This window comes from Pandoraea norimbergensis (assembly GCF_001465545.3).
Classification (GTDB): domain Bacteria; phylum Pseudomonadota; class Gammaproteobacteria; order Burkholderiales; family Burkholderiaceae; genus Pandoraea; species Pandoraea norimbergensis.
In genome coordinates, this window is sequence record NZ_CP013480.3 from 3,621,634 (window position 1) to 4,083,006 (window position 461,373).

Annotated in this window: 406 protein-coding genes, 3 tRNA genes and 2 other RNA genes (2 of these 411 cut by a window edge); 141 read left to right on the forward strand and 270 right to left on the reverse strand. The window is 63.1% G+C overall.

The features are described from left to right. The 8 genes from der to ndk all read right to left on the reverse strand — a co-directional run. Positions 1-611, reverse strand: the 5' portion of a protein-coding gene (gene der, locus AT302_RS15855) for a ribosome biogenesis GTPase Der (RefSeq protein WP_058379252.1). It extends 727 nt beyond the left edge of the window; only the first 611 of its 1,338 coding nucleotides appear in the window; the start codon lies at positions 609-611; its stop codon lies off the left edge, out of view. A gap of 78 nt (positions 612-689) precedes the next feature. Continuing rightward, positions 690-1,877 carry an outer membrane protein assembly factor BamB gene (gene bamB / locus AT302_RS15860; RefSeq protein ID WP_058380361.1) on the reverse strand — a complete coding sequence of 396 codons (1,188 nt, stop codon included), beginning with the start codon at positions 1,875-1,877 and terminating at the stop codon, positions 690-692. Positions 1,878-1,961: 84 nt separating this feature from the next. Next, a complete protein-coding gene (locus tag AT302_RS15865; protein WP_058379253.1) occupies positions 1,962-2,591 on the reverse strand; it encodes a tetratricopeptide repeat protein in 630 nt (209 codons plus the stop codon). 32 nt (positions 2,592-2,623) lie between these two features. Further along, complete coding sequence (hisS, locus tag AT302_RS15870; RefSeq protein WP_058379254.1) at positions 2,624-4,000, reverse strand: histidine--tRNA ligase; 1,377 nt, start codon at positions 3,998-4,000, stop codon at positions 2,624-2,626. Between the two features lie 62 nt (positions 4,001-4,062). Next, entirely contained in the window at positions 4,063-5,343 is a 1,281-nt protein-coding gene (gene ispG / locus AT302_RS15875; RefSeq protein WP_058379255.1) for a flavodoxin-dependent (E)-4-hydroxy-3-methylbut-2-enyl-diphosphate synthase, read from the reverse strand. 18 nt (positions 5,344-5,361) lie between these two features. Then, a complete protein-coding gene (locus AT302_RS15880; protein WP_058379256.1) occupies positions 5,362-6,441 on the reverse strand; it encodes a helix-turn-helix domain-containing protein in 1,080 nt (359 codons plus the stop codon). A gap of 261 nt (positions 6,442-6,702) precedes the next feature. Beyond that, entirely contained in the window at positions 6,703-7,824 is a 1,122-nt protein-coding gene (rlmN, locus tag AT302_RS15885; RefSeq protein ID WP_058380362.1) for a 23S rRNA (adenine(2503)-C(2))-methyltransferase RlmN, read from the reverse strand. Positions 7,825-7,882: 58 nt separating this feature from the next. Next, positions 7,883-8,308 (reverse strand): nucleoside-diphosphate kinase, encoded by a 426-nt coding sequence (ndk, locus tag AT302_RS15890; protein WP_058379257.1) that lies wholly within the window; start codon positions 8,306-8,308, stop codon positions 7,883-7,885. 408 nt (positions 8,309-8,716) lie between these two features. On the opposite strand from ndk, the gene AT302_RS15895 reads away from it, so the two are divergent. After that, the gene (locus AT302_RS15895; RefSeq protein WP_058379258.1) at positions 8,717-9,415 is read left to right on the forward strand and encodes a Bax inhibitor-1/YccA family protein; all 699 of its coding nucleotides are present in this window, start codon (positions 8,717-8,719) and stop codon (positions 9,413-9,415) included. A gap of 196 nt (positions 9,416-9,611) precedes the next feature. On the opposite strand, the gene rlmD is transcribed toward AT302_RS15895, so the two are convergent. The 12 genes from rlmD to AT302_RS28145 all read right to left on the reverse strand — a co-directional run bounded on the left by rlmD (position 9,612) and on the right by AT302_RS28145 (position 21,322). Further along, the gene (gene rlmD, locus AT302_RS15900) at positions 9,612-11,069 is read right to left on the reverse strand and encodes a 23S rRNA (uracil(1939)-C(5))-methyltransferase RlmD (protein ID WP_058380363.1); all 1,458 of its coding nucleotides are present in this window, start codon (positions 11,067-11,069) and stop codon (positions 9,612-9,614) included. 148 nt (positions 11,070-11,217) lie between these two features. Beyond that, the gene (locus AT302_RS15905; RefSeq protein ID WP_058380364.1) at positions 11,218-11,994 is read right to left on the reverse strand and encodes a 3'-5' exonuclease; all 777 of its coding nucleotides are present in this window, start codon (positions 11,992-11,994) and stop codon (positions 11,218-11,220) included. A gap of 76 nt (positions 11,995-12,070) precedes the next feature. Beyond that, positions 12,071-13,177, reverse strand: a complete 1,107-nt coding sequence (gene rpoS, locus AT302_RS15910; RefSeq protein WP_058379259.1) for an RNA polymerase sigma factor RpoS — start codon at positions 13,175-13,177, stop codon at positions 12,071-12,073. A gap of 15 nt (positions 13,178-13,192) precedes the next feature. Next, complete coding sequence (locus tag AT302_RS15915; protein WP_237172194.1) at positions 13,193-13,978, reverse strand: peptidoglycan DD-metalloendopeptidase family protein; 786 nt, start codon at positions 13,976-13,978, stop codon at positions 13,193-13,195. Between the two features lie 85 nt (positions 13,979-14,063). Beyond that, positions 14,064-15,215, reverse strand: coding sequence for a protein-L-isoaspartate(D-aspartate) O-methyltransferase (locus AT302_RS15920; RefSeq protein ID WP_058379261.1), 1,152 nt, complete (start codon positions 15,213-15,215; stop codon positions 14,064-14,066). Next, complete coding sequence (gene surE / locus AT302_RS15925; protein ID WP_058379262.1) at positions 15,212-15,973, reverse strand: 5'/3'-nucleotidase SurE; 762 nt, start codon at positions 15,971-15,973, stop codon at positions 15,212-15,214. The genes AT302_RS15920 and surE overlap by 4 nt, the downstream gene beginning before the upstream one ends. Positions 15,974-16,032: 59 nt before the next feature. Continuing rightward, positions 16,033-16,851, reverse strand: a complete 819-nt coding sequence (locus AT302_RS15930; RefSeq protein WP_058379263.1) for an ABC transporter permease — start codon at positions 16,849-16,851, stop codon at positions 16,033-16,035. Positions 16,852-16,872: 21 nt separating this feature from the next. After that, a complete protein-coding gene (locus AT302_RS27635; RefSeq protein ID WP_157125806.1) occupies positions 16,873-17,010 on the reverse strand; it encodes a hypothetical protein in 138 nt (45 codons plus the stop codon). 17 nt (positions 17,011-17,027) lie between these two features. Continuing rightward, positions 17,028-17,840, reverse strand: coding sequence for an ABC transporter ATP-binding protein (locus tag AT302_RS15935; RefSeq protein WP_058380365.1), 813 nt, complete (start codon positions 17,838-17,840; stop codon positions 17,028-17,030). After that, positions 17,840-18,871, reverse strand: a complete 1,032-nt coding sequence (locus AT302_RS15940; RefSeq protein WP_058379264.1) for an ABC transporter substrate-binding protein — start codon at positions 18,869-18,871, stop codon at positions 17,840-17,842. Before AT302_RS15940 ends, AT302_RS15935 begins: the two co-directional genes overlap by 1 nt. Before the next feature lie 151 nt (positions 18,872-19,022). Next, the gene (locus AT302_RS15945) at positions 19,023-20,225 is read right to left on the reverse strand and encodes a CaiB/BaiF CoA transferase family protein (protein ID WP_058380366.1); all 1,203 of its coding nucleotides are present in this window, start codon (positions 20,223-20,225) and stop codon (positions 19,023-19,025) included. A gap of 371 nt (positions 20,226-20,596) precedes the next feature. Beyond that, positions 20,597-21,322, reverse strand: a complete 726-nt coding sequence (locus AT302_RS28145; protein WP_058379265.1) for a helix-turn-helix transcriptional regulator — start codon at positions 21,320-21,322, stop codon at positions 20,597-20,599. A 414-nt stretch (positions 21,323-21,736) separates the two neighbouring features. On the opposite strand from AT302_RS28145, the gene AT302_RS15955 reads away from it, so the two are divergent. Further along, positions 21,737-22,138 (forward strand): hypothetical protein, encoded by a 402-nt coding sequence (locus AT302_RS15955; protein WP_058379266.1) that lies wholly within the window; start codon positions 21,737-21,739, stop codon positions 22,136-22,138. A 101-nt stretch (positions 22,139-22,239) separates the two neighbouring features. Here AT302_RS15955 and AT302_RS15960 read toward each other — a convergent pair whose 3' ends face one another. The 12 genes from AT302_RS15960 to ffs all read right to left on the reverse strand — a co-directional run bounded on the left by AT302_RS15960 (position 22,240) and on the right by ffs (position 34,453). After that, on the reverse strand, positions 22,240-23,571 hold the full coding sequence (locus AT302_RS15960) for a hypothetical protein (RefSeq protein ID WP_058379267.1): 1,332 nt from the start codon (positions 23,569-23,571) through the stop codon (positions 22,240-22,242). Between the two features lie 381 nt (positions 23,572-23,952). Further along, positions 23,953-24,720 (reverse strand): hypothetical protein, encoded by a 768-nt coding sequence (locus AT302_RS15965; protein ID WP_058379268.1) that lies wholly within the window; start codon positions 24,718-24,720, stop codon positions 23,953-23,955. A gap of 12 nt (positions 24,721-24,732) precedes the next feature. After that, entirely contained in the window at positions 24,733-25,443 is a 711-nt protein-coding gene (locus tag AT302_RS15970) for a C39 family peptidase (protein WP_058379269.1), read from the reverse strand. A 53-nt stretch (positions 25,444-25,496) separates the two neighbouring features. Further along, on the reverse strand, positions 25,497-26,876 hold the full coding sequence (locus tag AT302_RS15975; protein ID WP_058379270.1) for a hypothetical protein: 1,380 nt from the start codon (positions 26,874-26,876) through the stop codon (positions 25,497-25,499). Positions 26,877-26,906: 30 nt separating this feature from the next. Then, positions 26,907-27,557 carry a hypothetical protein gene (locus AT302_RS15980; protein WP_064675094.1) on the reverse strand — a complete coding sequence of 217 codons (651 nt, stop codon included), beginning with the start codon at positions 27,555-27,557 and terminating at the stop codon, positions 26,907-26,909. Further along, the gene (locus tag AT302_RS15985; RefSeq protein WP_157125807.1) at positions 27,554-28,066 is read right to left on the reverse strand and encodes a hypothetical protein; all 513 of its coding nucleotides are present in this window, start codon (positions 28,064-28,066) and stop codon (positions 27,554-27,556) included. The genes AT302_RS15980 and AT302_RS15985 overlap by 4 nt, the downstream gene beginning before the upstream one ends. 5 nt (positions 28,067-28,071) lie before the next feature. Then, positions 28,072-28,662 carry a hypothetical protein gene (locus AT302_RS15990; RefSeq protein WP_058379272.1) on the reverse strand — a complete coding sequence of 197 codons (591 nt, stop codon included), beginning with the start codon at positions 28,660-28,662 and terminating at the stop codon, positions 28,072-28,074. A gap of 744 nt (positions 28,663-29,406) precedes the next feature. Beyond that, positions 29,407-30,768 (reverse strand): sigma-54 dependent transcriptional regulator, encoded by a 1,362-nt coding sequence (locus tag AT302_RS15995; protein WP_058379273.1) that lies wholly within the window; start codon positions 30,766-30,768, stop codon positions 29,407-29,409. A gap of 249 nt (positions 30,769-31,017) precedes the next feature. Further along, on the reverse strand, positions 31,018-31,614 hold the full coding sequence (recR, locus tag AT302_RS16000) for a recombination mediator RecR (RefSeq protein WP_058379274.1): 597 nt from the start codon (positions 31,612-31,614) through the stop codon (positions 31,018-31,020). A 26-nt stretch (positions 31,615-31,640) separates the two neighbouring features. Further along, the gene (locus AT302_RS16005) at positions 31,641-31,967 is read right to left on the reverse strand and encodes a YbaB/EbfC family nucleoid-associated protein (RefSeq protein ID WP_058379275.1); all 327 of its coding nucleotides are present in this window, start codon (positions 31,965-31,967) and stop codon (positions 31,641-31,643) included. 97 nt (positions 31,968-32,064) lie between these two features. Further along, the gene (dnaX, locus tag AT302_RS16010) at positions 32,065-34,017 is read right to left on the reverse strand and encodes a DNA polymerase III subunit gamma/tau (protein WP_058380368.1); all 1,953 of its coding nucleotides are present in this window, start codon (positions 34,015-34,017) and stop codon (positions 32,065-32,067) included. 337 nt (positions 34,018-34,354) lie between these two features. After that, positions 34,355-34,453: signal recognition particle sRNA small type (gene ffs / locus AT302_RS16015), an RNA gene on the reverse strand. Between the two features lie 305 nt (positions 34,454-34,758). Here ffs and trxA point away from each other — a divergent pair. The 3 genes from trxA (at position 34,759) to AT302_RS16030 (ending at position 37,727) form a co-directional block, all read left to right on the forward strand. Continuing rightward, on the forward strand, positions 34,759-35,085 hold the full coding sequence (trxA, locus tag AT302_RS16020) for a thioredoxin TrxA (RefSeq protein ID WP_058379276.1): 327 nt from the start codon (positions 34,759-34,761) through the stop codon (positions 35,083-35,085). Between the two features lie 193 nt (positions 35,086-35,278). After that, complete coding sequence (rho, locus tag AT302_RS16025; RefSeq protein ID WP_042115527.1) at positions 35,279-36,541, forward strand: transcription termination factor Rho; 1,263 nt, start codon at positions 35,279-35,281, stop codon at positions 36,539-36,541. 151 nt (positions 36,542-36,692) lie between these two features. Then, positions 36,693-37,727 (forward strand): tetratricopeptide repeat protein, encoded by a 1,035-nt coding sequence (locus tag AT302_RS16030; protein ID WP_058379277.1) that lies wholly within the window; start codon positions 36,693-36,695, stop codon positions 37,725-37,727. A gap of 159 nt (positions 37,728-37,886) precedes the next feature. On the opposite strand, the gene AT302_RS16035 is transcribed toward AT302_RS16030, so the two are convergent. Further along, complete coding sequence (locus AT302_RS16035; RefSeq protein ID WP_058379278.1) at positions 37,887-38,942, reverse strand: Fe(3+) ABC transporter substrate-binding protein; 1,056 nt, start codon at positions 38,940-38,942, stop codon at positions 37,887-37,889. A 427-nt stretch (positions 38,943-39,369) separates the two neighbouring features. Between AT302_RS16035 and AT302_RS16040 the strand changes: the two genes are divergently transcribed. Further along, positions 39,370-40,398 (forward strand): patatin-like phospholipase family protein, encoded by a 1,029-nt coding sequence (locus tag AT302_RS16040; protein WP_058379279.1) that lies wholly within the window; start codon positions 39,370-39,372, stop codon positions 40,396-40,398. A 102-nt stretch (positions 40,399-40,500) separates the two neighbouring features. Here AT302_RS16040 and AT302_RS16045 read toward each other — a convergent pair whose 3' ends face one another. From AT302_RS16045 to AT302_RS16065, 5 genes are all read right to left on the reverse strand, one after another. After that, positions 40,501-41,226 (reverse strand): C40 family peptidase, encoded by a 726-nt coding sequence (locus AT302_RS16045; RefSeq protein ID WP_084656266.1) that lies wholly within the window; start codon positions 41,224-41,226, stop codon positions 40,501-40,503. Between the two features lie 295 nt (positions 41,227-41,521). Beyond that, the gene (locus tag AT302_RS16050; RefSeq protein WP_058379280.1) at positions 41,522-43,117 is read right to left on the reverse strand and encodes an ABC transporter ATP-binding protein; all 1,596 of its coding nucleotides are present in this window, start codon (positions 43,115-43,117) and stop codon (positions 41,522-41,524) included. After that, entirely contained in the window at positions 43,114-44,199 is a 1,086-nt protein-coding gene (locus tag AT302_RS16055; protein ID WP_157125941.1) for an ABC transporter permease, read from the reverse strand. Before AT302_RS16055 ends, AT302_RS16050 begins: the two co-directional genes overlap by 4 nt. A 46-nt stretch (positions 44,200-44,245) precedes the next feature. Then, complete coding sequence (locus AT302_RS16060) at positions 44,246-45,301, reverse strand: microcin C ABC transporter permease YejB (RefSeq protein WP_058379282.1); 1,056 nt, start codon at positions 45,299-45,301, stop codon at positions 44,246-44,248. A gap of 32 nt (positions 45,302-45,333) precedes the next feature. Beyond that, positions 45,334-47,250 (reverse strand): extracellular solute-binding protein, encoded by a 1,917-nt coding sequence (locus AT302_RS16065; protein ID WP_058379283.1) that lies wholly within the window; start codon positions 47,248-47,250, stop codon positions 45,334-45,336. Positions 47,251-47,548: 298 nt separating this feature from the next. Here AT302_RS16065 and AT302_RS16070 point away from each other — a divergent pair, with 298 nt between their 5' ends. Beyond that, positions 47,549-48,529, forward strand: coding sequence for an aspartyl/asparaginyl beta-hydroxylase domain-containing protein (locus AT302_RS16070; RefSeq protein ID WP_237171942.1), 981 nt, complete (start codon positions 47,549-47,551; stop codon positions 48,527-48,529). Positions 48,530-48,647: 118 nt separating this feature from the next. Here AT302_RS16070 and AT302_RS16075 read toward each other — a convergent pair whose 3' ends face one another. The 8 genes from AT302_RS16075 to cysS all read right to left on the reverse strand — a co-directional run bounded on the left by AT302_RS16075 (position 48,648) and on the right by cysS (position 57,792). Beyond that, positions 48,648-49,889, reverse strand: a complete 1,242-nt coding sequence (locus tag AT302_RS16075) for an MFS transporter (protein WP_064675095.1) — start codon at positions 49,887-49,889, stop codon at positions 48,648-48,650. A 138-nt stretch (positions 49,890-50,027) separates the two neighbouring features. Next, the gene (locus tag AT302_RS16080; protein ID WP_058379285.1) at positions 50,028-50,369 is read right to left on the reverse strand and encodes an FKBP-type peptidyl-prolyl cis-trans isomerase; all 342 of its coding nucleotides are present in this window, start codon (positions 50,367-50,369) and stop codon (positions 50,028-50,030) included. 123 nt (positions 50,370-50,492) lie between these two features. Then, positions 50,493-50,586, reverse strand: a tRNA-Ser gene (locus AT302_RS16085). Between the two features lie 305 nt (positions 50,587-50,891). Continuing rightward, a complete protein-coding gene (locus AT302_RS16090; RefSeq protein ID WP_058379286.1) occupies positions 50,892-52,142 on the reverse strand; it encodes an aspartate kinase in 1,251 nt (416 codons plus the stop codon). 298 nt (positions 52,143-52,440) lie between these two features. After that, positions 52,441-53,907: a tRNA lysidine(34) synthetase TilS gene (gene tilS, locus AT302_RS16095; RefSeq protein ID WP_058379287.1), complete on the reverse strand. Its 1,467-nt coding sequence runs from the start codon at positions 53,905-53,907 to the stop codon at positions 52,441-52,443. 124 nt (positions 53,908-54,031) lie between these two features. Beyond that, on the reverse strand, positions 54,032-55,000 hold the full coding sequence (locus AT302_RS16100) for an acetyl-CoA carboxylase carboxyltransferase subunit alpha (protein WP_058379288.1): 969 nt from the start codon (positions 54,998-55,000) through the stop codon (positions 54,032-54,034). A gap of 155 nt (positions 55,001-55,155) precedes the next feature. Then, entirely contained in the window at positions 55,156-56,364 is a 1,209-nt protein-coding gene (locus AT302_RS16105; protein WP_084656270.1) for a DNA-3-methyladenine glycosylase family protein, read from the reverse strand. A gap of 24 nt (positions 56,365-56,388) precedes the next feature. Then, positions 56,389-57,792: a cysteine--tRNA ligase gene (gene cysS, locus AT302_RS16110; RefSeq protein ID WP_058379289.1), complete on the reverse strand. Its 1,404-nt coding sequence runs from the start codon at positions 57,790-57,792 to the stop codon at positions 56,389-56,391. 322 nt (positions 57,793-58,114) lie between these two features. Between cysS and AT302_RS16115 the strand changes: the two genes are divergently transcribed. The 4 genes from AT302_RS16115 to AT302_RS16130 all read left to right on the forward strand — a co-directional run bounded on the left by AT302_RS16115 (position 58,115) and on the right by AT302_RS16130 (position 60,895). Beyond that, a complete protein-coding gene (locus AT302_RS16115) occupies positions 58,115-58,780 on the forward strand; it encodes a tetratricopeptide repeat protein (protein ID WP_058379290.1) in 666 nt (221 codons plus the stop codon). 72 nt (positions 58,781-58,852) lie between these two features. Next, positions 58,853-59,455 carry a peptidylprolyl isomerase gene (locus AT302_RS16120; RefSeq protein WP_084656271.1) on the forward strand — a complete coding sequence of 201 codons (603 nt, stop codon included), beginning with the start codon at positions 58,853-58,855 and terminating at the stop codon, positions 59,453-59,455. A 56-nt stretch (positions 59,456-59,511) separates the two neighbouring features. Further along, the gene (locus tag AT302_RS16125; RefSeq protein WP_058379291.1) at positions 59,512-60,006 is read left to right on the forward strand and encodes a peptidylprolyl isomerase; all 495 of its coding nucleotides are present in this window, start codon (positions 59,512-59,514) and stop codon (positions 60,004-60,006) included. Between the two features lie 28 nt (positions 60,007-60,034). Further along, positions 60,035-60,895: a UDP-2,3-diacylglucosamine diphosphatase gene (locus AT302_RS16130; RefSeq protein WP_064675096.1), complete on the forward strand. Its 861-nt coding sequence runs from the start codon at positions 60,035-60,037 to the stop codon at positions 60,893-60,895. On the opposite strand, the gene cysE is transcribed toward AT302_RS16130, so the two are convergent. After that, a complete protein-coding gene (cysE, locus tag AT302_RS16135) occupies positions 60,883-61,662 on the reverse strand; it encodes a serine O-acetyltransferase (RefSeq protein WP_058379293.1) in 780 nt (259 codons plus the stop codon). The two genes, AT302_RS16130 and cysE, sit on opposite strands and share 13 nt — an antisense overlap. Before the next feature lie 367 nt (positions 61,663-62,029). Continuing rightward, positions 62,030-62,860 carry an RNA methyltransferase gene (locus tag AT302_RS16140; RefSeq protein WP_058379294.1) on the reverse strand — a complete coding sequence of 277 codons (831 nt, stop codon included), beginning with the start codon at positions 62,858-62,860 and terminating at the stop codon, positions 62,030-62,032. A 311-nt stretch (positions 62,861-63,171) separates the two neighbouring features. On the opposite strand from AT302_RS16140, the gene AT302_RS16145 reads away from it, so the two are divergent. After that, on the forward strand, positions 63,172-64,029 hold the full coding sequence (locus AT302_RS16145; RefSeq protein WP_058379295.1) for an inositol monophosphatase family protein: 858 nt from the start codon (positions 63,172-63,174) through the stop codon (positions 64,027-64,029). A gap of 131 nt (positions 64,030-64,160) precedes the next feature. Here AT302_RS16145 and gltX read toward each other — a convergent pair whose 3' ends face one another. From gltX to ssuE, 6 genes are all read right to left on the reverse strand, one after another. Continuing rightward, complete coding sequence (gene gltX / locus AT302_RS16150) at positions 64,161-65,552, reverse strand: glutamate--tRNA ligase (protein WP_058379296.1); 1,392 nt, start codon at positions 65,550-65,552, stop codon at positions 64,161-64,163. 218 nt (positions 65,553-65,770) lie between these two features. Further along, complete coding sequence (locus tag AT302_RS16155) at positions 65,771-65,986, reverse strand: TOBE domain-containing protein (protein WP_010807342.1); 216 nt, start codon at positions 65,984-65,986, stop codon at positions 65,771-65,773. Positions 65,987-66,075: 89 nt separating this feature from the next. Then, positions 66,076-67,020 (reverse strand): ATP-binding cassette domain-containing protein, encoded by a 945-nt coding sequence (locus tag AT302_RS16160; RefSeq protein WP_084656272.1) that lies wholly within the window; start codon positions 67,018-67,020, stop codon positions 66,076-66,078. Beyond that, positions 67,017-67,880, reverse strand: coding sequence for an aliphatic sulfonate ABC transporter permease SsuC (ssuC, locus tag AT302_RS16165; RefSeq protein ID WP_058379297.1), 864 nt, complete (start codon positions 67,878-67,880; stop codon positions 67,017-67,019). The genes AT302_RS16160 and ssuC overlap by 4 nt, the downstream gene beginning before the upstream one ends. Before the next feature lie 244 nt (positions 67,881-68,124). Beyond that, positions 68,125-69,276 carry an FMNH2-dependent alkanesulfonate monooxygenase gene (gene ssuD / locus AT302_RS16170; protein WP_058379298.1) on the reverse strand — a complete coding sequence of 384 codons (1,152 nt, stop codon included), beginning with the start codon at positions 69,274-69,276 and terminating at the stop codon, positions 68,125-68,127. 13 nt (positions 69,277-69,289) lie between these two features. Beyond that, the gene (gene ssuE / locus AT302_RS16175) at positions 69,290-69,883 is read right to left on the reverse strand and encodes an NADPH-dependent FMN reductase (protein WP_058379299.1); all 594 of its coding nucleotides are present in this window, start codon (positions 69,881-69,883) and stop codon (positions 69,290-69,292) included. Between the two features lie 212 nt (positions 69,884-70,095). Here ssuE and AT302_RS16180 point away from each other — a divergent pair, with 212 nt between their 5' ends. Continuing rightward, on the forward strand, positions 70,096-70,872 hold the full coding sequence (locus AT302_RS16180) for a helix-turn-helix transcriptional regulator (protein ID WP_058379300.1): 777 nt from the start codon (positions 70,096-70,098) through the stop codon (positions 70,870-70,872). 180 nt (positions 70,873-71,052) lie between these two features. Beyond that, on the forward strand, positions 71,053-71,391 hold the full coding sequence (locus AT302_RS16185; protein WP_058379301.1) for a tRNA-binding protein: 339 nt from the start codon (positions 71,053-71,055) through the stop codon (positions 71,389-71,391). 7 nt (positions 71,392-71,398) lie between these two features. On the opposite strand, the gene AT302_RS16190 is transcribed toward AT302_RS16185, so the two are convergent. Further along, on the reverse strand, positions 71,399-71,941 hold the full coding sequence (locus AT302_RS16190; protein WP_058379302.1) for a peptide deformylase: 543 nt from the start codon (positions 71,939-71,941) through the stop codon (positions 71,399-71,401). A gap of 498 nt (positions 71,942-72,439) precedes the next feature. Between AT302_RS16190 and AT302_RS16195 the strand changes: the two genes are divergently transcribed. Together AT302_RS16195 and AT302_RS16200 are read left to right on the forward strand one after the other, a co-directional pair. Continuing rightward, on the forward strand, positions 72,440-74,089 hold the full coding sequence (locus AT302_RS16195) for a phosphoethanolamine transferase (protein WP_058379303.1): 1,650 nt from the start codon (positions 72,440-72,442) through the stop codon (positions 74,087-74,089). 119 nt (positions 74,090-74,208) lie between these two features. Continuing rightward, the gene (locus tag AT302_RS16200; RefSeq protein ID WP_058379304.1) at positions 74,209-75,486 is read left to right on the forward strand and encodes an MFS transporter; all 1,278 of its coding nucleotides are present in this window, start codon (positions 74,209-74,211) and stop codon (positions 75,484-75,486) included. Between the two features lie 75 nt (positions 75,487-75,561). Here AT302_RS16200 and AT302_RS16205 read toward each other — a convergent pair whose 3' ends face one another. The 28 genes from AT302_RS16205 to AT302_RS16340 all read right to left on the reverse strand — a co-directional run bounded on the left by AT302_RS16205 (position 75,562) and on the right by AT302_RS16340 (position 106,493). Beyond that, a complete protein-coding gene (locus AT302_RS16205) occupies positions 75,562-76,521 on the reverse strand; it encodes a hypothetical protein (protein ID WP_058379305.1) in 960 nt (319 codons plus the stop codon). A 238-nt stretch (positions 76,522-76,759) separates the two neighbouring features. Then, entirely contained in the window at positions 76,760-78,193 is a 1,434-nt protein-coding gene (locus tag AT302_RS16210) for an NAD-dependent succinate-semialdehyde dehydrogenase (protein ID WP_058379306.1), read from the reverse strand. Between the two features lie 107 nt (positions 78,194-78,300). Next, positions 78,301-78,702 (reverse strand): hypothetical protein, encoded by a 402-nt coding sequence (locus AT302_RS16215; protein ID WP_058379307.1) that lies wholly within the window; start codon positions 78,700-78,702, stop codon positions 78,301-78,303. 156 nt (positions 78,703-78,858) lie between these two features. Next, entirely contained in the window at positions 78,859-79,929 is a 1,071-nt protein-coding gene (hisC, locus tag AT302_RS16220; protein WP_058379308.1) for a histidinol-phosphate transaminase, read from the reverse strand. A 14-nt stretch (positions 79,930-79,943) separates the two neighbouring features. Next, positions 79,944-81,140, reverse strand: coding sequence for an O-succinylhomoserine sulfhydrylase (locus AT302_RS16225; RefSeq protein WP_058379309.1), 1,197 nt, complete (start codon positions 81,138-81,140; stop codon positions 79,944-79,946). A gap of 254 nt (positions 81,141-81,394) precedes the next feature. Beyond that, a complete protein-coding gene (gene purF / locus AT302_RS16230) occupies positions 81,395-82,936 on the reverse strand; it encodes an amidophosphoribosyltransferase (RefSeq protein WP_058379310.1) in 1,542 nt (513 codons plus the stop codon). Between the two features lie 59 nt (positions 82,937-82,995). Further along, positions 82,996-83,898: a CvpA family protein gene (locus AT302_RS27990; protein WP_058379311.1), complete on the reverse strand. Its 903-nt coding sequence runs from the start codon at positions 83,896-83,898 to the stop codon at positions 82,996-82,998. A 1-nt stretch (position 83,899) separates the two neighbouring features. Next, entirely contained in the window at positions 83,900-84,901 is a 1,002-nt protein-coding gene (locus AT302_RS16240; RefSeq protein WP_064675232.1) for an SPOR domain-containing protein, read from the reverse strand. 124 nt (positions 84,902-85,025) lie between these two features. Further along, on the reverse strand, positions 85,026-86,324 hold the full coding sequence (gene folC / locus AT302_RS16245; protein ID WP_058379313.1) for a bifunctional tetrahydrofolate synthase/dihydrofolate synthase: 1,299 nt from the start codon (positions 86,322-86,324) through the stop codon (positions 85,026-85,028). A 222-nt stretch (positions 86,325-86,546) separates the two neighbouring features. Beyond that, on the reverse strand, positions 86,547-87,422 hold the full coding sequence (gene accD / locus AT302_RS16250) for an acetyl-CoA carboxylase, carboxyltransferase subunit beta (protein WP_058379314.1): 876 nt from the start codon (positions 87,420-87,422) through the stop codon (positions 86,547-86,549). A gap of 114 nt (positions 87,423-87,536) precedes the next feature. Then, on the reverse strand, positions 87,537-88,361 hold the full coding sequence (gene trpA / locus AT302_RS16255) for a tryptophan synthase subunit alpha (protein WP_058379315.1): 825 nt from the start codon (positions 88,359-88,361) through the stop codon (positions 87,537-87,539). Beyond that, complete coding sequence (locus tag AT302_RS16260) at positions 88,315-89,148, reverse strand: DNA-methyltransferase (protein WP_058380373.1); 834 nt, start codon at positions 89,146-89,148, stop codon at positions 88,315-88,317. Before AT302_RS16260 ends, trpA begins: the two co-directional genes overlap by 47 nt. Positions 89,149-89,323: 175 nt before the next feature. Next, the gene (trpB, locus tag AT302_RS16265; RefSeq protein ID WP_058379316.1) at positions 89,324-90,523 is read right to left on the reverse strand and encodes a tryptophan synthase subunit beta; all 1,200 of its coding nucleotides are present in this window, start codon (positions 90,521-90,523) and stop codon (positions 89,324-89,326) included. A gap of 59 nt (positions 90,524-90,582) precedes the next feature. Further along, a complete protein-coding gene (locus AT302_RS16270) occupies positions 90,583-91,239 on the reverse strand; it encodes a phosphoribosylanthranilate isomerase (RefSeq protein ID WP_058379317.1) in 657 nt (218 codons plus the stop codon). Next, positions 91,236-92,048 carry a tRNA pseudouridine(38-40) synthase TruA gene (truA, locus tag AT302_RS16275; protein WP_058379318.1) on the reverse strand — a complete coding sequence of 271 codons (813 nt, stop codon included), beginning with the start codon at positions 92,046-92,048 and terminating at the stop codon, positions 91,236-91,238. Before truA ends, AT302_RS16270 begins: the two co-directional genes overlap by 4 nt. Before the next feature lie 198 nt (positions 92,049-92,246). Then, positions 92,247-95,402, reverse strand: a complete 3,156-nt coding sequence (locus AT302_RS16280) for a FimV/HubP family polar landmark protein (RefSeq protein WP_167365809.1) — start codon at positions 95,400-95,402, stop codon at positions 92,247-92,249. Positions 95,403-95,620: 218 nt separating this feature from the next. Continuing rightward, positions 95,621-96,751, reverse strand: coding sequence for an aspartate-semialdehyde dehydrogenase (asd, locus tag AT302_RS16285; RefSeq protein ID WP_084656274.1), 1,131 nt, complete (start codon positions 96,749-96,751; stop codon positions 95,621-95,623). A 60-nt stretch (positions 96,752-96,811) separates the two neighbouring features. Continuing rightward, the gene (gene leuB, locus AT302_RS16290) at positions 96,812-97,879 is read right to left on the reverse strand and encodes a 3-isopropylmalate dehydrogenase (protein WP_058379321.1); all 1,068 of its coding nucleotides are present in this window, start codon (positions 97,877-97,879) and stop codon (positions 96,812-96,814) included. A gap of 25 nt (positions 97,880-97,904) precedes the next feature. Continuing rightward, the gene (leuD, locus tag AT302_RS16295) at positions 97,905-98,555 is read right to left on the reverse strand and encodes a 3-isopropylmalate dehydratase small subunit (protein ID WP_058379322.1); all 651 of its coding nucleotides are present in this window, start codon (positions 98,553-98,555) and stop codon (positions 97,905-97,907) included. Between the two features lie 137 nt (positions 98,556-98,692). Further along, positions 98,693-98,821 (reverse strand): entericidin A/B family lipoprotein, encoded by a 129-nt coding sequence (locus AT302_RS16300; RefSeq protein ID WP_058379323.1) that lies wholly within the window; start codon positions 98,819-98,821, stop codon positions 98,693-98,695. Between the two features lie 55 nt (positions 98,822-98,876). After that, the gene (leuC, locus tag AT302_RS16305; RefSeq protein ID WP_058379324.1) at positions 98,877-100,286 is read right to left on the reverse strand and encodes a 3-isopropylmalate dehydratase large subunit; all 1,410 of its coding nucleotides are present in this window, start codon (positions 100,284-100,286) and stop codon (positions 98,877-98,879) included. 280 nt (positions 100,287-100,566) lie between these two features. Continuing rightward, on the reverse strand, positions 100,567-101,868 hold the full coding sequence (gene gltA, locus AT302_RS16310; RefSeq protein ID WP_058379325.1) for a citrate synthase: 1,302 nt from the start codon (positions 101,866-101,868) through the stop codon (positions 100,567-100,569). A 29-nt stretch (positions 101,869-101,897) separates the two neighbouring features. Continuing rightward, positions 101,898-102,170, reverse strand: coding sequence for an FAD assembly factor SdhE (locus AT302_RS16315; RefSeq protein WP_058379326.1), 273 nt, complete (start codon positions 102,168-102,170; stop codon positions 101,898-101,900). Positions 102,171-102,179: 9 nt separating this feature from the next. Beyond that, complete coding sequence (locus AT302_RS16320; RefSeq protein ID WP_064675097.1) at positions 102,180-102,884, reverse strand: succinate dehydrogenase iron-sulfur subunit; 705 nt, start codon at positions 102,882-102,884, stop codon at positions 102,180-102,182. A 12-nt stretch (positions 102,885-102,896) separates the two neighbouring features. Beyond that, positions 102,897-104,672 carry a succinate dehydrogenase flavoprotein subunit gene (gene sdhA / locus AT302_RS16325; RefSeq protein ID WP_058379328.1) on the reverse strand — a complete coding sequence of 592 codons (1,776 nt, stop codon included), beginning with the start codon at positions 104,670-104,672 and terminating at the stop codon, positions 102,897-102,899. Between the two features lie 3 nt (positions 104,673-104,675). Continuing rightward, positions 104,676-105,041 carry a succinate dehydrogenase, hydrophobic membrane anchor protein gene (gene sdhD / locus AT302_RS16330; protein WP_058379329.1) on the reverse strand — a complete coding sequence of 122 codons (366 nt, stop codon included), beginning with the start codon at positions 105,039-105,041 and terminating at the stop codon, positions 104,676-104,678. 1 nt (position 105,042) lies between these two features. Further along, a complete protein-coding gene (sdhC, locus tag AT302_RS16335; protein ID WP_058379330.1) occupies positions 105,043-105,456 on the reverse strand; it encodes a succinate dehydrogenase, cytochrome b556 subunit in 414 nt (137 codons plus the stop codon). Between the two features lie 185 nt (positions 105,457-105,641). Beyond that, a complete protein-coding gene (locus AT302_RS16340) occupies positions 105,642-106,493 on the reverse strand; it encodes a GntR family transcriptional regulator (protein WP_407668851.1) in 852 nt (283 codons plus the stop codon). Positions 106,494-106,825: 332 nt separating this feature from the next. On the opposite strand from AT302_RS16340, the gene AT302_RS16345 reads away from it, so the two are divergent. The 6 genes from AT302_RS16345 to AT302_RS16370 all read left to right on the forward strand — a co-directional run bounded on the left by AT302_RS16345 (position 106,826) and on the right by AT302_RS16370 (position 115,369). Next, positions 106,826-107,809, forward strand: a complete 984-nt coding sequence (locus AT302_RS16345) for a malate dehydrogenase (protein WP_058379332.1) — start codon at positions 106,826-106,828, stop codon at positions 107,807-107,809. A 560-nt stretch (positions 107,810-108,369) separates the two neighbouring features. Next, complete coding sequence (locus AT302_RS16350) at positions 108,370-108,846, forward strand: hypothetical protein (RefSeq protein WP_058379333.1); 477 nt, start codon at positions 108,370-108,372, stop codon at positions 108,844-108,846. A gap of 169 nt (positions 108,847-109,015) precedes the next feature. Beyond that, positions 109,016-111,724 (forward strand): aconitate hydratase AcnA, encoded by a 2,709-nt coding sequence (gene acnA / locus AT302_RS16355; RefSeq protein ID WP_058379334.1) that lies wholly within the window; start codon positions 109,016-109,018, stop codon positions 111,722-111,724. Between the two features lie 217 nt (positions 111,725-111,941). Beyond that, positions 111,942-113,429 (forward strand): DNA-3-methyladenine glycosylase 2 family protein, encoded by a 1,488-nt coding sequence (locus AT302_RS16360; protein WP_058379335.1) that lies wholly within the window; start codon positions 111,942-111,944, stop codon positions 113,427-113,429. Next, positions 113,426-114,013: a methylated-DNA--[protein]-cysteine S-methyltransferase gene (locus AT302_RS16365; RefSeq protein ID WP_058379336.1), complete on the forward strand. Its 588-nt coding sequence runs from the start codon at positions 113,426-113,428 to the stop codon at positions 114,011-114,013. The genes AT302_RS16360 and AT302_RS16365 overlap by 4 nt, the downstream gene beginning before the upstream one ends. Positions 114,014-114,190: 177 nt before the next feature. Next, entirely contained in the window at positions 114,191-115,369 is a 1,179-nt protein-coding gene (locus tag AT302_RS16370; RefSeq protein ID WP_058379337.1) for a DUF2863 family protein, read from the forward strand. A gap of 117 nt (positions 115,370-115,486) precedes the next feature. On the opposite strand, the gene trmB is transcribed toward AT302_RS16370, so the two are convergent. Continuing rightward, entirely contained in the window at positions 115,487-116,179 is a 693-nt protein-coding gene (gene trmB, locus AT302_RS16375) for a tRNA (guanine(46)-N(7))-methyltransferase TrmB (RefSeq protein ID WP_058379338.1), read from the reverse strand. Next, entirely contained in the window at positions 116,169-116,714 is a 546-nt protein-coding gene (locus AT302_RS27650; RefSeq protein ID WP_157125808.1) for a hypothetical protein, read from the reverse strand. Before AT302_RS27650 ends, trmB begins: the two co-directional genes overlap by 11 nt. 43 nt (positions 116,715-116,757) lie before the next feature. On the opposite strand from AT302_RS27650, the gene AT302_RS16380 reads away from it, so the two are divergent. Continuing rightward, complete coding sequence (locus AT302_RS16380) at positions 116,758-117,423, forward strand: BspC domain-containing protein (protein ID WP_058379339.1); 666 nt, start codon at positions 116,758-116,760, stop codon at positions 117,421-117,423. Between the two features lie 50 nt (positions 117,424-117,473). On the opposite strand, the gene AT302_RS16385 is transcribed toward AT302_RS16380, so the two are convergent. Continuing rightward, positions 117,474-118,631 carry a M14 family metallopeptidase gene (locus tag AT302_RS16385; protein WP_058379340.1) on the reverse strand — a complete coding sequence of 386 codons (1,158 nt, stop codon included), beginning with the start codon at positions 118,629-118,631 and terminating at the stop codon, positions 117,474-117,476. 65 nt (positions 118,632-118,696) lie between these two features. Next, positions 118,697-119,476 carry a peroxide stress protein YaaA gene (yaaA, locus tag AT302_RS16390; RefSeq protein WP_058379341.1) on the reverse strand — a complete coding sequence of 260 codons (780 nt, stop codon included), beginning with the start codon at positions 119,474-119,476 and terminating at the stop codon, positions 118,697-118,699. Between the two features lie 46 nt (positions 119,477-119,522). On the opposite strand from yaaA, the gene AT302_RS16395 reads away from it, so the two are divergent. Together AT302_RS16395 and AT302_RS16400 are read left to right on the forward strand one after the other, a co-directional pair. Further along, positions 119,523-120,035 carry a putative toxin-antitoxin system toxin component, PIN family gene (locus tag AT302_RS16395; RefSeq protein ID WP_058379342.1) on the forward strand — a complete coding sequence of 171 codons (513 nt, stop codon included), beginning with the start codon at positions 119,523-119,525 and terminating at the stop codon, positions 120,033-120,035. A 108-nt stretch (positions 120,036-120,143) separates the two neighbouring features. Continuing rightward, complete coding sequence (locus AT302_RS16400) at positions 120,144-121,334, forward strand: pyridoxal phosphate-dependent aminotransferase (RefSeq protein ID WP_058379343.1); 1,191 nt, start codon at positions 120,144-120,146, stop codon at positions 121,332-121,334. 167 nt (positions 121,335-121,501) lie between these two features. On the opposite strand, the gene AT302_RS16405 is transcribed toward AT302_RS16400, so the two are convergent. Both AT302_RS16405 and AT302_RS16410 read right to left on the reverse strand, forming a co-directional pair. Beyond that, the gene (locus AT302_RS16405; protein WP_058380374.1) at positions 121,502-122,161 is read right to left on the reverse strand and encodes a glutathione S-transferase family protein; all 660 of its coding nucleotides are present in this window, start codon (positions 122,159-122,161) and stop codon (positions 121,502-121,504) included. A 114-nt stretch (positions 122,162-122,275) separates the two neighbouring features. After that, complete coding sequence (locus AT302_RS16410; protein ID WP_058379344.1) at positions 122,276-123,196, reverse strand: LysR family transcriptional regulator; 921 nt, start codon at positions 123,194-123,196, stop codon at positions 122,276-122,278. 154 nt (positions 123,197-123,350) lie between these two features. On the opposite strand from AT302_RS16410, the gene AT302_RS16415 reads away from it, so the two are divergent. Continuing rightward, positions 123,351-124,376: a zinc-dependent alcohol dehydrogenase family protein gene (locus tag AT302_RS16415; RefSeq protein ID WP_058379345.1), complete on the forward strand. Its 1,026-nt coding sequence runs from the start codon at positions 123,351-123,353 to the stop codon at positions 124,374-124,376. 55 nt (positions 124,377-124,431) lie between these two features. Beyond that, positions 124,432-125,628 carry an MFS transporter gene (locus AT302_RS16420; RefSeq protein WP_218918966.1) on the forward strand — a complete coding sequence of 399 codons (1,197 nt, stop codon included), beginning with the start codon at positions 124,432-124,434 and terminating at the stop codon, positions 125,626-125,628. A gap of 168 nt (positions 125,629-125,796) precedes the next feature. Here AT302_RS16420 and AT302_RS16425 read toward each other — a convergent pair whose 3' ends face one another. Beyond that, positions 125,797-126,600, reverse strand: coding sequence for a hypothetical protein (locus tag AT302_RS16425; RefSeq protein ID WP_058379346.1), 804 nt, complete (start codon positions 126,598-126,600; stop codon positions 125,797-125,799). 533 nt (positions 126,601-127,133) lie between these two features. Here AT302_RS16425 and AT302_RS16430 point away from each other — a divergent pair. The 7 genes from AT302_RS16430 (at position 127,134) to AT302_RS16460 (ending at position 134,250) form a co-directional block, all read left to right on the forward strand. Beyond that, entirely contained in the window at positions 127,134-128,690 is a 1,557-nt protein-coding gene (locus AT302_RS16430; RefSeq protein ID WP_174554613.1) for a 3-hydroxyacyl-CoA dehydrogenase, read from the forward strand. Between the two features lie 16 nt (positions 128,691-128,706). After that, positions 128,707-129,486, forward strand: coding sequence for an oxepin-CoA hydrolase, alternative type (locus AT302_RS16435; RefSeq protein ID WP_058379347.1), 780 nt, complete (start codon positions 128,707-128,709; stop codon positions 129,484-129,486). An 82-nt stretch (positions 129,487-129,568) separates the two neighbouring features. Continuing rightward, on the forward strand, positions 129,569-130,285 hold the full coding sequence (locus tag AT302_RS16440) for a histidine phosphatase family protein (protein WP_170935996.1): 717 nt from the start codon (positions 129,569-129,571) through the stop codon (positions 130,283-130,285). Between the two features lie 106 nt (positions 130,286-130,391). Then, a complete protein-coding gene (locus tag AT302_RS16445; RefSeq protein ID WP_058379349.1) occupies positions 130,392-131,477 on the forward strand; it encodes a phosphotransferase in 1,086 nt (361 codons plus the stop codon). Positions 131,478-131,504: 27 nt separating this feature from the next. Then, positions 131,505-132,728: an acyl-CoA dehydrogenase family protein gene (locus AT302_RS16450; RefSeq protein WP_058379350.1), complete on the forward strand. Its 1,224-nt coding sequence runs from the start codon at positions 131,505-131,507 to the stop codon at positions 132,726-132,728. Positions 132,729-132,949: 221 nt separating this feature from the next. Continuing rightward, the gene (locus AT302_RS16455) at positions 132,950-133,642 is read left to right on the forward strand and encodes a glutathione binding-like protein (protein ID WP_058380377.1); all 693 of its coding nucleotides are present in this window, start codon (positions 132,950-132,952) and stop codon (positions 133,640-133,642) included. 272 nt (positions 133,643-133,914) lie between these two features. Beyond that, positions 133,915-134,250: a YegP family protein gene (locus AT302_RS16460; RefSeq protein WP_058379351.1), complete on the forward strand. Its 336-nt coding sequence runs from the start codon at positions 133,915-133,917 to the stop codon at positions 134,248-134,250. 56 nt (positions 134,251-134,306) lie between these two features. Here AT302_RS16460 and AT302_RS16465 read toward each other — a convergent pair whose 3' ends face one another. The 7 genes from AT302_RS16465 to AT302_RS27655 form a co-directional block, all read right to left on the reverse strand. Further along, positions 134,307-135,113: a hypothetical protein gene (locus tag AT302_RS16465; RefSeq protein WP_157125809.1), complete on the reverse strand. Its 807-nt coding sequence runs from the start codon at positions 135,111-135,113 to the stop codon at positions 134,307-134,309. A 131-nt stretch (positions 135,114-135,244) separates the two neighbouring features. Continuing rightward, the gene (locus AT302_RS16470; RefSeq protein WP_058379353.1) at positions 135,245-136,336 is read right to left on the reverse strand and encodes a hypothetical protein; all 1,092 of its coding nucleotides are present in this window, start codon (positions 136,334-136,336) and stop codon (positions 135,245-135,247) included. After that, a complete protein-coding gene (locus tag AT302_RS16475) occupies positions 136,333-141,246 on the reverse strand; it encodes an RHS repeat domain-containing protein (protein WP_058379354.1) in 4,914 nt (1,637 codons plus the stop codon). The genes AT302_RS16470 and AT302_RS16475 overlap by 4 nt, the downstream gene beginning before the upstream one ends. Positions 141,247-141,309: 63 nt before the next feature. After that, positions 141,310-146,217, reverse strand: a complete 4,908-nt coding sequence (locus AT302_RS16480) for an RHS repeat domain-containing protein (protein ID WP_058379355.1) — start codon at positions 146,215-146,217, stop codon at positions 141,310-141,312. Between the two features lie 36 nt (positions 146,218-146,253). After that, a complete protein-coding gene (locus AT302_RS16485) occupies positions 146,254-147,195 on the reverse strand; it encodes a hypothetical protein (RefSeq protein WP_157125810.1) in 942 nt (313 codons plus the stop codon). Positions 147,196-147,318: 123 nt separating this feature from the next. Then, positions 147,319-147,774, reverse strand: a complete 456-nt coding sequence (locus AT302_RS16490; RefSeq protein WP_058379357.1) for a MaoC family dehydratase — start codon at positions 147,772-147,774, stop codon at positions 147,319-147,321. A gap of 192 nt (positions 147,775-147,966) precedes the next feature. Further along, positions 147,967-148,485: a hypothetical protein gene (locus AT302_RS27655; protein ID WP_157125811.1), complete on the reverse strand. Its 519-nt coding sequence runs from the start codon at positions 148,483-148,485 to the stop codon at positions 147,967-147,969. A gap of 9 nt (positions 148,486-148,494) precedes the next feature. Between AT302_RS27655 and AT302_RS16495 the strand changes: the two genes are divergently transcribed. Beyond that, a complete protein-coding gene (locus AT302_RS16495; protein WP_157125812.1) occupies positions 148,495-152,712 on the forward strand; it encodes a dermonecrotic toxin domain-containing protein in 4,218 nt (1,405 codons plus the stop codon). A 99-nt stretch (positions 152,713-152,811) separates the two neighbouring features. On the opposite strand, the gene AT302_RS16500 is transcribed toward AT302_RS16495, so the two are convergent. The 23 genes from AT302_RS16500 to AT302_RS16610 form a co-directional block, all read right to left on the reverse strand. Next, positions 152,812-153,330, reverse strand: coding sequence for a DUF1178 family protein (locus AT302_RS16500; protein WP_058379359.1), 519 nt, complete (start codon positions 153,328-153,330; stop codon positions 152,812-152,814). A gap of 83 nt (positions 153,331-153,413) precedes the next feature. Beyond that, positions 153,414-154,007, reverse strand: a complete 594-nt coding sequence (locus AT302_RS16505; RefSeq protein WP_058379360.1) for an NUDIX domain-containing protein — start codon at positions 154,005-154,007, stop codon at positions 153,414-153,416. Between the two features lie 120 nt (positions 154,008-154,127). After that, entirely contained in the window at positions 154,128-154,439 is a 312-nt protein-coding gene (locus AT302_RS16510; protein ID WP_058380378.1) for a DUF2818 family protein, read from the reverse strand. Positions 154,440-154,510: 71 nt separating this feature from the next. Then, positions 154,511-155,980: an NADH-quinone oxidoreductase subunit NuoN gene (nuoN, locus tag AT302_RS16515; protein WP_058379361.1), complete on the reverse strand. Its 1,470-nt coding sequence runs from the start codon at positions 155,978-155,980 to the stop codon at positions 154,511-154,513. Positions 155,981-156,000: 20 nt separating this feature from the next. Continuing rightward, a complete protein-coding gene (locus tag AT302_RS16520; RefSeq protein WP_058379362.1) occupies positions 156,001-157,482 on the reverse strand; it encodes an NADH-quinone oxidoreductase subunit M in 1,482 nt (493 codons plus the stop codon). 19 nt (positions 157,483-157,501) lie between these two features. Then, complete coding sequence (gene nuoL / locus AT302_RS16525) at positions 157,502-159,550, reverse strand: NADH-quinone oxidoreductase subunit L (RefSeq protein ID WP_058379363.1); 2,049 nt, start codon at positions 159,548-159,550, stop codon at positions 157,502-157,504. Between the two features lie 16 nt (positions 159,551-159,566). Continuing rightward, entirely contained in the window at positions 159,567-159,878 is a 312-nt protein-coding gene (gene nuoK, locus AT302_RS16530; protein WP_023596640.1) for an NADH-quinone oxidoreductase subunit NuoK, read from the reverse strand. Between the two features lie 9 nt (positions 159,879-159,887). Beyond that, the gene (locus tag AT302_RS16535) at positions 159,888-160,523 is read right to left on the reverse strand and encodes an NADH-quinone oxidoreductase subunit J (RefSeq protein WP_058379364.1); all 636 of its coding nucleotides are present in this window, start codon (positions 160,521-160,523) and stop codon (positions 159,888-159,890) included. A 77-nt stretch (positions 160,524-160,600) separates the two neighbouring features. Then, positions 160,601-161,092 (reverse strand): NADH-quinone oxidoreductase subunit NuoI, encoded by a 492-nt coding sequence (gene nuoI, locus AT302_RS16540; RefSeq protein WP_047907638.1) that lies wholly within the window; start codon positions 161,090-161,092, stop codon positions 160,601-160,603. Between the two features lie 23 nt (positions 161,093-161,115). Beyond that, a complete protein-coding gene (gene nuoH, locus AT302_RS16545; protein WP_058379365.1) occupies positions 161,116-162,180 on the reverse strand; it encodes an NADH-quinone oxidoreductase subunit NuoH in 1,065 nt (354 codons plus the stop codon). Next, positions 162,181-164,493 carry an NADH-quinone oxidoreductase subunit NuoG gene (gene nuoG, locus AT302_RS16550; RefSeq protein ID WP_058379366.1) on the reverse strand — a complete coding sequence of 771 codons (2,313 nt, stop codon included), beginning with the start codon at positions 164,491-164,493 and terminating at the stop codon, positions 162,181-162,183. 29 nt (positions 164,494-164,522) lie between these two features. Next, entirely contained in the window at positions 164,523-165,815 is a 1,293-nt protein-coding gene (nuoF, locus tag AT302_RS16555; RefSeq protein WP_058379367.1) for an NADH-quinone oxidoreductase subunit NuoF, read from the reverse strand. Next, a complete protein-coding gene (gene nuoE, locus AT302_RS16560; RefSeq protein WP_058379368.1) occupies positions 165,812-166,312 on the reverse strand; it encodes an NADH-quinone oxidoreductase subunit NuoE in 501 nt (166 codons plus the stop codon). Before nuoE ends, nuoF begins: the two co-directional genes overlap by 4 nt. Before the next feature lie 172 nt (positions 166,313-166,484). Further along, entirely contained in the window at positions 166,485-167,738 is a 1,254-nt protein-coding gene (locus AT302_RS16565; RefSeq protein ID WP_058379369.1) for an NADH-quinone oxidoreductase subunit D, read from the reverse strand. 9 nt (positions 167,739-167,747) lie between these two features. After that, positions 167,748-168,347: an NADH-quinone oxidoreductase subunit C gene (locus AT302_RS16570; protein ID WP_058379370.1), complete on the reverse strand. Its 600-nt coding sequence runs from the start codon at positions 168,345-168,347 to the stop codon at positions 167,748-167,750. Positions 168,348-168,358: 11 nt separating this feature from the next. Further along, positions 168,359-168,838, reverse strand: a complete 480-nt coding sequence (locus tag AT302_RS16575; protein ID WP_010807413.1) for a NuoB/complex I 20 kDa subunit family protein — start codon at positions 168,836-168,838, stop codon at positions 168,359-168,361. Positions 168,839-168,884: 46 nt separating this feature from the next. Continuing rightward, on the reverse strand, positions 168,885-169,244 hold the full coding sequence (locus tag AT302_RS16580) for an NADH-quinone oxidoreductase subunit A (protein WP_058379371.1): 360 nt from the start codon (positions 169,242-169,244) through the stop codon (positions 168,885-168,887). Positions 169,245-169,374: 130 nt separating this feature from the next. Continuing rightward, positions 169,375-169,459, reverse strand: a tRNA-Leu gene (locus tag AT302_RS16585). Positions 169,460-169,601: 142 nt separating this feature from the next. Further along, positions 169,602-169,970, reverse strand: coding sequence for a preprotein translocase subunit SecG (secG, locus tag AT302_RS16590; protein WP_058379372.1), 369 nt, complete (start codon positions 169,968-169,970; stop codon positions 169,602-169,604). 90 nt (positions 169,971-170,060) lie between these two features. Continuing rightward, positions 170,061-170,828, reverse strand: coding sequence for a triose-phosphate isomerase (tpiA, locus tag AT302_RS16595; RefSeq protein WP_058380379.1), 768 nt, complete (start codon positions 170,826-170,828; stop codon positions 170,061-170,063). A 176-nt stretch (positions 170,829-171,004) separates the two neighbouring features. Continuing rightward, positions 171,005-172,009, reverse strand: a complete 1,005-nt coding sequence (locus AT302_RS16600; RefSeq protein WP_058379373.1) for an NAD(P)H-quinone oxidoreductase — start codon at positions 172,007-172,009, stop codon at positions 171,005-171,007. Positions 172,010-172,446: 437 nt separating this feature from the next. Continuing rightward, positions 172,447-172,818, reverse strand: a complete 372-nt coding sequence (locus AT302_RS27325; protein ID WP_084656276.1) for a LuxR C-terminal-related transcriptional regulator — start codon at positions 172,816-172,818, stop codon at positions 172,447-172,449. Between the two features lie 284 nt (positions 172,819-173,102). Beyond that, on the reverse strand, positions 173,103-175,076 hold the full coding sequence (locus AT302_RS16610) for a sensor domain-containing diguanylate cyclase (protein WP_058379375.1): 1,974 nt from the start codon (positions 175,074-175,076) through the stop codon (positions 173,103-173,105). Between the two features lie 335 nt (positions 175,077-175,411). Here AT302_RS16610 and mutS point away from each other — a divergent pair, with 335 nt between their 5' ends. Both mutS and AT302_RS16620 read left to right on the forward strand, forming a co-directional pair. Beyond that, a complete protein-coding gene (mutS, locus tag AT302_RS16615) occupies positions 175,412-178,156 on the forward strand; it encodes a DNA mismatch repair protein MutS (RefSeq protein WP_058379376.1) in 2,745 nt (914 codons plus the stop codon). 17 nt (positions 178,157-178,173) lie between these two features. Next, positions 178,174-179,565 carry a hypothetical protein gene (locus AT302_RS16620; protein WP_157125813.1) on the forward strand — a complete coding sequence of 464 codons (1,392 nt, stop codon included), beginning with the start codon at positions 178,174-178,176 and terminating at the stop codon, positions 179,563-179,565. 158 nt (positions 179,566-179,723) lie between these two features. Here AT302_RS16620 and AT302_RS16625 read toward each other — a convergent pair whose 3' ends face one another. Beyond that, positions 179,724-180,251 (reverse strand): FKBP-type peptidyl-prolyl cis-trans isomerase, encoded by a 528-nt coding sequence (locus AT302_RS16625; protein WP_058379378.1) that lies wholly within the window; start codon positions 180,249-180,251, stop codon positions 179,724-179,726. Between the two features lie 161 nt (positions 180,252-180,412). Here AT302_RS16625 and AT302_RS16630 point away from each other — a divergent pair, with 161 nt between their 5' ends. Continuing rightward, entirely contained in the window at positions 180,413-181,633 is a 1,221-nt protein-coding gene (locus AT302_RS16630; protein WP_058379379.1) for a cupin domain-containing protein, read from the forward strand. Between the two features lie 179 nt (positions 181,634-181,812). After that, on the forward strand, positions 181,813-182,073 hold the full coding sequence (locus AT302_RS27330; RefSeq protein WP_084656278.1) for a hypothetical protein: 261 nt from the start codon (positions 181,813-181,815) through the stop codon (positions 182,071-182,073). A gap of 128 nt (positions 182,074-182,201) precedes the next feature. Here the strand turns inward: AT302_RS27330 and AT302_RS16635 are convergent, their stop codons facing one another. The 10 genes from AT302_RS16635 to AT302_RS16680 all read right to left on the reverse strand — a co-directional run bounded on the left by AT302_RS16635 (position 182,202) and on the right by AT302_RS16680 (position 191,400). Beyond that, complete coding sequence (locus AT302_RS16635; protein WP_058379380.1) at positions 182,202-182,999, reverse strand: MBL fold metallo-hydrolase; 798 nt, start codon at positions 182,997-182,999, stop codon at positions 182,202-182,204. Between the two features lie 8 nt (positions 183,000-183,007). Then, the gene (bamC, locus tag AT302_RS16640) at positions 183,008-184,156 is read right to left on the reverse strand and encodes an outer membrane protein assembly factor BamC (RefSeq protein ID WP_058379381.1); all 1,149 of its coding nucleotides are present in this window, start codon (positions 184,154-184,156) and stop codon (positions 183,008-183,010) included. 52 nt (positions 184,157-184,208) lie between these two features. Continuing rightward, the gene (gene dapA, locus AT302_RS16645) at positions 184,209-185,126 is read right to left on the reverse strand and encodes a 4-hydroxy-tetrahydrodipicolinate synthase (RefSeq protein ID WP_058379382.1); all 918 of its coding nucleotides are present in this window, start codon (positions 185,124-185,126) and stop codon (positions 184,209-184,211) included. A gap of 42 nt (positions 185,127-185,168) precedes the next feature. Next, complete coding sequence (locus AT302_RS16650; RefSeq protein ID WP_058379383.1) at positions 185,169-185,792, reverse strand: class I SAM-dependent methyltransferase; 624 nt, start codon at positions 185,790-185,792, stop codon at positions 185,169-185,171. Continuing rightward, the gene (locus AT302_RS16655) at positions 185,789-186,991 is read right to left on the reverse strand and encodes a tryptophan--tRNA ligase (protein ID WP_058379384.1); all 1,203 of its coding nucleotides are present in this window, start codon (positions 186,989-186,991) and stop codon (positions 185,789-185,791) included. Before AT302_RS16655 ends, AT302_RS16650 begins: the two co-directional genes overlap by 4 nt. A gap of 58 nt (positions 186,992-187,049) precedes the next feature. After that, positions 187,050-187,715 (reverse strand): site-2 protease family protein, encoded by a 666-nt coding sequence (locus AT302_RS16660; RefSeq protein WP_058379385.1) that lies wholly within the window; start codon positions 187,713-187,715, stop codon positions 187,050-187,052. An 85-nt stretch (positions 187,716-187,800) separates the two neighbouring features. Continuing rightward, entirely contained in the window at positions 187,801-188,427 is a 627-nt protein-coding gene (locus AT302_RS16665) for an L-threonylcarbamoyladenylate synthase (RefSeq protein ID WP_058379386.1), read from the reverse strand. Positions 188,428-188,439: 12 nt separating this feature from the next. Next, on the reverse strand, positions 188,440-189,273 hold the full coding sequence (locus tag AT302_RS16670; protein WP_058379387.1) for a 3',5'-nucleoside bisphosphate phosphatase: 834 nt from the start codon (positions 189,271-189,273) through the stop codon (positions 188,440-188,442). A 193-nt stretch (positions 189,274-189,466) separates the two neighbouring features. Continuing rightward, positions 189,467-190,357, reverse strand: coding sequence for an alpha/beta fold hydrolase (locus AT302_RS16675; RefSeq protein ID WP_058379388.1), 891 nt, complete (start codon positions 190,355-190,357; stop codon positions 189,467-189,469). A gap of 74 nt (positions 190,358-190,431) precedes the next feature. Continuing rightward, the gene (locus tag AT302_RS16680) at positions 190,432-191,400 is read right to left on the reverse strand and encodes a ferritin-like domain-containing protein (protein WP_084656279.1); all 969 of its coding nucleotides are present in this window, start codon (positions 191,398-191,400) and stop codon (positions 190,432-190,434) included. A 49-nt stretch (positions 191,401-191,449) separates the two neighbouring features. On the opposite strand from AT302_RS16680, the gene AT302_RS16685 reads away from it, so the two are divergent. The 3 genes from AT302_RS16685 to AT302_RS27660 all read left to right on the forward strand — a co-directional run bounded on the left by AT302_RS16685 (position 191,450) and on the right by AT302_RS27660 (position 193,612). After that, positions 191,450-191,974 (forward strand): gamma carbonic anhydrase family protein, encoded by a 525-nt coding sequence (locus AT302_RS16685; RefSeq protein WP_058379389.1) that lies wholly within the window; start codon positions 191,450-191,452, stop codon positions 191,972-191,974. Between the two features lie 242 nt (positions 191,975-192,216). Next, positions 192,217-193,152, forward strand: coding sequence for an Hsp33 family molecular chaperone HslO (hslO, locus tag AT302_RS16690; RefSeq protein ID WP_058380381.1), 936 nt, complete (start codon positions 192,217-192,219; stop codon positions 193,150-193,152). A gap of 7 nt (positions 193,153-193,159) precedes the next feature. Then, entirely contained in the window at positions 193,160-193,612 is a 453-nt protein-coding gene (locus AT302_RS27660; protein WP_157125814.1) for a hypothetical protein, read from the forward strand. 95 nt (positions 193,613-193,707) lie between these two features. On the opposite strand, the gene ftsB is transcribed toward AT302_RS27660, so the two are convergent. From ftsB to AT302_RS16740, 9 genes are all read right to left on the reverse strand, one after another. Continuing rightward, on the reverse strand, positions 193,708-194,121 hold the full coding sequence (gene ftsB, locus AT302_RS16700; protein ID WP_084656281.1) for a cell division protein FtsB: 414 nt from the start codon (positions 194,119-194,121) through the stop codon (positions 193,708-193,710). A 71-nt stretch (positions 194,122-194,192) separates the two neighbouring features. Beyond that, entirely contained in the window at positions 194,193-195,476 is a 1,284-nt protein-coding gene (gene eno / locus AT302_RS16705; protein ID WP_058379392.1) for a phosphopyruvate hydratase, read from the reverse strand. 391 nt (positions 195,477-195,867) lie between these two features. Beyond that, on the reverse strand, positions 195,868-196,722 hold the full coding sequence (gene kdsA, locus AT302_RS16710; protein WP_058379393.1) for a 3-deoxy-8-phosphooctulonate synthase: 855 nt from the start codon (positions 196,720-196,722) through the stop codon (positions 195,868-195,870). Positions 196,723-196,758: 36 nt separating this feature from the next. After that, positions 196,759-198,417, reverse strand: coding sequence for a CTP synthase (locus AT302_RS16715; RefSeq protein WP_058379394.1), 1,659 nt, complete (start codon positions 198,415-198,417; stop codon positions 196,759-196,761). Between the two features lie 123 nt (positions 198,418-198,540). Then, positions 198,541-199,371: an alpha/beta fold hydrolase gene (locus AT302_RS16720; RefSeq protein WP_058379395.1), complete on the reverse strand. Its 831-nt coding sequence runs from the start codon at positions 199,369-199,371 to the stop codon at positions 198,541-198,543. Positions 199,372-199,482: 111 nt separating this feature from the next. Next, on the reverse strand, positions 199,483-202,350 hold the full coding sequence (locus AT302_RS16725; RefSeq protein WP_084656282.1) for a DNA internalization-related competence protein ComEC/Rec2: 2,868 nt from the start codon (positions 202,348-202,350) through the stop codon (positions 199,483-199,485). Between the two features lie 53 nt (positions 202,351-202,403). Next, positions 202,404-203,270: a TatD family hydrolase gene (locus AT302_RS16730; protein ID WP_084656283.1), complete on the reverse strand. Its 867-nt coding sequence runs from the start codon at positions 203,268-203,270 to the stop codon at positions 202,404-202,406. A 279-nt stretch (positions 203,271-203,549) separates the two neighbouring features. Further along, on the reverse strand, positions 203,550-204,281 hold the full coding sequence (lolD, locus tag AT302_RS16735; RefSeq protein WP_084656284.1) for a lipoprotein-releasing ABC transporter ATP-binding protein LolD: 732 nt from the start codon (positions 204,279-204,281) through the stop codon (positions 203,550-203,552). Then, positions 204,274-205,527, reverse strand: coding sequence for a lipoprotein-releasing ABC transporter permease subunit (locus AT302_RS16740; protein WP_058379397.1), 1,254 nt, complete (start codon positions 205,525-205,527; stop codon positions 204,274-204,276). The genes lolD and AT302_RS16740 overlap by 8 nt, the downstream gene beginning before the upstream one ends. A 228-nt stretch (positions 205,528-205,755) precedes the next feature. Between AT302_RS16740 and AT302_RS16745 the strand changes: the two genes are divergently transcribed. Together AT302_RS16745 and recJ are read left to right on the forward strand one after the other, a co-directional pair. Beyond that, positions 205,756-206,835, forward strand: a complete 1,080-nt coding sequence (locus AT302_RS16745; RefSeq protein WP_058379398.1) for a hypothetical protein — start codon at positions 205,756-205,758, stop codon at positions 206,833-206,835. Then, positions 206,832-208,529 (forward strand): single-stranded-DNA-specific exonuclease RecJ, encoded by a 1,698-nt coding sequence (recJ, locus tag AT302_RS16750; protein ID WP_058379399.1) that lies wholly within the window; start codon positions 206,832-206,834, stop codon positions 208,527-208,529. Before AT302_RS16745 ends, recJ begins: the two co-directional genes overlap by 4 nt. Before the next feature lie 51 nt (positions 208,530-208,580). Here recJ and AT302_RS16755 read toward each other — a convergent pair whose 3' ends face one another. The 5 genes from AT302_RS16755 to AT302_RS16775 form a co-directional block, all read right to left on the reverse strand. Continuing rightward, positions 208,581-209,066, reverse strand: a complete 486-nt coding sequence (locus AT302_RS16755; RefSeq protein WP_058379400.1) for a cupin domain-containing protein — start codon at positions 209,064-209,066, stop codon at positions 208,581-208,583. Beyond that, a complete protein-coding gene (locus tag AT302_RS27665) occupies positions 209,056-209,766 on the reverse strand; it encodes a hypothetical protein (protein WP_058379401.1) in 711 nt (236 codons plus the stop codon). The genes AT302_RS16755 and AT302_RS27665 overlap by 11 nt, the downstream gene beginning before the upstream one ends. A 20-nt stretch (positions 209,767-209,786) precedes the next feature. Beyond that, positions 209,787-212,063, reverse strand: a complete 2,277-nt coding sequence (locus AT302_RS16765; RefSeq protein ID WP_157125815.1) for a TonB-dependent siderophore receptor — start codon at positions 212,061-212,063, stop codon at positions 209,787-209,789. A 176-nt stretch (positions 212,064-212,239) separates the two neighbouring features. Next, positions 212,240-213,220, reverse strand: a complete 981-nt coding sequence (locus tag AT302_RS28150; RefSeq protein ID WP_058379402.1) for a helix-turn-helix transcriptional regulator — start codon at positions 213,218-213,220, stop codon at positions 212,240-212,242. A gap of 204 nt (positions 213,221-213,424) precedes the next feature. Beyond that, the gene (locus AT302_RS16775) at positions 213,425-214,330 is read right to left on the reverse strand and encodes a LysR family transcriptional regulator (protein ID WP_058379403.1); all 906 of its coding nucleotides are present in this window, start codon (positions 214,328-214,330) and stop codon (positions 213,425-213,427) included. 227 nt (positions 214,331-214,557) lie between these two features. Here AT302_RS16775 and AT302_RS16780 point away from each other — a divergent pair, with 227 nt between their 5' ends. From AT302_RS16780 to lysS, 4 genes are all read left to right on the forward strand, one after another. Then, entirely contained in the window at positions 214,558-214,794 is a 237-nt protein-coding gene (locus AT302_RS16780; protein ID WP_058379404.1) for a DUF1127 domain-containing protein, read from the forward strand. Between the two features lie 113 nt (positions 214,795-214,907). Beyond that, a protein-coding gene (gene prfB / locus AT302_RS16785; protein WP_174554614.1) for a peptide chain release factor 2 occupies positions 214,908-216,012 on the forward strand; the annotation gives its coding sequence in 2 pieces (ribosomal slippage) (positions 214,908-214,979 and positions 214,981-216,012; 1,104 coding nt in all). Between the two features lie 3 nt (positions 216,013-216,015). Beyond that, positions 216,016-216,495, forward strand: coding sequence for an Ivy family c-type lysozyme inhibitor (locus AT302_RS16790; protein ID WP_058379405.1), 480 nt, complete (start codon positions 216,016-216,018; stop codon positions 216,493-216,495). Between the two features lie 16 nt (positions 216,496-216,511). Beyond that, the gene (lysS, locus tag AT302_RS16795) at positions 216,512-218,050 is read left to right on the forward strand and encodes a lysine--tRNA ligase (protein WP_058379406.1); all 1,539 of its coding nucleotides are present in this window, start codon (positions 216,512-216,514) and stop codon (positions 218,048-218,050) included. 99 nt (positions 218,051-218,149) lie between these two features. On the opposite strand, the gene AT302_RS16800 is transcribed toward lysS, so the two are convergent. Further along, the gene (locus AT302_RS16800) at positions 218,150-219,157 is read right to left on the reverse strand and encodes a hypothetical protein (protein ID WP_157125816.1); all 1,008 of its coding nucleotides are present in this window, start codon (positions 219,155-219,157) and stop codon (positions 218,150-218,152) included. Positions 219,158-219,276: 119 nt separating this feature from the next. Next, positions 219,277-219,903 (reverse strand): hypothetical protein, encoded by a 627-nt coding sequence (locus tag AT302_RS16805; RefSeq protein ID WP_058379408.1) that lies wholly within the window; start codon positions 219,901-219,903, stop codon positions 219,277-219,279. 324 nt (positions 219,904-220,227) lie between these two features. Here AT302_RS16805 and AT302_RS16810 point away from each other — a divergent pair, with 324 nt between their 5' ends. Beyond that, positions 220,228-220,938 carry a glycine zipper 2TM domain-containing protein gene (locus AT302_RS16810; protein WP_058379409.1) on the forward strand — a complete coding sequence of 237 codons (711 nt, stop codon included), beginning with the start codon at positions 220,228-220,230 and terminating at the stop codon, positions 220,936-220,938. Positions 220,939-221,097: 159 nt separating this feature from the next. Here the strand turns inward: AT302_RS16810 and iscX are convergent, their stop codons facing one another. The 13 genes from iscX to uvrB form a co-directional block, all read right to left on the reverse strand. After that, positions 221,098-221,292 carry a Fe-S cluster assembly protein IscX gene (gene iscX / locus AT302_RS16815; protein ID WP_058379410.1) on the reverse strand — a complete coding sequence of 65 codons (195 nt, stop codon included), beginning with the start codon at positions 221,290-221,292 and terminating at the stop codon, positions 221,098-221,100. Positions 221,293-221,349: 57 nt separating this feature from the next. Then, positions 221,350-221,691, reverse strand: coding sequence for an ISC system 2Fe-2S type ferredoxin (fdx, locus tag AT302_RS16820; protein ID WP_058379411.1), 342 nt, complete (start codon positions 221,689-221,691; stop codon positions 221,350-221,352). Between the two features lie 23 nt (positions 221,692-221,714). Next, positions 221,715-223,592 (reverse strand): Fe-S protein assembly chaperone HscA, encoded by a 1,878-nt coding sequence (gene hscA / locus AT302_RS16825; protein ID WP_058379412.1) that lies wholly within the window; start codon positions 223,590-223,592, stop codon positions 221,715-221,717. Between the two features lie 87 nt (positions 223,593-223,679). Beyond that, a complete protein-coding gene (hscB, locus tag AT302_RS16830) occupies positions 223,680-224,210 on the reverse strand; it encodes a Fe-S protein assembly co-chaperone HscB (RefSeq protein WP_058379413.1) in 531 nt (176 codons plus the stop codon). 100 nt (positions 224,211-224,310) lie between these two features. Beyond that, positions 224,311-224,595: a DUF3565 domain-containing protein gene (locus AT302_RS16835; protein WP_058379414.1), complete on the reverse strand. Its 285-nt coding sequence runs from the start codon at positions 224,593-224,595 to the stop codon at positions 224,311-224,313. Further along, positions 224,561-224,884: an iron-sulfur cluster assembly protein IscA gene (iscA, locus tag AT302_RS16840; protein ID WP_058379415.1), complete on the reverse strand. Its 324-nt coding sequence runs from the start codon at positions 224,882-224,884 to the stop codon at positions 224,561-224,563. The genes AT302_RS16835 and iscA overlap by 35 nt, the downstream gene beginning before the upstream one ends. A gap of 37 nt (positions 224,885-224,921) precedes the next feature. Beyond that, positions 224,922-225,329 (reverse strand): Fe-S cluster assembly scaffold IscU, encoded by a 408-nt coding sequence (gene iscU, locus AT302_RS16845; protein WP_058379416.1) that lies wholly within the window; start codon positions 225,327-225,329, stop codon positions 224,922-224,924. A gap of 18 nt (positions 225,330-225,347) precedes the next feature. Next, the gene (locus tag AT302_RS16850) at positions 225,348-226,571 is read right to left on the reverse strand and encodes an IscS subfamily cysteine desulfurase (RefSeq protein WP_058379417.1); all 1,224 of its coding nucleotides are present in this window, start codon (positions 226,569-226,571) and stop codon (positions 225,348-225,350) included. 31 nt (positions 226,572-226,602) lie between these two features. Beyond that, positions 226,603-227,127, reverse strand: coding sequence for a Fe-S cluster assembly transcriptional regulator IscR (iscR, locus tag AT302_RS16855; RefSeq protein WP_058379418.1), 525 nt, complete (start codon positions 227,125-227,127; stop codon positions 226,603-226,605). A 116-nt stretch (positions 227,128-227,243) separates the two neighbouring features. Next, positions 227,244-229,343 carry a site-specific recombinase gene (locus tag AT302_RS16860; protein WP_058379419.1) on the reverse strand — a complete coding sequence of 700 codons (2,100 nt, stop codon included), beginning with the start codon at positions 229,341-229,343 and terminating at the stop codon, positions 227,244-227,246. Positions 229,344-229,450: 107 nt separating this feature from the next. Then, positions 229,451-229,927, reverse strand: a complete 477-nt coding sequence (locus AT302_RS16865) for a low molecular weight protein-tyrosine-phosphatase (protein ID WP_058379420.1) — start codon at positions 229,925-229,927, stop codon at positions 229,451-229,453. 95 nt (positions 229,928-230,022) lie between these two features. After that, on the reverse strand, positions 230,023-230,694 hold the full coding sequence (locus tag AT302_RS27935; protein ID WP_058379421.1) for a hypothetical protein: 672 nt from the start codon (positions 230,692-230,694) through the stop codon (positions 230,023-230,025). Positions 230,695-231,002: 308 nt separating this feature from the next. Further along, the gene (gene uvrB / locus AT302_RS16875) at positions 231,003-233,162 is read right to left on the reverse strand and encodes an excinuclease ABC subunit UvrB (protein WP_237171944.1); all 2,160 of its coding nucleotides are present in this window, start codon (positions 233,160-233,162) and stop codon (positions 231,003-231,005) included. A 284-nt stretch (positions 233,163-233,446) separates the two neighbouring features. Here uvrB and AT302_RS16880 point away from each other — a divergent pair, with 284 nt between their 5' ends. Both AT302_RS16880 and AT302_RS16885 read left to right on the forward strand, forming a co-directional pair. After that, positions 233,447-234,646 (forward strand): amino acid aminotransferase, encoded by a 1,200-nt coding sequence (locus tag AT302_RS16880; RefSeq protein WP_058379422.1) that lies wholly within the window; start codon positions 233,447-233,449, stop codon positions 234,644-234,646. 295 nt (positions 234,647-234,941) lie between these two features. Next, positions 234,942-236,183, forward strand: a complete 1,242-nt coding sequence (locus AT302_RS16885; protein ID WP_058379423.1) for a polyhydroxyalkanoate depolymerase — start codon at positions 234,942-234,944, stop codon at positions 236,181-236,183. Positions 236,184-236,271: 88 nt separating this feature from the next. Here AT302_RS16885 and AT302_RS16890 read toward each other — a convergent pair whose 3' ends face one another. Then, on the reverse strand, positions 236,272-236,910 hold the full coding sequence (locus AT302_RS16890) for a TetR/AcrR family transcriptional regulator (protein WP_058379424.1): 639 nt from the start codon (positions 236,908-236,910) through the stop codon (positions 236,272-236,274). A 102-nt stretch (positions 236,911-237,012) separates the two neighbouring features. Between AT302_RS16890 and rsxB the strand changes: the two genes are divergently transcribed. Further along, positions 237,013-237,909 (forward strand): electron transport complex subunit RsxB, encoded by an 897-nt coding sequence (gene rsxB, locus AT302_RS16895; protein ID WP_058379425.1) that lies wholly within the window; start codon positions 237,013-237,015, stop codon positions 237,907-237,909. A 68-nt stretch (positions 237,910-237,977) separates the two neighbouring features. Continuing rightward, positions 237,978-238,622, forward strand: coding sequence for an endonuclease III (nth, locus tag AT302_RS16900; protein ID WP_058379426.1), 645 nt, complete (start codon positions 237,978-237,980; stop codon positions 238,620-238,622). Between the two features lie 121 nt (positions 238,623-238,743). Here the strand turns inward: nth and AT302_RS16905 are convergent, their stop codons facing one another. Beyond that, positions 238,744-239,337: a malonic semialdehyde reductase gene (locus AT302_RS16905; RefSeq protein WP_058379427.1), complete on the reverse strand. Its 594-nt coding sequence runs from the start codon at positions 239,335-239,337 to the stop codon at positions 238,744-238,746. 133 nt (positions 239,338-239,470) lie between these two features. After that, positions 239,471-240,379 (reverse strand): DMT family transporter, encoded by a 909-nt coding sequence (locus tag AT302_RS16910; protein ID WP_084656285.1) that lies wholly within the window; start codon positions 240,377-240,379, stop codon positions 239,471-239,473. Between the two features lie 89 nt (positions 240,380-240,468). On the opposite strand from AT302_RS16910, the gene AT302_RS16915 reads away from it, so the two are divergent. Continuing rightward, positions 240,469-240,900 carry a DUF1841 family protein gene (locus AT302_RS16915; RefSeq protein ID WP_058379429.1) on the forward strand — a complete coding sequence of 144 codons (432 nt, stop codon included), beginning with the start codon at positions 240,469-240,471 and terminating at the stop codon, positions 240,898-240,900. A gap of 150 nt (positions 240,901-241,050) precedes the next feature. Here AT302_RS16915 and AT302_RS16920 read toward each other — a convergent pair whose 3' ends face one another. Together AT302_RS16920 and AT302_RS16925 are read right to left on the reverse strand one after the other, a co-directional pair. Next, positions 241,051-241,452: a c-type cytochrome gene (locus AT302_RS16920; RefSeq protein WP_058380385.1), complete on the reverse strand. Its 402-nt coding sequence runs from the start codon at positions 241,450-241,452 to the stop codon at positions 241,051-241,053. A gap of 37 nt (positions 241,453-241,489) precedes the next feature. Next, positions 241,490-241,846, reverse strand: a complete 357-nt coding sequence (locus tag AT302_RS16925; protein WP_058379430.1) for a c-type cytochrome — start codon at positions 241,844-241,846, stop codon at positions 241,490-241,492. A 281-nt stretch (positions 241,847-242,127) separates the two neighbouring features. On the opposite strand from AT302_RS16925, the gene AT302_RS16930 reads away from it, so the two are divergent. The 4 genes from AT302_RS16930 to AT302_RS16945 all read left to right on the forward strand — a co-directional run bounded on the left by AT302_RS16930 (position 242,128) and on the right by AT302_RS16945 (position 245,887). Continuing rightward, positions 242,128-242,970 carry an AAA family ATPase gene (locus tag AT302_RS16930; RefSeq protein ID WP_058379431.1) on the forward strand — a complete coding sequence of 281 codons (843 nt, stop codon included), beginning with the start codon at positions 242,128-242,130 and terminating at the stop codon, positions 242,968-242,970. A gap of 13 nt (positions 242,971-242,983) precedes the next feature. Further along, a complete protein-coding gene (locus AT302_RS16935; RefSeq protein WP_058379432.1) occupies positions 242,984-244,159 on the forward strand; it encodes a vWA domain-containing protein in 1,176 nt (391 codons plus the stop codon). A 51-nt stretch (positions 244,160-244,210) separates the two neighbouring features. Then, complete coding sequence (locus AT302_RS16940; RefSeq protein WP_058379433.1) at positions 244,211-245,425, forward strand: benzoate/H(+) symporter BenE family transporter; 1,215 nt, start codon at positions 244,211-244,213, stop codon at positions 245,423-245,425. A 123-nt stretch (positions 245,426-245,548) separates the two neighbouring features. Continuing rightward, on the forward strand, positions 245,549-245,887 hold the full coding sequence (locus AT302_RS16945; protein WP_058380386.1) for a DUF2322 family protein: 339 nt from the start codon (positions 245,549-245,551) through the stop codon (positions 245,885-245,887). A gap of 110 nt (positions 245,888-245,997) precedes the next feature. On the opposite strand, the gene AT302_RS16950 is transcribed toward AT302_RS16945, so the two are convergent. From AT302_RS16950 to AT302_RS16970, 5 genes are all read right to left on the reverse strand, one after another. Then, a complete protein-coding gene (locus AT302_RS16950; RefSeq protein WP_058379434.1) occupies positions 245,998-246,828 on the reverse strand; it encodes a class I SAM-dependent methyltransferase in 831 nt (276 codons plus the stop codon). Between the two features lie 123 nt (positions 246,829-246,951). After that, positions 246,952-247,485 carry a DNA-deoxyinosine glycosylase gene (locus tag AT302_RS16955; RefSeq protein WP_058379435.1) on the reverse strand — a complete coding sequence of 178 codons (534 nt, stop codon included), beginning with the start codon at positions 247,483-247,485 and terminating at the stop codon, positions 246,952-246,954. Positions 247,486-247,492: 7 nt separating this feature from the next. Further along, positions 247,493-248,098 carry a chorismate--pyruvate lyase family protein gene (locus tag AT302_RS16960; protein WP_058379436.1) on the reverse strand — a complete coding sequence of 202 codons (606 nt, stop codon included), beginning with the start codon at positions 248,096-248,098 and terminating at the stop codon, positions 247,493-247,495. A gap of 163 nt (positions 248,099-248,261) precedes the next feature. Beyond that, on the reverse strand, positions 248,262-250,148 hold the full coding sequence (gene htpG / locus AT302_RS16965) for a molecular chaperone HtpG (protein WP_058379437.1): 1,887 nt from the start codon (positions 250,146-250,148) through the stop codon (positions 248,262-248,264). A 204-nt stretch (positions 250,149-250,352) separates the two neighbouring features. Then, entirely contained in the window at positions 250,353-251,780 is a 1,428-nt protein-coding gene (locus AT302_RS16970; RefSeq protein ID WP_058380387.1) for an aminotransferase-like domain-containing protein, read from the reverse strand. Positions 251,781-252,056: 276 nt separating this feature from the next. Here AT302_RS16970 and AT302_RS16975 point away from each other — a divergent pair, with 276 nt between their 5' ends. The 5 genes from AT302_RS16975 to AT302_RS16995 all read left to right on the forward strand — a co-directional run bounded on the left by AT302_RS16975 (position 252,057) and on the right by AT302_RS16995 (position 256,084). Beyond that, the gene (locus AT302_RS16975) at positions 252,057-252,395 is read left to right on the forward strand and encodes a DUF2917 domain-containing protein (RefSeq protein ID WP_058379438.1); all 339 of its coding nucleotides are present in this window, start codon (positions 252,057-252,059) and stop codon (positions 252,393-252,395) included. 107 nt (positions 252,396-252,502) lie between these two features. Beyond that, positions 252,503-253,204 carry a VOC family protein gene (locus tag AT302_RS16980; protein ID WP_058379439.1) on the forward strand — a complete coding sequence of 234 codons (702 nt, stop codon included), beginning with the start codon at positions 252,503-252,505 and terminating at the stop codon, positions 253,202-253,204. 120 nt (positions 253,205-253,324) lie between these two features. Beyond that, on the forward strand, positions 253,325-254,221 hold the full coding sequence (locus tag AT302_RS16985; RefSeq protein ID WP_058379440.1) for a DMT family transporter: 897 nt from the start codon (positions 253,325-253,327) through the stop codon (positions 254,219-254,221). Positions 254,222-254,378: 157 nt separating this feature from the next. Next, a complete protein-coding gene (locus tag AT302_RS16990) occupies positions 254,379-255,569 on the forward strand; it encodes an aminotransferase-like domain-containing protein (protein WP_058379441.1) in 1,191 nt (396 codons plus the stop codon). 59 nt (positions 255,570-255,628) lie between these two features. Beyond that, on the forward strand, positions 255,629-256,084 hold the full coding sequence (locus AT302_RS16995) for a RidA family protein (RefSeq protein WP_058379442.1): 456 nt from the start codon (positions 255,629-255,631) through the stop codon (positions 256,082-256,084). A 103-nt stretch (positions 256,085-256,187) separates the two neighbouring features. Here AT302_RS16995 and AT302_RS17000 read toward each other — a convergent pair whose 3' ends face one another. Then, complete coding sequence (locus tag AT302_RS17000) at positions 256,188-257,453, reverse strand: MFS transporter (RefSeq protein WP_058379443.1); 1,266 nt, start codon at positions 257,451-257,453, stop codon at positions 256,188-256,190. 122 nt (positions 257,454-257,575) lie between these two features. On the opposite strand from AT302_RS17000, the gene AT302_RS17005 reads away from it, so the two are divergent. Next, on the forward strand, positions 257,576-258,550 hold the full coding sequence (locus tag AT302_RS17005; RefSeq protein ID WP_064675098.1) for a LysR substrate-binding domain-containing protein: 975 nt from the start codon (positions 257,576-257,578) through the stop codon (positions 258,548-258,550). Here AT302_RS17005 and AT302_RS17010 read toward each other — a convergent pair. The 9 genes from AT302_RS17010 to AT302_RS17050 all read right to left on the reverse strand — a co-directional run bounded on the left by AT302_RS17010 (position 258,519) and on the right by AT302_RS17050 (position 269,420). Then, entirely contained in the window at positions 258,519-258,971 is a 453-nt protein-coding gene (locus AT302_RS17010; protein ID WP_058379444.1) for a CopD family protein, read from the reverse strand. The genes AT302_RS17005 and AT302_RS17010 overlap by 32 nt on opposite strands. Positions 258,972-258,983: 12 nt before the next feature. Further along, positions 258,984-261,320, reverse strand: coding sequence for a DNA topoisomerase IV subunit A (gene parC / locus AT302_RS17015; RefSeq protein ID WP_058379445.1), 2,337 nt, complete (start codon positions 261,318-261,320; stop codon positions 258,984-258,986). A gap of 302 nt (positions 261,321-261,622) precedes the next feature. Then, complete coding sequence (locus tag AT302_RS17020) at positions 261,623-262,465, reverse strand: lytic transglycosylase domain-containing protein (protein ID WP_237171947.1); 843 nt, start codon at positions 262,463-262,465, stop codon at positions 261,623-261,625. A gap of 94 nt (positions 262,466-262,559) precedes the next feature. After that, positions 262,560-263,012, reverse strand: coding sequence for a DUF4399 domain-containing protein (locus AT302_RS17025; RefSeq protein ID WP_174554615.1), 453 nt, complete (start codon positions 263,010-263,012; stop codon positions 262,560-262,562). A gap of 123 nt (positions 263,013-263,135) precedes the next feature. Next, on the reverse strand, positions 263,136-265,115 hold the full coding sequence (locus tag AT302_RS17030; RefSeq protein ID WP_058379446.1) for a DNA topoisomerase IV subunit B: 1,980 nt from the start codon (positions 265,113-265,115) through the stop codon (positions 263,136-263,138). 294 nt (positions 265,116-265,409) lie between these two features. Continuing rightward, positions 265,410-267,347 (reverse strand): ATP-binding cassette domain-containing protein, encoded by a 1,938-nt coding sequence (locus tag AT302_RS17035; RefSeq protein ID WP_058379447.1) that lies wholly within the window; start codon positions 267,345-267,347, stop codon positions 265,410-265,412. A gap of 108 nt (positions 267,348-267,455) precedes the next feature. Continuing rightward, complete coding sequence (locus tag AT302_RS17040) at positions 267,456-267,950, reverse strand: GNAT family N-acetyltransferase (RefSeq protein ID WP_058379448.1); 495 nt, start codon at positions 267,948-267,950, stop codon at positions 267,456-267,458. A 90-nt stretch (positions 267,951-268,040) separates the two neighbouring features. After that, positions 268,041-268,274: a hypothetical protein gene (locus AT302_RS17045; RefSeq protein WP_058379449.1), complete on the reverse strand. Its 234-nt coding sequence runs from the start codon at positions 268,272-268,274 to the stop codon at positions 268,041-268,043. Between the two features lie 630 nt (positions 268,275-268,904). Further along, complete coding sequence (locus AT302_RS17050; protein ID WP_058379450.1) at positions 268,905-269,420, reverse strand: hypothetical protein; 516 nt, start codon at positions 269,418-269,420, stop codon at positions 268,905-268,907. Between the two features lie 136 nt (positions 269,421-269,556). Between AT302_RS17050 and AT302_RS17055 the strand changes: the two genes are divergently transcribed. The 3 genes from AT302_RS17055 (at position 269,557) to AT302_RS17065 (ending at position 272,832) form a co-directional block, all read left to right on the forward strand. Next, a complete protein-coding gene (locus AT302_RS17055; protein WP_058379451.1) occupies positions 269,557-269,736 on the forward strand; it encodes a hypothetical protein in 180 nt (59 codons plus the stop codon). A 231-nt stretch (positions 269,737-269,967) separates the two neighbouring features. Then, a complete protein-coding gene (locus AT302_RS17060) occupies positions 269,968-271,686 on the forward strand; it encodes a glutamine--tRNA ligase/YqeY domain fusion protein (RefSeq protein WP_058379452.1) in 1,719 nt (572 codons plus the stop codon). Between the two features lie 234 nt (positions 271,687-271,920). Next, positions 271,921-272,832, forward strand: coding sequence for an urea transporter (locus tag AT302_RS17065; RefSeq protein WP_058379453.1), 912 nt, complete (start codon positions 271,921-271,923; stop codon positions 272,830-272,832). Between the two features lie 419 nt (positions 272,833-273,251). Here AT302_RS17065 and AT302_RS17070 read toward each other — a convergent pair whose 3' ends face one another. Continuing rightward, on the reverse strand, positions 273,252-274,772 hold the full coding sequence (locus AT302_RS17070) for a cryptochrome/photolyase family protein (RefSeq protein ID WP_058379454.1): 1,521 nt from the start codon (positions 274,770-274,772) through the stop codon (positions 273,252-273,254). 101 nt (positions 274,773-274,873) lie between these two features. Between AT302_RS17070 and AT302_RS27675 the strand changes: the two genes are divergently transcribed. Further along, positions 274,874-275,341 carry a hypothetical protein gene (locus AT302_RS27675; RefSeq protein WP_157125818.1) on the forward strand — a complete coding sequence of 156 codons (468 nt, stop codon included), beginning with the start codon at positions 274,874-274,876 and terminating at the stop codon, positions 275,339-275,341. A 386-nt stretch (positions 275,342-275,727) separates the two neighbouring features. Here the strand turns inward: AT302_RS27675 and AT302_RS17080 are convergent, their stop codons facing one another. From AT302_RS17080 to AT302_RS17120, 9 genes are all read right to left on the reverse strand, one after another. Next, positions 275,728-276,237, reverse strand: coding sequence for an MgtC/SapB family protein (locus AT302_RS17080; RefSeq protein WP_058379456.1), 510 nt, complete (start codon positions 276,235-276,237; stop codon positions 275,728-275,730). A 51-nt stretch (positions 276,238-276,288) separates the two neighbouring features. Next, positions 276,289-277,407, reverse strand: a complete 1,119-nt coding sequence (gene dinB, locus AT302_RS17085) for a DNA polymerase IV (protein ID WP_058379457.1) — start codon at positions 277,405-277,407, stop codon at positions 276,289-276,291. 94 nt (positions 277,408-277,501) lie between these two features. Beyond that, on the reverse strand, positions 277,502-278,263 hold the full coding sequence (locus tag AT302_RS17090) for a hypothetical protein (protein ID WP_322788711.1): 762 nt from the start codon (positions 278,261-278,263) through the stop codon (positions 277,502-277,504). A gap of 99 nt (positions 278,264-278,362) precedes the next feature. Then, positions 278,363-279,400, reverse strand: coding sequence for a CaiB/BaiF CoA transferase family protein (locus AT302_RS17095; RefSeq protein WP_058379458.1), 1,038 nt, complete (start codon positions 279,398-279,400; stop codon positions 278,363-278,365). Positions 279,401-279,479: 79 nt separating this feature from the next. Continuing rightward, positions 279,480-280,826: a CaiB/BaiF CoA transferase family protein gene (locus AT302_RS17100; protein WP_058379459.1), complete on the reverse strand. Its 1,347-nt coding sequence runs from the start codon at positions 280,824-280,826 to the stop codon at positions 279,480-279,482. Positions 280,827-280,887: 61 nt separating this feature from the next. Further along, complete coding sequence (locus tag AT302_RS17105) at positions 280,888-282,915, reverse strand: aconitase family protein (protein ID WP_058379460.1); 2,028 nt, start codon at positions 282,913-282,915, stop codon at positions 280,888-280,890. Positions 282,916-283,041: 126 nt separating this feature from the next. After that, complete coding sequence (locus AT302_RS17110; RefSeq protein ID WP_084656288.1) at positions 283,042-284,118, reverse strand: ABC transporter substrate-binding protein; 1,077 nt, start codon at positions 284,116-284,118, stop codon at positions 283,042-283,044. A gap of 133 nt (positions 284,119-284,251) precedes the next feature. Beyond that, complete coding sequence (locus AT302_RS17115) at positions 284,252-285,172, reverse strand: LysR substrate-binding domain-containing protein (RefSeq protein ID WP_058379461.1); 921 nt, start codon at positions 285,170-285,172, stop codon at positions 284,252-284,254. Positions 285,173-285,662: 490 nt separating this feature from the next. After that, a complete protein-coding gene (locus tag AT302_RS17120; protein ID WP_084656289.1) occupies positions 285,663-287,450 on the reverse strand; it encodes an ABC transporter permease in 1,788 nt (595 codons plus the stop codon). A 328-nt stretch (positions 287,451-287,778) separates the two neighbouring features. Between AT302_RS17120 and AT302_RS17125 the strand changes: the two genes are divergently transcribed. From AT302_RS17125 to AT302_RS17135, 3 genes are read left to right on the forward strand one after another with little or no spacing between them, the layout of a single operon-like run. Beyond that, positions 287,779-288,921, forward strand: coding sequence for an ABC transporter ATP-binding protein (locus tag AT302_RS17125; RefSeq protein WP_058379462.1), 1,143 nt, complete (start codon positions 287,779-287,781; stop codon positions 288,919-288,921). 23 nt (positions 288,922-288,944) lie between these two features. After that, positions 288,945-289,739 (forward strand): thymidylate synthase, encoded by a 795-nt coding sequence (locus tag AT302_RS17130; RefSeq protein ID WP_058379463.1) that lies wholly within the window; start codon positions 288,945-288,947, stop codon positions 289,737-289,739. Continuing rightward, positions 289,736-290,224, forward strand: coding sequence for a dihydrofolate reductase (locus AT302_RS17135; RefSeq protein WP_058379464.1), 489 nt, complete (start codon positions 289,736-289,738; stop codon positions 290,222-290,224). Before AT302_RS17130 ends, AT302_RS17135 begins: the two co-directional genes overlap by 4 nt. 72 nt (positions 290,225-290,296) lie before the next feature. On the opposite strand, the gene AT302_RS17140 is transcribed toward AT302_RS17135, so the two are convergent. The 7 genes from AT302_RS17140 to pmbA form a co-directional block, all read right to left on the reverse strand. Next, positions 290,297-291,772 carry a sensor domain-containing diguanylate cyclase gene (locus AT302_RS17140; RefSeq protein WP_084656290.1) on the reverse strand — a complete coding sequence of 492 codons (1,476 nt, stop codon included), beginning with the start codon at positions 291,770-291,772 and terminating at the stop codon, positions 290,297-290,299. Positions 291,773-292,070: 298 nt separating this feature from the next. Then, positions 292,071-292,784, reverse strand: coding sequence for an ABC transporter ATP-binding protein (locus AT302_RS17145; RefSeq protein ID WP_058379465.1), 714 nt, complete (start codon positions 292,782-292,784; stop codon positions 292,071-292,073). Next, positions 292,781-293,581 carry an ABC transporter ATP-binding protein gene (locus tag AT302_RS17150; RefSeq protein ID WP_058379466.1) on the reverse strand — a complete coding sequence of 267 codons (801 nt, stop codon included), beginning with the start codon at positions 293,579-293,581 and terminating at the stop codon, positions 292,781-292,783. Before AT302_RS17150 ends, AT302_RS17145 begins: the two co-directional genes overlap by 4 nt. Before the next feature lie 18 nt (positions 293,582-293,599). Further along, on the reverse strand, positions 293,600-294,475 hold the full coding sequence (locus tag AT302_RS17155) for a branched-chain amino acid ABC transporter permease (protein WP_058379467.1): 876 nt from the start codon (positions 294,473-294,475) through the stop codon (positions 293,600-293,602). Positions 294,476-294,488: 13 nt separating this feature from the next. After that, positions 294,489-295,370, reverse strand: a complete 882-nt coding sequence (locus tag AT302_RS17160) for a branched-chain amino acid ABC transporter permease (protein WP_058379468.1) — start codon at positions 295,368-295,370, stop codon at positions 294,489-294,491. 130 nt (positions 295,371-295,500) lie between these two features. After that, positions 295,501-296,652 carry an ABC transporter substrate-binding protein gene (locus tag AT302_RS17165; RefSeq protein WP_058379469.1) on the reverse strand — a complete coding sequence of 384 codons (1,152 nt, stop codon included), beginning with the start codon at positions 296,650-296,652 and terminating at the stop codon, positions 295,501-295,503. A gap of 228 nt (positions 296,653-296,880) precedes the next feature. Further along, positions 296,881-298,239 (reverse strand): metalloprotease PmbA, encoded by a 1,359-nt coding sequence (gene pmbA / locus AT302_RS17170; RefSeq protein WP_084656291.1) that lies wholly within the window; start codon positions 298,237-298,239, stop codon positions 296,881-296,883. 115 nt (positions 298,240-298,354) lie between these two features. Between pmbA and yjgA the strand changes: the two genes are divergently transcribed. Beyond that, the gene (gene yjgA, locus AT302_RS17175; protein ID WP_058379471.1) at positions 298,355-298,963 is read left to right on the forward strand and encodes a ribosome biogenesis factor YjgA; all 609 of its coding nucleotides are present in this window, start codon (positions 298,355-298,357) and stop codon (positions 298,961-298,963) included. Then, positions 298,960-299,580: a molybdopterin adenylyltransferase gene (gene mog / locus AT302_RS17180; RefSeq protein WP_058379472.1), complete on the forward strand. Its 621-nt coding sequence runs from the start codon at positions 298,960-298,962 to the stop codon at positions 299,578-299,580. Before yjgA ends, mog begins: the two co-directional genes overlap by 4 nt. A gap of 163 nt (positions 299,581-299,743) precedes the next feature. Here mog and orn read toward each other — a convergent pair whose 3' ends face one another. Beyond that, complete coding sequence (orn, locus tag AT302_RS17185; protein ID WP_058379473.1) at positions 299,744-300,367, reverse strand: oligoribonuclease; 624 nt, start codon at positions 300,365-300,367, stop codon at positions 299,744-299,746. A 102-nt stretch (positions 300,368-300,469) separates the two neighbouring features. Between orn and AT302_RS17190 the strand changes: the two genes are divergently transcribed. Both AT302_RS17190 and rsgA read left to right on the forward strand, forming a co-directional pair. Next, a complete protein-coding gene (locus AT302_RS17190; RefSeq protein ID WP_058379474.1) occupies positions 300,470-301,717 on the forward strand; it encodes a M48 family metallopeptidase in 1,248 nt (415 codons plus the stop codon). Further along, complete coding sequence (rsgA, locus tag AT302_RS17195; RefSeq protein WP_058379475.1) at positions 301,714-302,655, forward strand: ribosome small subunit-dependent GTPase A; 942 nt, start codon at positions 301,714-301,716, stop codon at positions 302,653-302,655. The genes AT302_RS17190 and rsgA overlap by 4 nt, the downstream gene beginning before the upstream one ends. Before the next feature lie 76 nt (positions 302,656-302,731). Here the strand turns inward: rsgA and AT302_RS17200 are convergent, their stop codons facing one another. From AT302_RS17200 to rpsP, 6 genes are all read right to left on the reverse strand, one after another. Continuing rightward, entirely contained in the window at positions 302,732-303,670 is a 939-nt protein-coding gene (locus AT302_RS17200) for a CobD/CbiB family protein (protein WP_058379476.1), read from the reverse strand. A 134-nt stretch (positions 303,671-303,804) separates the two neighbouring features. Further along, positions 303,805-304,422, reverse strand: a complete 618-nt coding sequence (locus AT302_RS17205) for a CoA pyrophosphatase (RefSeq protein ID WP_084656292.1) — start codon at positions 304,420-304,422, stop codon at positions 303,805-303,807. A gap of 280 nt (positions 304,423-304,702) precedes the next feature. Beyond that, positions 304,703-305,089, reverse strand: a complete 387-nt coding sequence (gene rplS / locus AT302_RS17210; protein WP_058379478.1) for a 50S ribosomal protein L19 — start codon at positions 305,087-305,089, stop codon at positions 304,703-304,705. Between the two features lie 101 nt (positions 305,090-305,190). Then, complete coding sequence (gene trmD / locus AT302_RS17215; protein WP_058379479.1) at positions 305,191-305,961, reverse strand: tRNA (guanosine(37)-N1)-methyltransferase TrmD; 771 nt, start codon at positions 305,959-305,961, stop codon at positions 305,191-305,193. Positions 305,962-306,022: 61 nt separating this feature from the next. Continuing rightward, the gene (gene rimM, locus AT302_RS17220; protein WP_064675101.1) at positions 306,023-306,673 is read right to left on the reverse strand and encodes a ribosome maturation factor RimM; all 651 of its coding nucleotides are present in this window, start codon (positions 306,671-306,673) and stop codon (positions 306,023-306,025) included. A gap of 127 nt (positions 306,674-306,800) precedes the next feature. Then, on the reverse strand, positions 306,801-307,052 hold the full coding sequence (gene rpsP / locus AT302_RS17225; protein WP_058379480.1) for a 30S ribosomal protein S16: 252 nt from the start codon (positions 307,050-307,052) through the stop codon (positions 306,801-306,803). A gap of 390 nt (positions 307,053-307,442) precedes the next feature. Between rpsP and AT302_RS17230 the strand changes: the two genes are divergently transcribed. From AT302_RS17230 to AT302_RS17250, 5 genes are all read left to right on the forward strand, one after another. Then, positions 307,443-308,519, forward strand: a complete 1,077-nt coding sequence (locus tag AT302_RS17230; protein WP_058380393.1) for a PQQ-dependent sugar dehydrogenase — start codon at positions 307,443-307,445, stop codon at positions 308,517-308,519. 195 nt (positions 308,520-308,714) lie between these two features. Further along, the gene (locus AT302_RS17235) at positions 308,715-309,518 is read left to right on the forward strand and encodes an META and DUF4377 domain-containing protein (protein WP_167365810.1); all 804 of its coding nucleotides are present in this window, start codon (positions 308,715-308,717) and stop codon (positions 309,516-309,518) included. A gap of 9 nt (positions 309,519-309,527) precedes the next feature. Beyond that, the gene (locus AT302_RS17240) at positions 309,528-309,977 is read left to right on the forward strand and encodes a TM2 domain-containing protein (protein ID WP_058379482.1); all 450 of its coding nucleotides are present in this window, start codon (positions 309,528-309,530) and stop codon (positions 309,975-309,977) included. A gap of 27 nt (positions 309,978-310,004) precedes the next feature. After that, positions 310,005-310,946, forward strand: coding sequence for a Rossmann-like and DUF2520 domain-containing protein (locus AT302_RS17245; protein ID WP_084656294.1), 942 nt, complete (start codon positions 310,005-310,007; stop codon positions 310,944-310,946). Between the two features lie 173 nt (positions 310,947-311,119). Further along, positions 311,120-312,241, forward strand: coding sequence for a PA0069 family radical SAM protein (locus tag AT302_RS17250; RefSeq protein ID WP_058379483.1), 1,122 nt, complete (start codon positions 311,120-311,122; stop codon positions 312,239-312,241). Positions 312,242-312,262: 21 nt separating this feature from the next. On the opposite strand, the gene AT302_RS17255 is transcribed toward AT302_RS17250, so the two are convergent. Beyond that, positions 312,263-312,751 carry an Lrp/AsnC ligand binding domain-containing protein gene (locus AT302_RS17255; RefSeq protein WP_058379484.1) on the reverse strand — a complete coding sequence of 163 codons (489 nt, stop codon included), beginning with the start codon at positions 312,749-312,751 and terminating at the stop codon, positions 312,263-312,265. Positions 312,752-312,855: 104 nt separating this feature from the next. On the opposite strand from AT302_RS17255, the gene AT302_RS17260 reads away from it, so the two are divergent. Further along, positions 312,856-314,142: a D-amino acid dehydrogenase gene (locus AT302_RS17260; RefSeq protein WP_058379485.1), complete on the forward strand. Its 1,287-nt coding sequence runs from the start codon at positions 312,856-312,858 to the stop codon at positions 314,140-314,142. A gap of 174 nt (positions 314,143-314,316) precedes the next feature. After that, a complete protein-coding gene (gene ald, locus AT302_RS17265; protein ID WP_058379486.1) occupies positions 314,317-315,450 on the forward strand; it encodes an alanine dehydrogenase in 1,134 nt (377 codons plus the stop codon). Between the two features lie 122 nt (positions 315,451-315,572). Here the strand turns inward: ald and AT302_RS17270 are convergent, their stop codons facing one another. Both AT302_RS17270 and AT302_RS17275 read right to left on the reverse strand, forming a co-directional pair. After that, complete coding sequence (locus AT302_RS17270) at positions 315,573-318,707, reverse strand: efflux RND transporter permease subunit (protein ID WP_058379487.1); 3,135 nt, start codon at positions 318,705-318,707, stop codon at positions 315,573-315,575. A 3-nt stretch (positions 318,708-318,710) separates the two neighbouring features. Continuing rightward, positions 318,711-319,958, reverse strand: coding sequence for an efflux RND transporter periplasmic adaptor subunit (locus tag AT302_RS17275; protein ID WP_084656295.1), 1,248 nt, complete (start codon positions 319,956-319,958; stop codon positions 318,711-318,713). Between the two features lie 535 nt (positions 319,959-320,493). On the opposite strand from AT302_RS17275, the gene ubiG reads away from it, so the two are divergent. From ubiG to ssrA, 4 genes are all read left to right on the forward strand, one after another. Then, a complete protein-coding gene (gene ubiG / locus AT302_RS17280) occupies positions 320,494-321,189 on the forward strand; it encodes a bifunctional 2-polyprenyl-6-hydroxyphenol methylase/3-demethylubiquinol 3-O-methyltransferase UbiG (RefSeq protein ID WP_058379489.1) in 696 nt (231 codons plus the stop codon). Between the two features lies 1 nt (position 321,190). Beyond that, a complete protein-coding gene (locus AT302_RS17285) occupies positions 321,191-321,937 on the forward strand; it encodes an HAD-IA family hydrolase (RefSeq protein ID WP_084656296.1) in 747 nt (248 codons plus the stop codon). A 123-nt stretch (positions 321,938-322,060) separates the two neighbouring features. Then, entirely contained in the window at positions 322,061-326,080 is a 4,020-nt protein-coding gene (locus AT302_RS17290; RefSeq protein WP_058379490.1) for a DUF748 domain-containing protein, read from the forward strand. Positions 326,081-326,110: 30 nt separating this feature from the next. Continuing rightward, positions 326,111-326,469, forward strand: a transfer-messenger RNA (tmRNA) gene (ssrA, locus tag AT302_RS17295). 83 nt (positions 326,470-326,552) lie between these two features. Here ssrA and AT302_RS17300 read toward each other — a convergent pair. Together AT302_RS17300 and AT302_RS17310 are read right to left on the reverse strand one after the other, a co-directional pair. Beyond that, positions 326,553-327,011: a hypothetical protein gene (locus AT302_RS17300; RefSeq protein ID WP_157125819.1), complete on the reverse strand. Its 459-nt coding sequence runs from the start codon at positions 327,009-327,011 to the stop codon at positions 326,553-326,555. 440 nt (positions 327,012-327,451) lie between these two features. Then, positions 327,452-328,051: a LysE family translocator gene (locus AT302_RS17310; protein WP_058379493.1), complete on the reverse strand. Its 600-nt coding sequence runs from the start codon at positions 328,049-328,051 to the stop codon at positions 327,452-327,454. Positions 328,052-328,402: 351 nt separating this feature from the next. Here AT302_RS17310 and AT302_RS17315 point away from each other — a divergent pair, with 351 nt between their 5' ends. From AT302_RS17315 to AT302_RS17325, 3 genes are all read left to right on the forward strand, one after another. After that, positions 328,403-329,317 carry a LysR substrate-binding domain-containing protein gene (locus tag AT302_RS17315; protein ID WP_058379494.1) on the forward strand — a complete coding sequence of 305 codons (915 nt, stop codon included), beginning with the start codon at positions 328,403-328,405 and terminating at the stop codon, positions 329,315-329,317. A gap of 87 nt (positions 329,318-329,404) precedes the next feature. Beyond that, positions 329,405-330,721, forward strand: a complete 1,317-nt coding sequence (locus AT302_RS17320) for an MFS transporter (protein ID WP_058379495.1) — start codon at positions 329,405-329,407, stop codon at positions 330,719-330,721. Positions 330,722-330,846: 125 nt separating this feature from the next. Continuing rightward, positions 330,847-331,764 (forward strand): alpha/beta fold hydrolase, encoded by a 918-nt coding sequence (locus AT302_RS17325; protein ID WP_084656297.1) that lies wholly within the window; start codon positions 330,847-330,849, stop codon positions 331,762-331,764. A 70-nt stretch (positions 331,765-331,834) separates the two neighbouring features. Here the strand turns inward: AT302_RS17325 and AT302_RS17330 are convergent, their stop codons facing one another. From AT302_RS17330 to AT302_RS17360, 7 genes are all read right to left on the reverse strand, one after another. Further along, positions 331,835-332,302 carry a hypothetical protein gene (locus AT302_RS17330; RefSeq protein WP_064675235.1) on the reverse strand — a complete coding sequence of 156 codons (468 nt, stop codon included), beginning with the start codon at positions 332,300-332,302 and terminating at the stop codon, positions 331,835-331,837. A 190-nt stretch (positions 332,303-332,492) separates the two neighbouring features. Continuing rightward, positions 332,493-333,881 (reverse strand): c-type cytochrome, encoded by a 1,389-nt coding sequence (locus AT302_RS17335; RefSeq protein WP_237171948.1) that lies wholly within the window; start codon positions 333,879-333,881, stop codon positions 332,493-332,495. Between the two features lie 11 nt (positions 333,882-333,892). Then, positions 333,893-335,668 (reverse strand): GMC family oxidoreductase, encoded by a 1,776-nt coding sequence (locus tag AT302_RS17340; RefSeq protein WP_058379497.1) that lies wholly within the window; start codon positions 335,666-335,668, stop codon positions 333,893-333,895. 3 nt (positions 335,669-335,671) lie between these two features. Beyond that, positions 335,672-336,394 (reverse strand): gluconate 2-dehydrogenase subunit 3 family protein, encoded by a 723-nt coding sequence (locus AT302_RS17345; RefSeq protein WP_058379498.1) that lies wholly within the window; start codon positions 336,392-336,394, stop codon positions 335,672-335,674. A 381-nt stretch (positions 336,395-336,775) separates the two neighbouring features. Next, positions 336,776-337,552 (reverse strand): hypothetical protein, encoded by a 777-nt coding sequence (locus tag AT302_RS17350; protein WP_058379499.1) that lies wholly within the window; start codon positions 337,550-337,552, stop codon positions 336,776-336,778. A gap of 582 nt (positions 337,553-338,134) precedes the next feature. After that, positions 338,135-340,303 (reverse strand): hypothetical protein, encoded by a 2,169-nt coding sequence (locus tag AT302_RS17355; RefSeq protein WP_058379500.1) that lies wholly within the window; start codon positions 340,301-340,303, stop codon positions 338,135-338,137. 184 nt (positions 340,304-340,487) lie between these two features. Further along, complete coding sequence (locus AT302_RS17360; protein ID WP_058379501.1) at positions 340,488-341,402, reverse strand: helix-turn-helix domain-containing protein; 915 nt, start codon at positions 341,400-341,402, stop codon at positions 340,488-340,490. A gap of 385 nt (positions 341,403-341,787) precedes the next feature. On the opposite strand from AT302_RS17360, the gene AT302_RS17365 reads away from it, so the two are divergent. From AT302_RS17365 to AT302_RS17390, 6 genes are all read left to right on the forward strand, one after another. Beyond that, positions 341,788-342,852, forward strand: a complete 1,065-nt coding sequence (locus tag AT302_RS17365; RefSeq protein ID WP_058379502.1) for a porin — start codon at positions 341,788-341,790, stop codon at positions 342,850-342,852. Positions 342,853-343,012: 160 nt separating this feature from the next. Continuing rightward, the gene (locus tag AT302_RS17370) at positions 343,013-343,336 is read left to right on the forward strand and encodes a hypothetical protein (protein ID WP_058379503.1); all 324 of its coding nucleotides are present in this window, start codon (positions 343,013-343,015) and stop codon (positions 343,334-343,336) included. A gap of 228 nt (positions 343,337-343,564) precedes the next feature. After that, positions 343,565-344,821 (forward strand): MFS transporter, encoded by a 1,257-nt coding sequence (locus tag AT302_RS17375; RefSeq protein ID WP_058379504.1) that lies wholly within the window; start codon positions 343,565-343,567, stop codon positions 344,819-344,821. Next, positions 344,818-345,672 (forward strand): dihydroorotate dehydrogenase electron transfer subunit, encoded by an 855-nt coding sequence (locus tag AT302_RS17380; RefSeq protein WP_058379505.1) that lies wholly within the window; start codon positions 344,818-344,820, stop codon positions 345,670-345,672. Before AT302_RS17375 ends, AT302_RS17380 begins: the two co-directional genes overlap by 4 nt. A gap of 103 nt (positions 345,673-345,775) precedes the next feature. Further along, on the forward strand, positions 345,776-346,675 hold the full coding sequence (locus AT302_RS17385) for a dihydroorotate dehydrogenase (protein ID WP_058380398.1): 900 nt from the start codon (positions 345,776-345,778) through the stop codon (positions 346,673-346,675). Between the two features lie 124 nt (positions 346,676-346,799). Continuing rightward, positions 346,800-348,062 carry a hydantoinase/carbamoylase family amidase gene (locus AT302_RS17390; RefSeq protein ID WP_058379506.1) on the forward strand — a complete coding sequence of 421 codons (1,263 nt, stop codon included), beginning with the start codon at positions 346,800-346,802 and terminating at the stop codon, positions 348,060-348,062. A 22-nt stretch (positions 348,063-348,084) separates the two neighbouring features. Here the strand turns inward: AT302_RS17390 and AT302_RS17395 are convergent, their stop codons facing one another. The 9 genes from AT302_RS17395 to AT302_RS17430 form a co-directional block, all read right to left on the reverse strand. Further along, positions 348,085-349,545: a M20 family metallopeptidase gene (locus tag AT302_RS17395; protein WP_058379507.1), complete on the reverse strand. Its 1,461-nt coding sequence runs from the start codon at positions 349,543-349,545 to the stop codon at positions 348,085-348,087. A gap of 196 nt (positions 349,546-349,741) precedes the next feature. After that, complete coding sequence (locus tag AT302_RS17400; RefSeq protein WP_058379508.1) at positions 349,742-350,095, reverse strand: hypothetical protein; 354 nt, start codon at positions 350,093-350,095, stop codon at positions 349,742-349,744. Positions 350,096-350,133: 38 nt separating this feature from the next. After that, complete coding sequence (locus AT302_RS27680) at positions 350,134-350,301, reverse strand: hypothetical protein (protein WP_157125820.1); 168 nt, start codon at positions 350,299-350,301, stop codon at positions 350,134-350,136. A gap of 1,139 nt (positions 350,302-351,440) precedes the next feature. Next, positions 351,441-351,722, reverse strand: coding sequence for a hypothetical protein (locus AT302_RS17405; protein ID WP_058379509.1), 282 nt, complete (start codon positions 351,720-351,722; stop codon positions 351,441-351,443). Positions 351,723-351,752: 30 nt separating this feature from the next. Further along, the gene (locus tag AT302_RS17410; protein WP_237171949.1) at positions 351,753-352,664 is read right to left on the reverse strand and encodes a DNA/RNA non-specific endonuclease; all 912 of its coding nucleotides are present in this window, start codon (positions 352,662-352,664) and stop codon (positions 351,753-351,755) included. Positions 352,665-352,712: 48 nt separating this feature from the next. Then, positions 352,713-352,871: a hypothetical protein gene (locus AT302_RS17415; protein WP_157125821.1), complete on the reverse strand. Its 159-nt coding sequence runs from the start codon at positions 352,869-352,871 to the stop codon at positions 352,713-352,715. 128 nt (positions 352,872-352,999) lie between these two features. Further along, positions 353,000-353,644 (reverse strand): FMN-binding negative transcriptional regulator, encoded by a 645-nt coding sequence (locus AT302_RS17420; protein WP_058379512.1) that lies wholly within the window; start codon positions 353,642-353,644, stop codon positions 353,000-353,002. 231 nt (positions 353,645-353,875) lie between these two features. Further along, a complete protein-coding gene (locus AT302_RS17425) occupies positions 353,876-354,331 on the reverse strand; it encodes a DUF2501 domain-containing protein (RefSeq protein WP_058379513.1) in 456 nt (151 codons plus the stop codon). Positions 354,332-354,502: 171 nt separating this feature from the next. After that, complete coding sequence (locus AT302_RS17430) at positions 354,503-356,122, reverse strand: restriction endonuclease (protein WP_058379514.1); 1,620 nt, start codon at positions 356,120-356,122, stop codon at positions 354,503-354,505. A gap of 283 nt (positions 356,123-356,405) precedes the next feature. Between AT302_RS17430 and AT302_RS17435 the strand changes: the two genes are divergently transcribed. The 5 genes from AT302_RS17435 (at position 356,406) to AT302_RS17455 (ending at position 359,918) form a co-directional block, all read left to right on the forward strand. After that, a complete protein-coding gene (locus AT302_RS17435) occupies positions 356,406-357,116 on the forward strand; it encodes a phosphatase PAP2 family protein (protein ID WP_058379515.1) in 711 nt (236 codons plus the stop codon). Between the two features lie 106 nt (positions 357,117-357,222). Continuing rightward, positions 357,223-357,975, forward strand: a complete 753-nt coding sequence (locus tag AT302_RS17440; RefSeq protein ID WP_058379516.1) for a sulfite exporter TauE/SafE family protein — start codon at positions 357,223-357,225, stop codon at positions 357,973-357,975. 73 nt (positions 357,976-358,048) lie between these two features. Continuing rightward, positions 358,049-358,699: a phosphoribosyltransferase gene (locus AT302_RS17445; protein WP_064675102.1), complete on the forward strand. Its 651-nt coding sequence runs from the start codon at positions 358,049-358,051 to the stop codon at positions 358,697-358,699. A gap of 99 nt (positions 358,700-358,798) precedes the next feature. Then, positions 358,799-359,329: a glycine cleavage system protein R gene (locus AT302_RS17450; protein ID WP_058379517.1), complete on the forward strand. Its 531-nt coding sequence runs from the start codon at positions 358,799-358,801 to the stop codon at positions 359,327-359,329. 10 nt (positions 359,330-359,339) lie between these two features. After that, entirely contained in the window at positions 359,340-359,918 is a 579-nt protein-coding gene (locus AT302_RS17455) for an SRPBCC family protein (RefSeq protein WP_058379518.1), read from the forward strand. Here the strand turns inward: AT302_RS17455 and AT302_RS17460 are convergent. Both AT302_RS17460 and AT302_RS17465 read right to left on the reverse strand, forming a co-directional pair. Next, positions 359,908-360,666 (reverse strand): IclR family transcriptional regulator, encoded by a 759-nt coding sequence (locus tag AT302_RS17460; RefSeq protein WP_058379519.1) that lies wholly within the window; start codon positions 360,664-360,666, stop codon positions 359,908-359,910. The genes AT302_RS17455 and AT302_RS17460 overlap by 11 nt on opposite strands. Before the next feature lie 227 nt (positions 360,667-360,893). After that, positions 360,894-361,742: an NAD(P)-dependent oxidoreductase gene (locus tag AT302_RS17465; protein WP_237171950.1), complete on the reverse strand. Its 849-nt coding sequence runs from the start codon at positions 361,740-361,742 to the stop codon at positions 360,894-360,896. Positions 361,743-362,114: 372 nt separating this feature from the next. On the opposite strand from AT302_RS17465, the gene ybgC reads away from it, so the two are divergent. The 15 genes from ybgC to AT302_RS17540 all read left to right on the forward strand — a co-directional run bounded on the left by ybgC (position 362,115) and on the right by AT302_RS17540 (position 375,968). Then, positions 362,115-362,606: a tol-pal system-associated acyl-CoA thioesterase gene (gene ybgC / locus AT302_RS17470; protein ID WP_058379521.1), complete on the forward strand. Its 492-nt coding sequence runs from the start codon at positions 362,115-362,117 to the stop codon at positions 362,604-362,606. A 39-nt stretch (positions 362,607-362,645) separates the two neighbouring features. Then, on the forward strand, positions 362,646-363,320 hold the full coding sequence (gene tolQ, locus AT302_RS17475) for a protein TolQ (RefSeq protein ID WP_058379522.1): 675 nt from the start codon (positions 362,646-362,648) through the stop codon (positions 363,318-363,320). A gap of 21 nt (positions 363,321-363,341) precedes the next feature. Beyond that, complete coding sequence (tolR, locus tag AT302_RS17480; RefSeq protein ID WP_058379523.1) at positions 363,342-363,776, forward strand: protein TolR; 435 nt, start codon at positions 363,342-363,344, stop codon at positions 363,774-363,776. After that, complete coding sequence (gene tolA, locus AT302_RS17485; protein ID WP_058379524.1) at positions 363,773-364,813, forward strand: cell envelope integrity protein TolA; 1,041 nt, start codon at positions 363,773-363,775, stop codon at positions 364,811-364,813. The genes tolR and tolA overlap by 4 nt, the downstream gene beginning before the upstream one ends. A gap of 101 nt (positions 364,814-364,914) precedes the next feature. Further along, positions 364,915-366,207 carry a Tol-Pal system beta propeller repeat protein TolB gene (gene tolB / locus AT302_RS17490; protein WP_058379525.1) on the forward strand — a complete coding sequence of 431 codons (1,293 nt, stop codon included), beginning with the start codon at positions 364,915-364,917 and terminating at the stop codon, positions 366,205-366,207. Positions 366,208-366,236: 29 nt separating this feature from the next. Further along, positions 366,237-366,737, forward strand: coding sequence for an OmpA family protein (locus tag AT302_RS17495; RefSeq protein ID WP_058379526.1), 501 nt, complete (start codon positions 366,237-366,239; stop codon positions 366,735-366,737). Between the two features lie 10 nt (positions 366,738-366,747). Continuing rightward, complete coding sequence (gene ybgF, locus AT302_RS17500) at positions 366,748-367,491, forward strand: tol-pal system protein YbgF (RefSeq protein WP_058379527.1); 744 nt, start codon at positions 366,748-366,750, stop codon at positions 367,489-367,491. Between the two features lie 313 nt (positions 367,492-367,804). Then, on the forward strand, positions 367,805-368,920 hold the full coding sequence (locus AT302_RS17505) for a YeeE/YedE family protein (protein ID WP_058379528.1): 1,116 nt from the start codon (positions 367,805-367,807) through the stop codon (positions 368,918-368,920). A gap of 105 nt (positions 368,921-369,025) precedes the next feature. Further along, a tRNA-Lys gene (locus AT302_RS17510) sits at positions 369,026-369,101 on the forward strand. Between the two features lie 219 nt (positions 369,102-369,320). Continuing rightward, positions 369,321-370,040: a hypothetical protein gene (locus tag AT302_RS17515; protein WP_058379529.1), complete on the forward strand. Its 720-nt coding sequence runs from the start codon at positions 369,321-369,323 to the stop codon at positions 370,038-370,040. Positions 370,041-370,257: 217 nt separating this feature from the next. Then, complete coding sequence (locus AT302_RS17520; protein WP_058379530.1) at positions 370,258-371,457, forward strand: acyl-CoA dehydrogenase family protein; 1,200 nt, start codon at positions 370,258-370,260, stop codon at positions 371,455-371,457. Positions 371,458-371,552: 95 nt separating this feature from the next. After that, the gene (locus AT302_RS28155; RefSeq protein WP_064675103.1) at positions 371,553-372,566 is read left to right on the forward strand and encodes an ABC transporter substrate-binding protein; all 1,014 of its coding nucleotides are present in this window, start codon (positions 371,553-371,555) and stop codon (positions 372,564-372,566) included. Beyond that, positions 372,563-373,372, forward strand: a complete 810-nt coding sequence (locus AT302_RS17530; protein ID WP_058379532.1) for an ABC transporter ATP-binding protein — start codon at positions 372,563-372,565, stop codon at positions 373,370-373,372. Before AT302_RS28155 ends, AT302_RS17530 begins: the two co-directional genes overlap by 4 nt. Further along, positions 373,369-374,295 (forward strand): ABC transporter permease, encoded by a 927-nt coding sequence (locus tag AT302_RS17535; protein WP_058379533.1) that lies wholly within the window; start codon positions 373,369-373,371, stop codon positions 374,293-374,295. Before AT302_RS17530 ends, AT302_RS17535 begins: the two co-directional genes overlap by 4 nt. After that, positions 374,292-375,968 carry an amidohydrolase gene (locus AT302_RS17540; RefSeq protein WP_157125822.1) on the forward strand — a complete coding sequence of 559 codons (1,677 nt, stop codon included), beginning with the start codon at positions 374,292-374,294 and terminating at the stop codon, positions 375,966-375,968. The genes AT302_RS17535 and AT302_RS17540 overlap by 4 nt, the downstream gene beginning before the upstream one ends. 51 nt (positions 375,969-376,019) lie before the next feature. Here the strand turns inward: AT302_RS17540 and AT302_RS17545 are convergent, their stop codons facing one another. The 5 genes from AT302_RS17545 to AT302_RS17565 form a co-directional block, all read right to left on the reverse strand. Next, the gene (locus tag AT302_RS17545) at positions 376,020-377,585 is read right to left on the reverse strand and encodes a complex I subunit 4 family protein (RefSeq protein ID WP_058379534.1); all 1,566 of its coding nucleotides are present in this window, start codon (positions 377,583-377,585) and stop codon (positions 376,020-376,022) included. A 448-nt stretch (positions 377,586-378,033) separates the two neighbouring features. Further along, positions 378,034-378,654, reverse strand: a complete 621-nt coding sequence (locus tag AT302_RS17550) for a flavin reductase family protein (RefSeq protein WP_058379535.1) — start codon at positions 378,652-378,654, stop codon at positions 378,034-378,036. A 93-nt stretch (positions 378,655-378,747) separates the two neighbouring features. Continuing rightward, positions 378,748-379,698 carry a glycerophosphodiester phosphodiesterase gene (locus AT302_RS17555; protein WP_237171951.1) on the reverse strand — a complete coding sequence of 317 codons (951 nt, stop codon included), beginning with the start codon at positions 379,696-379,698 and terminating at the stop codon, positions 378,748-378,750. 13 nt (positions 379,699-379,711) lie between these two features. Then, positions 379,712-381,286 (reverse strand): hypothetical protein, encoded by a 1,575-nt coding sequence (locus AT302_RS17560; protein ID WP_058379537.1) that lies wholly within the window; start codon positions 381,284-381,286, stop codon positions 379,712-379,714. A gap of 2 nt (positions 381,287-381,288) precedes the next feature. Beyond that, positions 381,289-382,170, reverse strand: coding sequence for a hypothetical protein (locus AT302_RS17565; protein ID WP_157125823.1), 882 nt, complete (start codon positions 382,168-382,170; stop codon positions 381,289-381,291). 374 nt (positions 382,171-382,544) lie between these two features. Between AT302_RS17565 and AT302_RS17570 the strand changes: the two genes are divergently transcribed. From AT302_RS17570 to AT302_RS17580, 3 genes are all read left to right on the forward strand, one after another. Continuing rightward, positions 382,545-383,987: a caspase family protein gene (locus AT302_RS17570; protein ID WP_167365811.1), complete on the forward strand. Its 1,443-nt coding sequence runs from the start codon at positions 382,545-382,547 to the stop codon at positions 383,985-383,987. 189 nt (positions 383,988-384,176) lie between these two features. After that, entirely contained in the window at positions 384,177-384,830 is a 654-nt protein-coding gene (locus AT302_RS17575; protein WP_058380401.1) for a DsbA family oxidoreductase, read from the forward strand. A 6-nt stretch (positions 384,831-384,836) separates the two neighbouring features. Further along, positions 384,837-386,261: an MFS transporter gene (locus AT302_RS17580; RefSeq protein ID WP_058379540.1), complete on the forward strand. Its 1,425-nt coding sequence runs from the start codon at positions 384,837-384,839 to the stop codon at positions 386,259-386,261. Positions 386,262-386,301: 40 nt separating this feature from the next. On the opposite strand, the gene AT302_RS17585 is transcribed toward AT302_RS17580, so the two are convergent. Continuing rightward, a complete protein-coding gene (locus AT302_RS17585; RefSeq protein ID WP_058379541.1) occupies positions 386,302-386,940 on the reverse strand; it encodes a DJ-1/PfpI family protein in 639 nt (212 codons plus the stop codon). A gap of 102 nt (positions 386,941-387,042) precedes the next feature. On the opposite strand from AT302_RS17585, the gene AT302_RS17590 reads away from it, so the two are divergent. The 3 genes from AT302_RS17590 to AT302_RS17600 all read left to right on the forward strand — a co-directional run bounded on the left by AT302_RS17590 (position 387,043) and on the right by AT302_RS17600 (position 389,344). Beyond that, entirely contained in the window at positions 387,043-388,374 is a 1,332-nt protein-coding gene (locus AT302_RS17590; RefSeq protein WP_058379542.1) for an aminotransferase-like domain-containing protein, read from the forward strand. Between the two features lie 161 nt (positions 388,375-388,535). Then, positions 388,536-388,937, forward strand: coding sequence for a DUF3224 domain-containing protein (locus AT302_RS17595; RefSeq protein WP_058379543.1), 402 nt, complete (start codon positions 388,536-388,538; stop codon positions 388,935-388,937). A 50-nt stretch (positions 388,938-388,987) separates the two neighbouring features. Next, a complete protein-coding gene (locus tag AT302_RS17600) occupies positions 388,988-389,344 on the forward strand; it encodes a VOC family protein (protein ID WP_058380402.1) in 357 nt (118 codons plus the stop codon). On the opposite strand, the gene AT302_RS17605 is transcribed toward AT302_RS17600, so the two are convergent. Continuing rightward, positions 389,295-389,864, reverse strand: a complete 570-nt coding sequence (locus AT302_RS17605; RefSeq protein ID WP_058379544.1) for a lipocalin-like domain-containing protein — start codon at positions 389,862-389,864, stop codon at positions 389,295-389,297. The two genes, AT302_RS17600 and AT302_RS17605, sit on opposite strands and share 50 nt — an antisense overlap. 130 nt (positions 389,865-389,994) lie before the next feature. Between AT302_RS17605 and AT302_RS17610 the strand changes: the two genes are divergently transcribed. Continuing rightward, positions 389,995-390,876 (forward strand): LysR substrate-binding domain-containing protein, encoded by an 882-nt coding sequence (locus AT302_RS17610; protein ID WP_058379545.1) that lies wholly within the window; start codon positions 389,995-389,997, stop codon positions 390,874-390,876. A 15-nt stretch (positions 390,877-390,891) separates the two neighbouring features. Here the strand turns inward: AT302_RS17610 and glmS are convergent, their stop codons facing one another. Then, positions 390,892-392,721: a glutamine--fructose-6-phosphate transaminase (isomerizing) gene (gene glmS, locus AT302_RS17615; protein WP_058379546.1), complete on the reverse strand. Its 1,830-nt coding sequence runs from the start codon at positions 392,719-392,721 to the stop codon at positions 390,892-390,894. A 155-nt stretch (positions 392,722-392,876) separates the two neighbouring features. On the opposite strand from glmS, the gene AT302_RS17620 reads away from it, so the two are divergent. The 4 genes from AT302_RS17620 to AT302_RS17635 all read left to right on the forward strand — a co-directional run bounded on the left by AT302_RS17620 (position 392,877) and on the right by AT302_RS17635 (position 396,756). Then, a complete protein-coding gene (locus tag AT302_RS17620; RefSeq protein ID WP_058379547.1) occupies positions 392,877-393,365 on the forward strand; it encodes an Lrp/AsnC family transcriptional regulator in 489 nt (162 codons plus the stop codon). 117 nt (positions 393,366-393,482) lie between these two features. Next, positions 393,483-394,238, forward strand: a complete 756-nt coding sequence (locus AT302_RS17625) for a DeoR/GlpR family DNA-binding transcription regulator (RefSeq protein ID WP_058379548.1) — start codon at positions 393,483-393,485, stop codon at positions 394,236-394,238. 55 nt (positions 394,239-394,293) lie between these two features. Then, on the forward strand, positions 394,294-395,283 hold the full coding sequence (locus tag AT302_RS17630) for a glycerophosphodiester phosphodiesterase family protein (protein WP_237171952.1): 990 nt from the start codon (positions 394,294-394,296) through the stop codon (positions 395,281-395,283). A gap of 225 nt (positions 395,284-395,508) precedes the next feature. Then, on the forward strand, positions 395,509-396,756 hold the full coding sequence (locus AT302_RS17635) for a porin (protein ID WP_058379549.1): 1,248 nt from the start codon (positions 395,509-395,511) through the stop codon (positions 396,754-396,756). A gap of 85 nt (positions 396,757-396,841) precedes the next feature. Here AT302_RS17635 and AT302_RS17640 read toward each other — a convergent pair whose 3' ends face one another. The 6 genes from AT302_RS17640 to leuC (AT302_RS17665) form a co-directional block, all read right to left on the reverse strand. Further along, a complete protein-coding gene (locus tag AT302_RS17640; protein WP_064675104.1) occupies positions 396,842-397,732 on the reverse strand; it encodes an AraC family transcriptional regulator in 891 nt (296 codons plus the stop codon). A gap of 251 nt (positions 397,733-397,983) precedes the next feature. Further along, positions 397,984-398,292 carry a DUF4148 domain-containing protein gene (locus AT302_RS27870; protein WP_058379550.1) on the reverse strand — a complete coding sequence of 103 codons (309 nt, stop codon included), beginning with the start codon at positions 398,290-398,292 and terminating at the stop codon, positions 397,984-397,986. A 253-nt stretch (positions 398,293-398,545) separates the two neighbouring features. Then, positions 398,546-399,043 carry an Rrf2 family transcriptional regulator gene (locus AT302_RS17650; protein ID WP_058379551.1) on the reverse strand — a complete coding sequence of 166 codons (498 nt, stop codon included), beginning with the start codon at positions 399,041-399,043 and terminating at the stop codon, positions 398,546-398,548. Positions 399,044-399,174: 131 nt separating this feature from the next. Next, entirely contained in the window at positions 399,175-400,515 is a 1,341-nt protein-coding gene (locus AT302_RS17655; protein ID WP_084656305.1) for a 2-hydroxycarboxylate transporter family protein, read from the reverse strand. A 110-nt stretch (positions 400,516-400,625) separates the two neighbouring features. After that, a complete protein-coding gene (gene leuD, locus AT302_RS17660; RefSeq protein WP_058379552.1) occupies positions 400,626-401,273 on the reverse strand; it encodes a 3-isopropylmalate dehydratase small subunit in 648 nt (215 codons plus the stop codon). Then, positions 401,260-402,678: a 3-isopropylmalate dehydratase large subunit gene (gene leuC, locus AT302_RS17665; RefSeq protein ID WP_058379553.1), complete on the reverse strand. Its 1,419-nt coding sequence runs from the start codon at positions 402,676-402,678 to the stop codon at positions 401,260-401,262. Before leuC (AT302_RS17665) ends, leuD (AT302_RS17660) begins: the two co-directional genes overlap by 14 nt. A 126-nt stretch (positions 402,679-402,804) precedes the next feature. Here leuC (AT302_RS17665) and AT302_RS17670 point away from each other — a divergent pair, with 126 nt between their 5' ends. Continuing rightward, positions 402,805-403,725 carry a LysR family transcriptional regulator gene (locus AT302_RS17670; RefSeq protein ID WP_058379554.1) on the forward strand — a complete coding sequence of 307 codons (921 nt, stop codon included), beginning with the start codon at positions 402,805-402,807 and terminating at the stop codon, positions 403,723-403,725. 50 nt (positions 403,726-403,775) lie between these two features. On the opposite strand, the gene AT302_RS17675 is transcribed toward AT302_RS17670, so the two are convergent. The 8 genes from AT302_RS17675 to AT302_RS17710 all read right to left on the reverse strand — a co-directional run bounded on the left by AT302_RS17675 (position 403,776) and on the right by AT302_RS17710 (position 413,399). Next, the gene (locus AT302_RS17675; RefSeq protein ID WP_058379555.1) at positions 403,776-405,428 is read right to left on the reverse strand and encodes a sulfite reductase subunit alpha; all 1,653 of its coding nucleotides are present in this window, start codon (positions 405,426-405,428) and stop codon (positions 403,776-403,778) included. After that, complete coding sequence (locus tag AT302_RS17680) at positions 405,425-406,525, reverse strand: FAD:protein FMN transferase (RefSeq protein WP_058379556.1); 1,101 nt, start codon at positions 406,523-406,525, stop codon at positions 405,425-405,427. Before AT302_RS17680 ends, AT302_RS17675 begins: the two co-directional genes overlap by 4 nt. A 39-nt stretch (positions 406,526-406,564) precedes the next feature. Further along, complete coding sequence (locus AT302_RS17685; RefSeq protein WP_058379557.1) at positions 406,565-407,386, reverse strand: DUF4198 domain-containing protein; 822 nt, start codon at positions 407,384-407,386, stop codon at positions 406,565-406,567. A gap of 61 nt (positions 407,387-407,447) precedes the next feature. Then, positions 407,448-407,972, reverse strand: a complete 525-nt coding sequence (locus tag AT302_RS17690) for a DUF2271 domain-containing protein (protein ID WP_058379558.1) — start codon at positions 407,970-407,972, stop codon at positions 407,448-407,450. 139 nt (positions 407,973-408,111) lie between these two features. After that, positions 408,112-408,747 carry a PepSY-associated TM helix domain-containing protein gene (locus AT302_RS17695; protein WP_058379559.1) on the reverse strand — a complete coding sequence of 212 codons (636 nt, stop codon included), beginning with the start codon at positions 408,745-408,747 and terminating at the stop codon, positions 408,112-408,114. Positions 408,748-409,033: 286 nt separating this feature from the next. Then, complete coding sequence (locus AT302_RS17700) at positions 409,034-409,768, reverse strand: transporter (protein WP_058379560.1); 735 nt, start codon at positions 409,766-409,768, stop codon at positions 409,034-409,036. 154 nt (positions 409,769-409,922) lie between these two features. Continuing rightward, positions 409,923-412,688, reverse strand: a complete 2,766-nt coding sequence (gene mgtA, locus AT302_RS17705) for a magnesium-translocating P-type ATPase (protein ID WP_058379561.1) — start codon at positions 412,686-412,688, stop codon at positions 409,923-409,925. A 315-nt stretch (positions 412,689-413,003) separates the two neighbouring features. After that, positions 413,004-413,399: a hypothetical protein gene (locus AT302_RS17710; RefSeq protein WP_058379562.1), complete on the reverse strand. Its 396-nt coding sequence runs from the start codon at positions 413,397-413,399 to the stop codon at positions 413,004-413,006. Positions 413,400-414,012: 613 nt separating this feature from the next. On the opposite strand from AT302_RS17710, the gene AT302_RS17715 reads away from it, so the two are divergent. From AT302_RS17715 to AT302_RS17745, 7 genes are all read left to right on the forward strand, one after another. Further along, entirely contained in the window at positions 414,013-414,534 is a 522-nt protein-coding gene (locus AT302_RS17715; RefSeq protein ID WP_058379563.1) for a sigma-70 family RNA polymerase sigma factor, read from the forward strand. A 7-nt stretch (positions 414,535-414,541) separates the two neighbouring features. Further along, positions 414,542-415,561: a FecR domain-containing protein gene (locus AT302_RS17720; RefSeq protein WP_058379564.1), complete on the forward strand. Its 1,020-nt coding sequence runs from the start codon at positions 414,542-414,544 to the stop codon at positions 415,559-415,561. 157 nt (positions 415,562-415,718) lie between these two features. Then, complete coding sequence (locus AT302_RS17725) at positions 415,719-418,172, forward strand: TonB-dependent receptor (protein ID WP_084656306.1); 2,454 nt, start codon at positions 415,719-415,721, stop codon at positions 418,170-418,172. Between the two features lie 44 nt (positions 418,173-418,216). Beyond that, positions 418,217-418,963, forward strand: a complete 747-nt coding sequence (locus AT302_RS17730) for a DUF4198 domain-containing protein (protein ID WP_058379565.1) — start codon at positions 418,217-418,219, stop codon at positions 418,961-418,963. Between the two features lie 12 nt (positions 418,964-418,975). Then, the gene (locus AT302_RS17735) at positions 418,976-419,287 is read left to right on the forward strand and encodes a DUF3649 domain-containing protein (RefSeq protein WP_058379566.1); all 312 of its coding nucleotides are present in this window, start codon (positions 418,976-418,978) and stop codon (positions 419,285-419,287) included. Beyond that, positions 419,284-420,987 (forward strand): PepSY-associated TM helix domain-containing protein, encoded by a 1,704-nt coding sequence (locus tag AT302_RS17740; RefSeq protein ID WP_058379567.1) that lies wholly within the window; start codon positions 419,284-419,286, stop codon positions 420,985-420,987. The genes AT302_RS17735 and AT302_RS17740 overlap by 4 nt, the downstream gene beginning before the upstream one ends. Further along, positions 420,987-421,259: a DUF3325 family protein gene (locus AT302_RS17745; protein WP_237171953.1), complete on the forward strand. Its 273-nt coding sequence runs from the start codon at positions 420,987-420,989 to the stop codon at positions 421,257-421,259. Before AT302_RS17740 ends, AT302_RS17745 begins: the two co-directional genes overlap by 1 nt. 1 nt (position 421,260) lies before the next feature. Here AT302_RS17745 and ribA read toward each other — a convergent pair whose 3' ends face one another. Next, positions 421,261-421,923, reverse strand: a complete 663-nt coding sequence (gene ribA / locus AT302_RS17750) for a GTP cyclohydrolase II (RefSeq protein ID WP_058379569.1) — start codon at positions 421,921-421,923, stop codon at positions 421,261-421,263. A 179-nt stretch (positions 421,924-422,102) separates the two neighbouring features. Further along, a complete protein-coding gene (locus AT302_RS17755; protein ID WP_058379570.1) occupies positions 422,103-424,187 on the reverse strand; it encodes a TonB-dependent siderophore receptor in 2,085 nt (694 codons plus the stop codon). Between the two features lie 404 nt (positions 424,188-424,591). Here AT302_RS17755 and AT302_RS17760 point away from each other — a divergent pair, with 404 nt between their 5' ends. Then, positions 424,592-425,377, forward strand: a complete 786-nt coding sequence (locus AT302_RS17760) for an AraC family transcriptional regulator (RefSeq protein WP_058379571.1) — start codon at positions 424,592-424,594, stop codon at positions 425,375-425,377. A gap of 24 nt (positions 425,378-425,401) precedes the next feature. Here AT302_RS17760 and AT302_RS17765 read toward each other — a convergent pair whose 3' ends face one another. The 5 genes from AT302_RS17765 to AT302_RS17785 are packed head-to-tail and all read right to left on the reverse strand — an operon-like array spanning position 425,402 to position 433,147. Continuing rightward, a complete protein-coding gene (locus AT302_RS17765) occupies positions 425,402-426,184 on the reverse strand; it encodes an ATP-binding cassette domain-containing protein (RefSeq protein ID WP_058379572.1) in 783 nt (260 codons plus the stop codon). Next, on the reverse strand, positions 426,181-427,857 hold the full coding sequence (locus AT302_RS17770; RefSeq protein ID WP_084656307.1) for a cyclic peptide export ABC transporter: 1,677 nt from the start codon (positions 427,855-427,857) through the stop codon (positions 426,181-426,183). Before AT302_RS17770 ends, AT302_RS17765 begins: the two co-directional genes overlap by 4 nt. A gap of 42 nt (positions 427,858-427,899) precedes the next feature. Next, positions 427,900-429,990, reverse strand: a complete 2,091-nt coding sequence (gene fhuB, locus AT302_RS17775; RefSeq protein WP_058379573.1) for a Fe(3+)-hydroxamate ABC transporter permease FhuB — start codon at positions 429,988-429,990, stop codon at positions 427,900-427,902. Next, on the reverse strand, positions 429,987-430,916 hold the full coding sequence (locus tag AT302_RS17780; protein WP_058379574.1) for an ABC transporter substrate-binding protein: 930 nt from the start codon (positions 430,914-430,916) through the stop codon (positions 429,987-429,989). Before AT302_RS17780 ends, fhuB begins: the two co-directional genes overlap by 4 nt. Then, positions 430,910-433,147, reverse strand: coding sequence for a TonB-dependent siderophore receptor (locus tag AT302_RS17785; RefSeq protein ID WP_237171954.1), 2,238 nt, complete (start codon positions 433,145-433,147; stop codon positions 430,910-430,912). Before AT302_RS17785 ends, AT302_RS17780 begins: the two co-directional genes overlap by 7 nt. A 260-nt stretch (positions 433,148-433,407) precedes the next feature. Here AT302_RS17785 and AT302_RS17790 point away from each other — a divergent pair, with 260 nt between their 5' ends. After that, positions 433,408-434,199 (forward strand): AraC family transcriptional regulator, encoded by a 792-nt coding sequence (locus AT302_RS17790; protein ID WP_058379575.1) that lies wholly within the window; start codon positions 433,408-433,410, stop codon positions 434,197-434,199. A gap of 26 nt (positions 434,200-434,225) precedes the next feature. Here AT302_RS17790 and AT302_RS17795 read toward each other — a convergent pair whose 3' ends face one another. The 3 genes from AT302_RS17795 to AT302_RS17805 are packed head-to-tail and all read right to left on the reverse strand — an operon-like array spanning position 434,226 to position 437,366. After that, positions 434,226-435,320, reverse strand: a complete 1,095-nt coding sequence (locus AT302_RS17795) for a GntG family PLP-dependent aldolase (protein ID WP_058379576.1) — start codon at positions 435,318-435,320, stop codon at positions 434,226-434,228. Beyond that, positions 435,317-436,627: a dicarboxylate/amino acid:cation symporter gene (locus tag AT302_RS17800; RefSeq protein ID WP_212677108.1), complete on the reverse strand. Its 1,311-nt coding sequence runs from the start codon at positions 436,625-436,627 to the stop codon at positions 435,317-435,319. The genes AT302_RS17795 and AT302_RS17800 overlap by 4 nt, the downstream gene beginning before the upstream one ends. 52 nt (positions 436,628-436,679) lie before the next feature. Then, complete coding sequence (locus tag AT302_RS17805) at positions 436,680-437,366, reverse strand: GntR family transcriptional regulator (RefSeq protein ID WP_058379577.1); 687 nt, start codon at positions 437,364-437,366, stop codon at positions 436,680-436,682. Between the two features lie 951 nt (positions 437,367-438,317). Between AT302_RS17805 and AT302_RS17810 the strand changes: the two genes are divergently transcribed. The 5 genes from AT302_RS17810 to acnA (AT302_RS17830) all read left to right on the forward strand — a co-directional run bounded on the left by AT302_RS17810 (position 438,318) and on the right by acnA (AT302_RS17830) (position 447,692). Then, positions 438,318-439,481: an efflux RND transporter periplasmic adaptor subunit gene (locus tag AT302_RS17810; protein ID WP_058379578.1), complete on the forward strand. Its 1,164-nt coding sequence runs from the start codon at positions 438,318-438,320 to the stop codon at positions 439,479-439,481. Continuing rightward, a complete protein-coding gene (locus AT302_RS17815; RefSeq protein WP_058379579.1) occupies positions 439,474-442,581 on the forward strand; it encodes an efflux RND transporter permease subunit in 3,108 nt (1,035 codons plus the stop codon). Before AT302_RS17810 ends, AT302_RS17815 begins: the two co-directional genes overlap by 8 nt. Before the next feature lie 4 nt (positions 442,582-442,585). Beyond that, the gene (locus tag AT302_RS17820; protein WP_058379580.1) at positions 442,586-444,076 is read left to right on the forward strand and encodes an efflux transporter outer membrane subunit; all 1,491 of its coding nucleotides are present in this window, start codon (positions 442,586-442,588) and stop codon (positions 444,074-444,076) included. 107 nt (positions 444,077-444,183) lie between these two features. Next, positions 444,184-444,828, forward strand: coding sequence for a LysE family translocator (locus AT302_RS17825; RefSeq protein WP_058379581.1), 645 nt, complete (start codon positions 444,184-444,186; stop codon positions 444,826-444,828). A gap of 266 nt (positions 444,829-445,094) precedes the next feature. Continuing rightward, positions 445,095-447,692: an aconitate hydratase AcnA gene (gene acnA, locus AT302_RS17830; RefSeq protein WP_058379582.1), complete on the forward strand. Its 2,598-nt coding sequence runs from the start codon at positions 445,095-445,097 to the stop codon at positions 447,690-447,692. A 47-nt stretch (positions 447,693-447,739) separates the two neighbouring features. Here the strand turns inward: acnA (AT302_RS17830) and AT302_RS17835 are convergent, their stop codons facing one another. The 11 genes from AT302_RS17835 to AT302_RS17885 all read right to left on the reverse strand — a co-directional run. Further along, positions 447,740-448,669, reverse strand: a complete 930-nt coding sequence (locus AT302_RS17835) for a LysR substrate-binding domain-containing protein (RefSeq protein ID WP_058380407.1) — start codon at positions 448,667-448,669, stop codon at positions 447,740-447,742. Positions 448,670-448,732: 63 nt separating this feature from the next. Next, on the reverse strand, positions 448,733-449,803 hold the full coding sequence (locus AT302_RS17840; RefSeq protein ID WP_058379583.1) for an ornithine cyclodeaminase: 1,071 nt from the start codon (positions 449,801-449,803) through the stop codon (positions 448,733-448,735). Between the two features lie 93 nt (positions 449,804-449,896). Then, a complete protein-coding gene (locus AT302_RS17845; protein WP_058379584.1) occupies positions 449,897-451,015 on the reverse strand; it encodes a succinylglutamate desuccinylase/aspartoacylase family protein in 1,119 nt (372 codons plus the stop codon). Between the two features lie 131 nt (positions 451,016-451,146). Continuing rightward, positions 451,147-452,958 carry a dipeptide ABC transporter ATP-binding protein gene (locus AT302_RS17850; RefSeq protein ID WP_058379585.1) on the reverse strand — a complete coding sequence of 604 codons (1,812 nt, stop codon included), beginning with the start codon at positions 452,956-452,958 and terminating at the stop codon, positions 451,147-451,149. Positions 452,959-453,011: 53 nt separating this feature from the next. Then, positions 453,012-453,851 carry an ABC transporter permease gene (locus AT302_RS17855; protein ID WP_058379586.1) on the reverse strand — a complete coding sequence of 280 codons (840 nt, stop codon included), beginning with the start codon at positions 453,849-453,851 and terminating at the stop codon, positions 453,012-453,014. Between the two features lie 18 nt (positions 453,852-453,869). Beyond that, positions 453,870-454,811, reverse strand: a complete 942-nt coding sequence (locus tag AT302_RS17860; RefSeq protein ID WP_058379587.1) for an ABC transporter permease — start codon at positions 454,809-454,811, stop codon at positions 453,870-453,872. Positions 454,812-454,815: 4 nt separating this feature from the next. Continuing rightward, positions 454,816-456,459 (reverse strand): ABC transporter substrate-binding protein, encoded by a 1,644-nt coding sequence (locus AT302_RS17865; RefSeq protein WP_058379588.1) that lies wholly within the window; start codon positions 456,457-456,459, stop codon positions 454,816-454,818. Positions 456,460-456,541: 82 nt separating this feature from the next. After that, on the reverse strand, positions 456,542-457,663 hold the full coding sequence (locus AT302_RS17870; protein WP_058379589.1) for a C45 family autoproteolytic acyltransferase/hydolase: 1,122 nt from the start codon (positions 457,661-457,663) through the stop codon (positions 456,542-456,544). Positions 457,664-457,977: 314 nt separating this feature from the next. Further along, entirely contained in the window at positions 457,978-459,126 is a 1,149-nt protein-coding gene (locus tag AT302_RS17875; protein WP_058379590.1) for a porin, read from the reverse strand. Positions 459,127-459,277: 151 nt separating this feature from the next. Beyond that, positions 459,278-460,435, reverse strand: coding sequence for a hypothetical protein (locus AT302_RS17880; protein ID WP_058379591.1), 1,158 nt, complete (start codon positions 460,433-460,435; stop codon positions 459,278-459,280). Next, a protein-coding gene (locus AT302_RS17885) for an MFS transporter (RefSeq protein ID WP_058379592.1) crosses the window boundary here: on the reverse strand, positions 460,425-461,373 show its 3' portion. 389 nt of this gene lie beyond the right edge of the window; 949 of the gene's 1,338 nt are visible here — the last part of the coding sequence; the start codon falls outside the window, past its right edge; its stop codon occupies positions 460,425-460,427. The genes AT302_RS17880 and AT302_RS17885 overlap by 11 nt, the downstream gene beginning before the upstream one ends.

Here is a 461,373-nt window from a genome sequence, read left to right on the forward strand (position 1 = left end):
CGCTCTTCGCCGAGCAGCGTGTTCACAAGTGTCGACTTACCGACGTTCGGACGGCCGACGATGGCGATTCGCACGCGGCCATCGCCCTTCTCTTCCGTCTCGTTCTCGTCCTGATTGGCGTAGAACGGTGCCAGTGCCTCGTCGATGACTTCGCGAACGCCGTCGCCGTGGGCGGCCGAAATCGCCAGCGGATCGCCCAGACCGAGTTCGTAGAAATCGTTGGCGACGGTCGTGTACTTCATGCCCTCGGCCTTGTTGACCACGAGCATGATCTTGCGACCGGTCTTGCGCAGATACTCGGCAATGATCTGGTCTTGCGGCGTCAGGCCCTGACGGCCGTCGACGATGTAGATCACCACGTCGGCTTCGACCACGGCCTGGCGCGTCTGCTTGGCCATCTCGTGGTAAATGCCGTCTTTGGCGACCGGTTCGAAACCGCCGGTATCGATGACCAGATACGGATGCTCGCCAACACGCCCCTCGCCATAGTGACGGTCGCGCGTGAGCCCGGGCATATCGGCGACGAGGGCGTCGCGCGAGCGGGTCAAACGGTTGAATAGCGTCGATTTGCCGACGTTGGGGCGCCCTACGAGCGCGATCACGGGTTTCATGAATAAGCCCTAAAAACGAATACGGCCGGCGCGCTGCCGGCCGTTCCCGGAAAATGCCCGGGTGCTGCCGATAACCGGTTAATCCGGTCGGAAGCCGTAGATGTTGCCGTCGCGCGTTTGCACAACCAGCGTCTGGCCGGCGATGACCGGCTGTACGCTGATCGCACCGCTCAACTTCACGCGGGCGAGGATATCGCCGTTGTCACGCGACAGGAAATGCAGATAGCCCTGCTTGTCGCCTACCACCACCACACGGCCGAGGGCCAGCGGTGCCGACAGATCACGGTACTTGAGTTTGTCGTTCTGCCACAGTGTACTGCCATCGGCAGCGTTGAACGCGTAGACGGCACCGTCGGTATTGACCGCTGCCACCACACGCTCGTCTTGCGTCACGCCGTTCGGCGACGAGAAGTCACGCGCCCACAGGCCGTTACCCGTCTGCACGTCCGCACAGCCCACACGGCCCTGGAACGTTGCACCGCACACCTGACGCCCGAACACGACCGGCGAACCGGTCACGTCGTTCACACGCTCGACTTCGGTCACGCCCTTCGGATACGACAGCGGCGTCACCCACAGCGGGTTGCCGGTGTTTGCATCGAGCGCCACCATCTTGCCGCCCGGGAAACCCGTCACGACCGCACGGTCACCCAGGAAGGTCATGCCCGTGCCGGTGCGCAGCGTCAGCGTCGTCGAAGGTTGCGAGTACGACCAGCGTACCGAACCCGTGCCCGAATCGAACGCCGTCACACGGTTGTTGATCGCTCGCACGACCACCAGACCACGCCCCACCAGCGGTGCGGTCAGCACTTCGCTGCCTGCATTCGCTTTCCACGACTGCTTGCCGTCGTGATCGAACGCGATCACGTCGCCCTTCTGCGTGGCGACAACCGTCGTCTCGCCGTCGCTGCCCGGGCCGGCCGTGATGCTGCTGTCAGCCTTGGCCGTCCAGTTCGAGGCGCCGGTATCGGCGTCCAAACGCACGATGCTGCCATTGGCGCCTGCCGCAAACACGGCATTCCCTACCGCCACCGGTGCAAAGCTGTAGTCGCCCGCCTTGCCCACGCTTGCCGTCCAGATTTGCTTGACGGTCAGCGCCTGCTTGATCTCCGTCAGCGGCGTCGGCTCATGCGGCGGCTTGCTGCTGAAGATGCCACAACCACCCAGCGTGCCGAGCACCGCAAGCGTCAGCACCGCGCTGCCTGCGCGCTGGGAAAGACCACGGCGCGAGCCACGGCGCGCCGCGTCGGACTGCGTGTTCGACATCGATCGACGGAAGTCGTTAAGGATCATCATGTACCCGGTTATGCGTTATGAGAGGGTCAACTGCCAATGAAATTCCGGCGCGCTTCAGGCGCCCAGCGCGTCGAGCTTGAACTGCACGAACTGGCGCATGCCCGAATCCTGCTTGTCGAGCTTGTCGAGTGCCAGCTTGTAAGCGGTACGTGCGTCGGCCACCTTGCTCTGCGCAACGAGCACGTCGCCACGACGATCGGCAAACAGCCCCTCATACGGTGCCGGCGGACTGTCGAGCATCTTGAGCGCTTCGTCGTACGCCTTCTCGTCGAGCAGCACACCGGCCAGACGCAGCTTGGCCAGTTGCTTGTACTCGTCGTCCTTGGCGTTCGACACCGCCCACTGCAACTGCGCCTTCGCGCCCGCCGCATCACCCGCGTCGGAGAGCGACTTGGCGGCCAGCAGCGCGGTCATTTGCGCGTACGGCGTGCCACTGAACTTGCTCTCCATGTCCGACGCGATACGCGACACCTTCGCCTTGTCTTTCGCGTCGATGGCCGTAGCCAGCTCGCCGTACAGCACACCTGCCTCGACCGTCTGCTTGCGCTCGTAATAGCGCCACAGATTCCAGCCGCCATAGGCCAGCATGATGACGACCAGCGTCCAGATAACGTAATTGCCGTACTGCTTCCACCAGGCCTTTACGTTCTCGATCTGTTCCTGTTCCTCGTGATAGCTGCTCATTCGCCGGGGCTCTCCGTGTCTGGCGTCTTGGATTAGTGAATCGTTTCGTTGCCCGCGCCATTGCTGGTCAGGCTTTCATTCACGCTTTCGTCGGCACTCGCGACGATGGCATCGATCAGGTGTTCGGCGAGGCCTTCAAACGGCACGCTCGTCTGATTGTTCGACGGATCGGCCGCACGCAGGTGCTTGACCACCGCCGTGCCCGCGGCCACTTCGTTCTCACCGACGATGATCGCGAAGCTTGCACCGCTCGCGTCCGCACGCTTCATCTGCGACTTGAAGCTGCTGCCCTTGCCATCCGGGCTGCAATGGAACACGACGTTCAGGCCAGCATCGCGCATGCGTTCTGCGGCGATCAGTGCCGGCGCCACGGCAGCTTCGCCCTGGTGCACCACATACACGTCGGCGCCTTCCGCCTGCGGCACGAGATCGTCTTCGCGCAGCAGCTCGAGAATGCGCTCCACCCCCATCGCCCAACCGCACGCCGGCGTGGCATCGCCACCGAGTTGTTCGACCAGCGGGTCGTAACGACCGCCACCCGCCACCGTCCCCTGGGCGCCGAGCTTGTCGGTCACCCACTCGAACACGGTCAGATTGTAGTAGTCGAGACCACGCACCAGTCGGGGGTTGATAGTAAAGGGAATGTTGTTCGCCTTGAGCAGCGATTGCACACCTTCGAAATGCTTGATCGAGTCTTCGCCGAGGTAGTCGATCAACTTCGGTGCAGCTTCGACCATCGCCTGCATCGCCGGGTTCTTCGTGTCGAGCACGCGCAGCGGGTTGGTGTAAAGACGGCGCTTGCCATCTTCATCGAGCAGGTCGACGTGCTTCTCGAGGTAGGCGATCAGATCGGCACGGTGACGTGCGCGCTCTTCGCCCTGCCCCAGCGAATTCAGTTGCAGATGGATGCCCGTCAGGCCGAGGTCGTCCCACAGGCGCTGGCACATCAGAATAATTTCGACGTCCGCATCGGGGCCCGCCAGACCAAGCGCTTCCACGCCGACCTGATGGAACTGACGATAACGGCCGCGTTGCGGCTTTTCATGACGGAACATCGGGCCGAAGTACCACAGGCGCTTCGGGCCGCTGTACAGCAGATTGTGCTCAAGCGTGGCGCGCACCGCTGCGGCCGTACCTTCCGGACGCATCGTGAGCTGCTCGCCGTTGAGCGAATCCGTAAAGCTGTACATCTCTTTCTCGACGATATCGGTCACTTCGCCGATGCCGCGCGTGAACAGCTGCGTGTGTTCGAGAATCGGCGTACGGATCTGTTGATAGCCGTAAGCGCGCAACATGGCACGCACCGATTCTTCGAAAAACTCCCACAGGGCTTCGTCCTGCGGAAGGATGTCATTCATGCCCTTGACCCCAGCCAGCTTGGCGGGGCGCTTCTTCTTTTCTTCAGTCATATTCTCTTTGTCCTGCCCGCTTGATCCCGCGTCCATCTTCACTTGAATCGATCTCGATCGACTCAGGCGGCGACGGCACCTTCGGTCTGTGCGTAGCGGGTCTTCACATAGTCGTCGACGATCTGCTGGAACTCTTCCGCGATATGGTCGCCGCGCAGGGTACGCACTTTCTCACCATCGACGAACACTGGCGCCGCCGGCGATTCGCCCGAACCCGGCAAGCTGATGCCGATGTTCGCGTGCTTCGATTCGCCCGGGCCATTCACGATGCAGCCCATGACCGCCACGTTCATGTTCTCGACGCCCGGATATTGCGCCTTCCACACCGGCATTTGTTCACGCAGGTACGACTGAATCTTCGAGGCCAGTTCCTGGAACACCGTGCTCGTGGTGCGGCCGCAACCCGGGCAAGCGATGACCATCGGCGCAAACGCGCGCAGGCCCATCGTTTGCAGGATTTCCTGCGCCACCACCACTTCGCCCGTGCGTGCACCGCCCGGTTCCGGCGTCAGCGAAATACGGATCGTGTCGCCAATGCCTTCCTGCAACAGCACGGCCAGTGCAGCCGTCGAGGCCACGATGCCCTTCGATCCCATACCCGCTTCGGTCAGCCCCAGATGCAACGCATAGTCGCAACGCTTGGCCAGTTCGCGGTACACCGCGATCAGGTCCTGCACGGCGCTCACCTTGCACGACAGCAGAATCTTGTCGGCCGACAGACCGACACGCTGCGCCAGCTCAGCCGACTCGAGTGCCGACGTGATCAGCGCTTCGTACATCACGCTCTGCGCTTCCCACGGCGTGGCGCGCGAGGCGTTCTCGTCCATGATGCGGGCGAGCAGCGACTGGTCGAGACTGCCCCAGTTCACGCCGATACGCACTGGCTTGTCGTACTTGCAGGCCGCTTCGATCATCTGCGCGAATTGCGTGTCGCGCTTGGCGCCCTGACCGACGTTACCCGGGTTGATACGGTACTTCGACAGCGCTTCGGCGCATGCCGGATAGTCGTTGAGCAGCTTGTGACCGTTGTAGTGGAAGTCGCCCACCAGCGGCACCATCACGCCCATACGATCGAGCTGATCGCGAATCGCCGGTACCGCCGCCGCCGCTTCCGGCGTGTTGACGGTGATGCGCACCAGTTCGGACCCGGCTTGCGCCAGTTCCTTCACCTGAATGGCCGTGCCGATCGCGTCTGCGGTGTCGGTGTTGGTCATCGATTGCACGCGAATCGGCGAATCGCCGCCGACCGTCACGAGCTGGCCACCCCAACGAATCGCGACTTTACGCGACTGACGGCGCGGTGCCGGACCGCCAATGATCGGCATGCATTCTACAGAAGCCATGATTACCCTCTTTCGGTCTTACTGGAGCGTCAGACGCGCCACGTTGCCCGCGTTACGGGACTTGATCTCGACCGGTTGACCGTTGAACTCCAGCGACTCGACGCCCGCGACGTTACCCACAACGATCTTGAACGGCGCTTCGCCCGTAATTTCCTGTTCGGCACCTGCACGCATCAACTGGGAGTACAGCACCTTGCCGTCCTTCGCACGCACTTCGACCCAGCTATCTGCTTTCAGATGCAACGCAATCTTGCCATTACCTGCTGCGCCCGGCGCACCAGCTGCCGAGGCGGTGACTGCCGGTGCCGGTACTGCGGCCTTGGCAGCCGAGGCTGCCGCGTTCGCGATGCCCGCCACGACATGCGTCGGATCGACCGCGGCGATCAGGCCGGCACCGGCCGTAGCCGAGCTCGCCGTCGCGGTGTTGACGGTGCTTTCCGTGTTGCCGTTGTTGGCAGCGGTGTTCACATTGTTGGTGCCATCGGCACCCGGCGGCGTGCCGTTCGCATCGGCCACGACCGGCTGACTGGCCGGCTCGGCGGCTTCCGCCCCCGGCGCCGACGCGGCACTCGCCAGATCGGCGGGCTCGGTCGACCCACGGGTCGGCTTGTGGACATTGCCGAAGTACCACGCGGCACCCGCAATCACCACGAGTGCAGCCAGCGCCCAAGGCCATTTGGCCTGCGACGCGGCGACCGGCGAGCGGAAACGCACAGGGCTCTTCGGAATACTGGGCTGCCCCGTCGGCGCCTGCGGAACATCGATCGGTGCGGTGCGGCCAAAACGGCGCAGCGGCTCGATCATCGGTTCCGGGTCACCTCCGAGCATGCGCGCGTAACTGCGCACGACCCCTTGAATAAACGGCATTTCCGGCAAGGCATCCCACTGGCCGGATTCCAGACGTTGCAGCTTCTGCACCGAGACTTTCAGACGCGCCGACACATCTTCGATCGACATGCCGCGCTTCTCGCGCAATGCGGCCAGTTGCGCACCCACCTGCGCGCCCAGCTCAGCCAATCCGGCGGCCGATCCCGACGGCGTTCCCTGGCCCTGAGCCCCGGTTTGCCCGCCTGCGTCCGCCTGATTCTGGTTATCCATCGATACGCCCCCGTTCGTAAGCAGCCGCACGCAGCGGCTGAGGATATGCTGGCGACAGCGCCATCACGTCACCGTCCTTGCGCGCGGCGTGAAGATCTGCGCGACGCTTCGGACGATTCGATGAGGGACTGACGAAATCGCGCGAAGCATCGACGATGCTCCGCGCGAGGAATGCTGTAGTGCGTGACTGATCCGCCGGGCAGCATGGCGCGCGCCGGGCCGACGGCCCTCGCCACGGTCCACGCCCGCCCATGCGCAACCTCATACGGTACGCACCTCGACCGCGATTTTCCCGAACTTGCCGCGCTGTGCGAGCCGCGTGCGATCCTGCACTTCGCCGGCGAGCTGACCACACGCCGCGTCGATGTCATCGCCGCGCGTCTTGCGCACGGTCGTGACGAGGCCTGCGTCGAGCAGAATCTGCGCAAACCGCTTGATTTGCGGATCCTTCGAGCGCAGCAGGCCCGATTCGGGAAACGGATTGAACGGAATCAGATTGAACTTGCACGGCACGTCGCGGGTTAGGGCGACAAGCTCGCGCGCATGCGCTTCGGTGTCATTCACACCGTCGAGCATGCAGTACTCGAACGTGATGAAATCGCGCGGGGCCACTTCGAGGTAGCGCTCGCACGCGCCCATCAGTTCGCGTAACGGATATTTCTTATTGAGCGGCACGAGCACATCGCGCAGCGCATCGTTCGGTGCGTGCAGCGAGACGGCCAACGCCACGGGCAGCTCCTGGCCCAGGCGATCCATCATCGGCACCACGCCGGACGTCGACAACGTCACGCGGCGACGCGACAGCCCGTAGGCGTTGTCGTCGAGCATGAGGCGCATGGCGCCCACCACGTTCTCGAAATTGAGCAGCGGCTCGCCCATGCCCATCATCACCACATTGCTGATGACGCGCTCGTTCTTGCCTTCGCGCCCGAGATCGCGGCGCAACGCAAATTCGGCCATCCACAACTGGCCGATGATCTCGCCGAGCGAGAGATTGCGTGAAAAACCCTGCTTGCCGGTCGAACAGAACCGGCAGTTGACAGCGCAGCCCGCCTGCGATGAAACGCACAGCGTGCCACGCGTCTCCTCAGGGATGTAGACGGTTTCCACGGCATTGCCGTTACCCACATCCAGCAGCCATTTGCGCGTGCCATCGGTCGACACATGGTCGGTGATAGCCGTCGGCGCAGCGATCATTGCACGTGTCTGCAATTTTTCGCGCAACGACTTGGCCAGATCGGTCATGCAGCCAAAATCGGCAGCACCCATCTGGTGGATCCAACGCTGGAGCTGGCGCGCACGGAACGGTTTTTCACCGAGCGTGCCGCAATAGGCGGCCAGACCGTCCGGATCGTAATCAAGCAGATTCGTGAGGTTGGTCATGGCCTGGTCCATCAACATCCCTTCGGTAACTTCTTGCGACTGATCGACTAAACGCGCATTAGCGCGCGTAGACGTTCAGGCCAGCGAAGAAGAACGACACTTCAACGGCAGCCGTTTCAACGGCGTCCGAACCGTGCACGGCGTTCGCGTCGATGCTGTCGGCGAAATCGGCGCGAATCGTGCCCTTCTCGGCCTTCTTCGGATCGGTAGCGCCCATCAGGTCGCGGTTCTTCAGAACAGCGCCTTCACCTTCGAGCACTTGAATCATGACCGGACCCGAGATCATGAAATCGACCAGGTCCTTGAAGAACGGGCGTTCCTTGTGAACACCGTAGAACTGTTCGGCTTCGGCGCGCGACAGTTGCACGAGCTTGGCAGCAACGATCTTCAGGCCCGCGCCTTCGAAACGGCTGTAAATCTGGCCGATCACGTTCTTGGCAACGGCATCGGGCTTGATAATCGAAAGAGTGCGTTCGACTGCCATGAAAAACTCCAAAAAATTAAGCAGTTATATAACCAACATGAACCCGTAATTGTAGCACGAAGGCTGTTATTATGGTGATGGAACCTACAGTGCGCGCACCGCTCAAACGCAGGACGGCCGGGACTGTCCGGCTTGTTGGCGAGATTCGCGCAGCAGCAGGATTCCTCACCTTCCCGCCATGGAAAGGTTGACGGCATCCCGCCGACTTGAATTTTCGGGCATTTGCCCAAACATTCTCGGCATCTTCTGAGCGCATTCCGGGACATCTTTCGATATCCTGTGACATCGACGACAAGCCAGACCAACGGCTGCGGGGGATAAACCGGCGCACGCCGGTCATCGTAAAAAGCGTCACACGACGCCTGCCGGCCCCGCTGGCGGGCACAATGACCACGGAGAACACCATATATGAACCAGGATTTCCAACGTTTCGGCTACGGCGGGCAAGGCGCGACGACCGTACAGGTGCGCAACAAGGTGCTGCGCAATACGTATTGGCTGCTCGCGCTGTCGATGCTGCCGACGATTGCGGGAGCCTGGCTGGGCGTGACCTACGGCTTCGCGCTCTTCGCGGGCAGCCCGATGGTCAGCGTCATTGCCTTCCTTGCGATCGCTTTCGGCTTCATGTTCGCCATCCAGCGCTATAAGGACAGCGGCGTGGGGGTGGCCTTGCTGCTCGGCTTCACGTTCTTCATGGGCCTGATGCTCACGCGCATGCTGAGCTTTGTGCTGGGCTTCTCGAACGGCGCGTCGCTCATCATGCTGGCGTTCGGTGGCACCGCGGTGATCTTCGGCGTGATGGCCACGGTTGCTACGGTCAGCAAGCGTGACTTCAGCGGTCTGGGCAAGTGGCTGTTCATGGGCGTGCTGGTGATCATCGTCGCCTCGATCGCCAACATCTGGCTGCAACTGCCGGCCCTGATGCTGACGGTCTCGGTGCTCGCCATCGCGATCTTCTCGGCCTACATCCTGTTCGACGTGCAGCGCGTGGTGAACGGCGGCGAAACGAACTATGTGACCGCCACGCTCGCGATCTACCTCGACCTGTACAACATCTTCACCAACCTGCTCGCCATCCTCGGCGTGCTGGGCGGCAACCGCAACTGATCGCGGTGGATGATTGAAGAGCCCCGACGGGCGTCACGCCCGTCCCGGCCTTAGGTTGCCAAGCGGTACAAAAAAGCCAGTCCCTCGGGACTGGCTTTTTCTTTGGCTGGACGCGGATAACACCTCAGCGACAATCAGCCCCGTGTCTTGGCAGACGACGGCTTGTGCGTGCCGCCCGCCAATTCACACGATCGGATCAGACGTCTTCGTGAATCACGCCGTCACCGTCTACCGCACCGGCGATGGCTTCCACACCCACGTCAGCCTCGCCCGCCTGGGCGTCCGCATCTGCCTCGGACACGCGCACAAGCGGCACCCACGGCTGACCGATGCTCTCATGCTCGAACACGGCCATCGACTCAACGTGCGACGTGTGCGGGAACATGTTCACCACCCCTGCCTGCGTCAGGCGATAGCCCGCTTCGTGCACCAGCAGGCCCGCGTCGCGCGCCAGCGTTGCCGGGCTGCACGACACATAGACGATACGCTTAGGCAGCCCTTCATAGCCTTGCTGGGCCAACTCGGCGAGCGCCTTCGATACGGCGAGTGCACCTTCGCGCGGCGGATCGATCAGATAGCGGTCGAAAGCGCCCAGCGCGCGGATGTCCTCCGCCGTGATGTCGAACAGGTTGCGGCAGGCGAATTCCGTGTGTGCCGCGACACCGTTGCGCTCGGCATTGGCGAGCGCGCGCTCGGTCAGCGCCGTGCTGCCTTCGATACCCATCACCGTGCCGGCACGACGTGCGAGCGGCAGCGTGAAGTTGCCCAGACCGCAGAACAGATCAAGCACGCGCTCGGTCGACTCAGGCGCGAGCAGTCGCAGCGCACGGTGCACGAGCACCCGATTGATCTGGTGATTGACCTGTGTGAAGTCCGTCGGCTTGAACGGCATCCGGATCTGGTATTCCGGCAGCGTGTAGTGCAGTTCCGGCGCCAGCGGATAGAACGGCACCGCGGTGTCCGGCCCCTTGGTCTGCAACCAGAACTGGACCGCGTTCGCATCGGCAAACGTGCGCAGAATATCCTCGTCCGCCGGCGTGAGCGGCTCGAGAATACGCAGCACGAGGGCCGTCACGTCGGCACCGATGGCCAGCTCGATCTGCGGCAGGCGCTCCCGAATCGACAGCGACTCGACCAACCGGCGCAGCGGCACCAGCATGTCGGAAATACGTCGCGGCAGCACTTCGCACGAATCCATATCGGCGACGTAGCTGCTCTTGCGTTCGTGGAAGCCAATCAGCACACCACCCTTCTTGGGCACGTAGCGCACCGTCAGGCGGGCACGGAAACGATATCCCCAGTCCGGCCCCTGAATCGGGCGCAGCATCGTCTCGGCCTTGACCTTGCCCAGACGGGCCAGATTGTCTTCGAGCACACGTTGCTTGATGGCGATCTGGGCGCGCGGCTCCAGATGCTGCATCGAGCAGCCGCCGCATTTGCCGAAATGCGGACATTGCGGCTTGGCACGGATCGAGCTGGAACGCAGCACTTCCAGCGTGTCAGCCTGTTCGAACTTGGGTTTGCGGCGATAGCTCAGGTATTTGACACGCTCCCCGGGCAGCGCACCTTCGACGAAGATGACTTTGCCGGGTTTGTATTCCGGCGTGCCAGGTTCACCTTCGGGAGCGGTGCGGCCAACGCCGCGCGCTTCCATGTCGAGCGAGTCGATATCGATAATGCCGGGCTCGGCACTCGGCCGGCCGCGCGAGGAGTTTCGGGAGGAGCGGGTCACGTCTTTGTTCTCATAGCGACAGCAAACCCAGCATTTTAATCGATTCGCGCGCGCCTTCCCACTTGTCGCATCAAACCCACGCGTCGAGATATTCCTTCCAGTGCGGTGCCGCCTCGTCGCCCAGCGAGCGCTTCACGAACTCGATTTCCTGCTCGTATTCCGCCTGACGCAGACCACCGCGCATCAATTGAAAGCGGCAGTACACCAGATACGTGTTCACGACGTCGGTCTCGCAGTAATTGCGGATCTCTTCGAGCTTGCCGTCGCGATACGCTTCCCACACCTTGCTGCCATCCATGCCCAGCTTGCCGGGAAAGCCGCACAGTTTCGCCAGATCGTCGAGCGGTGCGTTGGCACGTGCCTGATACATCGCCAGCAGATCCATCAGGTCGAGATGACGTTGGTGATAGCGGCTGATGTAGTTGTTCCACTTGAACTCGCGGTCGTCTTCGCCCATGTCCCAATACCGCGGGGCGGCGACACCGTGAATCATCGCGCGGTAATGCAGTACGGGCAGATCGAAGCCGCCGCCGTTCCACGATACCAACTGCGGCGCGTACTTTTCGATGGTGCGATAGAAACCCGACACCAGCGCCGCCTCACCGTCTTCCAGTGTGCCGAGCGACTTCACCCGAAAGCCGTCGCGGTCCCGAAAGACGCACGAAATCGCAGCGATCCGGTGCAGATGCAAGGGCAGAAAATCGTGTCCGACCTTGGCGCGCCGGGCGGCGAACGCGGCTTCGGCCACCTCGTCGTCGGTCATGCCGGCATACGCCGGTTCGAGTCGGCGCAAACCGTCGACGTCGGGAATCGTTTCAATATCGAAGACGAGTACGGGAGATGCCATGATGAGAATCGGGAAAGGAATGGAAAAGGCGGCCGCACATGACGCGGCGACCGGCAGCGCCGCCCGCACCAACGACTCAGAGCACCGCGTCCTTGCGCACGCCGTTCGACGCGAAATAGCGCTTGAGCTTGACGAGCGCCTCCTGCTGAATCTGGCGCACGCGCTCGCGAGTCAGCCCCATTTCGTCGGCGAGCTCTTCGAGCGTGGCGGGCTCAACGCGATTGAGGCCGAAGCGGCGCTCGATCACATAGCGATGTTTGGTCGACAGCCGTGACAGCCAAAGGCGCATGAGGTCTTCCAGCTCGCGATGCTGGACTTCCTGCTCAGGCGCCACGCCATGATCGTCAGACAGCAAATCCAGCAGGCTGCTGCCGGGATCGATCTCAAGCGGTGCGTCGAGCGAAGCCACGTGCTCGTTAAGCGCCAGAATGTCGGTAATTTCGTCGGGGGTCTTGCCGGTCAGATCGGCAATGTCTTCGATACTCGCATCACGCTGCTCGCCGCCGTCGACGTATGCCGCGCTCTTTTCCAGATGGCGCTTGGCGCGCAGCACCTGATTGAGCTCGCGGATCACGTGCACCGGCAAACGCACCGTGCGTGCCTGATTCATGATGGCGCGCTCGATGCTCTGGCGAATCCACCACGTGGCGTAAGTTGAGAAGCGGAAGCCGCGGCCCGGGTCGAATTTCTCGATCGCATGCATGAGGCCGAGATTGCCCTCTTCGATGAGATCGAGCAGCGGCACACCGCGGTTGAGATATCCCTTGGCGATGCTGACGACCAAGCGCAGATTGCGCTCGATCATCACCTGCCGCGCGGCAAACTCGCCGGCTTGCGCGCGCGTCGAGTAATCGAGTTCCTCGGCGGGCGTAAGCAGCGGCTTGACGCTGATGCGATTGAGATAGTGCTGGACGGTATCGGCAGTGAGTTCGGCCTGAAGCACCGTGCCGAAATCGTCGCCATCGGCAGCTTTGCGCTTGCGTCCGCCAGACGATGTCTCACTAGTACCTTCGCCGCTGCCCTCTTCGTCGGATGACGGGGCGTCATCCTCCTCCGCCTCGCGCTCGTCGAAAGCGTCGTCCACGTCCTCTTCCTGCCGGGATTGCCGATCGTCGACTTCCTGATCGGGCTCCGGGGCAGCGAGGTCTTCCTCTTGCGAAGTACGACGCTTTCTCTTGAGCATTCGACCCTGCCTTGTTTATTGAGGCGGCAAATACTTCATCGGATCCACAGGTTTGCCATCACGGCGCACCTCGAAATGCAACATGACACGATCGGCATCGGAGTTGCCCATTTCGGCAATTTTCTGACCGCGCGTGACGCTGTCGCCTTCCTTGACCAACAGTGTGCGGTTGTGCGCATACGCCGTCAAGAAGGTCGAGTCGTGCTTGATGATCACCAGGTTGCCGTAACCACGCAGACCGGCACCCGAGTACACCACCTTGCCCGCGCCCGCGGCATACACCGGGTCACCGACATTGCCCGCGATGTTCAACCCCTTGTTCTTCGAATCGTCGAAGCGGCCGACCACACTGCCCTTGGCCGGCCACGACAGGGCCAGATCACCGCTCGACACTGCGCTCGGTGCGGCCGATGCTGCCGAACTGCTCGGCGGCGGCACCACCGCAGGTGGCACCGAAGCCGGATTGGGGCTCGTGGTTGCCGTCGATGGTGTGGTGCCAATCGGTGCCGGCAGCGGCGTGCCGGTATCGCCCGCAGGCGGCTTCACACGCAGCACCTGACCGACTTCGATCTGGTCCGGATTCTGAATGTTGTTCCAGCGCGCGATATCGCGATAATTCTGACCGTTTTCCAGCGCGATCCGATAGAGACGATCGCCCGGCTTGACGCGGTAGAAGCCCGGTGGCACCGGCGTATTGTCGATGACGGGAGCCCCCGTCACGCTGCTGTCGGTCGTTGTACCGCCTACGGTACGGTCAACGACCGGTGCGCCGACCTGTCGCGATGCGCATGCTGCCAGCATGCTAAGCAACAGAACACTGGCGACGCGTTGTTGAATACCCGCTCGCAAATTCACTCAATTCCTCCGCAGAATAGGCCCGACGGGCTTAGATGATGCCCGATTTTAAGGGGACGAATAACACCCTATCAAGCTGCGTCTCGCGCCACTGGCGCGTACCGACACGCTCGATGAGGGTCAAAATCTGTTGCTCGCCGCCCACCGGGGCAACGAGACGTGCGCCGACGGCGAGCTGATCGAGCAGCGCATCCGGAATCTCAAGTCCGGCGGCAGCGATCACAATGCCGTCGAACGGCGCCACGGCCGGCAGACCGAGCCGGCCATCGCCGTAGTGCAACCGGATGTTCGGCACACGCAACGGCCGCAGGTTGGCTTTCGCCCGTTCATGCAGCGGACGCACCCGTTCGATTGAGTAGACGTCGCGTGCCACACAAGACAGCACCGCCGCCTGATAGCCGCAACCGGTGCCGATTTCCAGCACCTTCTCCAGCGGACGGCCACTCGCGAGCAGCAACTCGATCATGCGACCGACCACCGACGGCTTCGAAATCGTCTGGCCATGTCCAATGGGCAACGCCGCATCTTCATAGGCCTGATTGGCCAGCCCCGCATCGACAAAGCCGTGGCGCGGCACCGTCGCGAGCGCTGCCAGCACACCCGCGTGTTTGACGCCCGATGCGGCAACGCGTTCAGCCATCCGGCCCCGCACGCGCTCCGAGGTAAGACCAATACCGTCCGGCGAAGGGAGCGGCGCCGACTTCGCGTGACGCGTGGTGTTGCCTGTCGAAACTTTCACCGGTGCCGCGGGCCCTTTGCCTTGCACCAGACGCGGCGCCGTTTTCACCGCTTGCCCGGCCCCATGAGGCGCAGGCTGCGCGTGCGGCGCACTGGCCGGCCGTGCCAGCCCCTTCGGGGTGACAGGGCGCGGTGCCGCCGAGCCCGCCGGACGCGCCGATGCCCCTGCCATCGTTGTCGCCGCCGGGCGCAGCCCGTGATGTTGAGTCGGCGTGTGACTGGCCGAAGCGGTTTTCCCTGTCGCTGGCTTGCCCGATGCCGCCGGCTTCACCTGTGTCGTCGGCGTTGTCGACTTTGCCGGTGTCGCCGCCGCACGCGTCATCGCGGCAGGCGGTGCACCAGCGGGGCTTGCCCGAGTTGCCTTGTCGAGCGCCGGCGCCTGGCGTTGGCGACGGGTCATGACTTCGGACAGCGGCAGGGGAAAACGCTTCGGCGGTGTCGTCATTGTCCGGCCACCCCTGCGCTGGCCAGCCAGTCATGCACGACACCGAGTCGTGCGTTATGCGTGAGATCCAGTTGCAAGGGGGTGACCGAGACGTAATCGTGCGCCACGGCGTGAAAATCGGTGCCTTCGCTGCTATCGCGCGCGTCGCCGGCCGGACCGATCCAGTAGATGGTGTCGCCGCGCGGGCTTTCCTGACGGATCACCGGCTGCGACTGATGCCGCTTGCCCAGACGCGTCGCTTGCGCGCCCTTGAGCTGGTCGTACGGCAAATTCGGAATATTGACGTTGAGGAGAATCGGCGCGCCAAGCGGCCGCTCCATATAGCGCTCGATCACGTCGCGCGCCACACGTGCGGCGCTGTCGAGGTGATCCCAGCCCTTATGTACCTGAGAGAAGGCGAACGACGGAATACCGAAGAGAAAGCCTTCGGTGGCCGCCGCGACGGTGCCGGAATACAGCGTGTCTTCGCCCATGTTCTGGCCGTTGTTGATGCCGGAGACCACAATGTCGGGCCGCTCGTCGAGCAGCCCGGTCAGCGCAACGTGAACACAATCGGTCGGCGTGCCGTTGATGAAAGTGAACCCGTTGCTGCCTTTGAAGACCGACAGCGGCCGTTGGAGGGTCAGAGAATTGGACGCACCGCTACAGTTCTGTTCGGGCGCCACCACGGTAATGTCACCAAGCGGGGCCAGCGCTTCGTAGAGCGCGGCCAGGCCTGGCGCCTGATACCCATCGTCGTTGCTGAGCAGGATTCGCATGTGGGCAATTGTAACCGAGGAAAGGTCCCCGGATATGACGCTCACGAGGCGTCGGATGCCTACATCTTCTCCGTTTCACCCGCCTGCGGCTGCCAGACCAGCAGTCGCTTCTCCACCACACCGACGAGCCCGTCGAGCACCAGCGCGAACGCCGTCAGAATCAGCACCCCGGCAATCACGGCGTTGATGTCGAACGTGCCTTCCGCTTGCAGAATCAGGTAGCCCACGCCACGCGCCGACCCCAGATACTCGCCCACGACGGCACCGACGAACGCGAGCCCCACCGAGTTGTGCAAACTGGAGAACACCCAGCTCGTCGCGCTCGGCAGATAGACCCGGCGCAGCAACTGGCGTTGATTCGCTCCCAGCATGCGTGCATTGGCGAGCACCACCGGGCTGACTTCCTTCACGCCCTGATAGACGTTGAAGAACACGATGAAGAACACCAGCGTGACGCCGAGTGCCACCTTCGACCAGATACCGAGCCCGAACCACACCCCGAAGATCGGCGCGAGAATCACGCGCGGCATCGAGTTGGCGGCCTTGATATACGGGTCAAGCAACGCACCGGCGGCGGGCGAAAGCGCAAGCCACAGCCCGACAGCCAGCCCGGCCACCGTGCCAATGGCAAATGCGAGCACAGTCTCGAGCAACGTCACCCCGAGGTGAAGATAGATCTCCCCGCTGGCGAACCACTGCCAGATCTGCCACAGCACCTTCTGCGGTTCTCCGAAGAAGAAGGCGGCCTTGTCGGGACTATCGAAGTAGAACGCCGGCAGCAGTGTGGGGCTGGTCAGGACATACCAGACCAGAAAACTCACTACCAGCAGCAGCCATTGCCACAACCGCAAATGGCGCATGATCGAACGATTACGCATGACGAACGAATTCCGGGAATATCAGACAAGCCAATCGAACCAGCCGAAGATGTCGGGCAAATCGAAGCAATCCATCCAGTCGAACCACTGAACCCAGCCGCACCCGATGTTCAGGGGGGCCAACGTGATCTGGTGGCTCACGAAGCTCAGGAAAGTCACGATTTGTCCCATGACGCTCAGACGGCCTTGAGCTGTTGGGCGTAACCCTTCAACACTTCTTCGCGCAACACATCCCATATCTGGGCATGCAGCTCGGTGAAGCGCGGCAGGTTCCGAATCTCGGCCACATCGCGCGGACGCGGCAGGTCGATGCGGAACTCGCCGATCGGATGGGTGCCCGGCCCGGCGGCCAGCACCACCACCCGGTCGGACAGCGCAATCGCCTCGTCCAGATCGTGCGTGATGAAGAGCACGGCGCGACGCTTGGCGGCCCACAGTTCGAGCAGTTCGTTCTCCATCAACTGACGCGTCTGGATGTCGAGCGCCGAGAACGGTTCGTCCATCAGAATGATGTCCGGATCGAGAATCAGCGTCTGCGCCATGGCCACACGCTTGCGCATGCCGCCCGAGAGCTGATGCGGATACCGGTCGCCAAACCCGCCCAACCCAACGCGCTTGAGCCATTCGTCCCCGCGCGCCCTCGCCTCTTCCGGCGCGACACCCCGGAACTCCAGCCCGGCGGTCACGTTGTCGATCGCGTTGCGCCAAGGCATCAGCGCTTCGGCCTGAAACATATAGCCCGCGCGCGAGTTGATCCCCGTGAGCGGTTCGCCGAACACTTTCACCGTGCCCGACGACGGCATCAGCAGCCCCGCCGCGACGTTGAGCAGCGTCGACTTGCCGCAACCGGTCGGGCCAACGACCGACACGAACTCGCCCGGCGCAATGTCGAGCGAGGTGTCGGCCACGGCCGTGTAGCGCTGACGACGATCGTCGCGCGCGACGAACGTGCAGGTAATGCTGTCAAAACTCAGAGCCGGCGCAGTCATCATTTGTACTTGGCGTCGGCCTTCTTGGTGAACTCGTTCGTGAACGTCTTCGCCAGATCGATCGGGCGGCCCTTCACGGTCTCATCGAATGCCTGCAACGTGCGCAGCGCCGTCGCGGGGCCATCGGCGGGAATGATGCCGTCCGGCGAGATGGCTTCCTTCACGCGGCTCCATGCATCGAGGTACAACGCGCGGTCGCCGAGCAGATACGCTTCGGGCACCGTCTTGATCAGATCCGAGGGGCCTGCCGTCTGCAACCAGCGCAGCGCACGCACCATCGCATTGGCGAGGGCCTGCGTGGTGTTCGGATTTTTCTGGATGAACGACTCGTTCGTGTAAAGACAGCCGGCCGGCATATTGCCGCCGAACACCGACACCGTTTCCTTGAGCGTGCGCGTATCCGAGATCACGCGGATCTCCTTGTCGCGCTCGAGCATCGTGATGACCGGGTCGAGGTTGACGATCGCGTCGATGTTGCCCGAGCGAATTGCCGCGAGCGCACCCGACGAGGCACCGACACCGACGAACGCCACTTCATTGGGTTTCACGCCGCCCTTGGCGAGCACGAAGTTCGCCATGATGTTCGTCGACGAGCCCGGTGCCGTCACACCGATCTTCTTGCCGCGCAGGTCGGCGAGCGACTTGTAATTCGGCATCGTCTTGTTCGACACGCCGAACACGATCTGCGGCGCGCGGCCTTGCAATACGAAGGCGCGGATGAACTGATTCTTGGCCTGCAACAGAATGGTGTGCTCGTAAGCCCCCGAGACCACATCGGCGCTGCCGCCGACGAGTGCCTGAAGCGCTTTCGAGCCGCCCGCGAAGTCGGAGATTTCGACGTCGAGGCCTTCGTCCTTGAAGTAGTTCAGGCGCTCGGCAATCGTGAGCGGCAGGTAATAGAACAGGTTCTTGCCGCCAACGGCGATAGCGATCTTGGTCTTTTCAAGTTTGGCTTGTGCGAAGCCCTGGCGAATGCCTGCGCTCAGCAGACCGGTGGCGGCAAGAGCCGTCACGAACTGACGTCGTTGCATGGTGATTGTCTCCGTGGTTGCAGCGTTCTTTCTTTATTCGACGTGCTTTATTCACGAGACGCCTGCGCGAGCCGTCCGACCTTGCCCCGGTCACACCGGGCGAAGTCGGCACCGTCGGCACGGCACCCCGTGATCCTGCGCCAGCGATCACTCAAATGATCTTGTTCTCGCGCAGGGTCTTGATTTGCCCGGCATCATAACCCAGTTGCCCAAGCACCTCATCCGTGTGTTCGCCCAGCGCCGGGCCGAGCCACTGGGTCTCGCCCGGGGTATCGGATAGCTTGGGCGTAATGTTCGGCAGGTCGATCGGCGTGCCATCCGGAAAACGGTAACGCTGGATCATCTGGCGCGCAGCAAACTGCGGGTCCTGGAACATGTCGGCCACCGTGTAGATTCGGCTCGCGGGCACGTCGGCGCCCTGCAAGACGGTGAGCGCTTCATCGATAGGACGCGCGCGAGTCCACCCGCCAATCGCGTCGTCGATTTCCTGCGTGCGCGGCACACGGCCATCGTTGTGCGCGAGGCCCGGGTCTTCCGCAAGATCGGCGCGGCCGATGGCATGCATCAGCCGTTTAAAAATCGGATCGCTGTTGCCGCCGACGACGATCATGCCGTCTGCGCACGGGTAGGTGTTCGACGGCACGATGCCCGGCAGCGAGGCACCGGTGCGCTCACGCACCATGCCCGCCACGCTGTATTCGGGCACCACGCTCTCCATCAGGTTGAACACGGCTTCATACAGCGCGACGTCGACCACCTGCCCTCGCCCGCCGTTCACGTTGCGGTGATGCAGCGCCATCATCGCGCCGATCACACCGTGCAACGCCGCAATCGAATCGCCAATCGAGATGCCGATGCGCGGCGGCGGCAGGTCGGGATAGCCGGTGATATGACGCAAGCCGCCCATCGATTCGGCAATCGCACCGAAGCCGGGCCGGTCGCGATAGGGGCCGGTCTGGCCGTAGCCCGAGAGGCGCACCATCACCAGCCCCGGATTGTCGGCCGAGAGTTGTTCGTAACCGAGCCCGAAACGCTCAAGCAAACCGGGGCGGAAGTTCTCGACCACGATATCGGCTTGCGCCGCGAGCTTGCGCACGATGGCCTGCCCTTCCGGTGCCTTGAGATTGACCGTCACCGACTTTTTGTTGCGAGCCTGCACGGCCCACCAGAGCGATGTGCCGCCCGCATCGGGATGCATCTTGCGCCACTTGCGCAACGGGTCGCCGTGCTCCGGATCTTCGATCTTGATGACTTCGGCACCAAACTCGCCGAGCATGCGTGCGGCGAACGGCCCGGCGATGAGCGTGCCCAGTTCAAGCACCTTCACACCGGCGAGCGCGCCCTTGCCCGGCAAGCCGGAAGCACCGGCAGCACCGGCAGCACCTGCGGAAGCCGTGGAATCGGGAGGCACTTGGGAGGAAGACGTACCGGCAGCGGTGTTGGCCTGAGCGGCCTGCGGTGAGCGCGAAGCTTCGAACGACTTGGACAACGTGGACTCCTGTGCTTCATCGACGGGCGTTGCCGTCAACTCCGGCGCCCTGCCCGCAAGCAGGACACCTCAAAAATGGGCTGCCAAACTTTACAAACGCGTCTACGAATGCGTTCGCAAACGAACGCCTATGGTAATGCGAGTGCGTGCACTCGGCCATCCGCATGAGTACTATCCGGTGGGGGCGTTGTTTTGCGGTACGAAATAGAGGCGACAGATAAGGACGGGCGCGTCGGTCACGTCTCGAAGAGATGCCGCGCGCCGCGCTGTGCCGCGATGTAGATGGCCTCGCCGCGGTTGCGCGCCCCGAGCCGCCGGTACAAGGCCGAGACATGCGTCTTGGCGGTGCCCTCGGAGATCACCAGTTGCTGGCAGATGGTCTTGATCGACAACCCGCGCGAGAGCAGCGCGAGAATTTCGTACTGGCGCTGTGAGATGCCCAATAACGCCGACTCGGCGAGTTGCGTGGCCTTGTCGCCGCCGAGCGGAAACACCGGCATGCGAGACAGCGGCAATGCTTCGCCCAGTGCCTCCTGACGCCAGAGCACGAGCAACGCGGAGAGCGCCTCTTCGGGCACGTAACGGCCGCCCGAAAACGCCATATCGAAGACCGAACGAATGCGTGCAAGCGAGTTCGGCCACGGCAGGCATGCGGTGACGCCCGCCTGAAGCCAGCGAATGATTTCGTCGGGAAAACCCGCATCGCCGACGACGATCACCGGCACCGGCGGGGTGCATTCACTCGCTACCGCGCACAAGGTGTCGACGGCCGGTGTGCGCGCAATCGTCTCGTCGAGCACGAGCGCACGCCGCGACGGCAGCTCGCGCAGCCAAAGCCAGTCTTGTCCCGTGACATCGTCCACGTGACGCAGGACTGGTGGCGTCGCGTTCGCCTCGGTTTGCAACGCGACTTGCAGGCCGCTCAGCCAGGTGGCAGCCTCACCCACGACCAGCACACGCATGGTTTCCCCTGTCGATCCGGTCGGCCTCTGCGCCGCCGTTCCCCACTTCCCGTTTCCCGCTAATTTTGTGACGCCTGTCGTTTTGTCATGTTTTCTACGGACTGCGGCCCATCTTGCGGGCCGCGCCGCCAGCAAAAAACCGAAGAAGTCTTCAGTCTTTTGTCATCCGGTTTTACGTATCAGGCATCACCTCGTTGTTCGAGCAGTTTATGCGTGAAGCCCGCGTAACGGCGCGCCGGCGGACCTGTGACGCCCATCGATGTTGCCTTTGCGCGACAAAACGCAGTTTGCGTAAATTAATTACTCAAACAAGCGAAAGCAAGCTATTACTTTTTTCCCCTTTCCTTTCTGTAAACGCGCAATAAAATACAGCCAGTATCGCGAGAACAGCATGCGGAGGCCGGGGGGCACGCCATGTCACACATCTTCGACAGCAAGACGCGCACTGCCATGTTTTGCGTGGCCGTTGCGTGCATCACCTCACCGGCTTATGCCGACTCGCTGGACGTTGGCGCCGTGCCGGTCGCTGTGAGCGATGCGCTGCTCAACAGCACTCGCGCGACCAACGCTCAACGCACCCTTGTCGTGACCAACGTACCCGGCGGCGCCGCTTCGGCGATTGCCCCGGTCAACGCGACCATGACAACGGCGAACAACGTGCGCCTGTGGGATGAAGTGATCCCGCCCGTCCCGTCGCCGAAACCCACACAAGTCTCGACGTCGAACCTGCCGCGCACCGTGGTGGCCAGTGCGCAAAACAATCTGCAAAGAACCAGCCTGAACATCAACGCCACATCGTCGCGGTTGCCGCGCTGAAAATGCGCTGAGTCAGCACCCGCCCGCCGACGTCGAACTTACCGCTTCACCCCATCACCATCAAAACAGCCCGGCCAACATCGGCCGGGCTTTTTCCGTCATCAGAACGTGTACGGGAAACGCACCCCGATCACGTAGTTCGGGGCATCCGGCGACATGCCGGCGTTGACGTAGCCGTTGATCGTCCAGTGCTTGTCGATCGCGTAGTTGATGCCGAAGTTGAGCGACGCCGCGTTGGTCGTGCTGCCCGCGACCGTGGTGTAGCTCCCGCCCGGCGACGCGGTCTTCGTGGCACGCGAGATGGCCGTCGAGTACGAAATCGACAGTGCAGTTTTGTCGTTGAGCGCCAACGCCATCCCGGCCCCCACCTGCACGATGTCGCCAAGCTTGACCTTCGCCGGCGTGGTCGTGCCTTCGATCGTCGAGATGTCGTCGAACGTACGAGCCATGTTGTACGTGTAAGCCACGTTGGCGAACAACACGATCGGATCGTAGGTGCGCAGGAACGACAACCCGGCGGTGAACGCCCAGATGCCGTTACCCGTGGGCAAACGCGACGGCGTGGTCAGGTTGTTGTTCGTGGGGTCGGGCGTGCCGAGTTTGATGCCGAACGGCGAGGTGCCGGTCGGTGCCGTCACCCGGAACGACCCGACAATGTCGGGCCAGTTCTGCGATTCCTTGACGAACTGGTAATACAGCGACGCGTTCACGTCGCCGATGTTCGCCGAGTTCTTGCTGATATCGCTGATCGCCGATGACGCGCCGCCCACCCCGCCCGAAATGAAGTCGGAGTTGCGATACAGATACGGCACGTCGAACGCCACGCTCAATCGGTCGTTGATCCCGTAGCGCGTGTTGACGTCGAACGTCCACACGTTGGCTTTGGTTTCGCCGAGATTCAACTGACCGAGAAAGATGGCATCGAGCGCGAGAAAGCCGCTCAGCACGAGTTGCCGGCGATCGTAGTAGCTGTAGCTGATACCGGCGTCGATGGTGAGCTTGCGATCGAAGAGCGGCGCGTGCTGCGCCTGCACCACCGCCTCTTCAGCCGGCGTGCGTTGCGAGTCGCTCGTGCTCTTTTGCATCTGCTGCGTTTCGCCGATCGGCGTGGCGGACGTCGGGCCAGCCGCCCCCGCCGCGCCACCGCCCGGCGTACCTGCCGAGCCGGCGGCGGAGCCGTCACCGGGTGAGACTTGCGCGATCTGCGCGGTGTCCCAGGCAGTGAGCCCGCGACCGCGTTGCGCCATCTCGATGTCGGTCAGGCGTTGCTTCAGAGAAGAAATTTCCCGCTGCTGCCGGTCAACCATGTCCATCAACATCTGGAGACGGTTATCCGGCGATGGGTCCGTATGCTCCTGAGCCTGGGCCGATAGCGTGAAAAGCAGTACACCCCAAGTAATGGCGGCAACGGGAAAAAAACGGTGAGTCTTCATGATCCCCCCCGGGTAAAAGTGCGGCGAGCGCCTCGCGACGTCGTGCCGCGCGCAATCCAACAAACACGTGTTTCCAAACGACGGTTGTCCTTGCTGCTCGACTGCGGAGCGACGCGTGCAGGGGGTTGCTTTACCGTTGTTGCCACCCTGCCGACGTCACCCTTTTGTGCGCCACGTGCCTGCCGACCGATGCCACCGATGCCACCAATCAACCCCGCTGGGATCGCGGGTCAGCATCGCTTGCCGGCTTCAACTGCTACGCGGCGTTGCCCCTTGGTTGTCATGGCGCCCGCGACCTGCTTCCGGGCGCTGCCGGCTTCTCGTTGCCGTTACTGTTACCGTTTCGTAACGTTACGGCGGCAACGAGAGCCACCTGCTTATTCAGCGACGCACAGCGACCATGTTCGCCATTGCGTTCTGAACACCGACCTGTCGAAGGGCGTTCGACGTGAGCGGATTCGTTTGCAGATTCAATTGCAGCGTGTTCATCACCTGCTGCGCGTTGCCTGCGACCTGTACGACCTGCATGATCTGATTCATCGCACCACCGGCACCGCCGGCGACGCTCTGCCCGAGGTTGCCGTTAGGCGTATTCAAAGCAATTTGCATGCCCGCCGAGGTGATCGCCACACTGGCGCTCAGGTTGCCCACGGTGGTTTGAGAGTTGCTCTGCCCTTGGGCGCTGGTTGGCACCAGCATCGACAGCGAGACGCCCGGGGCGTACTGAATGGTGGCTTTGTTGAGCGCGTTGTTCGCGTCACCCGCCACCTGCGTGACCTGTGCCACACCATTGACCAGCACGCTCGCGGCACCCGCGACAGCCTGCGTGATCGGGGTTGTCGCGTTCACCAGACCGGGGATAATGCCGGTCGCGGCAGCGGTCTGGACCTGATAACCCGTGTTATTGGCGTTCTGGCTCACACCGAGCACGCCGGTCGCCGCAAGACTGGCGCCGGTCGGCATTTGCCATTGCGACTGCATCACGAGCTGAAAGCCCGTGATCATGTTTTGCTGCGCGTATTTGCCGGTGGCTTGTGCGAGCACGTCGTCACCGACGGCCTGCCAGCTATCGGGCACCACGCTCGACGCAACTGCCGGCACGGCACTCACGAGGAACGGGATGGCCAGCATCGGGACGTAACGGTTCATGATGTTCTGGTCTCAAAACAGGTTCGACCGGATGATGCCGAAGTCCACCATCGGGGTCGCTGTCGTCCCGGTCGTCAAGGCGCTGTCGCGCAACTTGACCGCCAGGGACTCGTTTCCTTTGAGTAGCGGAGAATCCTCCAGGAACGGCTTGCCGATGACCGCCAGGACCAAGCCATTCCACTGCTTGGCAAAATCGGCTTGCTCGATAATTCGGTTGCCCAGCGCGGGGTCGGACACGAAGATGCGCCCGTCTCTAGCCGCCTTGATGAGCACGAAATGCTGGTACCCGTTGACATCGATGAGCGCAATGACCGGGATCTTCAGGTCATACAGCGCGTTGATGTCCACCTTGAAGCCACGCCCCTCGAGTCCGAGCGTCTCGACGAATTTCTTCATGTCGAGCATCGAGAACCCGTTCTTGATGACGGTCTCCGGATTGGAGAAGACCATCATCTTCTTGATCATTTCCGGCTCGGGGATGTCGATCCCGTAGCCGTATCGCAGCAGTGTCGCCAGTGCTGCGGAACCACAACTGAAGTCGTATTCCTGCTGGACCAGATTCACGTAGTGCATCGACTTGAACGAACGCATCGTCTTGACCGCCGGTACGCCAGTCGAAGACTCCAGGTTCACCGATGCATACTGCGCGTGCCCGGCCCCGCTTGCGCACGCCAGAGCGCAAACAGTAGCGATCCTCACTGCGGCACGACGCGCATCATTCATGACACACCTCATGAAAAAACCGGTCCGGGGAGACCCCGGACCGGTTGCACACCTTACTTGATTGCCGAGATGGCAAGGCTGTTGCTCTGGACGTTGCCGATGCCCGAAGCCACGTTCACGCCGATGTTGCCGCTAGCCCAGGCGAGTGCACCTGCGCCCAGCGAAGCATTGGCGATGAAGTCGCCCGAGGCCTTCATGCCAGCCGTTTGGTCGGTTTGGGCCGTCGAATTGGCCGCGCCGCCCTTGTACCAGCCGGTCGCCCCTTGCGAGACTGCCGCAGCCAGACCGTTTTGCTGCACGTTGCCGACACCCGAAGCCACGTTCACGCCGACGTTCCCGGTCGCACCGGCGAGGGCACCATCACCCACGCTCGAGTTGACATAGAACTGCGACAGGCTGGCCGAACCCTTCGACGACTGGTTCGCAAACACTTGTGCCGAGGCATACACCGGCTGAGCGTTGAGCGAAGCGATCGCGACGTTGTTCGCCTGCGCGTTGTCGGCACCTGCGGCCACGTTCACGCCGATGTTGCCGTTGGCGTTAGCCAGCGCACCACCACCCAGCGTCGCACCCATCGTTTGATAGACCGCGGTGTTGGTATGGAACGTGATAGCGCCCTTTTCCCACGTGGTTGCCATCGTGTAGGTGTTCGAGAAGCCCCACAGAGCACCGGCGGCGATCGAAGCCGAGTTCGTCGTCGCGCTGCCGTAGTCCACATTCGAGTGGAACGCGGCGTCGAAGCTCTTCTGGGTATTCAGGAAGCCACCTGCGAGGAAGCCACCGGCCGACTGCGATTGCTGACCGTAGGCGTATCCACCCCAGATCGAACCTTGACCGGCACCGGCATTGCCGACGATGTAGCCACCGTACAGAGCGAGACCACCCGGCAGCGGGATAACGCCGCCACCGATGATGCCGCCAGCGGCTGCAATGTTGGAATACTGATACCCGCCACCGGCGATGAAGCCGCCCGAGCCGGAGTTGGACTGACCGGCAACATAACCGGCGCCTGCCTGGAAGGACTGATTCGTGTTGAGGTGGCCGCTCGCCGTTGCGTTGACCCACGAGTCCGTATTGCTATACGTCTTCGTCGTCACGCCGCCGATGAGGTAGGCACCACCGGTGTCAGACACCGTCGTGGTCTTCGCGTCGACGCCATACGTCACGTGACCCGTCGTGTAGTTGCCGAGCAGCGGCCCCTTCAGGTTCACGTGGTGGACGTCTACGCTCTGGTTGCTTTGCACGACGGCGTTGCCGGTGTTATCCACCGTGACGCAGCCGCGAATGCCGACCAGACCGAAAATGCCGACCAGGTTGAGCACGTTGGTTTCATTGCCGATGAACGAGAAGCTATATTGCTGGTGATTGGGTGACGCCATAGCGGTACCCGTAGCTACCAGCAGTGCAGCCGCTGCAATTGCTTTCGTTTTCATGACCATCTCCTTGACGAGAGAGTTACCCAGTTAAAAAGCTGTGCCCGCCGGGGGACGGAGCACAAAAACATTTGCGGTTACATTGCCTATCCCAGCCGACTGGTTCACTTGCACCACCCCGCTCGCGCCCCGGAATGCGTCACCGGAAATCGACGCCGTACGGAACTGATCGTTGAGGTTGTCGTGCCCAGCCGGGCCACCCTTGGAGATCGCAGCGGATAGTGCCGTATCCGATACGCTCGCCACTCCAGCCGCATCGCCCATCACAATGACCGTAGCGTTGCGTTGAAGATTGCCGGCACCGCTCGCCTGGTTCACCTGCACCAGTCCGGACGTGCCTGAAAATGCGTTGCCTTGAATTGCCGCGCTCGCGGCGCCTGTCGTGCTCGTGACGACGGCTGCCTGATTGGTACTCGACGTGCCGACCGTGACGCTGCCACCGTTGGCAATCAGCGCGCTGTTGGCTTGGGCGTTGTTCAGCCCGGCCGCCTGATTCACGGTCAGCGCGCCGGTCGCGCCCACCGCGACGCCGCTCTCGACAGTTGCGCTCGTGCCGGCGAGCTGGCCGTTCACGATGTAGATGTCTTCCGCAGAAGCCGTCCCGGCAAAGCCGGCGGCGAGGGCCATGGCCACCACCAGCGGTGCGCCGTGCAGGCGTCGAATGTCGCGATACGCGCTCATTTGGCGACTCCCGCAGCACCCATGCTAGTGAGCGGCGCCAAGGCCGAGTTGATGACCGACGGCACCAGCGTGCCGATACTGCCGATACCGCCGCCACCGCCCGAGCCGCCGGCAAAACCGCCGCCGACGCCGTTCGAGGAATTCAACGCGTTGCCGCCACGGGCATTGCCCACCAGCACACCCATCACCGGATTGATGCCCGACTGTACGGCGCCGGTGATCAAGCCCACCGAAGCGCGCCCCGTCAACTCACCATCCGTGACTTGATTGACGGCGCCCATCGCGGTATTGAACGGGCCGGTCGGGAAAGCGGGGACCGAGATGCCAATCGGGTTCTCGACGCGCGGCAGTTGCCGTCCGACGTACTCCGGCCCGATGTTGCGCTCGATGACGATGTCTCCCGGCGGGGCCGGTTCGGCCCGGGCGGTGGCGGGAAGCAGCGCCGGGGCGACTGCCACGAGCATCGTGGCGATCGCGCTGGCAGCCTGCATCACTGAAGTGTTCATCATGTCGTTCACCGGGTGGTGTAGGTCACACGCATGACCTGGACGTTGTTCACACCGTTCGACAGTTGCTGCGGACGCGGCGTCGGCGTTACGGCGCCGGGCAGTTCGTCCCACAGCGTCACGCCATTCGCGAGTGTCATGCCGGGTGACTTGACCATCGTGCCGCCCTGCAAATTGCGGCCGCGCTGGTTGCCGAGTTGTTCGTCGTCGATGCGTGCGGCGGCAAGCGGTACCTTGCTCAGGCCAGCATCGTTGCTGCTGTTCGTATTGCTGTCGTCGCTGCTGGCAACGGCGGCCGATTCATCGACCGGGGTTTGCACGGCGGTTTGTTCAGTGGCCGGGCCGGCCGACACCGCCACGTCAGCATCGCTGATCGGCGTTGTCGTCATCATGGCCGTCACAGGCGTCATGGAGGCCGACGGCGGCACCATGGAACCCGTGAGCATTGCAATCTGCATGAGCGGGGCGCGCAGTGCGGGGGCCGCATCCTGCGCCTGTGCCGGCGCAGCGCACAGACCGAGCGTCACGACGATGGCGGCGCCTATGGCGCCTGCGCCTTGTCGTACTCGGTATTGCATTTCGGTGGTGAGAATTCGCATCGCTGTGCCCTCCTTGCCCGAGTCTATAAAGCGACTTCCGTGCCACAACGCTCAAGTGCTTGAAAACATGAAGACTTTTATTTTTCACCCCCGTGCCCGACGGGTGCCGCGTTCGAAAACGTTTCAGCATTGATACGTGATGCGGTTCCTGCCACTTTTGTCACGCTTGCCGCGTCGCCGGCAGACATTCCGAACCGCGAGGGATGTCGGCGTGGTCAGCGACGTCTTTCGGAAATGCCCTATACACAAGGGTCTTGCGTGACAGATTTGCGGCAGAATCCACCGCTCCCCCGCAAACGACATCGCAACGTCACACCCGGTGCTTTGCAACGCGAGGCCCGCCGATGCCCCGGATGTTTCATCTTTGATGTGTTCGCGGGACAACCCGTAGTGCCCGGACCGCCGAAACTTCGTACCCCTCGACATGACGGCAAGGTGGCAGCGCCGTGACACCCCTTTCGCCACGACGCGCCGACACTGCACCGCACAATCTCTCGCGCTTCGAGACAACGCATTGCGTACGACGGCGCGCATCGCCGGAATCGCTCGAAAGCCCCGTCGTTATTGACGATGGCAAGGCTCGCGAACGACGAGTACGCGTCGAAAACCACAGTAAATTTGGGGGGGAGAGATCGTGCAAAAGACGGGCCGATCATCAGGAAGAATCGGGAATAATCAGGAGCCCAAAAAGAAACGACCGCCCTGCTCAACGCAGGACGGCCGCCCTCTCTTCGCCAGAAGATATCAGGCCGGCACGCCCGATTCATCACCACGCAATCCATATCGGCACATCAGTCGATACAGCGTAATACGCGAAATTCCCAACTCTGCCGCCACGTCGGTCAGACGATGGCAGTGACGCAACAAGGCCTGCTCGATGGCAATTCGTTCGGCTTCCGTACGAATTTCTTCGAGCGTGCGTACCAGCGTCGGCACCCACGGCAACAGGTCCAGATCCTTCGCCGAAATCATGCGGCTGTCAGCCATCACGATGGCGCGGCGAACCCGGTTGATGAGCTCACGGACATTGCCGGGCCAGTGATACTCATACATGGCTTGCACCGCACACTGCGTGAAGCCACGAATCTTGCGATGGTTATCGCCTTTGAAACGTTGCAGCACGTGATGGGCCAGAATTTCGATGTCCTGACCACGCGCACGCAGCGGTGGTTCGTCGACACGCAACACGCACAGGCGGTGATACAGGTCGACGCGGAAGCGTCCTTCTTTCACGGCCTCTTCGAGATCGACGTGCGTTGCGGACATCACCCGCACGTTCACCGGAATGACATCGTGGCCGCCGAGGCGCTCGATGGCCCCCTGTTGCAGAAAGCGCAGCAGGCTCGCCTGACTCTCGATCGGCAAGTCGCCGATTTCATCGAGGAACAGCGTGCCGCCGTTAGCCGCCTCTACCCGGCCGATCTTGCGGGCGTTGGCGCCTGTGAAAGCACCACGCTCATAGCCGAACAGTTCGGATTGCATCAAGTGCGGGGGAATGGCGCCGCAATTGATCGCCACGAACGGCCCCTTGGCACGCAAAGAGCGCTCATGAATCGCCACCGCGCTCAGTTCCTTGCCGGTGCCCGACTCGCCCGAGATGAACACCGGCGCGTCGGTATTGGCCACTTTGCGGATGGTGCGGAATAGCAGTTGCATCGCCTCACAGGTGCCGACCATTTCCTGATCGCCACCGACTTGCGGCGTGAAGATGACGGGCACCTCGCACAGCGAGGCCATGCCCCAGGCGTGACCGATCGAGTGCGCGAGCTGATCGTTCGTGCACGGCACGTTCACGTAGTCGAAGCAATAGTCGCGAATCAGCCGGCGCACCGACGTCGTCGTGAGCTGTTGTGGATTCGTGGCAGCAACCCAGCCGACGGTCGCCGGCTGCATGCAGGACTCGAACGCGCCGAGCTCGCGATCGGTATAACCGCTCGCCAAGTCGATGAGTGCTGCGCTGGTAACCCCGGGATTGAGAATGCGACCGACGTCGCTGGCGCTCTTGGCCGGCACAACTTGCCAGCCTTGCTCGCCCAAAAACGACAACAAACCGTCGTTGTGCTTTCGGGAAGCGTAAATCAGGGTGCGCCCGGTATCGTTAGCCATACCTTAACTCCCTGCCTAAGCAGTGCCTGTACGGGTGACCGGGTTTTTCGACCGGCTTGACGCAACAGGTATACGGCCCCACGCCGCTTGGGAGTTATGGTCTTCCCCGTGTTCTTTGGGTCCCCGAGTCGGCAGGTTCAGTCTAGAAGACGGGGGTATGCCCAGAAATAGCGAGAAACAGCTAATCCGATTGGATGAGAGGAGCAGTACCTACGCGCAAACACCCGTGGCGTCACGCGCTCGTCATGCTCAGAGCGTATGCCTGTCGAGGACGGCGCGGGCGATCGTGCCGGCGTCCACGTACTCGAGTTCGCCGCCCACGGGCACGCCGCGAGCCAGCCGGCTCACGCGCAAACCACGGGCCTTGAGCATCTGCCCGAGGTAGTGGGCCGTGGCCTCGCCTTCGTTGGTGAAGTTAGTGGCCAGCACCACTTCCTTGACCACGCCGTCGGTGGCGCGGCGGATCAACTGTTCGAAATGAATCTCGCCCGGGCCCACGCCGTCGAGCGGCGAGAGATGGCCCATGAGCACGAAGTACAGACCCTTGAAGGTCATCGTCTGCTCGAGCATGTTCTGGTCGGCGGGGGTTTCCACCACACACAACAGGCTCGTGTCGCGCTCGGGATCGAGGCACGTCTCGCAGACTTCCACTTCGGTGAAGGTATTGCAGCGCGCGCAATGGCGAATCTGCTCCGACGCCTGCACCAGCGCCTCACCCAGGCGCACGGCGCCCTGACGGTCGCGTTGCAGCAGGTGATAGGCCATGCGTTGGGCGGACTTCGGCCCGACACCCGGCAACGCGCGCAGGGCGTCGACGAGTTCCTGCAGGCTCGAAAGCTGGCGCATGCGTCGTCTTTCCTTCGCTTAGAACGTTAGAACGGCAGCTTGAAGCCCGGCGGCAGCGGCAGACCGGAGGTCATGCCCCCCATCTTCTCTTGCGCGGTCGCTTCGGCTTTGCGCACGGCATCGTTGAATGCGGCAGCCACGAGGTCTTCGAGCATGTCCTTGTCGTCCGCGAGCAGGCTCGGGTCGATGGTCACGCGACGCACGTCGTTCTTGCAGGTCATCACAACCTTCACCAGACCGGCGCCCGACTGACCCTCGACTTCAATCAGGGCCAGCTGCTCCTGCATCTTCTTCATGTTTTCCTGCATTTGCTGAGCTTGTTTCATCAAGCCCGCGATATTTCCTTTCAGCATCTTGACTCCTGAGTCATGCGCACCGGGGCGCGTAGGGGCAATAGAGAGATTATTGGATGTATAGCGAATCGCGTCGACCTTGCGAATGCGAACCCGCTTATTGTACCGGCCGAATGCTATTTGGCAGGATTTGAGCGTCGAATTCGTCGATGAGTTCACGCACCAGCGGATCGTCGGCAATGGCCTGTTCGGCCGCCCGTTGCCGGGCCGCCGCCGCTTCGGCGGCGAGCGATGCGGCGGTGGTGCCCACCTGCCCCAGTTCGACATTCACCTGGACGTCGCCGCCGAAGTGTTCGGACAACACCTGCCGCAACTTGTCTGCGGTGGCCGAATCGGCCAACTGACGCAGCGGCACGCGCAAATGCAGCGCACGGCCCGCCACTTCGGTCAGTTCGCTCTGGAACGCCAGCTCCCGGGCCAGACCGCGCGCCGGCAATTCCGCCGCGAGCGCAGGCCACTCGCCGGTAAAGACGGGGGCGTTGCCGTCCGCTTCACGGTAGACAACGGCGCGGGGTGCGGCCGGCGCCGCCGGGGCAGCAGCCGAGGCTGGGGTTATGCCGGCGGCAGCAGGCTCGGGCTCCGGATCAGCGCCCGCCGGGGCATCGTCTGCCGGGCGGAACTCATTGGCATTGACACTGCGACCGGCCGAGGCCGACGAGGCGCCGCTCGTGCCGCCCGACGTTCGCCCGCCAGTGCCCTTGCGCCCTGCATTGAGCGCCGCCAGTGCGGCACGGGCCGGCGACATCGGCGCGCCAGCGCCATCGGTCGGTGCCGTCGCACGCGCTGCCGGTGCTCGACGCACCTCCGGCTGCGCGGCGGGTGCCTGAGATGCTTGGGGTGCCGCTGAACGCGGCGATTCCGGCGCAGAAGCCTGCGGCGCGCGCACCGCGGCAGGCGCAGCGGCGGGGGCTGCTGCACGGGGTGCCGCGTGGGGCGTCGGCGACTCGGCCAGCGTCCCGCCCGCGAGCAGCGGCGTAAACGCCGCCATGCGCAACAGCGCCATCGAGAAACCGGTGTATTCGTCGGGCGCGAGGCCCAACTCGCCGCGCGCGCGCGTTGCGATCTGGTAATAGAGCTGGACGGCTTCCGGCGAAATCGCTTCGGCGAGCCGGCGCACGTCGGCCGCTTCGGGCCAGTCGTCCGAGACGGCGTCCGGCGCGAACTGCGCGAGCGCGATCTTGTGGAGCAGACTGCCCAGATCCTGCAAACCGGCGGCAAACGAGAAGCTGCGTTCGGCCATCTCGTCGGCCACGGCAATCAGGTCGGTACGCGAGCCGTCTTTCAATGCATCGAGCAGACGCACGAGCACACTCTGATCGATCGCGCCGAGCATGCCGCGCACCGCAACTTCGGTGAGCGGGCCCGCCGCATAGGCGATCGCCTGATCGGTCAGCGAAAGCGCATCGCGCATGCTGCCGCTGGCGGCTTTCGCGAGCAGACGCAGGGCCTGGGGCTCGTTGTCGATACCCTCTTCACCGAGAATGGTTGTGAGATGCGAGACGATGTGCCCGGCCGGCATCTGCTTCAAGTTGAATTGCAGGCAGCGCGAAAGCACGGTGACCGGAATCTTTTGCGGATCGGTCGTCGCGAGAATGAATTTGACGTGCGCAGGCGGCTCTTCGAGCGTCTTGAGCATCGCGTTGAACGCGTGACCGGTGAGCATGTGCACTTCGTCGATCATGTAGACCTTGAAGCGCGCGTCTGCCGGCGCGTAGACCGCTTTTTCGAGCAGCGACGTCATCTCGTCGACGCCGCGATTCGAGGCCGCGTCCATCTCGACGTAGTCGACAAAGCGGCCTTCGTCGATGGCACGGCAGGCGCGGCATACGCCGCACGGCTGCGCCGTGATCCCCGTCTCGCAATTGAGCGCCTTGGCCAGAATGCGCGAGAGCGTTGTCTTGCCCACGCCGCGCGTGCCGGTAAACAGATAGGCGTGATGCAGGCGCTGTTGCTCGAGCGCGTGCGTCAACGCACGCACGACATGCTCCTGGCCCACCAGGGTCGAGAAGCCTTTGGGGCGCCATTTGCGCGCGAGTACTTGATAGGTCATGCCAAATTGTAACAGTTCGGCGGTGAGCTTCCGCACCGTTGGACGCCGCCCGATCAGGCGTCGATCCGGCTCGGAACGTCACCTCGTCGTGCGGTGAATGACGCCGGCGAATTGAGGAGACTATCGGTGCGATAGAAAAAAATGTTGCGCGATTCTACCGCGCCCGTCCGCCCTGCGCGAGGCGCATGAGAATGCATCGCATCGATAGCGGGAAAGCATGATCGACAGCGTGACGGCAAGCGAGCGCAAAACCGTATTGCGGGCTTGAAACACATGACTTCGAGGGAGAGTACGATGCGCAGAACGCGCTGAGAACTTCGATAAAACAAGGAGGTAAGGTGACGAGCCTGACCCTCGGCACTGGTAGAAAACGGCTGTGGCTGCTTCGTTCCCGACCTGACCAGATTGGCCGCGCCACCATGCGAGGAGGCCCGTCAGGAAAAGATTCTACCAGAGTCGACGCGCCAACAGAAGCGCTATTCTTGCCGAACCGTCAGCGATACCCCTCTGGCGAGGGCGTTTTCCATATGGGGCGGCGCGCGCAAGCGTTGGCGATTTCCGTTAATATGACCGCAAACTGCAATGACGCGTCCTATTGAATCACGCTGTTGCAGCCTCCATATGGAGAATGAACGCCCGGACACAAGGCCGAGCGACATCTCCGGCGCAGGCGAAAACGAGGCACGAAGGTACCGTTTTCCCGAAGCGTTTCCGAATAGATAGACGAGGCGTAAAACACTCATGAGCCAAAACATCAAACACATTTCCGACAACTCGTTCGAAGCGGACGTCATGCAATCGGACAAGCCGGTGCTGCTCGACTTCTGGGCAGAATGGTGCGGTCCGTGCAAGATGATTGCCCCGATCCTGGAAGAAGTGGCCAAGGAATACGGCGACAAGGTGCAGATCGCCAAGATCGACGTCGACGCCAACCAGGCCACCCCGGGCAAGTTCGGCATCCGCGGTATCCCGACGCTGATCCTGTTCAAGAACGGCGCTGTGGCTGGCCAGAAGGTCGGCGCACTGTCGAAATCGCAACTGACGGCGTTCCTCGACAACAACCTGTAATCACGGGTTGATGGCAGCAGGTGCCGGGGCCTTTGTCGCCGCAGCGCGACAGCCCGGCACCCCGCCGACGGCGCAACGCTTGCGCCTCGCGCTGCTTGCTATATAATCCGCCACAAAGCATCCCAAAGTTCTTCGAGCGTTCGCTCACTTTTCCCTGATCCTTCACTTGTCGTCCAACGGACGGCACCTCCGTATGCATTTATCCGAACTAAAGTCCCAGCACGTCTCCGAGCTGCTAGAAATGGCGAACGGTCTCGAAATCGAGAACGCCAACCGCCTTCGCAAGCAGGAGCTGATGTTCGCCATTCTGAAGAAGCGCGCAAAGACCGGCGAAACCATCTATGGCGACGGGACGCTCGAAGTGCTGCCGGATGGCTTCGGTTTCCTCCGCTCGCCTGAGACGTCGTATCTGGCCAGCACGGACGATATCTATATCAGCCCGTCGCAGATCCGCCGCTTCAACCTGCATACCGGCGACACGATCGAAGGGGAAGTGCGCACGCCGAAGGACGGCGAACGCTATTTCGCGCTCGTGAAGGTGGACAAGGTCAACGACCACCCGCCCGAGGCCTCGAAACATAAGATCATGTTCGAGAACCTCACGCCGCTGCACCCGAACAAGCCGCTGCTGCTCGAGCGCGACATTCGCGGTGAAGAGAACGTGACGGGCCGCATCATCGACATGATTGCCCCGATCGGTAAGGGCCAGCGCGGCCTGCTCGTGGCCTCGCCGAAGTCCGGCAAGACCGTGATGCTGCAACACATCGCGCACGCCATCGCCACCAACCACCCGGAAGCCAAGCTTTTCGTGCTGCTCATCGACGAGCGCCCGGAAGAAGTGACCGAAATGCAGCGTTCGGTGAAGGGCGAAGTGATCGCCTCGACGTTCGACGAACCGGCCACGCGTCACGTGCAGGTCGCCGAAATGGTGATCGAGAAGGCCAAGCGCCTGATCGAAATGAAGCAGGACGTGATCATTCTGCTCGACTCGATCACGCGTCTGGCACGCGCCTACAACACCGTGATCCCGGCGTCGGGCAAGGTGCTGACCGGCGGTGTCGATGCCAACGCGCTGCAACGCCCGAAGCGTTTCTTCGGCGCAGCCCGTAACGTCGAAGAAGGTGGCTCGCTCACGATCATCGCCACCGCGCTGATCGAAACCGGCAGCCGCATGGACGACGTGATCTACGAAGAATTCAAGGGCACGGGCAATATGGAAGTGCACCTCGAGCGCCGTCTCGCGGAAAAGCGCGTCTACCCGTCGATCAACCTGAACAAGTCCGGCACGCGTCGCGAAGAGCTGCTGATCAAGCCCGAGATCCTGCAAAAGATCTGGGTGCTTCGCAAGCTGATCTACGACATGGACGAGGCCGAAGCGATGGAATTCCTGCTTGGCAAGATCAAGCAGACGAAGAACAACGCCGAGTTCTTCGATCTGATGCGCCGCGGCGGCTGATAGCCCGACGCGCATCACGTCAAAAAGCCGCGACACCCGTCGCGGCTTTTTTATTTCGCACCGTCCTCCACGACCGCCCGGCATGCTTCGGGCTGTCACGAACCCTGTTATATGATGGGCGCAATCCCCACGCCCCCATGGAGAATCTGCCATGTCTGAACAAGACGATCTGTCGAACGACCTGATAGCCGAAGCGGCCAACCACCTTGAGGCCGGGGACCCCGAGTCTGCGCTGGAAATCGGCAAGCAGCTCGAATCGATGAAGCACCTGAGCGGCTATGAGATTCAGGCAGCCGCCTATGCCGAAATGGACGAGATGGAACAGGCAGTGTCCGTGCTCGAGTCAGGCGTCGCCCAAGCAGAAGTCGGCGCATCGGGCCTTTGGCGTCTGTGGCAATTGCTCGGTAACTTTCGGGCCGACCTCGACCGCTTCCCCGCCGCCGTCGACGCGTACGAAGCCGCCGGCAATGCCGCCCCCGACGAAGATGTCGTCATCATCGACTTCAACCACGCCAACGCCCTCTCGCGTCACGGGGACCGCGAGGCCGCGCATCTTCGTCTAGACCGCGTCTTCGAGAGCCCCTATCTGGCGCAGAACGGCCATGCGTTCATCGAAGCCGCTATCGCGCTGCGCATGCATCTGTTCAATGCGCAGGGTGACGCCCAAGCCGCCATCGACACCTTCAACGCGCTGCACAATCACGAAGGCGATGAAGAGGGCAGCAACGAATCCATGGCCGGCGTCTACGCCGAACTGTCGCTCGCCTACAAGCAGTCGGGCGACGACGCGAAGGCGCTTGCCGCCGCCCAGGACGCCGTGCAGCTTTACAAGTGGAGCGAGCTCGTCCTCTGGTCGCTGCGTGCGGCGCGTGGCGAGCAATCGGACACGGCCAAGGCCATGCATCTGATCGTCGAAGGCCAGTGGTACGAGCCACTCGAAGATGAAGACCCCGACGGCCCTGCCCCTGAATTCGTCACCACGTACGACGTGGTCGCCGAGAACGAGGAAGAAGCCCTGCGCCTGATCGCCGAGTGCGAGCCGCCGCAAGTCCGCGCGTCGCTGCGCATCGCCGAGACGCATCCGGTCGATCACGACGACGAATCGCCGACGCCGTACAAGGGCGTGTACGCGACCGGCGACTATCACATGTACCAACCGGGCGACGAAGACGAAGAAGTCGACTGAGCTTCGCGATCGGTATCAGTATCGGTATCGGTATCGGTATCGGCGTCGAGGACGGCAATGCCTCACGCCGATGCACGATAAACAAAGGGCGCCGGAGATCCTCCGGCGCCCTTTGCATTTTGCAGGCCGTCAACGCGTCAACCGCGACGCGCCACCGTATTACTTGTAGCCCGCGCGATCGAGAATACGCTGCGCTTCCGGCAGGTTCTTCGCGATGGTGCCAATGGGCACCGTCTCGGCCTTGAAGTCGCCCAGCGAGGCGAGTGCCGGGTTATCGACCTTCGTCGTCGGCACGGCCGGCCATTCGTTGTTGCCGTTGGCAAAGTATTGCTGCGCTTCGTCGCTGGCAAGGTATTCGAGGAATTTCACGGCGTTGTCGCGGTTCGGTGCGTGCTTGGCTACACCAGCACCCGCAACGTTCACGTGCGTGCCCGCCCCTGCCTGATCCGGCCACAGGAAGCCCACCTTCGACATCAGCGCCTTGTCTTCCGGCTTGTCTGAGCGCGCCATGCGCACGTAGTAATACGAGTTGGCGAGCGCCACCCCGCATTCGCCCGTCGCGACCGCCTTGATCTGATCGGTATCGCCACCGCGCGGTGCACGCGCGAAATTCGCGACCATGCCTTCCGCCCACTTCGTGGTCGCCGCCGCGCCGTCACGTGCGATCAGCGCACCGACCAGCGACAGCATGTACGGGTGCGAACCCGAGCGCGTGCAGACCTGCCCCTTGTGCTTCGGATCGGCCAGCGACTCATACGACGCCACCGTCTTCGGGTCGACCTTGTCCTTGTTGTAGACGATCACGCGAGCGCGCGTCGAGAAGCCATACCAGTCGGTGCCCTTGTTGGTGCTGGCGGCATGCAGCTTGGCGGGAATACGCGCGTCGAGCGTGGCGGACTTCACCGGTTGAAAAAGCCCGGCCTCGTCGGCCTTGGCCAGACGTGCGGCATCGACCATCAGAATCACGTCGGCCGGGCTCTTCGCGCCCTCGCCTTTCAAACGCTCCAGCAACGCGGCGTCGTCCGCTTCGATGCGATTGATCTTGATGCCGGTCTGCTTGGTGAACGTGCCGTAAAGCTGCTCGTCGGTCTGGTAATGACGTGCCGAGTAAAGATTCAGCACCTTATCGGTATCGGCTTGGGCACCGAATGCTGCGGCCATCGTGGCCCCCAGCACCGTCAGTCGCGTCAGTTTGCCAATCGTCGTCGCCTTCATGGGCAGTTCCCCGGAGAAATAGTGAGAGTGAGTGAGTGCGAGTGAATCTGAATGCGCCCGGAAAGCCGCTGAAAATCCCGACAATCGGCGGCAAACGGTTTTGCACAAAGGAACAGCATAATGAAATATTCATATCAAAGCAAATGATTCTTATTCTCATTTGTTTCGATATTCACCATTTCCCGAGTGAATCGTTGCGGGCGCATGGAGGAAGAAGATGGGGGATGGGGCACAGCAGATGGTTGCGGCAGATAAGACGAGTGCTGCCGGAGAAGGTTCCGCAAGGGCGCCGACGAGTCGACGCCCCTCGACTTCCCCCTCCAAAAGTGAACTGATGGGTATTCGCGACGCTCCAATCGCCGTAAAATTGCGCGTCGGTGCCCCCTGCTGCCGTACTCGCCCGTCCCGCCCTGTTGGAGTTCTCCCCTTGTTGCCGTTGTTCCCCACTTTGCGCCGTGTGCGCCCCACGCTTGCGGCACTGACCGTGGCCGCCGTCTTGGCTGGTTGCGCCAGCGCCCCCTCCGTCGATGTCAGCGCCAACGGCGGCAATGCCCCGGCAACCCAGACCTCCCCCGCTACGCCGCTCGCCCAGACCCCGGCAACACCCGCCACGCCGCTCACACCACCCAAGGTTGTCCGCCCCCTGAAGATCGGGCTGGCACTCGGTGGCGGTGCCGCACGCGGCTTTGCGCACGTGGGCGTGATCAAGGCACTGGAAGCGCGTGGCATTCACGCCGACATCGTTGTGGGCACCAGTGCCGGCAGTGTCGTGGGCGCCATGTACGCCTCGGGCCTGAACGGCTTCCAGCTCAACCGTCTGGCCTCGACGATGGACGAGGCCTCGATCAGCGACTGGACGATGCCGTTCCGGTCGCGCGGCATGCTGCGCGGCGAAGCGCTTCAGTCGTACGTCAACAAGGTCCTCAAGGACCGTCCGATCGAACAGATGCCGCGTCAGCTCGGCATTGTGGCGACCGACCTGCAAAGCGGCGCGCCGATCCTGTTCCGCCGTGGCAACACGGGTCAGGCCGTGCGGGCGTCCAGCAGCGTGCCGGGCGTGTTCGAACCCGTGCATATCGGCAACCGCGATTACGTGGATGGCGGCCTCGTGGCGCCGGTGCCGGCCGAGTACGCGCGTCAGATGGGCGCCGACTTCGTGATTGCGGTCGACATCTCGGCCAACCCGACCGCACAGGCAACGCAGGGGCAGTTCGACATCCTGATGCAGACGTTCACGATCATGGGCCAGTCGATCAAGCAGTACGAACTGGAGAAGAACGCGGACGTGGTCATCCGCCCGTCGCTGGCCAAGATGGGGGCCTCGGACTTTCAGGGGCGCAATCGCGCCATTCTGGCGGGAGAGGAAGCCGTGTCGCAACAATGGCCGCAGATTCAGCGCAAGCTCGCCGAAGCTCAGGCACAGGCAGCCAACGGCACCCAGCAAGCCGCCCGCTGAGAACCCATTGGCCTTAGCCATAAAAAATGCCGCCCGAGGGCGGCATTTCTTTTGTTCGTCTGGCTGAGGCGTCCCGGCGTTTGCCCCGGGCACACCTGCCACTTACATCGGGTGATCGTTCTTGAAGATCTGTTCGACGCGCGACAGCTCGGCGCTGGCCTTGAGCGTCTCGACGCGGCGCGCGCCGTTGTAGCGGGCCGACCAGTACGACTCGCTCAGCGTTTCCACGCGAATCTTGCCGCCCGTGGCCGGGGCGTGCACGAACTTGTCGCCACCAATATAGATACCGACGTGCGAGAAGCTGCGGCGCATGGTGTTGAAGAACACCAGATCGCCCGGCTTCAGATCGGTCTTGGCAATGCGCTCACCCACCTGACTCATCTCTTCCGAGCGGCGCGGCAGCATGAAGTTGAGTGTGTCCTGGAACACATAGCGCACGAAGCCGCTGCAATCCAGACCGCTGTCCGGCGTGTTGCCACCGTACTTGTAGCGCACGCCAATGTAGTTCAGCGCGCCCAGTACGACGTCCGACGCCTTGTCCGTCACATTCGAGAGCAGCTTCTGCGCACGTTGCACGCGCGACTCTTCCACGGCGGCAACCGGCGTATCGCCCGTTGCAATACCCGTCGCGCCCGAGGAGGCGTTGCTGGTCGAAGTCGAGGAGGAAGTTTGCGAAGCGGCCTGAATAGCAGCCGCCGCAGCGCGGGCGGCGGCCGAGGGGCCGTTGTTGTAGTCGTCAGCTTTTGCCGTCAACGAGGCGGTGACGAGCCCAGCGGCAGTGAACGCGAGAAGGAGAGTCTTGCGGGTGCGCTTAGGTTTCGTCTGCATTGGTCGCCGGGTTGAGGGTGTCGGATGGCCGATGAGTAGCTCGTCAGGTGCAACTACGGTGGTGCTATGTCGGATATCTCGGGGTTACCCTCGCTTTCGCTTCGGTTAACTCGTTGAATATTCAACTTAATTGGTACGCGATAGTAATGTGAACGTCACACGATGTCAAAAGGTAATAGAAAAAAACAATCATTACAACCAGAAAATTTTCATTAACAATCAAGCCCTTGTGATTTAGCCGACGTTTCGTGACGTTGCCCGATGTTTCGCCGCCGCGTCACGCAACTTGAGGTGACTACAACATGGCAGCCGCGACCAGTTCCCGGGTGTAATCGTTTTGCGGGTCAAAAAATACTGATTCCGTATCGCCCTGCTCCACCAGATGCCCATCTTTGAACACCAGCACGCGGTGCGCCATGGCACGCATAACGGCCAGATCGTGACTGATGAAGAGGTAGCTCAGGTTGTATTTCACCTGTAGCTGCGCCAGCAGATGGAGCACCTGCTGCTGAATCGACACGTCGAGCGCACTGGTCGGCTCATCGAGCACGAGAATTTGTGGATCGACAACCAGCGCCCGGGCAATGGCAATGCGTTGCCGTTGCCCACCCGAGAACTCATGCGGATAACGCGACATCGCGCGGGCGTCGATACCCACTTCGCGGAGCACGTCTGCAACCCTTGCGCGGCGGTCCGCCTCCGATTGCTGCGGGCGATGCAACGCCAGCCCTTCGCCGACAATCTCCTCGATGGTCATGCGTGGCGACAGCGAGCCGTAGGGGTCTTGAAACACGATCTGCATATGTGAGCGCAACGTGCGCTGCGCCATCCCCCGGTAGCTGGCCAGCGGCTCGCCGAGAAACTCGATCTGGCCGGCACTTGCCCGCTGCAACCCGAGCAGTGTCATCGCCAGCGTCGACTTGCCGGACCCCGACTCCCCCACCACGCCCAGCGTCTCGCCCTGACGCAGCGACAAATCGACGGGATGCACCGCGCGGAACAGGCCTCGCTTGAACCAGCCACGCATGCCCGGTTGCGCAATCGAGTAGTCGACCGTCACACCTTTCGCTTCGAGCAACACTGGCGCAATCGGCAACACCGGGTGAATCTCGCGCTGCGGGCGGCTGTTGATGAGCTTCTGCGTGTACGGATGCTGCGGCTGCGTGAACAGCGTTTCCGTGTCGGCACACTCCACCAGCACGCCCTTCTCCATCACCGCCACGCGCTCGGCAAAGCGACGCACCAAATTCAGATCGTGCGTGATGAGCAACACCGCCATCCCGCGCGTCGCGGCGGCGTCACGCTGCAACTCCAGCAGCAGCTCCATGATCTGGGCACGAATGGTGACATCGAGCGCCGTCGTCGGCTCATCGGCCAGCAGCAGCTTCGGGTGACACGCCAGCGCCATCGCGATCATCGCGCGCTGGCGCTGACCGCCGGACAACTCATGCGGAAAGTGCGAAACGCGGCGCTCCGGCTCCGGAATCCCGGTGCGGCGCAGCAAGGCAATCGCACGCGCCTTGGCATCTTTCGGCGACAAGCCCTCATGCAGCTCCAGCGCCTCGGCAATCTGCTCGCCGATCGGATAGAGCGGATTGAGCGCGGTCATCGGCTCCTGAAAGATCATCGCGATATCGTTGCCGCGCAGCGCCCGCATATCGCGCTCGCGCAGCGAGGCGAGATCGACGCCGTCGAGCACAACCTTGCCCTGCACCTGCGCATCTTGCAGCAGCCGAAGAATGGCCAGCGCCGTTACGCTCTTGCCCGAGCCCGACTCGCCCACGAGGGCCACGCGTTCGCCGCGTCCGATGGCAAGACTCAGATCCTTCACGACCTCGGTGTCGCCAAAGCGCACCGACAGGTTTTCGATACTCAGCAGCGGCGCGCTCACATTACCCCCCCGGCGGCAGCCTGCTTGTCGGCCACGCGCGTATCGAGCGCATTGCGCAGCGCATCGCCCATGAACGTGAGCAACAACAGCGTGAGCACGAGCACCACGAACGTCGCCAGCGAGATCCACCACGCGTCGAGATTTGCCTTGCCCTGACTCAACAGTTCACCGAGGCTCGGCGTCGGCGGCGGCACCCCGAGTCCGAGAAAGTCCAGACTCGTGAGCGCAAGAATCGCCCCGCTCATGCGGAACGGCAGAAACGTAATGACCGGCGTCATGCTGTTGGGCAGCACGTGCCGCCGGATGATCTGCCAGTTCGACAACCCCATCGCCCGCGCCGCCCGCACGTAATCAAGCTGGCGATTGCGCAGGAACTCGGCGCGCACGTAATCGGACAACCCGATCCAGCCGAACAGCGAGAGCAGCACGAAGAGCAGCCACAACTGCGGCTCGAAGATCGACGCGAAGATGATCAGCAGATACAGCTCCGGCAGCGAGCCCCAGATTTCGATCAGCCGTTGCAGCGTCAGGTCGATGCGTCCGCCGTAGAAGCCCTGCACGGCGCCCGCCAGAATGCCCAGCAGCGTGCCCGAGATCGTGAGCGCCAGCGCGAAGATCACCGATAACCGGAAGCCGTACAGCAGCCGCGAGAACACGTCACGCCCACGATCATCGGTACCGAGCCAGTTCTCGGACGACGGCGGCGCCGGATTGGGCACCTTCGCGAAGTAGTTGATGGTGTCGTAGCTGTAGCGCACCGGCGGATAGATCGCGAAATTGTCACCCGAGCGAATGCGCTTCTCGATGAACGGATCGAGGTAATCGGTTGGCGTGGGGAAGTCGCCGCCGAAGGTGAGTTCGGGATACGTCTTGACGAGTGGGAAGTACCACTGGCCTTCGTAGCGCACCACCCACGGCTTGTCGTTGCAGAGCACTTCGGCAAACAGGCTGATGCCGAACAGCACGACGAACGCGATGAGGCTCCAGTAGCCGAGCCGCTCGCTGCGAAAGCGCCGCCAGACGCGCCAGCGTGGCGAGCGCGCCGAGTGTGACGGGCGGGCAGGTGCCGCGACGGGCGGCAATGACGAACGAGGCGGACGCGGCGATGGCGTGTCGGATCGGTTCACGTCAATGCTCCAGTCGGTCGAATTGAATGCGCGGGTCGACCAGCACGTAGCACAGGTCGGAGATGAGTTTGGTCACGAGTCCGATCAGCGTGAACAGGTAGAGCGAGCCGAGCACGACCGGATAGTCGCGCCGCTGCACCGATTCGAACGACAGACGGCCGAGCCCGTCGAGCGAGAACAGCGTTTCGATCAGCAGGCTGCCCGCGAAGAACGCACCGATAAACGCCGCCGGAAAGCCGGTGATGAGCGGAATCAGCGCATTGCGGAAGACATGCTTGAACAGCACCTTGCGCTCCGAGAGCCCTTTCGCGCGCGCGGTCAGCACGTACTGCTTGCGGATTTCGTCGAGAAACGCGTTCTTGGTGAGCATGGTCACCACGGCAAAACTGCCCACGACCGATGCCGTCACCGGCAGCGTGATGTGCCAAAGATAGTCGGTAATTTTCGCGGGCCACGACAGCTCGGCCCAGTTATCCGAGACAAGTTCGCGCAACGGAAACACTTGCCAGAACGTGCCGCCACCGAAGAGCACGAGCAGCAACACGCCCAGCACGAAGCCCGGGATGGCGTAGCCGACGAGCACGACCAGACTGGTGAGTGTGTCGAAGCGCGAACCGTTGCGCACCGCTTTGGCGATGCCCAACGGCACCGATATCAGATACGTCAGGAAGAAGGTCCATAGCCCGAGCGAGATCGACACCGGCAGCTTTGAGACGATCAGCGACCACACGCTCTGATGGTGAAAATAACTCTGGCCGAGATCGAACTGCGCGAAGCGCTTGAGCATCAGCCAATAGCGCTCCGCCGGCGTCTTGTCGAAGCCGTAAAGCGCCTTGATCTGCGCGAGTTGCTGGGCATCGACGCCGTTGCGTCCGCGATAGTTGTTGCCGCTGCCCCCGCCGCTCGCTTCACCGCCGCCACCGCGATGCTTGAGCTCGAGAATCACCTGTTCGACCGGACCACCCGGCACGAACTGGATGACGACGAAAGTCAGGGTGATCACGCCGAGCAGCGTCGGGATCATGATCAACAGACGCTTGAGTATGTAGGACCACATGGTGGAAGACAGCTCCTGTAGGTGCCCGGCGGTCAGTGGCGGTCGGCGCTGGCCGCGCCCTTGCCGACACGCGAATCCCACCACATCGCGATGAGCCAGCCATCGGCGGTGTAGTACAACGGCAGCGTGTCGGGAAAGCGCAGATAGCTTTTGTATGCCATGCGGTGTGTCGACGAGAACCAGTGCGGCACGATGTAGTAACCGTGCGAGAGCACGCGGTCGAGCGAGCGTGCTGATGCGACCAGATCTTCATACGTATGGGAACGCACCAGCGCCGCCACGAGCGCGTCGACGGCCGGGTCCTTGAGGCCGATGACGTTATCCGAGCCGTCGACATTGGCCGACTGACTGCCGAAGCGGTCGATCAACTCGGTGCCCGGAATCTGCGAATCGGGGAAGCGCAGCGAGATCATGTCGAAGTCGAAGGTCTCGATGCGTTTCTGATACAGCGCGAAGTCGCTCGTGCGGAAGTTCAGCGTGATGCCGAGCTTGGCCAGATTGCGCGCGTAGGCGGACGCCACCGGCCCCATCGAACCGCCGTCGTCGATGAACTCGAACACGAACGGCTCACCCTTCGCGTTACGCAGTGCGCCGTCGCGATACGTCCATCCGGCTTGGGCGAGCAGTTCGCGCGCCTGACGCAGATTTTCGCGCAGGCTCGCCGGGGGCGTCGTCGTGGGTTGCACGACCATCGGCCCGAACACGGCCGGGTCGAGCTTCGCGCGCAACGGTTCGAGCAGCTTCAGTTCATCCGGCGTGGGCAGGCCGCGCGCCGCAAGATCGCTGTTGGTGAAGTAACTGTAGATGCGCTGGTACTGGTCGTAGAACAGCTGGCGGTTGAGCCATTCGAAGTCCAGCGCGAGATCGAGCGCGCGGCGCACGCGCACGTCCTGAAACATCGGCCGGCGCGTGTTGAAAATAAAGCCCTGCATGCCAGCGGCGTTGTGATGCCCGAACTCGCGCTTGACCAGCTCACCACTATTGAAGCGCTTGCCGACGTAGCTGCGCACCCAACTGCGCGCGCGATACTCGGTCGTTGCGTCGAACTCACCCGCCTTGAAACCTTCGAGCCGCACGATGTCGTCGGTGTACAGCTTGTACGCGATGCGCTCAAAGTTGAACGTGCCGCGCCGCACCGGCAGGTTGTCGCCCCAGTAGTTCGGATCGCGTTTGAAGGTGATGCGCCGGCCGCCGTCGTACGACTCGATCAAGTACGGGCCGCTGCCGATGGGCTTCTCGAAGGTCAGTGCATCGAACGGCTTGCGCTTGCCATCCGGACCCATGCCCCACTTCGGCGAGAATACCGGCACCCCCGCCACCAACAGCGGCAGGTCGGGGCTCACGCGGCGAAAATCGAAGCGCACGCGGCTTTTATCGAGCACAGTCACGCCCTTCACGTCGGAGAGCATCACCTTGAAACCGGGCGCGGCCTGCGGACTGATGAGCGTGTCGAAGGAGTATTTGACGTCCTGTGCGGTCACCGGATCGCCGTTGCTGAAACGCGCGGCCGGGTTCAGGTGGAACGTGACCGAGGTGCCGTCGGGCGACACGGCAATGTCGTCGGCCAAGAGGCCATAGACGGTGGCGGGTTCGTCGCCGCTGCCGATGCCCAGCGTCTCGAACATGAGGCTGGCGACACCGGCCGGTGCCGAACCGCGCAGCGTGAACGGATTGAACTTATCGAAGCTGGTGCGCCGGTCGGGGTTGGCCAGCGTGAGCGTGCCGCCGCGCGGGGCATCCGGATTGACGTAGTCGAAGTGGGTGAAGCCTTGCGGGTATTTGGGCTCGCCATACTGGGCGATGGCGTACTTGGCATACGCCGGCTGGCTCATACCGAGGCCAGCGAACAACACGACAATCAACGCAGCAAAAAACGCTTTGAGAGGCACGAATGGCCGAGGCAAATCATCTTCGGTCGTGCGTGGATGCTGTGTCGTTTGCGCGCTCATGCGTCTCCTGTCGTCTCCGATGCAGCATCGTGTGTGCACCCGCCTGCCGGGGCTGAACGCATCCTGCCCCTCCCCTTCGCCCCGTCGGCATCGTGCCCCTGTGTTCTGCACACAAGCGCGTTTGTGCCGTAACCTGCCGTAACCTCTCGTAACGCGTCTGCCGGGGAGATTCCCCCGTGAGGCTTGGCGGCAGGGCCGGACCGCGCGACAATTGTACCCAAAAGCCCGGTCCGTATGCCGCTCTTAAGGACACATACCCGCCGGATCGGTTCCCCCGCTCCCGCCCTGGAGGCCGCCGTTGAGTGCTACACGATCGCCTGTGCAGAACCCCAACCGTACCCTGCCCCGCTGGCTTGCCCGATTTTTTTTCCAGTGTGTTGAAGCCGCGCAACGCCGCATTGCCCGGGGTTCACTGGTCGGTGACCGGCCCATCTTCGATAACGCCCTGTTCCCTTGGGTCGGGGCACTCGAAGCGCAGGCCCCCGCGATCGCCAAAGAACTCGACGCCGTGCTCGCCACGCCCGGACGTCTGCCGGCCTTCCACGAAATCTCACCCGACGTCGCCACCATCACGCAAGACCATCAATGGCAGACCTTCGTGTTTCTCGGCTACGGCATGCGCGCCGAGCGCAACCTCGCGCGGTGTCCGGCGACGGCGGCGGCACTCGATGGCATTCCCGGCTTGCGCACGGCCTTCTTTTCGATCCTCTCGCCGGGCAAGCAGATTCCCCTGCACAGCGGCCCCTATAACGGCGTGCTGCGCCTGCACCTCGCGCTGAAAGTGCCGCGCGAGCGCGAGCAATGCTGGATTGAAGTGAATGGGCAACGCTACGTGTGGCAGGCCAATCGCGCAGTGATCTTCGACGATGCCTATCCGCATGAAGTGCACAACGACACCGACGAAACGCGTGTGGTGCTGTTCGTCGATTTCGAACGCCCCTGCAAGGTGCCGGTGTCGTGGCTCAACCGGTTGCTGCTGGCCTTCGCGCCGCTGACACCCGAGTTGCAGCAAGCCAAGACGAATCACGAGAAGTGGGAGCGCGACTACTACGCTGACGACGGCCAAGCCGCGCCGGACACTGCGCCTGCCACCGCTGGCAGTGGTGCCACTGCCGTCACTGCCGCTGCGGCAGCCGCTGCTACGCCCTCGCCCAGCGCGACGTCCACGTCGGCCGCCAAACCGCGGGTGCCGCCACAGGAGGCCGATGCGTCACATGTTGCGCACGCCGAGCATTCCGAACACGCAGAAGCGTCCAGCAACGAGCGAGCGCACGGTTGACGCATTGATCCGGCCGCCACCCACAAAAAAGCCAGCGAAATTGCTTTCGCTGGCTTTTTGTTTTGTTGCCTGTCAACGCCGTTGATTCACTGACGCAAGCGCCTTCCGATGGACGTCGTTACGTCTGACGCCCCGGTTGTGCGAGGACGTCCTGCGCCGGCGGCGGCACGAAGTTCGCTGCCAGCACGGCAACGAGTGCTGCTGCCATCATGGCGCCAATGCCGAGTGCCGCATCCCCGAAATGCAGATACGCCATCTTCATCGCTTCGATCACGGCCACCGCCACGACGATGGTGATCATGCTGAGCATGCCCGCGACCGTCGCGCGATTGGGGCTGTCCACGGCAAACAGCGACTGCCGATACACCACGCCATAGCTCATGCCCATACCGAACGCATGCAGCGACGTGCCGACGAGCAGCGCCGGATACCCGGGGGCCAGAATGGCCGTCCCCACGAGCGACACCGCCGCGCCGATCAGCATCGCGGCCACCCCGGTGGCCAACAGCCGGCCATTCGACCAGCGGCCCACCTGACGCGCGAGCACGACGTTGCCGAGAATCAGTGCCGCGAACACCGGCACCTGCAACATCGCGTAGTGCATCTGCGACAGCCCGGCACGCTCGATCAGGAACACCGGACCCAGTGCAATCCACGTGAGCAACGGCGTAATCGCCACGCCCGTCAGCACCGCACCGCGCCAGAACCGCGCGCTCGAGAGCGGCAGCTTGTAACCCGCCCAGAGCGCTTTCGCGTTGAGCGCATTGCGGTCATGCCGCGAAAGCTCCGGCATCGTGCGATACAGGCCGATAAACGACGCCACGGCCACCAGCGCAATCAACCAGAAGATGCTGCGCCACGGCCAGTACGACACGACGGCGGCACCCGCGAGCGGGCCGAACAAGGGCGAGAGCAGTGACACGTTGGCCATCAGCGCCATCACCCGCACAGCCGTCTTCTCTTCGAAGGCTTCATGCACGGTCGGGTAGCCAACGGTCAGCACGAAGCAGCAGCCCATGCCTTGCAGGAAACGCAGCGCGATGAATTGCGGCATCGTCTGCACGTAGTGCATCGCGAGACACGCGAGCACGAACATCGTGAGACCGGAGAGCAGTACGCGACGGCGTCCGAAGCGATCGGAGAGCGGGCCGAGCAGCCATTGCAGACTCGCGTTGCCAAGCATGGCGGCGGTGAGTGCGAGTGTCGTCATTTCCGCCGACGCGCCGAATTCGCGCGTCACCAGCGGCATGCCGGGCATGATCATGTCGTTCGAGATGTAGACCGCGAACTCGAAGAGCACCAGCGAGAAGGGAAACCAGAATCGTGAAACGCGTAAAGCAGGAGTTGCTGAGTGAGACACCTCGTAAGGCTCCTTTGTGTGGCCGACGCTTATGACGAAGGCCCACGTAAAAAGACAACACCCCCGGTGCCAGCGAGGCACCGGGGGTGTCTGTTGCATCGGCCGTATCGTTATCGGTCAGATACGGCGTTCGATGGTTCAGACGTCCAACAGTTCAACCTCGAAGACCAGCGTTGCGTTCGGCGGAATCACACCGCCGGCGCCGCGTGCGCCATAGCCGAGTTCGGGCGGAATAACGAGCTTGCGCTTGCCGCCGACCTTCATGCCGGCAACGCCTTCGTCCCAGCCGCGAATGACCATGCCGCCGCCCAGCACGAAGGCGAACGGATCATTGCGGTCTTTGCTCGAATCGAACTTCTTGCCGTCGGTGAGCCAGCCGGTGTAGTGGACGGTCACGGTCTGGCCGGGGGTGGCTTCTGCACCGTCGCCCACTTGGAGGTCGTCGTATTGCAGGCCGGAATCGGTAGTGATGGTCGACATCGTGGTTCTCGCTCGAAGAGGGGGGAAGAAATCGACGCGCGAGGTATCGCCAACGCGCGAACTCGGGAAAGAAAAAACCCCCGGCTCTCCGCGAAGAGCCGGGGGTGTTCCGCCAAGGCGACTTGGCGGAGACGGAGGGATTCGAACCCTCGATCCAGGTTTTGGCCCAGATGCTCCCTTAGCAGGGGAGTGCCTTCGACCTCTCGGCCACGTCTCCCAAACTTGTCGTCACATCAGGGAGGTGATGTAACGAAGGCGTGATATTACCTAGTGTTCCGCGTTGCGTCAAACATTATGCGCATCAAAATCCAACTTTTTTTGCGCACCTGTCATGCTTTCGCCACGCACGGGGAGTTTTCCCCGCATCACGACACCGCAATGTCGTTTCGCGCCGCATTCACGCTCCATCCGTCCCGCGAGAATCCGACGCGAATTTCTGCTGCTGATTCAAACACTTCAGACACTTTGCATCGCACGTTTGCACGCGCGATGCGTTTTCCATGTCTCGTGACTTCGAGTGACTTACGCCTGATCGAGTTCGAAAGCCTTATGCAGCGCGCGCACGGCGAGCTCCATGTACTTTTCGTCGATCAGCACCGAGATCTTGATTTCCGAGGTGGAGATCATCTGGATGTTGATGCCCTCTTCCGACAGCGTGCGGAACGCCTTGCTGGCGATACCGACGTGCGAGCGCATGCCCACACCCACGATCGAGACCTTCGAGACCTTCGGGTCGCCCGACACTTCCGCCGCACCGATATGGCCTTGCACGTCGTTTTGCAGCAGCGTCATAGCGCGCTGGAAGTCACCACGCGGCACCGTGAACGTGAAATCGGTCTTGCCGTCCACGCTCTGGTTCTGGATGATCATGTCGACATCGACGTTCGCGTCGGCGATCGGGCCGAGGATCTGGTAGGCGATGCCCGGGCGGTCCGGCACACCGCGCACGGTGATCTTGGCCTCGTCGCGCTGGAATGCGATACCCGAAATGATGGCCTTTTCCATTTGTTCGTCTTCCTCAAAAGTAATCAGCGTGCCCGAGCGCGCTTCTTCGTCGAGCGCAATCATCGGATCGGTCAAGCTCGAGAGCACACGCGTCTTGACCTGGTACTTGCCGGCGAATTCCACCGAGCGGATCTGCAACACCTTCGAACCGAGGCTGGCCATTTCCAGCATCTCTTCGAAAGTCACCTTATCGAGGCGGCGAGCCTCGTCGACCACACGCGGGTCGGTGGTGTACACACCGTCCACGTCCGTGTAGATCAGGCATTCGTCGGCCTTCAGTGCGGCTGCCACAGCAACTGCCGACGTGTCCGAACCGCCACGGCCGAGCGTGGTCACGTTGCCGTTCGGGTCGATCCCCTGAAAGCCGGTGATGACGACCACGCGGCCGGCATCGAGATCGGCCATCACGCGCTTGTCGTCGATTTCCGAAATACGGGCTTTGGTATGGGCACTGTCGGTCTTGATCGGCACTTGCCAGCCGGCGTAGCTCACGGCGTCGACGCCCTCAGCTTTGATAGCGAGCGCCAGCAGGCCAACGCTCACTTGCTCGCCCGTGGCGGCAATGGCGTCGAGTTCGCGCGGATCGGGTTCGGCCGAAATCTCTTTGGCCAGACCCAACAGACGATTGGTTTCGCCGGACATTGCCGACGGCACCACCACCATCTTGTGACCGGCCTTATGCCATTTGGCCACGCGCTTGGCGACATTCTTGATGCGCTCCACCGAGCCCATCGACGTGCCGCCGTATTTGTGTACGATCAGAGCCATAACATTGCTAACACATTGATTTGAAACCGTTTATGAATCCTGCGCAGATACCCTGGAACGGGCATCGATGACGTTTCGATTCGCGGAACTTTTGATTATCGCACGAATGTATCGCACATGAGCCGGTTTGGCGCAGATTGCACTGTCAGGGGGCTCACGCGCCGCATTCGGCAGCAGATCATGCTGCAGATTTCAGCGGTTACGAGGGGATATGCCGAATCGCCCGATCAAGGGCGGAGATAGCAGCATGATGTGATTGGCGCGGTGGATGCGAGGTGCAATGAAGGCGGTCAGCCGATCATGCCTCGTCGCGCCACATCATCCGCCAACGCGGGCCGTCGATGCACAACGCGGCACCATCGATGCCCAGACGTGGCACGAACACAATGCCCGACGCTTGCCAGACGATCGGCACATGGCGCTGCCACGCCGGCACGCCCTTGTTCTGATACCAATGCTTGAGCGAGCGCGAATGCCCGTCGGCACGTTCGCGCCAGCGCTCCCCCCCTGCCCGCTCGCGAGCGATCAGCGGGTGCGCACGCAACGCCGCTTCGGCAATTCCTGCCGTCTCCGTTGCCGCGACCGCGTCCACCACCGGCTCGAATACGACACTCCCCTGCCACTGCGGCAACGGCCAGACGCGCTCGCCTGACCAGCGCAGTACAACGTCATCGACGGCAGCGTCGGCATCCGCGGCGGCATAAACCGGCGTCCATTGCAGCACGTCGCGATACAGGCGCAATACGGCATTGCCGTGTGGCAGCGTGAGCGACGCGTCGGGTTGCGCATCGCGAATCTGCCGCACCCATTCATCGAGACGCGCCTCGGGCGGCGGCGCCAACCCTTCGCGCGCTGCCCAATAGCGCAACAGGTTCGCCAGACGCGCGATGTCGAGGCCCTGCAAACGACGGCGTTGCAGACGCGACGCATCGACATGCGCGGCGTCAAAATCCATCTGTGCGAGTTGATCGAGCAACGACTGGGCCTGCGCCGCGTGCCGAGCGAAACGGGCGAGCGTTTCGCGATAAGCAGGCACGTGCGAGGCAATCGCGGGCATCACGTCGTGACGCAGTGCATTGCGCAAATACTGACGATCCTGATTGGAGGGATCTTCCACCCACGACAGCGAACGCACCGTCGCAAAGGTCTGCATCGTTTCGCGCGAAACGTCGAGCAGCGGACGAAGCAATTTCGCCGGGGACGCGACCGGCAACACCCCCGCCACGGCCATCGCCGCAACACCCGGCAGCCCGGCGCCGCGCAGCATTTGCAGCAACACCGTCTCGGCCTGATCGTTCGCATGATGGGCCGTGAGCAGCCAGTCGATGGCGTGTTCGGCGCAACACTCGGCCAGTGCGGCGTAACGCGCCGTGCGCGCGGCCCCTTCGATACCCTGACGCGCGTCGCGCGGCACATTCACCCGACGTGCCTCGAAGGCAAAGCCCCGCAGACGCGCCTCACGCTCGCACGTGGCCAGCCACTCGTCGGCGTGCCCGGACAATCCGTGATGGATATGAATGGCCAGCGGCAGCGCCACCGGCTCACCGGCGTCGCGTCGCGATTGTGTCCAGTGTGCCAATGCATCGAGAAGCACCATGGAATCGAGACCGCCACTGAGCGCCAATGCCAGACGTGGCACGGCAGACGATTCGAGAGAGGTGGACGTCGAAGGATTTGCCGGCGTGGCGGGCGCGCACACGGCAGGCGGTTCGCCATCGCGCGCAGCGAAGGCATGGGCCAACGCGACGCGCAAAGCGACGTCCACATGTACAACTGCCGCGTCACCTCGGGCAGAGGCGAACGCGGCAGCGGTATGAGGCGAGGAAGACACGGGCGGTGTGCCGCCAGACGTCATCGCCACCAACGGCGGCGACGCGCTGGCCGACGACTTACTTGGTGCCGGCTTCCTTGAACTTGCCATAGCTCATCAGACGTTCGAAACGACGATCGAGCAGCTCCTTGTGGCTCATGCCCTGGAACTGGCGCACCGAGTCGGCGAGCGCACGCTTGAGCATGCCGGCCATGCCGAGCGGGTCGCGATGCGCACCACCCAGCGGTTCGTTGATGATCTTGTCGATCAGGCCGAGCGCCTTCAGACGGTGAGCGGTCAGGCCCAGCGCTTCAGCAGCTTCCGGTGCCTTCGCAGCGCTCTTCCACAGAATGGAGGCGCAACCTTCCGGCGAAATGACCGAGTACGTCGAGAATTGCAGCATCGCGACCGTATCGGCCACGGCCACGGCGAGCGCACCGCCCGAGCCGCCTTCACCGATGATCGTGGTGATGATCGGCGTCTTGAGCTCGGCCATGACGAACAGGTTATGACCGATGGCTTCCGACTGGCCGCGCTCTTCGGCATCGATACCCGGATAGGCACCCGGCGTGTCGACGAACGTGAACAGCGGCAAACCGAACTTCTCAGCGAGCTTCATCAGGCGCATGGCCTTGCGATAGCCCTCGGGGCGCGGCATGCCGAAATTGCGCAGTGCGCGCTCCTTCGTATCACGGCCCTTCTGATGACCGATGACCATACAGGCCTGACCGTTGAAACGGGCCATGCCACCCACGATGGCATGGTCGTCCGAGAACTCGCGATCGCCATGCAACTCGTGAAAGTCGGTAAAGATGTCGCGCACATAGTCGAGCGTGTAAGGACGCTGCGGGTGACGCGAGATTTGCGAAACCTGCCACGGCGACAGGTTCGTATAGATGTCCTTGGTGAGCTGCTGGCTCTTTTTAGAGAGGCGCTCGATCTCTTCGGAAATATCGACGGCGGAGTCGTCCTGCACGAAGCGTAATTCTTCAATCTTCGCTTCGAGTTCGGCGATCGGCTGTTCAAAATCCAAAAAGGTGTTCTTCATCAGGTTTCCCCGGAAATGCGGCAGCGTATTGTACCGCCGGCGACCACTGTCCGATCAAGATAGGCAACTTTCATCGCCTCTCGACAAACAATAGACACCGATAATGACTAAATGATACGGAATCGGACGTGGATTATACGTCCTAAGCGGAACAATCAGTATTCGACCGGTACCGGTTCGAGACTTCGCCACATGTACCACGTAGCGACGGAGCGCCAGGGCTCCCAATTGGCGGCCACTTCGCGCGCTTCACTGCGCGTGACGGGCTCGCCGCTGAAGTAGTTGACGCTGATGGCGTTGATGAGCCCGACATCGTCGAGCGGCAGCACATCGGGGCGCAACAGGTTGAACATCAGGAACATCTCGGCCGTCCAGCGTCCGATGCCGCGAATGCCGGTCAGCTCGGCAATGACGGCCTCATCGTCCATGCTGGCCCACGCGTCCACGTGCAACGCACCCGACTTGAAGTGGGTTGCCAGATCGAGGATGTACTCGGCCTTGCGACGCGACAGCCCGCAACCGGCCAGCGCGTCGTGCCCTGCCTTGATGAATTGGGCCGGCGTGAGCTTCGGGCAGATGGCGACCACACGGTCCCATACCGCTTGTGCCGCTTTCACCGAAATCTGCTGGCCGACGATCGAGCGCGCGAGCGTGACGAACGGCTCGCCGCGACCGGTCAGATGCGCCGGGCCGAATTGGGGAATCAGTTTCTTGAGGATGCGATCGCGTCGCATGAGATCGGCGCAGGCCTGATCCCAGAAGTCGGGGCGCGTCGCGCCCGGCGCGACCGGCAGCGGCACCACACCGGTGACAGCCTGCTCCACGACGTCGGTTTCGATGCGGGCAATCTCCGGCGTGACGATACGCGTCTCGCCGTCGCGCTTGGCGATCACGCGACGCGTGGTCGCAACGCCCGCCGCGCCGTTGCCCTTCGCCGCCGTTCCGGTGGCGCGCGTGGACTTCGCGGGCTTGGCCTGACGGGTCGGCTTGGCCGCCTTCGCCGGCACATCCGCGCCATCGGCTTTGGCCATCCGGGCCGACGCCTTACGCGCCGCCCCCGCAGCGACCTTGGTCGACTTGCCCGCGGCGCCATTGCCAGCTTTCACTACCTTTTTGAGCTTGTCGGCAACCGCCGCCGCACCATTGCCGCTGCTGGCACGTTTGGTCGCCACAGGCGCCGGCGCCGCCTTTACGGCAGCTGTCTTCGCGCCGGCCTTGCTCTCGACCTTGCGGGACTGGCCATCGGCCTTGGGCACCTTGGCAGGCGCCGCGCGCTTGGCCGTCGGCCGCGTGGCCTTGGCAACGCGTCCGGTCGTGGCGGTTTGGGTCGTGGCCTTTGCGGCCACGGATTTACGAGTCACCATGAAATTCGCCTCGATACGCCGCGCTCAGGCACGACGCCATTCGGTGGCGCCTCCGGGACGATCTTCCAGCACGATGCCATCGGCGAGCAATTCCGCGCGAATGCGATCGGCCTCTGCGAAATTTTTCTCGCGCTTGGCCTGAGCACGCGCTTCGATGCGTGCCTCGACCGACGTGCGCAACGCATCGGCATCACCCGACGCGTCGGCACCTGCCGTCCCTTGCAGGAACGACTGCGGATCGCGGCCGAGCAAACCGAGCGTACCGGCCAGACCCTGCAACTGACGCACGAGCACCGGATCCCGCTGCTTGTTGATTTCGCCCGCGAGTTCGAACAACACCGAAATCGCGATCGGCGTATTGAAGTCGTCGTTCATCGCCGCCGCAAAGCGCTGCGCAAACGGTTCGTTCCAGTCAAGCGCGGCGCCGTCACCCCTCGCATCCTTCAACGCGGTGTACAAACGCGTCAGACCGCCACGTGCGTCGTCCAGATGGGCGTCGCTGTAATTGAGCGGGCTGCGGTATTGCGCACGCAGGATGAAAAAGCGGATGACTTCGGCATCGAACTTCGCCAGCACTTCGCGGATGGTGAAGAAGTTGCCGAGCGACTTGGACATCTTCTCGTCGTCCACGCGCACGAAGCCGTTGTGCAGCCAGTAGTTCACGAACGTCTCGCCCGTGGCGGCTTCGCTCTGCGCGATTTCATTCTCGTGGTGCGGAAACTGCAAATCGGCACCGCCGCCGTGAATGTCGAACTGGTTGCCGAGCAACTGGCAGCTCATGGCCGAGCACTCGATGTGCCAGCCCGGGCGTCCGGCGCCCCACGGCGAGGCCCATTTCGATTCGTCCGGCTCGCTGTCTTTCGAGCGCTTCCACAGCACGAAGTCGAGCGGGTCCTGCTTGGCGGTGTTCGCGGCAACGCGCTCACCCGCACGCAGGTCTTCGATCGACTTGCCGGAAAGCTGGCCATAGTTGGCAAACTTGCGCACGGCGTAGTTCACGTCGCCGTCTTCGGCCTGATACGCGTAACCGTTACGTTGCAACGTGCCGATCATGTCGACCATCTGCGGAATGAAGTCAGTCGCGCGCGGCTCGTGATCCGGGCGCTGCACACCGAGGGCGTCGGCATCTTCGTGCATCGCGGCGATGAAGCGCGTGGTCAGCTCGCGCATCGTTTCGCCGTTCTCGACAGCACGCTTGATGATCTTGTCGTCAACGTCGGTGATGTTGCGCACATAGGTCACGCGGTAGCCGAGCGTGCGCAGCCACCGTTGCACCATGTCGAACACCACCATCACGCGCGCGTGGCCGATGTGACAGTAGTCGTACACGGTCATGCCGCAAACATACATGCGGACTTCGCCGGGAACGAGGGGCACGAACGGCTGTTTGTCTCGCGCGAGCGAGTTGTAGACGCGGAGTGAATCCATAGATAAATGCTTGACCGGGGGCGAGACAGCGCCGGGCGCTGCGACGATGCCTCCGGGCACGATTCGTGTCGTGCGGCGGGAGCGACATCGCGAGGCGGGCTGCGCGCCGTGCGGTAGAAAAAACGAACCTGCGAACCGTATCCGCCGCCACAAGATCAAATGGCGCAGGCCGGGCGCAGGTGTTTTGTTAGAATGCGGCCGAGTATAGCATCTCTTGCGCACCTCTCAGGTATCCCAAGCACCCATCATGACGCAACGAAGCCGGTCCCTTTCGCGCAGTGCAACGCGCCTGCTTTCCCGCCTCCGCCCGAGCGCTTTCACCATGAACGCTGCCCGCCGTCATACCCACGCGCTCACGCTCGCAAGCGTGACGCTCGGCCTTGCCGGCACGCTGTTTGCGCTGCCCGCAGGTGCCCAGGCAATCATCGATCCGCCCCCGCCTGCCCCGCTGCAAACGCCGCAGCAGGCCAGCGAATCGGCGATCAACAAACTGGTCGAAGCGCGCAAGTACAGCGACGCCCTCACGAAGATCGACGATCACCTGAAGCAATACCCGCGCGATGCGCAGGTGCGCTTCACGCGTGGGCGCGTGCTCATGGAGATGGGCCGCACGCCCGAGGCCATCGACGCCTTCACCGCGCTCACGCAAGACTTCCCGGAACTGCCCGAGCCGTACAACAACCTGGCCGCGCTGTACGCGCAGACGGGTGAGTACGACAAAGCGCGCGCCGCACTGGAGAGTGCGATCCGCAACAACCCGAGCTTTGCCGTGGCGTATTCGAACCTTGGCGACATCTACGCCAAGCTCGCGCAGCAGGCCTATCAGAAGGCCCTCAAGCTTTCGCCGACGGCGCGCGTGTCGAGCCGCGAGAAGGTACTCGCCGACATGCTGGCCCCGCAACGTGCCGCGCCGGTCGCCCAGACGCCCTCGCCGGCCAAGCCCGGCGAAGATGCCAATTTGAAGAACGTCGGCAAGTCGGGGAACTGATCTCCCCGCCGCACGACCTCATACGAATTCACGAATTTTCGAATTTTCGAATTCACAGCCCAGGAGACCCGCATGTCCCTTCCGAATCGCCTGCGCCGCGCACTGCTCGGCGGTGCCGTCGCAGCCGCTGCACTGACTGGCACCGTTGCCAGCCTGCCTGTGCTCGCACAGGCCACGCAGCCGCAGGTGCAGTTCAAGACGTCGGCCGGCAACTTCACGGTAGAACTCAACCCGAAGGCAGCGCCGAAGACGGTCGAGAACTTCCTGCAATACGTCAACAGCGGCTTCTACAACGGCACGGTCTTCCACCGTGTCATTCCCGGTTTCATGATTCAGGGTGGCGGTTTCACGGCCGACATGAATGAAAAGCCGACCCGCGCACCGATTCCGATCGAATCGCAAAACGGCTTGAAGAATACGAAGGGCACGATCGCGATGGCGCGTACGTCGAATCCGAATTCGGCGACTGCGCAATTTTTCGTGAATGTGTCGGATAATGCGTCACTGGACTACCCAAGCCCGGACGGCTATGGTTACGCAGTGTTCGGCAAGGTGGTCGCCGGCATGGACACTGTCGAGAAAATCAAGGGTGTCGCCACGACCAGCAAAGGCATGTACCGCGACGTGCCTGTCACGCCCGTCGTGATCGAATCGGCCAGCGTCGTCAAACGCTGAACACGACGCTGAACTCCTCCGGCCTGCCGGGACCATTTCATCAGAAGGAAAGCATCATGGTTGAACTGCAAACGAATCACGGCGTCATTCGCATCGAACTCGACGAAGCCAAGGCACCGAAGACGGTTGAAAACTTCCTGACCTACGTGAAGGAAGGCTTCTACGACAACACGGTGTTCCACCGCGTAATTAACGGCTTCATGATTCAAGGCGGCGGCTTCGAGCCGGGCATGAAACAAAAGGCCACCAACACGCCGATCGAGAACGAAGCCAACAACGGCCTGAAGAACGACAAGTACACGCTGGCCATGGCCCGCACGAACGATCCGCACTCGGCCACGGCTCAGTTCTTCATCAACGTGAACGACAACGACTTCCTGAACCACAGCGCACCGACGCCGTCGGGCTGGGGCTACGCCGTGTTCGGCAAGGTCGTCGAAGGCCAGGAAATCATCGACGCGATCAAGGGTGTCAAGACCGGTTCGCGTGGCATGCATCAAGACGTGCCGGTTGACGACGTCGTCATCGAAAAGGCCGTGATCGTCGCGTAAGCGCCCATCTCGTCACCGACGACACTCGATGCCAGTATCGACTGCGCGGTGCCCGCAATGTCCCGTGACACCACGGGGCGACGGGCCCGCGCTTTTCATTTCCGATCTTCACCTCGCGCCGGCCCTGCAGCGTACGGTGCAAGTCTTCGAAGACTTCCTGCGCGGTCCCGCGCGTGAAGCGTCCATCCTCTTCATCCTTGGCGACCTGTTCGAATACTGGGTCGGCGACGACATGCTCGGCGCTGACAAGGATGCCCCCGCACGACACACCGGTACGCCCGACACCGAGCCCCTTGGCGCCTTTGCACGTCGCATGACGGCCGCCATCGCCGAGCTGTCCGCCAGTGGCGTGCCCGTGGCGATCATGCGCGGCAATCGCGATTTCCTGCTCGGCAAGCGCTTCGCACGCGCGTCAGGCGCCGTCATGCTCGACGATCCGTGCGTGTTCTCGTTTCTGGAGCAGGCGCTGGTGCTCAGTCACGGCGACCAGTTGTGCACGGACGATGTGGGGTATCAGCGCTTTCGGCGCGTCGCGCATTCGCCGCTGGGCAAGGCCTTCTTTCTCGCGTTACCGCTACGGGTGCGCATGGCGATTGCCGATCGTATCCGGCGGCGCAGCGCGGCCAAAGGCGCCCACCGCATGGCCTATGCCGATGCGAATGCGCAAGCCATCAACGCACTGCTCGATGCGGCCGGTGAGCGCACGCTCGTGCACGGCCACACGCACCGGCCGGCGCGACACGCCGAAGGCCGGCGTGTGCGCTGGGTGCTGCCCGACTGGGAGTTCGATATCGAGCCGCCGCGCGGCGGCTATCTGCAATGGGATGCGCACGGACTACGGGCGATCGATCTCGTGGCATCGACGCCCGCGCCGGCTCACATATCCTGAATTTCCTTGCCGAGCTTGCGAAGTTCGGCCGTGTCGATCTTGCTCGCCCCGAGCGCTTCCAGATGCGCGCCCAACTGGTTGAGCGCGGCCACCATCACATCGATCTTGTGCGACTGGTCGGTCGCGTTCTCGATCAATCCATGAATGGCCAACGACACCGGGTCGTCTGCGTTCGGGGTAATGCCATAGGCGGAAAACTCGGCTTTGCGGCCATTACCGTTCGGCTTGCCTTCGGCATTTTCACGCGGGGCATCGGGACGGATGACGCGCGCCGGATTACCCACCGCCGTGCCGCCCGCCGGCACCGGCTTGACCACTACAGCGTTCGAGCCGATCTTCGCGCCCTCACCGACCGTAAAGCCGCCGAGCACCTTGGCACCGGCGCCAACAATGACGCCGGCCTCCAGCGTCGGGTGACGCTTCGCGCCGCGCGAGAGCGACGTGCCACCGAGCGTGACGCCCTGATAGATCGTGCAGTCGTCGCCGATGATCGCCGTCTCGCCGATCACCACACCCATGCCGTGGTCGATGAATACGCGGCGGCCTAGCGTCGCGCCCGGGTGAATTTCGATGCCCGTGAGAAAGCGTGCGTAATGCGAGACGAAGCGCCCGAGCCACTTGAAACCGGACGTCCAGCAACGATTCGCCACGCGATGGAGCATCACGGCATGCAGGCCGGGATAGCAGGTGAAGACTTCCCAGTTACTGCGGGCAGCGGGGTCTTTTTGCCGGATAGCGGCAATATCTTCGCGAAGGCGGGTAAACATGAGCCTGATGTCGATCCTGTAGTGCGCGTCCTGCCGTCTTGGGGCGGGATCGTGCGAAATCACCGGAATGCGTGCCGGCCGAAGCCGGCAGACGTTGAGCGGCGTGACTGACGAGGAATGGAGAACACGACAGGTGTCCGGCCTCGCCACACCGTGGCGCGAGGGCGTGCGTTAACAGTGCACGTAATAAGGCAGGGAGGCGGCGCAACGCTCGCGCAATCGGTTCATATTCGCGAAGGGCTAATAAGCTTGTGACTGAGAATTGTATGGGGTTTTCACAATGCGTGCAGACGCCCGGAAAATGACCGGATACGCGGTAAGGGCATAGCGTACGTGCCCTTCGGCTACCTTGCCCCCTACCCAGCCATCAACGCCGGATCTTGCGCTCGAGAATGTGCTTCGAGATACCGCGCAGAATATTGACCTCTTCGCGCTCCAGATGACTCTTGGCGAAAAGGCGACGCAGACGCGTCATGAGTTTCTTGGGATTGTCCGGATCGAGATAGTCGAGATCGACCAGCGCCCGCTCCAGATGCGCCAGCATGCCTTCCACGTCGTCGCGCGTGGCGAGATGATCGTGCGGTGCACCGGCATTCGGACTTGCATTGACGGCGCCCGCCGCCAGCACGGCCACCGCATGCGCTGCCGCACCACCGCGCTCGACACCGAGACATGCCATGCGCACTTCATACGCGATCAACTGCACGGCCTGCGACAGATTGAGCGAGCTGTAGACCGGGTTCGCGGGAATGTGCACGAGCGCATTGCATCGCTCGACATCCGTATTCGACAAGCCCGTTCGTTCGCTGCCGAACACGAACGCCACCGCCTCGCCCTGCCCCGCGTGCTGCACGGCCAGCGCAGCGCTCTCACGCGGCTCGGCGTTGGGCGGGCCATATTCGCGCGTGCGTGCCGACAGCGCGACGGCCCAACCCACCCCCTCCAGTGCGGCGTCGAGATCAGCCACCACACGCGCGTTGGCCAGCACGTCGTCGGCACCGCTCGCGAGCGCGATGGCCTCCGGGTCGCGCAACACATCGGCCCCGAAACGCGGCGCTGCAAGCACCAACTGGCCAAAGCCCATCGTCTTGATGGCGCGCGCCGCCGAACCGACGTTGCCCGGATGGCTCGTCTCGTTGAGCACAAAGCGCACTTGATCAAAGAGCGGCGAAGGGACGGGAGCAACAGACTGGGACATGAGCAGGCGGCAGGTAGGGAGATGGCGTACAGAAAGAAATTCGGGATGAAATTCAGCGCAGGCCGCTATTTTGCCCTGATTCGCCGACCCCGTGGCACCGAAAAAGGGTCAGAAGATGCGCACAACAGAGCGCAGGCGGCCGGTTTTTGCTAAAATACGCGTTTTCGTCCCTGCAATCGAGCCGCTAAGTCAGCTGCGGCACTTGCCGGGCATCGCTCTTGCCCAATTCGTTCGCTTTGTCTGCCATGCCTGCCAGCCGGCCCAGAGGGGGTCGCGTTTGACGCGGGCGATGGCCTTAACAGGAATCTGTCATGCAGCATCCCATGCTCAATATCGCGGTGAAGGCCGCCCGTAAAGCCGGCAACATCATCAGCCGCGCGTCGCTCGACCTCGACAAGGTCCTGGTCAGCAAGAAGCAGCACAATGACTTCGTGACGGAAGTGGACAAAGCGGCAGAGCAAGCGATCATCGACGTCCTCCTGCAAGCCTATCCGGACCACGCCATCCTCGCCGAAGAATCGGGCGAAGAACACGGCAAAGCGGGCTCGGAATTCCAATGGATCATCGATCCGCTCGACGGCACCACCAACTTCATTCACGGCATGCCGTATTACTGCACGTCGATCGCGCTCTCCCACAAGGGCATCGTGTCGCAAGCCGTGATCTATGACCCGACGCGCAACGAGCTGTTCACCGCCTCGCGCGGCCGTGGTGCCTACATCGACGGCAAGCGCATTCGTGTGTCGCGCCGCGACCGTCTGGCCGATGGCCTGATCGGCACGGGCTTCCCGTTCCGCGATCTGCAAGGCGTGGAGAACTACCTCAAGATGTTTGGCACGATGACCGAGCATTGCGCCGGTATCCGCCGCCCGGGCGCCGCCGCACTCGACTTGGCCTATGTCGCCGCCGGCCGCATGGACGGGTTCTTCGAGCAAGGCCTGAACCCGTGGGATATGGCCGCCGGCAGCCTGCTGGTGACCGAAGCCGGTGGTCTCGTGGGCAACTACACGGGCGAATCGGACTTCCTGTTCGAAGGCGAAGTGCTCGCCGCGAACCCGAAGATCTACGCGCAAATGGTCAAGGTGCTTGAAGGCTATTCGCGCACCAAGCGCGCACCGGCCCCGGCCAAGACCAGCACTGTCACGCTGGAAGCCAAGCCGCAAGCGTAAGTTTCACGGCGGCGGCAGCCATCCCTTGGGGTGGCTGCCACAGTCACAAAAAACCCCGGCGATGCCAAGGCATCCCGGGGTTTTTTGTTACGTCACTGTGCTTGTTGCGCTTGTTGCGCCGGTTACGCCGCTTACGCCGCCAGACGTGCCAGCACCGTATCGCGGCCCAGCAGCTCGAGCACGGCGTCGATGGCCGGCGTGTGCGTGGTGCCCACGACGAGCAGACGCACCGGCATCGCCAGTTGCGGCATCTTCATGCCGTGCTGCGCGAGCGTGGCCTTGAACACCGGCGAAATGGCTTCCTTCTTCCACTCCGGCAGTGCGGCGAGACCAGCCGCCAGATCCTTCACCGCAGCGCGTGCCGTGTCGGTCAGATGCTGTGCGACATCTTCGGCGGACGGTTGCGGCTGGCGATAGAACATTTCTGCGCTCGCGGCGATGTCCTTGATCGTGTTAGCGCGATCCTTGAACAGCCCTACCACGCCCGCCAGCGACGGACCGCCGTCGATCGAGACACCCGCCTTTTCGAGGAACGGCTCGGTCAGACCGGCCAGACGCTCGTTATCGGCCTGCTTCAGATACTGATTGTTCAACCACAGCAGCTTTTCCGGATTGTGCTGTGCCGGCGACTTGCCGAGGTGATCGAGATCGAACCACTCCACGAACTGGTCGCGCGAAAACACTTCCGCGTCGCCGTGCGCCCAGCCCAGACGCGCCAGATAGTTCACCACCGCCTCGGGCAGGAAGCCCTCTTCGCGGTACTGCACCACGCTCATAGCGCCATTGCGCTTGGACATCTTCTCGCCCTGGTCATTGAGCACCGTGGGCAAGTGAGCGTAGATCGGCGGCTGCTTGCCGAGCGCTTCGAAGATGTTGATCTGACGCGGCGTGTTGTTCACGTGATCGTCACCGCGAATCACGTGCGTGATATCCATGTCGATGTCGTCAACGACCACGCAGAAGTTATACGTCGGCGTGCCATCGGGGCGGGCGATCACGAGATCGTCGAGTTCTTCGTTCGAGATCTCGATGCGGCCCTTGACGGCGTCTTCCCAGACCACGCTGCCCGCGAGCGGGTTCTTGAAGCGCAACACCGGCTGCACACCGGCCGGCGGCTCCGGCAAGACTTTGCCCGGCTCCGGGCGCCAGCGGCCGTCGTAACGCGGCTTTTCGCCGCGCTCACGCTGCTGCTCGCGCAACGCGTCGAGTTCTTCCACGCTCATGTAGCACGGGTAGACGTAACCGGCGTCCTTCATCTGTTGCAGCACTTCGCGATAGCGATCCATGCGCTCCATCTGATAGAACGGGCCCTCGTCGTAATCGAGGCCCAGCCATTCCATGCCCTCGAGAATGACCTGCACGGCTTCCGGCGTGGAGCGTTCGAGATCGGTGTCTTCGATACGCAGCACGAAAACACCGTGGTTGTGACGCGCAAACGCCCACGGGTAGAGAGCGGATCGGATGTTGCCCAGATGGATGAATCCGGTCGGGCTAGGCGCAAATCGGGTGCGGACAGTGGTCATGGTTTGGCTTCGGTGCATCGCGTCGGCAACAAATAAAAACGCCCGCAGCGGAAAGTCTCGCGCAGGCGGGTCGCCGACATTCGGAAGCCGTCATTATATCAGCCGAGTGCGTGCATTCGCGGCACAGTCCGAGCCGGGGTTCGGAATTTCCCCGCTCCGGCATCGGACTTCGCCCGGCAAGCCATCCTCAAAACGCTGGAACTGCTGAAATCTGCGGCTCAGAGCTTGGCGAGCGACACTTCGGTGGCTTTCACGAGGGCCACGACTTCGGAGCCGACGTCCAGACGCAGCTCGTCGATAGAGCGCGTGGTGATGACCGAGGTGACGATACCGCTCGGCGTTTCGACATCGACCTCGGAGAGCACCGGGCCGCGCAGAATTTCGCGAATACGGCCTTTGAACTGATTACGGACATTGATGGCGGTGATACCCATGATGAACTCCTGCGTTCAGTGATTCAGATAAAAGACGGTCGGATGAACGTCAGTCGGATAAAAAGACGGCGAAGGATGAATGTGACGGGTCAGACAGCCCAGCGCACCGTCGCGGCGGGCCAACTGGGTTCGGGCGCGGCAGCCACCGGCGTGCCGCTCGATTCGGTTTGCAGCACACGATCGAGCACCTGCGCTTCGAGTTGTGCGAAATCGACACTGCCGCGCGCTCGCGGACGCGCCAGCGTTACCGGCTGATCGAGCCCCAACTGGCCCTGCTCGATCAACACCACGCGATCGGCCAGTGCGACGGCCTCCTGCACATCGTGCGTGACGAGCAGCGCCGTGAAGCCGTGGGCGCGCCACAGACGTTCGATCAGCGCATGCATTTCGATCCGCGTGAGTGCGTCGAGCGCACCGAGCGGCTCATCGAGCAGCAGCAAATCGGGTCGATGCACAAGGGCACGTGCCAGCGCGACGCGTTGACGCTGACCGCCGGAGAGTTGGCTCGGCCAGTCGTTGGCGCGCTCGGCGAGGCCGACTTCGCGCAACACGTCCAACGCCTGCGGATACGCCGACTTCGGCAACCCGATGGCGACGTTTTGCAGCACCGTGCGCCACGGCAACAGACGGGCGTCCTGAAACATGATGCGCGTCGACACCTTGCTCGACGTGGTGCCCAGCGCATGACCATCGAGGGCGATGGTGCCCGCGTCGGCCGCTTCCAGCCCGGCGATCAAACGCAGCAGCGTTGACTTGCCGCAGCCGCTGCGTCCGACGATCGCGGCAAAGCCGCCACGCGGAATCGCCAGCGAGAAGTCCGTCAATACGGCGCGCGCGCCGTAGTGCTTGTTCACACCGTCGATGCGCAGACCTGCCGAGGCGGCGACGTCATGCGTCTGACGCACGACTTTGAGATTCGCGCCGGCATTGGTGTTGGTGTTAGCGGGCGTGGCGGACGTGGTGGCGCGTTGTTCTGCGGTCCATTCGGACTCGATGTCCACGCCTGCGACGGGGGCCAGTTGTTGTGCGCTCATGCGGCGGTTCCTCGTTGAAAGGCCGGGTGCCAGCGCAACCAGCGAAACTCCAGTTCCTTGGCCAGCACATCGGCCAGCTTGCCCAGCAGCGCGTAGAGCAGAATGCCCACCAGCACGATGTCGGTCTGCAAGAACTCACGGGCGTTCATCGTCAGATAGCCGATACCCGACTGCGCCGAGATGGTTTCCGCCACGATCAGCGTCACCCACATCAGGCCCAGCGAGAAACGCACGCCCACCAGAATCGACGGCAGCGCGCCCGGCAGAATCACATCGCGATACAGCGCCCAGCCGCGCAAGCCGTAGCTGCGAGCCATCTCGACGAGTTGGCCATCAACGGCGCGAATACCGGCGTACGTGTTCAGATACATCGGGAAGAACACACCAATCGAGACGAGAAACAGCTTGGCTTTCTCGTCGATACCGAACCACAGAATCACCAGCGGAATGAGTGCCAGATGCGGGATGTTGCGCAGCATCTGGAACGACGAATCGAGCGCTGTCTCGGCGAACCGCGACAGGCCCGTGAGCATGCCGAGCAACAACCCAAGACCGCCGCCGATCACAAAACCGAGCACGGCACGGCCGGTCGACACGCCGATATCGCGCCAGATCTGACCGCTCACCGCGAGTTGCCACGCGGCATCGACCACGGCGGATGGCGCGGGCAAGACACGCGTCGAGAGCCAGCCCGCTTCGGCGGCAATCTGCCAGACGGTGACGAGCACAATGGGGACGAGCCACGGTGCGAGCCGCCGTGCGGCAACGCGCCAGACGCGCTGCCACGTGCCCGGCTCAGTACTGGACGCGCCGGACGCACCCGCCGGCGTCGCGGCAGGAGCAAGCGTTGATTGGGTCATACGAATTTCTCCGCGGGCCGGGTTGGCCCGATGTGCCCGATGTAGCCGGACATTGGCTGATGTGGCCAGGGTCGCCCGGCGTGACTGCCGGGCATCCGTGATGCGCCGCGCGTGCGGCGCGATGGGTGAGTTCGCTCAGCGGGACGTGCCGCGTATCAACATCGTCCTGCGGGGGCGTTCAACCGCATTCGCCGCAAGGCGTGGATGGAACGCATGGCGTGCCTTGGCATCGAGCGCATCGTCATCAGCTTTGCGAGGCCTGCGGCAGGATGTTGTTGGCCATGACTTCGCCCACCGGGCCACCGAGTTGCGTGTTGCCCAGACGCTCGCGCACGTCGAGCGGCAGGTGCGGGAACACCAGTTCGGCGAAGCGATACGCTTCTTCCAGATGCGGGTAACCCGACAAAATGAAGGTATCGATGCCCAGGTCGGCGTACTCGCGCAAGCGCGCCGCAACGGTCGGCCCGTCGCCCACGAGCGCCGTGCCCGCGCCACCGCGCACGAGCCCGACACCGGCCCACAGGTTCGGCGCAATCACCAGTTTGTCGCGGCGGCCGCCATGCAGCGCCGCCATGCGTCGCTGCCCTTCCGAATCCATCTTGGCAAACTGCGTCTGCACGCGCGCGATGGTCGCGTCATCGAGCTTGCTGATAAGCGAGTCGGCGGCACGCCACGCTTCGTCTTCGGTCTCGCGCACGATCACGTGCAGGCGCAGCCCGAAGCGCAACGTGCGCCCCAGCTTGGCAGCACGTGCGCGCACGTCGGCGATCTTTTCAGCCACGTCGGCGAGCGGTTCGCCCCACGTGAGGTAGACGTCGAGTTGTTCGGCCGCGATCTGCCGCGCCGCTTCCGACGAGCCACCGAAATACAGCGGCGGGTGCGGTTTCTGCACCGGCGGGTACAGCAGCTTCGCGTCCTTCGCGCGCAGATGTTTGCCTTCGAAATTGACGGCCTCACTCGTGTGCGACTTCTCACCTAGCTCGCGCCAGATTTTCAGAAATTCGTCGGTCACTTCGTAGCGTTGCGCGTGATCGGCGAAGAAGCCGTCGCCTTCCAGCTCACCGGCATCGCCACCGGTCACCACGTTGATCAGCAGGCGGCCACCCGACAAGCGATCGAACGTCGATGCCATGCGCGCCGTGAGTGCGGGCGAAGCGATACCCGGGCGAATCGCCACGAGAAACTTCAACCGCCGGGTCGATCCAATCAGGCTCGACGCGGTCACCCAGGCGTCTTCGCACGAGCGGCCTGTGGGCAGCAGCACACCCTCGTAGCCCAGCGAATCGACCGCGCTGGCAATCTGACGCGCGTAGTCGAAATCGAACACACGCCCGCCGTCGGACGTACCCAGATAGCGCGTGTCGCCGTGTGTCGGAATGAACCAGAAGACTTTCATTACGGACTCCGGATCAGGCGGCGAGCGTGGCTTGCAGCGCACCGGCACGTGCCTGATGCGCGGGCCACTGGCGAATCACTTCGCGTTCATGCAGCCACTGCGAGAGCTGGTCGACGGTCGCGCCGAGACGTTCGGCAACGGCGGCGTCGAGCGTTGCGCCCTCTTCCTTCGGGACTTGCTGATCGACGGCGAACACGCCACGCAGAATGTGTTGTGCGCCCAGCGCCGAGAGCACCGGCTTGAGCGCGTAATCGAGCGCGAGCAAATGCGCGGGGCTGCCGCCCGTCGCAAACGGGGCAACGAGCTTGCCGGCGAGGCCGTCTTGCGGCAACACGTCGAGAAAGGCCTTGAGCAAGCCGCTATAGGCGGCCTTGTAGACAGGCGTGGCGACGATCACCGCTTGCGCACCGGCCACTTGGGCGAGCGCATGACGCAGATCGTCGTGCGTGGTATCGGCCGCGAGCAGCGCGGCAGGCGAGAGCGCGCGAATGTCGATGCGACGCACGGCGATGCCGGCGGCGGTCAGATCGGATTCGATAAAACGCAGCAAACGCGCACTGCGCGAGGCGGCCGACGGGCTGCCGGAGATCGTGACGGCGTATGTCATACTTCCCTGCCAAAGACGGGTGCCAGCGCAGTCCGACGCGCCACGCACCCTGAGGATTCGAAGCACACCGGCGTCTTCACGCCGATGCTGGCCGGATCGCCCCGACCACTGGAGAACCAGTGTAGCGATGCGCCCCGCGCGCCCGAACCAATGAATCCGGGAAAGCTTTGCGCGTTTTTTCATAACCTGTAGTCATACTGTCTCTGCGCCTTATGCCCAGCGCAATCCTTGAACTTCGCGAATACCGCCCGACCGACAGCACCGACACGCACGATTTCCATCAGGTGGTGATCGGGCACTCGGGGCGGATGGCGATTTCGCTCGACGGCGACGCGTCGCAATACGGCCGCGTGGGCGCGCGCAATGGCGTGGTGATTCCTGCGGGGGTGCGGCATGACTACCGCGGCGACGGGCCGAACCAGCAGGTCGTGCTCGACGTGCCGACGACGGTGGCCCGCACGACGGGGAGCGAACGGGCGTTCGATCACGAGACGTTCTTCGCGCTCGATGCGGCAATGCTGGACCTGGTGCGCCGCGTGTCAGCGTTTGCATCTGCACACGCCGACCACCATGCGCTGAGCGCCGACGATCCGGGTGTGCGCGAAATGCTCACGATGCTCACCGCAAAGCTGGCCCCGGCGCGCCCGGCCCTGCGCACGGCGAAGCTCGATCTGGCCACGGTCGACGCACGGCTTCAGGCCGATCTGGCCGCACCGCCCGACACCGCGACACTCGCGCTCGAAGCGGGCATGAGCGTGCGCCACTTTCACGATTGCTTCGTTGCCATGACGGGCGAAACGCCCCATCGACATTTGATGCGGCTACGACTCGCGCGCGCCGCCGTGCTGCTGACGACGCACGACGCCCCGCTTGCCGAGATCGCCCTCGATGTCGGCTTCAACGATCAGAGCGCCCTCACCCACGCGTTTCGCCAGCACTACGGCCAGACGCCCGCCGTGTGGCGACGGGAACGCGCCGGTACACGCTGAGCGCCTGCGCCGTCGACGCGCCGACAACGCACCGACGGCGCGCCCACGTTGTCCCCACGCAAGACCGAAGCCACCGCCTGCCGTTTTTCACAATCCTTGCGCGCCCGCCGGGCGCTACGCTCGCCTTTTCTCTATTTGTTTCGTGCGGCCCCGGCTGCGCGTCAGCACAGGAAGCAAGACATGGCCGAGACCATCGAGTGGCAGGATTTCGAAAAGATCGAATTGCGCGTAGGCACTGTCATCGCCGCGCGCGTCAACGAGAAGGCTAAGAAGCCGGCGTACGTGCTTGAAGTCGATCTGGGTGAACTCGGCGTGAAGACATCGAGCGCGCAGATCACCGTGCACTACACGACCGAATCGCTTATCGGCCGGCAAGTGCTGTGTGTGTGCAACTTCGCGCCGAAGCGAATTGCAGGCGTGGCGTCGGAAGTGCTGGTTACCGGCTTTGCCGACGCCAGCGGTGCCATCGTGCTCGCTGGTGTGGAACGTGCCGTCCCCAACGGCGCACGCCTACATTAGCCCCAGATTAAGGCTGCGGGCAATAATCGACTTGCTGCGCAAACGTCGGGCGATCGGCGTCGAACACGTCGCGTTGCACGATGGCGTTCTCGCCCACGGCGCGGTCAAACGACAGCTTGCCGTCGAGATGGTCGATCTCGTGCTGCAACAGTTCGGCTTCGGCCAGCGGCAGTTGCGCCTTCATGTGCACCTCGCCCGACAGGTCGACGCAACGCACGGAGATCGATGCGTAACGCGACACCCGCACCAGCGTGTCCGGAAAGCACATGCAGTCGTCCCAGAGCGTGACGCGTTCATCGCTCGTCCATACGATTTCCGGATTGACGATCACGTCGGGCCAACCGGGCACGGCGAGCGCAATCATGCGCCGGTCGATATCGATTTGCGGGGCGGCGATGGCGCGTCCGAAACCATGCGCCGCGCGAAAGGCTGCCAACGCCTCACATAAATCGGCAGCGTCGCGCCGCACCACCGGATCGGTGACGTCTACCACCCCGGCCGCCACCCGGCGCAACGACGGCGCGCCCACACGAAGAATCTCACGCGTCATGACGCCTCCCCGGTTGCGGGCACAGTGTCGCCACTTTGGCGGGCGAGGTGCGACCGCCAAAGTAGCGGATGGGGGGATCTGGACGGTTCACACATCGTGTCTGGCGGCATCGGAATCCACGAATATCGGTTGAGCGAATGGCACGATTGTAGGGGGCTGCCGCGAAATGCAATTTCGTTGAAGCGCGCTTTACGTCAATAAACTTCCATGCGCGAGTGAGCGTCACGACACTTGCCGACTTGGCGAGTGAAAACGTCGAACACACCGAACACACCGAACACGCTTTTTCCCACGCTATCGCATGGGAATTCACTTCAACAAGCCAATACCGACCTACATTCGCCTAAAAAAGTCGCACAACGCCGACACTTTCCCGAGTCTTGGCAGTCGAAACGCCCGATTCGGCAGCCTACGCGGTGCCGGGCGGGAGCTCTCATCCCGCAAAGACATGTGGCCACAGCACGAAATGGCCCGAAAAAAGTTCGGCGGAGACAGCGATTGAAACCCTTATTGCATCGGCTTTACCTCGGATTGGGCGGACTGGCCGCGTTCTGGGCCCTCGGCATGATCAGTGCGAACGAATACGGCAAGAGCGCCGCCCTGATGGTGACCGCGCTACCCGGTCTCGCGGGGCTCTGCCTGCTGTTGCGCGCGCGGCCGGCGTGGTTCAGCGCCACCACGCTCAGCGTCATCGCCGTGTTCTTCCTCGATGCGGCCACCAAGGGCTTCCTGCGCGACTACTTCGGCATGCGCCCCAATCACTTGTTGGTGCTGCACGCAGTGTTCAACACCAATCCGTCCGAAACCAACGAGTTCTTCCGCCATAACTGGCGCGATGTCTTCGAAGCCAGCGCGGCATTCGTCGTGCTGATGGGTGCCGTCGTGTTCGGCGAGCGCCGCTTCGCACGCGACGAGGCCCGGCAATCGCCCGCACCGATGCGGCGCACCGGCAAGTCTGCCGTCGTGGCGCTGCTGGCCGTCTTCCTCGCGCTGCACTTCAACCCGACGATGGCCAAGGAGAATCCGCTGCTCTATTGGCCGATGCGCTATCTCGATTACAAGGGACAGGCTGATCACGCCGCGCAGTTGCAACGCGATCTCGACCGCAATATGGCGCACCGCGCAGATTGGCGCGTGCAGTATCACGGGCCGGACAAGAACACCGTCGTCTGGGTGATCGGCGAGAGTCTGAATCGCAATAACATGTCGCTCTACGGCTACGCGCGCAACACGACGCCGATGCTCGATTCTCTGCGCGGCGATCTCACAGTGTTCCGCGACGTGGTGTCGTCGGAACCGGCAACGATGTCGTCGCTCATGAAGATGCTCACGCCGGCCAGCCTCGACGACCCCGAAGCATGGACGCGCCAGCCCGATGTCGTGATGCTCGCCCGGGAGGCCGGCTATCACACGTACTGGATCTCGAATCAGGTGCCCAACGACGGCTGGCTCGGCTTGGTGGCCAAGCGCGCCGACGAGCAGGTGTTCATCAACAAGGGGTACGGACGCGGCGAGAATAACGTCGACGGCAATCTGCTGCCCGCGTTTGATGCGGCGCTGGCCAGCGAAGCCCCGAAAAAGCTGATCATCGTGCACTTACTGGGCGCCCACCCGACCTACGATATGCGCTATCCCGAGGAGTTCGCGCGCTTCGACAATACCGACGATTCGGTCATGGCGTCACTCGCCGCTCAAGGCCGGTCGACGTGGGTACGGCACCTGCGCAACGAGTACGACAACGCCATCGCGTACAACGATTTCGTGGTCTCGAATCTGATTCGCAAAACGATGGCGACGGGTGCGCAGAGCGACGCCAGTCTGCTGTTCAGTTCCGATCATGCGCAGGAAGTGGGGCACACCCGCAATCATGCCGGGCAGTCGGTGGCGGATGCGTCCGGCTATGAGATCCCGATGGTCGTGTGGTCACGCGACGGCGCACAGCCTCCGGGTGTTCAGAACCCATTGACACAGGCAGCCCTCGAATCTCGCCCGTATCAGACGGACCGTCTCGAACATACGCTGCTAGGCATGCTCGACATCGACACGCGTTACTACAGTGCCTCGGACGATCTGCTCAGCCCGGCCTTTACGCCACGCGAGCGTCGCATCAACGGGCAGGCGTACACGCGGCAGCAGCCGAACAGCTAGGCAGCGCCTCGCCGAATTCCATCGCAAATCCATCGGAATTCAATCGCAAGAAACGGAGCGTCCCTCTGCCCGGCTCCGCCTAGACTCCCCCTCGTCTGACCAATTTCGAGGGGATGGGTATGGCACAGGAGTGGGCACAGCGCCCGAAGGCACCGCCCGTCACGTCGCTCGTGACATCGCTGTCGCATGCGAATCTCGCCGCGCAGTTCAGCGAACAGATGACGCTCGCCGTCATTCCCATCGTCGCCGTCATCGCGCTCGGGGCCTCGGCCGAACAGACGGCCTCGTTACAGGCGGCCACCACACTCCCCTTTCTGCTGCTCTCGCTGCCCGCCGGTGTGCTGGCCGATCGCTATCGGCGCAAGCCGCTCATGGTCGCGACGGAGTTGCTGCGCGCGCTCGCCCTGCTGGGCCTGTTCGCGCTGTTCCGTGCGCATCTGCTGACACTGCCCGCGTTGGGCATGCTCGGCTTTGCGATGGCCACGGGCACGGTCGTCTTCGGTGCCGCCGCGCCGTCACTGGTAGCTGCGCTCATCGATCCGGCGGACCTGCTCACCGCAAACCGGCGGCTTGAGATTGCGCGCAGTATCGCCTTTACGGCAGGACCGGCATTGGGTGGTCTATTGGCGGGATGGGCATCGGGCACGCTCGCCTTTGCCGCCGCGTTCGTGCTCTCGCTCGCCAGTGTCTATTGCCTGACGCGCTTGCCCGCCGAAGCACCGCGCGTGGCATCCCGCCGCCATTTCGTGCATGAACTCGCCGAAGGCGTGCGCTTCATTACGCGCAGCCCTTACCTTCGGCCTATCGTGGCCACAGCGTTCGTCTTCAATACCTCGTGGTATCTGCTGCTCGCCATCTTCGCGTACTACGCCATTCACTCGCTGGCGTTCTCGGCGCAGGCGGTCGGCATTGCGTTGGGGGTCTACGGTTTCGGGATGGTGTGCGGGGCGTTCGGCTACCGGCGCGTGGCAAAGCGGCTCTCGTTCGGCCGGCAGATCGTGCTCGGGCCCGCCTGCGCCGCCATCGCGTCGTTGCTGATGGTGGCGACGTGGCAGATGTCGGGGGGCATCGCAGCTTACGTCGTGGTATTCGCTGCGTTCTTCCTGTTCGGCTTCGGCCCGATCGTGTGGACCATCTCCACGACGTCGCTGCGTCAGGTCGTGACGCCGGGTGGTTTGATCGCCCGCGTGTCAGCGGTGACGATGACTGCCACGGCCGGGGCGCGTCCGTTCGGAGCGTTTCTCGGCGCATGGCTGGCCTCGACCCTCGGCACGCGATATTGTCTGGTTGCCATGGCGGCCGGCTTCGCGATGCAACTCGGCATCATCGTGTTTTCGCCGGCGGCGCGACTGTCCGCCATCGAAGCGGCCTCGCTGGATGCCGCCGTACCGGCCTGAGTCGTCCGCATGCGCTGACGCGCTACCGACCTGACCGGCGTTGCGGCACTTGTCGCCTGCGAGATTGGGCGCTGCTCAACGACCTGAGCCGTTCTCATGAACGGCCTGATCGTCATCGCTGTACGAGAGCTGGGCGCGACCGCCCCTGGACGGCGGCAATGCCAGGCGAACGATGGGAATCGCCTGCGCATAGAGATCGAAGTACTTCTGTTGATCGTGTCGTGCGCCGGTAAGTCCCGCCTCACTGCCTTCCTCGTAGAAAAAAGCAATGATCGGCAGCGTTGCTGCCGTGCCCGGTTGCCACGTGGCAAGACGAAGTTCGTTCCATGTGACCCAAGCCCAGTCGGGAAACATCGCTTTGGCCAGAATCACTTGCATGAACCTGTCAGCCTGATCTTGCGCACTCTCGCGGATGTTGAAGCCGCACGTTTCCGAAAACTTGTCCGTTGCTGCTTCCCACAGCGTGAACCATTGCGCGGCGGTCGTGATGCCCTGCACATCGCAAGGACGGCTGATGTCCGGCGGCGCCAGCAATGACTCACCGCACCCTTGCTCGTTGCGATAGGTGGTCAGACCATCGTTGGGAAACGCGCACAGGACGTCGATACCGCCGTTCTTGTCCGGTGGCGTGCGCAGCTTCGGATAGAAGAAGAAACCGTTGGTGCGGCTGATCGGAAACAGCGAGAAATTCAAATCCTGGCGGAGCCACGAGAACGACACGCCACCACTCTCAATCGCCGAATCGCTGGGCTCCCACGGCGTGCCATTGGGGACGTTCTCCGTCGCGCGAAGCGGCACACCGCTGCACAGTACCGCGGGAAGTCCGGGCCCGCCACAATCGGCCGCTACCGCGTTGTAGTAGGAATAAAGCGTGATGATCGTCTCCAGCCCACGCGCGTGAAGGCTTGCGATATCGCGCAGTTGTGACGTGGCCGGCAACTGACCGGACGGCATCTGCATCGGGGAGGACGCGCAAGCGCTGAGCAGCGATGCGAACACGATGGCAGCGCATAGGGTCTTGGATAGCTGGCGCATGGTGTTCGTCCTCTCGTCGAGGCTCGGACGGGGTCTCGTCCGAGCGCTCTCAGAGTGGTTGCAAACCTTGCGCGCCACAACTGGCAACGTTGACAGGTTCCGGCAAATGGCAGGCCTGTTTGAAGACCCGCCAAGTCCCTTGCCAACGCGCGCTCTGCCCCCCGCAAACGACAACGGCCGACGCCCCTTTACAGGGCGTCGGCCGTCTTCGGAGCCGCCAGCTATTGCGTTACGGCAATCAGACGTCGAGACGCGTGACGAACTTCGGTTGCAGATACGCTTCGAGGGCTTCCGGGCCGCCTTCCGAACCGTAGCCGCTGTCCTTCACGCCGCCGAACGGCACTTCCGGCAGGGCGAGGCCCGAATGGTTGATCGTCAGCATGCCGCTTTCCACGCGCGTGGACAGGCGCTGCGCCGTGCCGGCCGACGTGGTGTAGGCATACGCGGCCAGACCATACGGCAGACGGTTGGCTTCGGCGATGGCTTCTTCTTCCGTATCGAACGGGTTGATGATCGCCACCGGACCGAACGGCTCTTCGTGCATGATCTTTGCCGTGAGCGGCACATTGCACAGCACCGTCGGTGCGTAGAAGTGACCACCATCGGCGGCACGCTTGCCACCGGTTTTGAGTTCGGCACCGTGAGCCACGGCGTCATCCACGATGGCGCTGATGGCTTCGAAACGCTTGCCGTTCACGAGCGGGCCCATCGTCGTTTCCGGGTCCAGACCGTTACCCACGCGCACGGCTTCGGCCGCCTTCACGAAGGCCGCGACAAACTGGTCGTACACGCCGCGCTGCACGATGAAACGCGTCGGCGCGATACAGACCTGACCGGCGTTGCGGAACTTGCCGCCGGCGAGGTTGCGCACGGCAGCCGCGATGTCGGCGTCGTTGAAGATCAGCGCCGGGGCATGGCCACCGAGTTCCATCGTCACGCGCTTCATGTGCAGACCGGCCATGGCGGCCAGTTGCTTGCCCACCGGCGTGGAGCCCGTGAACGAAACCTTGCGGATGGTCGGGTGCGGAATCAGGTACGACGAGATTTCGGCCGGTACGCCGTACACGAGGTTCAGCACGCCATCGGGCAGACCAGCGTCCGCGAACGCGCGAATCAGCGCAGCGGGCGATGCCGGGGTTTCTTCCGGTGCCTTGACGATCACCGAGCAACCGGCGGCCAGCGCAGCGGAGACTTTGCGCACGACCTGATTGACCGGGAAGTTCCACGGCGTGAAAGCAGCGACGGCGCCAACCGGGGTCGGGATCACCAACTGGGTGACGTTCGGCACACGCGACGGCACGAGGCGGCCGTAGGCGCGTTTGCCTTCTTCCGCGAAGAATTCAATGATGTCGGCGGCGGAGAGCACTTCGCCCTTGGCTTCACCGACCGGCTTGCCCTGCTCCAGCGTCATCTGGCGGGCGATATCACCCACGCGCTCGCGCAGCAGGCCGGCGGCCTTGCGCATGAGCTTGGCGCGCTCGAACGGGGCAACTTCGCGCCACTTGGCGAAACCGGCTTCGGCGGCGGCAAGGGCCGCGTCCAGATCCGGTTGCGTGGCGCGGGCCACGGTGCCGATGGTCTCACCGGTGGCCGGGTTTTCGATCGGCAGCGTCAGGCCTTCTGCGCCCGCTTTCCACTGCCCATTGATAAAGAGTTCTACGTTGTGCGACATGCTCAAGTCTCCGGTTGGCAATACGTGCGACAGCATAACGCAGCCTATCGATTCTCGCCGGGACCGCATTCAGGCGGTGCGGGCGCCTCTTTTTTATTTTTCCGGTGTCACTTGACGGGGCGGCGCGTCGACGGTGCTTCCGATTCGTCACGGAACCCGGCCTCTTTGACGCTTAGCAGGCAATCTACCGCCCACAGCGTCAGAAACATGCCGAACTGTGCACCGAGCGCGCTTCGTGCGAGCAAGCCTGCGACCGTACCCACCAGCCCCAGCACGATCGCGCCGCGCCAAAAGTGCACGGTTTTGACGCCGAACGTCGTACGCGGCTGTCGGCGCGAACCATAAAACCAGCTCGGGAACACCACCATGAAGATCGAACACGCGAAATAGCTGAACAGCGCCGGGACGTAACTCCCCATCACCCTCGACCAGCCAACCAGCCAGAACACCCCAGCGAGGAGCAGCAACGCACCGTACCAACCGGCGCGTGGGAGATATGTCTTTTTCATGGGGCATCTCTCTGATCAAATTCCCGCCATCGTAACGGCGTACCTGCCACCTTGCCAGAACCCGAAACAAAAAAGGCCGGTACCCAGTGCAACGCGTAATGCGCCACCGAATACCGGCCTCGCGAGCGCTGACGTTTCCGTCCGCGCTCTGGCAAATCAGCCCGCCAGAATTTCCTTCAATGCGTCTGTGAAGGTCTCGCACTCGGCGTCGGTGCCCACCGTAATACGCAGGAACTGCGCTACGCGCGCGTTCTTGAAGTGACGCACGATGATCGCGCGCTCACGCAGCGCGGCCGCCAGTTGCGCCGCATCGTGCGACGGATGACGCGCGAACACGAAGTTTGCCTTCGACGGCAGCACTTCAAAGCCCAGCGCCGTCATGCGTTCTACCAGCGCCTCGCGACTCGCGATCACTGCCTGACGCGTCTGCTCGAAGTACGGCTCGTCTTCGATCGCCGCCACACCGGCCGCTTGTGCCAGCCGGTCGAGCGGATACGAGTTGAAGCTGTTCTTCACGCGCTCTAGTGCTTCGATCAGATCCGGGTGACCGATGGCGAAACCCAACCGCAATCCGGCCAGCGAGCGCGACTTCGACAGCGTCTGCACCACCAGCAGGTTCGGATACTTCGCAATCAGCCCCGCCGCCGTCTCGCCGCCAAAGTCGATATACGCCTCGTCGATCACGACCACCGAGCCGGCGTTATCCGCCAGCACGCGCTCGATCTCGCCCAAGCCAATCGCACGGCCCGTCGGGGCGTTCGGATTCGGGAAGATGATGCCGCCGTTCGGCTTGCGGTAATCCTCCGCGCGAATCTCGAACGTGTCGGACAGCGGCACGGTCTCGAATGCGACGCCATACAGCCCGCAATACACCGGATAGAAGCTGTACGTGATGTCCGGGTAGAGAATCGGCTTGTCGTGTTTGAGCAGCCCCTGAAACACGTTGGCCAGCACTTCGTCCGAACCGTTGCCCACGTGCACGTTGGCAACCTCCAGACCGAAACGCGTCGCGATCGCCTGCTTGAAGCGGCTCGCATCCGGGTCCGGATACAGCTTCAGTGCCTCGGCATCACTGCCGAGCGCGTCGCGAATCGCGGCGAGCACGCGCGGCGACGGGCCGTACGGGTTCTCGTTGGTATTGAGCTTGATGAGCCGCTGCATCTGCGGCTGCTCACCGGGCACGTAGGGCGTCAGATCGGCAACGCCCGCGCTCCAGAATCGACTCATGCGCTGCGCTCCGCTTATTGCGCGTTCGGCGCAAAGCCGCGCGACAGATCGGCCTGAATGTCGGCGGGCGACTCAAGCCCCACCGCCAGACGAATCAGCCCTTCCGTAATCCCCGCGGCAGCGCGTGCTTCCGGCGTGATACGGCCGTGCGTGGTGCTGGCCGGGTGCGTGATGGTCGTGCGCGTATCGCCCAAGTTGCCGGTAATCGACAGCACGCGTGTGTTGTCGATGACGCGCCAGGCGTTTTCGCGTTGTTCGGCAGGCGTGGCGCCCTTCAGCTCGAACGCGACGATGGCGCCGCCCGCCTTCTGCTGACGCTGCGCCAGTTCGTATTGCGGATGCGACGGCAGGCCCGGGTAGAACACGCGCGCCACTTGCGGTTGCTGCTCCAGCCATTGCGCTACGGTCAGTGCGCTGGCCGATTGCCGCTCCATGCGCAGCGACAGCGTTTCCATGCCCTTCAGAATCACCCATGCGTTAAACGCCGAGAGCGTCGGGCCCGCGCTGCGCACGAACGGGAAAACCTTGCCCATGATGAAGTCTTTCGTGCCCACGATGGCACCGCCCAGCACACGGCCCTGACCGTCGAGATACTTGGTGGCCGAGTGCACGACCACGTCCGCGCCGTATTCGATCGGACGCTGCAACGCCGGCGTACAGAAACAGTTGTCGACGACGAACAACGCATTCGCTTCCTTCGCGATCTTGCCGATGGCGGCAATGTCGGCGATGTCGGTGAGCGGGTTCGACGGGGTTTCGAGGAAGAACATCTTCGTGTTCGGCTTGATCGCGGCGCGCCAGGCGTCGAGATCGGTCGGATCGACGAAGGTCGTCTCCACGCCGAAACGGCTGAAGATCGTCGAGAACACGTTCAGCGTGGAGCCAAAGATGCTTTGCGAGCTGACGAGGTGATCGCCGGCCGACAGGGCCGTCATCACGACCGAGACAATCGCGGCCATGCCCGAGGCGGTAGCCATACAGGCCTCACCGCCTTCGAGTGCCGCCAGACGGTCCTGGAACATCGACACCGTCGGGTTGGTGAAGCGCGAATAGGTGAAGCCCTCTTCCGAGTGCGCGAAGCGCTCGGCAGCCTCGGCTGCGCTCTTGAAGACGAAGCTCGAGGTCAGGTACAGCGCCTCGGAATGCTCACCAAACTCGGAGCGCTGCGTGCCCGCGCGCACCGCCAGGGTATCGAAATCGAAGGAGTCCATCGTGTATCTCGTTTCAAAAAGAAAAAGCCCGTTTCGCTTGTCAGCAAAACGGGCTCGAAATCCATCTGTCTAGGCCTCGCTTTAGCTGTTTCGGGGATGTTCCCCCACGTCCGCAAGCTGAAATCAAATCGACGTGAAAAGCAGTGTAGCACGTTGCAGGCGCGGAAGGAAAATCCCCCTTTGCGCTGCTGACCGGCCTCTGGCGCCGTAGCGCGTTGGCCGTCCGGTCTGAGCGGCGCGCCCAGCCACTGGCCTTACAGGCCGAGCTGAGCCCCGCGGGGCTCGTTTTCGTCACCCTCGCCGCCATCGCCATTGTCACCGGCATCGCGCTCGACCGACGCCTTCGGCGCCTTGCGTTGCTGTTCCAGACGGTTCAGGTATTCGACGGTGATGTCGCCCGTGATGTAGTTGCCATCGAAGCACGAGGCATCGAAGTCAGTCAGCGCCGGGTTGATGTCACGCACGGCAGCCTTCATGTCTTCGACGTCCTGATAAATCAGTTCGTCGGCACCGATGATGCGCGCCACTTCTTCGTCGCTGCGATCGTGGGCCACCAGTTCGCTGCGCGTCGGCATGTCGATGCCGTACACGTTCGGGAATTTCACGGGCGGCGCCGCCGACGCGAAGATCACCTTGCGGGCACCGGCGTCGCGCGCCATTTGCACGATTTCCTGGCTGGTCGTACCGCGCACGATCGAGTCATCGACGATCAGCACGTTCTTGTCCTTGAACTCAACGCGCATGGCGTTGAGCTTCTGGCGCACCGACTTCTTGCGCATCGCCTGACCGGGCATGATGAAGGTACGGCCAACGTAGCGGTTCTTGAAGAAGCCTTCGCGATAATTCAGGCCCAGACGCTTGGCAACCTGCATGGCGGCCGGACGGCTGGAGTCCGGAATCGGCATCACGACGTCGATGTCCTTGTAATCGATCTCGCGGCGAATCTTCTCGGCGAGATAGTCACCCATGCGCAGACGTGCGTCGTAGACCGCCACGCCATCGAGCACCGAGTCAGGACGGGCCAGATACACGAGTTCGAAAATGCAGGGATGCAGCGACGTGGCTTCCGCGCATTGCTGCGAGGTCAGTTCGCCGTCGTTGCTGATGAAGATCGCTTCGCCCGGCTTGACGTCGCGCTCGAACGCGAAGCCCATGCCTTCGAGCGCCACCGACTCCGACGCCACCATCCACTCCGTGCCGTTCGGGCCTTCGAAGCGGCCGATGCACAGCGGACGGATACCGTTCGGATCGCGGAACGCGAGCAGACCGAAGCCGGAGATGATCGAGACAATCGCGTACGAGCCACGCAGGCGACGATGCACACCGCGCACGGCTTCGAACAGCGACGGCACGCTCAGGCCGTCGAGCGAGCTTTGCTGCAACTCGTGCGCGAGCACGTTGAGCAGCACTTCGGAGTCGGAGGTCGTGTTGATGTGACGGCGGTCGATGCGGAACATCTCGTCTTTGAGCTGTTCCCAGTTCGTCAGATTGCCGTTGTGCGCGAGCACGATGCCGTACGGGGCATTCACGTAGAACGGCTGCGCTTGCGCCGCGCTCGACGAGCCAGCCGTCGGGTAGCGCACCTGACCGATACCCACCTGACCCGGCAGGTCACGCATGTTGCGCGTGCGGAACACGTCGCGCACCATGCCGTTGCCCTTGTGCATGTAGAACGACTGGCCATCCGTCGTCGCAATGCCGGCGGCGTCCTGGCCGCGATGCTGCAAGAGCAGCAGGCTATCGTAAATGAACTGATTGACAGGGGACTTGGAGACTACACCGACGATGCCACACATGGCATGAATCCTTCAAAAAACTTCGAAATCTGTGTCAAACGAACGGACCGTATTATCCGTCATTCGGAAACCTTGTGCAGGCCGGCGGACGGCGCGGCCGATCCGCCGCTGCGCATGCCCCACCCCTGCTGTATGCCGTCGCTCGCACCCGGGCTCGCCAAACCGGTGCCCGGCGCTTGGCCGGATGCGCTCCCAGCGCTACCGCCGCCGAGGCCCGCGTTCGTTGCGGCGCCATTCGCAACCCCGCCGGTACCGTTCGTCTGCCCCGCCCCTGCGGCACCGCCGCTGAGGTTGTCGCGAATCCCGACCATCTCGCCCCGGCTCTTCAAGCCGCCCTGCCCGCCGAGCATTTCCTGCATCCGGCGAGTCGGTTCCAAACTACGTTCCAATTGTGGCAAGGGGATCGGTGTACCCAGCGGATTCACGCTCGGCACGGCCTCTTCGGGCTTGTGAAGGTAATGCTGGACCGGCTCGGGCAGATACGGCATCAGGCGCTCCAGCCCGGCTTCGACCCACGGGCGCACCATCGAGTGCTGCCACGCCGGTTGCTGCGGCAATGCTGTCAATCTGGCGGCGACCAGCAACAACATCAAGAGCAACATGCCGCGAACAATACCGAACAACATGCCTAAACCGCGATCGGCCGGACGCAGTCCGATCATGTCGGTCATGCGTCCCACCAGCGCGCTCACGATGCCAGCCCCGAAGACGACGGCCACCAGCACCAGCAGGAAACCGAGCGCACCCTGCGTCATCTCGCCGCCCGGCAGGTCGGCCGGCAGCCAGTGCGCCACGGTCGGGCCGAAAGCGCGCGCCACGAAGAACGCCACCACCCAGCCCACGAGATTGAACAGCTCGCGTACCAGACCGCGCAACATGCCCAGCACCATCGAGCCGAGCAAAATCGCGATCGCCGCGTAATCCACTACGGTCAGCAGACCGCCCTGCGCAAAATTACCCAACTCAGCCCGCCTCGGCGACCATGGCCGTCAAACCGGCATCACGGATCTTCTTGCTCGCGGCTTCGGCGCTGTTACGGTCGGGGAACGGACCGGCACGCAGCAGATACAGCTCGCGACCGTCGACGTTGCCCTTCACCATGTAGCTCGGCACGTTCACGAGCTTGAGCTTGACGAGCCACGCCTGCGCGCGGTCCTGCGTCGAGAAGGCGCCGATGCGCACCAGATACTTGCCATTGCCCGCAGGTGCCGCCGCTTTGGCTTGTGCGTTGTCGTGATTGGCCGCCGGCTTGGCGTTGTTGTTCTGCGCAAACTGGGCAATCGGGTCGGCCGCGTTCAGATCAGGCTTGTTGGCCGCCTTGGGCGTGTCGTGCGACTCGCTGGGCTTGGCCGCAGGCTTCGCTTCGGCATGCTGCTCCGGCTTCTTCACCTCGGGCTTGCTCTCCGGCTTCGATTCCGGCTTGGCCTGTGCCACAGGCGGCGTGACCGGCGTAAGGGGCACGGCCGGGGCGACCGAAGTGCTCGGCGACGACGGGGGCACACCTGTCGGTGCAGGCGGCACTGCCGCGGCTTGCGACTGGGACGAACCCGGCTTGTTGGTGTTGCCACCGCTGCTATTACTGTTCGCGAGCGCGTTGCCGTCGACGGCTTCCTCACCCTTGTCGAGCGACGCATCGGTCGACGGTGCCGCCGCCTGCGGCTTCACGCGCACGGGCGGCGAATTGGCATCTTTACCGGGAATCTGGATCGCGATGTCGTCGGCAGCCGGCTTGGGTTCGGGGGCCAGCACCATCGGCAGGATGATGACGGCCGCGAGCACCAACGCCAGCGCGCCCACCAGACGGCGGCGCGCGCGTTGCTTCTCGGGCAGCAGCGGGTCGAGTTGCTCGTGCTCGCTGTATTCGCCCCCTCCCGCCGTACGGCTGCCGGTGCGGCCGCTCTTGCGGCTACCGCGCTTCGGGGAAACGGCTTCGGCGTCTTTCTTGCGGAAGGAAAACAATCCCATAGGCCCTTGGCTCAGGTCGAAACTTGCGTCGTTGGATTGATCATCGCGCATCCGGTGCATCCTGCGCATGACATTTCTCGTAAGAAAATGTCACTGCATGTCACTGCGATTACACCATCAGGCGTTAGTGGCGCTGCAATTTGCGGTGCGACATCACACCCGCCACCGTAAAGAACGATCCAAAAACCACAATTCTATCATTCTCCCCGCACTGCTCGAGCGCGGCGGCATAGGCTTTCTCAGGGGATTCGAAGGTTTCGACCGAATGATCGGCGTCATCGACAAACCCGACGGCACGAAGCTTCTCTTCAAGCACTTCCGGACTCGCCGCGCGCGGGGTCGGCAAACCGCACAAGCGCCAGTGATCGACCTTGTCGACCATGTGCCGCAGCACGCCTTCGATGTCCTTGTCGGCCATGGCGCCGAACACCGCGTAGGTGTACGGAAAGAACCCCATGCCGTCGAGGTTGTGGCCCAGCGCTGCGGCCGCGTGCGGGTTGTGTGCCACATCGAGCACCACGGCCGGACGCCCCGGCAGCACCTGAAAACGCCCCGGCAATTCGACCGACGCCAGCCCCAGACGGATGTCCTGTGCCGACACCGGCAACTCGGCCCGCATCGATTCCAGCGCCGCGAGTGCAGCAGACGCGTTCAGCAACTGGTTGGCGCCCCGCAGTGCCGGGTACGCCAGTGCCGGGCGTCGCATGTTGCGCCCTGCGTAGCTCCACTGCTGCTTGTCGCCCTGATAGTTGAAGTCGCGCCCGAATTGCCAGAAGTCGGCACCGATGCGCTCGGCTTCTGCGGCCAGCGTGGCTGGCGGCATCGGGTCGCCGCAAACCGCCGGCTTGCCCGCGCGGAAGATGCCGGCCTTCTCGATGGCGATCGCTTCGCGCGTGTTGCCCAGATACTCGGCGTGATCGATGTCGATGCTGGTGATGACGGCGCAGTCGGCGTCAATGATGTTCACGGCGTCGAGACGGCCGCCCAGCCCGACTTCGAGAATCACGGCATCGAGCCCGGCGGTAGCGAACATCTGCATGATCGCCAGCGTGGTGAATTCGAAATAGGTGAGCGACACGGGTTCGTCAAAGCTCGTGCGGGCACGCTCGACGGCCTCGAAGTGCGGCAGCAGCGTCGCATCGTCGACGATCTCGCCATTGATGCGGGCGCGCTCGTTGAACGTGAGCAGGTGCGGTGAGGTGTGGCAGCCGACGCGATAACCGGCCGAGAGCAGAATCGCCTCGATGATCGCGCAGGTCGAGCCTTTGCCGTTGGTCCCGCCGACGGTGAAGACCGGACAGGGGAAATGCAGGCCGAGGGCCTCTTTCACGCGCCCGATGCGCGTAAGCCCCATGTCGATGCCCACAGGGTGAGCGGTTTCAAGATGGGCGAGCCAGGCGTCGAGAGTGGAGTATGTCGGCATGAATGTGCGGGCAGAAAAGCAAAGCGCGGACGAACGTCCGCGCTTGAGATCCTGCTAAGTAATGCAATGGCAGTGGGTGACACGTACGTGGCACTGCGTGGCGTGGCGCCATTTTACGCCGATGCGCGCGCCTTGGGGGCCGCATACCGAACGTTGCAACGCCATGCCGCAGTGCCTCGCCGCACCGCTTCACCGTAGTGCAGCGGTGCGGTGCGCCACGCATCAGGCCACCGCGTCAGCCGGCTGGCACTGCATCAGTGCGATCAGACGCGCGATTTCTTCGCGCATCTTGCGGCGGTCGACGATCATGTCGATCGCGCCCTTTTGCAGCAGGAACTCCGAACGCTGGAAGCCTTCCGGCAGCTTCTCACGCACGGTCTGTTCGATCACGCGCGGACCGGCAAAACCGATCAGCGCCTTCGGCTCGGCCATCACCACGTCGCCCAGGAAGGCGAAGCTTGCCGACACGCCACCCATCGTCGGGTCGGTCAGCACCGAGATGAACGGCAGCTTGGCGTCGGCCAGTTTGGTCAGCATGGCCGTGGTCTTGGCCATCTGCATCAGCGAAAGCAGGCTTTCCTGCATACGCGCACCGCCCGAAGCGGTCACGCAGATGAACGGCACGCCCTGCTCCAGCGCATTCTGCGCACCGCGCACGAAGCGCTCGCCGACCACCGAACCCATCGAACCGGCCATGAATGCGAATTCGAAGCAAGCCACCACCACCGGCAGCGTGTGAATCGCCCCGCCCATCACGACCATGGCGTCGGTTTCACCCGTGTCGTCCATGGCTTCCTTGATGCGGTCCGGGTACTTGCGGCTGTCCTTGAACTTGAGCGCGTCGACCGGCACGATTTCCTGACCCAGCTCGTAGCGGCCTTCCGGATCGAGCAATGCGTCCAGACGGGCGCGCGCACCGATGCGCATGTGATGGTCGCACTTCGGGCAGACATGCAGATTCGCTTCCACGTCGTTGCGATACAGCACGGCTTCGCACGACGGGCACTTGATCCACAGCCCTTCCGGGATGCTCTTGTTGCGCTGCGTCGGATCGGTTTGCTTGATCTTCGGGGGCAGCAGCTTATCGAGCCAGCTCATAGTTTCTCCTTGGCAAACGCCCGCCCCCGGGCGGGGACGGGCGTCTCAGCGGCCTGACGGCCGTTTCAATTCAGCGTTTCATCGGCGGGATGATACCCCACCCGGCCGCGCGTGTTACCGCGCTGGCAGGCCCTCGTCGAGCGCCTGACGGATTTCGCCGATGAATTCAGCCAGCGATTTTACCGCGTTCTGGCCTTCCAGATCACGCGGCGTGTTTTCGAGCCGTTGCACGATGGCACTGCCGATCACCACGGCATCGGCCACACCCGAGATGGCACGGGCCGTTTCGGCATCGCGAATACCGAAGCCCACGCCCACCGGCAGCGGTGCCACCGCCTTGATCTGGGGGATTTTCGCGGCCACGCTGTCCAGATCGAGGCTCGCTGCACCGGTCACGCCCTTGAGCGAGACGTAGTACAGATAGCCGCTCGCCTGCTTGGCCACGGCGGCAATGCGCGCATCGGTCGAGGTCGGCGCCAGCAGGAAGATCGGATCGATACCGCGGGCGCGCATGGCACCGGCGTATTCCTCGGCTTCTTCCGGCGGGTAGTCGACCACCAGCACGCCGTCTACACCGGCCGCCGCTGCCCGTTCGGCAAAGGCGTCGAGCCCCATCGCCTCGATGGGGTTGGCGTAGCCCATCAGCACGATCGGGGTGCGGTCGTTGGTCTGGCGGAATGCAGCCACGTAGCCGAGCACCTCGGCGAGGCTCACGCCACGTGCCAACGCGCGCTCGGACGCGCGCTGAATCACCGGGCCGTCGGTCATCGGGTCGGAAAACGGCACACCGAGTTCGATGACGTCGGCGCCGTTATCGGCCAGTGCATGCATCAGTTTGACCGTCCAGCCCGGCTCGGGGTCACCGGCGGTGATGAACGGAATGAGGCCCTTCTTACCCTGCGCTTGCAAGGCTTGGAACGTCGCTTGAATGCGGGACATGATCGGAAAGTCTCTGAAGTCGTTGGTTTGCGAGCGCGTGGTAGTGCGCGTTCAGCTCGAAGCCGACGAAACGCCGGCCGTGCAGCGCGCAGGCCACGGCAGTCGTGCCACTGCCCATAAACGGGTCAAGCACGAGGCCGCCGGGCGGGCAACTCGACAGCACCATGCGCTCGATGATATGCAGCGGTTTCTGCGTCGGATGATCGACGCGTTCGGGGTCTTGCCGGTGCAATCGCGAGATGGACCACAGATCCTTGGGGTTGTAACCGAGTTCCAGCCACTTGCTGCCCTCGAAGATGCGACGCGAGCGGGCCTTCTTCGTCGCGGCGTCATAAGGCACGCGCACGGCATCGAGATCGAAGTAATAGTCTTTCGAAACCGCGAAGAAGCCGATGTTGTCGTGCACCGACGAAAAGCGTCGCGTGCTGCCGCCCATGCTCGGTACGCGGCGATCCCAGATGATCTCGTTGATCATCAGCATGCGCTGCTTGAGGAACACGAACAGCTCGGGGGCGTATTGCCACGTGCAGAACAGATACAGCGAGCCGCGCGGCGCAAGTTTCGGAATCGCCGCTTCGAGCCAGCCGTACGTCCAGCCGAGAAAATCCTCGCCCGAGCGCTTGTCGGAGTCGTTGCCGTAATCCTTGCCCAGCCCGTACGGCGGGTCAGCAAGAATCAGGTCGACGGACCCATCTGGCAGTTCATGCACGTGTTGCAGGAAGTCGGCATGACGTAGCGCGATGTCGCCCGGCGCCCAGCGCGCGCGAAGCTCGCCGGCCGCCTCCATGGCTTCAAGACGCGCAGCCGCGGCTTCGGTGGCATCAACAGGACGAGCGGGACGCGCAGTCCCGAGGACGTCATTTTGTGCCTCGCCCTGAGCGATGGTCTCTTGCGGCGGCGCGTTGCGGTCGGTCATGCGGGTTCTGGTTACCTGTCGAATCGGTGGAGTCTCGCGGCGCCGCTCAGGCGTCGCTGGCCGGTTTGGCCATCGCCATCACGGTGTGCATGTCCTTGTCACCCCGTCCCGAGAGGTTGACCAGAACGATCTGGTCGCGGCTCAGCGTGGGCGCAAGTTTGCACGCGTAGGCGAGCGCGTGGCTCGACTCCAATGCGGGGATGATGCCCTCGATCCGGCAGCAGTCATGGAAAGCCTTGAGGGCTTCGGTATCGGTGATGCCCACGTACTCGGCACGATGGATATCGTGCAGCCATGCGTGTTCGGGGCCGACACCCGGATAGTCGAGACCGGCCGAGATCGAATGCGTCTCGGTGATCTGGCCATTGGCGTCTTGCAGCAGATACGTGCGGTTGCCGTGCAGCACGCCCGGCGTGCCACCGATGATCGACGCCGCGTGACGGCCGGTTTCGATGCCGTCGCCCGCCGCTTCCACGCCCACGAGCTTGACGTCGGGCAGATCGATGTACGGATAGAAGATGCCCATGGCGTTGGAGCCACCGCCCACGCAGGCGAGCACGTAGTCCGGCTGACGGCCGGCAAGCTCGGGCATCTGCACCTTGCACTCGTCGCCGATCACGCGCTGGAAGTCGCGCACGAGCATCGGGTACGGATGCGGGCCGGCCACGGTGCCGATGATGTAGAACGTGCTTTCGACGTTCGTCACCCAGTCGCGCATGGCTTCGTTGAGGGCGTCCTTGAGCGTCTTCGAACCCGATTCGACGGGCACGACGGTCGCACCGAGCAACTGCATGCGATAGACGTTGGCGGCCTGACGCTTGACGTCTTCCGCGCCCATGTAGACGACGCATTCCATGCCGAAACGCGCCGCGATGGTTGCGGTGGCCACGCCATGCTGACCGGCACCGGTCTCGGCAATGACGCGGCGCTTGCCCATACGGCGGGCGAGCAGCGCCTGCCCGATCACGTTGTTCACCTTATGCGCGCCGGTGTGGTTCAAGTCTTCGCGCTTCAGATAGACCTGTGCACCGCCCAGCTCGCTGCTCCAGCGCTTGGCGTGATAAATCGGCGACGGACGGCCGACGTAGTGCTTCAGTTCGTAATTGAATTCTTCGAGAAAGGCGGGATCGTGCTGGTACTTGGCGTAAGCCTCACGCAGCTCGTCGAGCGCGTGAATCAGCGTCTCGGCAACAAAAACACCGCCATATTGGCCAAAGTGGCCACGGGCATCGGGCAAATCGTACATGGTCGTCACTCTTCGCAGTAACCGGGGGTGCGGCCCATTGCGGGCGCCCCGGCAGGTTGCTATTCGGCGTCGGCAGCGCGCACTGCGCGCACGAACGCCGTCATTCGGGCGGGATCTTTCACGCCCCGTGACGCCTCAACACCGCTCGACACGTCGACGGCGTACGGCGTCACCTGGCGGATTGCCTCAGCAACGTTGTGTGCGTTCAAGCCACCACTCAAAACGGCCCGACGCGCGATGTCTTTTGGAATAAGTGACCAATCGAAAACCTTTCCCCCGCCCCCGTAGCCCTCAACCAGGGCATCCAGCAAAATACCTTGCGCGGCGGCGTATGCGTTTGCGAATTGTAGCAAATCGCTACTGTCTTTCGTCTCCGGGCCAATACGCATGGCACGCGTGTACGGACGGTGCCCTGCGGCGGCGGACAACGCTGCGCAAACTTCCGGCGACTCATCGCCATGGAATTGCAGCGTGGTCAGCGGCACCGCCTCGACGGTACGCGCAATGTCGTCTGCCGTGGCGTTGACGAACAACCCCACCACGCTCACATACGGCGGCACCCGGCGGGCCAGTTCGGCGGCGCGCGCGAGATCCACGTAGCGTGGGCTGGGCGGGTAAAACACGAGGCCGATCGCATCGACGCCGAGGGCGACCGCGTGGTCGACGTCCGCCGGCTGCGACAGGCCGCAAATCTTGATTCGGGTGCGAGATGTCATGAAGGGGTTCCGTCTTGTGCCCAAGGCATCGGGAACGGCCACGCCGCCCAGTTGGGCTCGGGCACTGCGAAGCGCTCAGGATACCCCACGCGCGCGAGGTACAAGCCATCCGGCATGAACGTCGGCGCGGCCTGACGGCGGTCGCGGCTCTCCAGCACGGCCGCCATCCAGTCAACCGACTGACGGCCCCGGCCGATCGCCACCAGACAGCCCATGATGTTGCGCACCATGTGATGCAGGAACGCGCTCGCCCGGAAGCGGAACACGAAGAAGTTGCCCTGCTGCTCGATATCGATGGCGTACAGATGCTTCACCGGTGTCTTCGCCTGACATTCGGACGAGCGGAACGCCGAAAAGTCGTGCTCACCGACCAGCGCCTGACCGGCGGCACGCATGGCGTCGAGATCCAGCGGGGTGTGCAGCCAGCCACAACGGCCTTCGAGCAATGGCGAGCGCACCGGATGCACGTACAGCACGTAAAAGTACGTGCGCTCGAACGCAATGAAGCGCGCGTGGAAGTCGTCGGACATGGCCTGCGCCCATTGCACGGCCACGGTCTTCGGCAGAAACGCGTTCACGCCGCGCACCCACGAGAACATTGCCCGGTCGAGTTCGGTGTCGAAATGCACCACCTGCCCGATGCCGTGCACGCCCGTATCCGTACGCCCGGCCACCGTCGTCGGCAGGGCGACGCCGCCGAACTCCCGCAACGCGGATTCGAGCGCCTGCTGCACGGTGTTGCCGTGCGGCTGCGATTGCCAGCCGGAAAACGCCGTGCCGTCGTAGTGGATGCCCAGTGCGATTCGCATATCTGATGCGTGCCCAACGGCACGCCTGCGGTAAAAGAAAAACGGGCGCCCAACCTACGAGCGCCCGAAACTACGGTCAACCTGTGGTGTGTTCGCCGGTCGCTGCCGGCGTCACTGTGTTGCTGCGTTTCTGCGGACGATCAGGGTGTTCGGCGGTGTTCTGCCTCGCCCCCGACGTCGAATTTCACGCCGTTTTCGTCACTTTCCGAGTTCCGCCAGACGGCTGCGGGCGACCGACTGTTGCGCCTCGTCGCCCCCCGCGATGACCTCTTCGAGCAACTCGCGCGCACCGTCGTCGTCGCCAATCGTCTGGTAAGCCGCCGCCAGTTCGAGTTTGGTGTGGAACTCGTCAGGCACCGCCAGATCGGCCAGTTGCGGCGCAATGGGGCTCGGCGCTGCGGGGGCGGGCGCGGGTGCAGCCGGGGCAGGAACGGGTGCCGCTGGCTCCGCAGGCGACGCAAAGGCCGGCGTATCCGGTGATTGCGACGGGGCCGCGTGTGCCCAAGTCTGAGCGGACGGCGTCGCGTGAGGCGCATAGCCCGTCGACGGCGCCGCTTGCGCAAAGGCGTCGTGCTCGACCAGCGCCTCATCGCCCGTGGCCTCCGGCAACGTCGGCGCGCTCACGAAGGCAGGCGCGATGGTCGTCACGTTTGCCTCGTCACCCTTCAAATCCAGACTGAAGTCCGACAGATCGAACGACATCGGCTTGAGCGACGGGGCTTCGTGGGCGCTGTCGGTATAGCTGCGCGGCGATTCGGCGGCGGCCTTGAGGGCTGCGTCGAAGTCGGCGTCGCTCAGTTCGCCATCGTCGGCATCGAAATCGCCTTGATCGCCGGACGGTGCATGGATATGAGCCTCCCCTGCCTGCGGCGCCATCGTGAACTGTACAGAACCGATACCGCTTGAGAGCGACGGCAATGCACCGCTGGCAATCGTGCCGACGTGTGCCGGCTGACCCGGCAAACCGAGATCGAGATCGCCCAACATGCCTGCCACGCCGTTTTGCGGCTCGGCTTCTGCGACAGGTTCGGCAACCGGTGCTTCGTGTTGCGGCTCGACCAACGGCTCGGCCACATGTGCCGAGGCTGCGGCAACGCCGCCGACGGCGGCAGCAGCACCGAGGGCTTCCAGCGCCGACAGACTTGCGGCGGCCGGATCGTCGTGCGGTGTCTGCGCTACCGGCACCTCGCCCGCCTGTTCGGCGAAGGCGTCGTCCCAGTTGATTTCCGGTTCGCTGGCGGCGTCCGCGACGGGTTCTTCGGCATCGCCATGCGCCGGGGCTTCCGGCGGCGTGACGAAGGCCTCTGGGGTGTCGGCGAGCGCCTCTGCGGCATCGAACGACGCTTCGTGCGTTTCGTGCGTTTCGTGCGTTTCGTGCGCCTCGTGCGCCTGATCGGCCAGATCGTCCGTCAGGTGTTCCTGTTCGGCATCCCATTCGCCCGGCAGCGCTGCGCCAGCAACTGTCGCATCGGGATGTTCCGCTTCCAGCGCGGCAACGCCTTCGCCTTCAGTCGGCTCAGCCGGCTCGACGGGTTCCGCCCAAGTATCGTCGGCGCTCGGATGCAAATGCTCGTCGGCTTCGGCCTGATGGGCGGCATACATGGCAGCAGCACCAGCGGCACCTGTGGCCACTGCTGCGCCCGTGACAACGCCCGCCACCGTCGAACCGCCTTGCGACAGTTGCGGCTCGGCGCCCTGCGGGCCGTCGTGCGGCGTGCGGCCATCGCTACCGTCACGACCATCGTCGTACGGACCGTCCTGACCCACCGGCGGCTCGGCGCGACGGCGGCGCATCAGCCACCAAAGGCCCATCAGCACCACCAGAACGCCTGCGCCCGGCAGCACATACGGGTTGTCGCGCACCGCACGCCAGTTCATCGAAGCATTCGGCGCAGGCTTGGTTTCCGCTGCCGCCGCGCTGGCCGCTTGCGTCGCAGACGCTGCTGCCTCGCTCGCCACCACGGCTTGTGCCGCGGCATCCGAAGCGCTAGCCGCCGCAGTCGCTGCCGAAGCGGCGGCACCCTCTGCTGCCGCGCCCGATGCGTTCGCGTCATTCGCCGCGGTTGCCGTGGCGTTAGCCGCGTTAGCCGCATTCGCCGCATTCGCCGCAGACTTCGCGTCCTTAGCCGTCGCGTTGGCGGCGTCCTTACCCTTGGCGGTATTCGCTTGCTTGTCTTGTGCAGTCGCCCCGGAAGCGATGGCGGCCTGCTCCTCCAGGTTGGCGACAGCCTGATTCTTCATCGCCAACAACTTCTGGAGATCTGCTACGTTCTTCTGCAACTCATTCACCCTGCCCTGAGCCTCGGTCTGTGCCTTGCCCTGAGCGATTTGTTCTTCCTCGCCGTTGCCGGTCTTGCCGGCTCCGCGCCCCTTACCGGGTCGCGACAGCTTCAATTCATCACGCGCGGCGGGGGCGGCGGCTTCCGGCGCCTTGCCCGCTTCAATCGCACCCTGCGCACTGCGGCCATTGGCCGGTGCTGCCTGCTGTGCCGTCGATTCGGCCAGCCGCGCGCGATACGCATCAAACTGTTCCCGCGCCGCCGACACAAACTTGCGTGCCTGCGTGGGCGGGACTTCCTGCACCTGTGCATCGGACGGGCGCGCGAGCGTCGCCCCCTGACGCAAACGATTCGGGTCGTTGCCAATGAACGCCGAACGATTCGATTCGAACAACGCCGTCATCATCTGCGCGAGCGTGGTACCGCCCTCGCCGCCCGTGAATTCACGGGCAATCGACGACAGCGAGTCACCCCGCTCCACCGTGCGCGCGCCCTCGGCCGAAGCGCTCGAAGCCGCCGGTGCCGGTCTGGCGCTGGCTGCATTGCCCGGGCGTGTGGGTCGCGTCGATGGGTTCGATTCGTTCGATTGGCCTGACTGACCTGACGTAGCATCCTGCGCCGGCACATTCGCGGCGGCATTCGACGAGGCACTGGCTGCCGCAGCCGCGGGCACGACGGCCTGCGGTTGGGCGGCACTGGCTTCGGGAATGGCCGAGAGCGTCACGGCATTGGACTGTCGTCCGGTGCGCCACTCCAGCACGAGCAACAAATCGAGGAACGACGTGCTGATCGGCTCGGCCGAATCGACGTGGACGAGATACGTGCCGCTATAGCCCGGTTCGCGCCCGCCCGTCGGCTCGACAGAGACGGAAATCTTTTCGAGCGTCGGGTCGTAGCGCAGTCCGGCTTGCCGAAACGCATCGCGCCCGGCCAGCTTGACGGACAGCCCATCGGCTTCGGCCTGCGACACATTGCCCAGCACGATCACCGCACGCAGCGGTTGCCCGGCAGTGGAGCGCACCTGTTGCGGGCCGAATTCGGCCGCACCGGCATTGAGAAGCCCGAGGCTCCACAAGACGGCCGCCGCCGCAGTCAGTCGAAACGAGTTGCGGGACGAGTTCCGGGACGAATTTGCACGCTTGCCGATCGAGTATTTCCGCACTGTGTCTTGTCAAGCCTGTCAGTCGATTGTTCTCACTGGCCGCCCCGCGAGTTGCAGGGGGCGCCTCCCAAAGCGCGGACGGCGGCCACGCGGGCCGCCGTTCTTCACGCCTTACCGATGCACTGTAACGCTCAAGCGTCCAGCAGGATCCGCAGCATACGACGCAGCGGTTCTGCCGCCCCCCACAGGAGCTGATCGCCCACCGTGAACGCCGACAGATACTCCGGACCCATCGACATCTTGCGCAGGCGGCCCACCGGAATCGACATCGTGCCGGTCACAGCAGCAGGCGTCAAATCCTTCATCGACGCCTCGCGCGTGTTCGGCACGACCTTCACCCAGTCGTTCGCCTGACCGATGATGTCGGTCAGTTCATCTAACGGCACATCCTTCGTAAGCTTGATGGTCAGTGCCTGACTATGGCAACGCATCGCACCGATACGCACGCACAGACCGTCCACCGGAATGGCACGCGTGCCCGGGAAACCGTCACCCAGACCCAGAATCTTGTTGGTCTCGGCACCGCCCTTCCATTCTTCCTTCGACTGGCCGTTGCCCAGATCCTTGTCGATCCACGGAATCAGGTTGCCGCCCAGCGGCACGCCGAATTGCTTGGTCTCGTCAGCCGTCAGTGCGTGCTGCTTGGCCAGCACCTTGCGGTCGATTTCGAGAATCGCCGAGTGCGGGTCGTCGAGCAGCGCCTTGACTTCGGCGTTGATCGTGCCGAATTGCGTGAGCAGTTCGCGCATGTGCTGCGCACCGCCACCCGAGGCCGCCTGATACGTCATCGACGTCAGCCAATCAACCAGACCATGCTGGAACAGACCACCCAGGCCCATCAGCATGCAGCTGACCGTACAGTTGCCGCCGACGAAGTTCTTGGTGCCCTTGGTCAGCGCATTCTTGATCACATCGAGATTGACCGGATCGAGCACGATGATGGCATCGTCCTTCATGCGCAGCGTCGAGGCCGCGTCGATCCAGTAGCCATTCCAGCCCGCTGCGCGCAGCTTCGGGAAAATCTCTGTTGTGTAGTCACCGCCCTGGCAGGTAATGATGATGTCGCATTTTTTCAGCTCATTGACATCATTGGCGTCTTTCAGCGAAGTCTCATTCTTCGCCATCGACGGGGCTTTGCCGCCCGCGTTGCTGGTGCTGAAAAACACCGGCTCGATCAAGGCGAAGTCGTTCTCCTGCTGCATGCGCTGCATCAGCACCGAACCGACCATGCCCCGCCAACCTACCAGACCTACGGTTTTCATTTGTCCACTCTCTTATCGTTGCAATTGCGCTGAGGGGCGTCTCCCGACGCCCCGTCAACGTTACAGCGCGGCAACCACCGCCGCGCCCATTTCGCGCGTACCAACCTTGGTCGCGCCTTCCTGCCAGATATCGGGCGTGCGCAACCCCTGCGCCAGCACCTTCTTCACTGCGCTCTCCACGCGATCGGCCTGTTCGGCGCGACCCAGCGTGTAACGCAGCATCATGGCCGCCGACAGAATCGTCGCCAACGGATTGGCCACGCCCTTGCCGGCGATGTCGGGTGCCGAACCGTGCGACGGCTCGTACAACCCCTTGTTGTTGGCGTCCAGCGACGCCGACGGCAGCATGCCGATCGAACCCGTGAGCATCGCGGCCTCGTCCGACAGGATATCGCCGAACATGTTACCCGTCACCACCACGTCGAAGTTCTTCGGCGCCTTGACCAGTTGCATCGCGGCGTTGTCGACGTACATGTGCGACAACTCGACGTCCGGATACTGCTTGGCGACCTCGATCATCGTGTCGCGCCACAGCTGCGACGTCTCGAGCACGTTGGCCTTGTCCACCGAGCACAAACGCTTGTCGCGCTTGGCCGCTGCCTGAAACGCCACGTGGGCGATACGCTCCACTTCGGGCACGCTATAGCGCATGGTATCAAAACCTTCGCGCGCACCTTCGAAAGCCCCATCCGGCGATTGACGGAAGCCCTTCGGCTGACCGAAGTAGATGTCGCCATTCAACTCGCGGATGATCAGGATATCGAGGCCTGCCACGATTTCCGGCTTCAGGCTCGATGCGGCGGCCAGTTCCTTGTACAGAATGGCCGGACGGAAGTTGGCGAACAGCTGCAAATGCTTGCGCAGGCCCAGAATTGCTTGCTCGGGACGCAGTGCACGCTCCAGCGAATCATACTTCCAGTCGCCCACGGCGCCAAACAGGATGGCATCCGCTTCCTTGGCCAGCTTGAGCGTGGCGTCGGGCAGCGGGTGTCCCGATGCCTCATAACCCGCGCCGCCGACGGGCGCTTCTTCCAGTTCGAACGTCTCGCCAAGCGCATTGAGCACATTGACGGCTTCCTTCACGATTTCCGGACCAATGCCGTCACCCGGCAACACAGCGATTTTCATGCGTTTCTCCTAGGGGGTGCGGGGCTCAGCCCGGCAGACGCGTCGAGAGCCACGGCTGCTTGGCAAGCCGCTCCGCTTCATACGCGCGAATCTTGTCGGCGTGACGCAGCGTCAGGCCGATATCGTCGAAACCGTTCAGCAGGCAGTACTTGCGGAACGGCGCGATGTCGAACTCATACGCGCGGCCGTCAGCGGCGATCACGGCCTGCTTGTCGAGGTCGATCGTCAACTGATAGCCCGGGAACGCGGCGGTCTCGTTGAACAGATGATCGACCTGCAACTCGGACAGCGCGATCGGCAGCAGCCCGTTTTTGTAGCAGTTGTTGAAGAAGATGTCGGCGAAGCTGGGCGCAATTACGGCGCGAAAACCGTACTGCTGCAAGGCCCACGGTGCGTGCTCACGCGAGCTGCCGCAACCGAAATTCTTGCGGGCGAGCAGCACCGTCGAATTCTGGAAGCGCGGCTGGTTCAGCACAAAATTCGGGTTGAGCGGACGCGTGCTGCAATCCTGCCCGGGCTGACCCACGTCGAGATAACGCCATTCGTCGAACAGGTTCGGGCCGAAACCCGTGCGCTTGATCGACTTGAGGAATTGCTTGGGGATGATCGCGTCGGTGTCGACGTTCTCGCGATCGAGCGGTGCCACCAACCCCGTATGGACGGTAAATTTTTCCATCACAAACCACCTGATCAAAACAGTTCGGCTGCGGTGTGATCCTTCGCCCTTTGGCGCAGGCCACCCCAGCCGGGAATCTCAAAGGCGCATATCGTGAGTCCGGTGAGACCGGAATCGTCACGACACGCGCCGTCGCATCACTTCTTCGCCGCGTTTTCGAGCGCCGAGCCGGCAGCCTGCGTATCTTTGCCGAGGCCGGCCATCGTATTGCAGCCCGTCACGCCCAGTAGCAGCACCGCACCGATCAGCATCCACAGTTTCTTCATGGTTTTGTCTCTCTAAAAGAAATTGTCAAACGACGGATAAATCGATGCCTGGCGCTCAGACCAAGCGGCGCACGTCGACGAAATGGCCTTCGATGGCAGCGGCGGCGGCCATGGCCGGGCTCACGAGGTGCGTACGGCCACCTGCGCCCTGACGGCCTTCGAAGTTGCGGTTCGAGGTCGAGGCACAGCGCTCACCCGGTTCCAGACGGTCAGCGTTCATCGCCAGACACATCGAGCAACCCGGTTCGCGCCATTCGAAGCCGGCGGCCTTGAAGACCAGATCCAGCCCTTCCTGCTCGGCTTGATGCTTCACCAGACCCGAGCCCGGCACGACCATCGCCAGACGCACGTTCGATGCCACACGGCGGCCCAACTTCTTCACCACGTAGGCGGCCGCACGAATGTCTTCGATGCGCGAGTTGGTGCACGACCCGATGAACACCTTGTCGACGTTGATGCTCGACATCGGCGTATCCGGCGTAAGCGCCATGTACTCAAGTGCGCGCTCCATGGCGCTGCGCTTGACCGGGTCTTTTTCCTTCTCAGGGTCCGGCACGCGGTCGTCGATGCTGACCACCATTTCCGGCGACGTGCCCCAGCTCACTTGCGGGCGCAGGTCGGCGGCATTGATCTCGACGACGTGGTCGAACTTCGCGCCCGCGTCGGTGTGGAACGTGCGCCAGTAGGCTTCGGCCTGCTGGAATTCCACGCCGCTCGGCGAGAACGGACGGCCCTTCACGTAGTTGATCGTGGTGTCGTCCACGGCGACCAGACCGGCGCGTGCGCCCGCTTCGATCGCCATGTTGCACACTGTCATGCGGCCTTCCATCGTCAGCGAGCGAATGGCCGAACCGGCGAATTCGATCGTGTAGCCGGTGCCGCCTGCGGTACCGATCTTGCCGATGACGGCCAGCACGATGTCCTTGGCCGAGCAGCCGCGCGGCAGCGTGCCTTCGACCTTCACGAGCATGTTCTTGCTCTTCTTCATGAGCAGCGTCTGCGTGGCGAGCGTGTGCTCGACTTCCGACGTGCCGATGCCGAAGGCCAGCGCACCGAAGGCGCCGTGCGTCGACGTATGCGAGTCGCCGCACACGACCGTCATGCCCGGCAGCGTGGCGCCCTGCTCAGGGCCGATCACGTGCACGATCCCCTGACGGAGATCGTTCATCTTGAATTGGGTGATGCCGAAGCTGTCGCAGTTGGTGTCGAGCGTATCGACTTGCAGACGCGAAATCGGGTCGGCGATGCCTTGCGTGCGGTCGGTGGTCGGCACGTTGTGGTCCGACACCGCGAGGTTCGCGGACAGACGCCAGACCGGACGCTGCGCGAGTTTTAGCCCCTCGAACGCCTGCGGACTGGTCACCTCGTGCAGCAGGTGACGGTCGATGTAGAGCACCGTAGTGCCATCGTCCTCGGTATGCACGACATGTGCATCCCACAATTTGTCATACAGCGTCTGGGCCATGATAAAAACGCGGGGCTAAATATTGTTCTGGGAACAGATTTCGTTCTGGGAACTTTTGATTATGCCATAGCGCTTTCGCGCCGGCGGAATACAAAATCCCCGGGAAACCGGGCGGTAAACGCACGATCAACCGGGGATTTGTGCGAATCACGGCAGCGTGTGCCGTGGATTCGAATATAGCGCAACGAGGGCTCGTTGCGGGCCGCACCGCCTTGCCGTTTCAGCAAGGTTGCGGTGCCGGCACGGCAAGCGGGGGCCGTGCCGGAGGCCATCGACGCGCTTAGCGCTTGTCGATGGCTGCGACTTCGCGCGGCGTGTGGCCGATGAACAGCTGACGCGGACGGCCAATCTTCTGATCCGGCTCGCCGATCATCTCGTTCCACTGCGCGATCCAGCCCACGGTACGGGCCAGCGCGAAGATGCAGGTGAACATCGACGTCGGGATACCCAGTGCGCGCTGAACGATGCCCGAGTAGAAGTCGACGTTCGGGTAAAGCTTGCGCGACACGAAGTATTCGTCTTCCAGAGCAATCTTTTCGAGCTGCATGGCCAGCTTGAACAGCGGATCGTCGTGCAGGCCCAGTTCGTTGAGCACTTCGTAGCACGTTTCGCGCATCAGCTTGGCACGCGGATCGTAGTTCTTGTACACGCGGTGACCGAAGCCCATCAGCTTCACGCCCGAGTTCTTGTCCTTCACTTGCTTGATGAACTCAGGAATCTTGTCCGACGAACCGATCTGCTCGAGCATGTTCAGCGCGGCTTCGTTCGCACCACCGTGCGCCGGGCCCCACAGACAGGCGATACCGGCAGCGATACAGGCGAACGGGTTGGCGCCCGACGAACCGGCCAGACGCACGGTCGAGGTCGAAGCGTTCTGTTCGTGATCGGCGTGCAGGATCAGGATACGGTCGAGGGCGCGCACCAGCACGTCGTTGACCTTGTACTCTTCGCACGGGTTGGCGAACATCATGCGCATGAAGTTCGCGCTGTACGACAGGTCGTTGCTCGGGTACACGAACGGCTGACCGATGCTGTACTTGTACGCCATGGCGACGAGCGTCGGCAGCTTGGCGATCAGACGAATCGCCGAGACTTCACGGTGATTCGGATTATTGATGTCCAGCGAGTCGTGGTAGAACGCCGACAGGGCGCCAACCGAGCCGGTCAGCACAGCCATCGGGTGCGCGTCGCGACGGAAGCCACGGAAGAAGAAATTCATCTGCTCGTGAACCATCGTGTGACGGGTCACGGTGTCGACAAACTCGGCCTTTTGCTGCGCGTTCGGCAGTTCGCCCTTGAGCAGCAGGTACGAGGTCTCGAGGAAGTCGCAGTTGGTGGCCAACTGTTCGATCGGGTAGCCGCGGTACAGCAGCTCGCCCTTGTCGCCATCGATGTAAGTGATGGCGGAATTGCACGACGCCGTCGACATGAAGCCCGGGTCATACGTGAATTTGCCGGTCTGGCCGTACAGCTTGCGGATGTCGATCACATCCGGACCCATCGTACCCTTGTAAATCGGCAGCTCTACGCTGGGCGATTCATCAGAGAAAGATAGGGTGGCTTTAACATCAGACGGAGTCATATCGCTTCCTCAAAAAAATACTTAAACCCCTACACGGCACGCAAAAGCGCCAGCAGGCGCTGCACGTCCGGCCCGTCCAGATCCGCCTCGGGCTCTTTACGCGCTAGCAGCAGATCCATCAAATCGTTGTCGCTCAAATCGAGCAGCCTGGTCAGGGCGCCGACGTCCTCATCGGTCATCGAGGCTTCGTACTTGGCGAAGAACCGCTCGAGGATGAGGTCGTTTTCCAGCAAGCCGCGACGTGCCCGCCAACGCAGGCGGGCACGCTTGACCGGATCAGACTGGTGAGTAGTGTCCGGCATGATCTATGTTTAGACGGCGCGACGCACCATCAACTCCTTGATCTTGCCGATGGCCTTCGTCGGGTTCAGACCCTTCGGGCACACGTCCACGCAGTTCATGATGGTGTGGCAGCGGAACAGTCGGTACGGATCTTCCAGGTTGTCCAGACGCTCGCTCGTCGCCGTATCGCGGCTGTCCGCGATGAAGCGATAGGCTTGCAGCAGGCCAGCCGGGCCGACGAACTTGTCCGGGTTCCACCAGAAGCTCGGGCACGAGGTCGAGCACGATGCGCAAAGAATACACTCGTACAGACCATCCAGCTCATCACGTTGCTCGGGCGACTGAAGGCGCTCCTTCTCCGGTGCCGGCTCGGGGTTGATCAGGTACGGCTTGATCGAGTGGTACTGGTTGAAGAAGTGCGTCATGTCGACGATCAGGTCGCGAATGACGGGCAGGCCCGGCAGCGGCTTCAGCACGATCTTGTTCGGCAGATCCTTCATGTTGGTCAGGCAGGCCAGACCATTCTTGCCGTTGATGTTCATCGCGTCCGAACCGCACACGCCTTCACGGCACGAGCGGCGGAAGGCGATGCCTTCATCGATCTTCTTGAGCTTGACCAGGGCGTCCAGCAGCATGCGTTCATGACCGTCGAGTTCGACCTCGTAGGTCTGCATGTACGGTGCGGCGTCCTTGTCCGGATCGTAACGGTAGACTTCAAAAATACGTTTCATGATCTTGCGAATCCCTTAGAACGTCCGCGCCTTGGGCGGAACCGAGTCGACGGTCAGCGGCTTGAGTTGCACCGGCTTGTAATCCAGACGATTACCTTCGCTGAAGAACAGCGAGTGGCGCATCCAGTTGGCGTCGTCGCGCTCCGGATAATCGCTGTGCGCGTGTGCGCCACGGCTTTCCTTACGGGCTTCGGCTGCGATCATGGTGGCCTTGGCCACTTCGATCAGGTTGTCGACTTCCAGCGCTTCCATACGCGCGGTGTTGAACACCTTCGACTTGTCCTTCAGGTGGACGTGCGACACGCGCTCGGCCACTTGCAGAATCTCGCCCACGCCTTCCTTGAGCAGGTCGGCAGTGCGGAACACGCCAGCATGCTTTTGCATCGTGGCGCGGATGTCGTTGGCGACGTCCTGGGCATACTCGCCCGAGCTCGACCCTTCGAGGCGGCCCAGACGTGCCAGGGCGTTCTCGCCGGCGTCGGCGGGCAGCGGCTTGTGGTCGCCGTGATTCTTCACGAAGTCGACGATGTGGTTACCGGCCGCACGGCCGAACACCACGAGGTCGAGCAGCGAGTTCGTGCCCAGACGGTTGGCACCGTGGACCGACACGCACGAGCACTCGCCCACGGCGTAGAAGCCGTTGACCGGCACCGAGGCGCCTTCCTGCTGCACCACGACCTGGCCGTGATAGTTCGTCGGGATACCACCCATCTGATAGTGGATGGTCGGCACGACCGGAATCGGTTCCTTGATCGCGTCGACGTTGGCGAACTTCAATGCGATTTCGCGAATCGACGGCAGGCGCTTCATGATCGTCTCGGCACCGATGTGCGAGAGGTCGAGCAGCACGTAGTCGCCGTTCGGGCCGCAGCCGCGGCCTTCCTTGATTTCCTGGTCCATCGAACGCGACACGAAGTCACGCGGCGCCAGATCCTTCAGCGTCGGGGCGTAACGTTCCATGAAACGCTCGCCGTTCGAGTTGCGCAGAATACCGCCTTCGCCGCGCACACCTTCCGTGATCAGCACGCCCGCGCCGGCCACGCCGGTCGGGTGGAATTGCCAGAATTCCATGTCTTCGAGCGGAATGCCGGCACGTGCCGCCATGCCCAGACCGTCGCCGGTGTTGATGAACGCGTTCGTCGAGGCAGCGTACACACGGCCGGCACCGCCGGTCGCGAACAACGTGCACTTGGCTTCGAGCAGGTAGACTTCGCCCGTTTCGAGTTCCAGCGCCGACACACCGAGGACATCGCCTTCGGCGTTACGGATCAGGTCGAGCGCCATCCACTCAACGAAGAAGTGGGTCTTAGCGGCGACGTTTTGCTGATACAGCGTGTGCAGCAGGGCGTGACCGGTACGGTCGGCGGCCGCGCAAGCGCGCTGGACCGGCTTCTCACCATAGTTGGCCGTGTGACCGCCGAACGGGCGCTGATAAATCGTGCCATCCGCGTTACGGTCGAACGGCATGCCGAAGTGTTCGAGCTCGTACACGGCGTTCGGTGCCTGGCGGCACATGAACTCGATCGCATCCTGGTCGCCGAGCCAGTCGGAGCCCTTGATGGTGTCGTAGAAGTGGTAATGCCAGTTGTCTTCGCTCATGTTGCCGAGCGAAGCGCCGATGCCGCCCTGGGCAGCAACGGTATGCGAACGGGTGGGGAACACCTTGGACAGCACGGCCACCGACAGACCGGCCTTGGCCAGTTGCAGCGACGCACGCATGCCCGAACCACCTGCGCCCACGATGACAACGTCAAAGCGGCGGCGCGGCAGCGAATTTTTAATTGCAGCCATTCTTTACACTCTCCACAGAATCTGCGCGGCGTAGCCGGCACAAGCCAGCAGCCAGACGATCGTCAGCGCGTACAGCGCCAGTCGCAAACCGACCGGCTTGACGTAGTCCATCCAGACGTCGCGCACACCGACCCACGCGTGATAGAACAGCGCGAGCAGCGTGACCAACGTGGCCAGCTTCATCCACTGATGCGCGAAAATGCCGGCCCAGCCTTCGTAGGAGAAATCCTTGGCGGTGAAGAACCACACCAGCAGGATCACGGTGTACACGGCCATGATGACCGCGGTCATGCGCTGCGCAATCCAGTCGCGCAGCCCGTAGTGGGCGCCGACGACCAGGCGCTTGGAACCAATATTGTTCTGTGCCATCTTAGAACGCTCCGAACAGCTTGAGGGCCACGGCCAGCGTCAGCACGAGCGACACGACCACGACGACCACTGCCGAGTTCTTGCCGCCTTCCTTGCTCACGGCGTCGTGATTGAAGTCCATGCGCAGGTGGCGCACGCCAGCACAGAAGTGCTGCAGGAAACCCCACGACAGCGCAAGGATGACGAGCTTGGCAAACCAGTTGGAGGCGATGCTTCGCAGAACGTCGAAGCTGAGTTCCGACGTGAGGCTCTGTTCGAACAAATACAGCGCGAACGGCAACAGAAGGAACAAGATCACACCGCTAATACGGTGCAGGATAGACACGATACCAGCCAGCGGGAGACGGTACGTGACAATCTGTCCGATACCGATATTCCTGTAGACTGGCCGCTCTTTTTTTACCACTTCAGCCATGCTAGACCCCATGTAGTTACATCAGCCCCGGATTTTAGCGCCGTTTCTAGTGCGATGCACCATCACGGTTCCCAATGATCCGGAAATTCCTGCCAACGGCGCACGACACGCCGCCCCTCATGCCTCCAGTCATCAGGTATCTGCCGGCCACGACGCCAACCGATACCCTCGACCGCCCTACCCTCTCAACTTAATTCGTTCTGGTAATGATGTTCCGTGGTGACATACCAGCCCCGGCGCACTTCCACCGGTTTATCCCCGTAAGTGTAGGAGACGCGCTCCACACTCAACAGCGGGAAGCCCTTCGGCACCTTCAACAGATCCGCCGTCGCGTCGTCCGCGGCCACCGCGCGAACTTTTTCCACGGCGCGAATCATGCGCGTGCCGAATTCGGCTTCGAAGAGACCATACATCGGCCCCTTGTATTCATTGAGTTTTTCCGCCGTCAGGCCGCGAAACAGCGTGCCCGGCAGCCAGATTTCGTCGAGCACCGTCGGACGGTCCGAGAAATCCATCATGCGGCGAATCAGAATCACCCCGTCGCCGGCGCGCAAGTCGAGCTGACGTGCGATTTCGGCCGGTGCGCGCATACGGCGGCACTCGATCAGACGGCTGGGCGGATGGTGTTGTTCGCCCGAATCGGGCGCGAGACGCAAAAACCGGAACTGCACCCGGTCTTCGTGGTGCGTGGCGACAAACGTGCCGCGCCCCTGACGGCGCACGAGCAGGTTTTCGGCGGCAAGCTCATCGATGGCTTTGCGCACCGTCCCCTGACTGACCTTGTAGCGGCCTGCCAGATCGACTTCACTCGGAATGATTTCGCCGGGTTTCCATTCGCCGGCTTGAAGGCTCTGTGTAATGAGCCCCTTGATCTGCTGGTACAGCGGGCTGAACGTCGGCGACGCGCCTGCCGCAGCCACGCCAGATGGCGCTTGAGGAGCCGGTGCGGCGTCACGCGCGCTGTCCGGCCGCTGCTGGGCATCGACAGGCGGCGTGGTGTTGGATGTGTCGCGAACGTTCGCATTCATGGCGGGGATTTGACCACAAATCAAGACCTTCGTCCATCGAATAACAGCAATAATCCTATGTCTTATATAAGACATAAGATAGAGTTGACATTCAGTGTGGCCACTCCTACACTGACGCGGGCTAACAGGGGCCTGCGCAGCCGCAATATGGCTATCTTATAAGAGAGTCCGGCGCTTCGCACGCGTCGATGGCAGCACACCCCGCAGCCCGCAAGCTTCCGTAGGTCAAGGAATTTTAGAAGCTTCATGTGACGCGGCGCTGTCAGCCTGGCAAAAAGCCACCCGGACGGCGAGCTTATCTTGAGCTTCGCAGGAATTTGTACACGTCTGGAGAGATTCTCATGGCAAAACCCGCAATGCGTGTCGCCGTCACCGGCGCCGCTGGTCAAATCGGCTACTCCCTGCTGTTCCGCATCGCCAATGGCGACATGCTCGGCAAGGATCAGCCCGTCATCCTGCAACTGCTCGACCTCCCGCAAGCTCAAGCCGCCGTCAAGGGCGTCGTGATGGAGCTCGAAGACTGCGCTTTCCCGCTGCTCGCCGGCGTGGTGGTGACCGACGACCCGAAGGTCGCCTTCAAGGATGCTGACGTCGCACTGCTGGTCGGTGCCCGTCCGCGCTCGAAGGGCATGGAACGCAAGGACCTGCTCGAAGCCAACGGCGCTATCTTCACGGTGCAAGGCAAGGCCCTGGACGAAGTCGCCAAGCGCGACGTCAAGGTGCTCGTGGTCGGCAACCCGGCCAACACGAACGCCTACATCGCCATGAAGTCGGCCCCGAACCTGCCGAAGGAAAACTTCACCGCGATGCTGCGTCTGGACCACAACCGTGCCCTGTCGCAAATCGCCGCCAAGACTGGCAAGCCGGTCGCCAGCATCGAAAAGCTGGCCGTGTGGGGCAACCACTCGCCGACGATGTACGCCGACTACCGCTTCGCCACGATCGACGGCCAGAACGTGAAGGCCCTGATCAACGACGACGTGTGGAACAACGACGTGTTCCTGCCGACCGTCGGCAAGCGCGGCGCTGCCATCATCGAAGCCCGTGGTCTGTCGTCGGCCGCTTCGGCTGCCAACGCTGCCATCGACCACATCCATGACTGGGTGCTCGGCACGAACGGCAAGTGGGTCACGATGGGTATTCCGTCGGACGGCTCGTACGGTATTCCGGAAGACGTCATCTACGGCGTGCCGGTCACCTGCGAAAACGGCAAGTACAAGCGTGTGGAAGGCCTCGAGATCGATGCCTACTCGCGCGAAAAGATGAACTTCACGCTCAAGGAACTCGAAGAAGAGCGTGCAGGCGTCGCACATCTGCTGGGCTAATCCCCTCGGAGACCTCGGCCCTCTGCGATGTCACAAGCATCGCGAGGGGCCGAAACAGCGCCGGCGGCTTACCCCCATGCCGGTGCTGCCCCCCTCGGGTCGAGGGATTGTCTTGAACCGACAAGAAAAACCGCAGTCACAAAGTTTCGCGCATCTCCACGCGCCCTCGTTTGGCGCATAAGATAGCGACTCTGAGAGCGAATTTTTGGCCAAGCGAATGCAAATCCTCAATGCCGCCGCAAGCCTGCCGCACCCAACCCCGGGCGCCGGCACGCCGATGACAGCTACGGATTCACCGGATTTACCGGACTCATCGCCTTCTACGTCCGCCCTGCCCGCCCTGCGTTCGTTTCGCCAAACATCCTCTGCCCGTCGCAGCCCGGTCCCACGCGACACCCAACCCCGCACTGCAACATATTCATCAGCGACGCCGGTCCGTACCGCCGCCGCCCGCTGCGCTTGCCTGTCCGGAAATGAAAAAATTTGTATGGTGACGACGAACTACGCGAACTTCGTACGATAATCTGCGCTTTCGTTTTCTTACCGACTGGAGACTCACCATGAAGAAGCTTTGCCTGACCGCACTGGTCGCCCTGTGTTCCGCTGCCATGGTGCCGGCTGCGTTTGCCGCCGATGCGTCCACCACGACGACCAAGAAGGCTGCCCCGAAGAAGAAGGCGCCGGCGAAGAAGAAAGCCGCGGTGGCTGCGGCGCCGGCACAACCGGATGAAGGCTCGGAACTCTGGAGCTGCAAAGAGAACAACAAGCTGTACATCAAGGGCGACATGAAGCGCGACCAGATTCTGACGATGTTCTGGGAAGGCCGGAATTACAAGCTGCCGCGTCAGGTGACGACGACGGGCGCTGACCGCTTCTTCGACGCCGCCAGCGGTCTCGACCTGATCGTGATCCCGACCAAGGCGATGCTCTTCACGCACCGCGAAGGCGGCAGCCGTCTGGCCGACGAGTGCATGACGCAAGCGATGTCCGATCAGAACAAGCTGGCCCCGACGCAGTCGGTGGAACTGCTGAAGTAAGACGTCTCCGGCCACGAGAGACGCATGCAGCACCAGCCACTTTCCTGTCACACCGTAATTACGCTGTACCGGCGCGCCCGCGGGCACACTCCCCTGTGCCCGCACGACGCCGGCCCCCACTAAAAGCATCAACACCGCTTCGTTTTTCTGTATCACTCAAGGAAAGATCATGGCCCACAACCTCCACAAAACGCTTAAAGAGTTCAAACTCGGCGGCGACAAGAAAGGCAAGTTCTACTCGCTGCCCCAACTGGGCAAAGCCCTGGGAGTGAATGTCGAACGCCTGCCGGTGTCGATCCGTATCGTGCTCGAGTCCGTGCTGCGCAATTGCGACGGCAAGAAAGTGACCGAAGAGCACGTCAAGCAGCTCGCCAACTGGAAGCCGAACGCCGATCGCACCGACGAAATCCCGTTCGTCGTAGCGCGCGTCGTGCTGCAAGACTTTACCGGCGTGCCGCTGCTGGCCGACCTGGCCGCCATGCGTAACGTCGCCGAGCGTCAGGGCAAGAACCCGAAGCGCATCGAGCCGCTGGTGCCGGTGGATCTGGTGGTCGATCACTCGGTCCAGATCGATCACTTCCGCGAGAAGAAAGCGCTCGACCTGAACATGAAACTGGAATTCCAGCGCAACAACGAGCGCTACCAGTTCATGAAGTGGGGCATGCAGGCGTTCGACACGTTCGGTGTCGTGCAGCCGGGCTACGGCATCGTGCACCAGGTGAACCTGGAGTATCTGGCACGTGGCGTGCATAAGAAGGACAACGTGTTCTATCCGGACACCCTCGTCGGTACCGATAGCCACACGACCATGATCAACGGCATTGGCGTGGTGGGCTGGGGCGTGGGCGGCATTGAAGCCGAAGCCGGCATGCTCGGCCAGCCGGTGTACTTCCTGACGCCGGACGTCGTCGGCGTGGAACTGACGGGCCGCCTGCGCGAAGGCGTGACGGCAACCGACCTGGTGCTCACGATCACCGAAATGCTGCGTCGCGAGAAGGTCGTCGGCAAGTTCGTCGAATTCTTCGGCGAAGGCACGGCCAGCCTGGCGCTGCCGGACCGCGCAACGATCGCCAACATGGCCCCGGAATACGGCGCCACGATGGGCTTCTTCCCGGTCGACGAAAAGACCATCGACTACTTCGAAGGCACGGGCCGCACGAAGGCCGAGATCGATGCGTTCGCATCGTACTTCAAGGCCCAGAAGCTGTTCGGTATTCCGAAGTCGAACGAGATCGACTACACGAAGACGGTCAAGCTGGATCTGGGCTCCGTGGCCCCGTCGCTGGCTGGCCCGAAGCGTCCGCAAGACCGTATCGAAATCGGTCATGTGAAAACGACGTTCGCCGACCTGTTCACGAAGCCGACCGCAGAAAACGGCTTCAACAAGACGACTGAACAACTCGAAACGACGTACCAGACGGCCAGCGGCATCGACGTGAAGAACGGCGATGTGCTGATTGCTGCCATCACGTCGTGCACGAACACGTCGAACCCGAGCGTGCTGCTCGCCGCCGGCCTGCTGGCCAAGAAGGCGGTGGAAGCCGGCCTGAAGGTCGCCCCGCACATCAAGACGTCGCTCGCCCCGGGAAGCCGTGTGGTGACCGAGTACCTCGAAGCGGCCGGCCTGCTGCCGTACCTCGAGAAGCTCGGCTTCGGCGTGACGGCTTACGGCTGCACGACCTGTATCGGTAACGCCGGCGATCTGACGGCGGAACTGAACGAAACGATCACGAAGAACGACATGGTCGCCTCGGCCGTGCTCTCGGGTAACCGTAACTTCGAAGCGCGTATTCACCCGAACATCCGCGCCAACTTCCTGGCCTCGCCGCCGCTGGTCGTCGCTTACGCGATCGCCGGCAACGTGACGCGCGACCTGATGACCGAGCCGGTCGGCAAGGGCAAGGGCGGCAAGGAGATCTTCCTCGGCGACATCTGGCCGACCAGCGACGAAATCCACAAGCTGATGAAGTTCGCGATGAACGCGAAGGTGTTCAAGACCAACTACGACTCGGTGAAGACGCCGAGCCCGCTGTGGGCCAAGATCAAGGGTTCGAAGGGCGAGGTCTACAACTGGCCGACCTCGACGTACATTGCCGAACCGCCGTTCTTCGACGGTTTCGCCATGGACCCGAACACCGACATCAAGCCGGTGAACGGTGCGCGCGCCCTGGGCGTGTTTGGTGACTCGGTCACGACCGACCACATCAGCCCGGCAGGGTCGATCAAGGAAACGTCGCCGGCCGGTAAGTGGCTGCTGGAGAACGGCGTGCTGAAGGCCGACTTCAACAGCTACGGTTCGCGCCGTGGTAACCACGAAGTGATGATGCGCGGCACGTTCGCCAACGTGCGTATCAAGAACCTGATGATCCCGGCCAAGGAAGACGGTTCGCGCGTCGAAGGCGGTCTGACGATTCACCAGCCGAGCGGCGAACAACTGTCGATTTACGACGCCGCGATGAAGTATGTCGGCGAAGGCACCCCGACGGTCGTGTTCGGCGGCGAAGAGTACGGCACGGGCTCGTCCCGTGACTGGGCCGCCAAGGGCACGCAACTGCTCGGCGTGAAGGCTGTGATCACGCGCTCGTTCGAACGTATCCACCGCTCGAATCTGGTCGGTATGGGCGTTCTGCCCCTGCAATTCAAGGGCTCGGACAGCGTGCAATCGCTCGGCATCACGGGCGAAGAAACGTACGATATCGAAGGTCTGACGGCCGATATCAAGCCGCAACAGGACGTCACGCTGGTGATCCATCGCAAGAACGGCGAAACGCAAAAGGTGCAAGTCCTGCTGCGTATCGACACGCCGATCGAAGTGGATTACTACAAGCACGGCGGTATCCTGCCGTTCGTGCTGCGTCAGTTGCTCGCAGCGGCTTAAGTGGCTGCATAAGCCGTTACGGCGACTTGCAACACTTGGGCTGACGGGAGACGCCTCGGCGTCTTCCGTCTCCCAATGAAACCCGGCTTCGGCCGGGTTTTGTCGTTTATGGGCTCGGCGCACGCCCCCTTGTCATGTCCGAAAATGACTAGCAGCACCTCCGCCTCGCGCGTAGAGTGACAGCCATACTCTCGTACCCCCGCTGGGGCACCCCACCATGACGCTTGATCCCGAAGTCTGCTACAAAGCCGTCTCCGCCCGCGACCGCCGCTTCGACGGGTGGTTCTTTGTCGGCGTGTCCTCGACCGGCATTTACTGCCGGCCGGTGTGCAACGTGCGCACGCCGCGCTTCGAGAACTGTTCGTTCTACGGCAGCGCCGCCGGTGCGGAAAAAGCCGGCTTCCGGCCGTGCCTGAAATGCCGCCCGGAACTCGCGCCCGGCGTCGCCCGCTTCGATGCCACCCGCGAACTGGCCGACGCAGCCGCCGCCATGATCGACGAAGGCTTCCTTAATCGTGCCGACCTGCCCGCCCTCGCCGCCCGCATCGGCATCACGGAGCGCCACCTGCGCCGCATCTTTGCCGACGAGTTCGGCGTCTCGCCGGTCGAATACGCCCAGACGCAGCGCCTGCTGCTCGCCAAGCGGCTGCTGACCGATACGGCACTCCCCGTCACGGAAGTGGCACTCGCGTCCGGCTTCGGCAGCGTGAGGCGCTTTAACGGCCTGTTCAAGACGCGCTATGGCTTTGCCCCCGGACGCCTGCGCCAGACCGCCCGTCACGCCGCGATTCCCGAGGGCGATCTTGTCTTTCAACTCGCCTATCGTCCGCCCTTCGCGTGGGATGCACTGCTCGACTTCCTCGGCAATCGCGCCATCGAAGGCGTTGAACTAAGCGACGGCAACACCTACACACGCACGCTGCGCATCGAACGCGAAGACGGTCAGACGCTCGTCGGCTGGTGTCGGATCACCCCGCTGCCCGATCGCCACGCCCTTCAGGTAACGTTGCCCCCGTCCCTCGCCGGGTGCGTGCCGCAAGTGCTCGGCAAGCTTCGCCATCTCTTCGACCTCGGCGCCCGCCCCGACATCATCGACGCGCATCTCGGCGCCCTCGCCGTACCGACCCCGGGGCTTCGCGTGCCCGGTGCGGTCGATGGCTTCGAGATCGCGGTGCGCGCCATCGTCGGCCAACAGATCACAGTCAAAGGCGCCCGGCGCCTGCTGGGACGGCTGGCGCAACGCTTCGGCACGCCGCTGGCCACCCCCGTCGACGGCTTGACGCATACGTTTCCGAGCGCCGCACAAATGCTCGCGGTCCCTGTCGACTCGGTCGGCGAAGCCGGTATCATTCGCAGTCGTATCGCCGCAATTCACGGGGTCGCGCAGGCCATCGTCGATGGCGGGCTTCGTCTGGACCCGCTGGCCCCACTTGAGGCCACGGTGAAGGCGCTTCTTGCCATCAAAGGCATCGGGCCATGGACGGCGCAGTACATCGCGATGCGAGCCCTGGGCTCGCCCGACGCCATCCCGGTCGACGATCTGGTGCTGCGTCAGGCCTTGGGGGTGCCCGATGGGCGCGCAGTCGCCGAACGCACGGCGCAGTGGGCCCCGTGGCGGGCTTACGCGGCGCTGCACGTCTGGCGTGCTGCGGCGCAAGGACCGGCAGGGTTGCCGGTCGTCACATTGCAGGAGATTTGTGTATGACGCGCGTTACCACGCTTTACGAAGCCATTTACGACAGCCCGCTCGGCGAAATGCTGCTGGTCTCGAATGGGGACGCCCTCACCGGGGTCTACTTCTCTCGTCAGAAGTACTGTCCTGACGACGACGCGCAGCGCCGCGACGGTGCCGATGTGGCCGTGCTCAACGATGCGAAGCGTCAACTCAACGAGTACTTTCACGAAGGACGTCACACGTTCACGTTGGCACTGGCCCCCGAAGGCACGCCGTTCCAGCAACAAGTCTGGGCGGAGTTGTGCCGCATTCCCTTCGGTGAGACACGCAGCTACGGCGATCTCGCCCATGCGCTCGGCGATGCGAACAAATCGCGCGCGGTCGGTGCCGCCAATGGCCGGAATCCGATAACGATCATCGTGCCGTGTCATCGGGTGATCGGCGCAGATGGCACGCTCACGGGCTACGCCAGCGGCGTGGAGCGCAAGCTCGCGTTGCTCTCGCTGGAAGGGGCCGCGTTGGCCGCCGTCGACACCGCAGCCGGCACAAAACGCAGCGCCGCCACGGCCCGCACGCGGCTTTCCGCCCCGGCCAATCTCGCTTTCGACTTCTGACGACTGACTTCGGCGGGGGCATTGGCTGCGCCCCCCCCACGCCGAAGATGTCACCCGCGGGCACCGCAAAGTGCCCCGTATTCACGCGAATACCTTGCCTTGCCGGCAACCGTCCCCTCAATCGCGTTGCCGCATGCCGTACAATCGTGAGTTCATGTGTTTCTGCTTTGCACGACTATGCGCCCACGCACCGCCAAAAGACTGACCCCCGACGCTGAAAAGCTGGTCGGCCACGCGCTTGCGCTGGCTGCCTCAGGCAGCCGTATCGAAGACCGTTTTTGGGAAGCCCAACTCGACACGCTGCTCACGCGCGTGCTGCGCACCGGCAACCAACCGGCCATCGATGCCGCGCTCGACCATCTGCAAGCCAATCACAGCGAGGCCTACGGTGCCCTCGCCGATCTGATCGAATCGCAAAGCGAATCGGCCGAACCGGAAGCCGACGGCAAGGATTGGGACGGCCTGCTCATCGCGATCCCGATTCTCGCCTGGACGCGCTACGCGATTCCCTCAGGCCCGGTGAAGGACGACGCCCTGATGCCGATTCGCGCGCACCTGCACGCCCATGTGCTGGCCGACGCGGCCCGCGTATCGATCTCGCCGTATCTCTACAGCATCGACCAACTGCCGCGCACGCACTGCGAGTCGTGGAAGGTCACGCAACAACTCGTGCGCGCCGCCGTCGACAACGCGGAAGTGAAGCATCCGGGCAACGACCTGCCGGAGACAGCCCCGATTCTCGCCGACCCGCGTTTCCTGCTCGCTGCGGTCGTCGTGGCCAAGGGCGCGCCGATGTTCCGCTGGCAGGAAGAGGACGCCCGTCACGCCGAGCGCGGTCAATGTCAGGAGGCGTGGACCGCACAAGGCGGCCCGAATCTGAACGCGCTGCTGCCGGGCTGCGAGATCGAATGCCTGCTGCCCGACGCGTACTACGCCAGTTGCCGCGAGGCTGACGAACGCATTCGTCCGCACACGATTCGCACGGCCCTGCGCTACCTCGAAGACGTGCTCACGCTCACGCCGACCGAGTTGCGGGCCGTGGTCGCCGGCTTCGGCGAACAGAACATCGACGAGTACCGCATTGGCTTCACGCAACGCGGCAGCAACGACGTGATTTACGGCGTCGTGTGGCCGTTGTACGGCCGTGAAAACGGTGAAGTCGAAGGCGGCACGCTCGACGAAGTGACCGACCTGCTGAAAGCCTGCGGCGTGACGGAAATTCGCAAGCACCCGGGACGCTTCGACCCCGAGTATTGCGACGATTGCGGCGTGCCGCTGTATCCGGACCCGGTCGGTGAAGTCGTACACGCCGAAATGCCGGAAGACGCCGAACCGAGCCGCCCGCACTTCCACTAACGCCAATGTGCGCCACATGCGCACAACCACGGCGGTAAAACAAAGGCCATGCGCTCATCACGCATGGCCTTTGTTATTGCAACGGCCCACTCATGCGGCCTCCGTGTTCGTGACGCCTCACTGCCCTGTCGGTGATGCGCCCGGCAACGTCGCCACGCAACGATGCAGCGCATGCCCCGACGCCAGATATTTGCGTTCGAACGGCGTGACGGGCGTCTCGGGGCTCCACACTTCCACCGCAGGCTTCACGCCCGAGAGCCACTCGACGGCCAGTGCGAACTCCTCGACGTACACATCCCAATTGCTGCGACATTCCAGCACGCCACCGAGTGCAACGATCGCCGGGAACACCGCATGACCCTGCCAGCGACGAGCGAGTTGTCCGATCTTCGGCCACGGGTTGGGATACAGGATGTAATGGCGCGCAGGATGAATATCGGCGGCCAGCAACTGCCGCCAGAAGTCGATGAGATCGGCGCGCACCCACACGAAATTCTCGGGCCAGACGTCGCCCCACCAATCTTTGCCGCGCACGATCCGACTCTCCGACTGGTCGATACCGATGACGAAGTGATCTGGGAATTGCGTCGCGAGGTGCAGCGTACTCTCGCCGACGCCGCAACCCGCATCGATGATGAGCGGTGGAGAACCCACCGAGCGCCAGACGGCAATCGCCTTGTCGAAAGCGGCCGCGCTATAGGCTGCGAGCGGCTTGCGAAACGTGGCATCACGGTGTCGCGCCACCAGCTCGGCGAGCTTGTCATGCGGGCCGGGCTGCGCGCTGGCGACGGTGCGGGAATTAGCAAACATGCGACGAAGAGCAGAAAGAAAAACGAGCGGAATGCATCGGCGTAAAACGAAACGAACGCGGAAACCAGCGAGCAGCGCGATCACCGATCGTGCAAGTCTTCGCCGAAATACGATGTCCCGTCACAGCACCAAACGCGAAATACACGCGGAAAAACCGCCGGTATTCGAGCGATTGCGCGGCACACATCGATGCCACAATCGCGGTCCTTTGCGAAAGACCATCGCCGGAATTTCCCGGCATGACCGCAGCACTTACCCACCATTGGCAGCGAGTGCAATCGCGCGAAACACGGACAAGATGGCGAGCATTGTAGCGCGCCGTAACTTTCAAGCTTCGGCGAAACACGCGGGCGCGCCCCGTCCGAAGGGCGTCGGCGACTTTTTTTCGGTTAAGATTGAACTCGCTTTCGCCGTTGTCTTTCAAATAGCGGCTAAGCCCTTTCACGAGCGTCGCGCGTGCAGAACTCACTGAATGAGTCATCGCGCAGTCGCATTGCTCCGCAGCGTTGTGCGTCCATGTGCCGGTGAGTGGCATGTCGTCAGGTTCCGCCCAAACGCCCCCGAGAATACATCTAGCAATGTCGAATCGATTTCTTCAACGCGCCGCAGGCGTGGTCATGCGAGCCGTGCGCCAAGTCGCCGGTCTCGCAGCCATCGCTGCGCCGCTGTGTCTGTCGGCCCTGCCGACACCGGCACAAGCCTTTACGCTCGAACAGCACCGTGCGCTGGTCGAGCAATTCGTCAACACCCGTCATGCCGACCCGCTGGTGGCCGATTGCGCCGCCCATGCGAGTTTTGTCGTCGCGACGTTGCCCGGTTACGAGAGTGTCGACTATGGCGACACCGCGCTCGACCCGGAGCATGCGAAAGTCGAGCCGTGGAACGGCCCGTTCGATGATCGCAAGCAACGTGTGGATGTGACGCAGATGGTGCAGCTCGATGGTGTGGGCAAGCGCACGAACGGCCAGACGGACAACATCCACATTCGTTGTGGTTATGCCGATGGCCGCATGATGGGCTTCGACTACACGTCGCCGCTGCCGCAGGTCGAACAACCGGTCAAACGTGCCGCCCGCAATACGCGCGGCACGCGAGGCAATGCGGCACACGCCACCGGTAAGTCGAGCGGCAAGAAGAGTACTGCGGCCAAGTCGTCGGGGACCAAATCGACGGCGAAGTCGACAGCAAAGTCGGGTACCGCCAAGAAGAGCACGACGACGGCCAAGAAGAAGACGACGAACTGATGGCAGCCGATGCCGTCACGCCATTGCGGTGTGACGGCATTGTCGTCAGATCAAACCGTCTGGGCCTTGTCGGCCTGCATCTGCGACCCGATGGCCGCAAGCATCGACGCGCCCAGCGCTGCGCTGCGCGCGCCGCTCCAGCCCACGTTGGCATCGGGGCGATTGGCGTTGTCCTTGAACGGCATCTCCAGCGTCAGCGAGAGGCAGTCGAAACGGCGTGCGACCCACTTCGAAGCCAGCTTGAGCGACTCCGCCGCGTGCTTGCCCGGCGGATACCCGAACTTGTCCTGAAAATCGAGACTCGCGGCCTTGAAGCGTTCGATGTACGCGCGCTCACGGGCCAGCATCGCCTCGCTCGCGCCTTCCACGCCCTCGTTACCCGCGACAAACACATACGGCAGCGCTTCATCGCCGTGAATGTCGAAGAACATGTCGCAGCCCGTCGCCTCGATGGCGGCACGCACGTGAAACACTTCCGGGCTGCGCGTCAGGTCGGGTTCGAGCCATTCGCGATTCAGGTTCGCCCCGGCCGCATTGGTGCGCAGATTGCCACGCGCCGACCCATCGGGATTCATGTTCGGCACGATGTGGAATACAGCCTCTGCCAGCAACGCCTTAGCGAGCGGATCGCCCGCCCAGTCGCCTGCGCCCAGCAAGCGGCGCATCAGGCCTTCCACGAACCACTCGGCCATCGTCTCGCCCGGATGCTGCCGCGCAATGACCCAGATATTGCGCTTGCCGTCGCCGGGTTCGCCAACCGTCAGCAACGTCATGTCGCGGCCGTCGATGGTGGCGCCCAGCGAGCGCGAACGCACCAGCGCCGAGTTCTGCGCCGTACCGAGCAACGCCAGATGGCGCTCCTCGGCGTACGGCTCGAAGTACGCCAGATAGACGCTGTCGTGCGACGGCGTGAACGACACGGTCATCGCGCGGCCGTCATACGTGGTCGGCACGCGGAACCACGTCACGCGGTCATACGACGCCACCGCGCGATAGTCCTGCCAGCCGCGCGGATACGACGTTTCACTCGCGTTGTCGAAGACGATCCGGCACGGCGTACCGGCCACCCCTTGCACGCGAAAATGAAACCACTGTGAGAACTCGGCCGCGTTGTCTTGCGGAATGCGCACATGAATGTCGTCGGCGCGCTCGGCGCTCACCACGTGGATGGCGCCGCTATCGAACGTGCTGCTGATGAATACGGTCATGACTCGCCTCGCTGGCTGCAATGAAAAACCCCGGGACGCGGCCCGGGGCTAAAGGTAAGTGCGCGTCAGGCCACGCGACGGCGGAACACCCACAGCGCGTCGTTCGACACGCTGTCGTCGAAGGCGTAACCCTCGCTATCGAAGGCCTTGAGTTGCTGCACATCGGTCACGCCCTGCTCGATGGCATAACGCGCCATCAGACCGCGTGCCCGCTTGGCGTAGAAACTGATGATCTTGTACTTGCCGCCCTTCCAGTCTTCGAACACCGGCGTGATGACCGGCGCGGCGACCAGCCGGCGCTTGATCACGCGGAAATATTCTTCCGAGGCCAGATTCACCAGCACACGGCGCGTTTCCGGGTGCTCGGTGAGCGACGTATTGATCGTGTCCGTTACGCGCTCGCCCCAGAACGCATACAGGTCGCGGCCACGCTTGTTGGCAAAGCGCGTGCCCATTTCAAGCCGGTACGGTTGCAGCAGATCGAGCGGACGCAGTACACCGTACAGCCCCGAGAGAATGCGCAGATGGCGCTGGGCAAATTCGAGTTGCGGCGCGCTCAACGTGCGGGCGGACAGCCCTTCGTAGACGTCGCCGTTAAAGGCGAGCACGGCCTGCTTGGCATTCGAGGTATCGAAACGGGGCGTCCAGTCGGCGTAGCGCGTGGCGTTCAGCGCGGCGAGCTGGTCGGAGATGCTCATCAGCGAGCCAACCTGTGCCGGGCTCAGGGCGCGCAGGCCGTCGATCAGTTCGGCGGCCTCGTCGACGAATTGCGGCACGGTGTGCGTGCTCACGTGCGGGGGTGTTTCGTAGTCGAGCGATTTGGCCGGCGAGAGAACAATTATCATAGGGGGTGCAGCGTTCCTGCGAAAACGAAAACCGTCATTCTATCCAATGCTTCAAAACGCTGTTGCCTCGCCCGCCGAACGGGCCTTTGCCGAACATCTCGATACGCTCGCTACGCCGCCGCGCGTGGTGTTCGACACCAATGTCTGGATCGACCTGCTCGTTTTCGACGATCCGGTCGCGCGCCCCGTGCGCGACGCCCTGCTCGATCACAAGCTGACCGCCCTCATGGCGCAACGCTGCCGCGATGAACTGGCCATCGTGCTCACCTACCCGCAATTCGTCTCGCGCGCCGTGGATAACGACGCCGCGCTGGCGTGGGTCGACAGCCACACGCAGCGCATCGTCGTGCCCGAGGACGCCCCGCCGCCCGCGCAACTGCCGCTGTGCCGCGACCGAGACGATCAGAAGTTTCTCGAAGCCGCCCGCGACGGTCAGGCGCACTGGCTGGTGAGCAAGGACAAAGCCGTGCTGAAACTACGCAGCCGCGTGGCCCGCCAGTTCGGCTTCCGGATCGTGACGGCCAGCGCCTTCGTCTCGCTGCTCATGGCGGGACGTTGAGCCGGCCTGATCGCGCATGATTCCTGCCTGAACCTCCCGGCACGCGGCGCGTGTCGGCGGTAAAATGAGCGCCATCGTCCAACCCGACCCGCATTTCGCCCTGCCTCAATGAACGCGCCCCACACCGCTTCTACCGCCCCGGCCCCGCTGGCCGCACCGGCCCTCATCTCCCGCCTGCCGAACGTCGGCACCACCATCTTCACCGTGATGTCGGCACTGGCTGCTGAGAAGCAGGCGGTGAACCTCGGTCAGGGCTTCCCCGATTTCGAGTGCGACCCGAAGATCGTCGACGCCGTCTCGCGCGCCATGCGCGACGGCCACAATCAGTACCCGCCGATGGCAGGCGTGCCCGCGCTGCGTCAGGCCATCGCCGCGAAGATCGGTCAGTTGTACGGCCAGCACTACGACTGGAATACGGAGATCACCGTGACGGCGGGCGCCACGCAGGCACTGCTCACGACGATTCTGGCGACGGTGCATCCCGGCGATGAAGTCATCGTGTTCGAGCCGACGTACGACAGCTATGTGCCGTCCATCGAGCTGGCGGGCGGTAAGCCGGTGTTCATTACGCTCGAAGCGCCCGAATTCCGCATCCCCTTCGACAAGCTCGCCGCCGCCATCACGCCGCGCACGCGCCTGATCCTGTTCAACACGCCGCACAACCCGAGCGGGACGGTGTGGCACGAACAAGACCTCGTGAAGCTCGCCGAGATCGTGGCCGGCACCGACGTGCTGCTGCTCTCGGATGAGGTCTACGAGCACATGGTGTACGACGGCAAGCGCCACGAGAGCGTGGCGCGGCATCCGGAGTTGGCTCGCCGCAGCTTCATCGTGTCGAGCTTCGGCAAAACGTACCACGTGACGGGCTGGAAGGTCGGCTTCGTCGCCGCGCCCGCCCCGCTCATGGCCGAATTCCGCAAGGTGCACCAGTTCAACGTGTTCACGGTGAACACGCCCATGCAGGTCGGCCTCGCCGACTATATGCGCGATCCGGCGCCATACGTCGAACTCGCGGGCTTCTATCAGAAGAAGCGCGACCTGTTCCGCGACGGCCTCGCCAACACGCGTTTCAAACTGCTGCCGTGCGAAGGTACGTACTTCCAATGCGTCGATTACAGCGCGATCAGCGACATGAGCGAAGCCGACTTCGCGCTGTGGCTCACCGGCGAAATCGGCGTCGCTGCCATTCCCGTGTCGGCGTTCTATCACGCGCCGCATGAGTCGGGCGTGGTGCGCTTCTGCTTCGCCAAACGCGACGACACGCTGCGCGAAGCGCTGGCACGTCTGGCGAAGATCTGACGCCGGGCGGTCTGGCACTGCCTCGCCGCAAAATGAAGAAGGGCCACAGTCACGGGAAGGTTATATCTCCGGGCACTGCGGCCCTTCGTGCATTCGTGCATTCGTGCATTCGTGCATTCGGGCGTCTCCGGCGCCACCGCGCCAGACCTCCCGAACACCCCACCGAATTACGCTTCCGACTTCTTGGCTTGTTGCGCCTGCTGATAAGCCTTCATCTCGGCGCGCGTGCGCTGGAACGATTCGCGCTCGGCGAGCACTTTGCCGTACGCCTTCCAGTCGACACCCGCGGCTTGCAGGAAGTCTTCGCCGAACACGGCCTGCGTCGCCATACCGATGATCGGCAGGTGGATGCCGGCGGCAACGTCGGCCATAGTGAACTGCTCCCCGGCGACATACGGCGCGAACTTCGCAAGTCGCTTGAACGCGACGATATTGCGGCGGAGCAGCTTCTCGGTGCGTGCACGCGTGCCTTCCGACGCGGTACCGCCGAAGAACGCCTGCCCGTAGACCTCACGCGCCACCAACTCCAGATGCAGCTCAAGCATCGTGATCAGCTCGCGCTCTTTGGCCTGCTGCCAGACGTCTTTGGAAAACAGCGCGGGCGTCGGGTGCGTGACTTCGAGGTAATCGCAGATCACCTGCGACTCGGCGAGATAGCCACGCTCGGTTTGCAGATACGGCACCTTGCCCAGCGGCGAGCATTGCAGCAGCGGCTCGTCCTGACTCGGAATGGATTCTGACTCCTCGAAGGCCACCCCCTTCTCGTACAGCACGACCTTGACCTTGTTGTAGTAATTGCTGATCGGAAATCCGTACAACTTCAACATGATGTCTCCCATGGTGTTTTCTCCGTAGGGCAGTGTAAGGCCTGCCCCGGCGGTTGACGACGAATTCGCGGCCGCGATCACTGGAAGAACGTCTCGAAAATCGCGGCGATAGCGTCAGGGTACCTGTTCCGGGAAGACCCGCTCACGCATAAAGTCGATGAACACGCGCAGCTTTGCGGGCACCTGCCCGCCGGACGGCCACATGATGTGGAACGGGATGCCGGTCTCCGTGCAGTGCGGCAACACCTGCACCAACTGCCCGGTGCGCAGATACCCTCGAATCGAGAAATCCGGCAGGTACGCGATCCCTACTCCCTGCAATGCAAAAGCGATGCGCGCTTCGAGGTTGTTGCACACGACGGCAGTCGACAGCGGGAAGCCCGCTGCCTCGCCACTCTCGCCGTCCGCCCCCGCCTTGCTGCCCTCCCCCAGCGGCCAGACCTGAAGCTTGCCCGTGTTCGGGTAGCGAAACTGAATGCACGCGTGCTGCGCGAGGTCGCCGGCCGTGCGCGGCGTGCCGCGGCGTGCGAGATAGTCTGGCGCCCCCACCAGCAGCATATTCAGGGCACCGAAGCGTCGCGCCGTCAGCCGCGAATCCGGGGCGTCGCCACTGCGAATCACAGCGTCGAAACCTTCTTCGATGATGTCGACGCGGCGATCGGTGAATTCGAGTTCGAGATCGACGTCGGGATACGCCAGCTTGAACTGCCCCATCACGCTCAGAAACGGCTCGCCCACGAGCGGCACGCTGAGCCGGAGCCGGCCGCGCGGACGCAGATTGACCTGCGACAACTCGGCCTGCGCCGCTTCGAGTTCGGCCAGAATGCGCCGCCCCCGCGCGAGAAACATCCCGCCTTCTGCCGTCAGCGTCAGGCTGCGCGTGCTGCGATGAAACAGCCGCACGCCAAGCTGATCTTCCAGCGCACTGACCCGCTTGCCGACCGCCGACGCCGAAATGCCCAGCAGCCGCCCAGCGGCCACGAAGCTGCCCGTCTCGGCCACCTGCACGAACACATTCACCGCAGTGCTTTCCATCCGATCCCCCGCGCTACCGTAATCCGCTTTTTCCTGAATTACGGAGTATTTGCTCCGTATAGACACGAACTCTACCCCACTTACTCTTCAATGCGGGCGTGCCTACGATCGAGGCTCTTCTCTTTCACGAATGCCCGACATTCGCAGGTGCACCATGAATCGTACGTTCCAACGCTGGGAAATCCCGTCACTCGGCCTCGACAAGGTCGCTTTGCAAGACGTTGCGATGCCCTCGCCCCTCCCGGGGGAAGTCGTCATCGAAGTCGAAGCCGTCTCGCTGAACTATCGCGATGCGGAAGTGGCTGAATCGGGCATGGGCAATGCCCTGAGCTTTCCGTTCACGCCCGCGTCCGACATGGCCGGCCGGGTCGTGGCTGTCGGCGACGGCGTGACCCGTTTCGCCGCGGGCGACCGGGTCATCGCGACCTACATGCCCGGCTGGGTCGACGGCGCGCCGCGTTCGTGGACCGACGCGCCTACGCGTGGCGGCCCGTTGCCCGGCATGCTCGCGCAATACGTCGCCACGCCTGCCGACGGCTGCGTGCTAGCGCCGAGTACCCTGAGCGCCGCCGAGGCCAGCACGCTGCCCGTAGCGGCCCTCACCGCGTGGATGGCACTGATCGAGCTGGGCCACTTGCACGCGGGGCAGACCGTCGTGGTGCAAGGCACGGGCGGCGTCTCGTTGTTCGCCGTGCAGTTGGCCGCCGCGCACGGGGCCCGCGTCATCGTGACGAGCGGCAGCGACGACAAGATCGCCGGGGCACTCGCGCTGGGGGCCACCCACGGCATCAATCGCCATACCACGCCCGACTGGCAGAACGCGGTGCTCGATCTGACCGACGGGCGCGGCGCCGATCACATTCTGGAGATGACCGGCGGCGAGAACATCGAGCGCTCGCTTCAGGCGGTCAAGCAAGGCGGACGCATCTCGGTGATCGGTCTGCTGGACGCCGATCACATCAGCTTGCGAATTCTGTCGCTGCTGGCCAGCCGTGCATCGATTGTCGGCATTGCCGTGGGGCCGCGCCGTGCGCTGGAAGACCTCGTGCGCGCCGTCGACCTGCTGGGCATCAAACCGGTGATCGACGCGGTGTATCCGTTCTCGCAGGTGCCGCAGGCGTTCGCGCATCTGCGACGCGGTGCATTCGGCAAGGTCGTTGTGGAGGTGACGCCGTCATGACCACGCGCCCGTGCCTGAGAACCGCCACCGCAACGTCACGCACCGGAGTGAGCGCATGACGACCCTCGTCAGATCGGCCGCCGCCATGCCCGCCATCATGCTCGGCCTGTTCGGGCTCTATACCCTCGAATTCGGCGTGGTCGGCATTCTGCCGATGATTGTCGATCGCTTCGGCATCACGGTCTCGCAAGCGGGCTGGCTGATGGCCGTGTTCGCCCTCGTGGTCGCCACGCTCGGCCCGGCACTCGTGCTGATCTCCTCACGCTACGACCGCAAGAAGGTGTTGGTCGTCTCGCTATTCGGCTTCGCGGTGTGCAGTGCGCTGGCGGCCTATGCGCCGAACTTCCCGAGTCTGATGGCGTTGCGCGTGGTGCCGGCCCTGCTGCATCCTGTCTTTCTGTCGGCCGCTTTCACGGCAGCCGCTTCCCTGTATCCGAAGGAGCAGCGCGCACATGCGCTGGCGCTGGCGTTTGTGGGCACCTCGATGGGGCTCGTCCTCGGCGTACCCGCCACCACTTGGGTGGCCGATCACGTCTCGTACGAAGCGTCGTTCCTGCTCTGCACCGCACTCACGGGGCTGTCCGGCGTAGGGCTATGGATGATGCTGCCGTCGCAGGGTAAGCCAGTGGCGATGAGCTTCGGCCACCAACTCTCGGTGCTGCGCAAACCGGCGCTCTGGCTGACGATGGCAGCGACCGTGACGATCTTCACGGCCATGTTCGCCGTGTACAGCTACGCCGCCGAATACTTGAAACGCGAAACCGGCATGGATGCCACGACGATCAGCCTGATCCTCGTGATCTTCGGCGTCGGCGGCGTGCTCGGCAATCTGTTCGCCGGGCGCTTGCTGGCGAAGCATCTGGTGAAAACGACGTTGCTGCATCCAGTGGCGCTGGGCGCCGCGTATCTGGTGCTTTACTTCGGCGGCAGCGCCAACGTGCTCAGCATGTCGGTCATCGCCGTGCTGTGGGGTGCCGCGCACACGAGCGGGTTACTCGTCTCGCAGATGTGGCTGACGTCGGAAACCGCAGAAGCGCCCGAGTTTGGCACGAGCCTGTTCGTCTCGGCAGCCAATGGCGGTGTGGTGCTGGGCTCGGCGCTTGGCGGCGTGTTCATCGATCATCTCGGCGTCGCGGGCGTCATTGGCTGCGGCCTGATCTTTTGCGCGCTGTCGGTGGCGGTGATCGCGGCAAAGGCATGGCGTTATCGCGAAACGCAGCCCCAGATCGGCCCGGTCGGCGCCATCCATTAAGCCCCACTTGCCATCTCAGGCCATGCCTGAATCGTCGAGATGGGCTCAACTCGGCTCGCAAGCCCATTTGCAAAAGTAACGGGGGCAGGATGGAGCGCGTCACAGCCGCTCTGCCCTGCCCCCGCGCCATGTCCCGGCCGGACCGGGAATGGCGACGAATCTCGCGCGCTAGTGCGATGCCGCCAGCAGTACCGGTACCGATTGCGGATAGGCAGCCAGCGCCGCCGGCTCACCAATGCCAATATCGTTCGCGCGCAGTGCAATGACCGATTGCGCCAGATACGCCAACTTGGCGCCCCCCGTCAGGTGATGCGCTGCCGTGGACGTCACCTGTTCGCTACCTGCCACCCGCGAATCCGCGTCGGCGAGCGACACCATCGGAAAATCGTACGACGTATGGGTCGGCTTCCAACCGGGAATTTTCAGCTTGTCGAAAAGCTCGCGATTAAGTTCTTCTCTCGATTCTCGCATGGCATTCTCGATGCGCACTTCTTTTGCGAATTTCTGACTCAACGTCCCGACAACGTCCACCGTCGGTCCCTTGTCGGTCCACCGGGCTGTGTAGGTCACGCGCACCGCTGTACCGTGATCGTCGCTCATATTGACAATCGCATCGCCCAGCATTTGACCCGGTAAAAAGTGCGTCAGGTCGGCGTTCATCGCGGCGACGAGTTCTTTTTTCTCCGCCGACGGTGCGTCGCCCTTCGCCATTTCGTCGGCATAGGACGCCAAGTGTTTCATCAAATTGGCAACCGCTTTGTATTTTGAAAAATATTGACGAATTTTTGGTCCAGCCTTATCAAGACCATTCAATCCAACGAACGCATCACCCAGCTTGATTTTCGTCCCGTCATCAAGCGAATCAAAGAGACCCGGAACATTGATGTTATTGATAGGCGACTGAGCCGCATCCGCAAATTCCTTAATAATATTGACAAGCTTCTCGGCACTGTATTGATTGGATTTCGACATCACATTTCTCCAAAAATTAGATTGCAAAATTAAAAATTAACAACCCACCCAGCAAGCAATTAGCAAACTCTCACGAAAACGAGATCTTTCCATCGAAACTCACGTCACTCGGTGATTAATCACAACCGCAATAAGCAAATTCACTCGCAATAAAGCAGGTAATTGCCGCGTTGACCAATCCCTGGGCACGACCACACTAATTTGATTGAATTTTGAAAGTCGATTGAAATTCGGCTGTGATCGATGAACCCGTTGCGACGTCACAACTGCACCGGGCCGTTGCCCGCCAGCGGTCGACCGCTGGGCGGAACAAGCGCTGGCAGTCAACGCGAGATAGGCGACAATAGCGGCAACGCGATAAGGGCATCGGTTTGCATCGTCCGGCCACTCGGCAGGAAATTCATTTCCCGACCGACCGGTCGGACGATAGAATGACGAACGATGTCCGCGCGGCGGGTTTCATCCCCCCCGGCACGGGTTAACCCACCGGTCCGCCGCGACCTGACAACAACACCTATCTCGAGACATTCCGAATGACTGCATCCTCCTCCTCGGACACGGTGAACGCGCTCGCCAAGTCCATCGACACGCTGGGTATCGTCGGTGCCGGCGCCATGGGCCGTGGCATCGCCCAGATCGCCGCGCAGGCCGGTTTGCGCGTCAAGCTGTACGACACCAACGCCAAGGCCGTACAGGCCGCGCTGGACACCCTGCGCGAGACGCTCGACAAGCTGGCGTCCAAGGGGAAGATCGACGCAGCCGCCGTCGACGCGACGATGGGCCGCTTGCAGGCCTGCGCCGCGCTGGAGGATCTGGCCGATTGCGACCTCGTCGTCGAAGCCATCATCGAGAAGCTGGAGATCAAGCGCGATCTGTTCCGCGCGCTGGAGGGCATCGTGGCCGCCGACGCGATTCTCGCGTCCAACACGTCGTCGCTGTCGATCACCGCCATTGCTGCCGCATGCGAGCGCCCCGAGCGCGTGGCGGGTTATCACTTCTTCAACCCGGTGCCGCTGATGAAGGTGGTCGAAGTCATCGACGGGCTGCGCACTGCCCCCGAAGTTGGCGACGCCCTGCTCGCGCTGGGCCAGCGCATGGGCCACACGGCCGTGCGTTGCAAGGACATGCCCGGCTTCATCGTCAACCACGCGGGCCGTGGCATGAACACCGAAGGCCTGCGTGTGGCCAGCGAAGGCATCGCGAGCTTTGCCGACATCGACCGCATCCTGCGCGAACAGGCAGGCTTCCGTCTCGGCACGTTCGAATTGCTCGACCTCACCGCGCTCGACGTCTCGCACCCGGTGATGGAGTCGATTTACCACCAGTTTTACGAAGAGGCACGCTTCCGTCCGTCGCCGATCACCGCCGTGCGCTTTGCTGGCGGCCTGCTTGGCCGCAAGGTCGGCGAAGGCTTCTATCGCTACGTCGACGGCAAGCAGCAAGTGCCGGCCGAAGCCCCGGCCCCGACCGCACTGCCGGCCAGCGTGTGGATCAGCCGCGCCGACACGCGCGGTTTCGCCGCTGTCGCAGAGCTGCTGGGTGCCACCGGCGTGAGCATCGAAAGCGACGACAAACCGTCGGATAACGCGCTGATCATCGTCACGCCGCTCGGTCTGGATGCAACGACCTGCGCTGTCGAGCAAGGGCTCGATGCCACGCGCACGGTTGCCGTCGATACGTTGCTGCCGCTGGCCGGTGCCAAGCGTCACACGCTGATGACCACGCCGGTGACCACGCCCGACGCGCGCGACGCCGCCCATGCGTTGTTCGCCCAAGGCGGCACGCCGGTGACCGTAATTCGCGACTCGGCGGGCTTTGTCGCCCAGCGCGTGATCGCAACCATCGTGAACATCGGCGCCGACATCGCCCAGCAACGCATCGCGGCGCCCGGCGACATCGACCGCGCGGTCACGCTCGGCCTCGGCTACGCCAAAGGTCCGCTGGCCCTCGGCGACGCCGTCGGCGCACGTCAGTTGCTCACCGTGTTGCGCAATCTGCAATCGTTCTACGGCGACCCGCGTTATCGCCCGTCGCCGTGGCTCACGCGTCGCGCGCAACTCGGCGTGTCGTTGCTCACCGAAGAACAGTGATCCGGAGGCCCTGCCCATGAGCGCCGAACTGCTTGCCGAACGCGTCGACCAGACGCTGGTTCTTACGTTGTCCAACCCGGGCGCGCGCAATGCGCTGCACCCGGATATGTACGCTGCGGGCGTCGAAGCCCTCACCACCGCCGAGCGCGATCCGTCGATTCGCGCGGTCGTGCTCACCGGGGCCGACAACTTTTTCTGTGCCGGCGGCAATCTGAACCGCCTGCTGGAAAATCGTCAGAAAGACCCCTCGGTGCAAGCCGCGAGCATCGACGCGCTGGCCGAATGGATCGAAGCCCTGCGCTCGTGCCCGAAGCCGATCATTGCGGCCGTCGAAGGTGCGGCCGCCGGTGCCGGTTTCTCGCTGGCGCTGGCCTGCGATTTGCTGGTGGCGGCCGACAATGCCAAGTTCGTGATGGCCTACGTCAAGGTCGGGCTCACGCCGGACGGCGGCGGCTCGTGGTTTCTCTCGCAAGCCCTGCCCCGCCCGCTGGCCACCGAGATTCTGCTCGAAGGCAAGCCCGTCGCCACGTCGCGACTGGCCGCCGCCGGGCTGGTGAATCGCGTGGTGGCGCCGGGTCAGGCGCGCGCCGAAGCGCTCAACTGGGCGACGGATCTGGCCCAGCTTTCGCCCAATGCCGTGGGCCGCATCAAGTCGCTCATCGACAGCGGCGCGAGCGAGACGCTCACCTCGCAACTGGGTGCAGAGCGCGATAACTTCGTCGCGTCGCTGCACCATGCCGACGGGCTGGAAGGCATCACGTCGTTTCTCGAGAAGCGGCCTGCAACTTACCGATAGACTGTCGGTCACTGTCTAGCAGAGCGCTTCGGAGAGATCACGCATGAGCACGATTGGACGTCTTGGGCCCGACACGGGTCCGCTGGAATTCACCCCGCCGCAACGCCGCCGCATCTATCTGATGCGCCATGGCGATGTGACGTATTTCGACGATAGCGGCAAGCCGATTGACGCCGACACCGTCGCACTCAACGAGAACGGCCGCGCACAGGCCAGCGCCGCCGGGCGCGCGTTTGCAGCGGAGAACATCCGCTTCGATCGCGTGATCGTCAGCGGCCTGCCGCGCACCCGCGAGACCGCGCAACGTGTGCTCGCAGAGACGGGCCAACAGGTCGAGATCGAGACATGGACGTGCTGGCAGGAGATTCGCTCGGGCAGCTTGTCCGATCTGCCGCCGAGTGAGATTGCGCAAGCCTTCCTCGGTGCATTCGACGGACTGGTGGCCGAAGACACGCGCTTCATGAATGGCGAATCGGTGCGCGAACTGCTCGACCGCGTGGTGCCGCCGCTGGCCGAGTTGCGTGAAGACAAGTCGTGGGACACCGTGCTGCTCGTGCTGCACGGCGGCGTGAACCGCGCGATTCTCTCGCATGCCATGCACCCGCTGGGGCGCCTGTTCATCGGCCAACTGGCGCAGACACCGGCGTGCATCAACGCGCTCGACGTTGGCGACAAGCCCGAAGACTGGGTCGTGCGGCTGATGAATTTCGCACCGCCGCAGCCGCTGCATCGCGACAACCGGCTAACCGTCATGGAGAAGATTTTCGCGTCGTTCATCCGCTCGCGTCAGCCCAAGTAATCGCCGCAGAAAAAGCGACGCGTGCCGGCACCACGAGGCCCAAGACCTCACGGCACGCTCAGCAGTCCGTCGTCCCAACCGTTGCACCGGAAATGCAGGAGACAGCATGGCCGAGGAGCTTCCGCAGGACTTTTCCGCTTTCGCCGGCGAGCGTTCGCTCGGCGAGCACCCGCCCTTCGATGCCACTGCCCTGTCGCAGTGGCTCGCCACCCACGTCGACGGCTACGCCGGGCCGTTGCGCATCGCGCAGTTCAACGGCGGCCAATCCAACCCCACCTATCGCCTGAGTACGCCCGGCGCCGAGTACGTGCTTCGCACCAAGCCCGCGCCTGCCGAAAAGCTGTTGCCGTCGGCCCACGCCATCGAGCGCGAGTACCGCGTCATGCATGCACTGGCCGACACCGATGTCCCGGTCGCCCGCATGCTCGGTTTGTGCGAGGACGAAACCGTCATCGGTCTAGCGTTCTATGTCATGGCGTACGTGCCCGGGCGCGTGTTGTGGGACCCGTCACTCCCCGGCCTGTCGCCGCCGGAGCGCAGCGCGATCTACGACGAGATGAACCGCGTGATCTCGGCGCTGCATCGCGTCGACTACCGCGCGATCGGTCTGGAAACCTACGGCAAACCGGGCGACTACATCGCGCGCCAGATTGCCCGTTGGAGCAAACAGTACCGGGCGTCAGAGACCGAACCGATCGAAGCGATGGACCGGCTCATCGAATGGCTGCCCGCGCATCTGCCCTCGGGCGAACCGGAGCGCACGACCATCGTGCATGGCGACTTCCGGCTCGACAATCTGATCTTCCATCCGAGCGAGCCGCGTGTGCTCGCCGTGCTCGACTGGGAGCTGTCGACGCTGGGCGATCCGCTCGCCGACTTTAGCTATCACTGCATGGCGTGGCATGTCAGCCCGGGCGTGTTTCGCGGCATCGCCGGGCTCGACTGGGCCGCGTTGGGCATTCCCGATGAACACGATTACGTGGCGCGCTACAGCGAGCGCACGGGCATCGCCCGCCCGCCGCAATGGCACTTCTATCTCGCGTACAACATGTTCCGTATCGCGGCGATCTTGCAAGGGATCATGAAGCGCGTGGCCGATGGTACGGCGGCGAGTCAGCAGGCGCTCGACGCCGGCAAACGCGCGCGCCCCATGGCCGAACTCGCATGGCAATACGCGCAGCATCGCGACTGACAAGACAACTGGAGCACGGCAAACCTCATGGATTTCAGCTATAGCCCGAAAGTCGAAGCGCTGCGTGCGCGCCTGAGCGCCTTTTTCGACGAACACATTTTCCCCAACGAACACCGTTATCTCGAAGAGATCGAGATCGCCCGCCGTCACGGCGATGCGTGGCAGCCGTCGCAGGTCATCGAGCGACTCAAGCCGCTCGCGCAACAGGCCGGATTGTGGAACCTGTTCCTGCCGGATTCCGGGCGGGGCGCGGGTCTCACCAACGTGGAATACGCGCCGCTGTGCGAGATCATGGGACAGGTGCCGTGGGCACCGGAAGTCTTCAACTGCAACGCGCCGGACACCGGCAACATGGAGACGTTGGAGCGCTACGCCACCGACGCGCAAAAGGCGCAGTGGCTCGAACCGCTGCTGCGCGGCGAGATTCGCTCGGCGTTTCTGATGACTGAGCCCGACGTGGCGTCCTCCGATGCCACCAACGTGCAATGCAGCATCCGGCGCGACGGCGACGATTACGTGATCAATGGCCGCAAGTGGTGGTCAACGGGGGCCGGTGACCCGCGTTGTGCGCTCTACATCGTGATGGGCAAGACCGATCCCGACGCGCCGAAGCACGCCCAGCAGTCGATGATTCTTGTGCCCGCCGACACGCCGGGCATCTCGCGGGTGCGCCCGCTCACCGTCTTCGGCTACGACGACGCGCCGCACGGTCACATGGACATCGTGCTCGACGACGTCCGGGTGCCCGCGAGCAGCATCCTGCTGGGCGAAGGACGCGGTTTCGAGATCGCACAGGGCCGCCTCGGCCCGGGCCGTATTCACCACTGCATGCGGCTGATCGGTCTGGCCGAGCGCGCCCTTGCCCACATGTGTCAGCGCACGCTCTCGCGGGTGGCGTTCGGCAAGCCGATTGCGGCGCAGGGCGTCACGCGCGAGCGCATTGCCGAAGCCCGCTGCCTGATCGAACAGGCCCGTCTGCTCACGCTCAAGGCGGCGTACATGATGGACACCGTCGGCAACAAGGCCGCGCGGGCGGAAATCGCGATGATCAAGGTGGTGGCACCCAATATGGCCTGTCAGGTGATTGACTGGGCGATACAGGCCCACGGCGCGGCAGGCCTCTCGGGGGACTTCCCGCTGGCGTATGCCTACGCGAGCGCCCGTACGCTGCGCTTTGCCGACGGCCCGGACGAGGTGCACCGCAACGCCATCGCCAAGCTCGAACTGGCCCGGCACATGCCGCAGAACTGAGGCCGAGGCGTCGGCTGACGCCGGCGCCAGTGCATGCCTCGGCAGCCCCGTGGCCCCGGGGGCCTCTCCAGGGCGTCCCTGACCCGCTTGGCCCTGTCGGCAGCGGGCCCGCGCGTTCTGTGGTGTAATTTCCGGGTTTTGTCACCCAATTTAGCCACTGTGCCGAGCGCATGTGCTGTGTCAATGCGCTTCCGACGCCCATCGATTTCGAGGAGCTGCAATTGATTCAGGTCTATTCCTGGGCCACGCCCAACGGTCACAAAGTCCACATCATGCTGGAGGAATGCGGGCTGCCGTACCACGCGCACGCGGTCGATATCGGCGCGGGCGACCAGTTCAAAGACGCGTTTCTCGCCATTTCCCCGAACAACAAGATCCCGGCCATCGTCGATGAGGACGGCCCGGACGGCAAGCCGATCTCGCTGTTCGAGTCGGGCGCCATCCTGACGTACCTCGCCGGCAAGACCGGCCGTTTCCTGCCCGCCGACGTGCGCGGCAAGTACGAGACCCTCGAATGGCTGATGTTCCAGATGGGGGGCGTGGGCCCGATGCTGGGGCAGGCGCATCACTTCCGCATCTATGCACCGGAGAAGATCGACTACGCCATCAAACGCTATACCAATGAAGCCCGCCGTCTGTACGGCGTGCTCGACAAGCGCCTGAGCGATCACCCCTATGTGGCGGCCGACGAGTACACCATCGCCGACATCGCGATCTGGCCGTGGCTGCGTTCGTGGAAGAATCAGGGCGTGGAGCTCTCGGACTTCCCGAACGTGCAGCGCTGGTTCGAAGCCATCGAGGCGCGCCCGGCCGTACAGCGCGGCATCAAGGTACTCGCCGACGCGCGCAAGCCGTTGCAGGACGACAAGGCCCGCGAGATGCTGTTCGGGGCCACGCAATACGCGCGCCGCTGAAGGCCTGACACCCGGCGCGAGGCTGTCTCCCGCGCCAAGTCATTTACACTTCGAAACAACGTGCACGACGCGTGAGGTATCGCCAAGGCGTCGGCGGTGCTAATCTAGCGAAAATTTCCCGGTGTTACCGCACGGCGGATGACACCGGGTGCTGTCTCCGACACGGCCGGCTGCCGTCAGCATTTTGTAGTTTGCAGTTCGCAATTCGTATTTCGCAGTGCACCTCACGCATTGCCCGCCGCTGGCTTTTGGAAGATCCGGGAGATCCACATATGTCAGGCAAATTCGAACTCAAGCGCAGTCCCAACGGTGAATTTCACTTTCACCTGCTGGCCGACAGCGGCCACATCATCCTGTCTTCCGAAACTTACAAAGCGCGTGCTTCGGCGCAGAACGGCATCGAGTCCGTGCGCAAGAACGCCGGGGAAGACCATCGCTTCGAGCGCAAGACGTCCACCTCAGGGCGCCCCTACTTCGTGCTGAAGGCGCGCAACGGCGAGATCATCGGGCAAAGCCAGATGTTCTCGTCGTCCGAACAGATGGAAGACGGCATCACGCAAGTCAAGCGCGATGCCCCGGCAGCGTCGGTGAGCGATCTGTCGCACTGACCGAACAACGCACCGGCCGCCGCTGCCCCGAAGTCATGCCTGCGGGGCACGGCGAATCACTTTTCCTGTGCCCGCGTGGTCGGCTCCATATTCCACTGATCCGCAGCGTTGTGCGAGCAGTTCGTCACGACCACATCGCCGTTGCTGCGATCATTCGAGAAGATGCAGAATCCACCCGACTCAAGGACCTTGGCGGCAGTGTCGTAACGGAAATACGGCGGCGGCGCGTCCGCCAACGCGACAAAAACGTCGTGCCGCCCAAGGCTGGCATTAAAGGTGTGACGCAATACCGGGGCGTACGTCGAGCTGCGCGGTCGCCATGCGGCATACGGCCAACGTTCTGCAACGTTCATCTCGAAGAACATTTGTTTGCCATCGCCCTGCGCACAAGTTGTGACGCGCATCGGCGTCGCATCGGTAACCCCGCCCGTCAGACACTTGTCCGGATACTTGACAGACCGAAAGCGATAAGGGCCATCCGGCAGCAGCTTATGCACGCTCACGCACGACACCTTGCCCCCGAGATTGCCACTTTTGAATCCGTTGGCAATCAACACATCCTTACCGTCACCATCGTTCAGGCGCGTACCGACTGACTTGTCCTGACTCAGCCCGACACCGGTTTTGGCCACATTTCCCGTCAATTCTCCGCCAGTCCTGAACGACACCACATACTTGGCAAATGGCTGCGAGCCGTTGCACGACGGCTCATCGTGGAACTCGATTTCCATACCTTCATGGGCACCAGAAATCGAAAATGAGTAGTACTCGTCGTTTTTGCACTGACTCGACTGGGTGAAATTAATACTCCCCCCGTCATACAGGGCGAAGCTGCACGTTTTGTCGACGTCGTTCTCGTACATGGTGATGTTGGGCAACGCGTAGTTTTTCGGCGTCACGGTCTGGCACGCGCCCAGCGCAGGGACGCTGAGGATGAGCAGACCGCGCAGCACGGTCCAAAGTCGACTTCGAAGGGTATTGCGCATGATTCACCTCACCTGACACCATCACCGACAACTTCCTCGCTCGGGTTGAGCACTTCAAACGACAGACGCCTGGCACTCTGCCGTCCTCCCTCGTGAAACCCCACTTGATAGTCGATGTACAACCGTGAGCCGTGCGCCAATGGTGCGAGCCACGCCCCCGGCACCGTCGTAAAGATGCCTTGTGCTGCCTCCGTCGCCGTGACGCGGTGTGCCGTGCGCATATGGTGCTGGTAAGCACCCGGTTGCTGCGCGCTCGTACCGTCGCACCACAGCCACAGTTGTTGTCCCTCGAATGCGAGATGCCAACGCGGCACATCGACGCGCAATCCGTTGGGCCACTTGTCCGGCTCGATGCGGTCGCCGCCGGCCAAATCCGGCAATTGCGGCATCGGCATGTCTTGCAGATTGAAAGCCGTCACGACCAGCGACAGCCGTGACGAGTCCGCCATGTCGCCGTCCCGATCGACCGTGTAGCCCACGTCGACAGTGGCATTCACATTCGCCGCGACGAGATACGGTTCAATCCCGAACGGGAGAAAATCCGGCACCGTCGCCGGCACCGTCTGCCACGCGGTGTCGATGCTGCCCGCGTCACTCACGCCATGCCAATGCACCTGCACGCGCTGCCCCGCGAGCATGCCGCCATAGCGCACATGGACCGCCGTGCCGCTCAGCGCAGAGATCGGATTGAGCCGGCCACCCGGTGCATCGGAAACAATCGGCGGCACCAAGTCCAATGGCGGTACCAACAGGACAAGAATCGTCTTATCCACCGCAGTACCGACGACCGTGCCTTCGGGTTTCTCACATCGGTACGTAATGCTGTGATTGCCTTCGGTCAGCGCACGCAGGGCACTGCCCGGATAGCGCACCAGGATCTGATTGCCGATCTTGTCGTCATCGGTCAGCGCACGCGTCATCGATGGCACATCCACACCGTCGATCATGCAAAACAATCCGTCACCCGGCTCGGTGCCCGGGGGGAACATCGGCACATCGGCCGGTAGCGTGTCTTCGTTGGCGGCAAGATACGCCGCGCTCACACCGTTGGCGTCGACTTCCGGCGCCACCTTGAATGGGAAAAACGGAAACTGTTTCATACCGTGCTCTCTTCATTGGATTCATCTGCCGCCGTACCCGACTGCCTTCGTCGAATCTCCGACGACGCTTGTGACGGCGCCGAATAATAAGAACCCGATGACGCGGAGCCCGACGCCATGCTGGAGATGGTGGTGAAAGATTGGTAAGCACCGTTCGCAAACAGGCCCGTCAGGCCGACGGTCGATGCGGTGCTCGGCGCTCGTGATGGCGGCAGCGAAGCGACCGTGCGCGCCGAAGACACAGAACCGCTCCGCGATACCTGCGGGCTCGCGCTCGACAACCGGGAGACCGCCGTACGCGCCGCCTGACGAAATCCCGGCGTTTCGGCCGGTAGCCCCCTCGCCGACGGCCGCATTCGATCCACGACACTGCGCATGGTCCGGTGCACCGATTGGTGGGCCGCCCGCGCCGGCGCGATCGCGAGGCCGATACCGATCATGCCGACCACGCCACTCGCCACCGTGAAGGCTTCCGCCACCTCGCTCGCCCCCGTCGTACTCAGCACGATATCCGCCGTCGAAAGCATGCCGGCGACGCTGCTCGTGATGATCGATGCTGCCACCGCCATTTGTCCCGAGGAGACACTGACTATCGCGCCGGTGGTCGTGAGTGCGGCCGCCACGCCGACCTTGCCCAGCGCTGCCGCACCGGTGAGTGCGAGGGCCGCCCCCGCCGCACTGAGCCCCCCCGCCGAGACGACGGTCAGGGCAATGCCTGCCATGACCCCCAGCACGCCAATCACACCGCCGAGCCAACTGGGCAGATGCCCGCTCGGATCGAGCGCATTGATCGGGTCGATGCGCGCGTAAGCATTGAAGCCGCCTCCCTCGAACGGCGAGAGCGTATCCGGCACCATGAAACGCCCGAGCACCGGCGAGTACATACGGGCATTGCCGAGCCATAGCCACTGCGTCAGCGGGTCGACAAGCTCACCATCGTGACCCGGCACGCCGTCGAGCGTGGCCGCCTCGGCGCGATAGCCGGTCGGGCCGTAGACCACACGCTGCGACCCGCTCGCCGGACCGTGCGTGGCGACTACGCTGGCTTGCCAGTCCGTGGCGTACACGCGCAACGCCCCGGCTTCATCGATGTCACCGAAGGTTTCGGCACCGGCGCTGCCGTCGCCCAGATAGGCACGCGAGAACGCGCCACGAATCTCTGTGACGAGCCGGTTCTCGCGGAACACGCGCTCGTGCACGGGTTGCCCCGCACGTACCACGCGGTACTGTTCGTCCAGACCGTTGTATTGATATTCAACGTGAGCCCCGTCTGTCCGCCCGATGGATGTCACCTGATCAAGCGCGTTGTAGGTCACCGTGTGGCCCTGCTCTGCCTCGATCATGCGACCGGCGCCGTCGTAGCGGAAGGTCTCGCGACCGTCTGCACTGCCATAGCCCGTGCGAACCAGCGAGGTCAACTGGGTAGGATCGAGCGCGTTGTCATAGTGATAGACGACCAGCGCCGACGGTTCATCGGTCGGTGGCCACGAGATGATCTGCCGGATGTTGTCAAAGGCATCGAAGCTCCACTGCTGCATCATGATGCGCCGCGTGGGGAGGTGTGGGTCACGCGGTGCGTCTTCGCCGATGGAGTAGTACAAGTCGAGGCGGCCGCGCGTGTCGTAGGCAAAATTTTCGGTGAGCGTTACCTGACCGCCCACGACGCGCCGACGCAAGGACAGCGCATCGGTGGCGTCATATTCCTGTGCGATGGACATGCCCGGCTGACCGGGCGCGTCGTAGTCACGCAGCACTTCCCGCCCCAGATCGTCGTAGGTGTAAGTGGTAGTCAGTCGCCGTTGCCCGGCCTGATGGACCTGCTGTTGCCGCACGCGGCCCAGCGCGTCGTACGCAAAACTCACCGCCACCCCGGCACAATCGATCTGCGTCAGACGGCCGATCCCGGGCGCGTACTGGTAGCGATAGACATTGCCGCTAACGTCGTCATAGGTCAGCGGCAGCCCCAGCAGCGACCACGTGTGTCGGCATACCCGCTCGCCATCGACGCCGGTGTATGAAACTTCCCGAAGGTTGCCCGTGGCATAGCGCAGGCAACGGTATTCCGAAGGCAACGCCCCGTCGCTTTCGTGCCGCGCGTGGCTTAGCAAGCCGGAATGCGGATCGTATTCGAAGCCGGTCGTCACACCGTCGGCGCGACGTTGCTTCACGTGGTCCGTGAGCGACGGATCGATGTCGTACACGGTGCGCTCACCTGCCGCGTTCTGCATGGCACTCGGCTGATGACGATCTGCGTGGTACTCCCATAACGTCACGCGCTCGCCGACCGTCTGGGACGTCTTGCGCAACAGTCCGTCGAGATCGCGGCGGCCCACCTCGACGCTGTTCATGCGAAGCGTGGCAACTTCGTTCTCATCCGTATGCGCAACGTAGCTACGTTCAACGACGTCACCACTCGCACCGTTGGGCAGCGTGGTGCGTATCACCCGGTCGGCGAAGTCGTACTCGTAGGACACGGCACGCCCCTTCGGGTCAGTGACCGTGACGCAGCGTCCCAACCCGTCGTACTCGTAGCTTTGCCGGCTGATCAGACGGCTGCTGTTGTCATAGCGTTCTTCCCATTCGACTTCATCGAACGCGTTGCGCTGACGCACCACCCGGCCCGTGCGTTGCACGACGGCGTCCAGCCAGATCGTTTCCCCCTGGGTGATCGGGTTCCACTCGGCATGTTCCGTGACACCGTCCGGGCGAATCACGGCCGACCGGCGTTCCCAGCCGTCGTATCGATATTGCGTGGTCGCCGCCAACGGGGTGCCGTTGTGACGGTCGGTCACCGTCTCCGATACCAGCCAACCGAGCGTGTCGTAGACACAACGACGGACTTCGAAGGCCGCGCCCTGTTCGACATCCGGTTCGCGGCGCAGGGTGCTCATGTCGAGACCGGTCCCGTCGAACACACGCGTATCCTCAACGCCGAATTCGTTGGTCGTCACCTGCCGCACGTTGCCGCCGGCCTGCCCGACCAGAAAATACGAAGTCCGCACCGACGCGGTGTACGCGCTGTCACCCGACATCGGCGTCGTCGTTGATTCGACGATGCGACCCAACGCGTCATGGACGAATGTCACGCGTGCGTCAGCGCCATCGCGCTGCGTTTCCAGCCCGGTGCGCACCGACACGTGAATGGCCGTTGTGCTGCGCGTTGTGTCGAAATCAGTGTGCTGCGTCTGTGTCGTCACCAACGCGTCGCCACTCAGTTGATACGTGAAATCCGCAATCGTCTGCCAGGCCCACAGGGTCCGTGTGCGGCGTTTCACGCGACCGTGCAGTAGCAACGATGCAGGTTCGTTGTAATACTCGGCCGTCACGGTCGTGTGAATCTCGCCGGGCGTCTCCAGTGTCTCCCCGATGCATTCGAGAAATCCCGCTCCGCCCGCCACGAGCGAGGGCAGCAACGCGTAGCGATATCGGATCGTGCGCGTCGGTGTTTGGCGCGCGGTGCCTCTGCGGACCCACGCCGCAGCCGACGGCACGACGGCCTTCGACTTCATCGTTCGCGGTGTCGGCCAGACCGGGTCCGGCGGACATCCGGTCTCTCCCGCCGGGTTGTAATAGGTGACCTGCTCGCGAATGCCGTCGGGCGTGAGCGTCTCGACGAGATTGCCGTAGTCATCGTAGCGGAAGGTGGTCACGTCGTCGCGAAAGACGCCGCCGCGGCGGAAGCGCTCGATGCGCTGCGCGGGCAACTGAACGATCGCCAACTGATCGGCAAACGGCTTGCCGGGCTGATCGTGATAGGTCTCGAGCGTCTCGTGCTCGCAGCCGTCTTCGATGCGTTTCTCGATGCGCCGCAAATGGAAGCGATCGAACTCACGGTAGATCGTCACGAGCGGCTCGCCCTGCGGACCGAGTTGCGTCTGCGTGCTGTGATAGCGATAGTCGACGAGCACTTTGTAAAGCGCATCGGTCGCATCTTCCCAATCGACACCCGCACCAAAGCCGAGGAAGTTGTTCGTTGAATACTGGTACGTCGAAATACGTTGCGGCAACCCTTCGCCCGGGTCCATCACATGGCGAACGACATACGGCAGCCGCTCGGGAATCTTATCGGGCGGGTCGCCTGCCCGCCGGGGAAAGGCGTGCCCTTCTTCCTGATAGGCGAGCGTCTCGACACTGCCCGTCGGCGATATCACCTGTGTGAGGAATGGCAGATCGGCGTCGGTGTAGCGCTCGTAACGCAATTGCCAGGCGGCCTGTTCGGGTACCGGCAACCGGATCGCGGAAACGAGATCGCCGTTGAGCGTCATGACATAGTCGACAGACGTGGCACCGGGGCCTGCGCCGGGCAGCGAAAGCGTTACGGCCTGTTCGGTGCGCGTCACGCGCAGCAGCGGCTGCCGCTCATGATCGTCGATACCGACGAGTGCCGGATGCCCCTCGAAGTACTGCCATTGCAGAAATATCGAGCGCCCGTGCGCCGACACGATTTCGACCGGCACGTAGGGCGATAGCGGCACGTTCTCGTCAAACATCACGAGACGCTCGCGACGCCCCGACTTGTAGGTAACGATGACCGTCTTGTCCAGCTTTTCCACGGCAAACGTCGGCAGTTTCCGGTCGGGCAAGTCGATGCGATCGGGATAAACGATGGCCAGATGCGTTTCACCGTCAGACAACATCAGACGCTTCGTCGCGGGCAGCAGCCGCGTCATCGCCCATGACCAGCCCCGCCCCAGTCCGCTGTCCACGTTCTGCAACGGATCGAAGGCGAGCGACAACGACAGGTCCGGACCCGCCAGCGCGTTCATCGCGATCTTCGGCAACGCCACGCGAATGGAATACGTGCCGGTACGCGGGTCGACCCCTTTCTCAAGGAAACTCAGGAAGCTCTGCGCACCGGAATACAACGCGCCACTATCGGCCTGAGAGCGTTCTTGTGGAACATCCTGCATGGCATCCTCCCCTCGCCTGACGGCGGGTGGTGCTGAAACCTTCATTCACTGCACGCGCTTCATTCATGCCAGGCTCTCGGACCGCTCCCGGTTCTGACCCTGTCTGCGAATGAATTGCGACCCGCCGGGCACGCTTTGACGGGCAGGCCCCGCGCCGCGAAGCGCCATCACGCGCAGGGCCCGTGGCGTGCCATTCAGATTCGGCGACATGCCTTGGGGGGGCGATCCGATGTCACTGAACGATCCCCTCGGCGTCCCGTACACGGACGACGCCCGGCTAGGTGTCGGCGATTGCGCGGGGGCGAGTTCCAGCCAATTGACTGGGTTCGTATTGCCTTGTCCCGGCGGCTGAAGGGCTGGCCGTTCGACGCCCGGCGGACGGCCACCTTGCGCCGCTTCGCGTGCAACCCTTTCCTGACGCAAGACGCCAATTCGCCGGTCAAATTCAGTGACGCTGGCCTTGCGCCGAGCGTTCACCACCGACCGATAGGTTCTGAGCGTCGCCGGCCCCCCGAAGAGGAACGCGCTCACCGACAGGGTCCCGCCCGCAGCGCCCAGTATCGTTGCCAGTGCGGTATGATCTGCGGCGCGCGTGGCGGACGAGGCGATCATGGTGAGCGACCCTATGGCGCTGCCGACGATCTTTGCCGACGACAGCACCGCCGCGGTAACGGTGATCCCTTTGACCGCCGCCAGTGTCGCAGCGCTGCCGGCGGCGGCCAGCCCCGCCTTACCGAGCGCGGCTTGCGCCGATACGTTAAGCACAATCCCGACGCCCTTAATGCCCCCCGCGACCGATACGGCAGTGGTGATCGACGCAGCCGCAAGCAACGCAGGGATCGTAATGGACAGCCATTTCGGGAGATGACCGGTGGGGTCGGTCGCGTTGACCGGATCGATGCGGGCGTACGCGTTGATACCGCCCCCATCGAATGGCGAAAACGTATCGGGCACCATAAAACGCGCGAGCACCGGCGAGTACATCCGTGCATTGCCTAACCAGAGCCATTGCGTGGCTGGATCGGACGTTTCGCCGTCGTACCCGGGCACCCCGTCGAGCGCAGCGCTTGCCTCGCGAAAACCGGACGGCGAGTAGACCACGGCGTGCGTCGTCTGCGCGTCGTAGGTCTGCATGACGCTGCCCTTGGCATCCAGCGCGTAGACCTGCAACGCACCTGCCTGATCGATCGTGCCCGCCCCCCCGTTGAGATAGACGCGCGACAGCGTGCCACGCACCTCGGTGACGAGCACGTTCTCACGAAAGATTCGTGCGCGAGACGGTTGCCCGGTCAAGGTGACCATGCATTGCTCGTCGAGCCCGTTGTATCGATACGCCGCGAGTTCAGCGCCGCTGTGCGACACCGACAGCATCTGGTCGAGGGAGTTATACGCGATGCGATAGCCGCTTTCCGCGTCGGTCATTCGCCCGGCGGCGTCATACGCAAACGTTTGCGTGCCGTTGCTGGCGCCGTAACCCTCGTAGACGAGCGATGTCAGCTGCGTCGGGTCATCTGCGTTCTCGTAGCGGTAGTCCGCGATTCCCGGGTCCGTTGCCGGCCCTTGATGCCATGTGGTCACCCGGGTGATGTTGTCGAGCGGGTCGTAATCCCACTGCTGGAGATAAATGCGCCGCGACGGATCATGCGGATCGTGGGGCGCCTGATCGCCCATGGAGGCATACAGCGCCGGCCGGTTACGCTCGTCGTAATCGAAGTTTTCGGTAAGCACGGCGTCACCGCCAAGCTTGCGCACGCGCAACGTCAGCAGGTCAAGACCGTCGTACTGCTGTTCGATGGAAAATACCGGCCGGCCGGGTGCCACATACTCACGCAGAATTTCGCGCCCCGCTTCGTCGTACGAGAACGTTGTCGTGAGCATGGCCTGACCGGCCTGCGTCACGCGTTGTTCACGCACACGGCTCAAGGCGTCGTAGGTCAAGGCGACCGTCACGTTGCCGCATTGCACATCCAGCAGGCGCCCCGTGTCCGTCTCGAAGCGGTAGTGATGTTCAAGTCCGGTGACATCGGTGTAGCTGACGGGCAAGCCTTGCAACGACCAGACGTGTGCCGTCGTACGCTGGGTGTCGCCGTCGAGCCACGTTTCCCCGGACAGGTTTCCCGAAGCATCACGTTCGCACCGGTAGTCGCTAGCGGGCTGGCCGGTCGTTTGCACGTTGGCGTGCATCAACAACCCGGTCTTTTGGTCGTAGTCGTAGTCGATGCTGACAGCACCGCTGGTGCAGCGGGTCAGGCTCGACGGCAGCGACGGATTGACGTCGTAGGCGACGATCTCACCGCCGGGGCCGCGTACCTCACGCGGCAGCGTGCGATCGGCATCGAACGCCCACGTCGACGTGCGTCCCCCGATGGTCTGGCCGCTCACACGCATCAGGCCGTCGAATTCGCGCCGGCCGATATCGATGCCATTCAACCGGAGCGCGGCAATCTCGTCGCTATCGGCGTGCGGCACGTAGTCGCTCTCGATCACGTCCTCGGTCGGCAGCGTGGTTCGCACGACGCGATCGGCAAAGTCGTATTCGTATTGCGTACGGCGCAGACGCGGGTCGGTCTTGGTGTCGAGCCGCCCAAGCCCGTCGTAGGTGTACGCCAGCCGGCTGATCAAGGTCCCGGCGACGCTCCGGCGCTCCGCCCAGTCGGCGGCGTCGAAGTGGTTCATCTGACGGACCGTGCTTGCGCTGCGCACCGCCCCCGCGCTCGCCGATGTCCAGCTTGTCTCGATCTGCGTGAGCGGATCGTATTCCGTATGCTCGGTAACACCGTCGGCACGCACGACACTCGCCTGCTGGCCCCAGCCGTCGTAGAGAAACTGCTTCGCGACGGTGAGAGTTTGACCGTCATGCCAATCTAGTGTCACGTCCTGCGCCACACGGCCGAAGGCGTCGTAGTCGATACGGTGAACGTCGTGCGGGAGCCCCTGTGCCACGTCCGGCGCCATGCGCGTCTCGCGCACGAGCAGACCGGTGCCTTCGAAGGCTGTCGTGGTTACGACACCGGACGCCGTCGTGGTGATCTGACTCGCCTCGCCTCCCGCCAGACCGATAAGCGTAAAGGCGTGTCTGAGCGTCACCGAGTAGGCACTCCCGCCGGTCTTCGGCGAGGTGGTTTCTTCACGCACCCGCCCCAAGGCGTCATACTCGTACGTCACGATCTCGTCCGCGTTCTCGCGGCGCGTTTCCAGCCCCGAGATGACCGACGCGTGGCGGCTCGTCACGCTGACGGTGTCGTCGAAATCGGTATGGGTCGACTCCTCGGTCACGAGCGCGCCGTCGGCCAGCGCATAGGTGAACCCGGTCGTGATGCTGCGCCCGCCCATCGTCTCGACCTGCTGTTTCAACCGGCCGTGCAGCAGCAGCGAAAGCGGATTGTTCTCAAAGTCGAACGTATTGGTCTGATGGACGCCTGCGGGGGTTTCCAGCGTCTGCTGGACGCATTCGAGATAACCCGGCGCACCCGGTGCCATTGATGCCAATAACGCGTAGCGATGACGTGTCGTGACGGTGGCCGCGACCCTCGAACCCGGGACCGCCGCCGCAGGCACCATCGCTGTCGTCTTTACCGTATGCGGTGTGTCCCAGACAGGGTCCGGCGGACATCCGTCTTCGCCGGCGGGCAGATAGTACGTCGTGCGCTCCGCCGTGCCGTCCGGACCGATTTCCTCGGTCGTGTTGCCCCACGCGTCGTAGCCATAGGTCGTGACGTCGTCGCGTGACACCCCGCCGCACCGATACCGCGTGGTGTGCGTCCGGATCTGGCCGATGGTGACCGGCTGATCGTGCCAGGCCTTGCCCGGCTCCTCGTGATATTCAGTGAGTTGCGTCTGCTCGCAATCGGCTTCGGTGTGCCGCTCGATGCGCGTGCCGTGAAAGCGGTCGTACTCCCGGTAGATCGTGACCTGTGCGGTGCCCGCTGCATTGAGTTGCGCTTCGGTACTCCAGTAGCGATAGTCGTTGGTGACCTTGTACAGCGCATCGGTCGCGTCTTCCCAGTCGACACCGGCCTCGAACCCGAGAAAATTGTGCGTGGAATACGTGTAGGTCGTCACACGCAGCGGTTGCCCCTGCCCCGGGTCGAGTGCGTAACGCGCGACGTAGGGCAGTCGCTCCGGCTCCTTGTCGACCGGATCGCCCGCACGCCGCGGGAACGCGTGACCTCGCTCTTCATAGCCAAGGGTTTCGATACTGCCCGTCGGAGAGCGCACTTCCGTCAGCATGGCGAGATCGGCGGGGGTGTAGCGGCTATAGCGCAGGTGCCAGGCCACTTGACCCGGAACGGGAAGCTCGATGGACGACACGAGATCGCCCGACAGCACCAACCGGAACGCGATGGCATTGCCGTCGGTGCCGGTCAGCGTGATGGTCGCTGCCTGCGCCGTGCGACTGGCGCGAAGCAATTCACGCTGTTCGTGATCGGCGATCGAGGTCAGCATTGGCTGCCCTTCGAAATGGACCCACGTCAGGTGAAGGGAGCGGCCTTGCGGCGAGATGATTTCGACGGGGACGTAAGGCGTGAGCGGATCGTTGATGTCGAACTTCGTCAGAAGCTCGCGACGGCCCGACCGGTAGATGATGGTGACGGTATCGCCCGACTTCTCGGCAATGAACGTGGGGAGCTTCTGGTCGGGGAATTCGACGCGGTCGTCGTACACGATGGCCAACTGGGTTTCGCCGTCCGACAGTGACAACCGTTTAGCACCGGGACTGAGGCGGCTCATGCCCCATGACCAGCCGCGCCCCAAGCCAACGTCGGCATTGTGCAAGGCATCGAAACCGAGCGACAGGGCCAGATCCGGACCCGCCAAGGCATTCATTGCCAGCTTCGGCAGTGCCACCCGAATCGAGTAAGTCCCGGTGCGCGGATCGACACCCTTCTCGAGAAAGCTCAGAAAGCTCTGCGCGCCCGAGTACAACGTGCTGCTATCGGCCTGCGCCGGTCCTTGATGAGTGCCTGTCATGGCGCGCCCCTGTCATTGTTGGTCGGACCGGGACGGTCAGGCTTGGCTGAGTGTCAACGCATCGCACGCCGGCGTAATGTTCACGCGCACCCGGTAGGGCGTGCCGTACTGATCGCGCAGCGTGTAGGTGCAGCCCTGCGCGTTTGCCGCGCCTTGATAGGGCCCGAGACTGTCGTTTGCGACGAACGCAATGGCGCCGCAGGCGAAACGTGGCCAGTCGTTCTGCGCCACGCGGTAAGCGCCGGAGTATTGCTCTTGCGAGTAGAGAAACGCGGGGGTCGGCTGCGGGTCGGTCGGCGGCTCGGCGTAGCCGCAAAAGGCGCCACTCTGTGAATTCGGGCTCAACCACTTGTAGCTACTGGCGAAGCTCGCGGGAGCCACTTCCATCGTTCGCATCGCGGCACGCGCCCCCGTGGCGAGCACGAGGCCGAGGTAGTAAATTGTGACCTTGATGTTCGAACCGACGGTGTACTTGTGCGTTTGCTCCCAATCCTGATTCCACGCCGAAAACGGTGGACTGACCGGGGCGACGGGAATCAGATCGATCGTGCCGTCTGCGTTACTGACGTTTTTTGAAAAGTACTCCCGGTCGTTCGCCAGCTTGATGCGCATGCCGATCGTCTTCCTCGCATTCGCGAAGTCCGCCGTCTGCACGTAGTAGTGAAGGAAGTCCGCGTTTTCGACCGGGATATCGGCGTTGACGGGATAGAACTCATACACGTTCTTCTCGAGGGATGACCCCCATGTCCCTATCGGCACCGGAACTGAAGAATCTACGAGAGGCACCTCCTGCTCCGAGTTGCCGTCGACCACACGAAGGGTCGCGGTTTCCGCAGGAGACAAGGGCTGGTCGGCACCGATTTCGATTTGCAACCGGACCTGACAAAGCCCGTTGTTGTAAGTCCGTTCGCCGCCGGAGCTGGAGGTGACCTTGAACGTATTGACGACCGTCGCACGTCCTTCCGATTTCGTTTGCATGAGGCACCTCGCCGTAACGGCAGTATGTGACCCATGTTACGAGCGCCGATATGCCACACAACTGTCAACGTTGACAGGTCGGCGAGGATGGCGAGGGCGGCGACATTGGCGTCGCCGGATGCCTCAGGTGCTGCGCTTCAGATAAAGGCCAGTGCCGCGAAACCGGCAGACTTCCTCGCCGTGCTGATTGGTCGCGGTCCAGAGCTGGCGCACGATGCCCCGATCCGGGCGGCTTTTGGAAGGTCGCACTTCTAACGTGCTGCTGGTCACGTTGATCGTATCGCCGGGGCGCACGGGGGCGAGCCATTCGATCTGCTCCACGCCGGGTGAGCCCATGCTCGACGAGCGCACGAGCAGTTGGTCGACGTTGAGCCGCATCATGATGCTGCACGTATGCCAGCCACTGGCGACAAGACCACCGAAATGGGACGCACGCCCGGCCGCTTCATCCACGTGAAACGGCTGCGGATCGAACTGGCGTGCGAAATGCACGATCTCGTCGGCAGAGAAGGTGTACGTCCCGAGATCGAACGTATCGCCGACGGAAAAGTCCTCAAAGTAGTACTCGAGCGTTGCCATGACAGCCTCCTGTGACCGAATGAGTGACTTGGGAATGTCGGGGGTAGTGCTGTGCCTGAATCCGTCACTTTACACCCAAGATGAACGGTTTTTGATAGCGGCACGGGCTTCGCCGCGCTCACCATGAATCGCTTCATCATCAAGATTTCGTGCCGCGATATTGAAAATATGATTAGCACTACGAATATTTTTTCAGCCATTTCCCCCATCAATTCGGCAAACACCTGCGGTGCCCCTCCCAATCAACAACTGACCAGCGCGTCTACCCCGACAGAAGATCACGCGATCTTCCAGACGTTGCTTGCCGACCAGCACGTCGCCGATGCCGCCCAATGGGCGCAACAGCTGGCACAGGCTTGTGCAGTACACCCGGGGCTTCGCACCAGTCTGATGCTGGCGCTCACGCAGACACCGCTTGGCGAAATTGCCAGATTTCTTGATTCGGACAATGATCCACTCGTCCAGACACTCAACGATCACGCGGATCTGGCAGAAGGCATTCTCGCGTCGTTGGAGCGCGCGCTGCTGACGCGTCGCCCGTACGAGTCGCTTGACGAGATCGTGGCTCGCGTCACCTCGAAAGACAACCTGCGCGATATCCGGCGCTCGAATGAACGGGATGACGCTCGCCGCCACCGTGCGTCGGACGCGCGCGACGAGCCTTACGCTGTCGGTCATCGCTGGAAACAAGACTTGTGCAATGCGTTTCAATGGCTGCGGATGTCGGGCACCGGCCACGATCCGTGGCGACAGGATCGGGACTACGAAGCGATGGCCCGGGCGCTGGCAGCGGAGGCTGTCGCGGGACCGAATCCACCGGCGTGGCACAAGCATGGTGCCGTCGGCGTATTGACCGGGCTGCTCTACGCATTCGGCAGCGCGAGAATAGCTTTCGACGCGATCGGTGACGGCCTCCTGCGTGTCGTCGACAGTGTGGGCACCGTATTGAATACCCGACTCTCCTCCGATCCACTGACATTTGCCGCCGCACAGGGCGCCATGATCGAACAGCGCACGGACATGCACCGTCCGCTGTGGCATTTCCTCCATCATCATCATCGGAAACACGAGGTCCACGCGCCCGCCCATGGATTCCAAGCCCACGGTATCCATGCGTCCCACACCGGTGCGCATGAAACCCACGTCGTGGCTCACCCCGAGGTCCCCGCGCATACGACACGCACACTGCATGTTCACCGCCGCCACATGCGACGGCACCTGAACGAGACGCCGGCGGTCATCCTCTCACCGCTCGCACCGTCGACCACGATCCAGCGACTGACCACGCTCGCGACGACCCAGATTGCCCGGCACGAAGCACAACTCGATGTCACGGCGCGGACAGCGAATATCACGGATTGGGCGCAACTGATCAAGAAGCAACTTGCCGTGGCTGCCACGCCCGCCGGTACCCCGTTCGATTCGGATCAATGGTTTCTGAATCACTTCAGGTACTTCTACCCATCCAAGGAAAAAGGGGCACTGGATGGGCAAGTGGATCGTGGCGGCCTTGTGCATTCGACAAGATTGACGCAGGCGGCCCTGCAATATGTCGCGTCCGGGGAAGCACTTGGAGGCCCCGATGTAGAGTACGGCATCTATGCGCACAGCGCACCCCGGCTCGGCTACTACCTGCCGTCCGAAGAGTCGCCCAGGCTGAGTGTGAGGCGACTCATGCAGACGATTCACGCCACTCGGGCAATTCCGCTCCATACCCTCGACGCCATGCGTTCGCTCAACGCGAGCACACCGCTTGATGCGCCACTGTATCGCCATCGGGTCACGATGCTCACTTACGATGCCGAGCTGGAATACGCGGCCGGACGGCTCTCGCAGACCGGACTCATCCTTGCGCAGCTTGTTGCCTATGCCCCGAGTGCGGAGCAGCGGATCTCGTCCGATTCGAATATGGCCGAGCTTCAGGGATATGCCGTCGAAATCGAAATCCCCGGTCGCAAAGGGGTGTCACGTCCCGGTGGCGTGTTCGCCATCTCGCAATCGACGAAGACGTCGACGCACACCGGTGGAAGAACCCTTCTGTATGTTGCCGGCAGTGCCGCACCGCTAAGGGAGTATGCGTCGATCGGACATCTGACTCAGGACCTCGCACGCGGCAACGCGTCGGGTGCCTACAAAGACATGATGGAGCGACTGCCGCTGTCGATTTCGCGAGACGTCATGAACGGCACGATATGCCAGGTCATGCTGTCGGAGACGGGAGACGATCTGGTAAGTATGTCGCTCGATTCGACCGCTGACGTCATCGGTAACGACATGCGGCGCGCTGCCCGGCACCTCGTCGCCGGGCAGCGGCGCACAGCGTGGTCCTACTGGCTAGCCGGTGTCCCGTCCACAATCTTCGAGACCGAACTCGAGCGGCCGGCCCCACCGGTCAGCGGACTCAAGCCTCCTCCGCCGACCCGGGAACCGCTTAGCATCCGTCTGGAGACCATGCAGCAGATTCGCGCCATGACCGACTTGCGCGCCAATGTCTCGGCCGCGCTCCCCGACTTGGGGCGCAGTGCCGCGCAATACGCCACGCAGTTGGTCAAGGACATTGGGGGTTACAGCATCGACGCCTCAAAGGTGTATATGCACGTCTACGAGACGCACATCGGACAGGGGCCGCTCGCCAACCCGCCGTGGAAAACGGTACTGGCCTCCGGCACCGCCACGCTGGACCGGATTGTCCTCGACATTGCACAAGGCACGCGCGAGACAACATTGCCGGCAGACACAGAAGCCATTTTCTCGCTGGATAGCGAAGCCCACGGGGCCCGTGCATTGTCGTTGGGCTCACTCACGCCACCGCAGTGGCTCGCACGCATCGACGCCGGAACGTTCCTCGCTCAGCAGGGCCGGCTGCTCGACACCTTCTGGAATGCGCATGAGGGGGAGGTTCGCAGTGCGCTCAAGAGCGCCTTCATTATGGATGCCTTTCTCCAGAGGCATGACCGCACCCTCGGCGCCAACGGGGCCGATATCGCGCGACGCATTGCGCGCTGCGACCGCATGGATTTGCTCGACCTTACCCATCTGCAGACGCGCTTCGTCCTTGAGGGATCGAACCTGCAAACGGCATGGCTGCGTGTCGGGAATGCCGTCTCCGATATTCAGGAATATACGGACCTGAGAAACGGCTGGATTCTGATTTACACGCCACGCTTGCTGGCCGACAGCGTGAAGGAATTTTCTGACCGCCAGCGACTCAGCGACTGGGTGCGCGCACAAGCTCAGGACCCACGCGCTTGCGAACGCCTGCTCAATTGTTTCTCGCAAGCAGATCGCTTTGACGAGAATGCCCCGGGCGTCGACGCGGTCCTGGCGCTCATCAATGCCGAGACAGCCACGCCACAGGTGATCGTTCAAAGCGAACCCTTCAAGGGAGACCCATTTTCAGAGTTCGCTCATGCGTTCCGCCAGCGCACGCGAGACGAGATCACCAACCCGCGCGCTGTCCTGCAGACCAACCCGCAACCCGCCATTGTCGCCCGTATTCTCCACACGCTTGCCACGCTGAACGTGCTGACCGGACTCGGCCTCGTATTCGACGTGCCGATCCCCGGCCTGTTGGAAGCCAACGTCATCCTGTCCTTCAACAATATCGCCATGGGAGGCACCACCACCGTGCTCGGTGACGAACAGACCCGCCCGGCGGGATGGGCATCGTTGATGGCGGGCATTGCCGGAGGCATGCCCATCGGCTACCACTACAAGGCCAGTCTCTCCTTCCAGGACGAAGTTCAGATGTTCATCAATCGAACACCGTTCGGGCAGCTCAGGCAGTTGATGCCCAATCTGTACCGGGGCGAGGCGGGATTCGTCGCGGCATCGGGAGACGCCCGATTCGATGTCGAGTACTACCCCACGCAGAGGACTTGGCGGTTGACCGACCCCTCCGGGCTCAACGGGCCGGGGCCGGCGATTTCACAAACCGCCACCTACGATTGGGTGATTGACACCCAGACGCCGACGACCGATGGCACGGCCCCGCTTACCTCGACGGTCTTCCACGACGACGTCAGCCGGAATTTCGTCGACGTGGAATTCAGGGCCAAAAGCGCCGCACTGGCAAACGCCGTCGCCGACGCCGACCGCGAGGCTTTTCTTGCCGGCAAACTCGAGGCGGGTGCGAGCGTGCTGCCATGGGACCCGTCGTACCCCCCTGCCGACTTGCTCAAGCTGGACTTCAACGACCCGGCACAGAAAGACCCTCGGTTGCTGGGCATTCTCGCTCGCCGAATCGAGGATGCCCTTCGCTTCGAATCGACCCGGCGCGCCATTGCCAACGCCCGGATCATTGCCGAAGACGTTCGTGCGGCAGGGGGCACCTTCGAAGTCTTCACACAGGCCGCCTATATCAACAGCAATGCCGATGGTCACACCGGCTTCTGTCTGCCGCTGACGCGCGCGATGGCGGCTGCACTCCATGTGAATAGACAAGACGCATTCATGGGTAACATCCGCCGCGCCATCGCGGACCCACATTCGGCAAGCGCGATCCGTCTGCGCGACACGCTTGTAGCGCTGCACTCGAACGTTCGGGCGAATCAACTGGAGTTACCCCTTCACGGCATGCGCAGTGGGGAAAATGTGCTGAACCCGGAGCAGCTCTTCCGCCTGATCACGTCGAAGGACAAAAGCATGCGTTCATACGTGATCAAGACCCGGGCACACGCCATGTCCGTCACGATGGGTACCAAAGCTTCCTGGTTCTACGACGCAAACTTCGGGTTGGCCGAATTCGGCGATGCCCATGCGCTCGCGTTGGCTTTTATTAACCACTTGACCGAGCGAGGGCTCGGCAATTTTTACCGGTCGTATGGCACCACCGACGCCCCTCTCTTCCTAGTTGACGTCCTTGACGCGGGCGAGCTGCGACGCGTCGAACTGCGCCCTGGCGTGATCGTGAACGACATCCTGAAGCCGATGTTGTGACGTCGGAATACGGCGATGGTGAGAGGTGGTGAGGTACTGATGCGCTGGCGGTAGCGGCCCGCTAGGGGTGCGGCAGGCGTGGTGCGTGGTAAGGGCGCCCTATTGCAGGGTTTCTTTCGCGCCTTCGGGGATCGGCAATGCCATGACGTCGATACCCTCGTCGGCAAGCGCCTCGGACTCTTCGCGTGAGACGGTGCCACGGATATTGCGCTCCGGGGCTTCCTGATAGTGGATCTTGCGGGCCTCTTCGGCAAAATTCTTGCCCACGTCTTCCGTGTTGGCGATCACATGGCGCACCGCCTTCATCCACAGCGCCTGAATCTCGCGTTGCGCTTGGGCAATTTCGGGCGGCAGTGACGGTGCAGACGAGGGACCCGATTTTGCAGCGCTCCCCTTCGCTCCCGGGGAGCCGCCTGCGGAGGCAGTCGACGCCGTATCACGCCCCGTTGCGCCCGAAAGATTCAGTCGCGGGGCCGACGGCACGCGCACGATGCCCGTGTCGCCACAGACCGGGCAAGTCACCAGCCCGCGAGACTGTTGCGAAAGGTAATCGTCCTCCGAGCCGAACCAGCCTTCGAAGGTGTGCTCGTGCGCACAACGCAAATCAAAAACCTTCATGACGCAATGAGTGTGTCCCTGCCCGGCCATGGACCGGGACCGGAATCAATAGAGGGGCGCCCGTTGCGGCGGGCGCCGTGGCTTCAGCGCAGCGGCGAACGCTCGTTCGGCTGCCAGACTCCGGATAATATCTTTTCCAGCCAAAACGCGCCGATAACCGATTTGACGTCCGTGATACGGCCATCGCGCACCCATTGCAGCAACTCGGTGGCGGGCATCTTGAACACGTCGAGAAACTCGCCGTCGTCGAGCTTCTGCTCACCCAGCGTGAGGTCGCGCGCGAGCCAGATGTCGATGAACTCGGTCGAATACGAAATCACCGGGTGAATACGCGTCAGGTAGTCCCAACGCTCGGCGTGGTAACCGGTCTCTTCGAGCAGCTCGCGCTTGCCGCACGCCAGACCACCCTCGGCTTCGTCGAGCTTGCCGGCGGGCAGTTCGGTCATCACGCGACGCAGCGGATAGCGGTACTGGCGCTCCATGAGCACCTGCCCGTCTTCGAACAGCGGAATCACCATCACCGCACCCGGATGCGTGGTGTATTCGCGCGTGGCCGTCTTGCCGTCCGGCAGACGCACGCTGTCGCGCTTGATGGTCAGGAAGGCGCCGTCGTAGACGGTATCGGTCGTGATCTGCGTCTCTACGAGGTGCTGATCGTCTGTTTGACGTTGTGTCATGAAACCTCCATGGCGGCACAAAGCGTGCACAAAACCGGTACAAGATTCGTACAAAACCCACACAAAACCCATACAAAACAAAACGCCGCCCAGTGGGCGGCGTCTCATGAAGCCAACATCTTACGCGGCAGCCGCCGGTCGATGACGCCACAAGTACCGGTAGACGAACCCCGGAAACGCGAACACGACAAACAAGCTCGCCGTCACCGCGTAGAACTCCCAGCCTTGGGCGAACACGTTGCCGATGCTCTTCTCGATCAGATAGCCGAGCGCGCCGACCACAAAGTACACCACTACCATCTCCAGCAGTCGCAGCCACAGCGACTTGACCGGTTGCTTGCGGGGGATGACACCGAACAGGCGCTGGTTCACGAACGGCAGGTTCGCGCCCAGCAGCGCCAGCAGAATCACAAGCGTACCACCTGCTGTCATACCCATCGTTCGTGTCTCCCGTCTTTCGTCTCGTTGGCTAGCTTCCGCTTGCCAATATTAGCTCGCCAGCATTAGCTCGCCAAAGTCAGCTTGATCGTGCGCAGGCACCAGTCCATCAGCGGACCCGGCATCAGGCCGAGGTACACCAGCACCAGACCGTTGAGCGACAGCACCAGACGCATCGTGCCGCTGCCTTCCAGCGCGTTGCTGTCTTCCGGCTTGTCGAAGTACATCAGCTTCACGACACGCAGGTAGTAGAACGCACCGATCAGCGAGGCGATCACGGCCACGACAGCCAGCCACACCATACCGGCGTTGATCACCGCCTGAAGCACTGCCAGCTTGGCGTAGAAGCCTGCCAGCGGCGGAATGCCGGCCAGCGAGAACATCAGCATCAGCATGACGAAAGCGAACCACGGGCTGCGTTGGTTCAGGCCCTTCAGATCCGACAGGTTTTCGGCTTCGAAACCCTTGCGCGAGAGCAGCAGCACGATACCGAACGTGCCCAGCGTCGTCAGCAGGTAGATCACGCTGTAGAACAGCGACGAACCGTACGCGTCGGCGATACCGTCGATCTTGCCGCCCACCACGCCCGAGAGCATGCCCAGCAGCACGAAGCCCATGTGCGAGATCGTCGAGTACGCCAGCAGACGCTTGACGTTGGTCTGCACGATCGCCGTCAGGTTACCGATCACCAGCGAGAGCACCGCCATGATGATCAGCATCTGTTGCCAGTCGATCGCCAGCGGCAGCATGCCTTCGACGAGCAAGCGCAGCAGCAGCGCAAACGCACCCAGCTTCGGCGCGCCGCCGATCAGCAGCGTGACCGGGGTCGGTGCGCCTTGATAGACGTCCGGCACCCACATGTGGAACGGGGCAGCGCCGAGCTTGAACGCCAGACCGGCCACGATGAACACCACGCCGAACACCAGCACGATCTTGTTGACCGCGCCCGAGGCGATGACTTCGAAGACCTTGGCCAGTTCGAGCGAACCCGTCGCGCCGTACATCATCGACATGCCGTACAGCAGGAAGCCCGAAGCGAGCGCACCCAGCACGTAGTACTTCATGGCCGATTCGGTGGCGTTCGACGAATCGCGCCACACGGCAGCCAGCGCGTACAGCGACAGCGACATCAGTTCCAGACCCAGATACAGCGTCAGGAAGTTGTTGCCCGAGATCATCACCGACAGCCCCAGCAGCGAGAACAAGCTGAGGATGTAGAAGTCACCACGGGCCAGGCCGCGGGCTTCCAGATACTTCTGGCCGTAGACGAACGTCATGAACGTTGCCAGACCACCGAAGGCCTTGAGCAGGTTCGACATCGGGTCGGCGACGAACACATTGCCGAACAGGTAGTGCGACGCCGGGTCGCTGGCGTTGCACGCCCACAGCACCGACACGACCGCGGTCGTGATGAGTGCCAGCACGTAGTTCAGCTTGCGCGTCTGGCCGAGGAACGCGTCGCACATCATGATCACGAGGATCATGAGCAGCAGGATGGCCTCCGGCAACGCAGGCAGCAGATTAATGTTTTGCATGATCTAGATTTCCTCCCCGATTACGGCAGCTTGGTCTGCGCCACGTGGGCGAGGAGGTTAACCACGGAGGTGTGCATCAGGTCCGTGAAAGGCTTCGGATAGATACCCATGAACAGCGTGAGTGCAGCCAGCACGGCCAGCATGAAGAACTCGCGCTTGTTGATATCGATCAGCTCGCGCACGTGGTCGTTGGCAATCGCACCGAAGATCACGCGCTTGTACATCCACAGCGAATACGCAGCACCGGTGATCAGCGAAGTGGCTGCAAGCAGACCCACCCAGAAGTTCAGCTTCACGGCGCCCAGAATCACCAGGAACTCACCCACGAAGCCCGACGTTGCCGGCAGGCCGCTGTTGGCCATCGCGAACAGCATGAAGAACGCGGCAAACTTCGGCATCGTGTTCACCACACCGCCGTAGTCGGCGATGTTGCGCGAGTGCATGCGGTCATACAGCACGCCGATACACAGGAACATCGCGCCCGACACGAAGCCGTGCGATATCATCTGCACCAGCGCACCCTGCATGCCGATTTCGCTGAACATGAAGAAGCCCAGAATCGCGAAGCCCATGTGAGCAATCGACGAGTAAGCCACCAGTTTCTTCATGTCGGTCTGCACCAGGGCCACGAGGCCGATGTAGACGACGGCGATCAGCGCGAGCGTCACCATGAAGCCCGACAGATAGTGGCTTGCGTCCGGTGCGATCGGCAGCGAGAAGCGCAGGAAACCATACGCGCCCAGCTTCAGCATGATCGCAGCCAGCACGACCGAGCCGCCAGTCGGGGCTTCCACGTGGGCGTCGGGCAGCCAGGTATGCACCGGCCACATCGGCACCTTCACCGCGAAGGCCATGAAGAACGCCACGAACAGCAGTATCTGCACGTTCATCGGGATCTTCGCTGCGTACCAGTCGGTCAGCGTGAACGAACCCGTCGCGTTGTACAGATAGATCAGCGCGACCAGCATCAGCAGCGAGCCGAGCAGCGTGTACAGGAAGAACTTGAACGCGGCATACACCCGGTTCGGACCGCCCCACACACCGATGATCAGGTACATCGGGATCAGCGTGGCTTCGAAGAAGACGTAGAACAGCAGGCCGTCTTGCGCCGAGAACACACCAATCATCAGACCCGAGAGGATCAGGAACGCGGCCATGTACTGCGCCACGCGTTCGGTGATCACTTCCCAGCCCGCGATCACCACGATCACCGTGATCAGCGCGGTGAGCACCACCAGCCACAGCGAGATGCCGTCGATGCCCAGGAAGTAGTTGATATGAAAGCGTGCAATCCAGCTCGTCTTTTCGACGTACTGGAAGGCCGACGTGTTGGCGTCGAAGTTCGAGATCAGCGGCAGCGTGACCAGGAAGCTCACCAGCGAACCGATGAGCGCCAAGACACGGGCGCCCGTCGGGTTACGGTCATTTCCCACCGCGAGGACAACAATCCCCGACAGGATGGGCAGCCAAATGGCCAGACTCAGAAGCGGTAGCGATTGCATTTTTTTGTGGCTCCCCCTTTTACTTGCCGTTCAACGTCACAAACAGCGTCAGGAGCCCGAGCATGCCGATGATCATGGCGAACGCGTAGTGATAGATGTAACCCGATTGCATGAAGCGGATGACGCCGGCGAGCCAGCCCACCAGACGTGCGCTGCCGTTGACGACGGCGCCGTCGATCAGACCCTGATCGCCTGCCTTCCACAGACCGCGGCCGATTTTCAGCGCGCCCTTGGCGAAGACCACTTCATTGATCTTGTCCATGTAGTACTTGTTGTCGAGCAAGTTGTAGATGCCCGAGAAGCGGTTCTTCAGGGCTTCCGGAATGTCCGGACGCTTGAGGTAGAAGAACGCGGCCAGCAAGATACCCAGTGCCGACAGTGCGATCGGCAGCGTGCCGAATGAGTGCACCGCCATGGCCACCCAGCCGTGGAATTCGTGGCTCAGTTCTTCCATCGCCGGGTGATTCTCGCCGATGAAGATGACGTCCTTGAACGCCACACCTTGCTTGAAGAACGAGCTGAACAGCATCGGCGCGATCGCGATGGCACCGATGATCACCGACGGAATCGCCAGCAGGATCAGCGGAATCGTCACAACGGCCGGCGATTCGTGCGGCTTCTGACCCGGGGCCAGACCGTGGTGTTCGCCGTGATCGTCCTCTTCTTCTGCGTGGTGGGCGTCGTGGTGGTCATGGTGTGCTTGACCGAAACGCTCCTTGCCGTGGAAGACGAGGAAGTACATACGGAACGAGTAGAACGCGGTCACGAAGACGCTGGCGACCACGGCGAAGTACGCGAAGCCCGAACCCGGCAGATGCGAGGCGGCCACGGCTTCGATGATCGAGTCCTTCGAGTAGAAACCGGCGAAGAACGGCGTACCGATCAACGCGAGCGAACCGAGCAGCGACGTGATCCAGGTAATCGGCATGTACTTCCACAGGCCGCCCATGTTGCGCATGTCCTGATCGTGGTGCATGCCCATGATCACCGAACCGGCACCGAGGAACAGCAGCGCCTTGAAGAACGCGTGCGTCATCAGGTGGAAGATGGCGACCGGGTAGGCCGACACGCCGAGCGCGACCGTCATGTAACCGAGCTGCGAGAGCGTCGAGTAGGCCACGACACGTTTGATGTCGTTCTGGATCATGCCTAGGAAGCCCATGAACAACGCCGTGATCGCCCCGATGATCGTGATGAACGACAGCGCGGTGTCCGAGAGTTCGAACAGCGGCGACATGCGGCTCACCATGAAGATACCGGCGGTCACCATGGTGGCCGCGTGGATCAGTGCCGAGATCGGGGTCGGGCCTTCCATCGAGTCCGGCAGCCAGACGTGCAGCGGGAACTGTGCCGACTTACCCATGGCGCCGATGAACAGGCAGATACAGGCCACGGTAATCAGGCGCCAGTCGGTGCCCGGGAACGACAGGGCCGCGACATCGTTGGCCTTGGCGAACACTTCGCCGTAGTTCAGCGTGCCCGTGAAGGCCAGCAGCAGACCGATGCCGAGCAGGAAACCGAAGTCACCCACGCGGTTGACCAGAAACGCCTTCATGTTGGCGTAGATGGCCGTCGGACGCGTGTACCAGAAACCGATCAGCAGGTACGAGACCAGGCCCACCGCTTCCCAGCCGAAGAACAGTTGCAGGAAGTTGTTGCTCATGACGAGCATCAACATCGAGAACGTGAACAGCGAGATGTACGAGAAGAAGCGCTGGTAGCCAGGATCTTCCGCCATGTAGCCGATGGTGTAGATGTGCACCATCAGCGAGACGGACGTGACCACGCACATCATCGTGACGGTGAGGGTGTCGATCAGGAAGCCGATCTCGAGCTTCAGGTCGCCGATGCGTGCCCATTCGTAGACGGTGGCGTTGAAGCTCGCCCCGTTCATGACGTCGAGGAACGTCATGACCGAAAGGATAAACGCGACCAGCACGCCAAGGATCGTGACCGTGTGCGCGCCCGCGCGTCCGACTTGCTTGCCGAACAGACCGGCGATCACGGACCCGGCCAGCGGCGCCAGCGGGATCGCGAGCAACAGTGTGGGATTCAGTGTGGATGCCATAACAGCGTTCGCTTTATTAACCCTTGAGGCGGTCGAGATCTTCGACGTTGACCGTTTCGAGCTTACGGAACAACGTGACCAGAATGGCCAGGCCAATCGCAGCTTCTGCGGCGGCCACCGTAAGGATGAAGAACACGAATACCTGACCGGCAATGTCGCCCAGGTAATGCGAGAACGCGACGAAGTTCAGATTGACCGCGAGCAACATCAGCTCGATGGCCATCAGCAGCACGATCACATTTCTGCGGTTGAGGAAAATACCGGTAATGCTGATCGCGAAGAGAATCGCGCCCAACACCAGGTAATGCGCTAGCGACAACGACATCATGCTGGCTCCTTATTCCGCCGCCGGCGTGTCGGCGCCGGTGGACTGCTGCCGGGCTTCGGCGGGCATCGACACCAGACGCACGCGCTCGTGTTTCTTCACGCGCACCTGCTTGCTCGGGTCGGTCTGTTTGTGGTCCTTACGGGTACGCATGGTCAGCGCAATCGCTGCAACCACCGCCACCAGCAGGATCAGACCTGCCACTTCGAAGGCAAAGATATAGTCGGTGTACAGCGCAATGCCGAGCGCCTTGGTGTTCGGCACGTCGGGGGCCGATACGGCCTTGACCGGCGCACGCGTGGCACCGTAGCCGCGCATCAGCACGAGCGCCGCTTCGACGATCATGATCGCGCCGACGGTGCTCGCCAGCGGAATGAACTTGCCGAAACCGCGTCGCAGTTCGTCGAGATTGATGTCGATCATCATCACCACGAACAAGAACAGCACCATCACCGCGCCGACGTACACGAGCACCAGCATGATCGCGAGGAACTCAGCCTCGAGAAGCATCCAGATCGCAGCAGCGTTGAAGAAGGCCAGCACCAGGAACAGTGCCGACTGCACGGGGTTGCGCGAGGTCACGACCTTCAGACCCGAGACCACGAGGATCAGCGCAAACACGTAGAAAAGTAAGGTTGTGAATTCCATAATCACCGGAGTGTCGCCAAATTAGCCAACGTCAAGCCGTACCGGGCGCGCCGACGAGCGTCGCGCCCTGCCCTGCATTAACGGTACGGCGCATCGGCCGCCTTGGCCGCCGCGATTTCGTTTTCGTAACGATCGCCCACCGCGAGCAACATCTCTTTGGTGAAGTACAGATCGCCACGCTTCTCGCCGTGATACTCGAGGATGTGCGTTTCGACGATCGAGTCCACCGGGCAGCTTTCTTCGCAGAAGCCGCAAAAGATGCACTTGGTCAGATCGATGTCGTAGCGCGTGGTGCGACGCGTATTGTCGTCACGCACTTCCGATTCGATCGTGATGGCCATTGCCGGGCACACCGCTTCGCACAACTTGCATGCGATGCAACGCTCTTCACCGTTCGGATAGCGGCGCAGCGCATGCAGCCCGCGAAAACGCGGCGACAGCGGCGTCTTCTCTTCCGGAAACTGCACGGTCACTTTGCGTGCGAACGTGTAACGTCCTGTGAGCGCCATGCCCTTGAGCAGTTCCAACAACAGGAAACTGCCGAAAAAGTCTTTGATTGCCCTTACCATGGGATTCCTCTACTCCGTTCGCCTCAGCCCCAGATGTTCCAGGGGGACATGATCCAGACACCCACCACGATCACCCAGACAATCGTCAGCGGCAGGAAAACTTTCCAGCCCAGACGCATGATCTGGTCGTAGCGGTAGCGCGGGAACGTCGCACGTACCCAAATGAACACCGACAGCAGCAGGAACACCTTAAACGCCAGCCAGAACACACCCGGGATGAACGACAGGAAGCCGAACGGCGCACTCCAGCCACCCAGGAACAGCACCGAGGCCAACGCCGAGATGATGATCATGTTGATGTACTCGGCCAGGAAGAAGAGCGCGAAGCCCATGCCCGAGTACTCGATCATGTGACCGGCCACAATTTCCGATTCGCCTTCCACCACGTCGAACGGGTGGCGGTTCGTTTCCGCGATACCCGAGACGAAGTACACGACGAACATCGGCAGCAGCGGCAGCCAGTTCCACGACAACAGGTTCACGCCCATGCTGGCGAACATGCCGTGCTCTTGCGAGCGCACGATGTCCGACAGATTCAGCGAGCCAGCCGTCATCAGCACGCACACCAGCGCGAAGCCCATGGCGATTTCATACGAAATCATCTGGGCCGACGCGCGCATGGCGCCGAGGAAAGCGTATTTCGAGTTCGATGCCCAACCGGCCAGAATCACGCCGTACACACCGATCGACGAAATCGCCATCGCGTAGAGCAGACCGGCGTTCACGTCGGCGAGCACTGCGCCCGGCTGGAACGGGATCACCGCCCAGATCGCGAAGGCCGGCAGCACCGCCATCACCGGCGCGATGGCGTAAATGCCCTTGCTGACCTGCGTCGGCGTGATGACTTCCTTGAGCAGGAGCTTCAACACGTCGGCGATCGGCTGCAACAGACCGGCGGGACCCACGCGGTTCGGACCGAGACGCACGTGCATCCAGCCGATGAGCTTGCGCTCCCACAGAATCAGGTACGCCACGCACAGCAGCAGGATCACGGCCACGACGAGGATGCGGACCAGCGCCCACACCGTCGGCCAGGCCACGCCCAGCAGTTGCGTGCCGTATTGATTGATGACTTCGTTCAGGCTCATTTACGCCTTCTCCACCGAAATTTCACCGAACATCGCGCCAAGCGCGGCGGACGCCGGCGTGGCTGCCGGGACGCGCACCACATTGGCAGGCAACGTTTCCGAGCGAGCGGCCGGCAGCGTGACCACCGCGTCGCCCTGGCGCACGCGCACGGCGTCGCCGGCAGCGAGGCCCAGGCTGTCGAACAGCGCAGCCGGCAGCGTGGCACGCAGCGAGGCCTTCGCATCGTTGGTCAGTTGCAGCGACGGGGCGCGACGCACCAGCGCGTCGGCAGCGTAGATCGGCACGTCGGCCAGACGCTGAAGACCCTGTGCAGCAGCCTTCGGTGCGGCCAGCGTTGCCGTGGCACGGTTGTCGAGCGAGGCCGCCGAGAAACCGGCGAGCGCTTCGGCACGCACTTGTTCCACGGTGTCCTGTTCGAAACCTTGCAGCTTGAGCAGGTTGCCCAGCACGCGCAGCACCTTCCAGCCCGGACGCGTCTCACCCAGCGCGCGCACCACACCGTTGAAGTGTTGCGGCAGGCCTTCGGCGTTGACGAACGTACCGGCCGTTTCCGTGAACGGCGCGATCGGCAGCAGCACGTCGGCGTACTCGAGGCCGTGCTTGAACGGCGAGAGCGAGACCACCATCTTCGCAGCGCTCAGGGCCGTGAGTGCTTGCTTCGCGTCGGCCGAGTCGAACTCGGGTTCGGCGTTGAGCAGCACGTAAGCCTGACGCGGCTGTGCGAACAGTGCCGCAGCGCCCTTCGCGTTGGTGGCCTTCACTGCGTAGCCGCCCACCGTGTTGGCGCCTTCGGTCAGGAAGCCCAGCGTGGCGCCCGTGATGTCAGCGATCACTTGCGCGATGGCATGCAGTTGTGCAAATTCCGGATGCTGAACGGCAGCGTTACCGAGCAGGATCGCACGGCGTTCGCCGTTGATCAGCGAAGCGGCGATGGCCTTGGCGGCGTCGCTGGCGCTCACACCGGCCAATTCTGCCGGGGCAGCAACGCCCTTGGCGGCCGCAGCAGCCACAGCGATACCGGCCAGTTCGCTGACCCACGCGCCCGGTGCGGCGATGATCTTGTTCGCGAGCTTCACGAGCAGATCGTCGTCCGAGCCGTGCAGCAGGTTCAGCTGACCGCCCGTCTTCACGGCAGTACGCAGACGCGAGGCGAACAGCGGATGATCCTTGCGCAGGAACGAACCGACGACCAGTGCGCTTTGCAGCTTGTCGAGTTCCGTGATCGGCAGGCCGAGCCACGGGGCACCCTTCGTACCGCCCGACACGTCCGTCTGACGCAGGCGGAAGTCGACGTTGTCGCTGCCCAGTGCGCGCACGAACTTTTGCAGCAGGTGCAGTTCTTCGACGGTGGCGTGCGGCGAGGCGAGACCGGCAACGGCATCGGCGCCGAAGTCGCGGATGATGTCCGTCAGGCCGTGGCCGACGTACTCAAGCGCCGTCTGCCAGTCGACTTCGTGCCACTCGCCGCCTTGCTTGAGCATCGGCTTGGTGAGGCGCTCGTCGCTGTTCAGACCTTCGTACGAGAAACGATCCTTGTCCGAGATCCAGCACTCGTTGACCGCTTCGTTCTCGAGCGGCACCACGCGCATGACCTTGTTGTTCTTCACTTGCACCACGAGGTTCGCACCCACGCCATCGTGAGGGCTCACCGACTTGCGGCGCGACAGTTCCCACGTACGGGCGCTGTAACGGAACGGCTTCGACGTCAGTGCGCCAACCGGGCACAGATCGATCATGTTGCCGGACAGTTCGGAGTCGACCGTCTTGCCAACGAACGACGTGATTTCCGAGTGCTCACCGCGGCCCAGCATGCCGAACTCCATCACCCCGGCCACTTCCTGACCGAAGCGCACGCAACGCGTGCAGTGGATGCAGCGCGACATTTCTTCCATCGAGATCAGCGGGCCCACATTTTTGTGGAACACCACACGCTTCTCTTCCTGGTAGCGCGATGCCGACTTGCCGTAACCGACCGCCAAGTCCTGAAGTTGGCACTCACCGCCCTGATCGCAGATCGGGCAGTCGAGCGGGTGGTTGATCAGCAGGAACTCCATCACCGATTGCTGCGCCTTCACAGCCTTATCGGAGTTGGTGCGCACGATCATGCCGTTGGCAACGGGCGTGGCGCAGGCCGGCACGGCCTTCGGGGCCTTCTCGACCTCGACCAGACACATGCGGCAGTTCGCTGCGATCGACAATTTCTTGTGATAGCAGAAGTGGGGAATGTAGGTGCCGTTCTTCTTGGCAGCCTGGATCACCATGCTGCCTTCGGGCACCTCGACCTTTTGGCCGTCAATTTCGATTTCAACCATAGCGGTTCAATGCCAAGCGTCAAAAGGGATTAGTGAGCGCCGACCAAGCAATGCTTGTGCTCGACGTGGTAGGCGAACTCGTCCCAGAAGTGTTTGAGCATGCCGCGCACCGGCATCGCTGCGGCATCGCCGAGCGCGCAAATGGTACGGCCCATGATGTTCTCGGCCACCGAGTTCAGCAGGTCGAGATCTTCCTTGCGGCCCTCACCATGCTCGATACGGTTGACCACGCGCCACAGCCAGCCAGTGCCTTCACGGCACGGCGTGCACTGACCGCACGATTCTTCGTAGTAGAAGTACGACAGACGCAACAGCGAGCGCACCATGCAGCGCGTCTCGTCCATGACGATCACGGCACCCGAACCCAGCATCGAGCCAGCCTTGGCAATGCTGTCGTAGTCCATGGTGGTTTCCATCATGAGACCCGCCGGCACGACCGGCGCGGACGAGCCACCCGGAATCACTGCCTTCAGCTTCTTGCCACCGCGCATACCACCGGCCAGCTCAAGCAGTTCGCCGAACGGCGTGCCGAGCGGCACTTCGTAGTTGCCCGGCAACTCGACGTCGCCCGATACCGAGAAAATCTTGGTGCCGCCGTTGTTCGGCTTACCCATTTCCAGGTATTGCTGCGGACCGGTCGCGAGCAGGAACGGCACGGCTGCGAACGTTTCGGTGTTGTTAATCGTGGTCGGCTTGCCATACAGGCCAAAGCTCGCCGGGAACGGCGGCTTGAAGCGCGGTTGGCCCTTCTTGCCTTCGAGCGATTCGAGCAGCGCGGTTTCTTCGCCGCAGATGTACGCACCATAACCATGGTGACCGTGCAACTCGAACGAGAAGTCCGTGCCCAGAATGTTGTTGCCCAGATACCCGGCGGCACGCGCTTCTTCCAGCGCCTCTTCGAAGCGTTCGTACACTTCGTAGATTTCACCGTGGATATAGTTGTAGCCGACCGTGATGCCCATGGCGAAACCGCCGATGGCCATCCCTTCGATCAGGGCGTGCGGGTTGTAGCGCAGGATGTCGCGATCCTTGAACGTACCCGGTTCGCCTTCGTCCGAATTGCAGACGAGATACTTCTGGCCCGGGAACGCGCGCGGCATGAAGCTCCACTTCAGCCCCGTCGGGAAGCCAGCGCCTCCACGACCACGCAGGCCCGAAGCCTTCACGTCGGCGATCACCTGCTCGGGCGTGAGGCCTTCTTTCAGAATGCGTGCGAGCTGCTGGTAACCACCGCGCTTGACGTAATCTTCCAGATGCCAGTTATCGCCGTTGAGGCCCGCGAGAATCAGCGGCTTGATGTGACGGTTGTGCAGCGACGTCATGCTTTCTCTCCGGCAGCGGCCTTGGCCTTGAGCTCATCGAGGAGCGCATCGACCTTCTCTTCGCTCATGAAGCCGCACATGCGGTGATTGTTCACCAGCATGACCGGGGCATCGCCGCAAGCGCCCATGCACTCGCCTTCCTTGACCGTGAAGAGGCCATCGGGCGTGATGTCGTTGTATTCGACGCCCAATTTTTCCTTCAGGTACTTCGCCATCTCTTCACCACGCGTGAGTTGGCAAGGCAGGTTCGTGCACACGGTCAACTTGAACTTGCCCACCGGGCTCGTGTTGAACATGGTGTAGAAGGTTGCGACCTCTTGCACCGCGACTGCGGGCATTTCGAGGTAGTCCGCCACGAATTGCATGACTTCGGGCGACAACCAACCTTTCTCGACCTGCGCTACGGCAAGTGCGTGCATCACCGCCGACTGTTTCTGGTCGGCAGGGTATTTGGCAACGGCACGGTCGATTTTCTTCAGGGCTTCGGGAGAAAGCATTTCCGATCCGACTGTTCTCTAAAACGTTATCCCCGCTCGTGCCAGCACGGGCAACCGATCATCTCGGTCGCCTGCGACTCACAGGCACGGCAACTAGGAACGGCAACGGTATCGACCTGCGAAACCCTGCCGAATTAAAACCGGTGGGCGCCCGGGGGCGCCCACTGCGCGTTTAGCGATCGATCTCGCCGAACACGATGTCCTGGGTACCGATGATTGCGACAGCATCGGCAATCATGTGACCCTTGGCCATCTCGTCGAGCGCAGAAAGATGGGCGAAGCCCGGCGCACGAATCTTCAAGCGGTACGGCTTGTTAGCGCCGTCCGACACCAGATAGATGCCGAACTCGCCCTTCGGGTGCTCGATCGCGGCATACGTCTCGCCGGCCGGCACGTGGAAGCCTTCGGTGAAGAGCTTGAAATGGTGAATCAGCTCTTCCATGTTCGACTTCATTTCAACGCGCGACGGCGGTGCCACCTTGTGGTTATCCGTGATCACCGGACCCGGATTCTCACGCAGCCACTTCACGCATTGACGCACCAGACTCGCCGACTGGCGCATTTCTTCCACGCGCACCAGATAACGGTCGTAGCAATCGCCTTCCTTGCCCACCGGGATATCGAACTCGAGGCGGTCGTACACTTCGTACGGCTGCTTCTTGCGCAAGTCCCAGGCAATGCCCGAACCGCGCAGCATCGCGCCCGAGAAGCCGAGCTGCAACGCGCGTTCCGGCGACACCACACCGATACCGACCAGACGTTGTTTCCAGATCCGGTTGTCGGTGAGCAGCGTTTCGTACTCGTCGACGCACTTCGGGAAGCGAATCGCGAAATCTTCGATGAAGTCGAGCAGCGAGCCTTCGCGGGCTTCGTTCATCCGCTTGATAGCGCGCTCGTTGTGGAACTTCGACGCGCGGTACTTCGGCATCGCTTCCGGCAGGTCGCGATACACGCCGCCCGGACGGTAGTAAGCCGCGTGCATGCGGGCACCCGAGACGGCTTCGTACACGTCGAACAGGTCTTCGCGCTCACGGAAGGCGTACAGGAACACCGCCATCGCGCCCACGTCGAGTGCGTGGGAACCAATCCACATCAGGTGATTCAGAATCCGCGTGATTTCGTCGAACATCACGCGGATGTATTGTGCGCGAATCGGCACATCGACGCCGATCAGCTTTTCGATCGCCATCACGTAGGCGTGCTCGTTGCACATCATCGAGACGTAGTCCAGACGATCCATGTACGGCACGGATTGCAGGAACGTCTTCGATTCAGCGAGCTTCTCGGTCGCGCGGTGCAGCAGGCCGATGTGCGGATCGGCGCGCTGGATCACTTCGCCATCCAGCTCGAGCACCAGGCGCAGCACGCCGTGCGCTGCCGGGTGCTGCGGACCGAAGTTCAGAGTGTAGTTCTTGATGTCTGCCACAAGGCCACCTTAATGTTTCAGACCGGCGTAATGCTCTTCGCGGATGATGCGCGGCGTAATTTCGCGCGGCTCGATCGTCACCGGTTGATAGATCACCCGCTTCTGCTCGGGGTCGTAACGCATCTCGACATAACCCGACGTCGGGAAGTCCTTGCGGAACGGGTGACCGATGAAGCCGTAGTCCGTCAGAATGCGGCGCAGGTCCGGATGGCCTTCGAACACGATACCCACCAGATCGAAAGCTTCGCGCTCGAACCAGTTGGCCGAGCTCCAGACGTCGATCAACGAGGCCACGACCGGCAGGTCGTCATCCGGCGCGAACACACGAACGCGCAGACGCCAGTTGTACGAAATCGAGAGGAGATGCGAGACGGCGGCGTAACGCGGGCCGTCATGGGCACCGTCGCCGTAGGCCGAGTAATCCAGGCCTGCTACGTCCATCAGCTGTTCGAACTTAAGCTCGGGGTGATCGCGCAACGTGTGCGCCACTTCGAGATAGTCGCTCGCCTTGACCGTCAACGTGAGTTCGTCAAGGGCTTCCACCAACAGCTCGGCGCGGGGGCCAAGCACGTTTTGCAGGGTGGTCTTGAGTTTTTCTAGTGTAGACATGGGCGGTAGCGTTATTTGCGAGCGATCGTCGCAGTCCGCTTGATCTTTGACTGCAACTGAATGATGCCGTAGACAAGCGCTTCGGCCGTCGGCGGACAGCCTGGCACGTAGACGTCGACGGGCACGATGCGGTCGCAACCGCGTACCACCGAATACGAATAGTGATAGTAGCCGCCGCCATTGGCGCACGACCCCATCGAGATCACCCAGCGCGGCTCGGCCATCTGGTCGTAGACCTTACGCAGCGCAGGCGCCATCTTGTTGCACAGCGTGCCGGCGACGATCATCACGTCCGACTGACGCGGGCTCGGGCGGAACACCACGCCAAACCGGTCAAGATCGTAACGCGCTGCGCCGGCGTGCATCATTTCGACTGCACAACAAGCGAGACCGAACGTCATCGGCCACAGCGAACCCGTGCGCGTCCAATTGATGAGTTTGTCAGCCGTGGTGGTGACGAACCCTTCGCGCAAAACCCCTTCGATGCTCATATGCTTACCCTGAATCCTTCTGCAATGCTGCTGTCAAACGCCGGCCTTATTCCCAGTCAAGCGCACCGCGCTTCCACAGGAATACGAAACCGATCAGCAACTCAAGCAGGAAACCCATCATGGAGATAAAGCCCACCCAGCCGATATCGCGCAGAGCTACGCCCCACGGAAACAGGAATGCCGTTTCGAGATCGAACAGGATGAAAAGGATGGCGACGAGATAGTAGCGCACATCGAACTTCATGCGCGCGTCTTCGAATGCTTCGAAGCCACACTCGTACGGAGAGAGTTTTTCGCTGTCGGGTTTGTTGGGGCCGAGGAATTTACCGACGCCAATCAGTACCGCCCCAAGACCGCCACCTACCAGAAGAAACAGCAGGACGGGATAATAGGTTCCGAGGTTCAACTCTACCCTCTTTCGGTTAGTTCAAAGAACCGCTCTCGTCGATGGTGTGGGGACCGGAAAGCGGATGAACGGTGAGCACAAAATAAAATGCCAGCCAAAGCATAAACGCAAGGCTGGCATCGTAGAACTGTGGTGCCGACGGCGAGACTCGAACTCGCACAGCTTTCGCCACTACCCCCTCAAGATAGCGTGTCTACCAATTTCACCACGTCGGCATTCATAGTCTGCAATCCGCTGTCACTTACGAATCGCTTCAAGACCGCTATAGTAGCGCTCTTCGGCATTTTGTTCAATGCACAAATCGAATTTTTTTCGATTTTCTTTACCGCTTATTACACGTCTAAAACAGCTTGCCAATTACTTGGGCACGTCTTGCGGATTCGCCACCGAAGCCGGTGCCGGAACGCTCGATGCACCTGCTGCCGAAGCGGCGACCGGCGCCGTTGCTGCGGGCAAATTACCAAGGACACCGATGCTTGCCTTCGGCTTGTACGAACCCATGTACGTGAGGCCCAGCGTGGTCACGAAGAACAGAGCAGCCAATGCCCCCGTGGTGCGCGACAGGAAGTTGGCGGAGCCCGAAGCACCGAACAGACTACCCGACGAACCGCTACCGAATGCGGCGCCCATGTCTGCGCCCTTACCATGCTGCAACAACACCAGGCCAATGATGCCCAGCGCGGAAAGCACCTGCACCACGACCAAAAACGTTTTGAACAACCCCATCTCATCACCCGTATAGAAGAATCTGATTTGCGCCGCATTTGTTGCGACGCATCATGACTATTTCGTGCCATTACAAAAATGGCACCGGCATCAGCGCGGCAAACCCGCCTCGCAAATTGCCAGAAAATCGGCTGCCTTCAATGCCGCACCGCCGATCAGACCGCCATCGACGTCGGGCATCGCAAACAGTTCGGCCGCATTGTCCGGCTTCACACTACCGCCGTACAACACCGCCACGTCCTCGACTGCTGCGCCCTTCGCACGCAGCAGCGTGCGCAGATGTGCATGCACCGCCTGCGCCTCGGCCGACGTTGCCGTCTTGCCGGTGCCGATCGCCCAGACCGGCTCGTAGGCAACCACAATCGCCGTGGCTTGCTCGGCGCTCAGCGCCGCCAACACCGTCTCGAGCTGACGGGTCACCACAGCCTTCGTGTCACCGGCGTCGCGCTCAGCGAGCGTTTCGCCCACGCAGACGATCGGCGTCATGCCCGCGTCCAGCACGCGCAGCGTCTTGGCAGCAACGCCCGCATCGGTCTCGCCATGGTACTGGCGACGCTCCGAGTGCCCCACGATCACGAACTGTGCGCCGAACTCGGCAATCATCGGCGCGGCCACTTCACCCGTGAATGCGCCATTCACTTGTGCCGACACATCCTGCGCGCCATAACCCAGCGCCTGCCCCGAGAGGCGCGCCTGACACTGCGCAAGATAGGGGAACGGCACGCACACCGCGGCGCTCACGCCCGATGCGCTCAATACCGGCGATGCCAGCAGACTGCCCAAAAGGGCCTCGTTGCCGGCCAGACTGCCGTGCAGTTTCCAGTTGCCCACGACGAGCTTGCCAGCCTTGCGGCTGATGGTGCGAGCCGAAGCTGCGATAGCAGATGTCACGCCTTCTCCCCCATGCTTATAGACGAAAAACCTCTCATTCTAGTTCGTCTGGGCTATGGGGGTCAATTTCGCCGGACATCGGGCGAGAAAAACCGCATGAATTGACGCTTTCACGCGAGATTTACCCGCCCCACCTGCCCGGCTTACCAGGTCAGTACGATCTTGCCGACGTGCGTGCTGGTTTCCATCAGGGCATGGGCCTTGTCAGCCTGTTCTGCCGGGAATGTCTGGTAAATGACCGGGCGAATCTTGCCCGCGGCGAACAGCGGCCAGACGTTGTCGTGCAATTTTTGGGCAATCGCGGCCTTGAAGGCCACCGAGCGCGGGCGCAGCGTCGAGCCGGTCACCGTCAGGCGGCGGCGCAGCAGTGCACCCATGTCGAGGGTGGCCTTGCTGCCGCCGAGCAGCGCGATGATCGCAATGCGGCCATCGAACGCGAGGGCCTGCACTTCACGCGGCAGATAATCGCCGCCCACCATGTCGAGCACCACGTCCACGCCACGATCTTGCGTGAGTTCTTTCGCGATGGCGACGAAGTCTTCCGTCTTGTAGTTGATGCCACGCTCGGCGCCGAGGGCTTCGCAGGCACGCGCCTTCTCATCGGAACCCGCGGTTGCGAACACGCGGTGACCGAGCGCCACGGCCAACTGGATCGCCGTCACGCCAATGCCGCTGGTGCCGCCTTGCACGAGCAACGTCTCTTTCTCACCCGATTCGGTGTGACCGAGATGTGCGCGATCGAACACATTGCTCCACACGGTGAAGAACGTTTCCGGCAGCGACGCCGCTTCCACGTCGGAGAGACCGTCCGGTACCGGCAAACACTGGGCGAGCGGTGCCGTGCAGTACTCGGCGTATCCACCGCCTTGCACCAGTGCGCACACGCGCGAGCCGATCTTCAGGCCCCAGCGATTGTCTGCACCGTCCAGCGAGCCCTCGACAATTTCACCGGCCACTTCGAGCCCCGGCAAATCCGACGCGCCCGGCGGCACCGGATACTGGCCGATACGTTGCAGCACGTCAGGACGATTCACGCCGGACGCCTTCACCTTGATGAGCACTTCGCCCGGCTTGAGCTCGGGTTTAGCGCGCTCGGTCAGCTTGAGCACTTCAGGTGCGCCGAATTGCGTGATCTCGATCGCTTTCATGTGTCTGTCCTCGTTAGGTATCTGGTACGGCAAGTGCGGCCGGCCTGATGGGTTTCGTCGTGACGGCAACAGCCCTCGACGCGTCTCGCAAGTGGGCGCCAACATCACGTTGCGCCCCGCGAGCCGTCACGAGCGGCCACGCACCATCGGTCAAATTTGTTTGAGCCGCCACCTTATCACCGACCGCGAATTCGCGTCGGCCCTCACGGTGTGCACAGCAGTATTCGAGACGAGGGATAAACGGAGAAAGGAAAGCAGTGGGAGGTGTGAGGCAGAGATACGGGAGAGATGCGACGCCGGACGAGCGCTGCGTGACTGGCGCGTCGTACCGCCATCATGAAGATCGCGTCCGACGCGCCGGGTTAGGTCCGAATGGCACGCTCGCGCACCGACATTGCATCGGCACACCGGCGCACTCCTTTTATTTCGAGAGACGCTCAGACAGCGCCTTCAGTACCCTCATCGACGAGCCCGTACCGCACGGCGTAGCCGATCAATTCCGCACAGTCCCCGAGCGCGAGCTTGTGCAGAATTTGCATGACATGCGACGTTACCGTTCGCTCACTCAGATGCAGCGCGTGAGCGACTTCATTGACGGCAAGGCCGTCGACCAACATGTGGAACACTTCGTTTTCACGAACGGACAGGCTCTCGTGTCTTGTCTCGTTCCCGGTGGCATCGGTATCGAGCCGCGCACGCGGTCTCCGATGCGATGTCCGCGGCGGTTCACGGCGCGACCCCGTTTCGCGCCACCCTGCGTCAGAAGCCGCCCGCGTGACTACCCGGCTTCGTCCGCCTTCGAGTTTCATGCTTGCCTCCTGGTCGATCACTTCCCCACGCCCGGACCGTCTGTCGCAGTCCGCTACAAACGGATGGCGTCACGTATTGTGCGTCAGACAATTTGTGTTCGTAACTACACGGAAGCTCATCGCCGAAGCGCTATCGATTGGCCGCGACTAACGCGCAACACAACAAGTCACAGAGATGACAAAGACGACTCGCGCAACCACTGGCACCCCCGGTGAGCACTGACTTACAACGAACGTCATGACAACAATCTCCGTTGCCGCAAACTCACTAACGGTGCACCGCCTTAGACCGATCGCGCCGATGCACCAACACTGAACACGAAGCGGCCACGCCCGCCGTGCTTCGCGTCGTACAGCGCGCGGTCGGCGTCCTGGAACAGCATGTCCGGCGTCTTGTCTTCGCCACAAGCCACCATGGCCACGCCGATGCAAGCCCCCACTCCCACATCGCCCACCGAGAGCGCCATCGGGCGCGAGGCCACTTCGAGAATGGCCTTCGCGGCGCGCTCGACGTCCTTCACATCGTGGATGTCACGCATGATGAGCGCAAACTCGTCGCCACCGAAGCGCGCAATATCGTCGCTCTCGCGCACGCAAGCCACGAGTCGCTTGGCCAGACGTCGCAGCAATTCGTCACCCAGCGCGTGCCCCCAAGTGTCGTTGACCAGCTTGAACCGATCGAGATCGACGAACAACAGCGCTTGCGCCCCTGCCCCCTCACGCGCCCGGCGCACCGCCGCGGCCAGCGCCTGATCGAACCCCTTGCGATTGAGCAGTCCGGTCAAGTGATCGGTGTGCGACTCGCGACGCCAGCGGCGTTCGTTGGAACGCTCGATCGTGATATCGCGCACGAAAACGTGCACGCCGACGAGCGCATCGTTGGCGGTCCATTCCGGCTGATAACTCACCTCGAAGCAGCGATACTCGTTGTTCTCACCGAAATCCCACACGAACGTGGCGGCCTCGCCGGCATACGCGCGCGCAAGGTACGGCGCGAACTCGCGATAGAGCAACGCGCCGAGCAACTCCTGCGCCGTCGACCCGAGAATTTGTTCGCGCGAGCGGCGCAGACGCACCTCACAGGCCCGGTTCACAAACGCGAAACGCTCCTCGCCATCGAGAAACGCCACCAGAAACGGCACCCGATCGGCGATTTCCTGCATGCGCCGCACATTGGCACGCGCCGCTTCGCGCGACGACTCCAGCGCATCGGTGCGATCGCCCAGACGCTCCATCATTTCGCGGAACGCATTCGCCAGTGCGCCGATCTCATCGGCACGCTGCACCGGCAACGACTGGATGGCGCGCAAATCGCTCGCGCTGCGCACTACCAGATCACGCAACGTGTCGAGCGGGCGCAGCATGCGGCGCGCCACCCACCACATGACGAACGCCGCGATGGCGATGGCCGCAATCGCGAGCATCACGACGCGACGCCGCACCCTCGCCAGCGGGTCGAAGGCTTCCGCCCCCGGCAGTACGGCGACCAGCGACCACCCGGTAGTCGACATCGCCGCGCGCGCCACCAGCGGGTGCATGTGCACGAGATCGTTGGAACCGGCATCGCGCACACCGCACAGCGTCTGCTCGGGGCCGACGGCGGTGAGTATCTTGGTGACGTCGGCCTGAATGACATAGCGAGCTGGCGTTTCATTCGTGATCAGGCAATAGCGGCCGGAGTCACCGACCGCGTTGCTCGCCAGATCGACGATGAAGTTCTGTCGCAGCAAGTTGACCGCCCCGCCCACCACGGCCGTGAGCCGCCCGTCGGCATCACGCACGGGCACGGCCAGCACAACGCCGGGCGAGCGCGTGATCTTGCCGGCAATCAAGCCCGAGATCGCCTGCGGCGCACCGCCGAGCAGCGCTTTGAAATAATCGCGATCGGCGACGTTGATGGGTGTCGCGGGGAAGGTCGAATCGTAGATCACGCGGCCATCGGGGGCCGCGACGAACAGGGTATTGAAAGTCTCGGGCATCGACACCGACGCGTTGGCGAACGCATCAAGCTGCGCGGGTGTCATCGCGTACGGATTGCCGAGGTGACGCGAGATGCGATGCAGCGCGAGATACTTCGCCCGAACCTTGTCGTCGAGCTGATCGGCCACGAGCTTGACCTGATTGTCGAGTTGGGACTGCAACGAGCTGCGCAGCTCTCCGTAGACGAAAAATTCAATACCGACGGCGACGCCGACGATCAATATCATCGAGACGAGCGCCGTCGTGGCCGCAACCCGTCCCTTCAACGTCTTCACCATACCGACCCGTGCGAGAGTAGCTAGTCTTGCTTCTTGTTTATTTTTGCGAGAGCTTACCACCCGAAACGGCACAGTTTTGGGAAACTTGAGCAAAATTCGCCGCCTTCGTGTAACAGTCTCATCGGCACCCAAAGTGGGCATCGAGACACAGTCCGTCACGAGCAGCACCGAACCCGTCGTAAAATTGCGCATCCAACGCGCCAGATGGGTGGCGATATGAGGTGTTCCGGGCCCGGCCCAGCACGTCACATGACCGCACCCGATTGGCCACGTTAGAACGGCCACGTTAACCAGCCCCACCCCGAATTCAGTCGCTTCGACCCGATTTTTCTTTCATGACGAGCACCCAAGCCCAAGCCACCCCAGCCCCCGCAGCCGCACCGATGACGCCGATGATGCAGCAGTACAGCCGCATCAAGGCCGATCATCCGAACATGCTCGTCTTCTATCGCATGGGCGATTTCTACGAGCTGTTTCACGACGATGCAGCGAAGGCGGCGCGCCTGCTCGATCTGACGCTGACCGCGCGCGGCCAGTCGGGCGGCCAGCCGATTCGCATGGCCGGTGTACCGCACCACGCTGTGGAGCAGTACCTCGGCAAGCTGGTCAAGCTCGGCGAGTCGGTGGCCATCTGCGAACAGATCGGCGACCCGGCGACTTCCAAGGGCCCGGTGGAGCGCAAAGTCGTGCGCATTGTCACACCGGGCACGCTGACCGACGCCGCCCTGCTCAGCGACAAACTCGATCAGTACCTGCTGGCCGTACAACTGCCCCCGGCCGCCTCGCCGTCGGCCCGGCGCTCGGGCGAACGCCTTGCCGGTCTGGCGTGGCTGTCGCTCGCGAGTGGCGAACTGCGCCTGATGGAAGTGGCCGCCGACAAACTTGCACGCGAACTCGAACGCATTCGTCCGGCCGAGACACTCGTGCCCGATAGCGCACTGGAGGCCCTCGAAGGTCTCTCGCTCGGCACCACCACACGCGTGCCCGACTGGCATTTCGACACGGCCGCCGGTACGCAGCGACTGCGCGATCAACTGGGCGTGGCGAGCCTGACGGCCTTCGGCTGCGACGGCCTGAACCCGGCGCTTGGCGCTGCGGGGGCGTTGCTGCAATACGCAGCCGCAACGCAGGGTCAGTCGCTGCGCCATGTGCAAAATCTGAACGTAGAGCGAGAAGCGGCCTATATTGGGCTCGACGCCGCCACCCGCCGCAATCTCGAACTGACCGAGACCCTGCGCGGCACGGAATCGCCCACGCTGCTCTCGTTGCTCGACACCTGTGGCACCACGATGGGCAGCCGCCTGATGCGTCACTGGCTGCATCACCCGATGCGCGATCAGCAAGTGCCGCAAGCGCGCCATCAGGCCATCGCCACGCTGCTCGAAGGCCCCGGCGCCTGGCGCGCACTGAGTGGAGAGTTGCGACACGTGGCCGACGTGGAGCGCATTACGGCACGTCTTGCGCTGCTCACCGCCCGCCCGCGCGATCTGTCGAGCCTGCGCGACGCCCTGCGCCGCCTGCCCGAACTGCACGTCACGTTGCGCGCCGTCGAAGCGGGCTCGCCGCTGCTTGCCCTGCTGCACGAAGACCTCGCCATTCCCGAGGCATCGCTCGCCTTGCTGACGAGCGCCATCGCGGAAGAACCCGCAGTCATGCTGCGCGACGGTGGCGTGATTGCGCGCGGCTACGACGCCGATCTCGACGAACTGCGCGACATCTCGGAGAACTGCGGCCAGTTTCTGGTGGATCTCGAAGCGCGCGAGCGTGCCCGTACCGGCATCAACAATCTGCGCGTCGAGTTCAACAAGGTGCACGGCTTCTATATTGAAGTCACGCGCGGGCAGACCGACAAGGTGCCCGACGACTACCGCCGCCGCCAGACGCTCAAGAACGCCGAGCGCTACATCACGCCGGAACTCAAGACCTTCGAAGACAAGGCGCTCTCCGCACAGGAGCGTTCGCTCGCCCGCGAGAAGGTGCTTTACGAAGCGCTGTTGCAGGAACTGCTGCCGCATATCGCCGAGTTCAAGCGCATTGCGCAGGCACTCGCGCAGCTTGACGTGCTTGCCGCCCTCGCCGAGCGTGCGGAAACGCTGGGTTGGGTCAAGCCCGATCTGATCGCCGAGCGCGTGGTGGATATCCGTCAGGGCCGCCACCCGGTGGTCGAGCAACAGGTCGAGCGCTTCATCGCGAACGACTGCTCGCTGGGCGACCCGCGCCGCCTGCTGTTGATCACCGGCCCGAATATGGGCGGTAAATCGACGTTCATGCGCCAGACGGCGCTCATCGCCCTGCTCGCCTATGTGGGCTGCTACGTGCCGGCGGAATCCGTACGACTTGGGCCGCTCGATGCCATCTTCACGCGTATCGGCGCGTCGGACGACCTCGCGGGCGGGCGCTCCACGTTCATGGTGGAGATGACCGAATCGGCCGCGATTCTGCACACGGCCACCGATCAGAGTCTCGTGCTGATGGACGAAATCGGGCGCGGCACGTCGACATTCGACGGTCTCGCGCTCGCGTGGGCCATCGCACGTCATCTGCTTGGGCACAACCGCTCGTACACCCTCTTCGCCACGCACTACTTCGAGTTGACGCAACTGCCCGACGAATTCCCGCAATGCGCCAACGTGCATCTGTCGGCGGTGGAACACGGCGAAGGCATCGTGTTCCTGCACGCCGTGCAGGATGGCCCGGCCAGCCAGAGCTACGGGCTTCAGGTCGCACAACTCGCTGGCGTGCCGATGCCGGTGATTCGTGCCGCACGCAAGCATCTGGCACTGCTTGAACAACAGGCGCTCGATCCCGCCGCACCGCAGCTCGACTTGTTCGCACCGCGCGCGGCGGTCAATCACGACAGCGATGACGTCGACGAGGGCGACGGCATCGATGCGATCGACGGGATGGCCCCGGACGGGAGGGGCGCGGTTCAGCACGGTGGCGCGCCTGCGCTCGATCCGGCAGCCGAGGCCACGCTGGCACGACTGGCCGACATCGACCCGGACGATCTGCGTCCTCGCGAAGCACTGGATCTGCTGTACGAACTGCGCGGCCTGCTGGCCGGTCGCACGTCGAACTGAGGCTGCCACACATCGCCATGCCGAGCCCTCGTCATCTGAGCGTCCTTCGCTTCGCAAGCTTCGGCAGTACCGGCCGGGCTTGCGTTGCACTGGCGATGCTCGCGCTCGTGACGGGGCCGGCACCAACGACCGCAGCCACCTCGGAGAACGCCCCCAAGGCGACACAGAATAGCCGCGCGCATCCGGGCGCAAAGCCGCCCGCAAAAGCGCTCGCCAAAGCCGCGCCCAAGCTGCCGTCGTTCGAATTCGCGGTGCTAGGCAATACGCCGTTCGGCAACACTGAGGTGCCGGTCGTGCGCAGCGTGCTGGCCACGATTGGCGACGGGCCGGCGGCATTCGTCGTGCATGCGGGCAACTTCAAGGGCCCGACCGAGTCCTGCCGCGACGAACTCATCACCGAGCGGATCGGCTTGCTCTCCAGCTCACCCAAGCCGCTCATCTACGTGCCGGGCGCGAACGATTGGGCCGACTGTCAGCGCGCCACCGACGGTAGCTACAACCCCATTGAGCGGCTCGATTTCCTGCGTGACCGGGCCTTTGGCAACGACGACGTGCTTGGACCGGGGCCGGTCGGACATGCGCAGTTCGATCTCACGCGCCAGAGCGATATGGCGCGCTTTCGGCAGTATCACGAGAACGTGCGGTGGTTTTATCGCGGCATCGTATTCGTCGGCCTGAATCTGCCCGGGAACAACAACAATTACCGCTCGGCCGGCGGGCGCAATGGTGAGTTCGAAGATCGGGTGATTGCGACGCGTGTCTGGTTGCAGCATGCGCTCGTGTATGCGCAGCAGAAGGACGCGCAAGGCATGGTCATCGTCGTGCAGGCCGATCCGGAATTCGAACCGATGCGCGGCGGTGGCTTGCGCGGGATGTTCTCTGATCGCAACGAGCGGCGAGGTGTCGACGGGTACAAGGACTTCCGCGTGCAGTTGCAGAAGCTCGCGAGCCGGTTCAAGGCGCCGATTCTGCTCATCGACAGCGGCAAGACAATGCACATCACACAGCCGCTGCGCGACGTGCATGGCGCAGTCGTCAAATCGTTCACTCAGGTGAGCACATACGGCACGCCGACCGTGAACCGCTGGGTGCGCGTGCGCGTCGATCCGGGCACCGCGCAGGTGTTCAGCGTCGATGGCGTGATGCTGCCAGCGAACAGTGCTGCGGCAAGTGCGCAGAAAAACACTGGCCCGACGCCGCCGCGAGGGATTAACCCCTCCCCTGAGACGGGCACCGGCAGCGACGGAGCGGGGCCTTACGGACCGTATGGCGCCCCCTATTCCACGCTGTATCCCGCGTCTGGCGCAGCAATCAATAGCTCAGACCCAAATCAGGGCGTCACACCGCTCGGACCGTCGCTGATGCCCAGCGATAGGCCCGCCACTCGCGCGCCGGCACGCGACGACTGAGTGGCTTCGAGCGGCAAGTCACTTTTCACGAACCGAAACGAAAAACGCCGGACCCGGCGCACTGCTTCAGCAGTGCACCGGTCCGGCGAATTCGTTCTGGCGACTCGCGCTCGTCGCCGCCCGGCACCCGTTGGCGGGGCGCGTGCGACGCAGCAAGCTTAATGAATCGTGGGGGCGTCGTCTTCGTCTTCGTCGACGATCTCGAGACCCGTTGCGCCGTGCGCATGCTGGTGCTCGATTTCTTCTTCCGTCGCGGGACGCACGTCCGTCACCTTCAGGTCGAAGCGCAGCGCCATGCCGGCCAGCGGGTGATTCCCGTCGAGCACGACCTTGTCGTCAGCCACATCGGTCACCGTGTAGATAAACGTGTCGCCTTCTTCGTCGCCGTCTTCCGGCGTGCCTTCGAACTGCATGCCGACTTCGAGCGGATCCGGGAAACGGCTGCGCTCTTCGACCTTGATCATCTCAGGATCGTAGTCGCCGAACGCGTCGGCCGGTTCCAGTTGCAGTTGCGTGGCGTAGCCGACGTCCTGACCATCGAGCGCTTCCTCGATTTTGGGGAACGTGCCATCATAGCCGCCGTGCAGGTAGACCATCGGCTCGGCGCCGCTTTCTTCAATCAGGTTGCCCTGAGCGTCCGACAACGAGTACGTCACCGACACGACAGTATTCTTTTCGATCTTCATCAAACTCTCCGAAAAACAGCCCGCATTATAGCGGACCTGCGTGAGCGCAACCTGATGGCGAGCCAATGACCGATCGATAAGGGTTTTGCGCCCCGCCGGCTGGGCACGAACACCGCACATTGCGCCGACGGCCCCCGCCCCGACGCACCAACGACCTACGCATGACGACATCCAAGCCCACATCGACGCTGCTCGGCGGCCTCACCCCGGACGCTTTCATGAAGCGTTACTGGCACAAACGCCCGCTGCTCATCCGCCAGGCCATTCCCGGCTTCACCGCCCCGCTTTCGCGTGAAGCGCTGTTCGCACTCGCCGCGCAAGACGATGTCGAGTCGCGCCTTGTAAGCCTCTCGCGCAAGCGCTGGCAGCTCGATCACGGCCCGTTCGACGCCGACGATCTGCCGCCGCTCACGCGCAAGCAGTGGACGCTGCTGGTACAGGGCGTCAACCTGCACGCTGACGCCGTCGACGCGCTCATGCAACAGTTTCGCTTCATTCCCGACGCTCGTCTCGACGACGTGATGATCAGCTACGCCACCGACGGCGGCGGCGTCGGCCCGCATCTTGATTCGTACGACGTGTTCCTGCTGCAAGCGCACGGCAAGCGCCGCTGGCGCATCGGGCCGCAACGCGACACCACGTGGCAGGAAGGCGTGCCGCTGCGCATTCTGAAGCACTTTGAAGCCGAAGAAGAATGGGTGCTCGAACCCGGCGACATGCTGTACCTGCCGCCCGGCTATGCACACGACGGCGTGGCCGAAGGCGAATGCATGACGTATTCGATCGGCTTTCGCGCGCCGCTCGAACAAGAGATGCTTCAGAACTTCCTGTATCACCTGGCAGAAAACGCGCCGGAGCTCTCGTTTTCCCGCCATTTCGCTGGCCGATACGCCGATCCGCATCAACCTGCCGTCAAACACCCCGCCGCACTGCCGGATGCCATGATCGACACGCTGGTCTCGCAGCTCGAGAAAGTGCGATGGGGCCAAAAGGAAGTGGAAGATTTTCTCGGCCGCTGGCTCAGCGAGCCGAAGTCGCATGTGTTTTTCGACGCGCCGGATGCGCCGCTAACACCCGCACGCTTTGCGCGTGCGGCCGCTACACGAGGTGTAGCGCTCTCTGCGAAGACGCAATTGTTGTATCGACGCAACCGATACTACGTTAACGGCGAACCGCTCGAAGTGCCCGTCAATGCGCGATCGACGTTACGGCGACTTGCCGACCATCGAACGCTGGACGCGAGCGAATGTGCGAATTTCGACCAAAATGACCAAGAAATCGCCGAAATTCTGTACGATTGGTACGCCTCGGGCTGGTTACTTCTTGGGCCGGATACACCGATCGTGCGAAAGTTGCGCACGGTAAGGAAAAAAGCGGGGTAAATGCGCGAGATAGACGTGACGCCTTGGGGAAAACCCAATATAATTTCTCGCCAAGCAGCTTGCATGACCAAGGGTAATCCTCAATTGCCAATGTCTCGCAATCGGCTTTGCGCTGGCAAGAGCGTATTACCGTAACTAATTATTCATTCGCTTGTCTTCTACCATAAAAGGACGTGATCATGAAGAAGTCTCTCCTCGTCGCTTCGTTGTTGGCTGCTATGGCTCTGACCGCCTGCGGCAAGAAGGAAGAAGCCGCTGCTCCGGCCGCTGACGCTGCCGCTTCGGCTGCTACGGCTGCTTCGGACGCTGCTTCGGCTGCTGGCGCTGCTGCTGACTCGGCTGCTTCGGCTGCCGGTGCTGCTGCTGACACGGTCGCTTCGGCTGCTGGTGCTGCTGCTGACGCCGTTGCTTCGGCTGCTGACGCTGCTGCCAGCAAGTAAGCTCTCGCTGCCGCAAGGCAGTTGAGTAAAAAAAGCCGGTCTTTCGACCGGCTTTTTTATTGCCCCGCGCATTTGTCGATGTAGCGTCGCCCGGCCAATACCGCCCGCACGACACACACCTCACACGGCTAACACGCCAACCAGTCGAACCCGCCCGCTTGCGTCGCCACCAGAATCTCCGTGGCCGCCGCACCGATGACCGCCGACATCGCCGCCATCGCCAGCTCAGGCGTATTGTTCTGCTCGCTCAGGTGAGCACAAATCACCCGCTGCAACTTTGCGCGATCGATCGCCGCCAGAATTTCTGCCGCCGTGTCGTTGGCCAGATGCCCGTAGGTACCGCCAATTCGCGCCTTGAGCGATGCCGGATACTTGCTGTTCGCCAACATCTCGCGATCGTGGTTGCATTCGAGCACCAACGCATCACAACCTCCGAGGGTCGCGATCAGATGCGCCGTCGCACAGCCGGCGTCCGTCAGCACGCCCAGACGGCGTGCGCCATCGGAGAAGACAAATTGCAGGGGCTCACGCGCGTCATGAGGCACCGTGTAGGGCGCCAGTTCGATGCCGCCTACGGCGACCCGCTCGTCGGAGCGGCACCAGCGCACGAGCGCCAGACCATCGTCACTATCGCCTTTGCGCGCGGCATGGGCCTTGACGGCTTGCCCCGTGCCCCAGCTCATGATGAGCGGGATACGATGTTTGCGAGAGAGGGAGAGTGCACTACCGATGTGATCGGCGTGTTCATGCGTGATGACGATGGCATCGAGAGAAGCCACGTCGACCGAGCGTGCCAGCAGGCGCCGCTCGATCTCCCGCATCGAGAATCCGCAATCGAGGAGGATACGTGTGGTGGAAGCGCCTTCCGACGCCTCCACCAGCAGGGCATTACCTTCGCTGCCGCTGCCCAGACTGGCGAACCGCACGCCCCGCCTTAACGGAGCTGGTTGCCGATCACGCTGATGATCGTCTGCGCGATCTGCGAGTTGTCGACGTTACCCTTCTCGTCGAGCACCTGCACGCGGGTCTGGCTGTCGCCGCGGCCTTGCACGTTCACGCTGTACTTCTTCGCCTTCTTGCTGTCCTGCACTTCCTTCGCATGGAACAGGCTGTAGAAGAAGCCGTTGTCCTTCGCCAGCGATGCCGGATCGACATAGCTCACGAAATACAGGCCCTTGGCGCGATCGCGGTCGTCCACGGTGAAGTTACCGCGGTCGAGCGCAACGCCCACGCGACGCCATGCGCGATCAAACGGCTCGTTGATGTCGAGATACGCGGTATCGGCCGTCTTCACAACCTGGCTCGCCGGCGCACCCGATTTGGCGTTGTCGACTTGCGCCTTCGCCTGTTCGGTCTGCGCGCCGAAACGCTGCATCATCTTCGTCAGGAAGATCGCCTCGAGGCCCGGATCGTTCGGCGCCGGCTCCCACTTGGTCGTATCCTTCTGCGAGTTCGTGAACACTTCGACCATGCGGCGGTGCGTGATGTACACGTCCGTGCCGCCGTTCGGATCACGTTCCACACGGGTGCGGAAGCGATCGCGTTCACCGGTCGAATACAGGCCGTCGAGCACCTTGCCGAGCAGGTCGCGGATGATGTCCTGATTGAGCTTGGCGCGGTTCTCGGCCCAGTCCGTTTCCATCACGCCGGTATCCGGCGAATCGATGGTCAGCACAAAGCCGTTTTCTTGCCAGAATTCACGCAGCGTCGGCCACAGATCGGCCGGCGCCTTCTGAATCACCAACCAGCGCTGGTTGCCGTCGCGCACGACCTTCATGCCCGGCACGTCAGGCAGCACGGTGTCGTTCGCATTCGGATTGGCGGCGACGACCTTCTGCTGCGTTTCGTAGTTCGACAGCGTAGCGGTACCGGCCGGCGACACATACTTGCGGTCGTTGGCCTGAACATTCGTCAGATCCGGCGGAACGTCGAGCGAGGGGCCGACCTTGGAGCTCTTGTAATCCACCTTATCCGAGGACAGGGCGCTGGAGAGCGAACTGCAACCGGCAACGAGGGCCAACGAGGCGATAGCGGCCCATGCCAGCACGGGACGAGCTACGGAAATACTGACGATTCGTTTCATGAGTCGCAAAAAAAGGGGTGGGCAATCGATCCCGGGAGCCACAACGAAAAACTTAAACGACAGCGATGTTCGCCGCCTTCAGGGCACTCAGCACCGTTTCCTGATACGCCTGCGCGAGCGGCGTGAGCGGCAGGCGAATGCCCGACGCGATCATACCCATCTTTTGCAGTGCCCATTTCACGGGGATTGGATTGGCTTCGACGAACATTGCACGGTGCAGTTCGAACAACGCGAATTGCAGTTCTCGTGCCTTGGCCACGTTGCCGGCCAGCGCAGCGACGCACAACTCGTGCATTGCACGCGGTGCCACGTTGGCGGTGACCGAGATATTACCCTGACCGCCCATCAGCATGAGCGCTACGGCCGTCAGGTCGTCGCCGCTATACACGGCGAAGCTCTTCGGGGCGCGCCGGATCAGGTCGATACCGCGATCCAGGTTGCCCGTGGCGTCTTTCACGCCAACGATGCCGGGCACTTGTGCCAGACGCAGCAACGTGTCGTTGTTGGCATCTGCCACGGTACGGCCGGGCACATTATAGAGGATGACCGGAAGCTCAACGGCTTCGGCAATGGCCTTGAAATGCTGGTACTGGCCTTCCTGCGTCGGCTTGTTGTAGTACGGCACGACTTGCAGCGACGCATCGGCACCCACCGACTTCGCGTGCTTGGTCAGTTCGATGGCTTCGGCCGTCGAGTTGCCGCCCGTACCGGCGATCACCGGCACTTTACGGCCGCGCGACTGCCCGGCTTCGGCCGTTTGCTGCACGGCGATCTCAATCAGTTCGCAATGCTCTTCGACGTTGACCGTCGGCGATTCGCCCGACGTGCCGACGATGACGATACCGTCGGTACCTTCGTCGACATGCCAGTTGATCAGGTTGCGCAGCGCTTCGCGGTCAAGGCTGCCGTCTTCGGCCATCGGCGTGACGATCGCGACGATACTGCCTTGAATCGGTGTTTGGGTAGTCATGGTTTATCGAACAATTCAGCGATAAGGGTGGATTGTAGCGGATTACGCCGCCGCCTCGTACAGCGCGGCAGTCCCGGGGTTTTCCCCGGGGGTCGCGCGCGTCGCGCACAAACGCTGCACACAGGCCGCACGAGGTGCTGCGAGCGTGACATCTTCATAGGCCGCCACGCGCAGATTCGCCGCGCGGGCCACGTCCAGCAGTTCGCCAGGCGCCAATAAAAACAAGGGATTGGACGGCTTCCCGTACCTTTCGTTTCCCTGCGCAAACGTTTCGTACAACAGCACCCCGCCCGGGGCCACACAGGCGGCAATGCGGGCAAGCAACGGACGGTACAGATAATTCGTGACGACAACGACGTCGAAGACGGCCGCGTCCGGCAACGGCCACGCCGCACCTTCGAGGTCGGCCTGCACTGTGGTGACACCTTGCAAGGTTGCCAATGTGGCAAGCGCATCGGCGTCACGATCGATGGCGCTCACTTGCGCCCCGAGCCCTGCGAGCCAGCGCGTGTGACGGCCATAACCGCAAGCGAGATCGAGGGCGCGCGCGCCGGGCCGGACAAGATGCGCCCAACGCGAGAGCCATGCCGAAGGTGTGCCGGCGCCGTGCGCCACCGCATCACTCGCCGCCGCGCTGCCGATGCCGGAGACTGGCGTCGCCGTCATGAATATTGCAGCCCCATCGCTTCGCGCACATCGCGCATGACTTCCTGCGCAGAACGGCGCGCCTTCTCGCAGCCATCGGCAACGATGGCGCGCAGCAACGACGGATCATCCATGTACTTCTGCGCGCGCTCCAGCATCGGCTGCTGCTCGCGCAGAATGCCTTCGATGACCGGTTGCTTGCATTCGATACAGCCGATGCCGGCACTGCGGCATCCCTTCTGTACCCACTCGCGCGTGTCGTCATCGGTGTAGACCTGATGCAGTTGCCACACCGGGCATTTGTCCGGATCGCCCGGGTCGGTGCGTCGCACGCGCGCCGGATCGGTCGGCATGGTACGCACCTTCTTCGTGATCGATTCCGCGTCTTCGCGCAGGCCGATCGTGTTGTTGTACGACTTGGACATCTTCTGACCGTCGAGCCCCGGCATACGCGAGGCCGGCGTGAGCAACGCCTGCGGCTCGACCAGAATCAGCTTGCGGGCGCCTTCGAGATAACCGAAGAGCCGCTCACGGTCGCCCATCGACAGCGACTGCGATTCGGAGAGCATTGCGCGCGCCTGTTCCAGCGCCTCGTCGTCGCCCTGCTCCTGATACGCCGTACGCAGTTCGAGATACAACTTCGAACGCTTGCCGCCCAGCTTGCGCGCAGCCGACAGCGCCTTCTCTTCGAAGCCCGTTTCGCGGCCATACAGATAGTTGAAGCGTCGCGCGATTTCGCGCGTCATCTCGACGTGCGGCACCTGATCTTCGCCCACCGGCACGTGCAGCGCGCGGTAGAGCAGAATGTCGGCCGCCATCAGCACCGGATAGCCGAGAAAACCATACGTCGACAGGTCTTTCTCGCGCAGTTTCTCGATCTGTTCCTTGTACGTCGGCACGCGTTCGAGCCAGCCCAGCGGCGTGCTCATGCCGATCAGCAGCGCGAGTTCCGCGTGCTCGGGCACCTTGCTCTGGATGAACAACGTGGCCTGATTCGGATCGATACCGGCGGCGAGCCAGTCGATCAGCACGTCCCACACGTTCTGTTCGATGACTTCGGGCGTTTCGTAATGCGTGGTGAGCGCGTGCCAGTCGACCACACAGAAATAGCACGGGTACTCGGACTGGAGCTGAATCCAGTTCTTGAGCACACCGTGATAGTGGCCGAGGTGCAGGCGACCGGTCGGTCGCATGCCGGAGAAAACGCGTTCGGGGTACATAGGGTCCGGTGTTGTTTTGTGGTGCTTTTTGTGGGTGAATCTGTGTCTTTCGGGATCGTCAGGAAACCAGCGACAGCAGCGGCGTCAGCATCCATACGATGAGGTCGCGGCCCCACTGAATGAGCGGCCAGAGCCATACGCGGCCCAGCACACCGCTCACCACGAGCGCCATCACGATAAAGAAGCCGAACGGCTCAAGGCGCGAGAGCGTGTACGCCGCACGTGCCGGCAGCAGCGAGACGAGCACACGGCCGCCATCGAGCGGCGGAATCGGGAACAGATTGAACATGCACATGACGAGGTTCACCAGCAAACCCGCCTGCGCCATCATCATGAAGAACGGTTCATGCACACCGGCGATCTGCAAGCCCACGCCGAACAGTGCCCACAGAATCGCCTGAGCGAAGTTGCACAGCGGACCGGCCAGCGCCACCCAAATGGTATCGACGCGCGGATTACGCAAACTGCCGAACGCCACCGGCACCGGTTTGGCGTAACCGAACAGGAATGCGCCGCTCGTCATGAAATAGAGCGCGAGCGGCACGAGAATGGTGCCAATCGGGTCGATGTGCTTGATGGGATTGAGCGTCACGCGCCCCATCAGGAAGGCCGTGGGGTCGCCAAAATACTTCGCGACATAGCCATGGGCCGCCTCATGCAACGTAATCGCAAAGAGGACGGGGAGCGCGTAGACCGCAATGGTCTGGATCAGGTCGGCATTCATAGCCGGCTATTGTAGCAAGCCAGCCCGCGCGCCAGTATTACCGGATATTGCGCAATCCCGGCAACCGAGGGGACGCCCGGCCCGATCAAGACAGCCCGAACGGCGCCAGCGAGCCACGGCCCCGGCGGATGACCTCGGGCGGCGTGACCGTCAGGTCGATCACCGTCGACGGCTCTTTCGGACAAGCCCCGCCGTCGATCACGAGATCGAGCTGCTTTTCCAGCCGCTCGCGAATCTCCTCGGGGTCGTTCAGCGGCTCGGTTTCATTCGGCAGGATGAGGGTGGTGGCGAGCAGCGGCTGGCCGAGTTCTTCGAGCAACGCCAGCGTGATGGCGTGGTCCGGCACGCGCAGACCGATGGTCTTTCGCGACGGATGCGACAACCGGCGCGGCACCTCTTTCGTGGCCTCGAGGATGAACACATAGGGCCCCGGCGTCGTGGTCTTGATCAGCCGGAACTGACGGTTGTCCACCATCGCAAACTCGGCTAGCTCAGACAGGTCGCGCACGAGCAGCGAGAGCATCTGCTTGTCGTCGAGTCCGCGAATGCGGCGCAGACGATCGACAGCGCTCTTGTCGTCGATGTGACAGGCAATCGCGTAACTCGAATCGGTGGGCAACGCCACAATGCCGCCCTTGTCGATGATCTGGACGGCCTGCTTGATGAGACGTGACTGCGGGTTTTCCGGATGGATCTGGAAGAATTGCGACATAGTGTCGTAAATTTACTGCCAGCGGCTCCAGACGGGAACGAGATCGTCCGGCAACGGTGGCAGCTTGCCGAGAAGCGCACGGCTCTCGGTCGGTCCATGGAAATCCGAGCCGCGCGAGGCCAGAAAGCCATACTGACGCGCAACCTCGGCATACTCGCGATACTGATCCGGCGTGTGGCTGCCGGTGACGACTTCGATACCTTCACCGCCCAGTTCGCGAAATTGATCGAACAGTGCGCCAAACTCGAGCGGCGTGAATTTGTAGCGCCCCGGGTGCGCAACGACAGCAATGCCACCGGCCCCGAGAATCCACTTCACCGAGTCCTGCAAGGTGGCCCAGCGGTGCGGCACATAACCCGGCCGCCCTTCCGCGAGATAACGCGAGAAGACATCGGACACCGACGCACACTTGCCGATTTCCACCAGATAACGAGCGAAGTGCGTGCGCGAAATCAGGTCGGGATTGCCGACGAAGCGCAGCGCGCCCTCGTACGCATCGGGAATACCGGCAACGGCCAGTTGTTCGCTCATCAGCTTCGCGCGATCGGCACGCCCGCCACGCGTCGCGGCCAGCCCGGCCACCAGCGCGGCATTCTCGGGGTCGATGTTCAGGCCGACGATGTGAACGGTGCGATTCGCCCACGTAATCGAAATTTCCACGCCACTGACGTAACGCATGCCCAGCGCCTCGGCCGCAGCCCTCGCTTCGCGTTGACCGCCGATTTCATCGTGATCCGTGAGCGCCCACAACTCGACCCCGGCGTCGGCCGCGACTTGCGCTACTTCAGACGGCGAGAGCGTGCCGTCCGACACTTTGGAATGACAATGAAGATCTGCGTTGAACATGATGTGCCGCCAGGCGATGACGCGTCATTCGCGCCGGAATCCGGCGCATGACGTCGTATGACGTGTTCATTCTACCGCTCAAGTGGACGCGATGCGAGTTGCCATGTGGTTTTGGAGGCACGGTACGACGTGCGCGCAACCGCTCGCCAGACGGGCTGGCGACGCGTTTTCACCGCTGCGGGTCAAGCCAACGTCACTCGCGGCAAAAGTCGTCGATCAGCTTCGCCACCCTTTCCGGCTGATCGTGATGAAGCATGTGCCCCGCATCGTCGACGAAAGCCTCGGTCAGATTCGGAAACACCTCGAATCGCTCACGGAAAACCTCCTTGCCCTGCGCCCCGACGAAGTGGCGCAACACCTCGGAATCGGTGGCCTCCACATGCAATACCGGCGCGCTGACATTGCCCCACACCGCCATCGCTTCATCCAGACGATAAGGATAGGGGTTCGTCATCTTGTGCGCAGCATCGGCCAGCAAGTGCCATTGACCGTCGCGCTCCTGACGCGCCCAGCGCTGCGCCAGCCACGCCGCGCGCGCCGGAGACAATCGCGGGTTGGTCTTGCGCAGGCGCTCGGCCACGTCGGCGTACGTTGCATAGGGACGCAGCGTCGGCGTATTTTGCAGATCGTCCAGCCAGCGCCCCAGTTGACGAATCGCTGCCAGCGGCTGCGAGGGCGGCAAACCGAAGCCCTCCAGATTCACGAGACGGCGCACACGCGCGGGACGCACGCCCGCATACAGACATGCCACGTTGCCGCCCATGCTGTGGCCGATCAGGTTGATGGCTTCGCCCGGTTCGGCATACACGTCGATCAACGCTTCGAGATCGCCGAGATAGTCGGGAAACCAGTAGCTGCCGCTGCGACCGTCGGCGACCGGCCAATCGGTCAGTCCGAAACCCCGCCAGTCCGGCGCGAGCAGATGCCAGCGCTGCGCCAACGATTCCGCTACGAATTGGAACGAGGCCGACACGTCCATCCAGCCGTGCAACAGGAACAGTTTCGGTGCGCCGGGCGTGCCCCATTGCCGGACATGGTGGCGCAGGCCGCGCACGGTGAGAAACTCGGATCGCGAATCGGTCATGATGCCGCCAGATAGTGAAGATCGAAACAATTAGGAAAAGTCGAGTATATCGGCATCAAAAACAGGACGACGCCTCACCCGCCCGCTTGCAACGCGGCCAATTCGTCGTCGTCGAAACCCGCGGCACGGCGCGCTTCGAGATTGAACGGTCCGCGCAGGCGCGGGGCACCGTATTGGGCGGCCAATCGGGCGTAGGTCTCGACGGGCTCGCAACCGGCGCGCTCACACCCCCAGCGATACCAGCGGTTGCCGATAGCCACGTGACCGATCTCGTCGCGCAGGATGATGTCGAGAATCGCCGCACCGGCCTTGTCGCCGGCGCTCGCCAGCTTGGCCCGAATCGGCGGGCTCGCATCCAGCCCCCGGGCTTCCAGCGTACGCGGCACCAGCGCCAGGCGTGCGAGCCAGTCACCCGACGTCTTGCGCGCCATCACCCACAGGCCGTCGTGCGCCGGGAAACAGCCGTAGAAATAATCGTCGCCCAGCGTCGTCAGATGCTCGGCCAGCAGCGAGAAGTGATAGGCCTCCTCGGCCGCAACCAGCATCCAGTCGTCGTAGTACGCATTGGGCAGGCCATCGAAACGCCACAAGGCGTCCAGCGCCAGATTGATCGCATTGAACTCGATATGCGTGAGTGCGTGCAGCAAGGCCGCGCGGCCCGCAACGGTCGTCACGGCGCGGTGCTCAAGCTCGCGGGGCGAGACAAGGCGGGGTTCGGTCGGCCGCCCCGGGATGCCGGGCTCATCCCTCCCCTCAATTTCACCCGCCGCGCCGGAGGCGTTTCGTTCCTCAGTGCCGTCCGGCAGCGCGCTCAACGGGCGCCCGGGCTGCCAGATCGCATGCCCGGCGAGCACCGCGTCACGCAGGGCGATCACGCCCGCCGCCTTCACGAACGGATCGCATTGCCGCAGCAGTGTCAGCGCGCGCTCGCGGGCACACGTTGCTCCGCCAGACACAACAGGCGCGTCGGCAGATGCGGGGAAATCGGGGGCATTGAGGCGGGCGGCACTGTCACCGCCGGGCGCAGGAGTGAAATCGGGCATGACGTTACAATAGCAATTTCGTCGATTTTAACCGCGAACCAAAGCCGCCATGCCGATCTATAAACTTGGAGACAAGACCCCGCAGATCCACGAAAGTGCTTTCGTGGCAGACACCGCAACGATCATCGGCGAGGTGGTCCTTGCCGAGAACAGCAGCGTCTGGCCCGGGGTTGCCATTCGCGGCGACAACGAACCGATTCGCGTGGGCGTTGGTACCAATGTGCAGGAAGGTGCCGTCCTGCACGCCGACCCGGGTTTCCCGCTGACGCTGGCGCAAGGCGTGAGCATCGGCCATCAGGCGATGCTGCACGGCTGCACGGTAGGTGAGAATTCGCTGATCGGCATTCAGGCCGTGCTGCTCAATGGCGCCGTCATCGGCCGCGACAGTCTGGTCGGCGCTGGCGCACTGGTGACCGAGCGCAAGACGTTTCCGGACCGCTCGCTGATCCTTGGCGTGCCCGCCAAGGTGGTGCGCGAGCTCACGGATGAGGAAGTGGCCAATCTCAAGCGCAACGCCGATACGTATGCGTCGCGCCGTCAGGTGTTCAAGGAACAACTGGTGCGCATCGGCTAAGCAGGTGAAGGGAGGGCGTAGCACGCGCCGGCTGGCCCGGGGCGTGGACGCCCTCGGAAATGGGCCCCAAACCGGGCCCAAGACCGGGGCCCGATACCGGCGAAACCGGTCAAAACGGGCCCCAGTGTTGAAAATGCGGCGCGTGCCCCCAGATATTGCAGCATCCACGTCAACCGCCGGCCCTGCGCGCGCCCTTCAAGGCACGATTCGCCGGCGTTGCCGCATTTTTCAGGAATTCGACCGTGTCCGATCAGCTTCAGAAATTCATGTTCGACGCCGCGCCCGTGCGAGGCGAATACGTCAGCCTCGACACCACTTGGCGTGCCGTGCTCGAACGTCACAACTACCCGGCACCGGTCCGGCATCTGCTGGGCGAAATGATGGCCGCCGCCGCCCTGTTCACCGCGAACATCAAGTTCGACGGCGCGCTCGTCCTGCAACTGCACGGTGACGGCCCCGTCAGCATGATCGTGGTCGAGTGCAACGCCGATTTCACGATGCGTGCCACCGCCAAGTACAGCGGCGACATTCCGGACGACGCCTCGCTCAAGGCGATGGTCAACGTGAATGGCCGCGCACGCTTTGCGATCACGCTCGACCCGCGCGTCAAACAGCCGGGCCAGCAGCCCTATCAGGGCGTGGTGGCGCTGTCCGACGAACACGGCCCGCTGCCGGATATGGCGTCGGTGCTCGAACACTATATGCATCACTCGGAACAGCTCGATACGCGTCTGTGGCTCGCGAGCGACGATACCCGCACGGTGGGCGTCCTGCTGCAAAAGCTGCCGGGACACGGCGGCACGGCAGGCAGCGGCGCGGAACTGGCGCCGGAGATCGATGAAGACACCTGGAATCGTGTCTGCCAGCTTGGCAATACGCTCAAACGCGACGAAATGCTCACGACGGACCGCGAAACGCTGCTGCACCGCCTCTTCTGGGAAGAGACCGTGCGCGTGTTCGATCCGCAGACTGTCTCGTTTCGCTGCACTTGCTCGCACGAGCGCGTTGCCAACATGCTGCGAACGCTCGGCGAAGCCGAAGTGATGAGCGTGTTCGACGAACGTCCCAATGTGGAAGTGGCCTGCGAGTTCTGCCGTCAGACCTATCACTTCGACAAGGTGGACGCCGCGCAGCTGTTCTCGGAGCAGCCGCACTCGGCGCCTTCGCAGCATCATTGAGGTCGACATGACCCGACCGCAGCCCGCTTCCCCTGCCCGCCTCTCGCGGCTTCAACCACCGCTTCGATCACCGCTTCAACGGATGATCGGCGCGGCGGGTGCCTGCCTGCTGACGCTGGCGGCGGGCTGCGCGCAATGGCAACTGCCGCCGCCGGATGCACCGTCCGCGCGCTTGCCGGAATCGCAGCCGGCGCAGCCGCCAGCCGCGTTGACCGCCGAGCAGCAGCAAGACCTGACGCGCCTGAACAAGCGCATCTACGACGAGCAGGAACGCACGATCGAGCGCGAGCGCCTGCAACGCGCCATCGACGATGCGATGCGCAGCTATGCGAGTAACGCCTACTTCTACAGTGGGTGGGGTGGTCCGGGCTGGTATGGCCCCGGTTGGTACGGACCGGGCGGATACGGCCCCGGATGGTACGGGCCACGCACGACAGTTGGGGTTGGCTTCGGCTTTTGACGTCCCGGCAAGCACAATAAAAAAGACGCTCATTTGAGCGTCTTTTTTATTTCAACGGACAACTTCCGTGCCGCCAATCCAGCCAGCAGCAGCGATCAGTGATGCTGCGCCTTCTTGCCCTTAGCCTGCGTGGCAGGTGCCGCAGGCGGCGTATTGCCCACCGTCTTGTGGGCGGGTTCGTTCGACGACACGAGGGGCGCGTCCGCGCCCGAGGCGGCTTGCGGGCCGCCACTGCCGTCGGGTGCGACGAATTGCACGAACACCTCGCCGTCCTTGACCATCCCCAGCTCGAAACGAGCGCGCTCCTCGATCGCCGACGTGCCTTCCTGCAAATCCTGCACTTCGCCGGCAAGACGATCGTTACGTTCTTTCAACTGCTCGTTCTTCTGCTGTTCGGCGCTCAGTTGGTCGCGCAGTTCGTGCACATACAACCAACCACCGTGGCCGAACCAGAGCGGATACTGAATGACTGCCAACAGCAGCACCAGTACCAAGGTCACCATTCGCATGCTTTCGCCTGGCAGGAAATCCGGGAACGGGGCCCCGAGCGGACTCGGGGCTCACTTCCCGGGAATCGGAATTAGCGCAGATTGTAGAACGTTTCCTTGCCCGGGTACGTCGCGATATCGCCGAGATCTTCTTCGATGCGAAGCAGCTGGTTGTACTTGGCGATACGGTCGCTACGCGAGAGCGAGCCGGTCTTGATCTGACCAGCGTTCGTGCCCACCGCGATATCGGCGATCGTCGAATCTTCGGTTTCACCCGAACGATGCGACACCACGGCCGTGTAACCGGCGCGCTTGGCCATCTCGATGGCGGCGAACGTCTCGGTCAGCGTACCGATCTGGTTGATCTTGATCAGGATCGAGTTGGCGACGCCTTGCTCGATACCTTGCTTCAGGATCTTGGTGTTGGTCACGAACAGATCGTCACCGACCAGTTGCACCTTCTTGCCCAGCTTGTCGGTCAGGATCTTCCAGCCAGCCCAGTCGTCTTCCGACATGCCGTCTTCGATCGACACGATCGGGAACTTGTCGCACAGGGCAGCCAGGTAGTCGGCGAACTCTTCCGACGTGAGCGACAGGCCTTCGCCGGCCAGCTCGTACTTGCCGTTCTTGAAGAACTCGGTCGATGCGCAGTCCAGCGCCAGCACGACGTCGTCGCCCAGACGGTAACCGGCCTTCTCGACGGCTTCTTCAATGGTCTTGAGACACTCTTCGTTCGACGCGAAGTTCGGCGCAAAGCCACCTTCGTCGCCCACGGCCGTGCTCATGCCCTTGTCGGCGATGATCTTCTTGAGCGCGTGGAAAATTTCGGCGCCGCAACGCAGGGCTTCACGGAAGCTGGTCTGGCTGACCGGCATCACCATGAATTCCTGGATATCCAGGCTGTTGTTGGCGTGCGCACCACCGTTGACGATGTTCATCATCGGCACCGGCATCTGCATCGCGCCCGAACCGCCGAAGTAGCGATACAGCGGCAGACCGGCTTCTTCAGCGGCGGCCTTGGCCACGGCCATCGACACGGCCAGCATGGCGTTCGCGCCGAGGCGGGACTTGTTGTCCGTGCCGTCCAGCTCGATCAGGGTCTTGTCCAGGAAGGCCTGTTCGGCGGCGTCCAGACCCATAATGGCTTCCGAAATCTCGGTGTTGATGTGCTCGACAGCCTTCTGCACACCCTTGCCAAGATAGCGGCTGCTATCGCCGTCACGCAGCTCGATGGCTTCGCGCGAACCGGTCGATGCGCCCGACGGCACCGCAGCGCGGCCCATCACACCCGACTCCAGCAGCACGTCGCACTCGACCGTCGGGTTGCCACGCGAATCCAGCACTTCGCGCCCGATGATATCTACGATTGCACTCATGAATTCCTCAATATCTGAAAGACAAAACGCTAAAGGGAACCTGCATCGCGCCGCAGCCCGTCAAGCCAACCCCACGCCGGGCGCGAACAAGCGCGCCGAATCCTGACGTAGGTACCGATGCCGCGCTCGCGCGCGCACTGGCAAGGCATTACATAAACGGGGGAACAACGGCGCCTCGAAATGAGGCACGGCGGCCTGTGGGGTGACATCGATGTCGTCGGTGCGCTCGGCGTACGGCACGCTGGCATCTCCTTGGGGCTCGCCCCGCGGCGGGCACATTGTCCCGCTGCGCGACAAGCTTAACGACTCGACGCCAGGCTGCCAAGGCGTCGCACCGCTATACCCGTCCTGTGGGCGTACTGATAGTGCCCCCAGGACGGTGTGTCTCATTTCAGTTGAAATTGTTTTCCAGGAACTGGCCCTGCTTCACGGCCGCATCAATGGTCTTGAGCGTCGTGAGCAGTTCACGCATGCGGCCGAGCGGCACGGCATTGGGGCCGTCCGAGAGGGCCTTGGCCGGATCAGGATGGGTTTCCATGAACAGGCCCGATACGCCCACGGCCACGGCCGCGCGTGAGAGCACCGGCACAAATTCGCGCTGTCCGCCGGAGCTGGTGCCCTGCCCGCCGGGCAATTGCACCGAGTGGGTGGCATCGAACACGACCGGCGCACCGGTCTCGCGCATGATCGCCAACGAGCGCATGTCCGAGACCAAATTGTTATAGCCGAACGAAACACCGCGCTCGCAGGCCATGAACACATCATCCGGCAGACCGGCTTCGCGGGCAGCGTCGCGGGCCTTGTCGATGACGTTGATCATGTCGTGCGGTGCGAGAAACTGCCCCTTCTTGATGTTCACCGGCTTGCCCGACTGGGCGCAGGCACGGATGAAATCGGTCTGGCGGCACAGGAATGCCGGCGTTTGCAGCACGTCGACGATCGGTGCGGCCACGGCCACATCCTCTTCGGTGTGCACGTCGGTGAGCACCGGCACGCCGAGCTGGCGGCGCACTTCTTCGAGGATCTTCAGACCGGCCTCGCGGCCCGGGCCGCGAAACGACCTGCCCGAACTACGATTCGCCTTGTCGAACGACGATTTGTAAATGAACGGGATGCCCAACGCGCCCGTAATTTCCTTGAGCTGACCAGCGACGTCGATCGTCATTTGCTCCGACTCGACGACGCAGGTGCCTGCAATCAGGAAAAACGGCTGGTTCAGGCCAACCTCGAAACCGCACAGCTTCATGGGAACTCCTTGTTTCTCGCCCGCAGCAGCTCAGCCTCAGGCCGCTTTCTTGCGCGACTGCTGACCTGCCAGCGCCGCCTCGACATATGCCTTGAACAGCGGATGGCCGTCACGTGGCGTCGAGGTGAACTCCGGGTGGAACTGCACGCCCACAAACCACGGGTGCACTTGCTGCGGCAATTCCATCATTTCCGGCAGGTTTTCCGTCGGCGTGCGTGCCGAGATCACCAGGCCGGCAGCTTCGAGCTGCGGCACATAGTGATTGTTGACTTCGTAGCGATGACGGTGACGTTCGTTGACCGTATCGCCATAGATGCGCGAGGCAAGCGTTTCGGTCTTGACCGGCACGCGTTGCGAGCCGAGGCGCATCGTGCCGCCCAGATCCGAATCTTCCGTACGTTGCTCGATCTTGCCGTCGCGATCCTGCCACTCGGTGATGAGCGCCACGACCGGGTGCGGCGACGACGGGTCGAATTCCGTGCTGTTGGCACCGCCGAGCTTGGCGACGTCACGCGCGAATTCGATCACGGCGAGCTGCATGCCCAGGCAGATGCCCAGGTACGGCACGCGGTTCTCGCGGGCGAAGCGAATCGCCTTGATCTTGCCTTCGGTACCCCGACGGCCAAAGCCGCCCGGCACGAGAATAGCGTCCAGATGCTTGAGCGCATCGGTGCCGTCCTTCTCGACTTGTTCCGAATCGATGTACTCGATGTTCACGCGCGTTTCCGTGTGGATCGCGGCGTGACGCAGGGCTTCGATGAGCGACTTGTACGACTCGGTCAGATCGACGTACTTGCCGACCATGCCGATCGTCACTTCGTGCTTCGGGTTCTCGACGGCCTGCACCAGACGGGTCCACATGGACAGGTCGGCCGGCTTCACTTCGAGCTTCAGTTCGTCGCAGATGATCTTGTCCATGCCCTGATCGTGGAGCATCTGCGGAATCTTGTAGATCGTGTCGACGTCCCACACCGAAATCACGGCGTCCTGCGGGATGTTCGCGAACAGCGAAATCTTGGCGCACTCGTCTTCCGGAATCTGACGGTCGGCGCGGCACAGCAGCACGTTCGGCATAATGCCGATCTCGCGCAGCTTCTGCACGCTGTGTTGCGTCGGCTTCGTCTTGAGCTCACCGGCCGTTGCGATGTACGGCACGAGCGTCAGGTGCACGAAGGCCACGCTGTTGCGGCCCAGGCGCAGGTTCATCTGACGTGCGGCTTCGAGGAACGGCAGCGACTCGATGTCACCGACCGTGCCGCCGATTTCGACGATGGCGACGTCCGGATGACCGTCCCATGCCGAGCGCGCGCCGCGTTCGACGAACGCCTGAATCTCGTTGGTGATGTGCGGAATGACCTGAACGGTCTTGCCGAGATACTCGCCCCGGCGCTCCTTACGGATCACCGATTCGTAGATCTGGCCCGTCGTGAAGTTGTTCGCCTTGCGCATCTTGGCGCTGATGAAGCGCTCGTAATGGCCAAGATCGAGGTCGGTTTCTGCGCCGTCCTCGGTAACGAACACCTCACCGTGCTGAAACGGGCTCATCGTGCCCGGATCGACGTTGATGTAGGGGTCAAGCTTGAGGAGGGTGACTTTTAGGCCACGCGATTCGAGAATCGCGGCCAGAGATGCGGCAGCAATTCCCTTACCAAGAGAGGAAACCACGCCGCCCGTGACAAAAACGAATTTAGTCATCGCAGTAATTGCTCGCGGGAAAGCCGGATTATACCCGAAAGCCGCCCTGCCCTCGACGTGCCAAACGGCAAATATTGGCCTTGACAGGAATCGTGTGCGCCGTTCCCAGCAAGGCTGACGCGCTCAGGCGGCGAGTGGCCGGCGATAACCGCCGCGCAGTTCCGTGAGCATGTCGCGCACAGCGGCGGCCGTCTCGAGCGGGCGTTCCATCGGGAACAGATGGGTGCCGTCTACGTAACGCAAATGCGTGCCGACGATTTGCCGCGTCGCGCGCATGCCCGCCTGTCGCAGCTCGCGCGACTCGGTGCCCGCAAGAAACCCCACCGGCACCGGCACCCCGCGCATCGCCCGCACGGCCAGCAGCGGCGGCAACGTCAGGTAAATGCGATATTCGATCTCGCGCGCGAACGCCAGCCGCCGGGCTTCGCCTTCGCCGGTCGGCAATGTGCCGCAATCGATATAGTCACGCAGCACGTCCTGATCCCAGCTGGCAAACACCGGCTTGCTCGCGAAATGCTGCCAGGCCGACTCCCAGTCGGGCCAGCGATCGCGGCGCTTTTTCGTTACGCCGGCAGGCGACATCCGCTCATAGAGCCCGGTCAGCATCCCAAGTCGCAGCATCTGCGTGCGCCAGCCGGGCGTGACAATCGGGGAGTCGATCATGACCACGCCCCGCACACACTGCGGCGCCTTGAGCGCCGCCATCAGACTCAGGAATCCGCCGAGGGAGTGACCGACGAGCCAGACCGGTTCGCCGTGATACTGACGCGTGAGCGTGTCGACCAGTTCGTTGCGCAGATAGCGCCACCCCGGCGTGACAGGGTAGCGCGGATCGTGCCCGATACGATCGATGGCGCGCACGTCGTACTCGTCGGCCAGCGCGCCGAGCATCTTGCGGTACACGCCAGCCGGAAAGCCGTTGCCGTGCGAAAAATGGATGATGTCTCTTGTCATGGAATCTTTTGGTCTTGGCGCGCCCCCGCGTGAAACGACACACTCGTCAACGCATGTCGTCAACGCCCCTCGGCGTATTCGGCGCCGATTGGCCGCGCTCGCCGGACCATTCTAGCGAACCGCCCGCCCGCGACCGGTAGAGGTTTCCGTCGAATCGGACGGGGCTGCGGCCGGCGAAACACCTGAATCGTCAACCGGCCACGCCGACCAATATCGCCGATGGACGTCGCGGTAGGCCTGCGCGTCGATCCCCCGACGCGAAAAGGAAAACCGCACCGCCCCATGCTGGACGCTTTGCCAAACGCGAGCCCCCACGTCGCGATAACGGCCGACGACCGCCGGGCGCGGGTGTCCGAAGCGGTTGCGGTAGCCCGTTTGAAACACGACGTGGCGCGGGGCCACCGCTTTCACGAAGGCCGGGGTCGATGACGTCAGGCTGCCATGATGCGGGGCGAGCAGCACATCGGCATGCAGCAGACTTCGGCGAAACCGCGTCAGCAAGCGTTGCTCCTGCGGCGCTTCGGCGTCGGCGGCGAGCAACGCGCTGTGACGGCCGTTGGCGATGCGGAGCACGCAACTGAGGCCGTTTGGGCCGATTTGCCCTGCCCACCCGGCGCGCAGGGTCGGCGTATCGGGATGCAGGAATCGGAACGTCACACCGTCCCATGTCCATTGCTGCCCCGACCGGCACGTGCGATGCGACTGCGCCGCGCCTCGGACAGGATGCGAGCCCGGCAACGACGACAACATCAAGGTTGCCGGATACGCTTTGAGCACACTTCGCGCCCCGCCGTAGTGGTCGTCGTGGGCGTGGCTCACGACGAGCCCGTCGAGCCGAGCCACACCTTGCGCGCGCAGATACGGCACGACGACGTACTGCCCGGCATCCGCGCGCGAGCCCAGCGGCGGACCGGTATCAAACAGCAGCGTGCGCGTGGCTGTCTCGACGAGGACGGCGTTGCCCTGCCCAATATCCAGCATCGTCACGCGAAAATCGCCTGCGGCGGGCCGCTGTGGCGATGAAAGCAAGGCGGGCCACAGCAACGCGAAACCGGTAAGCCGCAGCGTCACCCACCGTGCCACCGTGCGTTGCACCCAACCCGGCGCGGGCCACAGACACGCCCCCACGCCGATAGCCGCCAGCGCAATCGTCCAGACCGGCGCAATGCCGGGACGCCAGACCGCCCAAGGCCATTGCGATAGCATCCGCAGCCCTTCCGCCAGCCAGACGACGGTGCCGTGGGCGACGGCAAGCGCGACCTGCGCCGCCGCTGCGGGCAACAGTAAACTCAATAACGCCAGCGGCGTGACGATCAGCGTCATGACCGGTATGGCGACGGCGTTGGCGAGCGGCCCAAGCAACGGCACCGACCCGAACCATGCCAGCGTCAACGGCACCATCCCCAGCGTGATCGCGAGTTGCGCGCGCGCCGCCTGCCCAAGCCGCGTCCGAAACCCTTGTCGCCACCGCGTGAGCAAACTCTGGTCGAACCGGTCGACGATGGGATCATCCGCCGACGGCGACTGCGCTTGCCCTCCCCCGGTCGTGCGGCGACGTTCGGTTTCGTTTCGGCGGCGTCCGGCAAGCACCAGCACGGAGACGGCGCCGAACGACAACCACAAGCCGGGGCTGACGACCGACCACGGGTCCAACGCGACGATGACAGCGAGCGCCCACGCCAGCACGTACGACGGCGCGGCCATACGTCCGGTCAGCAGCGCCAGAACCAGAATCGCCACCATGCCGACGGCCCGTCGCGCCGGCACGCCCCACCCGGCAATGGCGCCGTAGGCCACTGCCGCCACCAGCCCCGCAACGGCGGCTGCCTTAGGCGCGGGCCACCATAGCGGCAACCCGATGTGCAACCCGGCAGGCAATCCAAACGAGCGCCGCCATAAATACCCGGCCAGCGATGCCAGCGCCCCGGCCACCAGCGACACGTGCAGGCCGGAAATCGCCAGCAAATGGCTCACGCCCGTATCGGCGAATATCTGCCAATCGTCTGGCGCGATATCGCCACGCTCGCCCAGCGCCAACGCCATCAGCACACCGCCGTAGCGCGCGTCAGGCGCCAACGCGGCACGAAAGTCATCACGCAACCGCTCACGCCACGCGGCCAGCCGGTAACCGGGCACGGGGCCGGCATCGAGGCGGCGCGCGGCGGACGCGCCGCGTTGCACCGACTGCCCTACTGCATCGCGTGTTCCGCCGGGATCACGTCTACCGTCGGGACCGTGACTTGCGCGACTGCCGTTAGCCCGGACATAGCCGGTGGCACGAATCCCTTGCGAAAACGCGGCGAACTCTGCATCGAAGCCATGCCAGTTGGCAAAGCCGCGAGGCACACTGAGCCGCACCGGCAATCGCCACCGCTCGCCCGCCCTCGGAACATGGCGCTGGCTTCTGCCCGTTTGCCCCGGCCAGACAAGCTGAATGCGACTCGGCACAGCCACCACGGATCGCCTCGGCTCGGCATCGGATGAGTCAAAAGTCCCCGCTCGCTCCCGCAGTTCGCCGTTGCGTTCGCGCCCTCTTTTTTCAAGAAACGCCGCGTCCACATCGAAGACAAAGCGCAATCCGCCGCCGGTACCGACCGGCAACGAGGCGACAACGCCTGTCACGATAATGTCCCGGCCTTCCATCGCCACCGGCAAGGCGTCGGCCAAACGTTGACCGGCACGATGCGCGGCCCATGTGAAGCCCAATACGGCGACCGATAGCGCCAAAGCAATCAAGACACATGCAGACTGCCAAGCGCACAGGGAAAGCTCGGGACATCCCCCCGCAACAGCCCCGTCCGCCGTCCGGGCTGCACAGTACCGCCTGCTTTGCCACCTCACCCACAGCCAGCCCCCAACCGCCATCAGCCCACCACCCGCAACGACGCTGGCCACGGCAAGCCATGGCGTCGAGGGCAGCACCGCCGACTGTTGCAGCCACCAGATACCGGCGACCCACGCGAGCAGCACAGTTCTCATGACGTCACCGCGTCACGGCAAAAGATCCTCACAACGACGACGACGACGACGCGTCAGTGCGAACCGGACTCGCTGGAAGGGGAACGAGGAGAAAGGAAAGCGGCCTCAGCGCCGCCCACCTCGCCGGGCGCCATCGCCATGGCGCCGGGCAAGCGCGGCAGCACACGCCACGCGTTGGCACAGGTGGCCGCCGACAGCATCTCAGGCGTCACGCCGCGCAACTCGGCAAGCACACTCGCGATGCGCGGCAGTTCGACCGGGCTGTTGCGCTGCTTGTAGCGCCATTCAGGCGCGATATCGGGAGCGTCGGTCTCAAGCACGAGTGCATCGAGCGACAGATCGACCGCCAGCCGCCGGATCTGCAACGCGCGATCGAACGTCATCTGCCCGCCAAACCCCAGACAGAAACCGCGCTCGATGAACATATCCGCCTGTTGACGGCTGCCGTTGAACGCATGCGCAATCCCGCCACGGGGCGTGTAAATGCGCAATTGTTTGAGCAGCGCATCCTGCGAGCGCCGCACATGCAGAATGACCGGCAAGTCGAAATCGCGGGCGATCTTCAGTTGCTCGACGTAGAAGAACTGCTGCCGCACCGGATCGAGCGTCTTGACGAAGAAGTCGAGGCCGATCTCGCCAATGCCGACGAAGCGGGGGTCGCCCATCGCCTGCTCAACCGCGCGACGCAACGTCGCAATATCCTCGTCCTTCGCTCGTGGCGTGTAGAGCGGATGAATGCCAAGCGCGTAAGCACCGCCCGGCATTGCGTGCGCGGCGGCGCGCGCGGCGTCGAACGTCGCACATTCGACAGCGGGCACGACAAGCCCGTGCACGCCGGCGGCTTGCGCGTCGGCAATGACGGTGTCGCGGTCGACGTCGAACTCACCGGCGTCGAGATGGCAATGGGTATCGATCCACATGGTCAGGTGTCCTTGAGCGCTAATTCTACGGGGCGATGACAAGGCTCGCACGCCCGGCGTTTCGTGACCATCGGACAACGCCGCGTCCACCCCTCGGAATCTGCTGAAACAAGCGGCATGGCACCTTCCCTCTCGCCCCTCACTTCACCCGTCGGGACCGAAAAATCACCCTCTCAGAAAGCAAAACGCCGGGATCATCCCGGCGTTGCGTGTCTTACTTGGCATTCACGGCGACTGACTCATGCCGATGGTCGATGGTGGATGGCACCCGCCCCCCACTCAAGCCGCTTCCAGCACCCCGTCGCGAAGCCGCAGTGCGCGGTCGCAGCGTCGGGCCAGATCGATATCGTGCGTCACGATCACGAAGCTGGTTTTGAGGGTTTCCGACAACTCCAGCATCAGCGAAAACACGCTCTCGGCGGTATGTCCGTCAAGATTACCGGTCGGCTCATCGGCAAGCACGCACGCCGGCTGCGTCACCAACGCGCGCGCCATGGCCACGCGCTGACGCTCGCCGCCCGACAGTTCGCCCGGACGGTGCTTGACCCGCGAGCCCAGCCCCACGCGCTCCAGAATCGCCATGGCGACTTCGCGCGCCTGCTCCGTCGGCATCCGGCGAATGCGCAGCGGCATCGCCACGTTATCGAGCGCCGTGAACTCGGCCAGCAGATGGTGGAACTGATACACGAACCCCAGCGACTGATTGCGCTGGTTGGTCTTTTCGCGCTCGCCGAGCGTCGAAAACGGCTTACCGAGCAACGAGACTTCGCCGCGCGACGGGTCGTCCAGACCGCCCAGCACATGCAGCAACGTGCTCTTGCCCGAGCCCGACGCCCCGACGATCGCCACCTTCTCACCGGCGGCCACATCGAGACTGGCCCCGGCCAGCACGGTCACATTGAGTTCGCCCTGACGGAACGTCTTGTGCAGATCGCGGGCGCGCAGCACCGGGCCGTCATAGGTGAAACCCGGGGCGATGTTCGGCGTGGTCGCCACGTTAGCTTTACTCATAGCGCAGGGCCTCCGCCGGTTTGACGCGCGAGGCACGCCAGCTCGGATAGATCGTCGCCAGTGCCGAGAGAATGAAGGAAATCACGCCAATGCGGATCACGTCAGACGATTGCAGATCCGAAGGCAGTTCATTGATGAAATAGATCGATTGCGGCAGGAAGTGAATGCCCAGCATGCGCTCGATGAACGGCACGATGACGCCGATGTTCACCGAGATGAAGCAGCCCAGCGCAATGCCGAGCAGCGCCCCGATAAAGCCGATGGTCACGCCCTGCACGATGAAGATCTTCATGATCGAGCGAGGCTGCGCCCCCAGTGTGCGCAAGATCGCGATGTCCGCATACTTGTCGGTCACCGTCATCACCAGCGACGACACCAGATTGAACGCCGCTACTGCAATGATCAGCGTCAGAATGATGAACATCATCCGCTTCTCGGTCTGCACGGCGATAAACCAGTTCTTGTTCTGCTGCGTCCAGTCGCGCACCCACATGTTGCCGGTCAGCGACTTGGCCAGTTCGCGCGCCACGATCGGCGCCTGCTCCATGTCCTGAATCTTCAGCCGCACGCCGGTGGGTCCGTCGAGCCGGAAGAGCGTTTCGGCGTCATGCAGGTCGATCAGCGCCAGCGAACTGTCGTATTCGTAATGCCCGGCCGTGAAGATCGCCACCACGGTGAACTGCTTCACCCGTGGCAGCACCCCCGCTGGGGTAATCGTGCCCTGCGGGGCGACGAGCGTGATCTTGTCTCCGACGATCACCCCCAGACCGCGCGCCAGCTCACTGCCGAGCACGATGCCGAAGCTGCCCGGCGTCAGGTTCGCGAGCGTGCCGCCCGTGATCTGCTTGCCGAGATCGGATACCTTGGCCTCTTCGCTCGGCACGATGCCGCGCAGCACCACGCCGCGCACGTTGTCATCGCGCGTGAGCATGGCTTGCTCGCCCACGTACGGGGCGGCGGCAATCACGTTCTTGTTCTGCAACGCTTCGGTGGCCGTGCGCTGCCAGTCCGGCAGGTTGCCGTCGACCGCAAACACTTCGATGTGCGCCAGCACGGAGAGCATGCGGTCGCGCACTTCCTTCTGGAAGCCGTTCATCACGGAAAGCACCACAATGAGTGCCGCCACGCCCAGCGCAATGCCGGCCATGGAAATGAACGAAATAAAGGAGATGAAACCGTTGCCTGAGGATCGCTTGCCGGTGCGCGTGTAGCGCCAGCCGATCTGCCATTCGTATGGGAATTTCAAACGGATTCCTGATTCTTAATAAGGATCGATCGGAACATGCTGTGCCGCGCGGCGACGGCTTGTTGCGACGGTTTGCGGCGGCACCTTGCGCCACTGCCACCCGAGCCGTACCCGGCGCCGGGAGGGTGTTACAGGTGTTGCGGGCGTCGCAGCAGGCAGCACGTTCCGTACCTGACGTCAGGGTCACCCAACTGCCAGCGCGAAGTTTGCCATACAATTCGCCTCGACATGGATACACCTGCCCTGCACTTTCTTCTGCCGTTCGCGCTGCCCGCGTCGGCCCACTTGCCTGCATTGCTGGCTGGATTGGAGTTGCCTGCGCTCGAAAAGTTGCTCGCGCGCGGTGTCCAGTCGGCGCAGGACATCCCCGAAGACCCGTTTGTCCCCACGCTCCCGCACGAGCGCTGGCTGGCCGACGCCTTTGGCCTGCCCGGCGGCCCAGCCCGGGCGCCGCTCGCGCCGTTCATGCTGTTTGAAGACAGCGGCTCGCTCGACACGCGCTTCTGGTACTGCGCCCAACCCGCGCACATCCATATCGCCACCGATCATCTGGTGTTGACCGACCCTGCCGAGCTCGAACTGAGCAAGGAAGACTCGGCCGCGCTGTTCGCCACCGCCCACGCCCTGTTGGCCGAGGAAGGCGGCGAACTGATCGCGCCGCGCGCCGACCGCTGGTATCTGAGCGCACCGGTGCTGGGCGACCTGCTGACAGCGTCACCCGCACGCGCCGCCGGCCGCAACGTCGACATCTGGCTGCCGCAAGGCAAGGCGGAACTGACGTGGCGCAAGTGGCAGAACGAGGTGCAGATGGCGTGGTACGACCATCCGGCCAATCAGGCTCGCGAAGCCCGCGGTCTGCCGCCGGTCAACGCCATCTGGCTGTACGCCGGGGGGCAGCGCATCGCCGCGCCGCGCCTGAACCGGCCGTGCGTTACGGTGCTCGCCGACGCGCCCGCCACGCGCGGACTCGCCCGTCATCTGCAAATTGCCTTGCACGACACCGCCGCCGGGATTGACGCCGCCAATGGCCGAACGCTCGTCCAGATCGATACCCTGACGTCCCATTTCCTGATGGAAGACTGGGCCCGCTGGCGCGATGCGCTCGTCGAAATCGACCGCCTCTGGCTGGCGCCCGCCCTCGAACGGCTCGCCAAAGGCAATGCCCGCGAAGTGAGCCTCACGCTCTGCGGCGACAGCCACAGCGTGACGATCCTGTCGCGAAGCGGCGACCTGCGCAAGTTCTGGCGTCGCCAGCCGCTCGCAGCACGTCTGCTGCCGCTCGCCCGCGTTGGCGAGGAGGTGACATGACCGACATCGTCACCCGCATCGTCGACGACGGTATTGCCGACACGCTCGCCCGCGACGGCGTGCACCCCGTGCTGGCACGCCTGTTCGCCTCGCGCGGCGTTGCCGCCAGTGAAGAAACCGAAACAGCACTGACGCGGCTGGTCCCGCCCACACAGCTCAAGGGCGCGCAGGACGCCGCCGTGTTTCTTGCCGACGCCATCGCGGCGGGCAAGCAGATGCTCGTCGTAGCCGACTACGACTGCGACGGCGCGACGGCTTGCGCCGTGGCCGTACGTGGCCTGCGGATGTTCGGTGCGAAAGTCGACTACCTCGTGCCGAACCGTTTCGAATACGGCTATGGCCTGACGCCCGAAATCGTGGCACTTGCCGCCCGCGGCAAGCTGGGCCCGCCGGATGTGCTGATCACCGTCGATAACGGCATCGCCAGCCTCGACGGCGTGGCGGCGGCGCAAGCGCTCGGCATCGAAGTCGTCGTTACCGATCACCACCTGCCCGGCAGCGAACTGCCGAACGCGCGCTGCATCGTCAATCCGAACCAGCCGGGCTGTGAATTCCCCAGCAAGAATCTGGCCGGTGTGGGGGTGATGTTCTACGTGTTGCTCGCCCTGCGGGCCGAGTTGCGCCAACGCGGGGCGTTCGACGCCCGCGAGCAACCGCGTCTCGACACCCTGCTCGATCTGGTGGCACTGGGCACCGTCGCCGACGTGGTCAAGCTCGACACCAACAACCGGATTCTGGTCGCGCAGGGCCTCTCACGTATGCGCGCCGGACGTATGCATCCCGGCATCAATGCGCTGTTCCGTGCGGCGGCTCGCAATGCCCGGCAGGCTGGCAGCTTCGATCTGGGCTTTGGTCTCGGCCCCCGTCTGAACGCCGCCGGACGTCTGGCCGATATGTCGCTCGGTATCGAGTGTCTGTTGACCGACGACGACGCCCGGGCATGGACCCTTGCGCAAGAACTCGACACGATGAATCGCGAACGTCGCGAGATTGAAGCCGGTATGCAGCAGGAAGCGCTGGCTGATCTTGCCCGCTTCGATCCCCGCGCTGCCACCACGTTGTGTGCTTTCAACGAGACATGGCATCAGGGCGTGATCGGCATTGTCGCCGCGCGCCTGAAAGAGAAGTTTTACCGCCCGACGATTGTGTTTGCCCCGGGCGACGATGGCCAGATCAAGGGTTCCGGGCGCTCGATTCCGGGCTTTCACCTGCGTGATGCGCTCGACCTCGTGACCAAGCGCGAACCCGGCTTGATCGGCAAGTTCGGCGGCCACGCCATGGCTGCCGGTCTGACGATTGCTGCGGACGATCTGACACGCTTTCAGGCAGCGTTCGAAGCGGTCGGGCAGGAATGGCTCGATGAGAAGACCCTGTCCCGCGTGATCGAGACCGATGGCGACATCGGCGACGAGTGCTTCGTGCCGCCGTTCGTGGCGCTGCTCGATGCGCAGGTGTGGGGCCAAGGCTTTCCGCCGCCGGTGTTCTCGGGCGAATTCGAAGTGCTCTCGCAGGCCATCCTCAAGGACAAGCACCTGAAGCTGCAACTCGGTCGCGGCCGCATGCGCTTCAATGCGATCTGGTTCAATCATGCCGACACGCTGCCGAGCCGCGCACGATTTGCCTACCGGCTGGCCGCCGACACGTTCAACGGCGTGTCGCGCGTGCAAATGATCGTCGAGCACGCACAGGCGTAAAGCAGAGAGTCGCAGAGAAACGTGTCCGTGAAACGTTCACGGACACGTTTCTCATCCGAACGGCGCCGCTGCGCGCCGCGTGCGGCCGGTTGGCGTGATGAACGCCAGCACTGCCGGTTCGAGTACCCGCACCCGGTGCCAGCAACGCGACGGCACCACCGCCAGCCGCGGCCCGGCCAACGCCAACGTTCGGGTGACGCCCGCCAGATCGACGTAATCGATTGCGAGCTTGCCCCGCGCCACCATCAGCAGTTCATCGCCCGCTTCGTGGCACTCCCAGACGTCGGCATGCACCGAGGCATCGTCGGGCGCATCGAATATGCCGATCATCCGACGCGCTCCACTGCGTGTTGCCAGCGTAGCGAGCATGCCGTCATCGTAGAGCCCGACCAACGCGTCGCGCCCCGTGCCGCAGGCCCAAGGCAAACGCGCACCCAGCGCGCGTTCGCTATCGTGACTTAGATCACCGCGCTCACATTCGCCGTCATCGCCGTCATCGCCATCGTCGCCAACGTTGCCGGTGGTCTCAGCGCACATGGCCCGCCTGCCCCGAGGCCGTGCCATTACCCGGGGTCACCGGGGTCACCGGGGTCACCGGGATCACCGGGATCACCGGGATCACCGGGGCCACCGCGCTCGCAAACGACACCGTTGCCGACACATGACGCGGCCCCATCACCCGCTGGCCGGTCAACACGATCGTGCGCATCGCTTCGGCCCAACCCTGCATCGACGACAACGCCACTTCCGCGTGCACGACGCTCGTGCCGACCGAACTCGCCCGCTTGGGGGCCTTGCCCGCCGGCCAAGCGCGCCGCAGCTCGTCGTCGACCGGGGTGTCGTGGAAGCCACCGCTCATGGTGATGTCGAAGGCCAGCGTCGCGGGCGTCTCATTGCCCGCCTTCCCTGCCGCGCCCGTGCAATAAGCCGTCCCGGACACACCGAACCGGTGCTCGCCTTCCGAGACCAGCCCGGTCACCTGAAACGTGCGTGGACCGACCCCGGTGGCCCCGTCGCGCGGTGCCAGTACCAGTGCAATAGGCAAAGGCCCTTCCCCTTCGAGTTGATACGTGCCCTGCAACGTCGTCGTCATGACGGCAGACGTGCCACAGATCGATGCAGCTTGCGGCGCTTGCATCACTGCGGTCTGAGCCACGCCGGACATCGGCAGGCTCGCGGTGGCCGCCAGCAGACAGGCGGCCAACGTGGGGCGGATGAAATAGGTCGAGTGCTTCATGAAGGCATTCCTCGTGGGTGTCAGTAGTCGGTTCGCAACGTCAACATCACGCTGCGCGGATTGCCGTAGTGGTTGTTCCAGCTCGCGTTCGACAGGCTCTGGTAGTAGCGGCGATCGAACACGTTGTTCACGTTGAACGAGGCCGAGACGTGCTTGTTGTAGCGATACCCGGCGCGCAGATTGAGCGTCGCGTAGCCGCCCTGACGCAGCACGATGCCGTTGGAAGTGGCCGACGTCTCGCTCTGCACGTCCACGCCGCCGCCCACGCTCCAGCGCCGCCCGTCGAACGGCAGTTGATAGTTGGTCCACACGCGCAGCAGATGGCGCGGCGCGAAGTCCGCAAACGATTGCCCCTGCATCGTGGCGTCGCTCAGGTACTTCGTCGTGTTGAAGGTGTAGCCGGCGAACACGTTCCAGGCATCCGTGATCTGGCCGCTGGCCTGCATTTCCACGCCCTGACTCTGCACTTCACCCGACGCAATGTAACGGCACGTCGTGCCCACGCACGGCACGCTCGGGTCGGTCTGCGCGCGGTTCTTCTGACGAATGCGGAACACGGCGAGCGACACGTCGAGGGCCCCGTCGAACAACTGCCCCTTCACGCCCGCCTCATAGCTCGCACCGGTGATCGGCTTGAGCAGGCTGTTGCTCGCATCGAGGACAGTCTGTGGCTGGAAAATGTCGGCGTAACTCGCGTAAATCGACCACTTGTCGTTCAGATCGAACACCAGCCCGCCGTACGGCGTGGCCTTCGCGCCGGTGCGGTAGCTGCTCGCGGGGGCGTGCTGATCCCACCACGACACGCGTGCGCCGAGCACCAGTGTGAGCGGCTGGGCAAGCCGGATGCGGCCCATCGCATAAGCGCCGTTCTGCACAGTGCGCGTCGGTGTCACCGTCGAGAACGGACTCGTCGCGGGCTCGCCAATCGAATTCGGATCCCAGCGGTAGATGTCGACAGGCTTGCCGTTGATCGACGGCACCAGTGCCGCGCTGCGCTGCTGCGTGGTCGCTTCGAGGCGTTGCAGACCGAACAGCAGATGGTGTTCGCGGCCGAATAACTTCACCGGCCCATCGACCTGCAAGTCCACGCCAGTCTGCGTGTTGTCGAAACGGTAGGCCGCTCCGGTCAATTGGCTGCCCGTGCCCGTCACCGGATTGATCGCACCGAACGCGACGCCGTATTTCAGGTCGCCGCCTGCGTCGAGATAGTTCGCCGAGAGCTTGGCGGCCCAGCCGTTGCCGAGCTGTTGTTCGAGCGTGCCGAAGACACGCGTTTCGGTCCAGTCGAAGGTGTCCCACGACGAGCCGAGGAAGATCGAGCGCGGCAAATTCAGATCGCCGCCCTTCGTCGAGAACGGCACGCCTGCGAGGTTCGGTGTCGATGTAGTGCGTTGGTGCTGCACGCCAACACGCAACAACGTGGAGGACGTCAGGTCGGCCTCCGCCACGCCGTAGACCGTAGTGGCGTGCTGCTTGCCGAAGTCGTAATACATGTGCTGCCGGTCGTCCGAGACGGCCACGCGTGCGCGCAACGAACCGCTGGCGTTGAGCGGGCCGCCGATGTCGGCTTCTTCACGATATCGGTCCCAACTGCCTAGCGTGACCGCCGCTGATGCGGCAAACGTCTTGCCCGGCAGTTTGTGCACGAGGTTGATCAACCCGCCCGGGTTGCCGGTGCCGTGGAAGAGGCCCGTCGAGCCGCGAATGATTTCGACACGCTCGTACGGCGTCATGTCCTGCGGCCCGGCCGCCGTGTTGGCCATCAGCACCGGTACGCCGTCTTGCTCGAAGGCGTCGAGCTTGAAACCGCGCGAGTAGAACGCGGTGGTCAGCAACACATAGGGCTGCACGGTGATGCCGGGCACCTGTTGCAGCACATCTTCAATGCTGTGCGCCCCCTGCTGCTCCATGAGCTTTTGGTCGACGACGGTCACCGTTTGCGGCAAATCGCGCACCGACGGGGCGAGCTTGCCGAGCACCGAACCCTGCGCCGCCGGATCACGCGTCACGGAGGCACTGACGTGGGTCGTCGGCAGCGCGGCCGTGTCGGCGGTCGAGGCAGCGGTTGAAGCAGCGGTCGACTTACCGATCGGTTCGGCCTGCGGATCGACATCGCTCAGTGCGACGGGAGGCCTCGCCTCCTGCGCTATCGCAGGCATCGCCCCTGCGCCCATCACAACGGCTAGCGCCGCCATCGCGACGGCACGCCACACCCCGGGCGCCACCGTCGGCATTGCGTTGAAACCACTTGGAATATTCGAAGACATCAGCAGCACACCAACGAGATTGAGAATCAATCCCGCTATCGTGCCGAGGCGCAAACGAATGCACTCGCGCTTGCATCACCAACACTGGCGATTGCGTCACAAATACCCCCGGTCGCTCGCACTTCCGGACGTCGCACACGTCAAAGCGCCGCGCACCGAAGGACGGTGTGCGGCGCTTTGACGTCGGGTTATTCGCGCGTGGACGGCTACACGCCCTCGCGCGTCAGCGTGTGCGGCAGCATGCCGAAGCGCGCGCGGAAGGTTTTCGAGAAGTGGGAGTCGGTATAGCCGCACTGCCACGCCGCTTCGCTCACGCTGATGCGGCGGGCGCTGAGCAGGGCAAACGCTTGCGTCAGACGTCGCTCGCGAACGTAGCCGTGCACGGTGGTGCCGAATTGCTCGCGAAACCCTTCGCATAGTTTGTTGACGTTGATGCCGACGGTGCGTGCCAGTTGCGGCAGCGACGGGGGTGTCTGCAATTGCGCGTCGAGCAACTCTCGGGCAGCGAGCAAGGCTTTGCGCAGCGTTACCTGACGCGCGGATTCCCCCTTCGCCGGCGTTGCTGCGGTTGGCTGGAAAGCCGCGCAGCGCGCCAGCGCTTCGAAGGTTTGCGCGACTAGCGCCAGACGCTGCCACGGCGCATCGACATCGGGTGACGACGACATCGTCGAGGTGCGGTCGGCGTCGTCACTCTCCGGCGTCGATGCCATGGCACTCGCCCAGCGCCATTCGTCGGCATTCATCGCGCGCGTCAGCACCGCGCTGTCTCCCGCCCAATCGCCCATCACGCGTGATTCATTCGGGTGGTGACGGTGGCTGGCGCCATGTGCCGCGTCGCGCCATCGATGTGTCAGGGCGTTCGCATCGAGACCGCATGTCGCGCGCAGATAGTCTTCGGACAACCGCAGGCTGCAATACCGCAACGCCCCCGCGTGGCGATACACATTGTCGATATCGAACGACGCCGCACCAAAGCACACGTTGACGCTGGCCGCGCCCGCCGTGAGCAACGGCTCGCCGCAAGCGCCCCACTGCAACGTGCCATCGAGCAGGAAAACGATTTTGATGTCGCCCGCCGCCAGCGATTCACGAACGGACTCGCCAGCACTCGCATGCTGAACGCCTTTCGAAAGCGACAATCCATCGAGATCGAACGAGCGGTGCCACGGCGCTAATGCGTGCGACATGTGGGAATCGTGCGAATCATGCGAATCGCGTGGCATGCCGGAGCACATCGCGCTTCGGACGGCGCTTCGGCCAGAAACCTCTTCACCTGCCACCCGTGCTCGCGACATCGTCGTTTCCGTCATCAAATGTTAATGAGACACATTATCATTTGATGACGAAACTAAGGCAATCCAGTCATCGCGCTTTCGCATGACGCGGGAACGTCAGACCACCGGCGCTCCCTGCGCTTCCGACACGTATTCCCGCATGACCTTCAGGAACGCTTCGCGCGCCGGATGCACATCCACGCCGCGATGCCGGACGAAGAAATTGGGCACGGCGGCCAGATCGTCCAGCGCGTGGCCGACGATGGCGGCCTCCTGCCGGTAACGCAGATACACGCCGCGTGGCACCAGCGAGTAACCGACACCCGCGCCCACGCACGCCACGATCGTTGCGTAGCTGCCGTAGCTCAGAATGCGTCCCGGCGTGACGGTGTTCGCCGCCAGCCATTGCTCCATCGTGGCGCGGTATGGGCACCCCGGCGGCCACATCAGCAGCGTGGCGCCTGCCAGATCTGCCGCTTCGTGCACCGTGTCGGCTCGCGCGGGCGCGACCAGCACGATCGGCTCGCGATAGATTTCATCAGCCACCACCACCGCTTGCGCCTGCGCTTCCAGACACGCCGTGCCCGCGATCAGCGCCGCGTCCACGCGGCCATGCTGAATCTCATCTAGCAGGTTGAGCGAGGTATCGGTCACCAGATTCAACCGCACCTTCGGATACGCCGCGTGAAAGCGCGCCAGCACCGCCGGCAAGCGCGACGTCGCCGACGATTCGATCGCGCCCAGCGAGAAGTCGCCCGACGGTTCGCTCGACGGATTCAACGCCGCGCTCGCCTCGCGCGAGAGCGCCAGAATCCGGTCGGCGTAGCCCAGCAAGGTGCGTCCGCTCGGTGTCAGTTGCAGACGCCGCCCCTGCCGGTGGAACAGCTTCACGCCCACCGTGTGTTCCAGCGAGCGGATGCGGGCCGTCACGTTCGACTGCACACAGTGCAAGGCTTCGGCGGCGCCCAGCACACTGCCCTCGTCGACGATGGCCTTGAAGGTCTGAAGTTGCAGGAAATCCATGGTGCCGGGCTCGTTGAGTGATCAGGTGGTGTGCCGTCGCGCGCCGCGGCCAAAACATCTGACCCTCATTGCGCGTCGACACTTCAATAATAGTGAAGAAATCATACTCAACATTTCACTTTTTTAGTACCGGCGGAAAGCATAAGCTTCGGGTTATCCCTAGTGCGTTGCCGCCACAGCATCCCGCCACTGGCACTGCGTAACGCCCCTGAAAAGGAAGTCACATCATGTTCCGCCCGCTGTCTGCCGCTAATGCCGCTAATGCCGCCAATGCCCGCGTGCCGTCTGCCGTGCTCGTGCAGACCACCCCGCTGAGCCTCTTCTTCCGCACCGTCGATCAGTGGCGCGTGCGTTACGAGCAAGGGCTGCAAGCCGAAGCCCTCGCCGCACTCGACGACGCCACGCTCGCCGACATCGGTTATGCCCGCGACGCGTTCGGCCTGCGCCATACGTCGGTGCGCTGAGCCGTTGCCGTCAAGGCAGGTGGAATGCGTCGATAGTCGCCAAAAGGCCCCGGATTGGGGCCTTCGCTGCGTTATAATCGCGGTTTTCACCGAATTCGCACCTGTCATCACACATGGAAGCCGAACGCCTAAACGCACTTGAATCCCTCCTCGCCGACCTGCGCACCCGCGTCGGCGAGCTCAGGGGGTATCTTTGACTTCGATGTCAAACAAGCCCGCCTGATTGAAGTCAACAAAGAACTCGAAGATCCGAACATCTGGAACGATTCCAAGCGTGCGCAAGCACTCGGCAAGGAAAAGAAGGCGCTCGACAGCATCGTCACCAACCTGACTGAGCTCGACGCTGGCCTTTCCGATACGCAGGAATTGTTCGACATGGCCCGCGAAGAAGGCGACGAAGACTCGCTGGTGGCGCTGGAGAGCGACACGCAGGTGCTCGCCGCCCGTGTGGGCGACATGGAGTTCCGCCGGATGTTCAACAACCCAGCCGACCCGAACAACGCCTTCATCGACATTCAGGCCGGCGCCGGCGGCACCGAAGCCAACGACTGGGCCGGCATGCTGCTGCGCCAGTACCTGCGCTACTGCGAACGCAAGGGCTTCAAGGCCGAAGTGCTCGAAGTGTCGGACGGCGACGTCGCCGGCATCAAGAGCGCCTCGCTGAAAGTCACCGGCGATTACGCTTACGGCTATCTGCGTACCGAAACTGGCGTGCACCGCTTGGTGCGCAAGTCGCCGTTCGACTCGTCGGGCGGCCGCCACACGTCGTTTGCCAGCCTGTTCGTGTACCCGGAAGTGGATGATTCGATCGAGATCGACATCAACCCCGCCGACGTGCGTACCGACACGTACCGCGCCTCGGGCGCGGGCGGTCAGCACATCAACAAGACCGACTCCGCCGTGCGTCTGACGCACATCCCGACCGGCATCGTCGTGGCCTGCCAGAACGATCGTTCGCAGCACCGCAACCGCGCCGAAGCCTGGGACATGCTCCGCTCGCGCCTGTTCGAACACGAGATGCGCAAGCGTCGCGCCGAACAAGACAAGCTGGAGTCGAGCAAGACCGATGTGGGCTGGGGCCATCAGATTCGCTCGTACGTGCTCGATCAGTCGCGCGTCAAAGACCTGCGCACGAGCGTGGAAACCGGCAATACCGGCAAGGTGCTCGACGGCGATCTGGACGACTTCATCTCCGCGAGTCTCAAGCAGGGAGTGTAAGGAATGGCGTTTGTCCGCACGCTAGCCGTGTGGGTGGTCGGTGCGTTGTGTCTGCAACGCGCTGCCATGGCGGGCCCGGCCAGTACACCGGGCGCGCCGGGTCCAAGCCCCGACACGGGGCCGTATCTGCACGAATTACTCAAGCGTCCGGATTTTTCGGGCGCCTATACGCGCATCGTGACGCCGCGCAACCTGCCGACGTGGGTGCGCCAGGGTGGTACGTCGACACCGTCGCAACGCGTGACGGTGGCCGGCAAGCCTTGGCTGCTCGTGCAGAGTTGCAAGCCGCACGACTGCCCGAGCGAGTATGTCCATATTTTGTACGAACCGCGCTCGCAGTCGATCGCGGCGCTGTTTGTGCGTGATCCGAGTGCTGCCGCCAATGCCGGCGTGCATCAGGATCGCACCGAACTGATCTGGCTGGGCTCACCTGACGGCTCGCTCAAAAACGCCCTGCTCCACACGCTGCGCTTTACCGAATAACCTCATCGTTCGCACCATGACCGATCAAAACACTCCGGCCCAAGACCAGGCCAACGACGCCCCGCAAGACGACAACAAGCTCATCGCGGAACGTCGCGAGAAACTTCAGGCACTGCGTGCCGAGGGCGTCGCCTTCCCGAACGATTTCCGCCCTGAGCAGCACGCCGGTGATTTGCAGGCGCGCTACGTGGACGCGCAGAACGACGTTCTCGAAGCCGAACCCGTCGCCGTGTCGGTGGCCGGTCGCATGATGCTCAAGCGCGTGATGGGCAAGGCCGCCTTCGCGACCGTGCAGGACAGCAGCGGGCAGATCCAGTTCTTCATCAGCCGCGACGACGTCGGCGTCGATTCGATGACCGCCTTCAAGGGCTGGGACATCGGCGACATCATCGCCGCACGCGGCACGCTGTTCCGCACCCGCACCGGCGAACTGTCGGTCAAGGTCACGGAGCTGCGACTGCTCGCCAAGGCGCTGCGTCCGCTGCCGGACAAGTTCCACGGTCTGTCGGATCAGGAAACCAAGTACCGTCAGCGCTACGTCGACCTGATCACCTCGCCCGAGACGCGCAACACGTTCCGCGCGCGCGCCAAGGCCATCGCATCGATTCGCCAGTACATGACCGATGCCGAGTTCATGGAAGTCGAAACGCCGATGCTGCACCCGATTCCGGGGGGCGCCGCCGCCAAGCCGTTCATCACGCATCACAACGCGCTCGACATGCAGATGTACCTGCGTATTGCGCCGGAACTGTATCTGAAGCGCCTGATCGTCGGCGGCTTCGAGCGTGTGTTCGAAATCAACCGTAACTTCCGTAATGAAGGCGTGTCGCCGCGCCACAATCCGGAATTCACGATGATGGAGTTCTATGCGGCCTACACGGATTACCGTTGGCTGATGGACTTCACCGAGTCGCTTATCCGCCGCGCCGCCATTGATTCGCTCGGCACCGCGACCATCCAGTATCAGGGTCGCGAGCTGGATCTGGCCAAGCCGTTCCATCGTCTGACGATCGTCGAAGCGATTCGCAAGTACGCGCCGGAGTACACCGACGCGCAACTGGCCGATATCGAGTTCGTGCGTGGTGCACTGGTCAAGTACGGCGTGAAGGTCGACGCACCGCAGTTCAAGCACGCCGGTCTGGGCGCGCTGCAACTGGCGCTGTTCGAAGAGACGGCCGAGAGCCAGCTCTGGGAGCCGACGTTCATCATCGACTACCCGGTGGAAGTCTCGCCGCTCGCACGCGCATCGGATACGGTGCCGGGCATCACCGAGCGCTTCGAGCTGTTCATGACGGGCCGCGAAATCGCCAACGGCTTCTCGGAGTTGAACGATCCGGAAGATCAGGCCGCACGCTTCCGTGCGCAGGTCGAGCAGAAGGATGCCGGCGACGAAGAAGCCATGTACTACGACGCCGACTACATCCGCGCACTCGAGTACGGCATGCCCCCGACGGGCGGCTGCGGTATCGGTATCGATCGCCTGATCATGCTGCTGACCGATAGCCCGAACATTCGCGACGTGCTGCTGTTCCCGCACCTGCGCCGCGAAGACTAAGCGCCTCGACCTTTCGAGCCGCTTGGCCGGATGGTTGAATGAAAATGCCGCAGCGAAAAAAGCTGCGGCATTTTTTATGCTGTCGTGTGGTGATGCGACTCAAGAAGAAGAGGACGAAGGCGGCGCATCGGTTGTCGTGCGTTCGCGGCATGCGTTGGCGTGCAACGTGAGCGCATCACGCCCGGGGTGCCGGGCGTCCGCAGCGCGCCACCAGTCTCCCGGGCAGCGACGCTCGAAAACCGACGTGTCGATGGCAGGCACCGGCGCGCCGCCCTCACCCGCGCGCGGCGCGACACGCGTCACATTCGTCAGGCAGTTGGAAAATCCCGCCGCGTGGCTATGCAACGACAGTATCCGGGCCACACCGCTCGCCGTGATGAGCTTTGACGGGTCGACGGGCAAGCGATCGATGATGTCGCGTCCGGCCGCGCGAAACAGTGCCGGGTTCGGGTTGTCGTGCCATGCGCCTTCATCGACCTGCGTCAGCCGGTTCCAGGTGGGCATGAGTACCCACCAGCCCAGGTCATACTCCAGCGCCGCCATGGTGCCCGGTTGGTAGCCGTCGCGGCGCAGATAGATCGAGGGAATCGACATTGACTCGGCCGTGCGAAATTCGCTTTCCAATGTGCGGTTGACGCCCTGCCCCAACCCCTCGTCGCGCCCGCTCGATGTTTGCGCCTCTTCGGTCGCAGCGATGCCCAGACACGCCATCCGCCGCTCCAGCGCCTCGACAAGCGGCTCGCCGTCGATGCCGTTCGGGCACCCGTCCGTTGACGCCAACACATCCAGCAGTTCGACCCAGAACGCGCCAGCCTTGTGTTCGGACAAAAAGCCGATGCGGTCAGGCTCGGAATGCAGATGCATGATCGTGCGGCCGTCCGACTGTACGTCTGCGGGGGCCCGCGTGGGCAACCACGTCGCACAGTCGTCATGGCGTAGAACAGGTTCGATGTGTGCGTCAGGCGCCACGCGAACGTCGGTAAGATCGTCGGCAAAGACCACGCGTGGGGTGTCGGACATCGCAACCCACGCACCAGCGATCACCGTGGTCAGCGACGACGCGGACAGCGCCGACGCCGACATTCCTGAAGGGCTCAGAGCAGGCATGTGTTTCTCCTGTAGCGGCATCGAATTGTGCCGCCAAGGAGTCTAGAATTCTGCGCACTCTGCGTTATCGCGTACCTGAGCGGCGTTACGCGAAACGTGAACACGCCCCCGCGAGAGGCTCAGAAGACCGGAACGCCGCGATACGCGGACGGCCAGCCGCCATCCAGTCGCAGCCACGTGCGAGAGATGGGATGAATCGAGCCGTTCGACGATTCCTCCACCAACTGGCGCAGCGCGAGTGACGACAGCGTCTTTTCATCGGTCGGAAATGCCACGAGGAATGTGCGGTTCACCGCCACCGCAGCGAATTCGCGCACGCCGAAGTGCGCCACCATCGACTGATAGAGATTGCCGAGTACCAAGGCGCCCGCCGGTGCCATCCAGTTGCCGCGCGAGCCCCCGAAATGTGTGCCGTCATCGAGGCACGCAATGCCGAATTCGAAGTGACGAGAATTCCACGCGCGCGACAGATTCGACGCTGCATGCGCAAACGCATCTTCGAACGTCATACCGGCCGCCGCCAGATCGCTGCCTTGCAAACGGCGCAGGCCCTGAGGGCCATCCATCACCAGCGTGAGGAAAACGTCGTCGGAAAACGGTTCGCTGACGTCCCCGCCCGGGTCGCACGCATCTACCCAATCACCGGGCACGACGTACGGATAGAGATGAAGTTGATTCGCGCTGTCCAGCGGCGCGTCCAGCAGTGGCAAGGTATCGGTCATGAGTCGCGTCGAGATCTGTTTCATTTGTTAGGACGTTCCGGTGCACGACAAGTGCCCGGAATAGGACACATCCGAAAAATCCCCTGTATTTCATTGACTTACATCATCACATACGCACCGTGCGGGTGGTCCACCATGCGAAACATCTTACATCGCGTTACAAAATGAAACGGTTGCCGCGCTTGCCGTGACGGACACTTCCGACATGCGAGATCACTCGATGCGCACCGTGAACGCTAACACGGTGTCATCCGGATGCAGCGGATTCCGATGCATTCACCGCCCGGGAAAGAGAAAGGGTCGGACAGCCCGGTGGCTCGCCACCAACCACACGATGGAGAAAACAACATGGATAACGATCTGCAACCGCGTCGCATGCATCCGCTGATCGCTGCCGCCGCCGGCAGCATCGTGGTCGTCAGCTTGCTCGGTGTCGCCGCCATTACGGGCGTGCTGCCCTCGGCGAAGAGCACCAACGGCCCGGCGCCGACGAGCGACGCTTCCAACTCGCCCAACTCGCAATATGCCCTGACGCCGCCGCAGACGCCTGCCCAGTCCGCGACTGCTTCACAGCAAGCTCAGCAAGCGCAGCAGGCGCAGCAGCAAGCCCAAGCAGCGCAGCAGGCCCAATACGCGCAACAGCAAGCGCCGCAGCGTGCTCCGGCACCGCAACCGTCGTACGCGCAACAGTCTGCCCCGCCGGCACAGCAACAAGCCGCGGCGTGCTCCAGTTGCGGCACGGTGCAGTCGGTGCAGCCGATCCGCACGCAAGGCCATGCGACAGGTCTGGGTGCCGTCGGGGGTGCCGTCGCCGGTGGCCTGATCGGCAACCAGTTCGGCGCCGGTAACGGCCGCACCGCAATGACCGTGGTCGGCGCGCTCGGCGGCGGTCTGGCCGGTAACGAGGTCGAAAAGAACGTGCGCTCGGACACCGTGTATCGCGTCTACGTGCGCATGGACACCGGCAAGACCCGTTATTGGACGTATCAGCAAGCGCCGGGCGTACAACCGGGTGACCGCGTACGTCTGGAAGGCAACGGACTGGTGCGCGCCAGCTAAGGTCGCCAAGGTCTGTTCAGTGGCTGCTGACGGCGCCCTTCAGGAAGGCACCGTCACACCAGCCTCCCAGGCTCGTCGCACACGTCGCAGAAACACAAAAGCCGCTCTTTCGAGCGGCTTTTGTTTTAACGGCATCGCTATGATCTGCGGTGCACCAGATCAGCGAGCTTCGTCGATCCACGCCATCTGAATGGCTTCGAGCACCTTCTCACCAGCGCGGTCGGCGGCATCGTCGAAACCGTCGAGTGCCATGACCCACTGATGCAGATCGGTAAAGCGCACGTATTGCGGGTCAACGTCGGGATGCGCGTCGGTGAGCGCAATCGCGATGTCCTGAATGTCGGTCCATTTCATGGGGCAAGCTCCTCGTTCTTGTCGGGTATCTCACCGGGCGACGCTATACAGCGACGCTCAGTGATTTTCCTTGGCGTGGTTGATCGTGTACTTCGGAATTTCGACCACGAGGTCGGTATCTGCGGGCATCGGCGTCTGGCACGACAGGCGCGACGTCGGCTCCAGCCCCCACGCCTTGTCCAGCAGATCTTCTTCTTCGTCTTCCGCGGGTTGCAGCGCTTCGAAACCCTCGCGCACGATCACGTGGCAAGTGGTGCAGGCACACGACTTTTCGCAGGCGTGTTCGATTTCAATGTCGTTCATGAGCAGCGCGTCGCACACGGTGGTGCCCGGTGCAACCTCCAGCACGGCCCCTTCGGGGCACAGCTCAACGTGAGGCAATACAACGATTTGTGGCATGGCTTGCAGTTTCCGTGTGTGTCTTACAGTTTGTCGATGTCCGCCACGCGCCGGCCGGCCAGCGCTGCGCGGATGCTCTTGTCCATGCGACGCGCGGCAAAGGCGTCGGTCGCCTGCGACAGTGTCTCGGTGGCCGCCTTGATCGCGATCTGATCGTCACCCGACGCCTTCTGGCGCAGGTCGGCCAGCAGGCCGTCGATCTCGGCACGCTCGTCGGCGTCGAGCAATTCAGGGTCGGCAGCCAGCGCGCTGTCGATGGCCACGAGCAGGCGCTCGGCGTCCACCTGTTGCTCACGCAAGGCGCGGGCACGCATGTCCGTTTCTGCCGAGCCGAAGCTGTCTTGCAGCATGCGGGCAATGTCGTCGTCGGCCAGACCGTACGACGGCTTCACTTCGATCGACGCGGCCACGCCCGAGTGCATCTCTTGTGCCGCCACCGACAGCAAACCGTCGGCGTCGACCTGATACGTCACGCGAATGCGTGCGGCACCGGCCGTCATCGGCGGAATGCCGCGCAGCTCGAAGCGGGCGAGCGAGCGGCAATCGGCCGCCAGTTCGCGCTCGCCTTGCAGCACGTGAATCGCCATGGCCGTCTGGCCATCCTTGAACGTGGTGAATTCTTGCGCGCGTGCGACCGGAATCGTGGCATTGCGGGGGATGATCTTCTCGACCAGACCGCCCATGGTTTCCACGCCGAGCGAGAGCGGAATTACGTCGAGCAGCAGCCATTCGTCGCCGTCGGCCTGATTACCGGCAAGCATATTGGCCTGCACTGCCGCGCCAAGCGCCACGACCTGATCCGGGTCGAGATCGACCAGCGGCTCACGGCCGAAGAACGTGGCAACGGCTGCGCGCACTTGCGGCATGCGCGTCGCGCCACCGACCAGCACCACACCCTTGACGTCTTCCGGGCCCATGCCCGCGTCGCGCAACGCCTTGCGCATCGGTCCGATGGTGCGGTTCACGAGTTGTGCGCCCAGTTCGGTGAACTGCTCGCGCGTGAGTTTCAACGCGACCTGACGCTCGCCAGACAGCGTGAGCGCGATGTCGGCGTCTTGCGCATCGGTCAGTGCTTCCTTGGCGGTGCGGGCGTGATCGAGCAACGCGCGCACGTCCTGCGAGGTCAGCGACGCGGCATCGAGGCCCGCAGCGCCCACGGCCCAGCGGTAGATCACCTGATCGAAATCGTCGCCACCGAGCGCCGAATCGCCGCCCGCAGCGAGCACTTCGAACACGCCCTTCGTCAGACGCAGAATCGAGATGTCGAACGTGCCGCCACCCAGATCGTAAATGGCGTAGAGGCCTTCGGCCGCATTGTCCAGACCGTAGGCAATCGCGGCAGCGGTCGGCTCGTTGAGCAGGCGCAGCACGTTCAGACCGGCCAGACGCGCGGCGTCCTTGGTGGCCTGACGTTGCGCATCGTCGAAGTACGCAGGCACGGTAATCACAGCGCCGACGAGATCGTCGCCCAGCGTGTCTTCGGCGCGCTGACGCAGCGTGGCGAGAATTTCAGCAGAGACCTCGACCGGGCTCTTCACACCACCGGCCGTGTTCATCTGCACCATGCCGGGGGCGTCGACGAAATCGTACGGCGCGTTGTCGGCGTGGGCGACATCGGCCAGACCCCGGCCCATGAAGCGTTTGACGGACACGATGGTGTTACGCGGATCGGTGGCGGCAGCGGCCTTGGCGTCGTAGCCGATCTGAGTGCGGGGACCGCCCAGATAGCGCACGACGGACGGCAGCAAAACGCGGCCCTGTTCGTCGGGCAGCACTTCAGCGACACCGCTGCGCACGGCGGCCACGAGGGAATGCGTCGTGCCGAGATCGATGCCCACGGCGAGTCGCCGCTGGTGCGGCGCAGGGGACATGCCGGGTTCGGAAATTTGCAGAAGGGCCATGGCTTTGCAATACGGGCGACGCGCAGGCGCGTGCACCCTTGTTCTCAAGCGGTTCTCAGAATCATGTGACGGCGCCGCACCGGGCCATCACGCGTTTTCCAGCATTTCGATGCGCTGCGCGATATCTTCCTCGGCGCGCGCAATAAACATCAGTTGCCGTACGGCTTCGGCGGCCGGCTGCCAAGCCGCGTTGTCGAGCCAGTCGCCCAGTTTCGTCAGGCGGGTGCGCCGGTCGTCACGCAGTGTTTTCGCCAGCGCGTCGAGCGCGCCGACATTGCGCGCGGCGACGGCATCGTCGATGGCTTCACGCCATTCCATCTGCTGCATCAGGAAATCGGGGGCCATCGCGGTGTTGTTCTCCGCGCCCACGTCGATGCCCTGCAAGGTCAACAGATAGGTGCCGCGCTGCAACGGGTTACGCAGCGTGCGATACGCGGCATTGGCCTGTGCCGCCCACTGCATGGCGACCCGGCGCTCGGCATCGCTCGCATTCGCGAAGCGATCCGGATGCACCCGCGATTGCACCGCGCGGTATGCCGTCTCGAGCGCCTCGATGTCGAGCGCGAAGCGCTGCGGCAACTCGAACAGCGTGAAATAGTTGTCAGTCAATGCAGTCATTGCACCATCGTCTCTAGCGTCAGCCCGTAAAAAAAGCGGCTCGCGCCGCCTTGTTGCCTACGCTACTACCGCGCCGACCACGTCGGCGCGCCAATCTCGCTTACTTTGCCGGCGAACTTTCGGATACGTCGAAGCCATCTTGCGAATCCGGTGGCTCGCCGCGCTGGCACTTGCGACACGTCAGCACACTGCCGATCATCGCGTCGCGTCCTGCCGGGCTTTGCGTCCACGTCCGGATCTGCCAAGGCGGCAGATGCCGGACGTGTTGTCCGTGCCCACACGCCAGCCGTGCAACCCACTGGCCTTCGTCGTCCTGACGAAAGCCGGTGATCACGCGAGCCGGCGCGTCGTCAGACGCGGAACGACTCGCCGCAGCCGCACTCATCCTTGACGTTCGGATTATTGAAACGGAATCCTTCGTTCAAGCCTTCGCGCGCAAAATCCAGTTCGGTGCCGTCGATATACGGCAGACTCTTCGGATCGATGATCACCTTCACGCCGTGGCTCTCGAAGACGGTGTCTTCGGTTTCCACGTCATCGGCATATTCCAGCTTGTAGGCCAGGCCCGAGCAGCCGGTCGTCTTCACGCCCAGCCGCAGGCCCACGCCCTTGCCGCGCCGCGTCAGATAACGCGAAACGTGCTGCGCAGCCTTCTCGGTCAATGTGACAGCCATCTTTGCCTGCTTCCTTGTTAAGACTGAATACGACGACTTAAGCGGCCTTGGCAGCTTCGGCCGACTCGCCGTGCTTCTGCTTGTAGTCGGCGACGGCAGCCTTGATCGCGTCTTCGGCCAGAATCGAGCAGTGAATCTTCACCGGCGGCAGTGCCAGCTCTTGCGCGATCTGCGTGTTCTTGATGTCGAGCGCCTGATCCAGCGTCTTGCCCTTGACCCATTCCGTCACCAGCGACGACGAGGCAATGGCCGAGCCACAACCGTAGGTCTTGAACTTGGCGTCTTCGATCACGCCGGATTCGTTCACACGAATTTGCAGCTTCATCACGTCGCCGCAAGCCGGTGCACCGACCATGCCGGTACCCACCGCGTCGTCGCCCTTGTCGAACGAGCCGACATTACGCGGGTTTTCGTAGTGATCCAGAACTTCTTTGCTGTAAGACATGGCTAACTCCTTGAATGCTCAGTGTGCGGCCCACTGGATCGAGCTGATGTCGATCCCGTCCTTGTACATTTCCCACAGCGGCGACAGATCGCGCAGCTTGCCGATCTTGCCCTTGAGCAGCTCGACCACGTAGTCGACTTCCTGCTCGGTCGTGAAACGACCCACCGTGAAACGAATCGAGCTGTGCGCCAGTTCGTCGTTACGACCCAGCGCGCGCAGCACGTACGAAGGCTCAAGCGAGGCCGAGGTGCACGCCGAACCCGACGACACCGCCACATCCTTGATCGCCATGATCAGCGACTCGCCTTCGACAAAGTTAAAGCTGATGTTCAGGTTGTGCGGCACACGTTGTTCCATGTCGCCGTTCACATACACTTCTTCCATTTCCGTCAGGCCGCGCAGCAGACGATCGCGCAGCATACGCACGCGCTCGTTTTCCGTGGCCATTTCTTCACGTGCCAGACGGAATGCTTCGCCCATGCCCACGATCTGATGCGTGGCCAGCGTGCCCGAACGCATGCCGCGCTCGTGACCGCCACCGTGAATCTGTGCTTCGATACGCACACGCGGCTTGCGACGCACATACAGCGCGCCGATGCCCTTCGGGCCGTACGTCTTGTGTGCCGAGAACGCCATCAGGTCGACTTTGAGCTTGTTCAGGTCGATGGGCATCTTGCCCGTGGCCTGAGCTGCGTCGACGTGGAAAATGATGCCCTTTTCGCGGCAGATTTCACCGATCGTCTCGATGTCCTGAATCACGCCGATTTCGTTGTTCACGGCCATCACCGACACGAGAATCGTGTCCGGGCGCAGTGCCGCCTTGAAGACGTCGAGATCGAGCAGGCCGTCATCCTTGACGTCCAGATACGTGACTTCGAAGCCCTCGCGTTCCAGTTCGCGCATGGTGTCGAGCACAGCCTTGTGCTCGGTCTTCAGCGTGATGAGATGCTTGCCCTTGCCTTGATAGAAGTGCGCGGCACCCTTGATGGCGAGGTTATCCGACTCGGTAGCGCCCGACGTCCAGATGATCTCGCGCGGGTCGGCACCCACGAGCTTCGCGACTTCCTCGCGTGCCTCTTCAACCGCCTGCTCGGCGGCCCAGCCGAACGAGTGGCTGCGCGAGGCCGGGTTGCCGAACTGCTCGCGCAGGTACGGCAGCATCTTGTCCACAACACGCGGGTCGATCGGCGTGGTGGCGCTGTAATCCATGTAAATGGGAAGATTGAGGGTGTCGTTTTTCATGGGGTGCTCCAGGATCGTGCCGTGGCGCCTGTTATGAACGGGCCATATCGAAGACCGAATTGGGAATGCGCGTGGCGATGGTCTGGCTGGTGCCGGGCTCGCGCGTGTCGCGCAGCACGGCCTGTTGGGCCTGTTTGCTGCGCTGCTGCTCGACCAGGTCGCGCAGCGAAACGGAATCGAGATACTCGACCATCTTCTGGTTGAGCGTCGCCCACAACTCGTGCGTCATGCAATGACCGCGATGGCCGTCCTGGCCCTTCTCGCAATTGCCCTTGCTACCGCACTGCGTGGCGTCGAGCGGTTCGTCGACCGCAATGATGATGTCAGCGACCGTCACCTCTTCCGCGCGGCGCGCCAGGCTGTAACCGCCGCCCGGCCCGCGTACGCTTTCCACAATTTCGTGGCGGCGAAGCTTCCCGAACAGTTGTTCCAGGTAAGAGAGGGAAATTCGCTGACGCTGACTAATGCCCGCAAGCGTCACGGGACCCGCGTCCTGGCGCATGGCCAGGTCGATCATCGCCGTAACGGCGAAACGGCCTTTCGTGGTAAGTCTCATGATGATGCAGGGGATTAATCTCGACTATTTTCGTCAAGTATAAATACCCCACGAAATTAGTCAACTACTTCTGGCCCATTTTTTGCGAAAGTTCCCTCGTCCGTTTGCGAAAAATCTTATTTTTCGGGACGAGCTTCGGGGCTCGCGGTGCGTAGCGGAAACAACAGCACCAGGGGGTTGCGCAGCACGGCGCGCCAGATGGCGCGGTGGATTTGCCGACGGTCACCCAACCGCAGTGGACGCGATCGGAGCGCCATGTGGAATGCTAACGCAAAACTGACGCCGACGTTGAGCAGGGCCATCGATCCCACCCCTGCCACGGCCAGCCAGAGGGCCGCGTCATGCAGCACCGGCCAGCCCAGCACACCGATGGACGTGGCAATCGCTCCCGTCGACAACGTGACGTGACGCACTTCGAACGGCAACGCGAACGCGGTCAGTACGGCAGGCACCAGACCTAGCATGAAACCAAGCGTGAGGTTGCCGAGCACCGGCGCAATGTGGCGCCGGCACCAATCCGCGAGACGCGCCGCCCCATTGCGGCCGAAAACAAAGCGCAGACGGCGGTTGTAGGCCAGCACATCGCCGATGCCATGCAGCGCGAACCAGTTGTCCGCCCAACCCGAGATCAGACTGGAACACCACAGCAATACGCCCGTCATCGCCGCAAAGAGCGGCGTCACACCGAGGATCGAGAACGAACTCAGCGTGGCGTGTGCTTTTTCCGGCGGAATCGTGTTCATGCCCAGCGCCGCCGATACCCCCCACTGCACCAGCAGGCAGAACGGAAACACCATCGCCAGATTGCCGAAGATGGCCGCCGCCTGTGTACGCACGAGCGCAATGACTTCGCCGACGAAGGCGTCCATGCCGGCCGCCGTATCCACATCGTCGAGCTTGCTGGCAATGGCCGGTGCCGTCATGGCCGGCTGCTTGGTGGCCAGCGTGAAATGGCAGAAGTGCATGAACAGGAAGCAGATCGCGTAGTTCGCGCCCGCGAGGAAGCCTTCGACGATCGTCGGCAGGTGCGCGCTGGTAATCAGAAACTTCACGTAGACCGTGACCACTGTCACGAGCCCGCCGCCGCATGCCATCTTGAGCATCGACAGGTATTCGGGGCGCGTGCGGGCAATGTAGTGCTCGCCCGTCTCTGCACTGCGCTCGACCACCTTGCGTGCCAGCAGGCCAAATGACGTGCGCGCCAGTTCGCCCACGCTCTGACTCGCCCGATTCGCGCGCACCAGATCGGCCAGCAGCCGCACGCGCGCCGTTGCGTGATCGCTGTCGACCAGCCACGCTTCGAGCAACCGCTCCAACCGGCGGATACGTGACTTCGCGCGCTCCACCAGAAACACAATGTCCACGCTCACGCCGTTCTCATCCAGATGCGCGTACACCTGACGCACTGCACGGCCGCAATCATCGAGCAGCGCCCGAAACACGTTGAGCTCCTGCACGAAACGCTGACTTGGCGGCGCACCGGGCACGAGCTCGCGTCCGGCATCCTCCAGCCCCTGCATGGCACGGCCGAGGCGATAGAACGGCGACTCCGTCACACGCGGATACGTCAGTCGCGTGCGCACGGCCTGCGACAACCCGGTCGACGCAATCTGGTCGACCAGATGATGCATGGCGGCGAGCAGGTCTTCGGCAAAGGGATTCCAGTCGGTGTCTTCGTCGTCGGCCTCACCGAAATGCAACAGCGCGATGAGGTCGGCCAGCAATGCAGGCGGCATGTCGCCGATCCAGTCGGCGGCGTCGCCATCGGGGAACATCAGCGAGCACAACGCCGACAGATCGCGGCGCGTGGGCGGCGGCGGGATCAAAGCTTTCTCGATGCGTTCGGCAAGCGCACCCCAGAAGCCCGGCCGCACCGGCATGCCGGTATCGCACAACAGGGAAATCGCGTCGCTATCGTTGATGACGCTGCGCAGCGTTCGCGCGACGGGCAAGCGCCACGCCGGGTTGCGGTCGAGCATTTGCAGCAGGTAGCGCAGGCGGGTGTGCGGCCGGTAGCGGGCGGCCTCCCCTTCGGCGCGCGTTTCGTTGGCGAGCGAGCCGCGTTTTTGCACCCAGTGCGCCAGCTCGATCAGCCATTGATTGCGCACGGCCAACGGTGCCGTCGGATCCGCGTGCGCGAGCAGTTCATCGAGTTGATGGCCCGCGTGGCGTGAAGCACGCCATTTGCGCCAATAAGACGTAAGGGTGTTGAGCATCTTTCAGGGAAATTCGGGCCGATCAGGCCGATTTAGAGCGGCGATGGCCCGAATGATAGCCCCTGAGGACGCGATTGACCGGCAAAAATCTGGCGCAACGCCCCGTTTCAGCGTGCTTCGCGAAGCCGGGCGAGCAACCCGTCGAGGCCGTCTTCGACGTAATCGAGCACGGTTTCGAAGCCGCGTTCGCCGCCGTAATACGGGTCGGGAACTTCGGTCGCATCGTGGCGCGTGGCGAAGTCCATCAACCGCACGATCTTGTGCCGGTGTTGCGCGGGGCACTGCGCGGTGAGGTCGGCGACGTTGGCATCGTCCATCGCGACGATCCACGTGAATCGCTCGAAATCGTCCGCTTCGACACGGCGTGCACGCAATTCGCTCAGATCGTAGCCGCGCTTGGCAGCAGCGGCCTGAGTACGCGCGTCAGGCGCGTGGCCGATGTGATAGCTGTGCGTACCGGCAGAATCGACTGTCACCCTATCGGTCAGCCCGGCCTCTGCCAGACGATGACGAAAAATGCCGTCGGCACTCGGCGAGCGGCAGATGTTGCCCATGCAAACGAAGAGAACTGAGGTCTTTTTCATTGGAAACCGTGGATGAGTTGCAAATAGGAGATCCGGCGTCAGGATAACCAATATGGCCATCCTGACGCCGGAAATGCCTCTCGCGATCGAAGGGATCAGTGTCCAGGCGCGTTCGTGTGCGAAAGCAGGCCACCCAGCAAATTGGTCACAGGTGAGAGCACACCGACGTGACCGGTGACGGAACTTGCCACCTGACTTACCGGCGCGACGGCCTTGGCGACACCGGCATTGCCGGCGACAGCCGTGATTGGCGCAATGGGAACGCCACCCGCCGAGCCAATCACGCCGGTGACGATACCGGTGACAGGTGCCAATGGACTACCGCCGCCTACACCACCCAGTGCCCCTGTGACAGTGCCGACTACGCCAGTGACAGGCGCCAGCGGACTACCGCCGCCCACACCACCCAGTGCCCCTGTGACGGTGCCGACTACGCCGGTAACTGGCCCAAGCGGACCGCCGCCGCCCGCACCGCCCAACGTTCCCGAAAGCCCGCCAAGGACGCCACTGACGGTCGTGACGATGCCAGTGACTGGCGCAAGCACACCGCCACCGAGCGCGCCCGTGACTTGACCGAGCAGCGACGTGACGGGCGCGAGGATCGGCCCCACGATCGGTACGGTTGGCAGCGCGATGCCCGGAATGCCTGAAATACCACCAATGGATTGTGCGAAAGCGCCAGACGCCGAAAACAGGCCGGCACAAAGCGCAGCAGAAACAGCAACGGTCTTGATTGCACCGCAGACGAAACGTTGATTCGAGCCCATGGTAACCCCCCAGTTCTTGACGGACGAAAGGGCGTCGACAGCACGGTGGCGACGCGAGCGCCGGTCGATCAGAACGTCGGCGGCGCCTGTCTCACATGACGCAATTCGAGTGCCACGGGTGTGCACTCAAAGAGCGTCAACGCCGCAAGAACAGACCGCAGATGGGGGATGAACACTTCATGTGTTCGATTGAGATACGACTGAGACGCGATACCTCGCGTTTTCCCGTTACGGGAAAACGCGAACGTAACGTAACGCCGTTACATCGCTACATCGTTACATCGTTACATCGCTACATCGTCACGTCATTACACGGGCCATGCCGCGCAACACAGGACCGATGTCAGAGCTTCGGTCCCAGTTCGGCTTCGCTGGCGCCATCGGTGCCGAACACCAGCGCCTTGACGTGAAGCCAGTTGATCGCGCACCTTGGCCGCTTTCTCGAACTCCAGATTGCGCGCGTGCTCCTGCATCTGCTTCTCGAGCTTCTTGATCTCGCGCGCCAGCTGCTTCTCAGACATGTCCTGATAGTGCGCCTGCTCTTTCGCCTCGGCGAGTTCCGCCTTGGCGTCCTGCGGGTCGTACACGCCGTCGATGATGTCCTTGATGCGCTTCTTCACACCCACCGGTACGATGCCGTTCGCCTCGTTGTGCGCCATCTGCTTGGCACGGCGACGCTCGGTCTCGCCGATGGCGCGCTTCATCGACTCGGTCATCTTGTCGCCATACAGGATGGCCGCGCCGTTGACGTTACGCGCCGCGCGCCCGATCGTCTGAATCAACGAACGCTCGGCACGCAGAAAGCCTTCTTTATCCGCATCGAGAATCGCCACCAGCGACACTTCGGGAATATCGAGCCCCTCGCGCAACAAGTTGATCCCGACCAGCACGTCGAACGCGCCGAGCCGCAGATCGCGGATGATTTCCACCCGCTCGACGGTATCGATATCGCTATGCAGATAGCGCACCTTCACGCCGTTATCCGAAAGATATTCGGTCAACTGTTCGGACATGCGCTTGGTCAGCGTCGTCACCAGCACGCGCTCGCCTACCGCCACCCGCTTGTTGATTTCGCTCAGTACGTCGTCCACCTGCGTGCGGGCGGGGCGCACCTCGATGGTCGGATCGATCAGCCCGGTCGGGCGCACCACCTGCTCCACCACCTGCCCCGAACGCTTGCCTTCGTAATCGGCCGGCGTGGCCGAGACGAAGACGGCTTGCCGCATCTTGCGTTCGTACTCGGCAAACTTGAGCGGCCGGTTATCGAGCGCCGACGGCAGCCGGAAGCCATAGTTGACGAGGTTTTCCTTACGCGCCCGGTCGCCGTTGTACATGCCGTTGAACTGGCCGATCAGCACGTGCGACTCGTCCAGGAACATGAGCGCGTCGGGCGGCAGATAGTCGACCAGCGTCGGCGGCGGCTCACCGGGCGCGGCGCCCGAGAGATGCCGCGAGTAGTTCTCGATGCCCTTGCAGAAGCCCAGCTCTTGCAACATTTCCAGATCGAAACGCGTGCGCTGCTCAAGCCGCTGCGCTTCGACGAGCTTGCCTTCCTTATAGAAGAAGTCGAGCCGCTCGCGAAGTTCGGCCTTGATGGTCTCGATGGCGCGCAGCACCGTGTCGCGCGGCGTCACGTAGTGCGACGACGGATACACCGTAAAACGCGGCACCTTCTGACGCACCCGCCCCGTGAGCGGATCGAACAACTGCAACGTATCGACTTCGTCGTCGAACAACTCCACACGCAGCGCCAGCTCGGCGTGTTCTGCCGGGAATATGTCGATGGTGTCGCCGCGCACGCGGAAGGTGCCGCGTCCGAAATCGGTCTCGTTGCGCGTGTACTGCATCGCAATCAGGCGCGCGATGATGTCGCGCTGCCCGATCTTGTCGCCCTGACGCACCGTCAGAATCATCTGGTGGTATTCGGTCGGATTGCCGATACCGTAGATCGCCGACACAGTGGCCACGATCACCACGTCGCGCCGCTCCAGCAGGCTCTTGGTCGCCGACAGCCGCATCTGCTCGATATGCTCGTTCACCGACGAATCCTTCTCGATGAAGAGATCGCGTTGCGGCACGTAGGCTTCCGGCTGGTAGTAGTCGTAGTACGAGACAAAGTACTCGACGGCGTTACGCGGGAAAAACTCGCGGAATTCGGAGTAGAGCTGCGCGGCGAGGGTCTTGTTCGGGGCAAAGACGATGGCCGGGCGCCCCATGCGCGCAATGACGTTGGCCATCGTGAAGGTTTTGCCCGAGCCGGTCACGCCAAGCAGCGTCTGGAACGCGAGACCGTCGTCGATGCCTTCGGTCAGTTGCGTGATCGCCGTGGGCTGGTCGCCCGCCGCAGGGAAAGGGCAGTAAAGCTGATAAGGCGAATCGGGGAACGTCAGGAACTTGCTCTCGTCGAGCGTGTTGTCAGCCGCAGGGATCATGGCGGGGGTGCGAGCCTGATAGACGTAATCTGCCATTCTAGCGCGTCAGCCAATTCCTAGAGTCCCATGGGTGACAGGACTGCCAAAGGACGGACATCCGGTTGTCGGCCCAATGACACGCATGGCGGGCGTCAATCTCGGCCAGCGGCTGATTTCTCGCCAATTTCTGGCATAAATTGGCAGTTTTCGTGCCGAAATGCCATGTATTCCTGCTGTGTGGCCTGTGGTTTACCACAAGCGCGGGCATTCTTCGTTAAAATGCCCCGTTGCACCTGACACTTTTGTGCCGCATTTTTCCACTACTGCCTCGAGCCGTCGAAATGACTCTCTTCTCCGCTGTCGAACTCGCCCCGCGTGACCCCATTCTTGGTCTGAACGAAGCCTTCAACGCCGATCACCGCACCAACAAGGTGAATCTGGGCGTGGGCGTGTATTTCAATGCGGAAGGCAAACTGCCCCTGCTCAAGGCTGTGAAGGCAGCGGAAGAACAACGCGTCGCCGCCGGCCTGCCGCGCGGTTACCTGCCGATCGAAGGCATTGCCGCCTACGACAAGGCCGTGCAAGAGATGCTCTTCGGCAAAGAGTCGCCGGTGCTGACGGAAGGCCGCGTGATCACGGCGCAAGCCCTGGGCGGCACGGGCGCACTGAAGATCGGCGCCGACTTCCTCAAGCAACTGAACCCGAACGCCACGGTCGCCATTAGCGATCCGAGCTGGGAAAACCACCGCGCCCTGTTCACGCAAGCCGGCTTCAACGTCGTCTCGTACCCGTACTACGAAGCCGAAACGCATGGCGTGAACCTGTCGGGCATGCTCGACATGCTGGGCAAAGAGCCGGAAGGCACGATCGTCGTGCTGCACGCCTGCTGCCACAACCCGACTGGCGTCGACCTGACGATGGACCAATGGGCCCAAGTCGTGGAAGTCGTGAAGGCCCGCAAGCTGGTGCCGTTCCTCGACATCGCCTACCAGGGCTTCGGTGACGGCATCGACGCCGACGCCGCCGTGGTGCGCCTGTTCGCCGCCTCGAACCTGAACTTCTTCGTGTCGAGCTCGTTCTCGAAGTCGTTCTCGCTGTACGGCGAACGCGTGGGTGCCCTGTCGATCGTCACGAGCAGCAAGGACGAATCGACCCGCGTGCTCTCGCAACTCAAGCGCGTGATCCGCACCAACTACTCCAACCCGCCGACGCACGGCGGCTCGGTGGTTGCGGCTGTCCTGAGCAACCCCGAACTGCGCGCCCTGTGGGAAGAAGAACTGGCTGAAATGCGCGAGCGTATCCGCGCCATGCGTCTGGCCTTGGTCGAGAAGCTCCGCGCCCACGGCGTGGAGCGCGATTTCTCGTTCGTGATCAAGCAACGCGGCATGTTCTCGTACTCGGGCCTCACCGCCGACCAAGTCGAGCGCCTGCGCGAAGAGTTCGGTATCTACGCCGTGAGCACGGGCCGCATCTGCGTAGCCGCACTCAACGACAAGAACATCGACGTCGTCGCTTCGGCTATCGCCCAAGTGCTGCGCTAAGCGCGTCAGCGGGCGCGAGGACGGGGAAATCGGGCCAAATTTGGCGTGATCCCCCGGCGATCTTGCGCCGCGCCATACGTGTCATGCGGCAGAACAAGAAAGCCCGCCTCACCGGCGGGCTTTTCTTTGCCTAGATTATGTTGCGCCGCAGCAACGATAGTTTATGACAATGAGCCGAATAAGCTAAAACTATCGATCTGATGCGGAAATGCCATACATCAGGGTTATGCTGCGTTGCACAGCCGCGATAAACGGTTGCATAATTGCCTCCATCACTCGCCTCAGGGCACACAACATGCTGTATCAGATTCACGAGTACAACCGCGCGTGGTTGAATCCCCTCACCACGTGGGCTAAAGCGGCCGCTACCACTTTCGTCAACCCGGGTAGCCTGCTCGCCATGATGCCCGGCGCCCCCCGCATTGCCGCCGGCTACGAGTTGCTCTACCGGCTCGGCAAGGATTACGAAAAGCCCGAATTCAATATCAAAGCCGTCGAAGTCGACGGGCACAACATCCCGGTCGTCGAAATGACCGCGATGGAGAAGCCCTTCTGCCGGCTGCTGCGCTTCAAGCGCTACGCCGATGACGCCAGCGCCGTCGGCCAGCTCAAGGACGATCCGGTGGTTCTTGTGGTCGCCCCGCTGTCGGGCCATCACGCCACGCTGTTGCGCGATACCGTCACGACACTGCTCAAGGACCACAAGGTCTACATCACCGACTGGGTCGACGCCCGCATGGTCCCGCTCGAGGACGGCGCATTCCATCTGGACGACTACGTCGCCTACATTCAGGAATTCATTCGCCATATCGGCGCCGAAAACCTGCATGTGATTTCGGTGTGTCAGCCGACCGTGCCGGTGCTCGGCGCGATTTCGCTGATGGCGTCGAACGGCGAGAAAACGCCCAAGACCATGACGATGATGGGTGGCCCGATCGACGCTCGCAAGAGCCCCACCTCGGTCAACTCACTCGCCACGAACAAGTCGTACGAGTGGTTCGAGAATCACGTGATTCATGCGGTGCCGGCCAACTATCCGGGCTCGGGCCGTCTCGTCTACCCGGGCTTCCTGCAACACGCCGGGTTTGTCGCGATGAATCCGGACCGCCACCTGAAGTCGCACTGGGACTTCTATCTGGACCTGATGCGCGGCGACAGCGATGACGCCGACTCGCACCGCCGCTTCTACGACGAGTACAACGCCGTGCTCGACATGGCCGCCGAGTACTACCTCGACACCATCAAGACGGTGTTTCAGGACTTCAGTCTGGCAAGCGGAACGTGGGATGTGTCGGGTCAACGCGTGCGTCCGCAAGACATCAAGACCACCGCACTCTTCACCATCGAAGGCGAGTTGGACGACATTTCGGGCAGTGGTCAGACGCAAGCCGCGCATGAGCTGTGCACGGGCATTCCGGCCAAGCGCCGGGCGCACTTCACGGCACCGGCGTGCGGTCACTACGGGATCTTCTCGGGCAGCCGCTGGCGCAACGTGATCTATCCGCAGATCCGCGACTTCATCGCCAAGAACAGCTGATCAGGGCAGCGGTCAGCAGATGTAAAAAAACCGCCGTGTGAGCTTCGGCCCACACGGCGGTTTTTTCATTTCCCAGCGGTTCAGACACTCAACGGGCGCGCAGCGAATCCATCAGCACCTGTGTGTTGAACGCCGAATACGTCTTGCGCGTGTCATCGGCCATCACGTCGCGGCCCATGACGATGGACAGCGTGTGGCGGTTCGACATCACGTAGTAGCCCATCGCCGAGATCGTCACGTACAGATTGACCGGATCGATGCCGGTGCGAATCTCGCCGCTCACTTCGCCACGCTTGAGCGTTTCCGCGAGCAATTCCACGATCGGCGAGACTTGCTGACGAATCTCGGTCGACTGACGCATCGACTTCGCTTCGTGCAGGTTCTCGTTGTTGATGAGCTGGATCAGCGCCGGATGCTCGGCGTAGTAATCCCACACGAAGTGGGCCAACGCCGCGACCGCATCGAGCGGCGCAAGCGCATCGAGCTTGAGCGCGTGTTCGGCGCGATTGAATTCTCCATAGACTTCTTCGAGCACCGCCAGATAGAGCTGGTCCTTATTGCCGAAGTAGTAATAGAGCATGCGTTCATTGATGTCCGCTCGGCGCGCAATACTGTCCACGCGCGCACCGCTCGAACCCCTCTCGGCAAACTCCTCAATCGCAGCTGCCAGAATTCGCTGGCGGGTACGCTCGGGGTCCCGTTTGATCTTGGTTTCTGGCGTCGTCATGATCGGCCGGTCGTTCTCAACGGGCGGAATTATGGCACAACGGTTTCAGTGTTTCCGCAAAATGCAGGATAATTCGCTTTTCGCCGAATCCCCCACAAAGACGTGTCCGAAGTCAACGCGCTCGCGCAGCGCATCGATGCCTTATTGCCCCAGACGCAATGCACCAAGTGCGGTTACGCCGGTTGCCGGCCGTACGCCGACGCTATCGCTAGCGGGCAGGCCAGTTATAACCAGTGTCCGCCGGGCGGTGCCGAAGGCGTTGCACGTCTGGCGAAGCTGCTCGGCCGTCCGGTCATTCCGCTCAATCCCGAGAACGGCGTAGAACGCCCGCGCCCGCGTGCCGTCATCGACGAATCGCTTTGCATCGGCTGCACGCTCTGCCTGCAAGCCTGCCCGGTCGATGCCATCGTCGGTGCCGCCAAGCTCATGCACACCGTGATCGAAGACCGCTGCACGGGCTGCGATCTGTGCGTGCCGCCCTGCCCCGTCGACTGCATCGAGATGGTGCCGGTCACCGGCGAGCGCACCGGCTGGGACGCTTGGTCATCAACCCAAGCCGACGACGCCCGCGTGCATTTCGAAGGGCATCAGGCCCGCCTTGCGAAGGACAAGGCCGAGCGCGAAGCCCGTCTGGCTGCTCGCGCCGCACGAGTGGCGCCGACGGCATCCGCCGCGCCGGCCGAGGCTGACTCTGCCACTGCGCCTGCGTCGGCGGCGTCGCAAGGCGAGACCGCCACCACAGCCGCAGCCACAACGACGCCCGCCACCGACGATGCGGCTGCCTCCGCCGCCGCCCGCAAGCAGGCCATCATTCAGGCCGCACTGGAACGTGCCCGTCAGAAAAAAGCGGCCCTCGCAGAACAGGGCTTAGGGCCGAAGAACACCGAGAATGTGTCCGCCGAAGTGCAGGCGCAGATCGACGAAGCCGAAGCGCGCCGCAAGCGTCTGAACCTGTCCGGCACACCGGGCGAGCAGGACAAGACACCAGACAAGTCATAAACCGCCTTGCCGCGACGCGCCATTCCGCCAACACGACTAGCCAAGCCGCAACCGCCCACGCCGCCATCATGAACGACGCCAAACGCCGAGCCCTGTTCGAGACGTTGCAGCAACTCAATCCGAACCCCACGACGGAGCTTGAGTACACGTCGCCCTTCGAGTTGCTCATTGCCGTGCTGCTCTCGGCGCAGGCGACCGACGTCTCGGTCAACAAAGCCACCCGCAAGATGTACGCCGTGGCGAACACGCCCGCGAAGATGCTGGCGCTCGGCGAAGCCGGCGTGTCCGATTACATCAAGACGATCGGCCTGTACCGGACCAAGGCGAAAAACGTCATTGCCACGTGCCAGATGCTGCTCGACCTGCACGGCGGAGACGTGCCTCGCTCGCGTGAAGCACTGGAAGCGCTGCCGGGCGTCGGCCGCAAAACGGCCAACGTGGTGCTCAACACGGCGTTCGGCGAAGACACGATTGCGGTCGACACGCATATCTTTCGCGTGGCCAACCGCACCGGTCTGGCGCCGGGCAAAGACCCTCTGGCTGTCGAATTGGCACTGGAGCGGGTCATCCCGCGCGAGTTCAGGCACGACGCCCATCATTGGCTGATCCTGCACGGCCGCTACGTCTGCAAGGCGCGCAAGCCCGAGTGCTGGCATTGCGCCATCGAGCCGCTCTGCGATTTCCGCCCGAAGACACCCGCGCCGAAAAACTGAAGACAGCCGAAGCCAACGCATACCGGCACCCGCCATGCAAAACGGGCGCTCCCATCGCAGGGAGCGCCCGTTTTGTTTTGACCTTCCGCAGCTATGCCGGTCGCGCCGGCACATCAAAAAATCAGATGATGCGAGCCGCTTCGTCGAACGACAGACGCGGGTTGCGCGGGAACAGCTTGGCGTGATCGCCGTAGCCGAGGTTACAGATGAAGTTCACGCGCCACTCGGTGCCGGCGAAGAACGTGTCGTTGACCTTCTGCGCGTCGAAACCGGCCATCGGGCCGCAGTCGAGGCCCAGTGCGCGGGCGGCGAGAATGAAGTAGCCGCCTTGCAGCGAGCTGTTCATGTGTGCAGCACCGGCGGCCTTGGCAGCGTCGCCCGAGAACATCGGCACCATCTTTTCGGCACCGTTCGGGAACAGCTTCGGCAGGTGTTCGTAGAACTTCAGATCGAAGGCGATGATCGCCGTCACCGGTGCTGTACGCGTCTTCTCGACGTTGCCCGGCGCCATGCATTCGACCAGCTTGGCCTTCGCCTCGGCGCTCTTGACGAACACGATGCGCGCCGGCGTCGTGTTGGCCGACGTCGGGCCCCATTTCACGAGGTCATACAACTCACGCAGCGTCTCGTCGCTGACCGGCTTGTCGAGCCACTCATTGTGGGTTCGTGCATCGGTGAACAACTGGGCGATGGATTCTTTGGCGATAGTGCTCATGGCAATGACCTCGGGTAATGAAGCGCGAATTAAAGCGTGTAGCGACACATAAAGCGAACGGCGATTGTACCGTCGCCCGGCAACCGTCGCTGGCGAGACAAAAATCGCCGCGCGCCCGCCGGAACAAGCGATTTCAGGACGCGGCCGCCGAGCCTCGGGCCGACAACCAGAGCACACCGGCCAGAATCAGCGCGCCGCCGCCAAGTTGCGCGGCGCTCAGCGTTTCGCCTAGCAGCATGGCCGCGAGCAAGACCGTAACGACGGGTTCCAGCGTGGAGAGCATGGACGCACGCCCCGCGCCAAGGCGCTGCAACCCGGCAAAGAAGGTCAGGATGGCGATGACTGTGGAACACACGGCAATCGCCACCAGCGCCGCCCAGCCGCCCGTATTCGCCGGCCAGTGCAGTGACAGCCCCTGCCCGGCACGGACCAGCGCCATCGCACTGAACGAGACGGTGGCGGCCAGACACACGAGGGTTGCGGTCGCGCGAGGATCCACACCGCGCGTGAGCTTCGCCCCGACCACGATGTAGCACGAGTAGATCAGCGCCGACCCCACGGCCAGCGCCATGCCCAGCGGCTGCCCTTGCCCGCCGCCCACGGTGAGCGCGGTGCCGAGCGAGCACAGCAGCAGCGCGCCGAGCTTCACGGGCGTCAGGCGCTCATGCAAAAAGATGGCCGCGAGCACGGTGACGAAGACCGGATAGAGATAGAGCAACAACGCGACGAGCGATGCCTGCGCGTATTGCAGCGCGCCGAAATAGCACAACGACTGCCCCACGTAGCCGATACCGCCCATCAGCGCGATGCCCAGCGATTGCCGCCGCGACGGGAACGTCACCCGTCGCACCCGGCACCAGACGAGCAGCAACAGCGCCGCCACGAAGAACCGGAACAGCAGCATGGCGAAGAGATCCGCGCCGGAAGCGCTGGCCGCACGCGCGAAGATCGCCATCGCACCGAATGCCGACGCGGATACCGCGATCAACGCGATACCGCCCCAAGCCGATGGCGGGCGGGCATTTTGGACGGTGGCAGGCATAGCGGAGGATTGGGGGCTCTGCGACATGATTAAGCGAATTGAGCGACAATACGGCCTGTTTGGCGTCACGAGAACCCCACGGAGTCCCCATGTTCAATCCCAGCCGCGATGAAGTGCGGCAATTTTTCTGCACGACCTGGCAAAAGCAACGCGACGGCAACATCCTTACGCCGCTCGAGACGATTGCCGCCGACTGGATCAACGAACATCCGGAATACCACGACGCGTTGGGCGACACCGAAGAAGCGAGCGCGCGCGATTACTCGCCCGAAGGCGGCCAGACCAACCCGTTCCTGCACCTGTCGATGCATCTGGCGATCAGCGAACAGGTCTCGATCGATCAGCCGCCCGGCATTCGCGCCGCATATGAAAAGCTGACCAACCGGCTCGACTCGCCGCACGAAGCGCAGCACCGCATCATGGAGTGCCTGGGACAAACGCTTTGGGAAGCCCAGCGCAGCGGCCAGCCGCCCGATTCCGACGCCTATCTGCAACGCATCGAGCAGCAAGCCACGCGTTGAGTTGCACAGCACGTAGCGCAACAACAAACACGACAAGAACGAAGAAAACGACGGTTGCCATGACGCAACCGTCGTTTTTTGCTTTCTGAACGGCGCGGCGTGACTTCGCTACGTCGCCATACGGCTATCCCGCTATCCCGCTATCCAGCCTTACTTCTTGGTGACCAGATCGCCGGGCAGCGATTCGATATACGCGGCCATGTCCTTCAACTCTTGCGAGGTGAACGGACGCGGCTTGCCATCCTTGCCGATCGTTGCCGGGTTGGACATCACCTGCGTCTTCATGATGGCGTTGCTACGCCCGAAGACGAGACTCTGTTCGTTCTGATACGCCCGCAGCGCGTTGTACACATAGTCGGCGTACTGCCCTGCCAGCTTCGGATACTCCGGCGTGATCGGTGCGTTCAGGTTCGCGCCGTGGCAGCTCACGCACATGCCCTTGTCGACGAGTGCCTTGCCGTTGGCGATATTGCCTGCGGCATGAGCGGCACCGGTCAGACCGGCCAGCGTGGCGCCGAGCGCCAGGGACGCCGCGAGTGCGGCCTTTGCCATCGAATGCTTCATCGTGTTCTCCTCAGCCACGCACGTTTTACTTCTGGGGATTGACCGGCGTCGACGCCGTTTGCGCCGCGTAGTACGCGGCAATGTCGACGATGTCCTGCTCGGTCAACGTGGCTGCGATGCCATGCATCGTCTGGAACTTGCGATCGCCCTTGGCGTACTCCTTCAGGGCATTTTCGATGTACTTGGCATTCTGTCCGCCGATCCGGGGCACGTGATACACCTCGGGAAACGCGGTCCGATAATCGGGAATGCCGTGGCAGCCAATACACATGGCGACCTTGTCCTTTGCCGCCTCGGGATTGGGCTTGAGTTCGGCCGCATGAAGCGCGGTGAGCGACGTGCTGCCGAGCGCCAGCGCCATCATCGTGAGGAACTTTTTCATGGTCTTCTTGGGAACGTTTTTGGTTGGAATACCGGCCCGCAACACGCAGGTCGCCGTCCCGACTCCAAGGCAGACGACCCGTGAAAAAAGCAATCGATTGTAACCCACACCCCCCGATGCGCAAACTCGGGGCTGACCCGCACAGTTCTCCGAAGTTTTTTCGCAAGCCCTTGATGCGGCGAGACATTTTGAAAGCGCCAGCGAGCCGTATGTGCATTGTCTTATACTGAAGTTTTTCCCTGCCCGGCCGGTTGGCCGGCTGTTTGCGGACGGCTCTGACAATGCGCTTCGAAGGCTCCTCCCAGTACGTCGCCACCGACGACCTCAAACTCGCGGTGAACGCGGCGGCCACCCTGCAACGCCCCCTGCTCATCAAAGGCGAACCCGGCACCGGCAAGACGATGCTGGCCGAAGAAGTCGCCGCGGCGCTCGACATGCCGCTGCTGCAATGGCACGTGAAGTCGACCACCAAGGCGCAGCAGGGCCTCTATGAATACGACGCCGTCTCGCGCCTGCGCGATTCGCAACTGGGCGACGAGCGCGTGCGCGACATCGCCAACTACATCGTCAAGGGTGTGCTCTGGCAGGCGTTCGAAGCCGAGCAACAGACGGTGCTGCTCATCGACGAAATCGACAAAGCGGACATCGAATTCCCGAACGATCTGCTGCGCGAACTCGACCGCATGGAGTTTTACGTCTACGAGACGCGCCAGCTCGTGAAAGCGCGCCACCGGCCGCTCGTGATCATCACGTCGAACAACGAAAAAGAACTGCCCGACGCCTTCCTGCGCCGCTGCTTCTTCCACTACATCAAGTTCCCCGATCCGTCGACGATGCAGTCGATCATCGACGTGCACTTCCCGAACATTCGCCACGAACTGGTAAATGCCGCGATGGCAACCTTCTTCGAGGTGCGCGAGATTCCGGGCCTGAAGAAGAAGCCGTCGACCTCGGAACTGATCGACTGGCTCAAGCTGCTGATGGCCGAAGAGATCGGCCCCGACGCACTGCGCAGCGCCGACAACAAGCTGGCCATCCCGCCGCTCGCGGGCACCCTGCTCAAGAACGAACAGGACATGCATCTGTTCGAGCGCCTCGTCTTCATGAACCGCGCCAACCGGTAAGCGCGCCACCGTCATGCTGATCGACTTCTTCTACACCCTGCGCGCGGCCAAGCTGCCCGTTTCGGTCAAGGAATACCTGACGTTGCTCGAAGCGCTGCAACGTCAGGTCATCGCGCCCTCGCTCGACGAGTTCTACTATCTGGCGCGGCTCTCGCTCGTGAAGGACGAGAAGCACTACGACAAGTTCGATCAGGCGTTCGGCGCGTACTTCAAGGGCGTGCAGCAGTTGGTGGACGCCTCCGGTGAAGTGCCGCTCGACTGGCTCAAGAAGCGCATGGAGCGCGAGCTCTCGCCCGAAGACAAGGCGCGTATTCAGGCGCTGGGCGGCCTCGACAAGCTCATGGAGCGTCTGAAGGAACTGTTCGAGGAACAGAAAGGCCGTCATGAAGGCGGCAGCAAATGGATCGGCACCGGCGGCACATCGCCGTTCGGCAACGGCGGTTTCAACCCCGAGGGCATTCGCATCGGCGGTGAGAGCAACGGCAACCGCACCGCCGTCAAAGTGTGGGACCAACGCAGCTATCGAGATTACGACGACACGGTCGAACTCGGCACGCGCAACATCAAGGTGGCGCTGCGCCGCCTGCGCAAGTTCGCGCGCGAAGGCGCCGCCGAAGAGCTCGATCTGGACGATACGATCCGCGCGACCGCTGCCAACGCCGGCTGGCTCGATCTCAAGCTCGTGCCGGAACGCCACAACAATGTGAAGGTGCTGATGCTGCTCGATGTGGGCGGCTCGATGGACGACCACATTGCGCGTACCGAAGAGCTGTTCTCCGCGGCCAAATCCGAATTCAAGCACCTTGAGTTCTACTACTTCCACAACTGCGTCTACGACTATCTGTGGCGGCAGAACCGGCGGCGTCACAACGAGCGTTTCGACACGTGGGATGTGCTGCGCAAGTATCCGCCCGACTACAAACTGATCTTCGTGGGCGACGCGACCATGAGCCCCTACGAAGTGCTGCAACCGGGCGGCTCGGTGGAATACAACAACAAGGAAGCCGGTGCCGTCTGGCTGCGCCGCTTCATCGACCGTTTCCCCAAGCATGCGTGGCTCAACCCGGAGCCCGAAGCGCTGTGGCAGTATCGGCAATCGATTTCGGTGATTCGCCAGCTCTTCGCGAACCGGATGTATCCGATTACCCTCGCCGGTCTCGAGACCGCGATGCGCACGTTGAGCAAGTAAGCCCTGCCGGGCCCGCGCACCATCATAAGAACGAAACAACACGAGACACTCATGACGTCCAGTACCACGCCAGTGCCCCCACTGCCACCACTGCCCCCGTTAAGGCCGCTCGCGGACACCTCGCCCTCGGCCATCGTCGCCGGCTTCGTGGCGATGATGACCGGCTACACGAGCTCGCTCATCCTGATGTTTCAGGCCGGACAGGCCGCGCACCTCACGCCGGGTCAGATTTCCTCATGGATCTGGGCGCTGTCGATCGGCATGGGCGTCACGACCATCGGGCTATCGCTGCGCTACCGCACCCCCGTGGTCATCGCGTGGTCGACGCCGGGCGCTGCGCTGCTGATCACGTCGCTGCCGGGCGTGCCCTATAGCGAAGCCATCGGGGCCTTCATCGTCTGCAACGCGTTGATTGCCATCTGCGGACTGACGGGGGGGTTCGAGACCATCATGCGGCGCGTGCCGCCGGCGCTGGCATCGGCGCTGCTCGCGGGCATTCTGTTTCGCATCGGGTTGGAAATCTTCGTCGCGGCACAGCATCAGACGGCGCTCGTGCTCGCCATGTTCTTCACGTATCTGATCGTCAAACGCCTCGCCTCGCGCTATGCAATTCTGCTGGCGCTCATCGTCGGCACCGCCGTCGCGGGCGGGCTGGGCCTGCTGGATTTCAGCCACTTCAACATCGCGCTCGCCAAACCGGTGTGGACGACCCCGTCGTTCTCGCTCTCGGCCACGATCAGCATCGCGATTCCGCTGTTCGTCGTGGCCATGGCCTCGCAGAACGTACCGGGCCTCGCCGTATTGCGCGCCGATGGCTATAACGTGCCGGCCTCGCCGCTGATCTCGACCACGGGCATTGCGTCGGTCTTGCTCGCCCCGTTCGGCGCACACGGCATTCATCTGGCCGCGATTACCGCCGCCATCTGCACCGGGCGCGAAGCCCATGAAGATCCCAACAAGCGCTACACGGCAGCCGTCTGGAGCGGCGTGTTCTATCTGATCGCGGGCACGTTCGGCGCAACGATTGCCGCGCTGTTTGCGGCGTTCCCGAAGGCACTGGTGGTGTCGATTGCGGCACTCGCGCTGTTCGGCTCGATCATGAACGGGCTGGCCAATGCGATGAGCGACACGAAGCAACGCGAGGCCGCGCTGATCACGTTCATGGTGACCGCCTCGGGGCTCACGCTGCTGTCGATCGGCTCGGCCTTCTGGGGCCTGATCGCAGGCGTGGTGACGCTGGCGATTCTTCAGTGGCGACGCGCCTGAGCGGGCAATTGCACGCCACGGGCCGAGGGTATCGAAGTGATACCATTCGGCCCGCAACCTATTTCGACGCCGACATGACGTCAGGCGATTTCAGGCAATTTCAGGAGTAGCAAGACAATGGCAGTGATCGAACCGACCCCGGTCTTCAAGGAAAACCTCGCACTGATGGCCGCGACCGGCAGCATCGACGGGATTGCCCGCATCGAACTGCGCGACGCCGGCGGTGCCGTCGTGGCGACCATCGAGAACGCACCGGGCAAGCAAGGCTCGCTCGCGGTGTATCACTATCTGAAGCAAGCCTTCGGCACGCTCGACGCCGCTGCCGCCGAACACGGTCTGGCCGTGTTTGCCGAGCATACGGCCGACGCACGCAATCGTCCGGGCGCGCACCCGAACGTCGATCGCCTGCTGGCCGTGATCGCCGGTGGCGGTGCGCTGACCATCGACGAGATCGCTGCCTGACACTTGCGATGCTTGCGCGTCTTTGCGCCGTGCCATGAAAAAAGCCAGCCTTTCGGCTGGCTTTTTCACGTCTGGAAGATGCGCTCAGGTCAACGACCTCAGATCATCCATCAGATCGTCAGCACCGGACCGCCGTCGCCGTTGGCCGAGCGCAATTGCTTGACCCAGCGCTTGGCGGGCAGGCCCGTCGCGGCTTCCACGATCTTGGCGCGCGCTTCCACGTCCTTCCATTCGACCGACAGCAGCGGGCCGTTGAAGGCCAGCACGATCACATTGCCGTCGTGCACTTCCGGGAATTCGATCACGCGGTTGTCGAACGCCTGACGCAGGCGGCGAATGTTCTTCGGGTAGCTGTCGTGATCGCCGAACAGGTTCATCGTCAGCATGCCCGGTGCGCGCAACGTCGCGCGACAGGCCTTGTAGAACGCCGGCGTGTCGTGCACGGGACCACGCGCGGTCGCATCGTACAGATCGATTTGCAGGACATCGACACTGCCGTGATTCGCGGTGTCGGTAACGAAATTCCACGCGTCGTCTTCGATCACTTTGAGGTGACGCGAATCGCTCGGCAGGTTGAACATCGTGCGCGCCGCGATCACCACGGCGGGGTTCAGCTCAACGGCGGTCACTTGCGTGCGCGGGAATTGCTGATGCGAAAACTTCGTGAGCGAGCCGGTGCCCAGGCCCAGTTGCACCACATGCTTCGGGGCGCGCATGAACAGCAACCACGCCATCATCTGTTGCGCGTATTCCAGCTCGATACGATCGGGCTTGGACAGACGCATCGCACCTTGCACCCACGCCGTGCCGAAATGCAGGTAACGCACGCCACCCTGTTCAGAAAACGTCACCGGCGCGAAGCGCGGGGTGTAACGACGGGCGGGGCGATCTTCGGTGACGAACGCTTCGGCTTCGATGGATTTGCGTTTGATGAGGGTCATGAGTCCTTCGGGGAGATTCGGGAAATTCCGATGGGATCGCATTGTACCGGGTTCACGCGACGCAGCCTTCGCACGGACCACGTTGCCACGCGACTGCGCGTGCGCTACGCCTCCGCCACACCGTCATGCGATGTCGAGCCAATCGCGCAACGCGAGCCACGCATCGCGCTTGGTCGCATAGGGAATCGTGTAAGCCGGGCTGCTGGACGGCAGCATCACGACGGGTATCGTCACGCCGCCTTGCGCCAGCGCGCGCTGGCCGATACGTGCCGCCGTGCCACCGTTGAACGCCACCGCGCGCAGCGACGGCAACGTGGCGATCAACCCGGCCAGATCGCTGCCCGCATGCAGACGGATATTGCTGTCGAGGCTGCCTTCGCGACGCGCTTCGGCCACCACGTCCCACAGCCCGATGCCATGCGCGCGCACTGCATCGAGCCGCGTCGCATAGTCGAGCGTGGGCAACGGCTTGCCGATCGCTTCACCTACCAGATGCCAGAAGCGGTTTTGCGGGTGTGCATAATACTGCTGGTGCGCGAGCGACACTTCACCGGGCAGGCTGCCGAGGATCAGCACGCGCGTGTGCGCGTCCACCACGGGCGGGAAATTGCGCTTGAGATCGGGTGAATCGGGCGAATCGGGAAACTTGGCAGACATGAATCGCTCAGACGGTGGCGTGTGCCGGGCGCGCAAGCTGCGCGGCTTGCAGCCGGCGCCAGAATCGCGGCAAGAACGCCTCGGTGACGAGCAACGGTGCGCCATGCCGCAGAAACACCGACCGGCGCGCCCACAACCGCGCACGCGGCGTGAGGCCAATCAACGGGTCGCGGGCATCGTGCCGCGCCCGGGCGTGGAGCAGATGCCACGGGCCGAGAGGACGCGAGACGAGTACAGAGCGCGTCACCGTGGGGTCGTGATAAAGCAGATCGGCCAGCGGTCGCGTACGCAGGCGTCGCATCGCTTGCCAGACCGAGCGGCTATGCACCAGCGGCGTGACACTGTGCGCGACAACGACAGGTTCGTCGTCGATCAGCAGAATGACGTCGCGTGCCCACATCGGCGTGCGCAACGGCACGCCGATAGCACGGCACTGATCGGCGTCGGCGGGCAACACACGCTCGGCGACGACACGCACACTTACCCGGCCAAGCGCCGACAAGTGACGCGTGAGCGCCCCGCCCCGCGTCAACCAGTCCTTATGACGCCGCGAGAGCGCCGGCGACGGGACAGCCTGCCAGTGCCGCCCGCTTACATCGAATCGGAAAGTCATGGGTCGGAATTATAAGGGGCCGACGCCGGTGTGCGCTGCCCACCTGACGCGAATACGACCGTCACCTGTACGCCCGAATGCAAAAAAGCCCGGCATCTTCCGATACCGGGCTTTCCTTGCACATCAACTTCTTACGGCTGTCTGAAACGCCGAAATCAGCCGATCAGCGCGACGCCAGCAACAGCGCGTTGGTGCGCTTCACGAACGCTGCCGGGTCTTCCAGATTGCCGCCTTCGGCGAGCATGGCCTGATCGAACAGCAGTTGCGTCCAGTCGGACAGATCGGCACTCTCGGCGCTCAGACGCTTGATCAGCGCGTGCTCCGGGTTGATCTCCAGAATCGGGCGGAATTCCGGCATCTTCTGCCCGGCCGCCTTCATCAGACGCTGCAACGTCCCGCTCATGTCTTGCTCGTCAGACACCAGACACGACGGCGAATCGGTCAGACGGAACGTCACGCGCACGTCCTTGGCCTTGTCGCCGAGCACGTCCTTCATCTTTTCGATGAGCGGCTTCAGTTCGTCGCCGGTCTTCTCTTGCGCGGCCTTTTCACCGGCGTCTTCCAGCGCGCCCAGATCCAGATCGCCACGCGCTACGCTCACCAGCGCACGGCCATCGAAGTCGTGCAGATACGACAGCAGCCACTCGTCCACGCGGTCGGTCAGCAACAGCACTTCCACGCCCTTCTTGCGGAACACTTCCAGATGCGGGCTGTGGCTTGCGGCCACCCAGCTCTCGGCCGTGACGTAGTAAATCTTGTCCTGACCTTCCTTCATGCGGCCGATGTAGTCGGCCAGCGACACGTTCTGTTCCGCCGAATCGTTGTGCGTGCTGGCAAAGCGCAGCAGCTTGGCAATGCGCTCGCGATTGGCATGATCTTCGCCCACGCCTTCCTTGAGCACCTGACCGAACGCGCCCCAGAACTGCGTGTACTTGTCCTGCTGGTTCTCGGCCAGATCTTCGAGCAGGCCCAGTACGCGCTTGGCACAGCCTTCGCGAATGGCCTTCACGTCGCGGCTTTCCTGAAGGATTTCGCGCGACACGTTCAGCGGCAGATCTGCCGAATCGACCACCCCGCGCACAAAGCGCAGATAGTTCGGCAGCAGTTGCTCGGCGTCATCCATGATGAACACGCGCTTGACGTAAAGCTTGAGGCCGCCCTGCGAGTTGCGGTCCCACAGGTCGTACTGCGCATTGCCCGGCACGTACAGCAGTTGCGTATATTCGCTACGCCCTTCCACGCGGTTGTGCGTCCATGCGAGCGGGGCCTGCATGTCGTGCGCAATGTGCTGGTAGAACTGCGTGTACTGCTCGTCGGTGATCTCGCTCTTGCTGCGGGTCCACAGCGCGCTGGCCTGATTGACCGTCTCATCGGTCTCGGCCGGCACCATGGCTTGCTTCTCTTCGTCCCACGTCTCGCCACGCATGACGATCGGCAGCGAGATGTGATCGGAATACTTGCGAATGATCGATTGCAGTTGCCACGACGACAGCAACTCGTCTTCGCCTTCGCGCAGATGCAGCGTGATGGCCGTGCCACGCGGGGCACGTTCGATGGTCTCGACCGAGAAGTCGCCCTCGCCGGCCGACGACCAGCGCACGCCTTCCGCGGCAGGCAGGCCCGCGCGGCGCGATTCGACCGTCATGCGATCGGCAACGATAAAGCCCGAGTAAAAGCCCACGCCGAACTGGCCGATGAGCGCGGCATCCTTCTGCTGGTCGCCCGACAGGCGCGAGAAGAATTCCTTGGTGCCCGACTTGGCGATCGTACCGAGATGGGCGATGGCCTCATCGCGGCTCATGCCGATGCCGTTGTCTTCGATGGTGAGGGTGCGGGCGTCCTTGTCGAACGACACGCGAATCTTGAGTTCCGGGTCCTGCTCATACAGCGCCGCGTCGTTGATCGCTTCGAAGCGCAGCTTGTCGGCGGCGTCCGAGGCGTTGGAGATCAATTCGCGCAGGAAGATTTCCTTGTTGCTATACAACGAATGAATCATCAGTTGCAGAAGTTGCTTAACTTCTGCCTGAAAGCTCATGGTTTCTTGCGCCATGGTCGAGAACCCTCGTGAAACGGTGAGATGAATGGATAGTCGTCGCGGTCCGCGGCCCGGCGCACTTGCGCGCGCGCTGCCAGTTTCGCGGTACCGCTCGGAACATAGGGACGGCCGGCCGTCATTTCAAGGCCGGCAGGAGGGTTATTTTGCGGCGATTTGTGCGAAGTTGGCTGAATTTGCGGCGCACTGGGCAAAAGCCCATCAGGCCGCACGCTCCAGTTGCCGCGACAGGAAGGCCAGCATCGACGGGTCGCTGGAGCAGGCGACGTTCATCCGCATCCAGGTACTCGGTGCCTGACGCGGCGAGAACAACGCCCCCGGGGCAAACAGAAAACCGGCCTCGTGACCGGCAGCCGCCACCGCACTCGTGTCCACGCCGGTATCCGCCCAGAAGAACATGCCCGAGGTCGGGTCGCCGAACATGCGCAGGCCGATGTGTTCGAGACGCCGCCGCGCACCGTCGCGCACCTCGTCGAGCCGCGAACGCAGGCGCTCGACGTGCCGCCGGTAGTGCCCCTCGGTCAGTGCCTTGTAGACGATGCGCTCATTGATTTCGGGCGTGGTCGATCCGGCGAGCATCTTATGGTCGACAAACGTCTTTGCCAACTCCGGCGAGCACGCGATGTACGCCACCCGCAGATTGGCCGCGAGCGTCTTCGAAAAGCTGCCCAGATAGACCACGCGCTTGAGTTGATCGAGACTCGCCAGACGCGCCACCTGCTGGTGCGGCGGGCACAAATCGCAGTAGATATCGTCTTCCAGCACCATGAAGTCGTACTGCTCGGCGAGCCGCAGAATCTGAAACGCGCGCGCCGGCGTGAGCGACGTGCCGGTAGGGTTCTGCAAAATCGAATTGATGATGAGCAGCTTGGGGCGATGCTGCTGCACGAGACGCTCGAGCGCCTGCACGTCGATCCCTTCCGGCGTATAGGGCACGCCGATTGGCGTCACGCCCTGCGAGGCAATGCGTCCGAACATCACGAACCACGCCGGGTCGCCCACGAGTACCGTGTCGCCGGTACGCACGTATAGCTTCAACAGGAAATCCACCGCCTGCGTAATGCCTGACGTCAGCACGATCTGATCGGGGCGCGCGCCAATCTCAAGCTCCGCGAGTTGCGTTTGAAGCTGCACGCGCAGCGGCAAGAAGCCATGCGGATTGCCGGCCTGCAACAGGTACATCGTCGACTGGCGGCTCATCGAGCGCATGGCCGACGTCATCATGTCGGCGTCCAGCAGGCTCGGCGGCAGATACCCCATGCCAGGCCCGCGCTCGGGGGCCACGGTGTGCAGCATGTTGCGCACGAGCCAAGGCACATCGATCGGCCCCTTCGCCACCATCGGCGCGGCCGCGAGCTGTTGCGGCATCATCGGCCGCTCACGCACGTAGAAACCGGAGCCGCGACGCGCTTCGAGATACCCCTGCGCGACCAGCCGCTCATAGGCTTCCACTACCGAGAAGCGCGACACGTGTTTGTCTTCCGCCAGCGAGCGGATCGACGGCATGCGCATGCCGGGCAAAAACACCCGCTCTTCGATACGCAGGCTCGCCCAATGCACGAGTTGGTCGACGAGTGTCATGCGCGCGGTGTCCAGCGCGGCGTTGTCCGCCAGCGCCAGCGGAGAAATGCGGTTGTTTGTCATCGTCTATCCACCTTATCGGGAAGGCTGGCGTCGCCGGTTGTGCCGGCGCCAGCGCTTGCGAGGCATGGGGTGTTTGCCCCGCGCGTGGACGGTTGACCACCGTCTGCGGGGAAAGTGTCTGCCTCGCATCACTCATGGCACGCCACTCTACGCTAGCCAATTTCCCTGTCAATCCCGAACTGTACAGTCAATTATCTGAATATCTGTACCGGTACTGTACCGGAGTTAACCGATAAAGTGTCCTCTCAACTGGAGACCGCTATGCGTGAAATCCGACTCTTCGAGCTGGACGGGGGCCAAACCGTGTTCTGGCAGAACGAAACGCCGCAATCGCTGCAAGTGTTGCAGGGACTGCTTTGGCTGACAGTGGAAGGCGAGAGCGTCGACCATTGGCTGCGTGCCGGCGAGAGCTTCGAGATGCGCGCCGGTCAACGAATCTGGCTGGGCACTTGGAAAGACGGTGCCCGCCTGCGTGTGAGCCAGCCGACGATGTCGCTGAGCGCACTGCCGGGACGCCCCACTGCGCGCCGCTTCGGCTGGCGCGTGCTGTGGCGCGATGCGGCGGCACGCGTCACCGGCCGCATGCTGTCGCGCAGTTGATTGACTGGGTTCACGCTGCATGAGCGCCCGCGCGGAGTAAGCTTACGGTTTTGCCACGCAACGCACTGTGCGCACCCGCTGCGCCAACGCCCGAGTCGAACCAGAACATGACCGCATCGCACGCTGCCCATTACAACGCCTTGAAACTCGACCATCTGGTCGTGGCTGCCGAAACACTCGACGCCGGTGAAACCCACGTCATCGAACAACTAGGCCTGACCGACGTCGTGCCGCAACGCGGCGGCAAGCATGCGCGCATGAGCACGCACAACAGCCTGCTCGGCCTGTGGGGCGGTGTGTATCTGGAAATCATCGCCATCGACCCGGACGCCCCTGCGCCCGAGCGCGCGCGCTGGTTCGGCCTTGACGACGAAGCGGTGCGCACGCGTCTGGCACGTGGCCCGTATCTGGCCCATTGGGTGGCGCGCGTTGAGCGTCCGCGCTCGCTGCCGCGCTGGCAATCGCAGTACCCGCAGCGGCTGGCACCGGTCATCGCCATGCAGCGCGGCGCGTTGACGTGGCAGATCGGCGTGCCGGACGACGGAAGCCTGCCCTCGTGGCAAGGCGCAGGTCAGGGGCTGTTGCCCACGCTGATCCAGTGGGACACGCCGCAACACCCCGCCGATGCGTTGCCCGAGACGGGTTGCGCCGTCACGCTGTTGCGTGGTTTCCATCCGCAGGCGACGGCCATTGCCGATCAACTGGCGTGGCTCGGCGCGAGCAGTCTCGTGAATGTAGAGGCCACGTTGGTTGAGCCGACACTGGTCGCCGAATTTGAAACCCCGAACGGTCCGCGCACGCTTCGCTAAGAACGAATCAGACGATTTCAACTGACACGCGTGAGGACGGGTTCGAACGGAACCTATCGAACGCCCGGCACAACGCATGGCGGGCGGCACCCCAAGAAAGAGACTCAAAGAGGCGACACCATGAATTCGCGCGAATCACGGGGCATGCTGATCGGACTGATCGGCGTGCTCATCTTCAGCCTGACCTTGCCGATGACCCGCATCGTCGTGGCCGAAGTCAATCCGCTGCTCAACGGTCTGGGCCGCGCGCTCGTGGCTGCCGTGTTCGCGGGTGCGCTGCTGTGGTGGCGTCGCGAGCCGTGGCCGACCAAGCGTCAACTGAAGAGTCTCGCGATCACCTCGCTGGGTGTGATCGTGGCGTTTCCGGTGTTCTCCGCGTGGGCCATGAAGACGATCCCTGCCTCGCACGGCGCCGTCGTCAATGGCCTGCAACCGTTCTTCGTGGCGATCTACGCTTATTGGCTGGGCGGTGAGCGCCCGTCGCGTGGTTTCTGGGTCTTCGCGCTGCTCGGCAGCGCACTCGTCATCGCCTTCGCCCTGCGCGCCGGCGGCGGCACACTGCACGCGGCCGACGGCCTCATGCTGCTCGCCGTGATCATCGGCGCGCTCGGTTATGCCGAAGGCGGCAAGCTGGCCCGCGAGATGGGTGGCTGGCAGGTGATCTGCTGGGCACTGGTCGTCTGCGCGCCGGTGCTGGCGCTGCCCGTCGGCTGGCTCGCGTGGCAGCAGCCGTGGCCGGTGAGCGGCCGCGCGTGGGGCGCCTTCGCTTACGTCACCCTGTTCTCGCAGTTCATCGGCTTTTTCGCGTGGTATGCGGGTCTCGCCATGGGCGGAATCGCGCGCGTGGGCCAAGTACAATTGCTTCAGATTTTCTTCACGATTGCGCTGTCCGCCCTCTTTTTCGGCGAACAGGTCGACACCGCGACATGGCTCTTCGCTGCCGGCGTCGTCCTGACCATTGCACTCGGCAAGAACATGAAGATCGGCGCCTCGCGACTCACGGGCAAACCGGTCTGAAGGCGATGTCCGGCGCGCGCGACCCCAGCGCCGGACACCGCTTACCCCCAAGGCGATGCCTCATGCCGCTAAGCGACCGGCATCCGCACCGCCTGACACTTGCGGCCCGCCCGACACCCCATCACCCGGACGGCCGCTTCACCCAAGCGAGACCATCATGCATGATTGGCAATATTCCGAACGTGCCCGCAACCTGACCAGCTCGGCGATCCGCGAAATTCTGAAGGTCACCGAACGCCCCGATGTCATTTCGTTCGCTGGCGGCCTGCCCTCGCCCGCCACGTTCCCCGTCGCCGAAATGCGCGCCGCCGCCGAGCGCGTACTGACCGAGTCGCCGCAAGCCGCGCTGCAATACAGCGCCACCGAAGGCTTTGCCCCGCTGCGCGAGTGGATCGCCAAGCGCTACTCGCGCGATGGCCACACCGTCTCGCCCGACAACGTCCTGATCACCACCGGCTCGCAACAGGGCCTCGACCTGATCGGCAAGATCTTCATCGACGAAGGCAGCCGCGTGATTGTCGAAGCCCCGAGCTATCTGGGCGCGCTGCAATCGTTCTCGCTGTTTGCCCCCACCTATGTGTCGGTCCCGACGGACGATCACGGTCTGCTGCCGGAAGCGCTCACGCCCGAACTGGTGAGCGGCGCACGCTTTCTGTACGCGATGCCGAACTTCCAGAACCCGACCGGACGCCGCCTGCCGATGGCGCGCCGCGAAGCGCTGGCTGCCGTCGCGAAGCGCGAAGGTCTCGCCATCATCGAAGACGATCCGTACGGCGAGCTCGACTACGAAGGCCAGCGTCTGCCGAGCCTCATGTCGCTGGCACCCGATCATGTGCTCTACATGGGCTCGTTCTCGAAAGTGCTGGCCCCGGGGCTCCGTCTGGGTTTTATCATCGGACCGAAGCCCGTCATCGCCAAGCTCGTGCAGGCCAAGCAAGCGGCCGACCTGCATACGCCGAGCGTGACGCAACGCATCGCCTACGAAGTGGTCAAGGACGGCTTTCTCGAAACGCACATCCCGTCGATCCGCACGCTTTATGCCGCGCAGGCCAAGGCGATGCTCGCGTCGCTCGAGAAGCACATGCCGAAGGACGCCACGTGGACCACGCCCGCCGGTGGCATGTTCATCTGGTTGACATTGCCCGCCGGCATCGACACCATGCAGTTGCTGGAAAAAGCGATCGCGCAGAATGTGGCGTTCGTGCCGGGTGCCCCGTTCTACGTCGGCACGCCGCAATCGAACACGTTGCGCCTGTCGTTCGTGACGGTGCCGCCCGAGAAAATCGAAGTGGGCGTCTCACGTCTGGGCGCACTGATCGCCGACGCATTGACGCGCCGCGCGGCCTGAGCTGGCTGTCCGGTCGACTTCAACGACTCTGTTTCAATGACTTTGCAAGGAAGCCGTACATGTCCGTCTACGACAAACTGAAGCAACTGGGTATCGAACTGCCGACCGCCGGCGCTCCCGCCGCCGCTTACGTGATGAGCGCGCAGACCGGCAACACCGTGTTCCTGTCGGGCCACCTGCCGAAGAAAGACGGCAAGATCTGGACCGGCAAGCTCGGCAAAGATGTCAGCGTGGAAGACGGCAAGGCCGCCGCCCGCGCCGTGGCCATCGAACTGATCGCAACGCTGCACGCCCACACGGGTGACCTGAACAAGGTCAAGCGCGTCGTGAAGCTGATGAGTCTGGTGAACTCCACGCAGGAATTCACCGACCAGCATCTGGTCACCAACGGCGCGTCGGAACTGATTGCCGAAGTGTTCGGTGATGCCGGCAAGCACGCACGTTCGGCATTCGGCGTAGCGCAGATTCCGCTGGGCGCTTGCGTCGAGATCGAACTGATTGCCGAACTGGCCTAAGCCAGACAGAAGTCAGGCAGACCGGCAAGCAAGCAGGAAACAAAACAGGCACCCTTGGGTGCCTGTTTTGTTATGCGGTCGCGCTACGCCAGCGCCGAAGCCATCACACCGGCTTGGTATTCCCGTAAGCACGCCGCATAGCGATCGCCACGGCGAGCGAGATGACGACGGCAATGCTCAGCAACGCCACAACGCCGTGCCAGCCGTGCGCACGCAGCATCACGCCCGAGTAGCTGCCGAGCAGGCTCGAACCGATGTAGTAGAAGAACAGATACAGCGCCGAAGCAATCGCGCGCCCCTCGGTCGCACGGCGCCCCACCCAACTGCTGGCCACCGTGTGCGCACCGAAAAAGCCGAACGTGAAGATCGCCAGACCGATCACAACACCGAGCACCTGCGGCGCCAGCATGACGATCAACCCCACGAACGCCAACGCGACCAGCGCCCAGAGCAAGCGGGCACGGCCCAGTCGATCCGACAGCGGCCCGGCGATGAATGAGCCCACCACGCCGATCAGATACATCGTGAAGATCGCGCCGATGGCCGCATGCGGCAACTGGAACGGTGCCGCCGCCAGATGGAAGCCGAGATAGTTGTACACGCTCACGAAGCTGCCCATCATCAGCCCCGCAAACAGATAGAGGCCGAGCAGTGCCGGGTCGGCCAGATGGCGGCGTGCATGCCCGATGGCCTCGCGCACCGTCATGTGACGCGGCGTGAAGCGACGCGAGTGCGGCAGGCTGCGGGCAAACTCCAGCCCCATCGCCAGACACACCAGACCGATCATCGCGACCGACACGCGCCACGAGAACAAGTCGGCGACGAAGGCCGCCATCACCCGGCCGGCCATCCCGCCAAGAATGTTGCCGCCGATATACAGCCCCATCGACATGCCCAGCGAGCGTTGATCGATCTCTTCGCTGAGATACGCCATCGCAATGGCCGGCAGGCCCGACAGCGCCAGACCCTTGAGCGCCGCGAGAATCACGATGGTCTCGAAGTTGGTCGAAAACGCGCTAGCGAGCGTCAGTACGGACGAACTGAGCAACGCGATCGTCATCATGCGTTTGCGGCTGACGCGATCTGCCGCGACGCAGGTCACCAGCAGGCCGAGCGCCATCATCATCGTGGCGGCGGACACCGACCAGCTCGCCTGCGCCGGCGAGATACCAAAGGTGGTGGTCAGCAGCGGCAGCAGCGACTGCATGCAGTACAACTGCGCAAACGTCGAAAAGCCGCCGAAGAACAACGCGCGGCTGACGACCGCATATTCACGGGTGCCACGCGACACGCCAGCGGGCAATTTGGGCGCAGCTGTCTGCGCCGCTGCGGCGCCGTGGGACAGAGGAAGGGAATTCGTAGAGGCCATGGTGCTGGCTTCCTCTTGGGGAGCCAATTCGGGAGGGGGTATAGGCCGATGATAGGTTTGCGCTTACCCCACGTCCAATATATATTTAAGCGTCGTTTCTATATATAAAACAGATCAATCCTATGGAACTGCGCCACCTTCGCTACTTCGTGACCGTCGCCGAAGAGCTGCACTTCAGCCGGGCGGCGGCAAGGCTCAACATCGGCCAGCCGCCGTTGTCGATGCAGATCCGGGCCTTGGAGGACGAACTCGGCGTCACGCTGTTCGAACGCACGCAGCGACGCGTCTTTCTAACGACGGCGGGCCGCACGTTCCTCGTGCGGGCGCGGCAGATTCTGGCTGATGCGGATGCCGCCCGGCAGGAGGTGCAGCAAATTGCCGGGGTCGATGCGGGCGAGTTGCGAATTGCGTTCACCACGTCGGCGCCGATGACCAATCTGATGAAACGAGTGCTGACCAGCTACCGCCAGCAATACCCGCGCGTGACGCTCACGCTGAGCGAATCGCCCTCCGAGCGGCAACTCGACGCACTGGGTGAACGCACGCTGGACATCGGACTGCTGCGTCGCGCGGATGACGCCGCTGCGGTATCGGGACTCAGCTTCGAGACGCTGGTGGACGAAGCGCTGCTGGTGGTGATGCATCAGGGACATGCGCTGGCGGGGCGTGCGCAGATTTCGATGGCCGATCTGGCCGGTGAACCGTTCATCATGCACCCGCCCGATGTTGGTACGGCCGTCGACGGCAAGATACGTCAGATGTGCGAACGCGCGGGTTTCACGCCGCGCGTTGTGCAGGAAGCCCGCGAGTCGACGACCATCGTCGCGCTCGCGGCCAGCGGCCTCGGCGTTGCAGTGTTACCCGCCGCCGTGCGCTGTATTCAGATTGAAGGGGCGCGCTTCATGGACTTGGCCGAAGCCGACGCCCGCACGCCCTTGCTGCTCGCTAAACGTCGTGACGACGCCAGCCCGTTAGTGCAGGCGTTCGTCGCGATGTGCCACGACGTGGCAGGCGCTCAGGCGAAGCAAGGCGACGCCCCTACCCAAGTCACCCATGCCACCCACGTCAACCGCGCAGCGACGCCGCCAGACCGATGACGACCACGCCGAGCACGAGATTGAGAATCACGAGCCGGCGAACGCCGTTGACCGCTGCCGCACCGTCAGGCCACGACTGCGCCTGTACAGCACGTTGCAGACGCGGGAACAACGCAAAGCGGATGTGGCCGTAGACCAGCATCATCAGCACGCCGATACCGGCCATGGCGTGCACCGGCCAGCGGGCATGCAGCCCACCCATGCCGAGCATCATGTGTCCGCCCGAGAGCAGGATCACCACGATGGCGACGCCCACCCACGTCAGAAACTTCGAGAGCGCCGCCTCCCACAACGGCAGGCGCTGCTGTGGCGGCAGGTCCAGCGACGCCGGGCGCAGACACGCCAGTGCGAAGAACATGCCGCCGACCCACACGACAACGCTCACCAGATGCAGGAACAGACTGAAGGCATAAACGCTCATAGGTGACTCCCGTCAGGATGCCGAAGGCGCGGCCGGCAACACCGGCTCCAGCGAGCGCGCCGTAAAGGTCGAGAATTTCACCGCCGGCGCACGGCCCTTGCGAGCGCGCTTGCCGATGTTCGGCGCGAGCGCAGCACCCGAGAGCGTCTCGGACTGCGTCTTGCCACCCCGTACCAAACCATGAACGGTCACGCCTGCCTCGCTGATCGGCACCGCCGACACCAGCGTCTGCTTGGCATCGAGACCGATCAACGTGACACCACGGCCGCCGCCCGAGAGCGACTTCATTTCGTCCATACCGAAGACCAGCAGGCGGCCATCGCTCGACAGACACGCGACGGCGCTTGCCCCCGCGAAGATCGGCGTCGGCGCCAGCGGTTCGGCCCCTTCATCGATTGTCATGAACGACTTGCCCGCCTTCAAGCGGCTCACCATATCGCCCAGCTTCGTCGAGAACCCGAAGCCGTTGGTGGTCGCCAGCAGCAGTTGCTGGTCAGCCGACGCGGCGTAGTAGTGCAGCAGGCGCGAACCCGATTCGAGTTCGATCAGCGAGGTGAGCGGCACACCGTCGCCACGACCGCCCGGCAACTGCGCGACCGCCACGGAATACACGCGGCCATTGCTGCCCCACGCGATAAACGGGTCGACGGTGCGGCATTCGAAGGTGCCGTACAGCGAGTCGCCCTGCTTGAACGTGAAGCCCTGTGCATCGAGCCCGTGGCCCTTGAGCGCACGCACCCAGCCCTTGGCCGACACGACGACCGTCACCGGCTCGTCGACGACACGGGCCTCGGCCACGGCTCGCTTTTCTTCCTGAATCAGCGTGCGGCGATCGTCGCCGAACTGCTTCGCGTCGGATTCGATTTCCTTGATGATCAGGCGCTTCATCGTGCTGTCGTTGGCCAGCAGCTCTTCGAGCTTCGCTTTCTCGTCGCGCAACGATGCGAGTTCCTGTTCGATCTTGATCGATTCCATGCGCGCCAACTGGCGCAGCCGGATTTCGAGAATGTCGTCCGCCTGACGCTCGCTCAGTTTGAACGCGCTCATGAGTGCCGACTTCGGTTCATCCGCCTCGCGGATGATCCGAATGACCTCGTCGATATTCAGGAAGACGATCATGCGGCCTTCGAGAATATGGATGCGGTCGTCCACCTTGTTCAGACGATGGCGCGAGCGGCGCGTGACCGTCTCGAAACGGAAGCCGATCCACTCGGTAATGATGTCGCGCAGCGACTTCTGTCCCGGGCGGCCATCGGCGCCGACCATCACCAGATTGACCGATGCGCTCGACTCCAGGCTCGTGTGCGCGAGCAGCATCGTGATGAATTCCTGCTGGTCGATGCGGCTCGACTTCGGCTCGAACACCAGACGCACCGGTGCGTCCTTGCCCGACTCGTCGCGCACGGTATCGAGCATCGCCAGCACCGACTGCTTGAGCGTTTGCTGTTCGGGCGTGAGCGACTTCTTGCCGAGCTTGACCTTCGGGTTGGTGATTTCCTCGATTTCTTCGAGCACCTTCTGACCCGACGTGTTCGGCGGCAATTCATACACCACCGCCTGCCACTGGCCGCGCGCCATCTCTTCGATCTTCCAGCGCGCACGCACCTTCAGGCTGCCGCGCCCGCTGTCATAAGCTGCGCGAATTTCTGCCGGGCTGGAGATCAGTTGACCGCCACCGGGGAAGTCCGGGCCCTGCACATGCGTCATCAGCTCAGCGTCGTCGAGCTTGGGGTTACGAATCAGCGCGACGGCGGCCGACGCCACTTCGCGCAGATTGTGCGACGGGATTTCCGTTGCCAAGCCCACCGCAATACCCGACGCGCCATTGAGCAGCACGAACGGCAAACGCGCCGGCAACAGACGCGGCTCTTCGGTCGAGCCGTCATAGTTCGGCACGAAATCGACCGTACCGGCATCGATCTCGTCGAGCAGCAGTCGCGCGATCGGCGTCAGGCGCGCTTCGGTGTATCGCATCGCGGCAGCACCATCGCCGTCGCGCGAACCGAAGTTGCCCTGCCCGTCGATGAGCGGGTAGCGCATCGAGAAATTCTGTGCGAGGCGCACCAGTGCGTCGTACGCAGACTGGTCGCCGTGCGGGTGAAACTTGCCCAGCACGTCGCCGACCACGCGGGCCGACTTCACGGGCTTGGCATCGGAGGCAAGGCCCATCTCGTTCATCGCGAACAGGATGCGGCGTTGTACCGGCTTCTGACCGTCGCACACATCCGGCAGTGCGCGGCCTTTAACCACGCTAATCGCGTAGTCGAGATAGGCACGTTCGGCGTAGTTGCCGAGCGTCAGCGTGTCGTCATCGGACGGCGTTGAAAAGAGATCTTCTACTTGTTCCATAAAACCTGTGGGTTTGCTGCGAACGTTTGGCGAGAGTTCGGTTACACGTTGACGCCAGATAATACCAAGCTCACTGGTACATTTCGGCAAAAACACTGCCGAATGACAAAGCGAACTTGCGAATTAGGGATAACGGCGACCGCAACTGCCGAGATTCCACACGCGTTTCGGACGAATCCGAGGGAGACCTCAGCGAGTATCCGGCGCCATCGTGACGTCATACCGTTGAAGTCGTCATGCCGTGGGGTGTCGGGAGAAACGTGAGGGTCGGCTGGCTCAGTGCAACCGGTTGACGAATGCCTTCAATCCGTCGTCGGCACCGACGGCAGCGCTGGCGCTGGCAACGGCGCGTTCGGCAGTGTCGCCGGCACGACAGGCAGGCCTTGGGGGGCGCCCAAAATGACGTGAATCCGGCCATTGCGCGAGCCGCTGATATTGGCGCGCCCGCCCGGCACACCGGTCTTCAGCGTGCCGCCACCGGAGGCCGGCGCGTCGGGGTTGAAGCGTCGATAAAGTTCGAGCACGGCTGCCACGTAACTCTGCGTCTCGGCGTACGGCGGAATCTGATCGGCATGCCGTGCAACGGCGCCCTCGCCTGCGTTGTAAGACGCGAGGACCAACTCAAGACGATCGGGATAGCGCGCCTGTAAGTCACGCAGGTAACGCGCCCCCGTCAACACATTCGTTCGCGGATCGGTGAGTTTGTCGGCGACCGTCCGGCGAGCATCGGCACGCACGCCGTAGCGCTCGCCTGTGGCGGGCAACACCTGCATGAGTCCGACGGCGCCCTTGGGCGACACCGCATCGCTGTCGAAGCCCGATTCGGCCGCAATCACAGCCTTGAGCAGCGCCGCGTCGACATGAAAACGATCGGCCGCCTGCGCGATGACCGGCGCGAGCTTACGCAAGTTGGGATGACGCGCGAGGGCGTCGTAGAGGCGCGAGCGGTCTGCACCACTCACGAGTCCGGTCTGGGCTTCACCCTGTGCAATGCGCAGATCGGCATTGGCACCGGAGCTCACCACGAGACGAAAGCGCGCATCGAGTTTGCGTGCGGCCAGATGCGCCACACCGTTCTCGTCGACGTAGCCGTACAGATCAGCGTGAGCGAGCGGCGCCGCCGTCAGCAGCAGCACTGCCAGCACACGCCCTGCGACCGGCCGCAGAGAGAACCATCGGCGCACGGCGTTGACACTGGGTACGACCCCGCGTATCAAGCGGTGCGCCATCGGGCGAAAACTATTGTTGGCCTTTGACATGCACCTTGATTGTCTGGCTCATCGCCGGACCATACGACTGGTGCGCCCCGTTGGCGAATTGCATCGTCAACACGTGATCGCCGGGCGTCAGATTGACAGTCGTCTCGGTCTGGCCTTTGCCGAAATGCAGGTGCGAGTCGTCAGTCGGCACGACCTGTCCTGCGGGAACCGGATCGCCGTCGATGATGAGGTGGTGATGGCCGGTGTTGGGCGACATGTCGCCCGCCGGTTTGATCGCCATGCCCTCGACGCCGAACTTGACCACGACCGGGTTGGTCACCGTCGCACCATCCTTCGGCGCGACGAAGAAGACACGCGCGCCCGGTGCCGCTTGAACCGGCTGGGTGGACTGTGCAGAAGCCGCGGCGCTGGCGCCGAGAAGCAACATCGGCACGGCAATGTGACGCACGCTGAAACGCATAGAACGCAACATAACGTGACTCCCGGTATGGGTGAAAGGTGGATTATCCCACTATGTGGGCACTCACGCTGATCGGGCGGCCGGGCCTGCTGGCCCTAGCGCACCACCCAGCGTACGTAACATCAAAACCGACCGTCAGATGTCGGCTTCGACTTCGTTGCCCTTGGCTTCGAGCCAGCTGCGGCGTTGTGCCGCCTCGCCCTTGCCCATGAGCATATTCATGCGCGATACGGTCGCGTCGAAATCGAGCGCACCCAGCGCGACCGGGCTCAAACGCCGCGTGTCGGGGTTCATCGTGGTTTCCCACAACTGCTCGGCACTCATTTCGCCCAGCCCCTTGAAGCGGCTGATCGACCACGCTGACTCCTTCACGCCATCCTTGCGCAGCTTGTCGAGAATGGCTTCGAGTTCGCCTTCGTCCAGCGCGTAGAGTTTTTGCGCGGGCTTCTTGCCACGTGCCGGTGCATCGACGCGATACAGCGGCGGGCGCGCCACATACACGTGCTCGGTCGCAATCAGTTGCGGGAAGTGACGGAAGAACAGCGTGAGCAGCAGCACCTGAATGTGCGAGCCGTCGACGTCGGCATCCGACAAGATGCAGATCTTGCCGTACCGAAGATTCGACAAGTCCGGCGTGTCGTTCGGGCCGTGCGGATCGACGCCGATGGCCACTGCGATATCGTGCACTTCGTTGTTTGCGAAGAGCCTGTCGCGCTCGGTCTCCCACGTGTTGAGGACCTTGCCGCGCAACGGCAGAATCGCCTGAAATTCCTTGTCGCGCCCCATCTTCGCCGAACCACCGGCCGAGTCGCCCTCGACCAGAAACAGTTCGTTGCGCGTGATGTCTTCGGTTTCGCAATCGGTGAGTTTGCCGGGCAGCACGGCCACGCCGGAGCTCTTCTTCTTCTCGATCTTCTGGCCGGCGCGCGTGCGTGCCTGTGCCTGACGAATCACGAGTTCGGCGAGCTTCTTGCCATGCTCGACATGGTGATTGAGCCACAGCTCCAGCGCCGGGCGCGTGAACGACGACACGAGACGCACGGCATCGCGGCTGTTCAGGCGTTCCTTGATCTGGCCCTGAAACTGCGGATCGAGCACCTTCGCCGAGAGCACGAACGACACGCGCGAGAACACGTCTTCCGGCAGCAACTTCACGCCCTTCGGTTGAAGGTTGTGCAACTCGATGAAGCCACGCACGGCCTGAAACAGGCCTTCGCGCAAACCGGATTCGTGCGTGCCGCCTGCGGGCGTCGGAATCAGGTTGACGTACGACTCGCGCACCTGCGCGCCGTCTTCGGTCCACGCCACGACCCACGCAGCGCCCTCGCCTTCGGCAAAGCTGTCTTCGCTGCCGTCGGCAAAACGCTCGCCTTCGAACAACGGAATCAGCGGCTCGGCGCCGTTCAGCGACTCGACCAGATAACCGCGCAGGCCATGTTCGTAGAACCACGTCTGTTCGTCGCCGTTTTTCTCCTGACGCAGTGTGACGCGCACGCCCGGCAGCAGCACAGCCTTCGAGCGCAGCAGACGCTGCAATTCGCTGAGCGGCAACGTCGGGCTGTCGAAGTATTTCGTATCCGGCCAAACCGTGACGCGCGTACCGCTCTTCTTCTCACCGCGCTGTGCGGCGCGCGAATGCAACGCGACGCTGACATTGCCGCCATCGGCGAATTCAAGATCGGAGACCTGACCGTCGCGCCACACGGTGACCGCTAGTCGCGTAGCGAGTGCATTCGTCACCGAGACGCCCACGCCGTGCAGACCGCCCGAGAACGTGTAAGCGCCGCCGGCTGCCTTATCGAACTTGCCGCCGGCGTGCAGACGCGTGAACACGATCTCCACGACCGGGACGCCCTCCTCCGGGTGAATGCCGACGGGAATGCCCCGGCCGTCGTCTTCGACGCTGACCGAGCCATCCTTATGTAGCGTCACGAGAATCTGTCTGCCGAAGCCCCCCAACGCCTCATCCGACGCGTTGTCGATGACTTCCTGAATGATGTGCAGCGGATTCTCGGTGCGGGTGTACATGCCCGGGCGCTGCTTGACCGGCTCAAGTCCTTTCAGAACCTTGATGGAAGCTTCGCTGTATTGGGCAGGCGTGTTTTTTTTCGACATAGTGTGACTGAATTGGGGTACGACGCCCGGCGCTTATCCACACAAGCTGTGGACAACCACGGGGAAAACCCATTAACACATGAGAAAAGTGACGCTGGATCAATCACTTGCATTGCCGCGCCCACTTATTAGGCAACCCTGTCGGCTCACTCGCTATCAAATGAGCCTTCCTCCACGTCAGGCAGCCATGGCATTCGGCATGGCGCGCCTGAAAAGAACAGGGCCGCGTCCAATGGATCGCGGCCTATTGTACTGTCACTCGCAACGCGTCAGCGTGACGCGTCGCGTGAACGCTCAAGCGTCGTCGCCGCGTTGCTTGGCTTCGAGCACTTCCCAGCGTTCGAGCGCTTCGAGCAACTCCAGTTCAATCGCTTCGCAACGTTCAGACAGCGCCGCACCCGCAGCCGGATCTTTCACAAAGACCGAGCCATCTGCGAGCTTCGCGGTGGCGTCTTGCTGTTCCACTTCGAGCGCTGCGATGCGCTCGGGCAGGCCATCGAGTTCACGCTGTTCCTTGTAGCTCAACTTGACCTTGCTGGTGCGCTTGGCTGCGGCGGGGGTGTCCTTTGCGGCGTCTTTCGTCGCCTCTGCCGCCGGTGCGCGTTGCGCGGACATGGCTACCGAGCGCTCGCGCTGAACTTGCCAGTCGGAGAAGCCGCCGACGTATTCGCGCCAGTTGCCGTCGCCTTCCGCCGCAATGACTGACGTCACCACGTTGTCGAGGAACGTACGGTCGTGGCTCACGAGGAACACCGTGCCGCTGTAGTCCTCAAGCAGTTCTTCGAGCAGTTCGAGGGTCGGGATGTCGAGGTCGTTGGTCGGTTCGTCGAGCACCAGCACGTTGGCCGGACGCGCAAACAGACGGGCGAGCAACAGACGGTTGCGCTCACCGCCGGAGAGCGATTTCACCGGCGAGCGGGCGCGTTCCGGCGAGAACAGGAAGTCGCCGAGATAGCTCATCACGTGCTTGCGGGCACCGTTGATTTCAATCCACTCGCTACCCGGGCTGATCGTGTCGAGCAGGCTCTTCTCCGGATCGAGTTGCGCGCGCATCTGGTCGAAGTACGCCACCTGCATGTTCGTGCCCACGCGAATCTCGCCGCTGTCCGGGGCGATCTGCCCGAGAATCAGCTTGAGCAGCGTCGTCTTGCCGGCACCGTTCTGTCCGACCAGTCCGACCTTGTCGCCGCGCATGAGCGTGGCTGTGAAGTCGCGCACGATCACACGATCGCCGTACGATTTCGTGACGTTGGTCAGCTCGGCCACGATCTTGCCGGACCGGTCGGCCTGACCGACTTCCATGCGCACATTGCCTTGCGTCTCGCGACGTCCGGCACGTTCAGTGCGCATCGCTTTCAGTCGCTCGATACGCGACACGCTACGCGTGCGGCGCGCTTCCACGCCCTTGCGAATCCACACTTCTTCTTGTGCAAGCAGCTTGTCGAACTTGTCGTTTTCCACGCGCTCGATTTCCAGCTGCGCGGCCTTGCGTTCCTGATACTGCGTGAAGTTGCCCGGGTACGAAAGCAGACGGCCGCGGTCGAGTTCGACGATGCGCGTGGCAACGCGGTCGAGGAAGCTTCGATCGTGGGTGATGAAGAACAACGCACCGCGAAAGCCGATCAACAGCTCTTCCAGCCAGCGAATGGCGTCGAAGTCCAGGTGGTTGGTCGGCTCGTCGAGCAGCAGCACGTCGGGCTTGGCGACCCACGCCTGTGCGAGCGACACACGTTTTTGCATCCCGCCCGAGAGCGCGCCCACGCGGGCATGCCCGTCGAGGCTAAGCTGCGCGATGGTGGTTTCCACGCGCGTCTTGAGTTGCCATCCGTCGGAAGCGTCGAGCGACGATTGCAGCGCCATCAGATGCGCGAGCAAATCGTCGTGTTCGGCACCTTCAGTCACAACGCCCAGCGCGTCGACGGTGCGTTCGTAATCGGAGAGCACGCCGTGCATCTCGCCAAGACCCTGCGCCACGGCGTCGAACACCGATTGCTCGGGGTCGAACTCGGGTTCCTGCGGCACGTAGACCGTGTTGAGCGTGCCTTGGCGCGCAATCAGACCGTCGTCAGGCGCGGTCAGTCCCGCGACAATCTTGAGCAACGACGACTTGCCGGCGCCGTTACGGCCGATCAGACCGACGCGCTCACCCGCTTCAAGCGAGAAATCGGCATTGTCGAGCAATGCCACGTGGCCGAACGCCAATTGGGCGCCGGTGATGGAATACAAAGCCATGTGTCGGGAAACGGGTGAACTGCGATGGAAGGTATTGTAGTGCCGGGCGCGAACGCCCGGCGCCGGTGAGGGTGTGACGAGGCGAGCCGCCTCGTGCGTTTAGCTCACTTAACTTACGAAATGCGGATCGCCCGCCGGCTCACTGGCCGGCGCGCGCAGCATCTCGATATGCATGATGCCGTCTTCGTCGTAAGGCTCGCTCGACTTGACGAAGCCGAATCCGCCATAAAACGCTTCCAAATGTGCCTGCGCGCCAATGCGCAACGGGGCATCGGGCCACTGCACGTCGGCAATCGCGATGGCCCGGGCGAGCAACTCGCGCCCAAGGCCTGTACCGCGATGCGACGCTGCCGTGATGACACGGCCAATCGACGCTTCGTCGTAAGCCAGCCCCGGCGGCAGCAAACGCAAATAGGCAGCAATCTGCGGCTGTGCGTCGGCATCGCGCACCTGGGCAATCAGGTGCAGGCTGTGGATGTCGCGCCCATCGATATCCTGATACGGGCAGTTCTGCTCGACCACGAATACCGCGTTACGTGCGGCCAGCACGCGGTAAAGCAGTGTGCTGCCCAACTCGTCGAACGACTTGCACATCCATTCCATTGCCGACTCTCCAGCCTTGCTTTGCGAAAGCCGGGACTATAGCACCGTCGCAGCGCGGCGATGCCGTCGGTCACACAGGGGATGGGAGTTTTACTGATAGTAGACGATGCCTTGCTCGATGTCGGCACGCGCATTGCGTTCGGCGTCATCAAGGGCGAAGCCTTGGGTGGCGAAGCCATAGGCGGTCTGAACCTGATACGCGCCCACTTTCTCCATGCCATGCCCGGTCGGGCGGTGAATCTCGTAGAACGCGTCCCAGCGGGCGTTGTCACGCTCCACGGCATGGACGCTGTACTGGAATTCTTGATATTGCGTTGTTTTCATTTTGGTTTCCTTCTTACTGCAAAAAATATAACTGATAAATAATCCCTCTCGAATCGGCTTACGGTGATGAGAGTGCAAACTCGCACAAATGTTTCCGTGAAGTGCACGCAGCCTAGCGGTCGAATATGACAAACACGCGACATTTCAGTGACTGACTTGTCACTGTAGCTACACGTCGACCGGCTTCGGCGTCTCATGACGGCGTCATGGGAGCGCTGAGAAACCTGTCGATCGCATGGATTGCGTGGATCGAACGATCACTAGGACGGGTACGCCAAGCATGCCTGGCACGGCGGTAGAACGCATTGACGCGTATCAACGCCACGCAAAGCGCGCGGGGTGACCCTGGCAAACTTCCTGTTTCGGGGATCGGTGCCTGCCATCCCTCCAGGGACAGCGGCTGAGCGTCAGATCTGACACACCTGACGTTCAAGTTGGCATGTAACGGACTGGGAACACGCGACACATCTGTGTAGTGATTATCGTGTCGCGAACCTGCCGTTGCCGGGCGCAGCCCGGCATCTCATGCCACTGGAGACCGCATTGGCGCGTCCGAAATTGACGGACGGATAAATGCAGATGGCGAATGATATCAGAATTTTAACGGCAGCGCACCAAAGCGCGTGAACCCTACGGTGCTGGCGCGCGATCGTCGATTTTCGCCAGCACCCAGTACATGTAGCCCGCGAACGCCCCGAAGACCACGTGCCCCACCACCATCATCCACGTGCGGGACTCGATGAACCACGGGAACAGTTGCGTCATCACGTAGAAATTCACGGCATAGACGACCAGACCGAACACCCCGCCGGCAATGGCGACGGTGGGCACGTCCGAATCGAGCCGGAATGGCGCGATGATGGCGCCGAGCACCACCCCGAGTACCACGCCGATGGCCGCGTGCACCATCAGCGCCATGGCGACGATGGAGACATCGAACGTTGGCGGCAGCGACAGAATGCCCGGGCCGAGCACGATCGCGGCGACCATGCGCGGCGGCACCCATGGGCTCTGGCCGGAGACCAGCAGGACCATGAGCATTTCGACGGCGGAGAAGAAAGCGCAGGCGACAAAGCCGGCGACCGCTGCGGCGGCCCAGTCGGGCGACCGATGCGTATAGCGGTGCGAGTGGAGGTGCAGTTCCATGATGTCCTCCCAGAAGGACCGCCAGCGGGGCCGGCAGTGTTTTCAGGATAGGACAATCTGAGCGCAGTGGCGGACCCGGTCGCTATATACTTGGCCTCACGCCCGCCGTCGGCGGGGACTTTCGGGGAGATATCGTATGTCCAGTCTCATCGGCTTGCTCGTCGCTATCGTGCTCGTTGGCGTTCCCGTCTGGCGCATTCTGACCCGGCTGGGCTTTTCACCGTGGTTCACGGTGCTGGCCTTCATTCCGGTGGTCAACATCATTTCTCTCTGGCTGCTCTCCTACGCCAACTGGCCCCAGCGTTCGTCCTCTTGAGCGCGCTGATCGCCGACGTCAGCGATCTGACTTAAATGGCCTGACTTAAATGGCCTGACTTCGGTGATCTGATTTCGGCTCGATAACACCCTGACTGCCGCGCAAGCGGCAGTTCTTTTTGCAAGATGCCGCACCTCACCGGCGAATAACGCGTATCACGCGAGTCGACGCTCGCCCGTGGTGCGGTGCGGTACGGTAGAATATTCGGCAAATTCCGAACACTGGACTGGCATGAGCACAGAGCTGACAGCGGCATCCAATTTCATCCGCAACATCATTGACGAAGACAACCGCTCGGGCAAATGGGGCCAGCGCGTCGAGACGCGCTTCCCGCCGGAGCCGAACGGCTACCTCCACATCGGTCACGCCAAGGCGATCTGTGTGAACTTCGGCATGGCGCGCGACTACGATGGCGTGTGCCATCTGCGCTTTGACGACACCAACCCCGAGAAGGAAGAGACCGAATACGTCGACTCCATCATCGAGATGGTGAAGTGGCTGGGCTTCAGCTACGACACGCCGGGCAAGGAACACCTTTACTTCGCCAGCGACTATTTCGAAACGCTCTATCAGGGCGCCGAGACGCTGATTCAGCGGGGCAAAGCCTACGTCGACAGCCAGAGCTTCGAGGACATGCGCGCCAATCGCGGCTCGCTGACCGAGCCGGGCAAGGATTCGCCGTTCCGCAATCGCACCGTCGAAGAGAATCTCGACCTGTTCCGCCGCATGCGTGCGGGCGAGTTTGCCGACGGCACGCATGTGCTGCGCGCCAAGATCGATATGGCGTCGCCGAACATCAATCTGCGCGATCCGGCCATCTATCGTATTCGTCACGCCCATCACCACCGTACGGGCGACGCCTGGTGCATCTACCCGATGTACACCTACGCGCACCCGCTCGAAGATGCCATCGAGAACATCACGCACAGCCTGTGCACGCTGGAGTTCGAAGACCAGCGTCCGTTCTACGACTGGGTGCTCGGCGAGTTGGCCGACGCAGGCATGTTCACGCGCCCGATGCCGCAACAGATCGAATTCGCGCGTCTGCAACTGACGTACGCGATTACCAGCAAGCGCAAGCTGCGCCAGCTCGTCGACGAAAAGCACGTCGACGGCTGGGACGATCCGCGCATGCCCACCCTCGTCGGCCTGCGCCGTCGTGGCTTCTCGCCGGAAAGTCTGCAATTGTTCTGCGAGCGCATCGGCGTAGCGAAGTCGGCCTCGTGGATCGACATGAGCATTCTCGAAGGGGCATTGCGTGACGATCTCGACCCGAAGGCGCCGCGCGCCACGGCCGTGCTCGACCCGCTCAAGCTGATCATCGACAACTATCCGGAAGGCCAGCAGGAAGACTGCCACGCCCCCGTGCACCCGCACTTCCCGGAGCGCGGCATGCGCACGTTCCCGATCTCGCGCGAGCTGTGGATCGAGCGCGAAGACTTCCAGGCCGAACCGGTCAAGGGCTTCTTCCGCCTGTTCCCGGGCAACAAGGTGCGTCTGCGCTACGGCTACGTCGTCGAATGCACGGGCTTCGACACCGATGCCGACGGCAACGTGACTGCCGTGCATTGCAACTACTTTGAAGACAGCCGTTCGGGCACGCCGGGCGCCGACACCTACAAGGTCAAGGGCAACATCCACTGGGTGAGTGCACTGCATGCGCTGGGTGCCGAAGTGCGCATCTACGATCGTCTGTTCATCGATCCGAACCCGGACGCCGGTGACAAGAACTTCCTCGACGCGATCAACCCGAACGCCAAGCGCGTGACGCAAGCCTATGTCGAACCGGGGCTGCTGAACGTGGCACCGGAAGACCGCGTGCAGTTCGAGCGCCACGGCTACTTTGTGGCCGATCGCCACGACTCGGCACCGGGCAAGCCGGTGTTCAACCGCATCGTGTCGCTCAAGGACAGTTGGGCCGTCAAGCCGGCCAAGGGCGGCGGCAAGTAAGTTCGCTGAACGTCTCTCGTTTCAAGCAAAACCCGCGTCTTCGTACGCGGGTTTTGTGTTTTTGGGCTAGATGATCCGAGCCACCTGATACGGAATATAACGAACCGGCGCGCTCCGGGCGGCGCGTTCGGCGTAAGCTCGCGCCAATCGTCCAATGGCCGCCGCTGCATGCCACCGTCCCGCTCACCGTCGCTTTCTGCGTCACTCTCTGTGCCGCCTTCTCCAGCCTCGTCCGTGGCGGAGTCACCTGCCCTCGCCCCATACCGCTGGCTGGCCGCTGAACTCCACGGCCTGACGGCAAACTTCGCGCAGATTTACTTCATTCCATCGGCAGGCATCGGGCTGCTGCTGCTTGCCGTACTCATGCTCGCCGATCGTCCGGCCGCGCTCACGGGGCTGGCAGCAAGTGTGGGCGCTTCGCTCATCGCGCTGGTCCTGCGCTTACCGCGCGACGCCCGGCGCCAAGGCCTGTTCGGCTACAACGCTGCGTTGACGGGCATCGCGTTCGGCGCCTTGTTGCAGCCCGACCTCACGTCAGCCGTGTGGTTGTCGGTGTGCGTGTGTCTGACGGTCATCGCATCCGCCGAACTCTCTCGCCATCGCCTACCTGCACTCACTGGCCCCTTCGTCGCGGTCATGGCCCTGTCGTGGGCGATGCAGCCGTGGCTCGGGCTGTTGCCACGTACTGCGGCGCTTGCCTGCGATACGGGCACGCCGGGTTTTGTCTTCTGTTCGGTCGGACAGGTCGTGTTCGTCGCCCCGTTGGTGCTCGGCTTGCTCACTTGGTATGTGCTGGCCCTGTGGAACGCCCGTGCGACGGTCTGGGCACTGGCTGCGGGTGTCGCCGTCTGGCTGGGCATTGCGCTACTGGCACAGCATTGGCCCGCGTTGGCGGGGCAAGCGGGCGGCATCGGCGTGAATGGGTTTCTCGCGGCACTCGGGCTGGGTGTCTTCCATCGCCGCCCGGGTGTGCGTCTGGCGGGGGCAGCCCTTGCCGGTTTGTTTTGTGTCGTTTTGGGCGCCCTGCTGGGGCCGCTCGGCTGGCCGTATTTCACGCTGCCGTTCAACCTTGCGGCGTGGGCGTTGCTTGCCGTCACACAGGGCGGACAGCCCGTCGACCCAACACCCCCGGCCCCACAACGCTGAAGCCTCCCTGCGGCCTTGAGCGCAGGCAAAAAAAAGCCCGAAACCGTAAGGTTCCGGGCACTCGCTTGTCGCTAACCCCGTGATTCGAAGCTGCCGTCTGCGCGGCAAAGGTGTTTAGCTTCCCCGTAGTGTGGTTTTGGCCTGCCCTCGCTCGTATTCCGAGCACTTCCATCCGTCTTGCTCTGCTTCCTCCCTGACACCGGAGGCAATGGCAAACGCCCCCCGACGTTTCCGCTCGCTACCGAAGCCCAGACCTCTTTCGTGTCTTACCTGTATCAACGGATGAGCGTGAAGAAAGTTGACCGGGGTATACGCGAATATATGAGGAAATATACGTAAATTCGACTGCGTGTGTTCGGCTTGGGCCTCAGTCAGCCCGCTCAATCAGCCCGCTCAATCAGCCCGCTCAATCGGCCGCATCAATCAGCCGCCTCATCCTCCGCATTGCCCTCCGAAGTCGCAGGCGTTTTGACCACGGCATAGCGTGCGAGCGTTTCCTTGCGCGCCACGTCGTGCGCCACGCGCGGCTGAGGATAATCAAGGCCTAGTTCGACTTTGGCGAGCGCCAGCACCGGCGCGTCGACGCGCCAGGGCGCGTGAATGGCCTTGTCGGACAGATTGGCCAGCTCCGGCACGTATTTACGGATAAAACGCCCCTGTGGATCGAACTTCTCCGACTGGGTCACCGGGTTGAAAATTCGGAAGTAAGGTTGCGCGTCGCACCCCGTCGAGGCTGCCCACTGCCAGCCGCCGTTGTTCGCAGCCAGATCGAAATCATTGAGCGCCAGCGCGAAGTACGCCTCGCCGCGTCGCCAGTCGACGCCCAGATCTTTCACCAGAAAGCTCGCCACGACCATGCGCAGGCGGTTATGCATGTACCCCGTCTGGTTGATCTGACGCATCGCCGCATCCACCAGCGGATAGCCCGTGCGGCCCTCACACCAAGCGTTGAAATCGTCGTCAGCCGCTGGTCCGCTCGCCCATTGAATCGCGTCATAGGCCGGTTTGAACGCGTTGCCGACCACTTCCGGATGGTGATGCAGGATCATGAAGTAGAACTCGCGCCAGATCAGCTCGCTCAGCCATGTCTGCGCGCCCGCACCGGCGTCCCCCCCACGGAGCATGGCCGCATGCGCTTCGCGGGCGAGTGTCCGGATTGAAATAGTGCCGAAGCGAAGATGCACGGAGAGATAACTCGGCCCACGTACCGCCGGATAGTCGCGGCGTTCACGGTAATGGGCCATGCGCGGCAGGAAGTCGTCGAGCAGTTGCTGCGCACCGGCTTCGCCTGCCGGGATCGCCATGCGGCGCTCCGCAGGCACATCGAAGCCCAGTTCTGCCAGCGACGGGATTTCGGTGGTTGCCTCCGACGCCGCATCCCTGGAAATCGACTCGGGCGCCGCCAGCCGCCGCATGTCGGCACGACGGCCATGGGGCGCCAGATCGACTGGCTGCGCCTGCTTGAGCCACGCACGCTGGTATGGCGTGAAGACGCTATAGGGCTCGCTCTGCGCCGTCAGCACCTCATTCATCTCGAAGACGACCTGATCCTTGACGTGCTCGAAGCCGATCGCCGCGTCGTCCAGCAAGCGGCTGACCTGACGGTCGCGCGTCACGGCGCCCGGCTCATAGTCTCGTCCAGCGAAAACCACCTGCACGCCAAGCGACTGCGCCAGCGCGGGAATCACGTCGACCGGGTCGCCATGACGCACGATCAGTGCTCCGCCGGCCGCCTCGATGTCATGCGCCAGTGCCGTGACGCTTTCGTGGATGAATGCGACACGGCGGTCGTCGCGCGGCAGGGCCGACAAAATCGTCGTGTCGAACACGAACACGACATAAACCTGTCCGCACGTCGCCAAGGCTTGCGCCAGCGTCGCGTTGTCGGTGCAGCGCAAATCGCGTCGCAGCCACACCAGTCCCTTTTGAAATTCAGTCATGTCAGATCGGCGCGACACTCTCGTGCCGGTATCGGTTTGGTCCGTCAAATCCCGTACCATAGCGGCATCGCGGACTTTATGCCATCGGCGTCGATTACCTCATGTCTCGGACGTTTCCGACTTTGGCCGGCGCTCGCGCGGGCCGGCTTGCTGCCTTCCCCTCTGCCCTCATCCTTGTCGCGGCCACCTTGCTCGCCGGCTGCGCCACGCCATCGAAAGCACCGCCAGCGGCGTCAAAGGCCACCCAACCTGCTCCCGATGCGGCCACCCTGCGTGAGCGCCATCTGGCCGCCGCCAACGCGGCCGCAGATCAGTACCGGACTTGTTTGTACGGACACGTCGCGCGCTACGTCAATCTGGTGCCCGATCCGGTCCGTCTTGCCGACGAAGCCGCCGTCGAATGTTCCCCCATCACCGAGCGATTCCGACGCGAGCGACAGGCTGCCATCGTGACCTACACGACGGCGACCGACGCAGCACAGCAGGCCGATGCCGCGACAGCCACGCTACAGGCCGACGGCCAACGCGTGGCGCGAGCCCGTGCCACGGAGTTGCGCGCACTTCAGTGATGGGATTCGAGGACGGGGGGACGGTGCCGGGTCATCGAGCTTGGCGACCGGGCTGAGCCACGTTGAAATGGCAAACGCCAATCAGTGGAAGGCACCCCCAAACAGCCGTTCGTCGCCGCTACTCACCGCTACTCACCGCTACTCACCGCTACCCGCCGCATAAGCGTTCTCCCGAGCGTGCTTTCCCTAATCGGGCAAGCCCCGATTGGCGAACGGTACTCGGTTGACCAAAATGAAATCGCCCTCTTACGTCCTTTTGGGGGTACTGCGACAACGTCATTTGCCCGCTTCGGCGGGCATTTTTCTTCGGTATCCGCAGGAATTTGTCCGCCGCATCCTGAGCCAGGAGGGCGTGATGTGCATCTTTTCCAGAGGTCAGCCGGAAGTCACTTGTCGTCGGGCCCACGCGGCGCCGACGCGTCCCCGGCAGCCGCTTCCGGCGATGGATCGTCGTGGCCCAGCCAGCGGTGTGCGAGGGCTTCGATTCGCCCGCCGACCGCCAGCACGATAAGCAGCAGCACCATCGCCACGAGCGCGATATGCCAGCGCCCCAGCCCGCAGATGATGCCGATGCCGGTCGTACTCCAGAGCGCCGCCGCGGTGGTGAAGCCGTGCACGTTGGCACTGCGCCCCGAGCGCACAATGCAGCCCGCGCCTAGAAAGCCGATACCGGCCACGATGCCCTGCACGACGCGGCCCACCGACGACGCATCGGTCGCGACGTCAGAACCGGGGAACGGCACCACGGCCAGCACGAATAGCGCCGAGCCGAACGAGACGATGGCGAGCGTGCGCAACCCCACCGATTTGTGATGCAAGTTACGGTTGAGTCCGACCAGACCGCCCAACAACAATGCGGCCGTGAGCCGCAGCGTAACTTCGATGATCTCCGCCATCCGCTTTCTCCCTACCCGCATACGCAAGTGTGATGCAGCATTATGGCTTGCTTATGCGCTTGCTGCGCCCCCTTCCTGCACAGCGACGGGCACGTCGTCCCAATCGTCGAACAATCGCAACTGACGCGCCGCCTGTGCTTCGAGCAGACGCACACCGACACCCATCAGCCGTACCGGGCGACGACGGCGCCCCACCGCTTCGGCGAGCAGCTGGCGACATTGCGTGGCGTCGACGCCGAGCGCCCCCGCTTCGGCGGTCGTACGCGAAAAGTCTGCGAAACGCACTTTGACGAAAACCTTGGCAATCGCGATCGGTTCGCCGCGTCGTGCCCGTGCAATTCGCTCGTGCAACTGGCGCATCAGCGGTTCGAACGCCACTTCGCAATCGGCGAGCGTCCGAAGATCACGCGTGTAGGTAGTTTCGACGCTGATCGATTTGCGCTCCCGGTCAGGCGTCACTTCCCGTGTATCGATACCCCGGCAGCGTTCATGCAGACGCTGGCCGAACACGCCAAAGCGCTCGGTCAATTCCGTCAGCGAGTGGTTGCGAAGATCGCCGCAGGAATCCACGCCAAGTGCACGCAGTTTCTCGGCCGTGACCTTCCCCACACCGAACAGGCGCTCGACTGGCAGCGCGGCGACAAACGCGTCGATCTCCGCCGGACGCACCACGAACATGCCGTCCGGCTTGCGCCAGTCGCTGGCAATCTTCGCAATGAACTTGTTTGGGGCCACGCCAGCAGACACCGTCAGTCCGACCTCCGCCGAGATGCGCGTCCGGATCTCGCGGGCAATCAACGTGGCAGAACCCTCGCATCGCTCGCTATCAGTGACGTCCAGATACGCCTCATCGAGCGAGAGCGGTTCGACCAGATCGGTGTAATCGCGGTAGATCGCCATGATGCGTTGCGAGGCTTCGCGATACCGCTCCATCGTCGGCGCAATGATGCGCAGATCGGGGCAAAGCTTGACCGCCTGTGCCGATGGCATGGCGGAGCGCACGCCGAACGCGCGGGCCTCGTAGTTGCAGGTGGCGACGACGCCGCGCTGATCGGGCTGCCCGCCCACCGCCAATGGAATGCCCCGCAACGACGGATCGTCACGCATCTCGACCGAGGCATAGAAGCAATCGGCGTCGCAGTGGATGATTTTGCGTGTGAGGGGCAGCATGGATAAGGGCGGAAAACACTGTGCAAATATACAGCATTCGTCTACTTATCGCAGCCTATGAGGCACATCTCCGAGATGCCGCTGCCAACCACCGCTACCGCACCGGCAGGAACTGAAGAAACTGCGCGCCGAGCAGGTTTTGCACATAGCCGATACCCGCTCGCCGATATTTCTCGTCGAGCATTTCGGCGAGCAGGTCCAGACGGCCGATGATCTTGCCGAATTCACGTTCAAAACTCACGTTGGTCACATCGGCCATCTCGTTGGCGAGAAGCAGCGGCCGCCCGGCCAGATCGCGACGGCTGGCCAGCAGCCATGCAGCGATCTCCACATTTCGTGCAGCGTTATAGATACGCTGCCCATCGAGACCGTCGCTCAGATAGAACACCGTGCTGCCGCCGTGCGCCGTGATGATCGTGTCCGACAAGCTGAAGACGAAGGCGGCCACGCGGTCGCCGTCAAACGCCGGATCGAGTGAACGCGACAGCGCCCTGACGTCACGCAAGTCTTTCAATTCCGCCAGATTGCGGCGCCCTTCGACCGCCGCACGCAGTTGCGCCATCGCTTGCCCTTGCGTGGCGGCACCGCTCTTGCGCCATTCGCGCGGATTGCGCTTGTAGAGCTTGTCGGCCAGCAGATAGAGACTTTCGAGATTGGCGCGCATGCCGAGCGTTGCCATGCGGTTGATATCGGTCTGCGCAAGATCGGCCGTCGTCATCGACGTGGAGCGCACCTTGCCGTGATCGACCGGGGTCTCCTGATACGACGCACAGGCGCCGCACAGCGAGGTCATCGCCACGACGCAGACTAGGCGACGTGTCTTGCGCAGGGTGTCGAAGTCAGGCAATCGAATCATGGGCAGGTCGTGATCGGCAAGCGACGACTCTACGCGATCGACGACCGTTGTTGCGCCACGCCGCGAAGGAATTTTGTGACATTCGGTAACGCCATCGCCTCAAGCCTTCAGCACATCCGCCATGCCGGTGAATAGCGGATGCGTCATCGCCTCTTCGAGTCGAAGCACCGGCGTGACACAGCAATCGGCGTTCGCAAACCGTGCCGTCCAGTCGGCTTGCGAGGCGCTTGCAAACACCGCCGCTAACTCCGCCTGCAAGGCACGGGCATCCTCGCCGCCGACCGGTTGCCCGAGCATCCAGTGCCTGTCTTTCCACCCCGGACGGTCCAGCACGTCACACAACGTCTGCCAGAACTTAAGTTCGAGTGCCCCTACCGCCATGTAACGCCCGTCTTGCGTGCGATACACCTGATAGCAAGGCACGCCGCCATTGAGCAGGTCTTCGCCCGCACGCGCAGCACGCGCCTGTCGGTGCACCGCCACAGCCGGCACCAGATTGGCGCGAAAGACTTCGTGTGTCATCGACACGTCGAGCCACCGCCCGCGCCCGGTCCGCAGGGCCGCAAAAAGCGCGGCCAGCACCACCTCGACGCAGGCCTGCGCACCGCCAAACAAATCGCCGATCTGGAAGTTCGGCACGATTGGCGCATCGCTCGCGTCACACAGTTGATCAAGCACGCCCGCGTAACCGATGTAGTTGATGTCGTGACCTGCTGCCTGCGCCAACGGTCCCTGCTGTCCGTAGCCGCTGATCGATGCCATCACCAGCGATGGACGATGTTTTACGAGCGTCTCGAAGCCGAAGCCCAGCCGGTCCATCACGCCGGGACGAAAGCCTTCAAGCAGCACGTCCGCGCGTGCCACGTGTTCGAGAAACACGGCGCGATCGGCGGCTTGCTTGAGATCGAGCCGCTCCACTGATTTGCCGCGATTGAGCAATCGCCAAAACGCACTGGGCGGTGCCTCTGCCTCGCGCAGCATCATCTCGCGGGCATAATCACCCGCGCCGGTGTCTTCGATCTTGATGACGTGCGCGCCCATCTCTGCGAGACGCAGGCCGGCCAACGGGCCGGGGAGCAAACGGGTGAGATCCAGTACGGTAACGCCGGCCAGCGGCGCATCTTGAGAGGCGGTCATGGGGTAGCGGAATAGGGTTATCGGGCGACTGCTTGCTACCGTATCGTGCCTCACCCTTCGCCCGCAACCAGACGAACCCTCATTCGCCCTCGGACTTGTCTGAATTCGTCGCCGCGCTGCCAACGGTCGATGCCATCGCGCCGGTGGCGTCGGCGGAGGCTGACCTCGGCGCCTGTCCGTCCGGATGCCCGTCATGCCCGTCATGCGCGTCATCCCCGGGGGCCCCCGACGGCCACGCAATCACGCCCTCGGCCAGCAGGCGGGCGATCTGCACGTCGCGATAGCCGATCTCGCGCAGAATCTCACCGGTGTGCTCACCGACCGTCGGTAACGGCATGCGCGCCGGCAGGCGCTGCCCGGCCATGGTGATCGGCAGCAAGGGTACGGCGGTGTGCTCACCGTCATCGGTGGTCAACTCGCCGAGGCCGCCGCTCGCTTGCAGATGCGGGTCGTCGAACAGCGCCTGCGGGGTGACGATGGGCGCGAACGGCAAGCCGTGACGCTCGAACGCGGCCGACAGGTAGTCCGCGTCGTAGCCCTGCACCATCTCGCGCAGCAGCGGCATCAGCCAATCGCGCGCGAGCACGCGGTCATTGTTGGTGGCGAGCCTCGCATCGTCGGCCAAGTCGCTGCGCCCGAAGACGTCGCAGAAAATGCGCCACTGCGTGTCGCTCACCACCGCCAGAAAGATCTGCACGCCGTCGCGTGCGGTAAATACGTCGTAGATGCCCCATGCCGAGACGCGCGCCGGCATCGGCGCCGGCGCCACGCCCGTGACCGCGTATTGCTGCATGTGTTGCGCTGCAAGCAAGACGCAGTTCTCGAAAAGCGCGCCCTGCACTTCCTGTCCGCGCCCCGTGGTCTTGCGCTCATAGAGGGCCGCGAGCGCCGCCAGCGCGCCGAACACACCGCCCATGATGTCGTTGACCGATGCGCCGGCCCGTAACGGCTGCCCCGGCGGCCCCGTCATGTACGCCAGCCCGGCCATCATTTGCACGACTTCGTCGAGTGCTGTGCGCGCGGCATACGGTCCCGGCAGAAACCCCTTGAGCGAGACATAGACCAGCGCGGGGTTGAGCCGCGCGAGCGTGGCATAGTCGAGCCCGATCTGCCGCATGCGGCCCGGTTTGAAGTTCTCAGTCACCACGTCGGCCGTGCCCACGAGCCGAAGCATCAACTCCCGCCCTTCCGGGCGTGTGACATCGACGGCCAGACTGCGCTTGTTCCGGTTGAACGTGCGAAAAAACCCCGCACCGGTGCCGAGCAACCGGCGCGTGGCATCGCCGCTCACCGGCTCGACCTTGATGACGTCGGCGCCGAGATCGCCCAGCACCATGCCGCACGTCGGGCCCATCACCATATGAGAGAACTCCACCACGCGGATGCCTTGCAGTGGCATTGGCGTCGCGCGAACGGCATCCTGCATGTGCTGCCTCCTCTACTGCGCCGCACATCGCCGGACAAGCGGGCCATGCGGGGCGCCTTGTCTAGCGCGCGGGTAAGTGCCCGCCTGCCGGATGGTTCGACGCGAGGCGCGCGGGCGGTACGCCGCGTGCGTTGCGTTGCAATTGATCGAAGCCGACGATATAGCCCGCCAGCGCGCTCGCCGCGACGGTCGCCGGGCTGCCGAGCCACATCTGGCCGGGGCCCGAGCGTCCCGGGAAATTCCGATTCTGTGCGCTGATCACCACGTCGCTTGCCTTGCTCGACGCCCCGGGCCCCGCGTTCACGCAAGCGCCGCAACCGGGCGACAACAACGTGACACCCGCCGCTTCGAACACGCGGGTGTAGCCCTGCGACTCGCACCACGTGCGCACATCCTCACTGCCGTATTGCAGATAGAAGCGCACACCGTCGGCCACATGCATGCCGCGCGACAATCCCCAGGCGAGCACGTCGTGACAAGCGCGCAGATCGTCGCGCTTGCTGCCGGTGCACGAGCCGCCATAGGCAATGTCGATGCGCACGGGCGCAGCGAGCGTGTTGAGGGCGACACCGTTGCCCGGGTCGCCGGGACTGGCCACCATCGCACCCACACGTGCGCAGTCGATCTCGATGACATGGGCATACGACGCCTGCGCATCGTTCGTCATCCACGGGTCGAGCGCCATCGACAAACCACGCCGTTCGTTCAAATATCGAACTGTCTCGGCGTCGGGCACCACAAGACCCGTGAGTCCGCCGATCTCGGCCACCATGTTGGTCAGCGTAGCGCGCTCGTCCGTTGACAGATGCACCACCGCCTCGCCCGCAAACTCGATGATCTGGCCGATGGCACGGCCGTCGCGAATGTAGGGCAAATGCAGCGCATGCAGCGCGAGATCCTTGGCACCCACACCTGCCGGCAACTGCGAGCGAAGCTGCACAAGGCATGTGCCCGGCACGACCAGCCGTGCGTCGCCCGTGAGCCACGCATTCGCCATTTCGGTCGCGCCGACACCGAAGGCAAACGCGCCGATGGCACCGCAGTGCGGCGTGTGCGAATCGGTGCCGACAACCACCTGTCCGGGCAACGCATAGCGCTCCAGCATGATGGCGTGGCAAATACCTTCGGAGCCACCGCCCGGTATACGGCCGTGCAGACGCAATTGATGTTTCGCGCAGAAGTCGCGTTGCACCGCACCGAGTTGATGCGCCGCTTCAATCAGCGCTGGCGGACGGTTGCCGCCCGTCATTGCATCGAGATGCGTCAGATGATCTTCAAAGCAGAGAATCGACGCGGGATCGTGCAGCGACGGCGTATCGGTACCCGCCCCCTCGAACGCGTGATGCAGAAAACTCACGGCCATCGGCGTGACGTATTCGTGGGAAAAGCGCCAGTCGGCGGGCACGAAGACGGCGTCGCCCGCTCGCACACGCGCAACACCCAGCGCACGGGCGATGATCTTCTCGCCATACGTCATGGGGCCGGGCGCATGCGCGGGGCGCGGCGGCACGATCTCTCCTGCCAGCCGCCGCCGTGTATAGCCGAACAACCCGCCGCTGCGTACGATGGCCTCGCCGAGTGAGTCGCAATCCTCCAGAAACGCCTCGACGGGTATCTCTTCCCCCGCGAGCAGACGCTCGACAAGCGATTGATCGGTCGACGTCAGCAAGCCCAGGTTCTGGCAGTTCTGCGCGTAAATGCGCTCCAGACTGTCGGCAATCACGAGCCGGATGCCCGCGCACCATTCGGCGAACGGACTCGCTTCACGCGACGACCCTTTGCCGCGCCGCGTGCCGGAGACCGACAACGCAAAGCCGCCTGAACGCACCGATTTCGGCTTCACGGGGAAAATGCCCGCCGGATCGGCATCGCCATCACTGCATCGCAATCCGACATAAACGTAGTCGCCCAGCGTGTCGTCGAAGGTGAGACACGCCCACGCCGGGGTCATTTCGTCGGTGGAAATCTGGTCACGCAGGGTGCCGGCGTCGGCGCGCGTCAGATCCTCGCCCGCCAATTGCCGCGTCATGGCCTCGGCGCTGTCGCTCAACCAAAGCACACGTCCGGTCAGTCGCACAGTGGTTTGCATGTGATCGCTCCTGGAATGTTCCCGCATCGGGTCACCCGTTCGGATCGCAAGTTCCGTGCCCAAATCGGGCCTCGGAGACGTAGCGGCGGCTGAATTTCGAGGGCATGACGTCTAAACGCGCGTTCGTCAGGGGTACTGGCGATTCGCCTGCGTGGCAAAAGTGTTGGTCCAGGTGTCGCCGAGACGAATCTGCGCCGGCTTGACCTCCGGCGTGAACGACGCCAGCGCGCGCAACGCCGTAGCAGGACCATCGGCCGGCATCATGCCGTCGGGCGAAAACGCTTCGCGGCAGTTGGCGAAGGCCTTCAGATAAAGCGTCTTGTCCCCCAGCAAATAAGGTTCCGGCACGGTCTTGAGCAACTCGGCCGCCGATGCGTGTTGCAGCCACTTGTCGGCGCGCACGATGGCGTTGGCCAGCGCCTGTACGGTACGGGGGTTCTTCTGAATGAAACTCTGTGGCGCGTACATCACGGCCGCCGGCATCGGTCCGCCGAACATGGCACGGGTGCCCGCCTGCGTGCGCGTGTCGATGAGCACCTTGATGTCGCCCGACTCCTGAAGCAGCGTCATCATCGGATCGACGTTGGACACCGCGTCGACTTGCCCGCCGCGCGCCGCTGCCACCACGGTGGCATTGGTACCGACGCCGACGATGGACACGTCAGACGGCTTGAGTCCCGCCTTGGCAAGCGCTACGTTGACCAGCATGTGGGTGCTGGAGCCGGGGGCACTTACGCCGATGCGCATGCCCTTGAGATCCTTCACGGACTTGACGTCGTTGTTGTGGCTTTTCACGACGCCGAGTACCAGTTGGGGTGCGGCGCCAAGCACAACGAACGATTGATACGTCAGGCCCTTGGTCTGCATCAGCAAGGTATGTTCGAAGGCCCCGGTGCCGATGTCTGCACTGCCGCCCACGACGGCTTGCAAGGCTTTCGAGCCGCCCGAGAAATCGTCGATGGTGACGTCGAGCCCCTCGTCCTTGAAGTAGCCGAGTTGCTCGGCGATGGTCAGCGGCAGGTAATAGAGCCCGGGCTTGCCGCCCACGGCGATGGTGATCTTGGGTTTTTCCAGCGGCTGGGCAGGTGCGGCGCGCGCCGTACTGCTCAGGCTCAACGCTATGAGGCCAAGTGCCATCAGGGCAAGCACAAGCACCAGACGGCCCACTACATCGCGCACGCGGCGCGCTTCACTTTGTGTCATCGCGAGTCTCCTCCCGTGGGATCGGGACGCAGGCGCGCTCCGGCTCGTCGGCCAGAATCGCTATCGGCTCCCTGAGCATCCGCCGCCGGGGTGGCGGCGACAAGATGTGTTTCGGCATGCCAGACATCGCCGTTCACGATGCCTCCGTGCTCCCGCGCGCGCATAGATGATCCACCAGCATGCGCGACGCCACCGGCAATGCGTCGTAACGCCGTACGCACACGATCAACCGCCGTTGCGCCCAACTATCGGTGAGCGGCACCACGCGCAGCGCCTCGCCGTCCGGCACCTGCGAGTAGACGCCGACCGCCTCGCGCGGCGCCACGGCCATGCCGAGGTTGGCGCGCACCATGCGGCACACGGCCTCGAACGTCGATACGTGAATGCGGAATTTGACGGTCTTGCCCTGCTCGGCCGCGATGCGCCGCAGGACGGTGTACATGGCGCTGTCAGGATGCACGCCGATGTGGTCGAAATCGAGTGTCTCGGTGAAGGCCAACTGACTGGCATTGGCGAGCGAATGCTCCCGATGCAGCACGGCCACGATCTGGTCGTGGCGGTAGGGGAAGACTTCAACGTCGCGGGTGTCGACGGCGTCCCAGCAGATGCCAATGTCAGTCGCCCCTTCCGCCACGCCGCGCACCACCTGAGCGCTGGTGTGTTCTTCGAGATCGACCTTCACGCCCTCGTGGCGGCGCAGGAACGCGCCGAGTTCATCGGGCAGCGTCTCGACGATGGACGACACATTGGCAAAGATGCGAATGTGGCCGCGCACACCACTGGTGTATTCGGACAAGTCGCCCTGCATCTTCTCGAGGCTGCGCAGCACATTACGCGCGTGGTGAAGCAGCGCTTCGCCGGCCGGCGTGGCGCGCACCCCCCACTTGTGCCGTTGCAACAGCGCGGAGCCGACCAGCGACTCCAGATCGTTGATGCGCTTGCTGACCGCCGATGGGGCGATGAACTCGCGCTCGGCGGCGCGGGCAATGCTGCTCTCCTCGCAAACGGCAACGAACAGACGCAGCGATACCAGATCGATCCGCCAAAGCGCCATGCCAGTCTCCCGAAGGCACTGCATTGACAGCGATTGTGCGACGCAAGGGGTAAAAATGCCACTTCGATACCGCTTTCCCCCGGTTCGCCGGCACACGAAAACAACACTGCAGCCCCGTTGCGACGCCTTGCACTGACATGACGATTGCGGCGCGAAACGGTGAGTCGGGGGGATGGAAGGGACGGCAAGACGCCAGGTTGCGAGACTCCACCGGACGCCAAGCGTCCGTCTCGGTAAGCCGGTGCCGGTCCCTCCCAGGCGCCGCTAACGCATCGCTCCGGACACCAGAACGGCACTCCAGCCGCCGTCTGCCGTGTTGAACGATGCCTCAGGCGGCGGTGCCGACGCCATGGCCATGAACAGCCAACATTTGCAAATGACGATCGCAATCATTTTGTTGACGCTCAGTCTCCCCGGTAACGTTGCCGGGTCTGATTCGACTATAGTGCGGCGCTATCGCAGCGGCAACTGATAAACGTTTCAGTATTTTTCAAGCGCGCCGGGCGATCGCCCTTGCCAGCACCAGCACCGGCAGCAAGCCGACGGCCACGAGCGTGAGGGCCGGCACGGCGGCCTCGGCCAACCGTTCGTCGGCGGCCAGATGACTGGTGACCACGGCGAGCGTGTCCATATTGAAGGGACGCAACGCCAGCGTGGCGGGCAGCTCTTTCATGACGTCGACAAAGACGAGCAGCGCCGCCGTCAGCACGCTGCCGCGCAACAGCGGCAGATGCACGCGCCGCAGCATGGCCCAGCCGCCCACGCCGAGACTGCGTGAGCTGGCGTCGAGATTAGGGGAAATTCTGGCGAAGCCCGCATCCACGCTTTGCAAGGCGGCGGGCAGGAATCGCACGAGATAGGCATAGATCAGCACGCCGGCCGTGCCCGCCAGCACCAGACCGTCGGCACCGAGCAGGTCGCCGAGCCAGGTGTCCAGCCGCAGCACCGGTGTGAGGATACCGAGGGCGATCACCGCGCCCGGAATCGCATAGCCCACACCGACAAGGCGTACGGCCGCCCGTGTGGCGCGGCCCGGGGTCTGCCGCTGCGCATAGCCGAGCACGATCGCGAAGACGCTCGCCACCAACGCTGCCGCACCTGCGAGCCGCACGGTGTTGTAGACCCATTCCCCATAGCGCGACCACGGCACCTGATCGAGTTCGGAAACGGCCAGCCGAAGCATGATGACCGCCGGCAGAAGGAAGCCGATGATCAGCGGCAACACGCAGACGAGGGTGGCCAGCCAAGCGCGTCCGCCCCGAAGCACCGTGCGGCGCGCCGTGGTCGGTGCCCGGCCCGGCGCCCCGTAGTAGCGCAGGCGTGCGCGACCGCGCGCCTCCAGCATCAGCAGTACCAGCACGGCGGCCAGCAGACAGACCGAAAGTTGCGCGGCGGCAACGCGGTCGCCCATCGACAGCCACGCACGGTAAATGCCGGTCGTGAACGTGGGCACCCCGAAGTAGGCCACGGCGCCGTAGTCGGCGAGCGTCTCCATGAGGACGAGGGCCACGGCCGCCACCAGCGCCGGCCGCGCCAGCGGCAACGCCACGCGCCAGAACGCCTGCCACGGGGTGCAGCCCAACGTGCGGGCCGCTTCGAGGAATCGCTGGCTATGGTCGAGAAACGCCGTGCGTGCCAGCAAATAGACGTACGGATAGAACGCCCCGGCGAAGACCCACGCCGCGCCATACCACGAACGGATCTCGGGGAATGCGCTCAGGCGATCGACGCCCAATGCCCGACGCAGCGCCGTTTGCACCGGGCCGGAGAACTGGAGGAAGTCGGTATAGGCGTAGGCCGTGACGTAGGCCGGCATGGCGAGCGGCAGAATCAGCGCCCACGCCAGCACACGCCGCCCGGGGAACGCGTAGTGCACGACGAGCCACGCACTCGACACGCCCATCGCCAGCACGCCGACGGCCACGGCCAGCGAAATACGCAGCGAATTCAGCGCGTACTCGGGCAGGACCGTGTCGAGCATGTGCAGCAGGATGGCGCGCGTGTTGGCATCCCCCGCGCCCAGCGCGGCCACGATGCCGAACATCGGGACGAGGACCACCAGCGCCGGCAGCCACGCGGCAAGCAGCCATATCCATTTGCCGTGGCCCAGACGCAGACGCGCAACGCGCGGTGCGCTCGGGGCCGCGTCGACTTTTGCAGTTGATGCCGCAGCCGATGCCGCAGCCCCGTCAATCGAACGGTTCTCCCGTTCGGCAGTCGGCCCGTGGGTGCCTGGGGCAAGGTCGGAAGCGGCGCGCGGCGGGGGCGTCGAGGGCATCGGCAAATCGAATTCAGTGGGTCGGTTGACGGATCAATCGGAACGTATGGGACACGTGGCATGGCCTGCGCCGAGGTCGACGCCCGCCCCGTGAGGGAACCGGCAGACGTTCACCGGTCTAAACGTGCTGTAAATTATACGCATTCGCAATCGCATCTCTGACGCCCGGGTTGGCGGAAAGTGCCCAGCATGCATGGGGCGCGATTTCGGTTCGATGATTTGCCCGGAAGATTTGCCCCGACAATTTGCCCGGATAATTTGCCCAGATAATTGACGTCGCGGTCGTCTGTGCGTCTGTGTTGTTTTCCCTCTGAACCCCTCGCCCGTCATGTCTCTGCCCTACCTGCTGCTCGATCACATCACCGTCACGTACGACACCGCCGGCCACACCCACACGGCCGTGCGTGATCTGTCGCTGTCGCTCGCGCGCGGAGAAATTGGCTGCCTGCTCGGCCCGTCGGGCTGCGGCAAGACCACGGTGCTGCGCGCCGTGTGCGGTTTCGAGCCGCTGGGCGGCGGGCGTATCGTCCTCGACGGCCACGAAGTCGCCAATGCGCAGGCCAGCGAACCGCCGGAACGGCGGCACATCGGCGTGGTGTTTCAGGATTACGCGCTGTTCCCGCATCTGAACGTGGCCCAGAACATCGGTTTCGGGCTGGGACGCATCCCGCGCGTAGAACGGAATTCACGGGTGGAAGACCTCGCCGAGCGCGTCGGCCTTGCCGGGGCGTTGCGCAAGTATCCGCACGAACTCTCTGGCGGTCAGCAGCAACGTGTGGCGCTCGCCCGCGCGCTCGCCCCTTCGCCGGCCCTGCTGCTGCTCGACGAGCCATTCTCGAATCTGGATCTCGACTTGCGCGAACGCCTTGCCGTGGAAGTGCGCGAGATCATTCGCGCCAGTGGTGCCACGGCCATTCTCGTCACGCACGATCAGCACGAAGCCTTCGCCATGGCCGACCGGATCGGGGTGATGCACGCGGGCGCCATTGCGCAATGGTCACCGGCCCGTGAGTTGTGGCAGACACCCGCCAACCGCGTGGTGGCCGACTTTATCGGTCGCGGCACGCTGGTACCGGGGTCGTTTCGTCAGCATGTTGGGAAGGGGGAGCATGGCGAGGCTGGCAGCATCGCCCTCGAAATCGGGGAAATCGCCACCACGCCTGCGCTGGCGGCGCAGTTGCAGCGTTCGGCTTCGGGCGAAATGCCGTTTGCCGTCGATGTGCTGCTGCGGGCCGATGACATTACGCACGACCCGGCGAGCCCATTCGAAGCCACGCTCGTGCGGCGGGCGTTTCGCGGCGCCGATCAGCTCTACACCCTGCGGCTTGCTTCTGGCCACGAAATCATCGCCCGCGTCGATGGCGATCTGACCCATGAAACGGGGGAACGCGTGGGCCTGCGGCTCACGGTGCGGCACCCGGTGGCGTTTGCGGCGACCACTTCGGGGACACCGTCACCCGGAGGCTGGTAAAATCCGCCAAAACGGATGGACTTATGAAACAGTACCTCGACTTCATGCGCCATGTGCTCGACCATGGCACCGAAAAGACCGATCGCACCGGCACGGGCACGCGCTCGGTCTTCGGCTATCAGATGCGCTTCGACTTGCAGGCCGGGTTCCCGCTCGTCACGACCAAAAAGGTGCACACCAAGTCCATCGTGCACGAACTGCTGTGGTTCCTTCAGGGCAGCACGAACGTGCGTTACCTTCAGGAAAACGGTGTGTCGATCTGGAACGAATGGGCCGATGCGGACGGTGAGCTTGGCCCCGTCTACGGCGCGCAATGGCGCTCGTGGCCTACACCGGACGGCAGCCATATCGACCAGATCACCCAGTTGGTCGACCAGATTCGCAAGAACCCCGACTCGCGCCGCCTGATCGTCTCGGCGTGGAACGTGAGCGAGATTCCGCGCATGGCGCTGCCGCCCTGCCACGCGTTCTTCCAGTTCTATGTGGCGGACGGCAAGCTCTCGTGCCAGTTGTATCAGCGCAGCGCCGATATTTTCCTCGGCGTGCCGTTCAACATTGCGAGCTACGCGTTGCTCACGCACATGATGGCGCAGCAAACCGGGCTGGAAGTCGGCGACTTCATCTGGACCGGCGGCGACTGCCATCTGTACAACAATCACCTCGAACAGGTGCGCACGCAGCTCGCCCGTGAGCCGTTCCCGCTGCCGAAGCTCGAAATCTCGCGCAAGCCGGACTCCATCTTCGATTATCGCTACGAAGATTTTCATATCGTCGGATACGAAGCGCATCCGCATATCAAGGCACCGGTGGCCGTATGACTTTGTTGACACTGGTGGTCGCCCGCGCCGAGAACGGCGTGATCGGGCGCGACAATCAATTGCCGTGGCGCCTGCCGGAAGACCTCGCGCACTTCAAACGCACCACGCTCGGCAAGCCGGTCGTGATGGGCCGCAAGACGTACGATTCGATCGGCCGTCCGCTGCCGGGACGCCGCAACATCGTGGTGTCGCGCAATGCCGACCTGAAGATCGAGGGGTGTGAGGTCGCAAGCTCGCTGATCGACGCCATGCGGTTGTGCGTCGGTGCGGAAGAGATCTGCCTGATTGGCGGCGCGCAGTTGTACGCCGAGGCGCTGCCGAGCGCCGACAAGGTGATCGTCACGGAAATTGCGAAGGCATTCGACGGTGACGCGCACTTCCCGGCGCTGGCCACCGGGCAATGGCGTGAGACGGCGCGTGAAACGCACCACTCACCGGCACCGAACGACTTCAACTACGCGTTCGTGACTTACGAGCGGATTTGACGCGGGCGTTGGTGCCTGTGCCACTCACCTCATCGCTTTATCGCTTCACTGCTTCATCGCCCCATTCAGCCATCACGCGCTAAGGTTGCCGCGCTGCGCGTCGATGGCTGGGCTGGCGGCACTTCCCTCGCCCCCTGAATTCCCTGCATTTCCTGCATTGCCCGCGCTGTCGTCAATGCGCACCCCCATATGAATGCGGTCGCGCCCAAGACGTTTTGCCGCATAGAGCGCCCCGTCGGCCTGAGCGATCAGCCGCTCCGGCGTGTCGCTCGCGTCGTTCGCTTTCGGCACGTGGGTCGCGCAACCGACACTCACGGTCACGTAGCCGAGCGGGCCGGGGCCGGGCCGTGCGAGCGCGCGGACGCTTTCTGTCACGCGCGTTGCCACGAACTGCGCACCGTTCACATCGGTGTCCGGCAACACGATCACGAACTCTTCGCCGCCGTAGCGCGCCACCAGATCGGTCGGGCGATGCGTTGCCCGCATGAGTGCCACGGCCACGTTCTCCAGACACTCGTCGCCCACCGGGTGACCGTACAGATCGTTGTATTTCTTGAAGTGATCGACGTCGACCATCAGTAGCGACAACGGCCGCGCCGTACGGCGGGCCAATTCGAAATCATGCGGAAACCGTTCGTTGAAATACCGACGGTTGAAGATGCCGGTCAGCGCGTCTCGATTGCTGTACTCGATCAGGCGCAGGTGTGCGCGCGTCAACTCGCGATAGAGCCGCGTCACTTCCCACACCAATACACAAACGAGCAGCCCCGGTGCCGACATGCTGAACAAGCGCGCCAGATACCAGCCGAGCGAAAAGCGCACCGTGCTCATCAGGCTGAGGAGCGTATCGGTCACGCAGGCGAGTACGGCAAGCGCTACCCATACGTCGAGCACCGTGCGCAAGCGCCCCAGCGACAGCACGCCACCGAGCGCCGCCAGATTCAGCAGCAACAAGACGAACGCCGCACCGCTATCGGAGAAATCACCGGGGGCGGTCGCCGGCGCCAGCGCTGGTGGCAGCGGTACCGCAAGCGCCGTCAGGCACAACAGCGCGGCCACGATGAGCGGCAAGCCGACGAACATCCATGTCGCCCGCCCCGGCGGCGGCAACTGCGTAATCGATTGCGGAGTGAACATACGCCGCGAGACCATCGCGACAAGCACCATGATGGGGAAACCGGCGTGCCAGAACACCCAGATCCAGCCGGACGTGCTTGGGCGGGCGCCGAACAGGCCCTGCGGAGAAAACAGCCCCGGATACGTCAGCAACTGCATGGCCACGGTGAGAGCGGCGAAGGCGTAGGCCCCTGCCAACAGTCCGTAGACCGGCAAGCGGCTGACTTGGAATTGTGCGGCGAGGAGAAACGAGACGATCGTAGCCGTCGTGAAAACGGTCAGCCCGCACATCGGCAGGAACGGCGCCACAGCCGGCAACGGCGACGTCGCCTGCGGGGCAGCAAGCACGAGCGCGCAGAGAATGATGAGCGCCAGACAGCCAGCGAACGCTAGTTGCGCACGCGACGCACGCTCCATGAGAAAGCCGTCCATGAATGTCCTTTCTGCCCGTTTTCACGCAGCATGCACCAATTCCGGTTGACTGCCAATCGGCACACAGGCAATCGCCTTTCCTTGCCCTTCACAGCGCGAAACCCGAACCTTTACGTTGGCCGATGTCACCGCTGACGGGGTCATTCAATAGGAAAACGGCATCGACAGGAGGTGATTTACACCCACCGTCGATGCCGCTGACGTGGCCATCCAACCGACGACGAGGGATCGACGTCACATCGGTGCCACCCGAGCATGGAGCGCCACGCAAACGCGCCGTCTCCCCTGCCCCGTCGCATCAACCGCCCAGATACGCCTCCAGCACACGTGGGTTATTGAGCAGGTTGCGGCCAGTGTCGTCGAGCACGACCTTGCCGGTTTCGAGCACATAGCCGTGTTGCGCGATCTTCAACGCCTGGCGCACGTTCTGCTCCACGAGGAAGATCGTCAGCCCGTCGGCGTTGATTTCCTTGAGCGTGTTGAAAATGCCCTGCACGATGATCGGCGCCAGCCCCATCGACGGCTCGTCGAGCAGCAGCAAACGCGGACGCGCCATCAACGCACGGCCGATCGCCAGCATCTGCTGCTCGCCGCCCGACAAGTTGCCGGCCATCTGCTCAAGACGCTCCGAAAGACGCGGGAATCGCTCCAGTACCTTGTCGAAATCCGCCTTGATGTTCTGCCGGTCGCGGCGCGTGTACGCCCCGAGTTCGAGGTTCTCGCGCACCGACATCGTCGTGAGCGTGGCGCGGCCTTCGGCCACCTGCACCAGCCCGCGCTGCACGATCTTGTTCGGGGCCAGACCACCAATGTCCTCGCCTTCGAACAGAATCGTGCCACCTTGCTTCTTGATCAGACCGGACAGCGCGAGCAATGTCGTCGACTTACCCGCCCCGTTGGCCCCCACGAGCGAGGTGATCTCGTGTTCCCGCAACGAGAAATCGACGCCCTTCACGGCCTCGATGTGCCCATAGCCCACCTTCAGGCCCTTCACTTCGAGCAATGCGCTCATGCCTTGTCCTCCCCGCTGGCTGCGAGTGCGGCGATATCTTCATCGTCATCGCGGCCCAGATAAGCCTCGATCACCTGCGGGTTGTTCTTGATCTCGTCCGGGTTGCCTTCGGCGATGATGCGGCCGAAGTTCAGCACCGCGATACGCTCGCACAGGCCCATCACGAAACGCATGTCGTGCTCGATCATGAAGATCGTGTAACCGCGCGCCTTGATGTTCTCGATCTCGCTCATGAGATCGACCTTCTCACCCGTGTTCATGCCGGCTACCGGCTCGTCGAGCAGCAACAGCTTCGGCTCGGTGGCCAGCGCTCGGGCAAGTTCGAGCTTGCGCTGATCGCCGTAAGAGAGGTTGTCGGCGATGTCGTACGCCTTGTGATCGAGCTTCACCCACGAGAGCAACTCGTGCGCACGTTCACGCGAGCGCTTCTCCATGTCGCGAAAACCCGGCAGCGAGAGCAGCAACCCGGCCGGTCCGTACGTGAGATGGCGATGCATCCCCACCACCACGTTCTCGATCAGCGTCATCTCCTTGAAGATGCGGATGTTCTGGAACGTTCGGGCAATGCCGCGCTGCGTAATCTTGTGCGGCTTCTGCCCCACCAGACTCTCGCCGTTGAACGTGATGCTGCCGCCAGTCGGCTGCAACAGGCCGGTGATCAGGTTGAACACCGTCGTCTTGCCGGCGCCGTTCGGTCCGATCAAACCGAAGATAGTGCCCTGCGGCACCTCGATATTCACGTCCTGCAACACGTGCAGGCCGCCGAATCGCTTGGAAATATTAGTCAGCTTGAGCATGTCGTATCCCCTGTCCGCTTACGTGGAAGAGGCCGAACGCGTCTTGCCGGCACGGAACCACCGGCGAAAACGTGTCGGGTCCCAGATGCCCTTGGGCAGGAACAACACGATCAGCACCAGAATCAGCCCGTTGACCACAAGACGGAAATCGTTGAACGCGCGCAGCATCTCCGGCAACAGCGTCAGGATCGTGCTGCCGAGCACCGGGCCCACGAGACCGTTGATACCGCCGAGAATCGCCATCGTCAGAATCTCCACGCCGCGATCGAAGCCGTACTCGTTCGGGCCGATGAAGAACGTCAGATGCGCATTGAGTGCACCGGCCAGACCTGCCAGCACGGCGCCCAGCACGAACGCCAGCATCTTGTAGCCGGTGACGTTGATGCCCATGAGGCCCGCCGCCGTCTCGTCTTCCTTGATGGCTTCGAACGCACGGCCGATCTTGGAGCGGCGCAGGCGCCACAGCACGGCCAGCGTAATCACCACGGCCCCAGCCACGTGCCACCACTGCGTGAGTTGCGGAATGCCGTTCAGGCCGAGTGCACCGCCCGTCAGGTCTTCAGTGTTCAGGATCAGCACGCGCACGACTTCGCCGAAGCCGAGCGTGGCCATCGCCAGATACACGCCCGACAGGCGCAGCGTCGGCTTGCCGATGATGAACGCGACGAGTGCCGGTGCCGCCATGCCACCCGCGAGCGACACCGCAAACGGCATCTCGTAGTTCATCGTCAACAGTGCCGCCGTGTAAGCGCCAATGCCCATGAACGCCGCATTGGCCATCGCGAGCATGCCGCACGAGAGCGTGAGGTAAATCGACAGCGCCAGCAGCGCATTGGTGCCCAACGTCAGCACCAAATTGCTGTACACCGCCCAGAAATTATTGAACCAGTCCATTGCGCCCCCGTAATTACGCTTTGCGTTCGAGCACTTTGCCGAACAACCCCTGCGGACGCACCAACAGGATCAGGAACAACAAGCCGAACGCCACGGCGTCGCGCATGTTCGAGCCGATATAGGCCACCGACATCACCTCGGCAAACCCGAGGAACAGGCCGCCGATCATCGCGCCGCGAATGTCGCCCATGCCGCCCAGAATGATCACCGCGATGCCCTTGTGCAGCATCGGCTGGCCCATCAGCGGGAACACCGCGTTCGAGTACAGCCCGATCAGCACGCCGGCCATACCGCCCAGTCCGGCCGCCGCAAACGACGTCGCGAGGAACAGGCCTTCGACGTTGATGCCCAGCAGGTAGGCGGCCTTCGGCGACTCGGCAATCGCGCGCAATGCGCGGCCCAGTTGCGTCTTCTTGATCGTGGTGATGAGCAGCGCCATCAGTGCGAACGAGACGAAGATGATCACCAGTTCCAGCACGGTCATGTGGACGCCGGCCACCGTAAGGGTGTCTTGCGGGACCAATTCGTACGGGAAGCGCAGATTCTCTGCACCGAAGATGCCCTGAATACCGTTGTTGAGCAGAATGCCCACGCCGATGGTGGCGATCATCGGAATCAGGTGAGGCGCACCGCGCTTGCGCAGCGGCTTGAGCACGAGCACGTCGATGAGCAGCCCGAGCAGACCGCTGACGATCACCGCCGTGATGATGGCCGCCCACAGCGGCAGATGCAGACGTGCGACAGCCTGAAGGGCGGCATACGCGCCGACCATGAAGACCGCGCCGTGCGAGAGATTGATGACGCCGAGAATGCCGAACACGAGTGTGAACCCGAGCGCGAACAAGGCGTACACGCACCCGAGGGAGAGCGCGTTGACGAGTTGCTGTTCCAGCATGGTGTGTATTCCAGCCTGAGGGACGAAGACGCGTGCCGAGAGGGGGCGCGGCATGCGCCAGAAACGCCGATGGGCGTAGCGCCTTTCAGCCCTACGCCCATGCGGACTTCTTCAAGTACTGCCGGGCTGCTTACTTCTCGATGACGTACTTGCTGCCCTTCGTCACGCTGACGATCGGCGCTTGTTTTGCGTCATAGCCAGCCGGCTTGCCGTTCTTGCCCATTGCCTGACGGAACGCGAAAGCACCGGTCGCACCTTCGTGCGTCACGCTCGGCAGCGCGTCGCGCAGTGCCTTGCGGTCGGCGTCCAGGTTGCCCGAGATCTTCACGTTCTTGAGCGCGCCAGCGGCGATGTACATGGCGTCGTAGGCTTGCGCGGCGAACTGGTCCGGCGACACCGAGTACTTGGCCTTGTAGGCCGCGATGAACTTGGTGTTGGCCGGCGTGTTGTTCTCGATCGACCACGGGCTACCCACCCACAGGCCATCCGAGCTGCCCTTGGCCAGGTCGAACACCTTGACCGAGTTCATGCCGTTGCCGCCGATGAACGGCACGTTGATACCCAGTTGACGGGCTTGCACCATGATCGGCGCGCCTTCGGCGATCAGTGCCGACAGCACGATGGCGTCCGGGTTGCTGGCCTTGATCTTCGTGAGCTGTGCCTTGAAGTCCACGTCGCCCTTGGCGAACGTCTCGGTCGTCGTGACCGGGATCTTCAGGTCTTCCAGCGCCTTCTTGAAGTTGTCGTAGCCGCTCTTCGTGAACACATCGTCGTTGCCGTACAGCACTGCGACCTTCTTGATGCCCGTGTGCTTGGCCGCGACCTTGATGGTCTCCGGCAGCACGTCGGCTTCGGTCACCGAGTTACGGAAGATGAAATCGCCGATCGACGTGATGCCGTCAGCCGTGTTCGACGTGCCAAAGGCGACCGTCTTGCCGGCTTGTGCGATCGGGTCGGCAGCCTGTGCCGAGTTCGACAGCGTGGGGCCGAACACCATCAGCACCTTGTCCTGGAAGATCAGCTTCTTGAAAACGTTGATCGCTTCTTCCTTCTTGCCTTGCTCGTCTTCGACTTGCAGTACAAGTTTGTTGCCATTGACGCCGCCGGCGGCATTGATCTCGTCAGCCGCGAGCTGGAAACCGTTCTTGATGGCCGCGCCATATTGCGCAGCGCCGCCCGACAGTGCTTCGGCCACGCCGATCTTCAGATCGGCTGCGTGGGCCGCAGCCACCATCCCCGTGGCGACAAGTGCAGCCAGCAACTTGGTCATAGTGCTTTTCATGAGTGCTCTTCCTCCAATACCTAGTCTCTAGTTATGAGAAGGCGCGCCTTGTGAGCGCGCCCATTACCCTAACTACCGTATTCGTTCTTAAACCGTGGCTTAAGAAAACCCCTAAGGATAACGCAAAATAACGCAATCTATCGCGAACGGACACGGCAATTGGGTTTTTGCCCCGCCCTGGCGCATAAATGCAACGCGTTTGTGGCGCCAGAATGAGATTTCGCAGCATCAATGACCGGCAATGGTCATTTGTTCAATCAGGATTGACCCCACCTCTTTGGTGCCACGCACGAGCGTGTCGGCACCGATGGCGACGATCTGGCGGAACATGTCGTTCAGGTTGCCGGCCAGCGTGATTTCTTCCACCGGATACTGGATTTCGCCGTTCTCGACCCAGAAACCCGACGCGCCGCGCGAATAATCGCCCGTCACGTAGTTCACGCCCTGCCCCATCAGTTCCGTGACCAGCAGGCCCGTACCGAGCTTGCGGAGCATGGCGCGGAAGTCGTCGGTCGGCGCGGTCAGCTTGCTATACATGCGCAGGTTGTGCGAACCGCCGGCATTACCGGTCGTCTGCATGCCGAGCTTGCGTGCCGAGTACGTCGAGAGGAAGTAACCCTGCACCACACCGTCGGTGACCACGTCGCGGGCCCGGGTCTTCACGCCCTCTTCGTCATACGGGGCGCTGCCCATCGCTCGCGGCACGTGCGGGTCTTCGTGAATGCCCACGTGATCGGCAAACACCGGCTTGCCCAACGTGTCGACGAGGAACGTGGCCTTGCGATACAACGCGCCACCGCTCACGCCCTGCACGAAGGCGCCCAGCAGGCCGGCGGCGAGCGGTGCCTCGAACAGCACAGCGCATTTGCGGGTCGAGAGCTTGCGGGCATGCAGACGTGCCAGCGCACGCTCGGCGGCGTAACGGCCCACGGCCTCCGGCGACGCCAGATCTTCAGCGGCGCGCTTGGACGTGTACCAGTCGTCACGTTGCATGTGGCTGCCGGAGCCCGCAATCGGCGAGACCGACAGGTAGTGACGCGAATACGGGTAGCCCGACAGGAAGCCGCGCGTGGTACCGAGCAGGAACTGGGAATGCTGGGCCGAAACGCTCGCCCCTTCCGAATTGCGGATGAGGGGGCTCACGTCGAGCGCGCTCTTTTCCGCGCGGCGGGCGAGTTCGACGGCGTCGTCGGCCGTGATGCGCCACGGGTGGAAGAGCGACAGGTCCTGCGGGTTCGTCTCGAGCAGTTCTGCCTCGGCGAGGCCCGCACAGTCGTCTTCTGCGGTAAATCGGGCGATATTGAAAGCGGCGTCGACCGTGTCGTGCAGCGCCTTGCGCGAGAAGTCCGAGGTGCTGGCGTTGCCACGGCGCTGGCCGATGAACACCGACACGCCGACGAGCTTGTCGCGGTTGCGCTCGATGGTCTCGACCTTGCCGCGCCGCACCGAGACCGACAGGCCGTCGCCCTCGGAAATCTCGGCGGCCGCGTCGGTAGCGCCTAGCGAACGGGCGTATTGCAGTACGTCGCTGACGATTTCCTTGAGTTGATCCTGGGTATGCGTGAAGTGCTGGGTCGCTTGGGACATCGGCGCGATTAGGTCAGTGGCTGAATAGGAACCGCCATCTTAGCGCGACTTCCGTACCGTCGTACGAGGGGGTTGCAACTATTTGGACGGCGTGAGCCGCGTTACAATAGCGCCCATGACGCACAATCACCGCAATAACCAACCCGCCGAGTCCGAACTTCTCTACGAAGGTCCGAGTAAATCCCAGCGCAAGCGCGAGTCGCACGCGTTGCAGGATCTTGGCGCAGAACTGGTCAACCTGTCCAAAGACGCGCTGGCGCGCGTCCCCATGTCCGAAAAACTCGATCAGGCCGTGCGCGACTGCCGCAAGATCACTGCCCACGAGGGCCGCCGCCGTCAGATGCAGTACGTCGGCAAGGTCATGCGCTCGCTCGATGAGTCGGAAGTCGACGCCATCCAGCGCGCTCTCGACGTGATCAACGGCGTGTCGAAAGCCGAAACCGCCAAGCTGCACGCCCTTGAGCGCTGGCGCGATCGCCTGCTCGCCAAGGACGAGGCACTGACGGAACTGCTCGCGCAGCACCCGGACGTCGATGGTCAGCACCTTCGCACGCTCATTCGCAATGCCCGCCGCGAGCAAGCCGCACAAAAGCCGCCCAAGGCCTTCCGCGAGCTCTTTCAAGCGCTCAAGGACTTGCTGGCCAACAGCGCGGACAGCAGCGACAAGTCGGACGACGCCGATGACGATCTGCCGGAATTCCCGGTGCGTGAGGACGATCGATGATCGCGCGCGCGCATCCGGATGAGCTGCGCGTCGGGCTGGTCTCGGTCAGCGACCGCGCCAGTCAGGGCACGTATGAAGATCAGGGCATTCCGGCCTTGCAGGCCTGGCTCGGCAGTGCCCTCAAGTCGCCTTGGGTGGCCGAGACTCGCCTGATTCCCGATGACGCGGATGGCATCACCGCCACATTGATCGAACTCATCGACACGATGCAGTGCGATCTGGTGCTCACCACCGGTGGCACCGGCCCGGCACGACGCGACGTGACGCCTGAAGCGACGCTGCGCGCCGGTACGAAAGAGATGCCGGGCTTTGGCGAGCAGATGCGCCAGATCAGCCTGCGCTTCGTGCCGACCGCGATTCTGTCACGTCAGGTCGCCGTGATCCGCGAAACGCCGGCCCACGCGGCGCTCATCATCAATTTGCCGGGTCAGCCGAAGTCGATCAAAGAGACGCTGGAAGGTCTGCGCGATGCCGACGGCAAATCGATCGTGCCGGGCATCTTCGCTGCCGTGCCGTATTGCATCGACCTGATCGGCGGGCCGTATATCGAAACCGATGAGGCCGTTTGCAAGGCGTTTCGCCCGAAAACCGCGATTCGCGCGCCGAAGCCGGCCTGAGTCGGCCTGAGTCGGCGTGGTGCTGCAACCGGTTCTCCTCACCGCTCCCACGTACAACACAATGAAAAACGCCAGCATTACGCTGGCGTTTTCGTTTGGCCGGGTGGATCAGCCGGACGCTGAGACTGCCGCGACGGATGCGGCAGATGCCGCAGATGCCGCATCAAGCCGCAGCGTCGCTACCGGGCACCGTCGTCTTCAGGAAGTGCTCGCGGTAGTACACGAGTTCATCGATCGATTCATGAATGTCGGCCAGCGCGGTATGCGCCGCGCGCTTGCTGAAACCCTTGTAGACCGTGGGCTCCCAGCGGCGGCACAGCTCCTTGAGCGTGCTGACGTCGAGATTGCGGTAGTGGAAAAAGGCTTCCAGCTTCGGCATGTAACGCGCCATGAAGCGGCGATCCTGACAGATCGAATTGCCACACATCGGCGACTTGTTGGGTGGCACGTACTGCGACAGGAACTCGATCAATTGCAATTCTGCCGAAGCTTCATCGATCGGCGACGCCTTGACGCGGTCGATCAGCCCCGAGCGGCCGTGGGTGCCCTTGTTCCAGTCATCCATACCGTCGAGCACGGCGTCGGACTGATGGATCGCGAAAACGGGGCCTTCGATGCGACGCGTCAGTGCCGAATCGGTGACAACGACGGCCACTTCGATGATACGGTCGCTATCCGGCTGCAAACCGGTCATTTCCATATCGAGCCAGACCAGATTGAACTCGGCACGCGCGAGCGTCTTTTCGCCTTCGGCAGATGCGGAATTTTGGGACGGAATGGCAGACATGATCGGAAGACTCTTTAAAACGCGTCGGTCGGCGACCGGTAAGGCGCCTGGCCGGTCGAAAGAACTTATAATTCTCGCATACTTCAGTTTCCTCTTAGGCGCATGTTCACTTATCTCTTCGTGATCTTCCTGCTGGCCATGGTCATGACCAAGTTGTGGCTGGCGGCCCGCCAGATCCGCCACGTGGTCGCCCATCGTGCCGCTGTCCCCGAGCGTTTCGCCGGCACGATCACGCTGACCGATCACCAGCGTGCGGCCGACTATACGGTCGCCCGCACCCGGCTCGGCATGGCCGAAATCTTCGCGCAGGCTGGGCTGCTGGTTGCACTCACCCTGCTCGGCGGCCTGAACCTGCTGCATATCGGCATCACCGAGTGGCTGGGCGACGGTTATCTGGCCCAGATTGCACTGATCGGCGCCGTGCTGCTCATCTCCGGCCTCGTCGATCTGCCGTTCACGTACGTGCGTCAGTTCGTGATCGAGCAACGGTTTGGCTTCAATCGCATGTCGATCGGGTTGTTTATCGTCGACCTGATCAAGGGCACCGCCGTTGGCGTCGTGCTGGGTCTGCCGCTGCTCTTCGTCGTGCTGTGGCTGATGGAGCGCGCCGGGCCGCTGTGGTGGCTGTACACGTGGGTCGTGTGGGTCGCCTTCAACCTGTTCGTGCAGTTCATCTTCCCGCACGTCATCGCGCCGATGTTCAACAAGTTCGAGCCGCTGGCGGACGTCTCGCTGGCCGAGCGCATCGAAGGATTGATGAAACGCTGCGGTTTCGCCGCGCGCGGACTGTTCGTCATGGACGGCTCCAAGCGTTCGGCTCACGGCAACGCCTACTTCAGCGGGTTCGGACGTGCCAAGCGCATCGTCTTCTTCGACACGTTGATCGAGCGCCTGTCGCCTGCGGAAATCGAAGCGGTACTGGCCCACGAACTGGGCCACTTCAAGCGCCGCCATATCACCAAGCGTCTCGTCGTCGCCTTCGCCCTCTCGCTCGCGTTCCTGGCCTTGCTTGGCTGGCTCACCGGCCGCACGTGGTTCTACACGGATCTGGGGGTGATGCCGTCGATGATGGGCAGCAACAACGCCCTCGCGCTGGTGCTCTTCTTCCTGGTGCTGCCGGTGTTCGGCTTCTTCGCCAGCCCGCTGAGCAGCCTCACGTCGCGCAAACACGAATTCGAAGCCGATGCGTTCGCCGCCAGTCAAACACAGGCGAGCGACCTCATCAACGCGTTGGTGAAGCTGTATCAGGACAACGCGTCGACGCTCACGCCCGACCCGGTCTACACCGCGTTCTACTATTCGCACCCGCCCGCCTCGCAGCGCATCGACCGACTGCTGGGGCACGCATGAAGCGCGGCGCAAAAGTGAAGGCGGCCCTGCCCGCCACGACCGCAGAAGCCCGCCGGCTCGGCCGGGTCGCCGCCGCCCACGGCCGACACTACGTGGTCGAAGCCGACGATGGCGAGACGGTGCTGTGCTTCCCCCGGGGGAAAAAGAGCGAGATTGCCGTGGGCGACGAAGTGGCCTGGGCACGTACGGGCGATCAGGGTGTGATCGAAGAAATTCTGCCGCGCCGTAATCTGCTCTACCGCTCGGATCAGTTCAAAAGCAAGCTGTTCGCGTCGAACATCGATCAGTTGGTGATCATGCTCGGCACCGAACCGTATTTCAGCGAAGACCTGCTCGGCCGGGCACTGGTGGCCGCCGAAGCCAACGAATTGCATCCGCTCGTCGTCCTCAACAAGACGGACGTCGTCGCTGCATTGCCGGCGGCACGCGAGCGCCTCGCGCCCTACCGGGCGCTGGGCTACGAAGTGCTGGAGTTGTCGGTGCGCGCCGATCCGGAGGCTGCACAAGCCATGCTTCTGCCGCGACTGGCGCATAAGGCATCGCTGCTGCTAGGACAGTCGGGCATGGGCAAGTCGAGCCTCGTGAACCTGCTCGTCCCCAACGCCGCTGCGGCCACGCGTGAAATTTCGACGGTGCTCAATTCCGGCAAGCATACGACGACGTTCACCCGGATTTTCCATCTCCCCGACGGCGGCCTGCTGATCGACTCGCCGGGGTTTCAGGAATTCGGCCTGCACCACCTCAAGGAGGGTGTGCTTGAACGTGCGTTCCCGGAATTCCGCCCGTTGCTCACCGGCTGCCGGTTCTACAACTGCCATCACCTGAAAGAGCCCGGTTGCGCCATTCTCGCTGCCGTTGCGGATGGCCGGATCTCTCAGCAACGCCACGCCCTGTATGCCCAACTTGTGCATGAGTCGGAGCAGGAAGTGCCTTATTGAATCGGGCGACTGACTGGATGCCGAGAAATGAAAAAACCCCGCCGAAGCGGGGTTTTTTCATGGCTTGCTGCCGGTCTCAACCGAGCCAGACCGCGAGCGTCAGCAGCAAGAGCAACAGCATCCACAGCAAGACAGCGCGCCACACCAGCCCGACCGCGGCCTGAAGCGTGCGTGGCGTGCATTCGCCACCGACGGGCAGCACAGCGTCATCGCCCTGATTGAGCGCATCGATGCTCGAGACTTCTGCCAACGGGCCGGTCAGACGAGCACCCAAGGCGCCACTGCCTGCTGCCAGCAAAATGCCTTCGTTCTCGTTCGGCCACTGCTTGGCGTAGTGACGCCAGGCGTAGATCGCATCTTCGAAATTGCCCACGATGGCGAAGCCGATGGCCGTCATGCGAGCGGGCACCCAATCGATCACATAGAACGCCTTGCGCGCAAACGCGCCGAACGCGGGACTGCGATCCGGGGCAGGTTCGGTCCAACGGCGCGACAGATATTCCGCCAACCGGTACAACACGGCGCCCGCGGGGCCGATCGGGATAAGGAACCAGAAGAACACGCCGAATACGTGGCGGTGCGATGCAATCACGGCGTGCAGCAACGTATGACGCACGATCTCGTCGACGGGCATGTCGACCGTGTCGATACCGATCCACTGGCGGAGAATTTCCCGCGCTTCGTTGACGTTGTCGTTGTTGAGCGCGACGTGAATGTCGGTGAAGTAGTGGCTGAACTGGCGAAAGCCCATCGTCAGGTAGACGATCAGCACGTTCCATGCAAAGCCGAGCAGAATGTTCACCCGCATGAGCAGGTAATAGACCACGCCGACCACAAGCACGAACGGCACCACGACGACCAGCCACGCCAGCACGCCATGACGCGGTTGACCCGCGTCGAACGATTGGGAGGTGTGCGTCGCGTGGGAGCGAATCAGGTTGTAGATCGGGTTTTGCGTGGACAGCGCACGCACCTGCTCGAGGATCAGCGCGAGGAGTACCGAAAAGAATGTCATGCGTGCGATCGGGTCACCGGACGGAATAATGTAACGATAGCACAGCTTCTCGCGAATGCCCGTGCCATGCGCCTTCGCGACGCATTCGATCCGCAGTTCACGCAGGTGAATTGCGCAACTTTGGTCCTAGTGCGTCAGGCGCGCAGTAGCTGATAGAAATTACGCAGCATGCCGGCCGTCGCCCCCCAGATGAAATACTCGCCACCGGCCGGCCTCGGATACGGCATCGCATAAAAGCGTCGTTCACCGACCTGATAGTTGAAGACCCGAATCTGGTGATGCGCCGGGTTCATCAAAAAATCGAGCGGGACTTCGAAGATCTCATCGACCTCGCCCGCGTCGGCCACGAGCTCAATCGACGGTCTGACCAAGCCGACGACAGGCGCGACACGAAACCCCGTGCCGGTAACGTAGTCCGGCAATCTCCCGATCACTTCGACGGCGCCGGCGTCTAGCCCGATCTCTTCACGTGACTCACGCAATGCCGTCGCGATCGGCGTCGGATCGTCTGGCTCACGACTCCCGCCCGGAAAGCTGACCTGCCCCGCGTGGGTGCTCAGGTGTTGCGTGCGCTGGGTGAGCAGTACCGTCAGGCCCTGTGGGCGCATGACCAAAGGCACCAGCACAGCGGCGGCACGTGGCGTGAAAAGCGTGGGGGAGACAACTTCGATGGCACCCGCATCGGGTGTCCAGACAGGCGGGCTGGCGAGACGGTCTCGCAGGGCCATCGGGGTCAGTCGCTCAGCCGGCACCGCAGCCTCCCCCTCGCCTGTCGAGACGATGGGCAACGCTTCAGGATGCAGGATAAGAGGTGGCGCCACGTAGGCCTTTGAGGGACGTATAACGTTGCTATTTTACCGGGGAAGCGTCGACTGCGTATGCACGAAGAAAAATCCGATTCCCCACGCAATTCGAGCGATTCGATCGTGATGACGTATTCCCACAAACGAAAAAAGCACCCCAAGGGGTGCTTTTTCCATGCAGCTTTTGCTATGCCCGGCCACGAGGTCGCCAGGCACGGCAGCGTCCAACTTACTGGGCAGCGACGGTCTTGCTCTTGTACGTGAGCTTTTCCTTGATACGTGCCGACTTGCCCGAACGCTCACGCAAGTAGTACAGCTTGGCGCGACGAACGTCACCACGACGCTTGACTTCGATGCTGGCGATCAGCGGCGAGTACGTCTGGAACGTACGCTCAACGCCTTCACCCGACGAAATCTTGCGAACGATGAAGGCCGAGTTCAGGCCACGGTTACGCTTGGCGATCACGACGCCTTCGTAAGCCTGCACACGCTTGCGCGTGCCTTCAACCACGTTCACGTTGACGATCACGGTGTCGCCCGGGGCGAATTCGGGAATCGTCTTCGACGCGGTCAAACGCGCGATTTCTTCTTGCTCGATCTGTGCGATCAGATTCATTTACCACTCCTTGTGCCATCGTATCGGCGTTCTACCGGCAAGCCGGCCCCGACAGAGGATGGGTTCAAACCGAATGCCGCCCCCATGGCGACACCCGTTGCCTACTTCGCCGACGAATCGGCGGCGAGGCTTGCCAGCCATGCCTCATCGGCACGACTGAGCAATCCGTTGGCACGCGCGCTCTCGATCATGTCGGGACGCTTGCGCCAGGTATTGGTCAACGCCTCGCGGCGCCGCCACTTTTCAATCTCGGCGTGGTGCCCGCCCAACAGGACGTCGGGCACGCGCACACCTTCGTATTCTTCAGGCCGCGTGTAGTGCGGGCAGTCGAGCAAGCCATTCACAAAACTGTCCTGCTCGGCCGACTGCGAATCGTTCAGTACGCCCGGCAGCAGCCGGATTAGCGAATCCATCAGTGCCATCGCCGGCAGCTCACCGCCCGACAGCACGAAGTCGCCAACGCTGACCTCTTCATCCACCACACGATCGACCAGACGCTGATCGATGGCTTCGTAACGGCCGCACAACAAGATCAGCCCCTGCTCCTGCTCGCGCAACTCGGTCACCCGGCGATGCGTGAGCGGCTTGCCTTGCGGCGACATCAACAGCACGCGTCCACGCGACACACCGGCTTCGGTCTGCGCAGCTTTCGCCGCAGCGATTGCATCTTCCAGCGGCTTGGCGAGCATGACCATGCCCGGCCCGCCACCGTACGGACGATCATCGATCGTGCGATAGCTGTTGTGCGTGAAATCACGCGGATTCCAAAACCGCAGGTCGTAACGCGACTGCTTGAGTGCCCGGCTGGTAACGCCCCAGTCGGTCAGTGCCCGAAACATCTCGGGAAATAGCGTGACGACGTCAAACTGCATCAGGCCGGTTCCGTCCAGAGTTGCCCGAGTCGAAAAGGTCCCGGGCGGTCATTCGGTCATCTCAGTAGTCGAGACCCCAATCAGCCACAATGCGCCCCGCCTCGGTATCGACGGTCTGCACATACTGGCCAACAAAGGGAATCAGGCGCTCGGCAGCTTTTGCCGGTTTGCCATCAGCCGCCGGCACGTCGTAGGCCACTCGCAAAACGGTATGTACCCCGTTGTCGAGCAAACCGACGACCTTGCCGAGCGATTCGTCCTGGAGATTCGTTACCTGAGCGCCAATAAGGTCGACCCAGTAAAACTCGTCTTCGTCTGCTGTCGGAAACGCACTGCGCGGCACCCACACCTGAAAGCCCTTGAGGGCTTCGGCGGAGGTACGGCTGTCGCTGCCGCGCAAGTGCGCAACAACGGTGCCGGAGTGTCCCCGGCTTTGCAGCACCTCGGCCGTGCTGAAGGTCGTGTCGCCTGGACGCTGGAGATACCAGCTTTCGGCGGTCAACAAACCTTCACCATCGCCCCCGTGCGGCTGCACCTTGATCCAGCCTTGAATCCCGTAAGCGTCGCCAATATAGCCAAGCTCGACAAGATCATCGGGGACTTCGGCAGCAGGCGCGAGCACCTGCGACACGTCCGTGCCAGCGGCACTTCGCGCGTCAGCACCGATTTTCAGCGGTACCCGCGCACCTGCGGGTCGAACGGAACGAACCATGCCAATCCAACGTTGAGACGAACACACGGCGATGCCCGTCCCGAATCGCTCCGGAACAGGCATCGCCGTTCAATTCTTATGCCGCCAGAAAACCGACAGCAATGCGTACTGCTTGATCAGCAAAAGCTTAGGCAGCAGCCTTCGGAGCTTGCTTGATCAGGCGAGCCACGGTCGGCGACAGTTGTGCGCCAACGCCTTGCCAGTAGGTCAGACGGTCTTGAGCGATGCGCAGACCTTCCGTGCCTTCAGCGGCGACCGGGTTGTAAAAGCCAATACGTTCGATGAAACGGCCATCGCGACGATTACGCGAATCGGTAGCAACGATGTTGTAGAACGGGCGCTTCTTCGCGCCGCCGCGAGCCAGGCGGATAACGACCATAATAAATCCTTGAATCCAGAAGTGTTCGGACAGAAAACGCGTGATTATAGCGCAAAACCCTCGTCAAAACAAACACATCCCCGGGAACCGTCGAGACCGGGCCGCGCCTTGCCCGTGTTGTGTTGTGCGACGGACACCGCCGAAGCGCCATGTTGCTGGTCTACAATGTGCGCATCCTGTGCGAGAAGCGAGTCCGGCATGCGACGATTTCCCGATGGATGGCAGCCATCTCTGCGCCGGCAACGGCCTGTGAAGCCCGCCCCGATACCCACCTTAGTCACCCTACCCGCCTTATTCACCCGGCTCATCGAATTCGCCGGGCTCGTCAGACTCACCCAGTTCCCCCGGTTCGCGCAGCACCTGCTTTACCTGCTCGCCGGTCTGCTGGCAATGACACCGGCCTTCGCCAAGGCACGCGACGCCCTTCCCATCGAACAACTCGTCCTGCCCCCAGGCTTCTACGTCGAAGTCCTGTCCGATCAGGTGCCAGGGGCCCGCGGCATGGTACTCGGCCCCAAGGGCACGTTGTTTGTGGGCAGCCGCGGCGAAGGCAATGTCTACGCGATCACCCTGGACCCGTCCCGCGCCTATGCAGCCAAAGCGCGAACCGTGGCGTCGGGCCTGAACATGCCGGTCGGCGTCGCCATGCGCGATGGTGCGCTATATATATCAGCGGTCTCGCGCATCCTGCGGCTCGACAACATCGAAGATCGCCTCGACAACCCCGGCCAGCCCGCCGTCGTCTACGCCAAACTCCCGTCCGAGACCCACCATGGCTGGCGCTACATCGCCTTCGGCCCGGACCAGCGCCTGTACGTCGGCGTCGGCGCGCCGTGCAACGTCTGCAAACGCGATGAAAGCCGGTACGCCATGATCGGCAGCATGCGGCCCGACGGCAGCGACTGGCGCGTTGTCGCGCGAGGCGTGCGCAACACCGTCGGCTTCGACTGGCAGCCGGGCACGAATACGTTGTGGTTCACGGACAACGGCCGGGACATGATGGGTGATGATGTACCCGACGACAAACTCAACCGGCTCACACGCGCGGGCGAACATTTCGGCTTCCCCTACTGCCACGCCGGCAACGTCGCCGACCCGGAGTTCGGCCGCGAGAAAGCTTGCTCAATGTTCACACCACCGATGGCCAAGCTCGGCGCGCACGTCGCGGCACTCGGCATGCGCTTCTATACAGGCAAGCAGTTCCCGGAAGACTATCGCGGGAATATCTTCATCGCGGAGCATGGCTCCTGGAACCGCTCCCGCAAGGTCGGCTACCGCGTCATACGAGTCGTGCTCGACGCAAAAAACAACGTCGTGAAGCAGGAAGTTTTCGCGCAGGGCTGGCTCGGTGCCGACGAGTCTGTCTGGGGCCGCCCCGTTGATCTGCTGACGCTCCCCGATGGCTCACTGCTCATCAGCGATGATCACGCAGGCGCCATCTATCGCATTACGTACCGCAAACCGTAAGGGGCTGCGATGACGCATCGACATCGTTTAACGCTCGCGCCCGGTCAACGCGCCTCGGTCAGTGAAGGAACTGACCCCGACCACTATCTGTCAACATCCCATGGTATTCACGGCACCGCCCGGGCGTTTCACCTCGTGCCCCGCGCGACACTTGCGCCGTCCCTGCCCTCTCCCTCACTCCGCCTATTCAAAATCATGACCCAACGCCTACCCTCCTCATTCGCCTCATATGTCGCCATGTTGCTCGTGCCTGCCGCAATGCTGGCCGGCTGTGCCGCCCCCTCAGGCGGCGGCGCCACCCCAGCGGCAGCCGGCGACAGCAACGCGACAGCGGCTGCGACAACCCCGGCCGATATCCTCGGCACCTGGCAGTTGGTCCGTTGGGAAGGCGCCAATGACATTCCGAGCCTGCCGGAAGGCCGCGTGATCAATCTCACGTTCAACGACAAGGGTGCGTTCTCCGGCACCGGGGGATGCAATCGCATTTTCGGCCAGTACACGGTCGGCCCGGCCAACGGACAGGTGAGCCTGAAAGCCCCGGCAGCGACGCGCATGGCTTGCCCGGACTCGATGGCGTTTGAAGACCGCTATCTCAAAACGTTGCCGCGTGTCGCGCGCTTCGAGCGCCGCGACACCCAACTGATCCTGAGTGCACCGGGTGGCGAGACGCTGACATATGCATCGCAGACCTTGCTCAATCGCCCGGTTGCCGGTGCCACCGGCACGACCAAAACGGAAGATCGCGTACTCGACGTCGACTCGCAAATGGCGGACTGTGTCGGCGTTGGGCCACGCAAGTGCCTTCGCGTGCGCACTGCTGACGATTCCGGTAAAGCCCCGTGGGAACTCTGGTACGCGCACATCGATGGCTTCGACTGGAAGCCCGGCGTAGAATACCGCGTGAAAATTCACGGCGAGCCTGTCGACAACCCGCCCGCCGACGCTTCGAGCATGCGCTGGACGCTGGTCGAAGTCATTCGTCAAACGCCCACCCGATAACCGTCCCTGATGAGCGCTCTCACCTATAAATCCAAAACCCTGACCGCCGGTCTGGCGATGCTGTTCGGCACACTCGGTCTGCACCGCTTCTATCTGTATGGCCTGCGCGACCCGTTTGGCTGGGCGCACATCGTAGGCTCGGCCTGCGGCGTGGCGGGGTGGGGTTTGTTGGTGACGAGCGATCTCGGTTCCACCGCAGGCTGGGTGCTGACGATTCTGGGAGCCATCTCCCTGTTCTCGGCGTTTCTCTCGGCCATCGTCTACGGACTTCGCCCGGATGAGCGCTGGGACCAACAGTTCAACCCCAACGCGACCAAGCGGTCGCGCTCGGGCTGGACTGCGGTCATCATCGTGAGCGTGTCGCTCTTCGTTGGCGCGATGCTGATGATGGTGGGTTTTGCCGTCGCGTTTCAGACGTACTTCGAGACGCACGACACGCCCAACCGCCTGTCGCAGTAACCACATCCCCTTCTGCGCGTGAGCACTGTGAGCCCCCTCATCCCGAACGATCGACGGCCGACGCTGGGTTTCATCGGCGCTGGCCGTGTTGCGAAAGCCTTGTCGGTCGCGGCGTCGCGTTCGGGATACGAAGTGACCGCTATCGCGAGTCGCAGCTCCGGCACCGCGCAAGCCCTTGCCTCCCAATTCCCGCAGTGCACCGCCATCGCGGTCGACGACGCGCGTGGCATGAATGGTGTTTTCGATCACGCTGACCTCGTTTTCCTGACGGTGCCCGACGACGCGCTTGCGTCCTGCGCGGCGACTCTCTCGCCCGCCGACAACCAAGCCCTCGTGCATTGCAGCGGCGCCTCGGAAGTCGAGTTGCTGCGGCCCGCAGCGAAACACGGTGCGCAAATCGGCGGCTTCCATCCGCTGTTCCTTTTTGCCGGGCTCGCCGACGACGCCACACGCATGGCCGGCAGCGCCATCACCATTGAAGCCGAACCCGCGTTCGCGACGACCCTGCGCGCACTGGCCAACGCCATTGGCTGCCGACCGCTGGAGATTCCGGCCGGGGAACGCATGCGATATCACGCGGGCGCCAACTACGCAGCGAGCTTCCTGCTCTGTTTGCTGGAAGAAGCGACTGAACTCTGGCGGGCCATCGGCATGCCGGAGAACGATGCCAAAGAAGCGATGTGGCCGCTCGTCATGGGCACTCTCAACGCCGCACGGGAGCGTGGGCTTTCGGGGGCACTTGCAGGCCCTGTCTCGCGCGGCGATGCCGGGATCGTGACCCGGCACACCGAGGCGCTCGCCAGTATGGGCGGCAATCACGCCACGCTGTACTCGTTGCTGACGCAGCGTGCGATCCGGCTTGCGCGGCAGCGCCCCAACGCGGACAACGATGCGCTCGACGCGATCGCGCGCGCCATCGCCCCCTACGTGCCACCGGTCTCGCCGGTTGCCCCCAAAGACACACCATAGCCTCATCCAACTGGCCCACGCCTGCGCCCAGTCGACCATTAGCGTCCCACCCCATCCGCCGTTAGTCATCTTTGCCTCCCCACCAAATACTGTATAAAAACACAGTATAATGACAAGCATTCCCTATGGATTCCCGTCAAACGGAATCCGGATTGCACGCAAGGAGACTGGCCATGGCTTCTTCATTCGCGCCGCCCCCGGCCCGCCGAGGCCGAGGCGCTGTCGCCAACCTGGAATCGCGCTTTTCCGAGTTCCGGCGAGAAGCGGACGAGACCCGCCATGAATCGGACATGGCCCATGAAACCGAGGTCAAGTTCGTTACGCAGGTCGCGCTGGAAACAGCCCGCACGATCATCTCGCGGAACACGTCGTCCGACATTCCCTTCGACCGCTCCATCAACCCGTATCGCGGCTGCGAACACGGCTGCACGTACTGTTTCGCGCGGCCGACCCATGCCTATCTTGGGCTCTCGCCGGGGCTCGACTTCGAGACGCGGCTGTATGCCAAGACCAACGCCGCCGAGCGGCTCGACGCCGAACTGCGCAAACGAGGTTATCAACCGGCGTTGCTGGCGCTCGGCGCGAACACCGATCCGTATCAGCCGATCGAGCGCGAGTACCGGATTACGCGCAGCGTGCTTGAAGTCCTGGAGCGTTTCGGGCACCCGGTCGGCATTACGACGAAATCGGCACTCGTGACGCGCGACATTGACATCCTGTCGCGCATGGCGCAACGCGGGCTCGCGCGCGTATTCATTTCAGTGGGAACGCTCGACGCCGACATCGCCCGCAAGATGGAGCCGCGGGCCAACACGCCCCCGAAACGCATCGAAGCTATTCACAAGCTCACGCAGGCCGGCATCCCAACGGGCGTGATCGTCGCGCCGATCGTGCCGGCGCTGACCGATTTCGATATCGAGCGGGTATTGACGACGGCCGCTGAGGCCGGGGCCACGTACGCCGGGTACACCATGCTGCGCTTGCCGCGCGAGGTGCACGACGTTTTCGTCGAATGGCTGGAGGTGAACTATCCGATGCGCGCCCGCCACGTGATGAGCCTGATCGAGCAGGTACGTGACGGCAAACACAACAGTGCGGAGTTCGGCACGCGAATGCGCGGGACCGGGCTGCATGCCGAACTCATCCGGCAACGCTTTCTTCTGGCAGCCCGCAAGCTCGGGCTCAATCAGGCGCGCCCGCCGCTTCGCAACGACCACTTCAAGGTGCCGGATCTCCCTGTGCCGTCGGCCGACACCCCAAGCGCGACGGCCAACCCGCAAATGCCGCTTTTTTAAGCAGCCGTACCGCTCACGCTTTCACTCTTCGACGTTGACCGTGAGCGTCTCTTTGATTTCTTCCATCACGACGTAACTCTTCGACTGCACGGCGCCCGGCAATTGCAGCAGGATGTCGCCAAGCAATTTCCGGTATTCCGACATTTCGCGAATGCGCGCTTTGATCAGATAGTCGAAGTCGCCCGAGATGAGATGACACTCCATGACCTCGGGAATACGCAGCACTTCGCGTCGAAACTGGTCGAACATGTTCCCCGATTTGTGATCGAGCGTGATCTCGACGAAGACCAGCAGCGCCGCGCCCAGCGCCGCCGGATTCACGCGCGCGAAGTAGCCCATGATCACCCCGTCGCGCTCCATGCGCTTCACCCGCTCGATGCATGGCGTGATCGACAGCCCCACCTGTTCCGACAGGTCTTTCATCGACATTCGGCCGTCTTGCTGAAGCAATGTGAGGATGCGCCGGTCAAGCCGGTCCAGCGTCCGAATCGATTGCTGCTGCATTCGCATGATTTTTTCCTGTATTCAACCGATATTCATTAACTAAACCTAGCTATCCGAGAATAGCATGCCATTAATTACTGCATAACTACGGATTTACAGGAGTCCACGCAATGAAGGTCATCGTTCTCGGCAGCGGCGTCATCGGCGTTACCAGCGCCTACTACCTGGCAAAGGCCGGGCACGACGTCACGGTGCTTGATCGCCAGGTTGGCCCGGCGCTCGAGACCAGCTTCGGCAACGCCGGCCAGATTTCGCCGGGCTACGCCTCACCGTGGGCAGCACCGGGTATTCCGACCAAGGCGATCAAGTGGCTGTTCCAGAAGCACGCCCCGTTGGCGATTCGTCCGGACGGCTCGCTCTCGCAGTTGAAGTGGCTCTATCAGATGCTGCGCAACTGCACGCCGGAGCGTTACACCGTCAACAAGGAACGCATGGTGCGCATTGCGGAATACAGCCGCGACTGCTTCCGCGCCCTGCGCGCCGAGACGGGTATCGCGTATGAAGGCCGTCAAGCCGGCACGCTGCAACTGTTCCGTACCGACGAACAACTCGCCAATGCCGCACGTGACATCGCCGTGCTGGAAGAAGCCGGCGTGCCGTTCGAACTGCTCGATCGCACGGCCCTCGCCAGCGCCGAACCGGCCCTCGCTGCTGTGGCGCACAAACTCACGGGCGGCCTGCGCCTGCCGAACGACGAGACCGGCGATTGCCAGCTCTTCACGACGCGTCTGGCCACGATGGCCGAAGCGCTCGGCGTGAAATTCCGCTACGACATGCCGATCGACGGCCTGCACGTGGTCGGCGACAAGATCGAAGGCGTGGTGTGCGCCGGCATGATGCAGCGCGCCGACGCCTACGTTGTGGCGCTCGGTTCTTACTCGACGCCGTTCCTGCGTGGCATCGTCGACATTCCGGTCTATCCGCTCAAGGGCTATTCGATCACCGTGCCGATCGTCGATGCCGAACGCGCACCGGTCTCGACCGTGCTGGACGAAACCTACAAGATCGCCGTCACGCGTTTCGACGATCGCATTCGCGTCGGCGGCATGGCCGAAGTCGTGGGCTACAACAAGGCACTCAACCCGGCACGCCGCGCCACGCTCGAAATGGTCGTCAACGATCTGTATCCGGGCGCGGGCAACACGGCGGAAGCGTCGTTCTGGACCGGCCTGCGTCCGATGACGCCGGACGGCACGCCGATTGTCGGCGCCACGGCGCTGCGCAATCTGTTCCTGAATACGGGGCATGGCACGCTGGGCTGGACGATGTCGTGCGGCTCCGGCCAGTTGCTGGCCGATCTGATGTCGGGCCGCCGGCCGGCCGTTTTGTCCGACGATCTGTCGGTGGCGCGCTACAGTGGCGCGCCGGAAGCGCAGGCCCAACCGGCCTTCGCCTGATGCATCGAACGGCACCTTCGGGTGCCGTTTTTGTTTGGGGGCTCACATGGATCGCAAGGGTGTGATCGATGCGGGCCATGCGATGAGACGCGACACCTCGATGCCGCGCCCGCCCCGCCTGATGACTGATTCGATCGCGTTTTTTTGCCGTCACATCACAACAGGAGACACATCATGAAGATCGGCGTACCGAAGGAGATCAAGAACCACGAATACCGCGTAGGCATGACGCCCGCAGCCGTACGCGAAGTCGTGGCACGCGGGCACGAGGTATGGATCGAGACGCAAGCCGGTGCAGGCATCGGCATGGACGATACGGTCTACGCTGCTGCCGGGGCGCGAATCGCTGCCAATGCCGTCGACGTCTTCGACCGTGCCGAGTTGATCGTCAAGGTCAAAGAGCCGCAGGCGGTTGAGCGTGCACGTCTACGCCCCCATCACACGCTGTTCACGTATCTGCACCTCGCCCCCGACCCCGAACAGACCCGCGACTTGATCAAGAGCGGTGCTACGTGCATCGCCTATGAGACGGTGACCTCGGCCACTGGCGGTCTGCCGTTGCTCGCCCCGATGTCCGAAGTCGCCGGCCGCATGTCGATTCAAGCCGGCGCTACGGCGCTCGAAAAAACACACGGCGGCCTTGGCCTGCTGCTCTCCGGCGTGCCGGGGGTGGAAGCGGGCAAGGTGGTGATTCTCGGGGGAGGCGTCGTGGGCACCAATGCCGCGACGGTGGCGATCGGCATCGGTGCGCAGGTCACCGTCATCGACAAGTCGGTGGATGCGTTGCGACGCATCAGCGCCCAGTTCGGCGGACGTGTGCAGACGGTCTACTCGACACAGCACGCCATCGAGCAACATCTTCGCGAGGCGGATCTCGTGATCGGCGGCGTGTTGATTCCGGGCGCCGCGGCACCGAAGCTGATCACTCGGGCGATGCTCGGACTCATGCGCAAGGGGTCGGTCATCGTAGACGTGGCGATCGATCAGGGCGGCTGTTGCGAAACATCGCATCCGACCACGCACGCCGATCCGGTCTATATCGTGGAAGGCGTCGTGCACTACTGCGTGGCGAATATGCCGGGTGGCGTGCCGCGCACCTCGACGTTTGCGTTGAACAACGTGACGCTGCCGTTCATTCTGCAACTAGCCGAGCATGGCGCCGTAGCGGCGATGCGCGCTGACCCGCACCTGCTCGCGGGTCTGAACGTCGCACGCGGCATGGTGACGAATCGAGGCGTGGCCGAGGCGCTCGGGCTGACCTATCACGATCCGCACGCCGTTTTGGCCAACCTGCCGGCGGCTGCCTGAGCGGCACAGGGGACGCCGCGCACGACATCGGTCGTCAGCGCCCAAAACGTTGAAGCCTTTGGGTCCGGAAAGCATTGTCCGGACCCGCTTTCCGCCCTCCGCACGCCACCCTTCCGCCTTCATCACGGCGCCCCGCCCGCGCCCTTCGCCTCTCTGCGACGCCGATACCACTGACTCGCCCGATCAAGATAGAGATACACGACTGGTGTGGTGAAAAGCGTCAGCGCCTGCGAGAGCAGCAAACCGCCGACCATCGCATACCCCAGCGGACGCCGCAATTCCGAGCCCGCGCCACTCCCCAACATCAACGGCAAGCCCGCGAGCAACGCGCACATCGTCGTCATCATGATTGGCCGAAAGCGCAGCAGGCACGCCTGATAGATCGACTCCTCGGGCGAGAGACCGTGCTCGCGCTCCGCCGTCAGCGCGAAGTCGACCATCATGATCCCGTTCTTCTTGACGATCCCGATCAGCAGGATGATGCCGATCAGCGCGATCACGCTCAGATCGTGTCCGCCGATCATCAGGATCAGCAGCGCGCCCACGCCTGCCGATGGCAGCGTAGAAAGAATGGTGAGCGGGTGGATATAGCTCTCGTAGAGCAAGCCGAGCACGATATACACCGCAATCAGTGCGGCCAGAATCAGGTACGGCTGCGTCGCGAGCGAATCGCGAAACGCCTGCGCCGTGCCTTGAAAGGTGCCGTTCAGCGAAAGCGGAAGATTCATCTCGGCCTGCGCGGTTCGAATCGCATCGACCGCCTCGCCCAGCGACACCCCCGGCGCGAGATTGAACGAGAGCGTCACAGCGGGAAACTGGCTCTGGTGGCTAATCAGCAGGTAGTTGGTCTTGCTGCGGTCCACCGAGACGAACGTAGAGAGCGGCACGCGCTGGCCTGTGATCGGCGACGTGAGATAGAGCTTGTCGAGCAACGACGGATCTGACTGCAATGCGGGCGTGACTTCCATGATCACGTGATAGCTGTTGATCTGCGTGAAGTACTGCGCGATCTGGCGCTGCCCGATGGCGTCGTAAAGCGTTGACTCGATAACCGCAGGCGAAATGCCGAAACTCGACGCCCGGTCGCGGTCGATGGTCAGTGTCGCCGTGGGCGCATTGCTCTGCTGGTCGGTCGCGAGATCCGTGAGTTGCGGCAATTTTCGCAAACGCTCCAGCAATCGCGGCGCCCACACGTTGAGCTCATTGATGTCGGCGTCGGTCAACGTGTACTGATACTGCGTGCGTGCCAGACGGCCACCGACATTGATGTCCTGCCCGGCTTGCAAAAACAGATTGATCCCTTCGAGTTGCGCGAGTTTAGGGCGCAGCCGCGCAATCACCTGATCGGCCGAGAGCGTTCGCCCGGCCGACTTCGGCTTGAGGTTGATGTAGAAATTTGCCGTGTTCGCGGTGGTATTGCCCGTATTGGCCACAAAACTCAGCACCGCCGGATCTTGCCGCACCACATCGGCCACCTTGACCACGCGCTCGCTCATCAGCTTGAACGACGTGTCCTGCGACGATTCCGCAAAGCCGAACACGAAGCCCGTGTCCTGTTGCGGGAAGAAACCCTTCGGGATCACGACGTAGAGCAGCGCTGTGAGCGCCACCGTGGCAATGAACACCATCAGCGTCACGAACTGATGCTCAAGCACGATATGCAGTCCGTGCCGATAACCGTCCTGCATGCGCGAGAAGCCGGTTTCGAACCAGCGATACAGACGGCCATGCTGCACGTTCGACGCGTCGCGCAAGAATCTCGAACAGAGCATCGGCGTGAGCGTGAGCGAGACGATCACCGAGATCGCGATGGTCAGCGTCACCGTGATCGCAAACTCCCGGAACAGACGGCCGACGATACCGCCCATCAATAGCAACGGAATGAAAACCGCCACCAACGACACCGAAATCGACACGATCGTGAAGCCGATTTCGGCGGCCCCGCGATAGGCCGCCTCCATCGGGGCCATGCCGTCCTCGACGTGGCGGTAGATGTTCTCGAGCATCACGATGGCATCGTCCACGACGAAGCCGACCGAGATCGTCAGCGCCATGAGCGAGAGGTTGTCGAGGCTGAAGCCGATCGCGTACATCACGGCAGCCGTCCCCATCATTGCGAGCGGCACCGTCACGGCGGGAATGAGCGTTGCGGGCAGATTCCGTAAGAACAGGAAGATCACCAGCACGACGAGCACACCGGTGAGCACCAGCGTGAACTCGACGTCCTCGACTGACGCCCGGATAGTCTGCGTGCGGTCGGTGAGCACGTTGACCTCCACCGCCGGGGGAATCGACGCCTGCAAGCGCGGCAACGCAGCCTTGATGCGCTCGACCGTGGCAATCACGTTCGCGCCCGGTTGCTTGGTCACGGCGAGAAACACCGAGCGCCCGCTCTTGAGCGGCTCACTCTCCGGCATGGCCGCGCCGCGATACGCCCAGCCAGCAAAGCGAGCGTTTTCCGGACCGGCCACGGCCTGCCCCAAGTCGCGCACACGCACCGGCGCCCCGCCACGGTACGCAACGATCACGTCGTTCCAGCGCACCGGATCGAGCAATTGGCCGTTGTCGTAGACCGTCACACTCTGGCGAGGTCCGTCGAAACTGCCTTTGGGCGTGTTGACGGTCGCACTCGCGAGCGCGCCGCGCACCGTTTCGAGATCAAGGCCTAGGGCTGCGACCTTGTCCGGATCGAGCTGCACGCGAATCGCAGGCTTCTGCGTGCCCCCGATGTTGACCAGCCCGACGCCATCGATCTGTGAAATCTGCTGCGCCAGGATGTTATCGGCGTAGTCGTTCACCATCGTGAGCGGCAAGGTGTCCGACTTGACCGCCATCAGCATGATCGGGGAGTCGGCCGGGTTGACCTTGCGATACGTTGGCGGACTCGGCAGATTGTTCGGCAACTGACCGCCGGCCGCGTTGATGGCCGCCTGCACGTCGACGGCTGCTGCGTCGATATTGCGGTTCAGATCAAACTGCAACGTGATCGACGTGGTACCCAGCGCACTGGTCGACGTCATCTGCGTCAGGCCCGCGATCAGCGAGAACTGCCGCTCCAGCGGCGTGGCCACATTCGACGCCATGGTCGACGGATCGGCCCCGGGCAACGTAACCGAGACCTGAATGGTCGGAAAATCGACCTGCGGGAGCGGTGCGACTGGCAACAGCGGCCACGCGGCGACACCCACGAGAAAGAGCGCCGCCGCCAACAGCGACGTGCCGATGGGACGTTTGATGAAGGCGGCCGAGATGGACATGGGTTATCGGGCCGCCGCCGCACTTGCTGAACTTGCGCCACTCGCCGGGCCCGCCCCAGCCCCCGTAGCGGCATTGCGCGCTTCCACCACCGATACGCCGGGACGCAACTTGAGTTGCCCCTCGACCACCACGCGCGCGCCCGGTGTCAGACCGCTTTCGATGATGGCGCGGCTGCCCTGCGTCATGCCGACCTTGACCGGTTGTACGGCGGCACGCCCGTCGCCCCCCACCACGTACACGAAGGTGCCGTTCGGCCCGTTCTGGATCACCGATGCATCGAGTGCGATGGCCTGCGTGATGACGCCGAGCGTCAGCCGGGCGTTGACGTATTGCCCGGGCCACAGGCGGTGATCGGCATTGGCGAAGGTCGCCTTCAACTGCACCGTGCCACTCGTGTTGTCGATCTGGTTGTTGATCAGCGTGAGCTTTCCCGAGGCCAGCATCTCGCTTCCCGTGCGCGGAAATACGTCGACCGCCAGCCCTTGAGTTCCAGCAGCTTGCATGGCGGCATTCACCCGCCCGACCGCCTCTTCCGGCAGCGTGAACAGCACGGTGATCGGGTCGATCTGATTGACGATGACGATGCCGTTAGCGTCTGCCGCGTGCACGATGTTGCCCACGTCGACCAACCGCACGCCGGTTCGCCCAGTGACCGGCGAGCGAATCGTCGTGTAGTCGAGTTGCACGGCGGCGAAGTCGATTTGCGCCTGATCGGTCATCACGGCGGCTTCCAGTTGTTTGACGAGCGCCGCCTGCGTGTCGGCCTGCTGTTGCGGCGACGCGCCTTGAGCAGCGAGTGTCTGGTAGCGCTTGAGATCGACGCGGGCGTTGACCAGTTGTGCCACGTCGCGGGCCTTGGTCGCGCGGGCCTGCTCAAGCTGTGCACGATAGGGACGTGGATCGATCTGAACGAGAAGGTCACCGGCCTTCACGTCCTGCCCTTCGTTGAACGCAATTCGCTCGATCTGGCCGTCCACCCGCACGCGCACCGTCACCGACGTGGTGGCTTGCACTGTGCCGATGCCCAAAACGTAGCGCGGCAGATCACGCGCCGAGGCGATGGTCGTGATCACCGCGACCGGCGCCGGCGGCGGTGCAGCGGGCGGCTTGCGGTTGGCGAACCAGCGCCAGATCAACAGCGCGACGATCACCAGCAGCAATAGCGCCAACCAACGCCAGCGGTGGGATCGTCGTGGGGATTCCGGTGGCGAGGCGGCGTCGGCGCTATCTCGGGGCGTGGATTGCGTCATGGCGCCTCCCTGGGGAGTCCGATCCAAAACGGCCGGGTGTTTGCCGCAATACGGGATGGGTACGGAGCGCACGCGGGACGGACCCACTGCCTGCGCCACTACCCCGACGACAAACACGAATCGTCCCCGACCACTCCAAGGGACGTGCCCCCGAGTGTGTCGTATCTGTTCGGGGCTCGCAGTCCGCATTTTCCCTGCCCGGACTGGCTTGCCATACGGCTGCCACCTGCCCGACAGGCTGACGCCATGGTGCTGTCATCCAACTCGCGCGGTGTCCGGTGGACCGTCAAAACGCCCGTTTGAGTTCACCCAACACAGTGATCCGGTGCCTGCCGGGCGTTGCTGCCGCCCTGTTGGTCACTCACGGCCGGCACGCCGCAAACTCACGCCAGGCCTTGCGCTTTGGACATGGGCGCACTCACTTCGTTATACTTGCCCCATCTCGACGGCGCCCGCCGGTCCCTGCCCGGTCGACGGGCACGCGCCGCCGCCCGGCATCCTGCCTGCGCAAGCCGTCAATGTCTGTGACCAATCGATGAACGCCGACCCCCAAGAAATCAGCAAATTCAGTGAGCTGGCCCACCGCTGGTGGGATCCGCACAGCGAATTCAAGCCGTTGCACGAAATCAATCCGCTACGTCTGGACTGGATCGAACAGCATGTGCCGTTGCAAGGCAAACGTGTGCTCGACGTCGGTTGCGGCGGCGGCATTCTGACCGAATCGATGGCGCGTCAGGGCGCTCGCGTCAAAGGGATCGACCTCTCGACGAAAGCCCTTGGCGTGGCCGATCTGCACAGCCTCGAAGCCGGTCTGCCGATCGAGTATGAAGAAATTGCCGTCGAAGCCCTGGCCGCACGCGAGCCGGGCACCTACGACGTGGTGACCTGCATGGAGATGCTCGAACACGTGCCGTCGCCGGCCTCGATCGTGGCGGCCTGCGCCACGCTCGTCAAACCGGGCGGCCATGTGTTCTTCTCCACGCTCAATCGGAATCCGAAGGCATGGCTGCTGGCCGTGGTCGGTGCGGAATACGTGTTGCGTATGTTGCCGCGCGGCACGCACGATTACGCCAAGTTCATCCGCCCGTCGGAGCTCGCGTCTTTCACCCGGACGAACGGCCTGACCGTGCGCGATCTGCGCGGCCTGACGTATAACCCGATCAACAAGCGCTACGCGATCAATCGCGATACCGACGTCAACTACATGGTCGCGTGTACACGCGATGCCTGATATGTTCGAGCCCCCTGTGCCCAACGTCTCCGCCGCCAATACCGTCAATGCCGACGTCAACGACGGCGCATCGCCCCTGCTGGGTGGCGATGTGCGCGCCGTCCTGTTCGACCTTGACGGCACGCTCGCCGACACGGCACCGGACCTCGTCGCCGCCGTCAACAAGGTCCGTACCGACCGCGGCTTGCCGCCCGGTCCCTACGAGACGCTGCGTCTGCAAGCGTCGCATGGCGCACGCGGTCTGATCGGCAGCGCCTTCGGCGTAACGCCGGACGATGCGGCGTTCCCGGCTCTGCGCGACGCCTTCCTCGCCAATTACGAAGCGGCGCTTTGCGTGCAAAGCCGTCTGTTCGAAGGCGTGCCCGAGCTGCTCGCGGCATTGACCGAGCGCGGCGTACCGTGGGGCATCGTGACGAACAAGGCGGCATGGCTGACTAATCCGCTCGTCAAGCTGATCGGACTCAGCGAAGGTGCCGCCTGCGTCGTATCGGGCGACACCACGCCGCATAGCAAACCGCATCCGGCGCCGCTGCTCTACGCGGCGGAGTGCATCGGCATTGCACCGGCACACATCGTGTACGTCGGCGACGATCTGCGTGATGTGCAGGCGGGCAAGGCGGCTGGCATGGCCACGATTGCGGCGGCCTATGGTTATTGCGGCGATACCCTCGCGCCTGCCCAATGGCAAGCCGACGCTGTCGTCGAAAGCGCGGGCGCGATCGCCCCGCTGGTGCTGTCCCGAGCCTGATCGGCCGCAGGGGCATCACCTTCCGGAGCAGGGTCGCTGGCACAGCGAGCCCGCTCCGGGTCTATTCCGCCGCGCACAACGGTGGCGCGGCGAGTGCTTCACTGGCTACTTACGGGAGACCGCATGGCCGAGCAAGCGAACGATCGCAAACCTTCTCCGGATATCCCCCCGGGCAATACCCGCCTGCAACAGGGACTCGCGCGCGCGCAAGCGCTCGGCCGCGATCCCGTGGTGCGCCGGCGCGCACGCAAGACAGGTCTCTGGACTGTCGGCGTGCTGGCCGTCTTCGGCGTCGTCGGTTACTTCACCGTACCGGCGGTGCTCAAGCATTACGCCGTCGAAAAGCTCTCCACCTATCTCGAACGGCCGGTGAGCGTGGGTGACGTGAGTTTCAACCCGTACACCCTTCGACTCGACCTCCATCAGGTGCACATCGGCGACAAGGCACCGGGGCAGCCTTTCGTCGACGTCGGCATGCTGCGCGTGAATGCGTCGTGGGGCTCACTGTTCCGTTTCGCCCCTGTGGTCGACGAGCTGTACGTCGATACGCCGGTCGTCAACATCGTGCGCACGGCGCCGCAGCGATTCAACTTCTCGGACATCATCGATAAAGCTACGTCCGTGCCACCTTCGCCGGAGCCGTCCAAACCGACGCGCTTCGCGCTGAACAACGTGCAGATCAAGAACGGCTCCATCCGTTTCGACGACACGGTGCAGAACGAGAAGCACGTTGTCGACAATCTGCAAGTGGGCGTGCCGTTCATCGCGAACCTGCCGGCAGACACCGACATCTTCGTGCAGCCGCTGCTAAAGGCGTCGATCGACGGTGCACCGCTCAACATCACCGGCCAGACGAAGCCTTTTGCCGACTCGCTCGAGTCGACGGTCGACATCAAGCTCGACCGGCTCGACGTGCCCAAGTACCTCGGCTATTCACCCGTCTCGGTGCCTGCGCAGATCAAGAGTGCGGCAGTGAGCACCGACCTGAAGCTGCGGTTCACGCGCGACAAGGACGGCAGCAACCATGTCACGCTGACCGGGACAGCCACGCTGGCGGATGCCGTCGTTCACGAGCCAGACGGCTCACCGATGGTGGCCGTCAAGCAAGTCGACGTGAAGCTTGGCAAGGTCGAGCCGTTGAACAACGTCTATCACATCGACAGCGTCCGGATCGACGGTCTCGATCAGCAAGTGACGATGGAGAAAAACGGCACACTGAATGTGACCAAGGCGCTGCTGCCGCAACGCACGGTCATCAAGGCGGTGGGTAAGGCCGTTGGCGAAGCGGCAGCATCCCCGCAAGCGAATGAAGCGGCCAAATCGGCCCCGAAGGTCGCTGCCGAGCAGACCGCTCAGGCGGCCACGCCGGCGTCGGCTGCCGAAGCGGCGCAGGCCAAAGCCGCGGCCGCAGCGCAGCCTAGCCCGCTCGACCTGATCGTGGGCGAAGTCGCGGTGGTCAACAGCAAGGTCCGCTTCACTGACGAGCGCGGAGCAAAGCCTGCGAGTATCGCGCTGGAGAACATCCAGATCGGCGTGAAGCAATTTTCGACGCTGGGCAAGGAACCCGCGACCTACGACGCGTCGATGGGGGTGCAAAGTGGCGGCACGTTGAAGGCGCAGGGTCAGTTCAGTCTGCCGGCGTACAACGCCAGCGGCGAGCTAGACGCCGAGTCGATTGCCCTCACCCCGTTGTTGCCGTTTGCACAGGGTGCACTGGCGGGCGATCTGAAGAGCGGTACGGTCGGCGTGCAGGCGAAGTTCAGCGCCGCATTCGCGCCGGACAAACAGCCCAACGTGCAGATTTCTCCCGCCACGGCCACGCTCGACAAGATTGAATGGCTCACCGGCATCAAGGGTGACGCGCCGCTCAAACTCGCCCACGCACAGGCGAAGCTCTCGCGCTTCGATCTCGGTGCACAGCAGGCGGTGCTCGACGAGTTGACGGTCACGGGGCTGGATGTGGCCGCGCGGCGCGACAAGGACGGCAAGATCAACCTGCTCGCGCTGACCGGTAACGGTCAACCGAAGACGGCCGCCGCGGCGGGTAGCGCGGGTAGCCGGGGCAACGATATCAATACGCGCGTAGGTACCGAACGGGGTCGCCGTACGTCGGCCAAGGCACCGGCCAAAACCGCGCAGGCCGGCGGATGGCAGTGGCAGGTCGGCAAGGTGTCCATCGAGAACGCGAGCATTGCGCTCGAAGACCGGGCCGTCAAAGGCCGCCCGATCAACGCGAAGCTGGCACCGCTCAATGTGCGCGTGCAGGGCGCCTCACAGGACATGGGCAAACCCCTGCAACTTGAGGTCAATGGCACGCTGAACAAGAAGGGTTCGCTGAACGTCACCGGCAACGTCACGCCGCAACCGCTCGCCGGCGACCTTCAGGTCAAGACGCAGCAACTCGATCTGGCAGCGTTCGACTCGTATCTCAGCGACGAACTGAATGCGAGCATCGCCAGCGCCCTGCTTTCGAGCAACGGCCGCGCCACGTTCGCAATGAAGGGCGACACGCCGCAAGCCACCTACCGAGGCGACGCCACGCTGGGCAACGTTCGCCTGCTGGACAAGGTGACGGCCGACGACTTCATGCGCTGGAATGCGTTGTCGGTACAGCAGATCAACATGGCGGTCGGCAGCGGCAAGCCCAACGTGCAGTTGGGCAGCGTCGCGTTGTCGCGCTTTTATGCGCGTCTGATCATCAACCCCAACGGGCGACTGAATCTGGCTGACGTGGTCGGCAATAAGGAAACGGCACCACGCTCGCTGACGCGTGCGAACGGCGGTGTGCCGCTCGACGGCAGTTCTGCAAGTGCCGCGGCGGCCAACCCTCCGCTCGACGCTGCCGCGTCGGCGGTGGAAGCCGGTCAGCCGACCGAAGTCGAGAAAAAGGAGCAAAAGCCGGGCGAGACGACAGTTGAGCGCGGCCCGGGCTACGGCACGGGCAAAGCGTTGCCGGCGGACGTGCACATCGGCCGGATTACGCTGCAAGGCGGCAACATCAACTTCACCGACAACTTCGTCAAACCGAACTACACCGCCAATTTGACGGATATCGGCGGACGCATCGGTGCCTTCGGCACGGCAACGACGGAGCCTGCGGATGTGGCGTTGCAGGGCAAGGTCAACCGCAATTCCCCGATCGACATTTCGGGCAAGATCAATCCGCTGGCGCCGATGGCGTTTGTGGATGTGAGCGCGAAGGCTGACGGTATCGAGCTGACCAATCTCACGCCGTATTCGACCAAGTACGCGGGTTACCCGATCGAGAAAGGCAAGCTCACGGTGGATGTGCATTACTCGCTCGATCAGGCCAAGCTCACGGCGAACAATCACATCTTCATCGACCAGTTGACCTTCGGTGACCGCGTCGAGAGCCCGACGGCGACCAACCTGCCGGTACGGCTGGCGGTCTCGTTGCTGAAGAATTCGCGCGGCGAGATTGACGTGAACATTCCGATTTCCGGCTCTCTCGAAGATCCTCAGTTCAGCTTGGGCGGCGTGATTTTCCGGGCGTTCGTCAACCTGATCGTCAAGGCGGCGACGGCGCCGTTCAGCCTGTTGGCCTCGGCGTTTGGCGGCGGCGATGAGGAACTGGGTTACGTGGAATTTGCGCCGGGCAGTGCACGTCTTACGCCGGAAGACGAAAAGCGACTCGATACGCTGGTGAAGGCGCTGAAAGACCGTCCTTCGCTCAAGCTCGACATCGTGGGCCGGGTCGATCCGGCGAAGGACACCGATGGCCTGCGTGAAGTGGCGGTCGATCGCGCAATCAAGGCGCAGAAGGTCAAGTCGATGGTCGGTCGCGGCGAAAGCATCGACGTGGACAGCGTGAAGGTGACGCCAGAGGAGCGCAGCAAGTATCTGACGGCAGCCTACAAGGCGGCGGACTTTTCGAAGCCACGCAACATGATCGGCTTTGCGAAGTCCTTGCCCGACGACGAAATGGAAAAGCTCATGGAGACGAACATCAAGGTGGGCGATGATGATCTGAGAGCACTGGCCGAGCGGCGTGCGCAGCAGGTACGCACTTGGCTGGACGGCAAGATCGAGTCCGAGCGGTTGTTCGTGGTGGCCCCGAAGCTCAATGCGGAGGGCATCAAGGACAAGGGCGCGACGACACGGGTTGACTTCGCACTCAAGTAGGGCATTTGTGTCATAATCCGTTTTACCACTGGGGCCGACATGGTTTCGACGTGGGTAGCGAAGCGATTCAGGGCATACCGAGGACCCGTCACCTCGTTAATCAATGGGAAAATTAGTAACTGCAAACGATAACTCGTACGCACTGGCTGCCTAAGGGCGCCTGCCTCGCACTAGCTCTCTGACGGGTTAGGGTAGCAATACCTCGCGAGGTCATTTACGTCAGATAATCTCCGGTGGTGCCATGGCGCCGGGGCCTAAAATTAAATGGATCGCTGTTGCGTAGCGTGTTCGTCCGCGACAAAACAGTTAAATCAAATGACTGAACTAAGTATGTAGAACTGGTCGTAGAGTACTTGCGGACGCGGGTTCGATCCCCGCCGGCTCCACCAAAACATAGCGTATCGACGACAACGAAAGATGCGCTGATCGATTGAAAAACGGACCTTCGGGTCCGTTTTTCATTTCTGCACCGCTATCCCTGATAGCGCACAACAAACAACGTCGCGGCCACCAACGCCGGACAGACCGTCAGCAGCGTGCCAATGATCCAACGCGTTTGCGACATCATCATCTGACTCATCGCCGTGAATCCGGCGTGCATCTCTGAACGGACCGCTTTGAACTCGGTGTGCATCTCCGAACGGACCGCTTTGAACTCAGTGTGCATCTCGGAGCGCAGTGATTGAAGACCGGTATGCATCTCGGTACGCACCGCTTTGAATTCCGCGTGAACGACCTTGAATTCAGCCTGTATCTCCGTGCGCAGCGATTGAAAACCGGTATGCATCTCCGTTCGAACCGCCTTGAATTCGGCATGCATCTCCGTGCGCACCGCTTTGATCTCAACGTGCAGTTCATTTCGAACCGCCTTGAATTCAACGTGCATCTCACTGCGCAGTGCGCCCACCTGCTCATGCAGTTCGACGCGCAAGACGCCAGTCTCTCGTTGAAGATCGGTCTTCGTGCATAACGTCGGTAGCACTGCCTCGATGCGTGTAACGCGTTTCGCTAAGGTCATGGGTGCTTTGCCCCTCGGTGCAGTGCCCGCGCACGATTCGTCGCGTAGCGACATGCGGAAAGGAGCAACGGAGAGTTTACGGAGTGTTCCCAACATAATTTCGGCTCGGGCCGGTCCGGCCTTCGCTCGCCTCAACATTCAGGTACGGTGAAATCAACCCGTCAGTCGCGAAACAAAGGCCTTTGCAGCACATTCGCCCACCCGCTTACTGACGGCATTCCGTTACCCTATCGCAGAAAGCCACAGCGTTGCAGGTGCGTAGCTCGCACCTAACCTCCCCGTCAACGCCTCCGCCCCGGCGCCGCCGCGTCGAAATTCCCGCAACGAAAACGGCCGCGACGTCCTGCCCCGCATCAATCCACGAGAATCGGGTACAGCGAGACAACGAGCAGCGCCGCCGCCACACCGTTGAAGATGCGGACCGAACGGGCGTCTGTCAGCACGCGGCGCATGGCCGTGCCAAACCCTGCCCAAAGACCGATGCAAGGGGCACCCAGAACCCCATAGATTGCCGCCAACATCAACACATCCAGCAGATTCGAACCGTTCGGCAAATACGTGCTAATCGCCCCCACTGCCATCACCCACGCTTTCGGGTTGACCCACTGGAAGGCTGCGGCGCCGAGAAATCCCATCGGCCGCGCCCGCTCGCGCCCCGCGTCGTCCATCGGTCCCGAGCGCGCAAGATGCCACGCCAGCCACAGCAGATACGCCGCGCCGACAAACTTCAATACCGTGTGGATGATGGGGAATTTGATGAAGACCGAATGCAGGCCAGTGCCGGTGAGAAACACCATCAAGGCAAAACCGCAAGCGATACCCGCCAGATGCGGCAGCGTGCGCAGAAAGCCGTAATTCAGGCCCGACGCGAGCACCATCATGTTGTTGGGTCCGGGTGTCACCAGCGTGATGACAGCGAAAGCGCAGAAGGCCAGCAGTTGTTCAGTCGTCATGATCGAATACGTTTTATTGCTGCCCCGTCAACACCCGACGGAGCGCATCGGGCCAGCAAACCAGCCCGAGGATTACGGTGAGATAGCATAGGCAGTGCGTCCGCGCGAATCCCGGTACAGTTCGCCAAAATCGGACGGGCCTGTATTGGCAGCCAACCATGACAGTTCGGCCGACACCCACACCGCACTGCCCTTCCCGCGCCACCGTGAATCGGCTCAACCAACTAAATCGCCCACTCACACAGACCCCGCAGTGTCATGCGAAAATCGACGCCATCCGAAGCCCATTGAAAGTCCATCCAAAGCGCGCGAAGTCTCCGTTGTGCGCCGACCGATGAAAGACGCCCCACCATGCCGCCTCGCCTGCCCCCGCTCTCCGCGCTGCGTTTGTTCGAAGCTGCCGGACGGCATCAAAGCTTCAAGCGCGCAGCCGCCGAACTCCACCTCACACCCAGCGCTGTCAGCCATGGCATCGTCGGGCTGGAGCAAACACTCGGCATCGCCCTCTTCACGCGCTCGCCGCAAGGGCTCTCGCTCACGCCCGAAGGTGTCGACTATCTCGCCTACGTGACCGAGGCGTTCTCGCTGCTCATGACCGGCACGCGTCGCCTGCCGACCCGGGACTCGACACGTGCCATCGCCCTCACCTGCGCGCCCACGCTTGCCTCGCGCTGGCTGCTACCGCGCCTGTCACGCTTTACCCAGCGCATGCCCGACGTCGACGTGACACTAGACACCTCACGCCGGCAAGTCGGTTTTCCGACCGACGGTTTCGACTTCGCAATACGGTTGTCGCGCGCCCCAGTGGCCAGCGACACGTGGCACCGACTCTTCGGCGAACAGTTTGTCCCCGTATGCAGTCCGGCCTATCACGCCGCCCACGCGGATGCGCACGGCAAGATCGACCTGCAAGCCATCACACGCATTCACGTGAGCAGTGCCAGCGAAGACTGGCAAGGCTGGATCGAAGGGGCAGGTGTGGAAGACTTCGACGCGCGCGGGGGTCTGAGCTTCGACAGCATTCAAATGGCCTTCGACGCGGCCATCATCGGGCTCGGTGTGGTGATCGGCCGCCGGCCGCTGGTCGACGAATATCTGGCGAACGGCTCGCTGATGCCGGCGCACCACATCACCACCACGTCACAAGGCGCCTACTGGCTGATCTGCGCAGACGATATCGAACCCCATCCGGCTTGCACCGCCTTCCGCGACTGGGTCATCGAAGAAGCGGCCCATGCTTCCCATTTGCCTGAAAACCCACACTAAGTGAATTAAATTCACTCGTGATATTGCATTACTCCTTTGCCATACGGAGCTTCCATTGCGAAACTTCGGTGAGGAGGATTCACCACCATGACACAACCCGCATCACCCTCACTGCAAGGCCGCGTCACGCTCATCATTCTGGCCGGCGCGCTCGTGCTGAGCGCCGCCATGGGCACCCGGCAGACATTCGGGCTATTCATCAATCCGTTTTCCTACGATCGTGGCGTGCCCGTCACCTTGGTCGCCTTCGCCATTGCGCTGCATAACCTCGTGTGGGGTTTCGCGCAGCCGTTCGCGGGTGCGATGGCCGATCGACATGGTCCGGCACCGGTAGTCGCCTTCGGTGCCTTCGCCTTTGCGGGTGGACTCGCGATGGCAGCTCTCGCGCCCTCGGGCGTCTGGCTCGTCATCGGGCTGGGCGTGCTGGTCGGGCTGGGCATCAGTTGCACGACATTCGGCGTCGTCCTGCCGGCGGTGAGCCGCGCCGTGGCCCCCGAAAAGCGCTCAATGGCGATGGGCCTCGTGAGTGCGGGCGGCTCACTCGGGCAGGTCGCCCTCGTGCCTGTCGCACAGGGACTGCGTCAGGCGTACGGCGTATCGACATCACTGTTCGTCCTCGCGTTGATCCTGTGCTGCGCTGCACCGCTCGGCCTCTTCATGACGCTGCACCGGCGCAAGGCAAAGGGTGCAAAGGCCGACGCGACGGCGTCAAGCGCCTCTTCATCAGCTACGGCAACGACAGCGACGACAACGACCGCACAACATAACGACGGCGAGCACGTCTCCTTACGCGACGTCCTCCACCAGGCGCGCACCCATCGCGGCTTCCAGTTGCTCACGCTCGGCTTCTTCACCTGCGGTTTCCAGCTCGCCTTCATCGCGACCCATTTGCCCGGTTATCTGCTCATGTGCCACATGCCGGTCGGTCTCGGCGCCACGGCACTTGCACTCATCGGCCTGTTCAACATGGCCGGAAGCTGGGCCTGCGGCTGGCTGGGCGGACGCTATCGTCAACACCACGTCCTCGGTTGGCTGTACCTGATCCGGGGCGGCGCCATCGCGTTGTTCTTCCTGCTGCCGAAATCCGATACGAGTGTGGTGATTTTCGCGGCCGTCATGGGGTTGACGTGGCTCGGCACGGTGCCACTGACAAGCGGTCTGGTCGCCAAAGTATTCGGCGCGCGGCACTTGGGCACCCTCTTTGGCGTGTGCTTTATGAGCCATCAGGTCGGCTCGTTCCTGGGCGCGTGGCTGGGTGGCTATGTGCTCGACGTCACCGGTTCGTACAACCTCATCTGGGCCGCCACCGCGATCCTCGGGGCCGTCGCCGCTGCGCTGCACTTCCCGATTGACGACGCCAGCGTCGTGCCGCCCATGCGCCAACCGGTGCCCGCGACAGCGTAACGGGATAACGGGATGACGGCATAAAAACACACGGTCATTACCTCCGAGGTAATCGACCGTGTGCACTCCGCCCGAGACAATGGCTTCACCTTCTGCCGGATTCCCCGGCCTTGTGGAGCCTGATCATGTTGACTCGCCTGCCGCTGCCCTCTAATACGCTCACTGCCCGCGACCTCGCTGCCGACCACGACGCCTGTATCACGAGCCCCAACAACACGCCGCCGATCACCGCCTCTGGCTACCTCGCCGGCAGCGACGGCACCGCACTCTTCTATCGCGACTGGGGACACGGCAAGCCCGTGGTGTTTCTCTCGGGCTGGACGCTAGCCAGCGACATTTGGGCCTATCAAATGACGGCCCTCGCCGGTGACGGCTTTCGCTGCGTCGCGTACGACCGCCGTGCACACGGACGCTCGGCCGACACCGGGCGCGGCTACGACTACGACACCCTCGCCGACGACCTGCATGCCCTATTGAATGCCCTCGATCTGACCGATGTCACACTCGTCGGCCACTCGTTCGGGGGCGGCGAAATCGTGCGCTATCTCACGCGTCACGGCATGCGGCGCGTATCGCGCATCGTCTTCGTGTCACCGGCAGCCACGCCTTATCTCGTGAAGACTGCCGACAACCCCACAGGCGTGGACGCACAGTGCTTCTACGAATCCCTCGACGAAATGCTCACCTCGTTTCCCGACTGGATCGAACGCCGCGCCGCGCCCTATTTCGCGCCGGGAACGTCGGACACTGTGATTCGCTGGACATCAGACCTGATGCTGCGCACCTCGCTGGATGCGGCTGCCGCCCTCAATCGCGTGCAGACATCGACCGACTTCCGGCCCGAGATGGCCGCGCTCGATATTCCGGCGCTGGTACTGCATGGGGATTGCGACGCGAGTGCGCCGCTGGAGGTCACCGGCCGCCCGACGGCACAGGCGATTGCGGGCGCCGTCCTCAAGGTCTACGAAGGTGGCACGCACGGCATGTACTTCAATCAGGCCGCGCGCATGACCCGCGATATCCGCGAGTTCGCCAATCGCTGATCATCGGGACCGCATGTCCGAGCGACGCCGCGCGACGACAACATTTAGCGACGACGCCCATGGACGAGGCTTATAACCGATGCGAATTCGCCAGCCGAAAAATCTTCGTCCAGCGTTGCGCGAGCGCGCGGTTAGCCATGGGGACTGTCCACTGCGCCTGCGCGTTATGCGCGAGTTCGAGCACGAGGGACCAGCGGCCGTTGCCGGTCACCGGATGCGCAGACGTCACGTCGGAAAACACAAACCGCGACGCACTCTCGCCCACGCGAATCGTCCCCATCTTGCGATCGGCGTCGAGGCGAAGCGCGCCCCACTCGCCCTCGATGCTCACGACACGCTCGCCATTGCGCCGCACACCGTGCACCGCCCGATATCGACGCACCGCATCGACCACGAGCCAGACGACGATCAGCACGCAAACGACAATCGTCACAACTGCCGCCGGCGTGCCAAAGCGCATGGCGACCTCGCCATAAAGCCGCACCGCCCCGTAGACAATCCCCGCCAGCACCACCAGTCCCAACAAAATGAACGGCACAACAACCTCCTGCATTCCACGCTATCGATTCGCGCCACCTTACCCGGACCAGCGCGGACCAGCCCGGTCCCGCGCAGCGCGATAAAAAAGCCCTGCCGGCAGCGCCGCCCGGCAGGGATCCATTTCACCACAGGCACATGGCGCGCGCCCGCGAGGGCACACGCCATCACACCGTCACGCCGTCAAACCATCACCGTGCAGGCTGCGGTGCCGCGCCTACGTCCTTGCGCACCTTCGCGACCTGTGCGGCCGTCACGGCGGGTGCCGTGTTGCCCCAGCTCGTGCGCACGAACGTCAGCACATCGGCCACGTCCTGATCGGTCAGACGATCGTCGAAGCCCGGCATCGCGTAGTGCGTCGGCGCCGACTTCGTCCACGGCATTTCAGCACCGCGCAGCACGATGTGAATGAGCGATGTCGGATCGGCCGAATTCACCGTCGAACTGAGGGCCAGCGTCGGGAAGGTCTGCGTGTAGCCCTTACCCGTGCTGCGGTGGCAGGCCGCGCAGTTGTCGATGAACGTCAACGCCCCGTTGCTCTTGTCAGACCCGGCACGCAGCGCCTTGGCCGCTGTCTCGTCATACGCGAGCGCCTTGGCGTTCGGGTCGACGGGTTTCAACGTCTTCAGGTACTTCGCAATCGCCGTCAGGTCGTCGTCGCTCATGTACTGCGCACTGTGCTGCACCACATCGGTCATGCCACCGAACGCTGCGGAATGGTCGTTGCGCCCGCCCTTGAGGAACGCCGTGATATCGCCTTCGCTCCAGTTGCCCAGACCGTCGGTCACGTCGCCCCGCAAGTTCTTCGCGAGGAAGTTATCGACCACTCCCCCCGAGAGGAAGGCGGTGCTGTCATCGGTCAGGGCCTTCTCCTGCAACGCGACGCCACGCGGGGTGTGACACGCGCTGCAATGGCCCAGCCCTTCGACGAGATAGCGACCGCGCGAGATCGGGTCGTTATCGGTCGACGCAGCATCCGCCACCACGGCTGGGGCAAACATCTTGCGCCAGAACGACAACGGCCAGCGCATCGACATCGGCCACGGAATATCGGTCGCCTTGTTCGCCTGCGCCACCGGCTGCACGCCCGACATGAAATACGCATAGAGCGCCTTCACGTCCGCCGGACGCACCTTCGCGTACGACGTGTACGGCATGGCCGGATACAGCGTCGAGCCGTTCTTCGCAATGCCGTGACGCACGGCCTTGTCGAAGTCTTCGAGACTGTAGTTACCGATACCGGTGTCCTTGTCCGGCGTGATGTTGGTCGAATAGATCGTGCCGATCGGCGACGCAATCGGCAGCCCGCCCGCAAACGGCTTGCCCTTGGGTGCCGTGTGACACGCCGCACAATCGCCCACGCGCGCGAGATACTCGCCTTGCTTGATGAGTTGCGCCTGCGGGTCATTGGCAGCCGGTGTCTGCACCACCACGGCAACCGGGCCCGGCGTCGGAACTGGTGTTACAGCAGGTGCCGCAGCCTCTTGCGCCCACGCGTCGAGCGCCACGAGTGCGCCAAAGGTCAGCGAACCAGCGGCCAGAACCAGAGCGGAGCGCTTGAGCATTGATTTTCGGATCATGGTCGCTCTCCTCAGGCCTGCACCAGCGGGCCGGCGTTCTTGAGGTACTGTTCGCGAATCGCCTTCGCAGACCAGTACGCCAGCGCCGCCACCACGCCTGTCGGGTTGTAGCCCATGTTCTGCGGGAAGGCCGACGCCCCCATCACGAATACGTTCGACACGTCCCAGCTTTGCAGATACCGGTTGACCACACTGTTCGACGGGTTCGTGCCCATGATGGCGCCGCCGGTCGTGTGCGTGCTCTGATAAACGCGCGTGTCGTAATGACTGCCCTTCTTGCGAATGGCGCGGAACACCTTCTCCGGGTTCATGGCACGGCCGACCTCTTCCATGCGGTCGCCCATGTAGCCGAGCATGTTGTATTCGTTGTCATGCCAGTCGAACGTCATGCGCAGCAGCGGAATACCGTAGGCGTCCTTGTACGTCGGATCGAGATCGAGGAAGGCGTCCTGATACGACATGACCGAGCCCGAGATACCGATGGTCATGTAGCGCTGATACGCGTCGGCGATACCGGCCTTCCACTTGCTGCCCCAAGACGGCGTACCCGGCACGGTCGGCGTCATCTTGATCGGACGCCCGCCGTAGCGGATATGACGAATGCTTGCGCCACCGAGGAAACCGAGTGGCCCGTGATCGAACTGGTCGCCGTTCAGGTCGTCCATCGACACCCCGCCCGCGCCCGTGCCGACAAACGGGTTCAACTGCGTGCCCTTGGGCAGCAGCACGTTGACGGCGCCATTCATCTGGTACGCGTAGTTCTTGCCGACCACGCCCTCCCCCGTCTTCGGGTCGTACGGCTTGCCGATACCCGAGAGCAACAGCAGTCGCACGTTGTGCATCTGGTACGCGGCCATGATCACGATGTCGGCCGGTTGCTCGACCTCACGGCCTTGCGCGTCGATGTACGTCACGCCTGTGGCCTTCTTGCCGTCGCTATCGAGATTGACCTTGGTGACGTACGAATGCGTGCGCAATTCGAAATTCGGCTTCTTGAGCAGCACCGGCAGAATGGTCGTCTGCGGCGAGGCCTTCGAATACATGTAGCAACCGTAGTTCTCGCAGAACCCGCAGAAGTTGCACGGGCCGAGACGCACCCCATACGGATTGGTGTAAGGCTCCGACGTATTCGCCGCCGGCGCCGGATACGGATTGAAGCCGACCTCTTTCGCCGCCTTTTCAAAGAGCGTGGCGCCGTAGGTGTTTTGCAGCGGCGGCGTCGGAAACTCGCTCGAACGTGCCCCTTCGCGCGGGTTGCCGCCCGGTACGATCTTGCCGTTCAGATTGCCCGCCTTGCCCGACGTGCCGAACACCTTCTCGGCGAAGTCGAAATGCGGCTCCAGTTCTTCGTAGCTCACGCCGAAGTCCTGAATCGTCATGCCCTCGGGGATGAACTTCTTGCCGTAGCGCTCTTCGTAGTGACTGCGCAGCTTCAGCTCTTCGGGCAGCACGCGATAGTGCATGCCGTTCCAGTGAAAGCCTGCACCGCCCACGCCGTTGCCCAGCAAAAACGAGCCGTTCTGGCGATACGGCACGGCCAGATCGTCCGGCGCGTGGCGAATCGTTACGGTCTCGCGCGCCAGCTCCTGAAAGAGCTTGCCGCGCACCGAGTATTCGAGTTCATCGATGACCTTGGGGTACTGCGCGTCGGTGGGCGTGTCGCGCATCGCGCCACGCTCCAGCGCGACGACGTTCAGACCGGCGTCGGTAAGCTCCTGACCGAGAATCGCCCCGGTCCAGCCGAAGCCCACAATGACGGCGTCGACCTTATCTTTCTTGATCGCCATGACTTAACCCCGCTTTCCGGAAATCGACACAGGCCCGTACGGGTACTTGACGTTCGGTTGGTCGGCCCAGTCCATGAAGTCGGCACGCGCCCCAGGAAAGCCCACGAGCTTCCAGCCCACCATATCCTTGTTGCCGCCGTGAATCGGGTCGGCCAGAAAGCCTTCCTTGGTGTTGGCCAGCAGGTAAGAGAAGAAGGTGCGCGCGGGCACGCTGTCGAATTCGACCTTCGCGTGCTCCATGTCACCGAGCACCGTCTCTTGCGTGGCGTGGTCCAGATCGGCAAACGCCTTGTTGTACTGCTTCTTGCAGTACGCGTCGCACGCCGCAATACCGTGGCGATAGATGTCGCGCGGCGCCAGGCTCAGTTGATAGCCCAACTCGGGCGGCTGATCGGTATGGAACGGTCCCTGCATGTACCAGAGCTTGCCGTGGCCGAACGGCGTTTCCATCTGGCCGTCGATGAACCGGGGGACATCGGCTTGCAAGGCGCCCGGACCGAGTTCGTCGGCGGGAATCAGACGGTCGACCGCAGCGCTGACAAAGCGCCACTCGTCGGCGGTGAAGTACTTGGGTTCGTAGGGGGTGTTCGAAGCGGCGGGCGTAGCAGGCTTATCGCTGCTACAGGCGGACTGTGTGAGCGTCGCACCGGTGACAAGCGTCGTGGCAGGCACGATCGCCAGCACCTGACGCAAAAAGCGCCGGCGCGGTTCCTTGTCCTGTGACATGGAATTCTCCGTTTTTGTGGGGACGAATCACGCATGACAGTCAAGCGATAGCTCGCCATGCGTGAGGAAAACCTGACAGGCTATTCACCTCGCGTAGCGCATATGACGCGGGTCATTCTACCCACAAGCTACGTACATGGCAAAGCAAGAGACTATTGCGCAAAACGCGCAACATATTGATTGGAAAGGCTTGCAAATAATTAAAATATTTACTATTACGCACGCGCGATCTGTTTTGGATCGCAAAACATGCGGCGTATCGGCGCGACACCGTGTCGTGAAAATGAAAACGCGCGCCAGTGAAGGCGCGCGATCTTTTGTGTTGCGCAGGCCGGTGAACTCACCGGCTTTCGCCAGTGACATCCCCCGGGCAGCCGTCGCTCAGGAACGGTCCCACGCCCGCAGGGTGAGATTGATGCCAAGGGCGTTGCCCCGCCGGACGGAAGCCGCCGGGTTGGCCAGCGCGCCAGCAAAGTCATCATGAAACTCGGCACGCCGGATATCGTGTTTCGGCGTGTAGCCGGTCAGCACCACATTCGGCATCACGCTGCGTTGTATTGATGACGGGCGCTTTGAAGTGACATTGTCGAGCGTCCGGATAAGCACGTCGATCTGGCCCCGCCGTTCCCTGAGTATCGAAAGCCGGGCATCGGGAAAGCAGGTTTTACCTGCGCCGCCGGCTGGCGAAGTCGAACCCGGTTCGACATCGGTCTCGCCAAAACCCAGCTCGCTCAAGCGCCGGAACGTCACGGGCGTGTCCGCAGTCAGTCCGACCAACACGGCTAGATGTTGCGCCTGCGTGCGAGCCGCTTTCTGCTTGATGGAAAGTAATGAGTGGCTTGCTGCGGGTTTCAGAAAATAGTCCGCCCCCTCCCTGACGATGCGCAGTGGCGTCGTGTCGCCACATGCCGCAGGCCGACGCTGAAACGACGCCTGCACGCCCCTGAGTGCGGCGATCTGCGCGGCGATCTCCTGAGCCGCGTCGACCAATGCCTGGCGGGTGTATCTGGACATCTCCCCGGCAAGACGCAAAGCGGACTTGCGATGGGGCTCGATGCCCGTACCTCGCGGCGTCCCACGGATATCGGAGAAGAAGCGGCAGATTTCCTCCACCTGCCGGTCGAGCCCGTCGACACCGATCGACGCGGGGTTGACCATTGTCTTTCTGGATCGGTCAGACGACGTTAAAGCCCCTGTCAGCGGCAGCCTGACCCAAGGCGCGCTATCGGTCGCATGCTGTCTCACAGCAATCGCCCAAGAGACGGAACAAGGTGATGCCCGGGATTTATTGCCGTTGTTCGACAAAATCTCGTCGGCAAATCGCAGACACCGAGTGGTTAGCGTAGACATATCGGCAAGCGCAACGTCCACGCCTAGCCTTCTCGGCTGGACCGCCACCCCGCCGCCCGCGTGATTGGCCTGCCTATGTGACGACGTTGCTATCGAACCGGCGCTCGGCATCGAATTGGCCGCACGGAAACTCTCCGTGAATGCGGCGCCGAACGCCGCGCCATGATGTCCACCATGTGGCTGCACACTGCCTGCCGCCACACTCGCCGGCACGCCGGTCCCCGGTATGCCTCTCATGCCGTTACTCATATCGAACAGCTCCAAGCGGGCAAGCCGACGGGCTTACCACCTCGCGCAAGGCTATGTCGATACTCGGGGAGTGATTTTGGAAAACGGGGCGTCATTTGCGCGGACGCCCCGCAAGGGGCCATTGCCTATGGCGCACTGCGATCAGGCCCCCGTTTCGCCCGGCAGGCGCTGTCGATCCGTCAATGCGTCGCGCGCGCCGGGCTTTGCTGCTGGCACGACCAACGACTGGTAGGAAATATCGACAGGATCGATACGCTCGGCGGCTTTCAGCAGGCAGCCGGACAGATCATCAGGCGTTAGGCATCGATCCAATTCCTCGAACAACGCCACACTGAAGTCGCCCCACACCATCTCCGTCGCCATGTCCCGAACGCGCTTCTGAACCGGTCCGGCCTCGAAGCCGTCCGTCCATTCCATCAAGAGGTCCAGGCGGCTCATCATCGTATGGATCACCTTATCGCTCAGCGAATAGCCCGCCCCGACCACGTCGAGCAAGCGCTCGAAGTCGGCGCGGCGCGCCTCGCTCCTCGTCGCGAATGAATCGGTCTTGGCCGATATCAGATTCGCGGCGATACGGCAGCACCGGTCGGCAATGGCATGCGGCCGGCCCGAAGGCAGATCAAACCGCGCTCGGGCATGCTCGAGGACCTTGTCCCGCGAGCCTTCGGTGTCCCAGAACACGGCAAGCGGCCAGCACAGCCCCGAAATCCATTCATGCTTCTCACGTTGCGCTGTCGAAAGAGGCGGCGTCACCAGATGGTCGAAACGATCGTTGCGAGGCGGCGGCGGCCGTTTGGGGAGCGGTGGCGGCACTTCGATGTCAGTGGGCTGCGACGCGGCGAGGTTCGCGTCAATATCCACGTCGACATCCACTTCGACATCCACTTCGACATCCACTTCGATATCGGCTTCGATATTGGCTTCAACATCCGACGCGATATCCACGTCGATATCCCCATCGACTTCTGCCTCAGTCGCCGAATCGCCGACCGATTCACTGCCAGCGTCGCCACGGTCGCCTGCCCGGTGGACCTGCGCGGAGACGTTGTGCGACGGCGTCATGCGTCCTTGCTCCGTACGGGGCACGTCATTCCCGTCTGTGCTCCATCGCCGAACGTGCAGACCTTCGGCAAGTTTCCTTCGCGTCTCCTGTTGCGCCTCCGGCCATGCCTCGAAGGTCACGGCCGGCGTGCAGTCGATCTTCGCGTCGTCCAGCACCAGACAAGGGACATCGACCGCGCATCTCCGCTCACGCACATCGTCCACGACCTCTAGGAGTTTCGTCGCTTCGTCCTTCCAGTACATCAGATCGCGCGCGCGGCCCAGCACCCATTGCCGGCCATCGCCGTCGCCTTCGTAGATTGGCGCGTCGGCAAGCAGGAACGTGTTTTCCTGACAGCCGAAACCACGATCGCGCAGCACATCCAGCGTGACCGCCTTCGAAGCCGGTAAGCCAAGTAATAACGAGATGCTCGCGGCCTCGATGCGGGCACGTCTTTGCTTGCTCCCGAATATTGAGCGCGTGGCAACAGGCTTGAGTACATACCGGTCACCGCGCCGTGCCAACCGCAACGGCACGCCCGCGCCGCCGTTCAGGCGCTCTCGTTGTGCAACGGTGGTCAATTCGTTGAGCACTTTGACCTCGGCGAGCTCGCGATCCAGCAAGGCCAGTCGGCTACGTAATGAGATTTCTGTGATGTCGAGCGCCTTGTCGCGCAGATCCTGCAAATGCTGCCGGGTTTCTGTCCACTCGGCCGCATCAGACGCATCTGACGCATCATCGGCCTCCTTCACAAGGGCTTCGGCCGCCTTGACGGCATCGCCCAGCGAACTGATTGCGCCCAGTTGTTTGATATGGTGGTCCACGCCGAATGCGCGCAAATGCGTCGCGTGCACGGGTTCGTCCTTGCCAGCACGCAACAAGGTTCGGTAACGAGAAAACTCGAACATCATCACGGCGCGCTCGTACGTCACAAAGTTTTCGCGCCACGTGCCGAGAGTGTTGCGTATCGAGTCCGGCAACGATGCTTCTGATTTGATACCCAGCGCCGCCTTCTCCTGCCCCTCACGTTGCCGGGCCCACTCGCCAAAAGACACGCAGACGTCGCCGTCCGGAGTTCGATACGTGCGCTCGGGATATTTGACCCACGCTTTGCCCGCAGGCTTTGGCGACGCTTGCACCACCGCCGCAATATCGCCGACCAATGAGCCGGCCAATGAGCCGGCATCATCGAACGGTCTCGTCACGTGCCTGATGAGAACAGGTGTCGATCCGCGCGGTACCCCGACACCCGATGCATGTTCACTCATGAAATCAGTCTCCTTGTCATCCGACCGAAGGGTCTTCATGGCACGGCAGACTAAATGTCTTCTCTAGTGCGGGATATCGTCCACGAACGCGGACTTTTGTATTTCGATTGAACCCGGGGTTTTGCAGTACGAAGATGGCGGCGCAGGAATGCGCCGCTGGGGGTGTGCGCTCAGAAGTTTTCGCTTAGAAGCGCGCGAGCAATTGGCCCAACAAGGCAGCGCCTTCCTTGCCTTTGGCGGAGTCGGCCCACAAGCGGTCAATCATGGCGCGATACATGCCCACGCCATCGGGCGACGTGGTGATGGTGGCGATGCCGGTGCGCAGGTTCGGCAGTTCGCCCAGACGGAACGGCGACACCGCAACATACGCCTCACCTTCCGCCTCAAAAATCTGGAAAGACTCATTCGGCATGTTGTCGCTCACAATGCCGATCTGCACACCCGACGTGTCCGCCTCGAGAAACTCAATAATGCGCGTCACCTCGCGGCGCGCCGCCATCTTGCGCTCCAGTTGCACGCCCGGTGGCAACCCGAGCCGTCCCACAAGACCGTGGTGCAGAAACTGCTCGATCTGGCGCAGCCCGATCAGGCTCGTGACGGCCAGACGATGGCGCGAAAAACTCGCCTTGCGCTCTTGCAGAATGCCCAGCACGCGATCGATCGTCGTTGCCCAATGCTTGTCGGACAGTCGCGGGGGAATGCTTTCTTCGAGCATATGACGCAGCCACACGTCGTAGTCGCTCGACGTCAGCAGAAACGAGATCGGGTCGAAATGCGCGACGATGCGCTCCGAACGGCCTTCCAGCTGGCGCATGCGCTCGAAGTAGCTCACCGCCGAATCGTGATACTCGACCTCGACGCCCAGCAGATTCGCCAGCGACACGCCCAACAACGCTGCGAGCCGCTCCAGCGTATCGATCTTCACGATCTCGCCACGTTCGAGCTTGTAGATAGCCGCGCGCGAAATATCGAGCCGTTCGGCAACGTCTTCGCTGCGCAGTTCGGCCGCCAGCCGGTAGGCGCGCAAGCGCTCGCCAATGGCCCGGAAGTTGAAACGCGCGCCTCTCGGCGCCCGGGATGTCGTCGCGGTTCGGTTCAAATCTCCCCCTGTTGGAATGCCTCGTCATGCCGCGCCGCTTCAGGGCGCTACGTCTGATGTGTCGGCGGCGCACGACGTCCTCTCGCGCCCTCGCAACATCGTGCCGGGATTATACCGACGCCCTCACCGCCAGTGCCGCCCGGGACCCTCTCACTTTCATCGCACTGTCGCTGCCCCCTCGCCAAGCCACCGTGACGCCGGCGCCACGCCAATATTTTTTCGGTTGTCTATTTTTTTAGACATCGGCACGATGCCGAGCAGGTCTGCCCCACACCACGGGAATGGCCGGTAGATATCGACGTCCAGCGCAATTTTGGGGATGACCGGGCGAGCCGGCAGTGATAGCCTGCGCGCCGTCCAGAAATTTGTACACATAAAAGAGGGAATGATGAAAACCTGGAACAAGGTGGCTAAGCTGGCTGGCGCCGCCGCAATGGGCGCGGCCACACTCGCGACGACTGCCCATGCGCAATCGAGTGTGAGCTTCTACGGTCTGGCCGACGCCTACGTCGGCTCGGTGAAGAACCCCGGCGGTCAGGCGGCCACCGTGCAGCAAGGCGGCGGCATGACCACGTCGTATTGGGGCATGGCAGGCACTGAAGACCTGGGCGGTGGCAACAGCGCGCTGTTCGTGCTCGAGAGCTACTTCCAGCCGAACAACGGCACCTACGGCCGCTTCTCCGGCGACAGCTTCTTCTCGCGCAACGCCTACGTCGGCCTGTCGAACACCACCGCAGGCACGCTGCGACTCGGGCGCATCACCACGCCGCTGTATCTGGCGACGATTCAGTTCAACCCGTTCAACAACTCGTACACGTTCTCGCCGATGATCTTCCACACCTACAAGGGTCTGGGGACACAAGGCGTGGTGGGCGACTCGGCGTGGAACAACGCCATTGCGTACACGTCGCCGGGCTACGCCGGTCTGGCGGGCACGCTCATCTACGCCACCGGCAACAGCGCGACGGACCATAGCGCCAAGAAGTGGGGCGCGGCCCTCACCTATGGCAACGGCCCATTCGGCTTGGCCGTGAACTATCAGTACGTGAACTTCAGCAACGCCCCGGGCGACTTCGGCACCCAACTGCCGGGCGTGACCGGGCTGACGAACCAGAACACCGCGCAGCTCGGCCTCTCGTACGACTTCACCGTCGTGAAGCTGTTTGCGCAGTACATGCTCGTCGCCAGTCAGGCCGCCAGCGGCAACTTCCATAGCAACACGGGCCAGTTGGGCGCCTCGGTGCCGCTCGGTCGCGGCAGCGTACTCGCCTCGGTTGCCTACACCGGTTCGAACGGCTCGGGAGACAACCAGCGCCGCACGACCTGGGCACTCGGCTACGACTACCCGCTGTCCAAGCGCACCGACATCTACGCCGCGTACAAGTACGACCACATGAGCGACTTGTCGACTGGCCAGACATACGGCGCCGGCTTGCGGATGAAGTTCTGAGCCTTGCCGGGGGCGCCTCGCGCGCCCTCATCCGCGACGGTGCGTGACACGTATGGCATCGTCGCGGCGCCCTTCGCATCAGGGTTTCACCCAATAATTTTCGTCTTGCCTCACCCTTTGGGTTCGTTTAGTCTAAATATTTAGACAAATGGAGCACGTGATGGATTTGAAGCTCGCTTGTGCCTGGTTGCAGCGCGACACCGTCGGCCTGTCCGACATCGAAGACTTTGCCGCACGCTGCCTGAGCGCGTCTCGCACCGCCACCCGCGAATCGGCCGCGTTGCTCTTGCTCGCCCAGTCTGCGCAGGCATTTACGGAACGCCAGTCCGGTATTGCGACGAACGGCGAGACCTTTCATGCGTTTCTGGCCCGCAGCAAGGCCTATGCGACGAAACTGCGCGATGCGGCCGAATCGTCGGACGCCAGCTTTCTCGCCACGCTCAACGATTTTGCCGCGCAGTTCACGACCGACGTTTATGTCTGAACATCCGGGCCAGCCAACGATGGTGCACGGTGCGCGACGCCTGACCCGGGCGCGGTACCGTGGCGCGATCGGCTGGCCCTTCCATGACATGGCCGTCACACTGTCCGCCCATTTTTTTGCACTATCCGTCTAAATATTTAGACAATTATTGACGATCACTGCGGCGGCACAGCTTCGGGACTCGTCCATTCGTTCATTCGATCACTCGCCGCCCCACAGGACACGACCATGGAAGTCAACCTGAATACCCCGGGTTCGCAGCGCGCCGCTGCGGCGCCGTCCGATACCGTGACGCCTTACGCATGGAAAGCGCTCGCCGGTTCCGCCATCGGGTATGCGATGGACGGGTTCGACCTGCTGATTCTCGGTTTCATGCTGCCAGCGATCACGGCCGGGCTGTCGCTCACGCCCGGACAGGCGGGTGCGCTGGTCACATGGACACTCATCGGTGCGGTCGCTGGCGGCATTCTGTTCGGCGCCCTCTCCGATCGCTACGGACGCGTGCGCATGCTGACGTGGACGATCCTGCTCTTTGCCGTCTTCACAGGGCTGTGTGCGTTTGCTCAGGGCTTCTGGGATTTGCTGGCCTATCGCACCATCGCCGGCATCGGCCTCGGCGGCGAGTTCGGCATCGGCATGGCACTGGCCGCCGAAGCGTGGCCGGCCGCCAAACGCGCCCGCGTGTCGTCGTATGTAGCGCTCGGCTGGCAGACCGGCGTACTCGCTGCCGCCCTGCTCACGCCGATGCTGCTGATCCACATCGGCTGGCGCGGAATGTTCCTCGTCGGCGTGCTGCCGGCACTGGTCGCGTGGGTGCTTCGCAACAAGCTGCACGAGCCGGAAGTGTTCGTGCGCCGCACTGGCAATGCCGGGGCAAACCGCTCGAATGCGTTCCGCCTGCTCGTGAAAGACGCCCAAACCACGCGCGTCAGTCTGGGCATCGTGATCCTGTGCTCGGTCCAGAACTTCGGCTACTACGGGATCATGATCTGGCTGCCGACCTTCCTCTCGCAGAAGCTCGGTTTCTCGCTGACGAAGTCGGGGTTGTGGACCGCAGCCACGGTCGTCGGAATGATGTTCGGCGTGTGGGCGTTTGGCCAACTGGCCGACCGCATCGGGCGACGCCCCACGTTCCTGCTCTATCAGGCAGGCGCCGTCGTGATGGTGCTCGTCTACGCACAACTGACCGACCCGACCGTCATGCTGTTTGCCGGGGCGCTCATGGGCATGTTCGTGAACGGCATGGTCGGCGGCTACGGCACGCTGATGTCCGAGGCTTATCCCACAGCCGCACGCGCTACCGCACAAAACGTCTTGTGGAACATCGGCCGCGCCATCGGCGGCCTGGGGCCTCTCGTCGTCGGCGCGCTCGCCGTGCGCTACTCCTTCCAGATCGCCATCGCATTGCTCGCGAGCCTCTACGTGCTCGACATGATCGCCACGCGCTTTCTGATTCCCGAACTCAAGGGCACCGAACTCGAATGATTCAAGACGCACCCTGCCACTCGCCCACGGTCGCGACGCATCGCTGCCGCGTGGTGACTCATCGCGCTGTGAATGCCCGCTATCGCTATCTGCGTCTGCACGCCGATGCGCCGCTTGCCGACACCACGCGCCCCGGCCAGTTCTATCAACTCAAGTGCCCGGTGACCGATCAGGAGGCGCCGTTCCTGCTGCGCCCGATGAGCGTCTACGGCACCGGCCCCGAGCCCGGCACCATCGAGTTTCTTTACAACGTCACGGGCGTGGGTACACGTGCGCTCGCCTCGCTGGCGGAAGGTGCATCGCTCGATATCGTCGGGCCGCTCGGCAATACCTTCACGCTCGACACGCGCTGGCAGCGCGTGATGGTGGTGGCGCGCGGCGTCGGTCTGGCCACGATGGCACCGCTCGTGCAGCGCGCTGCCGCAGCGGGCATTCGGCTCACCGTCGTGATGTCGGCACGCAGCGAGGCCGACCTGATGCGCGACGAGTTCCTGCGCAGCGATATGGCGCGTGAACTGGCCGACGTGCATTGCGTGTTCGACAGCGACGGCTCGTCGTCCGTCGAAGCAGTGGAAGCCCGCGTTCGCACCCTGCTCAGCGCCGCCCCGCACGACGCCGTCTACACCTGCGGCTCGCACCGGCTCCTGATGCTGTTGCAACGCGTGGTGGCCGCACATCCGCAGATCGTCGCGGAAGTGGCGATGGAACAGCGCATGGCGTGCGGCATGGGCGTTTGCCTGTCGTGCGTGCGCCTGTTCGATTGCGATGGAGATAAGCAATTCCTGCGCGTGTGCCGTGAAGGCCCCGTGTTTCCGATTCGCGATGTCATCGGGGAGGTGGACTTTGGCTGATTTCCAAACGACGACGCGGCGCTCGCCGGACGCTGATCCAAGCCGTCTTGCCGCGCTGGATCTGAGCGTTCGCATCGGCGCACTCACGTTGCGCAATCCGGTGATGCCGGCTTCCGGCTGCTTCGCCATTGAATATCGCGAAGCACTCGATCTCAATCGACTCGGCGCACTGGTGATTAAGAGCGTGTCGCCCGCCACCCGCGCGGGGAACCCGACGCCGCGTGTGGCCGAGACGCCCGCCGGCATGCTCAATTCCATCGGCATTCCGAGCAAGGGGCTCGACGCTTACCTGCGCGACGTACTGCCGCCGTACACGCAATTCGACACGCCCGTCGTGGTGTCCGTCTCGGCCGATACCGCCGAGTCGTTCGCCGAAGCCTGCGAGCGATTGTCGCTGCCCGAAGTCGCGGCCATCGAAGCCAACATCTCGTGCCCCAATCTCGAAGCGGACGGCATGGCCTTTGCCATGCTGCCCGAGACCACCTACAAAGCGGTGAGCGCTATTCGGCGGCGCACGAAGCATCCGCTCTGGGTCAAGCTCACGCCGAATGCCGGGCAGATCGCCCAGATTGCGCGGGCGGCGGAAGACGCCGGGGCCGATGCCATCGTCATGGGGAACACCGTGCTCGGCATGGCCATCGATGTGCACACGCGCCGCCCCAAACTCGGCAACGTCATGGGCGGTCTGTCAGGCCCGGCGATCAAACCACTTGCCGTGCGGCTCGTCCATCAATGCCATCGCGCCGTACGTATTCCGATTATCGGCTGCGGCGGCATCGAGACGGCGGAGGATGCCGTCGAATTCATGCTCGCTGGCGCCACAGCCGTGCAAGTGGGTACGGCATCGTTTCGCGATCCGGCCGCGATGGGCCATATCGTCGACGGCCTCGCCGCGTATTGCGCGCAGCACCAGATCGACAAGCTCGCGGCACTCACGGGGGCCGTCGCCCTCGACGCCCAGCTCACCGATCGCTGGCTGCGCTTTGCCCAGCAGTCCGGGTGACAGGGGACCGATACGCACGCCTTCGCGATGTTTTGCCGGGCGTGCGTTGCTCATCGCCATCGATCGATGGCAGTGAGCCGCGATCCCCTTCCCCATTGATTTCGTCATTGCAGAAAACACGCTCATGAGTCTTACCGCGCTGGCCTCGCTGGCCGATCAACTTTTCAACGACCTGCGCCGTCTCGGCGACGATGGTGTCGGCATCTCTCGCGACAGCTATGGTGCAGGCGAGAACGCTGCGGCGTCGTATCTGACCGAATGGGCCGGTCATCAGGGGCTGACGGTCACGCGTGATCGCGCGGCCAATCTGATCTTCTCCCTGCCGGCCGATGCCGGTGAACGCGACAACCTGCCTGCTACGTGGATCGGCTCGCACCTCGACTCCGTGCCGCAAGGCGGCAACTACGACGGCATGGCCGGCATCATTGCGGGCCTGTTATGTCTTGTCGAACAGCAACGTAGCGGCCGCCCGACGGCGACGCCGGTGCGCGTACTCGCGTTGCGTGGCGAAGAAAGCGCGTGGTTCGGGAAAGCCTACATGGGGTCCGGCGCGCTGTTCGGCAAACTGAGCGACGCCGATCTGGCGATGCCGCATCGCACGCATGGACGCCCGCTCGGCGAGTGCATGGCCGAAGCCGGTGCCGATGTCGATGCGATTCGTGAAGGGGCGATGCTCTTCGATGCGGCGCGCGCCAAAGCGTGGCTGGAACTGCATATCGAACAAGGGCCGGTGATGATTGCCCGCGACATGCCGGTGGCCATCGTGCCCGGCATTCGCGGCAATGTGCGCCACAACCGTGTGTCGTGCGTGGGAGAGGCGGGGCACTCGGGCGCGGTGCCGCGCTGGCTGCGACACGATGCGATGTTTGCCGTTGCCGATCTCATCACCCGGCTCGATGAACACTGGCGTGCCCTGCTGGAGCGCGGCATCGATCTCGTAGTGACGACAGGTATTGTCGGCACCGATCCGGCCGAACATGCCATCTCGCGCATTCCGGGGCGCGTGGACTTCAGCCTCGAAGTGCGCAGTCAGAGCGCCGATACGCTCGACGTGTTCTATGAGTTGATGCGCACCGAATGCCGCGCCATTGAGCGTGATCGCGGCGTGCAGTTCGTGTTCGACCGGCGGCTGGCATCCGCACCGGCGATCATGGATGCGCAGGTGTCATCGTTGCTCACTGATGCTTGCCGTGCGCTCGACCTGCCGCAAGAGCGCGTGCCAAGCGGCGCGGGTCACGACGCCGCGATCTTCGCCAATGCAGGTATTCCAAGCGGGATGGTGTTCGTGCGTAACGCGAACGGTTCGCACAATCCGCATGAAGCCATGGACATCGATGACTTCATGCGGGGGGTGGAAGTGCTCGAAGCGACGACGCATCGCCTCTGAACCCTACGACCAAGCGCTGCGCTTACGGTGCCAGCGCAATCACCTCGGCAACGGCGGCGGTCAGCTTCTTCGCGTAGGGCACGTGCAGGAATTCGTTCGGACCGTGGGCATTCGACTTCGGTCCGAGCACGCCGCACACCATGAACTGCGCGCTCGGGAAACCCGCTTGCAACGTGTTCATCAGCGGAATCGTGCCGCCCTGCCCGATGAAAGCCACGTCCTCACCGTAGTGGCGTTGCGACGCGGTGTTCAGCGCAGATGACAACCACGGCGCCACTTCCGGCGCATCCCAGCCGGACGCCGCACCGGCATCCGACTTGAACGTCACCTTCGCGTTGTACGGCGGGTCGAATTCGAGCAACGCCTTGAGTTCGGCCACCGCCTGCGCGGCATCGATCAGCGGCGGCAGGCGCAGCGACAGCTTGAATGCCGTGCGCGGACGCAGCACGTTGCCTGCATCGGCCAGTGCCGGCAGACCCGCTGCCCCGGTCACCGACAACGACGGGCGCCACGTCGAGTTCAACAGCGCTTCCTTCGGATCGGTGGTGGTCGGCAGCACCGACAGACCATCCTGACCGCAGGCCCACGGCATCTTCTTCCAGACGTCGTCGCCGAGAATCGCCGCGGTCGCTTCGGCCTCTTTCAGGCGTTGCAGCGGGATCGGGCTGTGAAATCCCTTGGGCAACACGTTGCCGGTACCCGCGTCTTCGAGCCGCTCGAAAAGCTGACGCATGATGCGAAAGCTCGACGGCGCGATACCGCCATAGCCGCCCGAGTGAATGCCCTCGTCGAGCACCTGCACTTCCAGACTGCCCGAGATCAGGCCGCGCAGCGACGTGGTCAGCCACAACTGGTCGTAGTTACCGGCACCGGAATCCAGACAGACCACCAGACTCACCTTGCCCAGCCGATCGCGCAACGCATCGACATATGGCAGCAAGTCGTAGCTGCCCGACTCTTCGCACGTCTCGATCAAGCCGACGCAGCGCGGGCGTTCCACACCTTGCGCATCGAGCGCGGCGAGCGCCGTCACGCTGGCGTAGATGGCATAACCATCATCCGCACCGCCACGGCCATAGAGCTTGCCGTCTTCGAACTTGGGCGTCCACGGGCCAAGGTCTTTGCGCCAGCCATCGAATTCCGGCTGCTTGTCCAGGTGACCATAGAGCACGATGGTTTCATCGCTGCCCGAGCGCGTGGCCGGTGCTTCGAAGAAGATCACCGGCGTGCGGCCTTCGAGACGAATCACTTCGAGCTTGAGTCCCTTCACGGGCTGACGTTCGGCCCATTGGGCAGCGTCGCGCACGACGCGGTCGATATAGCCGTTGCGTGCCCAGTCGGCATCGAAGCCCGGGCTCTTGGCAGGGACGGCGATGTAGTCGGTGAGAGCGTGCAGGATTTCGTCGTTCCACTTGCGTTCGACGAATTCACGCAAAGCGGCCGTGTCGAGCAACGGCTGGGTCGAGGTGACGGAGTCGTTCATGGGGGGTCCTCGGAGGGTGTCCTTGGCGGATCGAGTGTCTCGGGTGCGCAAGTGCGCCAGTGCTGTCAGCGTCGCTCGCGAGCGAGCGGCATGGCGTCATGATAGCCATTCCAGACAAATGTGGCGACCGGTCGGCCGGTCAGGCGCGTGGGGCGATACCGTCAAGTCATATCGCCGTCAACCGGCCCGGAGGCGGTCAGTTGCCGGTCCCCGGCGGGCCAAAGTGGAAGATGATCTCCCCGGCAGCACCGCTGGCCTTCACGCAGGTGGCAAGTTGGCTGCCCTGCCCCGCGACGTCGAGCGAGTGCTCGGTGTCGGCACTGTTGCACCGCCAGCTAAAGGTAATGGGCCGCTGGCAGCCGTTTTTCACCTCGTAGCGGTAATTGGTCACGTCGGCGGGCAGCGCGCGAATATTGCCACAGGCTTGCCCGGCGGCGTCGAGCGGTTCGGCGGCCATTGGCATGACGGGCGGCGGCGGGGCTGGCTGGAGTGGCTGAAGTTGCTGCGCATACGCCGACGCGCCCGCCATGGCGGCGAGCAGCGCCAGCATCCCCGTAGTCCGAATGTGGTGAAAACGGCCGGCCGGCATCAGATCCAGCGCCACGCGATGGCAACAGCGCCCACCGCGACAGCGACCGAAATGGCAATGCCGAACCACGCCAACTGCGCACGCCGTGCCCGGCGGCGGCTCGATTCCGAAGTGTCGTAAAAACGACCCAATCCGCCCGAATACAACTTTTCCCAGCGAATTTCCATGGCGCACCTCACAAATCAAACGAACCGGCCCGCAATGCTTTTCTTTTCTTCTTTATCGAAAATTTAGAGACGCAAGGCAATTCGGACAAATCCTCAGAACCAACTACCTTGAATTCCTACATCCCGATGTCGCTTCAAGATGTCACTATTCCGGGGGAATTGCAATAGCGTCAACTTACAGGATGCCGCGCCAAAACGACGTCAGCCGACGTTTATCACGATGAGTGAAAACGTGCTTCACGCGGGATTGCGATTGTTTCCAATGGATTTTTTACGGTTTTGGGGCGCGAGTGCTATTCAACCCCTTCGACACTTCAAACATCTGTAACAAAACGTTTCAAAACGGCACGAGCGTTCGCTTTGATTCGTTTGAAGTGGCAGGCGCAGGCAATCCGCCTGTGGGGGCGGGTGCGCTCAAATCAGAAGGGGAATGCAACGATGCGCGGCAAGCCGTCGGAAGGCGGTGCCGCGCGCGAAAGGAAGATGGGGGACTTTAGCGCCCTAGGAAGGCCGCACCAATTGACAGGAGAACGAATCCGCCGACACTACAGGCGATCGCTACCGCCAGAAGGCGTTGAAAGAGTTGCTCGCGCTCAATGGCGCTGCGGTTCGAACGGGGTTGAATGTGATGAACCGAACCCCATCCACTCGAATACACTTTTTTCCAACGGATGTGCATAAGTAACCTCGCGTTGTTTAGTGCTCGTGGCCTTTCCCATCACCGACTCCCTGATATCGGAATCGACGGGACGCAGGGCTAGTATGCGCTTCGCAAGAAAGTCGTAAACCCCTTATCGGTGTTGCGTCGCCACAAGAAAACCACCCGCTTCGATCGTTTTTCGAGACGAAAAAAGACCTCGCTGAAAAGCGATCGAATGACGCGAAACCGGATTTTTGACCAAGAGTGTCAATGCGACACTTTGTCGCAGGTGCGACACTTTGTCGCGCAACCCGCATGAATGGCGGAACCACGAGAAATGACAGGGGTGCGCGCGGTCATCGCGACACGCGGCATGCCGCACGATGAAATTCGGGGCGTGGTGGCAGTTGCGGCAGGTGATCCGGCGAACCGAATCACTTAGTGCGCCGCAACATCAAATGTTTGAATAAAGCATCAACACCGGGTAAATCCGGAGCGATCACTCGCCGAAGGGGTTCTTCACTTGCCGGGCGGGGGCGTCGGCGACGGGCTCAGCATGTTCCGGCAGCTTGCCGGCCGATAGCGTCTCCACCACGGCGTCGAGTACCGCCTTCAGGGCCTGCGCTTGCCGCAGCCCTTGCGCATCGCGGCGAATCGTCAGACTTCCAAAGATGGCAACGTTGTCCGTATGGTTCTCGACATTGAGCTCACCGAGCGAGAGCGCATCGGCGTCGTTGGCGAACGGGTGAAAGGTTGTGCTGGCCGGGGACGAAGCGGTCATCGAAGACTCCTGTGTCGGGGGAAACATCGGTTAGCGAATGATCGTGCGCAAAAAATCGAGCACCGTCTGCACTTCTCGGTACGAAGGCACCTCGGGGTCACGCTTGCGTTTGCCGCCCCCCGCAGCCTTGGGCGTCGGCAGGCGCATCGCGGTGGCTTTCACCGAGGCCGGCATGCCGGGAAAGAAGTCGATACCTGCCAACTTCTCCAGTTCCGCCACGCTCACTACCGAATAGTCGCCGGTTGCTTCGTTGGCGACAAGGTAGGCGCCGGCCTGTCGCCGCTTTGGGTCGTAGACCACCTTATAGAGCTGCGTCGGCACCATCACCCGGTTACCGATCTGCGTGATCGATTGCCCTTTGTAGAGCGGCCCCGTGATCACGAACAACTCGCCACGGTCCTTTGCCAATGTCCGAACACTCGACTCGATGCCTGCCCAGAGATAGCGATTGTTCTCGCTGTTCTGCGGCACCATGTTCGACAGCGAAAAGCTCTCCGATTGGGCGCGTGCGTCGGGCATATCTGCCGACGGCGCCATGTGCCCCCGGTCGTATCCCGAGCTACGGTAATCGCGCAATTCGGCGCGCTCGCTGGCAGGCAAATTCGATTCGGCGTGGAAGTTGTTGACGCGGGTCATCTCGCGCGCGTCGGCCAGCCGGTCGCGCGTGAGATGTTCGGCCGACCAGAGCGGTGTACGGGTGACGCCCGAGTGCATCACACCGAACGCACTGAAGCACACTTCACGTGCCGCTCGCGTCATCGACGTGTTGGTGATATCGGGTGCGGTGCCCGAAAAGTAGTGATCGCCGCAGGCGGTCGCCGCGGCAAACGCGTTGCCGGAGATCGCGAAAAGAGGGCTGACTGCGAGTGTTGCCAATTGCCGGGCCATCGCGCGCAAGCGAGTTGCGCGCACTGCGGTGGCCGTCCGTTCAGACTGCTTCATCGCACTACTTACGGTAAGACTTGGGGGTGCGATTGTATCGGAGGAACACTATTCGGGGGACACGTTTCCCACGCCATAGGCGGCGCATTGCAGTGTCTGGGCCGGTGCGAGATTGCCGCACTCGTCGGCTTGCGCGCTCGGCACGTCCCCCTGTTCCAGCAGGAAGAGGCAGAGCAACAGCGCAAGCATGGCGAGCAATGTTTTCATCGCGGCACCTGAGTCGGGATGCCGCATTGTATGCGTGGACACTGACGGCAAACCTGTCTGAAACCCGCGAAATTGTTTCCTTTCGTTACTTTAGGGATAGCGGAGCGTCCGGGAGGACGCTCGCGTTCTCAGGACTTCGGCACGTCGCCACGCTGCGCGACGAGCGTGGCCATCGGCTCGCTCAACGGCCCTTGAGCGCGAAGCCCTTCGACCACGCCAACGCGGTCTGCCATGGCCCGGTTTTGCGTCGCCTTGAACTTGCCTTCGATGCGACGAATCGGAATTTCCACGCCGACAATCGCACGCAGCATGCCGTCGATGAAGTCGGCCGGCGCATCTTCCACCGCCCACGGCGCAGGCCTGCCCTGCTCTTGCGACGTTGTGAGATCGCCGACCAACCGGCGGACCCACGCGGCGTCGTCAATCAAACGTGGCTTGCCCCAGACATGCACGGCGGCGTAGTTCCACGTTGGCACCACCTTGCCGTGCTCGGCCTTGGCCGCGTACCACGACGGCGTGATGTAGGCCTGTGCACCGGTGAATGCCACCAGACAATCGTCGACGTCGTTCAACGTCGGACCGTGCGGATTGGCGCGTGCCAGATGGGCACGCAGCGTGCCGAACTCGCCTTCATCGGGATAGATCAGGAACGGGATCGGATCGGCCACCAGCCCGAGCGCACCGGCACTCACGAGCAGGCCAAGCGGATTGGCGCGAATCAGGTCGTGCATGGCCTCGGGGCGATCGTCGGCAAAGGCGGCGGGTAGATACATCGATGACTCCGGACTCAAGCGGTGGGGATGGAATAACGCTTAGCGTACGCCTACGCGTGGCCCATCGCAAAGACCCAAATTCGATGAATTTTTTGGTACCACCGAGCGGTGGACATGACGCGGCGGGCGCCCGTTTTCATGACACCCGCCGTGAGGAGATGATGTGCGGCGTCCATCCGACGCCAGCCGTTGGACGTTAGCCGCTAGCGGTTAGCGGCTGGCGGTTAGCCGTCAGAGAAACGACTTCGCCTGATCGAGCACCTTGTCGCAGACCTGACGCGTGAGTTGCTCCTTGAGTCCGCCGCCGTTCAGATCGACGGTTTTGCCGTCTGGCGAGGACAGCAGCCCCTTGGCACCATCGAGATAGCCCGGGCTTGCCGCCGCCGAGCCCGACTGCGTGCCGAGCTTGCCGAGCAGCTTGTCCTTGACGTCCGTCGCCGAACTCAGATTGCCGCCGTTGAGGTAGTTGTTCTTGATACAGAACTGCAACACGCCGGTCGCGTTGCCGATGCTGCCCGACGTCATCGAGCTGGCCGAGCCGAGTCCGCCCAGACTGCCGGCCAGACCACCCGAATTAGTACCGCCGGAATTTCCGCCGCCGATGGCGTTCTTCAAAGCGTCGAGCTGCGCGTGCGCCAGCGTCGGCGCACCGAGTGCCAGCACCAGGGCCGTGCCCATGGCGCCCATCGTGCTCAGGACTGAAAGTCGTTTCGTGCGTCGCGACATACCAACCTCCGTAATGGCCTAATGGCTTTGACGTGGGAAAGTCCGGCCCACTATAGCAGGCCGGTCTTTCGCCGACGATCTCGCTCATCCTCGCTCATCGCGGGAGCTTGTCGCGCCGATCGGGCGCTTCGCTTACACCGACGCCGTAGCGGCCCCGGTCGCATCGGCAGATTCCGGTGCCAGCACGCTCGCATCGACGCCTGCGTTTTCCTTCAACTGAAAGACGAGATGCTGACCGCCGAGCAGTTCGATACGACGGTCGCGGGCAAACTCTGCCACGCCATCTTCGAATTCCCCGGTCGTAATCAGCATGCCGCGCGCGGCACCGATCTGCTGCATTTCCGCGAGCATGGCGCGCGCGGCGCCCAGCCCCAACTGGGGCGTATCGCGGCGGATATGCACCACCACATCGCCGCCGAAAATCGGATGAGGGTCCCACGCGCGGCAAGCCAGCATGCCATCTTCGGTAGGCAGCAGCGGCGGGCCTTCAAAGCCGTGAGAGCGCAGCAGATGGAACATCACCTGCGTGAAGTCCTTGTCCGTGAGCGTCATCAGATTGAAACGGCGATCGACGGCGACGTCTGCATCGGTGACCGCCTGCGTCATATCGACACCGGCCACCGGCGTGACGGCCTCCAACGCCTCGGGGCGTGCCGACACGCGCGCGCCGAGCGTCGCCAGATGCGTGGCCGCGTCGCCCTCGGTCAACACGAGCGCCGCGAAATCGGCGCGCGACACATGCGCACTTGCGAGGCAAAGCCGTTCGTCGCCAGCGTTGACATAGATATTGAAGACGATGGCATTGACATGCCGCAGCGGGTCCGCCGCGAACAACTCGTACAGCGAACGAAGCAGAATTTGCCGCAACGCGGTGGCGTACACCTGCGCACGCAGCGCGTCGCCGGCGGGGACGCCCTGAAGCGCCTTCTCGATGCTGTCGTAGCGATAGTCGAGTGCGATCGGCACGGCCGCGTCGAGCGTGGGCACGTCGTAGCCGATGGCGAGCAACTTAAGATTCTCGACGTAGTGCGCCGCGAGCGTCTGTTGAAACGCTTCGGGATACGGGCTGCGGCTCAGCACGATGCGCGCGTAACCGGTCACGGCGGCCGCCTCACCGCGCAACAGTGCGCCTTCAAAATCGGCGACGGCGGCATTGTGGAGCGACGCTTCGGCCCGCGCGGCCTCGGTGGCCTTTTGCTGCGCGATTTGCAGAATCATCGAGCCCTGCGTACGACGGATTTTCGAGCCTTCGTATTCACGCTCGGCGTGTATGAACTCGCTGCGAGCCTTCGACACCGCCTGTTCGTAACGTGCCGACGCCCCGGGCATGGCGAGCGAGAGCCGGCCGGGTTTCTCCGGCGCGAACGTTTCCCATTCGGGCTTGGCGAGAATCTTCGGCAGATGACGGGTGTCGAGGACAGGCGGCGTGTTGCGCGCGCGCAAGTCGGCGGGCGGGATGCGCAAGTCGCGCGCGAGTCCATCGGCCAACAGGCGCTCCAGACGTGCCACTTCGAATTTGGCGCGTGCGCCCTCGGCAGCGGCCTCGGCTTGGCGCAGGGCCAGATGCAGCCGCTCACGTGCCACCGCGTCGGCGGCGGGCGCGTCGTCGAAGGCGCGCTGGGCCTGATCGACGGCACGGACTTCCGCCAGACTTCGCATTTGCGACTGGGCGTGCTGCTGCTCGCGCGTATGCGCGGCGCGCCAGAAGTCTCGCGCCAGACGGTCGATGATGCTGTTGAATCCCCGAATCACTGCTGCCCCCGCATGCGTTATTGATTTTGTTTTAACTGGCGAACTACCCACACGAAACGATGGCGCCGGACGACCCGCGTCACTGCCTCTCACGGCCCGCGCCATGCAGGGGACGATTGTAGGACGATGGGCATCAATCTCGCAAAAAATCTTTCCATTCCTTGCGCCAGAACAATGTCATGAGCGCAACGCGCGCATGCGGATCGTCATCAAATCGCCACGCCGCTGCCTCAGGCTTGCGCCCGGAAGTTGCATTACCGCCCGATTTACCCGAACCTGCGTCATGACTGAATTCACCCCCGGCCACGCCACCCCGACCTCCCCTGCCTCGCTGCCGGTCACGCCTCGACTCTGTCTGCGCGCCGCATGGCTCAGCGCGTTCGGCTGCCTGTTGCTGGCGCTTGTTGCCATCCCATGGCTTGACCGTCCCATCGTCGAATTCGCGCATCTGCACACGCAGGGCACGCACTGGATGCAGCACATGGCCGAACTGCCCTCGCCGCTGTTCGTGGCCGGGTGGCCAGTGTTCATCGTGCTGGGAGCCACGCTGATGTGGCGCCGCGCGTTGCCCGACTGGCTCATCACGTTGTGGCTGGCGGGTGGCGCCGTCGGCGTAGCCAGTGTCCTCAAACAAGGGTTGAAGCTCCTGTTCGGCCGCACGTGGCCCGACACATGGACACACAACAACCCGTCGTATCTGCATGACGGCGTGTTCGAATTCCGGCTGTTCGGCGGCGACGGCGTGGCGTATGCCTCGTTCCCGTCCGGCCACCTGACGGTCATGCTCGCCTTCGCGACAGTCGTCGCGCTGCGTCACCGCGCGCTTCGCTGGCCGTGTGCGCTGGCGGTCGCGGCGACCGGCTTCGGGCAAATTGCGTCCGCCTACCACTGGACGAGCGATGCGCTCGCAGGTGCCGCACTCGGCATTTCCATGGGTACGGTTTTCGTCGCGTCGTGGGCGAAGTGGTCACCGGCGGTGCTGGGCAAGCGCTAACGTAAGCGTTGAGCGAATCGGCGAGATCACCGCATAATGCCGCCTTGATCTGCTGCACAGCAGAGGCCGGCACCGGGCCCGGCGGCACTGTGCGCGCGCCCGATTCATGACATTCGATCCCGTACTTCCTCTTATTGCCGGCGCGTGCGTGGCCGGCTTCGTTCAAGGCCTGTCGGGCTTCGCGTTCGGTCTGGTCGCGCTCTCCTTCTGGGCGTGGTCGCTCCCGCCCACGCTCGCGGGCCCGCTCGTCGCCTTCTGTTCGCTCATCGGACAGATTCTCGGGCTGCGTGCCGTGCGCCGATCCGTGCCGCTCGACCGACTCGCGCCGTTCGTCTTATGCGGCCTCGTTGGCGTGCCGGTCGGCGTGTGGATTCTTCGCTATCTCGACCCGGTGTGGTTTCGCGCGGGCATCGGGGCCATTCTCGTCGTGTACTGCACGATCCTGCTGCTCTCGGCCCACCTGCCCCGCATCACGCGAGGCGGGCGCGCGGCCGACGGTGTGGTCGGCTTCATCGGCGGATTGATGGGCGGCATCGGCGGCCTCGTGGGCGTCGTGCCCACGTTGTGGTGCACCTTGCGTGGCTGGGACAAGGACTTGCAGCGCGCCGTCATGCAGCTCTTCTTCATCGTGATGCACACGCTGACTATCATCATGTACACGGTGCACGGCGTAATCACCACGAAGACGCTCCACCTGTTCGCGATTGCCGTGCCCTCGATGATCCTGCCAACGCTCGCTGGCGCTTGGGCCTACAAATTCCTCTCGGATCACGCCTTCCGCCGCATGGTGCTCGCGCTGCTTGCCTGCTCGGGTGTGACGCTGCTGGTCGGCACCGTGCCCGAACTCCTCGCGCGCTAATCAAACGGGCATCAGGCTGCGGCGTTACGATGGCGGAATCGTCCCTCCTGCCGGGCTTGCCCCCGCCGCCGTCATGCCGTTCCTCGATCGCGCCGCTGCCGGCAACGCCCTCGCCGAAGTTCTCGCCTCGCACGCCGTGCTCTCGCGTTGCGCCCCGCCGCTCGTACTCGCCATCCCGCGTGGTGGTGTGCCCGTCGCCCTGCCTATTGCCAGACAGTTGAACGGCACGCTCGACGTGCTGCTCGCCCACAAGCTCGGCGCGCCGCATCAGAGCGAACTGGCCGTGGGCGCGGTCGACGAATTCGGCGGCATCTTTCTCGCCGACCATGCGTTGTCGCTTGGTGCCACCGGCGTCTATCTCACGCGGGAAACAGCCCGTCAGCGCGCGTTGTTGCAACAACGGCGTCAGGCCTACACACCCGGGCGCGGTGCACCGCGCGTCTCGGGGCAACCGGTGGTGGTGGTCGACGATGGCATCGCCACCGGTGCGACCATGACCGCCGCGTTGCGCGCCTTGCGACGGCTCGGTGCCGGGCCGCTCGTCGCCTGTGCGCCGGTCGGCGCGCACGACGCCGTGGCACGGCTTCAGCCATTGGCCGATGCCGTTATCTGCCTTGAGATGCCGCAACCGTTTTACGCGGTCAGCATCGCGTACAGCGATTTCTCACAGACCGACGACGCTACCGTCATCGCGTTGTTGCGCATGGCCGAAGCGGGGCCCTGAGCGCGCCGTCGCCAGGACGGCGGCCAAGCGCGGCCATAGCGGCGACCGGTGCGATTGCACTACACTTGAGCCTCGCGCGCTAATTCGACGGAGCCTGCTATGACGACGTCCTTGATTCTCAACGTGATCGGCCCGGACCGCCCGGGGCTGGTCAACGCCATCGCCGATCGCGCCACCGCCGCCGGCGCCAACTGGCTCGAAAGCCGACTCGCCAATCTGGCCGGACAATTCGCCGGCATCGTGCATCTTCAGGTCGCCGACGAGCGCGTCGCCACGCTCACGCAAGCCCTGCAAGCGCTTGAAACCCACGGGCTGCGCGTATCGGTTACCCATGCGCAAAGCGCCGCCGCCGATCCTGGCGCACGTCTGCTCCAGCTGGATCTCGTCGGTCAGGATCACCCCGGCATCGTCAAGGAAATCTCGCACGTGCTCTTTGCACGCGGCATCAGCATCGATGAACTCGACACTGAGTGCGTCGAAGGGTCGATGTCCGGCGGCACGCTGTTTCGTGCCACCGCGCGCCTTCGCGTGCCGGCCAACGTTTCGACCGACGCGCTGCGTCAGGTACTAGAGGGGCTCGCCAACGACCTGATGGTCGACGTTGAACTCGATTCGCCCCCCGGTGCCTGAGCGCGCGCCGATGAAGAGAGCCTTCCTGATCGTTCTCACCGCCGTTGCCATCCTTGCCGTGCTGTCGCTCGCCCCGTTGCCGTTCGAGCGCCAGACGCATGTGACCAACGTGATCACCCTGCGCCAGCCGCCGCAGGTCGTCTACAACTACGTGACCACCCCTGCCAACTGGCCCAAGTGGCATCCGGCATCGCTGGCGGTGGAGGGTGCGACGGATCATCCGCTCACGCTGGGCGAAGAAGTCGCGGAAGAATTCCGACTCGCCGGACGCCACGGCATCATTCACTGGAAAGTGGTCGAAGCGCAGCCGCCGCTGGAATGGCGCATTGAAGGCGAAGTCAACCGCCGTCCGTCAGGCGAGGTACGCTACAAGCTCACGCCCGACGGCACGGGCACGCGCTTCGAACGCGACTTTGTCTATCGCACGCCGAATCTGCTGTTCCTCGTGCTCGACCCGATCTTCATCGGCCCTCGCGTCCGGGCGGAATCGGCACAAGGCGCCTTGCAGTTGACGCAGGCGTTCGATGCGATGGCCCCTGCCGCGACCGAGACTGCCAAACCCGCCGAACCTGCCGAGCCTACTCGTTGAACGTGGCGGCCATCGTCTCGGCGGCGGCTTGAAGTTCTGGCAGATAGGTCATGAGCTTGTCCAGCGTCGAGTGCTCGGCGCTGGCTTGCACCGCGATCGCCGCACAGGCGCGGTTGCGGTCGAGCATGACCGGCACCGCGACGGCGATCATGCCCGGCACATGTTCCTCGTTATTCGTGCCCACACGGCGCTTGCGCGTCTCGGCCAGTTCGGCACGCAAATCCTCAAGATCGGTAATCGTGTTCTCCGCCCGGGGACGCAGCGGCAGATGCGCGATCAGCTTCTCGCGTCGCGTGCGGGGCAAAAACGCCAACAGCAGCTTGCCGCTCGCCGTGCAGTGCAATGGCACACGCGAGCCGGGCGAAAGCTTGAGCTGGCGCGACCATTCGGTCTCCACACGATCGAGATAGACCAGATCGTCGCCCGAGAGCATCGACAGGTTGCAGGTCTCGCCGAGCTTGTCGACCAGTTGCTGGAGAATGGCATGCCGAGCCGCAGCCGGGCCCGCATGCATCAGCGCATTGACCGCCAGCGCACGCACGCGCGACGACGGCTCGTAGTGCCGGCTGCCCGCCTCGCGGGTCACGAGCCAGGCGGCTTCCAGTTGCTTGAGAATGCGATGCACGGTCTGTTTGGGCAGACCAATGGCGGCGACGATCTCCGCCAGTGTCATGGGCGCGCCTGCGGCGCAGAGAATTTCAAGAATGCGGAATGCGCGGACGGCCGCGGCGTTCGACTGATTGCTCATGCCGGTTTTCGGATCTTTGTAAGTGTCGTTATCAATCGTGGCGGTCTCCTCCCGCACGACACCGGCCCCGCACACCTACCGCGTTACCCGCCGCCGTGCCGTCGCACCACGACGTCCCGTTTTCCGCATTCTAGTGCCAACCGGCAGGTGCTGACGATTGGAGATAAACCCGAAGGCTGGCTCCAAAACAACACCTGCTATCGATCCATGAATCGACCGGCAATCGATCAGGCCTTGCCCGACAGCACGCGCAGACGGTGAATCAGGCTCGACGTATCCCAACGGCGGCCGCCCAGTGCCTGCACATCGCCATAGAACTGATCGACCAATGCGGTAACCGGCAGCGACACGCCATTGCGCTGCGCTTCTGCCAGACACAGGCCGAGATCCTTGCGCATCCAGTCCACTGCGAAGCCGTAGTCGAACTTGCCGTCGATCATCGTCTGGCCACGATTGTCCATCTGCCAACTGGCTGCTGCGCCCTTGTTGATGACGTCGAGCACGACCTTCATATCGAGACCGGCTTGCTGACCGAAGTTGATCGCCTCGGACAACCCCTGCACCAGCCCGGCGATGCAGATCTGATTGACCATCTTGGCGAGTTGCCCTGCACCCGCTTCACCAATCCGGGTAACGGCGCGGCCATAGGCATGCAGCGTTTGCGCCACCTGATCGAAGGCATCGGCATCGCCGCCGCACATGATCGTGAGCACACCGTTTTTCGCACCGGCTTCGCCGCCGGAGACCGGTGCGTCGACAAAGTGCAGGCCCTTCTCGCGGGCGACGGCGTAGAGCTCGCGCGCCACGTCGGCCGACGCCGTCGTGTGATCCACGAACACCGCGCCCGGCTTCATGCCGGCAAACGCGCCATGCTCGCCGAGGACCACGCTGCGCAGATCGTCGTCGTTGCCCACGCAGGCAGCCACGATATCGGCGTCGCGCACGGCCTCGGCCGGCGTGGCCGCGTGCTTGCCGCCGTAGTCTTTCGCCCACTGCTCGGCTTTGGCGGCCGTGCGGTTATAGACAGTCACCGTGTGACCGGCGCGTTGAAGATGGCCGGCCATGGGATACCCCATGACGCCCAGTCCGAGAAATGCGATGCGGCTAGGGCTAGGGCTAGGGCTATTGCTGACGGGAGCATGCGTTTCGGGGGAAGTCACTTCGAAGGGCCTCGCAGGTAGTTTTACAGACTGAAATCCGGCGCTTGCATGATGCATGCATGCGCGTGCCGGATTCGTTCGAATATCAGGGGGCTTGCGAGCCGTCATTATAGGGACGCCCGGCCCGGGCGCGCCAGCGTGATCGCCCACCCGACGGGGCCTTGAGACGAATTCGCCCCACTTTGGTGCGCACCGGCAGCCGATTGAATCGGGCGTTGAAGCACCGTTGTCTCACGTAGTTGAAAAATTCTGTTTCCGTGACTGGCGTTGTTGCCGCGTTCCGATACAATGCGCGGCATGGCTGATTTTGATACCAGTTGGTCAATCCGCGTTTACTACGAGGACACTGACGCCGGCGGCGTCGTGTTCTACGCCAACTACCTTAAATTCTTTGAACGGGCCCGCACCGAGTGGCTCCGTTCGCTCGGCATCGAACAACTCCAATTGGCCCGCGATACCGGCATGATCTTCATCGTGCGCGCGACAGCGCTCGACTACCTGAGCCCCGCCCGACTCGACGATCTTGTGGTCGTCAGAAGCCGGATCGAGCACCTCGGTGGCGCGACTGTCGAGTTTCTGCAAGAAGCCTGGCGCGATGCGCCCGACGGCAGCAGCGAACTGTTGGCGCGCGGCAGCATCAAAATCGGCTGTGTGTCTGCCGACACGTTGCGCCCGGGCAGAATCCCGGCAAACGTGCGGCTCGCCATGCAATCGGCCATTGTTGCCAACAAGTCCGTCAGTATTGCTGCACACGCCGGGAGCGGCGCGGCAGCCGCCTGATCCCAGGGACAAGAATTCCGGTCAGTCAATAACCACACCATGCCCGATCAAGACCTTTCCATTATTACGCTGGTCCTGCATGCCAGCGTGCTCGCACAGGCCGTGATGGCCCTGCTGTTGCTGCTGTCGTTGATGTCGTGGACGCACATCTTCCGCAAGATCTTCGCGATTCGCCGCGCCCGTGCCCAGACTGAGCGTTTCGAACGTGACTTCTGGTCGGGCGGCGATCTTCAGGCGCTCTACCAGAGCGCGCTCAACAACCGTCATCAGACGGGTGCCCTGGAGCGAATCTTCGAATCGGGCATGCGCGAATACATGAAGGCGAGCGAAAAAGGCCTGAACGATCCGCACGCCATTCTCGACGGTGCACGCCGTGCCATGCGCGCTTCCTTTCAACGTGAAATGGACTCGCTTGAGGCCAATCTGCCGTTCCTCGCGTCGGTCGGTTCGGTGAGCCCGTACATTGGTTTGTTCGGTACGGTGTGGGGTATCATGAACGCTTTCCGCGGCCTGTCGAACGTGCAACAAGCCACGCTCGCCAATGTGGCGCCGGGCATCGCGGAAGCGCTGGTGGCGACCGCCATCGGCCTGTTCGCCGCGATCCCTGCCGTGGTTGCCTACAACCGCTTCGCCACCGACATCGACCGGCTGGCGATTCGCTTCGAAAGCTTCATCGAAGAGTTCTCCAACATCCTGCAACGGCAGATTCACTAAGCATTCCGGGAGCGCCGAGACATGGCAGGTTCAATGCGCAACGCTCGCCGCGGCCGTCGCGCCATGGCAGACATCAACGTCGTACCGTACATCGACGTGATGCTGGTGCTGCTCGTCATCTTCATGGTGGCCGCCCCGCTGGTGGCCCCGTCGATTGTCAATTTGCCCAGCGTCGCCAACGCAAGTCCGCAGCAACAAACGCCGCCGGTCGTCGTCAATATCGAGGCCGACAACCGCGTGCTGATTCGCTATAAAGATGGTCAGAACACCATCGAACAGCGCATGAGCGCGGGCGATCTGACTGGGTTCCTGCAAGGCCGTCAGGCGGCCAACCCGGATCAACCGGTCGTCATCGCCGCCGACAAGTCGGTGCGCTATGAAATCGTCATGAACGTGATGTCCGATCTGAAGGCCCAGGGTGTCAAGCGCGTGGGCCTGCTCGTCAAGCAAAAATGAGCAGCTCCGTAGCCCGTTCCGACCGCCCCATTGGCCCGCGCAAAGATGAGCGCGGCACAGGGCGGGCATTCCTCCTCGCGCTGTTCATGCACGCGCTGCTGTTTGCGCTGCTCTTCTATGGCATGCGCTGGCAGAACAGCTCGCCCGCAGGTTCCGAAGCCGAATTGTGGACGCCGACCGAAGTCGCCGAGCCGACGCCGCCGGTGGTGACACCGCCGCCGACGCCTGCGCCGCCCGCCATCGCGGCCCCGACGCCGCCGGCCGAAGACGCCGACATCGCCCTCCAGCAGAAGAAGCGCAAGCAAGAGCAGCAAGCCGCCGAACAGGCGCGCCTGCTCGAAGCGCAGCAGGAAAAGGCGCGTCAGGAAGCCCTCAAGCAAAAGCAGTTGGCCGATCAGCAGGCCGCCGCCGACCTCGCTCGCAAGAAGGCCGCCGCCGATGAAGCGGCGCGCCAGCAAAAACTTGCCGACCAGAAGAAGGCCGACGACCTGAAGCGTCAGAAGGAAGACGAGGCCAAGAAGGCAGAACAACAGAAGCAGCAACAACTCGCCGACGCGCAGAAGAAAGCGGACGCCGAGAAGAAGGCTGCTGAGGAAAAAGCCGAGAAAGCGAAGGCGGCCCAGCAGGCCGCCGCGCAGAAGGCAGCAGACGCCGCACGTGAGCAACGCCTTTCGTCGCTGCGCGGAATGGCCGGTGGCACGCCGGGTGCGACGGGCAATGGCCTGGGTTCGCAAGCGGGCGGCACGGGTTCGGGCGCGGGTGGCACGGCCTCTGCCGGTTATGCTGATCGCGTGCGCGCCAAGGTCAAACCGAATATCGCTTATGGCGGCGACACCGATGGCAACCCCACGGCCGTCGTCGCGGTACGTCTTGCTCCGGATGGCAGCGTACTTTCAATGCAGTTGGTGAAGTCGAGCGGCAACCCTGCCTGGGATGCTGCGGTTCAGGCCGCCATCAGCAAGTCCGACCCCTTGCCGCGCGACACTAACGGCAAAGCCCCCCCGAGCGTCAACCTTCGCTTTAGTCCGAAAGGATGAGTATGTTGCCCAACGGGAACGAAAACCGAGCGTTGCAGGTCCATTTCCATCTGAGTATGGTAAAAATGGCGCTTGCACCGCGCAACTGACCAATCGAACGCATGCGAATTTCCAGTAAATATGCATGGCGTGCGGTGGTGGCCACCTGGCTCACCGCGGCTTGCACGATCGCCCATGCGCAGACACCGCTGACTGTCGACATCACTGGCGTGGGTACCAACCGGTACCCGATTGCCGTGTCGAATTTCAAGGGCACCGCGCCGACGGACATCGTTGCCGTCGTCAAGTCCGACCTGAGCAATAGTGGCCGCTTCAATCAGATCGATACGGGCGGTGCAACGGTTGGCGTGGACGACTCGGTCGATCTCGGCACGTGGAAAGCCAAGGGCGCCAACGCGTTCGTCTCGGGCACCATCGCCCCCGCCGGCAACGGCAACTTCCAGGTGAGCTTCCGTCTTTACGACGCCGTGAGCGGCCAGCCTCTGGGCGGCCTTGCACTCACCTCGTCGGCGGCCAACCTGCGCCTGACCGCGCACAAGATCGCCGACTATATCTATCAAAAGCTGCTCGGCGATCGCGGCGTGTTCGCAACGCGTCTGTCGTACGTGCTGCATACCGGCTCGACCTACCAGCTCCAGATTTCGGACTCCGATGGCCAGGATGCGCGCGTCGCGTTGAACAGCCGCGAACCGATCATCTCGCCGGCGTGGTCGCCGGACGGCACCAAGGTGGCGTACGTCTCGTTCGAGAAACGCAAACCGGTGGTGTACATCCACGATCTGCCGACGGGCCGTCGCGCTGTGCTGGCCAATGAGAAGGGCAACAATTCGGCACCGTCATGGGCGCCGGACGGCAGCCGTCTGGCCGTGGCCCTTTCGCGCGATGGCAACACGCAGATTTATCAGGTCAACGCCAATGGCGGCGGCCTCAAACGTCTGTCGCGCAGCGGCGCGATCGACACCGAACCGCAGTATTCTCCCGACGGTAAATGGATCTACTTCACGAGCGATCGTGGCGGTGGTCCGCAAATCTACAAGATGCCGGCCGGGGGCGAAGGTGATGGCGCTGCACAGCGCGTGACCTTCAAGGGGAGTTACAACGTCAGCCCGCGAGTGAGCCCTGATGGGAAGTTGCTCGCGTTCATCGCTCGCCAAGGCGGCGGGTTCAAGCTGTGCGTGCAGGACATGAGTACTGGCGATGTTACGGCTCTGACCGACACCAGCCACGACGAGTCACCGAGCTTTGCCGCGAACGGCAAGTACATTCTTTATGCAACGCAATCCGGGGGCCGTAAGGTTCTCGCGGCAGTATCGGTGGACGGGCAAACCCGGCAGATTCTTCAGGTTCGGGGAGGGGAAGTTCGCGAACCCTCCTGGGGCCCTTTCATGCAATAACATCAACAGCAACATCAATGGAGGCTCATATGAGTTCCCTGCTTCGTAATATCCTCGCCATCTCTTCGCTGGCCGCTCTGGCAGCTTGCTCGTCGGGCGTGAAGCTCGACGACCAGGCTAACGCCAACAAGGGTCAGACCACCACGGACGCCCGCGCTGTCGCCCCCGTCGACGCATCGGCTGACGAACTGAACAACCCGAACGGCCCGCTCGCCAAGCGCAGCGTGTACTTCGGCTTCGACGCGTACTCGGTCGATGCACAGTACACCCCGCTGCTCCAGGCACACGCTGCCTTCCTGAGCAAGTATTCGCAACGTCACGTGCTGGTTCAGGGCAACACCGACCCGCGCGGCACGAGCGAGTACAACCTGGCCCTGGGCCAGAAGCGTGCTGAAGCTGTCGTGAAGGCCATGTCGGCACTGGGCGCCAACACCAACCAGATGGAAGCCGTTTCGCTGGGTAAGGAAAAAGCTACCGGTACTGACGAAGCTAGCTGGGCGCAAGATCGTCGCGCCGATCTGGCTTATTGATTGAATCGCCATGACGTCTCGTTTGCTTAAAAACCTGATCTGTGCAGCGACGCTCGGCACGACGTTGCTGAGCCCGCTCGCACATGCCGGATTGTTCGACGACGACGAGGCGCGCAAAGCGATCCTCGATATCCGCAGCCGTCTGGATTCAGACAAGCAGCGGATCGAGGGGCTCACGCGCAACGTGCTGGATTTGAACAACCAGATCCAGCAGTTGCAGCGTGATCTGGCCGACCAGCGCGGTCAGAACGAAGATCTGAAAAACCAGCTTGCGAACCTGCAACAGAGTCAGAAGGACTTCTACAACGACCTCGACGGTCGTCTGAAGAAATTCGAACCGCAGCAGATGACCGTCGGCGGCGTGACAGGCACCGTCCAACCGGGCGAGAAAGATGTCTTTGACGCCGCGCTGACGAAATTCCGCAACGGTGACTACAAGGGTGCGCAAGTGGCATTCCGGACCTTCGCTGCCAAGTATCCCGACAGCCCGTATCAGCCCGAAGCACAGTTCTGGCTTGGCAATGCGCAGTATGCCAACAAGGATCTGAAGGGCTCGACTGCGACGCTGCAAGGGGTCGTGGCGAAGTATCCGACGAGTCCGAAGGCGGCCGAATCGATGCTGGCAATCGCCAGCAATCAGGCCGAATCCGGGCAGACGGCAGCAGCTAAGAAAACGTTGCAGGATCTGGTGGCCAAGTACCCGGACACCGAATCGGCAGCGGAGGCCAAGAAGCGTGCGGCCAAGCTGAAGTAAGACGCCCCTCGGGAGGTTGTGCGAACCTGCTTCCCGTGTCAGGTCACTCGTCAAAACGTATGACGCCGCCTCAGGGCGGCGTTGTCGTTTCAAGGCGCGACACACGAGCTCAAGTAGAATACGGACTTTCCAAGCGTACGAGGCGCGGCGTCTCAGGGGATGCGCACAGGCCAACGGCCTGCGCGACATGACGACCGCACCCGCGACGTGCAATCACCGAGTGTGAAATGCGCGTCAGATAACAACAATAGCCGGCTGCGCCCCGCGGCTCGCGACCATGCATTGAACGGCCGGGCACGGCCGGTCTCGCCTCATGACAGACGTCGATCTCACTGCCCTATCCCACACCGTTGTGTGGCTCACTTTCGGCCTGGCCTTCGTGTTCGGCGCCGTCTTGCAACGCACCCACTTCTGCACGATGGGCGCCCTTTCCGACATCGTGAACATCGGTGACTGGAACCGCATGCGCATGTGGTGGCTGGCCATCGGCGTGGCCACCATCGGCACGGGTGTGCTGGCCTCACTGGGCATCATCGATCCGATCAAGGCGATCTACACGACGCCGCGCTTCACGTGGCTCTCGTATCTCGTCGGCGGCTGGTTGTTCGGCTTCGGCATGGTGTTGGCGTCCGGCTGCGGCAGCAAGACGCTCGTGCGCATCGGCGGCGGCAATCTGAAGTCGCTGCTCGTATTCGTGATGATCGGCCTGTCGGCGTACATGACACTCAAAGGCTTGTTTGCGATCTGGCGCGTTGCGGCACTCGACAGCGTGCAGACGACGTTTGCCACGTCGCAGGATTTGCCGACCTTGCTGGGCGGTGTATTCGGCGGCGACCTGCATCGTGCGCAACTGGTACTGGGCGTGGTGATTGGCGGCGCGTTCATCATTGCCGCGCTCGCGCGCCGCGAGTTCTGGACGTTCGACAACTTGCTGGGCGGCCTCGTCGTGGGCGCGATCATCGTGGCGCTGTGGTACGTCTCGGGCAAGATCGGTTACGTCGCGGAGAATCCGAACACGCTGGAAGAGAGTTTCGTCGCCACCAACTCCGGCAAGATGGAAGCGCTGTCGTTCGTCTCGCCGTTGGCCTACACGCTGTACTGGCTGATGATGTGGAGCGACACGAGCAACGTGATCACGTTGGGCATCGCGAGTGTGCTGGGCGTGATCGTCGGTTCGTTCGCCTATGCGCTGGTATCGCGCACGTTCCGCTGGGAAGGTTTTCACGGCACCGAGGACACCGCCAATCACATGGTAGGCGGTGTGTTGATGGGCTTCGGCGGGGTGACGGCGCTGGGTTGCACGGTGGGCCAAGGGTTGTCGGGCGTGTCGACGCTGGCGTTGGGCTCGTTCGTGGCGATCGTGGCGATTCTCGTGGGCGGCGTCTGCGCGTTCAAATACCAAATGTGGCGTATTGAGCGCAGCGTTTGAGGAAATTCCGCACAGTATGCGAGAAATCGTGGGCGAACTGACATATTCGCGCCACACAAGTATTGACACTATAGCGAAGTCATCGCTATAATCTTTTTCTTCGTTGGGTCGTTAGCTCAGTTGGTAGAGCAGCGGACTTTTAATCCGTTGGTCGCAGGTTCGAGTCCCGCACGGCCTACCAAACGAATTCGAAGGGCTGCACATCGTGCAGCCCTTTTTCTTTTCTCCGCGCCGCAACATCCCCTCCCGTTTTCTCTGCAAGCCTCTCCCCTAAAGTTTCCATCGCATATGCCGAAGTAATGTTCTGGCTCCGGACGACGTGCTCACGCATCTCAGGCTGTCTGATGGAGAAGCGGGTGCGGGAAGTCACCCCGATGAATCAATGCTGCGGAGAATAGGCATGTCGGTAAAAGCGGTACTGGGGGTTCTGATTAGCGTTGCTGTCGTCAACACGGCGGACGCCGCCGATTCGGGAAGTTGGATCACCGCGGCGGAGTCGCCCGGTTACACGTGGCAGGCGAAGAAAGGCAGCGGCGGTCTGATGAACGTCGATGGCAAGAAGAACAACGGCTACAAATATCTGTACCAGACCCGAAACAAATCGAAAGGCACCTACGAGTACGGTCAGGCCTTCGTGTTGCTGGAATCCTGCAAGAAGGGCTACGGCTACGTCTACTACAACGGTATGGAAGGTCAGTTCTTCGGCAAGGATGCCTTCGTGCGCTTCGGCCCGTCCGTGGCCGACAATCTCGGCAGCCTCGCCTGCCTGAGTTGGGATGACGATACCGGCAAGGTGTCGAGAAGAGACAACGACAACGTCTGGGAAGTGGGCTCGGTCGCGGAGAAATCCGGCAATCGCTACATGCTCAAGACCGATACCGTCCAACGTCGCAGCTTCAAAGGCAAACCCTCCATCGCCGCGCTGTCCCGCAAAGACGACCTGAGCAAGAAGACCTTCTCGTACAGCGAATACGTGATCGCAGTTGCCGACTGCCAACGCGGCTTCGGCACGATGTACGAATTGAATTTCGACGGCACCGTCATCGATAAATCCGACGTCGCCCTCAATGGCGACTCCGTGATCTCCGGCCTCACCGGCGCACTTTGCGGCAAGTTGTAACCCCCACCTTTCAGACTGCCGGCCGCCCTATCACCCGGCCGGCAGTCCCGTCAGACCCCCCTCGCTGGCAACTCGCCACGACGGCCTCGCAGATAACCTAATACGCAAATATTGGTTTGGTTCATGTGTCGCGCTCCCTATAGTGCGTCGGGTGGCTGTTCACGCCTGTTCAGGCCACCCCGGACTATCAGACAAGCATCAGACGAGTAGTGGAAGCATGGATGAGCCTTTCCTTGACGAATGGGTGCCAGCACACCAATTCGGTGAACACGCAACAGCAGTCATCGCCGTCGCGAACGCGCTGAAGTCTTCGGCCGCGCAACGCGATCGAGATGGCGGTACGGCCTGGCACGAGCGCGAAGTGCTTCGCGACAGCGGCCTTCTCGCCCTCGCCGTCCCGCGCGACTTCGGGGGTCTCGGTGCCGACTGGCCACTGATCCTGCGTGCGGTACGACGTCTCGCGGTCGAAGACAGTTCACTCGCCCATCTCTTCGGTTTCCAGCACCTGCAAGTCGCGTCCATCCGTCTGTTCGCCTCGCCCGAACAGCAAACCCACTATCTCGGCAACACCGCCGAACATCGCTGGTTCTGGGGCAACGCCGTCAATGCCCGCGACACGCGACTCACCGTCACACGCACATCGACGGGCTTCGAGCTCAACGGCATCAAGAGTTTCTGCTCGGGAGCCAAGGGCTCCGACATGCTCAACATCTCGGTCACGTTGGGCGATGCCCCCGGCGATCGCCTCTTCCTCGCGATCCCAACACAACGCGCCGGCATTACCGTGAACGACGACTGGGACAACCTCGGGCAACGGCAGACCGATAGCGGCACGATCACCTTCGATCACGTCGCCGTCAGCGCCTCGGAAGTGCTGGGCCCTCCCGGTGTCGCCAGCAGCCCGCGCGCCACGCTACGCAATCTGATCGGGCAACTCATCCTCACGGAAATCTATCTCGGCAACGCACTGGGCGCGCTAAGAGACGCCATCGACTACGTCAAGGAACGTGCCCGCCCGTGGGCCATGGCGGGCGTCGCCACCGCAAGCGACGACGCGTTGCTGCAACTCCGCACCGGCGGCATGTGGCCTCGCCTGAAAGCCGCCGTACTGCTCGCCGACGACGCCCTCCTCGAGTTCGAACGCGCTTGGCAAACAGGCCTCGACCTGAGTGCCCAAGCGCGTGGCGAAGTCGCTCTGCGCATCAGTGCTGCCCGCTTGCACGCCGGACGCACCGCGCTCGACATCACCGCCGACATCTTCGAGCTCATGGGCGCGAGCGCCACCACGCGCCGCGACGGTTTCGACCGCTATTGGCGCAACGTGCGCGTGCACACGCTGCACGACCCGCTCGACTATCGGCAGAAAGCGCTCGGTCAATGGCTGCTCACGGGGCAGCTTCCCGACCCGTACGGCTAATCGCCGCGCCGACGAATCGACATATCGACACGACAAGAGAACAGCCCATTGCGGGCTGCGATGACTGACCACGGTAACGACAAAGAAGGCTGATCATGAATGAGAAGTTGAGCATGGATCGTCGGGGATTCGTCAAAACGCTGGGCGCACTCGGCATGGGATTGAGCCTCACCCCCGTCGCGCGCGCGGCAGACAAAATTGTGGTCGCGGAAAGCCAAGGCTTCAGTTGGGCGATCCCGTATCTGGTGTCGAGCAAGAACTACTGGCAGCCTCAGGGCATCGAGGCGACAACGCTGGCCTTTACGTCCGGCCGACTCGCGTTCGACGCCGTGCAGGCAGGCAAAGCCCAGTTCGCCACCACCACGGATAGTGTCGTCGGCCTCGCGGGTGCCAACGGCGTCAACACCGTCATCGTGGCGGAGTTCACGCGACTGTCGAGCGGCATGGTGGTCGCGGCCCGCACCGATCGCGGCATCGACACGCCCGCGCAACTCAAAGGCAAGCGTATCGCCACCCCGTTGGGCACCAGCGGCCACTACTTCCTGTCGCGTTATCTCTCGCTGTGGGGCCTCAGTCTCAAGGACGTGACGCTGGTGAACGTGGGCGGTGGCGACGTCGTCTCCGCCATCGGGAAGAACGGCGTAGACGCCTTCGCTTGGGGCTTCGATTCCGGGCAGAAGGCCGTGGCCGATTACCCCGGACTGGTTCGCTTGCTCCCCGACACCGGCTTGGAAAAAGTCTTCGTGAGCCATTACGTGCTGACCGCCCCGGAATCAGTCGTGCGTCAGCAACCCAAGCTGGTGGAAGGCGCTGTGCGCGCGTTGCTGGCGGCGGAGAAGTTCTATCGCGGACAACCGCAGGAAGCCGTCGCACTGGTGGCAGAACGCACGAAGACTTCGGTGGCCGCCACACAGGCAGGCTTCGGCACCATGCAGGTCGGCGTGCGCCTCGACAATCGCCTGCTCGATGACCTCGTGCTCAACGGCGAATGGGCGATCAACGCCGGTTTGGCCCAGCGCCCGAAGGAAGATTTGCGGACGCTGTACAAGAAGCTCGTCTACACCGACGCGCTCAAGGCTGTCGCGCCAGACCGGGTGACACTGTCGTGAGCGCCGCCCCACGCCCCGCATCGCTTGCACCAGCGACGCCTGCCGTCTCGATACAAGGCGTTTCGCAGCTATACACGACACGCGCCGGTGACCTGAACTGGGCGCTGACCGACGTCGATCTGGAGATCAACGACCGCGAGTTCGTCTGCGCCATTGGCCCCAGCGGCTGCGGCAAAACGACGTTGCTCAACATGATTGCCGGGTTCATCAAGCCGACGTTGGGTACGGTCTCTGCACATGGCCAACCGATTAATGGCCCCGGGCCAGATCGCGGTGTCGTCTTTCAGGAGTACGCGCTGTTCCCTTGGCTGTCGGCTCGGCGAAACGTGGAGTTCGGCTTGAAGCAGCAAGGCGTCGACCGTTCACAGCGACGCCTTCGTGCCGAGGCATTACTCAAGCTCGTCGGATTGGCGCATGCGGGTGACCGCTATCCCTTCGAGTTGTCGGGCGGCATGCGCCAGCGTGTCGCCGTTGCACGCGCGTTGGCCACCGAACCGCGCGTCCTGCTCATGGACGAGCCCTTCGCCGCCATCGATGCATTGACGCGTGCGCTTCTGCAAGACGAACTGTTGCGCGTCTGGCGCGAGCTGAAGCTTTCGATCTTCTTCATTACGCACAACATCGAAGAGGCGGTATTCCTCGCACAGCGCGTCGTCGTGATGAGCCCGCATCCGGGGCGCATCCACGAAATCATTGACGTTCCCCTGCCCTACCCGCGCGAGCGCGGCGACCCCGCGTTTGGCCATATCTACGAACGCATCAGCCGGGCTTTCGAATCATTGAACACGACGGAGAGCGCAGCGTGAGTGCCAACCCTCAATCCAACCTCGCCCACTTCACCGACATTGAGGTGCGAGCGAACCCGGCACCCTCGAAACAGGCGAGTCATCAGGACGCCCTCAAACGCCGTGCCATCGAAGACGCCGTGCGGCAAAAGCGCCGCACCCGCCACTGGAGCGCCGTCGGCAAGCAATCGCTGCTGGGCGTGCTCGGCTGCCTGATCTTTCTGGCGATCTGGGAGGTCGGCCCCCGCCTGATCCCGGGCATCAATCTCAACATGTTCCCGCCGCCCTCACGCGTCGCGGGCGTGTTCGCCGAAATGACGTGGGGAACGGGCGAAATATGGCCGCACATCGCCGCCAGCCTGCAACGCGCGCTGTGGGGCTTCCTGCTCGGCTCATCGCTCGGCGTCATCGCGGGCGTACTGACCGGCCATTTCGCCACGCTACGTCACCTGAGCGATCCGGTGCTGCACGGGCTGCGCGCCATCCCGTCCATCGCTATCGTGCCGTTGGCGATCGTGTGGTTCGGTCTGGGCGATCTCTCCAAGGTCATGCTGATCGCATGGGGCGCGTTCTTCCCTGTGTGGATCAATACGTTTTTCGGCGTGCGCGACATCTCGCCGGCGTACCTGCGTTCGGCAGCATCGCTCGGCACGCGTCCGATCGCGATTGCCCTTCAGGTGGCCTTGCCAGCGGCACTCCCGTTCGTGTTTGCCGGACTCCGGCAAGCGACGTCGGTCTCGTTCGTGGTCCTCGTCGCAGCCGAGCTGGTCGGTTCCGAGAAGGGGTTGGGCTATTTGATTTCGTTCGCGCATCTGGTGTTTCGGGTCGACATCATGTTCGTCGGTCTGATCTATCTCGGCGCCGTGGGCTTCGTGGCCGATCAACTCTTTGCTTGGCTGCTGCACCGGATGTTTCCGTGGTACGGGGCGGAGGCAAAGCGATGACCGCCAAGGCAGATCTCATCCTGCATAGCGGGCAAGTCCTCACGATGGAGCGCAACGCCGCGCCTGCGCAGGCCGTTGCCATCGCAGGCGATCGTATCGTCGCCGTGGGCACCGACGCCGAAGTGCGAGCGCAATCGCAAGCGCCCCATACTCGATTGATCAACCTCGATGGCCGGACCGTTATCCCCGGCGTCATCGATGCGCATGCGCATATGGAGCGCGAGGGGCTGAAAACCTTGCGCCCGTCGCTTGCCCACGCGCGCCAGTTGTCCGACGTACTCGACGTCATTCGACACGAAGTACAACGCGTTCCCAAGGGCGAGTGGATCATCACCATGCCAGTGGGCCAGCCGCCGTTCTATTTCGACGGCCCGCTGACGCTGGCGGAAAAGCGCATGCCGGATCGCTACGAGCTTGACGCCGTGGCACCCGATCATCCCGTGTACATTCCCGGACTTTTCGGCAACTGGGGCGTCCCGCCGGGCTTCAGCGCCCTCAACTCGCTGGCACTCGCACGCAATGGCATCCACGCCGACACGTGCCCGGATTGCGATGGGATCAACATCGAGATCGGCGCCGACGGCAGACCTTCCGGCGTGATCGTGGAGACCAACAAGCGGCCGTTGATCGAGTTCTCCGTGCTGTCTCAGGTGCCCGCTTTCGGCTTTGCCGACCGGCTCGAAGGGCTGCGCCGCTCGCTCCCGCTGTACCACGCCTTCGGCACGACGAGCGTGTACGAGGGCCACGGCTCCGCACCGGAAAGCATCGCCGTCTACCGCGCGCTATGGGAGGCGGGAGAACTGACGATGCGCACTCGCCTGTGCGTCAGCCCCACTTGGAACGATGCGGCTGAAGCCCGTCTGGCGATGCGCGACTGGCTATCGTTCGCGCGAGGTAACGGACTGGGTGACCCGTGGTTCTCGGTCTCCGGCGTGTTCATCGGACTGGGTGGCTCCCCCGCCACCGCGCGCGCCGTGCGCAAGGTGCTGCCGAATACCGGATGGTCGGGCTTTGTCGAATGGGCCAATCGGATTGAAGATTTCAGCAACTACGCGTGGCTCGCTGCCGAATTCGATCTCCGTGTGCACAGCATCGTGATCGACCGGTTGAGCGAGGTGCTCGACGTGTTCGATGCCATCGACAAACGCTTCCCGTTAGCGGGCCGGCGCTGGGTCGTGGAGCATGTGGGGCGCACCGATCCGGCAGATTTCGCACGCGTTAAACGCCTTGGCCTGCGCGTCACGACCATTCCGTTCTACATGCTCTGGAAGAATGGCGCGTCGCGTTTGCAAGAAAACGGCAACGGCAATCACTTCGTGCCGCAGCGCGCGCTGCTTGAAGCGGGCATCGACATTGCGTCGGGCAGCGACAACATTCCGGTGAGCCCCTTCAGCGCGGTATGGGCCAGTGTCGTCAGAACGGAACGCACCACCGGCCAAGTCATCGGTCCCGACCAACGGCTCACTCGCATGCAGGCGCTTGAGACGGTCACACGCAACGGCGCCTACCTCAGCTACGAGGAATCGCTGAAAGGCACCCTCACGGTCGGCAAATGGGCCGATCTGGCCGTGCTGGACACCGATCCGCTCACGGCCTCTGACGACGCGTTGCTCACCGTGCAGGCGAGCCTGACGCTCGTCGGCGGCCGGGAAGTGCATCGAACCGGCGAATAAAAAAAGGGGCATGCTCGCGCTTGCCCCCTCTCTCTACACAACCCGCTGCCTTCAGGCTGCCGGCTGCACACCCTTCACCGTCACCGAAGCGCGTCCGGCGGCGTCACCATGCCGGCGTCCTGCCACTTCGCTGCTGCCCGGATCGTTGGCGGGCAGACGGTGTTGTTCAATCCCCTGTACCACCTGAATCGCCGTCGCGTCGATACCGTCGGTGAGCGGCTTCGGATCAAGACCGATGGCCAGCACCATCACCGCCATGGCGCCGAGCAGCGCAAACTCGCGACGGCTCACATCCTTGAGCGACGCCACGCTCGCATTGCCGACGCGTCCGAAAATCACGCGCTTGTACATCCACAGCGTGTAGGCCGCACTGAGCACCAGCGTCAGCGAGGCGAGCGCCCCGATCCAGAAGTTCGCCTTGATGGCCCCCATCAACACCAGAAACTCACCGACGAAACCCGACGTGCCCGGCATGCCCACGTTGGCCATCGAGAACAGCATCGCGAATGCCGCAAAACGCGGCATCGTCGCCGCCACGCCACCGTACGCGTCGATGGACGAACTGCCGGTGCGGTCGTACAACATGCCCGTGCACAGCAGCATGGCACCCGAGACGATGCCGTACGAAATCATCTGCATCACCGCGCCGTCGGTGCCCATTTCCGAGAACAGAAACAAGCCGAGCGTCACCAGCCCCATGTGCGCTACAGCCGAATACGCGAGCAGCTTGCGCAAGTCGGTCTGCACCAACGCCACGAGGCTCGCGTAAATCACCGCGATCAGCGACAGCACCACCATCACCGGCGCGACGAAGTGGCTAGCATCCGGCAGCAGCGGCAGATTGAATCGCAGCAGGCCGTAGCCGCCCATCTTCAACATGCCGAGCATCACGGCGGCACCCGTCGGCCCATCGAGGTGAACGTCGGGCAACCACGTGTGCACCGGCCACATCGGCACCTTGACCGAAAACGCGCCGAGGAAACCGATAAACAGCATCACCTGCACGGCCAGCGGCAGATGCAGTTCGTGCCAGCGGGCGATATCGAAGCTCTGCGTCTGCATGTAGAGATACAGCATCGAGAGCAGCATCATCAACGAGCCGGTCAGCGAGAAGAAGAAGAACTTCACCGCAGCACGCGTGCGATTGGCACGCCCGTACACGCCGATGAGCAGATACAGCGGCAGCAGCGTGGCTTCGAAGAACACGAAGAACAACATGCCGTCCTGCGCCGTGAACACCCCCTGCATCAGCCCGGAGAGCACGAGGAAGCTGCCGAAGTACGCGCTCATGCGCGTGGTCACTGCGCGCCACGACGCCAGCACCACGATGATGGTCGTCACACCGGTCAACGCCACGAGCCAGAGCGAGAGGCCATCGATACCGACGTGCCACGACGCATCGAACGACGTGATCCAGCGGAAATGCTCAACAAACTGCATATCGGCCACGCGCGTGTGAAAGCCGCGCACGAGCGGAATGATTGGCAATGCGGCAACCACCGCTGCCGCGAGCGATGTCCAGCGTACGGCGTTGGGATGGCGGTCCTGCCCGAGCAGCATGATGAGCGCGCCGGCCAGAATGGGTGTCCAGATTAGAAGCGACAGGATGGGAAACATTTGGGGGGAGAGTCCTGGTGTGCTGCAACAAAAACAGAGAGCAGAAGCTCTCCATCGACGCAGCCAGGCACGAATCGACCCCGCACGCATCGCTCATGGCGATGCGCGCAAATCAAGGCATATCAATGCCCGCAGGAAGGGACGCCAGGCGCGGCGGCGTCAATGAAGGTCGCAAGCATACGCGGCTCGAAAAGATTTTGCACCGCAGCAAATTTTACAAATGATTGCGAACGCATTATCCGACCGGCCGGTCGATGAATAAGGGAGTCCGCGCAGCCCCGCCCCGCAATGTCCACCGGTGGACGCGGCAAAACCCGCAACGATGTCAATCGTGCGCCGCGTCGATTTCGTCAATAGCGCATTGCGGAAAATGCAGGGATTGGGAGAGGTTGTGACGCGTGGGCCGAGGAACGCCCACGCTTAGCAAAGGATGTTGAAACGGTGAGCGTTACGCCTTCGGACGGCGCAGATCGAACATCGGGCCGATTTCGGCATAGTCGCCGAGATAACCAGCGCGCATGACCGGATGTGCCTTGAGCGTATCGAAGGTGCCGTCGTCGCGCAGAAACTCCCGACGGATATGTACGCCGACCACCTGCCCGAGCGCCAGCCAGTTGTTCATCGGCTTGCCCTCGAGATCATGCAGGCGAACCACCTGCAACAGTTTGCATTCGAGCGATGCGGGCGACTCGGCCACGTGCGGCACGCCCACGTTGACGCCGGGCGCTTTCGTCAACCCGGCCAGTTCGAACTCGTCGACATCGCTCGCCACCGGTGCGGAGGACTTGTTCATCTGCTCGACCAGCGACTTGCTGGTCAGATTCCAGACGAACTCGCGCGTCGCTTCGATATTCGCGATCGAATCCTTGAAGCCTTCGCTACAGAAACCGATGATCGGCGGGAACGTCGCGAACGCACCGAAAAAGCTGTACGGCGCGAGGTTGACCTGCCCCTGCGCGTCGCGGCTGGAAATCCAGCCGATGACGCGCGGCGCAACAATCGCCTTGAACGGATCGTGCGAGAGGCCGTGGCCTTGGGCGGGGTCGTAGAAATGAACGTCGTTTGTCATGGGGGCGGAAGGTGTGAGCGCAATGATCTGACGATGCTAACGCATCCGGCCCTAGACGGCATAACGCTGCATTAACGCCGCATTAACACGGCATCAACGCTGTCCGATCACCTGTGTCACACGGCGGCAAAATGCCTGTGCATCGCCATCGATCACCGCGCCGCTGGGCAATTTGCCCGTGCGCGCCTTGGCATGACCGATAGCTTCCGCCAGCGCCTCGTCCCCCTGCACGGCATAGGCGAAGACGGCGAGCCGGGTGTCGGCGGCGTCATCGAGTAGATACGGATTCGCGTCCATCGTGCGCGCGTCGACGTGCACGCCTGCGGGCAACCCCAACTGCGCGACGAGGTGGTCCATCCATGCCCGATTGAGCACCGGCGCTTTCGAGTGGCGAGCGACGAATTTCGTGAGCTTGTTCGACCCGGCCGCCTCGGCGTTGCGCCCGTCGAACACGATCAGCCCCATATAGCCCTGACGATCTGCCGTGCGGGCGCAGCGCAGGTTCTGCAACAACCCGGACGTGAGGAACCAGTTGCCGTGCGGCACGCCCTGCTTCATTTGCGTGACCAGCCCCTGAATCGGTGTGCAGTTGCTGACCACCTCCTTGATCTCGGCGTTCAGCGTCTTGCCGGGGAAGGTGTTCGCGATGGCGAGCACATCGGCGAGAAACGGCGGCGGCTCGTTGGTCGGGCGGCCGTTGAGCGTCATGCGTGCGTTGCGCCATTCCGCCTGCGTCAGTTGCGACACCGGGCGCGGCGCACCCGCCAGCACTGAGCGTCCCGTCTGCAAGTCGTGATGCAGCACCCACGTGCCGTCGCTCAGTTGCTGCATGTCGGTCTCGACGCCGTCCCATGCACCGGCATAGCCGGTCTGCAAGGCCCGCGCCGAATTCTCGGGCGCACTGGCCGAGCCGCGATGCGCATGAATCTGCATGCCCAGACACGAGGCAAACACTTGCGCGCTAAAGCAAACCGCGCCGATGCCGACGGCAAGCGCCGCCACAGCAGCGCGCCGCGCACGCAGCATAGAGGAGAAATTCGTCATGTCGTGTGCGTCCTTACATTGCCTTCTTCGAGGCGCTGACCTGCGGGTCGTAACCGTACTTGAAGCCCATCAGCACGTCTTGCCGGATGGCTTCGTTCAGCGGATAACCGTAGCCCTGCCCCACCACCACGACGTGTGCAATGTTGGTGAGCACGTGGCCACCCGATGTGCCGCCGCTCGCCCACGCCATCATCTGATGGAACAGGTCACTGCGCGTGATGACATTCGACGAAAAAGAAAACACCGCCCACACGCCGATCAACCCTGAGAGCAGCACCGCGAGCGTTGCACGCGAGGCGCGCTTGCTCAGCTTCCCGTCAGCGCCTGCGCGCGAGAGCATGACGCCCTTGGCCGAGAGGAACAGCAGCTTCGAGAAGTGACCGATGGCGCCCAGCAACGAGAAGAACAGCGCCACCGCCGGCACGATAGCCGCCCGCGTGGCGTCGAGGCCTTCCTTCGCCCACTTGCCGCCGTCCGCGTAATCGCTGGCAGGGGCATCGAGCTGCACCATCATCTTGCGGGTTTCTTCATCAACCGCCTGCTCGAACAACTGCTCGAACGACGCCGCACTCGTGTAGCTCGCCTGCACCACGGCCGTCGCCGGCAGATGCATTTCTTCACGCAGCTTGTTCTGCACGCCCCGGCGCGCGACAAACGCCTCGTACGACAAGCCCGGCGGAATCGTCTCGCCGCCGACCTCTACCGACTGCACGCGGCGTGCCGCCTGCTGGCGGTACTTCACCCCCACGGCGCGATAGAAATTGACCATGTCGCCCGGATTCCAGTTCGACGGCAGCGCGGGCAGATCGCGCCGCACGCTCGCCGACACCTTGCCGCGCGCATAGAACGGCACAGTTTCCGGCTGCCAGCCGCGACGGCTCAGGCGCGAGCGATAGTCGTTCCACGCACGCTGTTGCTCCTTGAGCAGATCGGGGTCGCCATCTGAAATCACGGCGGCGTACTTGTTCCAGTCTTTGCGCAGTCGCTTCATGCCGTCGGTGTACTGGTCGTAATACGACTGCACACCGCCCATCTCGCGGCGCACCTTGTCACGCACGAGCGTGGTCTTGACCGCACGCGTCTTCTCGTCAAGCCGGTCGACCGACACGGCCATCACTGGAAACAGCGCGAGAAACGCCTTGCCCTCCGGGCGCGCGAAGCCCCCGTCACCGACACCCAAACCGTCTAGTTGCAGACGGCCATCGACCAGCGAGCGTTGCATCAGCACCGTGTTGGCTGCCGTTCGGCGAAACTGCGCGTCGCGGGTATTGACCAGCACGTCCACCAGCGTCTTGATGGCGAGAAACACCACAACGATCGTCACTGCACACGCAATGACGATGGTGCGATACGACGGCTTGCCCTGCCCGCCCTTGGCGCGGCGCGTAAGCATGAGTTGCAACACCACGAGCGCCGCCGCAATGCCCGAGAGCGTGCGGCCGAAGTACTCGATGTGATGCACGTCGTCGGGCGTCGCCGCCCCGCCGACCACATCGAGCAGGCGCCCATTGAAGCCGAGTTCGAAAATCAGATACACCACGGTGACGGCGATCAGGAAGGCCGTCTGCTTGAGCAAGGTAGTGCGCACGGTCAGTTCCGGAGGTCGACGCGAACGGGTTTGACTTCTTCAGTGGCGAACGAGAGCGTGTTCGACGCGACGGGGCCCGCAGGCGGTGCCGGAATCGTGCGGCCACCCGACGGCGCATTGCTTGCGACAGCAGGCGCATTCGGTGCCTGCGCCGGTGCGGGCGGGGCGGTCTTCTGACGGCGCTTCGGCGAATTCGACGCTGTCGCACGTGCGCCATTCGTGTTGGCGTTCTGCGGCGGCAACGGTGCGAAGCGATTGGCGTCGGCCGGATCGTCGATGGCCTTGAGCGATCCATCGGCGAACGGCTTGCGGCGGATGTCGACACCCGGCGGCACCGGAACGGCCGACTGAAGCAGGCGGCTGTCCATGTACGTGTGGCGCACGAGGCGGCCGTTGCCGGGGAAGTCGAACACGAGCGCGCGGCCGTTGTCGACCAGATCGGCACGCGGGCGATCCTGACAATTGCCGAAGGTCCAGCCAAGCACGTCGCTGCCCTGAATGGCGTACAGCACGTACTTGAACGGGCAGTTGTTCTCTTGTGTTTCGAACACCACAACAGAGCGATCGCCGATCGTCTCCGAGCGCACGAGCCGCGCGGTCATGGCGTTGCCCAATGGCAGCACGCGCATGTAGCGTTCGAGCTTAACGGTGTACTTGCCGTTGCTACGTCGCAACACACCTTCGGAGCCATCGGCGAGCTTGAACGTGTCGACGGTCGTGCCGAAGACACTGGCCTCGTCGAACCCGTAAGTCATGTTGCCGTTTTGATTGCGGGTCACGGCGCAGCCGCCCAACCCGAGGGAAACCGCCATGGCGCCAATGGCCATGACGCGCGCACGCCGCATCGCGACGAGGGCGTGCCATCCGCCTGCAAGTCGTTTCATTCTTATTGTCTGGTCGTCTTTTTCTGTGTGCCAGATTCCCACGCAGTACGATGCAATTCGTTCCGAACTGTCGCCATCCGTCGTGTGAATCCTCCCCGGCAGGATGTCTAGCGCAGTACCGTTACACGGCACGCTTCGGCATCCTGAGCGGCGCATTCTCGCACAAATGATCCGGCCGCAGCATGACGAAACAGGCAGGTCCGCGCCGTCGTTGTCCCGGGGTCGCACCCGGTGATTAAGAGGTTCATTCTCTGCTATGCTCTGGCGCGCTCAAAAGTGACGCACGCGGGGCATCGTACCGGTGTCGCCGGCCAGCCACATCTGTCAGAAAGTACAGGTACCCGCGCACGCGGATGTGTGATCGCATACCGGGCTTGTCTAGCCTGATGGGCACCGCTGCCTCATTCGTCATTCGTCATTCGCCATTTGCCACACACATCATGACGCCTGCCTCGCTACTCCGTTGGCTGTTCGCCCTCGTCTGCACGATGACAGTCGCGACGGCGTCCAGTGCTGCGCCGCCGGCGGCCTCTGCCCCCACACCCGCCCCCGCGCGCAAGGTGGCGCTCGTTGTCGGCAACAGTGGCTACGACGGCGGCGACCGGCTGATCTCGCCCGCAGGCGACGCCAAGCTCATGGGCGACGCGTTCCGGCAACTCGGGTTCGAAACGAAGATCGCGCAAGACCTGTCGCTGGAGGAGTTCAACGCGGCGACCGATTGGCTCACGCAACGCGCACGGGGCGCACAGGTCGCGGTTCTCTATTACGCCGGGCACGGCTTCGAAGCGGGGGGCGACAACTTTCTCGTGCCCGTGCACACGGGCGTGCCGGTGTCGGCCATGACCCGCAAACTGCTGCTTGAGCGCGCCTCGCGTCTGGCCGCCGTGCGCATGAAGGTGATGGCATCGTCGCCCGCGTCGTTCATCGCACTGATCGATGCCTGCCGCGTGCCTTCGCGCGGCCCAACCGGCCCCGGGCTGAAGCCCGAGAAAGTCGGTCAGGGAGAATTGATCGCCTTCTCGACGGCCGATCAGGCGGCGGCCTACGACTCGATGCGCACGTTTGGCAAGGCCATCGACAACAGCCCCTTCGCTTACTACCTCGCCATGAACGTGAAGGCCCCGGGCGCCACCATCAAGCAGGCGCTCGAACTCACGCAGCAACAAGTGACCGAGATCACCGGCGGCCATCAGCGTCCGTGGATCGCCAGCGGCCTCATTGGCGATGTGCCACTTGCGGCGCAGTATTTGGTCGCGTCCAATCCGGCGGCGCCGCGTAATGTGCCGCAGACAGCTACCGTACGCGGCGCGCCCAACAGCGTTGGCGGTCCGTCGAACGACGGCACACAAGCCCAACGGGCCAACGCGTGGGACGACGCCGAGTACCGCCTGAGCGTCGCGGCGCAACGGGCCGACCGCAACGACATCGCCGCCTTGCGGGCGCGCAAATCCGATCCGGCGGCACTCACCACGCTGGGCATGATTTACGAGGAAGGCTACGGCGTGCCCGCCGATCGCAAGTCGGCGATGACGTACTACCGCCGCGCAGCGGGCATGGGCTACCCCATCGCGCAGACGCTGCTCGGCGAAGCCTATTTCGAGGGCAAGGTCGTGCAGCGCGACTACGCCGAAGCCGAGAAGTGGTTTGCGCGGGCATCATCGCAGGACTACACGCGTGCCCGGCTCGACCTCGCCCATGTGCGCGTGGTGCGCGGACAAGGCGCCGGCGGCGGCATGCAGAACTGGGCCGACGCGGCGTCGATCATGATCGACTCGCTCAAGCGCCAGCAGCAGCAACTGGTGACGCCCAAGCCCTAGGTCATCCGGCAGACATGGCGTAGCAGACTGATGTTGTCATGCATCACGCCGCGTTTCGCACCATGAACCGGCGTTATGAAACGCGGCACGTCCGGGCGCGATCAGGCGATTTGTGCGACGATTGCGATGTTGCGTCGCGCCAAGGCGACGCGTTTTTCATTGCACGCGCCGCCACGGCGCCGTCAGCCCATGCCAGCCACCCTCAACATCGACTTTGTCTCCGACGTCGCGTGCCCTTGGTGCGCCATCGGCCTTGCCTCCCTGAAGACCGCCCTCGGCCGTCTGGGCGACGAGGTCAACGTCGACCTGCACTTCAGCCCCTTTGAGCTGAACCCCGATATGCCCATCGAAGGCGTGCCGCTTGCCGATTACATGTCGCGCAAGTACGGCCTCTCGCCCGAGCAACTCGCGCAGAATCAGGCCAACATCAGTGCCCGCGCGCAAGCGGAAGGCTTTCCGATGCGCATGGATCTGCGCACGCACGCCTACAACACGTTCGATGCGCATCGTCTGTTGCACTGGGCACAGACCGTCGGCAACGACAAGCAACTCGCGCTCAAGGAAGCCTTGTTCCGCGCGTACTTCGTCGACGGCAAGCGCACGAGCGATCCGGAAGTCCTGATCGAAGCCGTCAGTCAGGCCGGGCTCGATCCGGCGCGTGCCCGCGAAATTCTGGCCACGGATGAGTACGCCGAGCAGGTGCGTGCGCTGGAGCGCCACTATCAGAATCTCGGCATCAGTTCGGTGCCCGCGATCATCTTCAACAACCGCCACCTCGTGAGCGGCGGTCAGCCGCCGGAAGTCTTCGAACAGGCCATCCGCCAAATTCTGGCCGAGGGCTGATCCGTCATGTCATCGCTGCCCCCGACCGCCGACACTCCGGCGGCGAGCGCGTCCGCTGCTGCGAGTGTGACCCGCACAACTCAGACGCACGAACCGCCGGCCAACGGCCGCGGTCTGGCCATGACGGCGATTCTGCTCGCCGTCTCGCTGGCCAGCCTCGACACCGCCATCTGCAACACCGCGCTGCCGCAGATGGCGATCGATCTGAACACCACGCCATCGGCTTCCGTGTGGATCGTCAACGCCTATCAACTCGCGATGGTCGCCACACTGCTGCCGTTCGCGTCGCTGGGTGAGCGCGTCGGCCACAAGCGCGTGTTCATGGCGGGGGTGGCAGTCTTCCTGATCTCGTCGATACTGTGCGCGCTGTCGCCGTCGCTCGGCTTTCTCGCCGTGGCGCGTTTGCTGCAAGGCGTCGGTGCTGCGGCCGTGATGAGCGTGAACATCGCCCTCATCCGGTTCTTGTATCCGCCGCATCAGTTGGGGCGCGGTGTCGGGTTGAATGCGCTCATCGTCGGTATCTCGTTCGCCATCGGGCCGACCATTGCGTCGCTCGTGCTCTCGGTGGGCAACTGGCCGTGGCTGTTCCTGATCAACGTGCCGACCGGCCTGCTCGCGCTCGCCTTCGGGCGACGTAATCTGCCCGACACGCCACGCAGCGAGCACAAGCCCGACACGGTGGCTGCGCTGCTCAACGTCATGACGTTCGCGCTGCTGATCTTCGCGTTGGGGCAAAGTGCGCAACAGGCCGACTGGCGTCTGACGCTGGCGTGTTTTGTGGGCGCGGTGGTTTGCGGCTGGGCACTGATTCGCCGTGAGCGGGGTCATCGCGCCCCGATGCTGCCGGTCGATTTGCTGCGCCTGCCCGCGTTCGCGTTATCGACCGTGACCGCCATCTGCGCGTTTGCGACGCAGGGCCTCGGGCTCGTTTCGCTGCCGTTTTACTTCGAGAATGTGTTGCATCGCAGCCCGATCGAGACCGGCTTTCTGATGACACCGTGGCCGTTTTTCGTGGCGGCGATTGCCCCCGTCGCGGGACGCTTGTCGGATCGTTATCCCGCCGGCATGCTGGGCGCCATCGGGCTTGGCATGCTGAGTATCGGCATGACCTTGCTGGCCGTAATGCCCGCGCATGCCGAAGTCTGGGACATCAGTTGGCGCATGGCGCTGTGCGGTCTGGGCTTCGGCTTCTTCCAGTCGCCGAACCTGAAGGCATTCATGCATAGCGCACCGCCCGAGCGAAGTGGCGGCGCGAGCGGCATGGTTGGCACGTCGCGCTTGCTCGGTCAGGCCACGGGTGCGGCGCTGGTCGCACTGGCGTTCGGACTCGTCGGCACGCATGGCTCCACGCTGGCGCTCGCATGGGGTGCCGCGTTCTCCGCTGCGGGATGTATCGCGAGCGGCCTGCGGCTGGTGCGGCGGGCGGCCTGAACCGCCCCAGCGCAAACGACACTCCCCTGACGCGCGCGGCTCAGACGCCGACGAGCGCCGCCTCGGGAGTGTCGTGCAGATAGGGCGAAATGTTCGCCATCGCGCGCGTCACGTATTCGATCTTCTCGCCGACCGGCGCCACGTAGTGCATGGCACTGCGGGCCGCTTCAAAACCCTCCAGACGCGCGATCATCCACGCCGCCAGATATTGCGAGGCGAGGCATCCGCCTGCGGTCGCCACGTTGCCCTTCGCCATGAAGGGTTGATCGAGCACCGGGACGCCCGCCTCCTGCACCCACGGCTTCGTCGTGAGATCGGTGCACGCGGCAACGCCATTCAAAAGCCCCAGCTTGGCGAGGACCAGCGTTCCCGAGCACTGCGCGCCGATCAACTGACGCGCCGGATCGAGGCGCAGGCGCGACATCAACGCGGCATCGGCCACGACATCGCGGGTCAGCATGCCGCTGCCGACCAACACCGCATCGGCTTCACACGCGTCTTCCAACGATGCCTGCGCCTCCATTACGACGCCGTTCATCGACCGCACCTTGTCCGCCGGGCACGCAATCGACACGCGCCAGCCGGGGCGTTTGACCCGGTTGAGAATGCCGAGCGCGATCAGCGAGTCGAGTTCGTTGAAACCTTCAAAAGTCAGAATGGCAATGTGCGTGGAGCGCATGGGGGGCCTCGTGGGTGGCGACGTTGTAGAGCGACGTTGTATTGCGGCATCGTAAAACCGATAATCATGACAATCAAATAATTGTCATGGATACACTTCCCCATGCCGCAAGCCCGCTACAAGCAGTTGGTCGACCGACTGGCCGACGACATCCGGACACAGCGGCTGCGCCCGGGCACACGCCTGCCGACGCATCGCGAACTCGCAGCGCGTGAAGGTTTGGGGCTCGTCACGGCGACACGCGTCTACGCGGAGTTGCAGGCGATGGGGCTGGTGAGCGGAGAGACCGGTCGCGGCACCTTCGTGCGGGAGGCGCTGCCCAGCGCCCAAGGCAGCTATCTGTACGGCTGGAGTACGGAGCGTGTCGATCTGACCTTCAACGCGCCGACCTTGCCGGAACAGGCGGGACTGTTGCGCACGGCACTGCGTCAGTTGGCGGCGGGCGGCGATCTCGAGGCACTGCTGCGATATCAGCCACACGGCGGACGCGATCACGAAAGAGAGATCGTGGCGCGTCATGTGCGATGTCGTGGACTGACGGTCTCGCCGGAATCCGTATTGATCGTGAGCGGCGGACAGCACGGGTTGGCAACAACGGCGATGGCGCTGCTTGAGCCCGGAGACGTCGTCGCCGTGGACGCACTCACCTATCCCGGATTCAAGTTAGCCGCAGAAGCCTGCCGGCTGGAGCTTGCGCCCATTCCGGCGGCGGGTCACGGGCCGGATCTCGATGCGCTGGCTGCCCTGTGCCGGAAACGCCGCGTGCGCGCGGTGTACACCATGCCGACACTGCACAACCCACTGGGCTGGGTGATGAGCGCGACACGACGCCGCGAGTTGGTCGCCATCGCGCGTCGGCATGACTTGCTGCTGATCGAAGATGCGGCGTACGCGTATCTCGCAGAAGATGCGCCACCACCGTTGGCAGCCCTCGCGCCGGAGCGGACGGTCTACGTTTCGAGTTTTTCCAAGAGTGTGGCGACGGGCCTTCGCGTTGGCTTTCTCTGCGCACCGCCGGAATGGGTGCCGAAGCTCGAACGTGCCATTCGCGCGACCACGTGGAACACCCCGGCGATGATGACGACGATTGCCTGCGGCTGGGTCGAAGACGGCACGGTGGAACGAATGGAGGCTGAGAAGCGACGCGACGCCACGATGCGTCAGACGCTCGCGGCCGACCTGTTGGGCGGACTCACGCGCATCGGCCACCCGGCGTCGTACTTCGTCTGGCTTCCCCTGCCGAACGAGGTACGGGCGGATGCGATCACCCATGCGTTGATGCAGGAGAACATCGCCGTGTCGACCGCCGAACCGTTCGCGACATCGCCGCAGGTGCCGCACGCGATTCGTTTGGCGCTTGGCTCCGTTGCGTTGCCTGCCTTATCGCAAGCTCTGCAAACCGTCGCCCGCGTGATTGCGGATCAGACGTATTGACGACGAGAAATCATCGTTGCGATCACTTCTGTCTCTTGCATTTTGATGGGCTTTGAGTATAGTTCGATACTGTACAAAAACACAGTGTTTAGACAAACCATCCGATATCCAATCCCCAACATCGGCGCCAGATAAGCCAAGGGATCTGAAGGAGCGTGGAGATGAATCATTCAGCCAATGGGGCCTTTACCATCCAACTCGGCCCCCAGTCGTTGAGCAGCGTTGCCGAAAACACGGGGCTTGGCCGGCTATCGCTGGACAAGCAATTCACCGGCGATCTGGTGGCCGCCAGTCAGGGAGAAATGCTGGCGTTTCGCAGCAGCGTTCAGGGTTCTGCCGGGTATGTGGCGATGGAAACTGTGCGTGGCAAATTGCATGGGCGCAGCGGTAGTTTCGTGCTTCAGCACAGTTCGACGATGACACGCGGGGCCCCTGCGCAGTCGATCACTGTGGTGCCCGATTCCGGCACTGAGGCCTTGGTCGGTCTCACGGGCAGCATGGTCATCACGATCACCGATGGCCGCCACACATACGCGTTCGATTACACGTTGCCAACGAACTGAATCGAACGGCGCCATTGATCAATCGCATCACATTCAGCAAGGGGACAACCATGGGTATTCGCGGCAAGGATAAACAGATCGATAACATCGAGTTCAATGTCAGCGACATTGCGCGAAGCAAGACCTTCTACGGCGACGTTTTCGGCTGGACATTCACCGACTACGGCCCGGCTTATACCGAATTCACGGATGGCCGGCTGACGGGCGGCTTCACGACGGGGGAAGCGGTGCGCCCGGGTGGCCCGCTGATCATTTTGTATGCGGACAATCTCGCTAAAACGCAGCAGCGCATTGAAGCCGCAGGTGCCACGATCAGCCGCCCAGTGTTCGAATTTCCGGGCGGCCGCCGCTTCCATTTCATTGACCCGGACGGCTACGAGCTTGCGGTGTGGACGGCGTCAGAGTAGGGAGATCGAGACGTTGCCACACAGAAATGGGGACGTCTCCATTCGGGCGCGGCGTTACGCGATAGCTCAGTTCGCGGCCATTTAACGCATAGCTTCGCGTCTGCTGCTCCCCCTCCCAGTTGGGAAACGAAGCGTTCTGAATGTGAAACGTCAGCGTCATCGCAGCCGGATCGATGCTGAGTGTGCCGAAGTGCGTGCTGGTCCCCATGACGGCCGCTTTGTACTCGACCGGCGTCGCGACGCCCTTGTCGCCTGACGCAAATTTCGGTCGCTCCGACTTGAAAATTTGCAGCGAGTAGCGGCCTTCATTGTCGATCACTAGCAAGCCCTTGGGCGCGGCCCCGTAGTCACTGGTTCGCGTGCCGTCGGGATGCTGGACGTCCGCGGCGACCAACGTCCAAGTCCCGGCAAGCGGATTGCGGGTGGCCGACGCGTCCGCGTGCACGACACTCGTCACCCCCGCGCAGGCGGCAAAAACCGTGCTCAGGATGCCGCGCTTAAAAATCATCTGACCATTCATACCTTGCGTTCCTCCGTGATGGCATTCGAAACCTCGCGCGCGTCGCAACGACACGCTGCCATCGATAGTAGAGATATGAGAGTTCAGTGGATGCGATAATTCGGCATCGACCATTCAGAATAACTGAATCATGTCATTGCCCAATCTCGATATGGATGCGTTGCGAACGTTCCTCGCCACGCAACAACTTGGCAGCCTGAATCGCGCTGCCGAGCGCATAGGCCGTTCGCAATCGGCCGTCAGCCAGCAGATGCGAAAGCTTGAGGAACAGATCGGCATGCCGCTGTTTCGCCGCCATGGGCGAGGACTGGCGCTGACGGAGTCTGGTGAGTTGGTGCTGTCCTATGCGCATCGCATTCTGGATCTGAATGACGAGGTCGTACGGGCGGTGCGCGGCGCGTCGATCGAGGGTGTGGTGCGGTTCGGCCTGCCGGGTGATTTCGCCGAGAGTTGGCTTCCGAAGGCGCTGGGACAGTTCAAGAAGACCCATCCGGGGGTACGGGTGGAAGTCGCGGTGGAACGTAATGGCGTGTTGCTTGAGCGTCTTGACCGAGGCGAGCTCGATCTTGTGCTTGCGATGGGTTACGAGCGTCGTACCGATGCGGAGCACTTAGCGACGCTGCCGATGACATGGATCGGACCGGGCGATGCCGATGTGGTCCTGAGTCCGGGGATGCCGTTGGATTTGGCGCTCTACCATCCGCCATGCTTCTTCCGCCGCGCTGGCATCAGCGCACTCGATAGTGCGAATATTTCGTGGAGACTCGCCTATTCGACGGCCAGTCTCCAGAGTCTCTGGTCTGGGGTCGCGGCGGGTTTGGGCATTACATTGCGAACGGCGGCAGGACTACCGGCCACGCTAAGACGACTCGGGGAGAAAGATGGCCTCCCTCCCCTGCCTTCGGTCGAACTCTGCCTGCACACCGCGCCTGCGGATATGCCACCTGCGCTGGCGCAACTGAAGCGGGCGATCGTCGAGAATGCGGCGGAAAATCTTATTGCACGGTCTTGAACAAGGCTCGCCGCTTCACTCAACTGTTACCGACTTCGCCAGATTCCTCGGCTTATCGACATCTGTCCCGCGCGCCAATGCGGCGTGAAACGCGAGCAACTGCATGGGGATGGTGTGGAGAATCGGCGACAGCATGCCGTAGTGCTCGGTCAGTCGAATCACATCCAGATCCGGCCCCGGCGTAATACCGCAGTCGAGATCCGAGAACACATACAGTTTGCCGTTGCGTGCGCTCACCTCGTGCATGTTCGACTTCAACTTCTCCAGCAACCGATCGTTCGGCGCCACCGCCACCACCGGCATCTGATCGCTCACCAACGCCAACGGGCCGTGCTTCAACTCCCCTGCGGCGTAGGCTTCCGCATGGATGTACGAAATCTCCTTCATCTTCAACGCGCCCTCCATCGCCACCGGGTAATGCATGCCGCGTCCGAGGAAGAGAATGTCCTGCCGACGTGTGAGTTGCTCTGCCCAAGCGATGATCTGCGGCTCCAGTGCCAACACCTTGCTCATGGCATCCGGCAAATGCCGAAGCGCTTTCAAATGATGTTGCTCGTCCTCCTCCGACAAGCGTTTCCGCGCTTGCGCCAGCGTCAGCGCAAGCAAGAACAGCGCAACCAACTGGGTCGTGAAAGCCTTCGTAGACGCCACCCCGATCTCCACCCCGGCTCGCGTGAAGAACGTCAATTCACACTCACGCGCCAACGCGCTCGTTGCCACATTGCAGATCGCCAACGTGTGCGTCATGCCTAAACGTTGCGCGACATGCACCGCCCCCAGCACGTCCGCCGTCTCCCCGCTCTGTGACACCGCGACCACCAGCGTGTTCGGATTCGGCACGCTTTCGCGATAGCGATACTCGCTGGCAATCTCCACGCTCACAGGCACCTGCGCGAGACTCTCGATCCAATACTTCGCCGTCAACGCCGCATGGAAGCTGCCGCCACATGCGAGCAACAACACCGACTCAACTTTGTTGAACACCCGCCACGCGTTATCGCCAAACAGTTCCGGCATGATCGCCGTAACGTCCTGCAACGTGTCGGCCACCGCACGCGGTTGCTCGAAAATCTCTTTCTGCATGTAGTAGCGATACGGCCCCAGATCCGCCGCGCCACTATGCGCCGCCACCGTATTGACCGCACGCGCCACGCGCTGCCCCGCCGCGTCGACGATCCAGTAGCGATGCAATTGCACGTCCACGACATCGCCGTCTTCGAGATACACGATCTGATCGGTCACGTTTGCGAGTGCAATCGCGTCGGACGCGAGGAAATTCTCCCCTTCGCCCACGCCAACGATCAACGGCATGCCATCGCGTGCGCCCACGATGCGATGCGGTTCGTCCCGGCAGATGACGGCGATGGCGTAGCTGCCGCGCAAGCGGGACACTGCCTCCTTGACCGCATCGAACAGATCGCCGTTGTACAGATGGTCGATCAGGTGTGCGATGACCTCGCTGTCCGTCTGACTCGTGAACACGTAACCCTGCTGCTCAAGCATGGCGTGCAGTTCTTCGTGGTTCTCGATGATGCCGTTGTGCGACAGCGCAATGCGCGCAGCGTCTTCGCGCGGGGAAAAGTGCGGATGCGCGTTCTCAGTCACCGGCTTGCCATGCGTCGCCCAACGGGTGTGAGCGATGCCCGTGTACCCCGACAGTGCGTCGCGCGCCACGGCTTCCTGCAAGTTGGCGACACGCTCGACACTGCGCGCTCGCACCAGTTGCGCGTCGCTGTAGAGCGCGACGCCGCACGAGTCATAACCGCGATACTCCAGCCGCTTCAGGCCGTCGATCAGGTTCGGCACGATATCCCGCTGCGCAACGGCACCGATAATTCCACACATGACGCGTCTCCGTGAATGCTGTTCAAAAGAACCAGTGAAGCGATGGTAGAGTCGATGAAACGAAATTAACGATCAAAAATACACCACTAATGAAATAAAATAACGCCACATAAATCACATGAAATATTATTTCATTTAAATTTTGCGGAGGCATCATGGCAGGCGTATTTCTGGATGATCTGGACCTGCGGATTCTGCGAGCGCTACAAGAGGACTCCTCGATCACCAATCTCGAGCTAGCGTCACGCGTGCATGCGTCGGCGCCCACATGTCTGCGCCGCGTTCGCGCACTCAAGGAAAGCGGCGTCATTCAGCGCGAGATTGCCGTGCTCGATCGGGCGAAGCTTGGCCCGACGCTCATCGCTATCGTAGAAGTCAGCCTCGACCGGCAAACGGCGGAAGACTTCGATGCGTTCGAAGCATTCATCTGCGCCGAGCCCGCTGTCACTCAGTGTTACCGCGTCTCGCCGGGGCCCGACTTCGTCGTGGTGGCTGAAGTCGCCGACATGCCCGAATACGACGAATTGGCGCGACGGCTCTTCAAAAGCTCGTCCAACATTCGCAACGTGCGCACCTTCTTCTCCACGCGCCGGGCCAAGTTCGAGGCGAACGCGCCCATTCGGCTGGCAGCCGAGCGCCAATGAACCTGTCTCGCCGGGTAGAAATGTTCATTTGAACATTTCACACCGTCATTTGAATGTCATGCATCGCTGTCAAGCTGGCGCCCATTCCAGAACGAATGCGTCAGCTACGCCAGCCCGATGGACCTTTCCGACCGCCAGACCCGCATCGTTTCGCTCTTTCGCCAGCATGGCGAAATGAGTGTCGATGCGCTCGCCGAGCACTTCGGCGTCGCCACGCAAACGATTCGCCGCGACGTGAATACGCTTTGCGATGCCAATGTGCTGCGCCGTTATCACGGCGGCGCACGGTTGCTCACACCCGGGCCGAATCAACCGTACGAAGTCCGGCGCGTGCGCAACCTCGAAGGCAAGATCCGCATCGGGCTTGCCGCCGCCGACCGAATTCCCGACGGCGCCACCGTTCTGCTCGGCATCGGCACCACGCCGGAACAAGTCGCCGTCGCCCTCGTGCATCGCAAGCGCCTGACCGTCATCACCAACAACCTGCGCGCCGCGCTTGTGCTGGCAGCAAACCCCGAACACCGTGTCATCGTGCCCGGCGGCGAACTGCGCTCGCCCAACCCCGAGATTCTGGGCGATGAGGCTAACCGGTTGTTTCGCGCCTATCGCGCCGATGTCGGCGTGTACAGCGTAGGCGGCATCGACGACGACGGCGCACTGCTCGATTACGACCGACAGGAAGCCGCCTCGCGCGAAGCCCTGCGCGAAGCAAGCCGCTACCGGATTCTCGTGGCCGACGCGTACAAGTTCACGCGCAAGCCCAACGTGCGCGGCGGGCAACTCGACGAGCAAGACCTCGTCATCACCGACGCTCCCCTACCCGCTCCGTTGTGCGATCGGGTGCAGTCATCGCCAGAAATTCAGGTCGTCTGACCCGCCGACCATGGTCACCACCGCCAACACCGTTCGCCTCTACGAGACCGCCCCCATGCCTGCCGCTTCGTCCATCTCGTCCATCTCGTCCATCTCGACCATGTCGTCACTTTCGCGTATTGCCGCCGCCGCACTGCTCACGCTCACCTGCACCGCCGGCGCGCTGATGCCGTCCGCCGCGCAAGCCGCACCGTTGATCGTCGCGCATCGTGGCGGCACCGGCGACACCCCCGAGAACACCGTGCAAGCCTTCACGAACGCCTTGCAAAACGGTGCGCAAGCGTTGTGGATGACCGTGCAAGTTACGCGCGACGGGGTGCCCGTGATGTACCGCCCGGCCGACCTCTCGGCCCTGACCGATGGCAAGGGCAAGCTGGCCGATCTCGATTACGCCGACGTACGTAAGCTCAACGCCGGCTACAGCTTCTCGCGCAAGGGTGCCGACGCACAGACCGTCTACCCGTATCGCGATCACCCGCTGCCGATCCCGACGTTGCGCGAAGCGCTGGCTGCCGCACCGGCCAATGTGCCCGTGCTGCTCGACATGAAGCAGACGCCTGCCGCACCGCTCGTCGAAGCCGTGATCAAGGTGCTGGACGAGACCAACGCCTGGTCGCGCGTGCGCCTGTATTCCACCGAAGCGGAAGCCACCGACCGCATGCGCGCGCGCCGTCCGCAGGCCCAGTTATTCGAATCGCGCGACGCGACACGTAATCGCCTCGTGGCCGCCGCGCTTGGCGGTCAGTGCGTGACGCCACCCGCACCGGGCACGTGGGCCGGTATCGAATTCCATCGTCAGGTCGAAGTCATCGAGCGCTTCACGCTCGGCGAAGGCATCTCCAAAGTTGTCGCGAACTGGTGGACACCGGCCGCCGTGCAGTGCTTCAAGTCGCAGGGCAACGTGCATCTCGTCGCCTTCGGCGTGGAAACCCCGCAAGACTACGAAGCCGCCTCGCAACTGGGTTTCGATGCCGTCATGACCGATTCGCCGTCGCGCTTGCGCGCCGCCCTCGCCCAACCGCAGGCGGCGACCCCGGCGAAATAACGCATCAAAGCAACGCTGCATCAAACCCCGGCTGCGCGTGAACACCCCTCACGCGTAGCCAAAGAGGACAGGAACCTAAACACGGACTGACATCGAGACGCCCCGCAACGGACATCGCTTCGTCATATTTTTAGGATTCCTAATTTTATCCACGGCAAATTGACTCGGGGAACGACAACCCGTGCGACGCGTCGTGCCAATACCGCCACGCTAGGAAATGCACCCATGAAGGCTTACTCTCGCTCCTCCCTCGCCCGCGCCGCCGCGTTGGCTATCGGCTGCGGCGCTGCATCGCTCGCCCCGCTCGCGCATGCGCAATCGAACGTCACGCTTTACGGTATCGTCGACGGCGGCATTGGTTACGCCAGCAATGTCGCCTCCGTGACCAAGGCCGGCGCCGCTGGCCGTCCGGCCGTCATGAGTGGCGCGTCGAACACGGCGTTCCAGAGCGGCACGTGGCAAGGCAGCCGCTGGGGCCTGCAAGGCACCGAAGACCTCGGTGGCGGCCTGAAAGCGCTGTTCCGCCTTGAAAACGGCTTCAGCGTCGCCAACGGTACGGCAAGCCAGAACGGCGCCGAGTTCGGCCGCCACGCGTATGTCGGCTTGCAGGACCAGAAGCTTGGCACGATCACCATCGGCCGCCAGTACGATCCGTTGATCGACCTCGTCGGCTCCGTGGGCGGCACCGCGCTGCTCTCCGGCGTCGCTGCACACCCGGGCGACGTCGACAACCTCGACCACAGCTCGCGCGTGAACAACAGCGTGAAGTACCGCTCGCCGACGTGGGCCGGTTTCACGTTCGGTGCCATGTACGGCTTCGGCGGTCAGGCAGGCACGATGGGGCGTCAGAACACATGGGGTCTGGCTGGCCAATATGCAGGCGGCCCGCTCGTCTGGGGCCTCGCGTACTCGCATGCCAACAACGACAAGGCAAGCGCTGCCGACACCACCATCGGTAGCTGGGCAGGTTCGTCGGAATCGGCATTCGGCTCGTCGATCAACGCCGGTTACGCCAGTGCCAAGTCGCGCGACATCATCGCCACGGCCATGACGTATCAGATCGGCAACAACACCACCTTGGGCGCGAACTACAGCCACACCGAGTATTCGCCCGGCACCTACTCGCGCTTCACGCGCACGGCGAAGTTCGACACGGTTGGCGTACTCGCGATGTACCGCTTCACCAACGCGTTCCGTCTGGGTGGCGGTTACAGCTTCACCAATGTGAATGCGCCGGCGGCCAACGCTTCGGGTGCGAAGTACCACCAGTTCAATCTGGCCGCGTTCTACAACCTGTCGAAGCGCACCGAGTTGTATGCCCTGGTGGGTTATCAGAAGGCTTCCGGCGCGACGCTCGACGCGTTCGGCAACGTGATCGACGCCACCGCTTCCGTGGGCGATGCCGCCAACGGCATGTCGTCGGCCACCAACACGCAGACGATCGTGCGTCTGGGCGTCAGCCACGTGTTCTAAGCACGGTCAGCAGTATCGGCCATTCGCCAATGCGTCAGCGCAGGCGCGAATGGCCCATGGCATCGCCGCCGGTCATCCCCGTCGCTCAGGCGGCTTGTGCAGGCAGTGGCGGCACCAGCGTCACGCGCGGGGGCGGCAACATCGTGACGGCGTGCATTTGCGCGCGCAGCCAGTCGCGGGGGCTTGCGCCGGTTTTACGGCGGAACGCGCGCGCCAGTGCCGAGGCGCTGTCGTAGCCGACCTCATCGGCGACTCGCGCGATGGGTTGTCCGTCGCGCAGGCGCTTCTGGGCGAGTCCGATGCGCCAGTCGAGCAAGTAGTCGGCGGGCGATTGCCCGATGACTTCACGGAACTGCGCGGCGAAATTCGCGCGGGACATATTAGCGGTGTTGGCCAGCGACTCCACCGTCCACGCGTCACCGGGCTGATGGTGAATGACGTGCAGCGCGCGGGCCAGTCGCGGGTCGGCCAGACCGGCCAGCATGCCGCGATTGACGATGCGCTTTTCCAGCACGTGGCGCAGAAGTTGAATCACCAGCAATTCGAACAGCCGATCCATCACGGCAAGCCGGCCGCACTGCGAGCCGAACGCTTCGGCGAACAGCCAGTTCAGCGTCAGATCGAGTGTCGAGAGCGACTGCGTGGGCAGCACGAGGTATTCGGGCAGCGCGGCGACCAACGGATTATTGTGCCCGCCGTCGAACGAGAGGGAGCCGCACACGAGTTCGGTGCGATCGCCTTCGCCGGAGAGCAGCTGGTGGTGATTACGGCGAGGAAAGAAGATCAGCGAGGGTTCGACGATGTCTTGGCGGGTGCCGTCTTCCAGCACAAGGGCGACTTCGCCGGTTCGCAGCAGGTGCATGTGGCCGCCGTCGTGCGAGTCGATGCCGTAGCTGGCAACGCCGCAAAGGCCGCCGCTGTGGAACACACCGGCGCGAACGCCGAAATTCGAAATAAGCGTAGAGAGCCGATCCATGGCGCACTCATCATGAAGACCCGGTGCGCCGATTATGGAGGATTTGGCCGCCCCTTGCTCGTCACCCCTGCAAAGCAAAAACCATCAAGCCAAAGCCGATGGTTTCGTTCGAAGCACAGGGCGAAATGAAGAGGACCGACCGGAGCCCCTTCCCGAGGCGAGTTGAACTTGTCTGAGCAGCGGGAAGGGGCTTCGGTCGGTCCTGCGGTAGCGCGTGTCTGAGCGTCGGCCCAGCACCACCAACAGCAGCATTAAGCGCGGTTATCGCCAACCGTGGCGGCCGTACCGATTTGCGAGCGAACTTGCGCGCGCGACAGGCCGGCAGATGTGCGTTGTTGCAGCAGCGACGGGTAGGTTTCCAGCGATTGGTCGAGTTGACCCGAAGCACGGGCTTGACGCAGTTCTTCGCGGACTTGCGCACGGGTCATGCCTTGCGGGGCGGCTTGCGCGATGGTTTGCGAATCGCCGTTATAGGCGGTTTGGGTTTCTCCGGCGAAGGCCGAAGCGGAAACGAGCGTTGCGGTAGCAACCAGAGCAGCAGCAAAGAGGCGGGTATTCATGGTGAAACTCCTGTCGATTGGCATCTGAAGCCATGTTTTTTCCAGTCGTACCGAAGAGGTTTGGTTTCTCTTGGAACGGTGTGACTGGGCACGACTCAAGATTAGGGAAATCGAGCAGGAATTTCGCGGCTGGCCGTCTGCAAGATGCGACCAATCGTCCAAATCAAACGATAGCCATTGGTAGTGGCTATGACGGCGATAGATGCCGTCGATGGAAGGGGAAATAACCACCATCCGGCGGTCGTGGAAACGCTCAACCGCCGCGTTTTGCGCCGCGATTCACCTTGATTTCGCTCACGGGAATGGCGGCCGAGACCACGGCGTCGCCGAGCAGTTGGCGCAGTGCTGCGGGCTTGTTGACCAAATCGGCCAGCGTGTAGCGATCGAGCACGGCGAAGTAGGCCCGTAACGCGTCGCCCAACACCCCTTTCAGGTTGCAGGCCGACGTAATCACACACGCGTTGTCGCCCTGATGAAAGCACTCCACCAGTGCAAAATCCGGCTCCATCGCGCGCACCACTTCGCCAAGCCCGATACGCTCCGGCGCCCGCCCCAGACGGATTCCGCCCGCACGCCCGCGCACCGTGTGCAAAAAGCCCAGCTGCCCGAGCTTCTGCACGATCTTCACGAGGTGATTCTTGGGAATGTCGAAGGCGTCCGCCACCGCCTGCACGTGCACCAGCTCGTCGGGATGTACCGCAACGTAGATGAGCGTGCGCAGGCTGTAATCGGTGTAGTCGGTCAGTCGCATGACAGTGGGGACAAGGGTGCCGCGAAGGCACAAGCGGCTCGACCGGCCGCCGCAAAAGAGGTTGCGGGGCAGTTTAACATGGCCCCGCAATACATCTTATGCCCCTCTGATGCCCCACTACCCTGCTGCCATCAGTGCAGGAACTTCATCAGAATCGTCGCCACCACGATCATCGCCGCCCCGCCGATGCGTGTAGAAATCTGGGCGAACGGCATCAGCCCCATACGGTTCGACGACGACAGGATCGCCACGTCCCCCGTGCCGCCCAGACCGCTATGGCAAGCCGTAACGATCGCCGCTTCGACCGGATACATCTTGAGCCACAGGCCGACGAAAAAGCCCGACGCGATCATCGCCAGCACCGTCACCGTCACGATCACGAAGTACGCCGGTGTGAAGGCGGCCACCAGCTTGTCCCAAGAAACGAACAGCGTGCCCAGACCGACCAAAATCGCAAACGTCAGGTTCGTCGACATGAACTTGTACATCTGATACGCGCCGCTCTCCATCGATGCCGGAATCGCCTTGCAGACCTTGAGCACTGCGGCCGCCACGATCATCAGCACCGGCCCCGGAATGCCCGTCACCGGCGCGAGCAGCGAGCCGAGAATGTACAGCGTGCAGCCCAGCAGCAACCCCGCGCCCATCAGGCGAAGATCGAGCGACGTGTCTTCCTTTTGCAGCTTGAGCAACTCAAGATCGTCGCCCGTGCGCACCAGCATGCCGTCGCCACTGTATTTCGTGTATCGCTCGCCAAACCGGTTCAGCACGCCGCTGGCGAGAATCGCCACCACGTTGCCGATCAGCGCCGCCGGTACCAGCGTGGCGACCAGATGCGCCTGCGACTCGCCGAGAATCTCCGAATACCCGATGGACAGCGGCAGCACGCCTTCGCCAATGCCACCGCCGAGAATCGGCACGACGATGTAGAAGAACGTGTGCTTGGGGTCATAGCCGAAGCAAAGCCCTACCAGCATGCCGGCGACCACCGCCGTGATCGTGCCCACGAACAACGGCACGAACATCTTCAGGAAGCCCTGAATCAGCACCCGGCGATTCATGCCGAGAATGCTGCCCGCCACCAGACACGCGATGTAGAGGTATTGCAGGTTCGCCGTCTTCATCGTCGTCGTGATGGCCTTCAGCGACGCGTCATCCATCAGCTTGTAGCCCAACAACGCCGACGGCACGAACAGACACAGAATCGCCGAACCGCCAATCACGCGCAGCACGGGAATACGCCGGCCAAGTTCGCCGAGCGCGGCACCCGCCAGCATCAGCACGGCAAAGCCGCCGATCATGTCGTTCGGCAAACGGTTGGTCATGGCAGCCAGCACCACGACCACAGCAATCGCCACGAACATCGGCAGCGGCAGACCGCCAATCGAAAATTGGGTCAACGCAGACAGACGGCCCGTGGGCTTGTCTTGTCCGTTCGGGTTCGCGCCAAGTTGCGCGGATGGCATCTCCATGGGGTGTCTCCTTGAGAGGAAGCGTCAAATCGATTCGTTTGACGTGTTGTGCCGCCGCCCCGCCGGACTGTGCCGGCTTCAGGGCGAACGGGGTTTTAGCGACTTCGTGCTTACTTCGATGCCGCCGCGCGTTGCTGCGCCGGCAAATCGATCGACATCCACGGATGACGCGCCTGATGACGCGCCTCGAAGGCATCGATGGACGCACGCTCCGCGAGCGTCATGCCGATCATGTCGAGCCCTTCGACGAACATGCGTTTCTGCCGCGCCGGCATCTCGAAACCGAAACGCTCGCCGGTGGCCGTGAGTACACATTGCTGCTGCACGTCAATCGTGAGCAGGCTGTGACGCGGGTCGCTCACGATGGCATTGAGCCGTGCCACATCGGCAGGCGGTAACGTCACGAGCAACAGCCGGTTGTTCTGCGCATTGAAGTAGAAAATCTCGCCGAAACTCGGCGCGATCACCGCGTCGATACCTGCCTGCATCAGCCCCCACACCGCGTGCTCGCGGCTCGATCCGCAGCCGAAGTTCGCTCCGGCGATCAGGATGCGCGCGCCGCGATACTCAGGCCGATTCAGCACGAAGTCCGGTCGCGGCTCGCCCTGCGGCGTCATGCGCAGGTCGTAGAGCACGCCGCGCGCCAGCCCCGCCTTGTCGATACCGAGCAGAAACTGCTTCGGCATGATCTGATCGGTATCGAGGTTTTCCAGCGGCAGCGGCGCCGCAATGCCACTCAACAGGTCATGACTGGCCATAGCCAAACTCCTTGCGTACGTCGACGATTCGCCCGGCCAGCGCAGCGGCAGCGGCCATGGCAGGGCTCATCAGATGGGTGCGGGCACCGCGCCCCTGACGGCCCTCGAAGTTGCGATTGGTCGTGGACGCGCAGCGCTGCCCGGGGGCCAGCACGTCGTCGTTCATCGCGAGACACATCGAACAGCCCGGTTGCCGCCACTCGAAACCCGCGTCGAGCAGCACCTGCGCGATGCCTTCCGCTTCCGCCTGATCACGCACGCGTCCGGAGCCCGGCACCACCATCGCCCGTACCGAGGACGCCACCTTGCGCCCGCGAACGACCGATGCCACTTCGCGCAAGTCTTCGATACGTGCGTTGGTGCACGACCCGATGAACACGTGGTCGATCGCCACGCCGTCGATCGGCTGCCCCGCCGTCAGCCCCATATAGGCGAGCGCCTTCGTGGCACTGGCCTGCATCTGCGCATCGGCAGACAACGCCGGAATGCACTCGCCAATCGCAATCGCCTGATCGGGGCTGGTGCCCCACGTCACGAACGGCGCCACGTGCGCGGCATCGAAAACGTGCTCGACGTCGAACGCGGCATCGTCGTCAGAACGCAGTTCCCGCCACGCCTGCTCGGCCGATGCCAGCGCGTCGGCATCCATGTCGCGAATACGCGGTGCGACGTAGCGCACCGTGATGTCGTCCGGCGCAATGAGCGCACCGCGCGCGCCCGCTTCCACGGTCATGTTGCACAACGTCATGCGTGCCTCGGCGCTCAGCGCGCCGATGGCCTCGCCGCAGTACTCCACGACGTAGCCCCGCGCGCCCTGTGCACCGATGCGCGCGATGATGTGCAGCACCAGATCCTTCGCCGTCGTGCCGCCCGGCAGTTGACCGTCCACGCGAATGCGCATGTCCTGCGCCACGCGGTAGACCAGCGTCTGCGTCGCGAGCACGTGCTCCACTTCCGACGTGCCGATGCCGAACCCCAGCGCACCCAAAGCGCCGTAAGTCGTCGTGTGACTATCACCGCACAGCACCACCATGCCCGGGCGAATCAACCCGATCTCAGGCGCCACCACGTGCTCGATGCCCTGCTCGCGATCCTGCACGTCGAACAGATGAATGCCGTGTTTCTCGCAATTGCGTGTGAAATTCGCGGCCTGATGCGACGCCGCTTCGATGGCGATCGTACGGCGCGACGTGGCGACCGGATGCGTGGGAATCACGTGATCAACTACGCCCATCTGCTTCTGTGGGCAGCGCACGGGCAGTTGCTTCTCGGCCAGCCCGGCAAACGCTTGCGGGCTGGTGTACTCGTTCATGATGTGCAGGTCGGCATACAGCGCGACGTGCTGCGCATCGATCGGGAAGACCGTGTGAGCATCCACGATCTTGCGATACATCGTTTGCCCCATGGGGCCCTCCTTGCGGGTGTCTCCTGTCACGGGCAACGCCCATTGATCCAGTCCCGCCAGTTTAATTTCGCGATGTTCCATGCATAATGCAGACTTATCTAAACCATTCTTAGATTTTTCTTAACAATGAACGCGATCGCCGATCTGGAATTCTTCGTGCGGCTGGTACGCCACGGCAGCCTGTCGTCGCTGGCCCGCGATCTCGGCGTGACCCCGCCCGCCGTCAGCGCCCGCTTGGCGTTGCTGGAGAAACGGCTCGGCGTGCGGCTGCTCAACCGCACCACGCGCCGTATCACGATGACCGAGGAAGGCGAGCGCTACCTGCGCGCAGGCTCATCGCTGCTCGAAGAAGTGCAGGAACTGGAGCGCATGGTGTCGAGCAGCCGCAACGTGCCGCAGGGGTTGCTCAAGGTGAATGCCACGTTCGGCTTCGGGCGGCGGCACATCGTGCCGGCGCTCTCGGCGTTTCGGCAGCGCTATCCCGACGTGGAAGTGCAGTTGGAACTGACCGACCGGCCGATGAACCTCGCGGAGTCGGCTTTCGATGTGGGCATTCGACTGGGCGAATTACCCGACTCCCGCCTCGTGGCGAAACGGCTGGCCCATAACGAGCGCTTTGTCTGCGCGTCGCCAAGCTATCTGAACGGACGCACCCTGCCGCGCACGCCGGAAGATTTGCGCCAGCATCTTTGCATCGTGCTGCGCGAGAACGACACGGCCTACGGCACGTGGCATTTCAACAAGGGCAAGCGTCAGCAACCCGTGAAGGTGCACGGTGCGATGAGCAGCAACGACGGGGAAGCCACGCTGAAATGGGCACTCGACGGGCACGGCGTGCTCATGCGCTCGGCATGGGAGGTGCAATCGTTCATCGACGCAGGCCGACTCGTGCGGCTGCTGCCCGACTGGCACCTGCCCCCGGCGGACGTCTACGCGGTGTATCCCGAGCGACTGAATCTCTCGGCAAAAGTACGCGTGTTCGTCGACTTTCTGGAAGGACATATGCGGGATGCCGGCCACTGGGGCAGCTATCCGGCATCGGTGTGATCTTCGGTGTGATCTTCGGTGTGATCTTCGGTGTGAACTTGGTGTGAACGTCAGTAGACGTCGCGGCGATACCGGCCCGCTTCGGTGAGGGTGTCCAATACTGCGTTGCCGTCATGGCCAGACGCCCCAAGGATCTCGACGAGCGCGGCATGCACGGCGGGGGCCATGCCCTGCAAGCTGCCGCAGACATAGATTGCGGCACCGGCATCGACCCATGCGCGGATATCCGGCGCAGCGTGGCGCAAAGCATCCTGCACATAGCGCACGTCGCCGGCATCGCGCGACCACGCGAAATCCACACGTTCAATCACCCCGTCGCGCTGCCATTGCGTGATTTCGTCGGCGAAGAACGCGTCATGACGCGCATTGCGCTCACCGAAGAGCAGCCAGTTGCGACGCGCTCCCCGCGCGGCACGCGACTTCAGATGCGCGCGCAGACCGGCCAGCCCCGTGCCGTTGCCGATCAGAATCAGCGGCACGTCGTCAGCGGGTGGATGAAACGCGCGGTTGGTGCGCACACGCATTGCGATGCGCGTGTCGATGGCGGCGTGCTTCGTGAGCCAACCCGACGCCAGCCCCAGACGGACGCCATCAGGCTGTGCCGAATCGGCATAGCGGGTCTGACGCACCAGCAATTCCAACCGGCCGTCAGCAGGCAGCGACGCGAGCGAATATTCGCGATGCGGCAACGGCACGAGCGTATCGACAAGTGCCTGCGGCGTGTGTGCGACCATCGCGTCGCTGGCATCAGAAGCTGGCATGCGAGACGCCAGCGCCTGCGCAAGTGTCATCGATTCTCCGTTGCATTGCACGGCGGCATCGGCCGCGAAACCGGTATCGCGCAGCCAATCGGCAACGAACTGCGCCGAATGTCGCGGGCCAACTTCCACGATATCGCCCGCCTGCCAGTCGAGCGAAGTGGCACCGTCTTCCGGCACGAGTGATAGATGAAACGCCGGTGCGCCAACGCTATCCGGATTGAGCAGCACGCGTGATTGCAGACGCCATGACGCGTAACTCGGCGGTTCCCAATCGGCAATCTCTGCGCCGCCCGCCATGGCCGACAGCTGGTGCTGCCAGTGACGAATGGCACCGGCGTCGCCGTTGTCGACCTCGATGGTGTCGAACAGCGCCTGTGCGCCGCTCGCCTCCAGCCAATGGGTCAACCGATGCCCGAAGGCACAGAATTCCGTATAACTGCGGTCGCCCAGCGCCAGTACGCCGTAGCGCAGGCCGGGCAGTGCAAACGCACTGTTCATCATCTTGCGTGTGAACCCGGACGCGCTGTCCGGCACATCGCCCTCGCCCGTCGTGCTCACAATGAAAAGCGCTTGCCTGCACGCCATCAATGCGTCGGCGTTCAGTGCATCGATCGAGATCGGACGCACGGCGACACCCGCATCGCGCAAAGCCGTGGTCGTATTCACCGCGAGGAGTTCAGCGAAACCGGTCTGGCTTGCATAGACGACAAGCGTGGTCGATTCCGGCGGGGTCTCTGAACTCACGACTTCAAACGCGGATTGACGCGAGCGCCGTCGATGCGCGCCGATCACGGCGAGGCTTCCCGCAAGATAGGCGAGCAGCACGCCCCCTGCCATCAACGGACGCGCGTGACTCGCCCACGCCAGCGCGGCACCCGCCACGGACGTTGCGCTCAACCCCAATGTGGACCAGTGGAACGCGGCAGACTTGACGGTATTCATGAATACATCGCCCGATAGGCGGGCGTCACTGTCTCGCGAAAACCGTCGGGAACACGCATCACAAAGCGTGCAGCGATGTCGCGTGCGGTAGCGAGTTGCATGCCCGCCTGCGGCCCGAGGACGGTGAGCGCGGTCGACCAGGCGTCGGCCAGCATGCACTCGCGATGCACTACGCTGACCGATGCCAATGCATGACTCGCCGGATACCCGGTGCGTGGATCGAGCGTGTGCGCATATCGCTTCGAAGGCTTCGAAGGCTTCGAAGGCGCTGACGCTTGCGATGCCTCCATGAAGAAACGGCGATAGTCGCCAGACGTCGCCACACTCAGCCCGTGCAACGCAACGAGATCCTGCGCGATACCCGCGGCCTCGGACCCAGCTTCAGTCACAGGCGCTTCCAGTTCGACCCACCACGGCATGCCATCCGGTTTGACGCCCTCACCACGAAGCTCGCCGCCAATCTCGACAAGATGGTGCGCAATGCCTACGTCAGTGAGCGCCAACGACACGGCATCGACCGCGAAGCCCTTGGCAATCGCGCAGAGATCGAGCGAGATGCCGCCGGGTTGCTGCGCACGCTTGCTCTGAATGTCGAGCACCACGCGCGCCCAGCCGCAGCGCTCACGTGCGGATATCACCTCGTCCACACCCGGCGCCACATCGCGACGCGGTGCCGGGCCAAAGCCCCACAGGTCGACGAGCGGCCCCGCGCTGGGATCGTACGCACCACCGCTCTCGCGGGCGACACGCAGTGCCGTTTCCAGCACATGAAAGGCTTCGTCCGGCAGCTCAATCCATTGCCCTGCGTCTGCACGATTGAACGCGCTGATGTCAGAGTCTTCGCGCCAATTGCTCATCTGCGCGTCCACGCGCGCGAGGACCGCACGAATGCACGCGTCGGTCCCGCCGTCGTCGGATGTATCGGCAACGTCCGACGGCTGTACATACGCGACCGACCACGTCGTGCCCATCGTCTGCCCGGCCAGATGTCTGAGCCGCCCACCGACATGCGGTTGCACACCGGCAGACGTCATCTGCAACGGTACGAGCACACGCGGCTCGTACCGTGCATCGACAGACAGGTCGAGAGGAGTCATGGGCGCGAAGTGAGGACTAACCGGGGGCAGATTGCCGCCTTACTGCGGCAGCACTTCCACGGTTGCGGCATAGGCCGCACGGCGTGCCTTGGCCGGCTTGATCGAGACCTTGTCGTCACGCACGTCGGCTTCGAGCCAGTACATGCCCGGCGCGGGCCACTTCACGCTGAACTTGCCGTCGGCATCGGTCGTTACCGACAGATCGTTGAGTTTGTCGCGGTAGCGAATGCCGCCCGGCACCACTTCCACTTTCACGTTTGCCGCCGGCTTGCCGTCGTGCAGCAGACGGAAGCTCGCGGTGCTGCCGTCGACCAGATCGTTCGGATGCGAGATCGGCGCAAGCTCAAGCCCTTGACCCGTCGTCGCCAGCGCCGTCGTCGTGGGCTTGCCGCGCGTGACAAACGACTCCACACGCGACAGGCCTTCCGTGACTTGCAGGTCTTGCGCGTTAGCGGGTACTTCCTTCGCAAACGCTTCCGGCGAACCACGCCAGCGTTTGGTCTCGGTACCCACCTTGTAGCTTGCCGACAGCCCGTGGTTCACCACGGCGATCTTGTACGTTCCGTCCTGCGTGAGATGCACGTCGAAGACGCTGCGATAGCGGCCCGTCGATGCGTTCTCGGCCTTCACCGGCTTGCCGTCCGGCGCCGTCACGACGAGCCCGTCCAGACGCATTGGGAAATGCTCGAAGTAGAACAGGTCGTTCGAGACCGCAGCATCCACCGTCACCCACGGATCGTTGCCCGACAGCACGGTGGCCGACGGCAGCAACCACTGACGGTGCGCCTGTGCGGCGAGCGGTGCCAGTGCGGCGATGGCCAATGCAGAGACGAGAGACAGCTTCTTCAGCGAGAACTTCATGATCAGCTCCTGTACAGCGATTCTGGAAAAAGGAATTCGGTCGTGAGGCGGCAGTCGCGGCTCAGGGCTTCACGCTCAGCGACACCGCGCCGAGTTCGTGCTCACCCTTGACCTGCGCCGACTTCGCGTCGGCAGGCGGCCACGTGAACGGCACGCGAATCAGTTCGCGACCGCCCACTTCACGGGCCGCTTCCACCACGAGTTGGTACTCACCGGCGGCCAGCTTGCCCAGCGGTGCTTTGCCGTCGACAAAAGTCAGCGAGTGCTCACCGGGGGCTCTCGTCGCACCCGACACACCGTCGGCCGGCATCGTCATGTCGCGCCCTGCCTTACGCCACCACTGGCGCATGTCCTTGAGCCACTTGGTGCCTTCGGCATTCTTGAGCTTGCCGTCGTACCAGACCGACAACGTGGTCACGGGCGACTGATCCGCCTTTTCGATCCACATCGCCACATACGGACGGTGATACTCCGCCACGTTCAGACGCGGAATTTCGACCTTGACGGTCATCTCGGCGGCCGCCGCATTTCCCGCGAATGGTGCTGCCACCAGACCGGTCAACGTGACGGAAAGCATTCGACGCATGGCTATCCCCTATCGAGCAAACCTCGGGTTGAGTTCAGATTGAAGTACTAAGAAAACGCTATCGACGCTGTCGACGCAACCGACACTAGCGACACTAGCGACGCGCGCCCCGATCCGGTCGCTGCGTCTCGGTGAATGCTTAGTGAATGAACAAGATGACGAGCAGCAGCGGGATGACGAGCCCCAGACCGACCAGCGGCCACGTCGCCACGCGGTTGCCCGCATGCAGCTTGAGCAGAAACAAGCCGGTCACGCTGAACACCAGACACGCCAGCGCAAACACGTCGATAAAGAGGCTCCACGCATTGCCGGTATTGCGGCCCTTGTGCAGGTCATTCAAATAGGAAATCCAGCCGCGCGTGGTCAGTTCGTACTGGGTCTCACCGCTCTGCAAATCCACACTCACCCACGCATCGCCACCGGGACGCGGCAATGCGACGTAAATTTCGTCAGCCGACCACTCGGCCTCTCGGCCCTCGGCATCGATGGCGAGCGACGTGTGCAGCCAATCGGCGAGCGCCGCCGGTACCGGGCCTTTGTCCTTGTGGGGTGTCTCGCCAAGCTGCGTCAGCAGGGCATCGGGCACCTGCGCCGCGCGCTTGACGACTTGGGGGTGAGCTTCGATCTGACCTGCGTGGTTGAGCGTGAAGCCCGTGATCGCGAACAGCATCATGCCGAGCAGACAGATCGCCGAACTGATCCAGTGCCACTGGTGCAGATGTTTGAGCCAGAACGCGCGCCGCTGCCGGCCGGCACCGAGCTGGAGTTCGTTCATTGCGGAATTCGGGACATCAAAGCGAGCCTAGGGATGGCGGGCATGGCAGTCATCGTAGTGTCATGGCGAGCCGACATTCGCGCGCCGCACTATCTCAGGGAAACTGAAAAGTGCAATGATAATCGTTTGCATTTAACAAGGCAATCGTCTTGATGTGAAGACGACCATAAGAAAAGCCGGGGGTGCCGGGTCATTCCTGACCCAGTGCCCCCGGCGGGTGAGATCGTCGCAGCCCGTGTGACGACGGCAACGACTACGGTTGCACGAGATTAAACGCGCTATCGATTTACCAGCGCACGGTCACCCCGGCCAGCCACGAGTAATCGTAGGTCTGCGGGTTGAGTCCCCGGCGATAGCCCACGTCCAGATCGAGCCACGGCTTGGGGCTGTAGATGGCACCGACAATCATGAACGCCGGGCTGGTCGGCTGTGCGAAATCGGGGTTCTGCGACGTACCGATATCGAGCAGCAGGCGAGTCGTCGGCAGCACGCGATACAGCACGGCCCCCGAGACTTTCCAGACCGTCTCGCGCACGCCCTGCCGGTTCGGTTGATACACGGCGCCGCCGTTGACAAGGAACGTCCAGTCGTCGATTTCGTATTGCGCGAGCAAGGTTGCGCCGGCGTTCACGCGACCTGTGCCGAGGCCGCGCGAGTCGTTGCCGGTCGGGAGCGTGAGGTAAGGCTTGAGGCCGAGGCTGAAGGCGCCGTCGTCATACAGCCGCCATTTCGCGCCGAGTTCCAGATCGGCGATGCCGGTCGCCGCGGTATCGGAGCGTTGTTGCACGTGGGTGTACGGCACGTTGGCGTAGAGATCCAGCGCTTCGCCGAAGCCACGCGTGAGCGTGCTGTTCCAGAGAAATTGACGGCCCGTATCGGGTTGCTTGGCGGTGGCTTCGCCATTCGTTTCGAACTGCCAGTTGCCATCGCCTTGGGTGCCCGTGTCGTCGGTCACGAGCGGATGCGCGGCGAAGGCGCTGAGGGGACAAGCCAAAGCCAGCGAGATGAGTTGCTTCTTCATGAGTCGTTCGCTCTTTTTCATGCTGCCCCACGTGCGCTGCACGGGGGCTTGTGTGGGTCACCTGCCCGCGCCCGTCCACCGGACGGACGGGCGCGGGCATGGCTGCGTGTGGTGCAGTGGTGGGTGGTGGGTGGTGGCTGCCTGAGACCTCAGCTCAGAACCAGCGGCCGAAGCGGCGGATGTAGATCGTCTTCACCGTCTGTGCGAGCGCGATGTAGCCGAGCATGGTGGCCGCCAGCCAGTAGAAGTACGAGCCCGGCAGGCTGACGAAACCGAGTGTTTCGGCAAACGGCGAATACGGCAGCCAGCAAGCGATAGCGATGGCCACGGTCGTCGAGAGCATGATCGGCAGCGCCGGCGTGCTTTGCAGGAATGGAATCTTCTGCGTGCGCAGCAAGTGCACCACGAGCGTCTGCGAGACGAGCCCTTCAATGAACCAGCCCGAATTCATGATGACCTGACCGCCACTGCCGCCGTGCAGGTGATACATCGCACCGGCACCGAAAACGGTCCACAACAGCGCATAAGTCGTGATATCGAACACCGAGGAGGTCGGTCCGATCCACAGCATGAAGCGGCGGATGTTGCCCGCGTCCCACTTGCGCGGCTTCTTGAGGAACTCGGGGTCCATGCGGTCCCACGGCAGGAACATCTGCGAGATGTCGTACACGAGGTTCTGCACGAGCAACTGCATCGCGAGCATCGGCTCCCACGGCAGGAATGCGCTCGCCACCAGCACCGAGAACACGTTGCCGAAGTTGGAGCTGGCCGTCATGTTCAGATACTTGAGGATGTTGCCGAACGTCTCACGACCCTTGACCACCCCCGCTTCGAGCACCATCAGGCTCTTTTCGAGCAGGATGATGTCGGCCGTCTCCTTCGCAATATCGGCGCCGGTGTCGACCGAGATACCCACGTCGGCATCGCGCAACGCCGGGGCGTCGTTGATGCCGTCGCCCAGGAAGCCCACCGTGTGACCGTTGGCCTGCAACGCCTTGACCACGCGAGCCTTGTGCAACGGGGCCAGCTTGGCAAACACGGTGGTGTGCTCGACGGCAGCACGCAGCGTGTCTTCGTCCATCGGCTCGATATCGGCACCCAACAACGGCGTACCGGGTTCCAGCCCGACCTCGCGGCAGACCTTCAGCGTGACGATCGGGTTGTCGCCGGTGAGCACCTTCACGGCGACGCCGTATTCACGCAGCGCGGCAATAGCCGGGGCCGCCGAGTCCTTCGGCGGATCGAGGAACGTGAGGAAGCCGCAGACCGTGAGGCCCGTCTCGTCGGACGTCTTGTATTGGGTTTTGGTCTCTCCGGCCGGAATGTCGCGCGTGGCCACGACCAGCACGCGGAAACCGTCTTCGTTATAGGCTTCGGCGCGTGCGAGCAACATGGCGCGGGCCGTATCGTCGAGCACCCGCACCCCTTGGGCAGTCTTCACATGCGTGGACACTGCCAGCATCTCTTCGACGGCGCCCTTGGTGACCATCAAATGCTCGCCACGCTCATTGGCAACCACCACCGACAAGCGCCGACGCACGAAATCAAACGGCAGTTCATCGATCTTGGCAAAGGTGCGCGGTTGCACCGATTCGCCGATCTCGTTGGCCCGGCGAATGATCGCCACGTCGATCAGATTGCGCTGACCACTCTGGTGATAGCTGTTGAGCCAACCCAGTCGCAGCACGTCTTCCTGCTCGTTGCCGACCACGTCGAGATGCTGCTCGAGAATGATCTTGTCTTGCGTGAGCGTGCCGGTCTTGTCGGTACACAACACGTCCATGGCACCGAAGTTCTGCACTGAGTTCAGACGCTTGACCACCACCTTGCGGCGCGCCATTGCCAACGCACCGCGCGCGAGGTTGGCGCTCACGATCATCGGCAGCATTTCAGGCGTCAGGCCGACAGCGACCGCCAGCGCGAACGTCAGGGCACTCATCCAGTCGCCCTTGGTCAGGCCGTTGATCATGAAGACGATCGGCACCATCACCAGCATGAAACGAATCAGCAGCCAGCTCACGCTGTTCACGCCGCGATCGAAGCTCGTCTCCACGCGCTTGTGACTGACCACGTTCTTGGCGAGCGCACCAAAATACGTGTCGCTGCCCGTGGCCACCACCACGCCAAGGGCCGTGCCGCTCACTACGTTCGTCCCCATGAAGCAGACGTTCGACAGATCGAGCAGGCTGGCGCTGTTCTTCTGAACCGGCTTGGCCGGCCCGGTATCGACTGACTTCTGGGCGACGGCGCCGAGCGTGTCGTACTTCTCCACCGGCAGCGCTTCACCAGTGAGCACCGCCTGACTGATGAACAGATCGCGCGATTCGATCAGGCGCAGGTCGGCCGGAATCATGTCCCCTGCCTGCAACGTCACGATGTCGCCCACGACAAGCTCGCGCATGGCGACTTCGTGACGCTCCGGCTTACCCGACGACACCACGCGGCGGCGGACGCTCGCGGTGGTGCGCACCATCGCTTTGAGTTTCTCGGCGGCACGCAGCGAATGGAACTCGGTAAAGAACCGCAGCAGGCCGCTGATGGTCACCATCGTCAGCAGGATGATGATGCTCTTGAAATCCCGGTCATCGGGATCGGCGAAATAGACATCGGTGAAGAAGCTGATCGTGGCGAGCACGAGCAGCACCATCACAAACGGATTGTTGAAGGCGCGCAACAACTGCACGGTCCAGTGCGGTGGCTTGTCGTGGGCGATCTCGTTGGGGCCGTAGCGCGTGTGGCGCTGCCCGACTTCGGCGAGCGTGAGGCCGCGCAGGTCGGTGCCGAGGGTGTGGAGCATGTCGTGCAGCGGCTCGGTGGCGAGCTTGGCGACGGCATCTGGGCCGGTAATGGCGCGCTCGGTGGCTGTCGGATGATCGACAAAGCCACGCTGTTTCTGGCGCGAGCGAAGGTTCTTGTTCATAACGATTTCCTGGGCGCGGCTTACGCTGACATGGCGGCCGGCCAGGGTCGTCAGGCGCTACCGGACGTCTATCGAGTCCCGGAAAAAGCGCGCACGTCCCCCGCCGCGCCGCGCGGCGCGCGGTCGGTGATAAATGGGTGCTACCGTTGCAAGGCTGTGGTCGCCCGCCGGAATCCCGCACGCCCCGCGTGCGGCCCCGACGGGCGCTATTCGACTACTTCCATCGTCCATATCGGACTCCTTATGATCGTTGGCTCGCCATCATCGGCGGCGCGTAGCCGCCCGAGACGAACTGCAATGGTTTGAAAAGAAAGCTCAGGCCGGGGCGGCAAAACCCGCCATGCCCCCGGCAGCAGGATGAGAAACAGGACCGTTAGCGGCACGATCAGCGCGATCGGGACGATTGGCGTCGTCCGACCAGAACACGCGGCGCACGCTGTTCTCGCCCGACAGGCGCATGACCAGCGCCGTGAGCGACGCACGCGAGGCCTGCGAGCAATCAAGCGTGACGGTGGCCGAGGCCACGTCGCGGTCGCTCCAGCGCGTGATGCTGACGTGCGTGGCCCGCAGACCGAGCGCGGTGAGATCGGTGAACATCTGCTTGCGAAGCGTATTGAGGGCTTCTGCCAGGCAGACGATGGTCAGACGCGACACCGGCGTGGTGCGCGTGGGCTGGCTTTGAAAAGCCTGAAATGTTTGAAAAGCGCGCATGGTTTCCTCGCATGGCTGCGAACGCCCGTGCCGCAAGCGACAGGGCGAGTCGGCACACACGCGCGCACTCGTGGGCTAATGCAAATGCGAAGGCAAATGCAAAGCACGCAACGACAGCGCCCAGCATGGGCACGACGGTAGAAATTTCTGCGGGAATGGCGCCGGAAATGATGACGTTCAGACGAACGTAGATGGCGCGCTAGACACCGCATCCTGCATGAGGACGCGGCACAGGGAAGGCTGTGGATCCTCAGGCAATCAGTCGATCAAAGGTCGACTACAACTGGCATCAGAATTCACGAACAAACCCCTTGGATGGAAGACAGGGCGGATAGTAGCCGAGCCCTAAATGCACCGTCAAGCATTAATTTCTGCGTACCCCATCGCACTCCGAACTTCCCGCTCAAGGCCGTGCGACGGGCTTCCCGGGCATTTCATCAGATCCCGCTTCCCGCACACGCTCAAGGGTCTTTCATTGACGGGAAATTTCCCATCTGTTATTAATAATGATTATCATTAACATTCCTTGAGCATTCGTTTCAACTGCTGCATGACCTGCCAGTGTTCTCGCTGGACCAGCGTGTCGTGAGTGGACCGAACATCAGGCTGGATCATGCAAACGTCGGGCACCCTCCTCCCTTCCACTGTCGAGTTGCTTTACAGCAACCATCACTCATGGCTCAAGGGTTGGCTGCACCGGCGTCTGGGCAGTGCCGAACAAGCGGCGGATATCGCGCACGACACCTTCGTGCGACTGCTCGGCAGTGAACGTGTGCCCGCAGCCTTCGATGAGCCGCGTGCTTATCTCACGACGGTTGCGCAGAATCTCGTATCCAACCACTGGCGGCGCGAAAAGCTCGAGCGCGCCTATCTCGAAGCGCTCGCCCAAGTCCCGCGTGAAGTCGAATGGTCGCCCGAAACACGCGCCATGCTGCTCGAAACCCTGATCGAACTGGATCGTCTGCTCGACGGCCTGCCCACCATCGTGCGGCAGGCTTTTTTGCGTTCGCAGCTCGACGGACAGACGCATGCGCAAGTGGCCGATGCGCTGGGTATCTCGGTGCCCACGGTCAAACGGTATCTCGCGAAAGCCTTGCAGCGCTGCTACTTCGCCGACCTGTCCTTTATCGGATGATCGCCGCATGAGCGCCATGTCTTCCGCTTGGTATGAGGCCACCCGAGGGGCGGCGACGGTGCCTGCGCACGTTGCCGAGCGCGCCGTCGAGTGGCTGATCGAACTCCAGAGCGACGACGTGTCGCCTGCGGTCATCGCCGCTTGGCACCAATGGCGCAATGCGCACCCCGATCACGAGCGCGCATGGAAGCGCATCGAGTCGGTCAAAGGCAAATTGCAACCGCTCGCCTCGCCCGTCGAAGCGAGCATCGCGCAGGCGGCACTGGCGACCCCTGCCTCCCCTGCCCGGCGACGCACCGTCAAGACGCTCGCCGTGCTGTTCTTTGCCGGCAGCGGCGCATGGGGTGTCATGCACTCGTCGCCGTGGCAGCGATGGTCGGCGGACTACCGCACGAGCGTCGGCGAGCGGCGCACGCTGATGCTCGCCGACGGCACCCGGCTGGTGATGAATACCGGCAGTGCGGTCGATATCGTCTTCACCGAACATGAACGGCGCGTGCGACTGATGGCGGGCGAGGTGCTGATCACCACAGCCCCCGATAAGCACGAGCCTGCACGGCCCTTCCTCGTCGAAACAGCGCAGGGCACTGCGCGTGCACTTGGCACCCGTTACACCGTGCGCGAATGGGACGGCGGCACGCACGTAAGCGTGTATGAGGGTGCCGTCGAAATCCGGCCCAGCCGAAGCCCATCGCGATCCCTCGTGCTGCGCGCGGGGCTGCATGCAAGCTACACGGGCGACGCCATTTCTGCACCGATTGCCGTACCGAGTACCGAAGCGACATGGGCCGAAGGCTTCATCGTCGCGCGCAGCATGCGGCTGGCCGATTTCGTGGCGGAACTGGCGCGCTACAGCGACACGTCGCTCACCTGCGATCCGCGCGTCGCCGACCTGCGTGTCTCCGGGTCGTTTCCGCTCGACGACGTCGGCAAAGTGCTCGACACCCTCGGCACGACGCTTGCCGTGCGCACCGATTCAGTGACGCGCTTCTGGGGCGCGCGCGAGATCCGGCTCGTGCCGGCGTGACCCGGTGACTAGCCCGATGACTTGCGACCGTTGCCAGCAGCGCACGCCTGCCGACCGTCATTCGCAAAATATTTTGAAAAAAAGTGATCCGTTTCGACATTTCGCGGGTCATGGAGGACGAGCACCAACACTCTTCTTCCACACGAAAGGTCAGATCATGGGTCACGTTCGGGGACGGCAACACCAGCCGAGCCAACCACATTGGGTACTTCGCCGCACGCGGCTGGCATGTGCGCTGGGGCGCATCGTACTGGGCACGGCCGTCGCATCGCCCGCGCTCGTCCTGCCGTTCTCGGCACACGCGCAATCGTCATCGACACAGGCCGCTCGCGCTTACGACATTCCTGCGGGCACGCTGGAAGATACGCTGAGCCGTTTCGGCCGCGACGCCGGCATCATGCTCTCGTTCAAGCCCGAGGTCACCGCCGGTCGCCACAGCAGTGGCCTGAAAGGCACGTATACGCCGCGTAACGGCCTCGAAGCACTCGTGGCAGGCACGGGAGTGGAAGTCGTCCCGCAATCGAACGGCAGCTTCCTGATCCAGCCGGCGGCACATGCCGGCGTGGCCGACACTGCCGCCATGCTGCCCACGACCCACGTCACGGCAAGCTACGACAACGGCCTGCAACCCGCCTACGCCGGCGGCCAGATCGCGCGCGGCGGCAGTCTCGGCATTCTCGGCTCAGCCGATGCCATGGACGTGCCGTTCAGCACGATGAACTACACCGAGCAGATGGTGCGCGACCAACAGGCCCGCACCCTCGCCGACGTGGTCATCAACGAATCGTCGGTGCGCATGCTGACCTCCAGCGGCGGCTTCGGCGAAGACTTCCAGATTCGCGGCTACACCGTATCGAGCAGCGACGTGGGCCTGAACGGCCTCTACGGCATGGCGTCGGCAAGCCGTGTACCGGCGGCCATCGTCGAGCGCGTGGAAGTGCTCAAGGGCCCGGGCACGCTGATGAACGGCATCGGCCCGAGCGGCAGCATCGGCGGCGCGATCAACGTCGTCACCAAGCGCGCGGGCACGGAACCGCTCACGCGTCTGACGACCACCTTCCAGAGCAAGGCGCAGCTTGGCGTAGAAGCCGACGTAGGCCGCCGTTTCGGTGAACAGCAGGAATGGGGCATTCGCGTCAACGGTGTCTACCGTAACGGCAAGACCACGCTCGACGACGGCAAGCAGAACGTCGGCGTCGGCTCAGTCGGCCTCGACTACACGGGGCAACGCCTGCGCTGGTCGCTCGATGTTTATACGCAGCACGAAGGTACCGACAACTTCCGCCCGCAGGTTGGCTTCCAGTCGTCGGTCACCAAGATTCCCGATGCGCCGTCCGGTTATCGCAACTTCTATCCGGGCAGTGAGCTGCATCTGCACGACTCCGCCGTCACGACGCGACTCGAATACGACGTCCTGCGTAACGTGACGGTGTGGGGCGCGGTGGGCTACCACTACGCCACGGCCTACCAGACGTTCCCGATCGGCGGTGCCGACTCGTTGGGCAACATGAACGTCACGAATTCGTACTACGACTCGTACACGCGCTCGCGCACGGCAGATGTTGGGGCACGCGCCAATTTCAAGACGTTCGGGATCGGCCACACCGTGACCGTACAGGCCAGCCGTCTTGAGCAGGACTCGGGTAACGCGTACGTGCCGGGCACGACCTCGGTCGCCTCGAACATCTACAACCCGGTTCCGCTGCCGCCCGTCGGCGCGGCACGCACCGACCCGAAGAAGGCGTCCGAGTCGGCGCTCACGAGTTTCGCCATCACCGATACGCTGTCGTTCCTGAACGATCGTGTGCTGCTCACCGGCGGCCTGCGTCAGCAACGTGTCGCGCTCGACAACTTCAACACCACGAGCGGTGCCCTGTCGTCGAGCTACGATCAGAGCGCCGTCTCGCCGCTGGCGGGCATCGTGCTCAAGCCGCTGCAAAACGTCTCCGTCTACGCAAACTTCACCTCCGGGCTGTCGCGCGGCGGCGTCGCGCCGGTCGGCACGGTCAATGCCGGGCAGGTCTTCCCGCCGTTCAAGTCGAAGCAGTACGAAGCGGGAGTGAAGGCCGACTGGGGCACCGTCACGACGATGTTGTCGGTGTTCCAAGTACAGCGCCCGAACTCGGTCACCGACCCGGCCACGCGCGTGTACAGCTTCGACGGCGAGCAACGCAACCGTGGCATCGAACTGTCGGCTTACGGCGAAGTGATGAAGGGCCTGCGCCTGATGGCAAGCGCCACCTTCTACGACGCCAAGCTCACGAAGACGGCGGGTGGCGTGAACGACGGCAACGACGCCAACGGCGTGCCCAAGCGCGCGTTCAACTTCGGCGTGGACTGGGATACGCCGTGGGTACAGGGCCTCTCGCTCTCGGGCCGCATCATCAACACGTCACGCATGTACTTCAACGCGGCCAACACACTTGAGCTGCCGGCATGGACGCGCTACGACATCGGCGCCCGCTACCGCACCCGCGTGGCGGGCAAGTCGGTGGTGTTCCGCGCCAACGTCGAGAACCTGTTCAATTCGAATTACTGGCTCATGAGCGGCACCTACGCCACCGTGGCCGCACCGCGCACGGTGCTGCTGTCCGCACAGATCGACTTCTGAGGACGATGGCTGTCATGCATCGCCTCGCTTTTAAGGAAACCGTAATGAAAAAGACTGTTCCGCACGCCATCGCCCTGCTCGCCGCCGGTGCCTTCACCGCATTCTCCGGTGCCGCCCAAGCGCATCAGATCTGGATCGAACAGCCCGCCGGTCAGAATGCCGTGATCCGCTTTGGCGAATTTGGCGAGAACCTGCGTGAAGCGTCGCCGGGCCTGCTCGACAAGTTCGTGGCGCCGAGCGCGACGCTCACGTCGGCATCGGGCGCGAAGACCGCCGATGCGACCAAGTCGGCTGACGGCTTCACGCTGCCGTTCAAGGCCACGGCCGGTGAAACGCTGGTGGCCGAAGACGCCAAGTACCCGTTGTTCACGTTCAAGCGCGACGCTCAGGAAGTCACCAACTGGTACCGCCCGGCGGCACGCCTCGTGACGGACTTCTCGGCGCAGAAGCCGCAACTGCCGCTCGATCTGGTGCCCGCAGGCAAGCACGGCGAGTTCCAGCTGTTCTTCCAAGGCAAGCCGCTCGCGAAGACGAAGGTGTCGCTGGTCACGCAATCGGGCTGGGCTAAGGAAGCCCACACCGACGCACAGGGCCACGTGAAATTCGATATGCCGTGGAAGGGTGTGTACGTGGCCGAAGTCAGCCACACCGACAAGACGCCGGGTGAGCGCGCAGGCGTCAAGGGTGCCGAACGCTATCAAGGCGTGAGCTACGTGACCACCACCACGTTCGTGCAAGCCGACGGCGTCGAGCCGATTCCGGCAGGCCCGGCAGCAACGCCGAATAAGTAAGCGGTTCGCATCATGGCTCAGGTTCGCAGCAGTGCCGGTCTCTTTCGCGTCGGCGCACTCATCTCCCGCATCGTGGCCGCCATGCTTGGCGGCTATGCCATCGCGGCGCTCGCCAGCGTGGCCGTCCTCGCCTTGCCGATGGACAAGTCGCAGGCCGTGATTACCGGCATGCTCGCCAGTTTCGCGATCTATGCCGGGGCGGTGGTGTGGGTGTTTGCTGTGCGCAGTGCGTGGCGAGCCTGGGCAGGTCTCATTGTCGTGGCTGCACCGCTCGCGCTGGCCGCGTGGGCGGTGTCGGCAGGCGTTACCGGGGGTGCCGCATGACGGCCGCGAAGAAAACCGTGGATGCGGTGAATACCGGCCGAGGTATCCGTCAGACCATGTCCGACCTGCATACATGGGCGGGCCTGCTGGTCGGCTGGCTGCTGTATGCGATGTTTCTCACGGGCACCGTGAGTTACTTCAAAGACGAAATTTCGCAGTGGATGCGCCCGGAAGTGCCGCACCAGCAACAGGCGCCCGACGTTGCCGCCGTCGCACAGAGTGTCGCCGACCGGCTCTCGACGCTTGCGGCCGACAGCCCGCAGTGGAGCGTGTATCTGCCGACGGAGCGCAACCCGGTTGCCAATGTGTTCTGGCGCAACGCGCCCGCCCCCAAGGTCCCCGGCGCGACGGGCGCTACCGCTACGCGCCGCGCCTTCGATGAGGCGACGTTCGATCCCGCGACGGGACAAATACTCAAGGCGCGCGATACGCTGGGCGGTGAATTCTTCTACCGTTTCCACTTCCAGTTCCACCCGTTGCCGGTGCTGTGGGGACGTTGGCTGGCAGGTTTTTGCGCGATGTTCATGCTGGTGGCGATCGTCAGCGGCGTGATCACGCACAAGAAGATTTTTATCGATTTCTTCACGTTCCGATGGGGCAAAGGGCAACGCTCATGGCTCGACGCGCATAACGCGCTGTCGGTCTTCGGCCTGCCCTTCCATCTGATGATTACGTACACCGGGCTCGTCACGCTCATGGCGATGTACATGCCATGGGGCGCGCAAGTCGCGATCAAGACCCCCATGGACCGTGCGCAGATGAACGGGCAACTCAGTGCGTTCCCACCGCCTGCGAAGGCCACCGGCGAGAAAACCCCGCTGGCGCCCATCGACGCGATGGTGCGCGAGGCACAGGCACGCTGGGGGAAGGATGACGTTGGCCGCGTCACCGTGACGCAGCCGGGCGATGCGGCCGCGCGCGTGGCCGTCACCCGCGGCGAAACATCGCGCGTGTCGATGAGCCCGCAATACCTGCTGTTCAACGGCACGACAGGAAAGCTGATCGAGACACACGATTCGGTCGGCGCGGCGGCCGAAACGCGCGGCGTCATGTACGCGCTGCATCTGGGCCGGTTCAGCGATCTGCACCTGCGCTGGTTGTACTTCCTCGTGAGTCTCGGCGGCACGGCAATGGTCGGCACCGGCCTCGTGATGTGGACGGTCAAGCGCCGGACACGGCTGCCCGACCCCACACGCCCGCACTTCGGTTTTCACGCGGTCGAGCGCCTTAACATTGCCGCCATCGCGGGCCTGTCGATTGCGATGACGGCCTATCTGTGGGGCAACCGGTTGCTGCCAGTGAGCGCCTCCGGGCGAAGTGCCACCGAAGTCGATCTGTTCTATTGGGTCTGGGCTGCGACGCTGCTGTACGCGCTTGTGCGTCCGGCAAAACGGGCGTGGGTCGAGTTGCTGTGGATTGCCGCCGCTGTGCTCGCTTTGCTGCCGATTGCGAATGCCCTCACGACGTCGCGCGGCTTGTGGCACAGCCTCGCCGCAGGGGACTGGGCGTTTGCCGGTGTCGATCTGATGTTGTGGGTTTTTGCCGCGTTGCATGCGTGGCTTGCCGTGCGCACCGCACGCCATCGGCCGAAGACGAAGCCCGTACGACGCAAGCCTGCCGCACCCGTCGCATCGCCGACGCCGGCGGCGTCCCCATCGGATGTGCCGGTCAACGCCACGTTGAATGAGGAGCGTGCGTGATGCATCTCACCACCTTCCTCATTTGTCTGGCGGGCTTTGCCGCCTTGGCGCTGGCGACAGAGCGCCAGCAGCAGACGTTCTTCAACGGCACGCTCTCGCGCTCGCGGACTCGGCGGCTACGGATTGCGGGATGGGGCGCGTTGATCGTGGCGCTGGCCGTGATCGTGACGCGTCAGGGCTGGGGGATGGGATTGGTGAACTACAGCGGCCAGACCAGCGCAGCGGCCGGTCTGGTGTATCTCGCCCTCATTGTGGGCGAGCGCCGCCGGTAGCTTATTCGTTCTCTTCGAAGTAGTGCCCGAACTTGACCTGCTTGGTGCGGATGTAGCGTTCGTTCTCTTCGCGCACCGGCACGTCAAGCGCCACGCGTTCGCACACGGGAATGCCGTGTTTGACGAGCGTGTCGAACTTCTTCGGATTGTTGCTCATCAATCGCACCGAACTCACGCCCAGAATGCGCAGAATAGCGGCGGCCGAGTCGTACTCGCGGGCATCGTCGGGCAAGCCGAGATCGAGGTTAGCCTCAACCGTATCGCGCCCCTGCTCTTGCAGCAAATAGGCGCGAATCTTGTTGCTCAGGCCGATACCACGGCCTTCATGGCCGCGCAGATACAGCATGACGCCCCGCCCTTCGGCCGCGATCTTGCGCATGGCCGCGTCGAGCTGTTCGCCGCAATCGCAACGGTACGAGCCGAAAACGTCGCCCGTCAGGCATTCGGAGTGCAGGCGCACCAGCGGTGCCGGCGTATCGTCCGTGATATCGCCCGCGACATCGCCCATCACCAGCGCGAGGTGTTCGTTATCGCTGTCTTTGACGCGAAACGCATGCGAAGCGAAAGTACCGTAGCGGGTAGGCAGGGTCGCCGTGGCGACGAGCGTGACGCATTCACCGGCGTCGTGGGCCGGTGCGGGGGAGGCAGAACCAGGGGACTTCATGGTGTCGTTCAAACGGGCAGAAATCTGAGAAGCGCCGACAGGAAAAACAGGCGTGTCGCAGGAGTGTACCGCCATTTGAAAATTTCGGCCGACGGCGGCTTCGCAGCCCCGAAGCACTGCGGCCTCCCCCGTGCAGCCCATGCCACGGGGGAAGGCAGCGTCGCCGGGTCAGCTTCCGCTCAATAGTCGGCCCGCAAGGTGAGCATGAAGTTGCGGCGCTGGCCGTACTCGCCGTAGAACGTCGACGGCACCCGCGCGTAATACTCGCGATCGAACAGATTGTTCACGTTGAACTGGGCTTCAAGGCGACGGTTAAAGCGATAGGCCACCATTGCATCCCACACCGCATAGCCGCCCTGCACGGCGCCCACCGTGCGATACGTCGCGCTTTGCACCCGCATGCCACCGCCCAGACGCAGCCCGTTCAACATGCCGTCCGAGAAGCGATACGTCGTGTACAGCTTGAACAGGTGCTGCGGCTCCTCGCCGTCTAGCGACTGACCGGCCTGTTGCGGGTCGTTCTCGAAGCGCGAGTTCAGCAGCGTGTAACCGGCATAGACGTTCCAGTTGCGCGTGATCTGACCGTTCACTTCGGCTTCCCAGCCCTGACTGCGCGCCGAGCCTGCCGCCACCGACCCCGTCGGATGCAGCGGGTCGGCCACGGCGCGGTTGACGTCGGTCATGCGGAACGCCGCCACGGTCGCATTCAGACGGCCATCGAGAAACGCGCCCTTCATCCCGATTTCGTACTGCTGCCCCTCACGCGGCGCCAACCCCTGACCGTCGAACGTGGTCGCCGTTTGCGGCGCGAAGATCTTCGAATAGTTGAAGTACGCGTTGATCTGCGGCGTAATCGCCAGCACGACGCCGCCATACGGAATGAACTTGTGATTCGCGCGCGACGTGGTGGTCCATGGCGTCTCTGTCGGGATCAGGCTCTGGCTCTGCTGCTGATACCACGCCTCGCGTCCACCCAGCACGACGGTGAGCGGGTCAAGCACGCGTAGGCGCGCCTGACCGTACACGCCGAACTGCTGCATCCGCAGGTTATTGCCGTAGTCGAACGGAATTGTCGGCTCGACGCTAGGCGGCGCAAATACGCTGAAGTTGCCCAGACTCTCGTAGCCCGAGAGGCTGCGCTGCTGCGTCATCTGATAGTTCACACCGGCCAGCCACTCATGCTTTCGCCCGAACGCCTCGACCGGCCCCGAGAGATGCGAGTCGACGCCGAACAGGTTGTTCTCCATGCGCTGCGACTGCCCGGCGTAGTTGGCCGTCAACGTCACCGGGTTGATGCCCGGCCCAAGATAGGCGTACTTGCTGTTGCTCAACAGATGCCGGTAGTTGACCGTCGTCGTGGAGACGACACCGCCGTCGAAGCGGTGCTCAAGCTTTGCGTTGCCCTCCTGCATCGCCGTCCAGCTGTAGTTCCAGTCCGGCGAGAAGTTGGAATTAACCGGCGCCTTCAAGAACTGACGGTTGGTCAGCAGCGACTGGCCGTAGTCGAACGCGTCGAGCGGGTTGACCTGATACGAGCCCGAGAGCGAAAGCAGCGTGCGTGGCGTGAGATCGAATTCGAGCGCCCCATACGCCAGAAACTTGCGCTCGCTCGCCCGCGTGATCGACTTATTGCCGGTGTCGCCAGTGAGCACCGCGCGGCCGCGAATCGTGCCGCTGTCGTTGAGCGGACCGGTCACGTCGATCATCTGACGGTAGTGCGCCCACGAACCGAGGGACGTCTCGCTGCGCACGGCAAACGTGTCGCCCGGGCGCTTGCGCACCAGATTGACGGTGCCGCCCGGCTCGCCCGTGCCATCGAGCAACCCGGCCGGGCCGCGGAAGACTTCCACACGGTCGTACATCGACAGATCGAACTGCGGCTGGTACTGAATGCCGCTCAGAATCGACACCCCGTCGAATTCCACGCCGACGTTATATCCCCGCGCATTGAAGTAGTACGTGCCGTCGCCATAGTTCACTGCCGTGATGCCGGTGGTGTATTGCAGGGCGTCCGACACCGAGGTCATGGCCTGATCGTCCATGCGCGCGCGGGTGACGACCGACACTGAATTCGGAATGTCCTTGAGTGCCTGCTGCGTCTTGCCGATGGTGGTCGTCGACGTGCCGTACGAATCGGTCCCTTCGGTCTGCGCATCGCGCTGGGCGTTGACGGTCGCGGCGGGCAGCGCGGCGTCGGCGCCTGCGGGTGCCGTCGCGGTCTGCGCCTGCGCGGCTGCCGTGAACATCAGCATGGCGAGTGCCATGGGCGTATAGCGAAACGCGCGGTGCGACTGCCCTGCCCTCGCACCGTCAGTGATACGGCCCCGAGCCGCGCGGTGAGGTTTCTGGTTCTGATTCGTTTGCATCGTTGACAACACTTCCCCTTGTTGCCGGCCTCTGCCGGCGATCGATGATTCGTGACCCTAGGGTCTGACGGGTATGACGGGTGTTTTGTAGTGGACGGCCGCGCCAGCCCCCGATGGGCTAAATCCCGCTACACTGGCGGGAAATATCGCAAATGAGACTCATTACTAAATTTGCGTGTGGTCCGGCGCAACACATTGATGGCTATGGAGAATATCGGGTTAAGAAAAAGCAAGGACGACAATAAATATCGAATTTTTGACATTCAGCGTCCGATTGACGACACCCGAAAACAGCAACCGGCATGAACGATTTTTTGCGCAAGCGATTCCCCGATTCGGTGCGTCCACTGCCTCGCGATGTCTATGCGCAGGTGACGACGTATCGCCATGGCGAGCGACTGATCTGGCACCGTCACCGGCACGGTCAACTGGTGTTTCCCGTGCGCGGCGTGGTGCGCGCGCTCACCCCGCTCGCCATCTGGACACTGCCGCCGACGCGCGCGTTGTGGCTGCCCTCAGACGTCGAGCACGAACTGCACGCGGTCGGCGACACGCAGATGTGCAACGTCTACTTCGAGCCCAAGCATTTTCCGTGGGACTGGACCCGGCCCAACGTAATTGCGGCCACACCGCTCATTCGCGAATTGGCGGCGACCGTCGGCCGCGAAGGCGACAGCTACGGCCCCACGAGCCGCGCCGCGCTGTCGGTGCCGCCACTCATGGGGGTGCTGCGCGAGACCGTGGCGACGCCCGAGCGTGGCGTGCCAGTGCCACGCGACGCGCGGCTGCAAGCGATTTGTGAGCACCTGATGAACGACCCCGGCAGCAAGCTGACGCTCGACTTCTGGGGAGAGCAGTTCGGGGTAAGCGGGCGCACGCTGGCCCGTCACTTTCAGGCGGAGACAGACATGACGTTCGTCACGTGGCGTCAACACCTGCGCGTGGCGGAAGCTATTTCGCAACTGGCGCAAGGCGCGTCGGTGGCCGCCACAGCGGATGCGTTCGGCTACGCCAGTGCGAGTGCATTCATCGTGATGTTCAAGCAGATCACGGGGCGCACCCCGCAGCGCTATCTGGCTGACGCGTGATGTCCCTGCGGGAGACGTCAGCCTTCAGCGCGCGTAGCTCACCGGCATGCCGCCGTCGGGATTGGGCAGCACGCCCATCGGCACACCGTAGATGGTTTGCAGCGTGACTGGCGACATCAGTTCCGCCGGCGTGCCGCGCGCAATCGGCTTGCCTTGCTTGAGCGCCAGCAGCGAGTCGCAAAACCGCGCGGCCATGTTCACGTCGTGCAGCACGATCACCACACCCAGGCCATGCGTGTCGGCCAGTTCGCGCACAAGTTTGAGCACATCGAGTTGATGCGCCACGTCGAGCGCCGACGTCGGCTCATCGAGCAACAGGCATTGCGCTTGCTGCGCCACGAGCATAGCGAGCCACACACGCTGGCGTTCGCCGCCCGAGAGCGACTCGACCAGCCGGTCGGCAAACACCGACACGTCAGTCTGCGCCATCGCGTTCTGCACGGCGTCATGGTCCTTCGCATCGAAACGACCGAGTGCACCGTGCCACGGATAGCGCCCCAGCGCGACCAGTTCGGCCACCGTCATCCCGGCAGCCGCCGGCGGTTGTTGCGGCAGATACGCCACCCGGCGCGCAAACTCGCGCGCGCCCCATGACGACAGCGCTTTGCCTTCGAATTGAATCTCGCCGCTGACCGGCGAGAGTTGGCGAGCGAGCAACTTGATCAGACTGGACTTGCCTGAACCGTTGTGGCCGATCAAACCATGCACCTGCCCGCCCGCCAGTTGCAATGTGAGCGGAGCGAGCAGCGTGCGGCCTTCAACGGCGAAAGCGACCTCGCGTAGGTCGAACATCGGAGTATCAGTCATGAGCGTTCAGGGGGTGCCGTGCCGGTGGCATCGGTGAAATCGGTCGGATGAAGCGACTGGGGCGGCTGCGGCGCACGAAGCTGCCCGTAGTCGAGTTGAATCAGGCGATCGGCGAGATCGAAGTAACGATCGTCGTGCGTGATGACGAGCACCGTCTTGCCGCGCGCCTTGAGCGCAGGCAGCATCTGCCGATAGAACACGTCCTTGAAGAGCGGGTCTTGATCGGCAGCCCACTCGTCGAAAACGTAGAACGGACGGTCTTCCAGATACGCGACCAGCAGCGCGAGCCGTTTGCGCTGCCCTTGTGAAAGGTCGAGCGTCGAGAAGCGGCCGTCTTCAATCGTCACCTTGTGATCGAGTTGCAGCGCCTTGAGCAGTGCGCTCGCCTGCGCATCCAACCCATCGGCAGGCAAGCCAAGCAGATGTTCGAACAGGAAGAAGTCGCTGAACACCACCGAGAACCGTTGGCGATAGCGGTCCCGCCCGGCTTCGTCCACCGGTACACCATCGACGGTAATTCGGCCTTGCTCAGGGGCATACAGCCCCACGATCAGCTTGGCGAGCGTGGTCTTGCCGCTACCGTTGCCGCCGACCAGATACACGAGTTCGCCCGGCCGGAACGTCAGGCTGATCGGGCCCAGCGTGAACATCTCGTTCTCTTGCTCGCGATAGTAGCGATGCGTCACACCTTCGAGCGCAATCTCGTCGAACGCGGGCGCATCGGGCACCGGTACCGCCGGGAGCAATTCACGCGGCAGTTCGCTTTCGACTTGTGCGATCCGCTCGAACGCCACCCGCGCCGTGCCCAGTGCGGGCAACGACGAAAGCACGCCTTCGATCGGCATAATCATGTACAAGAACACCAGCGCGTAGCCCGACACCACGGCTGGCGGCAGGTCGATATGGCGCAACACCACGAACAGCGTCAGGCCGATGAACGCAAAGAGGATGAAGCTGCCCCAACTGGCGGCCGCTGCATACAGCACGTACCCGCGAGTGCGCTGCACGCGCACCGCTTCGACATTCTCAGCCAGCCGCTCTTCGATGAACGCCTCGCGGCGCCCGCGATGCAGCTTCAGTTCCTTGGCACCGTCGAAGAGCGCGCGAAAGTCCTTCACCAGCGATTCTTCCCGCTTGCGCGAGCCACGCAGATGCAGCAGCGCCCGTGTGTTCGCCATGCGAAAACCCGCCGCACCAATGAGGATCGTGACCACGGCGAACACCAGTATCTGCCACGACAGATAGCCGAGATACGCGAGGCAGCCGACAATCACCGCGCCCTGCATCGCCAGCACCGGCAGGCTCACGAACAACACCACGACCGCGTCGAGATCCTGTGTCAGCACAGCCAACGCACGGGCAATGCCATGCCGCTCCAGACTGGCGTACGGCGCCGCGCCGATGCGGCGCAGCACCTGCATGCGCAGCGTCGCCTTGGCCCGCTGGCCGAGCGACATGAAGAGCGTTTGCGACAGCGCACGCGTCACCAGCACGAGCACGCCGAGGCCGAGAAATTGCAGCCCAAGGGTGCCCAACTGCTCATGCGACGCCGTGAGCGCCTGATTGATGAGGGCCACGAGACCGGCGTTGCCGAAGCCGCTCACAAGACTGCCGATGAACGCGATGGACAGCGGCCATCGGGATGAACGCACCAATTGCCAAAACAAGGACATAGGAGGGGGACCTCTCTCTTTTCTTATGGTTTTATGGGGACTTCAGGCCACCTGACGGCGCAGGTGCCACAACAAATACGGTGCGCCGATCAGCATGGCGAGCACCCCCGCAGGCAACTGCTGCGGGAACATCAGATTGCGGCCGAGCCAGTCGGCCACGATCATCAGCAGCGCGCCCGACACGCCCGCTGCCACTGCCTGCGAACGCGCCTTGCCGAAACCGGCCATACGCGCCAGATGCGGGGCCAGCAGGCCGACAAACGACAATGGCCCGATGACAAGCGTTGCCACAGCACTGAGTACCGCCGCCAAACACCAGATCCACAGGCGCGCCCGGCGCACGTTCAGGCCGACCGCTCGTGCCGTCGCATCGCCCATCGGCAACAGATCGAGCCAGCGCGATGCCAGACACGTCAGCACCAGACCCGCGATGGCGGCCAGCGCCGCGCCTGCCGCGATACCCGGTCCGACGATGTAGGTGAGCCCCAGCATCAACGAGCGCAGCAGGAATGAATTCGCATTGCCGCTGGCGGTGGCAAGCGCCACGAGTGACTGCGCCATGCCCGAGATCGCCACGCCCGCCAGCAGCATGCGCGTGGGCGAGAAGCCACCACTGCGCCCCAGCCAGAGCATGACCGCCAGACTGATCGCGGCCCCGGCGAATGCCGCGCTGAACAAGGTCGTCGCCGCCGGACCGCTCACGGTCCACGTCAGAATCAAGACGCCTAGCATCGCCCCGCCGCTCACACCCAGCAATTCGGGGCTGGCCATCGGGTTGCCGCTCACGCGCTGCAACAGCGTGCCGGCCAGCGCCAGCGTCATGCCTGCCGCCGCCGACGCGACAAGTCGGGGCAAGCGCCACGGCAGCGCGTCTGCCCACTGTGTGCCGTTCAGCCATTGCCAGCCGTCCAGCGTGCGGCCGGTGTGCAGCGCAATCCACACGAGCGCCAGACCGCCGGCAAGCGCCAGCGCGAGCCAGCGCCAACGATGACGGGCACGCACCGGTGGCGCAGCGTCCGGGGAGGTAATCTCGCCGGCACGCGTGCGCCGAAGCAGCCACAACAACAGCGGCCCGCCAAAGAGCGCCGCCGCCGCGCCCGTCGGAATCACCGCGCCATCGAGCAATGGCAGGCATTGCACGACCTGATCGGTGAAGACGAGCAACAGCGCACCGATCATCGGCGCCCAGAGCAATTGATCCCGCAGGCGCCGTGCACCCGCCAGACGCACGAGTTGCGGGCCAGCGAGCCCAATGAAACCGATGATGCCAACCGCGCTCACGATGCAGGCCGAGAGCACCACGGCGACCGCCAGCCCGGCAGAACGAATCCACGCCACGCGTGCACCGAGTTGCCCAACGCTACGATCGTCCAGCACGAAAAGCGTGAGCGGACGAAGCAACAGCGCGGCGGCCACCGCACCGACAACCACACGGGGCAGCAACCAGAGCGTGTCGTGCCAGCCGTTCTGCACGAGCGAGCCAGCCCCCCACGCGAACACCCCGACGAGGGCGCGCTCATGCGTCATCGACAGCATGATCGTCAGACCGCCGAAGTACAGGTTGACGATCATGCCCGCGAGAATGACCGGCACCGCTGCGAAGCGGCTGCGCCACGTTAGCGCCATCACAATGCCAATGGCCAACGCCGCCCCGCCGAACGCAAGACTCGCGCGCCATGCCAGCGCGAGCGCCGGCAGCCAGATCGCCGCCGCGGCGAGCACCAGATAAGCCCCGGAGGCGACACCGAGGGTGAGCGGTTCGGCGAGCGGATTGCGCAACACCTGCTGGAACATCACCCCCGCGAGCGCGAGCCCTGCGCCCGCCAACGCCGCCATCACCAGACGCGGCAACCATGCGTAACTCACGAGCAGCGCCGACATCGCGCTAGCGGATGTCTGCCCCGTCGCATCCGTCGCGGGCACGCCATGACTGAGGGCTTGCCATACTGCGGCCGCGAACGCCGACATATCAACACCGGCAGGCCGCAGCGACGTGAACGTCCAAACGATCAGCAACAACGTGGGCAGTCCGACGATCAACGCCAGCCTGACTAAATGGCTTTCCGCACCCGTGACACGAGTGCCACGCGAGAGACCTGCCATCAGCGGCCCTTGCGAATTCGATGCGCTCATGCCGCACCTCCGGTCAGGGCTGCCGTCAGAGCATCGGCCAGACGCAGCGCCGTGGGCGTGCCGCCGGTCGGCAGCATCATCGGCAACGTACTCATGCGCCCGCCATGCACAAACGGCAACGCTTGCCAGAGCGGGCTTTGCCCCAGCATCTTCACCACCTGCGGCGACGATCCGATCAGCATGGCGCGCGCCGATGCGTCACCGCCAATCTGTGTGTAATCGACCTGCGCCATGCCTTCCGTATCGCTCGGACGACGCCATGCATTGGTCAGACCGAGCGCGTTCAGCGTGCCGCCGAAGACACTCTCGCTCCCGAACACGGCCGTCAGGCGCGTATCGATCGGCGTGATGAGATAGACCGGCCGATTCGCCGCGCCGTGTTGCGCGATGCGCGTGCGTAAGGTCGTCAGACGCGCATCCGTTTGCTCGATGAGCCGGGTCGCAGCGGCGGGCCGGGCGAGCGCTTCGCCCAGTGCCTGCACACGGCGGCGGGCGAGCAGATAGCCGTCCTCGTGACGATGCGCCGCCGGGGCGACGAACACACGGGCAATCCGCGAGAGCGAGTCGAATAACGGTGCATGCAGTGGCGTGACGACGATCAGGTCGGGCCGCAACGCCTGCACCACTTCAAAATTCGGCTGGAACAACAGACCGGTATCGACCACCGACGGCGGCATCTCCGGCGTGCCCGCCAACGCGCGATACCAAGGCGGGCGCGACATGCCCACCGGCACCACGCCGAGTGCCAGTATCTGCGCGCCCAGTCCCCAGTCCATCACGACGACGCGCGGCGTTTTACCGGCCTCCGTTGCCGCCTGTGCAAGCGTCGGCATAAGGAACGAAGCGACCGGCGGCACCAGCGCACCAACGCCAAACGCCGCCAGAAGGCGGCGGCGGGCGGCAAACGATTGTCGTTGCATCACCATTGATAACGGGCAGTCCCTAAGACAGTTCGCGTGGCGCCCCAGTAACAGAGCGACGCTGACGTGCAATACGAAACGTATTCACGGTTAAACAGGTTGTTGACGTTCACGGCGAAGCGCCACTGCTGCCAGTCGTAGTGCACGGCGGCATCGACCAGCGTGCGGCTCGGCACTTCGAACGAATTGGCGGCATCCCCCGCGGACGAACTCATGTAGCGCACACCGGCGCCGAAACCGAGATTGCGCAGCATGCCTTCGTGCAGCGTGTAGTCGGCCCACAACGCCAGGTTGTTGCGCGGCGCGATCTGCGGGCGCTTACCCTGTGCCGTCGTGCTTTGCATGACGATCTGATTCAGATACGTGTACGACGCGATCAGCATCAGGTCGCGCGTCACATTGGCACGCGCTTCCGCTTCCAGACCGCGCGAGCGGACCTCGCCGGTCTGCGTCGGGAACGTCGGGTGCGCCGGGTCGACCACACTCACGTTTTCCTGACGCAGATCGAAGGCCGACAGCCGGAACGACGCGTCATAGTTCTTCGGCTGATAGCGCACCCCGATCTCGTATTGCTTGCCCTGCGTGGGTTGCAGCGGGGCGCCCGAGAACGTCAGGCCCAGCACGGGCGCGAATGACTTCGCATAGCTGATATACGGTGCCACGCCATTGTCGAACGCGTATGACAACCCTGCCCGCCACGTGAACGCATGGTTATCGGCCTCGCTCTTTGCGCCGTTGTTGACCGAGCGCGTCGTGGCCCAGTCTTCGCGCATGCCCAGCGTCAGCACCCAACGCTGATAGCGAAGCTCGTCCTGTGCGTAGAGACCGGCCTGCGCGAGCGAATAGTCGAGGCGCGTATTCGCCGCAATGCCGTTGAGCGACGCGTAGTTCGGGTTGAACAGATTCAACTGCCCCGCGATCCCGCCACCGTACATATCGCCTTCGAGCACGCGGCGATAGTCGAAGCCGAACAGCATCGTGTGTTCCACCGGGCCGGTCGCGAATTTGGCTTGCGCATTCGTGTCGATCTGCCACTGGCTCACGTGCTCGTGATCGGTGTTGCCCCACATGTAGACCGTTCGCTGGTCCGGGTTGAAACCACTCGTGACCGACGTCTGGTAATAGTTCTGATCGATATGCAGATAGCGCGCGTTCTGCGAAATGCGCCACGTATCGTTCAACTGCTTCGCAAACTGATAGCCGAACCAGTATTGCGTGCGTTGCATGCCGTCACGCGTCGGGTCGCCGAAGTACTGATCCGGGCCAAGCCGGCCGTTCGGATTGACGAACACCGTGCCGCTCGCAGGCACCGGGTTGAACAGCCCTCCCGCCGGGTCGCGCTGATAACCGGCCAACAGCGTGAGCGTCGTGTCGCGATCGGGCTTGAAGGTGATCGACGGCGCGATGGCCAGACGTTCGTCCTTGATCGCGCTCACCTGCGTCTTCGCATCGCGCGCCAGACCGACCACGCGATACAGCACCGTACCGTCCTGATTGAGCGGCCCGCTCAGGTCGAAGCCCGCCTGATAGGTGTTGTGATTGCCGATTTGCAGCGTCACTTCGTGCTGCGCCTGCTCGGTCGGCAGCTTGCTGCTGTAGTTGACCAGCCCGCCCGGGTTGCCCTGACCGTACAGCACCGACGACGGGCCGAACATCACATCGATACGATCGAGCAGATACGGGTCGACGCGCGCCGTCGCGAAACGCGGTGACTGGAAAATCGCCAGTCCGTCGAGGTACGCGTCGAGATCGAAACCGCGTGCGCGCAACTGATCGAAGCGCACGTCGGTGCCGTCCTGCGTGTTCACACCGGTGGTGTAACGCAACGCCTGATCGATGGTGATCGCGCCCTGATCGTCCATTTGCTGCCGTGTCACGGTCGACGTGGCCTGCGGCAGCGTGAGCGTATCGGCATCGGTCTTGGTGCCCGTCTTCATGCGTTTGGCGACATAACCGCGTCCCGGGCCGCTCGGATTCTCCGCGAGCGAGGTGTCGGTCACCTGCGTCGCGGGCAGCGACGCGGTGGCATTGGCCGCGCTGCTTGCTGCACCGCTTGCCGCGCCATTCACTGCGCCACTCGCCGCATTACCGGCGCCATTGGCAGCAGATGCGCCCCCTGCTGCCGAGTCCGTATCCGCTGCCCAGCCTTGCTGTCCGAATACCGTGCTGCCAATCACCAGTGCCATGGTGGTCAGGCGTCGGGCCTGTGCCCGCTTCCCCGTATTGTTCTGAGTCACTTTACCGATCTTCCCGCGTCAGAGTCATTCCGTCTGAATGAATGCAAATAAATGAGACGCATTACTATTATCACTCGTATCCGTCCCTAAACCGCCATGGCTATTGGTAGAATACCGGGGAACTTTTTGCTGTGAATCACAAAAAATGTTGAGAAACGGACATTTTCTGTCCATTTCTCTAAGCTTTTGCGCGGCGGGGGCCTCATCAGGGCGTCCGTTGTGAGCCCAGAGTCGTCGATCGGTCCGGTTGGGAAGATGTCATGAAGGAATTGCTGCTACGCCGCTATCCGCAGACGCGCCGACATTTGTCGCGTGACGTCACGTTCGCCGGGATGGAATGCGAGGACGGCGAGCGACAGCCCTGGCATCAGCATCAACATGGTCACGTGGTGATGGCGTTGCGCGGCGTGGTGCGCGTGCTCACGCCAGCGCACACGTGGACCCTGCCCGCCTCGCGTGCGCTGTGGCTGCCACCCAATACGCCGCACGAACTGCACGCTGTCGGGCGTATGCAGTTCTGCACGATCAGCATCGAGCCCGGTTCGGTGTCGTGGTTATGGCCCAACGCGCTCGTGCTGACCGTGGGGCCGCTGCTGCGCGAGTTGGCCGTCGACATGCTGGCCGACGGCATGCATTACGCGCCGGACAGCCGTACGGCGCTCTCCGTCCCCCTGCTGCTTCGCCTGCTGCGCGAAGCCGCTGCACCGGGCGAACATGGTCTGCCCTTGCCCAGCTCGGCCAAGCTGCTTGCGATCTGCGAGCACATGATGATGGCGCCCGCGACGGACTATTCGCTGGAGCGCTGGGGGGAAGAGATGGGGGCGAGCGGCAAGACGCTCGCACGCCGATTCAAGGACGAGACCGGCATGACCTTCGGGCGTTGGTGCCAGCATATGCGCGCATCGGAAGCGATCACGCGGCTGGCCCTCGGTGCGTCGGTCGGCGACGTGGCACTCGCGCTCGGCTATCAGAGCCCGAGCGCGTTCATCGTCATGTTCAAGCGTCTGTTCGGGCGCGCACCGCAGCAGTATCTGGCGGTGGCGGAACGCTAAAGCGTCGACGCCTCAACGTTTCAACCTCAGTGCACACCCAGCACCGGTGACGCACCCGCGGCGAACGTGTCGCGAATCGAAGCAATCGCGGCAATGGTTTCGTCGATGTCGTCGTCGCCGATATGGCGGTGGGTCACGAGCCGCAGCATCGACTGACCGCTGGCACGCGCCAGAATGCCGTACTCGGCGAGCGCCGCCTCCCACGCACGCGGGTCGCTCTCACGCTGCTCCCCCACGCGCAGCCGCACGATATTGCTGTGCGACGGCACCGTATCGACGAGCAGCGGATCGATTGCCGCCAGTCCGGTCCAGAGTCGATGCGCGCGGTGATTGTCATCGGCCAGACGCGCCACCATCGTCTCCATCGCCACCTTGCCCGCTGCGGCCATGATGCCCGCCTGCCGCAACCCGCCACCGACCATGCGCCGGAACGTGCGTGCCTGTTCGATCAGCGCGTGCGAGCCCACCAGCATCGCGCCCATCGGCGCCGACAATCCCTTCGACAAACAGAACGTCAGGCTCTCGCAGTGCGTGGCGATCGTTGCGGCATCCACGCCAAGCGCCGCCGCCGCGTTGAACACGCGCGCACCATCCAGATGCACCGGCACGCCCGCACGCGACGCCAGCGAATGCACGTCGGCCAGATAGGCCAGCGACGGCACGTAGCCGCCCGAGTGGTTATGCGTCGACTCCACGCCGACCATCGCCGTGGGTTGCCCATAACGGGAAAAGCCGGGGCGCAGTGCCCCGGCCAATGCATCGAGATCCATCTCGCCGCGCACCGACGGTATCGTCACCGGATAGAGATGCGCCAGGCGCGACATGCCGCCCGCCTCCGACTTGGCCATGTGAGCTTGCGCATCGATCACGGCTTCGCCACCGCGCGTGGCGTGACACAGCGAGGCGATCAGATTGCCCATCGTGCCGGAGACGACGAACATCGCCTCCTCCTTGCCCGTGGCCACCGCCGCCAGATGTTCGAGGGCGCGCACCGTCGGGTCGCCCTCCAGCGTGTCGTCGCCGAGCGAGGCGGTTTGCATCGCCTCCCACATCAGCGCGGTCGGCCGGGTAACGGTATCGCTGCGCAAATCGACGACGTGTTCGGTATTACGTTGGGTCATGCAGGAAACTCCTGACCGTGCGCATGGCTGCCGACTTGGCCCGCCTGACCCGCATTCGACTCGGCGAGCGCCGCTTGCACGGCCTCAGGCGATTCATACGGAATACCGGCGAGCTTCATCACGAGCTTGATGGCCACGGTGTTGCTGAAAACGTTGATCGCAGTACGGCCCATGTCGAGGAACGCATCGACACCGGCAATGATCGCGAGCGCCTCAATAGGCACGCCGATCGTGGTGAGCACCATCGCAATGGCAACCAGCCCGCCCGACGGCACGTTGGCGCTGCCCTTGCTCGCCAGCGTCGTCACCAGCACGATGGAAAGCAGCGTGGGCATGTCGAGCGGCACGTGATACGCGTCGGCCAGAAAACCCACGGCCAGTGCGAAGTACATGATCGAGCCATCGCGGTTGAACGCGTAGCCCAGCGGCAGCACGACCGAGGCGATGGCCTTGGGCACGCCCATGGCGATCAACTTCTCCATGTGCAGCGGCAAGGTGGCCTCGCTGGAGCGTGTGGCGAACGCGAGAATCACCGGCTCGCTGATCGCACGCGTGGTCGCCAGCGGCTTTTCACCGATCGCCTTGAGCAAGATCCAGAACAGCACCAGCAACACGCCGAGGCCCAGATACATGGTGCCCACGAGCTTGACCAGCGCGAGAATCGTCCCGACACCTTGCGTTGCGAAAAGCCACGCAATGATCGCGAAAATGGCGATCGGCGAGAGCGAGATGATCCAGTCGGTGAGTTTGAACACAGCGCCCATCAAGGCGTCGAGCACGCCGACCAGCGGCTTGGCACGCTCGCCGATGGCGGACAGTGCCATGCCGAGCAGTACCGCGAACACCAGCACCGGCAGCAGGTTGCTGCCGCTCATGGCGGCGAAGATGTTCGACGGAATCATCTCGAGGAAGAACTTCGTCCAGTCGACCGACGCCGCAATCGGCTTGGCCGAAGCGTGCGCGGCGGCAAGGTTGGCGCCGAGCCCCGGATGGAAGATCGCATTGAGCCCCAGGCCGATCACGATCGAGACGAGCGTCGCGATGAAAAAGTAGACCATGCTGATGGCCGAGACACGTCCCAGCGCACGGGCGTTGTGCCCCATCTGGTAAATGCCGAGCGTGATGGCCGTAAACACGAGCGGCACCACGATCATCTTCACGGCTTGCACGAACGCTGTGCCCACGGGCATCAACTTCGTGGCCAGCCCGGGCGCGACCATGCCGCAGCCGACACCGAGGGCCAGACCAATGAGCATCTGGACGGGCAATGGAATGAGGCGTTTCTTGCTGGCAGAACGGGACGACATGACGGCAATCTCCGAAAAAAACGTGACGGCTTGGCGAGTGTGATCGATTCGATCAGCGCGAAGCACCGGGCGACCCGGCGGGGACGAGCGCCTGCAAACGGGTCTGCATGGCGTGCGTAAGGTGGTCCCAGACACTGCGCTGGGCCTCCTCGGGACGCCCGGCGGCGATGGCGTCAAAGATCGCGAGGTGTTCGCGAACTGCGGCGCGCGTGCGCTCGGCGTCGTAATGCGGAATGCGTTGCAGCGCCAGACCGTTCTGGGTGCGCAACGCGTGATAGGTCTCGACCAGCCGCACGTTGTCGGCGGCGGCAAACATCGCTTCGTGGAATTGCCAGCCCACGCGCTGCGTGATGTCCACGTCGAGCGGCACGGCTTCGTCCTGCGCATCGAGGGCGCGCAGGCGCTTGGCCACCTCTTCCAGCGCCGGGGTCACGCCCTTTTGCGCGGCGAGCCACGCGGCCATGCCTTCGAGCGCCAGACGGACTTCGTGAATCTCGCTCAGATCGCGCACCGACAACTGGCGCACGAAGGTGCCGCGCATCGGCACGATCTCCAGCAAGCCGTCGTTGGCGAGCGCCCGGATGGCCTCGCGCACGGGCGTACGGCTGATGCCGAAGCGCTCGGACAGCGCGCGCTCGGAGAGGGCCTCACCGGCGCGAATTTCGCCGGAAACAATCAGGGCGCGAATGGCGTTATAGGCCGAATCGCTCAGGGCCGGGGTGCGTTGGGTCTGGTTCATAACTGGTATACCAGCAAAAAACAATTTGCCGGTCAACGCGAAAATCTGTGAAGTGGCGGCTTTTGCGGGTAAACGATGACCATCTCGGCAGCCTCATCGGCAACAACGCCACAAGACTGCCCCCGTGCGTCGCGCTCGGTGACGTGTTGCGTCGCAGCATCATTTACCCGTAATTCAGCAAATAATTAAATTACAGTTTATTAATTGGAAAACTCACCAACCCCTTATTCGGCCGTGAGTCTGCAAATAGCGAACTGCACTCAGTTTTATTGATCAAAACCAGAAGAAATCGCACCAAAAATGGGCCTAACAATTGCTTGACGCGCCTAATTCACACGAGTAAATTCCGCCACGAATCAATCATCAGGGGACACCCCAATTGGACAGTTGTAGTTGCCCGTTACCGCTTGAACGGTAGATCCCGGCCCGACGTCCGTCCCTTTTGGTCGCCGTCTCGCCGGAGTGCGAGAGGTGCGCCATGTTTGCGCTCAGTTGATTTACACCGGAAGCCTTTCCGGTTCGACTGACCAGATCCCCGCCTTTTCCAGATCGTCATGCGCTTGAAGTCTGCTTGCCAGTACCGGCAAGTCGAGACCTGTGCGCGTGTTCACCGTGAACGCTTGCAAGCTACTGCGCCGATACCGGTCGCGGCAGCGCGGCGTGCGCACGTTCTTGCCCGCGAGTCGCCGCTGCTTTCCGACGGTTCCTTAGCTTAAGGAGAAATCGATGCCCGACCCTGACAGTTGCTTATGTCGGTCGCATGTCATTGACACATACGCACTTCAAATCACCTTTAAACCGGAAATTCCTTCGAATTACCGGCAGGTATTGCGTCGCGTGGCGAATCACGATTTACGTTGCCGGATTAAATTCCGACTGACGTGAACCGACTCGTCTTTCACGTGAGCGCAATGCCATTGCCTCCCTCACGTGAAAAAAGAGATTCGGGAAATGAACAAAATCCATCTATCGGGCGCGAACAAGCGGATTGCCCTCGCCGGCCTCGGCGTGATCGCAACGCTCGCCCTCTCGGTCGAAGCCGTACGCTGGATGTCGACGACCAGCCACGCTTCCCTCAAGTCCGACGCCACCGAGCACGCCATCGTGCTGCGCGAAGGCGACAAATACATCGTCCCCCCCGACTCGGCGCTGCGTTCCCGGTTGAGCGTTGCCGCCGTAGGCCTGCGCGACGAGCCGCGCATGGTGCAATTGCCCGCCACCGTCGAAGCCGACCCCGCACGCACCGCCAACATCCTGCCGCCGGTGGCCGGTCGCATCGTCGAGCTCAAGGTTCATCTGGGCGATCACGTCACGAAAGGCCAGCCGCTGCTGACCATCGATTCGGGCGATCTCGCGCAGGCCTGGTCCGACAACGACAAGGCACGCGACGCCTTCACCCACGCCGGCACGACACTGAAGCGCGTGCAAGGCCTGCGCGATGCAGGGGCAGGCGCGGCGAAAGACTTGGAACAAGCGCAAAGCGACTACACACAAGCGCAAGCCGAACTCACGCGCTCCGAGACCCGCCTGCGCGGCATCGGTGCCGACGCGCACACGCGCGGCCGTCAACTTACGCTGGTCGCGCCCTACGCCGGCACGATCACCGCACTGTCGACGTCGCAGGGCGGCTACGCCAACGATCTGACCGCTTCGCTCATGACCGTGTCCAATCTGGATTCCGTCTGGGTGACCGCCAACGCCCCCGAGAGCAACGTCGCGCTGATCGCGAAGGACCAGCCGGTCGACGTGGTCTTTCAGGCGTATCCGGGCCAGACGTGGCACGGCAAGGTGAGCTTCGTGAGCGAAGTGCTCGATCCCGACACGCGCCGCGCCAAGGTGCGCATTGCGTTCCCCAACACCGACGGCCGTCTCAAGCCGAACATGTTTGCAACGGCGACGTTTGCCGTGCCACAACAGCGCTCGGTTTTCGTGCCGAACTCGGCGCTGATCATGAACAACGACAGTACCGTGGTGTGGGTGGAAGTCGCCCCGTGGACCTTCGTGAAGCGCACGGTGCAGCCGGGCTACGGCGAGCCGGACGGTGCCCGCGTGGGTGCCGGACTGACGGTGGGCGATCGCATCGTCGTCAAGGGCGGGGTACTGCTCAATGATTAACCGCCTCATTACCTTCTGCCTGCACAAGCGCGTCGTCATCTGGGTGGTGGCGCTGCTCGTGGCCGCCTTCGGCTGGTATAGCTGGACGCAAATGGCCGTCGAAGCCTATCCGGACATCGGCGACGTGACCGCGCAGGTTACGACGCAAGCCCCCGGCCTTGCTGCCGAGGAAATCGAACAGCAGATCACTGTGCCGCTAGAGCGTGCGCTGGGCGGCACGCCCGGTGTCGTATCGATGCGCTCGTCGTCGACCTTCGGTCTGTCGCTCATCACGCTGGTGTTCCGCGACGGCGTCGAAGACTACTGGGCCCGTCAACGCATCAATGAACGCATTGCAGGCGTCACGCTGCCTTCGGGCATCACGCCGGGACTCGACCCCGTAACCGGGCCGGCCGGCGAAATCTATCGCTACACGCTGGAGTCGGATACCAAGAACCTGATGGAGTTGTCCGAACTTCAGCGCTGGGTCGTGATCCCCGCGCTGCAACAGGTCGCGGGCGTGGTGAACGTCGACAACTTCGGCGGCTTCACCATGCAGTACCAGCTTGAGCTCGACCCGGTGCAGTTGCAGCGCTACAGCATCGGTCTGAACGACGTCACCACGGCCATCAATAACAACAGCGCCAACGCGGGTGGCAGCCGTATCTCGCGCGGTGAGCAGGGCTATGTGATTCGCGGCATCGGCATGGTGCATTCGCTCACCGACCTCGGCAACATCGTGGTCACGCAGCGCAACGGCGTGCCCGTGCTGGTGAAGGATCTGGGGCGTCTGACCTACAGCCATCAGGAACGCGAAGGCATTCTCGGCAAGGACCACAACCCGGACACGATCGAGGGCATCGTCGAGATGCTCAAGTATCAGAACCCGTCCGAAACGCTTAAGGGCGTGCACGCGAAGGTTGAAGAACTGCGCAAGCAGCTTGCGCCGCAAGGCGTTCGTCTCGTGCCTTACATCGACCGCGACGACCTCGTGCAGAACACCATCCACAAGGTGTCGCACACTGTGGCGGAAGGCGTGGGTCTTGTGTGCATCGTGCTGATCCTGTTCCTCGGCAGCCCGCGCAGTGCGCTGATTGCCGCCGTGACGATTCCGCTCGCGCTCGTGGCCGTGTTCATCATGATGCACTTCACGAACATGCCGGCGAACCTGTTCTCGCTCGGGGCCATCGACTTCGGCATCATCGTCGACGGGGCCATTGTCGTGACTGAAGCGATCTTGCGACGACGAGAAGCGGCGCCCGAGGCCGTGCTCACCGAGGGCGACGTGCTGAGCGCGACCATACAGGTGGCGCGTCCCATCCTGTTCGCCACCCTGATCATCATCACCGCCTACCTGCCGCTGTTCGCCTTCGAGCGCGCAGAAGCTAAGCTGTTCTCGCCGATGGCCTACACGGTGGCCTACGCGCTGGCCGGCGCCTTGCTCTGCACGTTCATGCTGATTCCGGGGCTGGCGTACGTGGCACTGCGCAAACCGCGCAAGGTCTTCCACAACGTGCCGCTCCAACGTGCGCAGGCGGGTTTCCAGCGCTGGCTCGACAAGTTGCTGAACGCTCCCCGCATGGCCATTTCCATCGGCGTGTTCGCATTGGCGGCAGTGGTAGCGCTGGGCGCGACGACCGCTCGCGAATTCCTGCCCGATCTCGACGAAGGGTCGCTGTGGCTGCAAGTGCAATTGCCGTCGGGCCTCTCGCTCGACAAGGCCAGTGAAATGGCCAGCGAGTTGCGCACGGTGCTGTTGAGCTTCCCGGAAGTGTCGTACGCCGTCACGCAACTGGGACGCAGCGACAGTCAGGCCGACCCGTGGACGCCGTCGCACATCGAAGCACCGGTGGGGCTCAAGCCCTACGACACGTGGCCGCACGGCGAAACCAAGGCCGAGTTCGTCAGCAAGCTCAACGATCGTCTCAAGCAGATTCCGGGCATGTCGGTGGGCATCAGCCAGCCGATCATCGACGGCATCAACGACGCCGTAGGCGGAGCGCACAGCCCGCTGGTGATCCGCATCGTCGGCGACGATTTCAAGGAACTGCGCCGTATCGGTACTGAAGTCGTGGGCGTGCTTAAGCAAGTGCCGGGCACGGCCGACGCGTCGATCTTCGAAGAGCCGCCGATTCCGCAGATCGTGGTGAATGTGGACCGGGCTGCGGCCGCGCGGTATGGCATCAACGTGTCTGATGTCACGAATCTGATCCAGACCGCCATTGGTGGTGCGTCGGTGAGTCAGGTCTATGTGGGTGACCGCCAGTACAACGTGACCGTGCGTTTCCCGCCGAACACGCGTAACAGCCCGGAAACGTTGGGCAATCTGTTCGTCAATGCCCCGGGCGGTGCGCAGATTCCGTTGTCGGCGCTTGCCAGCATTCGTTATCAGAGCGGCGAGGCCACCATCACGCACGACATGAGCAAGCGTGAGCTGATCGTTCGCATCGACTATGCGCAGCGCGGGCTGTCGGACTATCTGGCCGACGCCGAGAAGCGCATCGACGCCAACGTGAAGTACGACCACAGCAAGTACCAACTTGTGTGGGGCGGACAGTTCGAGAATCAGCAGCGGGCGCAGGCACGGCTCACGCTGATCATGGGGCTGGTGCTCGCGCTGATGCTGGTGTTCCTGTTCGCGGAATTCGGCAAGCTGCGTCAGGCTGCGCTGATTCTGGGCGTGGTGCCACTGGCGACGCTGGGCGGCTTGATTGCTCTGCGGCTGACGGGGGAAACGTTGAACGTGGCGAGTGCGGTGGGCTTTATCGCGCTGTTCGGCGTGGCGGTGCAGAACGGCATCATCATGATCGCCAACATCAACCGCGTGCGCGCGGAGGGGCTGGGCTTGCGTGAGGCGGTGATTGCAGGAGCGGTCGAGCGCTTCCGTCCGGTGCTGATGACGGCGACGGTCGCGACCGTGGGCATGTTGCCGGCGGCCATGGCCATTGGTGTCGGCACCGACGTGCAGCGCGCACTCGCCACCGTGGTGGTGGGCGGGTTGATCGTCGCCACGCTGCTGACGCTGTTCATTCTGCCGACCTATTACTACGTCCTCGAACGCTATATGGAGGCGCGCGCCGCAAAGCGTGCCCTCGAAGCGGCCGAACCGGCACAGGGGTAAAAACATGACTCATCGTTATTCCGGGGCGCGCTGCGCCGTGGCGTTGGCAGCCGCGCTGTCGATGGCCGGGTGTGCCGTCGGGCCCGATTTCAAAACGCCGGAAGCGCCCGCCAACGCGGGCTACACCGTCGACGCCCTGCCTGCGGGGACGACGTCGGCAGACACGACGGGCGGAAGCGCCCAGCGTTTTGTCTCCGGCATGGATATTCCCGCGCAGTGGTGGACGTTGTTCCATTCGCCCGAACTCGATGCCCTCGTGAAAGAGGCCATCGAGCGCAATCCCGACATGGATGCGGCGCGCGCTGCGCTCAAGTCGGCCCACGAAGCGGTGCGGGTGCAGCAAGGCGACTTCTTCCCGCAGGTCAACGCGTCGTTTGCACCAACGCGCCAGCAAATCGCATCGCCGCTGGCGAGCCCGGCCGCCAGTGGCAACGACCTCTACAACCTGCACACGGCGCAGGTGTCCGTGTCGTACACGCTCGATCTGTTCGGCGCAAACCGGCGTCAGGTCGAATCGCTCATTGCGCAAGCGGATGCCCAGCGCTTTGCACTGGAAGCGACGTATCTGACGCTGACCAGCAACGTGGTGGCCGCAGCCATTCAGGAAGCATCGCTGCGCGGACAACTGGCCGCGACGCAGGAAATTCTCGCGCTTCAGCAGCATTCGCTCGATCTGCTGCACAAGCAGTACGACTTGGGTCAGGTGGCGCAGGCCGATGTGGCGGCGCAAGAGGCGTCGTTGGCACAGGCACAGGCGGCGGTGCCGCCGCTGGAGAAGCAACTGGCGCAACAGCGCGATGCGCTGGCCCGCTTGCTCGGGCGCATGCCTAATGAGCGCATCGGCGCGCAGTTCGATCTGAGCGGCTTGCAGTTGCCTGAAGCGCTGCCGGTGAGCTTGCCGTCGCAACTGGTCGAACAGCGCCCGGACGTGCGTTCCGCACAGGCGCAGTGGCATGCGGCGGGTGCAGCGGTAGGCGTGGCAGTGGCCGCGCGTCTGCCGAGCATTACGCTGAGTGCGAGTTATGGGGCGAGTGCCGAAATTGCCCGGGAACTGTTCAGCCCGGGCACGGCGTTCTGGACGCTGGCGGGGAGCCTGACGCAACCGATCTTTGCGGGCGGTGCACTGTTGCACAAGCAGCGCGGGGCCGAAGCGGCCTACGAGCAGGCGGGTGCACAGTATCGCGGCACGGTGCTAACGGCGTTCCAGAACGTCGCGGACACGCTGCATGCCCTGCGCACGGATGCCGATGCCCTGAGCGCGTCACTCAACGCCGAGCGTGCGGCGAAGCGCAGTCTGACGATTGCCCAGAAGCAACTTGAACTGGGCGACATCAGCTACCTGACGCTGCTCAACGCCCAGCAGACGTATCAGCAAACGCGAATCGCGTTGGTGCAGGCGCAGGCCAACCGCTACGCCGATACGGTGGCGCTGTTTCAGGCGGTCGGCGGCGGCTGGTGGCATCGCGACGATGTGCAGACGGCGAAGGCGGGCTGACGTCGCGACGACGCTTGCCTGAGGCTGACGTCATCGACGGTGTTACGATGCCGGCGCATGACGTCAACTGTGTTGCCAACGCTGTAGTGCTGACAGGAATCACCGAAATGATCGACTTCGCCGTACTGCCCTACTTCCTCGCCACCGTAGCGGTTCTCGTGGCGATTCCCGGCCCCAACACGATCTACGTGTCGACGGCGAGTGCGAGTCAGGGCTTCCGGTACGGTCTGGCGTCGTGCTTCGGCGTGATGCTCGCGACGCTGGTGCATGTGGGCTTTGCGGCGGGCGGACTTACCGCACTACTGATGGCGTCGCCGATCTTGTTCACGGCGATCAAGACGGTGGGGGCGGCGTATCTGGTCTATCTGGGCATCAAGGCCATTCGAAGCAAGGCACCGGCCGACACCATCGAGGCAACAAAGGCGCCTGTACCGGCACTTGGCGCGTCGGTGCGCAAGGGCTTTCTCGTCAATCTGCTGAACCCGAAGACGGGGTTGTTCATCGCGGCGTTCCTGCCGCAGTTCGTGAATGCTTCGGCTGGCAACGTCCCGCTGCAAATCGTGACACTCGGGGTATTGCTCGTGGCGGTAGGCAGTGTGAGCGACGTGACATACGCCGCACTCGCCCGCACGATCGGCAAGGCCATCGCGAATCGGGGTGCCAAATCGGGCGCAGGCAAATACGTCACCGGCCTGCTTTATATCGGCCTCGGCGCCGCCGCAATGGCGACGTCGAATGGTGCGGGAAAGTAAGAAACACACGCCTCGCTACGTGAAAACAGCCGCTTGAGCGGCTGTTTGGCGGTCGCTGACCGTGTGTATCGCCGGGCTTCCCCGTTCGACTGTCGTCCATCATCCTCTCGATCATTTCGGGAATGGTCTGGATTTGCGGCCGACCATCCAACCTTGCCGCATAAGCACACGCGAAATGCCTCCTGAACACCAGTGATCGGTCCCATCGATCACCTCACGTCCGGGCGTCATTGTGGGCGGGCTGTGCAAGCCGCAAACTATCGGGCATGAACCCGATCTCCGCCTCAGGTCAGTTGCTCGACGCAACCGGCCAAACTCGCCGATTTATCGATCTACCCGCCCTGTTCGGCGATACGCTCACGCGTCTGCCCGTCGTCCTGCGCCTGTTGCTGGAAAACGCGCTGCGCAACCTGACCGGCGATGAACGTCAGGCGGCCATCGACGGTGTGCTCGATTGGCTGGAACGCGGCACCAGTCTCCACGAAATTGCGTTTTACCCGCTGCGCGTGCTCATGCACGACACCACCAGCACGCCCGCGCTGATCGATATCGCCGCCATGCGCGATGTGCTCGCCGAAGCCGGTGCCGACCCGTCGCAACTCAATCCCGTTCTGCCCGTCGACGTTTCCGTCGATCACTCGCTCGCCGTGCAGTTCCATGCGCAAGCCGATGCCGCACAGCGCAATCTATCCGAGGAAATGCGCCGCAATGCCGAGCGTTATCGCTTCCTGCGATGGGCGTCCGGCGCACTCGATCGCGTGCGCATCCATCCGCCGGGCACCGGCATCATGCACACCATCAACCTCGAACAACTCGCGACCGTCGCCAGCGAGTGCGAGATCGACGGTGAACCGTGGCTCGTCCCCGACACCCTCATCGGCACCGACAGCCACACGCCGATGATCAACGGTATCGGCGTACTCGGCTGGGGCGTGGGCGGGCTCGAAGCGCAAACGGTCATGTTCGGCATGCCGGTCATGCAGCGGATTCCGGATGTCATCGGCGTACGGCTCTCCGGCGCACTCCCCGCAGGCACCACCGCCACCGATCTTGCGCTACGTGTGACCGAAGCGCTGCGAAACCTTGGCGTCAGCGGCGAATTCGTCGAGTTCTACGGTGCTGGCGTGGCAACCCTCAGCGCCAACGCACGCGCCGTGGTCGCCAACATGGCCCCCGAATACGGCGCCAGTACCGGCTACTTCCCCGTGGACGCCCGCACCCTCGCCTATCTGCGCGAGACCGGGCGCGATGCGTCACATATCGCCAACGTCGAAACGCTCTACCGGCGCGCCGGGCTCTGGTTCGACCCACACGCCACGCCACGCTACACCCGGACGGTCGATATCGACCTCAATAGCGTCGAGCGATACGTCGCGGGCCCCTTCCGGCCCCAAGACCGGCTGCCCAGCGGCGCGACAGGCCGCACATTGGGCACCGATCCGGCCCCGCGCCGGGGTGGCTTGCCCGACTGGCCGATTGCGCTGGCCGCCATCACCAGTTGCACCAATACATCAGACCCCGCCTTGCTCATCACCGCCGGATGGGTCGCGCGCCGCGCGAGAGCGCGCGGCCTGCATGTGCCCTCGTGGGTCAAGACGTCGCTCGCCCCCGGCTCCCCTGCCGCTGCCGACTATCTCGCCCGCGCCGGACTCGATCATGACCTCGCCGCACTGGGTTTCGATATCGTGGGTTTCGGCTGCACAACCTGCATCGGCAACGCGGGCCCGCTGCCGGAACCGATTGCACGCGCCCTGGCGGATGCCGCCGCAACGCCCGTCGCCGTCGTGTCGGGCAATCGAAACTTCCCCGGGCGCATCCATCCAGACCTCGGGCATGCGTTCATCATGTCGCCGCCGCTGGTGGTGGCCTTCGCGCTGGCCGGCACCGCGGCCATCGATATCGAGCGCGATCCGATCCAATTCGACGCCCACGGTCTGCCGGTGTATCTGCGCGATCTCTGGCCCACGCGCGAAACCATCGCAGCCAGTCTGGCAGCCGTTCGCGCCGACGACTTCGGCACGGCCTTTCACAACGCCAGCGGCAATCCGCTTTGGGCCGGTCTCGACGTGTCGCATGCCCCTCGCTACGCATGGTCGCCACGCTCCACCGCACTACGTCGGCCGCCGTTCGTCGCGCGTGACGAAGGCAGCCTGCTCGGCGACTACGACGCGCATGTATTGCTCTCGCTCGGCGATGACGTGACGACCGACCATATCTCCCCGGCCAGTGCCATTCCACCGGACAGCCCCGTGGCCGACTTTCTGGTTGAACGCGGCGAGCCCCGCGACGACCTGAACGTCTTCGCGTCAAGGCGAGGCAACTGGGAGGTGATGGTGCGCGCGGCGTTCTACAGCAAATCGCTCGTGAATTTGCTTGCCGCCGACTTGCCCGTCGCACATACGGTGCATGGACCGAGTCACGACGTGATGCCGATTTTCGATGCCGCCCAACGTTATCGCGAAGAGAATCGCCCCGTCGTTCTGGTAGCAGGCGCGCGCTACGGCACCGGTTCGTCGCGCGACTGGGCCGCGAAAGGGCAACGGTTGCTGGGCATTCGCGCGGTCGTCGCCGTGAGTTTCGAACGCATCCACCGCTCGAATCTGATCGGCATGGGCATCCTGCCGTTGCGTCTACCGGCGGGCGTCACGCCACAAACGCTGGCACTGACCGCGCAAGATCGCATCCGGATCAGGGCGTTGCCTGTGGATGTCGCACCGCGCGCCGCCATCGAGATCGTGATCACGCGTGGTGACGGCAGTACAGAATCGCTGGTGACGACAGCGGCAGTAGAAACGCGTCTGGAAGTGGACCTGCTGCAACACGGCGGCGTGATCCCGTCGATCCTCGCACGCGCGTTGAATTGATTGCCTAGTGGATAGGTTGGGTCGTCTTGCCTCGGCGGGCGGAATACTCAGCCCGCCGTGCGCCGTCCGGTCGAACCATGCACCAGTCGTGAGTACGACACGAGCATGGTCACCAGTTCCTGCGTGGCCATCGTGAACGGTGCTGATCGCCGCGCGATCAGGCAGACGTCACGCGGGTCGAACGTTTCCCGGATCGGGATGCTGATGAGCGCGTCCGAGAACAGCGGCATTTCGGCTAGCACTTGCGGCTCGATCGTCAGATAGTCCGACTCGGACACGATATGCAGCGTCTCGAGCAGCGACTCCGCCGTCAACGCGATCTTGGGATGCCCCAGACTCTCGGTATTGAACAGACTGATGAGCCGGTTCTCGGCACCGACGATCCCCGCCGGACGAATGCTGACCCATTCGCAATCGACGAGATCGCGCACCGACGTGGCATTCGCCTTGGGATGCCCCTTGCGAGCAATCACACTCGGCGACGATCGATACAGCCGCTCGATGCTCAGGTCGACGTCGCTCACCTGCGGTGCCAGCGGCGCGATCACGAAATCGAGCCGGCCATCGCGAATCCGCTCGATCAGCATCTTCGTGTAACCGCTCGTGACATGCACCCGCACCTTCGGAAAGCGCTCGACAAAGCGCTTGACCACCGGCAGCAGCAATTCGGCCAGCGGCTCGGAGGTCACGCCCAGCGTGATATTGCCCTCCTCTTCGCCGGTCGATTGCTTGACGTCCTGCGTGGCCAGATCGCAATCACGGATGATGGCATTGGCGCGAATGAGAAACCGCTCGCCCACCGGGGTGAGCGTCACCCCCTGATGCGAACGGTTGAGCAATGCCGTGCCGAGCTCCGACTCCAGCGCCTGAATGGCCTGCGTGAGCGTGCTCTGGGCGATGTCGAGCGTACGTGCCGCCGCGCGAAAACTGCCCTGCTCGACGACGGCACAAAACACGCGCAATTGAATGAGTGTCATGCTCAGCATCCTACCCGAAACCGCCTGTCGCCAGCATCGGCGACGGCGTTCGTTGTGGCCGTGTCACACAGCGTAGACCGGTGCGGCCCCAACCGTCTTCACAGCTTTCACCGGCATCACCGGCGCCACCAGACTATAGAGATCCTTGCAATCGTCCGGCTCGGGAATCAGGTCGATGGTCTTGCCGACACCCGCCGTCTGCGACAGATCGCGCAGATAGCGCAACGTGGAGAAGTCCTCAAGCGCGAAGCCCACGGAATCGAACACGGTCACCTGCTCGCGCGACTCGCGCCCGGCGCTCTGCCCGGCGAGCACTTGCCAGAAATGCACCACCGGTGAATCCGCAGGCATTTGCTGGATCTCGCCTTCGAGGCGCGTCTGTGCTTCGAACTCGACCATCACGCGGGCGGTTTGCAGAATGTCGCGATCCAGTTCGGTCTTGCCCGGGCAATCGCCGCCGACCGCGTTCAGATGCATCCCCGGCTCGATCATGTCGGCCGTGAGGATCGTCGCGTAAGTCTTATCCGCAGTGACCGTCGTCACGATATCGGCGCCGCGCACCGCGTCGCGTACCGACACCACCGGCAGCAGTTTGAGCCCGGGCACGCCCGCGAGATTGCGCATGAGCTTAGCCGTCGCGGCCTGATCCACGTCGTACAGGCGGATCTCGTCGATCCCGAGCATCGCGTGAAACGCCAGCGCCTGAAACTCGCTCTGCGCGCCATTGCCGATCAACGCCATGACGCGGCTGTCCGGGCGCGCCTGACAACGGGCTGCCAAGGCTGAGGTCGCCGCCGTGCGCAACGCGGTCATCAGTGTGAATTCGCACAGCAGCAGCGGATATCCGGTGCTCACTTCGGCGAGCGCGGAGAACGCCATCACCGTCAGCAGGTTGTGCCGCGTGTTGACGGGATGGCCATTGACGTACTTGAACCCGTAGAAGCGGGCGTCGGACACCGGCATCAGCTCGATCACCCCGTTATCGGAGTGATTGGCCACGCGTGCCGACTTATCGAAGTCGTGCCAGCGCAGGTAATCGTCCTGGACATAGTCCGCGAGCGTGCGGATGAACGGGGCAACGCCGGTTTGGCGCAACAGGGTCTGAATATCGTTGACGTCGAGGAATCGAGTCATATGCATCTCTTTTGTGGAGGTTCGGTTCGGCCTACATTGGCGGGCAGTCGGGTGTCGTAACGGTCAGGGTCAGGACGAAAGGGACGAAAAGGATCAGGCGCCGAGCAGCATGCCGGAGCGCTGCACGCGCTCACCGGTGACGCGGCCAAGCGGATCGCCGGCATTGACGAATCGCACGTCGCGGCGCATATACAGCACGCCTTGCGTCCGGCTCGACACGGTGTGCACTTCGCCCGTCAACGGCGCAACGATGTCGAAGACCGGTTGCCCGACTTCGACCATCGTCCCCAGTGCCGCGCGGTGCACCAGAATGCCGGCGCAAGGCGCTCGGAATTGCTCGCTGCCAGCCAGCGGCGTGGCGGGATGCAGTAGCGGCGGCAACGGCTGCGCATCACCCGCGATATCGCCAGTGTGGGTGAGGTACTGAATGATCGCGTCAGCATCGGAGTCGGCCTGCTCGTAACTGACGTCGCGTTGCCCTCGATGCTCAACGGTGACAGAGACCGGCCCTTCGGGCATCGGGTAAGTCGTGCCGAAGTGCTGGCGAAGCTGCCACCACGTGTAGCTCTGCGCCTCGTCGAACGAAAACGCGCCCGAATCCAGCGCCAGCAGATTCGCCCGCGATCCGAGATAGCGCGCCAGCGGCTCAGCCGCAGGCCAGCATTCATCGCCGACGTAGAGATGCATCGTCGCTTCGCGCGAGCAATGCAGGTCGAGCACGATATCAGCGTCGTGGGCCTGCGTCATCAGCAGGCGTTGCAACGATCCGAACGCATCCGTCACGGGCAATGCCGCCAGCGCCTCGCCCCACGCTGCGCGTACGCGCTGACGATTAATGTCGACGTCGTCGGTCAGTGCACCTTCCAGTCGCTGTGCAACGGCCTTGAACAACGCCGGAAAGCCTCGGTTGTAGTTGCGTCCGCTGGCCAGCTCGAAGCGCCCTTGCGGCGCGCCCATCAGCCACTGGTTCAGCCCCATGGGGTTCGCCATGACGACAAGCACGACTTCGGCGCGCAAACGGCCCTGTGCTTCGAGTGCAAGAAACATGTCGCGAAGCCGCGTCGCTACCAGCATGGCGGGCGTCTCGTCGGCATGCAACGCTGCCTGCAAGTAGACCTTGCGGCCCGAGGATGCGTTGCCGAAATGCTCGGCGACCACCGCTTGCGAGGTGCCGCTGCACAAATGAGAAATGGGGTGCGTGACGCTATGCATGGCGAGAAATTAGTGACGTAACGTAAGACGGCTGACTCGCACGGCGCAGGCCGGCGAATCGATATAGGCATGGTAGGCAGTCGCCTGACCGGCAGGAATGCAGATCCACCGATCGGGATTGCCCAGAACAATCACTGCCCGCTCGCGAATACCGCGACGCGGTGTTCCGAGTCGGGACTGTGGGCGACCGGGCTTAGATGCGGTAAGCCTTCGCCCCCCTGTTCAGGATCGAAATACGCCAGCGGCGCGTCGTTCGACTCATGTTCGGAAAATTCGCGCGTATGCACGGCAAAACCCGACTCGCGATCGCCTCGCAACTCCGGCACGGCGCGTAGTAGACGGCGCGTGTACGGATGCGCGGGACAGTCGTAAATCGCATCGCGCGTGCCACTCTCCACGACGTGCCCGCGATACATCACGATGACGTGATCGGACAGTTGTTCGACCACGCCCAGATCGTGCGAAATCAGCAACAGCGCAAAGCGATAGCGCGCCTGCAATTCGGTGAGCATGTCGAGCACTTGCTTCTGCACCGTGACGTCCAGCGCCGATACGGGCTCGTCGGCGACGATGATCTGTGGATGTGCCGCCAGCGCGCGCGCAATGGCCACGCGCTGGCGCTGACCGCCCGACATCTGATGAACAAACCGCGTGCCGAAGCTCGCCAGCCCCACGTCGGCCAGCACTTGCGCCACCCGCTCGCGACGCTGCGCGGCACTTAACGAGGTGTCGAGCCGCAGCGGCTCCTCTACCAGCGCGTCCACGCGCATGCGCGGATCGAGCGACGAGTACGGGTCTTGAAACACCATCTGGACGGCCCGGCGCGATGCCCGCATGGCAGCGTCGCCGCCCTGCGCCGGAAACGGCGCACCGCGCACGCTCACCTGCCCCTGCGCGCGGGGCAGCATGCCCATCACGGCTTTGGCGAGGGTTGTCTTGCCACTGCCCGACTCGCCCACGATCGCCAGCGTCTGACCGGCATGCACGCGGAACGAACACGGGTAGACGGTTCGCAAGGCCTTGCGCCGGAACCAGCTTTGCGGAACAACGTAATCCACCGCCACATCGGACACTTCCAGAATTGGCGCATCGGTGATCACGGTGCCCGCTGGCGCACGCGTCCCCGCATCGCGGCGAGGCAAAGACTCAAGCAGACGCAACGTGTAATCGGTTGATGGATGCGACAACACCCGCGCCACCGGCCCCGACTCCACGGCGTCGCCCTGACGCACCACCAGTACGCGCTCGGTGTAGGCCGCCACCAACGCCAGATCGTGACTGATGAACACCAGCGCCGTCCCCTCTTCACGCGCGAGACCGATCATCACGTCGAGGACCTCTTTCTGCACCACGCAGTCGAGGGCCGTCGTCGGCTCATCGGCGATCAACAACCGCGGCTTGAGCAGCATCACAGCGGCGAGCAGGATGCGTTGCCGCATACCGCCCGAGAACTCATGGGGATACCGTGCCATGCATCGCTGCGGATCGCGCACGCGCACCCGGGCGAGCATCGCCAGCGCTTGCTCACGGGCCTGTGCCGCCGCGACACCACGACGCCGCACCAGCGCCTCGATCATCTGCTCGCCAATGCGCATGGCCGGGTTGAGCGAGACCATCGGCTCCTGAAACACCATACCGATCTCGGTGCCCCGCACGTCGCGCCATTGCGTGGCGTCGAGATCGAGCAGCGAGCGGCCGTCGAACGTCAGCGTGTCGGCGCGAGCCGTCGCCGATTCCGGCAGCAGACCGAGCAGTGCTTTGCCGATCAGCGTCTTGCCACTCCCCGATTCGCCCACGACAGCGAGCGATTCACCGGCGCGCAACGTCAGGTCGATATTGCGCACGACATCGCGCTGACCACCTTTGCCATCGGGAAAAGCGATGCACAGCCCTTTGATGTCGAGTAACGGCGCGCTCGTCGAGGCAGCGTCTGTCACAGGCATCGATGACCGAACCGGTGGAACCGACTGAGCCGACCGAGTGTTTGCGAGCGCGTTCATTTGACCTCCTTCAGTCGCGGGTCGAGCAGATCGCGCACGGCGTCGCCCAGCAGGTTGATACCGAACAGCGCCAGCGAGATGGCCGCACCGGGGAACAACACCACCCAGAACGCCTGATCGATGGCCGAGCGTCCATCCGCCAGCATGCCGCCCCACGTGGGTTCCGGGGCCGGCACGCCGAGCCCGAGAAAACTCAAGGCGCTCTCCGCAAGCAAGGCCGAACCAAACAGCGACGTCGAGAAGATCAACAACGGCTGGACGCAGTGAGGCAACACGTGCCGCACGAACGTCCACGCCTCGCGATTGCCCATGGTGCGCGACGCTTCGACGTAGTCGCGCATGCGCAGCGACAGAACGGCACCGCGCGCAATGCGACTCACCGACGGCGTGTAGGCAAGTCCCAGCGCCAGCACGACGCCCCACTTCGAGGGGCCAAGCACGGTCATGATGCCGAGTGCCAGCAGCAGACCGGGGAAGGCCATCAAGGCGTCGACCAGCATGCCGGCCAGCCGGTCGGGCCAGCCGCCGACATAGCCGAAGATCGCGCCGATCAACGTGCCGGCAGCCAAAGCCAGCACGACCGAGGCAACGCTCACCATCAGGCTCAGACTGGCGCCGGCCATGATGCGCGAGAGCACGTCACGGCCGAACGCATCGGTGCCGAACCAATGGGCCGCGCTCGGTGCGGCGTAGCGGGCGTAGAGATCCACGTCCACCGGGTTATAGGGCGTGTAGACGAGATCGACGGCGGCGATGAGCACCAGCAGGCCGACCAGAAAGCCGCCGATCCACAAATTGGCCCGTCGCACGGATAGCAGGGAGAACAAATAGGTCATGGGGCGTTCAGTGCTTGATTAGTGCTTAATACGGGGATCGAACAGCGGATACAGCAGGTCGACGACCAGATTGATCACGACGTAGATCAGCGCGATCACCAGCAAACAGCCCTGCACGACCGGGTAATCTCGCGCATAAATGCTCTCCACCAGCAGGCGCCCCATGCCGGGCAGCGTGAAGACCGTCTCGATGACAGCACCGCCTGCCAGCAAGTGGCCGACCACGAGACCGATCACGGTAAGCGTCGGGCCGAACGCGTTAGGCAACGTGTGCCGCACCAGCACGCGGCGCTCGCTCAAGCCCTTGGCACGCGCATGGGCGATGTACTCCAGCCGCAGCACGTCGATGCTGCTCGCGCGAATCATGCGGGTAACGACGGCGATCTCGCCCAACGCAATGGCAATCACCGGCAACACGAGATAGCGCAGTGAGCCCCACCCTGCCTGCGCAAACGTCTGATAGCCGAACGTGGGCAGCCAGTGCAGCTTCACCCCGAAGATCCAGATGAGCAGAATGCCGGACCAGAAACTCGGGATCGACACGAGCAGCACCGTCGTCATGACGATCACCAGATCGCTGCGGCGATTCTGCCGCCATGCCGCAAACAGCCCGGCCGGAATGGCGAAGAGGCAAGCAACGAACGTTGCGCCGAGCACGATCTTTGCCGTTACCGGAAAGGCTTCTGCGATCAGCGCGCTCACCGGGCGGTGCCGGGCAATCGACATGCCCAGATCGCCGCGCAGCAGGTGTTCGATCCAGTGCAGATATTGCGCAGGCCAGGGCTCGTCGAGCCCCAGCGAGTGACGCAGATGTGCGAGCAGCGCCGGGTCGTTCAGGTCGCCCAGCATGAGCGTGGCGGGGTCGCCCGGAATGGCGCGAATCATGCCGAACACGAGCAGCGTCACGATAAAGACCGTGGGCACGGACATCGAGATGCGCTTGAAAAGGTACGCCGGCATGCCGTCAGTCCTTCGTCACGTTATAGAAGCGTTTGAGCCGGATGGGCCAGCTCGTCACGCCATGCAGGCGAGAACTCACCAGCATCAGGTCGGGCGAGTTGTAGAGCACGAGCATCGGCACGTCGGCCAGCATGCGTTGGTGCAGTTCGCCGAACACGCGGGCACGCACGCGGTCGTCGGTCTCGCCCGCGATGCTGCGCAAAAGATCGAGCGCCGCCGGGTCTTCCCACTGCACCAGCGCGTTGCGCGACTTATCGCCGAGCACGTCGGCATACATCAACGCCGGGTCGGTGCGCGCCGTGTAGCCGAACGCCATCAGTTGGAAGCGCCCGGCGCGGTAGTCCGCCAGTTGCTTGCCCCACTCCACCACTTGCAGCTTCACGTTGATGCCGGCGCGCGCGAGCAGCGATTGCAGATACACGGCCATGGTGAACATGTGCGTGTAGCGGCGATTGGTCTCGAGCGTGATCGGCTGGCCGTGATAGCCGGCGTCGTCGAGCAGGCGCTTGACCTCCGGCAGCGACTTCACGTAACCCACGCGTGTGGCCGGGCTTGCCAGCGCACTGGCATTCGGCACGAGCGACGGGTTGTAGTCCGAGCGCCCTTCCGTTACGGCATTGGCGATGCCCGGCAGATCGGCGGCCAGCGCAATCGCACGGCGAATGCGCACATCGGCGAGCAGCGGGTCGCGCGACTGAATCAGCAGCATGGCGGGGTCGGCCCCCGGCCCGGCCACGACGTGCCATGCCGGATCTTTGGGCGGCACCATTTGCTCGGAGAGATTCATGGCGTCGATCTGGCCCGACATCAGCGCGGACATCTGCGCCGTCTCGTCCGGAATCGTGACGAAGCGCACGTCGGCGTGTGCGACCTTGGCCCCCGCTGACCCGTTCGCTGGTTCCTGACGTGGCCGGTAGGCGGCAAACGGTTTGAGCAACACGTACTGTCCCGGCTGCCAGTCGGCAAACACGTAAGGCCCGGTGCCGATGGGCTGCGACCAATGACCCTCGGCATCCACACTGTCCGGACTGAGCACCGCCAACGGGCAGCGCGGGTCGGCCATGTGATTGAGAAACAAAGCCGACGCGCGATCAAGATCGAACGTGACGGTGTAACGATCGACGACGTGCACGCCCAGCACCTTGGCGCCCGCGTGGCCGTCATAAGCGCGACGGCAATAGAACCCGGTCGACGGGTTCATGAAGTACTCGTAACTCCACTTCACGTCGGCCGCCGTCATCGGTTTGCCGTTGTGAAACTGCACGCCGTGGCGCAGATGGAACGTGTAGGTCTTGCCGTCGGCGGAGATGTCCCACCGGTCGGCAAGCATCGGGCCGATGCTCAGGTCTGCACGCAACGCGACGAGCGACTCGACTACGTGCGCGAGGATGTTGTCCGTCGCCGTGTTGCGCAGCAGGCTGCCCGGCATCGACGTGGGTGTGTCGGAACTCACGGCAAAACGAATCTCGTGACGGGCGGCGGCGGGTTGTGACTGCGGCTGCGGCTGTGATTGCGCCTGTGCCGAAGAAGCACACGCCAGCGACGCCACCAGTGCGAGGCTCGCCGCAAGACTGGTGCGCCAGCGGATGCGTGATTCTCGCCGACAAGGTGGCCGGGAATTCGGAGATAACTGGGAGATCGGGGACATCGGTTTGTCGTTGTACTGAGGGGACTGTCCGGGCGAAGCGACGCGGCGCGTGGGCACGTGCCACGCGCCCTGCCGTGTGCGCTCAGCGCAACCGATATTCGACGAATTCGCGCGATTCGTAGGGCTTGCGTGCAATCCACAGCACACCGTCGGCGGCGTCCATCAACGTGGTGCAGACGGTCGCCGCAATGCTGTCGAAGCTCACCTTTCGCGGCACGCGCAGTACGCCCACGGGGCTGCCGAAGTCGTCGGCGAGTACGCCCTTGATGACCGTCCAGTCGATTTTGCCGAAGCGTTCGCGGCCGATGTTCAGGCCTGCGGTCACGCGGCGTTGGCGGTAGATGGAATCGGGGCTCTTGGCCAGACCGAGATCGCGCAGCTTGGTGCGGGCCACCGGGCACAGCCAGTGATTGGCATGCACGAGGATGTCGTCAGTCGGCGTGAGCCAGAAAATCTCGTCCGGTGCGCATTCCAGATTCACGGCTTCACCGCGCGCATCGGCCAGCATGAGGTTGTTCGACGCGTAGCGGCGCGTATTCCACAGCGCTTTCATGGCGTCGGCAAGGCTGGTGGAATCGAGCATGCGGCGGCGAATCAGCGAGAGCGGCGTATTGGCTTCGCTCGCGTTCACATAGTCGCGGTCGGACGTGAGGAAGTTGCCGGACAGCGACAGGCCTGCGCTGTTGATGCCGTGGCGGCCAAGCGTTCCGGCTTCGGTAAAGACCAACAGATCGGGGCCGTCGTCGCGTCGCATGCGCAGCACGATGCCGGTATCGGCGCATTCGGCCCGCCAGTCCCAGTTATGCGCATGCAACAGACGCCCATTGGTACTCGCCTGCGGCATGACGATCAGGCCCGTGCAACCATCGTCGAGCGCCTTGCGGGCTTCGCCGATCTCGTCGTGACCATACATCATCTCGGTGCGGCAATTGATGATGACGATATCTTCGAGCGTGACGTTCGCGCCCTCGGCGATGCCGCGCATTTCCTCCAGATACGTCGCGTCGAATGCCTCGATGATGGGCACCATCCGACGTGCCAATGCCTTTTGCCGTTCGCTCGACACGCCCCGGCGATCCAGTTGCGTGCGGTACAGCGCCAGACTGCGCGCCACGCGCTCGGGTACCTGACGACCGTGTGCAAGGCCCCGTTCGAACGGCGTGCCGCTCACATCGACGAGGGGAAAGGCTTCATTGGCATGCATGGCTTGGCGTATCCGGTGATGAACGTGTGGATGAATGACACGCTGTCATCGTAGAAGGCCAAATAGACCGCGGGAAGCACGGTCCCGGCGATCGGTATCGGAAATTCCGATCACCCCTGCGCAATACCTCGAGTTATCGATCGAATCCGGCACATCCGGCGGCGCCAAGACCCCCGCCGATGGCCGATGCGATACAATCGCGGCAATTCTGATTAGGGTTTATACCAATCTAGAAGTGCCGTATCGGAAAAACCGATCGCGATTGCACCCTGCCATCAATGCGCCGCCGTCAGGGGCGCATCGACGCCAATCGTTCAGAAGGTGTGTCGCATGCCGATGCGCACCGCCGTCGACGACGGCCCTTGCCCGGTGTAGGTCCCCTTCACGAACGTCGGTGCGGCCCCGCCCCCAAGAAACACCGGTGCCGCGCCACCGCCCGCATACAGCCACGTGGCTTCGACGTATACGTCGGTGCGCTTGGACAGCGCGTAGTCCGCGAGGCCCGTCACGTTCTGCCACTTCTGCACGCCCATCTTCGAATACCAGTAGCCCGCCATGAACGTCCACGCCGGACCCCAGCGGTAGATCTGGTTGGCTTCGTAGGTATTCATCACGGCACTCTCGTTGCCGTTGCGAAAGCGCGTGCTGGTGAACAGCAGGCGCGTCGTATTCGGTCCGTAGCGGTAGCTGCCGCCCACGCCCCAACTGGCGATGTTGTCCAGCACCGCCGGCCCCGGCGGCAGATCCGGGAAAATCGTCGTCCCGGCCTGCGTGGGTGCGTTGACACCGGAGTTGTGAGTATTGGTGTAAGCCGCGCCGAGACTGAGGCCGTCGTTCGCATACTTCGCGCCGAAGGCAAACACACGTCCGGTCCCGGCGGAAACATCGGACGACGGCGTGGCGTACAAGCCGCCCACCGTCAGCCCCGCCCAGTTTGGCGACGTGTACTTGATGGCGTTGTTGATGTGCAGCGTGCCGGCCAGATGGTCGAAGTCACCCGGGTGCCACGAGTACTGCCCCGCCAACTGCCCCATCGTGAACTGCGTGAGGTTGTCCCAGAAGAAGTCGTACTGCTTGCCGAGCGTCAGCGTACCCAGCGTGTTGTCCTGAAGCCCCAACCACGCCTGCCGGCTGAACAGCACGCCGGACTGCACCATCGTGCCGGAGTAGAGATTGAACCCGTTCTCGAGGGCGAAGATGACACGGCGTCCGTCGCCCAGATCCTCGGTGCCACGCAGGCCCCAACGGTTGGCCTGAATCGCGCCGTCGTTCGCGACAAAGGTGCCGTGACCGTTCAGGTTGCTGAAGTACGTAAGGCCGGCGTCGATGATCCCGTACAACTGCACCGAGCTTTGCGCCTCGGCGGGCGCGGCAACGGCCAGCAAGGCCGGGGTCAACAGAACAGCAAGCAGGGAAGCGAGCGGAATACGGCGTGCAGCAAGGCGTGCAGCAAGGCGAGTCATGAGGTTTGTCTCCATATCGTATTTTTTTGGGCAAAACGAATCCGTCACCCTCTGGCGGGGCGAGACGGTTACAGCAGGGACTGCGGAATCTTCAGAAGTTGGGGCAGGCGTCGGCTACGGTTGGTGCCGTCTCAACGCCTGCCCGCGCGGGTCATCCGGAAAACCGGTAGACGACGGAATCGACCCGAAAGCGCACGTCGGCGTCGAGACTGTTGGTCACGACCACATAGCGCTGGCCGTCGATCTCGAATGTCGATGCATCGGTGCCGCCGGAGGTGTCGAACCAGGCGAGTGCGTCGAAGCCGTCGCCACGCCATCGCCACAACACCGATTGCTGGACAGGCTCGGGGGCCTTCGGTGTGCCGGTGATGAAGCGCACTTGCAACAGATAACGCGGTGCGCCGGGGCGGCTGGCAGGTATCTCGCAAAGCTCGCGCCCACCTGCGCCGTCGAGCGTCTGCGTCGCGATGAATTGCACGCCGTCGAAACGGTACAGCGTTGTGTGGCTGAGCAGATTGGCGTGGACGAGCCACAGCGTCTGGCCGTCGACGAAGAAATGGAAAGCGCGACCGCCCGGCTCATCGAAGGTCTGAAGCGTCTCGAACTGGCTGCCGTTCCAGCGAAAGATGCGCGACCCGCTGACATGATCGGCATAAGCCACATAGTGTTTGCCGGCATGCGCGATGTGCGCCCAGTTGTAGCCCCATCGACCGCCGGTTGCCTGAAACGGTGCAAAGCGCTCGCCATTCCATGCGAACACGCAGGACTGGTCCGGGTGCCGTGCTACCGGCCCTTCCACCGTGACGCCCTGTGCGAGGCCGAGGAAGTGCCGCCCGTCGATCTCGAAGTGACGCCACTGTTTACCGGCGAAGACTTCGAATCGCTGATGCTCGCGCCATTCGCCATGAAGACGCTCGTACAGCACGGCATGCGTGTTCAGATCGTACGGGCCGCTCCCGGTGCGAATACCCACGCAGGCGAGGAATTCTCGCGTGCCGATGGTGAAGTGTTCAACGTCTTCGCCACCGGGCAGTGACAGGCGCTCGGCGAGTGTGAAAGCGCCCTCTCCTGCTGTTGCCCCTTCTTCCCAGCGGTAAAACAGCGCATCAACGTTGCTGTCGCCACCGTTCATGTAGGGCACTTCGCCCGCCACGTCCTTCGACATCTGCGCAATCGCCAGCCAGCGCTCGCCATCGCGGGTGAAAGTCGCCACGGCTCTCGCAGCGCTGGTCGGCAGCGTCTGGACGGGCGTCAGCGGACGCTCGGCAGCCTGCATATCGGCGCGGCTGTCAGTGAAATTAACGGCCATGATTCACTTCTCCGTGCGGCACTTGTGCGCCGTAGGTGTCGGGGTGTTGCACCTGAGGTGCCGCGCCGTCATGTCCTTCCGCCTGAGGCGGCGTGCGCCAGCGAGCAATGCTCACACCCAGGGCACCGATGACGGCCATGCAGGCGGCAAAAAGGAAGAGTTGCGGCAACGGCATCTGGCGAGCGATCAACCAGCCACCGACGGTCGGTCCGATGATCGAGCCGAGGCGGCCGATCGCCATCGTCGCGCCGACCCCGGCGGCACGCACGTCGGTCGGGAACAATCGGCTGGCTATCGCCGGGAACGTCAGTTGGCCACCGACCAGACAGGCACCGACCGCGAAGAGCATCCCGAACGTGGCATGCCCCACGCCGATGAGATTGCCGAGCACCACGGTCAGCACGGCACCGCCGATGAAGGAGCACGCCACGGGCACAAACGGCCCGGCCCGCGTCACGACCGTCGAGAGCAGCAGCGCGCCGACAATCGCCCCGATATTGAGCGTGACCGCGCCCATCGCTGCACGGTCGGGCGCTACGCCGTTCAGATGCAACAGCGTCGGCATGAAACTCACAAGAAAGCCCGACAGAATCATCGTCGCGAGCACGCCAACCCACAGGGCCGATGCCGCGACACCACGTCCGTCGGCGAACACGCGTGGCAGCATGCCGCGCCGCTGCAAGACGGCACCGGGACGTTCACTCTTGTTGGCATCGGCAGGCGCCGTTGCGGGCAGCACCCAGAGCACCGGGAGGATGACGAGCAGCGCAAACGCACCGCCCATCTGGAACACGAACGGCCAGCCGAAGCGCATCATCAGCACGGCCGAGATCGCGCCGCCCACGACGGCACCCAGCGGAAAGCCGATGAACATCAGGATGACGAGTGCCGAGCGGCGGCGCACCGGCGCGCTCTCTGCCGTGATGGCCGTCACCGGC

Excerpts from the sequence above, each read along its gene's own strand:
- bamB (WP_058380361.1), bottom strand. The coding sequence starts at position 1,877 with ATGTCGAACACGCAGTCCGACGCGGCGCGCCGTGGCTCGCGCCGTGGT.
- AT302_RS15865 (WP_058379253.1), bottom strand. The coding sequence starts at position 2,591 with ATGAGCAGCTATCACGAGGAACAGGAACAGATCGAGAACGTAAAGGCC.
- hisS (WP_058379254.1), bottom strand. The coding sequence starts at position 4,000 with ATGACTGAAGAAAAGAAGAAGCGCCCCGCCAAGCTGGCTGGGGTCAAG.
- ispG (WP_058379255.1), bottom strand. The coding sequence starts at position 5,343 with ATGGCTTCTGTAGAATGCATGCCGATCATTGGCGGTCCGGCACCGCGC.
- AT302_RS15880 (WP_058379256.1), bottom strand. The coding sequence starts at position 6,441 with ATGGATAACCAGAATCAGGCGGACGCAGGCGGGCAAACCGGGGCTCAG.
- rlmN (WP_058380362.1), bottom strand. The coding sequence starts at position 7,824 with ATGACCAACCTCACGAATCTGCTTGATTACGATCCGGACGGTCTGGCC.
- ndk (WP_058379257.1), bottom strand. The coding sequence starts at position 8,308 with ATGGCAGTCGAACGCACTCTTTCGATTATCAAGCCCGATGCCGTTGCC.
- AT302_RS15895 (WP_058379258.1), top strand. The coding sequence starts at position 8,717 with ATGAACCAGGATTTCCAACGTTTCGGCTACGGCGGGCAAGGCGCGACG.
- rlmD (WP_058380363.1), bottom strand. The coding sequence starts at position 11,069 with ATGGAAGCGCGCGGCGTTGGCCGCACCGCTCCCGAAGGTGAACCTGGC.
- AT302_RS15905 (WP_058380364.1), bottom strand. The coding sequence starts at position 11,994 with ATGGCATCTCCCGTACTCGTCTTCGATATTGAAACGATTCCCGACGTC.
- rpoS (WP_058379259.1), bottom strand. The coding sequence starts at position 13,177 with ATGCTCAAGAGAAAGCGTCGTACTTCGCAAGAGGAAGACCTCGCTGCC.
- AT302_RS15915 (WP_237172194.1), bottom strand. The coding sequence starts at position 13,978 with ATGCTGGCAGCATGCGCATCGCGACAGGTCGGCGCACCGGTCGTTGAC.
- AT302_RS15920 (WP_058379261.1), bottom strand. The coding sequence starts at position 15,215 with ATGACGACACCGCCGAAGCGTTTTCCCCTGCCGCTGTCCGAAGTCATG.
- surE (WP_058379262.1), bottom strand. The coding sequence starts at position 15,973 with ATGCGAATCCTGCTCAGCAACGACGATGGGTATCAGGCGCCAGGCCTG.
- AT302_RS15930 (WP_058379263.1), bottom strand. The coding sequence starts at position 16,851 with ATGCGTAATCGTTCGATCATGCGCCATTTGCGGTTGTGGCAATGGCTG.
- AT302_RS15935 (WP_058380365.1), bottom strand. The coding sequence starts at position 17,840 with ATGACTGCGCCGGCTCTGAGTTTTGACAGCATTACCTGCACGTTCGTC.
- AT302_RS15940 (WP_058379264.1), bottom strand. The coding sequence starts at position 18,871 with ATGCAACGACGTCAGTTCGTGACGGCTCTTGCCGCCACCGGTCTGCTG.
- AT302_RS28145 (WP_058379265.1), bottom strand. The coding sequence starts at position 21,322 with ATGCGTGTGCTGGTCGTGGGTGAGGCTGCCACCTGGCTGAGCGGCCTG.
- AT302_RS15955 (WP_058379266.1), top strand. The coding sequence starts at position 21,737 with ATGTCACACATCTTCGACAGCAAGACGCGCACTGCCATGTTTTGCGTG.
- AT302_RS15960 (WP_058379267.1), bottom strand. The coding sequence starts at position 23,571 with ATGAAGACTCACCGTTTTTTTCCCGTTGCCGCCATTACTTGGGGTGTA.
- AT302_RS15965 (WP_058379268.1), bottom strand. The coding sequence starts at position 24,720 with ATGAACCGTTACGTCCCGATGCTGGCCATCCCGTTCCTCGTGAGTGCC.
- AT302_RS15970 (WP_058379269.1), bottom strand. The coding sequence starts at position 25,443 with ATGAATGATGCGCGTCGTGCCGCAGTGAGGATCGCTACTGTTTGCGCT.
- AT302_RS15975 (WP_058379270.1), bottom strand. The coding sequence starts at position 26,876 with ATGAAAACGAAAGCAATTGCAGCGGCTGCACTGCTGGTAGCTACGGGT.
- AT302_RS15980 (WP_064675094.1), bottom strand. The coding sequence starts at position 27,557 with ATGAGCGCGTATCGCGACATTCGACGCCTGCACGGCGCACCGCTGGTG.
- AT302_RS15985 (WP_157125807.1), bottom strand. The coding sequence starts at position 28,066 with ATGATGAACACTTCAGTGATGCAGGCTGCCAGCGCGATCGCCACGATG.
- AT302_RS15990 (WP_058379272.1), bottom strand. The coding sequence starts at position 28,662 with ATGCGAATTCTCACCACCGAAATGCAATACCGAGTACGACAAGGCGCA.
- AT302_RS15995 (WP_058379273.1), bottom strand. The coding sequence starts at position 30,768 with ATGGCTAACGATACCGGGCGCACCCTGATTTACGCTTCCCGAAAGCAC.
- recR (WP_058379274.1), bottom strand. The coding sequence starts at position 31,614 with ATGCGCCAGCTTTCGAGCCTGCAGGAACTCGTCGACGCCCTGCGCGCG.
- AT302_RS16005 (WP_058379275.1), bottom strand. The coding sequence starts at position 31,967 with ATGCTGAAAGGAAATATCGCGGGCTTGATGAAACAAGCTCAGCAAATG.
- dnaX (WP_058380368.1), bottom strand. The coding sequence starts at position 34,017 with ATGACCTATCAAGTACTCGCGCGCAAATGGCGCCCCAAAGGCTTCTCG.
- trxA (WP_058379276.1), top strand. The coding sequence starts at position 34,759 with ATGAGCCAAAACATCAAACACATTTCCGACAACTCGTTCGAAGCGGAC.
- rho (WP_042115527.1), top strand. The coding sequence starts at position 35,279 with ATGCATTTATCCGAACTAAAGTCCCAGCACGTCTCCGAGCTGCTAGAA.
- AT302_RS16030 (WP_058379277.1), top strand. The coding sequence starts at position 36,693 with ATGTCTGAACAAGACGATCTGTCGAACGACCTGATAGCCGAAGCGGCC.
- AT302_RS16035 (WP_058379278.1), bottom strand. The coding sequence starts at position 38,942 with ATGAAGGCGACGACGATTGGCAAACTGACGCGACTGACGGTGCTGGGG.
- AT302_RS16045 (WP_084656266.1), bottom strand. The coding sequence starts at position 41,226 with ATGCAGACGAAACCTAAGCGCACCCGCAAGACTCTCCTTCTCGCGTTC.
- AT302_RS16060 (WP_058379282.1), bottom strand. The coding sequence starts at position 45,301 with ATGTGGTCCTACATACTCAAGCGTCTGTTGATCATGATCCCGACGCTG.
- AT302_RS16065 (WP_058379283.1), bottom strand. The coding sequence starts at position 47,250 with ATGAGCGCGCAAACGACACAGCATCCACGCACGACCGAAGATGATTTG.
- AT302_RS16080 (WP_058379285.1), bottom strand. The coding sequence starts at position 50,369 with ATGTCGACCATCACTACCGATTCCGGCCTGCAATACGACGACCTCCAA.
- AT302_RS16090 (WP_058379286.1), bottom strand. The coding sequence starts at position 52,142 with ATGGCTCTGATCGTACACAAATACGGCGGCACGTCGATGGGCTCGGTG.
- AT302_RS16100 (WP_058379288.1), bottom strand. The coding sequence starts at position 55,000 with ATGAAGAACACCTTTTTGGATTTTGAACAGCCGATCGCCGAACTCGAA.
- AT302_RS16105 (WP_084656270.1), bottom strand. The coding sequence starts at position 56,364 with ATGGTGACTCGTAAATCCGTGGCCGCAAAGGCCACGACCCAAACCGCC.
- cysS (WP_058379289.1), bottom strand. The coding sequence starts at position 57,792 with ATGGATTCACTCCGCGTCTACAACTCGCTCGCGCGAGACAAACAGCCG.
- AT302_RS16115 (WP_058379290.1), top strand. The coding sequence starts at position 58,115 with ATGAACGCTGCCCGCCGTCATACCCACGCGCTCACGCTCGCAAGCGTG.
- AT302_RS16120 (WP_084656271.1), top strand. The coding sequence starts at position 58,853 with ATGTCCCTTCCGAATCGCCTGCGCCGCGCACTGCTCGGCGGTGCCGTC.
- AT302_RS16125 (WP_058379291.1), top strand. The coding sequence starts at position 59,512 with ATGGTTGAACTGCAAACGAATCACGGCGTCATTCGCATCGAACTCGAC.
- AT302_RS16130 (WP_064675096.1), top strand. The coding sequence starts at position 60,035 with ATGCCAGTATCGACTGCGCGGTGCCCGCAATGTCCCGTGACACCACGG.
- cysE (WP_058379293.1), bottom strand. The coding sequence starts at position 61,662 with ATGTTTACCCGCCTTCGCGAAGATATTGCCGCTATCCGGCAAAAAGAC.
- AT302_RS16140 (WP_058379294.1), bottom strand. The coding sequence starts at position 62,860 with ATGTCCCAGTCTGTTGCTCCCGTCCCTTCGCCGCTCTTTGATCAAGTG.
- AT302_RS16145 (WP_058379295.1), top strand. The coding sequence starts at position 63,172 with ATGCAGCATCCCATGCTCAATATCGCGGTGAAGGCCGCCCGTAAAGCC.
- gltX (WP_058379296.1), bottom strand. The coding sequence starts at position 65,552 with ATGACCACTGTCCGCACCCGATTTGCGCCTAGCCCGACCGGATTCATC.
- AT302_RS16155 (WP_010807342.1), bottom strand. The coding sequence starts at position 65,986 with ATGGGTATCACCGCCATCAATGTCCGTAATCAGTTCAAAGGCCGTATT.
- AT302_RS16160 (WP_084656272.1), bottom strand. The coding sequence starts at position 67,020 with ATGAGCGCACAACAACTGGCCCCCGTCGCAGGCGTGGACATCGAGTCC.
- ssuC (WP_058379297.1), bottom strand. The coding sequence starts at position 67,880 with ATGACCCAATCAACGCTTGCTCCTGCCGCGACGCCGGCGGGTGCGTCC.
- ssuD (WP_058379298.1), bottom strand. The coding sequence starts at position 69,276 with ATGAAAGTCTTCTGGTTCATTCCGACACACGGCGACACGCGCTATCTG.
- ssuE (WP_058379299.1), bottom strand. The coding sequence starts at position 69,883 with ATGACATACGCCGTCACGATCTCCGGCAGCCCGTCGGCCGCCTCGCGC.
- AT302_RS16180 (WP_058379300.1), top strand. The coding sequence starts at position 70,096 with ATGCCCAGCGCAATCCTTGAACTTCGCGAATACCGCCCGACCGACAGC.
- AT302_RS16185 (WP_058379301.1), top strand. The coding sequence starts at position 71,053 with ATGGCCGAGACCATCGAGTGGCAGGATTTCGAAAAGATCGAATTGCGC.
- AT302_RS16190 (WP_058379302.1), bottom strand. The coding sequence starts at position 71,941 with ATGACGCGTGAGATTCTTCGTGTGGGCGCGCCGTCGTTGCGCCGGGTG.
- AT302_RS16200 (WP_058379304.1), top strand. The coding sequence starts at position 74,209 with ATGGCACAGGAGTGGGCACAGCGCCCGAAGGCACCGCCCGTCACGTCG.
- AT302_RS16205 (WP_058379305.1), bottom strand. The coding sequence starts at position 76,521 with ATGCGCCAGCTATCCAAGACCCTATGCGCTGCCATCGTGTTCGCATCG.
- AT302_RS16210 (WP_058379306.1), bottom strand. The coding sequence starts at position 78,193 with ATGTCGCACAACGTAGAACTCTTTATCAATGGGCAGTGGAAAGCGGGC.
- AT302_RS16215 (WP_058379307.1), bottom strand. The coding sequence starts at position 78,702 with ATGAAAAAGACATATCTCCCACGCGCCGGTTGGTACGGTGCGTTGCTG.
- hisC (WP_058379308.1), bottom strand. The coding sequence starts at position 79,929 with ATGAGTCGATTCTGGAGCGCGGGCGTTGCCGATCTGACGCCCTACGTG.
- AT302_RS16225 (WP_058379309.1), bottom strand. The coding sequence starts at position 81,140 with ATGGACTCCTTCGATTTCGATACCCTGGCGGTGCGCGCGGGCACGCAG.
- purF (WP_058379310.1), bottom strand. The coding sequence starts at position 82,936 with ATGTGTGGCATCGTCGGTGTAGTCTCCAAGTCCCCTGTCAATCAGTTC.
- AT302_RS16240 (WP_064675232.1), bottom strand. The coding sequence starts at position 84,901 with ATGGGATTGTTTTCCTTCCGCAAGAAAGACGCCGAAGCCGTTTCCCCG.
- folC (WP_058379313.1), bottom strand. The coding sequence starts at position 86,324 with ATGCCGACATACTCCACTCTCGACGCCTGGCTCGCCCATCTTGAAACC.
- accD (WP_058379314.1), bottom strand. The coding sequence starts at position 87,422 with ATGAGCTGGCTCGATAAGCTGCTGCCCCCGAAGATCAAGCAAACCGAT.
- trpA (WP_058379315.1), bottom strand. The coding sequence starts at position 88,361 with ATGTCCCGCATTCAAGCGACGTTCCAAGCCTTGCAAGCGCAGGGTAAG.
- AT302_RS16260 (WP_058380373.1), bottom strand. The coding sequence starts at position 89,148 with ATGGAGGCGGCCGGCGAGCTTCGCGCGCGCTGGGCGCCGGGCGACATC.
- trpB (WP_058379316.1), bottom strand. The coding sequence starts at position 90,523 with ATGTACGATTTGCCCGATGCCCGTGGCCACTTTGGCCAATATGGCGGT.
- AT302_RS16270 (WP_058379317.1), bottom strand. The coding sequence starts at position 91,239 with ATGACATCTCGCACCCGAATCAAGATTTGCGGCCTGTCGCAGCCGGCG.
- truA (WP_058379318.1), bottom strand. The coding sequence starts at position 92,048 with ATGCGAATCGCACTGGGCATCCACTACGACGGCACGGCGTTTTCCGGC.
- asd (WP_084656274.1), bottom strand. The coding sequence starts at position 96,751 with ATGAAAACCGTAGGTCTGGTAGGTTGGCGGGGCATGGTCGGTTCGGTG.
- leuB (WP_058379321.1), bottom strand. The coding sequence starts at position 97,879 with ATGAAAATCGCTGTGTTGCCGGGTGACGGCATTGGTCCGGAAATCGTG.
- leuD (WP_058379322.1), bottom strand. The coding sequence starts at position 98,555 with ATGGAAAAATTTACCGTCCATACGGGGTTGGTGGCACCGCTCGATCGC.
- AT302_RS16300 (WP_058379323.1), bottom strand. The coding sequence starts at position 98,821 with ATGAAGAAACTGTGGATGCTGATCGGTGCGGTGCTGCTACTGGGCGTG.
- leuC (WP_058379324.1), bottom strand. The coding sequence starts at position 100,286 with ATGGCCCAGACGCTGTATGACAAATTGTGGGATGCACATGTCGTGCAT.
- gltA (WP_058379325.1), bottom strand. The coding sequence starts at position 101,868 with ATGACTCCGTCTGATGTTAAAGCCACCCTATCTTTCTCTGATGAATCG.
- AT302_RS16315 (WP_058379326.1), bottom strand. The coding sequence starts at position 102,170 with ATGCCGGACACTACTCACCAGTCTGATCCGGTCAAGCGTGCCCGCCTG.
- sdhA (WP_058379328.1), bottom strand. The coding sequence starts at position 104,672 with ATGGCTGCAATTAAAAATTCGCTGCCGCGCCGCCGCTTTGACGTTGTC.
- sdhD (WP_058379329.1), bottom strand. The coding sequence starts at position 105,041 with ATGGCACAGAACAATATTGGTTCCAAGCGCCTGGTCGTCGGCGCCCAC.
- sdhC (WP_058379330.1), bottom strand. The coding sequence starts at position 105,456 with ATGGCTGAAGTGGTAAAAAAAGAGCGGCCAGTCTACAGGAATATCGGT.
- AT302_RS16345 (WP_058379332.1), top strand. The coding sequence starts at position 106,826 with ATGGCAAAACCCGCAATGCGTGTCGCCGTCACCGGCGCCGCTGGTCAA.
- AT302_RS16350 (WP_058379333.1), top strand. The coding sequence starts at position 108,370 with ATGAAGAAGCTTTGCCTGACCGCACTGGTCGCCCTGTGTTCCGCTGCC.
- acnA (WP_058379334.1), top strand. The coding sequence starts at position 109,016 with ATGGCCCACAACCTCCACAAAACGCTTAAAGAGTTCAAACTCGGCGGC.
- AT302_RS16360 (WP_058379335.1), top strand. The coding sequence starts at position 111,942 with ATGACGCTTGATCCCGAAGTCTGCTACAAAGCCGTCTCCGCCCGCGAC.
- AT302_RS16365 (WP_058379336.1), top strand. The coding sequence starts at position 113,426 with ATGACGCGCGTTACCACGCTTTACGAAGCCATTTACGACAGCCCGCTC.
- AT302_RS16370 (WP_058379337.1), top strand. The coding sequence starts at position 114,191 with ATGCGCCCACGCACCGCCAAAAGACTGACCCCCGACGCTGAAAAGCTG.
- trmB (WP_058379338.1), bottom strand. The coding sequence starts at position 116,179 with ATGTTTGCTAATTCCCGCACCGTCGCCAGCGCGCAGCCCGGCCCGCAT.
- AT302_RS27650 (WP_157125808.1), bottom strand. The coding sequence starts at position 116,714 with ATGCCACTCACCGGCACATGGACGCACAACGCTGCGGAGCAATGCGAC.
- AT302_RS16380 (WP_058379339.1), top strand. The coding sequence starts at position 116,758 with ATGTCGAATCGATTTCTTCAACGCGCCGCAGGCGTGGTCATGCGAGCC.
- AT302_RS16385 (WP_058379340.1), bottom strand. The coding sequence starts at position 118,631 with ATGACCGTATTCATCAGCAGCACGTTCGATAGCGGCGCCATCCACGTG.
- yaaA (WP_058379341.1), bottom strand. The coding sequence starts at position 119,476 with ATGATAATTGTTCTCTCGCCGGCCAAATCGCTCGACTACGAAACACCC.
- AT302_RS16395 (WP_058379342.1), top strand. The coding sequence starts at position 119,523 with ATGCTTCAAAACGCTGTTGCCTCGCCCGCCGAACGGGCCTTTGCCGAA.
- AT302_RS16400 (WP_058379343.1), top strand. The coding sequence starts at position 120,144 with ATGAACGCGCCCCACACCGCTTCTACCGCCCCGGCCCCGCTGGCCGCA.
- AT302_RS16405 (WP_058380374.1), bottom strand. The coding sequence starts at position 122,161 with ATGTTGAAGTTGTACGGATTTCCGATCAGCAATTACTACAACAAGGTC.
- AT302_RS16410 (WP_058379344.1), bottom strand. The coding sequence starts at position 123,196 with ATGGAAAGCACTGCGGTGAATGTGTTCGTGCAGGTGGCCGAGACGGGC.
- AT302_RS16415 (WP_058379345.1), top strand. The coding sequence starts at position 123,351 with ATGAATCGTACGTTCCAACGCTGGGAAATCCCGTCACTCGGCCTCGAC.
- AT302_RS16420 (WP_218918966.1), top strand. The coding sequence starts at position 124,432 with ATGACGACCCTCGTCAGATCGGCCGCCGCCATGCCCGCCATCATGCTC.
- AT302_RS16425 (WP_058379346.1), bottom strand. The coding sequence starts at position 126,600 with ATGTCGAAATCCAATCAATACAGTGCCGAGAAGCTTGTCAATATTATT.
- AT302_RS16430 (WP_174554613.1), top strand. The coding sequence starts at position 127,134 with ATGACTGCATCCTCCTCCTCGGACACGGTGAACGCGCTCGCCAAGTCC.
- AT302_RS16435 (WP_058379347.1), top strand. The coding sequence starts at position 128,707 with ATGAGCGCCGAACTGCTTGCCGAACGCGTCGACCAGACGCTGGTTCTT.
- AT302_RS16445 (WP_058379349.1), top strand. The coding sequence starts at position 130,392 with ATGGCCGAGGAGCTTCCGCAGGACTTTTCCGCTTTCGCCGGCGAGCGT.
- AT302_RS16450 (WP_058379350.1), top strand. The coding sequence starts at position 131,505 with ATGGATTTCAGCTATAGCCCGAAAGTCGAAGCGCTGCGTGCGCGCCTG.
- AT302_RS16460 (WP_058379351.1), top strand. The coding sequence starts at position 133,915 with ATGTCAGGCAAATTCGAACTCAAGCGCAGTCCCAACGGTGAATTTCAC.
- AT302_RS16465 (WP_157125809.1), bottom strand. The coding sequence starts at position 135,113 with ATGTACGAGAACGACGTCGACAAAACGTGCAGCTTCGCCCTGTATGAC.
- AT302_RS16470 (WP_058379353.1), bottom strand. The coding sequence starts at position 136,336 with ATGAAACAGTTTCCGTTTTTCCCATTCAAGGTGGCGCCGGAAGTCGAC.
- AT302_RS16475 (WP_058379354.1), bottom strand. The coding sequence starts at position 141,246 with ATGCAGGATGTTCCACAAGAACGCTCTCAGGCCGATAGTGGCGCGTTG.
- AT302_RS16480 (WP_058379355.1), bottom strand. The coding sequence starts at position 146,217 with ATGACAGGCACTCATCAAGGACCGGCGCAGGCCGATAGCAGCACGTTG.
- AT302_RS16485 (WP_157125810.1), bottom strand. The coding sequence starts at position 147,195 with ATGCAAACGAAATCGGAAGGACGTGCGACGGTCGTCAATACGTTCAAG.
- AT302_RS16490 (WP_058379357.1), bottom strand. The coding sequence starts at position 147,774 with ATGGCAACGCTCGAGTACTACTTTGAGGACTTTTCCGTCGGCGATACG.
- AT302_RS16495 (WP_157125812.1), top strand. The coding sequence starts at position 148,495 with ATGTCGGGCACCGGCCACGATCCGTGGCGACAGGATCGGGACTACGAA.
- AT302_RS16500 (WP_058379359.1), bottom strand. The coding sequence starts at position 153,330 with ATGAAGGTTTTTGATTTGCGTTGTGCGCACGAGCACACCTTCGAAGGC.
- AT302_RS16505 (WP_058379360.1), bottom strand. The coding sequence starts at position 154,007 with ATGACACAACGTCAAACAGACGATCAGCACCTCGTAGAGACGCAGATC.
- AT302_RS16510 (WP_058380378.1), bottom strand. The coding sequence starts at position 154,439 with ATGACAGCAGGTGGTACGCTTGTGATTCTGCTGGCGCTGCTGGGCGCG.
- nuoN (WP_058379361.1), bottom strand. The coding sequence starts at position 155,980 with ATGCAAAACATTAATCTGCTGCCTGCGTTGCCGGAGGCCATCCTGCTG.
- AT302_RS16520 (WP_058379362.1), bottom strand. The coding sequence starts at position 157,482 with ATGCAATCGCTACCGCTTCTGAGTCTGGCCATTTGGCTGCCCATCCTG.
- nuoL (WP_058379363.1), bottom strand. The coding sequence starts at position 159,550 with ATGGCATCCACACTGAATCCCACACTGTTGCTCGCGATCCCGCTGGCG.
- nuoK (WP_023596640.1), bottom strand. The coding sequence starts at position 159,878 with ATGATGTCGTTGTCGCTAGCGCATTACCTGGTGTTGGGCGCGATTCTC.
- AT302_RS16535 (WP_058379364.1), bottom strand. The coding sequence starts at position 160,523 with ATGGAATTCACAACCTTACTTTTCTACGTGTTTGCGCTGATCCTCGTG.
- nuoI (WP_047907638.1), bottom strand. The coding sequence starts at position 161,092 with ATGGTAAGGGCAATCAAAGACTTTTTCGGCAGTTTCCTGTTGTTGGAA.
- nuoH (WP_058379365.1), bottom strand. The coding sequence starts at position 162,180 with ATGAGCCTGAACGAAGTCATCAATCAATACGGCACGCAACTGCTGGGC.
- nuoG (WP_058379366.1), bottom strand. The coding sequence starts at position 164,493 with ATGGTTGAAATCGAAATTGACGGCCAAAAGGTCGAGGTGCCCGAAGGC.
- nuoF (WP_058379367.1), bottom strand. The coding sequence starts at position 165,815 with ATGACGTCGCTGCACAACCGTCACATCAAGCCGCTGATTCTCGCGGGC.
- nuoE (WP_058379368.1), bottom strand. The coding sequence starts at position 166,312 with ATGCTTTCTCCCGAAGCCCTGAAGAAAATCGACCGTGCCGTTGCCAAA.
- AT302_RS16570 (WP_058379370.1), bottom strand. The coding sequence starts at position 168,347 with ATGTCTACACTAGAAAAACTCAAGACCACCCTGCAAAACGTGCTTGGC.
- AT302_RS16575 (WP_010807413.1), bottom strand. The coding sequence starts at position 168,838 with ATGAGCATCGAAGGGGTTTTGCGCGAAGGGTTCGTCACCACCACGGCT.
- secG (WP_058379372.1), bottom strand. The coding sequence starts at position 169,970 with ATGGGGTTGTTCAAAACGTTTTTGGTCGTGGTGCAGGTGCTTTCCGCG.
- AT302_RS16600 (WP_058379373.1), bottom strand. The coding sequence starts at position 172,009 with ATGAAAGCGATCGAGATCACGCAATTCGGCGCACCTGAAGTGCTCAAG.
- AT302_RS27325 (WP_084656276.1), bottom strand. The coding sequence starts at position 172,818 with ATGAAACTCGAAGGCGGACGAAGCCGGGTAGTCACGCGGGCGGCTTCT.
- AT302_RS16610 (WP_058379375.1), bottom strand. The coding sequence starts at position 175,076 with ATGGTGAAGACGTTGAAGGGACGGGTTGCGGCCACGACGGCGCTCGTC.
- mutS (WP_058379376.1), top strand. The coding sequence starts at position 175,412 with ATGACGAGCACCCAAGCCCAAGCCACCCCAGCCCCCGCAGCCGCACCG.
- AT302_RS16620 (WP_157125813.1), top strand. The coding sequence starts at position 178,174 with ATGCCGAGCCCTCGTCATCTGAGCGTCCTTCGCTTCGCAAGCTTCGGC.
- AT302_RS16625 (WP_058379378.1), bottom strand. The coding sequence starts at position 180,251 with ATGAAGATCGAAAAGAATACTGTCGTGTCGGTGACGTACTCGTTGTCG.
- AT302_RS16630 (WP_058379379.1), top strand. The coding sequence starts at position 180,413 with ATGACGACATCCAAGCCCACATCGACGCTGCTCGGCGGCCTCACCCCG.
- AT302_RS27330 (WP_084656278.1), top strand. The coding sequence starts at position 181,813 with ATGAAGAAGTCTCTCCTCGTCGCTTCGTTGTTGGCTGCTATGGCTCTG.
- bamC (WP_058379381.1), bottom strand. The coding sequence starts at position 184,156 with ATGAAACGAATCGTCAGTATTTCCGTAGCTCGTCCCGTGCTGGCATGG.
- dapA (WP_058379382.1), bottom strand. The coding sequence starts at position 185,126 with ATGACTACCCAAACACCGATTCAAGGCAGTATCGTCGCGATCGTCACG.
- AT302_RS16650 (WP_058379383.1), bottom strand. The coding sequence starts at position 185,792 with ATGACGGCGACGCCAGTCTCCGGCATCGGCAGCGCGGCGGCGAGTGAT.
- AT302_RS16655 (WP_058379384.1), bottom strand. The coding sequence starts at position 186,991 with ATGTACCCCGAACGCGTTTTCTCCGGCATGCGACCGACCGGTCGCCTG.
- AT302_RS16660 (WP_058379385.1), bottom strand. The coding sequence starts at position 187,715 with ATGAATGCCGACCTGATCCAGACCATTGCGGTCTACGCGCTCCCCGTC.
- AT302_RS16665 (WP_058379386.1), bottom strand. The coding sequence starts at position 188,427 with ATGTCGCAATTCTTCCAGATCCATCCGGAAAACCCGCAGTCACGTCTC.
- AT302_RS16670 (WP_058379387.1), bottom strand. The coding sequence starts at position 189,273 with ATGTTCAACGCAGATCTTCATTGTCATTCCAAAGTGTCGGACGGCACG.
- AT302_RS16675 (WP_058379388.1), bottom strand. The coding sequence starts at position 190,357 with ATGACCGATTCGCGATCCGAGTTTCTCACCGTGCGCGGCCTGCGCCAC.
- AT302_RS16680 (WP_084656279.1), bottom strand. The coding sequence starts at position 191,400 with ATGCCCGATTTCACTCCTGCGCCCGGCGGTGACAGTGCCGCCCGCCTC.
- AT302_RS16685 (WP_058379389.1), top strand. The coding sequence starts at position 191,450 with ATGCCGATCTATAAACTTGGAGACAAGACCCCGCAGATCCACGAAAGT.
- AT302_RS27660 (WP_157125814.1), top strand. The coding sequence starts at position 193,160 with ATGACCCGACCGCAGCCCGCTTCCCCTGCCCGCCTCTCGCGGCTTCAA.
- ftsB (WP_084656281.1), bottom strand. The coding sequence starts at position 194,121 with ATGCGAATGGTGACCTTGGTACTGGTGCTGCTGTTGGCAGTCATTCAG.
- eno (WP_058379392.1), bottom strand. The coding sequence starts at position 195,476 with ATGAGTGCAATCGTAGATATCATCGGGCGCGAAGTGCTGGATTCGCGT.
- kdsA (WP_058379393.1), bottom strand. The coding sequence starts at position 196,722 with ATGAAGCTGTGCGGTTTCGAGGTTGGCCTGAACCAGCCGTTTTTCCTG.
- AT302_RS16715 (WP_058379394.1), bottom strand. The coding sequence starts at position 198,417 with ATGACTAAATTCGTTTTTGTCACGGGCGGCGTGGTTTCCTCTCTTGGT.
- AT302_RS16720 (WP_058379395.1), bottom strand. The coding sequence starts at position 199,371 with ATGACAAGAGACATCATCCATTTTTCGCACGGCAACGGCTTTCCGGCT.
- AT302_RS16725 (WP_084656282.1), bottom strand. The coding sequence starts at position 202,350 with ATGAGAACTGTGCTGCTCGCGTGGGTCGCCGGTATCTGGTGGCTGCAA.
- AT302_RS16730 (WP_084656283.1), bottom strand. The coding sequence starts at position 203,270 with ATGTGGATCGATACCCATTGCCATCTCGACGCCGGTGAGTTCGACGTC.
- lolD (WP_084656284.1), bottom strand. The coding sequence starts at position 204,281 with ATGAGTAAAGCTAACGTGGCGACCACGCCGAACATCGCCCCGGGTTTC.
- AT302_RS16745 (WP_058379398.1), top strand. The coding sequence starts at position 205,756 with ATGGATACACCTGCCCTGCACTTTCTTCTGCCGTTCGCGCTGCCCGCG.
- recJ (WP_058379399.1), top strand. The coding sequence starts at position 206,832 with ATGACCGACATCGTCACCCGCATCGTCGACGACGGTATTGCCGACACG.
- AT302_RS16755 (WP_058379400.1), bottom strand. The coding sequence starts at position 209,066 with ATGTGCGCTGAGACCACCGGCAACGTTGGCGACGATGGCGATGACGGC.
- AT302_RS27665 (WP_058379401.1), bottom strand. The coding sequence starts at position 209,766 with ATGAAGCACTCGACCTATTTCATCCGCCCCACGTTGGCCGCCTGTCTG.
- AT302_RS28150 (WP_058379402.1), bottom strand. The coding sequence starts at position 213,220 with ATGTCGCACGCATTAGCGCCGTGGCACCGCTCGTTCGATCTCGATGGA.
- AT302_RS16775 (WP_058379403.1), bottom strand. The coding sequence starts at position 214,330 with ATGGATTTCCTGCAACTTCAGACCTTCAAGGCCATCGTCGACGAGGGC.
- AT302_RS16780 (WP_058379404.1), top strand. The coding sequence starts at position 214,558 with ATGTTCCGCCCGCTGTCTGCCGCTAATGCCGCTAATGCCGCCAATGCC.
- AT302_RS16790 (WP_058379405.1), top strand. The coding sequence starts at position 216,016 with ATGGCGTTTGTCCGCACGCTAGCCGTGTGGGTGGTCGGTGCGTTGTGT.
- lysS (WP_058379406.1), top strand. The coding sequence starts at position 216,512 with ATGACCGATCAAAACACTCCGGCCCAAGACCAGGCCAACGACGCCCCG.
- AT302_RS16800 (WP_157125816.1), bottom strand. The coding sequence starts at position 219,157 with ATGCCTGCTCTGAGCCCTTCAGGAATGTCGGCGTCGGCGCTGTCCGCG.
- AT302_RS16805 (WP_058379408.1), bottom strand. The coding sequence starts at position 219,903 with ATGAAACAGATCTCGACGCGACTCATGACCGATACCTTGCCACTGCTG.
- AT302_RS16810 (WP_058379409.1), top strand. The coding sequence starts at position 220,228 with ATGGATAACGATCTGCAACCGCGTCGCATGCATCCGCTGATCGCTGCC.
- iscX (WP_058379410.1), bottom strand. The coding sequence starts at position 221,292 with ATGAAATGGACCGACATTCAGGACATCGCGATTGCGCTCACCGACGCG.
- fdx (WP_058379411.1), bottom strand. The coding sequence starts at position 221,691 with ATGCCACAAATCGTTGTATTGCCTCACGTTGAGCTGTGCCCCGAAGGG.
- hscA (WP_058379412.1), bottom strand. The coding sequence starts at position 223,592 with ATGGCCCTTCTGCAAATTTCCGAACCCGGCATGTCCCCTGCGCCGCAC.
- hscB (WP_058379413.1), bottom strand. The coding sequence starts at position 224,210 with ATGACTGCATTGACTGACAACTATTTCACGCTGTTCGAGTTGCCGCAG.
- AT302_RS16835 (WP_058379414.1), bottom strand. The coding sequence starts at position 224,595 with ATGAGTGCGGCTGCGGCGAGTCGTTCCGCGTCTGACGACGCGCCGGCT.
- iscA (WP_058379415.1), bottom strand. The coding sequence starts at position 224,884 with ATGGCTGTCACATTGACCGAGAAGGCTGCGCAGCACGTTTCGCGTTAT.
- iscU (WP_058379416.1), bottom strand. The coding sequence starts at position 225,329 with ATGTCTTACAGCAAAGAAGTTCTGGATCACTACGAAAACCCGCGTAAT.
- AT302_RS16850 (WP_058379417.1), bottom strand. The coding sequence starts at position 226,571 with ATGAAAAACGACACCCTCAATCTTCCCATTTACATGGATTACAGCGCC.
- iscR (WP_058379418.1), bottom strand. The coding sequence starts at position 227,127 with ATGAGACTTACCACGAAAGGCCGTTTCGCCGTTACGGCGATGATCGAC.
- AT302_RS16860 (WP_058379419.1), bottom strand. The coding sequence starts at position 229,343 with ATGCTCAACACCCTTACGTCTTATTGGCGCAAATGGCGTGCTTCACGC.
- AT302_RS16865 (WP_058379420.1), bottom strand. The coding sequence starts at position 229,927 with ATGAAAAAGACCTCAGTTCTCTTCGTTTGCATGGGCAACATCTGCCGC.
- AT302_RS27935 (WP_058379421.1), bottom strand. The coding sequence starts at position 230,694 with ATGGGCTCGAATCAACGTTTCGTCTGCGGTGCAATCAAGACCGTTGCT.
- uvrB (WP_237171944.1), bottom strand. The coding sequence starts at position 233,162 with ATGGCAGATTACGTCTATCAGGCTCGCACCCCCGCCATGATCCCTGCG.
- AT302_RS16880 (WP_058379422.1), top strand. The coding sequence starts at position 233,447 with ATGACTCTCTTCTCCGCTGTCGAACTCGCCCCGCGTGACCCCATTCTT.
- AT302_RS16885 (WP_058379423.1), top strand. The coding sequence starts at position 234,942 with ATGCTGTATCAGATTCACGAGTACAACCGCGCGTGGTTGAATCCCCTC.
- AT302_RS16890 (WP_058379424.1), bottom strand. The coding sequence starts at position 236,910 with ATGACGACGCCAGAAACCAAGATCAAACGGGACCCCGAGCGTACCCGC.
- nth (WP_058379426.1), top strand. The coding sequence starts at position 237,978 with ATGAACGACGCCAAACGCCGAGCCCTGTTCGAGACGTTGCAGCAACTC.
- AT302_RS16905 (WP_058379427.1), bottom strand. The coding sequence starts at position 239,337 with ATGAGCACTATCGCCAAAGAATCCATCGCCCAGTTGTTCACCGATGCA.
- AT302_RS16910 (WP_084656285.1), bottom strand. The coding sequence starts at position 240,379 with ATGCCTGCCACCGTCCAAAATGCCCGCCCGCCATCGGCTTGGGGCGGT.
- AT302_RS16915 (WP_058379429.1), top strand. The coding sequence starts at position 240,469 with ATGTTCAATCCCAGCCGCGATGAAGTGCGGCAATTTTTCTGCACGACC.
- AT302_RS16920 (WP_058380385.1), bottom strand. The coding sequence starts at position 241,452 with ATGGCAAAGGCCGCACTCGCGGCGTCCCTGGCGCTCGGCGCCACGCTG.
- AT302_RS16925 (WP_058379430.1), bottom strand. The coding sequence starts at position 241,846 with ATGAAAAAGTTCCTCACGATGATGGCGCTGGCGCTCGGCAGCACGTCG.
- AT302_RS16930 (WP_058379431.1), top strand. The coding sequence starts at position 242,128 with ATGCGCTTCGAAGGCTCCTCCCAGTACGTCGCCACCGACGACCTCAAA.
- AT302_RS16935 (WP_058379432.1), top strand. The coding sequence starts at position 242,984 with ATGCTGATCGACTTCTTCTACACCCTGCGCGCGGCCAAGCTGCCCGTT.
- AT302_RS16940 (WP_058379433.1), top strand. The coding sequence starts at position 244,211 with ATGACGTCCAGTACCACGCCAGTGCCCCCACTGCCACCACTGCCCCCG.
- AT302_RS16950 (WP_058379434.1), bottom strand. The coding sequence starts at position 246,828 with ATGACCCTCATCAAACGCAAATCCATCGAAGCCGAAGCGTTCGTCACC.
- AT302_RS16955 (WP_058379435.1), bottom strand. The coding sequence starts at position 247,485 with ATGTCTGCCAAGTTTCCCGATTCGCCCGATTCACCCGATCTCAAGCGC.
- AT302_RS16960 (WP_058379436.1), bottom strand. The coding sequence starts at position 248,098 with ATGACTTTCCGATTCGATGTAAGCGGGCGGCACTGGCAGGCTGTCCCG.
- htpG (WP_058379437.1), bottom strand. The coding sequence starts at position 250,148 with ATGGCGCAAGAAACCATGAGCTTTCAGGCAGAAGTTAAGCAACTTCTG.
- AT302_RS16975 (WP_058379438.1), top strand. The coding sequence starts at position 252,057 with ATGCGTGAAATCCGACTCTTCGAGCTGGACGGGGGCCAAACCGTGTTC.
- AT302_RS16980 (WP_058379439.1), top strand. The coding sequence starts at position 252,503 with ATGACCGCATCGCACGCTGCCCATTACAACGCCTTGAAACTCGACCAT.
- AT302_RS16985 (WP_058379440.1), top strand. The coding sequence starts at position 253,325 with ATGAATTCGCGCGAATCACGGGGCATGCTGATCGGACTGATCGGCGTG.
- AT302_RS16990 (WP_058379441.1), top strand. The coding sequence starts at position 254,379 with ATGCATGATTGGCAATATTCCGAACGTGCCCGCAACCTGACCAGCTCG.
- AT302_RS16995 (WP_058379442.1), top strand. The coding sequence starts at position 255,629 with ATGTCCGTCTACGACAAACTGAAGCAACTGGGTATCGAACTGCCGACC.
- AT302_RS17000 (WP_058379443.1), bottom strand. The coding sequence starts at position 257,453 with ATGGCCTCTACGAATTCCCTTCCTCTGTCCCACGGCGCCGCAGCGGCG.
- AT302_RS17005 (WP_064675098.1), top strand. The coding sequence starts at position 257,576 with ATGGAACTGCGCCACCTTCGCTACTTCGTGACCGTCGCCGAAGAGCTG.
- AT302_RS17010 (WP_058379444.1), bottom strand. The coding sequence starts at position 258,971 with ATGAGCGTTTATGCCTTCAGTCTGTTCCTGCATCTGGTGAGCGTTGTC.
- parC (WP_058379445.1), bottom strand. The coding sequence starts at position 261,320 with ATGGAACAAGTAGAAGATCTCTTTTCAACGCCGTCCGATGACGACACG.
- AT302_RS17025 (WP_174554615.1), bottom strand. The coding sequence starts at position 263,012 with ATGTTGCGTTCTATGCGTTTCAGCGTGCGTCACATTGCCGTGCCGATG.
- AT302_RS17030 (WP_058379446.1), bottom strand. The coding sequence starts at position 265,115 with ATGTCGAAAAAAAACACGCCTGCCCAATACAGCGAAGCTTCCATCAAG.
- AT302_RS17035 (WP_058379447.1), bottom strand. The coding sequence starts at position 267,347 with ATGGCTTTGTATTCCATCACCGGCGCCCAATTGGCGTTCGGCCACGTG.
- AT302_RS17040 (WP_058379448.1), bottom strand. The coding sequence starts at position 267,950 with ATGGAATGGATGTGCAAGTCGTTCGACGAGTTGGGCAGCACACTGCTT.
- AT302_RS17045 (WP_058379449.1), bottom strand. The coding sequence starts at position 268,274 with ATGAAAACAACGCAATATCAAGAATTCCAGTACAGCGTCCATGCCGTG.
- AT302_RS17050 (WP_058379450.1), bottom strand. The coding sequence starts at position 269,420 with ATGGAACTGCACCTCCACTCGCACCGCTATACGCATCGGTCGCCCGAC.
- AT302_RS17055 (WP_058379451.1), top strand. The coding sequence starts at position 269,557 with ATGTCCAGTCTCATCGGCTTGCTCGTCGCTATCGTGCTCGTTGGCGTT.
- AT302_RS17060 (WP_058379452.1), top strand. The coding sequence starts at position 269,968 with ATGAGCACAGAGCTGACAGCGGCATCCAATTTCATCCGCAACATCATT.
- AT302_RS17070 (WP_058379454.1), bottom strand. The coding sequence starts at position 274,772 with ATGACTGAATTTCAAAAGGGACTGGTGTGGCTGCGACGCGATTTGCGC.
- AT302_RS27675 (WP_157125818.1), top strand. The coding sequence starts at position 274,874 with ATGTCTCGGACGTTTCCGACTTTGGCCGGCGCTCGCGCGGGCCGGCTT.
- AT302_RS17080 (WP_058379456.1), bottom strand. The coding sequence starts at position 276,237 with ATGGCGGAGATCATCGAAGTTACGCTGCGGCTCACGGCCGCATTGTTG.
- dinB (WP_058379457.1), bottom strand. The coding sequence starts at position 277,407 with ATGCTGCCCCTCACACGCAAAATCATCCACTGCGACGCCGATTGCTTC.
- AT302_RS17090 (WP_322788711.1), bottom strand. The coding sequence starts at position 278,263 with ATGATTCGATTGCCTGACTTCGACACCCTGCGCAAGACACGTCGCCTA.
- AT302_RS17095 (WP_058379458.1), bottom strand. The coding sequence starts at position 279,400 with ATGACCGCCTCTCAAGATGCGCCGCTGGCCGGCGTTACCGTACTGGAT.
- AT302_RS17100 (WP_058379459.1), bottom strand. The coding sequence starts at position 280,826 with ATGCAGGATGCCGTTCGCGCGACGCCAATGCCACTGCAAGGCATCCGC.
- AT302_RS17105 (WP_058379460.1), bottom strand. The coding sequence starts at position 282,915 with ATGCAAACCACTGTGCGACTGACCGGACGTGTGCTTTGGTTGAGCGAC.
- AT302_RS17110 (WP_084656288.1), bottom strand. The coding sequence starts at position 284,118 with ATGACACAAAGTGAAGCGCGCCGCGTGCGCGATGTAGTGGGCCGTCTG.
- AT302_RS17115 (WP_058379461.1), bottom strand. The coding sequence starts at position 285,172 with ATGGCGCTTTGGCGGATCGATCTGGTATCGCTGCGTCTGTTCGTTGCC.
- AT302_RS17120 (WP_084656289.1), bottom strand. The coding sequence starts at position 287,450 with ATGCCCTCGACGCCCCCGCCGCGCGCCGCTTCCGACCTTGCCCCAGGC.
- AT302_RS17125 (WP_058379462.1), top strand. The coding sequence starts at position 287,779 with ATGTCTCTGCCCTACCTGCTGCTCGATCACATCACCGTCACGTACGAC.
- AT302_RS17130 (WP_058379463.1), top strand. The coding sequence starts at position 288,945 with ATGAAACAGTACCTCGACTTCATGCGCCATGTGCTCGACCATGGCACC.
- AT302_RS17135 (WP_058379464.1), top strand. The coding sequence starts at position 289,736 with ATGACTTTGTTGACACTGGTGGTCGCCCGCGCCGAGAACGGCGTGATC.
- AT302_RS17140 (WP_084656290.1), bottom strand. The coding sequence starts at position 291,772 with ATGGACGGCTTTCTCATGGAGCGTGCGTCGCGTGCGCAACTAGCGTTC.
- AT302_RS17145 (WP_058379465.1), bottom strand. The coding sequence starts at position 292,784 with ATGAGCGCATTGCTCGAAGTGAAGGGCCTGAAGGTGGGCTATGGGCAC.
- AT302_RS17150 (WP_058379466.1), bottom strand. The coding sequence starts at position 293,581 with ATGCTCAAGCTGACTAATATTTCCAAGCGATTCGGCGGCCTGCACGTG.
- AT302_RS17155 (WP_058379467.1), bottom strand. The coding sequence starts at position 294,475 with ATGGACTGGTTCAATAATTTCTGGGCGGTGTACAGCAATTTGGTGCTG.
- AT302_RS17160 (WP_058379468.1), bottom strand. The coding sequence starts at position 295,370 with ATGCTGGAACAGCAACTCGTCAACGCGCTCTCCCTCGGGTGCGTGTAC.
- AT302_RS17165 (WP_058379469.1), bottom strand. The coding sequence starts at position 296,652 with ATGAAAAGCACTATGACCAAGTTGCTGGCTGCACTTGTCGCCACGGGG.
- pmbA (WP_084656291.1), bottom strand. The coding sequence starts at position 298,239 with ATGTCCCAAGCGACCCAGCACTTCACGCATACCCAGGATCAACTCAAG.
- yjgA (WP_058379471.1), top strand. The coding sequence starts at position 298,355 with ATGACGCACAATCACCGCAATAACCAACCCGCCGAGTCCGAACTTCTC.
- mog (WP_058379472.1), top strand. The coding sequence starts at position 298,960 with ATGATCGCGCGCGCGCATCCGGATGAGCTGCGCGTCGGGCTGGTCTCG.
- orn (WP_058379473.1), bottom strand. The coding sequence starts at position 300,367 with ATGTCTGCCATTCCGTCCCAAAATTCCGCATCTGCCGAAGGCGAAAAG.
- AT302_RS17190 (WP_058379474.1), top strand. The coding sequence starts at position 300,470 with ATGTTCACTTATCTCTTCGTGATCTTCCTGCTGGCCATGGTCATGACC.
- rsgA (WP_058379475.1), top strand. The coding sequence starts at position 301,714 with ATGAAGCGCGGCGCAAAAGTGAAGGCGGCCCTGCCCGCCACGACCGCA.
- AT302_RS17200 (WP_058379476.1), bottom strand. The coding sequence starts at position 303,670 with ATGACATTCTTTTCGGTACTCCTCGCGCTGATCCTCGAGCAGGTGCGT.
- rplS (WP_058379478.1), bottom strand. The coding sequence starts at position 305,089 with ATGAATCTGATCGCACAGATCGAGCAAGAAGAAATCGCGCGTTTGACC.
- trmD (WP_058379479.1), bottom strand. The coding sequence starts at position 305,961 with ATGCAGTTTGACGTCGTCACGCTATTTCCCGAGATGTTTCGGGCACTG.
- rimM (WP_064675101.1), bottom strand. The coding sequence starts at position 306,673 with ATGGTTCGTTCCGTTCGACCCGCAGGTGCGCGGGTACCGCTGAAAATC.
- rpsP (WP_058379480.1), bottom strand. The coding sequence starts at position 307,052 with ATGGTCGTTATCCGCCTGGCTCGCGGCGGCGCGAAGAAGCGCCCGTTC.
- AT302_RS17230 (WP_058380393.1), top strand. The coding sequence starts at position 307,443 with ATGACACCGGCCTTCGCCAAGGCACGCGACGCCCTTCCCATCGAACAA.
- AT302_RS17235 (WP_167365810.1), top strand. The coding sequence starts at position 308,715 with ATGACCCAACGCCTACCCTCCTCATTCGCCTCATATGTCGCCATGTTG.
- AT302_RS17240 (WP_058379482.1), top strand. The coding sequence starts at position 309,528 with ATGAGCGCTCTCACCTATAAATCCAAAACCCTGACCGCCGGTCTGGCG.
- AT302_RS17250 (WP_058379483.1), top strand. The coding sequence starts at position 311,120 with ATGGCTTCTTCATTCGCGCCGCCCCCGGCCCGCCGAGGCCGAGGCGCT.
- AT302_RS17255 (WP_058379484.1), bottom strand. The coding sequence starts at position 312,751 with ATGCGAATGCAGCAGCAATCGATTCGGACGCTGGACCGGCTTGACCGG.
- AT302_RS17260 (WP_058379485.1), top strand. The coding sequence starts at position 312,856 with ATGAAGGTCATCGTTCTCGGCAGCGGCGTCATCGGCGTTACCAGCGCC.
- ald (WP_058379486.1), top strand. The coding sequence starts at position 314,317 with ATGAAGATCGGCGTACCGAAGGAGATCAAGAACCACGAATACCGCGTA.
- AT302_RS17270 (WP_058379487.1), bottom strand. The coding sequence starts at position 318,707 with ATGTCCATCTCGGCCGCCTTCATCAAACGTCCCATCGGCACGTCGCTG.
- AT302_RS17275 (WP_084656295.1), bottom strand. The coding sequence starts at position 319,958 with ATGACGCAATCCACGCCCCGAGATAGCGCCGACGCCGCCTCGCCACCG.
- ubiG (WP_058379489.1), top strand. The coding sequence starts at position 320,494 with ATGAACGCCGACCCCCAAGAAATCAGCAAATTCAGTGAGCTGGCCCAC.
- AT302_RS17285 (WP_084656296.1), top strand. The coding sequence starts at position 321,191 with ATGTTCGAGCCCCCTGTGCCCAACGTCTCCGCCGCCAATACCGTCAAT.
- AT302_RS17290 (WP_058379490.1), top strand. The coding sequence starts at position 322,061 with ATGGCCGAGCAAGCGAACGATCGCAAACCTTCTCCGGATATCCCCCCG.
- AT302_RS17310 (WP_058379493.1), bottom strand. The coding sequence starts at position 328,051 with ATGACGACTGAACAACTGCTGGCCTTCTGCGCTTTCGCTGTCATCACG.
- AT302_RS17315 (WP_058379494.1), top strand. The coding sequence starts at position 328,403 with ATGCCGCCTCGCCTGCCCCCGCTCTCCGCGCTGCGTTTGTTCGAAGCT.
- AT302_RS17320 (WP_058379495.1), top strand. The coding sequence starts at position 329,405 with ATGACACAACCCGCATCACCCTCACTGCAAGGCCGCGTCACGCTCATC.
- AT302_RS17325 (WP_084656297.1), top strand. The coding sequence starts at position 330,847 with ATGTTGACTCGCCTGCCGCTGCCCTCTAATACGCTCACTGCCCGCGAC.
- AT302_RS17335 (WP_237171948.1), bottom strand. The coding sequence starts at position 333,881 with ATGATCCGAAAATCAATGCTCAAGCGCTCCGCTCTGGTTCTGGCCGCT.
- AT302_RS17340 (WP_058379497.1), bottom strand. The coding sequence starts at position 335,668 with ATGGCGATCAAGAAAGATAAGGTCGACGCCGTCATTGTGGGCTTCGGC.
- AT302_RS17345 (WP_058379498.1), bottom strand. The coding sequence starts at position 336,394 with ATGTCACAGGACAAGGAACCGCGCCGGCGCTTTTTGCGTCAGGTGCTG.
- AT302_RS17350 (WP_058379499.1), bottom strand. The coding sequence starts at position 337,552 with ATGGTCAACCCCGCGTCGATCGGTGTCGACGGGCTCGACCGGCAGGTG.
- AT302_RS17355 (WP_058379500.1), bottom strand. The coding sequence starts at position 340,303 with ATGAGTGAACATGCATCGGGTGTCGGGGTACCGCGCGGATCGACACCT.
- AT302_RS17365 (WP_058379502.1), top strand. The coding sequence starts at position 341,788 with ATGATGAAAACCTGGAACAAGGTGGCTAAGCTGGCTGGCGCCGCCGCA.
- AT302_RS17370 (WP_058379503.1), top strand. The coding sequence starts at position 343,013 with ATGGATTTGAAGCTCGCTTGTGCCTGGTTGCAGCGCGACACCGTCGGC.
- AT302_RS17375 (WP_058379504.1), top strand. The coding sequence starts at position 343,565 with ATGGAAGTCAACCTGAATACCCCGGGTTCGCAGCGCGCCGCTGCGGCG.
- AT302_RS17380 (WP_058379505.1), top strand. The coding sequence starts at position 344,818 with ATGATTCAAGACGCACCCTGCCACTCGCCCACGGTCGCGACGCATCGC.
- AT302_RS17385 (WP_058380398.1), top strand. The coding sequence starts at position 345,776 with ATGCCGGCTTCCGGCTGCTTCGCCATTGAATATCGCGAAGCACTCGAT.
- AT302_RS17390 (WP_058379506.1), top strand. The coding sequence starts at position 346,800 with ATGAGTCTTACCGCGCTGGCCTCGCTGGCCGATCAACTTTTCAACGAC.
- AT302_RS17395 (WP_058379507.1), bottom strand. The coding sequence starts at position 349,545 with ATGAACGACTCCGTCACCTCGACCCAGCCGTTGCTCGACACGGCCGCT.
- AT302_RS17400 (WP_058379508.1), bottom strand. The coding sequence starts at position 350,095 with ATGCTGGCGCTGCTCGCCGCCATGGCGGGCGCGTCGGCGTATGCGCAG.
- AT302_RS27680 (WP_157125820.1), bottom strand. The coding sequence starts at position 350,301 with ATGGAAATTCGCTGGGAAAAGTTGTATTCGGGCGGATTGGGTCGTTTT.
- AT302_RS17405 (WP_058379509.1), bottom strand. The coding sequence starts at position 351,722 with ATGACCGCTTCGTCCCCGGCCAGCACAACCTTTCACCCGTTCGCCAAC.
- AT302_RS17410 (WP_237171949.1), bottom strand. The coding sequence starts at position 352,664 with ATGAAGCAGTCTGAACGGACGGCCACCGCAGTGCGCGCAACTCGCTTG.
- AT302_RS17415 (WP_157125821.1), bottom strand. The coding sequence starts at position 352,871 with ATGAAAACATTGCTCGCCATGCTTGCGCTGTTGCTCTGCCTCTTCCTG.
- AT302_RS17420 (WP_058379512.1), bottom strand. The coding sequence starts at position 353,644 with ATGTATCTACCCGCCGCCTTTGCCGACGATCGCCCCGAGGCCATGCAC.
- AT302_RS17425 (WP_058379513.1), bottom strand. The coding sequence starts at position 354,331 with ATGGGCGCCATGGGCACGGCCCTGGTGCTGGCACTCGGTGCGCCGACG.
- AT302_RS17435 (WP_058379515.1), top strand. The coding sequence starts at position 356,406 with ATGACTGAATTCACCCCCGGCCACGCCACCCCGACCTCCCCTGCCTCG.
- AT302_RS17440 (WP_058379516.1), top strand. The coding sequence starts at position 357,223 with ATGACATTCGATCCCGTACTTCCTCTTATTGCCGGCGCGTGCGTGGCC.
- AT302_RS17445 (WP_064675102.1), top strand. The coding sequence starts at position 358,049 with ATGCCGTTCCTCGATCGCGCCGCTGCCGGCAACGCCCTCGCCGAAGTT.
- AT302_RS17450 (WP_058379517.1), top strand. The coding sequence starts at position 358,799 with ATGACGACGTCCTTGATTCTCAACGTGATCGGCCCGGACCGCCCGGGG.
- AT302_RS17455 (WP_058379518.1), top strand. The coding sequence starts at position 359,340 with ATGAAGAGAGCCTTCCTGATCGTTCTCACCGCCGTTGCCATCCTTGCC.
- AT302_RS17460 (WP_058379519.1), bottom strand. The coding sequence starts at position 360,666 with ATGAGCAATCAGTCGAACGCCGCGGCCGTCCGCGCATTCCGCATTCTT.
- AT302_RS17465 (WP_237171950.1), bottom strand. The coding sequence starts at position 361,742 with ATGGGGTATCCCATGGCCGGCCATCTTCAACGCGCCGGTCACACGGTG.
- ybgC (WP_058379521.1), top strand. The coding sequence starts at position 362,115 with ATGCGCGGCATGGCTGATTTTGATACCAGTTGGTCAATCCGCGTTTAC.
- tolQ (WP_058379522.1), top strand. The coding sequence starts at position 362,646 with ATGCCCGATCAAGACCTTTCCATTATTACGCTGGTCCTGCATGCCAGC.
- tolR (WP_058379523.1), top strand. The coding sequence starts at position 363,342 with ATGGCAGGTTCAATGCGCAACGCTCGCCGCGGCCGTCGCGCCATGGCA.
- tolA (WP_058379524.1), top strand. The coding sequence starts at position 363,773 with ATGAGCAGCTCCGTAGCCCGTTCCGACCGCCCCATTGGCCCGCGCAAA.
- tolB (WP_058379525.1), top strand. The coding sequence starts at position 364,915 with ATGCGAATTTCCAGTAAATATGCATGGCGTGCGGTGGTGGCCACCTGG.
- AT302_RS17495 (WP_058379526.1), top strand. The coding sequence starts at position 366,237 with ATGAGTTCCCTGCTTCGTAATATCCTCGCCATCTCTTCGCTGGCCGCT.
- ybgF (WP_058379527.1), top strand. The coding sequence starts at position 366,748 with ATGACGTCTCGTTTGCTTAAAAACCTGATCTGTGCAGCGACGCTCGGC.
- AT302_RS17505 (WP_058379528.1), top strand. The coding sequence starts at position 367,805 with ATGACAGACGTCGATCTCACTGCCCTATCCCACACCGTTGTGTGGCTC.
- AT302_RS17515 (WP_058379529.1), top strand. The coding sequence starts at position 369,321 with ATGTCGGTAAAAGCGGTACTGGGGGTTCTGATTAGCGTTGCTGTCGTC.
- AT302_RS17520 (WP_058379530.1), top strand. The coding sequence starts at position 370,258 with ATGGATGAGCCTTTCCTTGACGAATGGGTGCCAGCACACCAATTCGGT.
- AT302_RS28155 (WP_064675103.1), top strand. The coding sequence starts at position 371,553 with ATGAATGAGAAGTTGAGCATGGATCGTCGGGGATTCGTCAAAACGCTG.
- AT302_RS17540 (WP_157125822.1), top strand. The coding sequence starts at position 374,292 with ATGACCGCCAAGGCAGATCTCATCCTGCATAGCGGGCAAGTCCTCACG.
- AT302_RS17545 (WP_058379534.1), bottom strand. The coding sequence starts at position 377,585 with ATGTTTCCCATCCTGTCGCTTCTAATCTGGACACCCATTCTGGCCGGC.
- AT302_RS17550 (WP_058379535.1), bottom strand. The coding sequence starts at position 378,654 with ATGACAAACGACGTTCATTTCTACGACCCCGCCCAAGGCCACGGCCTC.
- AT302_RS17555 (WP_237171951.1), bottom strand. The coding sequence starts at position 379,698 with ATGACGAATTTCTCCTCTATGCTGCGTGCGCGGCGCGCTGCTGTGGCG.
- AT302_RS17565 (WP_157125823.1), bottom strand. The coding sequence starts at position 382,170 with ATGAAACGACTTGCAGGCGGATGGCACGCCCTCGTCGCGATGCGGCGT.
- AT302_RS17575 (WP_058380401.1), top strand. The coding sequence starts at position 384,177 with ATGCCAGCCACCCTCAACATCGACTTTGTCTCCGACGTCGCGTGCCCT.
- AT302_RS17580 (WP_058379540.1), top strand. The coding sequence starts at position 384,837 with ATGTCATCGCTGCCCCCGACCGCCGACACTCCGGCGGCGAGCGCGTCC.
- AT302_RS17585 (WP_058379541.1), bottom strand. The coding sequence starts at position 386,940 with ATGCGCTCCACGCACATTGCCATTCTGACTTTTGAAGGTTTCAACGAA.
- AT302_RS17590 (WP_058379542.1), top strand. The coding sequence starts at position 387,043 with ATGCCGCAAGCCCGCTACAAGCAGTTGGTCGACCGACTGGCCGACGAC.
- AT302_RS17595 (WP_058379543.1), top strand. The coding sequence starts at position 388,536 with ATGAATCATTCAGCCAATGGGGCCTTTACCATCCAACTCGGCCCCCAG.
- AT302_RS17600 (WP_058380402.1), top strand. The coding sequence starts at position 388,988 with ATGGGTATTCGCGGCAAGGATAAACAGATCGATAACATCGAGTTCAAT.
- AT302_RS17605 (WP_058379544.1), bottom strand. The coding sequence starts at position 389,864 with ATGAATGGTCAGATGATTTTTAAGCGCGGCATCCTGAGCACGGTTTTT.
- AT302_RS17610 (WP_058379545.1), top strand. The coding sequence starts at position 389,995 with ATGTCATTGCCCAATCTCGATATGGATGCGTTGCGAACGTTCCTCGCC.
- glmS (WP_058379546.1), bottom strand. The coding sequence starts at position 392,721 with ATGTGTGGAATTATCGGTGCCGTTGCGCAGCGGGATATCGTGCCGAAC.
- AT302_RS17620 (WP_058379547.1), top strand. The coding sequence starts at position 392,877 with ATGGCAGGCGTATTTCTGGATGATCTGGACCTGCGGATTCTGCGAGCG.
- AT302_RS17625 (WP_058379548.1), top strand. The coding sequence starts at position 393,483 with ATGGACCTTTCCGACCGCCAGACCCGCATCGTTTCGCTCTTTCGCCAG.
- AT302_RS17630 (WP_237171952.1), top strand. The coding sequence starts at position 394,294 with ATGCCTGCCGCTTCGTCCATCTCGTCCATCTCGTCCATCTCGACCATG.
- AT302_RS17635 (WP_058379549.1), top strand. The coding sequence starts at position 395,509 with ATGAAGGCTTACTCTCGCTCCTCCCTCGCCCGCGCCGCCGCGTTGGCT.
- AT302_RS17640 (WP_064675104.1), bottom strand. The coding sequence starts at position 397,732 with ATGGATCGGCTCTCTACGCTTATTTCGAATTTCGGCGTTCGCGCCGGT.
- AT302_RS27870 (WP_058379550.1), bottom strand. The coding sequence starts at position 398,292 with ATGAATACCCGCCTCTTTGCTGCTGCTCTGGTTGCTACCGCAACGCTC.
- AT302_RS17650 (WP_058379551.1), bottom strand. The coding sequence starts at position 399,043 with ATGCGACTGACCGACTACACCGATTACAGCCTGCGCACGCTCATCTAC.
- AT302_RS17655 (WP_084656305.1), bottom strand. The coding sequence starts at position 400,515 with ATGGAGATGCCATCCGCGCAACTTGGCGCGAACCCGAACGGACAAGAC.
- leuD (WP_058379552.1), bottom strand. The coding sequence starts at position 401,273 with ATGGCCAGTCATGACCTGTTGAGTGGCATTGCGGCGCCGCTGCCGCTG.
- leuC (WP_058379553.1), bottom strand. The coding sequence starts at position 402,678 with ATGGGGCAAACGATGTATCGCAAGATCGTGGATGCTCACACGGTCTTC.
- AT302_RS17670 (WP_058379554.1), top strand. The coding sequence starts at position 402,805 with ATGAACGCGATCGCCGATCTGGAATTCTTCGTGCGGCTGGTACGCCAC.
- AT302_RS17675 (WP_058379555.1), bottom strand. The coding sequence starts at position 405,428 with ATGAATACCGTCAAGTCTGCCGCGTTCCACTGGTCCACATTGGGGTTG.
- AT302_RS17680 (WP_058379556.1), bottom strand. The coding sequence starts at position 406,525 with ATGACTCCTCTCGACCTGTCTGTCGATGCACGGTACGAGCCGCGTGTG.
- AT302_RS17685 (WP_058379557.1), bottom strand. The coding sequence starts at position 407,386 with ATGAAGTTCTCGCTGAAGAAGCTGTCTCTCGTCTCTGCATTGGCCATC.
- AT302_RS17690 (WP_058379558.1), bottom strand. The coding sequence starts at position 407,972 with ATGCGTCGAATGCTTTCCGTCACGTTGACCGGTCTGGTGGCAGCACCA.
- AT302_RS17695 (WP_058379559.1), bottom strand. The coding sequence starts at position 408,747 with ATGAACGAACTCCAGCTCGGTGCCGGCCGGCAGCGGCGCGCGTTCTGG.
- AT302_RS17700 (WP_058379560.1), bottom strand. The coding sequence starts at position 409,768 with ATGAAGAAGCAACTCATCTCGCTGGCTTTGGCTTGTCCCCTCAGCGCC.
- mgtA (WP_058379561.1), bottom strand. The coding sequence starts at position 412,688 with ATGAACAAGAACCTTCGCTCGCGCCAGAAACAGCGTGGCTTTGTCGAT.
- AT302_RS17710 (WP_058379562.1), bottom strand. The coding sequence starts at position 413,399 with ATGCGCGCTTTTCAAACATTTCAGGCTTTTCAAAGCCAGCCCACGCGC.
- AT302_RS17715 (WP_058379563.1), top strand. The coding sequence starts at position 414,013 with ATGCAAACGTCGGGCACCCTCCTCCCTTCCACTGTCGAGTTGCTTTAC.
- AT302_RS17720 (WP_058379564.1), top strand. The coding sequence starts at position 414,542 with ATGAGCGCCATGTCTTCCGCTTGGTATGAGGCCACCCGAGGGGCGGCG.
- AT302_RS17725 (WP_084656306.1), top strand. The coding sequence starts at position 415,719 with ATGGGTCACGTTCGGGGACGGCAACACCAGCCGAGCCAACCACATTGG.
- AT302_RS17730 (WP_058379565.1), top strand. The coding sequence starts at position 418,217 with ATGAAAAAGACTGTTCCGCACGCCATCGCCCTGCTCGCCGCCGGTGCC.
- AT302_RS17735 (WP_058379566.1), top strand. The coding sequence starts at position 418,976 with ATGGCTCAGGTTCGCAGCAGTGCCGGTCTCTTTCGCGTCGGCGCACTC.
- AT302_RS17740 (WP_058379567.1), top strand. The coding sequence starts at position 419,284 with ATGACGGCCGCGAAGAAAACCGTGGATGCGGTGAATACCGGCCGAGGT.
- AT302_RS17745 (WP_237171953.1), top strand. The coding sequence starts at position 420,987 with ATGCATCTCACCACCTTCCTCATTTGTCTGGCGGGCTTTGCCGCCTTG.
- ribA (WP_058379569.1), bottom strand. The coding sequence starts at position 421,923 with ATGAAGTCCCCTGGTTCTGCCTCCCCCGCACCGGCCCACGACGCCGGT.
- AT302_RS17755 (WP_058379570.1), bottom strand. The coding sequence starts at position 424,187 with ATGGCACTCGCCATGCTGATGTTCACGGCAGCCGCGCAGGCGCAGACC.
- AT302_RS17760 (WP_058379571.1), top strand. The coding sequence starts at position 424,592 with ATGAACGATTTTTTGCGCAAGCGATTCCCCGATTCGGTGCGTCCACTG.
- AT302_RS17765 (WP_058379572.1), bottom strand. The coding sequence starts at position 426,184 with ATGACTGATACTCCGATGTTCGACCTACGCGAGGTCGCTTTCGCCGTT.
- AT302_RS17770 (WP_084656307.1), bottom strand. The coding sequence starts at position 427,857 with ATGTCCTTGTTTTGGCAATTGGTGCGTTCATCCCGATGGCCGCTGTCC.
- fhuB (WP_058379573.1), bottom strand. The coding sequence starts at position 429,990 with ATGAGCGCATCGAATTCGCAAGGGCCGCTGATGGCAGGTCTCTCGCGT.
- AT302_RS17780 (WP_058379574.1), bottom strand. The coding sequence starts at position 430,916 with ATGGTGATGCAACGACAATCGTTTGCCGCCCGCCGCCGCCTTCTGGCG.
- AT302_RS17790 (WP_058379575.1), top strand. The coding sequence starts at position 433,408 with ATGAAGGAATTGCTGCTACGCCGCTATCCGCAGACGCGCCGACATTTG.
- AT302_RS17795 (WP_058379576.1), bottom strand. The coding sequence starts at position 435,320 with ATGACCCAACGTAATACCGAACACGTCGTCGATTTGCGCAGCGATACC.
- AT302_RS17800 (WP_212677108.1), bottom strand. The coding sequence starts at position 436,627 with ATGTCGTCCCGTTCTGCCAGCAAGAAACGCCTCATTCCATTGCCCGTC.
- AT302_RS17805 (WP_058379577.1), bottom strand. The coding sequence starts at position 437,366 with ATGAACCAGACCCAACGCACCCCGGCCCTGAGCGATTCGGCCTATAAC.
- AT302_RS17810 (WP_058379578.1), top strand. The coding sequence starts at position 438,318 with ATGAACAAAATCCATCTATCGGGCGCGAACAAGCGGATTGCCCTCGCC.
- AT302_RS17815 (WP_058379579.1), top strand. The coding sequence starts at position 439,474 with ATGATTAACCGCCTCATTACCTTCTGCCTGCACAAGCGCGTCGTCATC.
- AT302_RS17820 (WP_058379580.1), top strand. The coding sequence starts at position 442,586 with ATGACTCATCGTTATTCCGGGGCGCGCTGCGCCGTGGCGTTGGCAGCC.
- AT302_RS17825 (WP_058379581.1), top strand. The coding sequence starts at position 444,184 with ATGATCGACTTCGCCGTACTGCCCTACTTCCTCGCCACCGTAGCGGTT.
- acnA (WP_058379582.1), top strand. The coding sequence starts at position 445,095 with ATGAACCCGATCTCCGCCTCAGGTCAGTTGCTCGACGCAACCGGCCAA.
- AT302_RS17835 (WP_058380407.1), bottom strand. The coding sequence starts at position 448,669 with ATGACACTCATTCAATTGCGCGTGTTTTGTGCCGTCGTCGAGCAGGGC.
- AT302_RS17840 (WP_058379583.1), bottom strand. The coding sequence starts at position 449,803 with ATGACTCGATTCCTCGACGTCAACGATATTCAGACCCTGTTGCGCCAA.
- AT302_RS17845 (WP_058379584.1), bottom strand. The coding sequence starts at position 451,015 with ATGCATAGCGTCACGCACCCCATTTCTCATTTGTGCAGCGGCACCTCG.
- AT302_RS17850 (WP_058379585.1), bottom strand. The coding sequence starts at position 452,958 with ATGCCTGTGACAGACGCTGCCTCGACGAGCGCGCCGTTACTCGACATC.
- AT302_RS17855 (WP_058379586.1), bottom strand. The coding sequence starts at position 453,851 with ATGACCTATTTGTTCTCCCTGCTATCCGTGCGACGGGCCAATTTGTGG.
- AT302_RS17860 (WP_058379587.1), bottom strand. The coding sequence starts at position 454,811 with ATGCCGGCGTACCTTTTCAAGCGCATCTCGATGTCCGTGCCCACGGTC.
- AT302_RS17865 (WP_058379588.1), bottom strand. The coding sequence starts at position 456,459 with ATGTCCCCGATCTCCCAGTTATCTCCGAATTCCCGGCCACCTTGTCGG.
- AT302_RS17870 (WP_058379589.1), bottom strand. The coding sequence starts at position 457,663 with ATGCATGCCAATGAAGCCTTTCCCCTCGTCGATGTGAGCGGCACGCCG.
- AT302_RS17875 (WP_058379590.1), bottom strand. The coding sequence starts at position 459,126 with ATGACTCGCCTTGCTGCACGCCTTGCTGCACGCCGTATTCCGCTCGCT.
- AT302_RS17880 (WP_058379591.1), bottom strand. The coding sequence starts at position 460,435 with ATGGCCGTTAATTTCACTGACAGCCGCGCCGATATGCAGGCTGCCGAG.